This is a genomic window from Brachybacterium fresconis (assembly GCF_017876515.1).
Classification (GTDB): Bacteria; Actinomycetota; Actinomycetes; order Actinomycetales; family Dermabacteraceae; genus Brachybacterium; species Brachybacterium fresconis.
In genome coordinates, this window is sequence record NZ_JAGIOC010000001.1 from 230,686 (window position 1) to 686,795 (window position 456,110).

Annotated in this window: 404 protein-coding genes, 5 tRNA genes, 1 other RNA gene and 6 pseudogenes (1 of these 416 running past the window's edge); 147 read left to right on the top strand and 269 right to left on the bottom strand. The window is 69.9% G+C overall.

The genetic code is table 11. From position 1 onward, the window contains the following. Window positions 1–242 carry the end of an NAD-dependent succinate-semialdehyde dehydrogenase gene (locus JOF44_RS00990; protein WP_209886257.1) on the top strand. It extends 1,135 nt beyond the left edge of the window, so 242 of the gene's 1,377 nt are visible here — the last part of the coding sequence; its start codon lies off the left edge, out of view; its stop codon occupies window positions 240–242. A gap of 249 nt (window positions 243–491) precedes the next feature. Here JOF44_RS00990 and JOF44_RS00995 read toward each other — a convergent pair whose 3' ends face one another. Next, complete coding sequence (locus JOF44_RS00995; RefSeq protein WP_209886260.1) at window positions 492–1,607, bottom strand: site-specific integrase; 1,116 nt, start codon at window positions 1,605–1,607, stop codon at window positions 492–494. A gap of 468 nt (window positions 1,608–2,075) precedes the next feature. Between JOF44_RS00995 and JOF44_RS01000 the strand changes: the two genes are divergently transcribed. From JOF44_RS01000 to JOF44_RS01010, 3 genes are all read left to right on the top strand, one after another. Continuing rightward, entirely contained in the window at window positions 2,076–2,294 is a 219-nt protein-coding gene (locus JOF44_RS01000) for a helix-turn-helix transcriptional regulator (protein WP_245348803.1), read from the top strand. A gap of 459 nt (window positions 2,295–2,753) precedes the next feature. Beyond that, the gene (locus tag JOF44_RS01005) at window positions 2,754–4,040 is read left to right on the top strand and encodes an ISL3 family transposase (RefSeq protein ID WP_209886266.1); all 1,287 of its coding nucleotides are present in this window, start codon (window positions 2,754–2,756) and stop codon (window positions 4,038–4,040) included. Window positions 4,041–4,279: 239 nt separating this feature from the next. After that, window positions 4,280–4,618, top strand: a complete 339-nt coding sequence (locus JOF44_RS01010; RefSeq protein WP_209886269.1) for a TraR/DksA family transcriptional regulator — start codon at window positions 4,280–4,282, stop codon at window positions 4,616–4,618. Window positions 4,619–4,632: 14 nt separating this feature from the next. On the opposite strand, the gene JOF44_RS01015 is transcribed toward JOF44_RS01010, so the two are convergent. From JOF44_RS01015 to JOF44_RS01030, 4 genes are all read right to left on the bottom strand, one after another. Continuing rightward, a complete protein-coding gene (locus tag JOF44_RS01015; protein WP_209886272.1) occupies window positions 4,633–5,598 on the bottom strand; it encodes an aminoglycoside phosphotransferase family protein in 966 nt (321 codons plus the stop codon). A gap of 20 nt (window positions 5,599–5,618) precedes the next feature. Further along, the gene (locus tag JOF44_RS01020) at window positions 5,619–6,212 is read right to left on the bottom strand and encodes a short chain dehydrogenase (RefSeq protein WP_209886275.1); all 594 of its coding nucleotides are present in this window, start codon (window positions 6,210–6,212) and stop codon (window positions 5,619–5,621) included. Between the two features lie 563 nt (window positions 6,213–6,775). Then, entirely contained in the window at window positions 6,776–7,270 is a 495-nt protein-coding gene (locus tag JOF44_RS01025) for a GNAT family N-acetyltransferase (RefSeq protein WP_209886278.1), read from the bottom strand. 449 nt (window positions 7,271–7,719) lie between these two features. After that, window positions 7,720–8,661 (bottom strand): GlxA family transcriptional regulator, encoded by a 942-nt coding sequence (locus JOF44_RS01030; protein WP_209886281.1) that lies wholly within the window; start codon window positions 8,659–8,661, stop codon window positions 7,720–7,722. Window positions 8,662–8,768: 107 nt separating this feature from the next. On the opposite strand from JOF44_RS01030, the gene JOF44_RS01035 reads away from it, so the two are divergent. The 3 genes from JOF44_RS01035 (at window position 8,769) to JOF44_RS01045 (ending at window position 13,012) form a co-directional block, all read left to right on the top strand. Next, the gene (locus JOF44_RS01035) at window positions 8,769–9,080 is read left to right on the top strand and encodes a putative quinol monooxygenase (protein WP_209886284.1); all 312 of its coding nucleotides are present in this window, start codon (window positions 8,769–8,771) and stop codon (window positions 9,078–9,080) included. Between the two features lie 991 nt (window positions 9,081–10,071). After that, window positions 10,072–11,397 carry an ISL3-like element ISPfr2 family transposase gene (locus JOF44_RS01040; RefSeq protein ID WP_209886287.1) on the top strand — a complete coding sequence of 442 codons (1,326 nt, stop codon included), beginning with the start codon at window positions 10,072–10,074 and terminating at the stop codon, window positions 11,395–11,397. A 55-nt stretch (window positions 11,398–11,452) separates the two neighbouring features. Continuing rightward, window positions 11,453–13,012: an IS1634 family transposase gene (locus JOF44_RS01045; RefSeq protein ID WP_342591628.1), complete on the top strand. Its 1,560-nt coding sequence runs from the start codon at window positions 11,453–11,455 to the stop codon at window positions 13,010–13,012. A gap of 38 nt (window positions 13,013–13,050) precedes the next feature. On the opposite strand, the gene JOF44_RS01050 is transcribed toward JOF44_RS01045, so the two are convergent. The 19 genes from JOF44_RS01050 to JOF44_RS01145 form a co-directional block, all read right to left on the bottom strand. Beyond that, the gene (locus tag JOF44_RS01050) at window positions 13,051–13,608 is read right to left on the bottom strand and encodes a BRO-N domain-containing protein (protein WP_209886290.1); all 558 of its coding nucleotides are present in this window, start codon (window positions 13,606–13,608) and stop codon (window positions 13,051–13,053) included. Between the two features lie 136 nt (window positions 13,609–13,744). Then, window positions 13,745–13,912 (bottom strand): hypothetical protein, encoded by a 168-nt coding sequence (locus JOF44_RS01055; RefSeq protein ID WP_209886293.1) that lies wholly within the window; start codon window positions 13,910–13,912, stop codon window positions 13,745–13,747. A 207-nt stretch (window positions 13,913–14,119) separates the two neighbouring features. Beyond that, on the bottom strand, window positions 14,120–15,490 hold the full coding sequence (locus tag JOF44_RS01060; protein WP_209886296.1) for an IS1380 family transposase: 1,371 nt from the start codon (window positions 15,488–15,490) through the stop codon (window positions 14,120–14,122). A 779-nt stretch (window positions 15,491–16,269) separates the two neighbouring features. Beyond that, window positions 16,270–17,558, bottom strand: a protein-coding gene (locus tag JOF44_RS01065; protein WP_209886298.1) for an IS3 family transposase whose coding sequence is annotated in 2 segments (ribosomal slippage) — window positions 16,270–17,285 and window positions 17,285–17,558 — 1,290 coding nt in all. Because the reading frame shifts where the segments join, the coding sequence is not laid out codon by codon here. 260 nt (window positions 17,559–17,818) lie between these two features. Then, window positions 17,819–18,376, bottom strand: coding sequence for a hypothetical protein (locus JOF44_RS01070; protein ID WP_209886300.1), 558 nt, complete (start codon window positions 18,374–18,376; stop codon window positions 17,819–17,821). A gap of 348 nt (window positions 18,377–18,724) precedes the next feature. Continuing rightward, entirely contained in the window at window positions 18,725–19,279 is a 555-nt protein-coding gene (locus JOF44_RS01075) for a hypothetical protein (protein WP_209886302.1), read from the bottom strand. Between the two features lie 123 nt (window positions 19,280–19,402). Continuing rightward, entirely contained in the window at window positions 19,403–19,858 is a 456-nt protein-coding gene (locus JOF44_RS01080) for a hypothetical protein (RefSeq protein WP_209886304.1), read from the bottom strand. Window positions 19,859–20,430: 572 nt separating this feature from the next. Continuing rightward, window positions 20,431–20,988, bottom strand: coding sequence for a hypothetical protein (locus tag JOF44_RS01085; protein WP_209886305.1), 558 nt, complete (start codon window positions 20,986–20,988; stop codon window positions 20,431–20,433). Between the two features lie 209 nt (window positions 20,989–21,197). Further along, complete coding sequence (locus JOF44_RS01090; protein WP_209886307.1) at window positions 21,198–22,229, bottom strand: hypothetical protein; 1,032 nt, start codon at window positions 22,227–22,229, stop codon at window positions 21,198–21,200. Between the two features lie 371 nt (window positions 22,230–22,600). Further along, window positions 22,601–22,759, bottom strand: a complete 159-nt coding sequence (locus JOF44_RS01095; RefSeq protein ID WP_209886308.1) for a hypothetical protein — start codon at window positions 22,757–22,759, stop codon at window positions 22,601–22,603. A gap of 209 nt (window positions 22,760–22,968) precedes the next feature. After that, on the bottom strand, window positions 22,969–24,045 hold the full coding sequence (locus tag JOF44_RS01100) for a hypothetical protein (protein ID WP_209886310.1): 1,077 nt from the start codon (window positions 24,043–24,045) through the stop codon (window positions 22,969–22,971). Next, window positions 24,024–24,572 carry a hypothetical protein gene (locus tag JOF44_RS01105; protein ID WP_209886312.1) on the bottom strand — a complete coding sequence of 183 codons (549 nt, stop codon included), beginning with the start codon at window positions 24,570–24,572 and terminating at the stop codon, window positions 24,024–24,026. Before JOF44_RS01105 ends, JOF44_RS01100 begins: the two co-directional genes overlap by 22 nt. 8 nt (window positions 24,573–24,580) lie before the next feature. Further along, window positions 24,581–27,184: a LysM peptidoglycan-binding domain-containing protein gene (locus tag JOF44_RS01110; RefSeq protein ID WP_209886313.1), complete on the bottom strand. Its 2,604-nt coding sequence runs from the start codon at window positions 27,182–27,184 to the stop codon at window positions 24,581–24,583. Window positions 27,185–27,836: 652 nt separating this feature from the next. Beyond that, the gene (locus tag JOF44_RS01120) at window positions 27,837–28,448 is read right to left on the bottom strand and encodes a hypothetical protein (protein WP_209886316.1); all 612 of its coding nucleotides are present in this window, start codon (window positions 28,446–28,448) and stop codon (window positions 27,837–27,839) included. Beyond that, window positions 28,445–32,401, bottom strand: coding sequence for a type VII secretion protein EccCa (gene eccCa / locus JOF44_RS01125; protein WP_209886319.1), 3,957 nt, complete (start codon window positions 32,399–32,401; stop codon window positions 28,445–28,447). The genes JOF44_RS01120 and eccCa overlap by 4 nt, the downstream gene beginning before the upstream one ends. Further along, window positions 32,398–33,087: a hypothetical protein gene (locus JOF44_RS01130; RefSeq protein ID WP_209886322.1), complete on the bottom strand. Its 690-nt coding sequence runs from the start codon at window positions 33,085–33,087 to the stop codon at window positions 32,398–32,400. Before JOF44_RS01130 ends, eccCa begins: the two co-directional genes overlap by 4 nt. Window positions 33,088–33,143: 56 nt before the next feature. Beyond that, window positions 33,144–34,451: an EsaB/YukD family protein gene (locus JOF44_RS01135; RefSeq protein WP_209886325.1), complete on the bottom strand. Its 1,308-nt coding sequence runs from the start codon at window positions 34,449–34,451 to the stop codon at window positions 33,144–33,146. Continuing rightward, the gene (locus tag JOF44_RS01140) at window positions 34,451–34,957 is read right to left on the bottom strand and encodes a hypothetical protein (protein WP_209886328.1); all 507 of its coding nucleotides are present in this window, start codon (window positions 34,955–34,957) and stop codon (window positions 34,451–34,453) included. The genes JOF44_RS01135 and JOF44_RS01140 overlap by 1 nt, the downstream gene beginning before the upstream one ends. After that, a complete protein-coding gene (locus JOF44_RS01145) occupies window positions 34,954–35,730 on the bottom strand; it encodes a hypothetical protein (protein ID WP_209886330.1) in 777 nt (258 codons plus the stop codon). Before JOF44_RS01145 ends, JOF44_RS01140 begins: the two co-directional genes overlap by 4 nt. A 150-nt stretch (window positions 35,731–35,880) precedes the next feature. Between JOF44_RS01145 and JOF44_RS01150 the strand changes: the two genes are divergently transcribed. The 9 genes and pseudogenes from JOF44_RS01150 to JOF44_RS01190 all read left to right on the top strand — a co-directional run bounded on the left by JOF44_RS01150 (window position 35,881) and on the right by JOF44_RS01190 (window position 43,825). Then, window positions 35,881–36,234 carry a hypothetical protein gene (locus tag JOF44_RS01150; RefSeq protein WP_209886333.1) on the top strand — a complete coding sequence of 118 codons (354 nt, stop codon included), beginning with the start codon at window positions 35,881–35,883 and terminating at the stop codon, window positions 36,232–36,234. Between the two features lie 40 nt (window positions 36,235–36,274). Next, window positions 36,275–36,589, top strand: coding sequence for a hypothetical protein (locus JOF44_RS01155; RefSeq protein ID WP_209886336.1), 315 nt, complete (start codon window positions 36,275–36,277; stop codon window positions 36,587–36,589). Further along, window positions 36,589–37,659 (top strand): DUF6177 family protein, encoded by a 1,071-nt coding sequence (locus JOF44_RS01160; protein ID WP_209886339.1) that lies wholly within the window; start codon window positions 36,589–36,591, stop codon window positions 37,657–37,659. The genes JOF44_RS01155 and JOF44_RS01160 overlap by 1 nt, the downstream gene beginning before the upstream one ends. A 14-nt stretch (window positions 37,660–37,673) precedes the next feature. Next, on the top strand, window positions 37,674–37,997 hold the full coding sequence (locus JOF44_RS01165; RefSeq protein WP_209886342.1) for a hypothetical protein: 324 nt from the start codon (window positions 37,674–37,676) through the stop codon (window positions 37,995–37,997). Window positions 37,998–38,001: 4 nt separating this feature from the next. Then, window positions 38,002–38,367, top strand: a complete 366-nt coding sequence (locus tag JOF44_RS01170) for a DUF6507 family protein (protein WP_209886344.1) — start codon at window positions 38,002–38,004, stop codon at window positions 38,365–38,367. A 12-nt stretch (window positions 38,368–38,379) separates the two neighbouring features. After that, window positions 38,380–40,683 (top strand): DNA/RNA non-specific endonuclease, encoded by a 2,304-nt coding sequence (locus tag JOF44_RS01175; protein ID WP_209886347.1) that lies wholly within the window; start codon window positions 38,380–38,382, stop codon window positions 40,681–40,683. Beyond that, window positions 40,670–41,128, top strand: coding sequence for a hypothetical protein (locus JOF44_RS01180; protein WP_209886350.1), 459 nt, complete (start codon window positions 40,670–40,672; stop codon window positions 41,126–41,128). Before JOF44_RS01175 ends, JOF44_RS01180 begins: the two co-directional genes overlap by 14 nt. 178 nt (window positions 41,129–41,306) lie before the next feature. Further along, window positions 41,307–42,227: pseudogene (locus tag JOF44_RS01185) on the top strand (ISL3 family transposase); the annotation flags it as partial. 62 nt (window positions 42,228–42,289) lie between these two features. Continuing rightward, window positions 42,290–43,825, top strand: coding sequence for an IS1634 family transposase (locus tag JOF44_RS01190; RefSeq protein WP_209886352.1), 1,536 nt, complete (start codon window positions 42,290–42,292; stop codon window positions 43,823–43,825). Between the two features lie 431 nt (window positions 43,826–44,256). On the opposite strand, the gene JOF44_RS01195 is transcribed toward JOF44_RS01190, so the two are convergent. Together JOF44_RS01195 and JOF44_RS01200 are read right to left on the bottom strand one after the other, a co-directional pair. Continuing rightward, a complete protein-coding gene (locus tag JOF44_RS01195) occupies window positions 44,257–45,006 on the bottom strand; it encodes a hypothetical protein (protein ID WP_209886355.1) in 750 nt (249 codons plus the stop codon). A gap of 75 nt (window positions 45,007–45,081) precedes the next feature. After that, window positions 45,082–47,823 carry a class I SAM-dependent DNA methyltransferase gene (locus JOF44_RS01200; RefSeq protein ID WP_209886358.1) on the bottom strand — a complete coding sequence of 914 codons (2,742 nt, stop codon included), beginning with the start codon at window positions 47,821–47,823 and terminating at the stop codon, window positions 45,082–45,084. A 6-nt stretch (window positions 47,824–47,829) separates the two neighbouring features. Here JOF44_RS01200 and JOF44_RS01205 point away from each other — a divergent pair, with 6 nt between their 5' ends. Beyond that, on the top strand, window positions 47,830–48,177 hold the full coding sequence (locus JOF44_RS01205) for a hypothetical protein (RefSeq protein ID WP_209886361.1): 348 nt from the start codon (window positions 47,830–47,832) through the stop codon (window positions 48,175–48,177). 49 nt (window positions 48,178–48,226) lie between these two features. On the opposite strand, the gene JOF44_RS01210 is transcribed toward JOF44_RS01205, so the two are convergent. Next, a complete protein-coding gene (locus JOF44_RS01210) occupies window positions 48,227–49,204 on the bottom strand; it encodes a hypothetical protein (protein WP_209886363.1) in 978 nt (325 codons plus the stop codon). Window positions 49,205–49,217: 13 nt separating this feature from the next. Between JOF44_RS01210 and JOF44_RS01215 the strand changes: the two genes are divergently transcribed. Next, the gene (locus tag JOF44_RS01215; protein WP_209886366.1) at window positions 49,218–49,553 is read left to right on the top strand and encodes an endonuclease/exonuclease/phosphatase family protein; all 336 of its coding nucleotides are present in this window, start codon (window positions 49,218–49,220) and stop codon (window positions 49,551–49,553) included. A gap of 81 nt (window positions 49,554–49,634) precedes the next feature. Here JOF44_RS01215 and JOF44_RS01220 read toward each other — a convergent pair whose 3' ends face one another. The 11 genes from JOF44_RS01220 to JOF44_RS01270 form a co-directional block, all read right to left on the bottom strand. After that, on the bottom strand, window positions 49,635–50,627 hold the full coding sequence (locus tag JOF44_RS01220) for a glycoside hydrolase family 130 protein (RefSeq protein WP_209886368.1): 993 nt from the start codon (window positions 50,625–50,627) through the stop codon (window positions 49,635–49,637). Window positions 50,628–50,772: 145 nt separating this feature from the next. Further along, window positions 50,773–51,609, bottom strand: a complete 837-nt coding sequence (locus tag JOF44_RS01225) for a carbohydrate ABC transporter permease (RefSeq protein ID WP_209886371.1) — start codon at window positions 51,607–51,609, stop codon at window positions 50,773–50,775. 1 nt (window position 51,610) lies between these two features. Beyond that, window positions 51,611–52,534, bottom strand: coding sequence for a carbohydrate ABC transporter permease (locus JOF44_RS01230; RefSeq protein WP_209886374.1), 924 nt, complete (start codon window positions 52,532–52,534; stop codon window positions 51,611–51,613). Beyond that, entirely contained in the window at window positions 52,531–53,838 is a 1,308-nt protein-coding gene (locus tag JOF44_RS01235) for an extracellular solute-binding protein (RefSeq protein ID WP_209886378.1), read from the bottom strand. Before JOF44_RS01235 ends, JOF44_RS01230 begins: the two co-directional genes overlap by 4 nt. Window positions 53,839–53,885: 47 nt before the next feature. Beyond that, window positions 53,886–54,920 carry a LacI family DNA-binding transcriptional regulator gene (locus JOF44_RS01240; RefSeq protein WP_209886381.1) on the bottom strand — a complete coding sequence of 345 codons (1,035 nt, stop codon included), beginning with the start codon at window positions 54,918–54,920 and terminating at the stop codon, window positions 53,886–53,888. Between the two features lie 205 nt (window positions 54,921–55,125). Beyond that, a complete protein-coding gene (locus JOF44_RS01245) occupies window positions 55,126–55,668 on the bottom strand; it encodes a hypothetical protein (protein WP_209886383.1) in 543 nt (180 codons plus the stop codon). Between the two features lie 91 nt (window positions 55,669–55,759). Further along, a complete protein-coding gene (locus tag JOF44_RS01250; protein ID WP_209886386.1) occupies window positions 55,760–56,515 on the bottom strand; it encodes a metal-dependent hydrolase in 756 nt (251 codons plus the stop codon). 77 nt (window positions 56,516–56,592) lie between these two features. Beyond that, window positions 56,593–56,979, bottom strand: coding sequence for an RNA polymerase-binding protein RbpA (locus JOF44_RS01255; RefSeq protein WP_209886389.1), 387 nt, complete (start codon window positions 56,977–56,979; stop codon window positions 56,593–56,595). Then, window positions 56,979–57,470: a hypothetical protein gene (locus tag JOF44_RS01260; RefSeq protein WP_209886392.1), complete on the bottom strand. Its 492-nt coding sequence runs from the start codon at window positions 57,468–57,470 to the stop codon at window positions 56,979–56,981. Before JOF44_RS01260 ends, JOF44_RS01255 begins: the two co-directional genes overlap by 1 nt. 167 nt (window positions 57,471–57,637) lie before the next feature. Continuing rightward, on the bottom strand, window positions 57,638–59,365 hold the full coding sequence (locus JOF44_RS01265) for a hypothetical protein (protein ID WP_209886394.1): 1,728 nt from the start codon (window positions 59,363–59,365) through the stop codon (window positions 57,638–57,640). Then, a complete protein-coding gene (locus JOF44_RS01270) occupies window positions 59,362–60,273 on the bottom strand; it encodes a hypothetical protein (protein ID WP_209886397.1) in 912 nt (303 codons plus the stop codon). The genes JOF44_RS01265 and JOF44_RS01270 overlap by 4 nt, the downstream gene beginning before the upstream one ends. A gap of 465 nt (window positions 60,274–60,738) precedes the next feature. Here JOF44_RS01270 and JOF44_RS01275 point away from each other — a divergent pair, with 465 nt between their 5' ends. Beyond that, a complete protein-coding gene (locus JOF44_RS01275) occupies window positions 60,739–62,025 on the top strand; it encodes an ISL3 family transposase (RefSeq protein ID WP_209886266.1) in 1,287 nt (428 codons plus the stop codon). Between the two features lie 91 nt (window positions 62,026–62,116). Here the strand turns inward: JOF44_RS01275 and JOF44_RS01280 are convergent. After that, window positions 62,117–63,303, bottom strand: a pseudogene (locus tag JOF44_RS01280) (ISL3 family transposase); the annotation flags it as partial. A gap of 303 nt (window positions 63,304–63,606) precedes the next feature. On the opposite strand from JOF44_RS01280, the gene JOF44_RS01285 reads away from it, so the two are divergent. Beyond that, window positions 63,607–64,968, top strand: a complete 1,362-nt coding sequence (locus JOF44_RS01285; RefSeq protein ID WP_209886400.1) for an IS1380 family transposase — start codon at window positions 63,607–63,609, stop codon at window positions 64,966–64,968. Between the two features lie 174 nt (window positions 64,969–65,142). Here JOF44_RS01285 and JOF44_RS01290 read toward each other — a convergent pair whose 3' ends face one another. Next, window positions 65,143–66,144 (bottom strand): IS481 family transposase, encoded by a 1,002-nt coding sequence (locus JOF44_RS01290; protein ID WP_209886403.1) that lies wholly within the window; start codon window positions 66,142–66,144, stop codon window positions 65,143–65,145. Between the two features lie 77 nt (window positions 66,145–66,221). Here JOF44_RS01290 and JOF44_RS01295 point away from each other — a divergent pair, with 77 nt between their 5' ends. The 10 genes and pseudogenes from JOF44_RS01295 to JOF44_RS01340 all read left to right on the top strand — a co-directional run bounded on the left by JOF44_RS01295 (window position 66,222) and on the right by JOF44_RS01340 (window position 75,431). Next, window positions 66,222–67,634 (top strand): IS1380 family transposase, encoded by a 1,413-nt coding sequence (locus JOF44_RS01295; RefSeq protein ID WP_417281547.1) that lies wholly within the window; start codon window positions 66,222–66,224, stop codon window positions 67,632–67,634. A gap of 612 nt (window positions 67,635–68,246) precedes the next feature. Then, entirely contained in the window at window positions 68,247–68,684 is a 438-nt protein-coding gene (locus JOF44_RS01300) for a hypothetical protein (protein WP_209886405.1), read from the top strand. A gap of 1,031 nt (window positions 68,685–69,715) precedes the next feature. Beyond that, window positions 69,716–69,937, top strand: a complete 222-nt coding sequence (locus tag JOF44_RS01305) for a hypothetical protein (protein ID WP_209886407.1) — start codon at window positions 69,716–69,718, stop codon at window positions 69,935–69,937. An 88-nt stretch (window positions 69,938–70,025) separates the two neighbouring features. Then, window positions 70,026–70,694: pseudogene (locus JOF44_RS01310) on the top strand (IS1634 family transposase); the annotation flags it as partial. 55 nt (window positions 70,695–70,749) lie between these two features. After that, window positions 70,750–72,038, top strand: a protein-coding gene (locus JOF44_RS01315) for an IS3 family transposase (protein WP_209886298.1) whose coding sequence is annotated in 2 segments (ribosomal slippage) — window positions 70,750–71,023 and window positions 71,023–72,038 — 1,290 coding nt in all. Because the reading frame shifts where the segments join, the coding sequence is not laid out codon by codon here. 14 nt (window positions 72,039–72,052) lie between these two features. Continuing rightward, a pseudogene (locus tag JOF44_RS01320) lies at window positions 72,053–72,931 on the top strand (IS1634 family transposase); the annotation flags it as partial. Between the two features lie 264 nt (window positions 72,932–73,195). Continuing rightward, the gene (locus JOF44_RS21215) at window positions 73,196–73,465 is read left to right on the top strand and encodes a GH-E family nuclease (protein WP_209886413.1); all 270 of its coding nucleotides are present in this window, start codon (window positions 73,196–73,198) and stop codon (window positions 73,463–73,465) included. 78 nt (window positions 73,466–73,543) lie between these two features. Then, window positions 73,544–74,059, top strand: a complete 516-nt coding sequence (locus tag JOF44_RS01330) for an ankyrin repeat domain-containing protein (protein ID WP_209886414.1) — start codon at window positions 73,544–73,546, stop codon at window positions 74,057–74,059. Window positions 74,060–74,156: 97 nt separating this feature from the next. After that, window positions 74,157–74,525, top strand: coding sequence for a DUF2185 domain-containing protein (locus JOF44_RS01335; protein WP_209886418.1), 369 nt, complete (start codon window positions 74,157–74,159; stop codon window positions 74,523–74,525). Between the two features lie 321 nt (window positions 74,526–74,846). Beyond that, a complete protein-coding gene (locus JOF44_RS01340; protein ID WP_209886421.1) occupies window positions 74,847–75,431 on the top strand; it encodes a DNA/RNA non-specific endonuclease in 585 nt (194 codons plus the stop codon). 891 nt (window positions 75,432–76,322) lie between these two features. Here JOF44_RS01340 and JOF44_RS01345 read toward each other — a convergent pair. From JOF44_RS01345 to JOF44_RS01355, 3 genes are all read right to left on the bottom strand, one after another. Beyond that, a complete protein-coding gene (locus JOF44_RS01345) occupies window positions 76,323–76,736 on the bottom strand; it encodes a hypothetical protein (RefSeq protein WP_209886424.1) in 414 nt (137 codons plus the stop codon). A 225-nt stretch (window positions 76,737–76,961) separates the two neighbouring features. Continuing rightward, window positions 76,962–77,951 (bottom strand): phospholipase D-like domain-containing protein, encoded by a 990-nt coding sequence (locus JOF44_RS01350; protein WP_209886427.1) that lies wholly within the window; start codon window positions 77,949–77,951, stop codon window positions 76,962–76,964. A 105-nt stretch (window positions 77,952–78,056) separates the two neighbouring features. Further along, window positions 78,057–78,290: a DUF2188 domain-containing protein gene (locus JOF44_RS01355; RefSeq protein ID WP_209886430.1), complete on the bottom strand. Its 234-nt coding sequence runs from the start codon at window positions 78,288–78,290 to the stop codon at window positions 78,057–78,059. 163 nt (window positions 78,291–78,453) lie between these two features. Between JOF44_RS01355 and JOF44_RS01360 the strand changes: the two are divergent. Continuing rightward, window positions 78,454–78,924: pseudogene (locus JOF44_RS01360) on the top strand (IS1380 family transposase); the annotation flags it as partial. A 54-nt stretch (window positions 78,925–78,978) separates the two neighbouring features. Continuing rightward, window positions 78,979–80,322: an IS256-like element ISMlu11 family transposase gene (locus JOF44_RS01365; RefSeq protein ID WP_209895574.1), complete on the top strand. Its 1,344-nt coding sequence runs from the start codon at window positions 78,979–78,981 to the stop codon at window positions 80,320–80,322. Window positions 80,323–80,652: 330 nt separating this feature from the next. On the opposite strand, the gene JOF44_RS01370 is transcribed toward JOF44_RS01365, so the two are convergent. Then, window positions 80,653–82,188, bottom strand: coding sequence for an IS1634 family transposase (locus JOF44_RS01370; RefSeq protein WP_209886352.1), 1,536 nt, complete (start codon window positions 82,186–82,188; stop codon window positions 80,653–80,655). Window positions 82,189–82,698: 510 nt separating this feature from the next. On the opposite strand from JOF44_RS01370, the gene JOF44_RS01375 reads away from it, so the two are divergent. Further along, window positions 82,699–83,985 carry an ISL3 family transposase gene (locus JOF44_RS01375; protein ID WP_209886266.1) on the top strand — a complete coding sequence of 429 codons (1,287 nt, stop codon included), beginning with the start codon at window positions 82,699–82,701 and terminating at the stop codon, window positions 83,983–83,985. Between the two features lie 682 nt (window positions 83,986–84,667). Here the strand turns inward: JOF44_RS01375 and JOF44_RS01380 are convergent. From JOF44_RS01380 to JOF44_RS01435, 12 genes are all read right to left on the bottom strand, one after another. Continuing rightward, window positions 84,668–84,880, bottom strand: coding sequence for a glycine zipper domain-containing protein (locus JOF44_RS01380; RefSeq protein WP_209886436.1), 213 nt, complete (start codon window positions 84,878–84,880; stop codon window positions 84,668–84,670). A 53-nt stretch (window positions 84,881–84,933) separates the two neighbouring features. Next, window positions 84,934–85,368 (bottom strand): hypothetical protein, encoded by a 435-nt coding sequence (locus tag JOF44_RS01385; RefSeq protein ID WP_209886439.1) that lies wholly within the window; start codon window positions 85,366–85,368, stop codon window positions 84,934–84,936. A gap of 139 nt (window positions 85,369–85,507) precedes the next feature. Then, complete coding sequence (locus JOF44_RS01390; protein ID WP_209886442.1) at window positions 85,508–86,614, bottom strand: AAA family ATPase; 1,107 nt, start codon at window positions 86,612–86,614, stop codon at window positions 85,508–85,510. A gap of 206 nt (window positions 86,615–86,820) precedes the next feature. Next, window positions 86,821–87,150 (bottom strand): metal-sensitive transcriptional regulator, encoded by a 330-nt coding sequence (locus JOF44_RS01395; protein ID WP_245348805.1) that lies wholly within the window; start codon window positions 87,148–87,150, stop codon window positions 86,821–86,823. 26 nt (window positions 87,151–87,176) lie between these two features. After that, complete coding sequence (locus tag JOF44_RS01400) at window positions 87,177–89,363, bottom strand: heavy metal translocating P-type ATPase (protein ID WP_377785310.1); 2,187 nt, start codon at window positions 89,361–89,363, stop codon at window positions 87,177–87,179. An 18-nt stretch (window positions 89,364–89,381) separates the two neighbouring features. Beyond that, the gene (locus JOF44_RS01405; protein WP_209886445.1) at window positions 89,382–89,828 is read right to left on the bottom strand and encodes a hypothetical protein; all 447 of its coding nucleotides are present in this window, start codon (window positions 89,826–89,828) and stop codon (window positions 89,382–89,384) included. Next, on the bottom strand, window positions 89,791–90,573 hold the full coding sequence (locus JOF44_RS01410) for an FAD-dependent oxidoreductase (protein WP_209886448.1): 783 nt from the start codon (window positions 90,571–90,573) through the stop codon (window positions 89,791–89,793). The genes JOF44_RS01405 and JOF44_RS01410 overlap by 38 nt, the downstream gene beginning before the upstream one ends. A gap of 74 nt (window positions 90,574–90,647) precedes the next feature. Then, on the bottom strand, window positions 90,648–90,911 hold the full coding sequence (locus tag JOF44_RS01415) for a hypothetical protein (RefSeq protein WP_245348807.1): 264 nt from the start codon (window positions 90,909–90,911) through the stop codon (window positions 90,648–90,650). A gap of 36 nt (window positions 90,912–90,947) precedes the next feature. Then, on the bottom strand, window positions 90,948–93,221 hold the full coding sequence (locus JOF44_RS01420; protein WP_209886451.1) for a heavy metal translocating P-type ATPase: 2,274 nt from the start codon (window positions 93,219–93,221) through the stop codon (window positions 90,948–90,950). 48 nt (window positions 93,222–93,269) lie between these two features. Continuing rightward, a complete protein-coding gene (locus tag JOF44_RS01425) occupies window positions 93,270–94,220 on the bottom strand; it encodes a hypothetical protein (RefSeq protein WP_245348808.1) in 951 nt (316 codons plus the stop codon). Then, window positions 94,217–94,429: a heavy-metal-associated domain-containing protein gene (locus JOF44_RS01430; protein ID WP_209886454.1), complete on the bottom strand. Its 213-nt coding sequence runs from the start codon at window positions 94,427–94,429 to the stop codon at window positions 94,217–94,219. Before JOF44_RS01430 ends, JOF44_RS01425 begins: the two co-directional genes overlap by 4 nt. Before the next feature lie 124 nt (window positions 94,430–94,553). Beyond that, a complete protein-coding gene (locus JOF44_RS01435; RefSeq protein ID WP_245348809.1) occupies window positions 94,554–96,029 on the bottom strand; it encodes an MFS transporter in 1,476 nt (491 codons plus the stop codon). A gap of 257 nt (window positions 96,030–96,286) precedes the next feature. Between JOF44_RS01435 and JOF44_RS01440 the strand changes: the two genes are divergently transcribed. Next, complete coding sequence (locus JOF44_RS01440; protein WP_053916548.1) at window positions 96,287–96,913, top strand: TetR/AcrR family transcriptional regulator; 627 nt, start codon at window positions 96,287–96,289, stop codon at window positions 96,911–96,913. An 877-nt stretch (window positions 96,914–97,790) separates the two neighbouring features. Here the strand turns inward: JOF44_RS01440 and JOF44_RS01445 are convergent. The 12 genes from JOF44_RS01445 to JOF44_RS01500 form a co-directional block, all read right to left on the bottom strand. After that, on the bottom strand, window positions 97,791–99,212 hold the full coding sequence (locus JOF44_RS01445; protein ID WP_245348810.1) for an NADH-quinone oxidoreductase subunit N: 1,422 nt from the start codon (window positions 99,210–99,212) through the stop codon (window positions 97,791–97,793). Window positions 99,213–99,227: 15 nt separating this feature from the next. Continuing rightward, on the bottom strand, window positions 99,228–100,724 hold the full coding sequence (locus tag JOF44_RS01450) for a complex I subunit 4 family protein (protein WP_245348811.1): 1,497 nt from the start codon (window positions 100,722–100,724) through the stop codon (window positions 99,228–99,230). After that, window positions 100,721–102,634: an NADH-quinone oxidoreductase subunit 5 family protein gene (locus JOF44_RS01455; protein WP_209886463.1), complete on the bottom strand. Its 1,914-nt coding sequence runs from the start codon at window positions 102,632–102,634 to the stop codon at window positions 100,721–100,723. The genes JOF44_RS01450 and JOF44_RS01455 overlap by 4 nt, the downstream gene beginning before the upstream one ends. Next, entirely contained in the window at window positions 102,631–102,933 is a 303-nt protein-coding gene (locus JOF44_RS01460) for an NADH-quinone oxidoreductase subunit NuoK (protein WP_010534530.1), read from the bottom strand. The genes JOF44_RS01455 and JOF44_RS01460 overlap by 4 nt, the downstream gene beginning before the upstream one ends. Next, window positions 102,930–103,493 (bottom strand): NADH-quinone oxidoreductase subunit J, encoded by a 564-nt coding sequence (locus JOF44_RS01465; RefSeq protein ID WP_209886466.1) that lies wholly within the window; start codon window positions 103,491–103,493, stop codon window positions 102,930–102,932. Before JOF44_RS01465 ends, JOF44_RS01460 begins: the two co-directional genes overlap by 4 nt. Before the next feature lie 3 nt (window positions 103,494–103,496). Next, entirely contained in the window at window positions 103,497–104,291 is a 795-nt protein-coding gene (locus tag JOF44_RS01470) for a complex I subunit 1 family protein (protein WP_342591880.1), read from the bottom strand. Then, a protein-coding gene (locus JOF44_RS01475) for an IS3 family transposase (RefSeq protein WP_209886298.1) occupies window positions 104,174–105,462 on the bottom strand; the annotation gives its coding sequence in 2 pieces (ribosomal slippage) (window positions 104,174–105,189 and window positions 105,189–105,462; 1,290 coding nt in all). Before JOF44_RS01475 ends, JOF44_RS01470 begins: the two co-directional genes overlap by 118 nt. Window positions 105,463–105,481: 19 nt before the next feature. Continuing rightward, window positions 105,482–105,781: a hypothetical protein gene (locus JOF44_RS01480; RefSeq protein WP_245348812.1), complete on the bottom strand. Its 300-nt coding sequence runs from the start codon at window positions 105,779–105,781 to the stop codon at window positions 105,482–105,484. Next, complete coding sequence (locus JOF44_RS20580; RefSeq protein WP_245348813.1) at window positions 105,774–107,024, bottom strand: hypothetical protein; 1,251 nt, start codon at window positions 107,022–107,024, stop codon at window positions 105,774–105,776. The genes JOF44_RS01480 and JOF44_RS20580 overlap by 8 nt, the downstream gene beginning before the upstream one ends. Next, entirely contained in the window at window positions 107,015–107,359 is a 345-nt protein-coding gene (locus tag JOF44_RS01490) for an NADH-quinone oxidoreductase subunit A (protein ID WP_010534535.1), read from the bottom strand. The genes JOF44_RS20580 and JOF44_RS01490 overlap by 10 nt, the downstream gene beginning before the upstream one ends. Before the next feature lie 417 nt (window positions 107,360–107,776). Further along, window positions 107,777–109,279, bottom strand: coding sequence for a multicopper oxidase family protein (locus JOF44_RS01495; RefSeq protein ID WP_209886469.1), 1,503 nt, complete (start codon window positions 109,277–109,279; stop codon window positions 107,777–107,779). A 31-nt stretch (window positions 109,280–109,310) separates the two neighbouring features. Further along, the gene (locus tag JOF44_RS01500; RefSeq protein ID WP_209886471.1) at window positions 109,311–109,547 is read right to left on the bottom strand and encodes an SHOCT domain-containing protein; all 237 of its coding nucleotides are present in this window, start codon (window positions 109,545–109,547) and stop codon (window positions 109,311–109,313) included. 163 nt (window positions 109,548–109,710) lie between these two features. On the opposite strand from JOF44_RS01500, the gene JOF44_RS01505 reads away from it, so the two are divergent. Together JOF44_RS01505 and JOF44_RS01510 are read left to right on the top strand one after the other, a co-directional pair. Beyond that, complete coding sequence (locus JOF44_RS01505; protein WP_245348814.1) at window positions 109,711–110,424, top strand: response regulator transcription factor; 714 nt, start codon at window positions 109,711–109,713, stop codon at window positions 110,422–110,424. A gap of 67 nt (window positions 110,425–110,491) precedes the next feature. Continuing rightward, complete coding sequence (locus JOF44_RS01510; protein ID WP_209895590.1) at window positions 110,492–111,568, top strand: sensor histidine kinase; 1,077 nt, start codon at window positions 110,492–110,494, stop codon at window positions 111,566–111,568. A gap of 19 nt (window positions 111,569–111,587) precedes the next feature. Here the strand turns inward: JOF44_RS01510 and JOF44_RS01515 are convergent, their stop codons facing one another. The 5 genes from JOF44_RS01515 to JOF44_RS01535 all read right to left on the bottom strand — a co-directional run bounded on the left by JOF44_RS01515 (window position 111,588) and on the right by JOF44_RS01535 (window position 115,536). Beyond that, window positions 111,588–112,355, bottom strand: coding sequence for a cytochrome c biogenesis CcdA family protein (locus JOF44_RS01515; protein ID WP_209886474.1), 768 nt, complete (start codon window positions 112,353–112,355; stop codon window positions 111,588–111,590). Further along, complete coding sequence (locus tag JOF44_RS01520; protein WP_377785321.1) at window positions 112,355–112,975, bottom strand: TlpA family protein disulfide reductase; 621 nt, start codon at window positions 112,973–112,975, stop codon at window positions 112,355–112,357. The genes JOF44_RS01515 and JOF44_RS01520 overlap by 1 nt, the downstream gene beginning before the upstream one ends. A 38-nt stretch (window positions 112,976–113,013) precedes the next feature. Next, window positions 113,014–113,667: a CueP family metal-binding protein gene (locus JOF44_RS01525; RefSeq protein ID WP_245348815.1), complete on the bottom strand. Its 654-nt coding sequence runs from the start codon at window positions 113,665–113,667 to the stop codon at window positions 113,014–113,016. After that, a complete protein-coding gene (locus JOF44_RS01530) occupies window positions 113,667–114,197 on the bottom strand; it encodes a YdhK family protein (RefSeq protein WP_209895594.1) in 531 nt (176 codons plus the stop codon). Before JOF44_RS01530 ends, JOF44_RS01525 begins: the two co-directional genes overlap by 1 nt. A gap of 82 nt (window positions 114,198–114,279) precedes the next feature. After that, on the bottom strand, window positions 114,280–115,536 hold the full coding sequence (locus JOF44_RS01535; protein WP_209886477.1) for an IS256 family transposase: 1,257 nt from the start codon (window positions 115,534–115,536) through the stop codon (window positions 114,280–114,282). A 377-nt stretch (window positions 115,537–115,913) separates the two neighbouring features. On the opposite strand from JOF44_RS01535, the gene JOF44_RS01540 reads away from it, so the two are divergent. Then, window positions 115,914–116,324 carry a four-helix bundle copper-binding protein gene (locus JOF44_RS01540; RefSeq protein WP_209886479.1) on the top strand — a complete coding sequence of 137 codons (411 nt, stop codon included), beginning with the start codon at window positions 115,914–115,916 and terminating at the stop codon, window positions 116,322–116,324. A 76-nt stretch (window positions 116,325–116,400) separates the two neighbouring features. Here the strand turns inward: JOF44_RS01540 and JOF44_RS01545 are convergent, their stop codons facing one another. The 6 genes from JOF44_RS01545 to JOF44_RS01570 form a co-directional block, all read right to left on the bottom strand. Then, on the bottom strand, window positions 116,401–117,231 hold the full coding sequence (locus JOF44_RS01545; RefSeq protein WP_209886482.1) for a C40 family peptidase: 831 nt from the start codon (window positions 117,229–117,231) through the stop codon (window positions 116,401–116,403). Window positions 117,232–117,623: 392 nt separating this feature from the next. Beyond that, the gene (locus tag JOF44_RS01550) at window positions 117,624–117,941 is read right to left on the bottom strand and encodes a histone-like nucleoid-structuring protein Lsr2 (protein ID WP_010534546.1); all 318 of its coding nucleotides are present in this window, start codon (window positions 117,939–117,941) and stop codon (window positions 117,624–117,626) included. Between the two features lie 76 nt (window positions 117,942–118,017). Next, window positions 118,018–119,010, bottom strand: a complete 993-nt coding sequence (locus JOF44_RS01555; protein ID WP_209886486.1) for a hypothetical protein — start codon at window positions 119,008–119,010, stop codon at window positions 118,018–118,020. Beyond that, window positions 119,007–119,459: a hypothetical protein gene (locus tag JOF44_RS01560; RefSeq protein ID WP_209886489.1), complete on the bottom strand. Its 453-nt coding sequence runs from the start codon at window positions 119,457–119,459 to the stop codon at window positions 119,007–119,009. The genes JOF44_RS01555 and JOF44_RS01560 overlap by 4 nt, the downstream gene beginning before the upstream one ends. After that, on the bottom strand, window positions 119,452–120,399 hold the full coding sequence (locus JOF44_RS01565; RefSeq protein ID WP_209886492.1) for a hypothetical protein: 948 nt from the start codon (window positions 120,397–120,399) through the stop codon (window positions 119,452–119,454). The genes JOF44_RS01560 and JOF44_RS01565 overlap by 8 nt, the downstream gene beginning before the upstream one ends. Continuing rightward, a complete protein-coding gene (locus JOF44_RS01570; RefSeq protein WP_209886493.1) occupies window positions 120,384–122,201 on the bottom strand; it encodes a nucleotide-binding protein in 1,818 nt (605 codons plus the stop codon). The genes JOF44_RS01565 and JOF44_RS01570 overlap by 16 nt, the downstream gene beginning before the upstream one ends. Window positions 122,202–122,278: 77 nt before the next feature. Here JOF44_RS01570 and JOF44_RS01575 point away from each other — a divergent pair, with 77 nt between their 5' ends. The 5 genes from JOF44_RS01575 (at window position 122,279) to JOF44_RS01595 (ending at window position 128,356) form a co-directional block, all read left to right on the top strand. Continuing rightward, entirely contained in the window at window positions 122,279–123,007 is a 729-nt protein-coding gene (locus JOF44_RS01575; RefSeq protein WP_209886496.1) for a hypothetical protein, read from the top strand. A gap of 487 nt (window positions 123,008–123,494) precedes the next feature. Next, window positions 123,495–124,529 (top strand): IS30 family transposase, encoded by a 1,035-nt coding sequence (locus JOF44_RS01580; RefSeq protein WP_209886499.1) that lies wholly within the window; start codon window positions 123,495–123,497, stop codon window positions 124,527–124,529. Window positions 124,530–124,870: 341 nt separating this feature from the next. Then, a complete protein-coding gene (gene istA / locus JOF44_RS01585; protein ID WP_209886501.1) occupies window positions 124,871–126,445 on the top strand; it encodes an IS21 family transposase in 1,575 nt (524 codons plus the stop codon). Beyond that, window positions 126,442–127,224 carry an IS21-like element helper ATPase IstB gene (gene istB / locus JOF44_RS01590; protein WP_209886504.1) on the top strand — a complete coding sequence of 261 codons (783 nt, stop codon included), beginning with the start codon at window positions 126,442–126,444 and terminating at the stop codon, window positions 127,222–127,224. Before istA ends, istB begins: the two co-directional genes overlap by 4 nt. A 136-nt stretch (window positions 127,225–127,360) precedes the next feature. Then, a complete protein-coding gene (locus JOF44_RS01595; RefSeq protein WP_209886507.1) occupies window positions 127,361–128,356 on the top strand; it encodes an IS481 family transposase in 996 nt (331 codons plus the stop codon). Here the strand turns inward: JOF44_RS01595 and JOF44_RS01600 are convergent. From JOF44_RS01600 to JOF44_RS01615, 4 genes are all read right to left on the bottom strand, one after another. Continuing rightward, window positions 128,353–128,877 carry a P-loop nucleotide/nucleoside kinase family protein gene (locus JOF44_RS01600; protein ID WP_209886510.1) on the bottom strand — a complete coding sequence of 175 codons (525 nt, stop codon included), beginning with the start codon at window positions 128,875–128,877 and terminating at the stop codon, window positions 128,353–128,355. The two genes, JOF44_RS01595 and JOF44_RS01600, sit on opposite strands and share 4 nt — an antisense overlap. 92 nt (window positions 128,878–128,969) lie before the next feature. After that, window positions 128,970–130,250, bottom strand: a complete 1,281-nt coding sequence (locus tag JOF44_RS01605; RefSeq protein ID WP_209886513.1) for a J domain-containing protein — start codon at window positions 130,248–130,250, stop codon at window positions 128,970–128,972. 113 nt (window positions 130,251–130,363) lie between these two features. Then, complete coding sequence (locus JOF44_RS01610) at window positions 130,364–130,786, bottom strand: hypothetical protein (RefSeq protein WP_209886516.1); 423 nt, start codon at window positions 130,784–130,786, stop codon at window positions 130,364–130,366. A 166-nt stretch (window positions 130,787–130,952) separates the two neighbouring features. Then, window positions 130,953–131,516: a hypothetical protein gene (locus JOF44_RS01615; protein ID WP_209886519.1), complete on the bottom strand. Its 564-nt coding sequence runs from the start codon at window positions 131,514–131,516 to the stop codon at window positions 130,953–130,955. Between the two features lie 22 nt (window positions 131,517–131,538). Between JOF44_RS01615 and JOF44_RS01620 the strand changes: the two genes are divergently transcribed. Further along, entirely contained in the window at window positions 131,539–131,715 is a 177-nt protein-coding gene (locus JOF44_RS01620; RefSeq protein ID WP_209886522.1) for a hypothetical protein, read from the top strand. An 18-nt stretch (window positions 131,716–131,733) separates the two neighbouring features. Here the strand turns inward: JOF44_RS01620 and JOF44_RS01625 are convergent, their stop codons facing one another. After that, window positions 131,734–133,020 carry an ISL3 family transposase gene (locus JOF44_RS01625; protein ID WP_209886266.1) on the bottom strand — a complete coding sequence of 429 codons (1,287 nt, stop codon included), beginning with the start codon at window positions 133,018–133,020 and terminating at the stop codon, window positions 131,734–131,736. Between the two features lie 751 nt (window positions 133,021–133,771). Next, window positions 133,772–133,845: transfer RNA gene (locus tag JOF44_RS01630), tRNA-Pro, on the bottom strand. Window positions 133,846–134,032: 187 nt separating this feature from the next. Here JOF44_RS01630 and JOF44_RS01635 point away from each other — a divergent pair. The 7 genes from JOF44_RS01635 to JOF44_RS01665 all read left to right on the top strand — a co-directional run bounded on the left by JOF44_RS01635 (window position 134,033) and on the right by JOF44_RS01665 (window position 138,813). Continuing rightward, window positions 134,033–134,713 (top strand): hypothetical protein, encoded by a 681-nt coding sequence (locus JOF44_RS01635; RefSeq protein ID WP_209886525.1) that lies wholly within the window; start codon window positions 134,033–134,035, stop codon window positions 134,711–134,713. A 35-nt stretch (window positions 134,714–134,748) separates the two neighbouring features. Next, the gene (locus JOF44_RS01640; RefSeq protein WP_209886528.1) at window positions 134,749–135,690 is read left to right on the top strand and encodes a DUF881 domain-containing protein; all 942 of its coding nucleotides are present in this window, start codon (window positions 134,749–134,751) and stop codon (window positions 135,688–135,690) included. Then, on the top strand, window positions 135,687–136,019 hold the full coding sequence (locus tag JOF44_RS01645) for a small basic family protein (protein WP_209886531.1): 333 nt from the start codon (window positions 135,687–135,689) through the stop codon (window positions 136,017–136,019). The genes JOF44_RS01640 and JOF44_RS01645 overlap by 4 nt, the downstream gene beginning before the upstream one ends. Beyond that, window positions 136,016–136,768 (top strand): DUF881 domain-containing protein, encoded by a 753-nt coding sequence (locus tag JOF44_RS01650; RefSeq protein WP_209886534.1) that lies wholly within the window; start codon window positions 136,016–136,018, stop codon window positions 136,766–136,768. Before JOF44_RS01645 ends, JOF44_RS01650 begins: the two co-directional genes overlap by 4 nt. Window positions 136,769–136,893: 125 nt before the next feature. After that, entirely contained in the window at window positions 136,894–137,337 is a 444-nt protein-coding gene (locus JOF44_RS01655) for an FHA domain-containing protein (RefSeq protein WP_209886537.1), read from the top strand. Between the two features lie 4 nt (window positions 137,338–137,341). Further along, on the top strand, window positions 137,342–138,034 hold the full coding sequence (gene ftsR / locus JOF44_RS01660; RefSeq protein ID WP_209886540.1) for a transcriptional regulator FtsR: 693 nt from the start codon (window positions 137,342–137,344) through the stop codon (window positions 138,032–138,034). Between the two features lie 194 nt (window positions 138,035–138,228). Then, on the top strand, window positions 138,229–138,813 hold the full coding sequence (locus JOF44_RS01665) for a MerR family transcriptional regulator (protein ID WP_209886543.1): 585 nt from the start codon (window positions 138,229–138,231) through the stop codon (window positions 138,811–138,813). Window positions 138,814–138,957: 144 nt separating this feature from the next. Here the strand turns inward: JOF44_RS01665 and JOF44_RS01670 are convergent, their stop codons facing one another. Continuing rightward, window positions 138,958–139,749, bottom strand: coding sequence for a ParA family protein (locus tag JOF44_RS01670; RefSeq protein ID WP_209886545.1), 792 nt, complete (start codon window positions 139,747–139,749; stop codon window positions 138,958–138,960). A 95-nt stretch (window positions 139,750–139,844) separates the two neighbouring features. Between JOF44_RS01670 and JOF44_RS01675 the strand changes: the two genes are divergently transcribed. Further along, window positions 139,845–140,861 (top strand): methyltransferase, encoded by a 1,017-nt coding sequence (locus JOF44_RS01675; RefSeq protein WP_209886548.1) that lies wholly within the window; start codon window positions 139,845–139,847, stop codon window positions 140,859–140,861. 88 nt (window positions 140,862–140,949) lie between these two features. Here JOF44_RS01675 and JOF44_RS01680 read toward each other — a convergent pair whose 3' ends face one another. Genes JOF44_RS01680 through JOF44_RS01690 form a run of 3 tightly spaced genes read right to left on the bottom strand, consistent with a single transcriptional unit; the run spans window position 140,950 to window position 143,779 of the window. Then, window positions 140,950–141,576: a TIGR03085 family metal-binding protein gene (locus JOF44_RS01680; protein ID WP_209886550.1), complete on the bottom strand. Its 627-nt coding sequence runs from the start codon at window positions 141,574–141,576 to the stop codon at window positions 140,950–140,952. Between the two features lie 7 nt (window positions 141,577–141,583). After that, on the bottom strand, window positions 141,584–142,585 hold the full coding sequence (locus JOF44_RS01685; RefSeq protein ID WP_209886553.1) for a sugar phosphate isomerase/epimerase family protein: 1,002 nt from the start codon (window positions 142,583–142,585) through the stop codon (window positions 141,584–141,586). Window positions 142,586–142,621: 36 nt separating this feature from the next. Further along, window positions 142,622–143,779: a Gfo/Idh/MocA family protein gene (locus JOF44_RS01690; protein ID WP_209886556.1), complete on the bottom strand. Its 1,158-nt coding sequence runs from the start codon at window positions 143,777–143,779 to the stop codon at window positions 142,622–142,624. A 196-nt stretch (window positions 143,780–143,975) separates the two neighbouring features. On the opposite strand from JOF44_RS01690, the gene JOF44_RS01695 reads away from it, so the two are divergent. Next, on the top strand, window positions 143,976–144,773 hold the full coding sequence (locus JOF44_RS01695) for a transglutaminase-like domain-containing protein (RefSeq protein WP_342591634.1): 798 nt from the start codon (window positions 143,976–143,978) through the stop codon (window positions 144,771–144,773). A 4-nt stretch (window positions 144,774–144,777) separates the two neighbouring features. Here JOF44_RS01695 and JOF44_RS01700 read toward each other — a convergent pair whose 3' ends face one another. Together JOF44_RS01700 and JOF44_RS01705 are read right to left on the bottom strand one after the other, a co-directional pair. After that, on the bottom strand, window positions 144,778–145,785 hold the full coding sequence (locus JOF44_RS01700; protein ID WP_209886559.1) for a PAC2 family protein: 1,008 nt from the start codon (window positions 145,783–145,785) through the stop codon (window positions 144,778–144,780). 99 nt (window positions 145,786–145,884) lie between these two features. Further along, window positions 145,885–146,688: a sulfite exporter TauE/SafE family protein gene (locus JOF44_RS01705; protein WP_209886562.1), complete on the bottom strand. Its 804-nt coding sequence runs from the start codon at window positions 146,686–146,688 to the stop codon at window positions 145,885–145,887. 77 nt (window positions 146,689–146,765) lie between these two features. On the opposite strand from JOF44_RS01705, the gene JOF44_RS01710 reads away from it, so the two are divergent. From JOF44_RS01710 to JOF44_RS01725, 4 genes are all read left to right on the top strand, one after another. Next, entirely contained in the window at window positions 146,766–147,386 is a 621-nt protein-coding gene (locus JOF44_RS01710) for an HAD family hydrolase (RefSeq protein ID WP_209886565.1), read from the top strand. A gap of 31 nt (window positions 147,387–147,417) precedes the next feature. Next, the gene (locus JOF44_RS01715; RefSeq protein WP_209886568.1) at window positions 147,418–148,338 is read left to right on the top strand and encodes a transglutaminase domain-containing protein; all 921 of its coding nucleotides are present in this window, start codon (window positions 147,418–147,420) and stop codon (window positions 148,336–148,338) included. A gap of 97 nt (window positions 148,339–148,435) precedes the next feature. Then, entirely contained in the window at window positions 148,436–149,005 is a 570-nt protein-coding gene (locus JOF44_RS01720) for a maltokinase N-terminal cap-like domain-containing protein (protein WP_209886571.1), read from the top strand. A gap of 528 nt (window positions 149,006–149,533) precedes the next feature. Then, the gene (locus tag JOF44_RS01725) at window positions 149,534–150,361 is read left to right on the top strand and encodes a hypothetical protein (protein ID WP_209886574.1); all 828 of its coding nucleotides are present in this window, start codon (window positions 149,534–149,536) and stop codon (window positions 150,359–150,361) included. A gap of 49 nt (window positions 150,362–150,410) precedes the next feature. Here JOF44_RS01725 and JOF44_RS01730 read toward each other — a convergent pair whose 3' ends face one another. The 5 genes from JOF44_RS01730 to JOF44_RS01750 form a co-directional block, all read right to left on the bottom strand. Further along, complete coding sequence (locus JOF44_RS01730) at window positions 150,411–150,917, bottom strand: putative immunity protein (protein WP_209886578.1); 507 nt, start codon at window positions 150,915–150,917, stop codon at window positions 150,411–150,413. Between the two features lie 25 nt (window positions 150,918–150,942). Then, window positions 150,943–152,316 (bottom strand): multidrug effflux MFS transporter, encoded by a 1,374-nt coding sequence (locus JOF44_RS01735; RefSeq protein ID WP_342591635.1) that lies wholly within the window; start codon window positions 152,314–152,316, stop codon window positions 150,943–150,945. A gap of 155 nt (window positions 152,317–152,471) precedes the next feature. After that, window positions 152,472–153,248 (bottom strand): queuosine precursor transporter, encoded by a 777-nt coding sequence (locus JOF44_RS01740; RefSeq protein WP_209886581.1) that lies wholly within the window; start codon window positions 153,246–153,248, stop codon window positions 152,472–152,474. A gap of 90 nt (window positions 153,249–153,338) precedes the next feature. Continuing rightward, window positions 153,339–154,139, bottom strand: a complete 801-nt coding sequence (locus JOF44_RS01745; protein ID WP_209886584.1) for a GH25 family lysozyme — start codon at window positions 154,137–154,139, stop codon at window positions 153,339–153,341. Window positions 154,140–154,306: 167 nt separating this feature from the next. Continuing rightward, window positions 154,307–154,978, bottom strand: a complete 672-nt coding sequence (locus tag JOF44_RS01750; protein WP_209886587.1) for a TetR/AcrR family transcriptional regulator — start codon at window positions 154,976–154,978, stop codon at window positions 154,307–154,309. Window positions 154,979–155,132: 154 nt separating this feature from the next. Between JOF44_RS01750 and JOF44_RS01755 the strand changes: the two genes are divergently transcribed. Together JOF44_RS01755 and JOF44_RS01760 are read left to right on the top strand one after the other, a co-directional pair. Beyond that, window positions 155,133–157,898: an MMPL family transporter gene (locus tag JOF44_RS01755; protein WP_209886590.1), complete on the top strand. Its 2,766-nt coding sequence runs from the start codon at window positions 155,133–155,135 to the stop codon at window positions 157,896–157,898. Beyond that, the gene (locus JOF44_RS01760) at window positions 157,895–160,699 is read left to right on the top strand and encodes a YhgE/Pip domain-containing protein (RefSeq protein WP_209886593.1); all 2,805 of its coding nucleotides are present in this window, start codon (window positions 157,895–157,897) and stop codon (window positions 160,697–160,699) included. The genes JOF44_RS01755 and JOF44_RS01760 overlap by 4 nt, the downstream gene beginning before the upstream one ends. Window positions 160,700–160,717: 18 nt before the next feature. Here JOF44_RS01760 and JOF44_RS01765 read toward each other — a convergent pair whose 3' ends face one another. Genes JOF44_RS01765 through JOF44_RS01775 form a run of 3 tightly spaced genes read right to left on the bottom strand, consistent with a single transcriptional unit; the run spans window position 160,718 to window position 166,914 of the window. Beyond that, window positions 160,718–164,146, bottom strand: coding sequence for an error-prone DNA polymerase (locus JOF44_RS01765; protein ID WP_209886596.1), 3,429 nt, complete (start codon window positions 164,144–164,146; stop codon window positions 160,718–160,720). Window positions 164,147–164,179: 33 nt separating this feature from the next. After that, complete coding sequence (locus tag JOF44_RS01770) at window positions 164,180–166,015, bottom strand: DNA polymerase Y family protein (protein WP_281067074.1); 1,836 nt, start codon at window positions 166,013–166,015, stop codon at window positions 164,180–164,182. Then, on the bottom strand, window positions 166,015–166,914 hold the full coding sequence (locus JOF44_RS01775) for a hypothetical protein (protein ID WP_245348816.1): 900 nt from the start codon (window positions 166,912–166,914) through the stop codon (window positions 166,015–166,017). Before JOF44_RS01775 ends, JOF44_RS01770 begins: the two co-directional genes overlap by 1 nt. Window positions 166,915–167,400: 486 nt before the next feature. Between JOF44_RS01775 and JOF44_RS01780 the strand changes: the two genes are divergently transcribed. Both JOF44_RS01780 and JOF44_RS01785 read left to right on the top strand, forming a co-directional pair. Next, on the top strand, window positions 167,401–168,432 hold the full coding sequence (locus tag JOF44_RS01780) for an NAD(P)-dependent alcohol dehydrogenase (RefSeq protein ID WP_209886602.1): 1,032 nt from the start codon (window positions 167,401–167,403) through the stop codon (window positions 168,430–168,432). Between the two features lie 23 nt (window positions 168,433–168,455). Continuing rightward, on the top strand, window positions 168,456–169,202 hold the full coding sequence (locus JOF44_RS01785; RefSeq protein WP_209886606.1) for a class I SAM-dependent methyltransferase: 747 nt from the start codon (window positions 168,456–168,458) through the stop codon (window positions 169,200–169,202). Here the strand turns inward: JOF44_RS01785 and JOF44_RS01790 are convergent. After that, a complete protein-coding gene (locus tag JOF44_RS01790) occupies window positions 169,174–169,953 on the bottom strand; it encodes a TrmH family RNA methyltransferase (protein WP_209895602.1) in 780 nt (259 codons plus the stop codon). The two genes, JOF44_RS01785 and JOF44_RS01790, sit on opposite strands and share 29 nt — an antisense overlap. Before the next feature lie 94 nt (window positions 169,954–170,047). Continuing rightward, window positions 170,048–170,842, bottom strand: a complete 795-nt coding sequence (locus JOF44_RS01795) for an ABC transporter ATP-binding protein (protein ID WP_209886610.1) — start codon at window positions 170,840–170,842, stop codon at window positions 170,048–170,050. An 89-nt stretch (window positions 170,843–170,931) separates the two neighbouring features. Here JOF44_RS01795 and JOF44_RS01800 point away from each other — a divergent pair, with 89 nt between their 5' ends. Together JOF44_RS01800 and JOF44_RS01805 are read left to right on the top strand one after the other, a co-directional pair. After that, window positions 170,932–172,428 carry an RNB domain-containing ribonuclease gene (locus tag JOF44_RS01800; protein ID WP_209886613.1) on the top strand — a complete coding sequence of 499 codons (1,497 nt, stop codon included), beginning with the start codon at window positions 170,932–170,934 and terminating at the stop codon, window positions 172,426–172,428. Continuing rightward, the gene (locus JOF44_RS01805) at window positions 172,425–173,207 is read left to right on the top strand and encodes a hypothetical protein (RefSeq protein ID WP_209886616.1); all 783 of its coding nucleotides are present in this window, start codon (window positions 172,425–172,427) and stop codon (window positions 173,205–173,207) included. Before JOF44_RS01800 ends, JOF44_RS01805 begins: the two co-directional genes overlap by 4 nt. 14 nt (window positions 173,208–173,221) lie before the next feature. On the opposite strand, the gene glgA is transcribed toward JOF44_RS01805, so the two are convergent. Further along, on the bottom strand, window positions 173,222–174,415 hold the full coding sequence (glgA, locus tag JOF44_RS01810) for a glycogen synthase (protein WP_209886619.1): 1,194 nt from the start codon (window positions 174,413–174,415) through the stop codon (window positions 173,222–173,224). Window positions 174,416–174,494: 79 nt separating this feature from the next. Between glgA and glgC the strand changes: the two genes are divergently transcribed. After that, window positions 174,495–175,739: a glucose-1-phosphate adenylyltransferase gene (gene glgC, locus JOF44_RS01815; protein ID WP_209886622.1), complete on the top strand. Its 1,245-nt coding sequence runs from the start codon at window positions 174,495–174,497 to the stop codon at window positions 175,737–175,739. Beyond that, window positions 175,736–176,407 carry a phosphoserine phosphatase SerB gene (serB, locus tag JOF44_RS01820; protein ID WP_342591636.1) on the top strand — a complete coding sequence of 224 codons (672 nt, stop codon included), beginning with the start codon at window positions 175,736–175,738 and terminating at the stop codon, window positions 176,405–176,407. The genes glgC and serB overlap by 4 nt, the downstream gene beginning before the upstream one ends. A gap of 4 nt (window positions 176,408–176,411) precedes the next feature. Here the strand turns inward: serB and JOF44_RS01825 are convergent, their stop codons facing one another. Together JOF44_RS01825 and JOF44_RS01830 are read right to left on the bottom strand one after the other, a co-directional pair. Beyond that, window positions 176,412–176,939, bottom strand: coding sequence for a SixA phosphatase family protein (locus JOF44_RS01825; RefSeq protein ID WP_209886627.1), 528 nt, complete (start codon window positions 176,937–176,939; stop codon window positions 176,412–176,414). Between the two features lie 53 nt (window positions 176,940–176,992). Continuing rightward, window positions 176,993–177,718, bottom strand: coding sequence for a beta-ketoacyl-ACP reductase (locus tag JOF44_RS01830; RefSeq protein ID WP_209886630.1), 726 nt, complete (start codon window positions 177,716–177,718; stop codon window positions 176,993–176,995). 153 nt (window positions 177,719–177,871) lie between these two features. On the opposite strand from JOF44_RS01830, the gene JOF44_RS01835 reads away from it, so the two are divergent. The 5 genes from JOF44_RS01835 to JOF44_RS01855 all read left to right on the top strand — a co-directional run bounded on the left by JOF44_RS01835 (window position 177,872) and on the right by JOF44_RS01855 (window position 182,193). After that, complete coding sequence (locus JOF44_RS01835) at window positions 177,872–179,545, top strand: hypothetical protein (RefSeq protein ID WP_209896274.1); 1,674 nt, start codon at window positions 177,872–177,874, stop codon at window positions 179,543–179,545. Then, window positions 179,542–180,054 (top strand): hypothetical protein, encoded by a 513-nt coding sequence (locus tag JOF44_RS01840; RefSeq protein ID WP_245348817.1) that lies wholly within the window; start codon window positions 179,542–179,544, stop codon window positions 180,052–180,054. The genes JOF44_RS01835 and JOF44_RS01840 overlap by 4 nt, the downstream gene beginning before the upstream one ends. After that, complete coding sequence (locus JOF44_RS01845; RefSeq protein WP_209886633.1) at window positions 180,051–180,953, top strand: SURF1 family cytochrome oxidase biogenesis protein; 903 nt, start codon at window positions 180,051–180,053, stop codon at window positions 180,951–180,953. The genes JOF44_RS01840 and JOF44_RS01845 overlap by 4 nt, the downstream gene beginning before the upstream one ends. Continuing rightward, window positions 180,925–181,737, top strand: a complete 813-nt coding sequence (locus JOF44_RS01850; RefSeq protein ID WP_209886636.1) for a glycerophosphodiester phosphodiesterase family protein — start codon at window positions 180,925–180,927, stop codon at window positions 181,735–181,737. The genes JOF44_RS01845 and JOF44_RS01850 overlap by 29 nt, the downstream gene beginning before the upstream one ends. Before the next feature lie 105 nt (window positions 181,738–181,842). Continuing rightward, complete coding sequence (locus tag JOF44_RS01855; protein ID WP_209886638.1) at window positions 181,843–182,193, top strand: RNA polymerase-binding protein RbpA; 351 nt, start codon at window positions 181,843–181,845, stop codon at window positions 182,191–182,193. A 119-nt stretch (window positions 182,194–182,312) separates the two neighbouring features. On the opposite strand, the gene JOF44_RS01860 is transcribed toward JOF44_RS01855, so the two are convergent. The 9 genes from JOF44_RS01860 to JOF44_RS01900 all read right to left on the bottom strand — a co-directional run bounded on the left by JOF44_RS01860 (window position 182,313) and on the right by JOF44_RS01900 (window position 193,361). After that, window positions 182,313–182,864, bottom strand: a complete 552-nt coding sequence (locus JOF44_RS01860; protein WP_209886641.1) for an FxsA family protein — start codon at window positions 182,862–182,864, stop codon at window positions 182,313–182,315. 9 nt (window positions 182,865–182,873) lie between these two features. After that, a complete protein-coding gene (locus JOF44_RS01865; protein WP_209886644.1) occupies window positions 182,874–183,629 on the bottom strand; it encodes a polyprenol monophosphomannose synthase in 756 nt (251 codons plus the stop codon). Next, window positions 183,626–185,272 (bottom strand): apolipoprotein N-acyltransferase, encoded by a 1,647-nt coding sequence (lnt, locus tag JOF44_RS01870; protein ID WP_209886647.1) that lies wholly within the window; start codon window positions 185,270–185,272, stop codon window positions 183,626–183,628. The genes JOF44_RS01865 and lnt overlap by 4 nt, the downstream gene beginning before the upstream one ends. Beyond that, a complete protein-coding gene (locus tag JOF44_RS01875) occupies window positions 185,269–186,078 on the bottom strand; it encodes an amidohydrolase family protein (RefSeq protein WP_209886650.1) in 810 nt (269 codons plus the stop codon). Before JOF44_RS01875 ends, lnt begins: the two co-directional genes overlap by 4 nt. Continuing rightward, window positions 186,075–188,951 carry a DEAD/DEAH box helicase gene (locus JOF44_RS01880; protein WP_209886653.1) on the bottom strand — a complete coding sequence of 959 codons (2,877 nt, stop codon included), beginning with the start codon at window positions 188,949–188,951 and terminating at the stop codon, window positions 186,075–186,077. The genes JOF44_RS01875 and JOF44_RS01880 overlap by 4 nt, the downstream gene beginning before the upstream one ends. Further along, window positions 188,948–189,889: a diacylglycerol/lipid kinase family protein gene (locus JOF44_RS01885; protein WP_209886656.1), complete on the bottom strand. Its 942-nt coding sequence runs from the start codon at window positions 189,887–189,889 to the stop codon at window positions 188,948–188,950. Before JOF44_RS01885 ends, JOF44_RS01880 begins: the two co-directional genes overlap by 4 nt. Continuing rightward, window positions 189,886–190,761 (bottom strand): twin-arginine translocase subunit TatC, encoded by an 876-nt coding sequence (tatC, locus tag JOF44_RS01890; protein WP_342591637.1) that lies wholly within the window; start codon window positions 190,759–190,761, stop codon window positions 189,886–189,888. Before tatC ends, JOF44_RS01885 begins: the two co-directional genes overlap by 4 nt. 77 nt (window positions 190,762–190,838) lie before the next feature. Continuing rightward, window positions 190,839–191,237 (bottom strand): Sec-independent protein translocase subunit TatA, encoded by a 399-nt coding sequence (tatA, locus tag JOF44_RS01895; RefSeq protein ID WP_209886659.1) that lies wholly within the window; start codon window positions 191,235–191,237, stop codon window positions 190,839–190,841. Between the two features lie 129 nt (window positions 191,238–191,366). Then, window positions 191,367–193,361, bottom strand: a complete 1,995-nt coding sequence (locus tag JOF44_RS01900) for a WYL domain-containing transcriptional regulator (protein ID WP_342591638.1) — start codon at window positions 193,359–193,361, stop codon at window positions 191,367–191,369. Between the two features lie 49 nt (window positions 193,362–193,410). Here JOF44_RS01900 and JOF44_RS01905 point away from each other — a divergent pair, with 49 nt between their 5' ends. Continuing rightward, window positions 193,411–194,526: a DUF3866 family protein gene (locus JOF44_RS01905; RefSeq protein ID WP_209886662.1), complete on the top strand. Its 1,116-nt coding sequence runs from the start codon at window positions 193,411–193,413 to the stop codon at window positions 194,524–194,526. Window positions 194,527–194,574: 48 nt separating this feature from the next. Here the strand turns inward: JOF44_RS01905 and JOF44_RS01910 are convergent, their stop codons facing one another. The 17 genes from JOF44_RS01910 to JOF44_RS01990 form a co-directional block, all read right to left on the bottom strand. Then, the gene (locus tag JOF44_RS01910; RefSeq protein WP_209886664.1) at window positions 194,575–195,054 is read right to left on the bottom strand and encodes a PH domain-containing protein; all 480 of its coding nucleotides are present in this window, start codon (window positions 195,052–195,054) and stop codon (window positions 194,575–194,577) included. Between the two features lie 6 nt (window positions 195,055–195,060). Continuing rightward, window positions 195,061–195,918, bottom strand: a complete 858-nt coding sequence (gene hisG, locus JOF44_RS01915; protein ID WP_209886667.1) for an ATP phosphoribosyltransferase — start codon at window positions 195,916–195,918, stop codon at window positions 195,061–195,063. Between the two features lie 101 nt (window positions 195,919–196,019). Continuing rightward, window positions 196,020–196,283 carry a phosphoribosyl-ATP diphosphatase gene (locus JOF44_RS01920; protein ID WP_209886670.1) on the bottom strand — a complete coding sequence of 88 codons (264 nt, stop codon included), beginning with the start codon at window positions 196,281–196,283 and terminating at the stop codon, window positions 196,020–196,022. A 75-nt stretch (window positions 196,284–196,358) separates the two neighbouring features. Continuing rightward, complete coding sequence (pnuC, locus tag JOF44_RS01925) at window positions 196,359–197,069, bottom strand: nicotinamide riboside transporter PnuC (RefSeq protein WP_209886673.1); 711 nt, start codon at window positions 197,067–197,069, stop codon at window positions 196,359–196,361. An 18-nt stretch (window positions 197,070–197,087) separates the two neighbouring features. Further along, window positions 197,088–197,774, bottom strand: coding sequence for a ribulose-phosphate 3-epimerase (rpe, locus tag JOF44_RS01930; RefSeq protein WP_209886676.1), 687 nt, complete (start codon window positions 197,772–197,774; stop codon window positions 197,088–197,090). Continuing rightward, window positions 197,771–199,369, bottom strand: coding sequence for an RsmB/NOP family class I SAM-dependent RNA methyltransferase (locus JOF44_RS01935; protein ID WP_209886678.1), 1,599 nt, complete (start codon window positions 199,367–199,369; stop codon window positions 197,771–197,773). Before JOF44_RS01935 ends, rpe begins: the two co-directional genes overlap by 4 nt. Further along, complete coding sequence (gene fmt, locus JOF44_RS01940) at window positions 199,366–200,310, bottom strand: methionyl-tRNA formyltransferase (protein WP_209886679.1); 945 nt, start codon at window positions 200,308–200,310, stop codon at window positions 199,366–199,368. The genes JOF44_RS01935 and fmt overlap by 4 nt, the downstream gene beginning before the upstream one ends. 48 nt (window positions 200,311–200,358) lie before the next feature. Then, the gene (locus JOF44_RS01945; protein WP_209886680.1) at window positions 200,359–201,969 is read right to left on the bottom strand and encodes an SLC13 family permease; all 1,611 of its coding nucleotides are present in this window, start codon (window positions 201,967–201,969) and stop codon (window positions 200,359–200,361) included. A 132-nt stretch (window positions 201,970–202,101) separates the two neighbouring features. Further along, window positions 202,102–204,198 carry a primosomal protein N' family DNA-binding protein gene (locus JOF44_RS01950; RefSeq protein ID WP_209895608.1) on the bottom strand — a complete coding sequence of 699 codons (2,097 nt, stop codon included), beginning with the start codon at window positions 204,196–204,198 and terminating at the stop codon, window positions 202,102–202,104. Window positions 204,199–204,329: 131 nt separating this feature from the next. Continuing rightward, complete coding sequence (locus tag JOF44_RS01955; protein ID WP_209886681.1) at window positions 204,330–204,710, bottom strand: FKBP-type peptidyl-prolyl cis-trans isomerase; 381 nt, start codon at window positions 204,708–204,710, stop codon at window positions 204,330–204,332. Window positions 204,711–204,776: 66 nt separating this feature from the next. Continuing rightward, entirely contained in the window at window positions 204,777–205,745 is a 969-nt protein-coding gene (locus tag JOF44_RS01960; protein ID WP_209886683.1) for an FKBP-type peptidyl-prolyl cis-trans isomerase, read from the bottom strand. Between the two features lie 110 nt (window positions 205,746–205,855). Continuing rightward, a complete protein-coding gene (pafA, locus tag JOF44_RS01965) occupies window positions 205,856–207,253 on the bottom strand; it encodes a Pup--protein ligase (protein WP_209886686.1) in 1,398 nt (465 codons plus the stop codon). Between the two features lie 4 nt (window positions 207,254–207,257). Then, window positions 207,258–207,446 (bottom strand): ubiquitin-like protein Pup, encoded by a 189-nt coding sequence (locus tag JOF44_RS01970; RefSeq protein WP_209886689.1) that lies wholly within the window; start codon window positions 207,444–207,446, stop codon window positions 207,258–207,260. Window positions 207,447–207,456: 10 nt separating this feature from the next. Beyond that, window positions 207,457–209,145, bottom strand: a complete 1,689-nt coding sequence (gene dop / locus JOF44_RS01975) for a depupylase/deamidase Dop (protein WP_209886692.1) — start codon at window positions 209,143–209,145, stop codon at window positions 207,457–207,459. After that, window positions 209,142–210,716 carry a proteasome ATPase gene (gene arc, locus JOF44_RS01980; RefSeq protein ID WP_377785256.1) on the bottom strand — a complete coding sequence of 525 codons (1,575 nt, stop codon included), beginning with the start codon at window positions 210,714–210,716 and terminating at the stop codon, window positions 209,142–209,144. The genes dop and arc overlap by 4 nt, the downstream gene beginning before the upstream one ends. 30 nt (window positions 210,717–210,746) lie before the next feature. Then, on the bottom strand, window positions 210,747–211,781 hold the full coding sequence (locus JOF44_RS01985) for a tRNA (adenine-N1)-methyltransferase (RefSeq protein ID WP_209886696.1): 1,035 nt from the start codon (window positions 211,779–211,781) through the stop codon (window positions 210,747–210,749). A 53-nt stretch (window positions 211,782–211,834) separates the two neighbouring features. Beyond that, window positions 211,835–212,950, bottom strand: coding sequence for a M50 family metallopeptidase (locus JOF44_RS01990; protein WP_209886699.1), 1,116 nt, complete (start codon window positions 212,948–212,950; stop codon window positions 211,835–211,837). Window positions 212,951–213,056: 106 nt separating this feature from the next. On the opposite strand from JOF44_RS01990, the gene JOF44_RS01995 reads away from it, so the two are divergent. Next, window positions 213,057–213,866: a PAC2 family protein gene (locus JOF44_RS01995; RefSeq protein ID WP_209886702.1), complete on the top strand. Its 810-nt coding sequence runs from the start codon at window positions 213,057–213,059 to the stop codon at window positions 213,864–213,866. Between the two features lie 42 nt (window positions 213,867–213,908). Here the strand turns inward: JOF44_RS01995 and mshC are convergent, their stop codons facing one another. The 3 genes from mshC to JOF44_RS02010 form a co-directional block, all read right to left on the bottom strand. Beyond that, complete coding sequence (mshC, locus tag JOF44_RS02000; protein WP_209886704.1) at window positions 213,909–215,165, bottom strand: cysteine--1-D-myo-inosityl 2-amino-2-deoxy-alpha-D-glucopyranoside ligase; 1,257 nt, start codon at window positions 215,163–215,165, stop codon at window positions 213,909–213,911. Window positions 215,166–215,217: 52 nt separating this feature from the next. Beyond that, window positions 215,218–216,090: an undecaprenyl-diphosphate phosphatase gene (locus JOF44_RS02005; protein ID WP_209886707.1), complete on the bottom strand. Its 873-nt coding sequence runs from the start codon at window positions 216,088–216,090 to the stop codon at window positions 215,218–215,220. Between the two features lie 140 nt (window positions 216,091–216,230). Continuing rightward, a complete protein-coding gene (locus tag JOF44_RS02010; RefSeq protein ID WP_209886710.1) occupies window positions 216,231–216,569 on the bottom strand; it encodes a DNA primase in 339 nt (112 codons plus the stop codon). Window positions 216,570–216,667: 98 nt separating this feature from the next. Here JOF44_RS02010 and JOF44_RS02015 point away from each other — a divergent pair, with 98 nt between their 5' ends. After that, window positions 216,668–216,964: a DUF5703 family protein gene (locus tag JOF44_RS02015; protein WP_209886712.1), complete on the top strand. Its 297-nt coding sequence runs from the start codon at window positions 216,668–216,670 to the stop codon at window positions 216,962–216,964. 105 nt (window positions 216,965–217,069) lie between these two features. After that, window positions 217,070–217,582: a hypothetical protein gene (locus JOF44_RS02020; protein WP_209886715.1), complete on the top strand. Its 513-nt coding sequence runs from the start codon at window positions 217,070–217,072 to the stop codon at window positions 217,580–217,582. A 10-nt stretch (window positions 217,583–217,592) separates the two neighbouring features. On the opposite strand, the gene JOF44_RS02025 is transcribed toward JOF44_RS02020, so the two are convergent. From JOF44_RS02025 to JOF44_RS02085, 13 genes are all read right to left on the bottom strand, one after another. Then, window positions 217,593–218,447 (bottom strand): TrmH family RNA methyltransferase, encoded by an 855-nt coding sequence (locus tag JOF44_RS02025; protein WP_209886718.1) that lies wholly within the window; start codon window positions 218,445–218,447, stop codon window positions 217,593–217,595. Beyond that, the gene (locus tag JOF44_RS02030; RefSeq protein WP_209886721.1) at window positions 218,444–218,911 is read right to left on the bottom strand and encodes a tRNA (cytidine(34)-2'-O)-methyltransferase; all 468 of its coding nucleotides are present in this window, start codon (window positions 218,909–218,911) and stop codon (window positions 218,444–218,446) included. The genes JOF44_RS02025 and JOF44_RS02030 overlap by 4 nt, the downstream gene beginning before the upstream one ends. Before the next feature lie 118 nt (window positions 218,912–219,029). Beyond that, window positions 219,030–219,115: transfer RNA gene (locus JOF44_RS02035), tRNA-Leu, on the bottom strand. Between the two features lie 92 nt (window positions 219,116–219,207). After that, the gene (locus JOF44_RS02040; RefSeq protein WP_209886725.1) at window positions 219,208–219,618 is read right to left on the bottom strand and encodes a hypothetical protein; all 411 of its coding nucleotides are present in this window, start codon (window positions 219,616–219,618) and stop codon (window positions 219,208–219,210) included. A 114-nt stretch (window positions 219,619–219,732) separates the two neighbouring features. Continuing rightward, a complete protein-coding gene (locus JOF44_RS02045) occupies window positions 219,733–220,599 on the bottom strand; it encodes a shikimate dehydrogenase (RefSeq protein WP_209886729.1) in 867 nt (288 codons plus the stop codon). 2 nt (window positions 220,600–220,601) lie between these two features. After that, on the bottom strand, window positions 220,602–221,768 hold the full coding sequence (gene mltG, locus JOF44_RS02050; RefSeq protein ID WP_209886731.1) for an endolytic transglycosylase MltG: 1,167 nt from the start codon (window positions 221,766–221,768) through the stop codon (window positions 220,602–220,604). Then, window positions 221,765–222,304, bottom strand: a complete 540-nt coding sequence (ruvX, locus tag JOF44_RS02055; protein ID WP_209886734.1) for a Holliday junction resolvase RuvX — start codon at window positions 222,302–222,304, stop codon at window positions 221,765–221,767. The genes mltG and ruvX overlap by 4 nt, the downstream gene beginning before the upstream one ends. Continuing rightward, window positions 222,301–225,009 carry an alanine--tRNA ligase gene (gene alaS / locus JOF44_RS02060; RefSeq protein WP_209886737.1) on the bottom strand — a complete coding sequence of 903 codons (2,709 nt, stop codon included), beginning with the start codon at window positions 225,007–225,009 and terminating at the stop codon, window positions 222,301–222,303. Before alaS ends, ruvX begins: the two co-directional genes overlap by 4 nt. A gap of 131 nt (window positions 225,010–225,140) precedes the next feature. Then, window positions 225,141–225,767, bottom strand: a complete 627-nt coding sequence (gene rpsD / locus JOF44_RS02065; RefSeq protein ID WP_209886740.1) for a 30S ribosomal protein S4 — start codon at window positions 225,765–225,767, stop codon at window positions 225,141–225,143. 144 nt (window positions 225,768–225,911) lie between these two features. Continuing rightward, on the bottom strand, window positions 225,912–227,285 hold the full coding sequence (locus tag JOF44_RS02070) for a replication-associated recombination protein A (protein ID WP_209886743.1): 1,374 nt from the start codon (window positions 227,283–227,285) through the stop codon (window positions 225,912–225,914). A gap of 58 nt (window positions 227,286–227,343) precedes the next feature. After that, a complete protein-coding gene (locus JOF44_RS02075) occupies window positions 227,344–228,450 on the bottom strand; it encodes a quinone-dependent dihydroorotate dehydrogenase (RefSeq protein ID WP_209886746.1) in 1,107 nt (368 codons plus the stop codon). A 17-nt stretch (window positions 228,451–228,467) separates the two neighbouring features. After that, window positions 228,468–228,890 (bottom strand): hypothetical protein, encoded by a 423-nt coding sequence (locus JOF44_RS02080; protein ID WP_209886749.1) that lies wholly within the window; start codon window positions 228,888–228,890, stop codon window positions 228,468–228,470. Then, window positions 228,887–229,249, bottom strand: coding sequence for a hypothetical protein (locus JOF44_RS02085; protein WP_209886752.1), 363 nt, complete (start codon window positions 229,247–229,249; stop codon window positions 228,887–228,889). The genes JOF44_RS02080 and JOF44_RS02085 overlap by 4 nt, the downstream gene beginning before the upstream one ends. Window positions 229,250–229,323: 74 nt before the next feature. On the opposite strand from JOF44_RS02085, the gene JOF44_RS02090 reads away from it, so the two are divergent. The 3 genes from JOF44_RS02090 (at window position 229,324) to sucB (ending at window position 234,196) form a co-directional block, all read left to right on the top strand. Next, window positions 229,324–230,796 carry a leucyl aminopeptidase gene (locus JOF44_RS02090; protein ID WP_209886755.1) on the top strand — a complete coding sequence of 491 codons (1,473 nt, stop codon included), beginning with the start codon at window positions 229,324–229,326 and terminating at the stop codon, window positions 230,794–230,796. 145 nt (window positions 230,797–230,941) lie between these two features. Next, window positions 230,942–232,345 carry a dihydrolipoyl dehydrogenase gene (lpdA, locus tag JOF44_RS02095; protein WP_209886758.1) on the top strand — a complete coding sequence of 468 codons (1,404 nt, stop codon included), beginning with the start codon at window positions 230,942–230,944 and terminating at the stop codon, window positions 232,343–232,345. Between the two features lie 24 nt (window positions 232,346–232,369). Continuing rightward, complete coding sequence (gene sucB, locus JOF44_RS02100) at window positions 232,370–234,196, top strand: 2-oxoglutarate dehydrogenase, E2 component, dihydrolipoamide succinyltransferase (RefSeq protein ID WP_209886761.1); 1,827 nt, start codon at window positions 232,370–232,372, stop codon at window positions 234,194–234,196. A 175-nt stretch (window positions 234,197–234,371) separates the two neighbouring features. Here sucB and JOF44_RS02105 read toward each other — a convergent pair whose 3' ends face one another. Beyond that, complete coding sequence (locus JOF44_RS02105; RefSeq protein ID WP_209886764.1) at window positions 234,372–235,745, bottom strand: hypothetical protein; 1,374 nt, start codon at window positions 235,743–235,745, stop codon at window positions 234,372–234,374. An 81-nt stretch (window positions 235,746–235,826) separates the two neighbouring features. Between JOF44_RS02105 and lipB the strand changes: the two genes are divergently transcribed. The 3 genes from lipB (at window position 235,827) to JOF44_RS02120 (ending at window position 238,396) form a co-directional block, all read left to right on the top strand. Beyond that, the gene (lipB, locus tag JOF44_RS02110) at window positions 235,827–236,522 is read left to right on the top strand and encodes a lipoyl(octanoyl) transferase LipB (protein WP_209886767.1); all 696 of its coding nucleotides are present in this window, start codon (window positions 235,827–235,829) and stop codon (window positions 236,520–236,522) included. Between the two features lie 62 nt (window positions 236,523–236,584). Then, a complete protein-coding gene (lipA, locus tag JOF44_RS02115; RefSeq protein ID WP_209886770.1) occupies window positions 236,585–237,607 on the top strand; it encodes a lipoyl synthase in 1,023 nt (340 codons plus the stop codon). A gap of 33 nt (window positions 237,608–237,640) precedes the next feature. After that, a complete protein-coding gene (locus JOF44_RS02120; protein WP_209886772.1) occupies window positions 237,641–238,396 on the top strand; it encodes a DUF4191 domain-containing protein in 756 nt (251 codons plus the stop codon). 386 nt (window positions 238,397–238,782) lie between these two features. Here JOF44_RS02120 and JOF44_RS02125 read toward each other — a convergent pair whose 3' ends face one another. After that, on the bottom strand, window positions 238,783–239,217 hold the full coding sequence (locus JOF44_RS02125) for an RDD family protein (protein WP_209886776.1): 435 nt from the start codon (window positions 239,215–239,217) through the stop codon (window positions 238,783–238,785). Window positions 239,218–239,396: 179 nt separating this feature from the next. Between JOF44_RS02125 and glnA the strand changes: the two genes are divergently transcribed. Next, window positions 239,397–240,827: a type I glutamate--ammonia ligase gene (glnA, locus tag JOF44_RS02130; protein WP_209886779.1), complete on the top strand. Its 1,431-nt coding sequence runs from the start codon at window positions 239,397–239,399 to the stop codon at window positions 240,825–240,827. A 187-nt stretch (window positions 240,828–241,014) separates the two neighbouring features. Here glnA and JOF44_RS02135 read toward each other — a convergent pair whose 3' ends face one another. The 4 genes from JOF44_RS02135 to JOF44_RS02150 form a co-directional block, all read right to left on the bottom strand. After that, window positions 241,015–241,503 carry a DUF4383 domain-containing protein gene (locus JOF44_RS02135; RefSeq protein ID WP_209886782.1) on the bottom strand — a complete coding sequence of 163 codons (489 nt, stop codon included), beginning with the start codon at window positions 241,501–241,503 and terminating at the stop codon, window positions 241,015–241,017. A gap of 344 nt (window positions 241,504–241,847) precedes the next feature. Further along, complete coding sequence (locus JOF44_RS02140) at window positions 241,848–243,506, bottom strand: ABC transporter permease (RefSeq protein ID WP_245348818.1); 1,659 nt, start codon at window positions 243,504–243,506, stop codon at window positions 241,848–241,850. Beyond that, window positions 243,503–244,468, bottom strand: a complete 966-nt coding sequence (locus JOF44_RS02145) for an ABC transporter ATP-binding protein (protein ID WP_209886785.1) — start codon at window positions 244,466–244,468, stop codon at window positions 243,503–243,505. The genes JOF44_RS02140 and JOF44_RS02145 overlap by 4 nt, the downstream gene beginning before the upstream one ends. Beyond that, window positions 244,465–245,130, bottom strand: coding sequence for a TetR/AcrR family transcriptional regulator (locus JOF44_RS02150; RefSeq protein WP_209886787.1), 666 nt, complete (start codon window positions 245,128–245,130; stop codon window positions 244,465–244,467). Before JOF44_RS02150 ends, JOF44_RS02145 begins: the two co-directional genes overlap by 4 nt. 223 nt (window positions 245,131–245,353) lie before the next feature. Here JOF44_RS02150 and JOF44_RS02155 point away from each other — a divergent pair, with 223 nt between their 5' ends. Both JOF44_RS02155 and JOF44_RS02160 read left to right on the top strand, forming a co-directional pair. Further along, window positions 245,354–246,778 carry a sensor histidine kinase gene (locus tag JOF44_RS02155; protein WP_209886790.1) on the top strand — a complete coding sequence of 475 codons (1,425 nt, stop codon included), beginning with the start codon at window positions 245,354–245,356 and terminating at the stop codon, window positions 246,776–246,778. Then, a complete protein-coding gene (locus JOF44_RS02160) occupies window positions 246,775–247,398 on the top strand; it encodes a response regulator (protein ID WP_209886794.1) in 624 nt (207 codons plus the stop codon). Before JOF44_RS02155 ends, JOF44_RS02160 begins: the two co-directional genes overlap by 4 nt. Before the next feature lie 52 nt (window positions 247,399–247,450). Here JOF44_RS02160 and JOF44_RS02165 read toward each other — a convergent pair whose 3' ends face one another. From JOF44_RS02165 to JOF44_RS02180, 4 genes are all read right to left on the bottom strand, one after another. Then, complete coding sequence (locus tag JOF44_RS02165; RefSeq protein ID WP_209886797.1) at window positions 247,451–248,368, bottom strand: hypothetical protein; 918 nt, start codon at window positions 248,366–248,368, stop codon at window positions 247,451–247,453. A gap of 161 nt (window positions 248,369–248,529) precedes the next feature. Continuing rightward, on the bottom strand, window positions 248,530–251,691 hold the full coding sequence (locus tag JOF44_RS02170; RefSeq protein WP_209886800.1) for a bifunctional [glutamine synthetase] adenylyltransferase/[glutamine synthetase]-adenylyl-L-tyrosine phosphorylase: 3,162 nt from the start codon (window positions 251,689–251,691) through the stop codon (window positions 248,530–248,532). A gap of 35 nt (window positions 251,692–251,726) precedes the next feature. Continuing rightward, the gene (locus tag JOF44_RS02175; RefSeq protein WP_209886803.1) at window positions 251,727–253,064 is read right to left on the bottom strand and encodes a glutamine synthetase family protein; all 1,338 of its coding nucleotides are present in this window, start codon (window positions 253,062–253,064) and stop codon (window positions 251,727–251,729) included. 157 nt (window positions 253,065–253,221) lie between these two features. Next, window positions 253,222–253,902 (bottom strand): hypothetical protein, encoded by a 681-nt coding sequence (locus JOF44_RS02180; RefSeq protein WP_209886806.1) that lies wholly within the window; start codon window positions 253,900–253,902, stop codon window positions 253,222–253,224. A gap of 287 nt (window positions 253,903–254,189) precedes the next feature. On the opposite strand from JOF44_RS02180, the gene panB reads away from it, so the two are divergent. Continuing rightward, entirely contained in the window at window positions 254,190–255,011 is an 822-nt protein-coding gene (gene panB, locus JOF44_RS02185; RefSeq protein ID WP_342591640.1) for a 3-methyl-2-oxobutanoate hydroxymethyltransferase, read from the top strand. Window positions 255,012–255,106: 95 nt separating this feature from the next. Here the strand turns inward: panB and JOF44_RS02190 are convergent, their stop codons facing one another. Then, window positions 255,107–255,310: an SPOR domain-containing protein gene (locus tag JOF44_RS02190; protein ID WP_209886809.1), complete on the bottom strand. Its 204-nt coding sequence runs from the start codon at window positions 255,308–255,310 to the stop codon at window positions 255,107–255,109. 38 nt (window positions 255,311–255,348) lie between these two features. Between JOF44_RS02190 and map the strand changes: the two genes are divergently transcribed. Then, window positions 255,349–256,236: a type I methionyl aminopeptidase gene (map, locus tag JOF44_RS02195; protein WP_209886812.1), complete on the top strand. Its 888-nt coding sequence runs from the start codon at window positions 255,349–255,351 to the stop codon at window positions 256,234–256,236. Between the two features lie 140 nt (window positions 256,237–256,376). Further along, window positions 256,377–257,180, top strand: coding sequence for a polyphosphate--glucose phosphotransferase (gene ppgK, locus JOF44_RS02200; RefSeq protein ID WP_209886815.1), 804 nt, complete (start codon window positions 256,377–256,379; stop codon window positions 257,178–257,180). A gap of 19 nt (window positions 257,181–257,199) precedes the next feature. Here the strand turns inward: ppgK and rnpB are convergent. Then, window positions 257,200–257,564: RNase P RNA component class A (gene rnpB / locus JOF44_RS02205), an RNA gene on the bottom strand. Between the two features lie 129 nt (window positions 257,565–257,693). Here rnpB and JOF44_RS02210 point away from each other — a divergent pair. Continuing rightward, window positions 257,694–258,473 carry a YaaA family protein gene (locus JOF44_RS02210; protein WP_209886819.1) on the top strand — a complete coding sequence of 260 codons (780 nt, stop codon included), beginning with the start codon at window positions 257,694–257,696 and terminating at the stop codon, window positions 258,471–258,473. A 235-nt stretch (window positions 258,474–258,708) separates the two neighbouring features. Here JOF44_RS02210 and JOF44_RS02215 read toward each other — a convergent pair whose 3' ends face one another. The 3 genes from JOF44_RS02215 to JOF44_RS02225 are packed head-to-tail and all read right to left on the bottom strand — an operon-like array spanning window position 258,709 to window position 261,292. Further along, window positions 258,709–259,557: a Nif3-like dinuclear metal center hexameric protein gene (locus JOF44_RS02215; RefSeq protein ID WP_209886822.1), complete on the bottom strand. Its 849-nt coding sequence runs from the start codon at window positions 259,555–259,557 to the stop codon at window positions 258,709–258,711. Next, complete coding sequence (sufU, locus tag JOF44_RS02220) at window positions 259,554–260,018, bottom strand: Fe-S cluster assembly sulfur transfer protein SufU (RefSeq protein WP_209886826.1); 465 nt, start codon at window positions 260,016–260,018, stop codon at window positions 259,554–259,556. The genes JOF44_RS02215 and sufU overlap by 4 nt, the downstream gene beginning before the upstream one ends. Continuing rightward, window positions 260,015–261,292 (bottom strand): aminotransferase class V-fold PLP-dependent enzyme, encoded by a 1,278-nt coding sequence (locus tag JOF44_RS02225; protein ID WP_209886829.1) that lies wholly within the window; start codon window positions 261,290–261,292, stop codon window positions 260,015–260,017. Before JOF44_RS02225 ends, sufU begins: the two co-directional genes overlap by 4 nt. Before the next feature lie 273 nt (window positions 261,293–261,565). Between JOF44_RS02225 and JOF44_RS02230 the strand changes: the two genes are divergently transcribed. Further along, the gene (locus tag JOF44_RS02230) at window positions 261,566–261,742 is read left to right on the top strand and encodes a hypothetical protein (protein ID WP_209886832.1); all 177 of its coding nucleotides are present in this window, start codon (window positions 261,566–261,568) and stop codon (window positions 261,740–261,742) included. Window positions 261,743–261,812: 70 nt separating this feature from the next. Here JOF44_RS02230 and JOF44_RS02235 read toward each other — a convergent pair. After that, window positions 261,813–261,886: transfer RNA gene (locus tag JOF44_RS02235), tRNA-Val, on the bottom strand. A 79-nt stretch (window positions 261,887–261,965) separates the two neighbouring features. After that, a complete protein-coding gene (locus JOF44_RS02240; protein ID WP_209886836.1) occupies window positions 261,966–262,385 on the bottom strand; it encodes a DUF3052 domain-containing protein in 420 nt (139 codons plus the stop codon). A gap of 318 nt (window positions 262,386–262,703) precedes the next feature. On the opposite strand from JOF44_RS02240, the gene aceE reads away from it, so the two are divergent. The 5 genes from aceE (at window position 262,704) to JOF44_RS02265 (ending at window position 269,223) form a co-directional block, all read left to right on the top strand. Next, window positions 262,704–265,448 (top strand): pyruvate dehydrogenase (acetyl-transferring), homodimeric type, encoded by a 2,745-nt coding sequence (gene aceE, locus JOF44_RS02245; RefSeq protein WP_209886839.1) that lies wholly within the window; start codon window positions 262,704–262,706, stop codon window positions 265,446–265,448. A gap of 114 nt (window positions 265,449–265,562) precedes the next feature. Further along, the gene (locus tag JOF44_RS02250; RefSeq protein ID WP_209886842.1) at window positions 265,563–266,513 is read left to right on the top strand and encodes an ACP S-malonyltransferase; all 951 of its coding nucleotides are present in this window, start codon (window positions 265,563–265,565) and stop codon (window positions 266,511–266,513) included. Between the two features lie 2 nt (window positions 266,514–266,515). Then, window positions 266,516–267,523, top strand: coding sequence for a beta-ketoacyl-ACP synthase III (locus JOF44_RS02255; protein WP_209886845.1), 1,008 nt, complete (start codon window positions 266,516–266,518; stop codon window positions 267,521–267,523). A gap of 135 nt (window positions 267,524–267,658) precedes the next feature. Beyond that, window positions 267,659–267,907: an acyl carrier protein gene (locus JOF44_RS02260; protein ID WP_209886848.1), complete on the top strand. Its 249-nt coding sequence runs from the start codon at window positions 267,659–267,661 to the stop codon at window positions 267,905–267,907. Between the two features lie 74 nt (window positions 267,908–267,981). Beyond that, window positions 267,982–269,223, top strand: a complete 1,242-nt coding sequence (locus JOF44_RS02265; RefSeq protein ID WP_209886852.1) for a beta-ketoacyl-[acyl-carrier-protein] synthase family protein — start codon at window positions 267,982–267,984, stop codon at window positions 269,221–269,223. A gap of 262 nt (window positions 269,224–269,485) precedes the next feature. On the opposite strand, the gene JOF44_RS02270 is transcribed toward JOF44_RS02265, so the two are convergent. The 5 genes from JOF44_RS02270 to JOF44_RS02290 form a co-directional block, all read right to left on the bottom strand. Continuing rightward, window positions 269,486–269,977, bottom strand: a complete 492-nt coding sequence (locus JOF44_RS02270; protein ID WP_209886854.1) for a DUF3145 domain-containing protein — start codon at window positions 269,975–269,977, stop codon at window positions 269,486–269,488. Between the two features lie 95 nt (window positions 269,978–270,072). Beyond that, entirely contained in the window at window positions 270,073–270,561 is a 489-nt protein-coding gene (locus JOF44_RS02275; RefSeq protein WP_209886857.1) for a peptide deformylase, read from the bottom strand. Then, window positions 270,558–271,085, bottom strand: a complete 528-nt coding sequence (locus JOF44_RS02280; protein WP_209886860.1) for an OsmC family protein — start codon at window positions 271,083–271,085, stop codon at window positions 270,558–270,560. The genes JOF44_RS02275 and JOF44_RS02280 overlap by 4 nt, the downstream gene beginning before the upstream one ends. An 89-nt stretch (window positions 271,086–271,174) precedes the next feature. Further along, window positions 271,175–271,249: transfer RNA gene (locus JOF44_RS02285), tRNA-Asn, on the bottom strand. Window positions 271,250–271,365: 116 nt separating this feature from the next. After that, window positions 271,366–272,460, bottom strand: coding sequence for a LacI family DNA-binding transcriptional regulator (locus JOF44_RS02290; RefSeq protein ID WP_209886863.1), 1,095 nt, complete (start codon window positions 272,458–272,460; stop codon window positions 271,366–271,368). Window positions 272,461–272,636: 176 nt separating this feature from the next. Between JOF44_RS02290 and JOF44_RS02295 the strand changes: the two genes are divergently transcribed. Further along, complete coding sequence (locus JOF44_RS02295; RefSeq protein WP_209886866.1) at window positions 272,637–273,899, top strand: glycoside hydrolase 5 family protein; 1,263 nt, start codon at window positions 272,637–272,639, stop codon at window positions 273,897–273,899. A gap of 82 nt (window positions 273,900–273,981) precedes the next feature. Then, window positions 273,982–274,055 (top strand) — tRNA-Ile (locus JOF44_RS02300). A 69-nt stretch (window positions 274,056–274,124) separates the two neighbouring features. Here JOF44_RS02300 and JOF44_RS02305 read toward each other — a convergent pair. Continuing rightward, window positions 274,125–275,012: an SUMF1/EgtB/PvdO family nonheme iron enzyme gene (locus JOF44_RS02305; protein WP_209886869.1), complete on the bottom strand. Its 888-nt coding sequence runs from the start codon at window positions 275,010–275,012 to the stop codon at window positions 274,125–274,127. 230 nt (window positions 275,013–275,242) lie between these two features. Here JOF44_RS02305 and JOF44_RS02310 point away from each other — a divergent pair, with 230 nt between their 5' ends. From JOF44_RS02310 to JOF44_RS02325, 4 genes are all read left to right on the top strand, one after another. Continuing rightward, window positions 275,243–275,878 carry a PadR family transcriptional regulator gene (locus JOF44_RS02310; protein ID WP_209886872.1) on the top strand — a complete coding sequence of 212 codons (636 nt, stop codon included), beginning with the start codon at window positions 275,243–275,245 and terminating at the stop codon, window positions 275,876–275,878. A gap of 8 nt (window positions 275,879–275,886) precedes the next feature. After that, window positions 275,887–277,653 carry a sulfatase gene (locus JOF44_RS02315; RefSeq protein ID WP_245348820.1) on the top strand — a complete coding sequence of 589 codons (1,767 nt, stop codon included), beginning with the start codon at window positions 275,887–275,889 and terminating at the stop codon, window positions 277,651–277,653. Between the two features lie 149 nt (window positions 277,654–277,802). Continuing rightward, window positions 277,803–279,146, top strand: a complete 1,344-nt coding sequence (locus JOF44_RS02320) for an MFS transporter (protein WP_209886878.1) — start codon at window positions 277,803–277,805, stop codon at window positions 279,144–279,146. A gap of 156 nt (window positions 279,147–279,302) precedes the next feature. Next, the gene (locus JOF44_RS02325; protein ID WP_209886881.1) at window positions 279,303–279,704 is read left to right on the top strand and encodes a hypothetical protein; all 402 of its coding nucleotides are present in this window, start codon (window positions 279,303–279,305) and stop codon (window positions 279,702–279,704) included. Window positions 279,705–280,082: 378 nt separating this feature from the next. Here the strand turns inward: JOF44_RS02325 and JOF44_RS02330 are convergent, their stop codons facing one another. Genes JOF44_RS02330 through JOF44_RS02345 form a run of 4 tightly spaced genes read right to left on the bottom strand, consistent with a single transcriptional unit; the run spans window position 280,083 to window position 284,176 of the window. Then, complete coding sequence (locus JOF44_RS02330; protein WP_209886884.1) at window positions 280,083–281,042, bottom strand: PfkB family carbohydrate kinase; 960 nt, start codon at window positions 281,040–281,042, stop codon at window positions 280,083–280,085. Then, complete coding sequence (locus JOF44_RS02335; protein ID WP_245348821.1) at window positions 281,039–282,490, bottom strand: purine-cytosine permease family protein; 1,452 nt, start codon at window positions 282,488–282,490, stop codon at window positions 281,039–281,041. Before JOF44_RS02335 ends, JOF44_RS02330 begins: the two co-directional genes overlap by 4 nt. Continuing rightward, window positions 282,483–283,493 (bottom strand): ADP-ribosylglycohydrolase family protein, encoded by a 1,011-nt coding sequence (locus JOF44_RS02340; protein WP_209886887.1) that lies wholly within the window; start codon window positions 283,491–283,493, stop codon window positions 282,483–282,485. The genes JOF44_RS02335 and JOF44_RS02340 overlap by 8 nt, the downstream gene beginning before the upstream one ends. Next, window positions 283,490–284,176, bottom strand: a complete 687-nt coding sequence (locus tag JOF44_RS02345; RefSeq protein ID WP_209886890.1) for a GntR family transcriptional regulator — start codon at window positions 284,174–284,176, stop codon at window positions 283,490–283,492. The genes JOF44_RS02340 and JOF44_RS02345 overlap by 4 nt, the downstream gene beginning before the upstream one ends. 579 nt (window positions 284,177–284,755) lie before the next feature. Between JOF44_RS02345 and JOF44_RS02350 the strand changes: the two genes are divergently transcribed. The 3 genes from JOF44_RS02350 to JOF44_RS02360 all read left to right on the top strand — a co-directional run bounded on the left by JOF44_RS02350 (window position 284,756) and on the right by JOF44_RS02360 (window position 286,030). Further along, entirely contained in the window at window positions 284,756–285,250 is a 495-nt protein-coding gene (locus tag JOF44_RS02350) for a hypothetical protein (protein ID WP_209886893.1), read from the top strand. Between the two features lie 78 nt (window positions 285,251–285,328). After that, on the top strand, window positions 285,329–285,532 hold the full coding sequence (locus tag JOF44_RS02355) for a hypothetical protein (protein WP_209886896.1): 204 nt from the start codon (window positions 285,329–285,331) through the stop codon (window positions 285,530–285,532). Window positions 285,533–285,871: 339 nt separating this feature from the next. Then, window positions 285,872–286,030 carry a hypothetical protein gene (locus JOF44_RS02360; RefSeq protein ID WP_209886899.1) on the top strand — a complete coding sequence of 53 codons (159 nt, stop codon included), beginning with the start codon at window positions 285,872–285,874 and terminating at the stop codon, window positions 286,028–286,030. Between the two features lie 106 nt (window positions 286,031–286,136). On the opposite strand, the gene JOF44_RS02365 is transcribed toward JOF44_RS02360, so the two are convergent. From JOF44_RS02365 to JOF44_RS02375, 3 genes are read right to left on the bottom strand one after another with little or no spacing between them, the layout of a single operon-like run. Continuing rightward, window positions 286,137–286,475 carry a DUF202 domain-containing protein gene (locus tag JOF44_RS02365; RefSeq protein WP_209886902.1) on the bottom strand — a complete coding sequence of 113 codons (339 nt, stop codon included), beginning with the start codon at window positions 286,473–286,475 and terminating at the stop codon, window positions 286,137–286,139. Then, a complete protein-coding gene (locus tag JOF44_RS02370; RefSeq protein ID WP_209886905.1) occupies window positions 286,472–286,834 on the bottom strand; it encodes a YidH family protein in 363 nt (120 codons plus the stop codon). Before JOF44_RS02370 ends, JOF44_RS02365 begins: the two co-directional genes overlap by 4 nt. Next, on the bottom strand, window positions 286,831–287,763 hold the full coding sequence (locus tag JOF44_RS02375) for a formylglycine-generating enzyme family protein (protein WP_465251346.1): 933 nt from the start codon (window positions 287,761–287,763) through the stop codon (window positions 286,831–286,833). Before JOF44_RS02375 ends, JOF44_RS02370 begins: the two co-directional genes overlap by 4 nt. 309 nt (window positions 287,764–288,072) lie before the next feature. On the opposite strand from JOF44_RS02375, the gene JOF44_RS02380 reads away from it, so the two are divergent. Genes JOF44_RS02380 through JOF44_RS02390 form a run of 3 tightly spaced genes read left to right on the top strand, consistent with a single transcriptional unit; the run spans window position 288,073 to window position 292,135 of the window. Then, the gene (locus JOF44_RS02380) at window positions 288,073–289,506 is read left to right on the top strand and encodes an MFS transporter (protein WP_209886909.1); all 1,434 of its coding nucleotides are present in this window, start codon (window positions 288,073–288,075) and stop codon (window positions 289,504–289,506) included. Then, window positions 289,503–290,567: a LacI family DNA-binding transcriptional regulator gene (locus tag JOF44_RS02385; protein ID WP_209886911.1), complete on the top strand. Its 1,065-nt coding sequence runs from the start codon at window positions 289,503–289,505 to the stop codon at window positions 290,565–290,567. The genes JOF44_RS02380 and JOF44_RS02385 overlap by 4 nt, the downstream gene beginning before the upstream one ends. A gap of 53 nt (window positions 290,568–290,620) precedes the next feature. Then, window positions 290,621–292,135, top strand: coding sequence for a sulfatase family protein (locus JOF44_RS02390; RefSeq protein WP_209886913.1), 1,515 nt, complete (start codon window positions 290,621–290,623; stop codon window positions 292,133–292,135). A 62-nt stretch (window positions 292,136–292,197) separates the two neighbouring features. Here JOF44_RS02390 and JOF44_RS02395 read toward each other — a convergent pair whose 3' ends face one another. Then, on the bottom strand, window positions 292,198–293,955 hold the full coding sequence (locus JOF44_RS02395; RefSeq protein ID WP_209886916.1) for a sulfatase: 1,758 nt from the start codon (window positions 293,953–293,955) through the stop codon (window positions 292,198–292,200). A 35-nt stretch (window positions 293,956–293,990) separates the two neighbouring features. Further along, a complete protein-coding gene (locus JOF44_RS02400; protein WP_209886919.1) occupies window positions 293,991–294,602 on the bottom strand; it encodes a PadR family transcriptional regulator in 612 nt (203 codons plus the stop codon). Window positions 294,603–294,847: 245 nt separating this feature from the next. Between JOF44_RS02400 and JOF44_RS02405 the strand changes: the two genes are divergently transcribed. Then, window positions 294,848–296,206 carry an MFS transporter gene (locus tag JOF44_RS02405; protein WP_209886922.1) on the top strand — a complete coding sequence of 453 codons (1,359 nt, stop codon included), beginning with the start codon at window positions 294,848–294,850 and terminating at the stop codon, window positions 296,204–296,206. Between the two features lie 365 nt (window positions 296,207–296,571). Here the strand turns inward: JOF44_RS02405 and JOF44_RS02410 are convergent. The 7 genes and pseudogenes from JOF44_RS02410 to JOF44_RS02440 all read right to left on the bottom strand — a co-directional run. Beyond that, window positions 296,572–296,730 (bottom strand): annotated as a pseudogene (locus tag JOF44_RS02410) (IS256 family transposase); the annotation flags it as partial. 131 nt (window positions 296,731–296,861) lie between these two features. Further along, window positions 296,862–298,040 carry a M14 family zinc carboxypeptidase gene (locus JOF44_RS02415; protein WP_209886924.1) on the bottom strand — a complete coding sequence of 393 codons (1,179 nt, stop codon included), beginning with the start codon at window positions 298,038–298,040 and terminating at the stop codon, window positions 296,862–296,864. Beyond that, window positions 298,037–298,990, bottom strand: a complete 954-nt coding sequence (locus tag JOF44_RS02420; protein WP_209886927.1) for an alkaline phosphatase family protein — start codon at window positions 298,988–298,990, stop codon at window positions 298,037–298,039. The genes JOF44_RS02415 and JOF44_RS02420 overlap by 4 nt, the downstream gene beginning before the upstream one ends. A 59-nt stretch (window positions 298,991–299,049) precedes the next feature. Continuing rightward, complete coding sequence (locus tag JOF44_RS02425; RefSeq protein WP_209886931.1) at window positions 299,050–299,877, bottom strand: carbohydrate ABC transporter permease; 828 nt, start codon at window positions 299,875–299,877, stop codon at window positions 299,050–299,052. After that, a complete protein-coding gene (locus tag JOF44_RS02430) occupies window positions 299,874–300,815 on the bottom strand; it encodes a carbohydrate ABC transporter permease (RefSeq protein ID WP_209886934.1) in 942 nt (313 codons plus the stop codon). Before JOF44_RS02430 ends, JOF44_RS02425 begins: the two co-directional genes overlap by 4 nt. After that, entirely contained in the window at window positions 300,812–302,131 is a 1,320-nt protein-coding gene (locus tag JOF44_RS02435) for an ABC transporter substrate-binding protein (RefSeq protein WP_209886936.1), read from the bottom strand. The genes JOF44_RS02430 and JOF44_RS02435 overlap by 4 nt, the downstream gene beginning before the upstream one ends. A 33-nt stretch (window positions 302,132–302,164) precedes the next feature. Further along, window positions 302,165–303,556: an FAD-dependent oxidoreductase gene (locus tag JOF44_RS02440; RefSeq protein WP_209886939.1), complete on the bottom strand. Its 1,392-nt coding sequence runs from the start codon at window positions 303,554–303,556 to the stop codon at window positions 302,165–302,167. 239 nt (window positions 303,557–303,795) lie between these two features. Here JOF44_RS02440 and JOF44_RS02445 point away from each other — a divergent pair, with 239 nt between their 5' ends. The 3 genes from JOF44_RS02445 to JOF44_RS02455 all read left to right on the top strand — a co-directional run bounded on the left by JOF44_RS02445 (window position 303,796) and on the right by JOF44_RS02455 (window position 305,589). Beyond that, window positions 303,796–304,788, top strand: a complete 993-nt coding sequence (locus tag JOF44_RS02445) for a sugar-binding transcriptional regulator (RefSeq protein ID WP_209886942.1) — start codon at window positions 303,796–303,798, stop codon at window positions 304,786–304,788. 17 nt (window positions 304,789–304,805) lie between these two features. Continuing rightward, on the top strand, window positions 304,806–305,138 hold the full coding sequence (locus tag JOF44_RS02450) for a 2-oxo acid dehydrogenase subunit E2 (RefSeq protein WP_209886945.1): 333 nt from the start codon (window positions 304,806–304,808) through the stop codon (window positions 305,136–305,138). A gap of 133 nt (window positions 305,139–305,271) precedes the next feature. Then, a complete protein-coding gene (locus JOF44_RS02455) occupies window positions 305,272–305,589 on the top strand; it encodes a DUF2795 domain-containing protein (protein ID WP_209886948.1) in 318 nt (105 codons plus the stop codon). 159 nt (window positions 305,590–305,748) lie between these two features. Here JOF44_RS02455 and JOF44_RS02460 read toward each other — a convergent pair whose 3' ends face one another. From JOF44_RS02460 to JOF44_RS02530, 15 genes are all read right to left on the bottom strand, one after another. Further along, entirely contained in the window at window positions 305,749–306,555 is an 807-nt protein-coding gene (locus JOF44_RS02460) for an FUSC family protein (protein ID WP_342591642.1), read from the bottom strand. 57 nt (window positions 306,556–306,612) lie between these two features. Then, window positions 306,613–306,954, bottom strand: coding sequence for a hypothetical protein (locus JOF44_RS02465; protein WP_209886951.1), 342 nt, complete (start codon window positions 306,952–306,954; stop codon window positions 306,613–306,615). A gap of 88 nt (window positions 306,955–307,042) precedes the next feature. Next, entirely contained in the window at window positions 307,043–307,465 is a 423-nt protein-coding gene (locus JOF44_RS02470) for an organic hydroperoxide resistance protein (protein ID WP_209886954.1), read from the bottom strand. Window positions 307,466–307,635: 170 nt separating this feature from the next. Continuing rightward, the gene (locus JOF44_RS02475; RefSeq protein WP_209886957.1) at window positions 307,636–308,178 is read right to left on the bottom strand and encodes a hypothetical protein; all 543 of its coding nucleotides are present in this window, start codon (window positions 308,176–308,178) and stop codon (window positions 307,636–307,638) included. 28 nt (window positions 308,179–308,206) lie between these two features. After that, window positions 308,207–309,748 carry an SDR family oxidoreductase gene (locus JOF44_RS02480; RefSeq protein WP_209886960.1) on the bottom strand — a complete coding sequence of 514 codons (1,542 nt, stop codon included), beginning with the start codon at window positions 309,746–309,748 and terminating at the stop codon, window positions 308,207–308,209. After that, window positions 309,745–311,019, bottom strand: coding sequence for a ferrochelatase (locus JOF44_RS02485; protein ID WP_209886964.1), 1,275 nt, complete (start codon window positions 311,017–311,019; stop codon window positions 309,745–309,747). The genes JOF44_RS02480 and JOF44_RS02485 overlap by 4 nt, the downstream gene beginning before the upstream one ends. 109 nt (window positions 311,020–311,128) lie before the next feature. Continuing rightward, window positions 311,129–312,331: a cytochrome P450 gene (locus JOF44_RS02490; RefSeq protein WP_245348822.1), complete on the bottom strand. Its 1,203-nt coding sequence runs from the start codon at window positions 312,329–312,331 to the stop codon at window positions 311,129–311,131. Continuing rightward, window positions 312,328–313,905, bottom strand: coding sequence for an FAD-dependent oxidoreductase (locus tag JOF44_RS02495; RefSeq protein ID WP_209886966.1), 1,578 nt, complete (start codon window positions 313,903–313,905; stop codon window positions 312,328–312,330). Before JOF44_RS02495 ends, JOF44_RS02490 begins: the two co-directional genes overlap by 4 nt. Next, window positions 313,902–314,648, bottom strand: coding sequence for a class I SAM-dependent methyltransferase (locus tag JOF44_RS02500; RefSeq protein WP_209886969.1), 747 nt, complete (start codon window positions 314,646–314,648; stop codon window positions 313,902–313,904). The genes JOF44_RS02495 and JOF44_RS02500 overlap by 4 nt, the downstream gene beginning before the upstream one ends. Further along, window positions 314,635–314,967: a lycopene cyclase domain-containing protein gene (locus tag JOF44_RS02505; RefSeq protein ID WP_209886972.1), complete on the bottom strand. Its 333-nt coding sequence runs from the start codon at window positions 314,965–314,967 to the stop codon at window positions 314,635–314,637. Before JOF44_RS02505 ends, JOF44_RS02500 begins: the two co-directional genes overlap by 14 nt. After that, complete coding sequence (locus tag JOF44_RS02510) at window positions 314,967–315,311, bottom strand: lycopene cyclase domain-containing protein (RefSeq protein WP_209886975.1); 345 nt, start codon at window positions 315,309–315,311, stop codon at window positions 314,967–314,969. The genes JOF44_RS02505 and JOF44_RS02510 overlap by 1 nt, the downstream gene beginning before the upstream one ends. Beyond that, a complete protein-coding gene (gene crtI, locus JOF44_RS02515) occupies window positions 315,308–316,933 on the bottom strand; it encodes a phytoene desaturase family protein (protein WP_209886977.1) in 1,626 nt (541 codons plus the stop codon). The genes JOF44_RS02510 and crtI overlap by 4 nt, the downstream gene beginning before the upstream one ends. After that, on the bottom strand, window positions 316,930–317,796 hold the full coding sequence (locus JOF44_RS02520; protein ID WP_209886981.1) for a phytoene/squalene synthase family protein: 867 nt from the start codon (window positions 317,794–317,796) through the stop codon (window positions 316,930–316,932). The genes crtI and JOF44_RS02520 overlap by 4 nt, the downstream gene beginning before the upstream one ends. Beyond that, on the bottom strand, window positions 317,793–318,605 hold the full coding sequence (locus tag JOF44_RS02525; protein ID WP_209886984.1) for a TspO/MBR family protein: 813 nt from the start codon (window positions 318,603–318,605) through the stop codon (window positions 317,793–317,795). The genes JOF44_RS02520 and JOF44_RS02525 overlap by 4 nt, the downstream gene beginning before the upstream one ends. Next, a complete protein-coding gene (locus JOF44_RS02530; RefSeq protein WP_209886987.1) occupies window positions 318,602–319,693 on the bottom strand; it encodes a polyprenyl synthetase family protein in 1,092 nt (363 codons plus the stop codon). The genes JOF44_RS02525 and JOF44_RS02530 overlap by 4 nt, the downstream gene beginning before the upstream one ends. 74 nt (window positions 319,694–319,767) lie before the next feature. Between JOF44_RS02530 and JOF44_RS02535 the strand changes: the two genes are divergently transcribed. Both JOF44_RS02535 and JOF44_RS02540 read left to right on the top strand, forming a co-directional pair. Continuing rightward, window positions 319,768–320,304 (top strand): MarR family winged helix-turn-helix transcriptional regulator, encoded by a 537-nt coding sequence (locus JOF44_RS02535; protein ID WP_209886990.1) that lies wholly within the window; start codon window positions 319,768–319,770, stop codon window positions 320,302–320,304. 156 nt (window positions 320,305–320,460) lie between these two features. Further along, window positions 320,461–321,486, top strand: coding sequence for an ATP-grasp domain-containing protein (locus tag JOF44_RS02540; protein ID WP_245348824.1), 1,026 nt, complete (start codon window positions 320,461–320,463; stop codon window positions 321,484–321,486). A gap of 175 nt (window positions 321,487–321,661) precedes the next feature. Here the strand turns inward: JOF44_RS02540 and JOF44_RS02545 are convergent, their stop codons facing one another. Further along, entirely contained in the window at window positions 321,662–323,257 is a 1,596-nt protein-coding gene (locus JOF44_RS02545; RefSeq protein WP_209886993.1) for a peptide chain release factor 3, read from the bottom strand. Window positions 323,258–323,424: 167 nt separating this feature from the next. On the opposite strand from JOF44_RS02545, the gene JOF44_RS02550 reads away from it, so the two are divergent. Next, window positions 323,425–324,687, top strand: a complete 1,263-nt coding sequence (locus tag JOF44_RS02550; protein WP_209886996.1) for a phospholipase D-like domain-containing protein — start codon at window positions 323,425–323,427, stop codon at window positions 324,685–324,687. 59 nt (window positions 324,688–324,746) lie between these two features. Further along, entirely contained in the window at window positions 324,747–325,088 is a 342-nt protein-coding gene (locus JOF44_RS02555) for an HXXEE domain-containing protein (protein WP_209886999.1), read from the top strand. Window positions 325,089–325,111: 23 nt separating this feature from the next. Here the strand turns inward: JOF44_RS02555 and JOF44_RS02560 are convergent, their stop codons facing one another. The 3 genes from JOF44_RS02560 to JOF44_RS02570 all read right to left on the bottom strand — a co-directional run bounded on the left by JOF44_RS02560 (window position 325,112) and on the right by JOF44_RS02570 (window position 329,101). Beyond that, window positions 325,112–327,004, bottom strand: a complete 1,893-nt coding sequence (locus JOF44_RS02560; RefSeq protein ID WP_209887002.1) for a glycoside hydrolase family 76 protein — start codon at window positions 327,002–327,004, stop codon at window positions 325,112–325,114. A 155-nt stretch (window positions 327,005–327,159) separates the two neighbouring features. Further along, entirely contained in the window at window positions 327,160–327,861 is a 702-nt protein-coding gene (locus tag JOF44_RS02565; protein ID WP_245348825.1) for a response regulator, read from the bottom strand. 67 nt (window positions 327,862–327,928) lie between these two features. Next, window positions 327,929–329,101 (bottom strand): sensor histidine kinase, encoded by a 1,173-nt coding sequence (locus tag JOF44_RS02570; protein WP_209887005.1) that lies wholly within the window; start codon window positions 329,099–329,101, stop codon window positions 327,929–327,931. A gap of 220 nt (window positions 329,102–329,321) precedes the next feature. Between JOF44_RS02570 and JOF44_RS02575 the strand changes: the two genes are divergently transcribed. Then, window positions 329,322–329,984 carry a DedA family protein gene (locus JOF44_RS02575; RefSeq protein WP_209887009.1) on the top strand — a complete coding sequence of 221 codons (663 nt, stop codon included), beginning with the start codon at window positions 329,322–329,324 and terminating at the stop codon, window positions 329,982–329,984. Here the strand turns inward: JOF44_RS02575 and dnaG are convergent. Genes dnaG through dusB form a run of 3 tightly spaced genes read right to left on the bottom strand, consistent with a single transcriptional unit; the run spans window position 329,926 to window position 334,490 of the window. After that, on the bottom strand, window positions 329,926–331,896 hold the full coding sequence (gene dnaG, locus JOF44_RS02580) for a DNA primase (protein WP_209887012.1): 1,971 nt from the start codon (window positions 331,894–331,896) through the stop codon (window positions 329,926–329,928). The genes JOF44_RS02575 and dnaG overlap by 59 nt on opposite strands. A gap of 4 nt (window positions 331,897–331,900) precedes the next feature. Then, the gene (locus tag JOF44_RS02585) at window positions 331,901–333,274 is read right to left on the bottom strand and encodes a deoxyguanosinetriphosphate triphosphohydrolase (RefSeq protein WP_209887014.1); all 1,374 of its coding nucleotides are present in this window, start codon (window positions 333,272–333,274) and stop codon (window positions 331,901–331,903) included. Between the two features lie 4 nt (window positions 333,275–333,278). Next, the gene (dusB, locus tag JOF44_RS02590) at window positions 333,279–334,490 is read right to left on the bottom strand and encodes a tRNA dihydrouridine synthase DusB (protein WP_209887015.1); all 1,212 of its coding nucleotides are present in this window, start codon (window positions 334,488–334,490) and stop codon (window positions 333,279–333,281) included. Between the two features lie 170 nt (window positions 334,491–334,660). On the opposite strand from dusB, the gene JOF44_RS02595 reads away from it, so the two are divergent. Together JOF44_RS02595 and JOF44_RS02600 are read left to right on the top strand one after the other, a co-directional pair. Beyond that, on the top strand, window positions 334,661–336,727 hold the full coding sequence (locus tag JOF44_RS02595; protein ID WP_209887017.1) for a beta-galactosidase: 2,067 nt from the start codon (window positions 334,661–334,663) through the stop codon (window positions 336,725–336,727). Between the two features lie 77 nt (window positions 336,728–336,804). Next, window positions 336,805–337,203, top strand: a complete 399-nt coding sequence (locus JOF44_RS02600) for a helix-turn-helix domain-containing protein (RefSeq protein ID WP_209887019.1) — start codon at window positions 336,805–336,807, stop codon at window positions 337,201–337,203. Here the strand turns inward: JOF44_RS02600 and JOF44_RS02605 are convergent. The 3 genes from JOF44_RS02605 to JOF44_RS02615 form a co-directional block, all read right to left on the bottom strand. Continuing rightward, window positions 337,181–337,783 (bottom strand): ClpP family protease, encoded by a 603-nt coding sequence (locus JOF44_RS02605; protein ID WP_209887021.1) that lies wholly within the window; start codon window positions 337,781–337,783, stop codon window positions 337,181–337,183. The genes JOF44_RS02600 and JOF44_RS02605 overlap by 23 nt on opposite strands. Then, the gene (locus tag JOF44_RS02610) at window positions 337,780–338,490 is read right to left on the bottom strand and encodes a ClpP family protease (RefSeq protein ID WP_209887023.1); all 711 of its coding nucleotides are present in this window, start codon (window positions 338,488–338,490) and stop codon (window positions 337,780–337,782) included. The genes JOF44_RS02605 and JOF44_RS02610 overlap by 4 nt, the downstream gene beginning before the upstream one ends. 127 nt (window positions 338,491–338,617) lie before the next feature. After that, the gene (locus tag JOF44_RS02615) at window positions 338,618–340,009 is read right to left on the bottom strand and encodes a glycine--tRNA ligase (RefSeq protein ID WP_342591643.1); all 1,392 of its coding nucleotides are present in this window, start codon (window positions 340,007–340,009) and stop codon (window positions 338,618–338,620) included. 136 nt (window positions 340,010–340,145) lie between these two features. On the opposite strand from JOF44_RS02615, the gene JOF44_RS02620 reads away from it, so the two are divergent. From JOF44_RS02620 to JOF44_RS02640, 5 genes are all read left to right on the top strand, one after another. Then, complete coding sequence (locus tag JOF44_RS02620; RefSeq protein ID WP_245348826.1) at window positions 340,146–341,141, top strand: metal ABC transporter substrate-binding protein; 996 nt, start codon at window positions 340,146–340,148, stop codon at window positions 341,139–341,141. Next, the gene (locus tag JOF44_RS02625) at window positions 341,138–341,911 is read left to right on the top strand and encodes a metal ABC transporter ATP-binding protein (RefSeq protein WP_209887029.1); all 774 of its coding nucleotides are present in this window, start codon (window positions 341,138–341,140) and stop codon (window positions 341,909–341,911) included. Before JOF44_RS02620 ends, JOF44_RS02625 begins: the two co-directional genes overlap by 4 nt. Beyond that, complete coding sequence (locus JOF44_RS02630) at window positions 341,908–342,819, top strand: metal ABC transporter permease (RefSeq protein WP_209887032.1); 912 nt, start codon at window positions 341,908–341,910, stop codon at window positions 342,817–342,819. The genes JOF44_RS02625 and JOF44_RS02630 overlap by 4 nt, the downstream gene beginning before the upstream one ends. A 143-nt stretch (window positions 342,820–342,962) precedes the next feature. Further along, window positions 342,963–343,385 carry a Fur family transcriptional regulator gene (locus JOF44_RS02635; RefSeq protein WP_209887036.1) on the top strand — a complete coding sequence of 141 codons (423 nt, stop codon included), beginning with the start codon at window positions 342,963–342,965 and terminating at the stop codon, window positions 343,383–343,385. After that, on the top strand, window positions 343,385–344,053 hold the full coding sequence (locus JOF44_RS02640; protein WP_245349125.1) for a DedA family protein: 669 nt from the start codon (window positions 343,385–343,387) through the stop codon (window positions 344,051–344,053). The genes JOF44_RS02635 and JOF44_RS02640 overlap by 1 nt, the downstream gene beginning before the upstream one ends. On the opposite strand, the gene JOF44_RS02645 is transcribed toward JOF44_RS02640, so the two are convergent. Both JOF44_RS02645 and recO read right to left on the bottom strand, forming a co-directional pair. Then, window positions 343,974–344,786 (bottom strand): isoprenyl transferase, encoded by an 813-nt coding sequence (locus JOF44_RS02645; protein WP_209887039.1) that lies wholly within the window; start codon window positions 344,784–344,786, stop codon window positions 343,974–343,976. The two genes, JOF44_RS02640 and JOF44_RS02645, sit on opposite strands and share 80 nt — an antisense overlap. Before the next feature lie 66 nt (window positions 344,787–344,852). Next, entirely contained in the window at window positions 344,853–345,587 is a 735-nt protein-coding gene (recO, locus tag JOF44_RS02650; protein ID WP_209887041.1) for a DNA repair protein RecO, read from the bottom strand. Window positions 345,588–345,789: 202 nt separating this feature from the next. Here recO and JOF44_RS02655 point away from each other — a divergent pair, with 202 nt between their 5' ends. The 7 genes from JOF44_RS02655 (at window position 345,790) to JOF44_RS02685 (ending at window position 360,343) form a co-directional block, all read left to right on the top strand. Beyond that, entirely contained in the window at window positions 345,790–346,575 is a 786-nt protein-coding gene (locus JOF44_RS02655; protein ID WP_342591644.1) for an EcsC family protein, read from the top strand. Window positions 346,576–346,867: 292 nt separating this feature from the next. Next, on the top strand, window positions 346,868–347,080 hold the full coding sequence (locus JOF44_RS02660; RefSeq protein ID WP_209887044.1) for a hypothetical protein: 213 nt from the start codon (window positions 346,868–346,870) through the stop codon (window positions 347,078–347,080). Between the two features lie 55 nt (window positions 347,081–347,135). Next, the gene (locus tag JOF44_RS21065; RefSeq protein WP_209887047.1) at window positions 347,136–357,635 is read left to right on the top strand and encodes a non-ribosomal peptide synthetase; all 10,500 of its coding nucleotides are present in this window, start codon (window positions 347,136–347,138) and stop codon (window positions 357,633–357,635) included. After that, window positions 357,632–357,847, top strand: a complete 216-nt coding sequence (locus JOF44_RS02670; protein WP_209887050.1) for an MbtH family protein — start codon at window positions 357,632–357,634, stop codon at window positions 357,845–357,847. Before JOF44_RS21065 ends, JOF44_RS02670 begins: the two co-directional genes overlap by 4 nt. Beyond that, window positions 357,844–358,851, top strand: coding sequence for an ATP-binding cassette domain-containing protein (locus tag JOF44_RS02675; protein WP_342591645.1), 1,008 nt, complete (start codon window positions 357,844–357,846; stop codon window positions 358,849–358,851). Before JOF44_RS02670 ends, JOF44_RS02675 begins: the two co-directional genes overlap by 4 nt. Continuing rightward, the gene (locus tag JOF44_RS02680; protein ID WP_209887056.1) at window positions 358,848–359,645 is read left to right on the top strand and encodes an ABC transporter permease; all 798 of its coding nucleotides are present in this window, start codon (window positions 358,848–358,850) and stop codon (window positions 359,643–359,645) included. The genes JOF44_RS02675 and JOF44_RS02680 overlap by 4 nt, the downstream gene beginning before the upstream one ends. Next, the gene (locus tag JOF44_RS02685) at window positions 359,642–360,343 is read left to right on the top strand and encodes a 4'-phosphopantetheinyl transferase family protein (protein WP_209887059.1); all 702 of its coding nucleotides are present in this window, start codon (window positions 359,642–359,644) and stop codon (window positions 360,341–360,343) included. The genes JOF44_RS02680 and JOF44_RS02685 overlap by 4 nt, the downstream gene beginning before the upstream one ends. Window positions 360,344–360,555: 212 nt before the next feature. Here the strand turns inward: JOF44_RS02685 and JOF44_RS02690 are convergent, their stop codons facing one another. Together JOF44_RS02690 and JOF44_RS02695 are read right to left on the bottom strand one after the other, a co-directional pair. Then, window positions 360,556–361,341, bottom strand: a complete 786-nt coding sequence (locus JOF44_RS02690) for a methyltransferase domain-containing protein (protein ID WP_209887062.1) — start codon at window positions 361,339–361,341, stop codon at window positions 360,556–360,558. Between the two features lie 188 nt (window positions 361,342–361,529). Continuing rightward, window positions 361,530–362,456: a LysR family transcriptional regulator gene (locus JOF44_RS02695; RefSeq protein WP_209887066.1), complete on the bottom strand. Its 927-nt coding sequence runs from the start codon at window positions 362,454–362,456 to the stop codon at window positions 361,530–361,532. Window positions 362,457–362,547: 91 nt separating this feature from the next. Between JOF44_RS02695 and JOF44_RS02700 the strand changes: the two genes are divergently transcribed. Continuing rightward, window positions 362,548–363,612 (top strand): EamA family transporter, encoded by a 1,065-nt coding sequence (locus JOF44_RS02700; RefSeq protein ID WP_342591646.1) that lies wholly within the window; start codon window positions 362,548–362,550, stop codon window positions 363,610–363,612. Window positions 363,613–363,740: 128 nt separating this feature from the next. Here the strand turns inward: JOF44_RS02700 and leuA are convergent, their stop codons facing one another. The 6 genes from leuA to JOF44_RS02730 all read right to left on the bottom strand — a co-directional run bounded on the left by leuA (window position 363,741) and on the right by JOF44_RS02730 (window position 370,247). Then, entirely contained in the window at window positions 363,741–365,450 is a 1,710-nt protein-coding gene (leuA, locus tag JOF44_RS02705; RefSeq protein WP_209895625.1) for a 2-isopropylmalate synthase, read from the bottom strand. Window positions 365,451–365,777: 327 nt separating this feature from the next. After that, window positions 365,778–366,809: a GTPase Era gene (era, locus tag JOF44_RS02710; RefSeq protein WP_209887069.1), complete on the bottom strand. Its 1,032-nt coding sequence runs from the start codon at window positions 366,807–366,809 to the stop codon at window positions 365,778–365,780. After that, window positions 366,802–368,139, bottom strand: a complete 1,338-nt coding sequence (locus JOF44_RS02715) for a hemolysin family protein (protein ID WP_209887072.1) — start codon at window positions 368,137–368,139, stop codon at window positions 366,802–366,804. Before JOF44_RS02715 ends, era begins: the two co-directional genes overlap by 8 nt. 136 nt (window positions 368,140–368,275) lie before the next feature. Further along, window positions 368,276–368,737, bottom strand: a complete 462-nt coding sequence (gene ybeY, locus JOF44_RS02720) for an rRNA maturation RNase YbeY (RefSeq protein WP_209887074.1) — start codon at window positions 368,735–368,737, stop codon at window positions 368,276–368,278. A gap of 104 nt (window positions 368,738–368,841) precedes the next feature. Continuing rightward, entirely contained in the window at window positions 368,842–369,888 is a 1,047-nt protein-coding gene (locus JOF44_RS02725) for a PhoH family protein (protein WP_209887077.1), read from the bottom strand. Then, entirely contained in the window at window positions 369,885–370,247 is a 363-nt protein-coding gene (locus JOF44_RS02730) for a histidine triad nucleotide-binding protein (RefSeq protein ID WP_209887080.1), read from the bottom strand. The genes JOF44_RS02725 and JOF44_RS02730 overlap by 4 nt, the downstream gene beginning before the upstream one ends. 77 nt (window positions 370,248–370,324) lie before the next feature. Between JOF44_RS02730 and JOF44_RS02735 the strand changes: the two genes are divergently transcribed. Continuing rightward, window positions 370,325–370,867: an NADPH-dependent FMN reductase gene (locus JOF44_RS02735; RefSeq protein WP_209887083.1), complete on the top strand. Its 543-nt coding sequence runs from the start codon at window positions 370,325–370,327 to the stop codon at window positions 370,865–370,867. A 111-nt stretch (window positions 370,868–370,978) separates the two neighbouring features. Here the strand turns inward: JOF44_RS02735 and JOF44_RS02740 are convergent, their stop codons facing one another. From JOF44_RS02740 to hrcA, 6 genes are all read right to left on the bottom strand, one after another. Continuing rightward, on the bottom strand, window positions 370,979–371,836 hold the full coding sequence (locus JOF44_RS02740) for an ABC transporter permease (RefSeq protein ID WP_209887086.1): 858 nt from the start codon (window positions 371,834–371,836) through the stop codon (window positions 370,979–370,981). After that, window positions 371,829–372,656, bottom strand: a complete 828-nt coding sequence (locus JOF44_RS02745) for an ABC transporter permease (protein ID WP_209887089.1) — start codon at window positions 372,654–372,656, stop codon at window positions 371,829–371,831. Before JOF44_RS02745 ends, JOF44_RS02740 begins: the two co-directional genes overlap by 8 nt. Then, window positions 372,653–373,648 (bottom strand): ABC transporter ATP-binding protein, encoded by a 996-nt coding sequence (locus JOF44_RS02750; RefSeq protein WP_209887091.1) that lies wholly within the window; start codon window positions 373,646–373,648, stop codon window positions 372,653–372,655. Before JOF44_RS02750 ends, JOF44_RS02745 begins: the two co-directional genes overlap by 4 nt. 201 nt (window positions 373,649–373,849) lie before the next feature. Next, window positions 373,850–374,638 (bottom strand): 16S rRNA (uracil(1498)-N(3))-methyltransferase, encoded by a 789-nt coding sequence (locus tag JOF44_RS02755; protein WP_209887094.1) that lies wholly within the window; start codon window positions 374,636–374,638, stop codon window positions 373,850–373,852. A gap of 27 nt (window positions 374,639–374,665) precedes the next feature. Then, window positions 374,666–375,802, bottom strand: coding sequence for a molecular chaperone DnaJ (gene dnaJ, locus JOF44_RS02760; protein ID WP_209887097.1), 1,137 nt, complete (start codon window positions 375,800–375,802; stop codon window positions 374,666–374,668). A gap of 106 nt (window positions 375,803–375,908) precedes the next feature. Beyond that, window positions 375,909–376,919, bottom strand: coding sequence for a heat-inducible transcriptional repressor HrcA (gene hrcA / locus JOF44_RS02765; RefSeq protein ID WP_209887100.1), 1,011 nt, complete (start codon window positions 376,917–376,919; stop codon window positions 375,909–375,911). 145 nt (window positions 376,920–377,064) lie between these two features. Here hrcA and JOF44_RS02770 point away from each other — a divergent pair, with 145 nt between their 5' ends. Together JOF44_RS02770 and JOF44_RS02775 are read left to right on the top strand one after the other, a co-directional pair. Beyond that, window positions 377,065–377,961: a DUF3097 family protein gene (locus JOF44_RS02770; protein WP_209887103.1), complete on the top strand. Its 897-nt coding sequence runs from the start codon at window positions 377,065–377,067 to the stop codon at window positions 377,959–377,961. A gap of 132 nt (window positions 377,962–378,093) precedes the next feature. Beyond that, a complete protein-coding gene (locus JOF44_RS02775; RefSeq protein WP_209887106.1) occupies window positions 378,094–379,068 on the top strand; it encodes a DUF4870 domain-containing protein in 975 nt (324 codons plus the stop codon). Between the two features lie 113 nt (window positions 379,069–379,181). Here JOF44_RS02775 and JOF44_RS02780 read toward each other — a convergent pair whose 3' ends face one another. From JOF44_RS02780 to JOF44_RS02810, 7 genes are all read right to left on the bottom strand, one after another. Beyond that, window positions 379,182–379,553: an iron chaperone gene (locus JOF44_RS02780; RefSeq protein ID WP_209887108.1), complete on the bottom strand. Its 372-nt coding sequence runs from the start codon at window positions 379,551–379,553 to the stop codon at window positions 379,182–379,184. Between the two features lie 79 nt (window positions 379,554–379,632). Beyond that, complete coding sequence (gene hemW / locus JOF44_RS02785) at window positions 379,633–380,808, bottom strand: radical SAM family heme chaperone HemW (protein ID WP_209887110.1); 1,176 nt, start codon at window positions 380,806–380,808, stop codon at window positions 379,633–379,635. Then, entirely contained in the window at window positions 380,805–381,557 is a 753-nt protein-coding gene (locus JOF44_RS02790) for an MOSC domain-containing protein (RefSeq protein ID WP_209887113.1), read from the bottom strand. Before JOF44_RS02790 ends, hemW begins: the two co-directional genes overlap by 4 nt. After that, window positions 381,557–383,431, bottom strand: coding sequence for a translation elongation factor 4 (gene lepA / locus JOF44_RS02795; RefSeq protein WP_342591647.1), 1,875 nt, complete (start codon window positions 383,429–383,431; stop codon window positions 381,557–381,559). The genes JOF44_RS02790 and lepA overlap by 1 nt, the downstream gene beginning before the upstream one ends. A 172-nt stretch (window positions 383,432–383,603) precedes the next feature. Then, entirely contained in the window at window positions 383,604–384,290 is a 687-nt protein-coding gene (locus tag JOF44_RS02800) for a M23 family metallopeptidase (RefSeq protein ID WP_209887116.1), read from the bottom strand. A 76-nt stretch (window positions 384,291–384,366) separates the two neighbouring features. Next, entirely contained in the window at window positions 384,367–385,281 is a 915-nt protein-coding gene (locus JOF44_RS02805) for an alpha-E domain-containing protein (protein ID WP_209887119.1), read from the bottom strand. Then, complete coding sequence (locus JOF44_RS02810) at window positions 385,262–387,031, bottom strand: circularly permuted type 2 ATP-grasp protein (protein ID WP_245348827.1); 1,770 nt, start codon at window positions 387,029–387,031, stop codon at window positions 385,262–385,264. The genes JOF44_RS02805 and JOF44_RS02810 overlap by 20 nt, the downstream gene beginning before the upstream one ends. A 62-nt stretch (window positions 387,032–387,093) precedes the next feature. Between JOF44_RS02810 and JOF44_RS02815 the strand changes: the two genes are divergently transcribed. Both JOF44_RS02815 and rpsT read left to right on the top strand, forming a co-directional pair. Next, window positions 387,094–387,720, top strand: coding sequence for a type II toxin-antitoxin system PemK/MazF family toxin (locus JOF44_RS02815; protein WP_209887125.1), 627 nt, complete (start codon window positions 387,094–387,096; stop codon window positions 387,718–387,720). 360 nt (window positions 387,721–388,080) lie between these two features. Further along, window positions 388,081–388,347 carry a 30S ribosomal protein S20 gene (rpsT, locus tag JOF44_RS02820; RefSeq protein ID WP_209887128.1) on the top strand — a complete coding sequence of 89 codons (267 nt, stop codon included), beginning with the start codon at window positions 388,081–388,083 and terminating at the stop codon, window positions 388,345–388,347. Between the two features lie 232 nt (window positions 388,348–388,579). Here rpsT and holA read toward each other — a convergent pair whose 3' ends face one another. From holA to JOF44_RS02860, 8 genes are all read right to left on the bottom strand, one after another. Beyond that, the gene (holA, locus tag JOF44_RS02825; RefSeq protein ID WP_209887131.1) at window positions 388,580–389,566 is read right to left on the bottom strand and encodes a DNA polymerase III subunit delta; all 987 of its coding nucleotides are present in this window, start codon (window positions 389,564–389,566) and stop codon (window positions 388,580–388,582) included. 35 nt (window positions 389,567–389,601) lie between these two features. Continuing rightward, window positions 389,602–391,965, bottom strand: coding sequence for a ComEC/Rec2 family competence protein (locus tag JOF44_RS02830; RefSeq protein WP_209887134.1), 2,364 nt, complete (start codon window positions 391,963–391,965; stop codon window positions 389,602–389,604). Further along, window positions 391,962–392,888 carry a ComEA family DNA-binding protein gene (locus JOF44_RS02835; RefSeq protein WP_209887137.1) on the bottom strand — a complete coding sequence of 309 codons (927 nt, stop codon included), beginning with the start codon at window positions 392,886–392,888 and terminating at the stop codon, window positions 391,962–391,964. The genes JOF44_RS02830 and JOF44_RS02835 overlap by 4 nt, the downstream gene beginning before the upstream one ends. A gap of 131 nt (window positions 392,889–393,019) precedes the next feature. Continuing rightward, window positions 393,020–393,715 (bottom strand): vitamin K epoxide reductase family protein, encoded by a 696-nt coding sequence (locus JOF44_RS02840; RefSeq protein ID WP_209887140.1) that lies wholly within the window; start codon window positions 393,713–393,715, stop codon window positions 393,020–393,022. Between the two features lie 49 nt (window positions 393,716–393,764). After that, on the bottom strand, window positions 393,765–394,760 hold the full coding sequence (locus JOF44_RS02845; RefSeq protein WP_209887143.1) for an NAD-dependent epimerase/dehydratase family protein: 996 nt from the start codon (window positions 394,758–394,760) through the stop codon (window positions 393,765–393,767). Beyond that, window positions 394,757–397,405, bottom strand: a complete 2,649-nt coding sequence (locus JOF44_RS02850) for an alpha/beta fold hydrolase (protein WP_209895634.1) — start codon at window positions 397,403–397,405, stop codon at window positions 394,757–394,759. The genes JOF44_RS02845 and JOF44_RS02850 overlap by 4 nt, the downstream gene beginning before the upstream one ends. Window positions 397,406–397,461: 56 nt before the next feature. Beyond that, a complete protein-coding gene (locus tag JOF44_RS02855) occupies window positions 397,462–398,493 on the bottom strand; it encodes a 3-oxoacyl-ACP synthase III (protein ID WP_209887146.1) in 1,032 nt (343 codons plus the stop codon). A 191-nt stretch (window positions 398,494–398,684) separates the two neighbouring features. Beyond that, on the bottom strand, window positions 398,685–399,641 hold the full coding sequence (locus JOF44_RS02860; protein WP_209887149.1) for a sugar phosphate isomerase/epimerase family protein: 957 nt from the start codon (window positions 399,639–399,641) through the stop codon (window positions 398,685–398,687). Between the two features lie 66 nt (window positions 399,642–399,707). Between JOF44_RS02860 and JOF44_RS02865 the strand changes: the two genes are divergently transcribed. Next, on the top strand, window positions 399,708–400,979 hold the full coding sequence (locus tag JOF44_RS02865) for a GNAT family N-acetyltransferase (RefSeq protein WP_209887152.1): 1,272 nt from the start codon (window positions 399,708–399,710) through the stop codon (window positions 400,977–400,979). A gap of 100 nt (window positions 400,980–401,079) precedes the next feature. Continuing rightward, a complete protein-coding gene (locus JOF44_RS02870; protein ID WP_209887155.1) occupies window positions 401,080–401,697 on the top strand; it encodes a thymidine kinase in 618 nt (205 codons plus the stop codon). A 157-nt stretch (window positions 401,698–401,854) separates the two neighbouring features. On the opposite strand, the gene JOF44_RS02875 is transcribed toward JOF44_RS02870, so the two are convergent. Further along, window positions 401,855–402,238 carry a hypothetical protein gene (locus JOF44_RS02875; RefSeq protein ID WP_209887156.1) on the bottom strand — a complete coding sequence of 128 codons (384 nt, stop codon included), beginning with the start codon at window positions 402,236–402,238 and terminating at the stop codon, window positions 401,855–401,857. 316 nt (window positions 402,239–402,554) lie between these two features. Here JOF44_RS02875 and JOF44_RS02880 point away from each other — a divergent pair, with 316 nt between their 5' ends. Then, entirely contained in the window at window positions 402,555–405,983 is a 3,429-nt protein-coding gene (locus JOF44_RS02880; RefSeq protein WP_209887159.1) for a proline dehydrogenase family protein, read from the top strand. Between the two features lie 206 nt (window positions 405,984–406,189). After that, on the top strand, window positions 406,190–407,404 hold the full coding sequence (locus tag JOF44_RS02885) for an acyltransferase family protein (RefSeq protein WP_209887161.1): 1,215 nt from the start codon (window positions 406,190–406,192) through the stop codon (window positions 407,402–407,404). Window positions 407,405–407,588: 184 nt separating this feature from the next. On the opposite strand, the gene JOF44_RS02890 is transcribed toward JOF44_RS02885, so the two are convergent. Continuing rightward, the gene (locus tag JOF44_RS02890) at window positions 407,589–408,476 is read right to left on the bottom strand and encodes a hypothetical protein (RefSeq protein WP_209887164.1); all 888 of its coding nucleotides are present in this window, start codon (window positions 408,474–408,476) and stop codon (window positions 407,589–407,591) included. A gap of 454 nt (window positions 408,477–408,930) precedes the next feature. Beyond that, entirely contained in the window at window positions 408,931–410,319 is a 1,389-nt protein-coding gene (locus JOF44_RS02895) for a UTP--glucose-1-phosphate uridylyltransferase (protein ID WP_209887167.1), read from the bottom strand. A gap of 121 nt (window positions 410,320–410,440) precedes the next feature. Between JOF44_RS02895 and JOF44_RS02900 the strand changes: the two genes are divergently transcribed. Beyond that, window positions 410,441–411,223 (top strand): DUF899 family protein, encoded by a 783-nt coding sequence (locus JOF44_RS02900; RefSeq protein WP_209887170.1) that lies wholly within the window; start codon window positions 410,441–410,443, stop codon window positions 411,221–411,223. Between the two features lie 7 nt (window positions 411,224–411,230). Here JOF44_RS02900 and JOF44_RS02905 read toward each other — a convergent pair whose 3' ends face one another. Further along, window positions 411,231–412,793 carry an ATP-binding cassette domain-containing protein gene (locus JOF44_RS02905; protein ID WP_209887173.1) on the bottom strand — a complete coding sequence of 521 codons (1,563 nt, stop codon included), beginning with the start codon at window positions 412,791–412,793 and terminating at the stop codon, window positions 411,231–411,233. Window positions 412,794–413,031: 238 nt separating this feature from the next. Between JOF44_RS02905 and JOF44_RS02910 the strand changes: the two genes are divergently transcribed. From JOF44_RS02910 to JOF44_RS02920, 3 genes are all read left to right on the top strand, one after another. Beyond that, window positions 413,032–413,796, top strand: a complete 765-nt coding sequence (locus tag JOF44_RS02910) for an HAD family hydrolase (RefSeq protein WP_209887176.1) — start codon at window positions 413,032–413,034, stop codon at window positions 413,794–413,796. Beyond that, the gene (metG, locus tag JOF44_RS02915; protein WP_209887179.1) at window positions 413,793–415,595 is read left to right on the top strand and encodes a methionine--tRNA ligase; all 1,803 of its coding nucleotides are present in this window, start codon (window positions 413,793–413,795) and stop codon (window positions 415,593–415,595) included. The genes JOF44_RS02910 and metG overlap by 4 nt, the downstream gene beginning before the upstream one ends. Window positions 415,596–415,689: 94 nt before the next feature. Next, window positions 415,690–417,153 (top strand): sugar porter family MFS transporter, encoded by a 1,464-nt coding sequence (locus tag JOF44_RS02920; RefSeq protein WP_209887182.1) that lies wholly within the window; start codon window positions 415,690–415,692, stop codon window positions 417,151–417,153. Window positions 417,154–417,208: 55 nt separating this feature from the next. Here the strand turns inward: JOF44_RS02920 and JOF44_RS02925 are convergent, their stop codons facing one another. The 6 genes from JOF44_RS02925 to JOF44_RS02950 form a co-directional block, all read right to left on the bottom strand. Beyond that, window positions 417,209–419,074: a transketolase gene (locus JOF44_RS02925; RefSeq protein WP_209887185.1), complete on the bottom strand. Its 1,866-nt coding sequence runs from the start codon at window positions 419,072–419,074 to the stop codon at window positions 417,209–417,211. A gap of 134 nt (window positions 419,075–419,208) precedes the next feature. Beyond that, window positions 419,209–420,006 carry a PIG-L deacetylase family protein gene (locus JOF44_RS02930; RefSeq protein ID WP_209887188.1) on the bottom strand — a complete coding sequence of 266 codons (798 nt, stop codon included), beginning with the start codon at window positions 420,004–420,006 and terminating at the stop codon, window positions 419,209–419,211. 30 nt (window positions 420,007–420,036) lie between these two features. After that, complete coding sequence (locus JOF44_RS02935; protein ID WP_209887191.1) at window positions 420,037–421,170, bottom strand: FAD-dependent oxidoreductase; 1,134 nt, start codon at window positions 421,168–421,170, stop codon at window positions 420,037–420,039. A 49-nt stretch (window positions 421,171–421,219) separates the two neighbouring features. Then, a complete protein-coding gene (locus tag JOF44_RS02940) occupies window positions 421,220–422,542 on the bottom strand; it encodes an O-acetylhomoserine aminocarboxypropyltransferase/cysteine synthase family protein (protein ID WP_209895636.1) in 1,323 nt (440 codons plus the stop codon). 92 nt (window positions 422,543–422,634) lie between these two features. Beyond that, the gene (locus JOF44_RS02945) at window positions 422,635–423,300 is read right to left on the bottom strand and encodes a DNA-3-methyladenine glycosylase I (protein ID WP_245348828.1); all 666 of its coding nucleotides are present in this window, start codon (window positions 423,298–423,300) and stop codon (window positions 422,635–422,637) included. Beyond that, entirely contained in the window at window positions 423,293–424,159 is an 867-nt protein-coding gene (locus JOF44_RS02950; protein ID WP_209887194.1) for a siderophore-interacting protein, read from the bottom strand. The genes JOF44_RS02945 and JOF44_RS02950 overlap by 8 nt, the downstream gene beginning before the upstream one ends. Window positions 424,160–424,240: 81 nt before the next feature. Between JOF44_RS02950 and JOF44_RS02955 the strand changes: the two genes are divergently transcribed. Further along, complete coding sequence (locus tag JOF44_RS02955; RefSeq protein ID WP_209887198.1) at window positions 424,241–425,737, top strand: phytoene desaturase family protein; 1,497 nt, start codon at window positions 424,241–424,243, stop codon at window positions 425,735–425,737. 192 nt (window positions 425,738–425,929) lie between these two features. Beyond that, window positions 425,930–427,357: a peptide MFS transporter gene (locus JOF44_RS02960; protein WP_209895638.1), complete on the top strand. Its 1,428-nt coding sequence runs from the start codon at window positions 425,930–425,932 to the stop codon at window positions 427,355–427,357. A 97-nt stretch (window positions 427,358–427,454) separates the two neighbouring features. Here JOF44_RS02960 and JOF44_RS02965 read toward each other — a convergent pair whose 3' ends face one another. From JOF44_RS02965 to JOF44_RS02995, 7 genes are all read right to left on the bottom strand, one after another. After that, window positions 427,455–429,242 carry a glycoside hydrolase family 2 protein gene (locus JOF44_RS02965; protein ID WP_209887201.1) on the bottom strand — a complete coding sequence of 596 codons (1,788 nt, stop codon included), beginning with the start codon at window positions 429,240–429,242 and terminating at the stop codon, window positions 427,455–427,457. Between the two features lie 169 nt (window positions 429,243–429,411). After that, a complete protein-coding gene (helR, locus tag JOF44_RS02970) occupies window positions 429,412–431,592 on the bottom strand; it encodes an RNA polymerase recycling motor ATPase HelR (RefSeq protein ID WP_209887204.1) in 2,181 nt (726 codons plus the stop codon). Between the two features lie 149 nt (window positions 431,593–431,741). After that, on the bottom strand, window positions 431,742–432,179 hold the full coding sequence (locus JOF44_RS02975; RefSeq protein WP_209887207.1) for a GNAT family N-acetyltransferase: 438 nt from the start codon (window positions 432,177–432,179) through the stop codon (window positions 431,742–431,744). A gap of 61 nt (window positions 432,180–432,240) precedes the next feature. After that, window positions 432,241–433,647 carry a hypothetical protein gene (locus JOF44_RS02980; RefSeq protein WP_245348829.1) on the bottom strand — a complete coding sequence of 469 codons (1,407 nt, stop codon included), beginning with the start codon at window positions 433,645–433,647 and terminating at the stop codon, window positions 432,241–432,243. A gap of 97 nt (window positions 433,648–433,744) precedes the next feature. Continuing rightward, a complete protein-coding gene (locus JOF44_RS02985) occupies window positions 433,745–435,415 on the bottom strand; it encodes an HNH endonuclease signature motif containing protein (protein ID WP_209887210.1) in 1,671 nt (556 codons plus the stop codon). Window positions 435,416–435,637: 222 nt separating this feature from the next. Beyond that, on the bottom strand, window positions 435,638–437,578 hold the full coding sequence (gene nagE, locus JOF44_RS02990) for an N-acetylglucosamine-specific PTS transporter subunit IIBC (RefSeq protein ID WP_209887212.1): 1,941 nt from the start codon (window positions 437,576–437,578) through the stop codon (window positions 435,638–435,640). Window positions 437,579–437,785: 207 nt separating this feature from the next. Continuing rightward, window positions 437,786–439,489, bottom strand: coding sequence for a cation:proton antiporter (locus JOF44_RS02995; RefSeq protein WP_342591648.1), 1,704 nt, complete (start codon window positions 439,487–439,489; stop codon window positions 437,786–437,788). Window positions 439,490–439,837: 348 nt separating this feature from the next. Between JOF44_RS02995 and JOF44_RS03000 the strand changes: the two genes are divergently transcribed. Then, window positions 439,838–440,365 (top strand): HNH endonuclease, encoded by a 528-nt coding sequence (locus tag JOF44_RS03000; RefSeq protein ID WP_209895641.1) that lies wholly within the window; start codon window positions 439,838–439,840, stop codon window positions 440,363–440,365. A 9-nt stretch (window positions 440,366–440,374) separates the two neighbouring features. On the opposite strand, the gene JOF44_RS03005 is transcribed toward JOF44_RS03000, so the two are convergent. Then, on the bottom strand, window positions 440,375–440,668 hold the full coding sequence (locus tag JOF44_RS03005) for a YrhK family protein (RefSeq protein ID WP_209887218.1): 294 nt from the start codon (window positions 440,666–440,668) through the stop codon (window positions 440,375–440,377). Window positions 440,669–440,827: 159 nt separating this feature from the next. On the opposite strand from JOF44_RS03005, the gene JOF44_RS03010 reads away from it, so the two are divergent. Together JOF44_RS03010 and JOF44_RS03015 are read left to right on the top strand one after the other, a co-directional pair. Continuing rightward, a complete protein-coding gene (locus tag JOF44_RS03010; protein WP_209887223.1) occupies window positions 440,828–442,387 on the top strand; it encodes a UDP-N-acetylglucosamine 1-carboxyvinyltransferase in 1,560 nt (519 codons plus the stop codon). Window positions 442,388–442,519: 132 nt separating this feature from the next. After that, window positions 442,520–443,764, top strand: a complete 1,245-nt coding sequence (locus tag JOF44_RS03015) for an MFS transporter (RefSeq protein WP_209887226.1) — start codon at window positions 442,520–442,522, stop codon at window positions 443,762–443,764. Between the two features lie 53 nt (window positions 443,765–443,817). On the opposite strand, the gene JOF44_RS03020 is transcribed toward JOF44_RS03015, so the two are convergent. The 5 genes from JOF44_RS03020 to JOF44_RS03040 all read right to left on the bottom strand — a co-directional run bounded on the left by JOF44_RS03020 (window position 443,818) and on the right by JOF44_RS03040 (window position 449,435). After that, window positions 443,818–444,291 carry an OsmC family protein gene (locus JOF44_RS03020; protein ID WP_209887229.1) on the bottom strand — a complete coding sequence of 158 codons (474 nt, stop codon included), beginning with the start codon at window positions 444,289–444,291 and terminating at the stop codon, window positions 443,818–443,820. Next, window positions 444,288–445,670, bottom strand: a complete 1,383-nt coding sequence (locus JOF44_RS03025) for an LLM class flavin-dependent oxidoreductase (RefSeq protein ID WP_209887232.1) — start codon at window positions 445,668–445,670, stop codon at window positions 444,288–444,290. Before JOF44_RS03025 ends, JOF44_RS03020 begins: the two co-directional genes overlap by 4 nt. Next, window positions 445,667–447,025, bottom strand: a complete 1,359-nt coding sequence (locus JOF44_RS03030; protein WP_209887235.1) for an MFS transporter — start codon at window positions 447,023–447,025, stop codon at window positions 445,667–445,669. The genes JOF44_RS03025 and JOF44_RS03030 overlap by 4 nt, the downstream gene beginning before the upstream one ends. 455 nt (window positions 447,026–447,480) lie before the next feature. Further along, entirely contained in the window at window positions 447,481–448,614 is a 1,134-nt protein-coding gene (locus JOF44_RS03035) for a Gfo/Idh/MocA family protein (RefSeq protein WP_209887238.1), read from the bottom strand. After that, a complete protein-coding gene (locus JOF44_RS03040; RefSeq protein ID WP_209887241.1) occupies window positions 448,611–449,435 on the bottom strand; it encodes a sugar phosphate isomerase/epimerase family protein in 825 nt (274 codons plus the stop codon). Before JOF44_RS03040 ends, JOF44_RS03035 begins: the two co-directional genes overlap by 4 nt. A 118-nt stretch (window positions 449,436–449,553) precedes the next feature. Here JOF44_RS03040 and JOF44_RS03045 point away from each other — a divergent pair, with 118 nt between their 5' ends. Beyond that, entirely contained in the window at window positions 449,554–450,183 is a 630-nt protein-coding gene (locus JOF44_RS03045; protein WP_209887245.1) for a TetR/AcrR family transcriptional regulator, read from the top strand. A 3-nt stretch (window positions 450,184–450,186) separates the two neighbouring features. On the opposite strand, the gene JOF44_RS03050 is transcribed toward JOF44_RS03045, so the two are convergent. From JOF44_RS03050 to JOF44_RS03070, 5 genes are read right to left on the bottom strand one after another with little or no spacing between them, the layout of a single operon-like run. After that, window positions 450,187–451,050: an ABC transporter ATP-binding protein gene (locus JOF44_RS03050; protein ID WP_209887248.1), complete on the bottom strand. Its 864-nt coding sequence runs from the start codon at window positions 451,048–451,050 to the stop codon at window positions 450,187–450,189. Further along, window positions 451,047–452,060, bottom strand: coding sequence for an ATP-binding cassette domain-containing protein (locus tag JOF44_RS03055; RefSeq protein WP_209887251.1), 1,014 nt, complete (start codon window positions 452,058–452,060; stop codon window positions 451,047–451,049). Before JOF44_RS03055 ends, JOF44_RS03050 begins: the two co-directional genes overlap by 4 nt. Further along, a complete protein-coding gene (locus JOF44_RS03060) occupies window positions 452,057–453,088 on the bottom strand; it encodes an ABC transporter permease (protein WP_209887254.1) in 1,032 nt (343 codons plus the stop codon). Before JOF44_RS03060 ends, JOF44_RS03055 begins: the two co-directional genes overlap by 4 nt. A gap of 1 nt (window position 453,089) precedes the next feature. Further along, window positions 453,090–454,100, bottom strand: coding sequence for an ABC transporter permease (locus JOF44_RS03065; RefSeq protein WP_209887257.1), 1,011 nt, complete (start codon window positions 454,098–454,100; stop codon window positions 453,090–453,092). A 9-nt stretch (window positions 454,101–454,109) separates the two neighbouring features. Continuing rightward, window positions 454,110–455,936: an ABC transporter substrate-binding protein gene (locus tag JOF44_RS03070; protein ID WP_209887260.1), complete on the bottom strand. Its 1,827-nt coding sequence runs from the start codon at window positions 455,934–455,936 to the stop codon at window positions 454,110–454,112. Between the last annotated feature and the right edge of the window lie 174 nt (window positions 455,937–456,110).

Genomic DNA, 456,110 nt, shown 5'->3' on the forward strand with positions numbered 1-456,110 from the left:
CGCTGGCCAACGACACCCCCTACGGTCTCGGCGCCGCGATCTGGACGGACACCGAGCGCGGGGTGGAGATGGCCCGACGCATCGAAGCGGGACAGGTCTCGGTCAACGGGATCGTGAAGTCGGATCCGCGGTTGCCCTCGGGCGGGATCAAGCGCTCCGGCTACGGCCGGGAGCTGGGGCCGCACGGCATCCGGGAGTTCACCAACGCCCAGCAGATCTGGGTGGGGCCCGCCAAGGCCTGACTCGCGCCGACCCGGAGGACGGGGAACGCGAAGCACCCTCCCGCCTGGTGCTCCAGGTGGGGGGGTGCTTCGTCTCGGTCGGGCTGACAGGATTTGAACCTGCGACCCCATGACTCTGCGCCAATCAAGGTTTGATGTCCTGGTAGTGCGGAGAACGTGCAGGCAGTTGACGGTTGTGTGCGCTCGGAGACTTCACGGAGACTCCCGGATGTGACCGCCAAATCCCGCCCCTTGCGGTCACCTTAGCGGTCACTTCTCGAAGATTCCGGCCGCCGCAGAGACCACAGCCTCGGTGCTCGTCACGGCCGTGTACCGCTGCCGGTTGACCGCCGCCGTGTGGCCGAAGAGCCGGGTGCGGGTCGCCTCGGGAAGCACGTCGTACAGCAGCGTGTTGTTCGTGGTGCGCCAGGAGTGCCCCCGCTCGTACTCGAACATCTCGATGTGGAGCTGCTCGGCGAGCTCCCGGTAGAGCGCCGCGAGCTTCCGATCACGGTTGCGGGGGTCCCAGACCTTCGCTTGGTCAGTCGGCGAAGGGAAGAGCCACGGACTCCCAGAATCCAGCCGCGTCGCGAGACGCTTACTGACCGCGGGAGCAAGGACAGGTACTGGACGGCCCGTACGCGTCTTCGTGGCATCCGGGGGCAGTTCGACGATGAAGGTGCCGGAGGCGTCCACGTGGCAGTCCTCCGTGGGCCTCATGCACAGCTCGGAGGTGCGGAGCCCCGTCGTCGCTTGCGCGAGCACGATGTCGATGCATGCGGCCCGCTCGATCACCCGTTGCTCCCGCGTCCACCGTCCGCGCTTCGGCGCTTCCACATCCTCCGGGTCGGCGGCGAGTAGGTACTCGATGGCCGCGCGGTACTGCTCCGCGGTCAGCGCCCGCCCGCCCCGCGAGTATGCCGGCCTCTTGGCCCCGGACAGGTCGAGGTCCAGATCCATGAGGGGGTTGTACTCGATCACCTCGTCCACGCGCAGCGGTGCCGCCAGGTACTTCTTCGCCACCGTCTTCGCATGCTTCGCGTTGACCGCACCGTGCAGTCTCCCGATCTCCTCCAGACACGAGGTCAGGGCCCGGGGCCGCATCGCCTCTCGCAGCGAGAGACCGGCCAACGCATGGGCGTGCTTGCATGCCTCGTCTCCGCACTCGCCGCGCAGTAGCCGGTAGGCCAGCTCGTAACGTCTCGTGGTGCTGTCGGCGAGACGCTCAGCACGAATAGCCGGGAGGGTGACCGTGTCCAGATAGTCGAGGGTCTTGCTGGTGCCCTTCCATCCACCGTCGCCGGAACCACTCAATAGGTCTGCAGCCCTCGCCCTCGCTCGAGCCCTGACCTTGCCCTTCGCCGGCCCCTGGGTGAGCGGGCGCATGAGCCGTCCGCTATGAAGCCGAATCGACCAACGCATAGCGAAACCGTCGCGGTACGGGAATACCTGAGCCCTGTCGATGCTGTGTTCCCCGGGTTCCAACCTGGTGGTCGCGGCTCGGGACATGCTCCCATCTCCTCTCGTCGTCCACATCAGCCTAAGCCGCGATCGTCGTCGGCGTAGTCCCCCTGTACTGAACCCGCCGGGAGATCAGCAGTCCGCGAGCAGGGAGATGAACGGTCCGCTGACGAGGAGATCAACTGCCCGACCACAGGGAGATCACTCCATCCCGTCACATGGCACTCCGCACGGGTCCGGAGCAGCTTGCACCAGGAGGACTTCGCGTTAAGCACCATGATCCCTGCTGTGCCCGCCGTTACCTCTGCGACATGTCCCGTGAGTCCTCGCCCCCGCCCACTGATGGGAGCACGAGGGGCCGAGTCGCGGCCCCAGTAAGATCCGGAGGACATGATGCCCCGCAAGACACAGCCCCGCGAGGGTGCGACGATCGACGACCTGCTCACCGCCCGCGAAGTGGGAGAGATACTCGGGCTCTCCGCAGGCACACTTGCGAACTGGCGGAGCCTCGGGATCGGCCCCACCAACTTCAAGGTCGGCGGGCGCGTCAGGTACCGTGCTTCAAGCGTCAACGACTGGATCGCAGAGCAGGAGCACGACGCCGTCGGCTGAGCGCCACCCGTCGGGCCGGTACTCAGTGGCGAACTGGACCCCCTTGGACGTCCCGGCGGCACTGATCGATGAAGGCCTGGGTCGTGTGGGGCCGAGGGGCAGGATGCGTGCTCTGCTCGCTCCGGCCCGAGGACTCGGAGGGAGATGCCGTGGGTGCAGAGCTCGAAACCACGTCCCCGTATATCCCTGCGATCAGCCCCGAGGACGTCCAAAGCGTCGGGAACCTCCTGACATCCAGTAGGTCCGCAGAGACGCGCCGCTCCTACGCCTCCGCCATCCGCACCTTCACCACCTGGTGCCGCGAGCGCGGATACCGTAGCTTCCCGGCCTCACCTGAAGTTATCGGGCTCTTCCCGGTTCGTGGTGATGGGGAGCGTCGCGTCGTTGGCGTAGAACGGCTCGTGGTCCTGCTGTGATGGGTGTTGTCAAGACATCCACATTCCAGAGGACCACGAGCCTGTGCACGAGAATACTGGTTCGCAGCGGGATGCTGCGAGCACGATCTTCAACCTGCCCAACTACCGCGTCATCGATGCCGTCGACCTGCCCGATGGCAGCCGGCGGGTGGTGATCGCCTCGACCGTCCCGCCGGGCTGTCCGTCCTGCGGGGCGCTCGCGACGCAGGTCCACTCCCGCCGGATGCAGCAAGTCAGGGACGTTCCCGTCGCCGGGGCGACGGTGGTGGTGTGGGCCAAGCGGCGCTGGTTCTGTCTCGAGCCGGCCTGCGCCCGGGGCACGTTCGCTGAGGCCACCGAGCAGATCCCCCGATACGCCCGCTCGACCACCAGGCTGCGCGATCAAGTCGTCTCGGCCGTGATCACCTCCGGCCGGGCAGCTTCCGAGGTCGCCCGGGCCCACGGCGTCTCGTGGTGGCTGGTCCAGGCCGCCCTCAGCGCCGCTGCCGTGGTCCTGACCGACGTCGAGAAGACGTGCGTGACCCGGCTGGGCATCGATGAGCACCGCTACCGGTCAGTGCGCTGGTTCCGCACCGATCAGGGCTCCTGGAGGCGGTTCGAGCCGTGGATGACGACACTGGTCGACCTGGCCACCGGGCAGGTCCTGGGCATCGTCGACGGCCGCGACAGCGCCACCGTCGGGGACTGGCTCGCCCAGCGCTCCGAGGCCTGGCGGGAGCGGATCGAGATCGTCGCGATCGACCCCTCGGCCGCGTTCCGCAAAGCACTACGGACCTACCTGCCCCGCGCCGCGGTCTCGGTCGACAAGTTCCACCTCGTAAAGCTCGGCAACGACATGGTCACCACCATCAGGCAGCGCCTGGCCCGCACCCACCGCGGTCGCCGGGGCCGCAAGGACGACCCGGCCTGGGCCCACCGGATGCTGCTGCTACGCGGCGGCGACACCCTCACCCCGCGAGCCTGGGAGCGGCTCGAGGACGTGTTCCGCACCGATGACCCCACCGACGAGCTCTCCGCCGCCTGGGGCATCAAGGAGCAACTCCGCCGCCTGCTGGCCACCGACACCCTCGCCCAGGCCTGGGACGAACGGATGCGGATGGGCTACTTCGCCCAGATCGCGAACATGCCCGAGGCGACAAAGCTCTACGACACCGTCGTGGCCTGGTGGGACGCGATCGAGGTCCTCATCGTCACCGGCGCGACCACCGCCCGCGTCGAGGCCGCGAACACCGGCATCAAGAACATCAAACGCACCGGCCGCGGATTCCGCAACGCGGAGAACTACCGGATGCGTATCCTGCTGACCAGCGCCGCGAGAACCGTAGCGTGAACACCCTCCACAGCAGGGTCATTCACCACGAACCGCGAAGAGCCGTCTACGGCAGGCGAGGGTGCGTTCGATCCCCAGTGGCAGACGTTTCGTGCTCCCGCTAACTGGGCAACGCCTGAACTGCCACCGGAATACTCGGTGATGGGATCCGCCTGGAGATGGTCGCGAGAAGAGAAGTGCTGATCGAGAGAATGCGAGACCCGGACCGACCCATGGGCGGCGATCGGCAAAACTCCGGCGTGGCCCGTGGGCGTGCCGCGCAGCTCTTGTCGCGTCGGCGCGAGGTGGAGTCGCGGCTGCAGGAGATCGAGGACGAGCTCACGGCGCTGCGTCGCACCCGTGAGGGCGCGGCGGACGACGACGAGCACGATCCCGACGGGGTGCCGCTGTCGGAGCAGTGGTCCCGCCTGGAGGGCCTGCGGCGTGCGCGGGCCGGCGTGCTCGCCGGGGTCGACCAGGCGGAGGCGCGCCTGGAACGCGGTGAGGACGGCCGCTGCCGACGCTGCGGAGGCGCGATCTCCCCGGCGCGGCTCGCGGCCCGCCCCGAGGCCACGACCTGCATCGACTGCGCCTTCTGAAGGAGCGCTGAGGATCAGTCGGACGGTGGATGTCTCCGATGCAGCGTCCCCGCGTAGCGCGTCGCTTCGCGCAGTCGCTCGATGTTCTCCGGATCGCCCTGGTGCTGCGACTCCCAGTAGAAGGAGGCGACGAACCGTGCGTACGAGATGTCGAGGGCGAGCGCCGGATCGGCGTCTGCAGCAGTGCAGAATGCGCGCACGACCTCCGTCATCGCCGCACCGGGATCCGGTGCCCCCACGATCTTCGGCAGCAGGCTCCGCAGGACGGTGTGGGCCTCGTGCTCGACCGGACCGGCGACGAAGAGGGGATCGATGGCGATCCAGGTTCCGTCGCCGGGGCGCATGATGTTCTCGAAGCTGAGATCGCCGTGGGTCAGCGTCCCGGACCGGGTTCGGCCCAGTCGCTCCACGGCCCCGACGGCGGCGGCGAAGGTCCTCCCGTCCACGGCGATGCCGAGGCGGTGGGCGGCCTCGTGCTGTTCCTCGAGCTGTTCGAGCCAGGGCCCGGCCCCCTCGGCGAGCTGGGGTGCATCGCGCGGAGCCGGGACCTCCGCGATGCGGCCCGCGACACGTCCCGCGATCGATACAGCCTCGAGGGAGCGCATCCGCTTGCTCACCTCGGCGAGCGTCGGGCCGTCCATGAACTCCAGGAGCAGCGCGCTGCGCTCGAGATCGGCGTCGTGGACCTCGACGGTGCCGTGCCCATGGAGCGCGGACAGCGCGCGGTGCTCAGCGTGGACGTCGGCGATCGGGGAGAGCAGCTTCAGGGCAGCCGGGCGGGTCCCCCGCACGGTCACGGGCAGGACGATGCCGGTGCCGCCGAAGGACGGCGGTCCTGCCTGCTCGAGCTCCCAGCGACGGGCGACGTCGTCGCAGACGCCCGAGATGGAGTCCAGCCAGGCGCGGCACGCCTCGTCGTCCTGGCCCAGGACCCGATGGCGGAAGGCTTCGTCCACGGTGGGGAGCCAGCGCATTGTCATCACGAGGCGCCTCGGACCTCTCAGACGGAGATCGTTCGTCCTGTGCCCACCCCGTCGACCGCACGGACGAAGGCGCGGGCCACCTCGGCGTCGGAGACGGGGCGGTGGCCGGGGAACGTCGCGTGGTGGTGCGGGGAGTTCTCGAGCACGTCGGGGGAGACGACGTTCAGGCGGATGCCGCGCGGTGCCTCGGTCGCCGCCGTGGTCACGAAGGACTCGATCGCCCCGTTCGCCGCTGCGGCGGCCGAGGCGGTCGCGATCGGCTCCCGGGAGAGCACGCCGGAGGTCAGCGTGACCGAGCCACCGTCCCTCAGGTGCTCGAAGGCGTGACGGACCACGTCGAGCTGCCCGAGGGTCTTCACGGCGAAGGCGTCGGCGTAGTCCTCACGGGTGAGCTCGGTGACCGGCTTGAAGGGCACCTCGCCGGCGGCGACGACCACGGCGTCCAGCGCGTCGAGCGACGCGAACAGTGCTGCGATCGAGGCGGTGTCGGCGAGATCCACCGACGGGTCGCTCGAGCGGGAGGCTCGGACGACCTCATGCCCCTGCTCCTCGAGCGCTGACGCTGCGACGCGGCCGATGTTCCCGGTCGCTCCGATGACGAGCACCTTCATGACGAGCTCCTTCCGGCGGTCTGAGCGCACGGGTGGCGGCGCGCGTTCGCGAACGTACCACCGGGACGTCGTGCGCCACCGTGCTGGTCCCGGATCGACACGGCAGAGCACGCCCCGCACTCGCCGCGTTCGATCTCCGTGGCACCCGGGACCGGTGACGCCACCCAGGATTCGTCTGCCGCCCTCTCCCCTCGAGGGCTTCGGCAGTGCTGCGATCCTCTTGCGGTGGACCGACCGCACGTGGTCGCTGGTCTCGTCGATCCCGCGAACAGCTGGTCCGGGAGGCCTCGCGCGATGCCTTGTCGCGCTCAGTGCATCGAGTGAGAGCGTCACTTTCTACAGTGAGGGCATCAGTTTCGACAGGGAGAGCCATGCGCCCGGCGGCGAATCCGTCAGGCAGCGGGCCAGGGTCGATTTTCCGGAGCCGGCGTATCCGGAGATGCCGACGACGAGGGGATGTCGCGACGCGGCGCGGCGGGGGAGGCGAGGTGCTCGAGAACGCTCTCACGGTCCATTCGGCGAGTGCGGCGCCCATAGCCGGGTCGCCTTCTTGCGCGGACGTATCAGCCCGTCGTGCCGATGAGCCGTTCGAAGATGACGCGCGACGCCGCGAATCCCTGGGCTTCGAAGAAGCGGTGAGCCTCCTCGTTGAGCGACCATGAGTCCAGGCGGATGGTGTCTGCGGATGCCTGCTGTGCCCTGTCGAGGATTTCCGCCATGAGGAGCGCGCCGACGTGCTGACGGCGGGCATCCTGATCCACGGCGATGTGGTGCACGTACAGGGACGTGTGGGGGCACAGGAAGGGCGATTCCGGTCGCGACGCCGCGTCCGCCAGAAGGTACCCGAGGGCCCTCCCGTCATCGGCCTCCGCGATGAGGACGGTGACGCCGGCTGCGAGGCGGTCGATGAGGAAATCGCGCAGCGCTCCCTCGTGGGCCGGGCGGAAGAGATCCGGGCGTCCCTCGGCATGGAGCGTCTGCACCTGTATCGCGAGGTTGGTCAGTGCGTCGGCATCATCGCTCGTGGCATCGCGGACGCGGCACTTGGGGTTCGGCATGGGCAGAGCGTAGCGACGGCTCAGCGCGGGGAACGAGTCCCGTCAGGGCCGGCGGGGCTCTTCCCAGATGAGGGTGTAGGTCGGCCGGGCGCGTCGGTCCGCAGATAGACGTCGAGGTCTCCCGACGATGGAGGTTCCTACGCCATCCATCCGAAAGACCTCGACGTGACCGACGCTACCCCGCCGGCCGGCCTCGGCCGCCCTGACCTGACCGCCTTCGCGTCTCATCCCAATCGACCCTGATCGGGTCTGCTGACCCCCTCGACGAGAACGCAGCGACATCACAGCCACCCAACCCCGACCGGCCGGGAAGCCGGGGCACGTCACATGGCCTGTGCTGCTGGCGTGTCGAGTGGGTCGTCCAGGGGCGACGCAGGAGCGTCGACGCGACGTGCTGAGAGGTGGTTCCAACCGGGCGCTAGGACACCGGCTACAGGCATGGCGATAGGTCAGGAACGGCGTCGCTCCCTGCGCAGGAGGGAGCGCAGAGTCTCGGCGTTCGCGTAGCCGACCCGTAGCGCGATCTCGGCGGAGGTGAGGTCCGTGGTTGCTGAGAGGTGCCGAGCTCGTTCGATGCGAAGCCGTTGGACGAAGCCGAGCGGAGTGAGGTTGAGCGCCGCACGGACTCGTCGTTCGAGGGTGCGCCGGCTGGTGCCGAGCGACTGCGCGACGAAGGCGACGTTGAACGGTTCGTCCAGGCGGGCGCGCACGAAGCGTTCGAACTCGACGACGATCGGGTCCTCGTGCCGGAGATGTTCGTAGGCGACGAAGGCCGCCTGCGACGGACGCTCGTCGATGATGAGGAGCTTGGCGACATGTTGGGCCAGGTCGGGGCTGATCGATCGCACGAGTGAGAGCGCGAGGTCGATGTGGGCGAACGCGGCGCCGGCGGTGACGAGGTTCCCGTCGACCACGACCATGGTGTCGAGATCGAGGGCGACGGTCGGATAGCGCTTCAGGAACTCCGGCCCCAGGAACCAGCTGGTCGTCGCCCGCCGATGATGCATCCGTCCGGTCTCGGCGACGGCGAACACGCCGGTGCACGCCGCGGCGATACGGGTGGTCGCGTCGTCGAGGCGCCCGAGCGAGGCGATGACCGAACGAGCATCTCGGCTCTGGAGGGCGTCGTTGGTAGCGGCGGCCGTGAGGGTTCCAAGCGCAGGGACGACGACCACGTCGAACTCTCCGGACTCCGACAGCGGGTGGTCAACCGACAGGGTCATCGATGCCGTCGTGGTCACTCGCCGTTTCGGTCCGAGGATGGCGAGTTCGATCGGGTCGATCCGCGGGTCGATATCGCCGCGGGCTCCGTCGGCCACCCGCACGATGTCGATGACCGACGCGATAGCCGAACCGAAGCAGCCGTCGATCGCGATCAGTCCGATACGCATGACGTAAACAATAGCAATACTGCCGTATACGCCACTCCCCACCGGCCCTCGCTCGTCATACGCTGAACTCGTCCCACGAAGAACCCCGACGTCAAGGAGAGTCCCTCATGTCCACACCCGCATCACTTCCGTATGCCTTCGTCGCCAAGATCGTCGCGGCCGATGGACAGCACGACGCGGTCGCCGATCTGCTCGCCGGCGCTGTCGCACTCGCCAACGAAGAAGTAGGAACGATTGTCTGGTTCGCGGTCAGGACCCACGCCGACACCTTCTGGATCTTCGATGCATTCCCCGACGAAGCCGCTCGCGACGCCCACGCCAACGGCGCCATCGTCGCAGCCCTGATGGCCAACCGGCACCTCCTCGGCGCAGCACCCGAGATCCTGGCGGCCGACGTCCTCGCGTCCAAGCTCCCGTAGTCCGCCAACGCACGAGACGATCGCGCCCCGCCGAGCCGTCGGACCCGACCGCCTCGACACCCGCACCACGTTGACGATCCCCGACGGGCCGATCACGAGGGGGGCCAGGCAACACCAGGCGCAAGCCTGGAGCGGCACTGGTTCACCGGTGGTCATCGAGAGAGCCAGCGCGGTTCCATGGCAGCGCAACTGTGTCAACTTGCCCTCCGTCCCGCTAGGCGCCGTGGGCGGGTCTTGGTTGCGATCCGTTGCCGTGACGGGAGACGCGTTGCGCGTCGCAGCGATGACGGGTCGTTGGCGTTCCGGGGCGTTGCGTTCGTGCGCGTCGCCCGTGCGGCATGGAACATCTCGCTGCGCACACAACGATCGCTGCGCCGACGCACCGTTGACACCTCGCACGTCCAGGTCGCGACACAACGCCACGCCGCGTTGCCGAGCGGAGCGAGGCCTATCGGCACACGGACAGGATGCCGGCCGCGAGCGCTCAGCCGGCGAGGGGTCCGTCGCAGAGGAGAGCGACGTCGGTGTCGGGCAGAGCCGTGAGGCCAGCGCATCGCGCGACCACCAGAACCGAACCGCCCCTGCCCTGCGTTTCCGCAGGTCAGGGGCTGTTCGCCAGAGCCGCCTGTCGGAATTGAACCGACGACCTAATCACGTCGGCTTTGCGTCTATCGCTTGATGCGCCCACTGGGCGAACGAGCCGCTGACCTGCGCAAACGCCGAGAGTGGGGGCGCCGCCATCCGGTGGTGACCGACGACGACCGACCAGTACCGACCGTTTCACCGGAGCTTGCGGCGGCGTCGAAGCCGAGCAAGCTCCATTCTTTTAGCTCACCGCGCCCTCCTCCTAGCCGGTCCCGTCGTCGTCGAAGACGTTTCAGGGGTCTTCCCAGATGACGGTGTAGGTCGGCCGGGCGCGTCGGTCCGCAGATAGACGTCGAGGTCTCCCGACGACGGAGGTTCCTACGCCATCCATCCGAAAGACCTCGACGTGTCCGACGCTACCCCGCCGGCCGGCTTCGGCCGCCCTGACCTGACCGCCTTCGCTCGACTCGACGGCCTCGGTCTGAGCGTGACCGGGCAACGACTTGAACCGGATCGTGCGGTCCTCGCGTGCCGCGTGGTGGAACCAGATCAGTGGTGCCGACGGTGCGGCAGCGAAGGCGCTGCTCGTGACACCGTGATCCGGCGGTTGGCCCACGAGCCGCTGGGCTGGCGACCGACCGTGCTGGAAGTTGTAGTGCGCCGCTACCGCTGTGCCGACTGCGGACACGTGTGGCGCCAAGACACCAGCGCCGCGGCGGAGCCACGCGCGAAGCTCTCGCGCACCGGGCTGCGGTGGGCGCTGGAAGGGATCGTGGTCGCACACCTCACCGTCGCCCGTGTCGCCGAGGGACTCGGGGTCGCGTGGGACACCGCCAACAACGCGGTCCTGGCCGAAGGCAAGCGGCTGCTGATCAACGACCCCACGCGGTTCGAGTGCGTGAAGGTCATTGGCGTCGATGAGCACGTCTGGCGCCACACCAGGCGTGGCGACAAGTACGTCACCGTGATCATCGACCTCACCCCGGTCCGCGATGGCGCCGGCCCAGCAAGGCTGCTGGACATGGTCGAGGGCCGGTCGAAGGCGGCGTTCAAGACCTGGCTCGCCGACCGCGACGACGCCTTCCGTGACGCGGTCGAGGTGGTCGCGATGGACGGCTTCACCGGGTTCAAGACCGCCGCTGCAGAGGAGATCCCGGACGCGGTCACGGTGATGGATCCCTTCCACGTCGTGCGCTTGGCCGGTGACGCCCTCGACAGGTGCCGGCGCCGGGTCCAACTCGCGATCCACGGGCACCGTGAGTTCAGGGACGACCCGCTCTACAAGTCGCGGCGCACGCTGCACACCGGCGCGGACCTGCTCACTGACAAGCAGAGCGACAGGCTACGCGCGCTGTTCGTTGATGACGCTCACGTCGAGGTCGAGGCGACCTGGGGTGTCTACCAGCGCATGATCGCCGCCTATCGCCACGAGGACCGGCAACGTGGCCGCGAGCTCATGGAGAAGCTGATCACCGACCTCAGCGCCGGCGTCCCCAAGGTGCTCACCGAGCTCACCACCCTGGGCCGGACCCTGAAGAAGCGAGCCGCTGACGTGCTCGCCTACTTCGAACGACCCGGCACCAGCAACGGGCCGACCGAGGCGCTCAACGGACGGCTCGAACACCTGCGCGGCTCCGCACTCGGGTTCCGCAACCTGACCAACTACATCGCCCGAAGCCTGCTCGAGACCGGCGGCTTCAGACCCCAACTTCTACACCCCCGATTGGGATGAGCCGCTTTGAGGTGGAGCCTGGGTGGGTCACTAATCCTGGGTAGGATCGGGGGTTGTGAGCCCGTTTCTGAGGAAGGTGACCACGGCGTCCGGTGCGACGGCCGTGCAGGTCGTCGCGAAGCAGGGCCGGCGCAACAAGGTCCTCGAGCATCTGGGATCCGCGCACTCCAAAGCGGAACTGGCAGCGTTGATGGAAGCAGGCAAGGCCAAACTTCACGCAGGTCAGGGTGAACTTGCCCTGGACTTTCCCGCGGAGTCGGACCCGGCAGCGGTGGTCCAATCCAGCGCTTCGCGGTTGCTGATCGAAGCGATCACGATGGCGTGGGAAGCTCTCGGCTTCGATGACCTCGATGACAAGGCGTTCTTCCAACTCATCGCCGCCAGGCTGATCGAGCCGACCTCGATGCTCGACACCTCTCGCGTGTTGGACGACATCGGGATCCAACCCGTGCACCGATCGACGATGAAGCGCTGCCTGGCCCGGATCAAGCAGCGCGACTACCGCGACCAGATCGCGACGAAGTGCTTCACCCATGCCTGGACCAGCGGTGACGTCTCACTGGTGCTCTACGACGTCACCACCCTCTACTTCGAAGCTCCGAAGGAAGACGAGCTGCGGAAAGTTGGTTTCAGCAAGGAGCGGAGGGTGGATCCTCAAATTGTGGTCGGGCTACTGGTGGACCGAAACGGGTTCCCGCTGGAGATCGGCTGCTACGAGGGCAACAAGGCCGAAACCCTCACGATCGTGCCGATCGTCAAACAGTTCCAGGCCCGCCACGGCCTGGCAGACATGGTCGTCGTCGCCGACGCCGGAATGCTCTCCATGAACAACCTGACCGCCCTCGACGAAGCGGGCCTGAAGGTCATCGTCGGCTCGCGACCAGTCAAAGCCCCCGGTGACCTGGCCAATCACTTCCACTGGAACGGGGATGCGTTCCAGGACGGGCAGCTGATCGACACGGTCACCCCGCGCCACGGCAACACCAAGACCGTCTCGAAGCAGCGTCGGAAGGAGCCGGTCTGGGATCCCGAGACGCATCCCGGGCACTGGCGCGCGATCTGGTCCTACTCCCGCAAACGCGCCGTCCACGACAACTACACGCTCACGCAGCAAGAGAACAAGGCGCGAGCCGTGATCGCCGGGGACGCCCCGGTCAAGGGCACCCGGTTCGTGAAGACCACCGCCGCCGGCCGGGCACTCGATATCGCGTCGCTGGAACGGTCCCAGCAGCTGGCCGGACTGAAGGGCTACGTCACCAACATCCCCGCCAGCATCATGCCAGCGGCGGAGGTGCTCGCCAGCTACCACGACCTCTGGCACGTGGAGCAGTCATTCCGGATGAGCAGAACCGACCTGCAGGCCAGACCCATGTTTCACCGCACACGCGACGCCATCGAAGCCCACCTCACCATCGTCTTCACCGCGCTCGCGATCGCCCGCTACCTGCAAGACAGGACCGGGTTCAGCATCCGCAAGATCATCCGCACCCTGCGACCCCTCCAGGACGTCACGATCAGCGTCGCCGGCCAACGGATCACCGCCAAGCCCCAGCTCACCGACAACGCTCGAGCGATCACCGATGCCCTTGGCATCGGCCAGAGCCTGGGTCACTAAAGAGGTCCAAGTCAGGTGCGGTAGCAGCCGCCCCGCGGTCAGTCGGTGAAATAGGCTTCGCATGAAGTTCCCTCGTCGTAGTAGCCCTTCTTCTGGATCATCCAGGGTTCTGAAGTTGGATCCCGAGTCAACTTGAATCCGGCGATCAGCTTGGGGCTTTCATCGGAAAGACCGACCGGCTTCCCCGCTTTCGACGCTTCAAGCCTGGTGGCATCATCGCAAAACTCGATTTCTGCAGCGGTACCCGATTCGTTGACGATCTTCCATTCCGACAGCTTGCGGTCGCCGGTGATCACAGTGCCGGTCTCGGCTCGCTCGGCGTCGTCCGCCTTCTGTTTCTCCGCTAGTTCGGGCACGAGGTAGTCGTCGGCGTAGCTGGAGTCTTTCCAACCCTCTGCGGCTGCGGCGTCGGAGGCTTCGAAGTACGCTTCGATCCGTTCCTGCGGGGTGGCGTCCGCGGGATCCTGGGACGGTGGCGCTTCCTGCGTGGCGGCCTCGGTGGGCTTCTCTTCGCCTTCGTTGCCGCAGGCGGCGAGGGGGAAGGCGACGAGGCTGGCCATTGCGAGGGCGGTCAATGCTCGGTGGCGGGTGCGCACGGGGCTCCTCAGAGCGCGATCCGGTGGGACGCGGGGGTGGTGGACATCAGGGACTCAGTCTCGGGCGGAAGATCGTAGCCGTCATCGATCTCGTCGATCAGGGCTTCCAGCTGGTGAGTGAAGCGCGAGTGGGGGCTCAGGTGACATCGGTGACGACGCTTTGGTAACTGCCGATGCGGAGCTGTTTGTCCGTGGTCAGGTCGAGGGGGATCTGTCCGCCTTCTCCGGTGTTGGAGTCCCAGTCGACGGCCCAGTGTGCGGTGATGTTGAGGGTGTAGAGCCCGCCGGGCTGGTCATCGCTCATCTGCTCGTAGACATGGCCGCAGTCAGGGGATTCCTCGATCCCGGTGCCTGGGTACTCAGCCTCGATGCGCCGATCGGGTTTCCGGGGTGCTTTTCGATGGTTGCGGTCGAGCAGTGACCCTGATGCCGGCGTGAGGGCGTGCGGGTGCTGCCGGTCTGCCCGGCATTTCCACTTCGGTTCCTTCTCGTAGGGACAGATCGCTGCTGGTCAGGTCATCATCACCCGGGTGGTGTCGAAGAGGTTCTCCCAGGCCGTGTGCCAGGGCCAGTTCCGCGGTAGGTGCAGTCGCCAGGAGCGGGCGCGGTTCGCGATCCGGGCGGGCACCGCGATCAGATGATCGACCAGGGTCTGCCAGCGGGCGCGGGCATGGAAGCTCGAGGCCAGCACCCCGGCAGCGCGGGCGAGGTTGAACGCGATCGCGGCCAGCACGGTCCAGGCACTGTTGGCGGTGAACACCCCGGAGGGGCAGTGAGCCAGCGGCCCGCCCTTGAGGTCGGCGATGACCTGCTCGACGATCGCGTGGTCTCGGTGGGAGGCCTCCGCGGCCAGCATCGAAAGCGGTGAGTCGGTGAACACCGCGTGGTGGCGATACGCATCCAGCAGCCCGCCCTGCTCACTGTGCCCGTGGCGTGGGTTCAGGCGTTTCACGCGACGCACGATCAACCGGGCCGTGACGTGCTCGGCCTGCTTGCGGGAGGTGAACGCGGTGTACTCGACCTCGGCGACCTCGGCATCGGAGATCCACCGCTGCTCGGCCTCCTCCCAGATCGCCTGCGGATACTTGATCGGCGTCCATGCGTCCTCGGGGATGCGAGAGATCGCCCCGACCACGGACGGGTTCATCCTCGCGGTGAGCGAGAAGTGGGCCCCGCCCCGGCGGGCCGCGGCCACCGTGGCGTGCTGGAAGTAGGCCGAATCCGCACGCACGGTCACCATCCCGGAGACGCCGGCGCGCTTCGCAGTGGCCAACGCGCTGCCGATCATCGCCGCGGTGCCGTGGGCCGAGGCCGCCGCGCCCCGACGCAGCCGGATCCCGGCGATCACCGGCACGGCCTGCAGCGTGGAGAGGGTCGCGACCTGGGCGTTCAAACCCTTCACCCCGCTGTAGCCGTAGCCGGCGCCCTGCTTCGCGTAGCCGTGGGTGGCCCGGATCGTGTCATCGATATCGACGAACGCGACCCGGTCGCCACCGCTCAACAGGCCCGGCACCCGGGCCGCCAGCCCGGTCAGGACCCTGGAGGCGACTGCGTCGAGCTGGCGCACGTGCCCGAAGGTGTATCCGCGCAGGTGGGTGCCCAGCGTCGTGGGTGCCCGCCGCGCGGTAAACGCCCGGCCCATCCCGCCATGACGCAGAACGTCCATGTCCGAGATGCTGTCGGCGCCAGCGAGCATTCCCGCGACCAGGGAGGGGACCTTCACATCGGCGTTGGAACCGATGCTGCCCGGCACCGTGACGTGCTCGGCGACCAGGCCCGGCAGGCCCGCCGACTCCGCGAGCGCCATCACCGGCACCAGCCCCGCCCGACCAACCAGATTGTCATCATCGAACTCGGCAGAGAAATCATGGGATACTCGCACTACCAGTGCTCCTGTTGCTCAGCGTCATGGAACCTTCGAACAGTCCCATTATCGCTGGCCACAGGAGCATTTGGCTGTCACGACCCGCCTACCCGACCGGCGGATCCAGGCTCAGTGCCGGACCCGGTGCACTCGATCGTGGTGCCATCGCCCATGCCGATCGTCATCCCGGAGAACGTTGCGGTCGCGGTGACGGTGACGTCGCCCGCTGTGGCGCTGGTGGAGTTCGGCCCGGTCGTGGTCGGCCCGGGGTTGGCCACCCACAGCCACACGGGCAGCCCGACCGCGCCGAGTGTGTCCGGGTCATTTGGCGTCGAGGCGACCTCTGGTGCCTCGAGGTGCATCTCGGAGATTGCGGTCTGTGCGAGCTCGGCTGGGTTGACCTGCGGAGCAGCAGGTTGTGGAGGGGCCGGCTGTTGTGGCTCGGCAGGCGCCTGCGGGTCGGCTGGCTCAGCCTGGGGTCGAGTCATTCCGTCGACGTATGCGGTGGGGCCGCCGTTCCGTCCCTGAATGTACGCGCCCTCAGAAGTGTATGTGGCCGTAGATCCGTCGGGGAGAGTGGCGGTGTTGTCAGGAGGCTTCGAAGACGCCGAAGCCGGCGTTCCACGACTGTAGCCCTCCACAGATTCGGGCTTCGCATTGTCTACGGGTTCAGTCCGAGGTTCGGACGAACCTTCGGCGGGCGGGCTCCCGTCACCGCCTGCGCTGCTTCCGGAGGACTCGTCTTTGCCGTCGGACGAGTCGCTACCTCCGCCTGAATCGGCCCAGGTTCTCTGCCGCTACTTTGCGGGTTCGGGCTCTCGGTCGAGGGCCTCGTAGTGGAGCGTCTCGAACTCTACCGGGGTGAGCATCCCGAGGGAGCCGTGGAGACGCCGGTTGTTGTACCAGTCGACCCAGCCGGCGGTCGCGAACTCGACGTCCGAGAGCGTCCGGAAGGGGCCGGCGTGGAAGACCGTGGTGCGGATGCACTCGGTCTTGTACAGGCCGTTCACGCCCTCCATGAGGGCGTTGTCATACGCGTCGCCGACGGTCCCGATCGACGGGGCAATGCCCTCGAGGTCGAGGTGCTCGGTGTACCGGACCGAGGTGTACTGGGACCCGGCATCGCTGTGCGCTACCAAAGATCCTGGTGGGACCGGGTTTCCGTCGCGGTCGCGCTGCCACAGTGCGATCCGCAGCGGAGTCATCACCAGGTCGGTGCGCATGCTGGAGCTGGCGTGCCAGCCCACGATCCGCTGGGCGAACACGTCCACGACGAACGCGACATAGACGAACCCCGCCCACGTCCGGACATACGTGAAATCGGTGACCCAGACCCGGTCCGGAGCCGGAGCCGTGAAGTCACGACTCAGCAGGTCACCGGCACGTTTCCCATCCGGATTAGGGATGGTGGTGCGCAGCTTCTTCACCCGCCGCACGCCCTCGAGGCCAAGGGTCCGCATGGCCCGGTCGACCGCGCCGCGGGAGGTGCCGGCGAGGCCTTCTTGGCGGCGGAGCAAGGCAACCCACTTCCGTCGCCCGTACAAGCCCTCCGGCGTCATCTGCACCTGCCCGGTGACCGGGTTGAACTTCCATGCAAGCTCGCGGACCTTGTCCTCGACCAGAGCGTCTGTGACGGTGCGAGCAGCGATGCGGGCCGGCCGTTTCCAGGCCCGGTAGGTGCGTGCAGCGATCTCCAGGCCCTGCTGGCGCAGGACGCGGAGGATCGACTCGACTGCATAGCCCTCGGCGCGCATCTCGTCGATGAAGGCGAGGATCAGCGGTTGCGGGGGTCGAGCTCCCCCGCGAAGAAAATTGAGGCCCGGCGGAGGATCTCGTTGTCCTCCCGCAATCGCTTGACCTCGGCCTTCAGTCGTTTGACCTCGGCGGATTCTTCGGTCGTGGTGCCGGGACGGGACCCGTCGTCGACCTCGGCCTGGGCCAGCCAGCGCCGCACGGACTCCCGCGAGACGCCCTCTTGGCGGGCGACCGCGGCCGTCGCCGCGGTCAGGGTGGGGTACTCCTGGGCGTGCTCGCGCACGAGCCGCACGCACCTCGCGCGCAGCTGGGGATCGATCTTCTTCGGCATGCTGTCCATCCTCTCGGACTCAAACAGCAGCGGCATCAAACCTGGGCCGATTCAGCCTGTATTGGCGTCAACCCCGACTAGTGCATCACCGCCCTCTAGGCCATAGATACTCAGGCCACTCTCTCCTTCTTCTTCTGCCTCCCCCTCTTCCTGTCCTTCTCCCTCTTCTTGTCCTTGTCCCTCTTCCTGTCCTTGTCCCTCGCCTGTTGCCCATGCGGGTGCTGTGGCGAGGAGGACCCCGGTCGTCGTGCCTACGGCGATCAGTCTCCGAAGTGTTCGTCGCATGTCGTCCCCTCCTCGTAGTACCCCTGCTTCTGGATCATCCATGGTTCATCATTGGACTCTCGCACGAGCGTGAATTGACCGACGCTCTGGCCGTACTTGTTCGCGATCTCGACGGGTTCTCCGTCCCTTGTGGCTTGTAGCGCACTAGTGTCGTCACAGAACTCGACGACCGCGGACGTATTGGTTTCCTCGACGACCGTCCAGTGCGAGAGTTTGCGTTCGCCAGTGACGATCGCCCCGGATTCGGCACGCTTAGCATCGTCAGCCCGCTGCTTCTCCGCCAGCTCCGGGACGAAGAACTCGTCGATGTAGCTGGTGTCCTCCCACCCTTCTGCCGCTGCCGCATCTGATGCGTCGAATGAAGCTTTGACGCGTTCCTGCGGCGTCGCGTCGGCGGGGTCGGTGGTGGGTGCTTCCTGGGTGGCGGTCTCGGCGGTGGGAGGATCGTTCTCGCCGTTGCTGGTGCACGCGGCGAGTGGGGCGGCGAGGAGGGTGGCCATCGCGATCGTGGTGAGTGCTCGGTGTCGGATCACGGGGTCTCCTCGGAGTCGGTGGTTGTCGCGGGCGCTCGGTAGGTGCTCGGTGGCGGGTGCGCAGGGGGCTTCGCCGAGTGCGATCCGGGGGGTACTTCTCTCTGTTGCTGGTGCTGGCGTCGCCGCCCCCGCCCCGTCAGGTCGTTCTTCGGCAGTGTCCGATGGCTTGCCGGGCTGGCCTGGACTGGAGATTTCACCTCTACGGTGCCGCTACCGTCCTCGCCCGTGTCGACCTCTACCGGGCTTTGTGTGGGTGGAGGCGTGGGCTCGGGCGTGGGTGTAGGGGTGGGTTTTGCCGAAGATGGGCCACAATTAGAGCCAAAGCGTGGAATCCGGTGATGTCGACCATCAATTAGCGAAATGTGCTCCGCACGTAATCGCTGCGTCGTAGTATCCCTTCTGTTCGATCAGCCATATTCCGGATTCAGATTCGCGGACCAACTTGAACTGGGCGACAAGTTTGCCGGAGTTTGAAATGTCAGTGGTCTCGCCGTTCGTCGTCGCGGTTAGTTCGGTGGTGTCGTCACAAAACTCGACGGTGGCCCCCGTGTCCGTCTGCTCAACGGAGATCCAATTGGTTAGGCGCCGTTCACCCGATATAGTCGCCCCCGATTCAGCGCGCTTTTTGCCGTCCGCTTGCGCTTTCTCGGACAATTCGGGGACGAGGTACCGTTCGTGAAAACTCACGTCTTTCCAGCCCTCTGCGGCCGCGGCGTCGGAGGCTTCGAAGTACGCTTCGATCCGCTCCTGCGGCGTGGCGTCGGCGGGGTCCGGGGACGGTAGCGCTTCCTGCGCGGCGGCCTCGGTGGGCTTTTCCTCGGTCTCGCCGCTGCAGGCGGCGAGGGGGAGGGCGACGAGGCTGGTCATTGCGAGGGCGGTCAGGGCACGGTGGCGGGTGCGCATGGGGCTCCTCAGCGCGCGACCCGGTGGGACGCGGGGTGGTGGGCATCGGGGAATTGGCTCGGGTAGAAAGCTTAATCTCGTCGAGCAGGGCTTCGAGCTGGTGGGTGACGCGCCGCTGGGGGCTCAGGTGACGTCGGTGACGACGCTTTGGTAGCTTCCGATGCGGAGCTGTTTGTCGGTGGTCAGGTCGAGGGGGATCTGTCCGCCTTCTCCGGTGTTGGATTCCCAGTCGACGGCCCAGTGTGCGGTGATGTTGAGGGTGTAGAGTCCGCCGGGCTGGTCATCGCTCATCTGCTCGTAGACATGGCCGCAGTCAGGGGATTCCTCGGTCCCGGTGCCGGGGTACTCGGTGCCGGGGCCGGTGCATTCGATCGTGGTGTCATCGCCCATGTCGATCGTCATCCCGGAGAAGGCGGCGGCGGCGGTGACGGTGACGTCGCCCGCGGTGGCGCTGGTGGAGTTCGGGCCGGTCGTGGTCGGTCCAGGGTTGGCCACCCACAGCCACACCGGCAGCCCGACCGCACCGAGCGTGTCCGGATCGTTCGGCGTCGACGCGATCTCCGGTGCTGTCAGGTGCATCTGCGAGACGGCGGTCTGCGCGAGCTCGGCCGGGTTGACCTGCGGAGCAGCAGGTTGTGGAGGGGCCGGCTGTTGTGGCTCGGCAGGCGCTTGCGGGTCGGCTGGTTCAGCCTGGGGTCGAGCCATTCCGTCGACGTATGCGGTGGGGCCGCCGTTCCGACCCTGAACGTACGCGCCTTCGGAGGTGTATGTGGCCGTAGATCCGTCGGGGAGAGTGGCGGTGTTGTCAGGAGGCTTCGAAGACACTGAAGCCGGCGTTCCACGACTGTAGCCCTCCACAGATTCGGGCTTCGCATTGTCTACGCGTTCAGTCCGAGGTCCGGAAGAACCATCGGTGGGCGGGCTCTCCCCACTGCCACTTGATGATCCGGCGTCGCCGTCGCCGTCGCCGCCGTCGCCACCACCACCACCGCCGTCTCCGCTGCCGCCTCCGCCTCCACCTGAGGAGGCACCAGCACTGGCTGATGCGTCACTACCTTCGTTGTGGATTGTCACGCCTCCTTCATCTCCCTCGCCGGTGGCCCATGCAGGTGCTGTGGCGAGGATGACCCCGGCCGTCGCGCCTACGGCGGTCAGTCTCCGAAGTGCTCGCTGCATTTCGTCCCTTCCTCGTAGTACGCCTGCTCCTGGATCATCCACGGCTGATCATCGGATTCTCGAACGAGAGTAAACCGACCAACAGTTTCCCCGTTCTGGTTCTCAATCTCGAAAGGCTCGCCATCCTTGGTCGCCTTCAGCTGGCTGGAATCTTGACAGAACTCCACGACCGCAGTCGTGTCGGTTTCCTCGACTACAGTCCAGTGGGAGAACTGCGTCTCACCGGTGATAATTGCCCCCGTGTCCGCATTTTTAGCATCGACGGCTCGTTGCTTCTCCGCCAGTTCCGGCACGTAGAATTCGTCGATATAGCTGGTGTCTTCCCACCCATCCGCCGCTGCGGCATTTGCTGCGTCAAATGAAGCTTCGATCCGTTCCCGGGGGGTGGCGTCGGCAGGGTCGGTGGTGGGTGGTGCTTCCTGGGTGGTCGTGGTGGTGGGGCCCTCCTCGCCGGCGTTGCTGGTGCAGGCGGCGAGTGGGGCGGCGAGGAGGGTGGCCATCGCGATCGTGGTGAGTGCTCGGTGTCGGATCACGGGGTCTCCTCGGAGTCGGTGGTTGTCGCGGGCGCTCGATAGGTGCTCGGGAGTGCTCGGTGGCGGGTGCGCATGGGGCTCCTCAGAGTGCTATCCGGTGGGACGCGGGGGTGGTGGACATCAGGGATTCGGTCTCGGGCAGAAGATCGTAGCCGTCGTCGATCTCGTCAATCAGGGCTTCCAGTTGGTGAGTGATGCGCGAGTGGGGTTCAGGTGACGTCGGTGACGACGCTTTGGTAGCTGCCGATGCGGAGCTGTTTGTCGGTGGTCAGGTCGACGGGGATCTGTCCGCCTTCTCCGCTGTTGGATTCCCAGTCGACGGCCCAGTGAGCGGTGATGTTGACGGTGTAGAGTCCGCCGGGCTGGTCATCGCTCATCTGCTCGTAGACATGGCCACAGTCGGGGGAATGCTCGATCCCGGTGCCGGGGTACTCGGTGCCGGGGCCGGTGCATTCGATCGTGGTGCCATCGCCCATGTCGATCGTCATGCCAGAGAACGTAGCGGTCGCGGTGACGGTGACATCGCCGGCGGTGGCGCTGGTGGAGTTCGGGCCGGTCGTGGTCGGGCCCGGATTGGCCACCCACAGCCATACCGGCAGTCCGACCGCACCGAGGGTGTCCGGATCGTTCGGCGCCGACGCGATCTCCGGTGCTGTCAGGTGCATCTGCGAGACGGCGGTCTGTGCGAGCTCGGCTGGGTTGACCTGCGGAGCAGCAGGTTGTGGAGGGGCCGGCTGTTGTGGCGCGGCAGGCGCTTGCGGGTCGGCTGGCTCAGCCTGGGGTCGAGTCATTCCGTCGACGTATGCGGTGGGGCCGCCGTTCCGACCCTGAACGTACGCGCCTTCGGAGGTGTATCTGGCCGTAGATCCATCGGGGAGAGTAACGCTGTTGTCAGGGGGCCTCGAAGGCGCCGAGTTCGGTGCTCCGCTACTGTAGCCATCCACAGATTCGGGCTTCGTATTGTCTACCCGTTCAGTCCGAGGTCCGGAAGAACCATCGGCGGGCGGGCTCTCGCCACTGCCACTTGAAGATTCGTCGCCACCGCCACCGCCACCGTCTCCGCTGCCGCCTCCGCCGTCGTTGCTTCCTTCATCGGTGGCGATGGTCTTGATGAAGCTGTCTCCCCCGCTGCTGTCGTCGGTGATACCACCACTGGGGTCCGCTAGGGCTGGCGCGGTGAGGCTGACGGCGACAGTCGAGACGGCCGCGGTGGTGATTAGGCGGTGAAATGCGCGTCGCATGTCGTTTCCTCGTCGTAGTACGCCTTCGTCTCGATCATCCAGGGTTCTGTCTCGCCGTCGCGCACAAGCTTGAACCTGCCGACGGCGATGCCCTTGTTGGTGACCTCTATCGGCTCCCCGTTCTGAGTTGCTTCCCGTGCGGTGGTGTCGTCGCAGAACTCTATGGTCGCGGTCGTATCGGTCTCCTCGACGACGGTCCAGTTGGAGAGGACTCGCTCTCCGGTGATGACCGCCCCCTTAGCTGCGCGCTCAGCGTCGAACGTCTTCTGCTCCTCGGCGAGTTCGGGGACGAAGTACTCGTCGGCGTAGCTGGAGTCTTTCCAGCCATCGGCGGCGGCTGCGTCGGAGGCAGCGAAGGAAGCCTCAACGCGTTACTGGGCGGTGGCGTCGGCGGGGTCTGCGGTCGGCGGGGCTTCTTGGGTGGTCGTGGTGGTGGGGCCCTCCTCGCCGGCGTTGCTGGTGCAGGCGGTGAGTGGGGCGGCGAGGAGGGTGGCCATCGCGATCGTGGTGAGTGCTCGGTGTCGGATCACGGGGTCTCCTCGGAGTCGGTGGTTGTCGCGGGCGCTCGATAGGTGCTCGGGAGTGCTCGGTGGCGGGTGCGCATGGGGCTCCTCAGAGTGCTATCCGGTGGGACGCGGGGGTGGTGGACATCAGGGATTCGGTCTCGGGCAGAAGATCGTAGCCGTCGTCGATCTCGTCAATCAGGGCTTCCAGTTGGTGAGTGATGCGCGAGTGGGGTTCAGGTGACGTCGGTGACGACGCTTTGGTAGCTGCCGATGCGGAGCTGTTTGTCGGTGGTCAGGTCGACGGGGATCTGTCCGCCTTCTCCGCTGTTGGATTCCCAGTCGACGGCCCAGTGAGCGGTGATGTTGACGGTGTAGAGTCCGCCGGGCTGGTCATCGCTCATCTGCTCGTAGACGTGGCCGCAATCGGGGGATTCCTCGATCCCGGTGCCGGGGTACTCGGTGCCGGGGCCGGTGCATTCGATCGTGGTGCCATCGCCCATGTCGATCGTCATGCCAGAGAACGTAGCGGTCGCGGTGACGGTGACATCGCCGGCGGTGGCGCTGGTGGAGTTCGGGCCGGTCGTGGTCGGGCCCGGATTGGCCACCCACAGCCATACCGGCAGTCCGACCGCACCGAGGGTGTCCGGATCGTTCGGCGCCGACGCAATCTGCGGAGCCACCAAATGCATCTGAGAGACGGCCGTCTGTGCGACTTCGGCCGGGGAGGGTCGTGCTGCTGGGCCCCCGGAGGGGTCTGTGTCCGCGGAGTCATCACCGTCTGCGGAAGAGGTGAGATCCATGCAATCGCGACTGAGGGGAATTAAAGAGATGCGAAGGCAATTAGCTCTCAGTTCTTTGAGGTCTTCCTTTTCCTCAGTGACCGTCGCCCAAGAGTCTTCTAGGCCCGGTACGGCAATCGTGGCTGGGTTGCCGTCATTGTACTCGTGGACGCTGGCTCTCTCGCCGTCGTCGGCAGATACGGATTGCCCCCGGGTGCTTTCGTTGGAACCAGTTCCTGCTCCCGTGGATGAATCATTGTCGTTGCCGGAGTCTTCGGCGGGCACAGAGGGTTTTTCGGTACCGTCACCCGAGGACTCTTCCTTATCGGACGACGTATCGTCGACCTCTCGATCGTCTGGCGGATCTACCGCTCTGCCCGTGACTGTGGTTTCGTCTATTCGTGTTGAATCGCTGCCGCCAACGTTTACAGGGTCCTTAGTCGCCAGTGCCGGCGGCATAATTGTCAGCAGCAGTACGAACGTACAGGCCAGAATCGTGAGCCATTGGGCTACGCGAAGTGCTTGGCGCACGTTGTTCCTTCCGGGTAGAATTGCTTCTCCGCAATAAGCCACGGCTCGTCAGCTGTGTCACGCGTCAGTGTGAACTTACCGACATCAAGACCTTCCGCCTCACCCCCGTCCTGACCGTCGCGCATTATGCGCTGTTTCGAGGTGTCCTGACAGAACTCAATCACGACACTCGTCTCGTCCTGCTCGCGGACCGTCCAATTGGAGAGCTCTCGTTCCCCTTCGATGGTCGCCCCGCTATCGCGGTTTTCGGCATCGACGCTGTCGGCCTGCTCGGCCAGGTCAGGGGTGAGGTATTCGGAGTTGTAGCTCGTGTCCTCCCACCCCTTTGCGGCAGCCGCGTCGAACGCGTCTAAGTACGCGTCGACCCGCTCTTGCGGGGTCGCGTCGGCCGGATCCTGAGACGGCGGTGCTTCCTGCGTGGCGGCTTCGGTGGGCTTCTCCTCGGTCTCGGCGCTGCAGGCGGCAAGGGGGAGGGCGACGAGGCTGGCCATCGCGAGGGCGGTCAGTGCTCGGTGGCGGGTGCGCATGGGGCTCCTCAGAGTGCGATCCGGTGGGACGCGGGGGTGGTGGACATCAGGGATTCGGTCTCGGGCAGAAGATCGTAGCCGTCATCGATCTCGTCGATCATGGCTTCCAGCTGGTGGGTGATGCGGCGGTGGAGGCCCTGGTCAGAAGCGACTGCTCGGAGGCGATCGCGCCAGAGCTGCTCGTGGAGGGGCTCGACGAGGAGGCCGCGCTCGGTCGCCCACAGCACGGTCTCCGTGTCGCCGACCTCGAGCGCTCGTTGGGCGAGCTCGTGGGCGAGATCGAGGATCGTGTCGGTCATCCGGTACTGGAGCGGGATCGCCCAGCGGTACCGGGAGCGACCGGCGTCCTCGAAAGGTCGGCTCTGCACCAGTTTCAGCGCCTCGGCCAGCTCCTCGGCAGACGCGGTGCGGCGGTCGCGGGCGACCTCCTGGACCAGCGCCCAGTCGGAGCTGAGGTGCTCGAAGGCGTAGGAGCCGTCGGCGCCCCGCGCCCGCGGCAGGTACGGCTCGCCGTTCTCCTGCGAGCCGAGCCAGCTGCGCAGTCGGGAGATGCGCTGGTGGCGGGTGCTGTCGGCGATGCGCTTGCCGGGCCAGAGATCGGCGCGGAAGTCGCCGTCGGGCATGCCCGGGTGCAGATGGATGTAGGCGACGGTCTCGGTCAGCTCGGCGCGGCGCTTCTCCTCCAGCGGCCCGGCGGCGCCGAGGACCTCGAGGGGTCCCAGCACCCGGAGGAAGGGCGCGGAGTCCGGCAGCTCCGGCGCGCGGTCGCGCACGTCCGCAGTGAGCAGGGTGCCCGTCGGTGCCGGGACGACCGACAGGGGTCGCAGCACCGTCCCGGTGGGCTCCTCCTCGGGCTCCACCGCTTCGGGAGTTGCGGCGGCGGAGAAGGCTCGCAGGATGCGGCCGAAATCGGCCGCTGTCAGCAGCTGCGGGGCAAAGTCCAGCCCGTACGGCTCGAGACGGGCGGACTCCAGCGACTTGACCGTGAGCAGTCCGTCGCTCGGGCGGTCTTGCTGGCCGGTCGCGACGACAGCGAGGCCCACCTGGGGGCGGGACTCGAGAGCCTTGCGGAGCCGTGCCTGCTCGGACGAGCTCACGTCGGTGCCCAGCAGCAGGATCTGCGGAGCCCAGAGGTCGCCGGCGTCGCCGGTTCGCCGGGCCCGCTGGGCGGAGTCATGTCCCAGCTCGGCCAGGGCTTTCTGGTCGGCGGCGAGACCGGCCTCGAGCTCTGTGAGCACTTCATGGACACTCGCGCGGCTCCGGATCCGCCCGGAGTCGAGCGCGGCCTCGAGCTCCGGGCCGACGCCGACCGTGGTGATCGTGAGGTCGTCGGCCCAGGGGGAGGTGGCGAGGAAGACCGCCAGTGCCCGCAGCACGGCGCGCGAGGTCGCGGCGTCCGTCTCGAGGCCGGTGGCGGCCAGGTGCTCGAGGTCGACCAGCACCTCGCTGCCCTCGGCGGTGACACCGAGCGGGACCAGCGCCGGGTAGGGGGCGAGGGCGTCGGCGATCGAGGCGTCGCGGGCGAGCTCGGCGGTGCGCGCCAGCAGCCAGCGGTCCGGGTCCTCGGTCGCCTCGAACGGTGCGGGCAGCTGCTGGGGCCCGGCCGTGCGCAACTCGAGGTGCGTCTGGCCAAGCAGGGCCAGGCGGAGGTCAGGGATCGGCATGCCGTCTCGGAGACAGGAGACCGCCAGAGTGCGCAGCGAGCGGTCGACGAGGTCGAGGGCGGCGGGATCCTCGCGGCGGGCCAGGCGGACCTGGTCGAGATCGGCCACGGGTCCGCCGCCGACGCGCTCTCCGGCACGACGGGTGCGCTGGACGTAGTGGCGCCGGGTGAGCAGGGAGCTGAGGACGCTCGCCGCGAGGACGGAACCGACGCCCGCCCACGGCACGGCGGCAGCCTCCACGGTCGGGGCGGCGAGGAAGGCGGCGCGCGAGGCGCCGGCGTCCTCGGCGGCACCGGAAGCACGCTCCTCGGTGTCGGTGTCGGTGTCGGTGTCGGTGTCGGTGTCGGTGTCGGTGTCGGTGCCGGTGGCCGCGGAGGCCGCGCCGTGGTCCGGCACCTCCCCGGCGTCGGCCCGGGCCAGAGCGGCCCGCTCGGCGGCGTCGTCGGCTTCCGCCTGGGCATTCTGCGCGGCCTCGACCAGCGAAGCCCCTGCCGGATCCCCGGTGGCTTTCGCCTCGGCCACGGCGATCCATGCGACGTCGGCCTCGAGCGCGGCGGCCTCCGCCCGGGTCCCGGCCGCCGCGGCCGCCTTCTGCTCGTCGGCTGCGACAGTCAGCGAGGCACGGGCGACGTCATCGCGCAGCGCGTCCGTCGGGTCCTGTGTATGGGTGCCCGCGGCGCTCTGCGCCTGCTCGGAACCAGCGGAGTCCTGGACGGCCGGGACGGGGACGCGGAGCATCCATCCGGCGCGGATCTCGTCGGCGTCGAGGAGGGCACCGCCGTCGGGCTGCTCGAGGCCCCGGGAGGCGTCGAGGATCTCCGGCCAGCGGTCCGCATCGCCGAGATGCGCGGCGGCGAGCGAGGAGAGCGTGTCCCCGGGCTGGACGGTGACCGTCTCATAGGGCTGCTCCGCGCCGGCCGTGTCGCCGTCGGGCGTGCTCGCGGGCACCCCGGGGATCGTCAGGGTCCAGCCCGGCTCCAGGATCGGGTCCTGGCCCGCCCGCAGCGAGTGGCCGTCGGGCTGGAGGCGCCCGTCGTTGGCGGCGACGATCTCCCGCCACCGGTGGCCGTCGCCGAGGTGCTCCTCCGCCAGGTCCCAGGCGGTGTCGCCGGGCTGGACGGTGATGACGAGGTCAGGTTCGTCGTGCGGGGTCGAGGACTCCTCGGCCTGCGCCTCCTCGGCCCCGGTGCTGCTCGGGGCGGGGACGGCCGGGGCGGTGCTCTCCGACTGCCCGGAAGATGAGGGCTCGACGGGGGCCGTCTCCGCCAGGGCCGCGGGTGCCCCGACCCCGCCGGCGATCGCCGTGATCAGCAGGGCGGCCGCCCCCTGCTGGGCGCCCAGGCCGCGGAGCTGCGGCGCACGGACATTCCGGGCTCGTGCAGCGAGCTCGAGGACGACGGACAGCGCGAACGTCGGACCCTTCTGTCCTTAGCGCACCGCCATTGCTGAGCATTGCTGCGTAGCAGTTCAGCGTGCTGCCGGAAGGAGGGGTCCCGGAATGGCGTGCGAGAACCTGCTCTGCCGCGACGGGGCTGTGCCCCAACTTCGCCGTGCACGACCTGTCGCGGATCCGGGGTGGAGCATATGGCGCGGAGTGAGTCTATTCCGGCTGAGTCCAGGGACTTGCTTCCGGCGCCGGCTCCTGGAGCTGGTCCAGGACGGCAGCGTCGGCGGGCTGCGTGCGCCAGAGGTGGTCTTCGAGGATCTGGTGCCAGCGGCTCATGGCGTCGGTGGTGCGCCGGCCGAGCCGTTCCCACAGGGCGTTGATGGGTGTGCCGTGGGCGAGGAGGCGGTCGTAGGGGAGGGCGAACGAGTCGTACTCGTGGCGCGGTATTCGCACCGGGCCGTTGACGGCGATGCGGGCCACGGAGACGTGCGGGCCGAGGACTCGGCGGCTGCCCTGGCCGAGGTGGGCTGTCGCGTTGTCGATCGCGAGGTCTCCGCGAGCGCCTACTGGGGAGACGAGCACGGCGTGGCCGTCGTGCAGAGCGCCGTGCAGTTTCTGAGGTGTGAAGCGTCCTGCGTCGGTGATGCGGCGGTCTCCGATCACGGTGGGGAACGAGCGGCCTACGCGCTGTTCGAGGGTGGCGGGGTCGTGGCTGGCCAGCTCGGGCAGTGTGCGCTCGCTTCCTGGGTGGGCCAGCAGGGTCATCGCCACGAGGGTGGTGGTTCCTGCGCCTCCCGTGAGGCCGAGGAAGGTGAGCGTGGTCATGGCCTTTGCGGCTCCTTGTCCTTCTGGTCTGCCGCTGTCTGTGCGACCTGAACGACGTAGGGGCGTTCCCCGCGGCGGACGTACCGGCCGCGCCCCGGCGGCATCCGCTCGGGGTAGACGCGGGGCAGGAGAGGACCTTCGCCGCGGTCGCCGGACATGAGCAGGGTCGCACCGCCGGTCTCGCGGATTCCGAGGAGCATCGGAGAGTACATCGCCCGGCTCGCGCCGGCGACGGGGCGGGCGAGGACGATGTGCAGCCCGAGGTCGCGGGCCGAGGGGAGGTGCGTCATGAGCTCGGCGAGGGGCTCTTGGCCGCCGGCGGCGATGATGTCGTGGTCATCGATCAGCAGAACCACGCGGGGAGCGTTCGTGCGTTCCTCGGGTGAGCGGGATGGTCGTTTGTCCATCTCGATGGCGATCGAGGCGGCCAGTCCTGTCGCCTGCTTGAGCGAGGTGGCATGGGCGGCGAGGTAGCTCTCGGGGATGATGTCCGGGACGTGCCCGCGTGAGTCGATCACGGCGATGGCGAGCTCGTCCGGGGTGTACCTGGACATCAGTCCTTCGGCGATGGTGCGCAGGGTGGTCGTCTTGCCGCTCTTGGCGTCGCCGAGGACCAGGAGATGCTGGTCGCCGTCCTGGAGGTCCCAGAAGGCCGCATCCATCGTGTCCTGGCGCAGGCCGAGGGGGACGGCGTGCGGCTCGTCGAGTTCGTCCGGCAGGTCGCCGGCCGACAGCTGGGCGGGAAGAAGGCGGATCGGTGCTGCTGCCGGCCCGCTCCAGGACCGCGCGGACTGCTGGGCGAGGTCTTCGAGGGCGTCGCCGAGCTCGCTGTGGTCGACGTACTCCAGAGTCGGGAGGGCGACCTGGGCGAGCAGACCGGGGTCAGACAGGGCGCGTCCGGGGATGTCGGCAGGGATGGTCGCGGCGAGCTTGCGGTCGATGAGCGAGTCGGAGGAGTCGTTCAGCCTCAGCTCGATGCGATTGCCGAACAGGGACTGGTGGGCCATGCGCAGCTCGCCCCAGCGGTTCAGCGTGAGCACGATATGGATGCCGTAGCTGGACGCGCGGGACATGACATGGGTGAAGGGCCCTTCGAGCGATTCGAGCTCGCTGCGGATCGCGCCGTACCCGTCGACCAGGAGGACGATGTCTGAGCTGGGGAGGTGGGGCAGGCGGCCCGCTGCGTGGAGCTTTCGCAGGTGGGGCATCGACTCGATGCCGTGCTCCTTGAACAGTCGCTCGCGGGCGGAGATCGTGCTCGTCAGCTCTTCGATCAATCTGGAGATCCTCGCCTCGTCGCCCCGGGTGGCGACGCCGCCGACGTGGGGGAAGGCCTCGAGCCGGCGCAGTCCCGAGCCGGACAGGTCCATGCCGTAGATCGCCACCTCGGCGGGGGTCCGACTGAGCGCGAGCGATGCCCCGAGGGTGCGCAGCAGCGTGCTGCGGCCGGATTGAGGGGCCCCGGTGATGACCAGATGCCCGCCGGCGCGCGTCAGATCGACGCGCCAGGGGGACTGCGACTGGCGGGCCGGGTCGTCCTGGAGGCCGAGGACCACATCGAGTCCCGAGCGGCGGCCAGAGTCCTCCTGCTCGGCCCTTTCGAGCACGTGCCCGAGAGCGAGCTGCGGTTCCAGCGGAGGGAGCCAGACCGGGGGCAGGGCGTCCGGGCCGGAGCGGACGTGGTCGACCATCTCATCGACCAGGCTCCGTCCGACCTCGGGCCGGTGCAGTACCGGGGAGTCCGGGGCGTCCTCGCCGGCGCTGATTCCATTGAACACCGGCACGAGGAAGGCCTTGGCCTCGTCTCCCGTGTCGCGCTGTTGTCCGGGCGCGGCCACCGGGCCGGAGACGAATCCGGCGCGGAATCGTTGGTAGATGCTGGTGTCGACCTTGAGGTAGCCGTAGCCGGGAAGCGACGGCAGGTTGAAGGCATCGTTGGTGTCCAGCACGATCTGGGACTCGGCCTCGCTGAAGGTGCGCAGTCCCAGGCGGTAGGAGAGATACGTGTCCAGGCCGCGCAGCTGGCCGCCCTCGATGCGCTGGCTGGCCAGCAGCAGGTGCACGCCGATCGAGCGGCCGATGCGCCCGATCTGGAGGAACAAGTCGATGAACTCCCGCTCCGCGGTGAGCAGCTCGCCGAACTCGTCGATCACGACGAGCAGGTGCGGCATCGGCGGCAGATCTGGACGTTGTGTACGCAGCTCGCGGTAGTGCGTGATGGACGGGGAGGAGTCGGCGGCCTTGAGCATCTGCTGGCGGCGCACGACCTCGCCCTGCAGCGAGGAGCGTGCACGCACGGTGAGCTGCGGGTCGTCGGCGAGGTTGTCGATGAGCCCGGCGAGGTGGGGGAGCCCGGAGAAGGGCGCGAACGCCGCGCCGCCCTTGTAATCCATGAGAATCATGGAAAGGTCTTCTGGCGGATGTGATAATGCGAGCGAGAGAACGAGGGTCCGGAGTGCTTCAGATTTCCCCGCTCCCGTGGCACCGATGCATATTCCGTGGGGCCCCATCCCTTGTTGTGCTGCTTCTTTGAGGTCGAGATGCACAGGACCCCCGCTGTCGTCGACGGCGAACGGGGCGCGCAGGAACTCCGAGGACGCCCTCGGCTTCCACAGTTGCGCGAGCGGAGGGGGATTCTGCGGGTCGATTCCCAGCAAATCTGTGATGTCGAGGGAGTCGTCACCGGTGGAGTCGCCGGCGGCGATCTGGGTGGTTCGGTGCGCGGCCAGCTCCCGGGCGAGTGCTGAGAACTGCCAGGACGGCATCTCGTCCGGGGTGAACGCGATCGTGGCAGCGTCCGCGGCGCGGGCGCGGTGGGTGATCGTGGGCTCCGCACGCAGGTCGATGCGGATGTCGACGTCGTCGGGCTCGTGGAGGCGGTCATCAAGCAGGTGGATCTGGACGATCTCGAGTTCGTGGGGGTCCATGTTCGAGTCCGGCATCCGCAGCGAAGTCGCCTCGCCGCCATGCTGGTCGGCCACCACGATCAGGCTGGAGATCCGCAGCCCGGGCTGCCGGGGGCCTTGCCGGCGCGTGGAGGCCGCCGCCTGGGAGCGGTCGATGAGTTCGGGACCCAGCACGTGGGCGAGAGAGCCGATCGACGGGGCAATGCGGCGAGCTGGCACTGGGCCGTCGAAGAGATCACTGGACTGCGAGTGCGGCAGCAGGTCGATCCCGCGCCAGTCCGCCGCATGCTCGGGGTCGAAAGCCGCTGCGATACGGACGTCCTCGGGCAGCTGGTGGCTGGCGAGCTGCGCGAGCAAGGCGCGGATCACGGGCACGGTGTGCTCGCGTGCGCCGATGACGGAGACGACCGAGGCGCTCCCGACCCGGGCGACGGCGGGCATGCCCGGGATCGACGCGGTGGTCTCGCGCAGGAGTTTGGCTTCGTCGAGCAGGACGGGGTCTTGCGGCTCGACGGGCGACTCGGGTGCCGGGATGCGCAGGTCGAACCACGGCAGGGATGCCGTGCCGATGCGCGCGTCCAGATGGTCGCTGTCGCTGCGGCGTCGCTCCCATCGACGGGCCGGGTCCCTCGCGAAGTTCACGAGCGCATCAGGGCTCGGGTGGAGCTGCTCCGCCTCCGTGAGCGCGGAGTCCGAGTGGCCGCGAAGCTCGCCGCGTGTGCGTTCGAGGTAGTCGAGGTACCTCTCGCGCTGAGTGCGCATCTGCCTCACGGCGCGGCCGCGGCTGGAGACGGCGAAGACGATGCCTCCGACGATCGCCACGAGGAACACGATCGCGGCGACCAGCATGAACAACGGTTGTCCGTTGCGCAGTACGACCATCATCGTCACCGAGGTCACCGCGCCGATGACGGGCAGGAAGAACTGCAGCGGGGTGGTCGCGGAATCGTCGGCCATCACCGGGGGAGCGGCGAGGTCGATCGGATCGGGCTGATCGAGCGGCTGGACCGTGCGGGTCGGCCGGGAGGCGAGCCGGCCGGCGCTCATGACCGTGCCTCCGTCTGGACCCGCCCCGTGTCGGGCGTGACGATCGTCGTCATCAGCTGCGCGCCGAGCCGGAGAAGTTCTCTGGAGGTCTCGCTGCCCGCCGGGCGCGGGAGATCGAGACGTGCGGGACGTCTGGCGTCGAATCGCACCAAGAACGCGGGCACATGCATCTGCGTGAGCAGATCGGGGGTCGCCGTCGTCGCGACGTGATGGACATCGACACTGCACACGATGACCGGGGCCTCGTCGCGGAGGCTGCGGGCGACCGATGCTGCGCGCTCGATGCCGGGTCTGGACGCGTCCGTGACGAGGCAGATGGCGTGTGCGCCCGTGGAGATGGGACGGAGGGCGTCCATGGGGGCAGCGCCCCAGTCGGTGATCGTCAGTTCCGCGCGCGTGGGGTGGGATTCCAGCAGGGCCTGCCACGCCGGGACGGCCGCGGGCCAGGATTCGGGTGGTAGGGCGAGGAACTCGAGGTCGTTGCCTGCTGGAGACCGGGGTGCAGGGCTGCTTCCCTGGGCGCTGACGAGCCGGATCCGCTCTTGGCGCAGTCGCGAAAGGAGCGTGGCGGTCTCGGTCGCGACCGTCGAGCATCCGACCCCGCCTGCCAGAGAAAGCACCGACACCCGCCTGCTCAGCGGCATCGGGATGCACACCGCTTGCTCGAGCGCGACGAGCTCAGCCATGCCCCTGCGGGTGCTGGCTCTGGACAGTGTGCGAAGGCGTTCGAGACCAGGGATCCTCATCGAAAAACTCCGAACAGGTCGGCGAAGATTCCCAGTGCACCGAGCGCCGAAGGCAGCACCGCGAGCACGGCGAACAACTCGAGGGTCGACAGGCCCCGGCGGATGCGCGCGAGGGTAACCGGGGCGGGCGATACCAGGGAGGTCACCAAGCACGCGCTGGCCACGGCCAGAGCGATCGCGACCTTCTGCGGGTCCGAGAGCTCAGGCGTCGACGCCAGCCACGATCCTAGGGCTGGGCCGACCGTGACCAGCACAAGAAGCTTCTGCAGCATCAGGGGGAACATCCTCATGCGCAGCAGAGCAACCAGGCTCACGCTGATGCCCAGCGCGAAGCTCCATGCGTCGTCCTCGGTCAGCAGCGCGTGAGCGGACAGCGCCAGGACGGGCAGGACTGCGGCCAGGGACCAGGTCAGCGCCGCGAACGCGTCCTCGACCACCGACTCCACGACGCGCCGGGTGGTCGGCTCGCCACCGATGACGAGGTCGTCGTACCGGGTCAGTCCGCTGGCCGCAGCGGCGACACCGGGAAGCAGGCCGAGGACCACGACGTTCGCGACGGCGACGAACACCGCCAGAACCCCCGTGTCGACTCCCGGTGCGAGCGCCGTGACGACACCGACCCCGGCGGCGTTCGCGAGCCCCAGGACAGCTCCGGCGAGAGCCGACGGGCGTCGTGCCCCGACGCCGCGCACGAGACCTATCACCAACCAGAGCGCACCGGTTGAGGCACTGAGCCGCAGGACGACCGGGAGTCCGTCGGTCGCAGCGAGGAGCCCGGCGACCGCAGTCCCCCCGGCCAGGCCTGCGAGGACCGCGGCGGGTCCAGGGATATCGCGGCGGGCGGCGAGGGTTGCCAGCGCTGCGGCCAATGCCGCGGCAGCGATGAGCCAGGGCGTCACTGACGGGTCGAGCCGCGACCAGGTCCCTGCGGCGTAGAGCGTCAAGATCACCGCAGCGCCAGCTGCCGTGGCGGTGGTCGATGTCGCTGTCCAGATGTCCCTGCGTGCTTCGCGGACCTGCCCGACCGTGTCGGTCACGTCAGCTATCTCGGGGGATTGCGGCGCGTCGTCCTCCGGGACGATCCGCATCATCGCCCCCTGTGCGATGTCCTGTGAGGCGAGGGTCCCCTCCATGTCGATGCGCTGGCCGACGGTGGTCACGAGAACGGGTGCGCCGCCGACCGCCGGCGGCTCTTCGAGAAGGTCAAGGACCTCGGGCAGGAGCCCGCCGACGGGCTCATCGTCGGGCAGGACGATGTCGGCGGTTCTTCGGGAACCGAAGAATGTCAGCCGGGTGTACTGCACTATTCCTCCTCGACGACGGTCAGTGTGCGGGGGTCGATGGTGACTCCGGTGGCCGGGTCGGTGTAGTTCCCGCTGGCGGGGTCGTAGTACCACTTGGTGCGGGTGTCGACGAGACGACCCTGCGGGTCCCGGGCGAGCATGGTGTCGGGATCCACCACGAATCCGGTCTCGGGATCGATGTACTCGTCGCGCTCGGTGTCGTAGAGCAGTCCGGTCTCCTCGTCCTCGACCAGACCATCACCGGGCTCAAGAGGGTTCGAGGACAGCGCCTGCTGGAACGCAGTGACTGCCTTCTCATCGCGCTGCTGCTCGAGATACCCGATGACGAAGCCGGCCCCGACGCAACCGAGGCCCAGAACAGCCGCGATGATGAATGAACCGAGCAGGCGGGGCACGTTCGTGGTCACCTTCCGCCGGGCGGTGAGCGAGCCGTGCACGAGCGCAGCGAGGAGGCGCTCGCGATGCGTGCGCGTGGATTCGATGAGGGTACGGTCCGGATCGCTCACCACGACCCCGCCTTCGCATCCCGGCGGGCGAGCCTGAGCCGGCGCTCACCGAGCACCAGGTCGACCGGCCCCTCCACCTCGGTGGACGTGCCCGGGGCGAGCGCCATCCGGCGGTCGTGCTGCTCGATCCAGGTCTCGGCCCGGTCTGTCAGCGCCTCGACGCGGATGCCGTGGGGCACCAAGGTCACCAGCGCGTGAATCCGGTCGACTGTCCGGCTGAAGTCCGTCAGAACGATCTGCGTTGCGTCGGGCGGCTCCACCAGCACTCCCGGCCGGTGGCCGATGACCGCATGGCGGCGCACCGAGAATCGTCGGCCGTCGTCTATCGCGATCGTGATGTAGGCCGGAGCGTCCGCGACGTACGCCTCCGAGGCGCTGGGCAGATGGGACGCGGTCTCAGCCAGTCGCAGCGGGTCGAGGCCGGCGGAGACGTCGTAGACCTGCTGACGGCGGCCGGGGAGCGCTGGCGGCATCCTGCTCGCGGCATCGATCGCGCGCACCCGGAGCAGGAGCTCGCCGGGGCCGGCCCCGAGGCGTCGCCGCATGGCCGCCCAGGCGGCGGCCGCCGAGATCAGCACGGCCACGACGAGCAGCGCGACGCCCAGTGCCTCGAGGTCAAGCCCACGTCCGAACGCGATGGCAAGAACGACCAGGCCAACGACAATGACGGCGTCGGCGACCGCGGCCAGGACGATCTGCTGCGTGCGGGCGCGGACGAACGACGTCCGTGACGCCGGCGGGCCGGCTGCGGCCCGCGTGTCACTCGTGTGCATCGTCCCCCTTGGTCCCTGCTGCGGCCCTCGCGATCTGACCACGCGCGGCAGCCGCTATGAGATCACGAGTTGCGCACCCCCGAGGGGCGTGCGAGGCTGTCCGCGCTCCCAGTAACCTACCTGGCACGCACACGTGCAGGAGACTCAGATATGAACATGAAGTTCTCTATGGAGTCCGACACCCTGGTCCGTCTCGGGCAGCGCAGCCAGACGGAGTCCGACGATCTCGGCTCCCATGTCCGGTCCCTCGTGGACGCCGCGGAGCCGCTGGCGGGCCAGTTCAACGGGCCGGCACGCAGCACGTTCAACAACTTCAAGGCCCGAACGGACAGCATCGCCAATTCTCTGAACACGGCGCTGGCGGGGATCGTCGGGTCGATCGACGGTCAGAACCGGGCATTCGTGACCGGTGCCGAAGAGGGCGCGGCCACGCACGAGGCCGCCGAGGGGCGCAGCGACTACAGCAGCGAGGCGTTCTTGAACAGGATCGCACCGCAGGCCTGAGGGCCGCAGACGGGGCAGTGACGCTACAGGGGGATAGACCATGAATTCGACAGGCAACCAGGTCGACCGCAATGACTACAACATCGGGTCGTCCGAAGCTGCGCAGGCGAACTTCGAGGCCGTCGCGCAGCACCTCGAGGTTCTTCTCGACCGCCGCGATGCCGATGTGAAGACCGCGATGGCGGACTACATGGCCGACGGTGTCTCGGAGGAGTACGCAGCTCTCGAGCAGCAGTGGAAGAGCGCCGGTGACCAGGTACGGATGGTCATCTCCGAGATCCGGAAGTCTCTCGCGGAGAACGATGATGTCGCGCGCAGGGCACTGTCCGCGGCACGAGCCGCCATTCCCGGCTGATGCCGGCCGAGATCCATCCGGTCGCCGATTCCTGGCCGGACGGGCTGCTCGTCTACGAGGCACGGCACGAAACCACCGTTTTGAGCGCTCCTCTGCGCGCCGTCATCGACGATGCGCGGGAGTCCGGTCGCAGGGCGGTCCTCGTGACCCCGGCGACCTCCGTGATCAGCTGGGCCGTCGCGGAGAGGCTGCGGGAGGCCGACGGGATGTGGGCTGTCCGGACTCTGGACGGACGACTGTTCAACGCGCTGTCGGGCTACGAGGCGGCGTCGCCCGCGGAGCTCTGGGACGAACCGACCGAGCATGCGATGCGACTGGACACCTTCAGCGGGCCGCCTTCCGGCGGTGATGCCTACCTCAGCCTAGACGTGTACGCCCGGGAGCGGGCCAGCGCCGGAACCCGCTTCGGCGGCCTCGCGGAGAGCCTCGTGCGGTCCCTGGGCGCTGAGGCTCTGGAGTCGTGGGGTCAGCAGGAGCCGACCACACGTCGATGGGATCCCAGAGGGCTCACGTCCTCACTGCGCTCGCAGATGCCGGTGACGACCCCGCACTATGTCAGCGGGCCCTACGGGACGGTCTTCAGCACCACAGTCGCGAGGACGAGCAAGGGGCTGCTCGAGCACACCCGAGGAATGGTGCCCATCGGGGAGTTCGACCGCCAGCTCGAGGCAGGCGGTGCGATCCATCTCGCCCGCCACCCACGTCTGGAAACAGCACTGGTAGAGCTTGCCCAGTCCTTCCGGCCGACGGTGGCGATGGTCTCCCTTACGCAAGCAGTCAGGACGGGCGGCGGGACAGGCCAGCGCGCGGCGGCGCGTTGGCCCGACCAACCGGTGGCCGTGCTGATCGGCGCGCGGGCCGTGCGCGATCTCGATCTGGACCTCGACGAGCTCGCGCAGCGCCACGATGTCACCCATGTCGGGTCCCACCGGGCACCGTGCGCGCTGCTGCGCCTTTCGGGCCCTGATCCGATGTGGCACCAGTTCGTCGCCTTCACCCACGACCTCGACGAGGAGCGCTTGGCGTCCGCCCTGGCGGTCGACTTCGCGAGGATCCGGGAGGCGAGCTGATGGCGACGGAGATCGTGCTGCTGAGCGATGTGCCGCTTCCCGTCGAGGTGGCGCACCGCGCGTTGATCCGCATCCTGCCAGAGGCCGAGTCCTTCGATTTCTCCGTTCCGGGCCTGTCGATGCATGTCGATCTCGGCCAGACGACGGTCCTGACTGTCTGCGAGAGTGTCGAGGTCGAGATCGAGGGGGCGGGGGCCGACCTCCTGGCGGATCCCGCGCCGCACTACACGTACTGGACCGACATCGCGATCCCGGACCACAGTCTCGAGTCCACGGCGCGAGCGGCAGCGGAAGAGATGGCACGCGCCGTCTCGGGCCACATCAGCGACAAGAGGTGAACACATGAGCAGATGGAGGATCGATCCCGCGGGGGTACAGCGGGTGATCGACGTCGTCAGCGAGGACAACGCGGACATGCATGACGCCCTCGGCGAAGAGCAGCTCGCGGCGTGCTACTCGGGGCTTGACTGGGGCAGCTCGTTCACGTCGATGGTCCCGGAGGCGTTGAACCGCCTGATGGAGGACCAACAGACGAACCTGACCACGATCATGAACGGCATCGACGCGGCACGCCTGGGGGTGGCCAATGCGACCACGGCCTACAACAACGGCCAGGAAGAGATGATCGGCGTGTTCCAGTCGAAGGCGGCCAGCGCGGCCGACGATGGCGACTTCAGCTACTTCGACCAGCACGGCCTTCTCGGCTGACGGGGTGACCAGATGACGACACCACCGATGGGCGGCGGGGCCCCGGACCCGGTCGACCCCAGCGGATTGATCAACCCGGACCAGTTCGTATGCAGCTGGACGACGCTGGATACCTCATCGATCGAGGCCGGTGCCTCGTCGCTGCGGACGATGGGCACCAAGGTCCGCGATGAGGTCCAGGGGATGCGGATGACCTGGTCGAGCCTGCCGGCCAGTTACGAGGGGCCGGAGCAGGAGCTGGTCTATTCGTTGCTGAATGACCCGAGGGATGCGGCAGAGGACCTCAAGGAGAGGTTGAACTCCGCGGCAGTGCAGCTGGACACCTATGCGATGGTGCTGTTCGACATCGCGCTGGACCTGATGGACCTCGAGAGCGAGGCACGGGAGTTCCGGGCCCGGGCACAGGCCGGGTATGTCGAGGAGAAGCAATATGCGGTCGGGGGCAACAGCCCGAACCGGACCAAGACTGAGGAAGTCGCCTGGGACGAGCACGGAACCGCCGTCGAGAAGAACAACACTCTGCTGGCGAGGTATGCGGGCTTGATGGAGCGCATCTCCAGCGCGGCTGCCTATTGCGCCAACTCGATCAACGAGCTGCAGATGGGCACGGTCGAGTCCGCGTTCACGCCGGTGACAGCGGACGCGATCATGAACTCTTCGCAGCCGATGCCCTGGGGCAGCCCTGTGGCGGAGGACCGTAACTGCGGAGAGTCCGTCTGGGACGGTACGGGCAACTTCGTCAAGAACTCTGCAGTCGGGGTCTCGTCGATGGCTGGGTTCGACTTCGACGACAGCACGACCTGGGGCCAGACGATGAAGCAGTCGTGGGTCGGTGCGGCGGACTTCGGGTTCTCCTCGTTGGTGGCAATCACCCCGGTGACATACCTCGCCTATGTTCCGGGCATCTCTGGCACCGGGGCGGGGCAGTTCATGCAGGAGCGGCATCGCACCGCGCGGGACGGGGTGGGGTCGATCGTCGGTTGGGACGGTGCCGCGGCTGAGGCCGGCGGCGACGGGTGGCATGCCTGGAAGGAAGACCCCGTCGCGGCGGGGACCGAGACCGTCTTGAACATCGGCACTTTCTTCATCCCCGTCGGCGGGGCTGTCGCCGGTGGAGGCAAGGTCCTGTCGACTGCGGGTCGTGCGGGGCGTCTCGCGAAGGGCGCACGAGGTGGCAAGCACGTGAAGGGGAACGCCGCCGACTTCGTGATGCCCGCTGGCGCGAACATCACCAAGGGATCCACCGGCGTGTTCTCCAAGGGGGTGGAGACCTCTCGCGGCCGCACAGGCGTCCTCGAGGACGTCGAGCTCGAGCCTTCACCTACCCCTTCCAGGCCGGGTGACGGGGCGGAAACTGACCCTGGCGCGGACGCTGGGCCTCCCAGCAGCAGTGCTGATGGTTCACGGGCGGCGGAGCCGCCGCGGGGGAGGGATGAGACCGACCCCGGGGGCACGGGCGACAGCGGAGACTCGGCAGCGCCGGGCCGCTCGGCAGAGACTAGTGCTCCGGAGGGTCGAGTGGATACCGCTTCCGGCGGGGCAGAATCGCATCAAGGCGATGGTCGAGGTCCGGAGAACAGTGTCGATGCGGCGAACCGGGCTGCCGACCCGGGTGAGCAGAGTGCCGCTCCAGCTGGACGGGGTGCATCGAAGCAATGGGCTCCGCCGGCAGTTGAGCATCACGTTGACTTCGAAGGAAAGGTCGGCAGCCGAACGCAGTTCCCTCCGAAGGGCGTGGAGCTGGAGGCCAACACGGCATACGAGGTCGCCGGTCGCGGCACGTACTACACCGACGCTACCGGGAGAGTCACGCACGTCGTCACCGACTACGGCCCGTCGAGTACACCGAACCCAGACCTCAACCACCCGGCCCCCAACACCACCTACGTCGTGAACGACAAGCACGTGTTCGTGACGGATGCGAAGTCGCGAACCGTGGAGGTGCACGCACCGCACCTCGAGCGGGCCGAGGCACCTCGATCGGGGAGCATCCAACAAAGTGTTGGACGCTCTGCCGGGCCAGGCTACGATGGTGGACATTTCATCCAGAACGCGCTGGGTGGCGGTCGCGAGCGAATCAATATAGCCGGGATGCTTGAGGAGTTGAACAGGTCCGGCTCAAGGACTTATCGGCCTGTCGCTCAAAACTATTACCAAATAGAAGCGAGGCTTCGTAGCGCGATTGATGGCGGTAGCGAGGTCGGGGAGTCTGTGTATCTCAAGTACGGGGAGTCCGATACTCCTAGCCGAATTACGATCCAGTACACCATTGACGGAGAAGCGAAACGAAGGGTTTTCCAAAATGTCCGACACTGATCATTCCAGCATTCCATTAATGATCCGACAGGGGCAACTCATTGACGAAATTGCCTCGCAGGTTCCCCTGGAGGTCGAGGGAGAGTGGAGCAAGCTTATTTACATTCGAACCGCTGTGTCGATGAATGCGCAAGAAGAGATGCGAGTGTATCGGCCAGACGGTTCAGTGGGTTCGGCACTCCCTCCCCTCGACATGGAAGATCTGAGCGAAGAGCTCCGAAAGGTCATGTACCGGGATGGGGTTGGAACGTGGTTTACGGCAACGTGGACACTGGAGCGCGAAGAGTCGGGCGAGATCTCGGTTAGCTCGGAATTCGATTACGAGAATGAGCCGAAATGGGATGCGTCTATCACGGCTTCGACTTACGCGATCGAACTAGAAGATTTTCCTAGAGACGAGGAGAATATTCCAGAATGGCTCAAAAGGAAGGTTCTAAAAGCGTAGCACGATGTTCCCTAGGGCGATTATTGATCGTGGTCGAGTGGCGGGCATGGAGTGGTGTCAAAACGGCTCTTCCCGGTTCGTGGTGAAGGAGGGGGCCGCGTCGTTGGCGTAGAACGGCTCGTGGTCCTGCTGTGATGGGTGTTGTCGAGACATCCATGAAGCGAGGGACCACGAGCCTGTGTATGAGCCTACTGGCTCGCCGCGTGATGCTGCGAGCACGATCTTCAACCTGCCCGGCTACCGGGTCGTCGATGCCGCCGACGTCCCCGACGGTGCTCGGAGGGTGCTCATCGAATCCATCCTTGCCCCGGGGTGCCCGACCTGCGGGGTGGTCGCGACCAGGGTGCATTCGCGTCGCAGGCAGCGGCTCCGCGACGTCCCGATAGGCGGCGCGGTGGAGGTGGTGTGGGCCAAGCGCCGCTGGTTCTGCGATGAACCGTCTTGTGGCCGGGGCACGTTCGCCGAGGCCACCGAGGAGGTCCCCCGCTACGCCCGCTCCACCACGCGGCTCAAGAGCGACCTCGTCAGCGCCGTCATTACCTCCGGGCGCGCGGCCTCAGAAGTCGCCCGCGCGCACGGGGTCTCCTGGTGGATGGTCCAGGCCGCCCTCGCAGCCGCAACCATGCTCCTGCCCAGCGTGGACACGGTTCACGTCACGCGTCTGGGCGTCGATGAGCACCGCTACCGGTCCGTGCGCTTCTTCCGCACCGACCAGGGCGATTGGAAGCGTTTCGAGCCGTGGATGACGACCCTGGTCGACCTGGGCACCGGGCAGGTCCTCGGCGTCGTCGATGGTCGCGACTCCACTGCCGTCGGCGACTGGCTGGCCGAGCGCTCGAACTCGTGGCTGGAGCGGGTCGAGATCGTCGCCATCGACCCCTCGGCCGCGTTCCGCAAGGCGCTGCGGACCTACCTACCTCAAGCAGCGGTCTCGGTCGACAAGTTCCACCTCGTCAAGCTGGCCAACGACATGGTCACCACGGTCCGTCAGCGCCTCGCTCGGACCCAGCACGGCCGGCGAGGCCGCAAGAACGATCCTGCCTGGGCTCACCGCATGCTGCTGCTCCGCCTGACTTGCACAGGTAGGAGCCGATTCTGGAGATTCTCTCGTGTTCGTGCTGGTGAGCGCTTCGCGCAGTGTGGAAGTGACACACTAACCGGATGGTGTTTCTGCGGAAGGTGACCACGGCGTCTGGTGCGACGGCCGTGCAGATCGCCGAGCGGAAGAACCGTCGGGACGTGGTCCTCGAGCATCTTGGCTCCGCACGCACCGAAGCGGAGCTCGCCGCGTTGATGAGCGCCGGCAGGGACAAGATCCACGCCGGCCAACGGGCTCTTGACCTCGACCTTTCCCAGGATCCACAGGCGGCCGTCGTGCAGTCGAAACATTCTCGCCTGCTGGTGGAGACGCTCCGCTCGGCCTGGTCCACGCTCGGCTTCGATGTCGTCGAGGATGAGGCGTTCTTCCAGCTCGTCGCCGCGAGGCTGATCGAACCGACCTCGATGAGCGATTCCCGCCGCGTCCTGGCCGATGTCGGCGTCCAGCCGGTCCACCGCAACACCTTCCACGCCGCTCTCCAGCGCTGCGGCGAGCGTGAGTACCGCGACCGCATTGCCGCGAAGTGCTTCAAACACGCCTCGACCAGCGGCGACATCTCCCTGGTGCTCTACGACGTCACCACGCTCTACTTCGAAGCCCCGAAGGAAGATGAACTGAGGAAAGTCGGCTTCAGCAAGGAGCGCAGGGTCGATCCCCAGATCGTGGTCGGCCTGCTGGTGGACCGGAACGGGTTCCCGCTGGAGATCGGCTGCTTCGAGGGCAACAAGGCGGAGACCCTCACGATCGTGCCGATCATCAAGCAGTTCCAGGCGCGACACAACCTGGCGGACATGGTCGTCGTCGCGGACGCCGGGATGCTCTCGATGGCGAACCTGAACGCCCTGGCCGAAGCGGAGCTGAAGTTCATCGTCGGCTCACGGCCGAAGAAAGCCCCCGGTGACCTGGCCAATCACTTCCACTGGAACGGGGACGCGTTCAGCGATGGGCAGCTGATCGACACGGTCACCCCGCGGCACGGCTCCACCAAGACCGAGACGAAGCGACGCCGCAAAGAGCCGGTCTGGGACGCGAAGGAGCATCCCGGGCACTGGCGCGCGGTCTGGTCCTACTCCCGCAAACGCGCAGTCCACGACAACTACACCCTCACCCAGCAGGAGAACAGGGCCCGAGCCGTGATCGCCGGCGACGCCTCCGTCAAGGGCACCCGGTTCATCAAATCCACCACGGCCGGCAAGAAGCTGGATGAGGAGTCGCTGGAGAAGGCGAAGCAGCTGGTCGGGCTGAAGGGCTACGTCACCAACATCCCCGCGAGCACCATGGCCGCGCCGGAGGTGCTCTCCAGCTACCACGACCTCTGGCACGTGGAGCAGTCCTTCCGAATGAGCAAGACAGACCTCCAGGCCAGACCCATGTTCCATCATCAGCGCGACGCGATCGAAGCCCACCTCACCATCGTCTTCACCGCGCTGGCGATCGCCCGCTACCTCCAAGACACGACCGGGTTCAGCATCCGAAAGATCATCCAGACCCTCCGCCCGCTGCAGGACGTCACGATCACCCTGGCCAGGCAGCAGATCACCGCGAAGCCCGACCTCACCGACGACGCCCGACACGTCCTCGACGCACTGACACACTAAACCTGTGCAAGTCAGGTGGCGCAGAGCGCATCCCTGGGTGTGACGCCCACGGGACGATGGGCAGGAAGAACCCCGCCACGACCGGGTTGATCCGGCCGGCGGGGCCCTGGCGGGAGGCGGATGGGGCCAGACCCTCCCGGACGATGAACCGAGTCTCTACGGTCCGTCGAGGCCCGATGCCGAGGGGTGCTCACCCAGCTCCGGATCCCCTGTATCCCGGGAAGTGGGCGGCGCGAGCGTCTCGCGGGACCAGGCCGGGCACGAAGGTTCCCCACGGCTGGCCGATGCGGCAGCGTCAGACCTCCTCACCGCTCACGGCGACGCCGCCTTTCTTGCGACCAAGCGGCAACTGCTCCGGGCAATCCTGAATGCCCGCACGCAGGTCTTCGACGTCTACTGGACGGAAATGGTTGTCGGCGCCAGGCTGCGAATCAGAGTTTCAGGAGATCTATGATCGTGCCCCGAGACCTGCGATCGACTTCCTCGTGAAGCTCACGGATGAAGGCTGTCCACCATAGCACCTCGTTCTTCAACAGCTTGCCCTCGGTGCGGGCGGTGTGAACCGCTTCACCGCGAAGGTTAATGAGGAGGCTGAGGCAACGATCGACGTTCACGGTCGCGTTCTTGGTGACGCCTACGCTGGCAGGCAAGCCTTTCAGCTTGCCAAGTTCCGTTTCCGGCGCGACAGACAAGTGAGACGGCAACGCATCGCCGATACCAGCAAGCTCGAACAGTGCCCGCACGTTCTTATAGCTGGCGGTGTTGATGCCGTAGCCCGCCCCCTCGCCACCTTTGGCGGCCGTGTTGACCTCCTTGGTCCAGAGGCCTCGCCACCCTGGATGTACAGCAAGTTGCCACGCATCCTTGCCCGACAGGACATCCGCCACGTGAGTCGGAATGGAGTCAGTGGGGAGCGAGGAGGCCAGGACTTCAACGAGTTCGATCGCGACATCCTCGGCGTAGGACTCCCACACGGCGTACGTGAAGGTGACGGCGGAGAGGTAGAGGTACTTCTGCTCGTTGGTCGGCCTGCCGCGCCCGTCGCTCGCGAAACTCATGAGTCCGCGGGGGACCTCCAGGGCCTTCTCGGCGCTGAGCGCAGCGGCGGTCCATTCAGTCTTAAGCCTGGCGGCGTCTCGATTTCCGTCCTCGGGCCCTCGCGCGGTGTTATTTGTTGTCATGACCCTTCTCTCCTCGTCTGTGCCAATTATCTACGCCTTGCCTCTGTGCCGCGCAACAGGAATGCCGGCGGCCTATCACTGGGTCATCTCCGCGTAGCGTTCGAACAGGATCCGCTGGCGCTCCCACTCCGACTTGCACGTGCGCTTAGCACCGAATGCCTTGTCCACCGCGACGTCCAGGCTCCGGTGGGCCTTCAGCAGCGCAGTGTCCATCGCCAGCGGATCGTAGTGCTCTGCGAGCGACCGCTCCGGATGGAGAGCCCGTACCTCCAGAACTTCCTCGCCAGCGGCGATAATCTTCTGCCGTAGTGGCGGCTCCGGCGCCGGGAGGGGGAGCGTATTCCAGGTCAACGTGTTCGAGAATCGGATGTCTGACTTCAGACGACCGCCGACAGCTCGTTGCCAGGCCATGAACATAGACGAGGAGATGATGCCGAACAGCAACCCGTCGGGGTCGCCGGCTTTGAATGCCGCGTTGCTGGCAATCACATCGGGCTCGAAATAGGCACACGTCATGAAAAGGCGGTGCTCACTCACGACGCTGGGGATGCAGATGAAGCGCACGTCCGGCTGAGAGCGCTGCCCGAAGAGATGCGGGGTCGCAGCCATCCCTCGCGTGGAGGAGGCTGAGCTGGCGTTGCGGAACTCCCGTACCGCCTCGATGCGCTCCCTCAGCACGGGGGACTTCCGTACGTCTGCGGGATCGAGATCGGCCAGCCACAAGCACCAACGCTGCTGCCGGCGGACGAGCTCCCGCGCACCGACATACTGTCGCACGTACTTCGCGGCAATCGGATCGGCGACGACCTCACCGTATTCCTCGGCCTCGATGATGAGGTGCCCTCCGTCGCGCGGCATGTTTCCGAAGGTCGCATCTGGCAGTCCTGGCGACAGCGGAGCCCTGCGCTGTTCGACAAGAACATTCGGGCCATCGACGAGGTACCCGTTGACGGTGTGGGCGGCGATCTCGGACGCCTCGCCCTTGGGACTCGCATAAGCAAACAGGCGGGGCTTCGGCTTCGCCTCCCGATCAAAACCGATGATCACGCAATGCACGGCCGCGGCGCCAGGTGCTTCGCTGGTCCAGGCGAAGGTGCGGTGGGCGAAGCGGATGCGCCATCCCGCCTCGAAGATCGGGCCGAACAGCGCCGGCACGGGCTCGCCCTGAGCGATGGAGTTGGTCGAGACGAACGCGAATCGACCTGGGATCTCGCCGAAGAAGTCGAGTGCCTTGCGGTACCAGCCGGTGACGTAGTCGAGCCGGCCGATGTCCTTGCGCTGCCACACGTCGCGCAGCTCCTGCGCCTGCTCGTTGGTGCGGGTGGCGTGCCCGAGGAACGGCGGATTGCCCATGATGAAGGTGCCGGCATCAGGGGTGAGCACGTCGGTCCAGTCGGTGCGCAGGGCGTTGCCGACCACAATGCGAGCGGAATCCTGTAGGGGCAGCATCGGGACCGCGTAGCCGAGGGTGAGGTTCACGTCCTGGTTGGCCTGATGCTCGACCAGGAACATCGCCGTCCGCGCGATCGTAGCGGGCCACTCCTCGATCTCCATGCCGTAGAACTGCGTCAGCTTCACATGCACGCGCGACTCCGCGTCCAGCGACAGCTGGGTGCGGCGCGGGTCGAGCTCCTGGAGGCGCTCATGGATCCGTAGCTCCAGGGCGCGCAGCTCGCGGTAGGCGATGATCAGGAAGTTCCCGCAGCCGCAAGCCATGTCCGCGAACGTCAGCGACCCCAGGTGCTCGAGCAGCTTCTCGAGGTCGCGCTTCTTCGCGCGCGCCTTGACGAACCGCTCCTCGAGCTCGTCGAGGAACAGGGGACGGATGAGCTTCAGGATGTTGGTCTCGGTCGTGTAGTGCTCGCCGAGGCCGCGCCTGGCCTTCTTGTCCTTCACCGCCTGGAACAGGGACCCGAAGATCGCGGGGGAGATGCTGGACCAGTTGAAGTAGGCGGCCTGCAGCAGCAGCTGGCGGGAGTCGCGGTCGAAGTAGGGGATGTCCACCGCCTCGCCGAACACGGAGCCGTTGACGTACGGGAACGCCATCAGCAGGTCGTCGTCGCGGCCGTAGCGCTTGTCCTCGGGCTTGTTCAGCGCCTGGTACAGCGTGGCCAGCTGCGCGCCGAGGTCGGAGCCGTCCTCGCTGGTGCGCTCCTCGATGTAGCGGGAGAACAGGTCGCGTTCCCACAGGCCGGAGTCGTCGGCGTACAGGCAGAACAGGGTGCGGATCAGGAAGATCGATGCCTGGTGGTCGTCATACCCGGTCTTCTCGAGGTGCTCGTACAGGCCGGCCATGAGCTGGGCGGCTTTGATCGAGGCGTTCTCTTGCTCGGTGGAGCCGAACTTGGTACGCCGGTAGCCGGCCAGGAACATCAGGCCCTCGACGCGGGAGGGCAGCTGGTCGAGGTCGAACTCGATCACGGACTGCTCGCCGGGTTCGGCGGTGAGGTCGAGCAGCCGGAAGCGGCGGAAGTCGCTGGTGATGACGTGATCGGGGCGTTCGTTCTCGGTGAGCGACTCCATGTAGTCCAGCGCCTGCGCTTCGGCAGCAATGAGGTCTTCGCCGGCAGACTTCATCTCGACCAACGCCGTCCCGGAGATCAGCGCGTCGATGTAGCCGCGGCGCCCCGTCGTGGAGCGCTGCGCCCTCTTCTCGTAGACCGCAGCGGTGCGTCCGCTGACCCCGAACACCCCCAGGAGGCCGCGCACGAACTCCTGCGCCTCACCGCGCTCGTACCCCTCGGCGTCCCGCCACTCCGCGACGAAGGCGCCGGCGCGCGAGCGGATGTCGGACAGCACGAGGGGCTTGGAGCTCATGGCCACATGATCGCAGGCCTGCTGCGTCTGCGGATCCTGTTCGGGACCGGCACGGTGCGAGGCGACAGCGACATCAGCGCTACCGAAAACGGCAACCATGAGGAAGGACGCCCCGTGAACCACCACCCCTCGATCGACCCAGTATCCGACGCAGTGCTGCTCCACGACCTGGCACGAGAGGTCAACCGGCTTCGGCCGCGCATCGTCCTCGAACGCGAGTGGGCGATCGAGGAAGCCTGGCTGAAAGGGTCCTCGCACCGCAAGATCGCCCAAGCGCTGGGGGAGCGTCCCGTCTGGGTGCGGGAGCAGCTGTACATGTCCGGGCACGACCCAGCGATCCGGTGGCCGTACTGAGCTGCGGGGCCCGAGCCGAGAGACCGCTCCTGGCGTCGGGTCCGGTTGGTCAGCCGTCGGCGCCGGGGTCGGCGGGCCTGTCCAGCTTCGCGCGGGAGATGACGGTCTGGTCGACGCCCCGGAACCGGTCATGGTCCTTCACGGTGCCGGTCATGGAGACCTGGTCTCCGGCCTGCACCTGCTGGAGCGAGCCGGTCTTCCAGACGATCTCGTGGCCGTCAGCGTCGCGCATGGTGATGATCTGGAACGGCTCGTCACCGTACGGGTAGCCGTACCGGGGCCGGGTGGACTCGTACACGTTGGTGACGGCCACCGGCACCTCCCGCATCCGCGTCTTGACCGGTGCGGCGAACCCCTCGGCGGCCGACGCGGCCCGCTCCTGCTGAGCCTCCTGGTTCGCGACCTCGCGCTGCCGGCGACCGTAGACGGCGACGGCACTGACGACCACGCCCTGCATTTTGTCGGTGGCGAACCCGGCCTCGAGAGCTGTGATGAGGTTGCGGCCGTAGTCGGAGTCCGTGCCGATCGAGGCTCCGGCAGAGATGACGTCGTCCACGACCCCCGATTTGAGCACTTCGGCCAGCTGCTCGTGGGCCTGCTCGCGCTCTTCGCGCTCCTCCGGGGTCAGCCGGCGGGAGGTGACCGAGCTGAACAGGTACTCGCCCCGGTCCGCGGTGGAGGAGGCGCCCCATCCGGCGGCGCGCGACTTCGACACGTAGCGCTTGCCCATGTCGGTGGCGACCAGTGCCTTCGCGACCAGTCCCCGACTGTCGGTGACCTGGGTCGATCCCACGGGCGCGTGCTGGTCATCGTCCTGCAGGTCATCCATCCCCAGCCCCAGGGTCCACAGACCTTTGGGCTTGATGCCGAGGAATGCCCCCATGCAGGAGGCACCGACCTGCAGCGTGTCCCCGGTCTCAGGGTCGGTGACCAGGTAGGTGGTGTTGCGGTCGCGGAACTTTCCGCAGTGGTCACACCGTCCCGGCTCGGCCCATTTCGACCACGAGTCCGAGCAGGCACGGCTCAAGAGCGGCCAGGCGATGATCGACCTCTTCGACGGCGGGGAGCTCGACCAGCTCCCCACCATCGTCACCGGCGACTACAACTCACCCGCCCATGACTCCGGTGCCTACACGACCCTCGTCACGGACGGCCCCACCGTGGATTCCTGGGATACCGCGGCCGAGCAGCTCACCCCGGCCTGGGAGACCTGCCCCGGCTACGCAGAGGCGGTCGAGGGTGGCGACCGGATCGACTGGGTGCTGACCACGGAAGACATCACCACGCATCAGGCTGCGATCAACGACTACCGCGATCCCAGCGGTGCCTTCGCGTCCGATCACCTGCCGATGCAGGCGCTGCTCTCCCTGCCCTGAGAGTCCTCGTGCAGGCACGGCCCGCCGCCCCGCGGAACCGGGAAGGCGGGCCGTTTCGTGCAAAGGCCCTACCGGGCGAGCTCAGCCGTCGGCGCGCAGATCGGTCCCGTACCTCTCGGCCGGATCGGCAACCGCGACGGCGAGCGTGGTGTCGGACTGGCCGTAGTAGGCGAACCACTTCCCGCGGAACTTCACGAGCCCCTCCACGAAGGTCACGTTCGAGACCAGCCCGTGCCTGTCCTCGAAGGTCTGCGGCCGCAGCCAGGGCTCCTGGAGACGGGCGAGGACCGCCGTCGGGTTCGCGGGGTCGATGACGATCTGCCCGCAGCGGTAGTCCACCTCCCGCGTGCCGTCCTCCAGGTAGCGCCGGGTGGCGCCGTTGGTGAGCATCAGCAGGAGCCCGTTGTCGGTCAGCACCGGAGAGGTGCCGATCTCCACGAGCGCCTCGTCCCAGGTGCCCGGGGTGGGGGAGTACATCGGTTCCTCGTCGGTCGTGCCGGGGGTCCAGTGGATGAGGTCGTCGCTGGTCGCCCAATAGATCCCGCCCTCTCCGAAATACATCCACCACTTCCCGTCGATCTGCTGGGGGACGATCACGCCGGCCTTGGACCAGTTGAAGCCCCGCGGATCCATGGTCTTGAAGGTGTCGAAGTCCTCGAAGAGCGGGCCGTGCTTGGTCCAGGTGCGCAGATCCGGGGAGGTCGCCAGGCACAGCTGCGCGGAGCGTCGGTCCCAGCCCGTGTAGGTGAGGTAGTAGGTGCCCTCGATGTACGCGATGCGCGGGTCCTCGCAGCCGAAGCGCTCGTAGTCGTGCTCGGGCGAGAGGATCGGCGCGTCCTCCCGCTCGAAGTGGTACCCGTCGTCGCTGAACGCTATGCCGACGTGCGAGATGATGTCCTCCGCGTGGGCTCGGTACAGCAGCACCACCTGATCATCGACGACCAGCGCCGCCGGATTGTAGAGATTCGAGGACTCCCAGGAGTCGCCCTTGGGCCGCAGGATCGGGTTGTTGTCGTGGGGGGTGAAAGGGCCCAGCGGGAAGCGGGCGTCGCCGAAGAGGCTGGTGGTGGTCATGGAGATGTCCTTTGCTGTGGGGTCGGGGTGCAGTGCTGCGACGGCTCGGCGAGGCGGCGCCGATCGCGTCCGCTGCTGCGGCCGCTTCAGCTGCGGCCGTATCGGTCGTATCAGTGGCGTCAGATGCGTCGGTCGCGTCGGCCGATCACCCCTTCACTCCGGCGCCGATGTCGGAGGCCGTGAAGTACTTCTGGAACAGGCAGAACAGGATCACGACGGGCAGCGCGAGGGCGCAGGCCCCGGCGAGGATCGCGCCATTGGGGTTCGCGACGGTCTGGGCGATGTTGGCGATGTAGTTCGCCAGCGCCACCGCGAGGGGCTGCATCGAGGCGTCCTTCGTGATGAGGAAGGGCCAGAGGAACTCGTTCCACGGGCCGATGAAGGTGATCAGCACGACCGTCGCGATCGCCGGGCGCACCAGCGGGATCGCGATGGCCCACAGCACGCGCAGCTCGCTCGCCCCGTCGATCCTCGCCGCCTCGAACATCTCCTCGGGCAGGGCCAGGAAGAACTGCCGGAAGATGAACACCGCGGTGGTGTTGATGAAGAACGGCAGGATCATCCCGGCGTAGGTGTCTCCGAGCCCGTAGGAGCCTGCGACCTGTACGTACAGGGGGATCATGAGCAGCTGGAAGGGGACCATCTGCACGCCGAGCATGACCACGAACAGCACTCCGCGACCGCGCCAGTGCAGCCGGGACAGGGCGTAGCCGGCGCTGAGACCGAAGGTCAGGGTGCCCAGCAGAACCCCGGCGGTGAACACCACCGAGTTCAGCAGCGCACGCAGCAGCGGGAGCCGCTCGTTGATGCTGGCGAAGTTCTCCAGCGTCCAGCCCCCGGTGGGGAACATGCCCGCCGGGGTGGTGGTCGGGTTCTCCTGCAGGGCTCCGACGATCATGAAGTAGAAGGGGAAGATGAACACCAGCGCCGCGAGCGCGAGGATCACGTACAGCGCGATCCGGGTGGGAATGCGGGACCTCATGTCAGCTCTCCTTCGTCAGGCGGGTGGAGGCCAGGGACAGCACGCCGACGCCGATCACGAGCAGCACGCCGATCGCGGAGGCGACGTCCGGGTTCCCCTGCTGGATGCCCTTCTGGTAGATCATCAGCACCGGCGAGGTGGAGGCGCCATCAGGTCCGCCGCCGCTGGTCAGCAGGTACGGCTCGGTGAACAGGTTCGCGCCGGTGATGATCGAGAGGATCAGCACGAGCATCGTGGTGGCGCGCAGGCCCGGCACCGTGATGTGTCGGAAGCGCTGCAGGATCCCGGCCCCGTCGGTCGAGGCGGATTCGTACAGCTCCTTCGGCACGTTCTGGAGCGCGGCGAGGTACAGCAGGATGTAGAACCCCAGCTGCTTCCACGTCACGTACAGGGCGATCGACGGCATCGCGAGGGCGTCGTTGACCAGCCACGAAGGATCCGGGGCGAGCGGTCCGAGGATCGTGTTGACCAGACCGTCCTGCGAGAACAGCAGCATCCACACGCCGATCAGCGAGACGCTCGCCGTCACGTACGGCACGTAGAACGCCACGCGGAAAGCACCGGCCCAGCGGGTGACCGCGTTCAGGGCCGACGCGAACCCCATCGACAGGATGACCGTGAGTGGCACGTTGATCACGAGGAACACCGCGATGTTGCCGAAGGACTGCAGCACGCGGGGATCGGTGAGCGCGATGCGATAGTTCTCCAGCCCGACGAACGGGTGGTCCATGTCCATGCCGGGGGCGGTGAACACGTAGTCGAAGAACGAGATGTACACGGCGTAGGCCAGCGGATACGCCATCACGGCGGCGAGGAACACGATGTACGGCAGGGAGATCCCCAGACCGAGAGGCTGCTTCCCGAGCAGCCGACGCAGCGGGCTCGCCGGGGGTCGTAGGGGCGGGGCGGTATCGGGGGTGGTCATCGTGCTCCCTTCTGGACCAACGCATCGATCTGCTCGGCGGCATCGTGCAGGCCGTCCGTGACCGACTTCTTTTCGAAGATCGCGGAGGCGGAGAACTCGTCGCGGAACCGCTGCCAGATCTCGATGGCGCCGGACAGGTAGGGCACGTCGGCCACTCGATCGGCCTGATCGGCGAAGCTCGTGTAGTCGGGATGCTCGGCGAAGTAGTCCGGGTAGGTGGCGAGCAGGTCGGTGCGCAGAGGCATCTGACCGGAGAGCTCGAGCAGCTTGCCGTCCCACTCCTCGCTGGTGGCGAAGGAGAGGAACTCCCAGGCCGTGAGCCGATTCCGACTCGAGCTGAACATCGCGACGTTCTTGGAATCCGCGAAGGTGATGGTCTCCTCAGGGGCGATGCCGTCCGCACTGGGAACCGGCATGAATCCGTAGTCGAGCTGATCCTTGTAGGTGGCGATCGCCCACGGCCCTGCCAGCTGCATCGCGGTGGTGCCCATCGTCATCGCGTCGTCCGTGGACTCCTCCCGTGGAGCGAGCTCTTCCTCGTACATCGCGCGCCACAGCTCGGCGACCGCCAGGCCGTCGGGGGAGTCGAACGTGGTCGCGTCATCCTCTACGAGGAGCGTGCCGTGGGTCTGGGCGAGGTACATCGGGTAGAAGTCGAACCACGGCTGGTAGAAGTCGCTCGTGGGTGCGGGCCAGACGGCTGATGCCGAGGCACCTGAGCTGACGATCTGCCGTGAGCCCTCGAGGAAAGTCTCGAAGGTGTCCATTCCCGGGGACCCTGGATCGATCCCGGCGGCCGCGAAGATCTCCTTGTTGAACATGACCATCACCGGGTTGGACTTCCAGGGCAGCTGGTAATAACCGCCCTGGCCTCCGTCCTCGGCGTAGTCGCGGGCGCGCTGTCCGGTGCGGCTCTCGATGTGCTCCCGGCCGCCCTCGAACGTGGTCAGATCGACCAGGCCGCCGGCGCGCACCCAATCGGGCAGCGCTGCCGGGGACGCGTTGAAGACGAGATCTGCGGTGGTGCCGGCCACGATCGCGGCGGAGATAGCCTCCTCCGAGCTGGCTCCGGCAGGGACCTCCTGCAGCGTGACCTGCTCATCGGGATGCTCGGCGTTCCAGGCGGCGGTGACCGCCTCGCCCCAGGCGAGCTCCTGCTCGTTGTTGGAGACCCAGATCCGGATGGCGCCACGGGTTGTCGCCGCCTGCTCAGCGTCGACCGCGCTGCGTGAGCAGGCTCCTGCGGCGAGGGTCGGAGGAACTGCGAGTGCTGTGGCGCCGAGAGCGCGCCGGGTGAGAGTCATCGTCGATCTCCTCGGTGGTGGGGGTGGTCGTGGTGGTGGGCGGATCGTCAGGGTCGAGAGGGCGGAGCGATGCTGCCTCGGCGCACGACGACAGTGCCGTCGACGAGGACGGAGCGGCGTGCATCGCCGCCGAGCGCCGCCAGCAACGTGCGGGCCGCGACGGCGCCCCGCACATCGGCCCCGGTGGAGACGCTGGTCAGCCCGGGGGAGAGGTGCGCGGAGAGCTCACTGTCGTCGAAGCCCGTGACGGAGAGGTCCTCGGGGATGCGCAGCCCGGAGCTGCGCGCGTAGGAGAGGCCGGCGATCGCCATCACGTCGTTCGCGTAGACGATCGCCGTCGGCCGGTCGTCGCCGTCGAGCAGTGCAGCGGTCGCATCACGACCGGAGGCGGCCGTGAAGTCGCCCTCGACGATGCGGTCGGGAAGGAGGCCATGGCGGGTCATCGCGGCCGCGAAGGCGTCCCGGCGCGCTACGGCGTGGACGTAGCGCAGAGGCCCGGAGACGTGTGCGATGCGGGAGTGGCCGGCCTCGATGAGCAGCTCCACGAGCTCGCCGACGGCGGCGGCGTCCTCGGTGTAGACCACGGGAGTGCCGACGGGATCATTCTCGTGCGGCGGCTCCGCGCTGAGCATCACGGCGGTCAGTCCCAGCTCGCGGACGAGATTGGGGCGGCGGTCGCCCTGCTCCACATCGAGCAGGATCACTCCATCGACGCGTCCCGCGGCAAAGCGCTCGTAGGCCGCCGTCTCAGCGTCCTCATCAGCAACGACGTTGAGCATCAGACCCATCCCGGCCTCGGCGAGGACGGCCTCGCAGCCGGCGATGAAGCGTGGGAAGAAGGTGTCGGTGGCGATGATCTCCGGTCGCCGTGCAATGACGAGACCGATCGTGCTGGTGCGAGAGGTCGCAAGCGCCTGGGCGCTCGAACTCGCGGTCCACCGCAGCGTCTCCGCCGCTGCGAAGATACGGCGACGAGTCTCCTCCGCCACCGGGCGCTTGCCCGAGTAGGCGAGGGAGACGGTGCCCTTGGAAACACCGGCGGCGTGCGCGACGTCCCCGATGGTGGGTCGTGCACCGTGCATGGTCTTCCTCCTCCGGGCGGGGTGAGCGTGGTCGGATCAAGCCCGGCCGCGTCGAGCGCAGACTCCGCGGATGCGCGTTCTCCCGACGGCCGTTAGCAATGTGCAAACCGGTTTCGTGCGAGATAGTCAAACCGGTTCGCTGGTGTCTGTCAAGCCCCGTCGGCCAGGTGGTCCACGGCTTCGGGCCGACTCGGACGAACTGGGTTCAGAAGTCGTACTCGTCGACGGCATCGACCGGCTCGTTGGAGACTTCGGCAGGCTTACCGGACTGGTCGGTGTCGGTCTCCTTGGCCTTGGCCTTCTTGCCGCGTTTGGCCGGTGCGGGTCGCTCGTCCTCATCCTCGGGCTCGGGTCCGTCCTCCGGCTCCGGGCCGTCGTCGGGCTCATCGGCCTCGTCGGGGGTCTCGCCGAGGTCGCGACGAATCAACGCGATCACCGCATCCAGCCGCTCAGCCTGCTCCTCGATCTCTTCCCGCTGGACGACCAGGCGCTCCAGCCGCATCCGGGCGGCCTCGTCCTTTCCCTCGGCGGCGGTGGTGCCGGCGACGACGCGGGTGTTGCACGGGTAGGGCACGCGGACGCTCTCGGCGCTGTAGGACAGGTCCTCGCCGTCCCCGGCGGCTTGGTCCAGGGCCTCCAGTCGCAGGCGGGTGCATTCGGCGCAGGTGACGTCGACGTCGTAGCCGTTCTCATGGGCGAGGGCGTGGGGGCCGTGCAGCTTGCGGACGGACTCGATCAGGGAAGCCATGGGTTCCTTCTCCTCGTGCGGGTAGGGGGTTCGGCGGGGCAGTGGGCGAACCGGGCCCGCGGCAGGACGACACCGCCGCGGTGGTGGCGGGTCAGGGCAGGATGGTGATGGCGATCGCGACGGCGACGTACAGGGTCAACGCGCCGCACAGGACCCATTCGCGGGCGCTTCCGGCGTTGCCGAGGATCGGCACGGCGATGTCCCCGTCGGCGTGCCACAGCGCCGACTCGACCCGCTTGGAGGGCTTCAGCACGAGCGGCCAGGTGGGGAACGGGATGCCGTCGGTGGTGACGAGGTCGCCGAGCAGATGCACCAGCGCCCCCAGGCCGATCGCCACCGGCAGCCAGATCGACGTCTCCGGGGCGGCAACAGCGGTCAGCAGTCCGCAGCCGGTCCCGACGAGCCAGGGCGTCAGGCCGCCGCGGACGAGTTTCATCGCGCGCACGGCGATGGCGCACAGCACGGTCACCACGATCACCGCCCCGACCTGGACCTGACCGACCACGGGCGCATGCCAGCTCCAGTTCACACCGGTGGCCACGGCGCCGAGCAGGGTGAAGGCGACCACGGCCAGCAGAGTGTGGGTGGCGCCGCGGTGACCGGCGGCCGAGGAGACCGCGGACGTGGCCAGCTTCGAGACGGCGCCGGCGGAGCGGGCGATGGTCGCGGATGGGTGGTCGATGTCCGGCAACAGCGCCGCACCGGCCGCGACCACGGTCCCGGCCAGCACCTCCGGCCCGGTCAGGTCCAGCACCCCGGCGCCGAGGGCACGGTCGCCGATGCTGGCGGAGCCGGTCAGAGCCAGCCATGCCGCCGCCCCACTGATCGCGTGATGCCCGCCCATCATGTTGATCACCCTCCAGACGCCCGGGATCTCCGGCCTCGCCGTGGCAAGTGGGCGGAGACCCGCGCTGGTGGGACGAGTCAGCTGGGGGAAGGGCCGGCGTGGAGCTTGCCGGCGTGCAGCAGTGCCAGGCGTTTGTCGAGTAGCCGTTCGAGTTCGGCGTCGGTGCGGTGGTCGCGGACGTGCTCCCAGTGGGATTTGCGTGGCGGGGTCTTCGAGGCCACGGGCAGGCTGATCAGCTCGGCGGATTCGTCGGGTTCGACGGTGCATTCGGCGCCGGCGCGGCACCGGCGGCATGGCCACAGCTGCGGGATCGGTGCCTGTGCGTGCAGTCGTGCGGTGGTGGTCAGTTCGCACTGGCCGCACAGGTACTCGACGATCCGGGGTGCCAGTGGCACCACCCGGTCGGGGTTCTCGCTGGTCACCGCCCGGTGCGGCATCGTCCCGGTCAGCGTCGCGGCCGGCATCAGGACATCGCCAGATCGTCGTGCTCGAGCACCTCGATGATGCCCAGCCCCTGCAGTGAATCCAGCATGGCGACGTCGTCGATGGGGTCGACCCAGGCGACGTTGCCGATGGGCTGGTCCCGGTCGGTGTACGGGGCGAACAGCGACGTGACCAGCACCAGCGGCACCCGATGCTGCCAGCGCACCCCGGGGTGGGCGGTCTCCCGCTCGGCCAGCAGCGTCGTCCAGGTGTCCTCGTCTGTGGTCTCGTCGAGATCACCGGCGGCGACGGCGGCGGCCACGATCGATTCCTGCACGGCGGTGGCGATGATGATCGCGTGCTCCAACCGCATCAGGAACAACAGCTCCGGGTCCTGTTCGTCCAGGTACTGGGGTCCGATGACGGCGGCCAGCAGCTCGTCGTTGCGGTCGGCGGCCACCTCGCGGTCGCCGATGCGGATGGAGAAGGCTCCCTCGCCCGGCTCTGTCTGGTCCGTGTTGGGGATGCTCATGACGCTTCCTTGTCCGGTGGGTGGTAGGGCACTGCGACAAGTGGGCGGGGAAACCCGGATCGGACCAGACAGGCGGGGAGCAGTCGCCGAGAACCGCTCCCCGCCTGGCAGGAGTGCCCTACACCCTGCACCCCGGGAAAGTGGGCGGGGCCGGTCGACCGTGAAGGTCAGGTGGTGTTCTTCGCGGCCCGTGCCGCCGCCGCGGCACCGCGCAGCTCGGTCCCGTCTTCGGCGTAGACCCGGTCCGAGTCGGCCTTCGGAGTCCGGCGGCCGTTCCATGGGTCGTCGTCTGAGAGCTGTCCGGGCCCGTGGTCGAGGTCGTCCATGCCGGTGTGTTCGGCGATCTCGGCCCGGGTGGGCTCTGGCCGGGTGGTGCGCCGCAGGTCGGTGTTCTGCTCGAGGTGGGTCGTGAACTCGGCGGGGGTGGCGAAGTAGCCCTTGAACACCTGGGAGGGCTGACCCTCGGTCTCGGACACGCCGACGCCCTTGGACACCCCTGCGGTGGTGGCGACGTTGTCGGGCACCTCGGCGACGGCATCGGGGGCGGCGAAGGCGTTGGACCGCTGGTTGTCCGAGGCGTTCGGTCCCATCAGGAACCGGTTGCCGCAGGCGGCCTTCAGCGCGGTCGAGACCCCCGTTTTGGTGTTGCCCAGCTGAGTGGCCACGAACATGTGCACGCCGACGAACCGCATCTGAAGGGCGATCTTCTGGATGAACGTGGCGATCATGTCCTTGTAGCCGTTGGTGGTCTCGGCCTCGATCCGCATCGGATGGTCCTTCGGCAGCGCCTTGGGGACCCGCTCTTCGGTCATCAGCCCGGTGTACTCGTCGGCGATCAGCACCAGCGGCCGGAAGGACGGGTCGTCGGTGATCGACAGCCAGTTGTTGATCCCGCGCTTCTTGAGCACGGCGGCACGGCGCTTGCCCTCGGCGTAGACCATCGAGCAGGTCGCGACCATCGCCTCGTAGGACTCACACCCCCAACCGCCGTCGCGCACGTAGGGCTTGATCCACTCGAAGTCCACGCTCTTGTCGGGGGTATCGACGATGGCGAGCTCGGCACCAGCCTGAAGCATCCAGTAGGCGAACGCGTTGATGTTCACGCCCTTGCCGGACATCGGCAGGCCCTGCAGCAGTGTGTGCGAGGCGCTGGCCAGATCCAGGCGGTACTCCGGCCCGGTCTCCTCGCCGGGGCGGCCCAGGGCCAGGCCGATCGGGGCCCGGGCCCATGCCGTCTCGCCAGGGGAGGTGAAGGTGGGGATCTGGCGGTCGAACGGGTACGGGATCGTCGCGGCGAACGTGGGCGGCTCGGCGGGGATGATCTCGGCACGCAGGGACTTGGGGTCGATGTCGACGTACCAGCCGGGGGCGCCGACGACGTCCTCGGCGATCTCGGTGAGTTTCTCGTCGTGCTTGGAGGGGACGTAGCGGGTCGGGAGGTCGAGGACGAACCCACCGTCCGTGCGGGCCGCCGCCTGGACGAGCCACGGCTTGACCGACAAGACGTTGGCCACGGCCCCGCGGCAGCGGACCACGTCCGGGTCGAGCTGTTCGAGCACGGCGTTGTTCAGGTGCGGCTCGAAGCGGGTCATGGTGTAGCCGGGGTGCTGGTTCTCCAGCCTCGTCGCCTCCCTCTCGCCGTCGGAGGGCTTCGCGCCGGTGCGCAAGCTGGCGATCAGCCTCGTGGTGCCCTTCTCGGCGGCGACCTCGGTCACGGCCCGGGTGCGTTCGAGGGTGACCTGCTGGCTGTCGGGGTCGAATCCGACCACGCGGAACCCGGCGCCGGCGGCCTCGGAGATCTTCGATTCGACGGCGGTGACGTGGGCGTCGTTGTGCGGGTCGAACCCGGGGACCTTGTGGCGGGTGCGCTGGACCTGGGCGGGGGTGGCGTTCACGCGTTCTCCTTCGCGGTCTGGTCGGGCTCGAAGCTGGCGATCACCTCGTCCAGGACCGGGGCGTAGGTCAGCCACAGCCCTTGGGCGATCTCGCTCACCTGCGGGATGATCTCGGCGACCAGGCGGGTCCCGTCGGCGCCGGGACGGTCGGCCTGGCGGTGCAGATGGGCCAGGAGCGCGGAGACCTCGTCCTGGGAGGTGAAGCGGGTGCGGGCGACGGCCAGCAGGGAGCGCACCGCCCGGGCCGGGTCCGTGGTGCCCAGCGCTTCCAGCTCGCCGTCGGTGACCATCTGGCACAGCGCCACGGTGTCGACCGCCGACAGCGCCATGGAGGCCTTGTCGAAGCTCTCGACAAGTGCCAGGGCGGCGATGGAGGCCCAGTCCGAACCCTCCTGGCTCTCGGGGACGAACACGCCGGTGAGGTCGATGGCGTCGAGGTCGGCGTCATCGGCTCCGGCCCACCAGACGGCGATGCGGTCCTGGGTGGCTTCGTCGTCGGCGTCGAGGTCGTACAGCGCCAGCACGTCCAGCCATCCGCCGGTGTCGATGTCGTACAGCCCCGAGCCCCACATCTCGAACGCGATCCGCAGCGCCCAGGCATCGTCGGATTCGACCGTGGTGGCCTCCTCGCCGGTGTCGACCTCGAGGCGTTCGCGCAGCGGCTCGGGAAGCCACATGAACGGGTACCGCAGCGCGTCCGGCCGCACCCCGGCCGCGCCGCGCAGCGGTGCGCCGTCGAGGTAGCGCGGCAGCGGGAACGCCACCGCGGGGGAGGTGATGATCCGCTCGTCGGGCATGCCCAGCACGTCGCGGGCGAGGCCGATCCGCAGCACCTGCGGCACGGTCCGCTCAGGCAGGGTGGGGCTCTCTCCGGGCTGGAGCAGATAGCGGGCTCGTCGGGTGTGCATCAGGGGTCCTTCCGGATCGAGTGCTCGTACACCCACCCATATGCGAAGGATCCCTCAGCGCCGGTGCGTCCGGGGCTCGTCGGCCGATATCCAACATCGCACGACAGCCCGTTTGTGCAGGTCGGACTGGGTTTTTGGAGTCGAGCGCCAACAGAGCGCGCACAGTGCGCACCCCATGAACCTGCAGGTCACGAGGCAAAATCCAACATATCCAACATATATAACTATATCTCTTATGGAGATTGAGATGTGTGTGTGTAAGGGGGTATCTCCCAGATCCCCTATATGTATAGGGTTCCGCGGGGACATGTTGGATATGTTGGATTTCGTGCTCCGACCTGCAGGTTTACCGGCTCTTCCCGGTTCGTGGTGATGGGGAGCGTCGCGTCGTTGGCGTAGAACGGCTCGTGGTCCTGCTGTGATGGGTGTTGTCAAGACATCCACATTCCAGAGGACCACGAGCCTGTGCACGAGAATACTGGTTCGCAGCGGGATGCTGCGAGCACGATCTTCAACCTGCCCAACTACCGCGTCATCGATGCCGTCGACCTGCCCGATGGCAGCCGGCGGGTGGTGATCGCCTCGACCGTCCCGCCGGGCTGTCCGTCCTGCGGGGCGCTCGCGACGCAGGTCCACTCCCGCCGGATGCAGCAAGTCAGGGACGTTCCCGTCGCCGGGGCGACGGTGGTGGTGTGGGCCAAGCGGCGCTGGTTCTGTCTCGAGCCGGCCTGCGCCCGGGGCACGTTCGCTGAGGCCACCGAGCAGATCCCCCGATACGCCCGCTCGACCACCAGGCTGCGCGATCAAGTCGTCTCGGCCGTGATCACCTCCGGCCGGGCAGCTTCCGAGGTCGCCCGGGCCCACGGCGTCTCGTGGTGGCTGGTCCAGGCCGCCCTCAGCGCCGCTGCCGTGGTCCTGACCGACGTCGAGAAGACGTGCGTGACCCGGCTGGGCATCGATGAGCACCGCTACCGGTCAGTGCGCTGGTTCCGCACCGATCAGGGCTCCTGGAGGCGGTTCGAGCCGTGGATGACGACACTGGTCGACCTGGCCACCGGGCAGGTCCTGGGCATCGTCGACGGCCGCGACAGCGCCACCGTCGGGGACTGGCTCGCCCAGCGCTCCGAGGCCTGGCGGGAGCGGATCGAGATCGTCGCGATCGACCCCTCGGCCGCGTTCCGCAAAGCACTACGGACCTACCTGCCCCGCGCCGCGGTCTCGGTCGACAAGTTCCACCTCGTAAAGCTCGGCAACGACATGGTCACCACCATCAGGCAGCGCCTGGCCCGCACCCACCGCGGTCGCCGGGGCCGCAAGGACGACCCGGCCTGGGCCCACCGGATGCTGCTGCTACGCGGCGGCGACACCCTCACCCCGCGAGCCTGGGAGCGGCTCGAGGACGTGTTCCGCACCGATGACCCCACCGACGAGCTCTCCGCCGCCTGGGGCATCAAGGAGCAACTCCGCCGCCTGCTGGCCACCGACACCCTCGCCCAGGCCTGGGACGAACGGATGCGGATGGGCTACTTCGCCCAGATCGCGAACATGCCCGAGGCGACAAAGCTCTACGACACCGTCGTGGCCTGGTGGGACGCGATCGAGGTCCTCATCGTCACCGGCGCGACCACCGCCCGCGTCGAGGCCGCGAACACCGGCATCAAGAACATCAAACGCACCGGCCGCGGATTCCGCAACGCGGAGAACTACCGGATGCGTATCCTGCTGACCAGCGCCGCGAGAACCGTAGCGTGAACACCCTCCACAGCAGGGTCATTCACCACGAACCGCGAAGAGCCATTTATCCTGACCAGCCGATCCCAGATCAGCCAGAGCCAGACTCACAGATCGCTTCGGTGGGGCCGTTGCTGGTGCCGAGGCGGTCGAAGAATGCCAGGACATCGGCGGCGCGGTGGTTCAGGGTCCGGCCCAGCTTGCCCAGTTCGGACAGCAGGTCCGGGACTCCGCTGGTCAGGGAGGTGATCACGCTGCTCATCAGGGCCTCGCCAGCAGCGCGGTCTCGGTGGCGGTAGGCGGCGACCATGGTCTGGTAGACCTCCCAGGTCGCCTCGACCGCGGCGTGCTTCTCGTGGGCGAACAAGGCACCCAACCGCTCGCACTGGTGCTCGGTCAGCAGGTTGATCCCGGTGTGGAGGGTGCGGCGGGTCTTGTAGAGCGGGTCGTCCTCACGTCCTTGGCGCTTGTGGAGTTCCTGCTGGATACGGCGCCGGCAGTCATCCAGACCGTCCCCGGCGAGGCGGACGACGTGGAAGGGGTCCATCACGGCGACCGCGCCCGGCAGTGCCTCGCTGGCGGCGGTCTTGAACCCGGCAAACCCGTCCATCGCTACCACCTCGATGCCGGTCTTCCACTGTTCGGGGCGGGCCTCGAGCCAGGCCTTGAATACAGCCTTGGAGCGGCCCTCGACCATGTCCAGCAGCCTCGCCGGACCGGTCCTGTCCCGGGCCGGAGTGAGGTCGATGATCACGGTGATGTACTTGTCGCCGCGGCGGGTGTGGCGCCAGACGTGCTCGTCGACGCCGATGACCTTCACCCCGTCGAAGCGGGAGGGGTCATCGATCAGCAGGCGCTTGCCCTCGGCGAGGACGGCGTCGTTGGCGGTGTGCCAGGCGACTCCCGGTCCGGCAGCGACCCGTGCGATCGAGAGGTGGTCGATGACCAGTGCTTTCAGCGCCCAGCGGATCCCACCGCGGGAGAGTTTCGACCGCTCGGGCGCTGCGGTGGTGGTGTCCTCGCGCCACCGGTGCCCGCAGTGATCGCACCGGTAACGCCGGATCCTCACCAGTAGCGTCGTGGGCCGGTGCCCGAACGGCTCATGCGCGAGGCGACGAGAGATCGTGCCCCGCGACGCCGCTCGGGCCCCGCAGGCGCGGCACCACGGATCCGCCGAGGTGAGGCGGCACTCGATCACCGCGCGATCAGGGCTCAGCCGCTGCCCACCGCCGTCAGGCCGAGTTCGTCGAGACGGCAGAACGTCGTCAGATTGGGGCTGTCGAAGGTAGCGTGGGGCACGTCGAGGTCTTCCTGATGGGTAGCTTGAGAACTTCCATCATCGGGAGACCTCGACGTCTATCCCGGCACCGACGCGCCCACCCCGAACTCCAGACCTACCCCTCAGGTGCGAAGAGCCGGATTGGAACCTGGTTTACAGCGGAGTGGACTTTAGCCTCGGGCTTTCATCGTTGAGGTGTCCGAGGGGTGGTCGTGGACATAGAAAGGTGCTCCTGACCTGGAAGAATAGGGCTTGCTTAGGGTCCAATTCTCCGAGGTCGAAGGAGCACCTTCAGGGTGAACACTACCGGGTTGTATCCACGGATGCATGTCGATGTCGCGCCGAGTGCGGCGGTGGGGCAGGCGGGCGGGGTGCTGCTGACCGAGACGGTCCGCTCCACTGGCCTGGACCAGGCTTTGTCGGCGGCGCTGGCGCCGTGGCGGAGACCGCTGGCGCAACATGACCCGGGCAAGATCCTGCTGGACCTCGCACTGACGTTGGCGCTGGGCGGGGACTGCCTGACCGACGTCGCCACGGTCCGAGCCGAACCGGAGGTCTACGGGCTGGTGGCCTCGGATCCCACGATCTCGCGCCTGCTCACGCTCCTGGCCCGCGACGTCGATGCCGCCGAACGCGCGATCAACACCGCCCGCCGCCAAGCCCGCGAGACAGCGTGGGCCCTCGCGGGCCAGCATGCCCCGAATCATGCCGTCACCGCGAAGAACCCGCTGGTCATCGACCTGGATGCCACGCTCGTGACGTCTCACAGCGAGAAGGAGGACGCCCGGGCGACGTTCAAGAAGGGCTTCGGGTTCCACCCCCTGTTGGCGTTCGCTGACCACGGTGAAGGCGGGGCCGGGGAGATGCTCGCCTGCCTGCTCCGCCCCGGGAACGCCGGCTCCAACACGGCCGCGGACCACAAGACTGTCATCCGCGAGGCACTGTCCCAGGCGGGGCTCGGGGGCCGGCCCGGGAAGAAAGTGCTGATCCGGATCGACGGCGCCGGCTCCACCAAGAAGACCCTGGAAGAGCTGGCCAGACGCCGGGTCTCGTACTCGGTCGAATACACCCTGCCCGGCAACACTCCCGAGCTCTACCGGATCATCCCCGAGCACATCTGGGAACCGGCCTACGACCCGGACGGCACCCCACGAGAAGGCGCCGATGTCGCCGAGCTGACCGGCCTGATGGATCTCGCCCAGTGGCCGAAGGGGATGCGAGTAATCGTCCGCCGCGAACGACCCCACCCCGGAGCACAGCTCCGATTCGAGGACGTCGACGGCTACCGCCTGACCGCGTTCGCGACCAACACCGCTCGTGGCCCGTTGGCCGACCTCGAGGTCCGCCACCGACGCCGCGCACGGTGTGAGGACCGGATCCGGGCCGCGAAGGACTCCGGCCTGCGCAACCTACCCCTCAAGAGCTTCGCCCAGAACCGGATCTGGTGCCAGATCGTTGCTCTGGCCAGCGAGATCACCGCCTGGATGGGACTGCTCTCCCTCCCCGACTCACCAGCGAGACGGTGGGAGCCCAAACGCCAGCGGCTACGCCTGTTCCAGACCGCCGCGACCATCGCCCGCCACGCCCGGACCCGCATTCTCCACCTCACGGACCGATCCCGATGGGCGCCGATCGTCCAGGCTGCTCACGCGCGACTCTGCGCCCTTCCCGCCCCCGCCGGATAGTCCAGCGGATCTACCGTTGCCCGCCCACGACCCCCGAAAGACCCTGTGCCCTGGAGAGCCCGACCACCGCGACCGACACGCGGCGCACCGTCACACCCCCATGCCAGAATCAACCCTCGACCACCGGCAACGACGCCGGCCACACCCGCTCACCGACTCGATGAAATATCGAGGTTAGATGTAGTTGGTCATGACGTTGTCGACGTCGGTGTGGAGGCGTGAGGCCGGGGGCTGGTCGCCGCAGGCGGTGTGCGGCCGATCGTAGTCATAGTGATGGACCCAGACCCCGATGGCTTCGCGCCGTTCAGCCTCGGAGTCGTAGGCGCGGGCGTAGAGGCATTCATCTGTCAGCAGCCGCTGGTAGCGCTCGATCTTCCCGTTGTGCCTGGGGGTGTAGATCCTGGTGCGCTGGTGGCGACGGATGAACGCGCAGGTCGACCGGTGGAATGCTTTCGAGGTGTAGTTCGCGCCGTTGTCGGTGATCAGCCGCGTGATCCTGGTGATGCCGTGGGTAGCGAAGAACACGCGCGCGCGATGGAAGAAGGCGATGGTCGTCGCGGCTGTCTCGTCCTCGAGGGCCTCGGTGTAGGCCAGGCGGGAGAATCCGTCGATGATCGAGTGGAGGTAGGTGTAGCCGACCTTCTGCTTGTGGGCGCGCTTGCCGGCGAGGGCCTGTTCGCTGCCGCGGCCGTGGGCCCACCAGCCGCCGCCGTCGGGGATCTTCCCGACCTTCTTCACGTCCATGTGGACCATGTGGCCGGGATAGCGGGCAAGGATCTTCCCAGGTGAACGAAGGTTCTCGCCGTCCGGGGTGATGTCGCGGATCCGGTTCAGTCCGAGCCGGTCCAGCCAGCGCGTCACGGTCCTCACGCAGCACCGGACGCCGTGCCCGTCGTCGAGCTCACGAGCAATCCTTCGAGCGGACCACTTCTTCTCTCGTCGCCAGTGCTCGATCTGCTCCACCACCCGCATGGGCAGCCGCGATGGCCGGTTCGCTGGTGCACTGGAGCGGTCTTCCAGATCGGCCAGGCCGTGCGAGCGGTAGCGGGAGACCCACTTCGACAGCGTGGCCCGAGCGATATGAAACTCCGCGGCGACGTGCGCGATCGGACGGCCGACCTCGAGGACCTGACCTCGGGATTTCATGGGGGCGTGGTCCCGACCGGCGGACGGCATGGAGAAAGGTGCTCCTGACCTGGAATGATACGGGGTGTTGAAGCTCGTATCGATCCACCGGAAGGAGCACCTTTCAGGTGTCCCAGCCTACCTTGTTCTTCTACCCCCGTCCGCGCGTGGACATCGCTGAGGTCCCGGCGGTCTCGCAGGCGGGTGCGGTGCTGCTGACCGACACGCTCCATGCCACTGGCCTGGCCGCTTCGCTGCGCGAAGCGCTGGGTCCCTGGACGAAACCGCTGGCCGAGCATCACGCCGCGAAAGTCCTGCTGGACCTCGCGATGACTCTCGCGATCGGCGGGGAAGTCGCCCGCGACACTGACCTGCTGCGGTGCGAGCCGGGACTGTTCGGGTCCGTCGCCTCTGCGCCGACGATCTCCCGCACACTCACTACCTTGGCCCAGGACGCCCCGGCGGTGGTCGAGGCGATCTCGAGGGCTCGCCGTGCCGCGCGCGAACGAGCCTGGACCATGGCCGGTGACCACGCCCCTGGCCACGGGGTCAGCGCGAAGAACCCGCTGGTCATCGACCTTGATGCCACACTGATCAACGTTCACAGTGAGAAGGAGCAGGCCTCACCGACGTTCAAACGCGGGTTCGGCTATCACCCTCTATGCGCGTTCCTCGATCACGGACAGGCCGGCACCGGGGAACCCCTCGCCATCGCCCTGCGCCCGGGCAACGCGGGATCGAACACCGCCGCCGATCACATCGCCGTCACGCGCGAGGCTCTCGCCCAGCTCCCGCCAGCCCTGCTGGGCCGGGGCGGGCGGGGGTCGAAGAAGATCCTGATCCGCACCGACGGAGCCGGCGGCACCAAGGACTACATCCAGTGGCTGACCACGCGGCGTCTGGCCTACTCGGTCGGGTTCACCCTCCCCGCACATACTCCTGACCTGCTGAAACGAGTTGACGAAGCAGACGCGTGGACGCCGGCCTATGACAGCGACGATGACGGGATTCGAGACGGGGCCTGGGTCGCAGACCTCACCGGGCTGCTGGACCTCGCAGGCTGGCCCGACGGGATGCGCGTCATCGTGCGGAAAGAACGACCGCACCCCGGGGCACAGCTGCGAATCACTGACCACGACGGGATGCGGATCACCGCGTTCGCGACCAACACCAGCCGCGGACAGCTCCCCGTTCTCGAGCTGCGTCACCGTCGCCGCGCGCGCTGCGAGGACCGGATTCGCAACGCGAAGGACATGGGCCTTGAGAAGTTCCCGCTGCAGGGATTCGCGCAGAACCAGATCTGGTGCCAGATCGTCCAGCTCGCCTCTGAGCTTGTCGCCTGGATGCAGACCATCGCCTTCACCAGCGGCGACGCAAGGAGATGGGAGCCCAAACGACTCCGCGCGCGGTTGTTCGAGATCCCCGCGACGCTCGTGCGGCGCTGCCGACACAAGGTCCTCCACCTCGCCCGGCACGCCCCGGAAGCCTCCACCGTCCTGACCGGCGTCAACCGGCTCCGCACCGCCGTCGCCCAGACCTGACCAGACGACTCAGCCGTCCCTACGATCTCCAGCTGCACGACCTCGGGCGTGGAACCCGACCGCCCGCAACGGACACTGCGACAGATCGTCACACCCAGATGCCAGAATCAGCAGCTGAACACCGGCAACGACGCCGGCCCACCCCACTCACGGGCGTCATGAAATTTCGAGGCTGAGTGACTGCGCGCTGTCTTCCGACAGCAGTCAGCGGGGCATTACGGTGGGTCATGGAACGGGTCTCCTCCCGGGCGACGGATGTCTAGACACCACCCATCGTGCAGGTCAGGGGCCCGTTCCTTCATCCCCTACGCGGTGACTACAACGTCATGACCCGCAACAGTTAGAGGGCGCGGAGGCGCGGTCGCTGCCCGACGGCACGGTGTTCGAGAAGTTTGTCCGTTTCGCTCCCGCGGGAAGTTCTCGGTGAATGTCGAAGAAGCGAGCGCAAATGTGTCCGGGGATCGACGTCGAGATGACCGGGAAATGACCGCTGATTCGCCGCTATCGCGATCACCTGCGCATTTGTGATCTACCTGGCTTCGAGCATAACGTTCCGATCACGGGCAAAGCGCTCGGGCGGCACGTTGCCGACGAACACGATGGGAAGAGCTCATGACTGAACAGAACGACTTCGGACAGTTCGGCGACCAGGGCGAGGAGCAGCAGCAGGGCCAGCAGGGTGGCGGCGACTTCGGCGGTGGCGACCAGGGCCAGGGCGAGGGGCAGCAGCAGGGCCAGCAGGGTGGCGGCGACTTCGGTGGCGGCGACCAGCAGGGCCAGGGCGGCGAGTCCGGCGGAGGCGAAGGTGGCTTTGGCGGTGGCGACCAGGGTCAGGGTGGCGGCGACTTCGGTGGCGGCGACCAGCAGGGCCAGGACGGCGAGTCCGGCGGAGGCGAAGGTGGCTTTGGCGGTGCCGATTCCGGTCAGGGTGGCGGTGACCAGGGCCAGGGTGGCCCCGGTAGTGGCCAGGGCGAAGGTGGCCCCGGCGAGGGCGGCCAGGGCCAGGGTGGCTTCGGCGGCGGTGAGTCCGACGGTGAAGGCGGTTTCTGAGTTCTGAGTACCGGACGCGACGGGGGTGGCTTCAATGGCCGCCCCCGTCGTGCGTCAGATGCTGCGTTCGTGGGCCCTCACCTCCGCACATCCGGCAGAGGATCCCCCGCCGAGGGTTCTCCTCGTTGGTGGCAATCACCCCGGTGACATACCTCGCCTATGTTCCGGGCATCTCTGGCACCGGGGCGGGGCAGTTCATGCAGGAGCGGCATCGCATCGCGCGGGACGGGGTGGGGTCGATCGTCGGTTGGGACGGTGCCGCGGCTGAGGCCGGCGGCGACGGGTGGCATGCCTGGAAGGAAGACCCCGTCGCGGCGGGGACCGAGACCGTCTTGAACATCGGCACTTTCTTCATCCCCGTCGGCGGGGCTGTCGCCGGTGGAGGCAAAGTGTTGTCGACTGCGGGTCGTGCGGGCCGAGTGGGGAAGGCCGCTCGAGGCGGCAAGCACGTGAACGGGAACGCCGCCGACTTCGTGATGCCCGCTGGCGCGAACATCACCAAGGGATCCACCGGCGTGTTCTCCAAGGGGTTGGAGACCTCGCGCGGACGCACAGACATCCTCGAGGACGTCGAGCTGGACTCCTCGACCGCCCCTGCCAGGACCGGCGACGGGGCGGCACCTGACCATGACATGGACTCTGGGTCTCCCAGCGGTAGCACCGATGGCTCTCGGGCGGCGGAGCCGCCGCGGGGCAGGAGTGAGACCGAGCCCGAAGGCACGGGCGACAGCAGAGACTCGCCAACGCCTGGCCGCAGGGCTGATAGCCACGCTGCCGAGAGCAGAGACGATGCCTCTTTCGGGGGGACAGAGCCGACTCAGGGTGACGGGGAGGGCCGCAGAGCGAATGCCGACGAGAGCAGGAGTGACGGTCCGGAGAGCAGCGCACAACGCACCGATGCCGGGTCCCCGCAACCGGAGGCTGACCCGGCGGCCCCGCCCGTGACGAGTGGTAACGGAAGCGGGGCTCGGCCCTCGGCAGGCACGCACACCAGCGCCTCGCACCCGGGTTCATACGATCCGGATGCTCCGGTGCGCGAGACGATCCCGGCCAAAGGGTCCGGGCACCGTTACAACCCGGCAGATGTCCAGCAGGCTCTTGACGAGGCACCGCAGAACAAGTGGGGTGATCCCGTCGATCACCGAAACGGCAGGCCACTGCTGCTCGAGAACGTCAACGGCGACCGCGGATGGGTGATGCGGCGGGATCCGGACAGCGGCGTCTGGGTCGCCGAGAACCGGGGCCTGACCTGACTTGCACAGGTAGGAGCCGATTCTGGAGATTCTCTCGTGTTCGTGCTGGTGAGCGCTTCGCGCAGTGTGGAAGTGACACACTAACCGGATGGTGTTTCTGCGGAAGGTGACCACGGCGTCTGGTGCGACGGCCGTGCAGATCGCCGAGCGGAAGAACCGTCGGGACGTGGTCCTCGAGCATCTTGGCTCCGCACGCACCGAAGCGGAGCTCGCCGCGTTGATGAGCGCCGGCAGGGACAAGATCCACGCCGGCCAACGGGCTCTTGACCTCGACCTTTCCCAGGATCCACAGGCGGCCGTCGTGCAGTCGAAACATTCTCGCCTGCTGGTGGAGACGCTCCGCTCGGCCTGGTCCACGCTCGGCTTCGATGTCGTCGAGGATGAGGCGTTCTTCCAGCTCGTCGCCGCGAGGCTGATCGAACCGACCTCGATGAGCGATTCCCGCCGCGTCCTGGCCGATGTCGGCGTCCAGCCGGTCCACCGCAACACCTTCCACGCCGCTCTCCAGCGCTGCGGCGAGCGTGAGTACCGCGACCGCATTGCCGCGAAGTGCTTCAAACACGCCTCGACCAGCGGCGACATCTCCCTGGTGCTCTACGACGTCACCACGCTCTACTTCGAAGCCCCGAAGGAAGATGAACTGAGGAAAGTCGGCTTCAGCAAGGAGCGCAGGGTCGATCCCCAGATCGTGGTCGGCCTGCTGGTGGACCGGAACGGGTTCCCGCTGGAGATCGGCTGCTTCGAGGGCAACAAGGCGGTGAATCGGCCCAGGTTTGATGCCGCTGCTGTTTGAGTCCGAGAGGATGGACAGCATGCCGAAGAAGATCGATCCCCAGCTGCGCGCGAGGTGCGTGCGGCTCGTGCGCGAGCACGCCCAGGAGTACCCCACCCTGACCGCGGCGACGGCCGCGGTCGCCCGCCAAGAGGGCGTCTCGCGGGAGTCCGTGCGGCGCTGGCTGGCCCAGGCCGAGGTCGACGACGGGTCCCGTCCCGGCACCACGACCGAAGAATCCGCCGAGGTCAAACGACTGAAGGCCGAGGTCAAGCGATTGCGGGAGGACAACGAGATCCTCCGCCGGGCCTCAATTTTCTTCGCGGGGGAGCTCGACCCCCGCAACCGCTGATCCTCGCCTTCATCGACGAGATGCGCGCCGAGGGCTATGCAGTCGAGTCGATCCTCCGCGTCCTGCGCCAGCAGGGCCTGGAGATCGCTGCACGCACCTACCGGGCCTGGAAACGGCCGGCCCGCATCGCTGCTCGCACCGTCACAGACGCTCTGGTCGAGGACAAGGTCCGCGAGCTTGCATGGAAGTTCAACCCGGTCACCGGGCAGGTGCAGATGACGCCGGAGGGCTTGTACGGGCGACGGAAGTGGGTTGCCTTGCTCCGCCGCCAAGAAGGCCTCGCCGGCACCTCCCGCGGCGCGGTCGACCGGGCCATGCGGACCCTTGGCCTCGAGGGCGTGCGGCGGGTGAAGAAGCTGCGCACCACCATCCCTAATCCGGATGGGAAACGTGCCGGTGACCTGCTGAGTCGTGACTTCACGGCTCCGGCTCCGGACCGGGTCTGGGTCACCGATTTCACGTATGTCCGGACGTGGGCGGGGTTCGTCTATGTCGCGTTCGTCGTGGACGTGTTCGCCCAGCGGATCGTGGGCTGGCACGCCAGCTCCAGCATGCGCACCGACCTGGTGATGACTCCGCTGCGGATCGCACTGTGGCAGCGCGACCGCGACGGAAACCCGGTCCCACCAGGATCTTTGGTAGCGCACAGCGATGCCGGGTCCCAGTACACCTCGGTCCGGTACACCGAGCACCTCGACCTCGAGGGCATTGCCCCGTCGATCGGGACCGTCGGCGACGCGTATGACAACGCCCTCATGGAGGGCGTGAACGGCCTGTACAAGACCGAGTGCATCCGCACCACGGTCTTCCACGCCGGCCCCTTCCGGACGCTCTCGGACGTCGAGTTCGCGACCGCCGGCTGGGTCGACTGGTACAACAACCGGCGTCTCCACGGCTCCCTCGGGATGCTCACCCCGGTAGAGTTCGAGACGCTCCACTACGAGGCCCTCGACCGAGAGCCCGAACCCGCAAAGTAGCGGCAGAGAACCTGGGCCGATTCACGGAGACCCTCACGATCGTGCCGATCATCAAGCAGTTCCAGGCGCGACACAACCTGGCGGACATGGTCGTCGTCGCGGACGCCGGGATGCTCTCGATGGCGAACCTGAACGCCCTGGCCGAAGCGGAGCTGAAGTTCATCGTCGGCTCACGGCCGAAGAAAGCCCCCGGTGACCTGGCCAATCACTTCCACTGGAACGGGGACGCGTTCAGCGATGGGCAGCTGATCGACACGGTCACCCCGCGGCACGGCTCCACCAAGACCGAGACGAAGCGACGCCGCAAAGAGCCGGTCTGGGACGCGAAGGAGCATCCCGGGCACTGGCGCGCGGTCTGGTCCTACTCCCGCAAACGCGCAGTCCACGACAACTACACCCTCACCCAGCAGGAGAACAGGGCCCGAGCCGTGATCGCCGGCGACGCCTCCGTCAAGGGCACCCGGTTCATCAAATCCACCACGGCCGGCAAGAAGCTGGATGAGGAGTCGCTGGAGAAGGCGAAGCAGCTGGTCGGGCTGAAGGGCTACGTCACCAACATCCCCGCGAGCACCATGGCCGCGCCGGAGGTGCTCTCCAGCTACCACGACCTCTGGCACGTGGAGCAGTCCTTCCGAATGAGCAAGACAGACCTCCAGGCCAGACCCATGTTCCATCATCAGCGCGACGCGATCGAAGCCCACCTCACCATCGTCTTCACCGCGCTGGCGATCGCCCGCTACCTCCAAGACACGACCGGGTTCAGCATCCGAAAGATCATCCAGACCCTCCGCCCGCTGCAGGACGTCACGATCACCCTGGCCAGGCAGCAGATCACCGCGAAGCCCGACCTCACCGACGACGCCCGACACGTCCTCGACGCACTGACACACTAAACCTGTGCAAGTCAGGGGCGGGATCCGGACAGCGGCGTCTGGGTCGCCGAGAACCGGGGCCTGACCGAGTACGGACTGGCCGCCAAGGGCGAGCCGGGGAGCTTCGGATACGATGAGTTCGGCAACCGGCTTCCGTATGCGAACCACCGGCCCGAGTACGCCCCGGGACAGGTCGAGGCAGTGTGGAGGGAATCTCGCGACGAGCAAATGAGGCTCATTGATAGCGGTAACCTACGCTTGGATAAACCCAAGAAGGAAAGCCAGATGTGGGTCCGCGTTCGAGACACTTCGACCGATGCGAATCTAGTAGATCTCGGCGGTAAGGGGAAATGGAAGCTCATAGAATGGAAGCCGGGGCAGTCCAGGCGGAATCTATGGGATATGGGGCATTTTCCTGGAGCAAAGTACTCACAACTCCGCACGGACTATTTGGCGGGCAATATTTCAAAGAAGAGCTTCCTCGCCAGGTACCACGACGTAGAAAATTACGGCGTTGAGGACTGGCGCAGAAATAGCTCGCACGAGGACGAATAATTCCTAATCCAAGGAGGGTGACTGGCTGTGGAGTGGAACCCATATTACGCCGCTTCTGACGACTCTTATGAAGAGTTCATGGAACACTATGTCCGTGAATTGACGATCGATTTTCGGCGTGCAGGTGGCGGCACACCGCTCATGGGGGCCTTGCGTAACAAGAACCCGCAAGATAAGGTGAGAATTGCCAACCAGCTGCTAGGCGACGGGGCGGACGCTTCACTGGTGGCTGAAGGTTCGGATCAAATCAATGTACTTCACGTGCTTTTCGGGCTTCGCTGGAAGTATCATGATTTCGAGCTCGAAGCCCCACTGCTTGCGCGCCTCCTTGAAGGGGGTGCTGACATTAATCTGAAGTCGCCGCGCTTCGGGGTGCCGATGGAGATGCTTGCGAGTATGGGGGCATCGGATGAGGAGCTCGCACCCTTTTATGATGTTGTGTTTTCGAGGCCTGATATCGATTTTGATGTCGTGATCAATAAGACCGGTCCGTACACCCTTGGTGAATCGCTGCTCAGTTCGGGTCGGCCCGACCTGCCGAAGCGCGCGAGGGCGTATCTCGACAAGCGCGAATCAGACCCAGATGCGGGCTAGAGTTCATGTATATTAGGCACATGTAGGGTTCGGGCGCACAGGCCAGTGTACTTGCCGGCGTGTGTGCTAGATAGTTGTCTTTTTGGAGGGGTAATACATGACCAGTCCTGAGGTCGAGTTCATTCCAAAGGCTGGCGCAAGCCTGGCAACGCTTAGCGTGCTCGAGGGTCGAGGTCGTGTGCGCTGGATGGTGCGCCGGCCGTCGCAGGCTCCGGTGGACAACGGCTGGCAGATCATGAGCCACATCGATGATTCCGAATATCTGAATGACACGTCGAACTGGCGGATCGTCGACTTCAATGAACTGTGCGCGATCGAACCAGCATTAATCGGAATCTGGAACCTTCCAGTGGGTTCGGATCTGCAGTTGGTCGACGATGAACTCGGCATCCGGATGCTTGAAACTGCTACGGGACGGGAGATCCCCGAGGACGAGCTCTATGTCCCGCCAGCGGGGCGAGCCTGAGGATGGTTGCAAGGCAAACGCTCGTCGAGAATCACGGGCTCGGTGCTTCAAATTTGTCGTCGTAATCTTTTACGTGCGCATCGCTGACCCCGCGCTCCTGAGGGCAGAGGCGACGCCTCTCCCGCGGGGACGGATCCGACTCAGGGCGACGGAGAGAGCCCAACGAGGAGCTATGGCTCGGCGGAGCATGCTGATTCTGACTCGCAGAACGCTGAATCAACTGGGCACGGAGCGTCGAAGCAATGGGCTCCGCCGGCTGTTGAGCACCACGTCGATTTCGCCAGAGAGATCGGCAGTCGAACTCAGTTCCCTCCGAAGGGCGTGGAGCTGGAGGCGAACACGGCCTACGAAGTCGCCGGGCGCGGTACCTACTACACCGACGCGACTGGGAGGGTCACGCACGTTGTGACTGACTATGGGCCGTCACGAACACCGAACCCGGATCTAAACCACCCGGCCCCGAACACCACCTACGTCGTGAACGACAAACACGTGTTCGTGACGGACGCGAAATCGCGCACGGTCGAGGTGCATGCACCGCACCTCGAACGGGCCGAGGCGCCTCGTTCCGGGAGCATCCAGCAGAGTGTTGGACAGTCGGCCGGACCAGGATACGATGGCGGGCACCTGATCCAGAATGCTTTGGGTGGCGGCCGTGAACGGATCAATATTGTCCCGATGCTTGAGGAGCTAAACCGTTCGGGATCAACGAAGTACAATAGCGTCCCAACTTCATTTTATAGATTTGAGTCCGAACTCCGGTCCGCCATTCGGAATGGAAAGGAAGTGGACTTGAGTCTATACGTCGATTATGGGGGTGGCGGGAGTGCCCCGGTTCGCTTCGAGGCAGAGTACTTGATCGACGATGATGCGCACGAATGGGAAGGCTCGAATGTCCGAGAATGACAAAGTTCCCAGCATGATCCGGCAGGGTCAGCTGGTAGATGAGATTTCCGCGCTTCTTCCGAAGCGAGTCGAGGGTTCCTGGGCGCGGCTTTCATACCAGCACAGGCGACTTACATCGACCGCGGAGGGTCAACTCAGGGTTTATCGCGAAGACGGATCTTCCGGCACTGCCTTTAGTCCTCGAGAGGTGCGGCGACTTTTGGAGGAGCTTCGCTCAGTAATGTACTCTGTGGAGGCCGGGGCGTGGTTCTCTCTCGAGTGGTCGCTGGTGCGCCACGCCAACGATGAAATCGTGGCTGATGTTGAATTTAACTATGACTTCGAGCCGGCGTGGGATACGTCAATTGATCCGGTTGTTTATGCGCTAGATCTGGAGAGGTTCCCTCGGAGGGAGGAGAATATACCCAGCTGGCTTGAGGCTAAGCTTCGAGATGCGCAGCGGTCAAAGTAGAGCGTCCCCGCTGCGTGCAAGGGACAGTTTCGGAGGCGATCCGGAGCTGTGAAACCGTGTCATTCAGAATAGGGTGGCCTCGACAGGGGAGTCTGCATCGTTATCGTTCTCCGCAGGCTCCGCGGCAAGATCTCTGCCGATGTCTGAAGTGTGCGACAGGTCGGGCGGACGATGCGCCCAGCCGAGGCTGTCCGGGACCGGTGTCCGCGGCTTGTCCGGCAGGTTGGGGGCCAGTTGGATGTCTGTAACCCGCGCTGCTGCGATCAGGGGCGGGCAGGGCCCGCCCGGAAGCGTCCTTGAGGCGAACAGGAGGCATGGCCCGTTGTCCGGGGCCTCAGTCTGTCGAGATCGATCCCGAAGGCGAGATGCTGAGCCTGAAGCTCCCCTGCGCAGGCTGTGCCCAGGGGAGCAGGGCGAAACGGAGCTTTGGCTCTCGCGGCTCAGCTCTCCTGCCTGGGGCCGGCGGAGCCGGCCCGGGGGAGACCATGGACCTCTTCGATGTAGGCACGGATCTCATTCCGTGCGGCTTCCCTGTCCAAGGGCGGGCCGAGGGTGCTCTCGAGCTTCGCCATGGACTCATCGACGACCTTCTCGATGCTGAACTTCTCGGAACCGCCGGTGACGACCTGGCGCTCGACGACCTCGATGAGCGTCGCGCTGATGGTCTCGGCCAGGAAGTCGTCGACAAGCTGATTGTAGTGCGCCCTCAGCTCGGCGTAGCGCATCTGATCTTGCGTGCTCAGCTGCTCTGCGTCGACCCCCTCGTCGCCAGTCGCTGCGACGAGATTCGTGATGTCGAGCTCGACCAGCTCCTCGGCGAGCTCGTCGGACGCTGTGACCTGATTTGGTCCCATGTGGTACCCTCTACTCGCTACAGAATGACTTGGATATTGTTGAAGAGACGACATTCCTCTTCCAAAACCACTTCCGGACGAGCTCTGCTCGTCCAGAAAATCTGTATTAAGGCCAGCGCACCGTTCTTCGGAACGCGAGCGATCGACCTGCTTGTGGTCCGACTCGTGCCCTCAAGACTGACGTTGAACAAGCAGGCGATGATCGTTGCCGCGATCCGGTGACGGTCAGCTTGAGGCGAGCCGGGCCAGAGCCCGGACGCCGGCCGTGAACTGGTCAAAGGAGAGCCGGACGTGGCCGTTTCGGAGACCTTGACCGCTGGTCCGCAGCTCCTCCAGCTTCAGCTCCGGGAGGTTGTCAGGCACCAGCCGAGGCTCTGTCCGATTGACCCACGGCCATCGATCGAGGTCATCCGGGCGGTCGATGGCGACCGCGTCGGCGTAGTCATCGGGCTGGAACTCCGCTTGCGCGGTGATCTCGACGACGGCGTAGCAGTCGTAGGTCTCCTTTGCGCAGATGAACACCAGATCGCCCGGTCGGAAACTAGGACAGCCCTTACTCGAACTGGCGAAGAGCGAGGGGCCTCTCCAGCCGTCGAGCTTGGGCATCCCATACTCAAGCTTCAGCCACACGGTCCGCTTGGGGTCCCGCGCATCCACCAGGAGCCTCTCGGCGAGGTGGAGCGCCGAGGAAGCCTCGAGCGGCTCGCCCGGTCTCTGCGTGCTGACCTTAGTCAGGTCCTTCGCCGCCTTTTCCAGATCATCCAGGTCTGAAGGGGCGACTCCCCGCGAGGGCCAGCCACCGATCACCTCGAGTGCATGCCGGGTCTGCTCGGGATCGAGCTCGACGCCGAGCTCGTGATTCGGGTTGGCGCGGCTTCCCAGGCCCGCGCCGGTGAGGTTGGCGGATCCGAGCATCGCCCGGCTCCCGATGACGAAGCACTTGGCGTGAAGTCTGTCGGTGTGGACGACGTCAACCCCCGCACCGAGCAGGGCCTGTAGCCCCTGGACGCTGAGATACCCGCCCGCGACAGCGCTGGCGTCCAGCGTGGTCACAAGTCGCCAGGACCGGGATGAGTCGGAGGCGGCTGATGCGACCTTCTGGCAGATGTCGATCGACAGGTAAGGGCTCGTGAGGACAATGTCGCCGTCGACCTGAGGCAGTGCGTCCCACAACCAGTGCGCTGCCGACTCGATGAGGGGATGTTCGGTAGCCATGGGCTAACGGTAGCGGCCGACGCGGTTCAGTCGACGAGTCTGCGAAGTCCGGTGCCGACGTCCCGTTCGCGCGAGTTCGTCATCGGATCCTCGCATCCCGCGTCTTCATCCCTTGGGAGGGTACGGGTCCTTCTTGCCGACGGTATCGGTGTTCCTGATCTGGTTGTTGTCCTTCCGATGGTCGCGGACTTCCCCGCCACCGCTCCTCTCCGCGTAGCCCCGGGCGGCATCGTGGGCGTCGGCCTGGGTGTCGTACCGGCCAGCAGACCTGCCCGACCCCGCACGCTTGGCGCTCCAGTCGCCGGTGCCCTTGCTGTACTGCACTTCGTAGTCCGCCATCGTGATTGCCTTTCGCTTCTCTGTTTAGAGCTCCGATTCGAGTCGTGTATGAACCTGGATCCGCCGGGGTGGTGGGCGGGTCGTAACAGCACGATGCTCCTGTGACCAGCGATAATGGGACTGTTCAAAGGTTCCAAAACGCTACGCAACAGGAGCATCGATAGTGCGAGTCTCCCATAAGTTCACGGCTGAGTTCGACGATGACAATCTGATCGCTCGTGCGGGGCTGGTGCCGGTGATGGCGCTCGCCCAGTCAGTGGGGCTGTCCGACCTGGTCGAGGAGCACGTGACGGTGCCCGGCAGTATCGGCTCGAACGACGGGGTGAAGGTCCCGTCGCTGTTGGCGGGGATGATCGCCGGCGCTGACAGCATCTCGGATATGGACTTGCTGCGCCATGGCGGGATGGGCCGGGCGTTTACCGCGCGGCGGGCACCGACGACGCTGGGCACCCACCTGCGCGGCTATACCTTCGGGCACGTGCGGCAGCTGGACGCGGTCGCCTCCCGGGTCCTGGCCGGCCTGGCCGCGAGGGTGCCGGGCCTGCTGGCCGGCGGCGAGAAGGTCGCGTTCATCGATATCGATGACACCATCCGGGAGACCCACGGGTACGCCAAGCAGGGCACCGGCTACGGGCGTGTCAGATGGTCTGTGTAAGCCGTACCGAGAGGAACGGTAAGAATCATGACCATGACCGACGAGAAGAACCCAGGCGAGCCCTCGGGCCAGGACCTGGTCGAGCAGCTGAAAGCCTCAGGGCAGCTTGATGCCCTGTTCGCGCAGATCGACGCTGGCGGCGTCGAGCTGACCGGTGACGGCGGGTTCGTACCCGCGCTGGTCAAGGCCGCGCTCGAGCGGGGCCTGCAGGCCGAGCTGACCAGCCATCTGGGCTACGAGAAGGGTGCTGAGGACGCGTCGAAGCACGCCAACTCCCGCAACGGGAGCACGCCGAAGACCGTGGAGTCCGAGGTCGGGCCGATCGAGCTGGACGTCCCGCGAGACCGGGGCGGGTCGTTCACCCCGCGCCTGGTGCCCAAGGGCCAGCGGCGCCTCGGGGGCCTGGATGACATGATCATCAGCCTCTATGCCGGCGGGATGACGATCCGGAACATCCAGCACCACCTGGCCTCCACGATCGGCACGGACCTGTCGCACGAGACGATCTCCAACATCACCGACGCCGTGAGCGAGGAGGTCCTGGCGTGGCAGTCGCGGCCGCTGGAGGAGTTCTATCCGGTGATCTATCTCGACGCAATCCGGATCAAGATCCGAGAGAACAGCCAGGTCCTCAACCGTGCCGCCTACATCGCAGTCGGCGTGGACCTCGAGGGGATCAAGCACGTGCTGGGGATCTGGGTCCAGGACACCGAGGGCTCGGCGTTCTGGGCCCACGTCTGCGCCGATCTCGCCAACCGGGGCGTGCGGGACGTGCTGATCGTGTGCTGCGACGGGCTCAAGGGCCTGCCGGAGGCGATCGAGGCGACGTGGCCGGACTCGATGGTCCAGACCTGCGTGGTTCACCTGATCCGGGCCGCGATGCGGTTCGTGGCCTACCAGGACCGCAAGAAGGTCGCCGCCGCGCTGAAGCCGATCTACACCGCCCCCAACGAAGAGACCGCGAGGAAGGCGCTGGCCGAGTTCGAGGCCTCCGAGCTCGGCAAGAAATACCCTTCTGCAGCCGCGACCTGGGCGAACTCCTGGGAGCGGTTCATCCCGTTCCTGCAGTTCCCACCCATGCTCCGCAAGGTCATCTACACGACCAACAGCATCGAGTCGCTCAACTTCCAGCTGCGGAAAGTGACCAAGAACCGCGGCCACTTCCCCTCGACCGAGGCGGCGGTGAAGCTGCTCTGGCTGGCGATCTGCAACATCGAAGACAAACGCGCCGCCGAACGCGCTCGGGACCGGGGCAAACCCGCCGGCCAGCGCAAAGCCCAGGGCAGGCTCGTCGAAGGCCAGGCCGTCACGAACTGGAAGCAGGCCCTCGCCCAGCTCGCCGCGGCCTACCCCGACCGGATCAACCCCTACCTGTGACCACCCCGCTTACACAGACAAGTTGACAGGCCCCCGGCTACGGCTAGAGCGGCGTCAAGGGCCTGAACGCGCAGGTCGCGACCATCTCGACGCTGCAGGCGGCACAGTGCCTGGACCGTGCTGGCCGCGATCGCGTTCAACCTCACCCGCGCTGCCGGGGTGCTGGCCTCGACCTTCCACGCCCGCGCCCGCTGGACCACCCTGCTCGATCACCTCATCGCGGTGCCCGCCCGGATCGCCAACCGCGCCCGATCCTGGCGACTGCACCTGCCACGCAATTGGCCCTGGCAAACCGCCTGGGAGAACCTCTTCGACCTGACTTGCACAGGTTTAGTGTGTCAGTGCGTCGAGGACGTGTCGGGCGTCGTCGGTGAGGTCGGGCTTCGCGGTGATCTGCTGCCTGGCCAGGGTGATCGTGACGTCCTGCAGCGGGCGGAGGGTCTGGATGATCTTTCGGATGCTGAACCCGGTCGTGTCTTGGAGGTAGCGGGCGATCGCCAGCGCGGTGAAGACGATGGTGAGGTGGGCTTCGATCGCGTCGCGCTGATGATGGAACATGGGTCTGGCCTGGAGGTCTGTCTTGCTCATTCGGAAGGACTGCTCCACGTGCCAGAGGTCGTGGTAGCTGGAGAGTACCTCCGGCGCGGCCATGGTGCTCGCGGGGATGTTGGTGACGTAGCCCTTCAGCCCGACCAGCTGCTTCGCCTTCTCCAGCGACTCCTCATCCAGCTTCTTGCCGGCCGTGGTGGATTTGATGAACCGGGTGCCCTTGACGGAGGCGTCGCCGGCGATCACGGCTCGGGCCCTGTTCTCCTGCTGGGTGAGGGTGTAGTTGTCGTGGACTGCGCGTTTGCGGGAGTAGGACCAGACCGCGCGCCAGTGCCCGGGATGCTCCTTCGCGTCCCAGACCGGCTCTTTGCGGCGTCGCTTCGTCTCGGTCTTGGTGGAGCCGTGCCGCGGGGTGACCGTGTCGATCAGCTGCCCATCGCTGAACGCGTCCCCGTTCCAGTGGAAGTGATTGGCCAGGTCACCGGGGGCTTTCTTCGGCCGTGAGCCGACGATGAACTTCAGCTCCGCTTCGGCCAGGGCGTTCAGGTTCGCCATCGAGAGCATCCCGGCGTCCGCGACGACGACCATGTCCGCCAGGTTGTGTCGCGCCTGGAACTGCTTGATGATCGGCACGATCGTGAGGGTCTCCGCCTTGTTGCCCTCGAAGCAGCCGATCTCCAGCGGGAACCCGTTCCGGTCCACCAGCAGGCCGACCACGATCTGGGGATCGACCCTGCGCTCCTTGCTGAAGCCGACTTTCCTCAGTTCATCTTCCTTCGGGGCTTCGAAGTAGAGCGTGGTGACGTCGTAGAGCACCAGGGAGATGTCGCCGCTGGTCGAGGCGTGTTTGAAGCACTTCGCGGCAATGCGGTCGCGGTACTCACGCTCGCCGCAGCGCTGGAGAGCGGCGTGGAAGGTGTTGCGGTGGACCGGCTGGACGCCGACATCGGCCAGGACGCGGCGGGAATCGCTCATCGAGGTCGGTTCGATCAGCCTCGCGGCGACGAGCTGGAAGAACGCCTCATCCTCGACGACATCGAAGCCGAGCGTGGACCAGGCCGAGCGGAGCGTCTCCACCAGCAGGCGAGAATGTTTCGACTGCACGACGGCCGCCTGTGGATCCTGGGAAAGGTCGAGGTCAAGAGCCCGTTGGCCGGCGTGGATCTTGTCCCTGCCGGCGCTCATCAACGCGGCGAGCTCCGCTTCGGTGCGTGCGGAGCCAAGATGCTCGAGGACCACGTCCCGACGGTTCTTCCGCTCGGCGATCTGCACGGCCGTCGCACCAGACGCCGTGGTCACCTTCCGCAGAAACACCATCCGGTTAGTGTGTCACTTCCACACTGCGCGAAGCGCTCACCAGCACGAACACGAGAGAATCTCCAGAATCGGCTCCTACCTGTGCAAGTCAGGTGCACCTGCCACGCAATTGGCCCTGGCAAACCGCCTGGGAGAACCTCTTCGACACCACCGCCAGCAGCCTGTTGACGACCTGACCAGCAGCGATCTGTCCCTACGAGAAGGAACCGAAGTGGAAATGCCGGACAGACCGGCGGCTCCCGCGCGCCGTCACGCCGGAATCAGGGTCGCTGCTCTACCGAAACCATCGAGCATCACCCCGGAAACCCGATCGGCGCATCGAGGCTGAGGCCAGCACCACCTGCCAAATCAGGCACACCATCGTGCAGCTGGCGGCCAATCCCGGTGACGTATACCGGCTCTTCCCGGTTCGTGGTGATGGGGAGCGTCGCGTCGTTGGCGTAGAACGGCTCGTGGTCCTGCTGTGATGGGTGTTGTCAAGACATCCACATTCCAGAGGACCACGAGCCTGTGCACGAGAATACTGGTTCGCAGCGGGATGCTGCGAGCACGATCTTCAACCTGCCCAACTACCGCGTCATCGATGCCGTCGACCTGCCCGATGGCAGCCGGCGGGTGGTGATCGCCTCGACCGTCCCGCCGGGCTGTCCGTCCTGCGGGGCGCTCGCGACGCAGGTCCACTCCCGCCGGATGCAGCAAGTCAGGGACGTTCCCGTCGCCGGGGCGACGGTGGTGGTGTGGGCCAAGCGGCGCTGGTTCTGTCTCGAGCCGGCCTGCGCCCGGGGCACGTTCGCTGAGGCCACCGAGCAGATCCCCCGATACGCCCGCTCGACCACCAGGCTGCGCGATCAAGTCGTCTCGGCCGTGATCACCTCCGGCCGGGCAGCTTCCGAGGTCGCCCGGGCCCACGGCGTCTCGTGGTGGCTGGTCCAGGCCGCCCTCAGCGCCGCTGCCGTGGTCCTGACCGACGTCGAGAAGACGTGCGTGACCCGGCTGGGCATCGATGAGCACCGCTACCGGTCAGTGCGCTGGTTCCGCACCGATCAGGGCTCCTGGAGGCGGTTCGAGCCGTGGATGACGACACTGGTCGACCTGGCCACCGGGCAGGTCCTGGGCATCGTCGACGGCCGCGACAGCGCCACCGTCGGGGACTGGCTCGCCCAGCGCTCCGAGGCCTGGCGGGAGCGGATCGAGATCGTCGCGATCGACCCCTCGGCCGCGTTCCGCAAAGCACTACGGACCTACCTGCCCCGCGCCGCGGTCTCGGTCGACAAGTTCCACCTCGTAAAGCTCGGCAACGACATGGTCACCACCATCAGGCAGCGCCTGGCCCGCACCCACCGCGGTCGCCGGGGCCGCAAGGACGACCCGGCCTGGGCCCACCGGATGCTGCTGCTACGCGGCGGCGACACCCTCACCCCGCGAGCCTGGGAGCGGCTCGAGGACGTGTTCCGCACCGATGACCCCACCGACGAGCTCTCCGCCGCCTGGGGCATCAAGGAGCAACTCCGCCGCCTGCTGGCCACCGACACCCTCGCCCAGGCCTGGGACGAACGGATGCGGATGGGCTACTTCGCCCAGATCGCGAACATGCCCGAGGCGACAAAGCTCTACGACACCGTCGTGGCCTGGTGGGACGCGATCGAGGTCCTCATCGTCACCGGCGCGACCACCGCCCGCGTCGAGGCCGCGAACACCGGCATCAAGAACATCAAACGCACCGGCCGCGGATTCCGCAACGCGGAGAACTACCGGATGCGTATCCTGCTGACCAGCGCCGCGAGAACCGTAGCGTGAACACCCTCCACAGCAGGGTCATTCACCACGAACCGCGAAGAGCCCGTATACCGGAGACGCCCTTCGGCTTCGTGTTTCAGAATATCGCGTATCGACAACAGATCCTTGGTGGTGACGACTTCGACGAGAGCAGGCATCTGGGGGCCTTCCGCTGCGGGTGCGCTTACCCCTCAGAGTGAGCGGATCACCTCTTTCGCAGGACATTTGATGCACCGCTGACCTGCTCCGATAGGAGAGGAATACGGGTTTCGGGTAGAATCCTGGTGTCGTTGGCGGATGGGGCCATGACAGGGTGTGTGCAAGACCCCGGGAGGAATGTTCCCGGGGTCTTGTTCCTTCCGGCCAACGGAGAGGATCAGCGCGTGCGAGCGATGCTGAGGTCGCGATCGTCCAAGTGCGAGACCCCCGTGGTCGGGATCGAAGCGGTACAGAAACTTGCCCGCCTGTCCAGTCCGGGTCGTCCTGCCGGCGTCGAGGTCACTGAGCAGCTGCTGCTCATCGTCAGGTCAGCGGGGCCGAGGACAAGGGAATTATCAATACCTGTGGATCGGTGTCCCGGTATCGGGCGAAGCACGGAAAGCGTATCGAGCCACATAGACTCGGATGGCCGACCAAGTTCCTCGATCTGTAGCTCGCGGCCATGTCCCAGCGCAGGAATCTACGGATGTGGCGGGCCCAGCGGTCAGCCGTTTCTGTCTTCGTCAGCTGGGTCTTCACCGGGTCGTTTCCGTAACTGGTCGGCGCCGATGCCGAGTATGAGTCCGATCGATGGGCCCAGAGCAATGCCCAGGGCGACGTTGTCAAGCAGCACGCCGAGCAAGACTCCGAGTCCGGTTCCAAGCGCTAATCCGGGCCCGAGCATTGAGCTCCCCGATGACTCCTTCTTCTCCGTCATAACTCCAGCGTAGAGCAGGGAAGCGCCTGGAGTGTTGTCAAGGCCTGGGGACGTTAGGCTGCGGCCATGGCCGTCGCCCCGAGCCGTTCGGCGACCTGCTCAGCGGTGGCCTGCGGGGCACTCGGGTGCCCGGCAAGGTAGCGCAGCGTCTCGTCGCTGGCCCGGGGAGCGGAGGAGGCGTGGAAGATCGCGGTGCGGTCCGTCAGTCGCCGCGCGATGCGATCGATGAACTCGGCCGTCAGGTCGGTGCGTCGGGTGACCGGATAGGTCATCCACCGCTGGTCGAGGTCGATCAGGTGCTCCAGGGTGTGCTCGGCGGTGGCCGGGTTGTGAGCGATCTTGCGCAGCACCTCGGACGTGACTCCGCAGCGGGCGAGGTTGTCGAGGACCTCGGCGTCGTCGCTGGACTCGGCTGCTCGCAGGACGAGCGGGACGGTGCGGGGGTCTTCCAGGAGCTGGGGGTCTGCGTATTCGGCGAGGTCGTTCATGGCATGCTCCTCCGTGAGGTCAGGTGGCTCGTGTACCTCAGAAGTGGGCGCAGGAGCGGCCCCGCGGGACGCCGGGAATGCGGGGAGGCGGCAATGTGGTGATGTGAACTTGTGGTTGACGGGACCTTCCTCGGTGGCGTCAGGGCCTGTCTGCCGAGTCGTGGCCATTCATGTCGCCGAGGGCATCATGGGCGGCATGTTCGCGCAGGTGGTCGCCGGTGTAGGGGATCGTGAAGCGGACGAATCCGTGGCCTGCCGGCTCGATGATCCCGTCCCGGATGAGGCGTCGCCGATACTCGCCGGCGTACTGGGGGGGGGTCACGCCCAACCGTTCGGCGACCACCCTGGTGCGGGCCGGTCCGTCTTCCTGCGCCATGGCGAGCAGGTACGTGCGGTCAACGGGCGACAGCGGGCGCAGGGCCGGCGTGTGGACGTGCCGTCCGAGCCGACGGCGGGCCGCGTCGATGCCGGCGGCGACGGCCGCACTGGCGACGGGGCCACCGTCCTTCTGGTTACGCACGGAGTGGTAGCCGACGAGCTGGATCATGAAGGGGTAACCCTCGATCGTGTTCGCTGCACGGTCCAGCGCCTGGGCGTCGATCTCGCGGCCACCGTCGGCGATCGTCTGCGCGATGGCGGTGCGCACGTCGGGGCGGTCGACGCGGCCGACGTTGTGGTGGTCGGCTCGACGCAGAAACGTCGTTCCTTCGTGATCGAGCAGTTCCTCGATCGGGGTGGACAGACCGGCAGCGGCGAAAGCGAACGGTCGCGCTTCTCGCCGCGCGTACTGGACGATCTCTCCGAGTTTGCGCAGTTCCTCGACATCGGCAGCCTGGATCTCGTCGATGGACAGGACGAGTCCGCTGCCGCGGGGTGCAAGGGCGTCGGTTAGCTCGGTGACCTGGGAGCGGAGGGTGGATTCTGCCGGGTAGCGGTCTGTCCAGGACCCGCCGGCGCCGACCGGACCGACCTCCAGGTCGGCTGACTCGAGCTGTATCGGCGGATTCCCGGAGTACTGCTGGAGAAGGCGGGGGAGATGATCACGCGTAAGTCGATCCAAAAGCCCGGAACTGGAGCTTTCGGTGATGACCAGCCACCCGTCGGTCTCGGCCGCGTGGCGGTACGCGTCCAGCAACACGGTCTTGCCCATGCCTCGCTGGCCGGACAGCAGCACGGTGAGCCCCGTGGGGTCCATGGAGTCTGCGAAGGCTTCGTCGAACTCGTCGAGCAGTTCATCGCGGCCCACCAGGTGGTGCGGGAAGGATCCTGTAGGTTCTCGCGCGACCTGTCAGGGGTGCGACGCTGTGAACTGCGGCGCGACAAGGAGGTTACCTGGTCGAATTCTCATGAAGTTGTCGGGTTCCTCAAGGCGGTGAGTGGTGCCGAGGGCAACCTGGCCGAAACTAGAGCTGTGCCGTTGATCGATTGGGTTGTCGGTGGTGGCGGAATGGTTCAAGACTTGACGAGGCGCCGTACTGCGTCCGAAGCCTCCTTCAGCTTGATCTCGGCTTCTTCTCCGCCTTCGCGAGCGGCATCGAGGACGCAGTGACGGAGGTGGTCGTCGAGCAGTCCCAGCGCAACGTTCTCGAGCGCGCTGTTCAGAGCGGAGATCTGGGTGAGGATGTCGATGCAGTAGACATCCTCATCGACCATCCGAGAGATTCCACGGGCTTGGCCTTCGATGCGCTTGAGGCGGTTGAGGTAGCGGGGTTTGTCCTGGATGTAGCCGTGGGGTCCGCTGTGGCAGGCCTGTTCCTCGGTGGGGTCAGTTGCAGTGCTCATGAGTGATTCCATTCGGTGAGGGAGGATCAGTGGCGAGCCCGGACGGCGGCGACGGTCGCTTCCGGACGCAGGTCGAGGCGTCGCAGGAGCTGGGCGTTCAGGGCGACGACGATGGTGGACAGGGACATGAGGATCGCGCCGACGGACATCGGCAGCACGAATCCGATGGGGGCGAGGATTCCGGCCGCGAGTGGCACGGACAGCAGGTTGTAGCCGGCTGCCCACCAGAGGTTCTGCTTCATCTTGCGGTAGGCGGCTCGGGAGAGTTCGATGACCGAGAGTACCGAGCGTGGATCGGAGCTGGCGAGCACGACCCCGGCGGAGGCGATCGCGACGTCGGTGCCGGCACCGATGGCGATGCCGACATCTGCCTGAGCGAGTGCAGGGGCGTCGTTGACGCCGTCGCCGACCATCGCGACCTTCTTGCCCTCCTTCTGGAGCTGGACGACCTTCGAGGACTTGTCCTCGGGGCGCACCCCAGCGAAAACCCTGTCGATTCCGAGCTCCTTGCCGACACTGTTCGCGACCGCCTCGGCGTCGCCGGTGATCATGACGACCTCGACGTCCAAACTGTGCAGAGCATCGATGGCGTCGCGAGATTCGGGGCGCACCTCATCGGTGAGCTTGAGACCGCCGATCACCTCGCCGTCGCGGAGGACGTGGAGGATGATCGCGCCCTCCTGGCGCCAGGCCTCAGCCTCGTCGACTTCGCTCACTCCGGTTTCCTCGAGCAAGCGGGGACCGCCCACGCGGATCTCGTGCCCATCCACCTGGGCACTCACGCCCAGCGCCGGGGTGGAGCTGACGTCAGAGCCCGCAGGAATCTGTGCTCCCTCGGCCTGAGCCTTGGCGACGATGGCGCGGGCGAGCGGGTGCTCGCTCTCCGCTTCGGCGGCAGCTGCCAGGGCCAGCACCTCGGTCTCGTCCGCACCGCGGGTGATGATCTCGGCGAGGGCGGGCTCGCCCTTGGTGAGGGTGCCGGTCTTGTCGAACAGGACGGCGTCGACGGTGCGCATTGCTTCCAGGGCCAGACGGTCCTTCACCAGAACACCGCCGCGGGCGGCCCGCTCGGTGGCGATGGAGACGACCAGCGGGATCGCGAGCCCCAGCGCGTGAGGGCAGGCGATGACCAGGACGGTCACTGTGCGAACAACGGCATCATCGGGCATGCCGAGCAGTGACCAGGTGATCGCGGTGATCACGGCGGCGCCGAGAGCGAACCAGAACAGCCACGCCGCAGCGGTATCTGCGATGCGCTGTGCGCGGGACGAGGAGTTCTGTGCTTCGGTCACCAGGCGCTGTATACCGGCGAGGGCGGTGTCGTCGCCCGTGGCGGTGACCTCGATGCGGAGGCTGGAGTCGGTGGCGACGGTGCCTGCCACGACGGAGTCTCCGGTGGAGCGCGTCACGGGGCGGGACTCGCCGGTGACCATGGACTCGTCCACGTCGGCGCGGCCTTCGCGGATCGTGCCGTCGGCCGGGACGCTCGCCCCGGGGCGGACGAGGACGAGGTCGCCTCGCTGCAGCTCGGTGGGCGAGATGCTCACGAGCTCGTCGCCTTCGATGCGTTCTGCCATGTCCGGGAGCAGGGCGGCCAGGGAGTCGAGTGCGGAGGTGGTCTGGGCGAGGGAACGCATCTCGACCCAGTGGCCCAGCAGCATGATCACGATCAGCAGGGCGAGCTCCCACCAGAACTCGAGCTGGTGGTCGAGGAGGCCGAGGGTCGCACCCCAGGAGGCGATGAACGCGACCGTGATCGCGAGCCCGATCAGGAGCATCATCCCGGGCTGACGGGAACGGACCTCGGAGACGGCACCGGTGAGGAACGGGCGGCCACCCCAGACGTACATGACTGTGCCGAGGGCCGGGGCGATCCCCATCGCGCCGGGGACATCGGGAATGCTGTACCCGAGCAGCATCGCGAACATCGGCGAGAACACGACAACTGGGACCGCGATGATCAGGTTGATCCAGAACAACCGCCGGAACTGCCCGACGTGGTCCCCGTGACCGGCGTGACCCCCGTGCCCTGAATGACCCTCGTGTTCCAAGTGGTCCTCGTGGTCTCCGTGAGTTCCGTGGTCGTGATGCGCGTCGGGTGCGTCGTGCTCAGCAATACCGGTGTGGGCGCCATGAGGCGTGGGGGAAGGATGAGAGTGCTGCATGCCGGGTTCTCCGTGGTCGTGACGGTGTGGGTGGTTGCCAGCGTTCATGCACCCGACCATATACCCCTAGGGGGTATGTGTCGAGGGGTTGGATTCCGCTGTCAGCATCGGCGTGATCGAGGTGTGGAGGCGCGGCACGAGAGCCATCACGTCGGGGCCGGCGTCCAAGCCGCTGACTCCGACGAGCCGGCCCGCTCGGTCGTGGGTGAGGACGAGGGGGCTGGTAGAGAAGGCGCGCGTAGTCCCGAATCGGCCTGTGTGTCCAGCAGCGATGTAGAGGTGCTGGTGGATCTGTGCGCTGTAGAGGGCGCGGGGTCGGTAGGGCCCGGGGGTGTCCGCGAGCCCGAGCGAGGCCAGGACGCTGCGCGCGGCGTGCGCGCCCTGTGCCTCGGCGTCGCTCCAATGATCGATGCGCCAGATCGTGCCGTCAGACTCGTGGACCGCGACGCCTCCTGCGGCGTAGACGTTCTCGTGGTCACGGCTGCGCAGCCGAATCGACAGCGATCGCTCCACCCCAGGGGGAGGGGGAGAGTGGGCGCGTTCCAAGGGCGGTGATGGCCAGGTCCGCGGCAATGTCACGGCCGTCGGTGAACTCGGCGTGCAGCTCGCTCTCGACGAGCTCAAGGCGCGTCAGCGCGTGACCGAAGTGCGTGTCGACAGTGACCTGATGTGCCTGGGAAAGTTGTCCTGCGACCTGGGAGCCGAAGGCGGTGGCCCCTGGGATGGGCGAAGAGGCAGCGAGCGTGACCCTGCATCCAGCGTCGCGGAGGATTCCCGCGGTCTCGGCTCCGATGAACCCTGCGCCGTAGATCAGGACCCGCGGGGAGGGCGTGCGGTCAAGGACGCCGCGCACACGGAGCGCATCGTCCAGGGAGTGCAGATGCGTCACCCGTCCGCTCTCCAGGGCGGCAGGGCTGGCAATACTCGGAGGCAGGGCGCGTGGCGCGCTTCCCGTAGCGGCGATCAGTGCGTCATAGTCCACGCGGGCTCCAGTGCGCAGGTGAACGGTCTGCTCTTGGGGGTCCACCGCCTGGACGCGATCCCGGACTGGTGGAGCGGGCAGTGCTGGCAGATGTGCGTGATGGGGTTCGAGGAGGCCGGTGGCGACAGCCTTGTTGATCAGAGTGCGGTTATACGGGGTGGTTTCCGTATCGATGATCGCGGTTGTGGTGATCTCTTCGTGCTGGGCGAGTTCCCGGATGGAGGCCGACCCCGCAGCTCCTGCACCGATGACGAGAACGTGTGTCGTGTCGGGCATTGCCGAGCTCCGATCTATATGGGGGAGGGGGCGCACTGCCTGACAGTGCGCCCCCTCCCGCTGAGCGGTGGTCCTCAGGCGGCGACGTACTTCTGTGGGTCGGCGTCGAAAAGGGGGCCGCAGCCGGCGCAGCACAGCCAGTAGCGGGTGCCTTCGTAGTCACGGAACAAGCCCGCGGCCTCGGCGGCGCTCTTGACGACGGGCCTGCCCTCCATCACCGGGCAGGTGGCCATGTCGTCCTCCGCGGGGCCCATGGGGTTCGGGCGCCCCTCGGACTCCACGGGGGAGTGGGAGGTGTGGCCGCAGCAGCTGGAGTTCTGGTCGGTGGTGTCGTTCATGGGGTTCCTTCCATAGGGGTTTCGTGCGGGGAGGGGTCAGTTCTTCGCGATGGAGGTGAAGCCGCGCAGGCGCAGGCTGTTGCCCACGACGAAGACGCTGGAGAAGGCCATCGCGGCGCCGGCGAGCATGGGGTTGAGCATGCCGAGCGCGGCGACGGGGATCGCGGCCGTGTTGTAGGCGAAGGCCCAGAACAGGTTGGTTTTGATGGTCGAGAGCGTCTTGCGGGACAGGCGGATGGCATCGACGGCGCTGCGGAGGTCGCCGCGCACCAGGGTGATGTCGCTGGCCTCGATCGCGACGTCGGTGCCGGTGCCCATCGCCAGTCCCAGGTCGGCCTGGGCGAGGGCGGGGGCGTCGTTGACGCCGTCGCCCACCATTGCGACGGTCCGGCCCTCGCGCTGGAGGCGGGAGACCACATCGACCTTCTCCGACGGCAGGACTTCGGCGATGACCTCGTCGATGCCGACCTCGGCGGCGATCTGGCGGGCCACGGCCTCGTTGTCGCCGGTCAGCAGGACCGGGGTCAGCCCCAGCGCCTTCATCTCGGCGACGGCCTCAGCGCTGGTGGGCTTGACCGTGTCGGCGACCACCAGGATTCCCCGGGCGATTCCGTCCCAGCCGATGGCGACGACGGTCTTGCCCTGTTCCTCGGCCTCCGCCTTGGCCGCGGCGACCGCGGGGCTCAGGGCCATCTGCGTCTCGGCGAGGAGGCTCTCGCGGCCGACGACGACGGTGCGCCCGTCGACGGTGCCGCGTACACCCTTGCCCTCGACGTTGGTGAAGTCCGAGAGTGTCGGGAGTTCGCCGACCTCCTGCGTGGCGCCCTTGGCGATCGCTTGGGCGATCGGGTGCTCGGAGGAGTCCTCGACGGCGCCGGCCAGTCGCAGCAGCTCGGCGCGATCGGTGCCTTCATCGGTGACGACATCGGTGAGGGTCATCTTGCCGGTGGTGACGGTGCCGGTCTTGTCCAGCACCACGGTGTCGACCTTGCGGGTGGACTCGAGCACCTCGGGGCCCTTGATGAGCACCCCCATCTGAGCTCCGCGGCCGGTGCCCACCAGCAGGGCGGTCGGAGTCGCCAGACCAAGCGCGCAGGGGCAGGCGATCACGAGCACGGCGACGGCGGCGGTGAAGGCCGCGGTGACGGGGAACCCGGCGCCGAGCCACGCGCCGAGGGTCAGCGCGGCGACCAGGATGACGATCGGCACGAAGATCCCGGAGATGCGGTCGGCCAGGCGTTGGACCTCGGCCTTGCCGGTCTGGGCGTCCTCGACGAGCTTGGCCATCTGGGCCAGCTGGGTGTCGGAGCCGATGCGGGTTGCGCGGACCACGAGGCGTCCGCCGGCGTTGACGGTGGCGCCGGTGACGGCGTCCCCCTCACTCACCTCGACGGGGACCGACTCGCCGGTGAGCATGGAGGCGTCGACCGCGGAGGTGCCGGAGACGACGGTGCCGTCGGTGGCGATCTTCTCGCCGGGGCGGACGATGAAATCGTCACCCTCTACGAGATCGTCGATGGCGATCTTCTGCTCCTGGCCTCCGCGCAGCACGGAGACTTCTTTCGCGCCGAGCTCGAGCAGGGCGCGCAGTGCGGCGCCGGCCTGGCGCTTGGAGCGCTTCTCGAAGTAGCGGCCGGCCAGGATGAACATCGTGACGCCCGCACCGACCTCGAGGTAGATGTTCGCTGCCCCGTCGGAGGGCGCGATCGTCAGCTCGAAGGGGTGAGTCATGCCTGGGGTGCCGGCGGTTCCGAAGAACAGTGCGTACAGGGACCACAGCAGGGCAGCGGAGGTGCCCATCGAGATGAGCGTGTCCATCGTGGCTGCGCCGTGCTTGAGGTTCGTCCAGGCTGCCTTGTGGAACGGCCAGGCGCCCCACACGATGACCGGGGCCGCGAGCGCGAGCGAGAGCCACTGCCAGTAGGGGAACTGAATGGCGGGGATCATCGCCATCGCGATGACCGGGACGGTCAGCACGACCGCACCGATCAGCCGGGGGCGCAGGGAGGTCAGCTCCGGGTCGGAGCTCTCCTGATCGTCCCCAGGCGTATTCGCTGAGTCTTTGCGGGTGGCGGGCTTGGGTAGCGCGGCGGTGTATCCGGTCTTTTCGACTTCACTGACGAGCAGTTGCGGATCGTAGCCCTCCGGGACGGTCACCTTGGCTTTCTCGGTGGCGTAGTTGACGGTCGCGGTGATGCCGTCGAGCTTATTGAGTTTCCGCTCGATCCGGTTCGCGCAGGATGCGCACGTCATGCCGCCGATTTCCAGCTCGATGCCGGCCTCGGCGATGAGCGGTGTTTCGGGGTTCACTGCAGGTCCTTTCCGATCTGTTGCGACGGTTGATCCGGCTCCATGGGGTCAGTGACCATCCGGGTGCGCATCGGCGCTCTCGTTCTCGGTGCCCTGCTCCGCTTGCACGACGAACTGCGCGGTGTGCACCTCGCCATCGATCTGGAAGTCCAGGTAGAGGTAGTAGCGGCCGGCCGTGGGGGCATCCGCCATGAAGGAGATCTCCGGGCCGGAGGTCTCCCCGGGTACCGGGTCCTCGCCCTCGGCGTGGACGTGGAGGTACTCCATATCGCCCTCGCGCAGGGCGACGAGATGGCCGAAGGCGCCGAGGTAGGGCTCCAAGGTGGTTACCGGAGCGCCGTCCTGGGTGACGCTCAGTGTGAGGTCGTTGGAGGTCCCGGCAGTCAGGTCCCCGTCCAGAGTCACTTCGAACCCGTCGACCTCGTCCTTCGCGGAGAGGGGACGGTCGGTGACCGGCGTGAGTTCGCTGGCAACGTCAACGGTTCGCGACAGCGTCAGGGTGTCCTCACCGTCGCCGGTGGGGGCGAAGTCGGCATAGATCTTGTACGTACCGGCTTCCTCCCACTGCCAGGGCAGGGACCAGCTCCCGGTGGACGGGTCCAGCTCCGGGTGTACATGGCGGTATTGGGTGCCGTCGGTGCGGACCACGATCAGGTGCATCTCCTTCTCGTGTGCCTCCTGATACTCCGTGAGGGGGCTCCCGTCGGGGCCGGTGATCGTGTAGACGAGCTCTCCGGACTCCGCCGCGGACTGCGGAGCGGAGACCTCAGACAGCACATAGCCCTGCGAGGACATCGATACTCCCTTCTGCGGTGCGGTCTCGGGCTGCGCATCCGCGCCTCCACCGTGGTCGGGATCGTCGTGCGAGGTGTCGGCTGCCTGCGCCGACCATCTCTCGACGACCCGGTCCGGGACGACGGCGCCGGCTGCGACGAATGCGCCGCCGAAGGTCACTGCGAGAGCAGCGCCGTAGGCGATCAGTCGTCCCGCGGCATTCATCGGGTCTTGACCGCCGAGTAGCCGGCCTCCTCGACCGCGGTGAGGACCTGTGCGTCGTCGAGGGGCTCCTCGGAGGTGACGACGAGGCGACCCGTCTGGGCGCTGACCTGAATGTCAGTCACCCCGGAGAGCTCGTCGACCTCCTCGCGGACGGACATCTCGCAGTGCCCACAGGTCATTCCGGTCACCTGGTACTCGTTCGTCGTCATGGTCGTGCTCCTCTCAGTTTATATACCCCCACGGGGTATCGTTCCAGGATTGAGGCTATACCCCCTCCCGGTACCACGCAAGCCCCGTGGCTACGAGTGCCGGGCATCGGCTCGCCGGCTCCACTCACCGCACGGATTCCTCGGAGGACCTCGATTCGGAAGCGGACTCGCCGGTGGGTCGGATATGGCGCAACCGCGTAGCGGCAATGAGTGCGGCGAGAGCGGCGATGACGGCGGAGGCCATGCCGGCGGTGTTCAGCCCGCTGGTGAACGCCTGTTGCGCCGCGGTGGTCAGAGCTGCGCCGACCGTGTCGGGCAGCTGTTCCGCGGTGGCGAGGGCTCCGTCGATGCCGGTCTCCGCGGCGGCTGCTGCTTCTGTTGGCATGCCGTCGGGCATGGTGTCGGTGATCTGGCCGCGGTAGGTGGCGATGCCAATGCTGCCGATGACCGCCACCCCGAGGGAGATGCCCAAGTCGTTCACGGTGGTCGCCAAGCCGGAGGCGCCGCCGGCCTTCTCCGGCGGGACCGAGCTGACGACCAGTTCCGTCGTCAGCGCCATCGAGGGCGCAACCCCCGGGTACGTGATCACGAAGCTCGCGATCACGAGTGCGAGACCGGTACCGGCATCGAGCTGGGTGAACAGTGCGTAGCCGACGACCTGCGTGAGCAGGCCGAGCGCGATCACGTTGCCAGGACGGAATTTCCGGGCCAGCATCGGGGAGAGGGTGGAGACGACGATGAGGACCGCCGCGGCGGGGATGATCGACAGCCCCGCCTGCATCGGTGAGAGCCCCTGAACCTGTTGCAGGTACTGGGTGAACAGGGAGTACACCCCTCCCAATGCCGCAGCCGACAGGAGGAAAACGGTGAGCGCTCCGCTGACGGTGCGGTTGGCGAACAGTCGCACATCCAGTAGAGGGTGTGTGGCCCGCAGCTGCCGGATCACGAACCATAGACCGATCAGCGCTCCGGCGACCAGCAGTCCGATCGTCGGTCCGACCGGCTCCTGGGTAGCGAAGCGCTTGATGCTGTAGATGATCCCGAGTAGCGAAGTGACGAGAAGTAGTGCGCTGAACAGGTCGATCTTCGCAGTACGGTCCTTGTGCTCAGGTAGTAGCAGCGGGGCACCGATCGCGACCAGCGCCATCACCGGGACGGCGACCAGGAAGGTCGACTGCCAGCCGAACGCCTCGAGCAGGAGCCCGCTGAGCAGGGGGCCGAGCGCGACGCCTGCGGAGATGCCGCCGGCCCACACCCCGACCGCGATGCCGCGGGCCTTCGGGTCGGCGAACAGTACGAAGATCAGCCCGAGGGTGGAGGGGAGCATCATGGCTCCTCCGAGCCCGAGAACGGCTCGCCAGAGGATCATCAGCTCTGGGCTCGTCGTCAGCGCCGCGGCGATCGAGACGATCCCGAACACGATGGCGCCAATCACCATGAGCCGGCGCTTGCCGACGCGGTCGCCGAGGACGCCCATCGCGACGAGGAACCCGGCCATCACGAACCCGTAGATGTCGAGGATCCATAGCAGCTGTGCGCTCGTCGGGCTCAGGTCCGCGGCCATGTTCGGGGCCGCGAGGAACAGGATCGTCAACATCATGAACAGCAGCGTTGAGGGGATCACGAGTACCGCAAGACCCCACCACTGCTTCACCCCCGTCTGGGGCACAGGTGCATCTGACTCAGACATGACGCACCTCGTTCGTCTCATGCTTCTTCGTTCTCATGGCCTCTGGCCCTTCCGTCCTTGACTGCGTTCCCGTGGGAGGGGCCCCACAACACCGAACTCAGACATCGGTGTACGGGTTACAACGGATAGAGTAACCCATACATTCCCGTACGAGTTAGAGGTGGAAGATGCCGAACGTCAAGGGCACGACCGCAGCAGGTGAACGCGGCAAGAGCGGTCTGGGGGTCAATCAGCGTGCCGACGCACAGCGCAACCGGGCGAAGATCCTCGCCGCCGCGCCGGTCGCGCTGCGCAAGAACCCGGACGCTTCCGTCGCCGACATCGCCGCCGAAGCCGGCGTGGGCCGCATGACCCTGTACGGGCACTTCGCCAACCGTGCGGCACTGATCGATGCGACCCTCGCGGACAGCCTCGAGCAGGCCGAGGACGTCCTCGGGAACGTGCCCCTCGACGGGGACCCAGTGGCAGCGCTCGAAGCCCTCATCACGTCGAGCTGGTCTCTCCTGGAACGCGTCCGCTCTGTGCTCGTAGTGGCACAGCGCGAACTGCCGTCAGCGCGCATCCGTGAGATGCATGAGGTGGCCGAGGGGCGCATGCAGGGTCTCTTCGAACGCGGACAGCGTGAAGGGGTGTTCCGCGCAGAGCTTCCGGTCAGCTGGCTGCTCGCCGTCACCCATTTGGCCATGAACGCTGCCGCCGAAGAGGTGACCGCCGGCCGAATCGAGCTCAAGGACGCCGCCGACCTCATCATCGGAACCCTGCTCCCAGCCTTCACCGTTCCCGAGATGCGCTGAAGGCCATACGAGTGCAGCAGGAGGCTCTCGCTCCCGCTGCCCCATTAGTGCCCGCTTTCGTCTCCCTCGACGTCAGGGGCGTGACCGTACGTCGTCAGGACGCGGGGTCGGTGCCTCGACGACTCGGTACCCCGCTCGCTGCCACACGTCGCTGAGAACTGCTCCGTAGGAGCCAGTTCCTTCCACAACGATCAGTACACCGTCGAGATCTCCCTCGGTTCGGCGTGAGATCCAGTCTCGGGCGCGTCGCAGCTCTGCAGGGCTGATCGGGAAGACGTTCTGATCTATGAAAGCGCCGTTCGGGACTTCGATGATCGCGTAGAAGTGGGTTGCGGCGTGGGTGTCGACGCCGACGACTTATCGGTGGATGTCCCCTACAGTGGCAGGCAGCGTGTTCATGACGATGTTCCTCTCGAATCGCTGGGACGGGACGTCGTTGCTGGCGTCGGCCCAGGATGAGAGTTACTACGAGGTGGGCCTGTAATGAGCCACGCCGTCGGGATCGTGATCTCGACGGTGGACATGCTTCTGATCAAGCCATCGTAGTGGGCCAGGGCTGGCGCCGGGACCCGGTCCCTGCCGGACAGATCCCGGGAATGACACCCCGTAGGGGTCAGCCGATTCAGGAGTCACGACGGGCGCCGGACTACCAGCCCCAACCCTGCCAGCCAGCCCCCGGGCCGGCCACCACGAACACTTACAGCCGATTCACACGTGCCGCCACGAGGGGTTGGCGAAGCCGGGAGAGGCTCAACGTCTCGAGAATGCGCTGGGATAAGCCGTGCCCAAGTGGCCGAGAGGCCATACCGAGCGTGGCGCGTCAGACGCGAGGATCACGCCGACGGCAGCGATGGTGACGTCCATGCCGGCACCGTCTTTAGAACAGCAGGGGTCCTTCCAGAGCCGCCCACAGGAAACCGGCCAGGATGCCGAGCCCCAGGCTCGCGGTGGCAGCCACCCCGGCGGTGGCTGCCGGCCAGGTGGCCGCTCCGCCCGGGCGGGGGAAGCTAGCGCCGTTATCGGTAGGACGGGCGAACGCGGGCGCGAACCAGCGCAGGTAGTAGAACAGGCTGAGCACGCTGTTGAGCATCACGACCAGCGCCAACCAGCCGTGCCCGCCGTCCCAGGCTGCGGTGGCGGTGGTGAGCTTGCCGACGAACACGGCCAGCGGTGGGGTGCCCACCAGGCCCAGCAGCGCGACGAGCAGAGCCAGGGCCAGCCCGGGGCGGGACCGGGCCAGACCTCGGTAGTCACTCAGCTCGCGGTGGTGGGGCAGCGCTGCGGTGACGGCGAAGGCGGCGACGTTGGCCAGGGCATAGGCGGCGAGGTAGAACAAGAATGAGGGCAGTGCCAGATCACTGCGACCCGCCGCGGCCACCGGGACGAGCAGGAACCCGACCTGGGCCACGGTCGACCAGCCCAGCAGCCGGCGGGGATCGGTCTGCCAGTACGCGGCAAGGTTGCCCACGACCATGGAGGTCGTGGCCAGCACGCCTGCGACGACCAGCCAGGAGCCGTCGCCTTCGGAGATCGTGGCCACGAATCGGTAGACGGCTACCAGCGCTCCGATCTTGGGGACCGTGGTCAGGAACGTCGCGGCGGTGCCGCCGGTGCCCTGTGTGGCGTCGGGTACCCAGAAGTGCAGGGGCACGCCGCCGGCCTTGAACAGCAACCCGGCGAGCACGCCCAGCACGCCGACCCCCACGGCTGCGGCCGGGGCCCCGGGTAGCACGTCCCGCAGCAGGGCGTAGTCGGTGCCCCCGGCCACGGCGTAGAGCACGGTGACCCCGAGCATGAGCAGGATCCCGGACAACGCGCCCATGAGGTAGGTCTTCATCGCCGCTTCGGCCCCGGCCCGGCCGCCGGTCAGGCCGATAATCCCGTACAAGGGGATGCTGACCAGCAGGAATCCGGCTACGAGCACGAGCAGGTCGGTGGTTCCGGCTAGCACCATCACCCCGGTGGTGGCGAAGAGCAGCAGCGCGTAGGTGTCGGACTCTCGCGGCGAGCCGGCGAGTTCCCCGGAGGCCACCCCGAGGACCAACAGGGTCGTCAGGGCCGCGATTATCCGGGCGGCTCCGGTGGCGACGTCCACAGCGAAGGTGCCTGAGAACGCGCTCTGTTCGGGGCCGGTCATCGCCACGGCGGCGGCGACCGTGGCACCGAGCAGGGCTACCGCGGCGACGGCGCGGGCGATCCACTGCCGCTGGCGGGGCAGGAATGAGCCGCCCAGCAGCACCACCAGGCCGCCGATGAAGACGAGGATCTCCGGCAGCAGCAGGGCGGGCCGCATCTGCATCGAGGCCTCCACCGGTTACCTCCCGACCAAGGAGACCAGGGCCGCGGAGGCCGGCTCGATCACCTCGAGCAGGACTCGAGGCAGCACCCCGATGAGCACGGACAGGGCCAGCAGCGGACCGACCGACCACAGCTCCCGGACGCGCAGATCCGCGAACCCGGGCGATCGGCCCTCCGTGGGGCCGGTGAACACTTGCTGCAGCGCCCGCAGGAACAGGGCGGCCGTGACCAGGATGCCCGGCAGGGCGATGGCGGTGACCGGGGCGACCGCGATGCTGCCGGCGAAGATCTGGAACTCGGCGATGAATCCGGAGAACCCGGGCAGGCCCAGGGAGGCGAAGGCACCGACCGCGAACAGCGCCGCATACCGCGGCGCGGGACCGGCCAGGCCTCCGTAGGAACCCATGTCATAGGTGCCGGCCCGATCCTGCATCACCCCCGCCAGCAGGAACAGCGCGGCGGTGATCAACCCGTGGCTGACCATCTGCACCACCGCACCGGTGACCGCCACCGAGCGGGCCTGCTCGGCGCCCTCGGCGACCAGACCCGCCGCACCCAGGGCCAGGACGATGTAGCCCATATGATTGACGGAGGTGTAGGCCACCATCCGCTTGAGGTCCGTCTGAGCCAGCGCCACGAACGCTCCGTACAGCACCGAGACGATACCGATCGCCACGATCACCCAGGCCCAGGACCGCCACGCCTCCGGGAGCATCGGCATGGCGATGCGCACGAACCCATAGGTCCCCATCTTCAGCAACACCGCAGCCAGCACGGCCGAACCGGTCGCCGGGGCGTCGGTGTGGGCCGGTGGCAACCAGGTATGGAAGGGAACGGTGGGGGTCTTCACCGCGAGACCGACCACGATCGCCGCCAGCACCAGCCCCCCGGTCAGCGGGCTGTCATCGAGCGGGGTGGCCGCGACAAGCTCGGGGATGTCGAAGGTGTGCGGTGCGGCGGCCACGTAGAGCCCGATAAAGCCCAGCAGCAGGGCCAGTGATCCCAGAAACGTGTAGAGGAAGAACTTCAGGGCCGAGCGGGCAGCGTTGCCATGGCCCCATCCGGCGATCACGAAGTACATGCCCACGATCGAGAGATCGAAGAACACGAAGAACAGGATGAGGTCGGCTGCCACGAACACCCCCAGACTCACGCCCTGCAGGAACAGGAACAGGGCCGCCTGAATCCGGGGCCGGTCGGGCTGGCGCAGGGCGTAGACGGCACAGGCCAGGAACACGATCGTCGTCATGGCCACCAGCGGTAACGAGAGACCATCCACGCCCACGTGATAGCTGCTGTTCACCCCCGGGATCCACGGCACCTGCTGCTCGTACGCCAGTGCGTTTTGCCCCGGGTCCTCATAACCGACCCACAGCACTCCGACGAGCACCAGCTCGACCGCGCTCACGGCGACCCAGGCCCAGCGGGCGACCGCAGGGCCGACCGCCGGCATCGCCGCCAGGACGACGGCGCCGGCCAGGGGCAGGAAAACGATCAGACTCAGCATGCTCATCCCATCACGGCATAGACGGACCAGGCCACGACGCCGATCGCGAGGACCGCGACGGCCTGGAGGAAGTACTGGTGGATGGCTCCGGTCTGCGGGATCCGGGCCAGATGCCCGAGCCGGCGGACCCGACCGGCGAGGATCTCCACCCCACGGTCCACTCCGTCGTCATCGACCCTCGCCGCCAGGTGACCGGTCACGTCGACGGCGTGCGCGGTGGCGTCGAACCCGGCGTCGAGAAACCGGTCGTCGGCACGGGCGGCGATTCGCGCTAGCACAGGCACCGCCCCGGCGGCGGCCATCACGGTGCGGTCCAGGACGTGGTCATCGAACCGAGCCAGGGCGTGCGCCAGGGACAGGGACGGGCGGACGACGACGGCATGCGCGATCCTCTCCAGCCCCAGCCACTCACGGGCCCATCTCGGCTCGGGGGCGCGTAGCCGCAGCATCAGCAGCAGCACGGCCGCCGCGATCACGGCCGAGAGAGCCAGCTCGACGGCCGAGACCTCGCCGTGCCCGCCCAGGGCCTGGGCGAGGGCCCGGCTGAGCGGGGGCAGAGCGAGCACGACGAGCCCGGCCGCGCCGGTGGCCAGCACGACCAGCGGCGCCTGCGCCAGGGCCCCCACCTGGCCGGTGCCGCCCGCACGGACTCCCGCGCCGTCCCCGCGGCGCCAGATCGCCCACAGGGCCTTGCCGGCATAGGCGGCCGACAGGGCGGACGCCAGCAACCCGGCGGCATAGAGCCACGGGGAGGCCTCGAGCGCAGCAGCCAGCACGGCGTCCTTGGTCGCCCACAGGGACAGCGGGGCGATCCCCGCCAGGGCCAGCGCCCCCACGCTCGCGCAGACCCCGACAACCCGCCACCGACGCCCCACTCCGCGTAGTCTCGCGAGATCTTCGGTGCCCACCGCCGTCAACCATGCCCCGGCAGCCAGGAAGAGCAGGGCCTTGGTGGAGGCGTGCGCCACCAGATGGGCCGCGCCGCCACTGACCGCGCCGACGCCGGCAGCGAGAACGACGAACCCCAGCTGGGCGACCGTGGAGGCGGCCAGGAGCTGTTTGAGCTCCCGCTGGGCCAGCGCCACGATGCCCATCAGCACCGCGGTGAGCATCCCGAGCCAGGCGGCGACTGGCCCGGCCCACCCGGTCGCAGCCAACAACGGCTCCACGCGCAGAAGCAGAAAGCCGCCCATGGCCACCATCGCCGCTGAGTGCAGCAGCGCGCTCACCGGGCTGGGACCCTGCATCGCCCCGGAGAGCCAGAACGAGAAGGGCAGCTGTGCGGCCTTCCCCAGGGCAGCGACCAGGATCCCGGCCGCGACGACGTGGCGCCACGGGTCCGTCGCGGCGGGGAGGTCAGCCAGCGCCATTCCTGCTCCGCCGGCCAGGGCGGCGCCGGCGGCGACGTAGAGGCCCAGGTCGGCGGTGCGGGTGGTGAGGAAGGCGGTGAGCCCCGCCGAGACCCGGTGCGGTTCCCGCCACCAGAACCCGATCAGGGCGTAGGAGGTCGCGCCCATCACCTCCCAAGCGAACAGCAGCGCCGGGATACTGGCGGCGGAGGCCGTGACCAAGGCCGCGGCGGAGAAGATCAGCATCAGCCCGTGGAAGCGGGCCCGGGACTCCCGGATGCTCCCAGCCGCGAAGACCAGCACCAGGAAGGTCACCGCGGCGATCATCGGTGCGGTCAGCGCCGCAAGGGCATCCACCTCCAGTGCGAAGTCGGCGCCGGCCAGGAACGGGGACGACAGCGCCGGCCTGGCCAGGGCGACGACTGCCGCCAGTGCCGTGGTGAGCCCAGCGGTGGCCACCGCGATCGGTGTCGCAACGCGTTCCCACCGGCGGGTCAGGGCCAGCGCGGCGCCCATGCCCCCCGGGAGCAGCACCATGGCGAGCAACGCGCCCTCGGCCCCGCTCATCGGGACAGCTCCTCGGCCATGTCCGTCATGTCGGTCTGGCGCCGGCGGTGCAGCAACGTGGCCACGGCGAAGCCCATGGCCATCTCCACGGTCATCGCCGCCAGCACGACCAGCAGCAGCACCTGCCCGGAAGGGTCCGGGGCCAGGAACCACCAGAATCCGGCGGCGGCCAGCAACACCCCGTTGATCATCAGCTCCAGACCCATCATCACCATCACCACCACCTGCTGGGACAGCGCTCCGTAGAGGCCCACCGCGAACAGCGCGGCGGCCACCACCAGCACGGCTTCCAGGGTCATCGGCCCACACCCCCCGGCTGGGGATCGTCGGCCGGCCGGCGGCGTAGGTCGTCACCGAACCGGTCGTAGCGGGTGCGATGAGCGGCCAGCACCACCCCGGACACGATGGTTGCCACCAGGACCGCACCCACCACGACCATGACCAGCATCTTCTCGTCCATGATCGCCAAGCCGATCGCCTGCGTGAGGTCCTCGGGCGGGGCGCCGCGTCGCTCCGGCCAGGGGATGAGCAGGGCGCCGGCAGCCAGCAGCCCGAAAACGCCGGCCGAGGCGCCGATCGCCGTCTTCTTCCCGTGGGTCATGTCCATCGGCATCAGCGCCGGGTTCATGCCCATGAACATCACCATGTAAACAGCCATCACCGCCATCTCCATCACCATCATCAAGATCGTGATGACCCCGAGATAGCTCTGCTGCAAGAGGAGGATCTGCACTCCCACGGCGATGAACGACAGCGCCAGGGCGTAGGTGGCCCGGGCCATGGAGTCCACCACGAACACGGCTACGCCCGCGGCCACGGCCACCACGGCGAGTACCCAGAACACGATTGTGAACAGCACGGTTCAGCCCTTCCCGACGACGACGAGAGACACGACCAGGTCCTGGGCCACGGCCGCAGGCAGCAAGACCACCCACCCGATCTCCATGAACCGGTCCGGTCGGAACATCGGCAGCTTCCGCCGCAACCACACCAGCACGGTCAGCACCGCCACGGTCTTCACCAGCACCCACGCCCAGCCCGGCAGCACGGGCCCGGCGCCCCCGCCCAGGAACAGCGGTACCGCGAAGGCCGCCCCGGCAGCCAACAACGCGTAGCGCCCGGCCAGGAAAACAAGGCGGTCCAACCCGGAGAGTTCACTCAGCACACCACCGGCAATGTCCGCGGAAAGGGCCGGGGCGAACGGGCCCCACACCGAGAACCCGGTCACCCCGATCAGATAGACCAGGAACGCCACCGGCATCCACACCACGAACCACAGGCCCTCCTGCGCGGCAGCCACCTCCCCGACGCGAAGACTGCCAGCCGCGATCGCCGGGGCCACCAGCGCAAACATCAAGGGGAGCTCGTATGCCAGCCCATGGGCAAGGAACCGGTAGCCACCCACCAGGCTGTGCGTCGAATTGGCGCCCCACCCGGCCAACCACACCAGGGCCCAGACCATGACGTCCACGGCGTTGAACCACACCACCCCCACGTCCAGGTCCGCCAGCGTCCTGAATCGGCCCAGGTTCTCTGCCGCTACTTTGCGGGTTCGGGCTCTCGGTCGAGGGCCTCGTAGTGGAGCGTCTCGAACTCTACCGGGGTGAGCATCCCGAGGGAGCCGTGGAGACGCCGGTTGTTGTACCAGTCGACCCAGCCGGCGGTCGCGAACTCGACGTCCGAGAGCGTCCGGAAGGGGCCGGCGTGGAAGACCGTGGTGCGGATGCACTCGGTCTTGTACAGGCCGTTCACGCCCTCCATGAGGGCGTTGTCATACGCGTCGCCGACGGTCCCGATCGACGGGGCAATGCCCTCGAGGTCGAGGTGCTCGGTGTACCGGACCGAGGTGTACTGGGACCCGGCATCGCTGTGCGCTACCAAAGATCCTGGTGGGACCGGGTTTCCGTCGCGGTCGCGCTGCCACAGTGCGATCCGCAGCGGAGTCATCACCAGGTCGGTGCGCATGCTGGAGCTGGCGTGCCAGCCCACGATCCGCTGGGCGAACACGTCCACGACGAACGCGACATAGACGAACCCCGCCCACGTCCGGACATACGTGAAATCGGTGACCCAGACCCGGTCCGGAGCCGGAGCCGTGAAGTCACGACTCAGCAGGTCACCGGCACGTTTCCCATCCGGATTAGGGATGGTGGTGCGCAGCTTCTTCACCCGCCGCACGCCCTCGAGGCCAAGGGTCCGCATGGCCCGGTCGACCGCGCCGCGGGAGGTGCCGGCGAGGCCTTCTTGGCGGCGGAGCAAGGCAACCCACTTCCGTCGCCCGTACAAGCCCTCCGGCGTCATCTGCACCTGCCCGGTGACCGGGTTGAACTTCCATGCAAGCTCGCGGACCTTGTCCTCGACCAGAGCGTCTGTGACGGTGCGAGCAGCGATGCGGGCCGGCCGTTTCCAGGCCCGGTAGGTGCGTGCAGCGATCTCCAGGCCCTGCTGGCGCAGGACGCGGAGGATCGACTCGACTGCATAGCCCTCGGCGCGCATCTCGTCGATGAAGGCGAGGATCAGCGGTTGCGGGGGTCGAGCTCCCCCGCGAAGAAAATTGAGGCCCGGCGGAGGATCTCGTTGTCCTCCCGCAATCGCTTGACCTCGGCCTTCAGTCGTTTGACCTCGGCGGATTCTTCGGTCGTGGTGCCGGGACGGGACCCGTCGTCGACCTCGGCCTGGGCCAGCCAGCGCCGCACGGACTCCCGCGAGACGCCCTCTTGGCGGGCGACCGCGGCCGTCGCCGCGGTCAGGGTGGGGTACTCCTGGGCGTGCTCGCGCACGAGCCGCACGCACCTCGCGCGCAGCTGGGGATCGATCTTCTTCGGCATGCTGTCCATCCTCTCGGACTCAAACAGCAGCGGCATCAAACCTGGGCCGATTCACCGCGACCATTACGAACGCCCCGACCAGCAGGCCCGCGCCACCGATCCGCCACAGCAGCGTGTCCGCGGCCACGGTGGTCCGGCGCCGCTGCCGCAGCAGCCGCGCGGTGCGGGCCACGGGCGCCACCCAACCACCGGAGGCGCCGTGGGCGCGAGCGGACAATGCCGCCTCCAGAGCAACAGCGAAGAACGCGAGGCCGCCCAGAATGATGGCTGCCAGTACGGCCCATCCGGCAGAGACGGTCGTCACCACGGACTCAGACATGCCTCGCCTCCTGGACGGCCGGGAACGGAACAAGATCCAAGCTCGCCACCGCCAGCCGCACAGAGGCCACTTCCACCCCTGGCACCAGGTGCGGCACAATCTCCCAAGGCACCACACCTGTCTCGATCGGCGCCACGGGCTCCTCGTTGCGTGTCTCGGCCCGGATCACGTCGAGGCTCCACAGCAACCGGTCGTGGGCGTCCCCGAGACAACGGCTCGGCAAGCCATGACGCTCTAGATCAGCGGAGGTGAGAGGCAGAACGCTCCGCAGAGACCAACGCAGCAGCCGCGATTTCCGCACTGTGCGGTACAACCGCTCAACGGCGTCCTGGGCAGCATCTTGTTCGCCGTGCAGCAGTGTGTCCCGGGCATGGCGGGCACGGGCTGCCGCATCTTCCGCCCCCGCAAGTGCCAGCAACGCCAGGGCACTGTCACACCGCACCGCCGGGGACACGGGGCCGGGACGCTTCGCCTGCACCGGAGTCCCGTAGCCCCCACCATCGATCACAGCTGCCTCGGCGTCGACCACGACATCGCCCTGCAACGAGCAGCGAAGGACCAGCCCTGCCGGCCAGAACGGCAAGACAGGACCCAGCGCCAGATGCAGGACATCCATCTCCAGACCGTCACGGTCTTCCCCGCCCTGGGCCAACGGAATGCCCCCCGGAGCCATGTCCATTCCGCCGTGGCCGCCATGACCCTCGTGGCTCTCGTGGCCGCCATGACCCTCGTGGCCGCCATGGCCGTCGTGGTTCTCGTGGCCCGCCTGGTCATGTTCCATCTCGCCATGGTCTGGGTTCCTCATACCGGGGTGTTCTTCGGGGGGCGTCCCGTCGTGCTCACCATGGTCGAGGTCCCCGTCGTCCATGTCGTTGGAGTCGTCAGAAAGCTGAGGTTCCTGCAGTCGGCCCTGCGCATCTGCTCTATGACCGGGAGTGTCGAGAAGGAGGTCAGCGGCGGTGCGTAGAGCCAATGCCACAGCGTCGGGCGAGCTGATGCTGGTGCGTACCCGCGGACCGGGCATCTGCTCCCAGATGAGGTCCACCAGTTCCGCCAGTTCAGGGCCGGGCACGCCGCACACCGCAAGGACGTCCGCATCGGCTGGGGTCCACGCCCGTCGCCATCCACGGCGCAGCATCTGATGTTCGAGCTCCACACGTATCGACCACTGGCCCGGCGGCTCGACAACGAGGACGTGGGCAGCACGGACGGCGAGTCCGGCGAGGAGTTCGTTCAGACCCATCGAAACGCCCCTTCCCGCCAAGCCCAGGCCACAGCGACAAGCAGAGCGCCGAGAAAGAGGAACATCTCGACGACTGCGGAGAGCCCCTTCTCAATCACGACCACGGCCCAGGGGTACATGAACAGCATCTCGACGTCGAAGGCCAGGAAGATGATGGACGCAAGATACCAACGCACGTGGAAGCGCGATAGGGCGTGCTCCTGGGGCACCCATCCAGATTGGGCAGGCAACGAGGTCAACGGATCGACGTGAACCGTCAAGACACGATGCGCCGCGAACAGCGCCACGAGGGTCAGCATCGCCACCAAGGCCATGGCCACAATCCCGAAATACATCACGATCCGACCTTTCGGCAGGGCGGGGCATAGAGCTCTGGGCTCCATGATAGGGAGGAACCCACCGTAGCGAGATCTTCCCTCTCACTCTGAATCATCTGACTGAACCGGCCTCCTCGACTGCGCCGAGGACCGTGGTGTCGTCGATTTCGTTCTCGGAGGTGACGACGAGGCGAACCGTCTGGGCGCTCACCTGGAGGTCGGTCACCTCGGAGAGCCCCCGACAACGTCGGAGGGTCTCCCCTGGCGGGGGACAACGGGAAGGCACGCTCCATGCGGGCCTTCCGGCGAGCAGGTTGGTCGCTGGCACACGTCTGTTCGTGAACGCCGCGGACGATGAGGTGACGGTCGGTCGAATCGATCGCAGTGACGCAGCCGGTCTCACCGTGGCGCCCTCGGGGGCGTGGCCGTACGGCGTCAGGGCGCGTAGTCGATGCCGGTCATCATGCCGACCTCCTGGTGGTACGCGTTGTGGCAGTGCGCTGCCCACCGGCCCGGATTGTCCGCATCGAAGTCGAGGGCGAACGATTCCATAGGCGCGAGCATCACCGTGTCCTTCCGGAGCCCCGACGGCAGGGCGAAGGTATGCCCGTGGATGTGGAGGGGGTGGCTCATCATCGTCTGGTTGGTCGCGAGGATGCGCGCACGCTGTCCCTCGCGGATGCTGAGTGGCGTGTTCTGCCCGTAGGGGGCGCCGTTGATGGCCCATTGGTACGGCCGCATCGAGCCTTGGAACGCGAGCTCGAGCTCGGTGTCGACGGCGCGGTCCTCGAGTCGCGCGGCCTCGGCCGGTTCCAGAGTGGATCCGATGAGGACCTCCCCATCGAGCTCCCGGACCTGGACGTCCGCAGCGGGCGCTTCCCCGGCACCGGTCCTCAGCACGGCGAGCCCTTGGCCGCCGCTGGGTTTCCCGACGGGACGGGCCACCAGAGGGAACATGCCGTCCTTCACGGTGACCACCACGTCGTACCGTTCGCCCATGCCGAGATAGAGCGCCTTGGCGGTGACCGGTTCGACGGGGAATCCGTCCGATTGGGTGACGGAGAGGTCGTGGTCGCCGAGCGCGAGGGCGAAGATGGTGTCGGCGGAGGCGTTGATCATGCGGATGCGCACGCGCTGGCCGGGCTTCGCGTCGAAGATCTGCGGTGCTTCGGGGATCCGGCCGTTGATGAGGAAGTGGGGGTAGGCCACGTCACCGGCGTCGCCCCAGGGTGCGTTCCCCATCGGCATGCCGCCGTGGTCCATGCCGCCAGGTCCGTCGTCGCCCATGGGCATGTCGCCGTGGTCCATGCCGCCGCCATCCGAAGGCCGGGCGCCGGTCAGCGCGGCCAGGACCTCGTCGGGGGTCTGTCCGGTGCCATCGATCCAGTCATCGAGGGTCACGATCCATTCCGCATCGTAGTCACCGGGTTCGTCGGGATCGTCGATGATCAGCGGTGCGTAGAGCCCGCGGTCCAGCTGCAGGCCGACGTGGGAGTGGAGGAAGTAGGTGCCGGGGTCGGGGGCGACGAACTCGTAGCTGAAAGAGGTGTCTGGCTCGACCGGGTCCTGGGTCATTCCGGGCACCCCGTCGGCTGCGTTGTGCAGTCGGATGCCGTGCCAGTGGATCGTGGAGGCCTCGGGCAGGCGGTTCTCGAGCGTGATGCGCAGCAGATCCCCGGCCGTGGCGCGGATCAGCGGCCCGGGGAGGGACTCGCCGTATGCCCAGGTCGAGACCGTCTTCCCTCCGAGGTCCACCGTCGTCGGCGCCGCGGCGAGGGTCTGGGTGACGACGTTCTGACCGGCTTTCGGCGTCAGGGCAGGAGGCGGTGCGAAGCCTCCAACTTCGGTCGGAGCGGCTCGGTCGCCACATGCCGCGAGCGTCAGTGCTGCCGCGCCGAGGCCTCCGGAGAACACGGTGCGGCGGGAAAAAGTCTTCACAGGTGCAGTCCTTCTAGAGCGAGGGGTGGTGTCATGGCCGAAAGGCGTCCAAGACCAGCCGTCGTCGTTGCTCGAACTCATCGGCCGTGATCTCTCCTCGAGCCAGGCGCAGCGAGAGTTCCCCGATCGCCTCGTTCTCGTCCCGAGCGCGTCGGGGGCGCCCGGGCAACACGGTGCGTGCCAGCAGCAGCGCCGAGGCCCAGAGGAGGGCGAGCAGACCGGCGACGATCACCCATACCAGCCACGACATCGCATCGGTAGGCATCATCGAGGGTCTCCTTGGTGGGTCGAGTTCGTACGCGACGTGGTCCCCACCAGGTTCCCCGGGGCGGGCGAAGTTCTCGTCGAGAGTTCCTCAAGATCTGGTCCAGATAGTCCGCCTGCACCTCTGTAGACGCGCGATCTCCAGGAACGAAGACCAGACTGGAGCCATGAGGAATGAAACGGATCGAGCAGCAGCGATGGTTCTCGTTGTCGAGGACGAAGCCGCGCTGTCGGATGTGGTCCAGGCGTATCTGGTGAAGGCCGGCCACGCGACTGCGAGCGCGCGGAACGGGCCGGAAGCGGTGGAGATGGCCCATGCCTTGTCGCCGGACGTGATCATCCTCGACCTCGGCCTGCCTGGGCTCGACGGTCTAGAGGTGATGCGCAGGATCCGCGCCTTCTCCGACTGCTACGTGCTGATCACGACGGCACGGTCAGAGGAGGTGGATCGCCTGGTGGGCCTGTCGGTGGGCGCGGACGACTACCTCACCAAACCGTTCAGCGTGCGTGAGCTCGTCGCCCGAGTTCAGACCGTACTGCGCAGGCCCCGCGCCGAATCCGGGACGGCGTCTTCGGACACCGTGCGCACGTACGGAGAGCTCGAGATCGACACGGCTGCCCAGGAGGTGCGCCTCGCCGGCCTGCCACTCCCGCTGACCCCCACTGAGAGAGGACTTCTGATGACCCTGGCGCTCAGTCCTGGCCAGGCCTTCAGTCGCCGACAGCTGATGGAGGCCGTCTGGGGCGACAGCTGGATCGGGGATGACCATCTCGTCGACGTGCACATCGCCAACCTCCGACGAAAGCTCGACGAGACGGCTGAAACTGCACGGTTCGTCACCACGGTGCGCGGTATCGGATACCGGATGGGAAAGGGATGAGCTCGTGACTGCACCGGGTACATCTGTGCGAACGGTTCGCGGCGGCACCAGCTTGGCCTCGCGCCTGATGATCGGCCAACTCATCGTGCTGCTCGCCGGCGCACTCACCATCACGGCGCTGACGGTGATCATCGGGCCCGCCGTCTTCCACTACCACCTGCTCCAGACCGACCTCCCCGTGGGCAGCGCCGAACTCGTCCACATCGAACGCGCCTACCGCGACGCACTCGCCCTCGCCCTCGGCGTCGGACTGGTGGTCTCCCTCCTGGCCGCGGGACTGGTCACCTGGAACTTGGCACGACGACTCCGCCAGACGCTTCACGGCCTCACCTCGGCTGTCGATAAACTGGCCCGCGGCCACTACTCCACGCGCGTGCCCTCCGTCGGAGCCGGGACCGAGCTGGACTCGCTGGCCGCCACGCTCAACGACATGGCAGCACGCCTGGATGCCGTCGAAGAGAGCCGACGCCAACTGCTCTCCGACCTCGCCCATGAGCTGCGCACTCCGATCGCCGCCCTCTCGGCGCATCACGAGGCGATGGCCGATGGTGTCATCGAACCCGAGATGGCCATGCCCATCCTCGCCAGCCAGACCATGCGCCTGTCGCGGTTGGCTGACGACATCAGTGAAGTGTCTCGTGCCGAGGAGGGCCAGCTCCCGGTGGAGCTGCGCCCCCTCGCCGTCGATCACCTGCTGGAGTCGATACTCCGGGAGTGGGAGGAGCGGTTCGAGACGGCCGGGGTGGCATTGCGACGAGAAATGGCCCTGCGCCACTCTGCGACGATTCACGCAGATCCCGACCGCCTCGCTCAAGTGCTCGGGAACCTACTGAGCAATGCTCTGCGGCACACGTCACCCAGAGGCACAGTCACGGTCTCGTCGGCCACCCACGGCAGCACGGTGGAGATCGCGGTAACGGATGACGGCGAGGGGTTCACCAATGAGGACAGCTCACGCCTGTTCGAACGGTTCTTCCGCGCCGACAGCTCCCGCACCCGTGAGAACTCCGGATCGGGTATCGGCCTGACGATCAGTCGAGCCCTGATCGATGCGCACGGCGGGACCATGGCCGCAGCCAGTGAGGGCCCCGGACAGGGAGCCACATTCACCATCCGGCTTCCCCGAGCGACCGCAGGCCGCTGAGCCCGCCGCACTGCACCCCTCAGACGATCGTGGTGAAGTTGCCGATCCGTACCTGCAGCAGTGCCATCCACTGCTCCCACACGCCGGTGACCAGCAGGAGTCCGATGGCGATGAGCACGCAGCCACCGATGATCTGCAGCATGCGGCGATGCCGGGACAGCACTTTGGAGATGCCGAGGGCGCGCCGGAACACGAGGGCGAAGAGGATGAACGGAACCCCAAGCCCGATCGCATAGCCGAAAGCCAGGAGCGCGCCGCGGCTCGCGGAGGCCTCACCGAGGCTGAGTGCGGCGACCGCGGCGAACGTCGGTCCGATGCACGGGGTCCAGGAGAAGCCGAACGTGATCCCGAGCAGGGGTGCGCCGGCGAGTCCGGCATCGGGGCGCTTCCGGATCCGTTTCTCACCGGAGAGACGGGGGAAGATTCCCACGAACACCAGGCCCATGAGGATGACCAGCACCCCGGCGATCCGATTGATCGCGCTCATGTACTGGACCATCAATGACCCGAGGGCGCCGACGAATCCGCCGATGACCAGGAACACCGCAGTGAATCCGGCCACGAACAGCACCGCTCCGGCGACCAGGCGCCACGGACGCTCCCCAGGATCGCTGGTGCGGCGCGGTCCGGCGTTGTCTCCGGTGAGGCCGGTGATGTATCCAAGGTAGCCAGGGACCACCGGGAGTACGCACGGGGAGAGAAACGCGACCAGACCGGCAACTGTCGACAGGAGCAGGGCTGCGGCCAGGGGTCCACTCAACACGGTGGTGGCGAAGAGTTCACCCATCAGGCGGCCTCCGCCAGCACGGTCTCCAGGAGACTCTCGAGGGTGCTCTGATCGGCAGCGCCCGTGATCCGGGCGGCTACTCGTCCTTCAGCATCGAGGATCAATGTCGTGGGGACGGCGTTGGGCGAGACGCTGCCGTCCATGGACGCGATCACGACCCCGTCGGGGTCCGGGATCGAGGGATAGGTGATGCCGAAGGTCTCCTCGAACGCGGCGGCCGGTCCGGCCTTGTCGCGGGTGTTCACTCCCACGAACTCCACCCCCTGGGCGCCATATTCGCTATGCACTGCCTTCAACGCTGGACCTTCGACCCGGCACGGTGGACACGAGGCGTACCAGACGTTGATCACCAACGGTGCACCGCGCAGCGCCGTGGAGTCGAAGTCGTCTGCGCTGTACGTCGTTCCCCGGATCTCCAGAGGAGCGGCGCGTCCCTCCGGGGGGATCTCGACGACAACACCATCACCGGAGACATACCCGGCGTTCGCCTCACTCGCCGCATCCGAGGAACCGCTGCACGCCGCAAGAAAGGGAGCAAGGACGAGCAGACCGCCGCCCAGTCGGAGCGTGGTCCGCCGACTCGGGCCGGGCCGAGCCCCGCTCCGCACGACTGGGTCGATGACGGGGCGTCGAAGTGCGGTGCGGATGCTTCGTCGGCTCACGTCAGCTGGAGACTGGTCAGACAGGTCAGATCATCCTCCGCCTGGGTCGAGATGGACGCGCCCCCCGCGTAGTCCTCGAGGGTGCACGTGAGCTCCGCGGTGATCCCGCGCGGCAGCCAGAAACCGAGGAACCCGTTGTCATGTGTGGTGCGAGTGCCCTCCTCGAGGATCTCGCCCGAGCTGCTGTCGACCACGCTCGCGGAGATCTCGCGGCTGCGCAGCTCCCCGCGGCACGTCGTCAGACTGTGGAACGCGCACTCGTGCGTGGTCTCCACGAACGGGGCCACCGACAGATAGAACTGATCCTGCGGAAGGGGGAGCTCGGCCTCGCGCCCTGCATCGTCTCGGAGCTGGAGGGACGTCGCAGTGACGCTGGCGATCAGGTTCTGTGGTCGCTCGGCCACCGGGAGCGCCTCGAGACGGTCGATGATCTCGTGCGCGTCCGCGTCGGCGAAGCCATGTTCCCGGAGCAGCTCCTGATCACCCGTGACGGATGCGGGCTCGGACCCGCCGGTCCCGCAACCGGCGACCACGAGCGGGAACAGGACGGCACCGATCACGAGCGATCGCCGGGGCAGCCGCACGGTACGACGACGGGGCCCACCCCCGGAGGAGGCGCGCGGGCCTCGAAGGTACGACGGGGTGGTCATCACGCAGGCTCGATCTCGCTCTCGACGACCCACTTGTGGTTCGTCATCATCATCCCGTCGGCCTCGTAGTCGACCATGTACACGGTCTCCTCGGTGGCACTGTCGATGGTGGCTTCAGCGCCCTCCATGCCCGTCATGTGGTCGGCGGTGATGACCACTTCGGTGCCCTCCGCCAGCGGTGCGTCGCCCGGGTTCTCGAGCTCCTCGTGAACGACCCATTTGTGGTCGGTGACCGGCTCGCCGCCATCGGTCGGGGTGAAGCTGACCGAGTAGGTCGTGGTGTCGAAGGCACCGGAGATCGTCGCCGTCGCCCCCTCCATGCCCTCCATGTGGTCCGCCGTGAGTGTCACTTCCGTGCCGACCGGGAACTCGGGATCCTCCGCGGGCACCATCCCCTCAGGCGCTGGGCCGCCATCCATCGGGTGCTCCATGCCCCCGTTGCCACCACCATCGGACGCCTCCGATGCCTCGGACCCACCCGATGTCTGACCGTCGTCAGACCCGTTGTCGGTGCATCCGGCAAACACAATCGCACCGGTGAAGACGACGGCCGCGGGTCAAGTCCTGGGTAGTGGTGTAGCGGTGTTTTCCTTCGATGTTCCGGGGTAGGGGTCAGGCGGTGAGGGTGTCCGGGTGGTCTGTGGGGGTTACCTCCTGGTGGTCGGGGCTGGTGGTGACCAGGAGGAGCTGGGAGCGGCGGAGGACGTCGAGGCCGAGGTAGCGGCGTCCCTCTAACCATTCGTCGGTCTGCTCGGCCAGGACCGCGCCGACGAGCCGGGTGACTGCGGCGCGGTTGGGGAAGATGCTGACCGCGTCGGTGCGGCGGCGGATCTCGCGGTTCAGTCGCTCTTGGGGGTTGTTCGACCAGATCTGACGCCAGATCTCTTTGGGGAAGCTGGTGAAGGCCAGCAGGTCCTCCCGGGCTCCGGCGAGGTGGTCGGCGAGGTCGGGCCAGCGTTCGCTGGTCTGTTCCAGCAGCCGGTCGAACTGAGCGTTGACCGAGGCCGCGTCGGGCTGGTCATAGACCGCATGCAGCCCGGCCTTCACTGCTGGCCACGCCGTCTTCGGGCACGCGCTCATCAGGTTCGCGGCGTAGTGGGTGCGGCACCGCTGCCAGCTCGTGCCGGGCAGGTTCGCCGCGATCGCCTCGGTGAGCCCGCGGTGGGCATCGCTGGTCACCAGACGCACTCCCGTGAGGCCGCGGGCGACGAGGTCGGCGAAGAACGTGTTCCACGCCGCCGCGGTCTCGCTGGTGGCGACCTGCATGCCCAGGCATTCGCGGTGGCCGTCGTTGTTGACGCCGGTGGCGACCAGCACCACCGCGCCTATGACGCGTCCGCCCTCGCGGACCTTCATCGACAGCGCGTCGGCGGCCACGAAGGTGAACGGCCCCGACTCGTCCAGGGGCCGGTGGCGGAACGCTTTGACCTGCTCATCCAGCTCGGCTGCCATCCGGGAGACCTGCGACTTCGAGAGCCCGTCGATGCCCAAAGTCTTGACGAGCTTGTCCATCCGGCGGGTGGAGACGCCGGCGAGGTAGCAGTCCGCGATCACGGTGATCAGCGCGGCCTCGGCGCGCTTGCGGCGCTCGAGCAGCCAATGCGGGAAATAGGTGCCCGAGCGGAGCTTGGGCACGGCCACGTCGAGGGTACCGACGCGGGTGTCGAGCTCGCGGTGGCGGTACCCGTTGCGCTGGGTGGTGCGGTCCGGGGCGGGGCGACCGTACTCGGCGCCGGCGACCAGGTCGGCGTCCGCGGACAGCAGCATGTTGATCGTGTTCTGCAGCAGATCACGCATCAGATCGGGCGACGCCTCGGACAGGGCGTGACTGAGCAGGCCAGCAGGGTCGACAATATGAGGAGCGGTCATCGTGATGACTCCGTTCGAGTGAGAAGTAGAGAGCTTTCTCGAAGGATCACACGGTGGCCGCGTCCACGTCGGAAACGTTCACGCGGCCACCGCGCTACACCACTATGCGGGACTCAACTCGGCCGCGAGGCGACCGAAAGAACGACGAGAACGCATAATCTCTCCTAGTCAGAGGACACTTTGCACCAGCCTATGCGCCCCAGGTCAAGGTCTCCTCAAGGTCAGATCTTCACTTCTTGAGCACCGCGCTGACCAGTCGGCCCGCATTGCCTCCGAACGTACGGTCTACTCGCTTCCGTCCTACGGGGCGCCCTGGCTATCGTCGTCGAGGCGGGCTGGTATCCGCCGGGCCGTTCGGAACGAGAAGGAGCAGGACCATGACCCATCACGTCGCATCAATGCTTCAGACCTACCCGAAGGACCTCGGCACCATCGACCAGCAGAAGCTCGCCGCATGCATCGAGGCCTGCTTCGAGTGCGCCCAGACCTGCACAGCCTGCGCGGACGCCTGCTTGGCCGAGGACATGGTGGCGGAGTTGACCCAGTGCATCCGCCGGAACCAGGACTGCGCCGACGTCTGCGAAGCCACCGGACGCGTCCTGTCCCGTCAGACCGGGAAGAACGTCGCCCTCAACCGTGCCCTGCTCGAGGCATGTCAGACGGCGTGCCGGTCCTGCGCCGAGGAGTGCGAGAAGCACGCCGGCATGCACGAGCACTGCAAGGTCTGCGCGGACGCCTGTCGTCGCTGCGAGCAGGCCTGCGCCGAAATGCTGGCCTCGATCAGCTGACGACGCTGCGTCTACACGCAGAGGGAGCCCCAACCGTTGGTCGGGGCTCCCTCTGCGCTGGCGTTGTGGCGTGCGGTCAGCGGAAGGTGACGAAGGTCGGCGAACCCCAGATGGTCCGCTCCGTGACGGCACCCGGGCTGCGTCCCGCGTCGATGACCGTGTCGCCACCGGCGTAGATGCCGAGGTGGCCGGGCCACACCACGAGGTCACCGGGCTGGGCCTCGGACTTGGAGATCGTGGTGCCGGCCGCGACCTGCTGCGACGAGGTACGGGGCAGGTCGATACCGGCCTGCTTGTACGCGTAGGAGCTCAGGCCCGAGCAGTCGAAGCTGACGCCCGGCTTGGAGGTCCCCCACGAGTAGGAGGCCCCGATCTGGCTGCGCGCGGCGTCGACGATCGCCTGCTGCGAGTTCGTCGCGGAGTTCGAGGGGGCGGGAGCAGAGGTTCCACCGCCCGAGGTCGATGCGCCGCCGTTCAGTGCGCCGCGCGTCTCGGGGCCCACGATGCCGTCGATCTTCAGGCCATGCGAGCGCTGGAAGTCCTTCACGGCCCCATGGGTGAGCTTGCCGAACTTTCCGTCGACGGACAGCGAGGCACCGTGTTCGTTCAGTGCCGTCTGGAGCTGCTCGACCGACGAGCCCTGCGATCCCCACCGCAGCTTCTCGGCCGTGGAGACGGACGTCGCGTGTGCCGGGGCCGGCGCCGCCGGCGCAGCAGCCTGTGCAGAAATGGCAGGTGCGGCGGGCGACGCGGCGGGGGCGGCCTGAGCCGGGCCCGCGGCGAAAGCGGATCCGAGGAGGACCGTGCCGAGGACAGCGGCACCGCCGGTGCCCCGCAACGCGCGGCCAGCGGTCCCGACAGGCGTGACTGCTCGGCCGAAGGCGCGGTGGGTGTTGTTATGGGCCATGTTTCTACTCCGTAGGTTTCCCTCCTCGAGACGGGAGGGAGTCGATGACTTCGTCAGTGCCGCAGCGACGGCAGAGCGACCAGTGAAGCGCCAGCTCATTTCGTGGGCAGTGAAACCAACGTACGGGCTGGTTCGGCGGTTCTACGGAGGCATGGGGTGCCCTGCTTGAAGATTTTACCGCGGCTTTGCGCACGCTCTCCTGATACCCCCGGAGGGTAGGCCGGGCCTTTACCTGTACGGTCGAAAGGATGGCGCGAGAGATCGAACGCATTCTCAAGATTGTCTTAAGGCAGCGCTGCACTCATCAGCGGACCCGTGCTGCAAGATGTGCGCGGACGCACCACGGCCCGGCACCATCCAGGTGTGCCGGGCCGAGTGAGGACAGTGCGGAGTCAGTTCGCCTTGGCGTAGGCCTCACGGACATCGGCGCGAATGCGACCCCGCTCCGAGACCTCGTAACCGTTCGCGACCGCCCACTGGCGGATCTTCGCGGCGTCGCCGCCGGTGCTGGCACCGGTGCCGCGCTGCGCACGACCACCAGTGCGCCGCGCCATAACGGTCCACTTCTCCATCTCGGAGCGCAGCTGACGAGTGTTGTCCTCGTTCAGGTCGATCTCGTACGAGACGCCGTCCAGCCCAAACGTCACCGTGTTCGTTGCATCCGAACCATCGATATCGTCAACGAGCAGAACCTGGGTCTTGCGAGCCATTGTGACCTCCAGTGATTAGAGTGATTGCGCGGACAGTGTAGGCACACTTCCCTTGAGGAGTCGTGCATATTGGCGTTCAGTCGGCGTTTCGGTAGTCCGCGAACTGTCGGCGAGAGATCGCGAGGATTTCATTGAGATGTGATCCGATCTCGCGGCGGCTGGCCGGCTCAGTCACGCCGAGCTCTGCGACCAGCTCCTTTCGCGTAGGGAACTCTCCCTCGCAGTGATGCGCGAAGAACACCCGCGCCACGCTCGCCATAGGGACCGGCTGACGCTTCGGCGCGCGAAGACGCGTAGCCTCTCGTTCGGCGTCTCTCCGCGCGCATTCGGCCACGATCGACCGAATCCGTGCAGTGCGCTCAGACGCCCCCTCATCCGGTACATCCGTCCAGGCCAGACGATCCTCACCGAACAGAGACGGATCCTCCAACGGGATCGACCTAAGGCTGCCGAGACCCCGGATCGTGATCAGGACGGACTGCCGCGCGGCGTCCTTTCGAGTCGCGTACATGCGGGTGTTGTGGAAGTCGACGAGTTCGGCATCGGAGGGGGTGCGTGCATGCTCGGCCTCGAACAGTTCACGGGAACGTTTCACCATCTTCGCCCGACGATCGTGAGAGCTGTCGCCCGGGACCCCGGCAGTTCCGTTCAGTAGACCTTTTCGTCGGTCTTCACGGATCCAGTACCGCGTCTCCGCTTCCAGGATCGTCGGCAGGTTTCGTGAGTAGTTGAACACACTGCTGGTCCCGGGCCCGGACTTCGCCCTCCACCGAGTTTCGAGCATTCTCATCAGCGCATCTCCGAAATAGGAGAGGACCAGATCCTTGTCGTGGTAGTCCAGACGCGAGATATGCTGCGCCCTCTTCAGGACCCGCGCAATTTCGCTTTCATGTGTGTACAAAAATTCATCGAGAAGGACGCGCTTCTCGACCCGGTTCCGGGCGTGGAGTATCTGGCACATCTCGGCCTTCCACGGCGTCTCGAGCGTGTCCCGATCGCAATCGCAGCGACGATGATGATCAGCCCGCCGGCGGAGCCTCGCAGTCGTGTTCAGCAGCAGCGCGGTCATCGTGCGTCCTCCCTGGGAAGCGGGGCGGCGGCGAAAGGGAAACCTGGCCACACGGTCAGGTCCTGGGCCTCCTGGATCAGGCCGTGGGAGATGAACGCATCCAGCACCGCCAGCAGGCGCCGTCCGCGGGCCTGCTCGTCGAGGACGTAGGCGAGGGTGACGTGTCCGGTCGCAGTGCGGGACTCGGTGGCCTCGAGGATGTGCAGCATCTGGGCGATGACTGCGCGGGCGCGTGCGGCGCCGATCCCCGGGCCGGCGGTGATGATCTGGTCCAGGCGCAGACGCAGCAGCGGCTTCTCGCCCGATGCCGCGGCGGCGACGATGGCTTCCCACGGGGTGACGGTGCCATCGGTGATCAGTTGCAGGAGTTCTCCGCGGGCCGCGTTGGCGACACGCCGCTCGGTAAGGAGCAGGGTCATGTCGATCTCGTCGGTGGGGTGCTCAGACATCTCGGGCCTCGAAGACGGTGCGGACGGCGGTGGATTCGAGTGATGGGGCGACCGTCAGGGCACGGATCGCGCGCGTCGTGGATACCCGGTCGGAGGGGTGGAGGTCGTTGTAGCGGGAGATGATCTGCTCGAGGCCGGCGCCGATGCCGAGCGACCGGGCGACGCGCCGGACCCGGGGACCGACCTGGGGATCGCCGACGGCGACGCGCACCTGGTCGGCGAGATCGCGGCGGATCTGGGTGCTGAGGTAGCGGATCGGATCGACGTTCCGAGTGGTCGCCGGGTCCAGGCAGCGGTCCAGAGAGCGCAGGATGCGACTGTCCGGGCCCGACGAGCCGTAGACGACGTGGGTGACGACGAGGTCGAGCTGCTGATCATCCAACAACCGACCCGCGGCCTCGTGATCCTCGACGCCGGTGATCTCCCGGCAGATCGAGTCTGCGACGTGGTGGACGCACTCGTGGGCAAACCGCTCGAGGTGGGTGAGCATCGTCCACCGCGCGAGCTCACCGTGCTCGATGAACTCATCGAGCAGTCGCGTCGCCTCGTACGCGGACAGCAAGGGTGCCCGGTGCGTCGGCCACATCGCGCCCGTGGGCCGACCGAGCTCACCGTGGCCCTCTGCGAGGTCGATGGCACCGTCCAGGTGGATACCGGCGGCGTCCACGCTCCAGCCCGCCGCGACCGAGTCCACTCGGGCTGGGTCGGCGGCGCGCAGGGCCCCGTCCCGCCAGGCGATGGTTGCCGGCAGGGTGCCGGTCCGGTTGGCCTTGTGGCCGCCGACGCCCCGGGCTGGACGGATCCACATGGTCGGCGGCAAGGCGTGCAGCCGCACTCGGTGGCGGGGCCGCGCCTGCTCTTTCGCGCAGCGTGCCCAGATCATCTGATCCAGCAGTGTGCACAGCTGCGCGGAGGTGGCGTAGTTCATCGGCGCAGCCACCGCTTCCACCACGGGAGCCCAGAGCGCACCGTTCCCGGGTCGCGCAGGTCGAACTCCGGATCGCCCGTGACGGCGAGGAGGACGTCCATGACGACGCCGTACAGGGTGGGGACCGCGTAGGGGATGCGCCGGGCGACGAGGTCGTCGTAGATGCGGTCGTCGTAGTGGATCGAGCCCTTCCACGACGAGTCCTTGCCCAGCAGCTGCGGCAGCTTGCCGTAGTCGGTGATCGACGGTCGGACCTTGTTCGCGATCGACATCATCCGCGTCGCTTCGGCGCAGTGCTGACGAAGCGACTCCATCGCCACGAGCAGGTTCTCCACGCCCGGTGTGGTCAGCTCGCAGATCCCGACCCCGTAGCCACCGCGGGCCAGTAGCGGCGCAATGACCCGGTCGATCACTCCGGTCGAGTCCAGGCCTTCGGTGATCTGGGTGTCGATGATGACCAGGTCGAACCGGCCACGCGCGATCTGGAGGACCTCGATGTAGTGCTCGGCCGTGACCGTAGCGATCTCCGTACCGATGTCGTCGCTGCCCTTGACCGGGCGGGGCGCCTGGACGAACGAGAACGCGAGGTGATCGCCGCGGCCTTGCCGTGCCTGGTTCAACTGCTCGGGGGAGAGGATCGCCGAGGCGAGGTCACCGATCATGACGGCGTCGTAGATCGAAGGGAGGTCCGTGGTCCGTACCCGCAGGTACAGGCCGAGATCGCCCTGAGCACGGTTCGCGTCGATCAGGCACACCGACTTGCCTCCGATTTCGGCGGCCGCCTGCGCAATTGCCAGCGCGAGGGTGGACTTGCCCTCCCCGCCCTTCCCGGAAAAGCAGGCGATCACTTCGGCGGGGGCGGTGCTGCGCCGGCTGCGTCTGGTGGCACTGGCCTTGGTGACGTCATCCAGTGCGGTATCGGCATCGACCTCGCCCTCGACGCCCGGCCTTTCGAGACTGTCGGAGAGATCGTCGAAGAGCTCGTCATCCAGAGGGTCGAGCTGCGGATCCGGATCGGTGATCGGTGCCGAGTCGGTGTCGGCGGCGAAGGTCGGCAGGGCGATCCGACGCCTGCCCGGAAACACCGGCACGCTCTCATCCAGTTCCGACTCGACCCGGGGACTGCGCGAGCCTTGCTGCGGGGTGGGGGAGTGGAACCCGTCGAACTCCTCCTCATCGTCCGCTTCCGAGCCGTCCGACAGCGCTGCCGCGGGCTCGGGATCGTCGGCGGAATCCTCGAGCCAGTCCGTCAGCGCCGACTGCGCTGCGGCGCGTTTGGTGATGGGCGCAGACTCTGCGAGGGGCGGCGCCGGGTGCGCGGCATCGTCGTCCTCATCGTTCAGCCAGTCCTCGACGGGCTCGACAGGCGCCCGATCAGACGAGCCGGGCTCGGTCGTGGTGGAGTCGTTGCCCTGCTGCCTGACTGCGGGCGTCTCGGGCAGAGGCTGGGGGATCGTGCCGTCGGCCTCGACGCGGATGCCCTGCAGCGCCGGGTCAAGATCGTGGAAGCCGAGTGCTCCGAGATACTCGCCCAGGCTCGACGCCATCGGGATCGAACTACGCGTCTCTCCAAGGATCGGGTCCGCCCCGCGCACGATCACCACCGGGGCCGTTTCGGGCAGGCGGGAAATCAGCTGCTCGAGCCCGATCTGCTTGTGATCCTCGACCAGCACCGGCAACGCCGAAGTGGCCGCCGCCTCACGGATGCGCCGAGAGACCTCGGGGAACCCGTCGCCGGAAACGACCTCGAACCCGAAGCTCGCCAACGCGTCTCGCACATGGGGCAGTCCGATGACTGCGAGTGAGTTGCTCATACTGGTTATATGCCACGGTGCACCGAATCAAGTGCACGAGACTTCGTTCCTGCAGGCAGACATGGAACGATGACCTGATGCAGTTCGAGCGGACGACGGGCGGAATTATGGAGATCACACGCGAGGAAGCAACCTCGCGCCGGCGCACATTCGCCCAGTGGGCCGCCGCCGCGCACGACCCCCTCGTGCCCATGACGACCCGCGTCGACATAGACCGCCGCTTCCGCGAATGGACCCGCCGTACCCCCACCTTCACCATCGCGTGGGCCACCGGCGTGACGGCCACGATCCTGGATACCTTGCCGCCGTCGGACCCCTGGCGGAACCCGCACCCGGGCTTCGGCACCTTCCGCGACGGCAGCGACGTGACCTTCGTGCCCGAGGATGAGGACGAATGGGATCGCGAACGGCTGCTGCTGGACATCAACCTCATCGCCATCGCCGACCCCATGCCGCCCGGCGCTGCCCGGGTCATGGCCGCCTGTGCGGCTAGTAGCGAAGACGGCCAGTTCACCCTCACCGAGCTCCGCAAAGGGACTGAGTCCCGCCGCGACGCCGTCATCGCCGACATCGCCCAGTCGATCGTCCTATGGTCGCTGTGGCGCCGACGCAGCTACTGCGGCAACGACGACGAGTTCCCGCTGTCGATGATGTACGGCTGGCTCTCCTACGCCTCCGCCGTCGAAGATGGACGCCCCGTGCCCCACGAGATCATCGACCCCGACATCTTCACCGCCGCGCTCACCGACGAGGACTATCGCGCCACCGCTGCCCCCGAGGAAGAGGCGGATCGCGACAACTCGTGAAAGCCGTCGTCCGCGCGTAGCGCGCTTCAGCAATCTCCGTCGTAGCCCGAACATCAATCGCTCGGCAGTCCCGACGTCTGCCGACGTCTACTTGCCCGAGGTCAGGAAGGTAGTAGACGGTGCACGCCGACACGGGCTCCTTCCGGGCACCCGTTGGAGACCCGTTCGAGCACTCTCAACTGTCAGTGGCTGGCCCCGATTCGTCATGCAGACAGTGTCTCGCCTTCGCGCCGGAGATGCGCGGCCGAGCTCTTACTTCTCGGGGAGTTCTAGAACCGACCGAAGCACAGAATCCAGGTCTACGGGCTCGGCGATCTCGATGGTGAGGTCACCGTCGAAAACGTGGTCGTAGCCGCGTGCGGTGATCTCCCAAGTGCCATGGACAGGCGATGCAGAAGCGTCTGTCCAGAGGAGTAGGACGAGGGTGGTGTCATAGCGTCGTAGCAACACTCCCGGTCGGTGGGGGCTCGAGGCGAGGAGGCCTGGGATGGTGCGGCGGCGGCTCACGTTCGCGGAGCGGATGGAGATCTCGACGGGATCGAAGGCCGGGTGGGGAGTCCGTCGAATCGCTTCTCACCTGGGTAGATGCCCGTCAGTGGTCTCCAGGGAGATGCGACGGAACTCGACGAAGACACGTGGCTACCAAGCCGTGACCGCGGACGTGAAAGCGCAACGCCAGCGTTCGCGTCCACAGGTCCGGAAGGTTGCGAAGGATCCGGTGCTCGAGGCCAGGGTGAACGCCGACCTCGCGGCGTCGTGGACGCCAAACGAGATCGCGGGTCGCTTGCGTCTGGAGGCCGCAGACCCGACCGTTGACCGCATGGCGAACTCTCCCGACGCTCAGGGCCGCACCGTCAGCGGAGAAGCGATCTACCAGTACATCTACGCGATCCCCCGCGGGGAACTCGCCAAGCGCGGGATCTTTCTGCAGTCCAAGCGGACCAAGCGCCGGCCCCGCACCACCGGCCGGACCAGGGGCGGGCCGATCGTGGGGATGGTCCCGATCGCGGAACGGGGCGAGGACGCCGCGAAGCGGCGGGTGCCGGGGCACTGGGAGGGCGACCTGATCATCGGGAAGAACGGCAGCTCGTGCGCCGCGACCCTGGTGGAACGGATGAGCGGGTTCACCGGCCTGCTCGCCCTACCCTCCAAACACGCCGAGGGCACGGCGGACGCGGTCATCGAGTACTTCACCGAGCTACCCCGGATGATGCAGTCCTCGCTGGCGTGGGACCAGGGCTCCGAGATGGCGCAGCACGCGAAGGTCTCCCTGGCCACGGACATGCCAGTCTACTTCGCCGACCCCCACTCGCCCTGGCAGCGGCCGTCCAACGAGAACACGAACCGGCTCTACCGGGAGTACCTCCCCAAGGGCACCGTGATCCCCGACCACCAGCCCTACCTCACCACCATCGCCGAAGAGATCAACAACCGACCCCGACGCCGACTCGGCTTCCTGACACCGACAGAATCCTTCGCCCGACTACTTGCCGGCGAACCCCATGTTGCTTCCACGCTTTGACACCACCCCCCCCCCACACGGCCTGCGGTAACCAGCCGCCCTTCTCGCGATTAATCAACGTCCCCGATCAGTACATCTAGGTGTGATGTCCAGGGACGTTGTTGCGTGACTCGCGGGTGATTTGCTGACGGGCGAAGGCCTCCTGTTGCGAGAGTGGAGCTGTCTATGCTAGCGGACATGTCAGTCTCCCTTTAGGCGGACACGGACTTCCCTGCTGACGGACAGTTGATCTCCCTGTCTGTGGCGATGGGGTCGGGGTCGTGTCGGTCCCGAGATGCGCGTCCCTCCGGGGTTTGCTCGAGGTCTTCGACCACCACGAGCAGGTTCCACCGGAGGGACGCATGAAGAAGTCTGACAGGGAGATCATGGAGATTCTGGAAGCGTTCGACGCGACGGGAAGTGCGCACTCGGCCGCGCCGCTGGCGGGGGTGGATGCGAAGACAGTGCGGCGCTACGTCGCCGCCCGTGACGCTGGAGCCCCGGTGACGGGGCCGGGCCGGCGGCCACGGATGCTCGATGGGTTCTTACCCAAGATCGAGGAATGGGTCGACCGGTCCAGCGGCAAGGTCCGCGCCGATGTGGTCCACGAGCGGCTGGTCTCGCTGGGGTTCGAGGGCACCGAGCGAACCACCCGGCGGGCGGTCGCGCGGGTCAAGGCGGCGTGGCGGGCCGGACGTCAGCGCACGTATCGGCCCTGGATCACCGAGCCGGGCTTGTGGTTGCAGTTCGACTGGGGCGAGGGCCCGAAGGTCCCCGGCCCGGACGGGACGCTGCGGCGGACGTGGCTGTTCTGCGCCTGGCTGGCCTTTTCGAGGTTCCGGGTCGTGATCCCGGTCTGGGACCAGACCTTGCCGACGCTGATCACGTGCCTGGACGCGACGCTACGGCGTCTGGGCGGGGTGCCGACCTATGTGCTGACCGACAATCCCAAGACCGTCTCGATCGATCACGTGGCCGGGGTGCCGGTCCGCCACCCGCAGATCGTCGAGGTCGGTCGCCACTACGGCATGGGCGTCCATACCTGTGTCCCGTTCGATCCGGAGTCCAAGGGCGGGACCGAATCGACGGTGAAGATCGCCAAGGCCGACGTGGTGCCCACCGACGCGAACCTGCGCTCCGACTACGCCTCGTTCGCCGAGCTCGAGGCCGCCTGCGAGGCATTCATGGGGAAGGTCAATCAGCGCCGCCACCGGGAGTCCGCCCGGATCCCCGCCGAGGCGCTGGCCGAGGAGCGTGCCCGGTTGCATGTGCTGCCGTCTGCTCCGCACACGATGGCGCTGGGCCAGACCCGGATGGTCAATACCGATCAGACGGTGCGGTTCGGGTCGGTGCGCTACTCCACGCCGCCGGGCCTGGTCGGGGCCGAGGTCTGGGTCCGTGCGGCTGGGATGGAGCTGGTGGTCATCGCAGACCTCGACGCCCTGCCACGAGTCCCAGACTGGGCCGGCGGGCGGAGCGGGCTGGTCGAGGTCGCCCGCCACCAGCTCTCGACTCCGGGGACCCCGCGGATCGACCTGTCCCACTATCCCGACCACCCCCAGGACCCCGCCGGCGCGCCACGCCTACTGCGGCCGCGGGCCCGCAACAGCGCCGAGCGCGACTTCCTGGCCCTCGGGGACGGGGCGCAGGCCTGGCTGATCGAAGCCTCCGCGGCCGGGACGGTGCGGATCCGAGCCAAGATGGCCGCCGCTGTTGAACTCGCCGCCCTGGTCGGCACCGAGGCCGTCGATGCCGCGCTGGGAATCGCCGCAGCGGCAGGGCGCTTCGCCGAGGGCGACCTCGCCACGATCGTTGACCACCACGCCAGCGGTGCCACTGCCGCCGACCTCGTGATCGCCGACGAGACCTACTCCATCCAGCCCGGCACCACCAGCTGGGCCGGGTTCACCACCACCCGCAAGGAGCACACCCGATGACCGCCACCACGACGATGCTCGCGCCGCCGTTGCCCGAGGATCTCACCGCAGTTCTGAAGCGCATGCGCATGCCCTATCTGCGAGCTGCGGCCCCGGACGTGCTGGCCACCGCGAAGTCCCAGCGCTGGGACCCCACCGAGGTCCTTCGCGTGCTACTCGCTGAGGAGGTCCGAGGCAGGGACGCGGCCACGAAAGCGATGCGCCGCAAGAGCGCCGGACTGCCGGCCGGCAAGACCTTCGAGACCTGGCGCGAGAAAGATTCCTCGATTCCTGCCCCGACCCAGTCGGCCCTGGCCACCCTGGAATGGATCCACCGCGCCGAGAACCTCGCCATCAGCGGACCCTCCGGGACCGGGAAGACACACTTCGTCGAGGCCCTCGCCCACCAGGTGATCGATGCCGGTATGCGGGTCTCCTGGTTCACCCTGGAGTCGCTGACCGCCGCGATCGGACGGGCCAGCGTGGACGGCTCCATCAGCAAGGTCATCGCCCGCATCGCCCGCGCCGACCTGATCGTCGTCGACGACATCGGCATGCTGCCCTCAGGGCAGGCTGCCGCCGAGGCCTTCTACCGACTCGTCGACGCGACCTACGAGCGCAGGAGCCTGGCCGTGACCAGCAATCTTCATCCCTCCGGTTTCGACAGCTTCATGCCCAAGACCCTCGCCACCGCGGCCGTGGACCGCCTCCTGCACCACGCCCACGTCATCACCACCGAGGGCACCTCGATGCGCCTGGCCGAAGCCACCGCCGGACACGGCGTCGTCCCACTGACCTAATCAGCCGGGAGATCAACTGACCGCGGACAGCGAGATGAACTGTCCGCGGACAGGGAGATCTGCTGACCGCCCACAGGGACATCCCGCTGACCGTTGACAGTCTAGGAACCGCTTCACGCACACAGGAGGCCTTCTCATGTCCCACGCTAACGCCGCTCTGACCCCGCGCGCTCGTCTGCGGCTGGCTCGACTCATCGTCGAGGAGCATTGGCCTGTCGCTGTCGCGGCGAAGATGTTCATGGTCTCGCCGCCAACGGCCCGGAAGTGGGCGGCTCGCTTCCGGGCCGAGGGCCCCACCGGAATGCGTGATCGATCCAGCCGGCCCCACTCGATGCCGACCAGAACGCCGCCGGCGATGGTGAAGCGGATCGTCAAGGCCAGGTGGCGTCGACGGCTCGGGCCCGTGCAGATCGCCGGCGAGCTCCGCATCGCGGCGTCGACGGTCCATGCCGTTCTCGTGCGCTGCCGGATCAACCGGCTCAGTCGCATCGACCGGGTCACCGGCGAGCCGATCCGCCGATACGAGCACGACCATCCAGGGTCGCTGATCCACGTCGACGTCACGAAGTTCGGTCGTATCCCTGACGGTGGCAGGCACCGGTTCGTTGGACGACAGCAGGGACTGAAACATCGAGCGGCGACTTCGGACCGCGAAGGCACCCGCAACTACCGCTATCAGCCGCGCCTCGGGGTCGGCTACCTGCATACCGTCATCGATGATCACTCAAGGGTTGCCTACCTCGAGATGCACTCCGATGAGCGCAAGGAGACCGCCGTCGGGGTACTGCGGCGCGCGGTCGCATGGTTCGCCGAGCACGAGGTGAGTGTCGAACGGGTGTTGTCGGACAACGGCTCGGCCTATCGGTCGGGGGCCTGGCGCGATGCTTGCACGGAACTCGGGATCACGCACAAGCGGACCCGGCCCTACCGGCCTCAGACGAACGGGAAGATCGAACGATTCCACCGCACGCTCGCCGACGGCTGGGCCTACGCCCGCTTCTACACGTCAGAGACCGAACGCAGGGCCGCGCTGCCCGGATGGCTGCACTTCTATAATCACCACCGGATCCACTCCGCGATCGGAGCCCCACCCGCCAGCAGGATCAACAACCTCTCTGGACATCACATCTAGGGAACTCGAAGGGAGCTCAGCTCGTGTGCGAGCGCCGCGACCTGCTCGGGGTCTGCTGTGCTCTCGGCATCGATGACCAGTGCGTCCTCGTCGGTCGGAGGTTCAAAACTCGCGCGATGTTCTTGCAGGACAGAGTCCGTGACGTCGTGGCGATCGTGAGATCTTCTGTTGACGCGAATGCGTTCGCTTTGCAGGTCAGCGCCGATCTGCACCCAGACGAGCGCGAACGGCGCGTTGGACCTCTCCGCGACAGCCCGCCATCCATCGCGAATGAAGCGCGGCGAACCGGTGTCGTCTACGACGACGTGGTGACCTGCCTCCAGTAGCGCTTGGCCACGCTCGTGGGCGATCTGGTTCGTCTTTGCCCACTCCTCCCACGGAATGCCCTGGCCGCCGTATAGGCCGCGCTCCTCGTTGATGAGGTCGAGGCTGATCACGCTCGCAGGTAGACCCTCAGCCAATCGGGCTGCCAAGGTGCTCTTACCCGAGAAGGACAGTCCACACATCAGCGTCAGTGTCATCTCGGCAACCTACCGGCGTCTCGGCCTTCCGTCGCCTTCAATAGCGGAGCGAACCACACTCACCATGGGGCCGATGGCCGCGCCGCATTCCCTCAGACCAGTAGCGACATGGACTCCAGCGCCCGGTGCCGGAACAACGTGTGGGGCCGATCAAGGCTTGGTCCGGCGTCGGTCCCGATCGCATCGAGGACCTGGCTGAGCGAGCCGAACGAGACGTCGCCCGCCATCTCGATCTCCGTCGGGGCGGTTGAGAGCTTCGTGGGCACGATGTATCCGTGAACGTCGGAGCCGCGACCATAGCGAGCTTGGAGTGCCTGCACCTCGTCGCGGACGACGTTGCAATGGACCTGGCCGTCGCTGATGATCTCGGATCCGGCGATCTCCAGGCCGTCGGCGCCGAGCGGCGGTACCGCGATCAGGTGCACGGACCGGCCGACGACGATGGCGACCTGTGACCGCACCAGGGAAACGCCGGCACGAGGAGTCACCCGGTCAGGCAGCAGGATCACGCGCGCGCCGTCACGGTGGCCGAATGCGCCTGTCAGCGCGCTGAGCAGTCGCTCGATGTCAGCACTGCGGGAGCCAATCGACGTAGCGCCGACCTGCGTGATGAACGAGGAGTCGATGATCCCGTCCTCCCGCGAAGAGCGGGACAGCACGACGCCGAAGGATGCACAGGTCGTGAGCATGCTTGCGATGAGGCAGAGCGGGCTGCCGAGCATGGGGAGCGGCGTGCCAGCGTCAAGGTAGATACACACGGCCCCTGCCACGGTGATGAGGAGGGTTCCGACCAGTCCCCACCGGCGGAGGATGCTCCGCGTGATCACCAGCAGCGACCAGACCAGGTGAGCTCCCACTCCGCACAGAAGCGCCATCGGCGTCGAGAGTGCTTCGATGCGCGCGAGCGGCAGGCCAAGTGTTGTGGCAGCGGCTGCCCCGGCCAATACCCAAGCCAGGAAGGCGACTACGAGCAGGACTGTGCGGGCGTGCCGACGACGCGGGGTCTTCGTGTCCGTCTCAGATGAGCTCACATCGACGGGGATATACCAGTCCCAAAGGGTGGGATCGACATCCAACATTCGAGCGGCTTCAGTTCTGTGCTCGGGATGAAAGACGCGGCGCCGTGCGGCATTCGGAGCTGGCGGCGGCTCGGCGGCGGAAGGCGGGTCCTGGATTGCCAGGGTGCGGTCGTAGGTGGCCCGCCGAGAAGCACTGGACAGGACGTTGTATGCCGCGCTGACGTGTTTGGCGAGCTCATCGTCACCGCCAGCATCACCGTGCAGTGCCCGCATCTGAGTACGGAAGGCAGCGGTGATCTCGGTTCTCGAGGCATCGCGGGGCACGCCGAGGGTCTCGTAGTGCGTTAGTGCCACGTCGCCTCCTCCCGCCGGGCCGCCCTGTGCTCCGCGCCAGTGGGCAGAGCTCCCTCCTCGCGGGACGTTCACGCTATCGCGCTCAATTCCCGGCGGCCCAGAGCCCCAGCCGATCACACGGCGGGGAGAGTCTCTGCGCCGAGCCTGCGGGTGACGGTTTCGCTGGTCGCCGCCGGCGCCGACGGGTGCTCGGCCAGGTACCGGAGCGTCTCAGGCGCCGCGTTCGGGGCGGACGACGCGTGGAAGATCGCGTTGCGGTCGGTGAGTCGGCGGGCGATCCGGTCGATGAACGCGGGGGAGAGGTCAGCGCGGCGGGTGACGGGGAAGGTCAGCCACCGCTCGTCGAGCTCGATCAGGTGCTCCAGCGTGCCCTCGGCGGCGGCGGGGTTGTGCGCGATCTTGCGCAGCACCTCGCTGGACACGTCGGCGCGTGCGAGGCTGTCGAGGACCTGGGAGTCGTCGCTGAACTCGGCAGTGCGGAGATATTCGAGCATCGTGTGCGGACGGGGTGCGGCGTGCTGGGCGACGACGGTCATGGCGGCTCCTGCTCCTCGTATCCCGGCGCGTCCGGGTACTGACGCAGTGGGCGCGAGTACCTCGTGGCAGGACGGCCCCGCGGCTGAAAAGGAAGCGCTCCGGATCGGAGTCCGGTGCACGAGGTGCATGGAAGGGCGGTGGCGCTACAGTCACTTGCCCCAAGCTTCAGGGCTGCAGGGGAAGCACTACGCCTCCTGTGCCGACACGGGCACGGCGGCCGAGCAGGCGGGCCTCTCCCGCGGCTTTCGAAGGGCGCACCGTGAGACTGTCCAGGCGGTGCTCGATACGTACCTCGACACTCCGAGCGATGATCTCTCGTCCGCGCCGATCGGTGCGTTGCACAACCGGGGCGCCGACAGTCTCGACGTACCCCGTGGCGATGACGAACGACCGCACACAGAGCAGCACCTTGCGACCCACAGCAGAGTCGGTCAGTCGATGCGGCCCTTCGATAATGCGGGCCAGCTCATCGTCACTCATATCCGCGATCCGCTGCACGGTGGGATAGACGTCCATCCGGATCACAAGATGACCCGGGTCGTCGGCGACCTTCGCGGCGACCTCGCCACTGGTAGCCAGTGCCCGTACGGCCTCGAGGTTGAGTCGGGGCACCAGCCCGTGATCGATCAGGTGCGCGAGGGAGGACCGGTCGATGCCGATGATTCGCGCGGCGAGGGCCACAGGGAGATGCTCGTCGGGATTCGGCTTGGTGCTGCGGACGGTTGGCATTGTCAGAGCATTCCATACCCGCATGAGCATTTCGAGGATCACGCAGTTCCTGCTCGGTGGTATCGAAATGAGCGGCCCGCAGAATGTGACCGCTGGCCGGTTGACGGCGGGATGCTACGGCTGTGCACTGCACAGCTACTTCCGTGCCGAGATCGCTCAATGTCCGGTAATCGGGCTCTTCGCGGTTCGTGGTGAATGACCCTGCTGTGGAGGGTGTTCACGCTACGGTTCTCGCGGCGCTGGTCAGCAGGATACGCATCCGGTAGTTCTCCGCGTTGCGGAATCCGCGGCCGGTGCGTTTGATGTTCTTGATGCCGGTGTTCGCGGCCTCGACGCGGGCGGTGGTCGCGCCGGTGACGATGAGGACCTCGATCGCGTCCCACCAGGCCACGACGGTGTCGTAGAGCTTTGTCGCCTCGGGCATGTTCGCGATCTGGGCGAAGTAGCCCATCCGCATCCGTTCGTCCCAGGCCTGGGCGAGGGTGTCGGTGGCCAGCAGGCGGCGGAGTTGCTCCTTGATGCCCCAGGCGGCGGAGAGCTCGTCGGTGGGGTCATCGGTGCGGAACACGTCCTCGAGCCGCTCCCAGGCTCGCGGGGTGAGGGTGTCGCCGCCGCGTAGCAGCAGCATCCGGTGGGCCCAGGCCGGGTCGTCCTTGCGGCCCCGGCGACCGCGGTGGGTGCGGGCCAGGCGCTGCCTGATGGTGGTGACCATGTCGTTGCCGAGCTTTACGAGGTGGAACTTGTCGACCGAGACCGCGGCGCGGGGCAGGTAGGTCCGTAGTGCTTTGCGGAACGCGGCCGAGGGGTCGATCGCGACGATCTCGATCCGCTCCCGCCAGGCCTCGGAGCGCTGGGCGAGCCAGTCCCCGACGGTGGCGCTGTCGCGGCCGTCGACGATGCCCAGGACCTGCCCGGTGGCCAGGTCGACCAGTGTCGTCATCCACGGCTCGAACCGCCTCCAGGAGCCCTGATCGGTGCGGAACCAGCGCACTGACCGGTAGCGGTGCTCATCGATGCCCAGCCGGGTCACGCACGTCTTCTCGACGTCGGTCAGGACCACGGCAGCGGCGCTGAGGGCGGCCTGGACCAGCCACCACGAGACGCCGTGGGCCCGGGCGACCTCGGAAGCTGCCCGGCCGGAGGTGATCACGGCCGAGACGACTTGATCGCGCAGCCTGGTGGTCGAGCGGGCGTATCGGGGGATCTGCTCGGTGGCCTCAGCGAACGTGCCCCGGGCGCAGGCCGGCTCGAGACAGAACCAGCGCCGCTTGGCCCACACCACCACCGTCGCCCCGGCGACGGGAACGTCCCTGACTTGCTGCATCCGGCGGGAGTGGACCTGCGTCGCGAGCGCCCCGCAGGACGGACAGCCCGGCGGGACGGTCGAGGCGATCACCACCCGCCGGCTGCCATCGGGCAGGTCGACGGCATCGATGACGCGGTAGTTGGGCAGGTTGAAGATCGTGCTCGCAGCATCCCGCTGCGAACCAGTATTCTCGTGCACAGGCTCGTGGTCCTCTGGAATGTGGATGTCTTGACAACACCCATCACAGCAGGACCACGAGCCGTTCTACGCCAACGACGCGACGCTCCCCATCACCACGAACCGGGAAGAGCCGGTAATCGCCATTATCGGACGTTGAGTTCACGTGTCAAACGAAATTTATCAACAGAGGGCCGGACACCTCTTCAGCAATCAGCTGGAGGAGCCTGACGCATAGAACTTGAGCACTCCGCAGATCGTGCCCGCACGGCCAAATATGCGTTTCGGTGCAGCGGGATGGCTTCCCACCGCGACGTGGGTCCAGCTCGCCCTGACGGGTAGCCGCGGTGCAGGGGCACTTCGAGGTGTACGTGGGAGGTGACCCAGTGGATGACCCGTGAGGGCGCAGCGCTATCGATGCCCCGGCAGCCGAGAGTGGCCGCGCCGACACTGCCGCAGTTCTTCCCCACGTGCGAGCTCCGACGGGAAGGGCAGCCTTGCGACGGGCGAGACGGCCTGCCTGGTCTTGAGTCGCGGCAACGAGAGGACATGGGGGAGACTCTGGCCCTGGCCTCGAGCCGGCCCCGTTCTGTGCTCGCCCCGCGTGCCCCTGGTCCAGGTGCGGCACTCGAAGGTCGATCGCCGTCGTGATGGTGACCCCGAGGCTCGTGCGGTCTCCAGCCGGCGCGACTCTAGCGGTCACTCTAGCGGTCACATCGCCGCTAAGAAAGACAACGCCCTGGCGAGAAACTTGTTCTCACCAGGGCGTTCGTCGGGCTGACAGGATTTGAACCTGCGACCCCATGACCCCCAGTCATGTGCGCTACCAAGCTGCGCCACAGCCCGAGATCCTCCGAGTGAGGAGGACCGCGGTGCTCCGTCTCCGGAGGACCGAGGAACACAGTACCCCGCCGGTCGCCTCCGGAGCGAATCGGAAGCGGCGTGACCTGCGGCACTCTGGTTCGATGGCGTGGCAGAGTGACCGGGACGAGCCGTGTCCCGAGCGTGACGCCCCCAGCAGCAGGAGGTCCGGATGGTCGACGAACAGGACCTCTCCGCCCGGCGCGCCGCGCCGGCCGAGCGGCCCACCGTCAGGGACGTCAGCGCGCTGACCGGATACCGCGAGCAGGAGCCGCCGTGGAGCTGGCGGACCCTGGTGGAGAACCTCGCCCCGATGTCCGACCGGGTGCTCGACCTCGGCGCCGGGGGAGGGGAGACGCTTCCCGCGGACGCCTTCGACCTGGTGCTCAGCAGGCACGAGGCCTACGACGCCTCCGACGTGGCCCGTGTCCTGGCTCCCGGCGGGACCTTCCTGACCCAGCAGGTCGGCGGGGACGACCTCCAGGAGATCCGCGACGCCGTCGGGCTCGAGGCGCCCTTCTCGGAGGTCACGCTCGAGAACTTCGTGCACGAGCTGCACCGTTGTGGGCTGACCGTCCAGCGGTCCGACGCCTTCCACGGCGCGTACGAGTTCGACGACGTGGCGGCCCTACTCGCGTATCTGTGCCGGTCGCCGTGGGACGCCCCCGCGGACCTCGACGTCGACCGCCACCGCCCGCAGCTCGAAGCCCTGGAGGAGGAGAGGGCCGGCGGCCCGCTGACCGCCACCGTGAGCCGCTTCCTGATCCTCGCCCGAGCCCCCGGCCACCCCGACGCCGGCCGCACCGACTTCGCCGCGATCGCGCGCGAGCGCCCCGAGGTCCCGCGGGTCTGAGCGGCTCGGCGCCCCGCCGGCGCTAGGGTGCCCACATGCCTGCTCCGACGCGGTCGACGCCCCACGGCGAGACCCCGTACTCGCCGTCCTCCCTGCTGCGCGCGCTGACCGCGAATCCGTACGACGTCGACGCCCTGCGGGAGCAGGATCCCCACCCCGAGCCCGCCCCGCCGGACAACGCGGCCATGCGCACGCTCACGGTGCTGCTCGCCCTCGCCCTGGGCTTCGTCGTCGCCGTCGCGGTCGTCGATCTCCGCCAGGGTGCAGCCGGGGACGACGACCCCCGCGCCCTGCTCGAGCAGGAGGTGATCGAGGCCCGCGGCGAGATCGACGCGCTGGAGGACCGGCAGGAGACCCTCGAGGGGGAGATCGCCGACGCCCAGGCCGCGGTCCTGGACGACACCGATGCCGGGGCCTCCGAGCGCCTGCACGCCTACGAGGCCGCCGGGACGGGCTCGGCCCGGACCGGGCCCGGCGTCGTGCTCACCGTCGAGGACTCCGCCCCGCTGCCGGCGGGCCCCGGGGGCACGGCCGGGAGCGTCAACCGCGTCACCGACGGCGATCTGCAGATCGCCGTCAACGGACTGTGGGCCGCCGGCGCCGAGGCGATCGCGGTCAACGGCCAGCGGCTCAGCGCCACCAGCGCGATCCGCACCGCCGGCTCCGCGGTGCTGGTGGACTTCCGCCCCCTGTCCCCGCCATATGAGATCACCGCCCTCGGGGACCCCGATGACCTGCGCGAGGGCGTCGACGCGGGCGAGACGGGCCAGTACCTCTCGGGGATCTCCACCCGCTTCGGCATCCAGCTGTCCTGGAGCAGCGCCGAGGAGCTCACGGTCCCGGCACGCACCGTCGGCACCCTCCACGAAGCCTCCGCCCTCGAGACCCCGCGCTCGAGCACCCCCGGGAACGGCTCGTCCACCGCCCCCGACAACGACCCCGCCTCCGGCGACGGGTCGCGGAAGGAGTCCGAATGATCGCCCTGATCGGCCTGGCCCTCGGCCTCGGACTGGGCATCGTGGTCCAGCCCGACGTGCCCGCCATGCTCCAGCCCTACCTCCCGATCGCCGTGGTCGCCGCGCTGGACACCCTGGCCGGGGGACTGCGGGCGAGCCTCGACGGCGCCTTCGACGCCCACGTGTTCATCACCTCGTTCCTGTTCAACGTCCTGATCGCGGCCTTCCTGGTGTTCCTCGGCGACCAGCTGGGGGTCGGGGCCCAGCTGTCCACCGCCGTGATCGTGGTGCTCGGGATCCGCATCTTCTCCAACGCCGCCGCCATCCGACGTCTGCTCTTCCGGTCATGAGCGAGGGCACCCGCACCCCGGAGAGCCGCACGGAGCAGCAGCTCGTGCGGAGACGGCTGCGCGAGACCCTGCGTCCCCGGCCCACCGGGACCCAGCTGATCGTCGGCGTGCTGTGCCTGCTGCTGGGGCTGTCCATCGCCGCGCAGGTGCGGCAGACGGACGACTCCCTCGAGGGGGCCTCCCAGCAGGAGCTGGTGCGGCTGCTGGACGAGTCGGGCCGGCATGCGGCCGACCTCGAGGTCACCAACTCCGAACTGGATCGCACGCTGGAGACGCTGCGCTCCGGCCAGGAGGACGACGTCGCCGCCCGCGATGCCGCCCAGCAGCGGCTGGAGACCCTCGAGATCGTCGCCGGGACCATCCCGGCGCACGGGCGCGGCATCGTGGTCTCGATCGCGGACCCCACCGGCGGCGTGCGCTCCTCGACCCTGCTCGGCGTCCTCCAGGAGCTGCGCAACGCCGGGGCCGAGGTGGTCCAGATCGACGACGTCCGGGTGGTGGCCTCCAGCTCGATCACCACCGCCGCGGACGGGCGGCTGGTCGTGGACGGATCCGTCCTCACCGCTCCTTACACGATCCGGGCGGTGGGCGATCCGGAGGTCATGGAGCCTGCTCTGCGGATCCCCGGCGGCGCCGCGGACTCGGTGACCGGCGACGGCGGGACGCTCGCGGTGGCGATCGAGCCGGACGTGCAGATCGACGCGACGGTGGAGCTGTCCGAGCCGGAGTACTCCCGCGTGGTCAAGTGATCGTCAAATCCTGCTCTGCGGGACGTCGAAGAGACCCGTTCGCGGCATTCGTCGTGCGAAGATGGTTCGGCGGGATCGTGCTCACGCACGGAGCGTGACCCGCCACGGCCAGGAAGGGGTGCGGAGTGTCCGGGAACACCGAGTGGAACGACGAGAATCTCGACCACACGTCGAAATTGAGCGCCATCTCGCCGAGCGACCCGTCCGAGGACGCCGAGTCCGGCCTCTCGTCGCAGGATCGTCGGGCGATCGAGAACCTGCCCCCGCGCAGCGCGCTGCTCATCGTGCGGAAGGGCCCCAACCTCGGTGCGCGCTTCCTCCTGGACTCCGAGACCACCATCGCGGGTCGGCACCCGGCCAGCGAGATCTTCCTCGACGACGTGACGGTCTCGCGCAAGCATGCCGCCTTCGTCCGCGACGGCGAAGGATTCCTGGTGCGCGATCTGGGATCGCTCAACGGCACCTACGTGGGCAAGGACCGCGTCGACGAGGTGCGCCTGCAGCCCGGTCAGGACGTGCAGATCGGCAAGTACCGGCTCACGTACCATCCCTTCCACGGGACGGCCTGATCGGATGCCGGCCTCCGCAGCGCGCAGGCCGAGTTCGTCCGGGGCCGCGCGGCTCAGCATCGGGCAGGTGCTCGGCAGCCTGCGCGACGAGTTCCCCGACCTGGCGCACTCCAAGCTGCACTACCTCGAGTCCGAGGGGCTGATCTCCCCCGAGCGCACCGCCAGCGGGTACCGCAAGTACTCGCGCGAGGACGTCGATCGCCTGCTGTTCGTGCTGCGCGCGCAGCGGGACCGCTTCTGGCCGCTCAAGGTCATCAAGGAGCACCTGCTCGAGCACGGCGTGGACTCCGAGGTCACCTCGATCGCGTCCCGACCCGGCCCCACCTCGTCCCCGCAGCCGGTGCGTCTGGACCGGCGCGGACTGGCCCGGCGCGCCGCGGTCGACGAGGACTTCCTCGCCGAGCTCGAGCAGTACGGGCTGCTGGCCGAGGGGCTGCTGTTCTACGGGACCGCCGAGCTGGAGATCGTCACCTCCGCGCGGGACCTGGCCGACGAGGGCCTGCATCCGAGGCACCTGGTGATGCTGCGCACCTCCGCCGAGCGCGAGGCGCACATGATCCGCTCGGTCGCCAGACCACGCGCGCGCAGCGGGGACGCCGTCGCCCGCGGTGAGGCCGAGGATTTCGTGCGCGACCTGGGGGAGTCCATGGTGACCCTGCATTCCGCGGTGCTGCGCGCGAAGCTCCGGGAGACCTGAGCGGGCTTGCGCCGTCCCGCGGAGCCGCGGGAAACGGCCGGAAAACAGTCGGGAGGCGGTCGGGGACGTCCTGTCGGCGCAATGGATCCGTGACCTTCGGGCGGCGCGTTGCTGTCTCCCCGGGGGTGGTTCGGGCTACTCTGGGCAGGTGCTCTCATCCTTCCCCCTCGGAGAGCCGGAATCCGGAGGTAGCTGTGAACGCCACTCCTGGCGACGATCGCACGGAGCAGTCGACCGTGCCCGCCGAGCCCGCGCAGGGCGTCCTGTTCGATGACGTCGTGGACGCCCCCGATGAGCTGGGCTACCGCGGTCCGGCCGCCTGCAAGGCCGCCGGGATCACCTACCGCCAGCTCGATTACTGGGCCCGCACCGGTCTGGTCCTGCCGAGCGTCCGCGGAGCCAGCGGCTCCGGCAGCCAGCGGCTGTACGGCTTCCGGGACATCCTCGTGCTCAAGGTCGTCAAGCGCCTCCTCGACACCGGCGTCTCCCTGCAGCAGATCCGGGTCGCCGTCGGCGCCCTGCGGGAGCGCGGCATCGAGGACCTCGCCGGCATCACCCTGATGAGCGATGGCGCCTCCGTCTACGAGTGCACGTCCGCCGAGGACGTCTTCGACCTCGTCCAGGGCGGCCAGGGCGTCTTCGGCATCGCCGTCGGCCGGGTGTGGCGCGAGGTCGAGAACGACCTGGCCGTGCTGCCCGGGGTCGACCCGGCCGATGACGCGGCCCTCGCCCTGCAGGACGAGCTGGCGGCCCGTCGCCGCTCGCGGCAGGCCGGCTGACCACCACCGCAGCACCACAGACAGCGGCGAGTCCCGGGGAGGGGCTCGCCGCTGTCTGTGTGTGTCGGTGTATGTAACCGGGAAGCGGCGGGAGGCGCCGCACTCCGCGTTCCGAGGTGCTGGTCGTTCCGGAGTGCTGGGCGCTCAGGAGTGCTGGCGGGAACTCAGCACGGTGCCCAGCAGGGTGTCGAAGTCCGCGGTGAGCCGCGTGCCGGAGGCCCCTTCGTACCGGTGCAGGGGGACGGCACCGCCCTGGGCCTGCTGCAGCCCCACGCGCTCCTCGATGACCGGCTCGAGGACCGCATCGCCGAAGAGGTCCCGCAGCTCTGCCAGACGGTACTGGTGCTCGACGGAGCGCGGACGATAGCGATTGACGACCAGACCCAGCGGCTGCAGGCGGGGAGCGATGCCGTCCTCCCGCATCTCGGTGGAGAGCTTGAGCGCGCGATCCGCCGCCGTCACCGCGAAGAATCCGGGCTCGGCGACGACCAGGGATCGGTCCGAGGCGGCGAGCGCCATCTGCGTGAGGCCGTTCAGCGAGGGCGGGCAGTCGATGAGCACCAGGTCGTACTGGTGGGTGCGCTTCTCGAGCGCCTCGCGGAGCCGCCGCACGTCCCGCGGGTTGGGGGTGGGGGAGTCCATGTGGGAGGAGCGGCTCGACCCGGGGATGACATCCAGGTGGGAGGCGGCGCCGGCCGACCACGGGGTCGGCATGATCGAGCGGTCGATCGTCTCGGTCCGCGGGGACGAGAGCACCTCGGCGATATCCATCGTCGTCGAGGGCTCGCCCAGCAGCCCCAGCGTGGAGTCACCCTGCGGATCCAGATCGATCACGAGGGTGTTCACCTCCTGATGGAGGGCGGCAGAGGCCAGGCCCAGGGTCACCGACGTCTTGCCGACGCCGCCCTTCAGGGAACACACACTCACGATGAACACAGGGGGAGTCTACCGACCCGAGTCTGATCACCGGGTCCGCGACGGGCGGTAACCTGCGTCAATCATGTCCGCACACGGTACTCAGGGGGCCGACGTTGTCGCAGATCACGCATGAGCTGGTGCTGGAGGTGCTCGACGGCTGCGGTGAGAGCGCCCTGCGGGAGGCCCGCGAGCTCGGGTCCGCTCGGCAGGTGTCCCCGACGGAGCTGACGCTGAGCACCGACGACCTCGACGCGGTGCGCGGCCTGCGCCGCGTCGTGGCGGCCTCCACCTCGCTCACCGTCCCCGCGCGGCGCCCCCGGGAACTGCTGGAGACCTCGGTCCAGCAGCGCCTCGGCGCGCTGCTGGAGGACCTCGGACGGCAGCGTCCGCGTCAGCGGTTCCACGGGCTGCGGGTGGAGGCGGCCGGTTCCGGGACCCCGGAGATGCGGCGGCTCGGTGAGGCCCTCGCCGAGAGCGCCGGGATCCCCGTCGACGCGGACGGCGACCTGGTGGTGCGGGTGCGGCGCGGGGTCGGCGCGGGCACCTGGCAGGTGCTGCTGCGCACGACGCCGCGCCCGCTGTCCACCCGCGCCTGGCGCACCGTGAACTACCCGGGGGCTGTGAATGCCACCATCGCGGCCACCGTGCTGGACCTGCTGGAGGTGGGTGAGGACGACAGCGTGCTGGACATGACCTGCGGGTCCGGGACGTTCCTGGTCGAGCAGCTGCACTCCGCGGCCCCCGCCCGCGCCGTCGGGGTGGACCGGGATCCGGAGGCGATCGACGCCGCACGGGCCCACCAGCGTGCCGCGCGGCGCCGAGGTCGCATCGTCTGGGTCCTCGACGACGTGCTGACCAGCGATCTCGAGCCCGGCTTCACCCGGATGCTGACGAATCCCCCCTGGGGCACGCTCCACGGGGACCATGAGGACAACGAGCAGCTGCTGGCGGACCTGCTGGCGCGGGCCGCACAGCTGGGCGTTCCGGACGCCCGGCTCGGGGTGCTCACCCACGAGATCACGCGGATGCAGCGGGTGCTGGAGCGCGAGACGGCCTGGCGGCCGGTGGGCGAGCACCGCTTCTTCCAGAAGGGGCACCACCCCCGGCTCTTCCTGCTCGAACGCCGCTGACGGGAGTCACGCTCGCAACCGCCTCCGCAGGTCCCCGACGGGGCGACCGGGAGCCGTCGGCGGATCCGGTCCGCCACGGCTCGCGCCGTCACATCCCCCGTCGGCCCTCGGCCAGAGCGCGGATCGCGCCCTCGTCGCCGTGCACGCGCACCTGCGCCACCTCGTCGCGCCCGGAGGCCCAGAGCAGCAGCTCGAGCGCCTCGCCGTGGACGCGCAGGCTGCCGGCCGAGCGCCGGGAGCGCAGCTGGAGTCCTCCGCGCGGGGAGACCAGGCTGATGTCCGCCGCCACGTGCACGCTGATCCGGGACAGCAGCGTCAGGGCTCGCCAGGCCTGCGCCTGCTGGTCCGCGCTCAGGGCCCGCGGCTCCCAGTCCTTCTGGGCACGGCGCAGGTCCTCATGGTGGATCAGCAGCTCGCCCTGGCCGCTGAGGCGATCGACGGCTCCGACGGGGGAGCGGCCCGGCCCCTGCCGGAACCTCTCCACCCGCTCGGACCACGGCCGGGCCCGCTGCTCCTCCCGCACCGTCTTCGCTCGGCGTCCGAGCGGGCCCGGGAGCCGAGCGGCCATCACCACGGGGGTGTCGCGCTCGCGGTCCGAGAGGTGCTCGAGCAGGTCCGCGGCGTCCCAGCCCGGCAGGATCGTCGGCGCCTGGGGGCCCAGCGCCTGGAACGTGGTGGCGAACTGCTCGCGCTCGGGGTCGTGGCTCGTCGTCATCGGGGCATCACTCCTGGTTGCTGAAGGCCGCGTCGAAGGCCGCGTCCGAGGTGGGGTAGTCCAGCGACCTCAGGTGCTCGATCGCCTCGGCGGCCCCGTGGAGGCGGTCCATGCCGGCATCCTCCCATTCCACCGACAGCGGGCCGTCGTAGCCGATCGAGCGCAGCGCCCGCAGGCAGGCGTCGAAGGGGACGTCCCCGCGGCCGAAGGAGACGAAGTCCCACCCGCGGCGGGGATCGCCCCAGGGCAGGTGCGAGGACAGGCGCGTGTTGCGCCCGGTGATGCGCACTCGCACGTCCTTGCAGTGGACGTGGTAGATCCGGTCGGCGAAGTCGGTGATGAAGGAGACCGGATCGATGTCCTGCCACATCATGTGCGAGGGGTCCCAGTTCAGGCCGAAGGACTCCCGGTGCCCGATGGCCTCGAGGGTGCGCCGGGTGGTCCAGTAGTCGTAGGCGATCTCGGAGGGGTGGACCTCGAGGGCGAAGCGGACCCCGCACTCCTCGAAGACGTCCAGGATCGGGTTCCACCGGTCGGCGAAATCCTGGTACCCCTGGTCGATGACCTCCTCGGGCACCGGCGGGAACATCGCCACGTACTTCCAGATGCTGGAGCCGGTGAAACCGGTGACGGTGTTCGCACCGAGTCGCCGGGCGAGGCGGGCGGCGTTCTTGACGTCCTCCGCGGCGCGCTGCCGCACGCCCTCGGGATCGCCGTCGCCCCAGATCCGCGAGGGCAGGATCCCCTGGTGGCGCAGGTCGATCGGATCGTCGCAGACGGCCTGGCCCACGAGGTGGTGGGAGATCGTCCAGACCTTCAACCCGTGCTTCTGCAGGATGCCCAGGCGGTCGGCGATGTAGTCGTCGTCGTCCCAGCGGCTGGCGTCCAGGTGCTCGGCGGAGATCGCGATCTCCAGGCCGTCGTAGCCCCAGGAGGAGGCGTGCGCGGCGACCTCCTCGAGGGTGAGGTCGCCCCACTGTCCGGTGAACAGGGTGTGCGGATGAGCCATGGCGATGGTGCTCCTTCTGGTGTGAGGGGTGGGGTCTCAGAGGGCGACGGCGGCCCCGTCGGCGGCGTCGGAGGCGATGATCGCGTCCAGCACGCGCTGCAGCGCGAGGCCGTCCGCGAAGTCCGGGGCGAAGCCGGCGCTCGCGCCGTCCGCTCCGTCGCGGATGGCGACCAGCAGGTCCCGGGCCTGGTTCGAGAAGGCGTTCTCCCAGCCCAGCACGTGGCCCTGCGGCCACCAGGCCTCGAGATAGGGGTGCTCGGGCTCGGTGACCAGGACCCGGGTGAAGCCCTGCTCGGCCACCGGGACGGTGGCGTCGAGGAACCAGAGCTCATTGGGGCTCTCGAGGTCGAAGCGCAGCGCGCCACGGCTGCCGAACAGCTCGATGCTCAGTCGGTTCTTGGCACCGGCGGCCATCCGGGAGACCTCCACGGACGCCATCGCACCGCCGTCGAGCTCCAGGGTGGCCCAGGCGGCGTCGTCGACCGTGACGTCCTCCATCCCCTGGGGCCCGGGACGTCGCGGCACGAGCGTGGACAGGCGCCCGCGCACCGAGGTCGCGCGCTGCCCGGTGAGGTGCTGGATCTGGTCGATCGCATGGGAGCCGATGTCGCCGAGGGCCCCGGAGCCGGCGGTCTCCTTCCGCAGCCGCCAGGACATCCCGGCGTCCTCGTCCACCAGCCAGTCCTGGAGGTAGGAGGCCTTGGCCTGCCGGATGGTGCCGAGCCGGCCGCCCTCGACCAGCTGCCGGGCCAGGGCGAGGGCGGGCACGCGGCGGTAGGTGAAGCCGAGCGCAGCGACCTGGCCGCGGGCCGTCGCGGCCTCGGCGGCGGCGACCATGGCCTCCGCCTCGGCGGTGTCGTTCGCCAGCGGCTTCTCGCACAGCACGTGCTTGCCCGCCTCGAGCGCGGCGATCGCGATCTCGGCGTGCAGGAAGCCGGGGGCGCAGATGTCGACGATGTCGATGTCCTCGCGGGTGACGACCTCGCGCCAGTCGGTGGCGTGCTCGGCCCAGTCGAGCCGATGCGCCGCCGCCGCGACCGCCTCCTCGTCGCGGCCGACGATCACCCGACGGGCGAGGTCGGGCACGTCGAAGGCAGCGCCGACGGTCCTCCAGGCCTGGGAGTGGGCGCGGCCCATGAAGGCGTAGCCGATCAGGGCCACGCCGAGCGGACGGTCTGCGGGGGTGGGGGACACGCGGGTCTCCTTCGTGCGGTGGTCCGTGGTGTGTGCGGTGCTGGGCGGGGCGGTCACGGGGCGGCGATGACGCCGGCACCGATGATGCCGAGGCCGACCGGACCGGACGGTGCACTCATGCGCTCAACCCTATGTCGGAGATCACGCGGCGGCAAAGGTGGCCCGCCTCCGGACGGGACGATGGGACACTGGGGGAGTGGAAAGACATGTGCGTGCGTGGATGACGGCCGAGGTCGCCGAGGGCACCGACATCGCCCTGCTGGTCGCCGTCTCCGAGGCGCCCGTGGCACAGGAGTCCCTGACCGTCCTCGCCGGCGGCCGGGAGCACCCGGTGAGCGAGACCCGGGACCGCTTCGGCAACCGGATGCACCTGATCACCTCACTGCCCGCGGGGCAGGTGGAGATCGTCTACGCCGGTCGTGGCATCACCCGGGCCCCGCTGCCGGTGGCGAGCGAGGCGGACGCGGCGGAGCACCTGCGCCCCTCGCGCTACTGCGAGGTCGACGAGTTCACGAAGATCGCCGAGGAGATCGTCGGCTCTCTCACCGGGGCCGCGGCGGTCGAGGCCGTCGCCCGCTGGGTGCACGAGCACCTGGACTACGTCCCCGGTGCCAGCACGATCACCGATTCCGCCCGCAGCACCTACGTCTCCCGACAGGGGGTGTGCCGGGACTACGCGCACCTGACGGCGACGCTGCTGCGAGCCGGCGGCGTGCCCGCCCGCTGCTCCTCCGCCTTCGCGCCGGGCCTGACCCCGATGGACTTCCACCTGGTGGTCGAGGCGCTGGTGGAGGAGAGCTGGGTGGTGGTGGATTCCACGCACCTGGCACCGCGGGCCTCGATGGTGCGGATCGCCACCGGCCAGGACGCGGCCGACACCGCCTTCATGACCACCCTCGCGGGCAACGTGCTGCTCACGGGGATCCAGGTCACCGCGATCGTGGATCCCGAGCTGCCGGAGGAGGATCCCACGGCGCGGGTCGTCCTGCGCTGAGCGGTCAGCTCTGCGCGGAGCCGTCCTCGGGGGCGTCGGGGGAGCCGGGGGCGTCAGGGGTGCCGTTCCCCGGGGAGTCGCCGGTGCCGCCGTCGTCCCCGCCCTCGGTGTCCTCGCCCTGCGCGTCGCCGCTCTTCTCGGCGAATCCGGCCAGGTACTGCTCGACCTCGGCGGCGATGTCGTCGGCGGTGGGCACCTCGGCACCGGCACCCGAGGTGATCATCCGGTCATAGCGCTGCTCGAGCCCGGAGACCATCTCCTGCAGCTGCTCCTGCGCGTCGACCTGGGCGGTGACGGCCTCGCGCACGGGGCCGGCCTGCGTCTCGAGGGCGCCCATCGGCACGTGCGGGCCCTTCTCCTGGCCGACCGCCTGCAGCAGAGCGATCGCGGCGTCGGGATAGGACATCTCGTGGAGGTACTGCGGCACGTGCACCACCAGGCCGACCACGTCGTGGCCGGCGTCGGCCAGGCGCAGCGTGAGCAGCGCCGTGAAGGGCGCACGCAGGCGGAACGTGCCGGGCATCGTCCGGCGCACCTCGATGGAGTCCGGATCGCCGGCGAAGCGCGTGACCGGCAGCTCCCGGGTGTGGGGGACCGGAGCCGGGAAGCCCTGCACCAGGAGGGTGCGCTCGATGCCGAGCTGGTCCACGACGATCCGCAGCGCGTTGGCGACCCGCTCCCACTGGAACGACGGCTCGGGACCGGAGAGCAGGAAGAACGGCTCGCCGTCGGGGTCGGTGACCTCGTGCAGCAGGATCTCCGGCTTCTGGTAGTCGTCGAAATGATCCAGCTCGAGGGTGACCTCGGGGCGACGGCCCGCGTAGTCGTAGACCTGGTCCATGTCCAGGCGGCCGACGACGCGGCTGGGCAGGGTGTTGAGCAGGTGGTCGTCGACGAGGTCCTGCGCGTTGCCGGCGTCGCTGAAGGCACCGAGGGTGACCAGGAGCGTTCGCCCGCGCAGGGAGCGCGAGTCGACGTGCCGCTCGTAGCTGAACAGGGTCGTCGGGTCCATGAGGTCCTCCTGGCGATGTGCCGCCGGGCCGGGGCGGGAAGTGGTGACTCATGGTTCAACGACCGCACGCGGGACACTATTCCGCCGGGGGAGCGGAGCTCACGTGAACGGGGTCACGGTATCGATCGCGAGACGGACGCCCAGGGCCCCGGTGACCGCGAGGAAGACCCAGCGGACGAAGCCGGAGCCGAGCCGGATCGCCAGGCGCGCGCCGAGGAATCCGCCCAGCACGTTGGCGATCGCCATCAGGCCGCCGAGCAGCCACCACACCTCGCCCTGGGCCCCGAAGACCAGCAGGGAGCCGAGATTGGTGGTGAGGTTGGCGAGCTTCGCGTGGACGCTGGCCTCGAGGAAGCCGTACCCGAGCACGGCCACCATCGCGATGATGAAGAAGCTGCCGGTGCCCGGGCCCAGCATCCCGTCGTAGATCCCGATCACCCCGCCGATGCCCCCGGCGCGCACCACCTGGGCGCGCCCGCTGTGCCGCGGGGCGTGCACGAGCCCCATCGTCGGGCGCAGCAGCGTCCAGGCCCCGACGGCGAGCAGCGCGAGCAGGACTATCGGCGAGAGCCAGTCGCGGGGGATGAAGGACGCCAGCCCGGCCCCGACGGCGCTGCCTCCCAGGGCACACACCACCAGCGGCGCCGCGGTGGCGGCGATCGGCGTGATCCGGCGGACGTAGGTCCACGAGGCGATCGCCGTCCCGGCGGCGGAGGCGACCTTGTTGGTGCCCAGCACGGCACCGGTCGGGGCGTCGGCCGGCAGGGCGGTCAGCAGCGCCGGCAGCTGGATCAGCCCGCCGCCGCCGACGACGGCGTCGACCCAGCCGGCCAGGAAGGCCGCGCCGATCAGGAGCACCAGCGTCAGGGCGGAGAGCTGGAGGAGCTGATCGAGCAGGGGCACCGCACCAGTGAACACCGGGGCCGCGGCGTCCGCGAATCGGTGCCCGCCGGTCGAGATCCAGCTGGCAGACTGCCCCCATGCACGCAGTGATCTGGGACCTCGGCGGCACCCTCGTCAGCACCTACCCCGACGTCGACCGCGCCCTGGCCACGGCGATCCGGCCAGAGCCCGATGACGCGCTGCTGCACGAGGTCGCCCTGCTCACGCGCCGCTCCAGCAGCGAGGCGATCTCGACGCTCGCGCAGCGCCACGGCCTCGCGGAGGCGACGCTGCGGGCCGCGTACGAGGGGACGAAGCAGCAGTGGGTGGAGCACCCGCCACCGGTGATGGAGGGCGCCCGTGAGCTGCTGGCGGCGGTCCGGGACGGGGGCGGGCTCAACCTGGTGTCCACGCACCGCGAGCGCGACAGCGCCACCGCGCTGCTCGATTCCCTCGGACTCGAGGTCGACGACATCATCTGCGCCCCGGACGGCTATCCGCGCAAGCCCGATCCGGCGATGATCCGGGCCCTGCTGGTCCGTCACCAGGTGGATCCGGGGGAGTGCCTCGCCGTCGGCGACCGCCCCGGGGACGTCGAGGCGGCCCGCGCCGGTGGTGTCCGCGGCGTGCTGCTGGAGACCCCGGGGGTCCCGCTGGAGGCCGGGGACGCCGAACGCATCACCGCGCTGAGCGAGCTGCTGGACCGCGTCCGCAGGTGACATCAGGGCGCAGCGGCGCGATCATGGTGTGATGACGATCACGCTGTCGATCCCTCCCGTCCCCGCGGACTGGGCCTGCCACACCACCACCAGCGCGCCGGGGAAGCACGCGGCGCTGCTGGACCCGGTGGCACCGACCCCCGAGGTGATCGGCCCGGTGGTGCGCAATCTGATCGCGCACTACCGCGCCGATGCCGAGCGCCTGCCCGCCAGCAGCCGCGGGGACGTGGACCTGCGCCGGATCGAGGCGATGCTCGCCGTGGACCAGGAGCGCCATCCCGGTCGACCGCTCGCCGCGGAGCGCGGGATCGCCACCCGGCTGCAGGGCTGCTGCCGGGACCACACGCTGCTGGCGGTGTCCATCCTCCGGCACCGCGGCGTCCCGGCGCGCTCGCGGGTGGGACTCGCGGACTACCTCGTGCCGGCCTGGCACATCGGGCATGTGGTGGCGGAGCTGCACGACGGCGAGCGCTGGCGGCGATTCGACGCCGGGCTCGACCCGCGCACGGGCCCGCTGCCGGACCCGACGGACCTCGAGACCGGACCGGGCGCCGGGTTCACCACGGCGGCAGAGGCCTATCGGGCGCTGCGGGCCGGCACCCTGGACCCCTCCACCTGCGGCACCGGCCCGGGATCCCCTCTGCGCGGCGAGCACTTCGTGCAGTCGGGGATCTTCTGGGAGATCGCCCATCGCTACGGGGACGAGACACTGCTGTGGGACGTCTGGGGTGCGATGACGCCGCCCGATGAGCCGATGGGCGAGGAGCTGCTCGGCGTGCTCGACGAGGTCGCCGAACAGCTGGTGACCGCCGACGAGGGCGACCTGGAGGCCGAGAGGTCGCTGTTCGAGCGCTACGTGCGCGATGATCGCCTGCACCCCGGGGGCGCCGTGCTATGCATCTCGCCGGTCGGCGATGGACCGGTGCGGGTGGCGCTGGGCGACGAGGCCTAGAGGAGCTGAGGGCGATCCCCGGGGCGCACCGCCGGATGATCGCAGACCCGGCGGGGCGGGTCAGGGCCCGGTCGGGCCCCCGCGATACCGTGGATCCATGGCGATCATCTATCAGGCCGAGCTCAGCCCCTCCAAGCCCGAGATCCTGCGCACCTTCCTCGAGTCCCGCTCCTGGGGTGAAGCGGGGGAGCTCGAGGTGCTGGGCGCCTACCGCTTCGACGACCCGGACGGCGAGGTCGGCATCGAATGCCACCTGGTGCGCGTGGGCGAGACGATCTACCACCTGCCGCTGGCCTATCGCGCGCAGCTGGTCGACGGCGCCGAGGACGCGCTGATCGGCCTGCTGCAGCATTCGGTGCTGGGGGAGCGCTACGTCTACGACGGTCTCGGTGACGAGGTGGCGCTGGAATGCTTCCGCCGTGCGCTGTGCGGCGAGCAGGAGCAGGCGCCGCTGGAGATCTACGGAACCGACGGCCAGTGGGTGGAGACCCGCCCGCAGTCGGTGACGCTGAGTCTCGAGGTCGACGAGGGCGAGAGCCTGCCGACCGACGACGAGCTGCTGGACGGCGAGCCGTTCACCATCGCCCGCACCGTCGGCGATCTCGACGGCACGGTGCGGCTGGTCGGCGCATGGACCGACGGGCGGGGAGTGCTCGCGGCGTACTGAGCCTCGTCGCCTCGTCGCGTCCTGAACGCTATCGGTGCGCCGGCGCACTGCATACCGGCCCAGTCGTTGCCGGGGATGTGGATCACCTCGCCGCCGGTGATCGCGGCATAGAACGCGACGAGCGCTCTGGGGTCCGGGGCTGCGATCGTCACGGCGCTGAAGCGGATGGATGGGGTCGTGCTCGTCGGCGAGGCCATGTCGTGGAGAGCAGACCGCGGGCGTGGCCGGCGGAAGTGGACGAGGGGGACGAGGGGAGCAGTCGCGCCCGTGTCCTCCGCTTCCCACCACTCCACTTTACATAACGTACATTATCGGCGGTGCGGTGAGGGGAGTGTCGGCGCCCCGTTGGCCGCTTTCGGCGCGACGAGCTGGCTCCGACGTGCCCGGACCGACACGCTGGCCCGTTCCACTCATCCGGTCCGTCGACGAACCGTTTCGGTGGAACGGGCGGCTGATCGTTCGCGTGTCGTGCGACGTCACTGATCGTGCGCTCTCGCCCATCCCGTTGAGCTTCGCTACGGTGCGCACATGACATCGACGACGACGCTCGGAGCTCATGGCGTGCGTGTTCTTCTCGCATGCATGATCGGGCTCGCCGCCTCGGGCGTCAGCTTCGCTGCCGTCGGGCGTCAGGACGTCGCTGTCGTCCTGGGTATGTTCGAGCTGGATCTCGTGTGGATCGGCGTCCTGGTCATCAGCATGCTCCTGCACCGCCGAGGTGTGCTCGTCCTCGTTGGCTGGCGGGACATCGCACGGGCCATCACGCCGGAGCGTGTACGCCGCGTCGTCCGGACAGAAATCGATCTCCTGTTCTCGCTCGCTCGGGTTGCACTGCGTCGCCCACCCCGGGTCCCGGCCGACTCCGAGCCGATCCCTGCACGGGAAGGAACACTGGCCATCCCGCTGGCCTTCACCCTCCTCACACTCGTCGAGGTCGTGGCTCTGCATCTCGTGCTCCCCTGGCCCGAGTTCTCTGCCGCTCTGACGGTGATCAGCGTCTACGGGGTGCTGCTGATGCTCGGCGTGATCGCGTCCCGGTGGGATCACCCGCACCACGCGGCGTCCGCCTCGCTCGTCCTCCACAACGGCGCGCATGTCGTCGCGGACATCCTGTACGAGCAGATCAGCTATGTCGTCCCGGTGCTGGATGGCTCGGTCACCTCGCCCGGGGTCGAACACGGCGTCGCGCGCCTGGCCACGATGAACGGATGTTCCGTCGCCGTCGGGCTGGAGTCACCGCACCCTGTCGTCCTCAGCGCGAGCCGGCGCGCCCGTGTGCACTGGGTGTCCGAGATCCGCTTCGCTGCCGACGACGCGTCGGACATCGTGACAAGGCTCGAGGCGCGTCGCGGGTGACGACCCCGCGAACCGCATCGCCCTCGTGTCGCAGGTCCTCGTGAGCAGCTCAGGCCGTGAAGACCGACCAGCAGATCGCATCGCGCCGCAGCTGGTCCTCGAGCACCAGCTCGCGAATCGTCGCGGGCACCTGGGAGTGCTGCCAGTCCCGCTCGGCCCGCAGCGCCGCGTCGTCTCCGCGCGCGCCGCGCACCGCCTTGAGCGCATAGGCGGCGGCGCCCAGATCGTGCTCGGCGACGTGTCCGACGCACGCGGACTGTCCGGCGGCATAGGCGGCGAACCTCGGAGCTCCGCGCAGCGGCCGGGCGGCGCCCATCGCGTGCCCGCCAGCAGCACGGGCCCGCATCATCGGCAGCTCTCCCCCGGCCCATGCACGGGCCGCCGCGATCGCCTCGCGCGGACGCGGGTCCTCCGGGCGCTCGGCCTCGAACAGATCGAGAACGTGCTCGGCGCAGTCGGCCGCCCAGAGGGCCAGCAGCTGGTGGTCCTCATCGCGCAGGGTGCCGCCGCGGCGGATCGTCACCAGGCGCGGGTCGCGCACTTCGGGCAGGATCATCGCGTCACGATAGCGCTGACCCCGTTCAGACCGCCCCGGTGTGCGGATTCGGGGTGCCGCTCCCCCGGCCCGCCAGGACGAAGAACGTCCCGGAGATCAGCACGCCGCACACCATCGCGATCGCCATCGGCAGCGAGGAATGCGTCCCGGCGATCCCCACCAGCGGCGCCGCCACCGAGGCGGCGAAGGAGAACCCGAGACCGAGCATCGCCGAGCCCGTCCCGGCGATCTCCCGGGCCTGGTCCGAGGCCAGCGCACCGCCGTTGCCGAAGATCAGTCCTTGGGGCGCGACGGTGAAGAAGAACGCCGGCAGCACGATCCACGCCGGGGTATCCAGGAACAGGCTTCCGATCAGCAGCGAGAAGCTCGCGAGGGACACCACGACCAGCCCCACCCGGATCAGCTTTCGCGGATGGATCGACCGGGTCAGCCGGGCCGAGAGCAGGGACATCGACATCATGCCCATCGAGTTGATCGCGAAGCTCACCGAGTACTCGCTGGAGGTGAACCCGAGCATCTCCTGGACCACGAAGGACGAGGCCGAGACATACGCCATCAGCGCGAAGGCGGAGAATGCGTTGACCAGCATGTATGCCACGAACGTGCGCCGATGCAGCAGGGTTCGGACATTGCGCAGGAAGGTGCGGAATCCCCCGCTGTGACGCCGCGACGGCGGCAGGGACTCGGGGATCCGCACCAGCACCCCGATCAGCGAGATCAGCGACATGGCCGCGATCACCAGGAAGATCTCCCGCCACTGGCCGACGATCAGGATGATGCCGCCCATCAGCGGGGCGACGATCGGGGCGACGCCGCCGACGCCCTGCATGATGTTCATGAGTCGGAACAGCTCCGGGCCGTCGGTCATGTCGATCAGCACCGCGCGACCCAGCACCATGCCGAAGCCTCCGCCGATCCCCTGGAGCACGCGCAGCACCAGCAGGATCTCGACCGACGGGGCGAGCGCACAACCGATCGAGGCCAGCAGGCACAGCACGATCCCGATCAGCAGCGGGGTCCGTCGGCCCATCCGGTCCGACAGCGGCCCGGCGACGACCTGGCCGCTCGCGGTGCCCAGGAAGAATGCGGTGATGGTCAGCTGCATCCGCGAGGCCGTGGTGCCGAGTTCGCCGGCCACCTCGGGGAAGGCGGGGATGTACATGTCGGTGGCCAGCGGGCCGATGGCGCTGAGCGTCGTGAGCACGACGATCACCACGATGGTGACCTTCCCGCGGGTGCGGCTCAGCTCCTCCTCGTCGGGCAGGTGCGCGAGATCGTGATCGGCGAGGTCCTCCATCACCGGGATCGCGCCCGTGATGGTGGGGATCGCGCCGGTCGTGGTCGTCGGGGGTTCGTCGCGAGCTCGCTCGCGACGCGGATCGGGGGCGGCGTGAGCCACGGGGGTCCTCTCGGAAGGAACGGATCGAGCCGGGCCGGTCAGGGAGTGCGCCGGTTTCGATCAGGACATCCTAAGGAGGTCGTGAGCGTTCACGGAAGGGCTTTCCCGCATCTGGGACGGATCGTGCGCGGGACGTCCGGGGCGTCCGGGCGGCTTCAGGCGTCCGACGCCGCGACGTGCTGCGCGAGCCGCTCCTGATAGGTCGGATCGGTGCGCTTCAACCACCGGATGACGGCGGAGGTCACCGGGATCATCGCGTACTGCACCACGACCTTGTAGACGAAGCCGAGGATCGTGTACTCCGCCCATTGCTCGAGCGTCGTGATGCCGATCGCGGTGGCGGCGATGGAGCAGAAGATGATCGTGTCCACGAGTTCGCCGAGCCCGCTGGAGGTGAACAGGCGCCCGATCAGGCCCCGCTCCCCCATGCGCCGCTTCATGCGGCTGACCACCAGCGAGTTCAGGGACTGCCCGGCGAGGAACCCGGCCAGCCCGGCGAGCACCACGATCCAGACGGGGCCCAGGGCCAGCTCGAGGGCGGCCTGCTTGGCCTGGCCGTACTCGTCGGGGAAGGGTGGCAGGGCGATGATCACCTGGTAGCAGATCGAGGCCAGGATGCTCACGGCGAAGGAGGTGAGGATCGCGCGGCGGGCGGCGCGGGGGCCGTACAGCTCGGTGACGATGTCGCCGAGGACGTAGGCGAGGGGGAAGAGGAAGAAGCCGCCGTCGGTGAGGATCTCGAATCCGGTGCCGGGGATCGTGCCGAAGCTGACGCCCTTGGCGGCGCCGATGCCGGAGAGGACGACCACGGTGACCATGGCGGCCAGGAGGATGTCGAAGTGGGAGGAGCCCCGGTCGGCGTAGACGGCGCCGGCCGGGCGTCCAGACGGGGTGGGAGGGGCGGGAGATGCGGTGCTGCGGTGTGTGTTCACCGGGGCAGGGTACACAGCGGGACGGGTCCCTCGTCGGCGGAGGGGCCCGTCCCGCTTGTGCGCGCGGAGGTGCGCGGCGGCGCAGGCGGCTCAGATGCCTCGCGCGTGGTAGTCGGGATCGGTGATGAAGGCCTCGAACTCGCTCTCGCTGCCGTGCCACTTCACGGAGTCGCCGGCGAACGGGCCGGAGGCCGAGTACTGCCACAGCTCCCAGGCCCACCAGCGGCCCGGCAGCGTCGAGGGCGGATCGTCGCGGTAGGAGGCCACGAACAGCGGCGAGTTCACCGGGGCCCAGTCCCCCACCACGTCGTTCCACCAGTTCACGCCCGTGTAGATGACGGGCCGACGGCCGATCTCGGCGAGATAGGCGCTGGAGAAGCCGTAGATCCAATCACGCATCTCCTGCTGGCTGAGACCGTAGTCCCGGGGCAGGCCGGAGTAGGCCTCGAAATCGACCATGCCGGGCAGGGTGATGCCGTCGGAGGTCCAGCCTCCGCCGTTGTCCAGGAAGAACTCGACCTGCTCCTCGGGTCCACCGGAATCGGGGCGGGCGAAGTGGTAGCCGCCGCGGGCGAGACCCGCATCGCCGGCCCCGATGTACTGCTGATTGAAGTCAGGACTGCGGTAGGTGCGGCCCTCGGTGGCCTTGACGTAGGCGAAGCGGGAGCCGAGCGAGACCTGGTCGGCCCAGTTGACCTGGCCCTGCCAGCCCGAGACGTCCTGGCCGTAGAAGCCCGCGGCGTACGCGGCCGGAGCGGCGAGGGCTGCGGCGCCGGTGCCGACCGCTGCGGCGCCCAGCACGCCGCCGCGCAGCAGCGAGCGTCGTGAGGTGCCGGTGACCGGTTCGGAGGAGGGAGGAGGAGTGAGATGTCGGGGGCGATAGGGAGGCATGAGCGTCTCCTGGGGAAGGGGGAAGCACGGTGCGACGGACGCCACACCGGGTACACCGTATGCACGCCGGACACTCCCCTGGCAACCCCCAGATCTGCGGCGTGTCGGGGCGAAACGGACGGATTCCCGTCCGGATCCTCTCCGGGCCCGTCTCTGATCAGGGCATGTCAGCTCTCGCGAGGCTCCACGAAGGCGCGCAGGGTGCCCAGGATCGTGGTCGCGGCGAGTTCGGTGATGTCGCGGCCGTCCATCTGCTCGCGCACCATGAGATCGACGAACACACCGACCAGCAGCTGGGCGAGATCCTCGGGCGGCAGCAGAGGGTGATCACCTTTCTCCGCCATCCGCGCGGAGAGCAGCTTGCCGATCTCGTCTCGCAGCCGCTCCCGCTGCACCGCGAGCTCGGCGCGCATCGCCTCGTCGCGCAGGGAGCGGGCGATGGCGTCGGAGTAGAGCAGGTACCACTGGCGTCCGAAGGGGCGGATCCCCTCGAACACGGCGACCATGAGGTTCGCGTCGTCGACGGCGGAGAGGGTGGTCAGCTCCCCGCCCTGGTCGTGGGCGGCTTCCATCGCCGTCGCGACCGAGGTGTCCGCGATCTCGATCATCTCCTCCGTGACCGAGGCGAACAGCGCGGCGAAGACCTCCTCCTTGGTGGAGAAGTTCGAGTAGAAGGCGCCCCGCGTGAAGCCCGCGGCGCGGACCAGATCGTCCACGGTCGCCCCGTCGATGCCCTTCTCGACGAAGACGTCGAGCGAGGCCCGCACCAGCTTGGTGCGGGTGTTCTGCTTGCGTCGGGTGTCCGCGGAGTCGGGCAGCGGGTCGAACAGTTCGGTCATGGCTCCTCGAGAGTGGCTCAGGGGTGGGCAAGGTCTCAGAACTCCTCGACCTCGAGACGTCGACCCCGCGTGACTCCTCAGTATGTCACCGATACACTCCCGTATCGAATACGTAGATGTCGTGGATGCAGGAGTGCATCGTCCTGGAGGTCCTGTGTCCTCGTCCCTGTACCGACTCGGCCTGCTCATGGCCACCCTGCGCTGGAAGATCATCGCGGTGTGGATGGTCCTCCTGATCGGGATGGGCGGCCTCGCCGTCGGCCTCGGCGGCACGTTCTCCTCCGCCATCGAGATCCCCGGCACCGAGGCCCAGCGCGGCATCGACCAGCTCGCCGACCGCTTCCCCGAGATGGGCGGCACCTCCGGGCAGGTCGTGCTGGTGACCCAGGACGGCTCGACCGTCGACGAGCACCAGGACGAGATCGACGACCTCATGGACGACATCGCGGACGTCGACGGGGTCGCCGCGGCCCCCTCCCCCTTCGGCGACGTCTCCCCCGGCACCCGCACCGACGACGACACCGCGATCATCGCCCAGTTCCAGATGGACGGGCAGCAGGGCGCCTACCCCGAGGAGTCCGTCGACGAGCTGAAGAGCCTGGTCGACGCCGCCGACACCCCGAGCCTGGATGCGAACATCGGTGGTCAGGTCCTCCAGAGCTCCGAGGTGCCCTTCGGAGCCGGCGAGATCGTCGGCATCGTCATCGCCCTGCTGATCCTCGCGATCGTGTTCCGTTCCTTCGTCCCGGCCGTCATCCCGATCGTCACGGCGATCGTCGGCGTGGGCGTGTCCATGCTGGCCGTGATGGCGCTGGCCGCCGGGGTCGAGATCCCCTCGGTCACCACCGCGCTGGGTGCCATGCTCGGACTCGCCGTCGGGATCGACTACGCCCTGTTCATCCTCTCGCGGCACCGGGACCAGCTGACCGCGGGCGAGGATGTCCGCGAGTCCATCGGTCGGGCCCTGGCGACCTCCGGCAGCGCGGTCATCTTCGCGGGACTGACCGTGATCATCGCCCTCGTCGGCCTTTTCGTCACCGGGATCCCGTTCCTGACCATCATGGGTGTCGCCGCCGCCGCGACCGTAGCCCTGTCGGTGGTGGTCGCGCTGACGATGCTGCCCGCGATCATGGGCCTGCTCGGAGAGCGTCTGCGCCCGCGGAAGATCCGCCGCCTGATGGCCGAGAACGATGGGATGCTGCCCGCCGAGGACCCCGACCGGCGAGTTCGTCGGCCCTTCGGCACCGGCTGGGCCCGCCTGGTCACGAGGGTGCCGGCCGTGACCATCCTGCTGGTCGTCATCGGCGTCGGCGCCCTGGCGATCCCGATCAAGGATCTGGAGCTGGCCCTGCCGGACCTCGGCACGGAGCAGCCCGGCACCCCGGCCCGCGACACCTACGACCTGGTGGCCGAGGAGTTCGGCCCCGGCTACAACGGTCCCCTCCTGGTCACCGCCGACATCATCAACACCACCGACCCGCTCGGCGTGGTCGAGGACCTCGAATCCGACATCTCCGCGATGGACGACGTCAAGGAGATCCAGCTCGCCACCCCCAACCGCGGCGCCGACCTGGCCGTCGTGGCGGTGATCCCCGACGGCGGCCCCACGGACCAGTCCACCAAGGATCTCGTCCACGAGCTGCGCGATCATGCCGACGGCTGGGAGGAGGAGTATTCGATCTCCGACGTCACCGTCACCGGCGCGACCGCCGTCGGCATCGACGTCACCGACAAGCTCACGAATGCGCTGGTGCCGTTCGCGATCTTCGTCGTCGGCCTCTCCCTCATCCTGCTGGCCATGGTGTTCCGCTCGATCTGGGTGCCGATCAAGGCCTCGCTGGGCTACCTGCTGTCCGTGGCCGCCGCCTTCGGCGTCACCTCGATGGTGTTCGAGTACGGCTGGCTGAACGAACCGCTGTTCGTCACCGTCAACGGCCCGGTCGTGGCGTTCATGCCGATCATGGTGATGGGCGTGCTGTTCGGACTCGCCATGGACTACGAGGTCTTCCTGGTCTCGCGGATGCGCGAGGAGTTCACCCACACCGGTGATGCCCGCGCCTCCATCGAGAAGGGCTTCACCGCGAGCGCGCCCGTGGTCATCGCCGCCGCGCTGATCATGGTCTCCGTGTTCGCGGGCTTCGTCACCTCCGGCTGGTTCATGCTGCAGCCCATCGCGGTGGGACTGGCCGTGGGCGTGCTGGTCGACGCCTTCCTGGTGCGCATGACCCTGGTGCCCGCCGTGCTCGCCCTGCTCGGGAAGCACGCCTGGTGGCTGCCGGGATGGCTGGATCGGATCCTGCCCAAGGTCGACGTGGAGGGCGAGGGCCTGCATGCCGTGCTCGAGCATCGCCGCTGGAGCGAGGAGCACGGCGCCCACGCCCTGCGGATGCAGGATCTGACCGCCCCGCTGGTCGGGGACTCGGGCCGGATCGGCCCGCTGACCGGCGCCGTCCGCCCGGGCACCCTGCTGGTGGTGCGCTCGGCCGACGACGCCGCCCGCGCCGCCCTCCTGGCCCTGGCCGGCGGCCGCCTCGAGCCCGACTCCGGGCTGCTCGCCGTCTACGACCGCCTCGCCCCGGACGACCTCGCGGCCATCCAGGGCCGTGCGCACTGGCTGCCGGCCGGGGCCGACGTCCCCGCCCGACTGCGCGAGATCCCCGAACGGCACCTGGACCGCGCCATGATCGTGATCGAGCGGCTCGAGGACCTCGTCCACGGCGCCACCACCACCGACGACACCCTGATCGAGCGCCTCGACGCCTTGCTCGCGGCAGGGGCCACCCTCGTGGTGGGCTCCCGCGCGGCCGGAGCCACCGAGGCCGAGCGCCATCTCCAGGGCGCGCTGCGCGACCCCCGGTCCCTGCTCGCGCTCGCCGTCCAGCGCTCCACCGCCTCCGCCCCCGAAGGAGCCCACGTATGACCCGCCTGAAGCATCCGCGCACCCTGCTCGTGGTCCTGCTGCTGCCGCTGCTGGTGGCGGGGCTGGGACTGTGGGCCCTCAGCGGCCGCGTCGACCGGCTCGACACCGTGCCCGCCGCCGTGGTGAACCTCGACGAGGGCGCGGAGGTCACCGACGCCGACGGCGAGACCCAGACGGTGCCCTTCGGCCGGCTCCTGTCCGGCTCCCTCACCCAGCCCGGCACCGTGGAAGGACAGGACGCCCCGGAGACCACCGGCTTCGACTGGCAGCTGACCTCCCAGGACGATGCCGAACAGGGCCTGAAGGACGGCACCTACTCCGCGGTGGTCGTGGTCCCGGAAGACTTCTCCGCGAAGCTGACGACCATCGGCACCACCGATGCGGTCCCGGCGATCCTCGAGGTCACCACCAACGACGCCAGCGGCCAGATCAACGCGCTGGTCGGCTCCGCCGTGGCCGAGGCCTCCGCCTCCACCATGGGCGGGCAGATGGCCCAGCAGTACCTCGACGGCCTCTACCTGGGCTTCAACGATCTCAAGGACGGGTTCTCCGAATCGGCCGACGGCGCCGAGCAGCTCGCCGACGGCACCTCCGACCTCGACGACGGCGCGCACGAGCTCGCCGACGGCACCGCGGAGCTGGCCGACGGCACCACCCAGGCCGCGGAGGGGACGAAGGAGTTCTCCGGCGGGGTGTGGAGCCTCGCCGACGGCGCCGGTCAGACCGCCGAGGGCACCCAGGAGCTCGCCGACGGCCTCGACGACCTCGCCACCGGTGCCTCCGGGGCCGCGGGCGGCGGCGACGACCTCGCCACCGGACTGGACGATCTCGCCACCGGCGCCGAGGACCTCGCCACCGGGGTGCACGGCCTGCAGACCGGCATGAGCGGCACCGACTCCGAGCCGGGACTGCTCGACGGCGCGAACCAGCTCGCCGCCGGCGTCGAGGGCGACGGCACAGAGCAGAACCCGGGGCTGGCCGCGGGAGCGGACCAGCTCGCCACCGGTCTCGAGCAGTACGCCGACGGCGTCTCCGCGGCCGGCACCGCCGTGACCGGCGACGGCACCGCCGAGAATCCGGGCCTGGTGACCACCGCCGAGGGCGTGGCCGACGGCACCGCCGAGCTCGGCGAGGGCGCACAGCAGCTGGCCGACGGCATCCAGGGCACCGAGACCGAACCCGGTCTGCCCGAGGCCTCGCAGCAGGTCGCCGACGGCGCCGCCGAGCTGTCCGCAGGAATCGCGGGCGACGGCACCGACCAGGACCCCGGGATGGTCGCGCTGGCCGAGCAGATGCAGGCCAGCGCCGATGCGCTCCTCGAGGAGAACCCCGAGGACCCGAACGCTCTGGCTCTGCAGGCGCAGGCGGAAGGGATGCTCTCCTACGCGCAGGGGGTCGAGACCGGCCTGAACGGTGACGGCACCGCGGAGAACCCGGGCCTGGTCGCCGGCACCCAGGGCGTCGCGGACGGCTCCTCGCAGCTGCTGCCCCTCGGCGCGCAGGTCCAGGACCTTGCCGACGGGATCAACGGCACCGACCAGCAGCCCGGCCTGGTCCAGGGCACCCAGGGCATGCTCACCTACGCCCAGGGGCTCGAGACCGCCTTCGCCGGGGACGGCACCGAGCAGAATCCCGGCCTGACCGCCTCGGCCGAGCAGCTCGCCACCGGCGCGCGGGCCAGTGCCGACGGCTCCGAGGACCTGGTCACCGGTGTCACCGGACTGCGCGACGGACTGCAGCAGTACTCCGACGGCGTCGACGACCTCGCCGAGGGCGCGGACCAGCTCGCCGAGGGCACCCGGGCCAGCGCCGACGGCGCCGGGGACCTCGCCACCGGTCTCGACGACCTCGCCGCGGGCACCCGTTCCTCCGCCGACGGGGCAGGAACCCTCGCCGACGGCAGCACCCAGCTGGCCGACGGCGCGACCGAGCTGGGCCATGGATCCGACCAGCTGGCCTCCGGCAGCGAGGAGCTGGCCGCGGGCAGCGGCGAGCTCGCCGACGGCACCGAGGAGCTCGCCGATGGCACCGAGGAGCTCGCGGGCGGCAGCGATGATCTCGCCTCCGGACTGCGCGAGGGCGCCGAGGGCGTTCCCAGCTACACCGAGTCCGAGCGGGACCGCATGAGCGAGATGGCCGCGAACCCGGTGACCACCGACGTGGACCGCCAGAACGAGGCCGACGGCGCGACCACCGCGACCTTCCCCTTCGTCACCGCCCTCGCGCTGTGGCTCGGGGCCTTCGCCAGCTTCCTGCTGCTGCCTGCCCTGTCCCGACGCCTGCTGGACCGGGCGGTGCCGATGGGCCGGGTGGTGCTGCGCTCGCTGGCGCCAGCTCTGCTCGTCGCGGTGGTGCAGACCATCGCGGTGCTGGCGGTGCTCACCGCCGTCGGCATCTCCCCCGTGTCCCCGGTGACGGTGGGGGTGGTGGCCCTGGCAGGGGCCGGCATGTTCGCGGCCCTGCACCAGGCGCTGATGACGCTGCTGGGCGACCGGATCGGCAGGATCGTCTCGATCGTGGTGATGGTGCTGCAGGTGGTGACGCTGGTGGGCATCGTGCCGCTGGCGACCGCTCCCCCGCTGCTGCAGTCGGTCAGTGCGCTGCTGCCGCTGCCGATCGTCACCCAGGGACTCGTGCACGCGGCCCTCGGCGGCTCCCTGGTCTCGACCTCGGGCACGCTGCTGTCGATCCTGGCCTGGGCCGCGGTCTCCCTGGTGGTGACCTTCGCCGCCTCGCGCACGGCGCGCCGCGCGGACCGCTCCGACCGGGTGCCGATGGGGACGGCGGCCGCGACGGCCTGACGCACGGGGCGTCCCTGCTCACTGGAAGTCCCGGGACCGGCCGGCGGCGGCCAGGTCCAGGGGCGCCACGTCGTCGGCCACGAGGTTCACCGCCCCGCTGCGGTTCTCCACGATCCCGCGCAGCACGATCGCCCGGGCGGTGCGCAGCAGCGCCCGGTGGCGCACCCAGAACCCCTGCGAGCACACCACGTTGAGGATCCCGGTCTCGTCCTCGAGGCTGAGGAAGGTGACGTTCCCGGCGGTGGCGGGTCGCTGCCGATGCGTGATCACGCCGCCCACCCGGATCCGGGTGGAGTCCTCGGCCTCGCGGGTGCCGGCGATCGAGAGCACCCCGTCGGCCGTGAGCTCCTCGCGCACCAGGACCATCGGATGATCATCCAGGGTGATGCCGGTGGCCCAGGAGTCCGCGGTGGCCAGCTCCGCCTCGCTCATCCCCGGCAGCATCGGCGCCTGGGCCCCGACCGCGAGATGCGGCAGGGTCTCCGGCGACTCCTGGGCGGCGGCGCCCGCGGCCCACAGCGCCTGCCGACGGGAGCTCGCGAGCGCATCGAGCGCCCCGGCCGTGGCCAGGGCCTCGAGCTGCCGGGCGGTCAGCCGCACCCGTCGGGCCAGGTCCGGGACCGAGGTGAAGGGGCCGCCCCGCTCCCGCTCGGCGACGACCTGCTCGGCGGTCTCGGTGCTGATCGTGCGCACCTGGTCCAGGCCCAGTCGGATCGCGGGGCCCCGCGCGGCCGCCTCGCCCCGGACCTGCTCGCGGGGCTCCTCCCCGATCCGGTAGCCGGCGTGCTCCGCGTCGGTCTCCAGATCGCTGCGGGCGCGGCTGATCAGCACGTCGGGGCCGCGGGTGAGCACGCCGTGCCGGCGAGCATCCGCGACCAGCGACTGCGGGGAGTAGAAGCCCATCGGCTGGGAGCGCAGCAGCGCCGCGGTGAACGCGGCCGGGTAGTGGCACTTCAGGTACGAGCTCGCGTACACCAGGTACGCGAAGGAGTAGGCGTGGGACTCGGGGAAACCGTAGTTGGCGAAGGCCAGCAGCTTGCGGTGGACCGCCTCGGCGTCCTCGCCGGTGATGCCGTGGCGGGCCATCCCGGCGAACAGCGCATCGGAGAGCTCGAGCATCTTCTGGGTGGAACGCTTGGATCCCATCGCCCGGCGCAGCTGGTCGGCCTGAGCGGGGCTGAAGTCGGCGACGTCGACCACCATCTGCATCAGCTGCTCCTGGAACAGCGGGATCCCCAGGGTGCGGCCCAGGGACTTCTCCAGCAGCGGATGGAGGAAGGTGACCTCCTCCTCGCCGGCGCGGCGCCGGATGTAGGGGTGGACGGACCCGCCCTGGATCGGTCCGGGCCGGATCAGCGCCACCTCCACCACCAGGTCGTAGAACTCGCGGGGCCTGAGGCGCGGCAGGGTGGAGATCTGGGCGCGGGACTCCACCTGGAACACGCCGATGCTGTCCCCGGCGCACAGCATGTCGTAGACGGCCGGGTCCTCCTGCGGCAGGGTGCGCAGCTCGAAGTGCTGGCCGTGGTGCTCGGCGATGATCCGCAGCGCGTGGTCCAGCGCGGTGAGCATCCCCAGCCCCAGCAGATCGAACTTCACCAGGCCCGCGTCGGCGCAGTCGTCCTTGTCCCACTGCAGCACGGACCGGTCCGCCATCGCCGCCCACTGCACAGGACACACCTCGATCACCGGCCGGTCCGCGAGCACCATGCCCCCGGAGTGGATGCCCAGGTGGCGCGGGGCGTCGCGCAGCTGCTTCGCGAGGGCGACGACGTCGTCGGGGACGTCGGCGTCGGCCAGGGAGCTGAAGGAGCGCTCGATCCGCTTCGAGAACGCGTCCTGCGCGCCGGTGTCGTAGCCCAGCGCCCGGGCGGCGTCCCGGACCGCGAGCTTCGCCCGGTAGGTGATGACGTTGGCGACCTGCGCGGCGTTCTCCCGGCCATAGCGGTCGTAGACGTGCTGGATCACCTCCTCGCGGCGGTCCGAGGCGATGTCGATGTCGATGTCCGGCGGCCCGTCCCGCTCCGGGGCCAGGAAGCGCTCGAACAGCAGCTGGTGGCCGACGGGCTCCACCGCCGTGATGCCCAGCGCGTAGCAGACGGCGCTGTTCGCCGCGGATCCCCGGCCCTGGGCGAGGATCCCCGCCCCGGCGCAGAAGTCGACGATCTCGTGGACGATGAGGAAGTAGCCGGGGAAGTGCAGATCGGTGATGACCTGCAGCTCGTGGTCGATCTGCGCCCATGCCCCGGGGATGCGCTCGGGGCGGCCCGCGGTGGGGCGGGGCCCGTAGCGCTCCCGGCCCTCGATCTCCACCAGCTCGATCAGCCAGCTCGCCTCGTCGTGCCCGGCGGGCACCGGGAACGGCGGCAGGTCCGGGGCCAGCAGGCGCAGATCCACCGCGCAGTCCCGGCCCAGCCGCGCCGCCTGGGCGATCGCGCCGGGATAGCGCGGCAGCAGCTGGGCCATCTCCTCCCCGCTGCGCAGATGCGCCGGACGGGAGGACAGGTACGGATCGGCCTCTGCCAGCGGCACCCCGGCGCGCAGGGCGGCATGGGTGTCGGCGAGGCGCTTGTCGGCCGGTCGTGCGTAGTGCGCGTTCGTCGTCGCCACCAGCGGCAGGGAGACCGCGTCGAGCCCGTGGTCCTCGCGGACCAGGCGCGCGCCCTGGGCGAGGGCGTCGTGCAGCTCGTCGGCCTCTCCCCCGCCGCCGGCGACCAGCTCGACGGCCACGTTCCCCGTCCCGAACAGGTCCAGCAAGCGGGCGATGGCGCTCGCCGCGGCGTGGGCGGCGGCGTCGAGGTCCCCGGCGGCCAGGTGCGGGGCGACGGCGCGGGTGACGGACCCCTTGCGGCAGCCGGTGAGGATCTGCCAGTGCCCGGTGCGGGCCAGACGGGTCAGCTCGGCGAGCCGGTAGCGGGGAGCGGCCTTCTCCCCGCTGTCGAGGTGGGCGCGGGCGATCGTGGACGACAGCTGCCGGTACCCGGTCTCATCACGCACCAGCACCAGCAGGTGCTCCCCGGCCGGATCGGGGACGCCGGTCCGCGGCGCGGAGGTCACGGGGGTGCCGCTCGCACTGCCGGCCCCGGGCTCCAGCCCCAGGGTGAGCTCGGCGCCGAACACGGTGGCGATGCCCTGCTCCCCCGCGGCGCGGGCGAAGCGCACCGCCCCGGGAAGGCCGTCGTGGTCGACCAGGGTGATCGCCCCCAGCCCCAGCCGGGCGGCCTGCTCTGCCATGTCCTCGGGGCTCGAGGCGCCGTCGAGGAAGCTGAAGTGCGAGTGGGCGTGCAGCTCGGCGTACTCGACGGTGCGGGCGGGACGGTACGCGTCGTCAGCGGTCTTCCCGGTGTGCTCGACGACGATCGGCGGGGAGACCAGCTCGGCGGGACGATCCGAGAGGATCGCCTCGATGTCCTTCCATGCGGGCGGACCCAGGAACCAGCCGGCCATCAGATGCTCCTCCTAGTCATAGAGCCCCTCCAGCTAGTCATAGAGCCCCTCCAGCATCCAGCTCCCCCTGCGCGACAGCGCCAGCACGGCGGTCTCCTCCTCGCGCGCCGAGCGCACCACCAGCTGCAGCCTCGCGGAGCGGGCGCCGTGCGGCGTCCACCAGCGCTCGTCGATCACGGCGGGGGCGCCGTGGGCGAGCACCGGATGCGCGGACCCGGCCCGCAGCCCGAGGCGCTGCAGGACCGGGGCGCCGGGGGCGGTGACCAGCAGGCGAGCCGGTGAGGCGCTGAGCAGCCCGCGGGCGGTGACCACGACGGGGCGGCCGGCGGCATCCTCGAGCACCACCGGCGGCAGCTCGCGGAACACCGTGGCGGGCACGGGGCGCGGCAGGGAGCCCGGCCAGGGGCCGTCCCGTCGGGTGGGCTTCTCACCGCGCCAGGGCACGAGCTGCACCTCATCGGCCAGCAGACGCCCGCCGACGAGGGCGGGGACCTGGACGGCGTCCTCCCCCGCCAGGCCCTGCGCTCGGGCGAAGGCGCGCGAGGCCCGCACGGCGGCCTCCCCGGCGCTGCCCCACAGGGCCGGGGCGCCCTCCCCCGCCGGGGCGAGCTGCAGCGGGTGCAGACCGATCCGGGTGATCGCGCCGGTCGCGGGGCCGGCGAGCCGCGAGCGGGTGATCCAGCCGTCGCACTGCCAGCGGATGCGGTCCACGACGTCGGCGACGCTCAGCGCCCCGTCGTGCCGCCAGGTGCGCTCCATCTCCTCGCCGCCCTCGGTGCGGGCCACGATCCGCAGCCGGGTGCACACCAGTCCGCGGTCGAGGAGCATCGCGTGCAGCTCCTCGGCCAGCGGGCGGGCGATGAAGGCCGCTTGGTCGGTGCGCACCAGCGGGGTCTCCAGCGTGGTCTCGGCGAGGATCGGCTGGGTGGGATGGTGCGTCGCGGGCGGGGCGGGCTCCTCGCCGCGGGCCAGCAGATGCAGGGTCGCGACGTCGGGGCCGAAGCGGTCGGCGACCGCGGCCGACGGCAGGGCCGCGAGCTCCCCCAGGGTGGTGATGCCGAGCCGCTGCAGCAGGTCGACCGTCTCGGTGAGGTCCAGCCGGCGCTCGGGACGGGTCGCCGAGGGCTGGCCGCGATGCCCCCAGCCGGGGCCGACGGGCGCGCTGCGCAGGGTGGCGATCGGGTGCGGGGCGAGATAGTCGGCGCTGCGGCCCTCGCGCACGATCCGCCCGGGCGGGGAGGCCAGCAGCGCCGCGAAGGGACCGTCGGCGATCCCCACGGCGCAGTCCCAGCCGGTGAGCTCGGCGACGGCATCGAGGACCCGCTCGGCCAGCACCTCCTCCCCGCCCTGGTGGCGAGCCGGTCCGCGGGCCGACATCAGCAGCACCCCGGGGCGCAGCACGTCCACCCCCGCCGCGATCGTGTCCACCGCGGCGGCGACCAGCTCGAACAGGGCCGACTCGTGCTCCCTGTCGGCCTCCAGCACCAGCGCCTCGGGGCAGGCGGCACGGGCGGCGCGGCGGGTCATGCCCGGCAGCGCCCCGGTCCCCTGGGCAGCGGCGCTCGCATGGGTGACGCGGTGCTGGTCGAGCAGGAGCACGGGGTCACGGGCCGGGTCGACGACCGGGTCGGCGGGCGGGTCAGCGGGTGGGTCGGCCGACGGGGCGCCGCCAGGGATCTCGCTGCGGGGGGTCGCGCTGTCGGGGGGCTCGTCGGCCGTGCGGCGCTGGTGGCGATCCAGCGCGGCCACCAGCGGCCAGTCCGGGACGGTGACGGCGACCGTGCGGGTGGCGGCGGGCGTGGTGGCGGTGCGGGCGTCGGTGGTGGTGCAGGCGTCGGTGGGGGGCTTCGTGCGGGAGGCGGTGTTCATCATCCGGCCCTCGGCGCCGGATCCAGGAGGCGGATGCCGGTCGGGGCGGCGGTCTCTGCGGGATCCGAGCGTCCCTGCGGGGCCTGCGCGATCAGCCCGCTCGCCTGCGGCAGCAGCACCTCGACCTCCCGGTGCCCGGCGATCCCGCGACCGGTGGAGGTGACCGCGAGACGGCGCCGGCGCAGCCGCCCCGAGCCCGCGCCGAGCCCGGTCCAGGCGTGGGTGGTGGAGCGCAGGGCGATGTCGGCGCGCCCGGGTGGAGCGGCCGCGAGGACCAGGGTGTCGGCGGTGCGGGCCCGGCTCAGCAGACTGCGCCACAGCGCGGGGGTGAGGTCGAGATCAGGGCCGAGCACGAGCACCCCGACCCCGTCGGCCAGGGCGGAGAGCACCTGGGGGCGCTGCTCCCCGTGCGTCGGGGCGAGGGCGAGGCGGCAGGGGTCCAGTCCGGCGTCGAGGGCGGAGCGCAGACCGAGATCGGGCATGCCGGCGACGGCGCACCAGGAGTCCTCCCCCGCCGCGGCGACGGCGAGGGACAGCAGCACGGAGGTGCTCGCGGCACCCTCGATCGCGACGGAGCTGCCCGCGCGCAGGCTGCCGCGGGGGAACAGCCCCGACAGCGGTCCCGGCACCGGGAGTCGGGTGCCCAGGCCGTCCTCGAGCTCGGCGGTGGTCCCGGGGTCGGGATCGGAGATGCTCTCAGGGTCGGGACCGGACGCTCCCGGGTGCAGGGAGCGACCCCGCAGGGCGGTGCGGTCGATCCGTCCGCCCCAGCGGGCCGCGCTGCGTTCGGCCGCACCCAAGGCGGCGCGGGCCCGGGCCAGGCGGTCGCCGTGGTCGTGGTCGTGGTCGTGGTGGTCGTCGTCCGTTTCGGCGGCCGCCACCTGCAGAGGCATGCTCATGATCCACCTCCGTCCCCGATCTGCGGGAGCAGCACGTTACGACTCGATGCCAGTCCGATGTGTTCGAACAACTGTTCGAACTCTACGCCTCGCAGATCGGGAGTCAAGCTGTGCAGGTCGCAGGTTCGAACGTACGTACGGAGTCTGTGGCAGGGGTGTGACAGGTGACGGAGTGATGGTTCAGGGGCGGATGCCGGGCGCCTCGGGCGCTGCAAGAGGTGGGGCGATCGGGCACTGGGGTCGAGGTCGGATCGCGGTGCATCGAGAGTGACGTTCGGAACGGTTTGTGGGCGCGAAGGTGTTTCGAACGTCGTTCTCGATGACGAATCTGGCGCCCTTGGTGGGGCATTCCGACCCGCCGACGCCGCAGGCCCACCGGTTGCCCCGCGCTCCTGAATCGACCCACACCCCGGAACGGCCGGACTCCTGGCCCTGCACACCTGCGATGATGAGGTCTCGGACACATCGCCTCGGAAGGAATGACCCATGCGTGCACTGGTGCTGCAGGAGAAGAACCGGATGGCCATCGAGGAGGTCGAGCCCGTCGGCTCCCCCGGGCCCGGTCAGGTTCGCGTCGCCATGCACACCGTCGGGATCTGCGCCTCGGACGTGCATTACTGGACCGACGGGAAGATCGGTCCGTTCGTGGTCGAGGAGCCGATGGTGCTCGGGCACGAGGGCGCAGGAACGGTCGTCGAGGTCGGTGAGGGCGTCTCCGACCTCTCCCCCGGTGACCGCGTCGCCATGGAGCCGGGCGTCCCGGACCCCACCTCCCAGGCCGTGAAGGAAGGCAACTACAACGTCGACCCCGGTGTCCGCTTCTGGGCCACCCCGCCCGTCGACGGCTGCCTGACCGACGAGGTCATCCACCCCGCCGCGTACACCTACAAGCTCCCCGACAGCCTCAGCTTCGCCGAAGGAGCGCTCATCGAGCCCTTCTCCGTGGGCATGTTCGCCGCCACCAAGGCCGGCATCTCCCCCGGTGACGTCGCCGCCGTCGTCGGCTCCGGAACTATCGGCATCATGACCGCCCTCGCGGCCCGAGCCGGAGGCGCCAGCACCGTCTACATCAGCGATGTGCTTCCGGAGAAGCTCGCCCTGCTCGACGGTCTCGAGGGCATCGTCCCGGTCGACGCCACGAAGGAGGACCTGGGTGAGCGCGTCCGCGCCGAGACCGGCGGCTGGGGTCCGCAGGTGGTCTTCGAGGCCACCGGTGCCGCCCCCGCGTACAAGAGCCTCTGGTCCCTGCCCGCCCCCGGAGGCCGGATCGTCCTGGTCGGCATGCCCGTGGATCCGGTGCCCTTCGACATCGCCACCGCGCAGAGCCGCGGCGTCTCCCTGGAGACGGTCTTCCGCTATGCGAACGTGTACCAGAAGGCCATCGACCTCGCCGCCACCGACGCCATCGACCTCAGCCGGTTCGTCTCGGAGACCTTCACCTTCGACAACTCCGTGCAGGCCTTCGAGCGCTTCCTCGAGGGGCGGCCGACGGATGTGAAGCTGCAGATCACGCTCTGACCCGACCGTGTGGACCTCGCACGATGAGCACCTACGACGAGACTCGACGCGCGTGGGACGAGGCGTCGTCCAAGCACGTGCGGGAGTACGCGGAGCACCTCGAGCAGGCCCGCATCGCGCGGCTGCTGCCGATCGAGGAGGAGCTCCTCGCGCCGCTGATCGAGGGCGCCCAGGTCCTGCACCCCCAGAGCGGGCACGGCCTGGACGACCATGCCCTGGTGCGGCTCGGCGCCCGCAGCGTGCTCGGCCTCGACTACAGCCCGACGGCGGTATCCGCCGCGCAGCGCCGCGCGGACGACCTCGATGCACCATGCCGATACCTGATCACGGAGCTGCCGGTGACCGGACTCGACGATGCCGTGGCCGACCTCGTCTACACGGGCAAGGGCGCGCTGAGCTGGATGGCGGACCTCGATGCCTGGGCACAGGAGATGCACCGGCTGCTGCGGTCCGGCGGACATCTGTTCGTCTACGAGGGGCATCCGCTGGTGCCGCTGTGGGCATGGGACGCTGACGAGGCGCGGGTTCGGCCGGATCGCAGCTACTTCGCCGACACCCATGTCAACGACACCTTCCCGGCCCGCGGAGCGACCGAGCATCAGCGCACCCTCGCCGAGATGGTGATGACGGTGGTGGGGGCCGGATTCGACCTGCTGCACCTGGCCGAGCACCCCGATCCGTTCTGGCGGCCCGACGACGCACCCCCGGCCGCGGCCTGGGACGGGCGACTCCCGAATGCGGTCAGTCTGCTGGCGCGTCGGACGCCGTGAGTGCCGCCCGGCGCTGCCAGAACACGACGGCGCTGGCCGCGGCCACGTTCAAGGAGTCCACGCCCCCGGCCATGGGGATCACGACGTGCTCATCGACCGCCCGCAACGTGGCCGGCTTCAGGCCGTGGCCCTCTGCGCCGAGGACGACGGCGACCTTGCGGTCCGGCCCCAGGTCGATCCGGTCCAACGGGACGGCGCCGTCGGTGAGGGCGAGGGCGAGCACGTCGAAACCCGCCTCGTGCAGCAGGTCCACGCCGCCGGACGGCCAGGCCTCCAGGCGCGTCCAGGGCACCTGGAACACCGTGCCCATCGAGACCCGGATCGAGCGGCGGTAGAGCGGGTCCGCGCACTGCGGGGTCACCAGCACGGCGTCGACGCCGAGCGCCGCCGCGGAGCGGAACATGGCGCCCACGTTCGTGTGGTCGACGATGTCCTCGATCACCGCCACGGTGCGGGCGGTGCGCAGCACCTCCGCCACCTCGGGAAGCACCGGTCGCTGCATCGCCGCGAGCGCCCCGCGGTGCAGGCGGAAGCCCGTCAGCTGCTCGATGAGCGGCTCCTCCCCCACGTACACCGGCACGTCGGGGAAGCGCGAGTACAGCGGCGCGAACTTCTCCAGCCACTTCTCGCTCATGAGGAAGGAGCGCGGGGCCATCCCGGCCTCGATCGCCCGGGAGATCACCTCGTAGCTCTCGGCCATGAACAGGCCTCGCTCGACCTCGACGCGCGAGCGCAGCCGCACATCGGTCATGCGCAGGTAGTCGTCGAGGGCGGGATCCGCGAGGTCGGTGATCTCGATGATCCGGTGCGGCCGTCCCGATGCGGGGTCGTGCTCCACCGGCGGGTCAGCTCAGCGACAGCGAGCGGGCGGTGTAGCGGTCGCCGCGCTGCTCGACCACGAGCGGCAGCCCGAAGGTGGTGGTGAGGTTCTGGGAGGTGAGGGTCTCCTCGATCGGGCCGGCGGCGACGACCCCGCCCTCGCGCAGCAGGGCCACGTGGGTGTAGCCCGGCGGGATCTCCTCGACGTGGTGGGTGACCAGCACGGTCACGGGCGTCGCGGGGTCCTTCGCCAGACGGCCCAGGGTCCGCACCAGCGACTCGCGCCCGCCGAGGTCGAGCCCGGCGGCCGGCTCGTCCAGCAGCAGCAGCTCGGGGTCGGTCATCAGCGCGCGGGCGGCGAGCACGCGCTTGCGCTCCCCGGTGGACAGGGTGGCGAACATGCGGGTGGCGAGGTCGCCGACGCCGAAGGCTGCCAGCAGGGTCCGCGCGCGGTCGAGGTCGAGCTCGTCGTACTCCTCGCGCCAGCGGCCGACGACGCCGTACCCGGCGGTGACCACGACGTTCTCGGCGGTCTCCTCGGCCGGGATGGTCTCGGCGAGCTCCTGGCTGGCCAGGCCGATCATCGGGCGCAGCTCGAAGATGTCGACCCTGCCGAGCCGTTCGCCGATGATGTCGACGGTGCCGGAGGTGGGATGCATCCGAGCGGCCAGCAGCCGCACCAGCGTCGACTTCCCGGCTCCGTTCGGGCCGAGCACCGCCCAGCGCTCGCCCTCGGAGATCTCCAGGGAGACGGCATCGAGAATGCTCTGCCCGCTGCGGCGGACGACGACATCGGTCAGGGTGGCTGCTGCGACGGACATGGGTCGAGCCTATCGTTCCCGGGCGCTCACCCGGGACCGCGGCCCGCCCTAGACTGGACGGGCTCGAAGCCGCTGCCGAGGAGGTCGCCGTGCCCCGCCGTCCTGTCTCCCTGCATGCTCCGCGCGGGTCCGTCGCGGCCGACGTGATCCGGGAAGGCATCGACGCCCTGCTGGCCGAGGAGGCGCAGGACGTGCCTCTCGAGTTCCCCGCCGAGGCGCTGATGGAGGCCGAGCTCGCCGCCGCCCGCGAGTTCGCCACCGCCGATCGCACGGACCGCACCGAGGTCCCCTTCGTGACCCTGGATCCGGCGACCTCCACCGATCTCGACCAGGCAATGCACCTCGAGCGCATGGAGGACGGGTATCGCGTCCAGTACGCGATCGCCGACGTCCCCTGGTTCGTGGGGCTGGACAGCGCGCTGGATCGGGAGGCACGCAGACGCGGGGAGACCCTCTACCTGCCCGACCGGCGGATCCCGCTGCATCCGGCCTCCCTCTCCGAGGGCGTCGCCTCCCTGCTGCCCGAGCAGACCACCCCCGCTTTCGTCTGGACCCTCGAGCTGGATGCCACCGGCGCGGTCCGCACGATCGACCTCGAGCGCTCCCGCGTCCGCTCGGTGGAGAAGCTCGCCTACGACCAGGTCCAGGCCGACCTCGACCACGGCGAGGGGCATCCGATGATGGTGCTGCTGCAGGAGATCGGCTCTCTGCGCGCGGAGCACGAGATCGCCCGGGGCGGGGCGAGCCTGAACGTGCCCGAGCAGGAGGTGGTGGCCGACGGGGGCCTGGTGCGGCTGAGCTGGCGCCGACCCATGCCGATCGAGGACGCCAACGCGCAGATCTCCCTGATGACGGGAATGGCCGCCGCCGACCTCATGCTGGCATCCGGCGCCGGGATCCTGCGCACGCTGCCCCCGGCCGATCAGCAGGTGATCGACCGGTTCCGTCGGCAGGCCGAGGTGCTCGGCATCCCGTGGCCGGCCGGCCGGGCCTACGGCGCGTTCCTGCGCGAGCTGGACTGGCACGAACCCGCCCATCTCGCCCTGCTCAACCACGCCACCTCTCTGTTCCGCGGTGCCTCCTATGCGGCCTTCACGAGCCCGCAGGAGGTGCCGGAGGATCCGGCCCAGGCCGCGATCGCCGCCCCCTATGCCCACACCACGGCACCGCTGCGCCGGCTCGTGGACCGCTTCGTGCTGCTGGTGTGCCATGCCCACGCCCAGGGGCAGCGCCCCGCACCTCAGCTGCTGGCCGCCCTCGGCGAGATCCCCGAGGCGATGCGGGCCACCGGCGCCCGGGCGGGGGCCCTCGAACGTCTTGCGCTCGACCTGGTGGAGACTGCGGCCCTGGCGACCTGGGAGGGCGAGACCTTCACGGCGACGGTGATCGAGCGCCGTGAGGCCACCGGGCCCGACGACGGCGACGGGGCCCCGACGCGGGTCGAGGTCCAGCTGACCGATCCGCCCGTGACGGCATGGGTCCCGATGGACGCCTGGCCGGGGGACGTGGTCCGGGTGAGGCTCGAATCCGTCGACCCCGCACACCGCCGGGCCGTGTTCGTCGCCGCTCGCGAGGAGGCCGCATGAGCGAGGCCGCCGCCGGACGCGACCTGGTCGCCCTCCCCCGGGCCGCGGTGCTGATGCTGTGGACCGCCGCCTACTTCCGCGGCGACCTCGGGCCCGACGACGCCGCGGAGATGAGCCACGGCGTCGGCCGCAGCGGACCCAGCGGCGAGGGCGAGGACCTGTTCGCGTGGATGACCGCGCTGCGTCGTCTGCCGCTGGCGCAGCTGCGCCTGGTGCTGCCGGTGCCGGGACGGATCGCCGGCCTGGTCGGCCCGCCGGCGGCGCTGCCGGCGGCTCTGGAGGCGGAGCAGGCGATCGTGGTGACCGCCGCCGGGATCGCCGACCACACCCTGGTTCCCGTCCTGTCCCGGATCGATCACCCCAGCGGCGGGATGACCGCCGTCGGCTGGGAGCGTTTCGACGCCCCGCTGGGCACCCACGTGCCGCCGGCGGCGACCTCCGGCAGCGCCCGCGAGGAGCTGCTGCGCGTCCTGCGCCGGGTCGCCGACGGCAGCATCGACCTGGACCTGGTGCCCGACGAGCCGGTCGAATCGGCCCGGATCCCGCCCACCTGGATCTCCACGGCGCTTCCTCGCCACGTCGACGCCGGCGCCGCCCACCTGCTGGTGCTCGCCGCCCGCACCCTGCTGCTGACCCGCTCCGAGATCGACGAGGGGCATGCGCAGACGATCCATCTCGCGGAGGCCCTGGCCCGACGAGGCCTGCTGGACGAGCTCCACGACGCCGCCCGCGCCGCCCTGGTCGAGGCGGTCGAGCGGATCGCCGGCGAGTCGGACTGATCAGGCTGGGTCGGTCAGGCGCGCTGCGCGATCACCGTGCGGTAGACGTCCAGGGTGCGCTCGGCGATCGAGGTCCAGGAGAAGTGCTCGGCCGCGCGGCGGCGGGAGGCCTCGCCCATCTGCTTCGCGCGCTCGGGATCCGAGACCATCCGCACCAGCGCATCCCGCGTGTCCGCGATGAACTTCTCCGGGTCGACCGGGATGCCGGTGCCGTCGGAGACCTGCTCGATCGGGACGAGGTAGCCGGTCTCCCCGTCGGCCACGACCTCGGGGATCCCGCCGGTGGCGGAGGCGACCACCGGGATGCCGCAGGCCATCGCCTCGAGGTTCACGATCCCCAGCGGCTCGTACACGCTCGGGCACGCGAAGGTGGTGGCGTGGGTGAGGATCTGGGTGAGCTCGTGGCGAGGCAGCATCTCGGTGATGAGATGGACGTTCCCGCGTCGTGCGTGCAGCTCGTCCACGAGGGTGTTCACCTCCTGGGCGATCTCGGCGGTGTCCGGCGCTCCGGCGCACAGCACCACCTGGTAGTCGGCCGGCAGGTCGCGGACGGCGCGCAGGAAGTACGGCAGGCCCTTCTGGCGCGTGATGCGGCCGACGAACACGATCGTGGGGGCCTCGGGGTCGATGCCGCGGGAGGTCAGCGCCGAGGTCTCGGGGTTCGGCGCCCACTGGTCGATGTCGATGCCGTTGTGGACCACGTGCACCATCGCGGGGTCGACCGAGGGATAGGCGCGCAGGATGTCCTCGCGCATGCCGCCGGAGACGGCGATCACGCCGGCTGCCCCCTCGTAGGCGGTGCGCTCGGCGAAGGAGCTGACGCGGTACCCGCCCCCGAGCTGCTCCGCCTTCCAGGGTCGCAGCGGCTCCAGCGAGTGCGCCGAGAGCACGTGCGGGACCCCGTGCAGCAACGAGGCCATGTGACCGGCGAAGTTCGCGTACCAGGTGTGGGAGTGGATCAGGTCCGCCCCGGCGCAGTCCGCCGCGATCAGCAGGTCGGTGCCCAGCGTGCTGAGCGCCGCGTTGGTGCCCTCGAGCTCCGCCGGGGCGGAGTACGAGAAGGTGCCGGCCTCCTCCCGCTCGGCGCCGAAGGCCCGCACCTGCACGTCGATGTGCGGACGCAGCACGCGCGTCAGCTCGGCGACGTGCACACCGGCACCTCCGTAGACCTCCGGCGGGTACTCCTTGGTGAGCAGATCCACGCGCATGGTGCTCTCCTCCTTCTTTTGTCCGTCCACAAGAACTGTTGTGCCGTGATGGGGGCCACTTCTGGACTATCCTCGCACCATGTCGTCCAAAAAGGTCCTCGCCATCGTCCTCGCCGGCGGTGAGGGGAAGCGGCTGATGCCGCTCACCCTCGACCGGGCCAAACCCGCGGTGCCGTTCGGCGGCATCTACCGCCTCATCGATTTCGCCCTGTCGAACATCGTCAACTCCGGCTACCTGCGGGTGGTCGTCCTGACGCAGTACAAGTCCCACTCGCTGGACAAGCACATCGCCCAGACGTGGCGGATGAGCTCTCTGCTGGGCAACTACGTCGCCCCCGTCCCGGCGCAGCAGCGCATGGGCAAGCACTGGTTCCGCGGCTCCGCCGACGCGATCGCCCAGTCGCTGAACCTGATCCACGAGGAGAAGCCCGACTACGTGGTGGTGGTCGGCGCCGACAACATCTACCGCATGGACTTCTCGCAGATGCTGGACGCCCACATCGAATCCGGGAAGTCGTGCACCGTCGCGGCGATCCGGCAGCCGATCGAGATGTCCGACCAGTTCGGGGTCATCGAGACCGATTCGTCGGACCCCACCACCATCAAGGCCTTCGTCGAGAAGCCGACGGTGACCGAGGGGCTGGCGGACGATCCCACCTCGATCCTGGCTTCGATGGGCAACTACATCTTCACGGCGGACGCCCTGGTCGACGCCGTGACCCGCGACGCCGAGGACGACTCGTCCAAGCACGACATGGGCGGCGACATCGTGCCGTCCTTCGTGGCGCAGCAGGACGCCGCCGTCTACGACTTCATCCACAACGACGTGCCCGGATCCACCGACCGCGACCGGGACTACTGGCGTGACGTCGGCACCCTGGACGCCTTCTTCGACGCGCACATGGATCTCATCGCGATCCACCCCGTGTTCAACCTCTACAACGAGGAATGGCCCACCTACACCGGCAACCGCAACGTCCCGCCGGCGAAATTCGTCCACGCCGGTCCCGGAGGTCGTGTCGGCGCGGCCGTCGACTCCATCATCTCGCCCGGCGTCGTGGTCTCCGGTGCCCAGGTCGCCACCTCCGTCGTCTCCCCGGGAGCCCGGCTGAACTCGTGGTCGACGATCTCCGAAGCGGTGATCATGGACGGCGTCTCCGTCGGCCGCCACAGCCAGATCCACCGCGCGATCATCGACAAGAACGTCGTCGTCCCGCCGCGCACCCAGATCGGGCTGGACCCGGAGGAGGATCGCGCGCGCGGATGGGTCGTCACGGGGTCCGGCATCACGGTGATCGGCAAGGGCACGGTCATCGAGCCGTGAGCGCGGCCATCGAGCACGGCCCGGCGGTCACCGGGCTGCTGGTCTCCGATGTCGACTCCACCTTCCTGACCCAGGAGGTCATCGAGCTGGTCGCGGAGCACGCCGGCGTCCGCGATCGGGTGGAGGAGATCACGACCGCGGCGATGAGCGGCGAGCTCGACTTCGCCCAGTCGCTGCGCGCCCGGGTGGCGCTGCTGGAGGGGTTGGACGAATCGGTCCTCGCCGAGGTCCGTGCCGCGCTGGTGCCGACGCCCGGCGTGCTCGAGCTGGTGCGACGAGCGACGGCCGACGGCTGGGTGGTCGCGCTGGTCTCCGGCGGCTTCCACGAGGTGATCGACGAGCTGGCCGCGGAAGCGGGCGTCGATCATGTCCTCGCCAACCGCTTCGAGATCTCGGGCGGACGGCTGACCGGCCGGGTCTCGGGGCCGATCATCGACGGCGCGGCCAAGCGGCGCGCGCTGACGGAGTACGCCGCGACCTACGGCGTGCCGACGGCGAGGATCGTCGCGATGGGTGACGGCGCGAACGATCGGGAGATGCTGCGGGCCGCGGGCACCGGTATCGCCTACCGCGCCAAACCTGCCCTGCGCGAGGTCGCCGACGTGGTCCTCGACGGCGAGTCGCTGCTGGCGGCGTGGCCCCATCTGGAGGCGGCCGCGGTCCGCTGAGGCGTCAGGGGCGCACGATGGTGTGCATCCTCAGCGCGTCCTCGTCCAGCTCCGACCAGTGCGCGAGGGAGCCCGACAGGACGCCCATCCCGCCGGTGGGCATGCCCAGACGGGCCTGGGCGACGGAGCCCGCGTCGGACTCCTCGTCGGCGAGCAGGGAGGCCAGCGAGGACATCGTGGGCTCGTGGCCGACGACCATCACCACCGCGTCGGCGTCGTCCACCTCGCGCAGCAGGGCCAGGACCTCGCCGGCCCCGCCGCTGTAGATGTCCTCGTCGAAGGTGACGGTGCCGTCGAGGTCGGGCATCGCCGCGGCCACAGCCTCCCAGGTCTGGGTGGTGCGCAGCGCGTCCGAGACCAGGACCCGCGCCGGGCGGACGTTCTGGGAGGCGAGGTACTCCCCCACCAGCTGCGCCTGGGTCGCACCGCGATCGGCGAGCGGACGCTCGTGGTCCGGCTGTCCGGAGCCGCTGTCCGCCTTGCCGTGACGCATCAGCAGGAGCAGACGGCTGTCGGGGTCGGGGGGAGACATCTCGGTGCGTTCACGCCTTCGTTCGGGGGCCTCGGGTCGATCCGTGATCGCGCTCAGTGTCCCATGCCCAGGCCGCCGTCGACGGGGATCACGGCGCCGGAGACGTAGGCCGCATCGTCCCCGGCGAGAAAGGCCGCCACCCGGGCGACCTCGTCGGGGTCGGCGAAGCGCCCTGCCGGGATGGCCTTCAGGTAGGTCGCCTGCAGGTCCTCGGACAGGGACTGGGTCATCTCGGTGTCGATGTAGCCGGGTGCGAGGACGTTCGCCGTGATGCCGCGCGAGCCGAGTTCACGCGTCAGGGCGCGGGCGAAGCCGATCAGACCCGACTTCGAGGCCGCATAGTTGACCTGTCCCGGAGAGCCGTACAGGCCGACCACCGAGCTGATCAGGACGATGCGTCCCTTCTTCTTGCGGATCATGGACCTGATGACCCGCTTGACGGTGCGGAAGGTCCCGGTGAGGTTCGTGTCCAGGACGGACTCGAAGGCGTCGTCGCTCATCCGCATCAGCAGCTGGTCGTCGGTGATGCCGGCATTGGCGATCAGCACCTCGATCGGGCCGTGCTCCGCCTCGGCGGCCTTGATCGCGGCGTCGAGGCTCTCGCCGTCGGTGACGTCGGCCGCGACGGTCAGCGCTCCCTCGGGGCCGCCCTCGCCGGAGCGGCTGGTCACGGTCACCTTGTCGCCGCGACGGAGGAACTCCTCGGCGATGGAGCGACCGATCCCGCGGTTGCCTCCGGTGATCAGGACACTGCGCGGCTCGGGGGTGGCGTCGGACATCTGGGCTCCTCGGGGTGGGGACGGTGGGTGGATCACGGGACGTCGGGTACGGCACCGGGTGACCCGTGTGCTCTACGATACGGGGCGAGACCGTGTCGGGAATCTTGGGGGAAACCCGCCCTCGAACGTCAGCCCTGGGAAGGTACTACGCAGATGGCATACCGCTTCAATCCTCCGCCGAACTGGCCGATCGAGGACCCGGATTGGACGCCGCATCCCGGCTGGCAGCCGGATCCGGCATGGGGCCCCGCTCCGGAGGGCTGGAACTTCTGGGTCGAGGCCGACGAGCCGGCACCGGCGCCGGAATCGGCCGCACCCGCGCAGCAGCAGCCCGTCGATCAGCAGCCGGTGGAGCCCGCAGAGCCCGTCCAGGACGATGCGACGCGACGGGTCCCGACGGACCAGGCCGGCCAGGGTGCCGCACAGCCGTTGCCGCAGCAGGGGCTCGAGCCCGTCGAGGAGTCCTCGACGGAGCAGCCGCCGAACGACGGCTCCGAGGTCGAGGGCCACCGTGAGGCAGGCCCCGCCGGCGAGCCCGCGGCCGGCGAGCAGCCGCCCTCGAGCATCGAGCAGGCACCCGAGGAGTCCGATCCCTCCGATCACACGACGGGCGCCGCAGCGGCGGGCGTCGGCCTCGGGGCGGCGGCCGGAGCCGGTGCCGCGGCGGCGGGGCCCGACGACGGCGACGGCGACAGGACCCATGTCGCCGGTGACGTGTCGCAGGCGCCCGGCGCCCCCGACGCTCCTGCGGACGGCGCGAGCGAGACCGCCGAGTATCAGGGGCCCGACCTCGAGGCCGGGCTGGCGCAGCAGGCACCCTACGAGTCCGCCGAGCCGGTCGAGCCCGCTGCGGGCGATCCGTACGGCGATGCCGGCGCAGCGCAGCCGGATGCGGGTTACGGGCAGGGGACCCCGGCCCCGGAGTACGGCCAGGCATCACCCGGGTACGGGCAGGCATCGCCGGCTCCCGGGTACGGGCAGGATCCTGCGGCCCCGGGCTATGGGCAGGGTTCGCCGGCTCCCGGGTACGGGCAGGATTCTGCGGCCCCGGGCTATGGGCAGGGATCCGCGTCGGACTACCCGGCCTCCCCCGGCTACGGGCAGAGCCCCGGCACCGACTCCGGGTGGACCGCGAGCACCGGTCAGGGCGAACCGCCGAAGAAGAGTGCGATCGCGCGGTTCTGGTGGGTCGGATGCATCGTCCTGTTCCTCGTGGCGGCCATCATCGTCGCGGCCATCGGGATCTTCCTCTTCACCCGCGGCGGTGATGCCACCGCCGAGGGCGATGGCTCGAGCACCACCAGCCAGGAGGAGTCGGCGTCCGAGCAGGAGTCGGCGTCCGAGGAGGAGACGACCACCGAGGAGGAGGGCGAGGAGCCGCAGTCGCCCGATCCGACCACGGAGCTGCCCACGGTCAGCGACTCCGCCGTCTCGAAGGACGTCGTCAGCGAGAACGGTGCGGGAACCGTCGCGGTGGACATGACGTGGGCGTCCGCCGAGGATCTGCCGAGCACCTACGGCGGCACGGTCGAGGAGCCGAAGAACGGCAACTACCTCGTGGTGACCTCGCAGGTGACCGTGACCGAGGGGACGATGGAATTCCCGTCGTTCTACTTCAACGTCGTCACGCCCTACGGCGGCGATGTCGATTCCTCGTCAGAGACCTTCGGCCTGGCGAACTCGGGGATGGACTACGACTCCTCATATCCGTTCCAGAAGGGTGAGACCTACACGATCACCCAGCTGTTCGACCTGGAGAAGTCCGGCGGAAACACGCTGGTCTACGACAACTACACCGATGTGTACAAGTGGGACGTCCCTGCGTGAGTGGGCGTTTCAACCCCCCGCCGAACTGGCCGGAGCCGCCTCGTGAGGGCTGGACCCCGCCGGAGGACTTCCGCCCCCACGCCTCGTGGGGGCGGGTCCCGGCGGGGTGGCACCTGTGGATCCCGGAGGCGCCGCTCGGTCGCGGGCAGGCCCCGCTGCAGCACTCGGAGGACGTCCCCGCCAGCGGCGCGCGTCCCCGACGGCGGGTTCAGACCTACCCGGTCGCGGTCATCAACCCCGGGATGTGGACGCACAACCACCTCGAGGACGAGGACTATGGCTTCCCGGCGGCGAAACCGGTCCCGAACCGACCCCGGCTGCGCCTCGGCGTCACCATCTCCGTGACCGTGGCGGGATTCCTGCTCGCCGCGCTGACCGCCGTGATGTTCGTCTTCCTGGTCGACTTCGCGATCGAGGACCTGCCCGGCGTGCTCTCCGGGGCCCCGAGCACCCTGCTCGCCCCCGCCGTCGATCCTGGGACCGTGCTCGCGGAGCCGGATGCCGGATGACTCGACGTTCCGCCCGTCGTCGCGTCCTGCTCAGCCGCGAGACGCTGCTGGGGCTCCTGCTCGTCCTGCTGGCCTCGGCGATCTGCGTCGCGCTGGGCTTCTGGCAGTTCGGCCGCTTCGAGGGCAAGCGCGATGCGGCTGCGACCATCGAGGCCAACTACTCCGCCCCGCCGGTCCCGATGGCCGAGGTGCTGCAGACGCCCGACGCACCGCTGCCCGCCACCCAGGAGTGGACGCCGGTCGAGCTCCAGGGCAGCTACTGCACCGACCCCGGCTGCGTGCTGTACGTGCGCAATCGGCAGCTCGGCGGTGATGTCGGCTTCTGGCAGCTGGTCCCGTTCACCACCGACGACGGCTCCACCCTGCTGGTCAATCGTGGCTGGGTGACCTCCCAGGGGCAGCGTTCCGCCCCGGCCGACCCCGCCCCCGTGCCCGAGGGTGAGCTGGGCCTGACCGTGCGGCTGCGACCCGCCGAGCCCGTGCTCGACCGGGAGATCCCCGAGGGCCAGGTGCACTCGGTGAACCCGCCCCAGATCGAGGGCCTGCTGCCCGCCACCGGCGGAGAGATGATCCGCCACGCCTACGGCGACCTCGTCACGGAGGATCCGTCCTCCCCGCGACCGGCCGAGCTGCCCGATCCCGACACGTCGCTCGGGCCCCACCTGTCCTATTCGGTGCAGTGGTGGGTCTTCGCCCTGTTCTTCCCGGGCGCTCTGATCTACCGCACCCGGCGCGCGATCCAGGATCTCGATGCCGAGGACGCCGACGCCGACGCCGACCCTGCGGGGACCCGCCCGCGCCGCACCACCGACCACCGTCCCCAGCGGCAGGCCCACAGCCGACGCCGGGGCCGCGACGAGGAGGAAGAAGATGCCCTCATCGACCACCCGGGCCACTGACCGGCGCAGCGCACCTGCGAGCCGATTCCTGCCGGGCCCCCGACCACGCCGGATCGCCCACCGCGGTCTCGCCCTGGACGTCGCCGAGAACACCCTGGGCGCCTTCCAGGCCGCCGTGGATGCCGGTGCGGACGTGCTGGAGACCGATACCCGCGCCACCGCCGACGGGCTCGCCCTCGCCGTCCACGACGAGGACCTCCAGCGGATCGCGGGCGATCCGCGCCGCATCGACGAGCTGACCGCCGCCGAGGCCGGGGCCGTCCGCCTGGCGGGCGACGAACCGCTCGCGATGCTGGAGGACGTGCTGGACACCTTCCGCGACGTCCCGGTCAACATCGACGTCAAGGCGCCCTCCGCCATCGGCCCGGCCGTCGCGGCGATCGCCCGCACGCGCAGCGCGGACCGGGTCTGCATCGCCGGGTTCGACGGGACGGTGGTCCGTCGGACGGTCCGCACCGTGCAGGCGGCCACGGGCATCCTCCCGGTGCGCAGCGCTGCCCGCGGCGTGATGGCCTCGTTCCTCGCCGCCCGCGCCGTCGAGGCACCCGATGCCGTGATCGGGCGGCTCCTCGCCCCCTACGGCGCCCTCCAGGTCCCCATGACCTACCAGGACTATCCGATCGTGACCGCGGCGAACGTCGCCGCGGCGCACCGGGCGGGCTGCGAGGTGCACGTGTGGACGGTCGATGATCCCGTGACCATGCGGGAGCTCCTGGTCACGGGCGTGGATGGTATCATCACCAATCGGGTCGATCTGCTCTGCGAGCTGCTCGACGCCGCGTGAGCACCCCGCCTCGGGAACAGATCGGATCCCGCGGGCGTTGCCACCCTTGAGACCTCACCGGGCGGGACCCCGTCCGCCCACCATCCGGCAGGAAGCGAGAACCGCATGAGCAGCCGCAGCCTGAGAGGCACCCGACTGGGCTCCCTCTCCATGGAGACCGACGAAGGCGTCCTCGCCGCACCGCGCCAGGAGGCGGTCTACGACTGCCCCAACGGCCACACGATCGTCCTCCCCTTCTCGGTCGAGGCCGACGTGCCCGCCGTCTGGGAGTGCCGTTGCGGTGCCTCCGCGCTGCTGCGCGACCACGAGCGGCCCGAGGCGAAGCCCGGCAAGCCGGTGCGCACCCACTGGGACATGCTCCTGGAGCGTCGCAGCGAAGAGGATCTCCAGGTCCTCCTCGACCAGCGCCTGGCTCTGCTGCGCTCCGGTCGGCTGCACCAGCGCCGCAACCTCTGAGCACGCCCCGCGAGATGCGCCGGCGCCCCCGCTCCACCGCACGGTGGGACGGGGGCGCTGCTGTGTCGAGGTCCGGCGCTCGCTCAGTCCTGGGTGATCGCTCAGTCCTGGGTGATCGTTCAGTCCTGCTCGATCGTGGGCGGGGTGGTACCGCGCCCCTCCGAGCCGTCGCCGCGGTCCTCCGGCTTCTGGGCGTCGAGGATGATCTCCCCGTCGATCACTCCGCTGCCGGAACGGCGGTACAGCACCCGACGGGCGCCCTCGGAGCCGCTGCCCAGCCCCATGGCCTTGACCGAGCGGCGCTGGACGGGGGTCAGCAGCAGGATGAGCCCGACCAGGTCGGTCAGCACACCCGGGAAGAAGAAGAACAGAGCCGAGAGCACGGTGAAGGCCGGGCGCGAGAGATGGTCCTGGACGTCGCCGCGGCCGCGGACGGCGCGCATCAGGGACCGCATCCGCACGAAGGACTGCTGGCCTGCGGTCACCAGCAGGGCGATGCCGATCACCCAGCCCACCGCGATGATCAGCACCGACCACCACAAGCTGGTGTTCATCCCGATCAGCACCAGGATCGCCAGCTCCACCAGGCCGACCACCACGATCGCGATCGGCAGCAACGTGCCCCAGCGGGAACGGTCGGGACGGCCAGCGGTGCCGGGTGCTGTGCTCATGTCGGCAGACTAACCCAGGCGCCGGAGGATCCGCTGGGCGCCGCGTGAGAGTCCCCAGAGCGTGACCAGCACCAGGGCCTCGGCCACGATCCGGGGGGACATCTTGCTGACCCCCTCGGTCCGCTCGTCGAAATCGATCGGGACCTCCGCGATCACGGCGTCGTGGGCGCGGGCCCGCCGGGTCATGTCCACCTGGAAGCAGTACCCCTGGGAGGCGATGTCGGCGGCGAGCAGCTGCTCCAGCAGCTCGGCGCGGAAGAGGCGGAATCCCGCCGTCGCGTCCCGCACCCCGAGTCCCAGCAGCGCACGCACGTAGGCGTTCGCCGCGCGGGACAGGAGCAGGCGGGAGACCGGCCAGTCGTGCACCCGCCCGCCGCGCACCCACCGCGAGCCGATCGCGAGGTCGGCGCCGCGCCGCACGGCCTCCAGGAGTCCGGGCAGCTGTTCGGGACGGTGGGAGGCGTCGGCGTCCATCTCCCCCAGCTGCTCGTAGCCGTGCTCGAGCCCCCAGGCGAAACCGGCCAGGTAGGCCGGGCCGAGTCCCTCCTTGCCGGCGCGGTGGAGGACGTGGACGTGATCGTCGCGGGCGGCGACCTGGTCGGCCCACTCCCCCGTGCCGTCCGGCGAGGAATCATCCACGACGAGCACATGGACGTCCGGGACCGCAGCGCGCAGGCGCGCGAGGGTGCCGGGCAGGGCCTCGCGCTCGTCATAGGTGGGGATGACGATCAGCGTGGGCGGCAGGGCGGCGGTGGACGGTCTCATGATCGGTTCCGCTCCCGTCGGCTCGGCAGCGGGGCGAGCGCCCGGCGGCGCCCGGTGAGCGCGGCGAGGAACCCGACCAGGCCCAGCGCGCACAGCCCCACGGCGATCCAGGGCCCGGCAGCGACCGCCGGGGTGATCCCGGTGCGCAGCGGGACGTCGGCGAGGACCGCGCCCTGCTCCCAGTGGTCGACGAAGTCGAGCCGGCGCCCGGTCGGGGTGAAGATCGCCGAGTGGCCCACCGTGGAGACGTGCACGACGCTGCGACCGGAGACGACGGCCATCACCTTCGCCTCGGCCAGCTGCTGGATCGCCTCGTGGGAATCGCCGAACAGCGCGTTGTTGGACTGCACGACGACCACCTCGGCCCCGTCGCGCACCACGTCGCCGACCAGGTTGTCGTAGGCGATCTCGAAGCAGATCAGCACGCCGACGCCGTGCCGGCCCTGGTCGAGCGCCTCGAGATCCATCACCCCGACCTCGTCGCCGGCGATCATGTCCCGCGGGACCAGATCGACCTTGTCGGAGAGGGTGCGGAAGAAGTCCCGGTACGGGATGTACTCGCCGAAGGGCACCGGGTGCCGCTTGGAGTAGACGTAGGGGGTGGAGCCGTCCGGCGCGAACAGCACGGACTGGTTCAGGCGCTGGGTCTCGCCGACCGCGGCCTGGGTGCCGATCAGGACGGGGGCGCCGGCGTCGGCGGCGGCGGAGCCGATCTGGTCCGACATCCGGGGATCCTGGCGCGGGTCGTAGCCGGTGGAGTCCTCGGGCCAGACGATCAGGTCCAGCTGCCGGCCCTCGGCGCGGGTCTGCTCGATGGTCTCGCGGGTGACCGCGAGATGGTTCTCGAAGACGTCGTCGGGCATGGTCATGGTCGCCGGGTCGATCTTCTCCATCGATCCCTGGATGCCGGCGACGGTCATCGTGCCGCGGTCCTGGGGAGCGGGATTGGGCGGATGAGGCACGACCATCGTGGCCAGGATCGCGCCGACCGCGAGGGCCAGCGGCCACACGCCGGCGAAGCCGACCAGCCCGCGGTGGCGGCGCCCCAGCAGGGACAGCACCCCGTGCAGCAGGAGCTGGCCGAGGAGGGCGACGACGAAGGCGAGGCCGGCCATCCCGATCCAGGGGCCCAGGTTCAGCAGCGGGGAATCGGCCAGGGCGAAGGCGCTGGCGCCCCACGGCAGCCCGCCCCAGGGGACGTGGCTGCGCAGCGTCTCGACGCCGACCCAGAGGGCCGAGACCACCACGGCCGAGGTCAGGCACAGTCCGCGTCGGAGCATGACCGTGCGGGCCAGCAGACCGAACAGCACGATGTAGAGCGCCTCGAACACGCCCAGCGCCACCCACGGAGCCGTGCCCGCATAGGTGTTCGCCCAGGCGGTCAGCGGGATGAAGAAAGCCGCGCCCCAGGCCAGCGACACCAGGATCGCCACCCACACGCTGCGCACCAGCAGGCCGGCACCGAGCAGGGTCAGGGAGACGGGCAGCAGCATCCACATCCCGTACGGCGGGAAGGCGAGCAGGGCTGCGCCTCCTCCGGCGATGCCGCACACGAGGGCCGCGGGCCACGGCGTGGGATCGAACTCGTCGCGTGCCCGCCGCGCGCCCGCCCGGGTGGAGGCGGCCCGGGTCGTCGCCGTCATGCGGGGGTCCTCCCGAGCCGGTCGTGGACGATTGCCCCGTCGACGACGGTGCGCAGCGCCCGAGGGGTGCCCCGGTCGAGATCGGGCAGCAGCGGGGTGCGGGAACGGGGGTCGGTCGACCAGGCCTCGACGCGCTCGGCCCGGGACTGCACGGTGAGATCCCAGGGCTCCCACACCACGAAGGTCGCCTCGATCCCGGTGCGCAGCGAGCCGGGGTGGCGTCGGCCGGCGACGCGCTGACCGCCGCGGGTGGCGGCGAGGTACGCCGCCCGATCGCTGATCCGCTGGTCGGGCTCGGGCCGACGGGTCGCTCCGCGCACCCAGTCCCAGGGATCGGTGCTGCTCGCCCGGCCGCCGGAGCCGAAGGCCAGCGGGGTGCCGTCGGCGAGCAGGTCGAGGTAGTCCTCGCTCTCGGTGACGGGGTCGATCACGCGCACGCCCTCGCGCTCCCCCGTCGGCCCGGGCAGACGCAGCACGATGCCGCGGGCGGCCGCCGCCGTGTCCTCGTCGGGATCGGGAGCGGCGCCGTCGACCGTGGCGGCGGCGTCCACGAAACCGGGGGTGACCAGGCACCCGATGGCGTCGACGACCTCCGCGCCGTCGTGGATCACCCGCGCGGTGTCCTCCGGGCCGGTCCAGGCGATCAGCCCGTCGGCGACCAGCATCGCGGAGGCCTCGGGGTCCTCGGTGCTGTACAGCACGATGCCCGTGTACAGCACGGGTCGGGCGGGCTGAGCGGGCGGAGCGGCGGTGTCGTTCTCTCTCACGTGCCCCAGGGTCTCGTGCGCGCCTGGGAGAAAGCTCATCGGTCGATCTCCTGGGCGACGAGGCCGCGGCGGACGGCCCGCACCGCCCCCCGGGCGACGGCCCCCAGCTCCTCGTCGGCCGTGAGCTGATCGAGCAGGTCGATGACCTGACGGCAGTGGCGCACGAAGTCTCCGGGCGGCAGATCATTGCCGTCCAGCGCGGCCGCCAGATGGACGCCGCGGGCCCAGCGGTGCACGATCGCGGAGATCGCCGGATCGGGCGGCGTGGTCGGATCGATGCCGTGGCGGGCCTCGGCCGCCTGCAGCTCGGTGGCCAGATGACCGGTGGCCTCCAGCGCGGCGCCGACCGCCGGGTCCGCGATGATCTCGGGCGCCCGGTCGTCGCGACGGGTCTCGTGGACGGCGGCGGAGACCACGGCGGCCAGGCCCGGGGGGTCCAGGCCCGCCCAGGCGCCGTGCTCGAGGCACTGCGCGATCAGCAGGTCGCGGTCGCTGAACAGGCGGCGCAGCCGCAGGCCGCCGGGAGTGGGGACCAGCTCCTCGTCCTGGCGGGCGAGATAGCCGAGCTCGACCAGCAGATCGGCGAGGCGGTCGAACCGTCGCGCCAGCGAGCTGGTGCGGCCCTGGATGCGGCGCTGGACGCCCTCGAGATCGGTGCGGGCCTTGCGCCAGCGGCCCACCCAGCGCAGATGGGACTCCAACTCCGGGCAGCCGGCGCAGGGGTGCTCGCGCAGCTCCTGGCGCAGCTGCTGGAGCAGCTCGTCGCTCGCGGCGGTCGACGGGGCGCGCTCCGTGCGGGCACGCACCTCGCGCCGGGGATCGTCACGGCCGGAGAGCTGCTGGCGCAGCGCGGCGGCGGTGTCCTTGCGCACCTTCCCGCTGCCGAGCGCGTCCTGGTGGGGCAGGCGCAGCGTGTCGATGACGGCCGGGGAGGACGGGACGTCCCCGGGGCGGAGCGTGCGGCGGCGTCCCTCCGTGTCCAGCAGTTCGACCTGCGGTCCGCCGAGCACGACGCGGTCCACGTCCAGCACGACGGCATAGCCGCGGCGCTTGCCGCCGGGCACGGCGATCACCTCGCCGCGCCGCAGCCCGCCGAGCATCGTGCGGGTGCGGTCGCGATCGGCGGCGGCCCGGGCCTGGGACAGCGACTTCTCCCGCGCGCTGATCCGCTCCTGGAGCTCGGCGTACTCGAGCAGGTCGCCGCGGTCGCAGGTGACGGCCGCGCGGTAGGAGTCCGCCGTGTCCTCGAGCTCGCGGGCGCGGCGGGCGAGGCCCACCACGGAGCGGTCCGCCTGGAACTGGGCGAAGCTGGTCTCCAGCGTCTCCCGCGCCCGGGAGAGGTCGAAGCGGTCCAGCAGATTCACGGTCATGTTCGGGGTGGGCCGGAAGGCGGAGCGCAGCGGATAGGTGCGCCGGGAGGCGAGCGAGCCGACGGCGTCGGCGTCGAAGCGGGGCCCGGCCACCACGACCGCGTGCCCCTCGGTGTCGATGCCGCGCCGTCCCGCCCGACCGGTGAGCTGCGTGTACTCCCCGGGCGTGAGGTCGGCGTGGTCGACCCCGTTGAACTTGACCAGCTTCTCCAGCACCACGGAGCGTGCCGGCATGTTGATGCCGAGCGCCAGGGTCTCGGTGGCGAAGACGACCTTGAGCAGGCCGCTCGCGAAGAGCTCCTCGACGACGGTCTTCAGCAGCGGGAGCATCCCGGCGTGGTGGGCGGCGTAGCCGTCGAGCACCGCACGGCGGAACGTCGCGATGCCCAGGACCTCCTCGTCCTCGACCCCGATCGGGGTCAGGCGATCGTCGAGCACGGCCCGGATCGCGCGGCGCTCGTCCTCGTCGGTCAGACGCAGCCGCACCCGCGCGCACTGCTGGACCGCGCCCTCGCAGCCGGCCCGGGAGAAGATGAACATGATCGCCGGCAGTAGCGCGGCGTCGTCGAGCATCCGGACCAGCTCGGGTCGGCGCGGCGGGCGGGGGCCGTCGAGGGCCCCGCCGCGGGACGCTCCGCGGCCGCGATCGCTCCCGTGCCGCGCGTGCGGCGGTCGGTGTCGGCCGGAGCCGCGCGGGCGGTGCCGGCCGCTGGTGCCCTTGCGGCCGGCGGGGGCGCGCCCGCGGCTGCGGCCGGAGCGTTCGTCCACCGGCAGGGAGAAGGAGGTGACCCGCTCGATCTCCGGGTTCACGTGCCGCGTGCCGCGGACCCCCGGTCCGTGGGAGACGACCGGCTCGCCGTGGTCGTCGACGAAGAGGTCCATCAGCTCCTCCCCGACCACGACGTGCTGCCACAGCGGCACCGGGCGGGTCTCGGAGACCACGATCTCGGTCGCCCCGCGCACCTCCTGCAGCCAGGCGCCGAACTCCTCCGCGTTCGAGACCGTCGCCGAGAGCGCGACCAGCTGCACGGAGGGGTCGAGGTGGATGATGACCTCCTCCCACACCGGGCCGCGCATGCGGTCGGCCAGGTAGTGGACCTCATCCATGACCACGAAGCCGAGCCCTTCCAGCAGGGAAGAGTCGGCATAGAGCATGTTGCGCAGCACCTCGGTGGTCATCACCACCACGTCGGCGTCGGGCCGGATGGAGGTGTCGCCGGTCAGCAGCCCCACCGCCTCGTGGCCGAGCCAGTCCACCAGCTCGGTGAACTTCTGGTTCGACAGCGCCTTGATCGGGGCGGTGTAGAACACCTTCCGGCCGTGGGCGCGGGCGAGGTGGACGGCGAACTCGCCGACGACGGTCTTGCCGGCGCCCGTCGGCGCAGCGACCAGCACGGAGCTGCCCGCTTCGAGGACGCGGCAGCCGGCCAGCTGGAAGTCGTCCAGCGCGAAGTCGTAGCGGGTGGTGAAGGTTCCGAGCTCGGACGCGGCCAGGGACTTCTCGGCCTGCCAGGCGGCGTAGCGCTCCGAGGGCGAGCTCACGGGTAGTCTCCTTCCGAGACGTCGGCCAGCAGCCGGACCGCGCCCGGCAGGAGCCGGGCGGTGATCGGCAGCAGTGCGCGGGGCTCGCCGTCGGCGTAGCTGCGCAGGGCGCGCCCGTGGCGCAGCCCGATCGAGATCTCCCGGACGGGCCGGATGCCGAAGCCGTCCACGGAGGTGTGGGTGCCGCGGAAGACCCGCGGGAAGAAGCGCAGCAGCTCGGCGCGCCCGATCTTCTCGAGCGTGACCAGCTCGAGGCTGCCGTCGTCGAGCCGGGCCTCGGGCGCGACGCGCATCCCACCGCCGAAGATCCCGGAGTTGGCGAGCGTCACCATGGTCGCATCCAGCTCGATCCGCTCCCCGCCGTCGACCTCGAGCCAGTACGGGAAGGGCGTGAAAGCGGGCAGCTCCCGCAGCAGGGCGGTGGTGTAGCGCAGGGTGTGGACGCGGCCGGCGCTGTTCGCCCGGGCGTTGACCAGCGCGTCGAAGCCGAGGTTCACGTTGCCCAGGGCCACCGAGCGGTGCGGGAGCGCATGCTCTCCGGTACCGACGATCTCGATCGCGTCGATGGCGACCACCGGACGGGACAGGGCATGCAGCAGGATCCGTACGCACTCCTCGGCGTCGTTCAGGGGCAGCCCGAGGGCGCGGGCGAAGTCGTTCCCGCTGCCGGCGGGCACGATCCCCAGCCGCACGGGCGTGTCGGCCACGATCTCGGCGCCGAGGGCGACGGTCCCGTCGCCCCCGACGACCACCAGCGCGGTCAGGGTCTCGCGGACCTCGAGCGCCCGCGCGCGGGCCACCTGGGCCGACGGGCCCGAGAGGTCGACCACGGAGATGCCGGCCAGGCGCAGCAGGTGCCGGACCTGACGTCCCACCCGGTGCGCGGTGCCGAGGGCCGCCGTCGGATTCGCCAGCAGCCCGATCCGGAGCCTGCTCACCGTCCGTCCTCGTCGTCCTCGTCGAGGTCGGAGGGTTTGTCGATGGCTTCGACCTCGTCGTCGTCGAGATCGTCGTCCTTCCCGACGCCATGGCGCTTGTCGTGGATCAGGGCGATCACGATCGCGGCGAAGAACAGGCTCGCGATCACGGCCGACATCGCCAGCAGCGTGAACGGCTCGGGCGTGGGCACCATGACGGCGGTGAACAGCACGCTGACGAAGATGATCCAGCGCCAGGCCTTGAGCATCGTGCGCCCGCGGATGATCCCCAGGAAGTTCAGCAGCACCATGACCACCGGCACCACGAAGGCGATGCCGAAGGCCAGCATCGTCTTGACCAGCATCGCCAGGTATTCGTCGTACTTGATCAGCTGGGCGACGTCCTCGGACTCCGGGGTGAAGCTCAGCAGCACCGGCACCAGCTGGTTGACGGCCCAGTACCCGGCCGCGCAGCCGATGAAGAACAGCGGGATCGCCGACCCGAAGAAGCCGATCGCGTACTTGCGCTCGTTGCGATGCAGCCCGGGCATGACGAACAGCCAGATCTGCAGCATGATCATCGGCGAGGAGAGGATCAGCCCCACGTACGCGGCCATCTGCAGCCGCACGTTCAGACCCGTGCCGACGCCCTGGAAGTTGAGCTCGGCATTCATGCCCTGCGCGGACGCGAGGGCGAAGGGCCGCTTGAGCGCCTCGAACACCCAGGGGAAGACGAACCAGCCGACGATCGCGAGCACGATCACGGTCGCCGCGCTGATCATCAGGCGGTTGCGCAGCTCGACGAGGTGCTCCCCCAGGGCCATGCGCCCTTCGGGGTCCTTCGCCGAACGGTGCTTCCTGGTGCGACCGCGCCCCTGCGTATCACTCGCCACGGATGTGCTTCCTCCCCGTGCTCCGGGCCCGGGCGGTCACCCGCACGAGCCCCTTCCCTCGCTGTCCGACCGGCTGCTCAGTCGCGACGGTAGGAGTCGCCGTCCTCGCGGTGACGGACGCTCTCGGGCTCGTCCTCGTCGCGGGGGTCGTACTCGCGCTCGTCCCGCGCACGGCGGTCATCGCGCTCATCGCGGGAGCGACGGTCGTCGCGGTCGTCGCGATCATCCCGCGAGCGGCGGTCGTCGCGGTCATCGCGCGAGCGGCGCTCGTCGCGGTCGCGGGAGGAGCGGGAGCGGGGCTCCTCGTCCTCCTCCTCCTCGCCCTCGTCGCCGCGAAGCTCGTCGACCTCGCTCTTGAACACCCGCATGGACTTGCCCATGTTGCGGGCGAGCCCGGGAAGCTTGTTCGCCCCGAACAGCAGGATCACCAGCACGATCAGGATGACGATCGGCCAGGGGCTACGGAAGAAACTCATGGAATTACCTTTCAGAAGCGCCGCGATCTTGCACGGGCGCGCACATCATCCCACAGCGGACGGGGCGCTTGACGGACCGCACAGGGGACGGCTCGGCCCACCGCGCGGCGGGTGCTACCAGAGTAACGGCTAGGCCTGGGTGTGACGTGTGCCTGCGACGCGGGCCACGGTCACGATCGTGTCTCTCAGCTCACGCGGGGAGAGCACCTCGACGGCCCCGGCGGATTCGAGGACGGCGTCCACGAGCGCCGCACGCACCGGGGAGTCCACCCGGGCGAAGGTCGAGCCGTCGGCGCCGTCGCGCAGCTGGTCCGCATCGAAGGACTCCGCGACCCACCGGCCCGGGGGGTCCAGACGCAGCCACACCTGCCCGTCGACCAGGCCGTCCAGCGTCGGCCCCGCACCGGTCCCGGCCCGTTCCTGCGGCGTGCCCGGGGGCAGGATCTCGACGATCCGGTCCAGGCGGAAGCGGCGCTGGGCCCCGGCGAGCTCGCAGTCGGCCAGCAGGTAGGACCGGGTGCCGTCGGTATCGATCCGCAGCGGACGGATCCGCCGGACGCTGGTGCCCGGCCGATCCGTCGAGGAATAGCGGATGGTCAGGCGCGAGGCGTCCCCGTCGTCGTCGGCGCGCAGCGCCCGGTGGACGGCGGTCAGGACCGACTCGGCGCGGTCGGCGGTGCGTGAGGCCATCTCGTCCACGGAGGCGGCCTCGGCCAGCTCGTCCCGGGTGGGCGGTGCCGGCGGACCCTCGGATCCACAGTCGGCGCCGGCCAGCAGCTTCCGTCGGGCGCTGGCCACGATCGCCTCCGCCTCCCCGGCCGACGGCTCGAGGGCGGCGAGTCCGGCCAGCAGGGCGGTGATCTCCACGGCGCTGAGCCGCAGCGCCCGGCGCAGCGGCTCGGCATTGCGCACCCGCACGGTGCCGTGCTCCCACTCGGCCTCGATCAGGTCCTCCCAGCCGGTTCCCATGTCGCCGCAGACGAACAGAACCTGCAGATCGGTGATCAGCTGCGTCGTGGAGACGCCGAGCGCGGCGGAGAGCTCGGCGAGATCGACCTCGCCGCGCTCCATCACATAGGACGCCTCGGAGATCAGCCGCGAGAGGGTGTCGGCGCCGGTCGGGGTGGTGCGGATCCGGGGCTCCGGGCGCACGGCGGCGGCCTCGACGCCGGCCAGGTCGCCCTCGTCCTCGTGCACATCGGCGATGGCGGTGAGGACCTCGGCCAGCTCGGCGCGCCAGGTGGCCGGCTCGAGCAGCTCGCCCCAGCGGACGTCGGCGAGCACCAGGCGGCGCGCGGCGGGCCGGGGCAGCGGCGGCAGCTCGAGGCGCTCGGCATCCAAGGGGGCACCGGCGCGATCGCGCAGGGCGAGGGCCTTGAAGGGGGCCGCCGCGACGACGGCTCGGGCCTGGTCGTCGCTCTCGTGCATCGCCCCGAGCACCGAGGCGAGATCGGTCTGCTCCGGCCGCTCCTGCACGGCTGGCGGCCCGGCGGTGGGGAAGGACTCGATGCGCGAGGCGCGGAACAGGCGCGGCGCCGAACGATCGAGGTCCCAGCCGTGGATGTACCAGTGCCCTTCGTGGACGCCCACCACCCACGGCTCGACGTGACGCTCCGCCGGGACGCCCTGGGTGCCGCGATAGGTGAAGCGCACGGATCGGGCGGCGGTGACCGCCTCGAGCAGCGGGGAGAGCACGGGCAGGGATTCCACGGCTCCGCGCGGGGTGCGGCGCAGCAGGTCCGGGTCGGCGTCGTGTCCGAGGCTGAGCAGTTTGGAGCGCACGCGGCGGGCCGCTCCCCCGGCGGCGGCGTCGTCCCAGGCGCGGCTCGCGGCCAACAGCACCGTGTACTCCTCGGTGGTGAGGTCCAGCACAGCATCCGAGGTGCCCGCGTCGATCCGGTAGTAGACGGTGTTCTCGTCGAGGACGTCGCGCTCGGTGGCCAGCGGGAGTCCGAGCTCGAGGATCGCGGCCTTGTCGCGCTCGAACATGCGCTCGGCGGCCTGGTCGGACGCCGCGCCCGCGTAGTCGGGAATCACGGCGAAGAGCTTCGCGCGGTCGATCCGACGGCGCGACCCGATCGTCATGATGACGTTGAGCAGTCTTTCCACACCTTTGGCAGCCACCTGGCCAGGGTAACGGCCTTCCGGCCTTCCGCGGCCCTAAGCTGGTCCCATGCTGCAGTGGGAACGCGGAACGGTCACCGGCCAGAGGTCCTCCTGGCGAGGCGTGGCCCGCCTGGAGGTCGAGCTCGAGGGTGACGGCGAGGTGGTCTCCGCTCTCGCCTACACCGAGCTGACCGGTGCGCCGGGGCACGGGGAGAGCGTGCTGGTGAACACCAACGCGCTGCGCCGCGGGCTGGGCACCGGGGGCGATGCCCTGCTGGTGGCGCGCCGGGACGTGCTGCCGGAGACCGAGGCGTCCCGCGGCCACATGGTCAAGGCGCGCTACACGCCGATGCAGACCATGGTCGATGCGATCGACGACCCCGACGGGGAGCACTACGAGGTGATCCGTGAGGCCCAGGACGTCGACGGCATGCCCGTGGTGGTCGCGGATCTGCACTCCTCGCTGCCCGCGATCATCGCGGGGATCCGCGCCGAGCGCCACGGCGCCCGCATCGCCTACGTGCACACCGACGGTGCCGCCCTGCCCGCCGCGTACTCCCGCACCACCGCCCGGCTTCGGGAGGCCGGCCTGCTGACCTCCGTGATCAGCGCGGGGCAGTCCTTCGGGGGTGACCTTGAGGCGATCACGGTCCACTCGGCGCTGCTCGGGGCGAAGCACGTGGTCGACGCCGACGTGGCCGTCGTGATCCAGGGGCCGGGCAACCTCGGCACCGGCACCGACTGGGGGTTCTCCGGGATCGAGGCCGCGGAGTCGGTCCACGCGGCGACCGCCCTGGGCGGCGCCCCCGTGGCGACGCTGCGGGTCTCCAACGCCGATCCCCGCGACCGGCACCGGGGGCTCTCCCACCACTCCGCCACCACCTACGGCCGGGCCACGCTCGCCCCGGTGCGGCTGCCCGTGCTGTCCCGGAACGACTCTCGATACAGCCCTTTTCATGCGTCTGTAAGGGAACAGGTGAAAACGTCGATCATGGACGAGGCGCGGGGGCACGGCACCGAGCACCTGCTCACCGAGGTCGATGCGAAGGGGCTGCGGGACGCGCTCGAGGACATCCCCGTGCGGATGTCGACCATGGGTCGCAGCCTCGGGGAGGATCCCGAGGCCTTCCGCTACGCCGCCCTGGCCGGGCGCTGCGCGGCGACCCTCGCTCCCCGCCGCTGAGCAGGCGCGCACGGGGACTGCCCGCCCGGGTCGGTCGGCGGGTGAGGGTCAGTCTCCGGGCGAAGCCGTCTCGGGCGCTTCGCCGCGCTCCTGCACGAGGCGCTGGAGACGATGGGCGGCCGCGACGGCGCGCTTGCCGTCATAGCGCTGGATCGCGTTGATCGCGAGCGTCGATCCGTCGGCGAGGTCCAGGTGCGCCCAGGGGTCCCCCATCGGGAAGCTGATCCCCACGATCTCCGGCCAGTGGACCGTCCGGGCGCGGAACACATTGCGCACCTCGAGCACGTACGGCCGGGCGATCAGGCGCACGGACGCCTCGAGATGGCAGAACAGGAACATCATGATGCCCGTGCCCACCAGGCCGAGCCGGCCGCCGAGGTGGAAGCTCTCCAGCATCACCGCGCCGCCGATCATCCCGGCCAGCACGACCACCCCCGTCGCATAGGCGGAGATGCGCACCACGCGGGGCCGCAGCACGATGGTGGGGCGCTCCTGTCCGCCGGGCGGGCGCGGATCCGACGAGGACATGGCAGCTCAGATGCGACAGGCCTGGATGGCCGTGACGAGGATGGCGCGCGCTCCGGCGTCGTACAGATCGTCCATCATGCGGTGGGCGGACCGGCGATCGACCATGGCCCGCACCGCGGACCACTGGCCGCCGTGCAGCGGCGAGACGGTCGGCGACTGCAGACCCGGGGTGATCTCGACCGCCTTCTCGAGCAGCGAGGTGGGGATGTCGTAGTCGAGCATCACGTACTCGCGGGCCACCAGCACCCCGCGGACGCGGCGCTCGAGGACCTCCAGGGAATGCTCCGCCTCGGGACCGAGCTCCATCCCGGGGCGGGAGAAGAGCACGGCCTGGCTCTGCATGATCGGCTCGCCGAAGGGCTCCAGTCCCGCCTGGCGCAGGGTGGTGCCGGTCTCGACGACGTCGGCGATCACGTCGGCCACGCCCAGACGGATCGAGGACTCGACCGCACCGTCGAGGTGGACCACGGAGGCACTCACCCCGCGCTCGGCGAGATAGTCCTCGACGAGGTTCTCGTAGCTGGTGGCGATCCGGGTCCCGGCCAGGTCGGAGACGTCCGAACGGGTCCCGAGCGGGGCCGCGAAGCGGAAGGTGGACCCGGCGAAGCCGAGCGGCAGGATCTCCTTCGCGGGGGTGCGCGAGTCGATCAGCATGTCCTGGCCGGTGACGCCGACGTCGACCGTGCCGGAGCCGACGTACACCGCGATGTCGCGGGGGCGCAGGTAGAAGAACTCCACGTCGTTCTCCTGGTCGATGACCACGAGCTCCTTGGCCATGCCGCGACGGCGGTACCCGGCCTCGGCCAGCAGGTCGGCGGCGGGCTCGGACAGGGCACCCTTGTTGGGGACGGCGATGCGCAGCACGGATCCTCCTCGGCCGCCGCGGCGGCGCATGGGATGGGGCCGACGGGAGCCGGCCGGGTCGATGGAAAGCGGTGGGGAGCGGGTCAGCGGGTGGCGGCGGCTCAGAGCTGCCGGTAGACGTCCTCGAGGGAGATGCCCTTGGCGACCATCATCACCTGCAGGTGGTAGAGGAGCTGGCTGATCTCCATGGCGGCGGCGTCGTCGGACTCGTGCTCGCAGGCCATCCAGACCTCCGCCGCCTCCTCCACGATCTTCTTGCCGATCTGATGCACCCCGGCGTCGAGTTCGCGGACGGTGCCCGACCCCTCGGGTCGGGTGCGGGCCTTCTCGGTGAGCTCGGCGAACAATGCCTCGAAATCCTTCACACCACCAGGGTACGCGCCCGGCCGCCCCGTCCGTGCGGGCGACCGCCCACCGGGAGCGGGATCACTCCCGGCGGGTCATTCCCGACGGACCGTGGGATCCAGGTGCGCGGTCTCGACGGTGACCCGGCGCTCCCCCTCCAGCTCCTGACGATTCCGCACGTGCCACCAGACGAAGAAGCCCACCAGGGTGAAGGCGCCGTAGAACACGTACATGAACGCGCTCGCGTAATAGCCGGCGTCGACCAGCAGCGGCACACCCACGAGGTCGACGGCCACCCAGATCAACCAGAACTCGACCCAGCCCTTGGCCATGCCGAAGGTCGCCAGCAGGCTGCCGACGAAGATCCAGGCGTCGGCCCAGACCGGCTCGTAGGAGCCCAGCATCCGGAAGATCGGGGTCAGCGCCGCGGTGCCGCCGACGAGGGCGACCAGCAGCAGGGCACGGGTGCCCCAGGAGGCCCAGCGCGGCTGCACCGCGGTGCCGCCGGTGTCCCGGGCCTGACGCCAGCGCACCCAGCCGTAGATGCTGGTGAGGATGAACATGACCTGGCGGCCGGCCTGGCCGAGCAGGTCCACGGAGTTCGGGTTGCCGAAGACGCTGCCCAGGAACACGGTCAGCAGCAGGAGGTTGCCGGCGATGCCGATGGGCCAGGCCCAGACCTTGCGGCGCATCCCGCCGAGAGCGCTGAGCAGCCCGAAGACGTTGCCCAGCACTTCACGCAGCAGGATGAACTGCCCTCCCGCGAGGTCGATCCTCGCGGTGAAGAGCCAGTGCAGCAGGTCCATGGAGCGGTCGGGCCGCGATCAGTGCGCGGTGTGCGCCCGGGCGAGATCGCGCAGGGCGGAGATCTCCTCGGCGGCGTCCTGGGCGCGGTAGATCGCCGAGCCGGCCACGAAGACGTTGGCGCCGGCCTCCGCGCAGCGCTCGATGGTCTCGCGGCTGACGCCGCCGTCGACCTGGATCGACAGCTCGAGGTTCGCCTCGCTGATGGCGCGGCGGGCCCGGCGGATCTTCGGGAGCATGGACGTCAGGAAGCTCTGCCCGCCGAAGCCCGGCTCCACCGTCATCAGCAGGAGCAGGTCGAACTCCCCCAGGACGTCCAGCAGCGGCTCGATGGGCGTGGCCGGCCGCAGCGCGACGCCCGCCTGGGTGTTCTTGCGGCGCAGGTCCCGGGCGAGCTTGATGGGGGCGCCGGCGGCCTCGAGGTGGAAGGTGACCGAGTCGGCCCCGGCCTCGGCGTAGGCCGGTGCCTCGCGGTCGGCGTCGGCGATCATCAGGTGCGCGTCCACTCCGATCGTGCTGCGCTCGACGATCTGGGAGACCATGCTGGGTCCGAAGGTGAGGTTGGGGACGAAGTGGTTGTCCATCACATCGACGTGGACGCTGTCCGCCGTCGCGATCTTGTCCAGCTCACCGCCGATGTCCATGAAGTCGGCGTTGAGGATGCTGGGGTGGATGTAGTGGTCATCGGTCGAGTAGGCGGCGTTCATGCGGGTCCTTCCACGGTCGGTGCCTCGGCGAGGCGCAGCAGCGAGATGTACATGGCGTCGGTGCCGTGGACGTGCGGCCACAGCTGCACGGCCGGGCCCTCGCCGAGGTCGACCTCGGCCCGGGCGGCGGGCAGGATCCCGGCCCGGACGGCGTCGCGGGCATCGAGCTGGGTGGCGTCGTCGCGCTCGGCGAGGACGTCGGCGACGACCAGGCGGGTCTCGGCGAGGTGCGGGGAGCAGGTCACGTAGGCGACCACGCCTCCGGGGGCGGCGGCGTCGAGCGCCGAGCGCAGCAGGTCGCGCTGCAGGCCGGCGAGATGCCCGATGTCGGCGGGGGTGCGGCGCCAGCGGGCCTCGGGACGGCGGCGCAGCGCGCCGAGGCCGGAGCAGGGGACGTCGGCGAGGACCCGGGAGAAGCGCCCGGGCAGCTCGGCGCCGATCGTGGTGCCGTCGGCGGTGCGGGTGGTGATCTCGCAGCCCGCCTCCTGGAGGGCGGCGACGGTGCGCTCGACCAGTTCGGTGCGGTGCTCCTGCAGCTCGACGGCGAGGAGGTCGGCGTCGTGGCCGACGGTCAGCCCGCCCAGCAGGGCGGTCTTGCCGCCGGGGCCGGCGCAGAGGTCGAGCCAGTGCGCGTCCTCGGCCCGGACCAGGTCGTCGGCGCCCAGGGCGAGGGCGAGGGCGGCGAGCTGGCTGCCCTCGTCCTGGACGGCGACCCGGCCCTGCTGGACCAGCTCCAGGCCGCCGGGATCGCCGGAGGGCCAGGCGGCGGCGAAGACGCTCAGATGACCCTGGCTCGCGCCGTGGTCGATGAGCTCGTCGAGGTCGGTGAGTCCGGGCCGCATGACCAGGGAGACGGCCGGAGCGGCGTTCTGGGCGGCCAGCAGCTCGTCGATCTCCTCGCGGTCGCGGCCGTGCCCGGCCAGGGCATCGCTCATGGCGCGCACCACCCAGCGGGGATGGGAGTGGACGACGGCGAGGTGCCCGGCGAGGTCCTTCTCCCGGTCGGGGGCGACCTCCTCGATCCACTCCGGCAGGGTCCTGCCCCCCACCCGGCGCAGCACGGCGTTGACGAAGCTGGCGGCGCCCGCGCCGACCTCGGAGCGCGCCAGGGCCACCGTCTCCGAGGTCGCGGCGTGCGGGGCGACCGTCATGTCCAGCAGCTGGTAGGCGCCCAGGCGCAGAATGTCGACCAGCGCGGGATCGACGTCGGCCAGCGGACGGTCCACGCAGGCGGCGAGGATCGCGTCACACCGCCCCTGGGCGCGCAGCGAGCCGTAGAACAGCTCGGTGGTGAAGGCGGCATCGCGGCCGGAGACCCGGTGGCTGCGCAGCAGCCGCGGCAGGACGAGGTTGGCGTAGGAGTCCTCCTCGCGCACCAGGCGCAGTCCCTCGAAGGCCACCTGCCGCGAGGGGGTCGCGCGGCGTCCCCGCTCCGAGGGACGGGAGGCGGAATAGCCGCGGCGGGGCCCGCCCGCGCCGCGGGAGCCGGAGCGCTCGCGCCCCTTCGCGTCACGGCCGTCGCGGGGCCCGGCGCCGCGGTGGTCCTCGCGCCGTCCTCCGCGACGATCGTCGCGTCCTCGGTGCTGCTCGCTCATGCCTGTGCTCCGTCCTGCGTGAAGGTGGCGTCGGCCCCCAGGCCCGCGCCGCGGGCCCAGTCGGCGGCCCGCATGGGCCTCTTCCCGGCCGGGGCGAGCTTCGCCACGGCCAGCACGTCCGTGCCGGTGCCCACGAGCATCTGGCGCTTGGTGGCCTCGATCCGACCCGGAGGCAGCGGGGCGTGCTCCGCGGCGGCCTCCAGGCCGAGGATCTTGGTGCGGGCCCCCTCCAGCAGCGTCCAGGCGCCCGGGGTCGGGCTCATCCCGCGGATGTGGGCGCTGACCTGATCGGCCGGCAGGGTCCAGTCGATCGCGGCCTCGGCGGTCGAGAGCTTCGCGGCGTGGGTGGCGGCGGCATGGTCCTGCGGCGTGGCCGTCGCCGTCCCGTCCTCGAGGGCGTCCAGCACCGCGGCCAGCACGGGGGCGCCCTCGACGGCCATGCGCTCGAGCAGCTCGCCCGAGGTCTCGAACTCGCCGATGCCGGTGCGGGCGGTGGCGAGGACGTCTCCGGTGTCCAGGCCCTGCTCGAGGCGGAACACGCTCATCCCGGTCTCGTGCCGACCGGCCAGCACGGCCCGCTGGGCGGGGGCGGCGCCGCGCCATGCCGGCAGCAGGGAGAAATGGAGGTTGATCCAGCCGAGGGCAGGGATGTCCAGCGCGGCCGGCGGGACCATGCCGCCGTAGGCGACCACCGGCGCCGCGTCCGGGGCCAGGTCGCTCAGCTGCTGCTGGACCGCCTCCTCGCGCAGCGATGCGGGGGTCAGCACCGGGACGCCGGCCTCCTGGGCGAGCGCCTTGACGGGGCTGGGCGTGAGGGTGCGGCCGCGTCCGGCGCGGGCGTCGGCGCGGGTGAGCACCCCGACGACCTCGTGATGCGAGTCGAGCAGGGTGCGCAGGGAGGGGAGGGCGACCTCGGGGGTGCCGGCGAAGAGCAGACGCATGATGGTCCGAGTCTACGGGGCGACCAGGGGGTCCAGGATCCCGCGTGGTCAGTACACGAGCCCGAACACCCATACCGCGAGGGTCATCGTGGTGATCGTGATCAGCACGATGCCGATGAGATTCAGCCAGATGCCCGCCCGCGCCATCTGCGGGATCTGCACGTACCCGGAGCCGAAGGCGATCGCGTTCGGCGGGGTCGCGACGGGGAGCATGAAGGCGCAGGTGGCGGCGATCGCCACGGGGATCGCCAGCAGCATCGGGTCGATCCCGATGCCTGCGGCGACCGCGGTGGCCACCGGCAGGAAGGTCGCCGCGGTGGCGGTGTTCGAGGTGAGCTCGGTGAGGAACAGGACGCCGGCCGCGCAGGTCGCCACCACCAGCACCACCGGCAGGCCGCCGATCTGCGCGGTGACCTCGCCGATCCATTCCGTCAGACCCGAGCTCCCGAACTGGCCGCTCAGGGCGAGACCGCCGCCGAACAGCAGCAGCACGCCCCACGGCAGCTTGACCGCCGCGTCCCAGTCCAGCAGGCGCACCCCGCGCGCCGCACCGGCAGGAAGCAGGAACAGCGCCAGGGCGACCACCATGGCGATGCCCGCATCGCCGATGGGCGGGTCCCCGGCACCCAGGATCCGCCAGATCAGCGGGACGAAGACCCAGCTGAGAGCGGCGAGCACGAAGACGATCAGCACCCGCACCTCGCCCGAGGAGATCCTGCCGAGCTTGCGCCGCTCGGTGCGGATCAGCTCGGCGCCGCCCGGGATCTCGGAGATCTCGGGCTTGAACAGCACCTTGGTCAGCAGCAGCCAGGCGATCACCATGAAGACCACGGCGATCGGGGCGCCGACGATCATCCACCGGCCGAAACCGATCGTGATCCCGAAGTCCTGGCTCATGTGGGCGGCGAGCAGGGCGTTGGGCGGGGTGCCGATGATGGTCGCGAGCGAGCCGATGGAGGCGGAGTACGCGATGCCCAGCATGAGGGCGATGCCGAAGTTGGAGCGGACCGCCGTGGAGGTGCCGTCGCCGTCGGGGTCGGGATCGACGCCCTCCCCCGGCTCCTCGCCCTTCGCGGCGGCATCGTCGAGGCGGAGCCGGTTGACCAGCAGCAGCACGGAGACGCCGATCGGCAGCATCATCACGGCGGTCGCGGTGTTCGAGACCCACATGGAGACGAAGCCGGTGGCCACCATGAAACCGAGCACCAGCAGCGAGGGGCTGGTGCCGATCGCGCCGACGATGGCCAGGGCGATGCGCTTGTGCAGGTTCCAGCGCTGCATGGCCAGTGCCAGCATGAAGCCGCCCATGAACAGGAAGATGATGTGGTTGCCGTAGGACGCGCCGACCTCGTCGAAGCCGACGTCCGCATTCAGCACCGGGAAGACGACCACCGGGACCAGGGCGGTCGCCGGGATCGGCAGCGCCTCGGTCATCCACCACGCCGCCATCAGCACGGCCGTCGCCGCGGTGAGCCGCGCCGCATGGGGCACGTCGGCGGGCATGATCGCGTAGACCACGACGGCGGCGACGACGCCGAGCGCCAGGCCCAGTCGGCGGACCAGGAGGGTGCGCCCGGTCTCGGCAGGGGCTCGTTCTCCCTCGGCGAGGTCCGGGCGGTCCTCGGAGGTGGTCGATGTCGAGGAGGAGTTCGAAGACATCTCGGTCCCTTCATCGCGTCGTCGCGGTGGAGTTCGGGTGTGCCCGGTCACACTACGCGGGCGGGGCGCCGGAATCCGGCACGGCCGACGGCGTGTCCGGCCCGGCGGGCGGATCAGAACACGTCGGGCGGATCAGAACACGTCGGGCGGATCCAGCCGCACCCGCAGCGATCCGTGGGCCTTGCGGGCGGAGCGGGCGGCGACCCCGGCGCGCAGCGCGTCGGCCAGCTCACGGGATCGGTGGGGGTCCAGCCGCACCACGGCCCGGGCGCGTCCGGCCGCGTCGGGCCCCTCGAGGTCCACGGGGCCGAAGACCTCGCTGCCGTCGGGCAGATCGGTGGTCTCCAGGAAGCTGCGGCAGGCCTCCTTGTCCCCGATGATCTCGGCGACCCGGCCGAAGGGGGGCAGGTCCAGGTCGCGGCGGTCCTCGAGCACCCGGTCCAGGAAGGCGCCGGAGCGGTGGGCGACGAGATCGCGGATCGCCGGGAGGGTCGCCGTGCCGACCACGAGCACCTCCCCGCCCTGGTCGGCGCTGCGCACCAGGGCGATGGCATTGCGCCAGCGGCGGACCGCCTCGACATCGGCGTCGAAGGCGGCGCGGCCCAGCATGGCGTCGGCGTCCAGCAGCAGCGCCGCGGCGAAGCGGTCCGGGGGTGAGGGCTCCGCCCCGGGGGTGGCCACGACGATCGCGTCGTCGGGCACCTCGGAGTCCTCGAGCGCGCCGTGGGCTCCCCCGGAGACCAGCAGCGTCACCGCGGGGAAGGCGCGGGAGAGCTCCTCGGCGGTGCGGGTGGAGCCGATGACCATGGCACGGACCTGGGTGCGATCGCATTCGGGGCAGCGGTAGCCGTCCTCGCGCCGGCCGCACACCCGGCAGTGCAGGTGCCCGCCGCGCCCGGTGATCGACAGCTGGGCGGCGCAGTGGGGGCACTGGGCGCGGGTCCCGCAGAAGGTGCAGGCGATCGCCGGCACGTACCCGGAGCGCGGCACCTGGACCAGGATGGGGCCGCGGGTCAGACCGCGACGGATCACCCGCATCGCCTCCTGCGGGAGGCGGGAGCGGCCGGAGGCCCCCTCGCGGTCGCGCAGGTACTGATCCATGGCCACGATGTGCGGGCGCACGCTGGTGACCGGGGCCGGCAGCGGGTCCAGCCGGGCGAGGTAGCCGGCGTCGGCCAGCGCCCGCAGCGGGACCGAGTCGCTGGCGGACAGGAACAGCAGCGCGCAGCGCTCCTCCCGCGAGCGGCACTGCAGGACCGTGCGCACGTGCGGGTAGGGCGCCCGGGGCTCCTCGAGGAGGTCGTCGGACTCGTCCACGCAGATCACCAGGGCGAGGTCGCGGACCGGGGCGAAGGCGGCCGAGCGGTTGCCGAGCACGATCCGGGTGGCTCCGCGCAGGACCCGACGGAAGGTGCGGTACCGCTTCTCGGGACCCTCGGTGCCGGCGAGCACCTCGTGGGCCAGGCCGCGCGCGGTCAGCACCCGGCTCAACCGGGCCACGTCCCGCTGATCGGGGGCGATGACCAGCGCTCCCTGCCCGTCGTCGAGGTCGGCGAGGGCGTCGGCGGTCACCACCGTCCAGGGATCGCCGGCGTCCAGGGTGAGGGCGGCGCGGGGCACGGGGCCGGACGGATCGCCGGCGCGGTAGAGCAGGGCGGCCAGGCCGACGTAGCGGTCCCCCGGGCGCGGGCCCGGCTCGGGGGGCTCCTGGGACTGTGGGGACTCCTGGGACTCCTGGGGCTCCTGGGACTCCTGGGACTCCGATGTTTCCGGGGCGGTCTCCTCCGCGGCGGCATCCGGCACCTCGGCGGCGGTCCCCTGCTCCTGCGCCTGTTCCTTGTCCGCGGCGGCCCGGTCCGCCTTCTCGGCCCGGGCGTGACGCGGGGGCAGGGCCAGGCGCAGCACGTCACCCACGGTGCCGCCGCTGCGGGCGGCGACGTCCTCGCAGACCCGCATCATCGCCGGGGGCACCACCACGTCGGTCGAGACCAGGCGGCGCAGCGGCGCCAGCGCACGGTCGGTGGTCGGCTCCGCGAGCCGATCGAGGACGAGGCCTTCGGTGTCACGGCCGGAGAACCGCACCCGAACCCGCATCCCGGGGCCGGCCTCGGCGGTCTCCGGCGTCACGGCGTACTCGAACGGGCGGTCCAGGTGCGGGAGCACTCCGACCAGGCGCACGCTCGCGACCGGCAGCTCACGGACCACGTCGAAGCCCGCGGTGGTGCGCAGGCCTCGGCCCCGGGCCGCCGCATCGCGGCCCGGGTCGTGCGGGGCGGTCTCGGGAACGGCAGCGGCGGGGGCCGCGAAGAGGCTCGCCTGCTCCTCCTGGGGCTCCCCCGCCGCTGCTGCGGCGGACGTGCTCAGCGCTGGTGCACCGCCACCAGATCGCACACGAAGATCAGCGACTCGCCCGGCGCGATGACGGGCGGTGCGCCCATGTCGCCGTAGGCGAGGGAGGCCGGGATCTCCAGCCGCCGCCGGCCGCCGACCTTCATGCCCTGGACGCCCTGGTCCCAGCCGGAGATGACCTGGCCGACGCCGAGCTGGAAGCGCAGCGGTTCGCCGCGGTCCCAGGAGGCGTCGAACTGCTCGCCGGTGGAATGGGAGACGCCGACGTAGTGGACGTCGACCACGTCGCCGCTGCCGGCCTTCTCGCCGTCGCCGACGATCTCATCGCGGCTGGTCAGCTCGGTGGGCGCGGGGCCCTCGGGGTGATCGATCTCGGGCTTGCTGCGGTCCATGGGGGCTCCTTCGGTCGGTTCGTTCCGGGGATGGTTCCGGTCTGGTCGGTCCGTGCGATGCGCGGCTCAGTCCACGCGATGCGCGGCGTCGAGGATGTCGATGACGAAGATCAGCGTCTGGCCGGCGAGCTCGTGCTGGGACTCCTCCGTGGTGCCGTAGGCCTCGGCCGGCGGCACCACCAGCATCACCTGGCTGCCGACGGGGAGGTCGAGGAGGTTCTGGTCCCAGCCGGCGATGACCTTGCCGCTCCCCTGGACGAAGGAGAACGGGGCGCCGCGGTCCCAGGAGGAGTCGAACTGCTTGCCGTCGGCCCAGCTCCAGCCGGTGTAGTGCATGACCAGGTAGTCGCCCTCGCGGGTGGTGTCCCCGGTGCCGACGATGAGCTCCTCGCGGGTGGTCCCCGAGGGCGGGTCGCCCTCGGGGGCGCCCTCGAGCGCGGGGGCGCCGTTCTCGCCCAGGGTGACGGCCGGGAAGTCTCCGGAGGGGTCTCCGGGCTCGCCCTCGGCGCGCAGGGGTTCGACGATGCGGTCGATGTCGGCGACCTGGATCAGGGAGCGGGCCTGCCCGGACTGGTCCTGCTGCCAGCCGGCCATCGCGAAGCGCGAGCCGACCGTCATGGTGGTGAAGACGTCGAAGGCCGCCTGGCCGACGCCGTCGGCGGTGACCTGCAGGCCACCGGCCGGGGCGCCCTGCCACCAGGACTGGAGGGTCTCGCCGCTGCTGGCGTCGACGTAGAGGCTGCGCCAGATCAGGGTGTCGCCCTCGGCGATGGTGGCACCGTCGCCCGGCACGACGACCTCGGCGTCGGCCGCGGAGATGCTCAGCGGGGCGGAGAACTCGACCGTCGGCTCCGCGCCGAGGTCCTCGCTGATCGTGACGCCCGAGAGCGCGGGCGGCCCGCCGCCCTCGGAGCCCCCGCCCGCGTCGGAGGCACCGGTGGCCTCGGGGTCGGAGCCGTCCTCGGAGCAGGCGGCCAGACCGATGACGGCGGAGGCGGCGAGGGCGGTGGTCAGCAGCGTGCGGCGGCGGATCAAGAGCGGGCCTTTCGGATCAGGGCCCCGAGCGGGGCGCGGGCACCAGGGTACGGGGCCCGGGCGGTGCCGTTCCCAGGGTGGGGACGGTCACCGGACCGGTCGTCCATGCCTCAGGCAGGAGGAGCCGGCGGCGCTGCGGCCTCGCCGTGCTCGCGGATCTCCTCGAGCAGGGCGTCGACCTCCGGCAGCGAGGTCGCGAAGGGGTCCAGCACCTGCACCGGCATGGCACCGGGGCGGGTCAGACGCAGGGTGGTCCAGTCCGCCACGTGGTCGACGCCGTACTGCTGGGCGGCGGTGACGACCTGGCCGCGCAGGTGGGCGCGGGTGGTGGTCGGTGCGTGCTCGCGGGCGTTCTCCACCTGCCGCTCCTGAAGCACCGACGGGGCCAGGCCTCGGCGCCGGAGCACCTGGAAGACGCTGCCGGAGGGATCGATGTCGTGATAGGCGAGGTCGAGCCGTTCGATCTCCGGATCGGCCAGGGTCACGCCGCGTCGGGCGGTGACCTGATCGAACAGCTTCTCCTTGATCGCCCAGTCGAGATGGGTCGCCGCCCACGAGCGGTCCCCCGTGCGGACCGCGTCGATCCCCTGCTGCCAGGTCTGCAGCACCTCCTGCTCGGCATCGCCCTCGGCGACGTCCGCGGCGAGGTCCAGCCAGCGCTGCTGCACCTCGACGGCGGTGGTGGCGCTTCCGTTCGCGGTGGGGATGGCCTGCTGCCCCGTGAGGTCTCGGGCGACGGCGCGGATCGTGGCGATGTCGTCGTGCAGGGCGAGCTCGGGCAGCGCCCGCCCGCTCTCGATCACCCGCAGCACCAGGTCCGTGGTGGCGAAGCGCAGGTGGGTGGAGACCTCGCTCATGGTGGAGTCGCCCACGATGATGTGCAGGCGGCGGAAACGGGTGGGGTCGCCGTGCGGCTCGTCGCGGGTGTTGATGATGGGGCGGGTGCGGGTGGTCGCCGAGGAGACCGCCTCCCACATGTGGTCGCTGCGGCGGGAGAAGACGAAGCGGCCCTCGGGCGCGGCGTCGTCGCGGACCACTCCCCCGGCGCCGGTGATGATCTGGCGGGTGACCAGGAACGGCAGCAGGTAGCGGGGCAGGCGGGTGAACTCTCCCCGGCGGTCCACGAGGTAGTTCTCGTGGGACCCGAAGGCGTTGCCCGCGGAGTCGACGTTGTTCTTGAGCAGGTGGATGCGGGCGTCCTGCCCCTCGGCGGCCAGACGCTGATCGGCCTGGGCGGCGAGGTCCGCGAAGATCCGCTCCCCGGCCCGGTCCTGGGCGACCAGCTCCCACCAGTCGTCGCACTCGGCGGTGGCGTACTCCGGGTGGGAGCCCACGTCGAGGTAGAGCCGCGCCGCATTGCGCAGGAACACGTTCGAGGAGCGGCCCATCGCCACCACCGGGCGGAACAGCTCCCGGGCGGCCGCCTCCGGCTCCAGGGCACGGGTGCCGTCGGCCCGCACGCACACCAGTCCGAACTCGGTCTCCAGTCCTCCGACGCGACGGATCATCGTGTCACTGGCCGCCCTTCTGGACGAAGGAGCGCACGAACGTCTCGGCGTTGGACTCCAGCACCGAGTCGATCTCGTCGAGCAGGTCGTCGGCGCCCTGGGCGGAGGCGAAGGTCTGGCCGCCGGCGGCGTCAGGGGCGTCGTCCGCGTCGTCGTCGTGGTGGCCGGGGCCGTGCAGGGACTGCTGGGACATGAGGTCCTCCTCAGGACTCGGAGACGGCCCGGCGCAGTGCGTCGAGGATCGTCTCGGGATCAGCGGACAGGTCGATGCCGTACCGGGCGCACCAGGCCGCGGAGCCGAGGCGCGGATCGGCCAGACGCAGGCGGTGCCCGCCCTCGGGGCCGGCGAGCGTGATCGCATCCCACCCTGCCGACGGCACGTGCTCGCCGTGGGCGGCGATGAGGCCTCCTCGCAGGTGGGCCCGGGTCGAGGTGGGAGCGGTGGTGACAGCCGCGTCCACCTCGTCCTGGTCGACCAGGGTGGTCACGGCGCCGGCGGCGCGCAGCTTCGTGAACAGCCCGCGGCCGGGGCGCAGATCCGAGAACTGCAGGTCGACCATGACCAGGCGCGGATCCGACCAGTCCAGGCCGTGCCGGGAGCGGTAGCGCTGAAGCAGCTGGAGCTTGGCGACCCATTCGACGCGGTGCGCGGCGAGAGACGGGTCCTGCTCCAGCAGGTCGAGCAGCTCGCCCCAGGTGACGAGCACCTGCGCGGTCTCCTCGTCCTCGCGGTCCGCGGCCGCGGAGAGCGCCTCGAGCAGGAGGCGCTGGATCGCCAGGGCGGTCAGCTCGCGGCCGTCGGCCATCGTCACCGTGGCCTGCAGGGAGGGGTCGTGGCTGATGGTGCGGACCGCGGCGACGGGGTCGGCCAGACGCAGGTCCGGCAGGATCGGGTCCCCGGTGCGGTGCTCCTCCTCCAGCGCGGCCAGCACCAGCGAGGTGGTGCCGAGCTTGAGGAAGGTGGATTCCTCCAGCAGGTTCGCGTCTCCGATGATCAGGTGCAGGCGGCGGAAGCGGGAGGGGTCCGAATGCGGCTCGTCGCGGGTGTTGACGATCGGGCGGTTCAACGTCGTCTCGAGCCCCACCTCGGCCTCCATGAAGTCGGCGCGGGAGGAGAGCTGGAAGCCGGGGTGCTCGCCGCGGGTGCCCCGACCCACGCGGCCGGCGCCGACGAGCACCTGGCGGGTGGCGAGGAAGGGCAGCATCGCGGCGGTGACCCGCTCGAAGGGCACCGCCCGGTCCACGAGATAGTTCTCGTGGGTGCCGTAGGAGGCGCCCTTGCCGTCGGTGTTGTTCTTGTACAGCGCCACGTCGGGGATCCCCTCGGCGGCCTCGAGGATCTCCATCGCGGAGCGGGCGATCTCCTCGCCGGCGCGGTCGACGACCACGGCTTCGCGGGCCCGCATGACTTCGGGGGCGGAGTACTCCGGGTGGGCGTGGTCGACGTACCAGCGGGCCCCGTTGCGCAGCACGGCGTTGCCGATGGAGCGCTGCGCCGCCCAGGAGAGCACCTCGGCGTCATCGCCCGCGGGGGCGCGCTCCGGGCCGGCCAGCGGCTGGTCCAGCTCGACGCTGGGCACATGCGCGTCGCGCACCTCGTCCGTGAGCTGGGTGGGATGGGCCGCGGCGCGCTGCAGCTCGAAGCCGCGGGCGTCGCGCAGCGGCGTCTCGTCCCCGTAGTCCCAGCGCACGCGGCGGCCCCGCTCCCCCTCCCGCTCATCGAGCAGGGCGTAGGCGCCGACGACGAGATGGGACAGCAGGATCGCGCTGCCGGCTCCGGCCCGGGAACGGTCCTCGAGATCGGCGTGGATCACCCCGAACTCGGTCTCGATGCCCATCACCCGCTCGGTGGTCAGAGCGGTCTGCGCACGGTGCTCGAGAGGCTCTGTCATCGCAGGGCCTCCTCGTCGGCGGCGGCGGCGCGGGAGCGTCCCTGCAGCGGGACGACGGCGTCGATGCGTCGGCCCCCGGCGCCGGAGACCCGGGCCCAGTCCTCGGGATGGGCCGCCGAGGGCAGGTCCTCGTTCTCCACGAACTCGGCGGTGATCGCATCGCGCAGGTGCTGGGCGGTCAGGCCTTCCTGACCGCCCAGCAGCTGGTCCTTGACGGCGAGCTTCTTGGCGCGGTCGGTGATGTTGCGCAGCGTCGCGCCGGAGACGAAGTCGCGGAAGTGGAGCGTCTCGTCGCTGCCGTCGGCGTACTCCAGACGGACGAAGGCCGAGGAGGGACCGTCGTCGTAGATCTCCGAGACGGCGAGGTCCAGCAGCCCCGTGCGGTCCTCCCGCATGGGCACGGTCTCATCGAGGTAGAGGCCGAGGATCTCGCGGCCGGCGCGGGCATGGGGGCGCCGCACGCGGATCTTCACGTCGAGCCGGCCCGGTCGCAGGATCGCGGGATCGATCATGTCCTCGCGGTTGGAGGCGCCGATGACGATCACGTTGTCCAGGCCCTCCACCCCGTCGATCTCGGCCAGCAGCTGGGGCACGATCGTGGTCTCCACGTCGCTGGACAGCCCGGTGCCGCGGGTGCGGAACAGGGCCTCCATCTCGTCGAAGAAGATCACCACGGGATGGTCGGCGGCGGCCTTCTCCCGGGCTCGCTCGAACACCAGGCGGATCGAACGCTCGGTCTCGCCGACGTACTTGTTCAGCAGCTCGGGGCCCTTGACGTTCAAGAATGCCGAGTTCTCCAGGGCCTCGGCGACGCTGACGCCGCGCACCTCGGCGCTGCGCAGCACCAGCTCGTGGGCGACGGCCTTGGCGATCATCGTCTTGCCGCAGCCGGGCGGGCCGTACAGCAGCACGCCCTGCGGCGGGCGCAGGCCGTAGGTGCGGTAGAGATCCTGCTGCAGGAACGGCAGCTCGACGGCGTCACGGATCGCTTCGATCTGGTCGCCGAGCCCGCCGATCTCCTCGAAGGACACGTCGGGGACCTGCTCGAGGACGAGGTCGGTGATCTCGGCGCGGTCGATGCGCTCCAGCACCAGCTGCGCCTTGAGGTCGACCAGGACGTGGTCCCCCGGGTGCAGCGTCTCCTCGGTCAGCCCGCCCGCCCGGCGCAGCGCACGGATGTCGTCGGGCGCGACGGCCACCAGCAGCCGGGTGTCGGCGAGGGACTCGACCACGGGGACCACGTTGCCGGCGTCGCTGGGGGCGACGGCCTCCACTGCTGCCAAGGACTCGTTCAGCCGCAGCTCGGCGCCGGGGGCGAGGGCGTCCAGGTCCAGGCTCGCGGCGGTCGCCACCCGCAGCCTGCGCCCGTTGTGCAGCACGTCGATCGTGGTGCCCTCGGTGCGGCGCAGGAAGGTCGCGTAGGAGTTCGGCGGGTCCCCGACCCGTTCGAGGTCGCTCTTGAGCTCGACGATCTGGGCGCGGGCGGCGCGCAGCGACCCCGTGAGCCGCTCGTTGTGGGCGGCGATCTTGTCCAGCTCGGCGGTCATCTCCGCATAGGTCTTCATCGTCATCAGTGTCCCTGCTCTCCCTCCCTCGGTGGTTCAGCGGTCGCGGCCCTGTCGGATGTCGCGCAGCGCGCGCTTGAGCTTCCGCGGCGCGACGCCGCGCTCCCCCACGTCCTGCGGTCCCCACTCGGTCGAGGCGCCGCCGAAGCCCTCGTTGGCGGGATCGGCCAGCTCCTCCTCGACCCGGGAGCCCGGCGCGGGTCGGGTCACGCGGGTCAGGGCCTTGGTCCCGTGGGCCGTCCGCCGGGAGGTCAGCAGGAAGCCGGTGTGGGCGTTCATCCGGTGCTCGGGGCGCACCGCGAGGCCCTCCAGGTGCCAGGGCCGCACGAAGGACTCCCAGGCGAAGGGCTCGGTGAACTCGCCATGGTCCCGCAGGGCCTCGGCGGTCCGGGAGAGCTGGGTGACGGTCGCGACATAAGTGAGGAACACGCCGCCGGAGACGAGCACCTCGGCGGCCGCGTCGATGCACTCCCAGGGGGCCAGCATGTCCAGCACCACGCGGTCCACGGCGGGCCCGTCCGGGCACAGCGTCGGGGCGACGTCCTGGAAGTCCCCGATGGTGAGGTCCCACGTGGGGTGGGGGGCGCCGAAGTAGGTCTCGACGTTCTCCCGGGCGACCTCGGCGAAGTCCTCGCGGCGCTCGATCGAGTGGACGCTGCCCTCCTCGCCCACGGCGCGCAGCAGCGCGGTGGTCAGACCGCCGGAGCCGACGCCCGCCTCGAGCACCCTCGCGCCGGGGAAGATGTCGCCCCACATGAGGATCTGCGCGGTGTCCTTGGGGTAGATGATCGCGGCGCCGCGCGGCATCGAGAGCATGTAGTCGGCGTACAGCGGCCGCAGCGCCTGGTAGCGGGTGCCTCGGGAGTCCTCGACGACCACGCCGTCCTCGGCCCCGATCAGCTGGTCGTGCTCGAGCACGCCGCGATGGGTGTGGAACTGGCCGCCGGGGCGCAGGGTGATGGTGTGCAGTCGGTTCTTGGTGTCGGCGAGCTGGACCTTGTCGCCCAGATCGAAGGAACCGGTGCGGTCCAGGCCGCGGCGGGGAGCTCGGGGCGTGGGCTGCTGCGTCATGCGTCCCAGCATATGACGGGACCTGAGACGTCGGCGATCAGGTGTCGCCGTGTTCACCGTCCGCGCAGGAGTCCATTGACATCGGCGCTCATGATGATCCCGCGCGCCCGCTCGTCGCTCTCGCGGACCAGGTAGGCGGGCAGGGGGTGGGAGAGCATCACGGAGATCAGCGCATTGCCGCGCAGGGAGGCGTCCAGCAGCCCGATCTCCCCCACGGATCCGGCGACGGCGCTGACGGGCGTCCGGTCGCGGTGCGCTGCCGGGACGGCGGCCGCCGCGGCGGGGTGGATGCGATAGGCACGGCCGAGCGTGCCGGGCCGGGCGGCGGTGCGGTCCAGGACCAGCACGGCGTCGAGGTCCGTGCCGCCGCCGAGCTCCGCGAGCACCTGCTGCGGGCCGACCAGATGCATCGGGCGGGCCAGCGCCGCGGCGTCGAGCGTCTCGACGCGATGCTGCAGGGTCGCGGCCTGCAGCGCCCGGGAGGCGCCCTGCCAGAGCATCCCGGCGATCAGCAGCGCCCACAGCAGCGTCAGCAGGCCGAGGGAGCCGGTGCCGCGGGCCCCCACGATCCGCCACAGCGGCACCGCCACCACGGCCACTGCGATGGCGCGGCCGATCCAGGCTGTCACGCGCGTGCCCAGCAGGACGTCGCCGAGTACCCCGCCCAGCAGGGCCTCCAGGGCGCGACCGCCGTCCATCGGCAGACCGGGCAGCAGGTTGAACAGGGCCAGGGCGATGTTCAGGAAGCTGCAGTAGGTCCAGAGCACGTCGGCGGGGGTGCCCGGGAGGCTCAGGGCCCCCAGGCCCGTGGTGAGGGCGGCGAGCACGCCGTTGGCCAGCGGTCCGGACAGCGAGATCACGACCGAGGCGACGGTGCCCAGGGCCTCGCCGCGGTACTGGGTGTGTCCGCCCCAGAGGGTCAGGGCGATGTGGTCGACCCGCGCGCCGAAGGCGTGGGCGCTCAGCGCGTGCGAGGCCTCGTGGGCCAGGACGGAGACGATCATGAACACCGCGATGCCGAGTGCCAGCAGCGCGCCGGTCGTCGCCGAGGCGCCGGAGCCGCCCAGGCCCGGGTACAGGATCACGGCGAGCACCAGGACGGTCACCAGAGTGCCGGGACTGACCTGGATGGGCGGCAGCGCGCCCAGGCGCAGCGTCGGGCTCTTCATAGTGCGTCTCCTCCGTGCCCAGGCGGTCGCGGTCCGGGCCAGGGCGAGGATATCCGGTGCTCCTGCGCACAGGCTCCGCCCGGTCGCCGAAGCCTATGATGGAGTGATGAGTCGAATCGCCATCACCGCGTTCAGCGGGTGGAACGACGCGGGAGAGGCCGCCAGCGGGGTGATCGAGCATCTGCTGCAGGTGTGGCCCTCGCGGCCCGTCGGAGCCGTCGATGCCGAGGATTTCATCGATTTCCAGGTCAACCGCCCCGAGATCCGCACCTCCGAGGAGGGCCTGCGGGTCATCGACTGGCCGGACACCGAGCTGCGGATCGTCCAGCCGCCGCGCGGTCCCGAGATCGTCACCGTCCTGGGCCCGGAGCCCTCGCTGCACTGGAAGCGCTTCTGCGACGAGGTGCTCGAGCAGCTGCAGGCGCTGGACGTGAGCTCGGTCATCTCCCTGGGGGCGCTGCTGGCCGATTCCCCGCACTCCCGTCCGCTGCCCGTCTCCGCCGAGGTCGAACCGGGTCGCGCCGAGCCGGTGGACGGCAGCGAGCTGTACACGGGGCCGATCGGGGTGCCGACGATCCTCGCCCGCCGCACCGCGAGCGCCGGGATGCGGACCACCAGCACGTGGGTGCAGGTCCCCCATTACGTGTCCCAGAACGCCTCGCCGAAGGCGGTGCTGGGTCTGCTGCGGGAGGTGCAGTCGCTGGTCAGCGCGCCGATCCCGCTGTCCGAGCTGGTCGAGGACGCCGAGGCCTGGGAACGGGGGGTCGACGAACTGGCCCGCACCGACGAGGATGTCGCCGAGTACGTGCGGCGCCTGGAGCGCGCCCAGGACGCGGCGGAGCTGCCGGAGGCCAGCGGCGACGCGATCGCCGAGGAGTTCGAGCAGTTCCTGCGGCGACGACGCGAATCGGAGTGAGCCCGGCCGGGCCGGGGACCCGCCGCGCCCGCCCCGCCTCGCTCAGCCGCGCAGCGTCAGGCCGAACAGGGCATCGGTCGCGGATGCGACGTCGCCGGGTCCGTCATCCTCGCCGCCCGGACGCGGCCCAGGGGCGGCCGCCCAGGCGTCGAGGACCGTGAGCGCCGAGGGGGTGTCGAGATCCTCGCGCAGCGCAGCGCGCAGCGCCGCGACCGTCCCCGGGTGGTGGCCGCCGCGCTCCGCGGCGGCACGGTAGGACGCCAGCCGCGTGCCGGCGCGCTCGAGCTCCTGATCCGTCCAGGCCCAGTCTGAGCGGTAGTGGTGGGCCATGAGCACCAGGCGGATCAGCATCGGGTCGACGCCGTCGCGGACCAGGCGATGGACGAAGACGAGGTTGCCCAGCGACTTGCTCATCTTCTCGCCCTCGTAGCCCACCATCCCGCTGTGGGTGTACACGGCGGCGAAGCCGCGTCCCGTCCCGATCGCATGGGCGGCGCCCAGGTCGTGGTGGGGGAAGACCAGGTCGCTGCCGCCGGCCTGCACGTCGAAGGGCAGCCCCAGGGCGTCCTCGGCGATGGAGACGCACTCCACGTGCCAGCCGGGTCGGCCCCGGCCCAGCGCGCCGGCGTCCCACGCGGGTTCGCCCGTGCGCTCGGCCCGCCACACCAGGGGGTCGAAGGTGCCGCGCTTGCCCTCGCGCTCGGGGTCCCCGCCGCGCTCGGCGAACACCTCGAGCATCTGCTGCTCGTCCCAGCCGGAGACGTCCCCGAGGGCCCCGTCGATCGACAGGTCGAGATACCAGTCCACGCCTGCGGCGTCCGCGGCATCGGGAGCCGTGACGGGATAGGCGCGGCCGCGCTCGCGCAGGGTGGTCACGGTGGCGATGATGTCGTCCATCGCCTCGCTCACCGACCGGTACGTCTCCGGGGCGATGATCCGCAGCTGTTCCATGTCCTCGGCGAACAGGGCCGTCTGGGAGGCGGCGAGATCTCGCCAGTCGACGCCGTCGCGGGCGGCGCGCTCGAACAGGGGGTCGTCGACGTCGGTCACGTTCTGGGCGACCTCCACCTCGAGCCCGGTGTCGAGCAGGGCGCGGCGCATGAGGTCCGTGGCGTGGTATGTGGCGGCGTGCCCGAGATGCGTCGCGTCGTAGGGGGTGATGCCGCAGACGTACAGCCGTGCCCGCCCGGGCAGCAGCGGGATCAGCGGCGCCGTACGACCGGTCCGGGTGTCGTGCAGCCGCAGCGGCACACCGGAGGCGGGAAGGGGCGAGATCGACGGGGAGGTCCAGGAATGCACCCCCCGATCATACGGCCCGCGACCTGGGCCGGGCGCCGCTGTGAGACCTCCCTCAGGACCCCGCCAGCGGGTCGACGACGCCGAACCAGAGCAGGCCCAGCAGCACCAGTCCGGCGACCACGCGATACACCACGAACATCAGGTAGGAGTGGTTCTCGATGATGCGCATGAACCACACGATCACCGCGAAGCCGACGCCGAAGGCCACGACGGTCGCGACGATGATCGCCAGCAGCGAGGGTTCCCCGGCCGCCGCCGCGGCGGCGCGCCCGTCGGCGCTCAGCAGGGCCGGGACCTCCTGGGCCGCCTTGTACAGCCCGGAGGCGAACACGGCGGGCACGGCCAGCAGGAAGGCATAGCGCGCTGCGGCCTTGCGCGAGTAGCCCATGAGCAGGCCCGCGGTGATGGTGCCGCCGGAGCGGGAGACGCCCGGGATCAGGGCCAGCGCCTGGGCGAGGCCGAACAGGATGCCGTCGCGGACGCTGAGCTCGGTGAGCTCCTTGCGCTGAGGGGCGATGCGGTCGGCCAGGCCCAGCAGGAGGCCGAAGACGATCAGCGTCGTGGCGGTGAGGTAGAGATTGCGCAGGCCGTGGTCGATCTGTTCCTCGAACAGCAGCCCGAGCACCCCGATCGGGATCGAGCCGATGATCACCAGCCAGCCCATCCGCACGTCGGGATCGGAATGCGGGACCTTCCCGGCCAGCGCCTTGAACCACTTCCCGATGATGCGGGTGATGTCCTGCCAGAAGTAGATCAGCACCGCCGTCTCGGTGCCCAGCTGGATGATGGCCGTGAAGGCGGCGCCCGGGTCCTGCCCGGGATTCATCAGCTCGCCCACCACGCGCACGTGGGCGCTCGAGGAGACGGGGAGGAACTCGGTCAGAGCCTGGACGAGACCCAGGACGACCGCCTCGATGAACGACATGGACTCTCCTCGATGACGGCGACGCTCGCACAGGGCCGACGCGATCGTCGGCCTCGCACAGAGTACGCGGCACCGGGCATCGTGCCCGGTGCCGCGCGGGGACCAGTGGTGAAGATGACGTGCAGGATCAGCGGACGGGCTCAGCGCCCGTCGTCGCCCCCGTACTCGTCGTCATCGTCATCGTCATCGTCGTCATCGTCCGAGTCGTAGTCGTCCTCGTCGTCCTCGAAGTCGTCGAGATCGTCGAAGTCGTCCTCATCGTCATCGTCGTCGTCCTCACCGTCGAAGACGATGAGGGGCGTGGCGATGTCGTACGCGTCGAAGAGTGCGTCGTCGTAGGTGTCGAAGGCCGTGGTGAGCTGCTCGGTGGCGGCATCCAGGGCGGGATCGTCGTCACCGCGGGAGGCGGAGGCCGCCTCATAGTGACGTTCGAGGGCAGCGATCAGCGCAGCGAGAGCGGAGCGAGGATCCGTGTTCATGGTTGGACGGTACCGCGTCCGACGGCAGAATGGACAGCGGATACGGCCGGAACGCCCATGACGGCGTCCCGGCGCCGGACGCGCACAGGAGGAAGCCCTTGCCGGGAACCCATGAGCCCCTTCTCGCCCAGGTCGAGCACGTGCGGGATCCGCGGCGGGTCCGGGACCTGCCTCTGGAGGAGGGTCGCGCCGCCGAGGACTACGAGTTCCAGATCATCACGGTCCCGCGCAGCAGTTCGGTGGGGCAGGTCCGCGCCGCTCTGACCGACGAGGCCGAGTACGGCCGCTGGGAGCACGCCCGCACCCGCCGCTATCTCGGCGGCGGCCGGAAGGTGTGGTTGCGCCGGCGGATCATCCGCGTCCAGTCCACGCTCGGCCGGCCGCCGACGGTCTGAGGCGCTCGGCGCCCGCGGACGGGGCGCCTCCTGCCGACGGGGCCGCCGTCCACCACCGGAGCGGTCCGCGCCCGCCGGGCGCTCGGTTCTGGTCCAATGACGGGCATGGATCCTGCCTCCGCGACGACGCTGCTGCCGTTGGCGGTGCTGGCACTCGTCTACCTCCCGCCCGCGCTGGTGCTGGCGTGGGTCGACGGGCGGGAGCACCGCCTGCCCAACCGGTGGGTGGGCGGACTGACCCTGGCGGTCGCCGTCGCGCTCGCGCTCGCCGGCCTCACCGTCCCCGGGCTGCGGGAGGACCTGCGGGCGGCCGCCGTGCTGGCGCTCGTGCTGGGCCTGGGGGCGATCCTGCTGGCCCTGCTCGCTCCCCCGCTGCTGGGTATGGGGGACGCGAAGACGCTGCCGGTGGTGGTGCTGATGAGCGCGGCGCTCGGCGGGGAGGTGCTGATCGCCGCGCTGCTCGGGATCGCCGTGGTCAGCGGGGTGGCCGGCGCGGCGGTGATGGTCGCCACGGGCCGGGCCGGGGTGCGCTTCGCCGTCGGACCCGTGCTGCTGGCGGGCCCGTTCCTGGGCCTGCTCGGGGCTCCGCTGGTGCAGGTCGCTCTCGGCACCGCCTGAGAGCGCGGGATCAGCCGCGGACGCGGCCTCGCTGGCGGCGTGCTTCGTACAGGGCGATCGAGCCGGCCACCGAGGCGTTCAGCGAGGAGGCGCTGCCGCCCATCGGGATCTCCGCGACACGGTCGCACGCCTCCTGCCAGCGGGAGCTCATCCCGGTGGTCTCGTTGCCGACCACGAGCACCACGGGACCGGTGAGATCCGCATCGGCCAGTTCGAAGCCGCCGGCTTCGTCCAGGCCGAGGACGGTCCACGGCTCCCCCGTCTCGCGGCGCCGGGCGATCCAGTCCATGACCTCCTGATGGGAGGGGGCGCGCAGGACGGGGACGGCGAAGATCGAACCGGTGCTCGCCCGGATCGCCGCGGGATCCCAGGGGTCCGCGCCGTGCCCGGTGACCACGAGGCCGTCCCCGCCGAGGGCGTCGACGGTCCGGGCCAGCGAGCCGATGTTGCCCGGGCCCGCGGGCCGGTCGAAGACCACCACGATCCCGGGCGGCGACGGGGACAGCCGGGCGAGGTCGTCGGCGGGGACGGCGGCCAGAGCCAGCAGCTCCGGGGCGCCGTCGTCCCGCTCCCCCAGCTCCGCCATCAGTTCGCCGGGGAGCTCCACGACCGGTGCCGGAGGGTCGTCCAGCAGCTCGGCCGCCCACCGCGAGGAGCGCTCGCGCCCGTCGCTCAGCACAGCGCGGATCTCCACGTCGTGCGCGATGGCCTGCGTGATGGGTCGGACCCCTTGGATGAGCATCTCGCCGCTGCGGGTGCGCTTGGTGCGGTTGGTCAGCAGGGCCTGCCACTGCTGGAAGAGCGCGTTGCGGCGCTGGAGCCGGCGCGGCAGGGCGGGGCGCGCCGGGGGTCGGGGGCCGCTCATGCCCCGGCCCCGTCGTATCCCTGCTGGCGCCAGGCCTCGTAGACCGCGATCGAGACGGCATTGGCGAGGTTCAGCGAGCGGCGCGCCGGGAGCATGGGGATCCGCACCCGCGACGTGATGCGGGGATGGGCGAGGACCTGCTCGGGCAGCCCGCTCGGCTCGGTGCCGAACAGCAGAACGTCCTGCGGGGTGTACTCGACCTGGTCGAAGCGCTTATCGGTGTGCGCGGTGAAGGCGAGGACCCGGGCATCGGGGACCGCGGCGAAGGCCTGGTCGAGATCGGGATGGATGCGCACGTCGGCGAGGTCGTGGTAATCCAGGCCCGCGCGGCGCAGCTTCGCGTCCTCGAGGTCGAAGCCGAGGGGCTCGACGAGGTGGAGGCGAGCACCGGTCACGGCCGCCAGCCGGATCGCGTTGCCCGTGTTGCCGGCGATCGCTGGTTCATGGAGGAAGACGTGGACCATGACCATCATCTTCCCACGCCCCCGGACTCTCCCCTGCGCGGTGATCGCCCCTCGCCGCGGCCCGGGGACGCAGAAACCCCTCCTGCCGATGAATCATCGATCAGGAGGGGTGATGTCGTGTCCGAGGGGGGACTTGAACCCCCACGCCCTAACACGGGCACTAGCACCTCAAGCTAGCGCGTCTACCAATTCCGCCACCCGGACAGGTGGTCGCCGCAGCAACGGAAGAAATATAGCACGCACGGGGAACGCACCGAGAACAGAAAAGGCCTCTGCCAGCAGGGACGTGAAGACAATCACGCCATGGCGTCGATGCGGCCGGACACCATCAGCGCGTGCAGCACCCGCAGGGCGACCTCTGCCCGGTCGCCGAGGGCGGGGCGGGCAGATGCGGGCAGGCGCTCGAGGAGATCCTGCAGCGCGGCGGCGGCGAGCACGACCATCGTCGGGTCCGGATCGACGATCTCGGACCCGTCCCAGGACCCCAGCACGTCCAGGACCTCCTCGAGCTCCTCGGCGGCGGAGCGCCGCCCGGCGCTGAGCAGGTCGACGCGCGCCCGGGCGGCCAGCGCGGTGCAGCGGCGCAGCAGAGCGGTCGTGTCGGCGGAGCCGAGGACGGGAATCGTCGCACGCGGCTGGGCGGGAGCCTCGGGGTCCGAGGGTGGCCGATCGGCGGTGCCCTCCTGGGGCCCTCGATCCAGGTCCATGAGTCACTTCCTCGTGCTCGGTCGTCCGCCGTCGGCGGGGCTCGCCGACTGGCGTCACTTTACTACCCCTTTACCGAACCGGACAAGGGATCCGGGTGGTGGAACGGTCCAGGATCACCCGGCGCGGCGAGCGAGCTCGGCCCGGGCGGCCGCGAGCATCCGGGGAACCGGGGCGGAGGGGACGGACAGCATCGAGCGGATCTGCTGGCCGGCCTGGTGGGCGAGCATCTCGAGCCCGTCGGCGACGTTGCCGCCGCGGTCGGCGATGACGGCGGCCAGCGGGGCCGGCCACGGGTCGTAGAGCACGTCCAGGAACTGGGTGGGGACCGTCCGGTCCGCTCCCCGCACCCAGACCTCGGCCACCGCGTCGGCGCCGTCCACGGCCAGTGCGCTGATCAGGACGTCGGCCGCCAGCAGCTCGTGGCTGGAGTCCCAGGGCACCCGGGAGGTGCGCACCCCGGCTCGGATCGCGAGCTCCTCCAGTGCCACGAGCTTGTGGGGGCTGCGGGCCGAGAGCAGGATCTGCTCGGCTCCGAGCTCGACCAGGGCGGCGACGGCGCTGGTGGCGGTCGCTCCGGAGCCGAGGACGGCGCCGGTGGTGGCGGCGCGGGTGCCGTGATCGGCCAGGGCGGCCACGATCCCGTGGACGTCGTGGTTCTCGGCGCGCCAGCGGCCGTCGGACCGACGGATCAGGGTGTTGGCGATCCCCAGGTCCCGGGACGTCGTATCCGTCTCGGCGGCCAGGGCGAAGGCCTCCGGCTTGCCGGGCATGGTCACGCTCAGCCCCGCCAGGTCGCGCCCCGGCCCCGTCGTCAGGAAGGCGGCGAGCTCGCCGGCGGGCACGTCGTAGCGGTCGTAGCTCGCATGCTCGATGCCGAGCTCGGCATAGGCGGTGCGATGCAGCACGGGCGAGAGCGAGTGGGCCACGGGCGAGCCGACGACCGCGAATCGGTCCGGGGACAGGACCGGGTGCACGGGCATGCTCAGCCCTTCTCCTGCGCCCAAGCCTGCCATTCCGCGACGTTCTGCTCGTGCTCCGCCCAGGTGGAGGCGAACTTCGTCTCGCCGGTATCGGTGTTGACGGTGACGAAGTAGAGCCAGCCTCCCTTCGGCGGGTCGAGGGTCGCGTCCAGGGTGGCACCGCCCGGAGAGGCGATCGGGCCCGGCGGCAGTCCCGTGTTGAGGTAGGTGTTGTACGGGCTCTTCGTGTGCCGCTCCTCGTCGGTGGTCCCGACGCTGGCCTCCTTGCCGGTGATGTAGTGGATCGTCGAGTCGAACTGCAGCGGCATCGGGGTGCCGTCGGCCGCCCCGGCCCCCTCGAGCCGGTTGTGGATGGTGCGGATGACCTTGCCGTAGTCCTCGCTCTCGCGGACCTCCAGCTCGGCCAGGGACGCGATGGTGAGCGTCTGGTGCCACTGGTCCTCGGGGATGCCCCGGTCGGTCAGCTGCTTCTCCATCCGGTCCCACATCATCTGGATGACCTCCTCGGCGGTGGCCCCTTCGGGGATGTCGTAGCGACCGGGCCAGAGATAGCCCTCGAGGCTCTTCGCGGAGTTCTTCGGGATGCCGTAGGACGTGTAGTCCTTCGCCGCCTCCTCGAAGTCCTCGACGGGGATCCCGCTGGCCTCGGACAGCAGCGGCCAGATCTGGGTCAGGCGAAGTCCCTCGGGGATGATCACCCGGTGACCGGCGAGGTTCGAGGGGTCCATCAGGGCCTCGAGCGCGTCGGCGGAGGCCATCTTCTTCTGCAGCCGGTACACGCCGGGCTCGATGCCGGAGGCGTCCGGCGTGCTGGCGAAGACGGTCACGAACGGCCCGGTCGACTTGATGACGCCCTCGTCGACCAGGGTGGACGCGATCTCGGTCCCGGTATCGCCCGAGGCGACCTCCACGGTGGCCTCTCCCGTGCCGGGGCCCGGGTAGTCCGTGGCCTCCTGCTCGACGCTGACGTTGGAGGTCAGCCAGCGGTACCCCTGGAACCCGCCGTAGCCGAGTCCGAGGACCACGGCGACGACCAGCACGAAGGGGAGCATGGTGCGCAGGAGGCCGTTGCGCCTGCGGGGCGCTCGACGACGACCGCGGTGCTTCGAGGAACCCGCGGACTGGTCGTCCGCCAGTTCGTCGAAGGACAGTTCATCGTCGTCGCTCATCCGGCGCTCTCCTCATCGTTCGCGACGGTCGGCCCGGGGGCGGGATCGACCGGCTCCCCGGCGCGCGCCCCGGTCGCCCGCTCGATGTCCAGCGCCTGCTGGAGGATCATGACGGCGGCGACCTGGTCGACGACCTGCCGGTGCCTGCGTCCCTTGCGGCCCGAGGAATGCAGGGCGCGATGCGCGGACACGGTGGTCAACCGCTCGTCGAGCAGTCGGACCTCGATGTCCTCGCCGGCCCGGACCAGCATCGCGGCGAGCTCGGCGCAGAAGTCCCGCGCCTTGGCGGCCGCCGCGCCCTCGGACCCGTTCAGGGAGCGCGGGAGCCCCACCATGATGGCACGCGCCTCCGCCTCGATCGCCTCGGCGAGGACACGGCGCGTCGCGGTCTCCCGCTCGAGGGTCTCGACCGGGGTGGCGATCATCCCGTCGAGGTCGCTGCGGGCGAGCCCCACGCGGACATCTCCGACGTCGACGCCGAGCCGGACCCCGCGCGGCAGGCCGGCGGCGTCCTGGGTGCCGTCGGCTCCGCTCATGCCCGGACGGCCTCCTCGAGCGCGCCGCGCACCGCGGACAGGGCCTCGGGGATGCGTGCGGGCTCGCCGCCGCCCCCCTGCGCCAGGTCGGGCTTGCCGCCGCCGCGCCCGCCCATCGCCTCGGCGCCGGTGCGCAGCAGGGACCCGGCTGCCAGGCCCTGGTCCCGGGCGCCGGCGTTGGTGGCCACGACCAGGGCGGCCCGGCCGCCCTCGTGCCCGGTCAGCGCGAGCACGACGGGCGCGTCCTCGCCGAGACGGGTGCGCAGATCCAGGGCGAGGGTGCGCAGATCACCGGCGGCGATCCCCTCCCCCGCATCATGGGCGAGCAGGCGGATGCCGGAGACGTCGACCGTCTGCTCGGCGAGCTTGCCCGCCTCGGCCTGCAGCTGCTGGCCGCGCAGCGCGGCCAGCTGCTTCTCCATGTCCTTCATACGCTGGGTCATCGAGGCGACCCGTTCCGGCAGGTCCTCGCTCGAGCCGACCTTCAGCATCTCGGACAGCTGGGAGACCAGCGCGTGCTCCTTGGCCTGGAAGCGGTAGGCGGACAGCCCCACCAGGGCGTCCACGCGCCGCACGCCGCTGCCGATGGAGGACTCCCCCATCAGCTGGACGCTGCCGATGGCGCCGGTGCTGTCGACGTGCGTGCCGCCGCACAGCTCGCGGGACCAGTCGCCGCCGATGGAGACCACCCGAACGATGTCGCCGTACTTCTCGCCGAACAGCGCCTGGGCGCCGAGCGCGCGGGCCTCGTCGATCGGCATCTGCTGGTCGGTCACGGCCAGCTCGTCCTGGAGCAGGGTGTTCACCCGGCCCTCGATCTGCTCGAGCGCGCTGCGCGGGACACCCTGCCCGTAGCGGAAGTCGAAGCGCATGCGGCCCGGGGAGTTCTCGGAACCGGCCTGCGTCGCGCCCTCGCCGAGCTCCTCGCGCAGGGACTGGTGGACCATGTGGGTCGCGGTGTGCGCCCGGGCGATGGCACCGCGACGGGCCTGGTCGATCGTGGCGACCGCCTCGGTGCCCTGGGCGACGGAGCCCTCGACCAGACGTCCTCGGTGCACGATCAGCCCGCGCACCGGCTTCTGGACGTCGTCGATCTCGACGATGCCGCCGCCGGCGACGGCGACGCGACCCTGGTCGGCGAGCTGGCCGCCCGCCTCGGCGTAGAACGGGGTCGCCGCCAGCACCAGCTCGACGTCGGCCGGGGCGTCCGCCGAGTTCACCAGCGCGCCGTCGACCAGCACGGACTCGACCGTGGTGGCGACGCTCGACTCGGTGTACCCGAGGAACGGCACGTCCTCGCCGCGCTGGCCGAGCAGGCGGTTGTAGATCGCGGTGTCGGTGTGACCGGTCTTCTTGGCGGCCGCATCGGCCCGGGCGCGCTCGCGCTGCTCGGACATCGCGCTGCGGAAGGCGTCCTCGTCGACCGCGAGGCCCGCCTCGGCGGCCATCTCGACGGTGAGGTCGATGGGGAAGCCGTAGGTGTCGTGCAGGCGGAAGGCGTCATCGCCGGGCAGCGAGCGACCGCCGCCGGCGCGCACATCGCCCACCAGCTGGTCGAAGATGGCCGTGCCGGACTCGAGGGTGCGGCGGAACGCCTCCTCCTCGGAGGTGACGATGTCGTCGATGCGCGGGAAGTCCGCCTCCAGCTGCGGGTAGGACTCGACCATCGCCGTCTTCGAGACAGGCAGCAGCGCGGGCATCGCCGGCTCCGTGTAGCCGAGCAGGCGCATCGAACGCACCGCGCGACGGATCAGGCGCCGCAGCACGTAGCCGCGGCCCTCGTTGCCGGGTCGGACCCCGTCGGACACCAGCATCAGCGCGCTGCGCACGTGGTCCCCGACGATGCGCAGGCGCACGTCGTCCTCCGCGTCGGCACCGTAGATGCGGCCGGAGAGCTCCTGGGCCTTCTCGATCACCGGGAAGACCTGGTCGATCTCGTACATGTTCGCCTTGCCCTGGAGCAGGTAGGCCACGCGCTCCACCCCGAGGCCGGTGTCGATCGACTTCTGGTCGAGCTCCCCCAGCAGCGGGTAGTCCTTGCCCTTCCCCTCCCCGCGCAGGAACTGGTCGAACACCAGGTTCCAGATCTCGATGTAGCGGTCCTCGGCATCCGGGCTGCCGGGCCATTCGGGCACGCGGCCGCTCGGGGCGTCGGGTCCGTACTCGGGACCGCGATCGACATGCCACTCACCCGTCGAGCCCGCCGGGCCCGGCTGACCGGTGTCCCAGCAGCTCTCCTCCCACGGCAGCTGCACGACCCGGGAGGGGTCGAGGCCGATCACCTCGGTGACGTGCTGGTAGGACTCCTCGTCCTGCTCCCACAGGGTGAACCAGAGGGACTCGGGGTCGAAGCCGAAGCCGCCCTCGTCCTGCGAGGTGGTCAGCAGCTCCCAGGAGAAGTCGATCGCACCGCGCTTGAAGTAGTCGCCGAAGGAGAAGTTCCCGGCCATCTGGAAGAACGTGCCGTGGCGCGTGGTGCGCCCGACGTTCTCGATGTCATTGGTGCGGATGCACTTCTGCACGCTGACCGCTCGCGCCCAGGGAGCCTTCTCCGTGCCCACGATGTAGGGGATGAAGGGGACCATGCCGGCGATCGTGAAGAGGATCGACGGATCGTTCGACACCAGGGAGGCGCTGGGGACGACCTCATGCTGCTTCTTCGCGAAGAAATCGAGCCAGCGACGATGGATCTCTGAGGTGCGCATGGTCTGGGAAGGTCCTTCCTGGGACACCGGAGGCGGGCGCTCAGCGGCGCCGCAGGGGCAGTGCGGACACGAAGGCCCCGGTCAGGGTACCGGAGTACACCCGCCGGGGCCTTCGCCGCGGTGAGAAGAGGTCAGCGCGCGTAGTACTCGACGACCATCTGGACGTCGCAGGTCACGGGGACCTCGGCGCGCTTGGGGCGCGCGACGAGCTGGGCCTTGAGCTCGTCGAGCTCGACCGACAGGTACGACGGGGTCGAGGCGAAGACGTCCGAGTTGCCACCCTCGGCGGCGACCTGGAAGGGCTCCATGGCCTGGCTCTTGGGCTTGATCTGGATGGTCTGGCCCGGCGTCACGCGGTAGGACGGACGGTCCACGACCTTGCCGTCGACCAGCACGTGGCGGTGCCCGACGGCCTGGCGGGCCTGCAGGGTGGTGCGGGCGAAGCCGGAACGCAGCACGAGGGCGTCCAGGCGCATCTCGAGCAGCTCGACCATGCTCTCGCCGGTCAGACCCGGCTCCTTCTTGGCGTCCAGGTAGGCGCCGTGCATCTGCTTCTCGCGCAGGCCGTACTGAGCGCGCAGACGCTGCTTCTCCTTCAGGCGCACCGCGTAGTCGGACTCGGTCCGACGGCGGGCGCGGCCGTGCTCACCCGGGGGGTACGGGCGCTTCTCGAAGTACTTGATCGACTTCGGGGTCAGCGGGAGCCCGAGGGCTCGGGACAGTCGCGCCTGACGGCGCGCACGGGTGACGTTGGTCACGAGGTATACCTCTTGTTCGCGTGTGGTGAATCCAGTCGTGCAGCCGCGGATTCAGCGACCCACCCTACCGCAGGGCCCGCCCTCGCTCAACGCTCTTCGGTGCTGGTCGGGCCGATCTTCCTGTGGAGTCCCCCACATCCGGCCTCAGGCGTCGCCCTCGGAGCGCAGGATCTGGCGCAGCGTCTCGAGGCGGCGGCTGATCCGATCCTCGTTGCCGTGCGTGGTGGGCCGGTAGTAGTCCACGCCGACGAGCTCGTCGGGGGCGTACTGCTGGGCGACCACGCCGTGCGGGGCGTCATGGGCGTAGCGGTACTCGGTGCCGTGGCCGAGCTTCTTCGCTCCGGCGTAGTGGGCATCGCGCAGGTGGGCGGGCACCGGGCCGCCCTTGCCCTCGCGGACGTCGGCGATCGCGGCGTCCAGCGCCCGATAGGAGGCGTTGGACTTCGGGGCGGACGCGATGTGCACCACCGCCTGGGCGAGCGGGATGCGACCCTCCGGCATGCCGAGCATCTGGACCGCCTGCATCGCGGCGACCGCGACCTGCAGCGCACCGGGATCCGCCATGCCCACCTCCTCGCCCGCCGCGATCACCACGCGCCGGGCGATGAATCGCGGGTCCTCCCCCGACTCGATCATGCGTGCCAGGTAGTGCAGAGAGGCGTCGACGTCGCTGCCGCGCATCGACTTGATGAAGGCGCTGGTGACGTCGTAGTGCTGGTCACCGCCGCGGTCGTAGCGCAGGGCGGCGCGATTCACGGCCTGCGCGAGCGTCGCCGCGTCGATCTCGGGCGTCTCCTTCAGCAGCGCGGCCGCCGCCGCGGCCTCCAGCGAGGTGAGGATCTTGCGGGCGTCTCCCCCGCCGAGGCGCAGCAGGGCTTCGCGCGCGTCATCGGTGAGGGTGACGGACTCGTCCAGTCCGCGCGGATCGGCCAGCGCCCGGTCCACCAGGGCGTCGAGGTCGGCGCGTTCCAGCGATTCCAGGGTGAGCACGATCGAGCGGGACAGCAGCGGGGAGATCACCGAGAAGTACGGGTTCTCGGTGGTCGCCGCGATCAGGGTCACCCAGCGGTTCTCGACGCTGGGAAGCAGGGCGTCCTGCTGGGACTTCGAGAAGCGGTGGACCTCGTCGACGAACAGCACGGTCTCGCGGCCGACGGTGCGGAGCCGGGAGCGAGCCTGGTCGACGACCTCGCGGATGTCCTTGACCCCGGCGAGCACCGCGGAGACCTCCACGAACTCGCGGTCACCGGATTGTGCCACCACATAGGCGAGGGTCGTCTTGCCGGTGCCGGGCGGCCCCCACAGGATCACCGAGCTGGGCGCCGTGCGGGAATCGTCGGCGGCCACCAGGCGGCGCAGCGGGCTGCCGGGCTCGAGGGCCGCCTGCTGGCCGACGATCTCCTCCAGGCTGCGCGGGCGCATCCGCACCGCCAGCGGCGCACGGTGATCGACGTTGCGATCGGACAGGGTGCGCGGGGCGGGCGCATCGCCGCCGAGCGAGAACAGGTCCTCCTCCATCCCCTCAGCCTAAGCCGGAGCGGGGACGGACCGGCGCGCGGTCCTCATGGGAAGGGCCTCACCGGAAGGGACCCACCTCGCGGGCCAGCCGTCCCGGCCACGAGGGACCCTCGAAGATCATCGCGGTGTACCCCTGGACGAGATCCGCCCCGGCCGCGAGGCGCTCGCGCACATCCTGCGCCGTGGTGACCCCGCCGCAGCTGATGATCGCGGCGCCGGCCGGCAGGTCGCGGCGCAGCAGCCGCAGCACCTCCAGCGAGCGCTCGGCGAGCACCGGGCCCGACAGACCACCGGCGCCGATGGTCTCCAGGCGGGAGCGCGCCGTGGTCAGCGAGTCGGGCCGCGCGATGGTGGTGTTGGTGGCGATCACCCCGGACAGCCCCACCTCGGCGACCAGGCCGGCGACGGCGCGGATGTCGTCGTCGTGGAGGTCGGGGGCGATCTTGACCAGCACCGGCAGCTCACGACGGAGCCGCCGGCGGGCCTGTCCCACCTCGTCCATGACCGCTTCCAGGATCGGGCGGAGCATGTCGACGCTCTGCAGGTCCCGCAGGCCCGGGGTGTTGGGGCTGGAGACGTTCAGGGCGAGGTAGGTGGCGTACGGCGCGAGCAGGCGGGCGGAGAAGCGATAGTCCTCGGCGGCGTCCTCGAGGGCCGTCACCTTGGACTTGCCGATGTTCACCCCGATCACGGCGCGCTGGCCGCGCTCCGTGCGCCGCGCCGCGGCGAGGGACTTCGCCAGGGCCTGGGCGCCGTGGTTGTTGAAGCCCATGCGGTTGATCAGCGACCGGTCCGGGATCAGTCGGAAGGAGCGCGGTCGGGGGTTGCCGGGCTGCGGCTTGGCGGTCACGGTGCCCACCTCGACGTGGCCGAAGCCGAGGTCGAGCAGGGCCAGCGGCACCTCGCCGTCCTTGTCGAAGCCGGCCGCGAGACCCAGGGGGCTGCGATGCTCGCCGCCGAGCACTGCGCGCGTCGGGCGTCGATCGTGCATGGGGTCCGGGGTGGCGAAGGCGGCTCGCAACAGGCGCGGGCCCCCGGGCAGCGCATGCGCCCAGCGCAGGCAGCCGACGGTCAACCGGTGCGCCTGCTCGGCGTCGAGCCGGCTGAGGACGTGCCGGAACAGCAGGGCGTACGGGCCGCGTCGAGCGGTGTCGTTCGTGGTCACGTCATCACCGTACGCGGTCAGCGGGGCTCGTCCGGGGTCGTCGGGCCCCGGCGCCGTCCGATGAGGATGTAGGCGAGAGCCACGATCGGAAGCAGCAGCGGCACGTAGCCGTAGCCTCGTCCGAATCCGGACCACACGGAATCGTCGGCGAACAGCGCGGAGTCGAACACGCTGAGCATCCCCACCACCAGCACGCCGACCAGCTCGATCGTGCACAGCGCGAGGGCCAGCGGCGAGCGGCGGCCGCGGCGCACCAGCACCACCGTCACCGCGATGTAGGTCAGCGCCGCCAGCAGGGAGAGCACGTACGCCACGGGGGCGGCGGAGAGGTCCCGCAGGATCTGCACCAGGCTGCGGGCGGTGGCCGACAGCGCGAAGATCCCGTAGACGATGATCAGCACCGCCTCGAATCCGCGTGTGCGCTGTGCGGTCGCGGTCATGCGAAGCCTCCCGGCCAGATCTGGGCAAGGCGCATCAGCAGCACCAGGGACACGAGGGCGACCACCGCGATCACGAGGCTCCCGAAGCGGCTGCGCTCCCAGAGCCCGACCCAGCCGCCGCCGACGGTCATCAGGATGCCCGTGAGCAGGTAGCCGTACAGGGTGATCGGATCGCCGGGATGCCCGCCGCCGAGGTCCCGCAGGCCCAGGGCGACCCCGAGGATCACCCACATCAGGGCGGCCAGCGCGCAGGCACCGAGCAGGACGAGATCGGCATTGAGGTCCCGCGCCGCGTAGTAGATCCCCAGCAGGGCCGTCAGGAGGCAGACGATCGCCACCAGGATGCTCAGAGTCAGCATCGACCTGCCTGTTCTGTTCGGGATCCGGAGGGCACGGGGTCACGGGGCGCGGACGCCGCCCCTACGATGGAACCATGCCCATTGTTTCAGTAGTTGATACCGCTCTGTCCGACGTCGACGCCGACGTCCTGATCCTGCCGCTGCTGGTCGGAGGCGATGACGCCCCCTCCACGGTGCCCGGTTCCCCGGAGATCTCCGAGGCCATCACGCATCTGGAGGCCTCCGCCGGCCGCGGCGACCTCCACCGCATCCCCTCCTCCGGGCTGACCGGTGCGAAGTCCCTGCTGCTGGTCGGCATCGGTGAGGAGGATCTCTCCGCCGCCGGCGCCGAGGACCTCCGTCTCGCCTTCGGCGCCGCCACCCGGTCCCTGGCCGGCGTCGACTCCGCCGTGATCGCCGTGCCCGGGGGCACCGCCGAGCAGCGCGCCGCGGCGCTCGAGGGCGCCGCCCTGGGCGCCTACGCGTTCATCGCCCACAAGACGGGCACCGGAGGCTCCGCCCCGAAGCCCGCCCTGAGCTCCCTGGCCCTGCTGGGCACGGACGGCGCGGACACCGCGGCGGTCGAGCGCGCCGGCGTGCTCTCCGAGATCGTCGCCCTCACCCGCGACCTGGTCAACACTCCGCCGAACCTGCTGTACCCCGCAGAGTTCGCCCGTCGGGCCGAGCAGCTCGTGGCCGACCTGCCGCTGACCGTGACCGTCCTGGACGAGAAGCAGCTCGCCGACGGCGGCTACGGCGGCATCGTCGGCGTCGGCCAGGGGTCCACGCGTCCGCCGCGCCTGGTCCGCATCGAATACTCCCCCGCCGGCGCCCGCAGCTCCGTGGCGCTGGTGGGCAAGGGCATCACCTTCGACACCGGCGGCATCTCGCTCAAGCCGGCCCCCGGTATGGACGACATGACCTCGGACATGACCGGCGCGGCCACCGTGCTCGGGGCCACCGTCGGCGCCGCGAAGCTGGGCCTGGACGTGAAGATCACCACCTACCTCGCGCTGGCCGAGAACATGCCCGGCGGCGGGGCTCAGCGCCCCGGCGACGTCGTCACCATGCGCAACGGGAAGACCGTCGAGGTGCTCAACACCGACGCCGAGGGCCGCATGGTGATGGCTGACGCCCTCGTCGACGCCGTCGCCGAGGGCCCCGATCTGGTGATGGACGTGGCCACCCTGACCGGTGCCGCCGTGGTCGCCCTCGGCAAGCGCACCGGGGGTGTCCTGGGCACTCAGCAGGGGCGGGACGCGGTCATGGAGGCGTCGGAGCGCTCCGGCGAGCCCTTCTGGCCTCTGCCCTTCCCCGCCGAGCTGCGCGCCGACCTGACCGGTCGGGTGGCGGATCTGAGCAACATCGGCGACCGCCCCGGCGGGGCGCTCTCGGCCGGCATCTTCCTCCAGGAGTTCGTCGGCGAGACGGAGTGGGCCCACCTGGACATCGCCGGTCCCGGCTTCGCGTCGACGCCGGTGGGATACATGGGCAAGGGAGCCACCGGCATGAGCGTGCGCACCGTGCTGGAGGTGCTCGCCGACCGCGCGGCGGCGTCCGACACGTGATCCTCGCCGCTGAACATCGCTGAACAACCCGCTGTGCGGGCGAGATGGCGCCGCCTGGTGGCCTAGCATGGGACACGCAGGCGGCGCCGTCGGCATCCGAGCCGGCTCGTGCCGCACAAGAACGTACACACCGAGGAGCACACAGGTGGCGGATACAACCACTGACCAGTTCGACGTCGTGATCCTGGGCGGTGGCAGCGGCGGCTATGCGGCCGCGCTGCGCGGAGCCCAGCTCGGCCAGAAGATCGCCCTCGTGGAGAAGGACCAGCTCGGGGGCACCTGCCTGCACCGCGGCTGTGTCCCGACGAAGGCCCTGCTGCACGTCGGCGAGCTCGCCGACGCCCCCTCCGAGGCCTCCGAAGTCGGCCTCGATCTCACGCTCAACGCCGTCGACGTCGACAAGGTGCTGGGCTTCAAGGACAAGATCGTCGGCCGCCTGCACAAGGGCCTCCAGGGCCTGGTGAAGTCGCGCAAGGTCGAGTACGTCGAGGGCTTCGGCCGGCTCACCGGCCCCAAGACCGTCACCGTGGAAGGCGAGGGCGGCACCCGCGAGCTGACCGCCGAGAGCATCATCCTCGCCACCGGATCCTTCTCGAAGACCCTCCCGGGCATCGACCTCGGCGGCCGCATCCTGGACTCCGAGGCGGCGCTGCAGCTGCCCGAGATGCCGAAGAACCCGATCATCCTGGGCGGCGGCGTCATCGGCGTCGAGTTCGCCTCCGTGTGGAAGTCCCTCGGGGCCGAGTCCGTGACCATCGTCGAGGGCCTGCCCCACCTGGTCGCCAACGAGGACGAGTCGATCGCAAAGGCGCTCGAGCGCGCCTACAAGAAGCGCGGCATCACGTTCTCCCTCGGCACCTTCACCGAGAAGGCCGAGCAGGACGAGAACGGGGTCACGGTCACGCTCACCGACGGCACCGTCTTCGAGGGCGACTACCTGCTGGTCGCCGTGGGTCGCGGACCGGTCACGGCCGATCTCGGCTACGAGGAGCAGGGCATCGAGATGGATCGCGGCTTCGTGCTGGCGAACAAGGAGACCCTGGAGACCAACGTCCCCGGCATCTACGCCGTCGGAGACATCGTCCCCGGCCTGCAGCTCGCCCATCGCGGGTTCCAGCAGGGCATCTTCGTGGCCGAGCGCATCGGCGGTCAGAACCCGGCACCGATCGTCGAATCCGGGATCCCGCGGATCACCTACTGCGAGCCGCAGGTCGGTTCCGTGGGTCTGTCGGAGAAGCAGGCCAAGGAGCAGCTGGGCGAGGACGCCGTGGAGTCCTACGAGTACAACCTCGGCGGCAACGGCAAGTCCCAGATCCTCGGCACCACCGGCTTCATCAAGCTGGTCCGTGAGAAGGACGGCGCCATCGTCGGCGTGCACATGATCGGCTCGCGGATCTCCGAGCTGATGGGCGAGGCCCAGCTCATCGTCAACTGGGAGGCATACCCCGAGGACGTCGCCTCCCTCATCCACGGCCATCCCTCGCAGCACGAGGCGGTGGGCGAGGCGGCTCTCGCCCTCGCCGGCAAGCCGCTGCACGCCCACGCCTGAGCCCCTCCAGGAGGAATGAACCCCATGTCTGAATCCGTGAAGATGCCTGCTCTCGGTGAATCCGTCACCGAGGGCACCGTCACCCGCTGGCTGAAGGCCGTCGGCGACACCGTCGAGGTCGACGAGCCGCTGCTCGAGGTCTCCACCGACAAGGTCGACACCGAGATCCCCTCGCCCGTCGCGGGCACCATCGAGAAGATCCTGGTCGAGGAGGACGAGGACGCCGATGTCGGCGCCGATCTCGTCGTCATCGGCGACGGCTCCGGCTCCGAGGGCGCCGGGTCCGACGACTCCGGGGCCGATGCCGAGGAAGCTCCGGCTGAGGAAGCGCCGGCTGAGGAAGCGCCGGCTGAGGAGGCTCCGGCGGCGGAGGCGTCCGCCCCCTCCGCCGAGGAGGCCCCCGAGAAGGAGTCCGAGCAGTCGGCGCAGTCCTCCGGCGGAGGGTCCGGCGCGGCCTCCGGCGAAGAGGTCACCATGCCGGCGCTCGGTGAGTCCGTCACCGAGGGCACTGTCACCCGCTGGCTGAAGGCTGTCGGTGAGTCGGTCGAGGTCGACGAGCCGCTGCTCGAGGTCTCCACCGACAAGGTCGACACCGAGATCCCCTCGCCCGTCGCCGGCACCGTGCTGGAGATCAGGGTCGAGGAGGACGAGGACGCCGAGGTCGGCTCCGTGCTGGCCATCGTCGGCGATTCCTCCGGCGCCCCGGCAGCGGACGAGAAGCCCGCTGCCCCGGCCCCGAAGGCCGAGGAGGAGCCCGCCGAGAAGGAGGCGCCGAAGGCCGCGGAGGAGCCCGCCGAGAAGGAGGCCCCGAAGGCCGAGGAGAAGCCCGCCGCCCCGAAGGCCCCGGAGCAGAAGACGCAGGAGCCCTCCGCTCCCGCCGCCGCCCCGGCCCCCAAGGCAGCGGATTCCGTCAGCGGTGCCGAGTCCTCCGGGTACGTCACGCCGCTGGTGCGGAAGATGGCGACCGAGGCCGGGGTCGACCTGGCCACGGTCTCCGGCACCGGCCTGGGCGGGCGCATCCGCAAGCAGGACGTGCAGCAGGCGATCGACGCCCAGAAGTCGGCGGCCTCCGCTCCCGCCGCCTCCGCCGCTCCGGCCGCTGCCGCGGCACCGGCGCAGGTCGAGGTCTCCCCGCTGCGCGGCACCGAGGAGAAGATGAGCCGCGTCCGCAAGGTCACGGCCAAGCGGATGATGGAGTCCCTGCACGGGCAGGCGCAGCTGACCACCGCGGTCGAGGTCGACATGACCCGGGTCGCGAAACTGCGCGGGAAGGCCAAGGACGCCTTCGCCCAGCGCGAGGGCGCCAAGCTCACCTTCCTGCCGTTCATCATGCAGGCGGCGATCGAGGCCCTGAAGACCTACCCGAAGGTCAATGCCTCGATCGACGAGGACCTGATCAAGTACGCCGCCTCCGAGAACATCGGCATGGCCGCGGACACCGATCGCGGTCTGGTCGTGCCGGTGATCAAGAACTCGGGTGACCTGAACCTGGCGGGCCTGGCCCGCCAGATCGGCGACCTCGGGGCGCGGGCGAAGAACAACAAGCTCACCCCGGACGATCTCCAGGGAGCGACGTTCACGATCACCAACACCGGGTCCGGCGGTGCCCTCTGGGACACCCCGATCGTGCCGAATCCCCAGGTCGGCATCCTCGGCTGCGGCACCATCGTCAAGCGTCCCGCGGTCGTGCAGAACGCCGAGGGCGATGACTCCATCGCGGTCCGCTCGATGATGTACCTGTTCCTCTCCTACGACCACCGTCTCGTCGACGGCGGCGATGCGGCCCGCTTCCTCAGCTTCATGAAGAAGCGGCTCGAGGAGGGCGCGTTCGAGGCGGAACTGGGCCTGTGAGCCTGCGGGCCTGTGAGCCCATGGGTGCAGGGGTCGCCGTGCGGTGACCTCTCGCCTCCGACCTGACCCGGAAGGGCCGGCACCGATGCGTTCGGTGCCGGCCCTTCCGTCGTCCCGGGATCGATCTGGTCGCCGCCCGGACCGCGTCGTGGGCGCGATCGGGTCACCGGCTCGCTCACGGAGCGGTCGCGGGCCCGACGGTGCGCGCGGTGACGACGAGCCACTGCGCCCCGTCCCAGCGCAGCGTCAGCTCGAGGATGACCGGTTCGCTCGCCGCGACCGTGCGCACGACGCCGTCGGGTCTCTCGACCTCGTACGCCTCGGTCGAGGAAGTCACCTCCAGGACCGCGCGGGCGTTCTCCCCCGGGCTCTCGAGCAGGCGCGCCTCATGGATCACCGCTCCCCCGCCCGTGACACCCATGCCCTGGTAGGCCTGCCGCACCTGCTGATCGGCGGCCAGTGCGCGGCTCCCTGGCGCAGCGGCGGGGTCCGCGCTGAGCCCGGTGACGTAGGCGTGGCGGGAGCCGGCGAGCTCGGCGGCCAGTGCCCAGGGGTCGGTGATCTCCGGCGCGGGTGCAGGAGCAGCGGACCCGACGGCGGCGGATTCAGCGGCCCGCGGCGCCGGCTGGTCCTCGTCGCCGGAGGCCAGCAGCAGCCAGCTGCCTGTGCCCAGCAGCGCCCCGACGGCCAGCACGGCCGCGGCGGTCAGGGCGAAGGTCCGGCGCAGCCCGCGCTGGGAGATCACCTGCCCGAGCGTGCGCAGGACTCCTGCTGCCGAACCGGTGGTCGCTCTGCCTGTCGGACGGTCGTCGTCCACACCGTCGTCGACCTGCTCGCCCGCAGCGAGCGGTTCCCGGGGTGCTGCTGCTGGTCCTGCCGGTGCCGACGGCGCAGCTCGGTCGGCGGGAGCTGGTGGCGGCCCCGCCTCCGCCGTGGCACCTTGATGGACGCGGCGGCGCAGGGTGCGCTGCTCGTCGTGGAGGACGGAGTCCACCCAGCGCCGGTCCGCCCGACGATCCGCGAGGCCCTCCCCGGGGCGCAGCCCGCCCAGATCGAGCAGGATCACGCTGCCGTCCGGGCGCATCCCCAGGCCACCTCCCGGACGGGCGCCGAGCAGCCAGGAGCGCTCGTGCAGAGCATCCACGAGGGCGTCGAGATCATCGCGGGCGCGTCCCAGCGCCGCCCGCTCGGCCGTCGCCGGTGATGCGGTCCCGGCGACCCGCCTGCCCGTGCGGGACGCGAGAGGTCGGGCCGTTTCGCGCACATACCCCTCGTCCTCGATGCTCAGTACGGTCGGCGCCGCGGTGAGTCCGGCGACCTCGAGGGAGGCCAGCAGCTGCATCTGGGCGCGGACGGCCCCCTGCCCGTCGACCGTCGGAGCGCGCACGCGCACCCCGCGCCCGTCCCCTTCCTCGAGCCGCTCCTCGATGTTCTCGTCGGCCCGGTCCTCCTCCGGTCCCCGCGGGATGTGCGGGCCACCGGACAGGGAGGGTCCCTCGCCCGGGGGCGAGAATTCCCGCACGGATCGCGTCTCGTCGAAGTCCTCCATGGCAGCAGTGAACCCCACCGTCGGCCCTCCCCATTGTGATCATCCACAACGTCCAGGTGAGAGCGGGAGTAACCTGGCCAGATGCTCGATGTGATCCGTCTCGGCTTCAGCGAACCGGTGCCCGGGGGTGACCGGCACGAGGAGTTCGGTCTGCCTCCGGGGCCCGTCGACTACCGCGCGGCCTGGGCGCTGCAGCGGGAGATCCACGCCGAGGTGGTGGCCGGGACCCGCCCCGATTCGCTGCTGCTGCTCGAGCACCGCGCCGTCTACACCGCCGGCAAGCTGACCACGGACGAGGAGCGACCGCGCGACGGCGCCGAGGTGGTCGACATCGATCGGGGCGGCAAGATCACCTGGCACGGCCCGCAGCAGCTCGTCGGCTATCCGATCGTCAAGCTCCCCATCCCCATCGACGTCGTCGGCTTCGTCCGGGACCTCGAGCACACCCTGATCGACGTGTGCTCCGCGCTGGGCGTGGCGACCGTCCCGGTCCAGGGTCGCAGCGGCGTCTGGGTGGCGCCGGAGGACGAGGAGGCCCGCAAGGTGTGCGCGATCGGGATGCGGGTCTCGAAGCGCGCCACCATGCACGGCTTCGCCCTGAACTGCGCCAACGACCTCTCCTGGGCGCACAACGTGATCCCCTGCGGGATCGACGATGCCGGCGTGACCAGCCTCACCCAGGAGGCGGGGCGGCGCATCGCCGTGGCCGATGTGATCGATGTCGCCGCCGAGGCGATGACCGACCTGGTGGCGCACCGCACCTCTGCGGTGGCCTGAGACGCCCGGAGGAGCCCCGGCTCGATAGACTGCCCGGAACGTCGAACGTAGGAGGCATCAGGGTGACCATCGCTCCCGAAGGCCGGCGCATGCTGCGCGTCGAGGCACGCAACGCCGAGGTGCCGATCGAGCGCAAGCCGGAATGGATCAAGACCCGCGCCGTGATGGGGCCCGAGTACAGCGCGATGAAGAAGCGCGTGCACAGCCAGGGCCTCCACACCGTCTGCGAGGAAGCCGGCTGCCCGAACATCTTCGAGTGCTGGGAGGATCGCGAGGCGACCTTCCTCATCGGCGGCGACACCTGCACCCGGCGCTGCGACTTCTGCGCCATCGCCACCGGCAAGCCCATGGCGCTGGACCCCATGGAGCCCTTCAAGGTCGCACAGTCGGTCAAAGAGATGGGCCTGCGCTACTCCACCATCACGGGCGTGGCGCGCGATGATCTGCCCGACGGTGCGGCCGGCCTGTTCGCCCGCACCTGCGAGCAGATCCACGCCACGAACCCCGGCACCGGGGTCGAGCTGCTGATCGACGACATCAAGGGCCGGGGCGAGCATCTCCAGCAGGTGTTCGAGGCTCGGCCCGAGGTGTTCGCCCACAACCTCGAGACCGTCCCGCGGATCTTCAAGCAGATCCGGCCCGCGTTCCGCTACGAGCGCTCGCTGGACGTGATCTCGATGGGCAAGGACGCCGGCATGATCACCAAGTCCAACCTGATCCTGGGCATGGGCGAGACCACCGACGAGATCCTCGAGTCGCTGCAGCAGCTGAGGGACGCCGGCTGCGACATCATCACGATCACGCAGTACATGCGTCCCTCGAAGCGTCATCACCCGATCGACCGCTGGGTCAAGCCCGAGGAGTTCGTCGATCTCTCCCAGGCCGCGGAGGAGATGGGCTTCCTCGCGACGATGGCGGGGCCGATGGTCCGCTCCTCCTACCGCGCCGGCAAGCTCTGGGCGCAGGTGATGAGGAAGCTCGGCCGCGAGATCCCCGACAACCTCCGCCACCTGGATCAGGACCAGCCCGCCCGTCAGGAAGCCGCGAGCGTCGTCGCCCGCGCGAATCAGGCCGTCGCGAGCTGACGCCCGCACGACCCCGAGAGGACCCCACCCCACATGGCCCGCAAGAGCGAGAGCAAGCCCACCAAGGGCACTGCGAAGGACGGCACGAAGAAGAAGGACGGCACCAAGAAGCCGGGTCGCTTCAAGCAGATGATCGACGTCTTCAAGTACACCCAGGAGGTCGACCGCACCACGCTGCCGTGGATGATCGGCGCGCTGGTCGCCGCGATCATCGTCGGCATCCTGGTGAGCTGGCTGGTGCTGAACAGCCCCTGGTACGGCATCTTCATGGGGCTGGCCGTCGGCATCCTCATCGCGATGCTGATCCTGGCGCGCAAGGCCGAGCGCGCCGCCTTCAGCCGGATCAAGGGACAGTCCGGCGCGGCCCTGGCCGCCATGCAGTCGATCCGCCGCGGCTGGGACGTGGCCGACGAGCCCGTGCAGATCGATCCGCGCAGCCAGAAGATGCTCTTCCGCGCCTCCGGCCGCGCCGGCATCGCGATCGTCGCCGAGGACTCCTCCTCGATCTCCATGAAGCTGCTGGAGAAGGAGCGGCGCAACATCCGCCGCGTCCTCCAGCACGACAACGTGCCGGTCCACCAGATCGTCGTCGGGGACGGCGACGGGGAGGTCCCGCTGCACAAGCTGCCCAACCACATGACCCGTATGAAGAAGACTCTCACCAAGGACGAGTCGGCACAGGTCAGCAAGCGCCTGGTCGCCCTGCACCGCTCGATCCGGCAGTCCGTGCCCAAGGGCGTGGACCCGATGAACGCGCGCCCCAACCGCAAGGCGATGCGCGGCCGCTGAGCCGCAGCCCCTCTCGGGCCCCCGTCTCAGGACCCCCTCCGCCCCTCGGGCCGGTGGGGGTTCTCTGGTGCGTGGGGCCGGAGTCGAGCTGCGTCGACGACGGTGCGACCGGCGCCGACACGAGGGGCGTGCGGCGTCCGTTCCACTGATCCGACTCGGGAGCGGGGCGCATCGGTGGAACCGGTCGGCGCGCCGAGCGTCCCTGCGAGCCTCTGCACCCTGCACGATGGTGCCGTGACCGTTCCGTAACCTCCGTGACCTTATCGTGACATGATGCATCGTCGCCGGTCAGCGCTAATTGGCGAGGGCGTACCGACGCTCCCGCAGCATCGTGATCGGGGTGCGGGGCGGCGACCGAAGGCCCGCCTGCGCGGCAGGCCGACGGGTCAGACCCGGACGGCGGCGGTGCCGGCGACGACGTCGTGCAGGGGCTGGGCATCCTTGGTCCACACCAGCGCCGGCAGCAGCAGGAGCATCGCGCCCGTGCGCACCAGAGCACGCAGGATCATCGGCGTGCGGCCGCGCACGGGCAGCACCCGCACCCGCAGCACGAACTGCCCGGGCGTCGCCCCGAAAAGGCTCAGGAACAGCAGGTTCACCGCAACGAAGAGGACCAGGTTCGCCAGCGCGTCGCCCTGGAACACCAGGGCGGAGACGGCCATGGACAGCCCCCAGTCCACCAGCAGCGACAGGGGGCGTCGCCAGAAGGGCGCGACCGAGCCGGGGCCGCTCTCGGGGAGCCCCAGCGAGGAGCCCCTGACGTAGTCCGGTGAGCTCGGGGCGCCGTCCATCCACGCGCCCAGGTCCTTGCGATCGATCACGCCCCGACTTTATCGAGGGGATCTGGGAATCGTGGGCGCTGCCCCGGGCCCTGGAGCTCTGCACCTAAACTTGACGACAACCGAGTCCGGGGCCGGCACGGACCGCCCGGCGCTCGAGACGGTGATCGCCCCTCGGGGACAACCAGATAGGCGCGCCCCATGGTGCGGATGGAGGAGACGTGTTCAACAATCCCAGCGAGGTCGTGAAGTACATCGAGGAGGAGGGTGTCGAGTTCATCGACATCCGCTTCTGCGACCTGCCCGGCATCATGCAGCACTTCAACATCCCGGCGAGCACCTTCGACGAGGAGGCCATCGCGACCGGCCAGCTCTTCGACGGCTCCTCGATCCGCGGGTTCCAGGCGATCCACGAGTCCGACATGAAGCTCGTCCCGGACCTGGAGACGGCCTATCTCGACCCGTTCCGTGAGCGCAAGACGCTCATCATCAACTTCTCGATCGTGGATCCGTTCACGGATGAGCCCTACTCCCGCGACCCCCGCACCGTCGCGGCGAAGGCCGAGGAGTACCTGAAGTCCACCGGCATCGCCGATACCGCGATCTTCGCCGCCGAGGCCGAGTTCTACATCTTCGACGACGTGCGCTTCAAGACCGGCGTGAACTCCGGCTTCTACAGCATCGACTCCGACGAAGCGGTGTGGAACACCGATCGCGACGAGTCCGACTTCGGCGGCAACCAGGGGTACAAGACGCGTCTGAAGGGCGGCTACTTCCCGGTGCCGCCGAACGACCAGATGGCGGATCTGCGCGACGAGATCTGCGCCGTGCTGGACAGCACGGGCCTCGAGGTGGAGCGCGCCCACCACGAGGTCGGCACCGCCGGCCAGCAGGAGATCAACTACCGCTTCAACACTCTGCTGCAGGCCGCGGACGACGTCATGAAGTTCAAGTACGTCGTCAAGAGCACCGTGTGGGATGCGGGTCGCACGGCGACCTTCATGCCCAAGCCGCTGTTCGGCGACAACGGCTCCGGCATGCACACCCACCAGTCGCTGTGGAAGGACGGAGAGCCGCTGTTCTTCGACGAGCGCGGCTATGGCGGCCTCTCGGACATCGCCCGCTGGTACATCGGCGGCATCATCGAGCACTCCCCCTCGCTGACGGCGTTCACCAACCCCACGGTGAACTCCTTCAAGCGCCTGGTGCCCGGTTTCGAGGCCCCCGTGAACATGGTCTACTCGGCGCGCAACCGCTCCGCCGCGATCCGCATCCCGGTCACCGGCGCCTCGGCCAAGGCCAAGCGCGTGGAGTTCCGTGCGCCGGACCCCTCGGCGAACCCGTACCTGGCCTTCGCCGCGCAGCTGATGGCCGGTCTGGACGGCATCCGCAATCGGATCGAGCCGCCGGAGCCGATCGACAAGGACCTCTACGAGCTGCCGCCGGAGGAGCACAAGCAGATCAAGCAGCTGCCCGAGTCGCTCGGCGCCGCGCTGGACGCGCTCGAGGCGGATCACGGCTTCCTCACCGAGGGCGACGTGTTCCCCGAGGATCTGATCGAGACCTGGATCGAGCTCAAGCGGACCACGGAGATCGATCCGTTCCGGTACCGCCCGCACCCCCACGAGTTCGAGCTCTACTACGACATCTGAGGTTCCTGTGAAGGTCAGCGGGTAAGAACAGCCCCCGTTGTACGCATAGAGTCCTCACGATCTGCCAGCACCTTCTGGACGGTGGATCGTGAGGGCTCGTCCGTGCCCGGCCACAAGTGCACGTACACGTCCAGGGTGGTCGTCGCCGACGAAGCGAGTCGTCGTCGCACGGCACGGACAGGACGACTCAGGGTCGACGGTCGGCCTCCGCTGCGGTAGGCGCGGCATGCCGAGGAAGGACCGAGAGGCCGATCATGGTGAGCGCCAGCACGAAGTGCAACCAGTCATCGGCGGTATTCAGCGGCACGAAATTCGCCGTCGAGTCTTTGTCGATGACGATGCCGTAGATCCACAGCACCGCGTAGATGATGCCGCCGACCAGCAGGTAGAGCCGCGCCGTGCCCGAGAGTCTCGACAGTGTGAGACCGGCGAAGCCGTAAAGCAGGTGGATGACGTTGTGCAGCGCGGACACCTGGAAGATGCCCAGCAGCATCGCCTCCGAGCGAGCGGCGATCCCTATCGAATCGAAGTTCGTCGTCACGCCGGGAACGAACCCGGCGACGCCGACGACGAGGAAGACGAACCCGCACAGCAACGCGGCCAATCGCACGGGCGATCGCCCGATATCCTTGGTCCCTCGGCCATGGGCGGGGCCGCTGGGAACAGTGGCGTTCATCGACGATCCTCCGATCAGAAGCTTCACTCAGGCGCCGTGCGACGGTGCCGCCGATACGGCGCTCGCACCGACTCGAACAGCACCCGAGCGGAACGGCCCGCTCCGTGTCCTGAGTCACAGGCTACGATCTTGCTGGGAACCTTCAAGGAGTCCGACCGATTGGGTTGCAGGCTCTGAGCCCCCTGTGGGCATCGTTCAGGAGGTGAAGGATCGACGCCGTGAGACGCAACTGTTCGGCGTCGGCCGTCTTGCCGCTCTCGCGGACCAGGTCATGAGACGTCGTCGCCGAAGAACAGCGGGGCACTCCTGTCGATCCCGACGCCGGGCACGCCGATGCCACCGGGCTACCCCGCCACGAGGTCCCTCCGTCGCAGCGCTCCCAGCCCCACCACCGTGAGCAGCACGGCCAGCGCCGCCATCACGGCCAGCGGGGTCACCTCCAGGTCCGCGTCGGGCACGGCCGGCACGTGGTGGAGCACCGAGAGGTTCCGCGCCCACTGGGGCAGCTGCAGCAGGTCACCGAGGAAGGTGTCCAGCGCGGCCCAGATCACCATCAGCCAGGCGAGGCCGGCCAGGCGCACCCGCAGCCCGTACAGCGCCAGGGTCAGCGCGCCCGTGAAGGCGATCGCGGGAAGGTACGCGAGGGCGGCGAGGGTCGACTCCCCGATCCAGGAGGTCTCCCCCGTCGCCTGCCACACCCCGATCCCCGTGCCGAGCCCGAGGAGCACCTGCAGGGCGAACACCTCCAGCGTCACCACGACCACCCAGCGCAGGGCGACGGTGATCCGCCCGATGCCGGCCAGCAGCGTCCCGGCCATACGCCCCTCCTGCTCCTCGGACCGCAGTCGCAGCACGCCGGAGACGATCAGGCCGACGGGCCCCAGGGCGAGCATCAGCAGGATGTACCCGGTGAACGACCGGGTGAGGTCGTCGACGTCGATCGGGGCGAACTCCCCGATCGTCGGGATCTGCTCGACCATGTCCTCGAGAGAGGAGGCCAGGGACCCGAAGGCGATCGCGAACAGGAACAGCCCGATCGCCCAGGTGACCATCATCGGCGTCACCAGGCGCCGCGCCAGGCCACCGGGGGCCCGCAGCGCCGCGGACGCCGCGTCGGGGCCCGCCGCGGCCGGACGCAGACCGGAGCCGAGATCGCGGCGACGGGACAGGACGGCCGCGAGCGCGACGAGCACGAAAATCGCGGCGACGGATACCGCCAGCGGCCACCAGCGCACCTCGACGAACACCTTGGACTGCTGCGCCCAGGCCAGCGGCGAGAACCACGACAGCCAGGACCCTTCCTCCTCGATCACATCGCCCACGCCGCGCACCAGGAAGGCGACGGCGAGGGCTCCGAGGGCGAGGCCGGACGCGGTGCCGCCATGCTCGGTCACCTGCGCGGCCACGGCGGCGATACCGGCGAACACCAGCCCCGTCAGGGCGGTCGCCGCCCCGAGCGCGATGCCGTCGAGCACGGGAGCGCCGGTGACCAGCACGGCGATGCTCACGGCGGCACCGAGGACGAGGTTCGCGATCGCCACCACGACGAGCGCCGCCGCAGCGGGAGCCAGACGCCCCGTGGGCAGGGACCGCAGCATCTCCAACCGCCCGGCCTCCTCCTCCGCGCGGGTGTGGCGGACCGTCAGCAGGATGCTCATGATCGCCCCGGCCAGCAGGACGTAGAGGAACAGCTCGTTGGCCACGGCCGCCCACAGCGTGTAGTGGTCGCGGGCGAAGGCCGGTCCGGTCATCAGCACGGCCGAGGGGTTGCCCAGCAGCGCGGCGCGGGCGTCGAGGGCCTCCTGGTCGGGATAGGCCTCCTTCAGCGCCACCACCGAGGCGGCGACGGTGACGACCATGGCCAGGGCCCAGATGATGATCTGGCGGCGGGAGATGCGGCCGAACAGTCGCACGAGCGCGCCGATCCCGGTCAGCGGGGAGGTGGGACGGACCTCGAGCAGGTGGGTGTGGCGCGCGGCGGTCGCGCGATCCGTGGCGCTCATCGTGAGCGGTCCTCGGCGACGTCCTCGCCCGGCTCCAGCTCGTCGCCGTAATGACGCAGGAACAGGTCCTCGAGAGAGGGTGGGGTGATCGTGAGGCTGGTGGCCTCCATCCGGGACAGGACGGGCAGCACGTCGTGGACCGCCGCGTCGTCGACGTCGAAGCGGATCCGTCCGCCCTCGGCGACGAGGTCGTGCACCCCCTCGGTCCCCTGCAGCACGCCGGCGTCGGCCGTGGTGGTCGCGGCGACGGTGGAGCGGGTGAGGTGACGCAGCTGGGCGAGCGTCCCGCTCTCGACGTCGCGACCCGCGCGGATGATGGTGACCGTGTCGCAGAGCTTCTCGACCTCCGCCAGGATGTGGCTGGACAGCAGCACCGTGCGCCCGGCGGTGCGCAGGCGGCTGACCTCGTCGGTGAAGATCGCCTCCATCAGAGGATCCAGCCCGGAGGTGGGTTCATCCATGACGTAGAGGTCGACGTCCCGGGAGAGGGCCGCGACCAGGGCCACCTTCTGCCGGTTGCCCTTGGAATAGGTGCGGCAGCGCTTGGTGGGGTCCAGTTCGAAGCGCTCGATGAGCTCCTCGCGACGGCGCCGGTGCGCCGATCCTCGCTCGGAGGAGGTGAGCACGTCGATGGCCTCTCCCCCGGTCAGGTTCGGCCACAGGTTGGTGTCGCCGGGGACGTAGGCGAGACGGTGATGGATCTGCACGGCGTGGGACCACGGATCCATCCCCAGCACCTCGGCAGTTCCCGAGGTGGCCTTCAGCAGGCCGAGCAGGATGCGGATGGTGGTGGACTTCCCGGCGCCGTTGGGGCCCAGGAACCCGGTGACCTGGCCGGTGGGCACGGTCAGCGAGAAGGCGTCCAGCGCGCGGGTGGCGCCGAAGGTCTTGGTGAGGTCGCGGACGACGACGGCCGCGTCCGTGGTCGAGGTGGTCGATGCGGTGGCGTCGGTGGTGGTCATGGTCTCTCCCCGGTCGTCGGTGGTGAGGGCGTGGGGTCGGGTCCGGCGGTGGTGGCGAGGTAGGCGTCGAGCAGCGAACGGTCCGTCAGCAGCGGGATCGTGTAGATCTCGAGCAGGGGCCCGATGATCCGCTGGGTGTACTTCCGCAGCCAGGCGGGCAGCTCCTCGAGGTCCAGCTGCTCGCGCTGGGCCGGGAGCTGCAGCAGCAGCGCGCCGAGGGCCATCTCCATGAGGACCTCGGCCCGGCCCTGCGGGTCGCGGCTGGGGGTGATGGTCCCGGCGCGCTCGCCGTCGGCGAGATAGTCGACAGCGCTCGTGGCGAAGTCCTCGACGAGCTGGATCGCGAGCGGGCCGCCGGCCTGGAGGCGGCGCAGCACGTACCCGACGACCGGGGCGTACTGCTCGGCCTGCGCGAGCTGGGCCAGGAGCTCTCCGGAGCCGCCCGCGAGCAGACCGGACTTCTCCGTCCGGGTGACCTCCAGGGTCCGCTGGTCGCAGGCCTCGAGCAGCTTCTCGCGGGATCCGTAGTGATGGATGATCAGTCCGGCGCTGACCCCGGCGTCCTCGGCCACCCGGCGCAGCGGTGCGCTCAGACCATCGACCGCGAAGCGGCGCAGTGCGGCCTGCAGGATCCGCTCGTCGGCGGGGATCGGATCGGCCATGATGCTCCTTCGTCGTGCGGCACGGCTGCGCGGGTGCTGATGCGGGGCCGACGGCGCGGTCCTGATGCGCGGTGGGGCCCGGCAGACGGTGCGCCAGCCGTGCGCTGACCGGTCCGACCAAGACGACTGAACTGGTGTTCAAACCACGCTATACGAGTGTTCAACCCGGGGCAAGGCCAGAGTGCGCTCCGGGGCCCCGGGCATCGCGGATAGGGTCGTCGACATGAGCGAGCAGCAGGCGAGGGCCGAGGGCCCGGGAGATCCGGGAAGCCCCGGGGCCCCGGCTGTTCCGGGCGCCGGGGCGGCCCCCGATGCTTCGTCGGCTCCCGGGGCCCCGCGCGACCCGGCCGACGCGGGGGCTCTGGAGACGGACCTCCCCCTGACTCCCTTCGCCGCCTCGTTGCGCTGGGCGGTCCATGCCCTCGTGTACCTGATGGTGATGCTGGTGACCGGGCTCGCCCTCGCGCCTCCGTCCTCGGCCGACGGCTGGATCACGGTGGCGCTGCTGGCGCTGTTCACGGCCGTCTACTCCCTCGGCGCCCGCCGCGCACTGCGCCATCGGGCCGGGCCCGAAGGGTCCTGGAGCGCCCTGACCTATCTCGCGCCCAGCATCGTGATCTGGGCCTGCACCTTCGCTGTCGGGCCCGATGCCGTGTGGGTGGCCTTCGGCCTGGACTTCGCGGTGCTCTACGCGCTGCCGCTGGTCGGGGGTCTGATCACCCTCGCGATCGTCACCGCGATCGGCGTGCTCGGATACAGCGAGTGGTCCTTCGACCCCATGCCCGGCGAGGTGGCCGGCCCCGTGATCGGGGCGCTGGTCGCCCTCGCCGTCGTCGTCACGGTCCGAGCCCTGCAGCGGGAGGTGGACCGGCGCACCCGATTGGCGCGCCAGCTCGCCGCCGCGCGCGACACCATCGCCGAGCAGACCCGTGCGGCGACCCAGGCCGCCGAACGCGATCGCATCGCCAGCGAGCTGCACGACACGGTCGCCCAGTCGAACCTCTCGATCCACCTGCTGCTGGACGCGGCCACGGCCGCGCTCGAGCGCCAGGAGACCGAGGAGGCCGGCGCCCTGGTGCAGGAGGCCCGGGCGGCCGCCGCCCGCACCGGCATGCAGACCCGCCGCTTCGTCGATGCCGCAGAGGTGGAGGTCCCCTCCGGGGGCGCGCTGCGCGAGGAGCTGCAGCGCCTGGTGGCGGATGCGGCCACGGCCGGGCGCACCCGGATCGACCTGCGCGACGAGGTCGACGACGACGAGCTGGAGGCGCTGCCGCGCAGCACCGCCCGCGCCCTGCTGCGCCTGGTCGAGTCCCTGCTGGCCAATGTCATCCAGCACGCCGACGCCTCGCGCACCATGGCCACCCTCGGACTCCACGAGCACGAGCTGCTGCTGGACGTCGTCGACGACGGCCGCGGCTTCGACCCGGAGCTGGTGGCGGGCTTCGGACTGCGCTCGGCGCGGGCGCGCGCCGCATCCGTCGGAGGCAGGATGCTCATCGAGTCCGCCCCCGGCAGCGGCACGGCCATCCAGGTGGTGCTGCCGCTGCCGCACGAGCCCGACCCCGCCCCGCCCGACGGATCAGTCCCGCCCGACGGATCCGCTCCGCACGACACCTCCGTTCCCCCCACCTCTGAGGAGCCCCCATGATCCGAGTGCTGCTGGCCGACGACCACGCGATCGTGCGCCGAGGCCTGATCGCCGTGCTCGGCGCGGAGAGCGAGGTGGAGGTCATCGGGGAGGCGGCGACGCCACAGGAGGCGGTGCTGCTGGCCCGCTCGACCGCACCGGACGTGGTGCTGCTGGACCTCCAGTTCGGAGTCGGCCAGAAGCGCGGCACCGACGTCATCCCCGCCCTGCGGCAGGCCTCCTCGCAACCCGCCGTGCTCGTGCTGACCACCTACGACAACGACCAGGACGTCACCGCCGCGATGGATGCCGGGGCCGCCGGATATCTGCTGAAGGACTCCCCCGCCGAGGAGCTGGTGGCCGCCGTGCAGCGCGCCCGCAGCGGGGCCGGGGCCGTGGACCCGCGGATCTCCCAGCGGCTGCGGGAGCGCCAGGCGGACACCACGCTCAGCGCGCGGGAGATGGAGGTGCTCACCCGCGTCGCGGCCGGGCGCACGAACGCTCAGATCGCGAGCGACCTGTTCCTCTCCCAGGCCACGGTGAAGACGCATCTGGTGCACGTCTTCGACAAGCTCGGCGTCACCAGCCGCACCGAAGCGGTGGCGCGGGCACGGGCCCGAGGGATCCTGCGCCCGGAATGACCGGGCCGGGACCGGCCCGTGCGCCTCGGTCCTCGATCGCGCGGGTCGATCCTCAGTCGAGCCCGTCGATGCCGCCCTTGGCGCGCAGCAGCGACAGCAGCAGATCCTTGGGCCCGGAGGCGGCCCCGAGCGCGCATTCGTCGGGCTCGAAGGACCAGGCGCTGCGCAGGGAGCGGAACACCTCGAACTCGGCGTCGCCGGTGCGCAGCGGCACCGCCTGGTACCCGCCGGCCTCCGGCAGGTGGATGATGAACGCCCCGGTCAGCTCGGGCATCTCCCGCACGGTGCCGTCATCGTCCAGCAGCTCTTCGGCGCGGCACACCGCCACCCCCTGCAGCGCATAGTCCCCGCGGACCTTCTTGGAGGTCTTGATGTCCGCGCTGAGCAGGGTGTTGCCGATCTTCACGATCGCGTCGGTGGTCCCGGCATAGCCGACGGTGTGGTTGACGACGGTCTGCTCGACCTCGACGAACTCGGGCTGGTAGTCCTCCAGGAAGCGGGCGTAGCCGTCCAGGCGGACGTCGGCCCGGGCGATCAGGGCACCGGGATCCTTCTCCGTCACGAACGCCCCCTGCTCGGCGCGCATGGATTCAGCGATCCCGCCGACCTCGTCCGCCGAGGGCCGGGAGCCGCTGGTCCCCCACAGCTCGCAGGCCGCATGGACCAGGGTCCCGAAGTCCGCAGCGCTCCTGGTGTACTCCGGAGCGGCCGCGGCGATGCGCTTCTGGGAGCCCCACTTGTCCCGGGAGACCCGGGAGATCTCCGCGGCGGCGCGGTCCGGATTGCGATCCAGCCACGCATACATCTCCAGGGCACGCTTCGAGGCCATCGTCGCGTACCAGCCCTGCAGGAAGTCCTTCGCACGCATACCCGAGACCGTGGTGATCGACGGGTACAGCAGCGGGCCCTCGGGCTCGAGTCGGTACATGCGGCCGCGCGGGGTGTCGGCGCTGAGCTTCGGGGTGGTCATGGCTCCTCGGGAGCGCGCCGGCGGGCGCGATGGACGACGGGGACAGGGAACACGGTACGACGCGACCGCGGCGCGATGACGCTGCGGGGCCCGGACGCGCCGGAGGGCGCGCGCGGGTCACAGGCGGGCGGAGCCGCTCGGCCATGCTCACTCCTGGCTGCTCACTCCTCCCCATCGAAGATGAGGCGTTCGGCGATCATTCGGGCTCGACGGGTCAGGCGCAGGTACCGCTCCTCGAGATCGGAGGCGGAGGTGTCGTCCCCGTCGATCAGCCAGGCGAGGGCGAGCAGCTCGGTGCGGTCCGAGGGCAGCACATCGCCCTCGCGCCGCTTCCACAGGAACAGGCAGCGGCGCACCTGCCAGGCCAGACCCCAGGCCTCGGTGAGCTCGTCCCTCTCGCGGGCGGTGAGCAGCTCCGCCTCCGCGGCGGCCTCGAGCTGGGTCAGCGTGTGGGTGGTGCGCATGCCCTCGACCTCGTGGCCGTGGTCCATCGCGAGGATCTGCGCGCACCATTCGACGTCGGTCATGCCGCCGCGACCCAGCTTCAGATGGCGGGAGGGATCCGCGTTGCGCGGCAGCCGTTCCGATTCGATCCTCGCCTTCATCCGCACGATCTCCCGGCGCGAGGACTCATCCAGCCCGCCGGCGGGATACCGGTGGCGGTCCATCTCCTCGATCAGCTGCTCGGCGACGGCGGCCGAGGCCACCACCGGGCGGGCCCGCAGCAGCGCCTGCTTCTCCCAGGTCTGGGCATCGCGCCGGTAGTAGTCGGTCCAGGCCTCGAGGCTGCGGGCCAGCGGGCCGATCTTCCCCTCCGGGCGCAGATCGGCACTGACCTTCATATCGGTGCCGGCGGCGGGAGCGTTGAGGATCCGCTGGGTCTGGGTGGCCACCGCGATCGCGATCTCCCCGGCGCTGCTGCCGGCGCCGCGGTCGAGCACCAGGAACTGCACGTCGGCGTCGGAGGCGTATCCCATCTCTCGGGCCCCGAAGCTGCCCTGGGCGAGGATGGCCATCTCGATGCCGAGGGCGCGGGCCGGATCCGTGCGCCGCTCGCGCAGCCGCTCGGCGGTGTCGACGTCGACCTCGTCGATCTCGTCGAGGGTCTCCGCGTCGTCGTCGACCACCTCCCGCTCCCGGGCCACGACGTGGAAGGCGACCAGCAGCCCGGCCTCGAGCACGGCCTCGGCGAGATCCGTCAGCGCGCGAGAGACCTGCGCGGGTGTGGCCACGCCGGTCAGGTGCGCCAGCGCGATGCGCAGCAGCTCGCGGCTGCGGGAGCGGCGCAGCACGTCCCGGGCGACCTCCACGGAGTCCACCCGCGAGATCACGGCCAGGAACTCGCGGCCCAGCACGTCCCGGTCCAGCGGCCGCAGCAGCTCGTCGCGGGCCAGCCAGCGCACCGCCTCCGGGATCTGCTCGAGCTGTTCGCCGACGAAGCGGCTGGCCGCCAGGACCCGGGTGAGGCGTTTGGCCGCCAGGCCGGAGTCGCGCAGAAGCCCCAGGTACCAGTGGGCCGAGCCGATGGTGTCCGACAGGCGGCGGAAGGAGAGCAGGCCGAGGTCGGGGTCGATCCCGTCGGCGAACCACTCCAGCATGGCCGGCAGCAGCTGGCGCTGGATCTTCGCACGCCGCGAGATGCCCTCGGTCAGCGCCGAGATGTGGCTGAGCGCCCGGGCGCCGTCGCGGTACCCGATCGCGGCCAGGCGGGCCGTGGCCGATTCGGGGGTCAGCGAGATCTGGCCGTCGGACAGCTGCGAGGCGGTCACCAGCAGCGGGCGGTAGAAGATCTCCTCGTGCAGCTGACGCACCCGGCGCCGGGTGCGGTTGTAGCGCTGATGGAACTGGTCCTGGGTCAGCCCCATCGTGCGGGCGAGTCGCCGCAGGTCCGCCCCCGAGGTGGGAAGCACCTGGGTGCGTCGCATCCGGTGCAGCTGCAAGCGGTGTTCGATGCAGCGCAGGAACCGGTAGGCCTCGTCCATCTCGACGACATGGTCGCGGGAGATGAACCCGCCCTCCCCCAGCCGTGCCAGGGACTCCAGGGTGGACCGACTCTGCAGACGGGAATCCGTGCGGCCGTGGACCATCTGCAGCAGCTGCACGGTGAACTCGACGTCGCGCAGGCCGCCGGGGCCGAGCTTGATGTTGCGGTCGACCTCGCCGCGCGGGATGTGGGCGACCACGCGGCGGCGCATCGCCCGGGTGTCCTCGACGAAGCTGTCCCGGGTCGAGGCCTGCCACACCCACGGCTCGACCATCTCCTCGAAGTCGCGGCCGAGGGCCACGTCCCCGGCGGCGGCGCGGGCCTTCAACAGGGCTTGGAACTCCCAGGAGTGGGCCCATTGGTCGTAGTAGCGGCGGTAGGAGTCCAGGGTGCGCACCAGCGGCCCGTCCTTTCCCTCGGGCCTCAGGTTCGCATCGACCTGCCACAGAGATCCCTCGCCGGTGCGGTCCGAGGCGGCGCGGGCCAGCTCCCGGGCCAGCGCGGAGCCCAGGGCGACCAGCTCCTCCTCGTCCACGACGCCGTCCTCGTCGGCCGTGCCGCCCTCACCGTCCTGGCTCTCCTGACCGGCCTCGCCGCCGTACCCCGGGGCCGGGGCGATGACGTGCATGACGTCGACGTCGGAGAGGAAGTTCAGCTCCCGAGCCCCGGTCTTGCCCAGCGCGATCACGGCCCATCGGATCTTCTCGTGGCCCGTCACCGCGGCACGGGCGATCGCCGCGGCGGCATCGAGGGCCGCATCGGCGAGGTCGCTGAGCGCGGCCGAGACCTGGGGCTGCAGCGCGGTGGGATCGGGAGCGAGGACGTCGGCCGCCGCGATCAGCACCAGGCGTTCGTGGTAGGCGACCCGCAGGGCATCGCGCATCTCGCGCGCGCCCTCGTCGGCGACGGGGACGGAGGCCGACGGGTCCGCCCCGACGGCGCGCAGCAGCGTCTCGCGGACGTCGGCGGCGCTGACGGTCAGGTCGTCGTCCCCCTCCCGCAGCGCCTCGAGGCTCTCGGGATGACGGGCGAGGAAGTCGCCGAGCGCGACCGAGGTGCCCAGCAGGCGGATCAGCCGGTCGCCGTGGCTGCCGCGGGTCCCGACCGACGCCAGGAAGTCGTCCATCAGCGCCTGCTGCCCGGATTCCTGGGCGGATTCCGCCAGGCGCAGCAGGCCGAGCACCGCGTCGTCCCCGTCGGCCGTCGCCCCGAGGTGCTGGATCGCCCCCTTCCCGAGGGCGGCGAGCACCGGCTCGTCCAGGAATCGCTGGACCCGGTCGGTGCGGCTGAATCCCAGGCGCGCGAGGGCACCGGTGGTGGTGGGCGGCTCCGTCGCCATCGCTGCGTCCTCCTCTCTGCTGCCCTCAGGTGCGCTCAGACCCGGCTGAAGGTCGAGGCGAGCTCGTAGTCGGTCACCTGCTCGCGATAGCGCTGCCACTCCTGCTGCTTGTCACGCAGGAAGAACTCGAAGACCTGCTCACCGAGCGTGGAGGCCATCAGCTCGGAGCTCTCGAAGGTCTCCAGCGCCCGGAACAGGTCGGTAGGCAGCGGCTCGATGCCCATCGCGAGACGCTCCCGCTCGGTGAGGTCCCAGACCGCGTCCTCCGCGCCCTCGGGCAGCTCGTACTCCCCCTCGATCCCGGCCATGCCCGCGTTCAGCAGCACGGCGAGGGCGAGATAGGGGTTCGCGGCGGAGTCCAGGCCGCGGAATTCGACGCGGGAGCTGGTGCCCTTGGTGGGCTTGTGGAACGGCACCCGCACCAGGGCGGAGCGGTTGTTGTGGCCCCAGCAGACGTAGCTCGGGGCCTCCTGCGCTCCCCACAGCCGCTTGTAGGAGTTCACCCACTGGTTGGTGACCGCGCTGTACTCCGGGGCGTGGCGCAGCAGCCCGGCGATGAACTGGCGACCCACCCGGGAGAGCCCGTACTCGGCGCCGGGTTCGTGGAAGGCGTTCTTGCCGCCCTGGAACATCGACAGGTGGGTGTGCATGCCGGACCCGGGCTGGTCGATCATCGGCTTGGGCATGAAGGTCGCCACCTGCCCCATCGACAGGGCGACCTCCTTGACCACGGTGCGCAGGGTGATGATGTTGTCCGCGGTGGTCATCGCGTCCGCGTAGCGCAGGTCGATCTCGTTCTGGCCGGGACCGTTCTCGTGGTGGGAGAACTCGACCTGGATGTTCATCGCCTCCAGGTGCTGGATGGCGGTGCGCCGGAAGTCCTGGCCCTGCCCGCGGTGGACGTGGTCGAAGTAGCCGGCGTTGTCGATCGGTGCCAGCCGCTCCCCCGGCCGGTACGGCTCGTCGAACAGGTAGAACTCGATCTCGGGGTGGGCGAAGAACTCCAGGCCCTTCTCCTCCGCCCGCGACAGCGCCTCACGCAGCACGCGGCGGGGATCGGAAGCGGCGGGCTCCCCGTCCGGGGTGAGCACGTCGCACATCATCCGTCCGGTGGCATTGATCTCCCCGCGCCAGGCCAGCAGCTCGAAGGTGGACGGGTCGGGGCGCAGGATCATGTCGGACTCGTAGCTGCGGGTGAGCCCCTCGATCGTGGAACCGTCGATCCCGATGCCCTCGGTGAAGGCGGTCTCGAGGTCCGACGGGGAGATCGCGATGGACTTCAGCGTCCCCGCGATGTCGCAGAACCACAGCCGGACGAAGCGCACGTCGCTGTCGGAGACCTTCCGGATGACGTCATCGTGGAAATGTTCCATGGGGCCAGTGTGCCTCAGGGGCGGCGACCGTCGTCGCCACCGGGACCATGCGGAACGAGAGCTGGGCCGCCCTCGCACGAGAGATGGGCGGCTCTCGCACGAGAGCGGGGCCGCCCATCCGAATCGCTTCGCCCGATCACCGCGATCGGTCGACGGATCAGCCCGCGATGTACCACTTGCCGTCGTCGGCCTTCTCCATGGAGACCTCGGTACCGGCCGCCGAGATGGTGATCGTCCCGTCGTCGTTGCCCTCCGCCTCGAGCATGTCCTCGGTGATCACGTCGACGACCTCCGGCGTGAACTGCTCCATCTGTCCGCTGGACTCCAACTCATCGACGCAATCGGTGAGGCCCTCGCCGCTGGCCGGCTCGCCGGTGCTGGGATCGAGCATGACGCTGCACGCGGCCTCGGCATCCTGCTCGCCCAGGGCCTCGAAGAACGTGAGCACCCGCTGCTTGGCGGCGCCGAGCTCCTCCTCGGCCACCTCGCCCCCGGTCGCGGGGTCATCCCCGCCCTCGTCCGTCGCGACGTCATCGCCCCCGTCGGTGCCGGCATCGTCCTCGTCATCCTCGGCGGCGGTGTCGTCGCCTTCGTCGGACGCGGCATCGTCCCCCTCGTCGGCAGCGGCGTCACCCTCATCGGCGGCGGCGTCGTCGCCCTCTGCGGCGGCGCCGTCACCGCCCTCCTCGGCGGGCTGCTCCTCGCCCGCAGGGTCCTGCGAGCCGTCCTCGTCGCCACCCCCGAGCAGGCTGCCGCAGGAGGATGCTCCCGCCACGATGGCGAGGGCCCCCAGGCCCGTCGCCGCTCCCCGAACCGTTCTGCGCATGATCGTCGTCATGTCCTGTTCCTCCCTCATCACCCACATGGTGCCGGTTTCCCTACCGACTCAGGAACAGACTGCCATGAGTCCGGCGGGGGCGGTATGGGGAGAACTCCCCGTCCGGCCCGGGGTCCTCCTCGGCGGGTGCTCCCGCGGTGCCGCAGCCGACGCGGCGCCACCGCCGCTCACCGCCCTGCGCACGCCGATAGGCTGTGTGCTCACCGGTTCCAGCGGCCGCCCCGGCACGCGCCGAACCGGCGGCCCTCTCGGCCCCCGCCTCCCTCGATCCGTCCAGGAGCATCATCGTGAGCACACCGTCCGGCCCCGTCGGCCCCGCCAAGGTCCGCATCCGTCATCTGCACGACGCGAAGGACCGTGGGCGGCCGTTCTCGATGCTCACCGCCTACGACCAGTTCTCCGCGCAGGCCTTCGAGGAGGCCGGCATCGACGTGCTGCTGGTCGGGGATTCGGTGGGCACCACAGTGCTGGGGCACTCCTCGACCACCGCCACCACGCATCAGGACATGCTCACCTTCACCGGGGCGGTCGCCCGCAGCGTGCACCGTCCGCTGGTCGTGGCCGACCTCGCCTTCGGCACCTATGAGACCGGACCGCTCGACGCCGTCCGGCACGGTGTCGAGCTGATCCGTGCCGGCGCGGAGATGGTCAAGCTCGAGGGCGGTCACGCGGTCGCGCCGCAGATCCGGGCCCTGGTCGAGGCCGGCATCCCGGTGATGGGCCATCTCGGCTTCACCCCGCAGTCGGTCAACGCCCTGTCCGGACACCGGGTCCAGGGACGCGATGCCCACGCCGCTGATCAGCTCGCCGAGGACGCGGTGGCGGTCCAGGAGGCCGGCGCCTCCGCGCTCGTGCTCGAGCTGGTGCCGGCCTCGGTCGCCGCCCGCATCACGGAGGTGGTGCAGATCCCCACCATCGGCATCGGTGCCGGTCCGGCCTGCGACGGTCAGGTGCTGGTGTGGCAGGACATGGCGGGCCTGTCCGGCTTCCACGGAAAATTCGTCAAGACCTTCGCGGATCTGCGCCGCGACCTCACCCGGGCGGCCGAGCAGTACCGGGTCGAGGTCGGGGAGCGCTCCTACCCCGGCGAGGAGCACTCCTTCGAGTGAGGAACCGCGCCGAGAGCGAGACCGTCATCGTGGGCGCCTCGGATCCGCCTGACCCGCCCAGGATGACGGTCTCGATCGGACCGCGGCGTCCGCGCTCAGCCCTTCTCGTCGCCGGCCGCGCCGTTCCAGTCGGCGTCGGCCTCGTCCCACTGCTCGTTGCGGCCCTCCGCGATGCTCAGCGCGTGCTGCGCCGCCTCGCGCGAGTCGTAGGGGCCCATCAGCTCGGTCGCCGGGGACTGCCGGCCCTCCTCCACCGTCTTGGTGGCGAGGTTGTAGTAGAACTCCGTGGCCTGGCTCATGTCGGATTCCTTCCCCTGTCGGTGAGAGACTGATGGGTATGACTGTAGATCAGGTGTGGACCCGTCCTGAAGGCCGCGAGCTGCTGGTGCCCGGCACGGTGAGCCCGCGACGTGCGGTGCCCGCGCGCATCGAGCGCCCCGAGTACGTGGGCAAGGACGAGGCGGTCTCCGACTCCGGCCCCAAGGTCCAGAGCGCCGACGTGATCGAGCGGGTGCGCGAGGCCAGCCGCGTCGCGGCCCTCGCCCTGGCCGCCGCCGGCGAGGCCGCCGTGCCGGGCGCGACCACCGACCACATCGACGAGGTCGTCCACGACGTGCTGATCGAGCACGGCGCCTACCCCTCCACCCTCGGCTACCTGGGCTTCGAGAAGTCCTGCTGCACCAGCCTGAACGAGGTCATCTGCCACGGCATCCCGGACTCGACCGTGATGCAGGCCGGCGACATCCTCAACGTCGACGTCACCGCCTTCCTCCACGGGGTCCACGGAGACACCAACGCCACCTTCGAGGTGGGCGAGGTCCACCCCGCCGCGCACGATCTCGTCGAGCGATCCCACGAGGCGATGATGCGCGGCGTCAAGGTCGCCAAGCCCGGCCGCGAGGTCAACGTCATCGGGCGCGTGATCGAGAAGTTCGTGGCCCGGCACGGCTACGAGTCGGTGCGGGACTACACCGGCCACGGCGTCGCCGAAGGCTTCCACAACGGCCTGGTGATCCCCCACTACGACTCCGCTCCCCTGTTCGACGACGTGATCGAGGAAGGCATGACCTTCACGATCGAGCCCATGGTCACGATCGGCTCCCAGGCCTGGGAGCAGTGGGACGACGGCTGGACCGTGGTGACCAAGGACCGCTCCTTCACCGCCCAGTTCGAGCACACGATGCTGATCACCGACCAGGGTCCTGAGCTGCTCACCGTCGTGTGAGGGTCGGACGCGGCCGCGAACGCGGTCCCTGACCATCCCTGACCAGCGGGGTGCGGGTATCGTGACCGCCGTGAGCGCCCCGGCGGCGGCGCGACCCGCCGGGCGACATCGCGCCCGGTGCACCGGATTCAGGAGGGGTGATGGCGAAGAAGCACCGCAGGGCGTTCGGGATCGACATCGGCGGCAGCGGCATCAAGGGTGCCCCGGTGGATCTGTCCACCGGTGAGCTGACCGCGGATCGGGTGCGGATCCCCACCCCGCAGCCGTCGCTGCCGGATGCGGTCGCGGACACCGTCGCTGAGCTGATCTCGTCCTTCGACCTCGACGACGAGATGCCCGTGGGGGTCACCTTTCCCGCCGTGATCCAGCACGGCGTCGCCCAGACCGCCGCGAACGTCGACGACTCCTGGATCGGCACCGACGTGGACGCCCTGCTCACAGAGCGCACCGGACACGACGTGTTCGTCGTCAACGACGCCGACGCCGCCGGCATCGCCGAGATGGACTTCGGGGCGGGCCGCAAGAAGAAGGGTGTGGTCCTGGTGATCACGCTGGGCACCGGCGTGGGCAGTGCGATGTTCGTCGACGGCACGCTGGTGCCCAACGCCGAGCTGGGCCATGTGCTGCTGCACGGCGACTCCGCCGAGAAGTACATGGCCAGCTCGATCCGGGAGCGCGAGGACCTGGACTGGGAGACCTGGGCCGCGCGGCTGCAGGAGTACTTCTCCCACATCGAGTTCCTGTTCAGCCCCGATCGCATCATCGTCGGCGGCGGGGTCTCGAAGAAGCACAAGCATTTCCTGCCGCTGCTGGATCTGAAGACCACGATCGTGCCGGCGAAGCTGCGCAACGAGGCCGGGATCATCGGGGCCGCGTCCCTGGCCCGCCAGGAGCAGAAGGCGCTGGCGAAGAAGGCCAAGAAGGACGCCGAGAAGACGAAGTAGTCGACCTGCAGGCGCGGGGCGGACCAGCCGGCCTGTAAGCCGGGTTCTGTGATCGGCAGCCATCCCTCTCGGATCGCCGTTGCCGACGACCTCCAGCGGTCTACCCGGGAACTCGGGCCGGCGCCCTCGAATGTTCCCTGTCTGACCTTGCTCCCGGTGGGGTTTACCGTGCCGACCTCGTCGCCGAGGCCGCGGTGGTCTCTTACACCACCCTTTCACCCTTACCGCCGGTGCCCCGCAGGGCGTCGGCGGCGGTCTGCTCTCTGTGGCACTGTCCCGCGGATCACTCCGGGTGGGTGTTACCCACCACCGTGCCGGATGGAGCCCGGACTTTCCTCGACCCCGGAGCGTGAGCTCCGAGGACGCGACTGCCCGGCCGACTGGTCCGTTGCCAGTCTACGCCGACCAGCGGACCGGGCCGGGCCCGCCGATCGGCTCAGGAGTGCTCTGGCGTGCGGAACATCTCCCCACCTGCTGTCGGTGCGCCGGCAGGGCACGGCTCAGAATGGTCGGGTGCTGATCCTGCTGCCGCCCTCGGAGACCAAGACCCGCCCCGCCGACGAGGGCGCCGCTCCGCTCGAGCTCGCCTCGCTCGGCCTGCCCCAGCTGACCGAGGCGCGCGGCACTGTCCTGCGCGCCGCCCAGCGCACCGCCGCCGCGCAGAACGGCGCGGCGATGCTCGGCGTCCCCGCCTCCTCCCCGGAGCTGCTGGAGCGCATGGCGCGGATCGAGGCGGAGCCGACCGCCGGCGCCCTGGCCGTCTACTCCGGGGTGCTGTACGACCAGCTCCGCCGGGACCACTCACCCGCCGCGGATCGCCGCGTGCTGGTCCAGAGCGCCCTGTTCGGGCTCGTCGACGCCGACGTCGACCGGATCCCGGCATATCGCCTCTCCGCCGGCTCCACCCTCTCCCGCCTCGGCAAGGCGGGTTCCTGGTGGTCGCCGCGCCTGAAGCCCCTCGCCGGCGAGCTGCGCCAGGAGCAGGCGGAGTCCGGATCCCCCGTCGTCATCGACTGCCGCTCCGGCTCGTACCGTTCCATGATGACGATGCGCAGCGGCGACGGCGTGCGCGTGCTCGAGGTGTCCCCGGTCCAGGAGCGCGCCGGGGTGCGGAAGGTGATCTCGCACGACGCCAAGCGGTACCGCGGACTGGTCACCCGCGCGCTGCTGGAGGCCGAGCGGACGCCGACCTCGGCCGACGAGGCCGTCGACGTCGTCCGCACCGCTTTCGGGACGCAGCTGCAGGTCGAGCTCGAGGGCGACCGCCTGGTCGTCGTGGACCGGGTGGGCTGAGCCGTCAGGAGACCCTGCCCACGTGCCTGATCTCCTGCCGACTCGTCCCTCGTCAGCACGTCGATCAGACCCCGCCCACGTGCCTGATCTCCTGCCGACTCGTCCCTCGTCAGCACGTCGATCAGGCCCTGCCCACGTGCCTGATCTCCTGCCGACTCGTCCCTCGTCAGCACGTCGATCAGGCCCTGCCCACGTGCCTGATCTCCTGCCGACTCGTCCCTCGTCAGCACGTCGATCAGGCGGAGCGACCGCCCCACGGGTCGGTGGTGTGCGTGCTGACCAGCACCTCGAGACCGGGCACGGTCTCGGTGAGCAGGTCACGGGCCAGCGGTAGCCAGAGCGCCTCGCTGGCCGCATGCGGCACGTCGAGCAGCGCCGGCACGGCAGCCGGATCCGCGTTCGCCTCGACATGCTCGAGCGCCGGATGGTGGCGCAGGTCCGAGGTGATGTAGGCGTCCACCCCCGCGGCGGCGGCCTGCTCGAGGAAGGAATCTCCCGCCCCGGGGCACACCGCCACCCGTTCGACCTCGCGGTCGCCCGGGCCGGTGTGCAGGATGCCGCGGGCGGTGGCCGGGACGAGGTCGGCGACGACGCGGGCGAGGGCGCCGACGGTGGTCGGCTCCGGGAGCTCACCGATCGCGCCGAGGCCGAACAGGCTCGAGCCGTGGGCCCCGTCCTCGGCCTCCTGCGCCGGGATCAGCGGCTGGGCGCCGCGCAGATCCAGCGCCCGGGTCCAGGCACCGACGGTGCCGCGGGTGGAGCGGTCGACGTTCGTGTGCCCGCACCACAGGGCGACACCGGAGCGCAGCAGATGCGTGACGACCGCGCCCTTACCCTCGTCGGCCGGCAGGAAGCTGGCACCGCGCAGCAGCAGCGGATGGTGGGTGACCAGCAGCTCGGCATCGCGGCCCACGGCCTCGCGCGCCACCTCGAGGGTGGGATCCACGGCCAGCAGCACCCGCTGGACGTCCGCCGCGCGCTCCCCCAGCACCAGACCGACCCGGTCCCAGTCCTCGGCCCAGGAGAGCGGGTAGGTCTCCTCGAGGATGCCGGTGACGGAGCCGACGCTCGTCGGCGCGCTCATCGTCCCGCCTCCTCGCGGGCCTCGACCAGAGCGGCGCGGTAGGCCTTCCAGGGCATCAGCACGCACTTGACGCGGGCGGGGAACTTGGCGGCGCCGAGCAGCGCGACGCCGTCGCCGATCAGGTCCTCGTCCCCCTTGAGCGTGCCCCGGGAGCGCATGGCCTCCTCGAAGTGCTCGCGGACCGGTTCGACCTCGGCGACCGTGCGGCCGATCAGGAGGTCCGCCATGATCGAGGCGGCCGCGCGGCTCATGGCGCAGCCGATCGCGTCGTAGGAGACGTCCTCGATCCGCTCGTGCTCGCTGTCCCCGGACAGCTGCAGGCGCAGGGTGATCTCGTCGCCGCAGGTGGGGTTCACGTGGTGGACCTCGGCGTCGAAGGGCTCGCGCAGCCCGGCGTGCAGGGGCCGCTTGTCGTGCTCGATGACGAGCTCGGTGTACAGGGAGTTCAGTGCGGTGCTCATGACAGCGACCTGAAGAAATCGGCGGTGCGGGCGACGCCGTCGACGAAGGCATCGACCTCGGCGGCGGTGGTGTGGACGGAGAAGCTGGCGCGGGTGGTGCCGTGCAGTCCGTAGCGGCGGTGCAGGGGCCAGGCGCAGTGATGGCCGACCCGCACCTCGATGCCGAGCGAGTCGAGCACCTGGCCGACGTCGTGCGGGTGGCGGCCGGCCAGCTCGAAGGAGACCGCACCGGTGCGCTCGGGCGCCAGGGCGGGGCCGATGATCCGCACGTCCTCGAGGGCGGCGAGCCCGCGCAGCGCCCGCTGGGTCAGGGCCCGTTCGTGGTCGGCGACCTGTTCCATCCCCAGGGCGGCGAGGTAGTCCGTCGCGGCGGCGAGGCCGACGGCCTGGCTGATCGGCGGGGTCCCGGCCTCGAAGCGGGCCGGGGGCTCGGCGAAGGTGGAGTGATCGAGGTGGACCATCTCGATCATCGAGCCGCCGGTGAGGAACGGGGGCAGGGCGGCGAGGTGCTCGTAACGGCCCCACAGCACCCCGATGCCGGTGGGACCGAGCATCTTGTGCCCGGACAGCGCGACGAAGTCCGCGCCGAGCGCGGCCAGGTCGTACGGCATGTGGGGTGCCGACTGTGCGGCATCGACGACGGTGAGGGCTCCGACCGCGCGGGCCGCCTCGAGCAGGCGGGGCAGCGGGGTGATGGTGCCCAGCACGTTGGACTGGTGGGTCAGGGCGAACACCTTGGTGCGCTCGGTCAGCAGCGCGTCCAGGTCCGTCAGGTCCAGCGTGAAGTCCTCGGCCATCGGGATCCACCGCAGGGTGGCCCCGGTGCGGCGGGCCAGCTGCTGCCACGGCACCAGGTTCGCATGATGCTCCATCTCGGTCACGAGGATCTCGTCGCCCTCGCTCACCCGCAGATGGTCCGGGGTGGAGCCGTCCCCGTCGCCCAGGGAGTGTGCGACGAGGTTCAGGGCCTCGGTGGCGTTCTTGGTGAACACGACCTCGTCCGGGGACGGGGCACCGAGGAAGGCGGCCACCCGGTCACGGGCTCCCTCGTAGGCGTCGGTCGCGGCGGCCGCCATCCGGTGTGCTCCGCGCTTGACGGCCGCATGGTCGCGGGTGAGGTAGTCGACCTCGGCGTCGATGACCTGCCGGGGGCGTTGCGAGGTGGCGCCGCCGTCGAGGTAGATCATCGGGGTGTCCGGATCCAGCATGCGTTCCAGGATCGGGAAATCCGCCCGGATCGCTTCGACGTCGAACTCTCTGCTCGGTGCACTCACCTGCGCGGTTCCTCCTCGGTTCGGTGCCGGTCGCGGCGTGGGCACCCTGCTGGATCAGATCTGCGGGTTCGGTCCGTCGGGCGATCCACCGGGGGCGGTCGCGACCATCCCGGCCAGTATAGGAACCATCCAGGATGCGGCGCCGGGACGTGAGATCCTGCCTGTACCCGCTACCCGCTCATCGCCCACGGTGGAGGAGTTCTCATCGACACCCTGATCCTGCTTCTGTTCGGTCTGACGGCCCTCGCCTTCGTCGCGGTCGCCGTCATCCGGATGATCTCCCATCAGCGCCGGGAGAAGGAACGCGCCCGGGCCGACGGCTTTCCGTCCGGGGAGCGTCCGCGCACCGAGGAGCAGAAGGGGCGCGACAAGCAGACCGCGATGATCTGGGGCTGCGCCGCCCTGGCGGTGCCCGCGGTGCTGGCGCTGGCGTACTTCTTCACGCGGTGAGTCGGTGTGCGGCAGCGTCCCGTGCAGTCCCCCGCGCAGGCTGTGCCGCGCAGAGCGAGATGTGTTCCGGTGGGTCGTGAGGGGCTCGAACCCCCGACCTTCTGGGTGTAAACCAGACGCTCTGACCAGCTGAGCTAACGACCCGGGCAGGGGCAGGGCCCCCGGTGCTCCCCGTCGGGGAGGCCCGTCCGTCCCGGATCCGGGACGGTGATCACCGTGATGATCAGTTCGTGCGGCTGGCCAGGCGGGTGCCGGTCCAGTCCGGGGCCAGGCTCATGGAGCTCATGACTCGCAGCCCGGCGATCCCGGCGCTCTCCTGGATGTCGCCCGGGGCGACATGGCCATCGCGCCCGGCCTTCGGGGTCAGCACCCACACGGGCGCTCCGGGGGCGAGTGTTGTGAGGGTGTCGACCATGGCGTCGGTGAGATCACCGTCGCCGTCGCGCCACCACATGATCACGCCGTCGACGATCTCCTGGCTGTCCTCGTCCTCGAGGTCCTCGCCGAGGAGGTCCTCGATGGCATCGCGCAGGTCGTGATCGACATCGTCGTCGTAGCCGAACTCCTGCACGATCTGGCCCGAGGTGAAGGTCAGCACTTCGGCAGGAGAGCTGGACGAAGTGGCGTCGGCCGACGGTGACAAGAAAGAGCTCCTCACAAGAAAGGGGACATGCTGGATGCGCCAGCTCGGACGGCACCCGAGGGGGCCAGGACGAACTGTGCGCGCATGAGTCTATGTCACCGGGCACCCTCCCGCACTCCGCACGGCGGGACCTCCGCCCCGGGGCGGCTGCCGATCCGTCCGTGATGTTCGCCGTCTCACACGTGAGGAGGTCCGGTGAAGGAGTCCGGCAGGCGGTGCGACGGTAGGCTGAGGGGAACCCAGGTTGACGGAGCCGTGCCCATCGGCGCCCACTGCTCCCGACGCCGGTCCATCGCCTCCCGTAGAGAGAAGGACAGTGTGAGCTCGCACGAGACCCCTCGTCCCATCGGCATCAACCTGCCCAGTCATGCGCAGGACCCGGACCCGGAGGAGACGCGGGAATGGCTGGACTCGTTCGACGGACTCGTCGAGCACCGCGGCACCGATCGCGCCTCCGAGGTGGTCCAGAGCCTGATCCAGCATGCCCGGGACCAGGATCTGCATCTGCCGGACTCGCTGACCACCGACTACGTGAACACGATCCCCACGGATCATCAGCCGGAGTACCCCGGTGACGCGGATCTCGAGAAGGAACTGCGCAACATCAACCGCTGGAACGCGGCGATGCTCGTCCATCGCGCCCAGAGCCCCGGCGTCTCCGTCGGCGGCCACCTCTCCAGCTACGCCTCCATCGCCACCATGTACGAGGTCGGGTTCAACCACTTCTTCCGCGGTCGCGACCACGAAGGCGGCGGCGACCACATCTTCTTCCAGGGCCACGCCTCCCCCGGCATCTATGCCCGCGCCTACCTGATGGGCCGCCTCGGCCAGGAGGACCTCGACGGCTTCCGCCAGGAGTTCTCCAGCGAGCACGGCATGCCGTCCTACCCGCACCCGCGGGCGATGCAGGACTTCTGGGAGTTCCCCACGGTCTCGATGGGCATCGGCCCGGTCGCCGCGATCGAGCAGGCCTCCTTCGACCGGTACCTCGCCAACCGCGATCTGAAGGACACCAGCCAGCAGCACACCTGGGCGTTCCTCGGCGACGGGGAGATGGACGAGGTCGAGTCCCGCGGCGCGCTGCACATCGCGGCCAAGGAGCACCTGGACAACCTCACCTTCGTGATCAACTGCAACCTGCAGCGCCTGGACGGCCCGGTGCGCGGCAACGGCAAGATCATCCAGGAGCTGGAGAGCCAGTTCCGCGGTGCAGGCTGGAACGTCATCAAGGTGATCTGGGGCTCCGGATGGGACCCGCTGCTGGAGCAGTCCACCGACGGCGCCCTCATCGACCTGATGAACGCCACCCCGGACGGCGACTACCAGACCTACCGCGCCGAGGACGGCGCCTTCATCCGTGACAACTTCTTCGGCCGGGATCCCCGCACGAAGGCGCTGGTGGAGGACCTCTCCGACGAGGACATCTGGTGGAAGCTGGGCCGGGGCGGCCACGACGCCAAGAAGATCCACGCCGCCTTCCAGGCCGCGATGGACCACAAGGGCAAGCCCACCGTCATCCTGGCCCACACCATCAAGGGCTACCGCCTGGGCACGAACTTCGCGGGCCGCAACGCGACCCACCAGATGAAGAAGTTCACCCTCGAGGACCTCAAGGCTCTGCGGGACACCCTGCACATCCCGGTCACCGACGAGCAGCTGGAGTCGGGCAGCGTCTACGACGCCCCGCTGTACATGCCCGAGGACGATGCCCCGGTCATGAAGTACCTCAAGTCCCGCCGCTCCGAGCTGGGCGGGCCGATCCCCTCCCGCCGCACCGAGCACACGGCGCTCGAGCTGCCCGGCGACAAGGCCTACGAGGTCACTCGCCGCGGCTCGGGCAAGCAGGAGATCGCCACCACGATGGCGCTGGTGCGGCTGCTCAAGGACCTCATGCGGGACAAGCAGACCGGCAAGCGCTGGGTCCCGATCGTCCCCGACGAGGCCCGCACCTTCGGGATGGACTCGCTGTTCCCGACCGCGAAGATCTACAACCCCGACGGCCAGAACTACATGTCGGTCGACCGTGATCTGCTGCTGGCCTACAAGGAGTCCACCTCCGGCCAGATCAAGCACATGGGCATCAATGAGATCAGCTCCACCGCGGCCTTCACCGCGGCCGGCACCTCGTACGCCACCCATGACTTCCCGATGATCCCGTTCTACATCTTCTACTCGATGTTCGGGTTCCAGCGCACCGGCGACTTCTTCTGGGCCGCGGGCGACCAGATGGCCAAGGGCTTCGTGATCGGCGCGACCGCCGGCAAGACCACCCTGGCCGGCGAGGGCCTCCAGCACATGGACGGCCACTCCCCGATCCTGGCCTTCACGAATCCCGGCGCGGTCATCTACGACCCGGCCTACGGGTACGAGCTCGGGCACATCATCCGGGACGGCCTGCAGCGCATGTACGGCGAGGACGACCGCCTCCAGGAGGTCTTCTACTACATCACCGTCTACAACGAGCCCCTCGTGCAGCCCGCAGAGCCGGAGGGCCTGGACGTCGACGGCCTGCTCAAGGGCATGTACGTCCTCGAGCCCGCTGCCGAGGGCGAGGGCCCCGAGGCCCAGCTGCTCGCCTCCGGCGTCGGCGTGCCGTGGGCCCGCCACGCGCGCGAACTGCTGGCCGAGGACTGGGGCGTGCGCTCCACCGTGTGGTCGGTGACCTCCTGGGCGGAGATGCGCAAGGAGGCCCTGGAGGCGGAGTCGCACAACCTCCTGCACCCCGAGGATCAGCGCACCCCGTGGATCACCCAGCGACTGGACGGCGTGGACGGACCCTTCGTGGCGACCTCCGACTACGACTACCTGGTCCCGGACCTGATCCGCGAGTGGATCCCCGGCGCCTACGGCGTGCTCGGAGCCGACGGCTGGGGCTTCTCGGACACCCGTCCCGCCGCCCGTCGGCACCTGAAGATCGACGCGCACTCCATGGTCGTCAAGACCCTGCAGCTGCTCGCCCGCGAGGGCAAGGTCGACCCCTCGGTGGTGCGTCAGGCCATCGACAAGTATGACCTGAGCAACGTCAACGCGGGCCAGTCCGGCTCCTTCGGCGGCGAGTCCTGATCACTGCTTCGGGGTGCCCGTGATCGTCTGCGGGCACCCCGAAGCCGTCTCCGTCCCCCGGCCTCGCCCCACCGGGCGGGACCGTTCCCCTTCCCCTCTCCCCTGGAGGTTCCCGTGCTCGCGATCGTCTGCCCCGGCCAAGGGGCCCAGAAGCCCGGCTTCCTGAGCCCGTGGCGTGAGCTGCCCGGCGTCGAGGACACTCTGGCCTCGCTCTCCGAAGCGGGCGGCGTGGACCTCCTGCGCCACGGCACCGAGTCCGATGCCGACACCATCCGCGACACCGCCGTGGCCCAGCCGCTCCTGGTCGCCGCCGGCATCATCGCCTCCGCGCAGCTGCGCGCCGAGGGGGACCTGGCCCCTGCCGATGCGATCGCCGGGCACAGCGTCGGGGAGCTGACCGCCGCGGCCCTGGCCGGCGTGCTCACCGATCAGGACGCGATGCGCCTGGTCGCCGTCCGCTCCACGGCGATGGCGCAGGCCGCCGCGGCCGAGCCGACGTCGATGGCGGCGGTCGTCGGCGGCGCCCGCGAGGACGTGCTCGCCGCGATCGAGCGGCACGGCCTGCACGCCGCGAACATCAACTCCGCCCAGCAGGTGGTGGCGGCCGGTTCCGTCGAGGCGATCACGGCCCTCGGCGAGGACGGTCCGGCGAAGGCCCGTGTGATCCCGCTGCAGGTCGCCGGGGCGTTCCACACTCCGTACATGGCCGGCGCCCGCGAGGAGCTGGCCGCATTCGTCCCCTCGCTGACCGCGAGCGATCCCTCCGTGCCGCTGATCTCCAACGCCGGCGGCGACGTCGTCACGGCGGGGTCCCGCTATCTCGACCAGATCGTCACCCAGGTCGCCTCCCCCGTCGACTGGGAGGCCTGCATGGGGACCCTGCGCGAGCGGGGCGTGACCGCGATGCTCGAGCTCGCCCCCGCCGGCACCCTCATCGGACTGGCCAAGCGCGATCTCAGGGGGATCGCGACCGCATCCCTGAACACCCCCGACGATCTCGAGGCCGCCCGCGAGCTCGTGCGCGAGCATGCCGGCGCCGCCCCCATCGAGGACCAGGAGAACTGACCATGACCTCACGCGTCACCCTCCCGCCCCAGCCGACCGTGCCGGGCTCGCAGGTCCTCGCCTACGGCGCCGCCCGCGGGGACCTCGTCGTCCCCAACGAGGACCTGATCGAGCCGATCAACTCCTCCGACGAGTGGATCCGCCAGCGCACCGGCATCATCACCCGCACGCGCGCGAGCACGGAGATCGGCGTCAAGGACCTTTCCCTGACCGCCGCGAAGGAGGCCATCGAGCGCTCCGGCATCGAGCTGGACACCCTCGATGCGATCATCGTCTCGACCATCACCTTCCCGTACCAGACCCCGTCGCTCGCGACGCTCCTGGCCGGCCAGCTGGGCCGACCCGACGTCATCGCCTACGACATCTCCGCGGCCTGCGCGGGCTTCGCCTACGGCATCGGCCAGGCCGACGCCCTGATCCGCACCGGCAGCGCCCGCAACGTGCTGGTGATCGGCGCGGAGAAGCTCTCCGATGTCGTCGATCCCACCGACCGCTCGATCTCCTTCCTGCTGGGCGACGGCGCAGGGGCCGCGATCGTCGGCCCCAGCGAGGAGCCGAAGATCGGCCCGACGGTCTGGGGCAGCGACGGCGACCACTGGGACACCATCCGCATGACCGGCTCGCTGATCCAGTTCCGCGACGGCGAGGGCCCGTGGCCCACGCTCGAGCAGGACGGACGCACCGTCTTCCGCTGGGCCGTGTGGCACACCGCGAAGAAGATCCGCGAGATGCTCGAGCAGTCCGCTCTGACCGTCGAGGACATCGACGTGTTCGTGCCGCATCAGGCCAACATGCGCATCGTCGACGAGCTCGCCAAGCAGCTGGGCCTCGGCGAGGACGTGGTGATCGCCCGGGATATCGCCGAGACCGGCAACACCTCCGCCGCCTCGATCCCGCTGGCGACCCACCGTCTGATCGAGGAGGGCGCGGCCAAGAGCGGCGACGTCCTGGTGCAGTTCGGCTTCGGCGCCGGGCTGGCCTACGCCGGACAGGTGCTGATCCTCCCCTGATCGTGCGGCGGCCCCGGCCGCCCTGTCGTCCCTGTCACGCCACAGCGGTCACATCCTCCACGCTGCCCGAACAGCACCCCCGGCGCGGGTAGTCTGTCACCGCCACCCAACATCCCGTTCACCTAAGGAGAACCCATGGCACACACCGATAACGAGATCCTCGAGGGCCTCGCCGAGATCGTCAACGAGGAGACCGGTGTCGCCACGGAGGACGTGCAGCTCGACAAGTCCTTCACGGATGACCTCGACATCGACTCGATCTCCATGATGACCATCGTCGTCAACGCCGAGGAGAAGTTCGACGTCCGCATCCCCGACGAAGAGGTCAAGAACCTCGCCACCGTCGGCGATGCCGTCAAGTTCATCGTGGGCGCCCAGTCCTGACCCCCGCCTGACGCCCGGGACCCTATGCGTCCCGGGCGTCGCCGATCGTCAGCCCATCCGACCCGGAGGTCCGTATGTCCGCTTCCCGCTCCCGTGTCGCCGTCACCGGTCTCGGCACCGTCAACCCGCTCGGCGGTGACGTCGCCTCCACCTGGAAGGCGGCCCTGGCCGGTACGTCCGCCGCGCGCACGCTGGACAACGACTGGAAGGAGGAGTACGGACTGTCCGTGGACTTCGCCTGCCAGCTGGCCCCCGGCGCGCTCGAGAACCTCTCCCGCCCCCAGGCCAAGAAGCTGGATCCCTCGGGTCAGTACTCGATGGTCGCCTCCCGGGAGGCGTGGGCCGACGCCGGTGCTCCGGAGGTCGCCCCCGAGCGCCTCGGCGTCGTGGTCGGCACCGGCATCGGCGGCATCTGGACCACCCTGGACCAGTGGGACGTCGTGCGCGAGCGCGGCGCCCGACGGGTCAACCCCTTCACGGTCCCCATGCTCATGGCCAATTCCTCCAGCGCCCAGATCTCGATGGAGCTGGGCGCCCGGGCCGGGGCCCACACCCCGGTCTCGGCCTGCGCCTCCGGCGCGGAGGCCGTGGCGCTGGGCATGGGCATGATCCGCGATGACCGCGCCGACGTCGTGGTCGTCGGCGGCACCGAGGCGTGCATCCATCCGATGACGCTGGCCGCCTTCGCGAACATCCGCGCGCTCTCGGGCCGGGTCGATGATCCCGAGCACGCCTCGCGTCCCTACGATGTGGACCGCGACGGCTTCGTGCTCGGCGAGGGCGCGGCGATCCTGGTGCTGGAGAGCGAGGAGCATGCTGCCGCTCGCGGTGCCCGCGTGTACGCCTACGCCGCCGGGCGCGGTATGGCCTCGGACGCCCACCACATCTCCGCCCCCTCCGCGGAGGGGCAGGCCCGTGCGGTCCGCGAGGCGGTCGAGGACGCCGACGTGGCCGCGCAGGACGTCGTGCACGTCAACGCCCACGGCACCTCGACGCCGCTGGGGGACATCGGTGAGCTCACCGCCCTCTCGGACGCCCTCGGCGGGGTCACCGATCAGCTCGTGGTGACCTCGACGAAGTCGATGACCGGCCATCTCATGGGCGGCGCCGGGGCGCTGGAGTCGGTCTTCTCCACCCTCGCCGCGCATCACCGCGTCTCCCCGCCCACGATCAACATCGAGAACCTCGACCCGGAGGTGCCGGTGCGGATCGCGCAGAACGCCCCGGTGGATCTCCCCTCCGGGGACATCGCGGTGCTGAACAATGCCTTCGGCTTCGGCGGCCACGACATCGCGGCGATCTTCACCAGCGCCTGAGCGGTGCTGTCGGCCCACGAGGAGGTGCTGGCAGCCTGACGGCTCCCACCGAGTGCGACCGTGGGCACCCTTCCCGTGCCGGGGAGTGGTGCCCACGGTCGCACTCGATTGCCGTCGGGGTCGCGAACAGCTGATGCGATGCCGCGCCGATGCGGCCCATGCTCGACCGGCGCGATTCCGCTGCTCGCCAGCAGTTGCGGCGCGGCCGACCCTGAGCCGATGCGGCGCGGCCGGTCCTCAACCGATGCGGTGCGGACGGTCCTCAGCTGACGCGGTGCAGCCAGCGCATCGGAACGCCCTCGCCGGCGTGGCGGAAGATCTCGAGGTCCTCGTCCCAGGGCTCCCCGAGCGCGATGCCGAGCTCGCGGCGCAGCGCGTGCGGATCCGTCCCCGCCCGCTCCATGCAGCCGCGCACATGGTCCTCGGTCAGCACAGTGTTGCCGGCGTGGTCGGTGGCCGCGTGGTGGATGCCGAGCTCGGGGGTGCAGCTCCAGCGGGCGCCGTCGCTGATGGCCGTGGCCTCCTGGGTCACCTCGAAGCGCACCTCGTGCATGCCGCGCAGCGCGCTGACCAGGCGGGCTCCGGTGTCGTCCCGTCCGCGCCAGATCATCTCGGCCCGCAGCAGGCCGCGAGCGACGTGCTGCTCCTCCCAGCGGATGCGGGAGGGCATGCCGAGAACTCCGCTCGCGGCCCATTCGATGTGCGGTGCGAGGGCTCGCGGCGCGGAGTGAACATACAGAACGCCCTGAGTCATCTCGTTCCTTCCGGTGTCCGATGCGTCTTCCCCAACGAATCGGTGCTGTCCGGATGGTGCGTGGTGCCGGAGGGCTCCTGTCTCTACGGCAGAGCTTAGAGGGTCTCCCTGATCTGGCGCAACGCCTTCTTCTTCACGGAGCGTTCGAGGCCGTCGATGTAGAGCTCGCCGTCGAGATGGGCGACCTCGTGCTGGATGAGGCGGGCGACGATGCCCTCGCCGGCCAGTTCGATCTCCTGGCCGTCCACGTCGGTGCCGACGCAGCGCGCGTAGGCGGAGCGGGTGCGCGGGAAGAACAGCCCCGGCACGGACAGGCAGCCCTCGTCGTCGTGCTGGAGCTCCTCGGAGAGGTCGACGATGACGGGGTTGATGATGTGGCCGATCCCGCGGTCCTCGATGTTCCAGGAGAACGCACGCTGACCGATGCCGATCTGGTTCGCCGCGACGCCGGCGCGGCCCTCGTCGTCCACGGTGTCCTCGAGGTCACGGATCAGGTGGCGGGTGCCGTCGGTGACGGTCCGGATGGGGTCGCAGGGGGTGCGCAGCACCGGGTCGCCGACGATGCGGATCGGGCGGATGCTCATCGCGACTCCTGCCCGGGCTCCCCAGGCTGCTCGGCCTGTCCGGTCTGCTCCGTCTGCTCCCTCGCCGCCGACGTCTCCTCGGCCCCAAGGATCTGGTGGGTGACCTCGGTTCCGGGCACGACGGTGCGCTCGACGGTGCAGCCGGCGGCGACCGCGCGGCCGAACACCTTCACGACCGAGGCGATCTCGGCCTCGGTGAGCCCCTCGAGCGGCAGCTGGACCTGCTCGGTGATCTCCGGGTAGCGGTTGTCCTCGTCGGACGTCGCGTGCGCCCACAGGCGCATGTCGAAGTCCTCCCCCAGCCGACGGGCGAGGTTGATGTCGGAGGTCATGCCGGCGCAGCCGATGAGGGCGAGCTTCAACAGCTCGCCGGGGCTGATCTCGCCCTCCCCCTTGCCGATGGGGATCTCGACACCGCGCCGGTTCCGGCCGACGAGGGTGCGGTGGCCGGTGCGATCGGCCCATACGCTTTCGGACGTGGCCTCCTCGGGGACGGGGAAGCGATCATCGGGGACGGAGGGCATCGTCCTACTCCTTCACGGCAGCGCCTGCGGACAGACAAGAGGGCAGAAACAACGCAGCCCCGGGGGTGTCCCCGGGGCTGCGCCTGGTGTGGCTCCCGCAGTTGGATTCGAACCAACAACCCTTCGATTAACAGTCGAATGCTCTGCCGTTGAGCTATGCGGGATCGACCTCGACAACTTTAGCAGGGCCGCGCGGAGCCTGCACCCTCGATCACGGCCACGACCGGCCGGTATGACCTATCTAACCTCACTCTGCAGTCGCTCTGCGGGCGTTCTGCGCTCACCCGGCGACGGGCTGCGCCGCAGGATCGGTGGAGGCGCGGACCACCAGCTCCGGCTCGAGGGCGCGCACCTCCGACTCCATGCCGTCGGGCTCGCCGTCGCGCCGGCGCGCTGCGGCGATGACCTCGAGCAGCCGGGTGGCGGCGACCCGGCCGTACTCGACGGCGGAGCGCCCGATGGCGGTGATGCCCGGGCGGTGCGTGCGCGCCAGCGGGGAGTCCTCGTAGCTGGCCACCGCGATGTCGCCGGGGACCGCGACGCCGCTCTCGGCGAGCACGTGGGAGCCGGCCAGCGCCATCTCGTCGCTGTCGAAGATGATCGCGGTGGGTGGCACGTCGGAGGCCAGCAGCTCCGCGGTCGCGACGGCGGCGTCCTGGGCACCGAAGCCCGCGTCCTGCAGCACGCCGCCGATGCCGAGCTCGGTGCAGCGATCCAGGAAGGCCTGGTCGCGCTGGGCGGTGTGGAGGAAGGCGGCGGTGCCGGCGACGCGGGCGATGCGGCGATGCCCCCGCTCGGCGAGGTGGTCCACCAGCAGGTGCGTGGCCCGGGCGTCGTCGACGTACACCGCCGGCAGCGAGCCGTGATGGCCGGGGCCGCCGACGACCAGCGCCGGCTGGCCGAGCTCTTCGAGGGCCGGGATCCGCGCATCGTCGGCGCGCAGGTCCACCACGACGACGCCGTCGACCCGGCGCTGGCCGAACCAGCGGCGGTAGGTGTCGATCTCCGCCTCGGGCGAGTCCACGATCTTCATCTGCAGCGAGTAGTCCTGGGCGCTGAGCACCTCCTGCAGGCCGGCGACGAAGGCGCCGAAGAACGCTTCGTTGCCGAGCACCTCCGCAGGCCGGGCCAGCACCATCCCGACCGTCAGCACCGGGGCGCCGGCCAGGGCGCGGGCGGCCGGGGACGGCTCCCAGTCCAGCTCCCGGGCGATCTCCATGATGCGGGCGCGGGTCGCGTCAGAGACGCCGGGCCGACCGTTGACCGCGAGCGAGACCGCGGCGGAGGTGACGCCGGCGCGGCGCGCGATGTCGGCGATCGTGACGCGCTGCCCGCGCCCGCTGCCGCGCGATGCGGCGCTCCTGCTGGTCGTCATCGTCGGCCCCTCCGTCATCACCTCGGCACTCCACCGCACCGTACCCCTACTTGAGCGCTATAGTAGCACTGGGCCACGGCAGTCTCCTGGCCTGTCCCTGTCGTCTGCCCGGACCTCCTTCCGGTCCCGCCCGGCATCGACTCCGCCCACCAGCTCTGACCGACGGAAGGACGACGATGTCTTCCCCCGCCTCCCCCGCCCCTCCCGCCCCGCGGTTCGGGGTCAACTACACGCCCCGCACCGGGTGGTTCCACTCCTGGCTCGACCTGGACGAGGATGCCGTCGGCGAGGACCTCCAGGCGATCGCCTCGCTCGGCGCGGACCATGTGCGGATCTTCCCGCTGTGGCCGCTGCTGCAGCCCAATCGCACGCTGATCCGGCCCCGGGGTCTCGCAGACGTGCGCGCCGTGGTGGATGCTGCCGCGAGCGTGGGGCTGGACGTCGTCGTCGACGCGATCCAGGGGCATCTCTCGAGCTTCGACTTCATCCCCAGCTGGCTGGCCACCTGGCACCGCCGCAACATGTTCACCGATCCTGAGGTGGTGGCGGCCACCGCGGAGCTCGTGCGCTCCCTCGCCGCCTGCGTCGCGGACGCCCCGAACCTGCTGGGACTGACCCTGGGCAACGAGGTCAACCAGTTCTCGGCCTCCAACCACCCCGACCCCGATGTCACCTCTGTCGCCGAGGCCGAGGCCTGGACACGCACGCTGCTTGAGGCCGCGAGAGCCGGTGCCCCCGCCGGGATGCACACCGTCGCGAACTACGACGCCGCCTGGTTCATGGACGACCACGCCTTCACCCCCGACCAATCCGCACGGCTCGGGGACGCCACGGTGATCCACTCCTGGATCTTCGACGGCACCGGCCAGCGCTACGGGGCCCGCTCCTACGAGGTCGCCCACCGGGCCGAGTACTACCTCGAACTCGCCCGCGCCTTCTCCCCCGCCCCGCAGCGGCCGCTGTGGCTGCAGGAGGTCGGCGCGCCCCGCAGCCTCCTGACCGAGGACGAGGTGCCCTGGTTCGTGGCCAGCACCATCGAGAACTCGCTGTCGTGCCCCGAGCTGTGGGGCGTGACCTGGTGGTGCTCCCACGACGTCTCCCGCTCCCTGGCCGACTTCCCTCCCCTGGAGCACACTCTTGGCCTGTTCGACGAGCACGGCAGGATCAAGAACGCCGGTGAGGCTTTCCGCGACGCGGTCGCCGCGGCCCGCGAGACCGCTCCCCCGGCCTCCCGCGGCCGGGCGATCGAGTTCCCGGTCGGCGCGGATGCGCTGCTGGGGCGCAGCGCTGCGGCGCCGGGCGGCTCCGTGTTCGAGGCCTGGATGGACGCCTCCCGCGCCGGGGAGCGCCCGACGGTGCGGGTCGTGCGCGAGCAGGCCGAGATCGTCGCGGGGGACACCCGCACCGGGGGCGCGGCGGCGACCCGAGTGGGGTCCTGAAGCAGTCGCAGAGGACCCGGCATCCGGCCAGGTCACAGAGTCTCGTCATGGTAAGTTCGTCCGGGCTCCATCGTGGGTCCATGGCCCAGTAGCTCAGCAGGTCAGAGCAGCGGACTCATAATCCGTCGGTCGCGGGTTCAAGCCCCGCCTGGGCTACGTTGTAGCTGGCCATAAGCCTGTTGTGCGTGCCGCTTGGGCGTCGATTCGGAGCTGATCAGATTTTTGTCAGACTTTTGATTCGCCGCGAGATCGTTCCTCAGGCCGTCCGAGTGCCTCCAGTCCGCGCTCGGGAACCCCATGGGTCGAGTAGTGACGCTCAGCGACCTGAACGGTGTGGCCCATGATGGACTCGCGATCCATGCGGGACAAGCCCGCCTCCTCCAGACGCCGCTCGACCATCCGGCGGATCGAGTGAAGGGTCATCTCCGGGTGACCCGCGGCGTCGAACGAACGACGCAGTGAATTCTTCATCGCATCCTGATCGGGCATCCCATGACGTCTGGACGTCGGGAAAACGAAGACCTCGTCGGCTCGCGTCGCGATGCCGACCTGCTGGCGAGACCTCAGCCGGCCGGCCCAGTCGCAATATGCGATGGCGTCGTTCCAGCTCACGTGCACCACCGGGTGGCTCTCGCGGCCCTCGAGGTCGGAGCAGGATCCCCCAGGGCGGCGCCAGGACGCGCCCTGAACACCGCGCCACCAGGGCGCTCCGGCGGCGGGGCCCATGATCTCGCAGGCCTCGGCGGTGACGGCCAGGTGGAATACGGCGGAGAATCCGAAGAGCTCGGCCTCGGTGCGGTAGCCGGTGTCCTCGACAAAGCGCGCAAAGTCCGCGTTGCGCACGGTGGTCACGTCGATGTCGAAGGCGCTGAGCGCGACCCTGTGGCGCGGGGTCTCCCCGTCGGCGCGGTGGCGATCGCCGGAGGAGTCGCCCATGGTGAAGGACCCGGCGGGGATCCGTGCCTGTTCGATCATGTGGCGGGAGGCGACAGGAGTGGCAAGGTCCTGCTGCAGGTTGGGCGCCGCCCCGGGCTCTACGAACTGATCGCGTCCGGGCATCCCGCAACCACAGCCGCACCCGTCATTCTCAGCGTGTTCTCTTGGCTCGGACATCCTCGACCTCTCTCCTGTGCTCTGACCATTTTCCTAGCCCCTGGCGCGCTCCGCGCGACCGGGGCTGTGGGTGCGCTCTCGGGGCGCGGCCCGAGAAGCCATCGCCTGTTCCGATCGATGACGGGCACCGCGCCGCAGCCCTCCGTTGATCGACCACCAATCTATATGCACTTGCACTTAGTCGCCGTTGCACTTAGTCTTTCGCGCAACCACTCAAAGAGGAGGCGTACGTGAAGCTGGAGTTCCCCCTGCTCGGCCTGCTGGCCGCCCGGTCCATGACCGGCTACGACATCGCACGATGGACCCGCGTCGAAGGCAAGTTCGCAGGCCTGGACCGACACCCGAGCCAGATCTACCGGCTTCTCGGCCGGATGGAGGCCGACGGCTGGGTGACCCATGTGGTTGACCCGCGCGACAGCGCTCCGGACGGCAAGGTCTACTCCATCACCGATGCCGGCTTCGACCGACTCCTGCGCTGGGTCCGTTCCGTGTACACCCCTCCCCGCCGGTTCCAGGATCCTGAGTTCACCGCCCGGCTGCGGATCGCAGCGATGCTCGACCTCGAGCGCGCCTGCGAGCTAGTTGATGAGGAGCTCGATGCCCGCCGCGCCGTCGTGCGCGAGAACCGCGGCCGTCCTCGCGCGGAGGACCACCTGCCGAAACCGGCCCGGGCCGAGGTGGACGTGGTATTGCTGGCCCTCTTCGGCGACGAGTTGAACGCCTACGGAGAGTCGGAGATCGATCGATGGATCGCCTGGCTCGAGCATCTTCGGATTCAGCTGCGCGGCCGACTGTCCGCCCGCTCGACCGACCCCATAGTCTCCGCCGAGGCCCCGTCCGCCGGCGTCGAGGGGATGAACCGATGAGGGCCGTCATGCTGCTGTTCGACAGCCTGAACCGTCGCTTCCTGCCTCCCTACGGCGCCCAGGGGATCCATGCCCCGAACTTCAGCCGCCTGGCGGAGCACACGGCACGCTTCGCCACCACCTACGCCGGATCCATGCCCTGCATGCCCGCCCGCCGCGAGCTGCACACGGGTCGCTACAACTTCCTGCACCGTTCCTGGGGCCCCCTGGAGCCGTTCGACGACTCAGTCCCCCAGATGCTCTCCGAGGCCGGGGTCTACACGCACCTCGTCACCGACCACCAGCACTACTGGGAGGACGGCGGTGCCACCTATCACAACCGCTTCGACTCCTACGAGTTCTTCCGCGGCCAGGAGGGTGACGCTTGGAAGGGCCACGTGGCGGATCCCGAGCCGCCAGCGCGCAGCACTCGGCGCATCCGCCATGGACTGTGGCGCCAGGACCTCATCAACCGCCAGTACCTCACTGAGCAGGCGGACCACCCGCAGACCCGCACGGTCGACGCCGGCCTGGAGTTCATGGCCACCAACCGCGATGAGCAGGACTGGCTCCTCCAGATCGAGTGCTTCGACCCGCACGAACCATTCTTCTCGTATGCGGAGCACCAACGTCTCTACGGCCTGGATCCCGAGGACGAGCGCCGCACCGACTGGCCGGACTACAAGAAGGCCGACGAGGACGAGGAGACGACCGCGCGGGTGCGCGCGGAGTACTCGGCCCTGCTGAGCATGTGCGACGACTCCCTGGGCCGGATCCTGGACCGCTTCGACGAGGAGAACCTCTGGGAGGACACCGTCCTGCTGGTCTGTACCGATCACGGCTTCCTGCTCGGCGAGCACGGCTGGTGGGGCAAGAACGTCCAGCACTGGTACGACGAGAACATCCACACCCCGCTGTTCTTGTGGGACCCGCGTGACGGGAGCGTCGGGCAGACCCGAGAAGCGCTCGTGCAGACCGTCGACCTCGGCCCCACGCTGCTGGACATCTTCGGGCAGCAACCGACCGACCGCATGCAGGGCCGCTCTATCCTGCCCGTGCTGCGCGACGACACCCCTGTGCGCGACCACGCTCTTTTCGGCACGTTCGGCGGGCACGTCAACGTGACCGACGGTCGGTACGTCTACATGCGGGCCAGCGCGGGCCCGGAGAACGCGCCGCTGCTCGAGCACACGCTGATGCCCACCCACATGAACCAGCGCTTCTCCCCGGAGGAGCTCGCCGAGGCCGAGCTACACCCGCCGCTGTCCTTCACTCAGGGAGCACCGGTGCTGCGCATGCCCGGTCGCGCCGTGGGGAACCCCTACGAATTGGGCACCGCGCTGTTCGACCTGGACACCGATCGGGAGCAGCAGACGCCGTTGCTGGACGACGAGCTCGAGCTGCGGATGATCGACCTGCTGCTGGCGGCCCTACGCGAGGCCGACGCCCCGCTCTCGCAGTACCTCCGGCTCGGGCTCCCACAGCACGGCCCCGCCACCGAGGAGCACTTGCTCGCACGACGCCAACACGGCGCGTACATGACCTCGCTCGAGGCCCCACCCTCGGCGCAGGAGTTCGACGCGTCCTCGCCGGTCCTCACCTGCACCCTGCGCGAGCTGATGGCCACTCCGGACGGCGCCGGACCCTTACGCTCGGCGCTCGGTCCGGCGGCCGACACGCTTGCCGCCCTCGCCGGCGCGTCTACGCTGCTCCAGCTCGCCCCGCTCTCCCGAGCCCTGGACCGCGAAACCCTGCACCGAATCGACCGGGAGCTGTCCCCACCAGCCACAGTCTGAGCCCGCCCGCACCCCACAGCGCAGCGCCTGCCGCGTGTCGCCGGACGAATCCTTCCCCTGCCCCCGGGGAAACGTGCCCCTGACTCAATGCGTCTCTCCGCCCCACGATTCCGCAGGCACCACCCCTGTTTCTCGACGAGGAGATCCCCATGACCACGCCTGTCACCAAAACCACCGCACCTGCCCAGAAGGAGGTGATCGTCCCGCGTCGCTGGCGCAGGCTCGCGCTCATCGGCGGGTCGCTGTTCGCCGACAACAATGAGACCAGCGTCATCAGCACGCTGGCACCGGTCATCTTCGCGGCGCTCGCCCTCCCTCTCAGCGCGCTGGGTGTGCTCGTCGCCGTCGGCAAGACGGTGGCGGTCGTGTTCGGACCGATCTGGGCGTACGTCGCCAGGCGCACGAACCGCAAGCTCACCTTCGTGCTGACCTCAGCCGCGGCGGGACTGGCCACCATCGCCACCGGCTTCGCCCAGGACTACGCGACGCTCCTGCTGGGCTACGGCATCACCGCGGTCTTCGTCGCCGCCTCGCTCCCGCTGGTCTCCGAGATCACCTCCGATCTATTTGGAGAAGCTTCCCGGGGCCGCGCCTCCGGGTACACCTGGGGCGCGGTGTCCCTTATCGGCTCGATCGCAGGGCCGCTGCTCGGACAGCTCGCGAACATCGAAGGCGGCTGGCGCTGGGGCTTCTTCATCTGGGGTTCGATCATGATCGTGCTAGCGGTGATGATCTTCCTGCTCTTCGAGGACCCGGGCGTTGGCGCCAGCGAACCAGCCTCGACGGTGATGACCGCCGAACAGCGCGCCTCGCACGAGAAGATCACCTGGCCCAAGGTACGCCAGATGTTCCAGATCCCCACCTTCGTGCTGATGCTCATCCAACGCCTGGTGAGCGGTCACCTGCTCATTGCCTCCTTCGGCACAATCTTCTTGGTCAATACCTACGGTTTCACCACCGCCGTCGCAGCTGTCGTGCTCCTGCCCTTCGGCATCGGCTACATGGTCGGCACCTTCGGCGGCGGCATCGTCACCGATCTCCTGCACCGGGCGTTCCCCAATTGGGGCCGGATCCTGGTGCTGCAGGTAGCCCAGCTCGGCTTCGGAATCGTCGCGATCGTTGCGACCCAGTTCGACTGGGGCGGTATCGAGGTGTTCGCCGCGTTCTGGGCCGTACTCGGTTTCCTCCAGGGACTGAACCCGGGCGTCAACCGCCCGATCGTCGCCGCCGTCATCCCACCGGAACTACGCGGCGCCGCCTTCGCCCTGATGCTCAGCGTGTTCGAAGCCGCCGCCTACGCGATCTTCAACCTGCTCGCCGGCTTCCTCGGCGAAGCCTATGGCCTCACTGTTGTGATGCTCTGGCTGCCCGGTATTCTCATGCTGGTCAACGGCGTGTTCGTCACCATCCTCTACAAGACCTACCCACGCGATGTAGCACGCTTTGAGGCCACAATGCTCGCCCGCACCCAGGAGAATGCCGCGCAACGCTGAGCCCGCTGGCACTCCCACGCCACGTCCTGCGCTAGGCGGAGCGAAACGCGGGTCGATACGCCGTACCTATGATGCGGGGTAACGATGGAGGACCGTCATGACGCGTGCCGGTCTCGTGCCGCCCATGCCTGACGTCCGAGCAATGGAGCCCACCGCGTGAAGATGACCCCCGCGCAGCGAGATCAGATTGCTGCCGATGCCGCTGCCCGATACCGGCCCGGTGCGACATGGGAACAGATCGCCGCGGACTACGGGGTCACCGGTGACTACGTCCGGCGAACGACCATCGCCCGCCACGACCTCACTTACCGGCGCTGGGGGCAGCAGCCAATCGCCGACGTCGACGTTGTCCTCCGGCGACGAGAGGATGGACAGACCCTCGATCAGATCGCCGAGGCGCTGGGCTGGTCGCACCAGGCTGTGCGTACCGCCCTCGAGACCGCGAAGCGCGAACCCGCGACGCGCTACCCGCGCTTTGTCACGTCGCCGCCAACCGACCGACGACGAGATCGCCGAGGTGAACGGTTTGTACCTGGAGTGTCCGCACGCGCCACGTAACCGCGAAGGATCACGCGCCGTGCGAGGTCCAGAAGGTCGCGCCCTGGCCGAGGCCTGCCACGGACTCGTCATCGATGGCATTCCCGTGGCGACCCTCTCTCGCGCACTCGGACGCGGCCCCACCTGGATGCACTGGCTCTTGAGCATCCAAGACCTCAGACCCGACCCTCGTCCGGTCCACACCACCAGCCGCAGGACCCGCACGTAGACGAGGCTCAGGCGCGCTGTCGCCGATATGACCTCAGCTCGCAGAGTTTGCGCGCGGCACCACGCTCAACGTCCCGGCCGTGCCACGCCGCTGCATCTGGGCACGACCATGGTCGGCCCAGACCCGGGGCGATTCAGTCGCCTGCCTGAGCTTGCAGCGGTAGTTGGCTCTCAGCGTCTCTCCAAGAGGGCGTCCGTCTCTGCAGCCAACGGTGCGGTGGCCGGTCCTTCGCGAGTGACGGCGATCGCAGCGGCCGCGCCCGCACGAACCAGTGCCGTATCCAGGTCGCGCCCGGCGGCGAGGCACGCCGCGAGGACGCCGGTGTGGGCATCGCCTGCTCCGTTCGTGTCGACTGCTTCGACGCGTGGAGCTGGGAAGGTTCGAACGTGTCCGTCGGGCTGGGTGAGCAGGCTGCCTTGCGCCCCATTGCGGAGCACCAGCGCGCGCCTGGATCGGCGGGCAAGGCTCTGCGCGAGACGGTCGTGGGGAGCGTCTTCGAGCGAGGTTACGTTCCCCCATCGCTTTGCGAGGATCCGGGCTTCACGGGAGTTCGTCGTCCACACGTCAGCGCGGGTCCAGAGTGCATCGAGCGCTTCGTCGTCGATGTTCCCGATCACGGGGCCAGGGTCGACGACCACGGTCACCCCCACGTCGAGACGCGGCAGCCAGCTCAGCAACGCGTCTCGGTTGCGCGCGTGGACCATCGAGTATCCGGAGACGCACACGACGTCGCCGGGACGGGGTGCCGCCCGCTGCAGCATCCTCGGGTCCGGATGCGTCTCGGCGCCGCGCGTGGAGACGAACGTGCGCTCGGCGGAGTCGTCGACCAGGGCGATGCTGAAGCCACTGTCGTGGTCCGGGGCTGCTGGGGCGAGGACCGAGATGCCCTCTGCCTCAAGCGCTTCTCGCACGATCTGTCCGAACGGGCCAGTCCCATGACCGCCTGGGTACAACACCTCAGCGCCGTCGCGCGCAGCCGCAGCCATGGCGTTGAACCCACCTCCTGCAAGGAAGCGGTGTGAGGGAGCGAAGACGTCTCCACCGGGCTCGGGTAGTGCCGGCACGCGCATCACGAGATCCACGAGGGCCTGCCCTGTATGGACTACCCGGCCCCGGCCGGGCGCGGTCATGACCGAGCCCCCTTCGGTGCGTCCTTCGCCCCGCCCAGCACTGCGTAAACGACGGCGGCTACGACTCCAGAGATCAGCCAGTCCATCCCGTTGCGGCCCAGCCACGTGTCGAACAGCGGGCCCGTGTAGACAGGAGTGGAACCGGGGGTCATCTGCATGAACAGGACCCCGCACACGATGCCGATTAGCCACGGTGCAAAGGCGCGCCAGCGGATGCCACCCGTGTACCAGTATCCGCTGGAGCGGCTCAGGTCCATGAGGGCTTCTTCGTTGTAGTAGTGCCGCCGGATCATGTCGACCAGGAACACACCGACCCAGGCGGAGATCGCCACGGCGAGCACCGAGATGAAGGACACGAACGGACCGTAGAACCCGTCGGCTACCAGCAAGAATAGGAGCGAGGCCGTGGTGGTGACCACGACGTCGACGATGACGGCGTGCGAGCGCTTCAGACGGATTCCGAGGGTCAACGTGACCAGGCCCGCGGAGTACACCGACAGGTGGTTCGACAGCAGCAGCCCGATGAACGAGACGATCAGGTAAGTGATCGCCACTGCGGGCGGCAGCGAGGCACGGATCGTGTCCATGGGGTTCGCCGAGTCGACGATCTCGCTGTGGGAAGCGCCCAGCAGCGCCCCCATGGAGATCATCACTGTCAGGGGGATACCCGCACCTGCGGCGGCTGACAGCACGAGAGGGGCGGCCTTGACCCTGGGTGACTGGTAACGGGCCATGTCTGCGCCCGAGTTTGCCCACCCAATGCCCGTCCCGGCGGCGATGGTGCCGATGCCGGTGAGGACGGCGGCGAGGGAGCCGGAGGAGGTGGCGGCCACGGCAGACCAGTCGACGCGGACCACGAGGAACACGATGATCACGAGATTGATCGCCCCGAATATCCAGGTGGCCCACTTTTGGACTACGAGGATCGTGGCGTGTCCCATGGCGGAGACCGCGACGGTCAGACCCACGAAGAGTGCGACGCCGACGACGGTCACCACGGGCGCTTGCTTAGCCGCGGAGGCGGTGCCTAGCAAGAGGGAGGAGATCGTCACGACTCCGAGTGCAGCAGTGGAGGTGTTGACGGTTTCCCAGCCCAGCCGTGAGATCAGGGCCACGGAGGTCGGACCGGCGTTCCCCCGGGCGCCGAAGATCGCGCGCGAGAGAGTCAGGCTGGGGGCGCCACCGCGTTGACCGGCCACGGAAATGAGGCCGACCAGGGCGAACGAACCAAAGGCGCCAACGATCGCGACGATGGCCGCTTGCCAGACCGAGAGGTCGAGGGCGATAAGGGAGATGCCGAGCGGGAGGCCGATCACCGAGATATTAGCGGCGAACCAGACCCAGAATAGTTGGAGCGGGTATCCGTGCTGTTCAGATCTCGGGACAGGTTCGATGCCGCGTTGTTCGACAGCGTTGAGCGGAGCGGCATTGTTCGAGAGGTCAGTCAAGGTGATCTACTTCGTCTCGTAGGGTCAAGAGCTGGTCGGTAATCGGGTGCAGGGACAGACCGCTGATCGACTCGACCTTCTGGGTGGCGTTTGCAGGAAATGCCGCGGTGCCGTGACAGGCGCCGAGGATGGCACCGGTCATGGCGGCGATGGTGTCGGTATCACCACCAAGGGATGCCGCGCGAGTCAGAGCACGCCACGGATCGCTGGCGTCGTGGTCGGCGATCAAGAGCGCGCACACCACCGATTCCTGCGACTGGACTGAGCTGCCGACAACGTCGTAGAGGAAGGCGTCAAACGCATCGTCGGCCAAGCTTCGGATGGAGTCCCGGAAGGCGGCCGTCCTCTCGGCGATCGAGGCACCAGCTACCCAGTGCCCGCGTGCGGCGCCGCGCCGTGCGGCTGAGATCGCACGGTCCACGGCCTCGTGTGGGCTAAGTCCTTCGATGCCACTGCTGACTGCGGTCGCCACGGCAGACGCGCCGGCGATGCCAAGGCCCGTGTTATGGGTTACACGGCCGGACTCGACGACCGCGTCCTCAAGAGCCGCGCCAGGCCGGTAGGCAATGCCGACGGGTGCGATACGCATGGCCGCCCCATTTGTGGTGCCCGTGCTCCCGGTCTCATCTGGCGGTATCCCGTCCTGGAGGTTGCGCAACGCGAGCCGCGTCGAGGGACCTAGCAAATCCAGTGAACCGCGGCGGATCATCGATCGTTCCCAGTCCAACAGTGCATTGGCCAGCGCGAGCGGGTCGACGTGTCCCCCACCTTCAATCAACAGGTGGGCCAGGATGATCGCCTGTTCAGTGTCGTCAGTGATGGATCCCGCTGGCATCGACGGAGCGATCGGCTGGTCGGGTGCAGCGTCCACGAGGCCATTGATCCGGTTGTACCGTTCCCGGATGCTGGTTCGGGACAAGGACTGCGTCGGCATGCCCAAGGCATCGCCGAGCGCGAGCCCGAGCAACGCGCCATGGGCGCGGTCGTGCGAGGTCGTACTCACGAGTTCTCTCCGAAGGTGAGGGTCAGTCGAAAATGTCGGGGATCGAGCAGGGAAATGACGTGCTCGACGAAGGTTCCGGTGACGTCGAAGGACGTGCGGACGCTGCGGAGGAAGCTCGTGCCAACATCGCGTCCCAGGATTGAGGCTTCCCGGGCGTCGAGTGGGCGCACGTCGACCTGCTGAGTGCCGTGATCAGAGATGAGTCCGGCGTCGGCCAGGGCGTTGGCCAACGACCCCTCGGGCAGACCTTGACCGGGCAGATCGACGAGGCCGGCGACGGCGGGAACAGTCGAGCACTCGAAGGAGATCGGACATGGCCGGCCATCCTCGAGAACGCTGCGCACTCGTCGCACTGCTATCCCCTGGTCGAGTGAAACCTCCGTGGGGAGCTCGGGCACCATGCTGCGTTCTACTGGCTCGATACCCAGTACACGGGTGCTTACGTCGAGCCCAGCCTCGGTCATGGATCGCGCCCATCCACGCCCCAGACGGTGCCCGTCGAACGAGACGAATGATCCCAACCCGGAACGGGTGGCGATCAGACGTTGGCGCTGGAGATCCGCGAGGGCCTGGCGGATCGTCCCTCGAGAGACTCCGAACTCGCGCGCTAACTCGTTCTCCCCGGCCAGGCGTGCACCTGGTGCATAGCGGCCGTCGTAGATCCGCTCGGAGAGTGTGGCCACGATGCGCTCGCGCTTCCCGCGAGCCGGGTGTTTAGACATGTATATACAGGTACACCATAGCTCGGTACGGGTCAAGGCGCCGTTGCGCGGCCCGCTGGCCCACCACCCGTCCGCTGCGGAGCTCCGTACGGCACTCTCGTGCGATGCAGCTCCCTGGTCGGGCGAGGCCACTTCCGAGGCGAACCATGAATTTCCGCCGTCTGTCCAGCACTCTGCGACTCCGGAATGCATCCGCTGGTCAGCCCAAGCCCTTGGGATCAGCAAGCCGATGCATCACACACCACCCACGGGCGAGAAGCATCGCCGTCGACAGCACCGGCACCGTGCGAACTCTCGGTGAGCTGGACGCTTCGGACCTGGGCCTTCTTCGCGAAGGACCTGTCTGGTCGCCGCCGCACCGCCCACACTGCCGCGACCGCTGCCGGATTCGCCGACCACTATGAGCACGCGTCGAGCCGATGCCAGGAGGGTCCGCGCCGGTGATGATCGCCCCGGCGTGGAGGCCTGGGCCGCCTCTCGCCACTGGCGCCGCCCACTTCCCTCATCGACAGGCCACCATCACAGGAGGGACGCGGCACCATGACGGTCAAGCGGAAGAAGGACACGGGCGAGCAGGGCAACGGCGGCCAGTTCGGCACCACCCACCGGGGAGAGGCGGACGTGTCCGTTCCCCCTGTTGACTCCGGGCGGGAGCACCCGTTCCCTGCGAAGGGCTACTACTCCGCCGAAGAGCTCGAATCTCTCGAGGACCGCGGCATCACGGTGAAGACCTCTCCCCTGCCCCGCCGCACGCCGTTCGTCGACCGCAACGCGGAGCTCGGATCCGGGACGACCATCGGCACGAGCGTGTTCATCGAGAGCGCCTCACGAATCGGCCAGGACGCCAAAGTCTCCAACCACAGCCTGGTCGTGGTGGACGCTCAGGTCGGAGACGATGCCACCGTCGGCAAGCATGCCACCGTGTCCTCCGGCGCGCAGATCGGAGATCGCAGCTCCGTCGACTTTCGCTCCACAGTGGGCCAGGACGCGTCCATCGAGGACTCCCCTGGTCGGCGTGAACAGCAGCGTCGGTGACCGCAGCACCATGGGGCCCGCAGCTGCATAGTCGGCGGCGCCCACGTCGGCAAGGACGTCCGGGCCGGTGACGATGTCGTGATCGGCTCCCGAGCACGGATCGACGATGGCGTGACGATCGGCGACGGCGCAGTGGTCTGGGGCCACATCACCTCCGACGTCGCCCCGGAAGAGGTACGCCGCGATGGCCAGACGTTCGACGCCCTCACCGAGTGCTGCGAAGAGGCCGCGTCCGGGTCCCAGGGAGGGTGGCTGCCCAAGCAGTACGGCCGCGCCCGCTGACGACCCCGGCACCCAGTAGTCCCACCAGCGCTCTTCCCCGCCCACTGGTCTCGTCGACCGGCACTCGAGGAGAGGTGAAGACGATGGGCATGGGGCGAGGGCCACGATTCGAGAAGGATTCTGAGGACCTGATCGAGGCGCTCAGCGGCCACGGGGTGAGGGTCGGGCTGTTCGTGCTGGTGCTGCTGGTCGGCGGCTCGATCCTGGTCGGGATCTTCTGGTGTTCAAGGGCTACCCGCCACCCCTGCCGAGTTCGCCGTTCACCTCGGCCAGGCCACGCATCTGCGACGCACCACCCGCCCGGAGCCCACCCGAGCCGAGATCGCCGAGCACACGGGCATGGACGACCTCGACCACGGATCCGGTCAGCTTCCCGACGACGACCCCTGGAACGGGCGGCGGGCCCCGAAGGCCGACTCGGACCGGGTCTACGCCGACGACGGCACAGAGCTGCGCGGTGCCGCTGCGGCCGCGCGGGCCGCGAAGAAGCCCTCCTGACGGTCCTCAGAACGCGGAACACAGTGGTGATCGACGCTGCGAGAATCGGTCGAGCTCTGCTGCCGAATTCGAGGGAGGAGTTAAGCGACGGTCCTTCCCCGAGGTCTCACATGCGTTGCAGGAGGAAACCGGCACAGATGACGCCGATGACGAGAACAGCGATCGTAGCGAAGAGGACCGCGGGGCCTCCGTGGGCGAGTACCTGCCCGCGGTGCAGCTGTGCGTGCCTTCTACGGTACTCCCGTGCCGTGAATGTGTAGGCCAGAAGGGCGAAGCACGCAACGACGAGGCCTGCAAGAACGGCGAACACACCCAGCTCTTCCACGGTGCACCGCAGCGCAATCAAGCTCGTCAGCCCGAATGAGAGACACGTGCGACGCCAGGCCAGCAATGTTCGTTCGAGCTGCAGGCCTCGGTCGAACACACCATCAGCCGGTGAGTTCATGCGTAGATTCCGATCGTGACCAGAGATACGGCAATCACGATGCCCACGGAGATGATCGCGCCGGTGGCGAGGCCGGGAAGCGCTTCGGCGCGACGCAAGGAGCGTTCGGCAGCGCGCCAGCCGAACCATGCCCGTACGACCGCGAAGGTGCCCAGCGCGATGAAGACCGATGCCGCGGCGGTCCGCCAGCTTGACGCATCCGGGAGCGTGAGCGCTTCCAGCGCAAATGCGGCAGCGTACATCGCCAAAGCAGTGCGGAGCCAGGCGAGGAACGTGCGCTCGTTGGCCAGACTGAACCGCGGGTCTGGCTCCTCCCCCGTCTCATAAACGTTGCGTGGGAATCGCCGCGGAGTGGTCATGACAGCGCCTCCCGCCGCGCAACGGTGCGGAATCCGCCGTTGCCCATCGAGGAGTCCGGGGTGTTCTGCGAGCGCGCAGAGTTGCGGTAGCGGTTGCAGTACGAGATGTGGCAGAGGTAGCTGCCGCCACGCATGATCCGGGTCTGGCCGGTCTCGGGGCCGACGGGGTCGGTCACCACCATGCGGTGCTCCGCGCTGGTGCCGCGCCGGTAGGTGGCGGGGTGGAACCAGTCCTCGCACCACTCCCACACGTTTCCGACGGGCTGCCAGAGCCCGTACCCGTTGGGCTCGAAGGTGCGTACGGGGGCGGTGGTGAGGAAGCCATCCTCGAGCGTGTTGGCTCGCGGGAAATCGCCCTGCCAGATGTTCGCACGCCAGCCGCCGGCGTCGACCTCTTCATCACCCCACGGGTACTTCGCACCCTCGATGCCACCACGCGCGGCATACTCCCACTCGGCTTCGGTGGGCAGGCGTCGGCCCGCCCACTCGCAATATGCCTGGGCGTCGTTCCAGCTCACATGCACGACGGGATGGTCGCCGAGGCCGTCCACGTCCGAGCTGCTCCCGCCGGGATGGCGCCAGTCAGCACCCTGCACTCCAGCCCACCAGGGGGCGCCCGTGACAGGGCCCATGACGTCCTCCTGCGTCGCCGCGATCGCCAGGTGGAAGACAGCGGAGAAGCCGAAGCTCTCCGCCTCGGTCACATATCCGGTGTCCTCGACGAAGCGGGCGAAGTCGTCGTTGGTGACCGTGGTGGCGTCGATGTCGAAGGCACTGATGGCGACGTCGTGGAGCGGGGCCTCGCCGTCGGCCCGGTTCCGATCGCCCGAGGAATCCCCCATCGTGAAAGAGCCGCCGGGGACCGCGATCTGCTCGATCGCGTGGCGTCCCGGGCGCTGGGTAATCCTCACTGTGCTCGCTGGGGCGATCCCGGCGAACTCAGCGCGCGACGGGACCCCGCAGGAGCACCCTGCACCCGGCACTTCCGCTGCTTCGACCACCTGGGCTCCTTTCGTGAGGCCACCATGCTCGCAGATCTGGGGGTGCGCAGCTGGTCGGCCGCTCGTGGCAACGGTCACGAGTGCTCAAAGGATTCAGCATTGGTTTCAAACGTTTGAGTTCCTACAGTCAAGACTCGCGACCCGGTGATCGTTCCGAAAGGAACGGATGATCTGCCGGCCCCTCGCCGCACACGCGCCGCGCCCCGCCGTGCATGCCGCACGCCTCAAAGGAGAGACATGACCAGACCGACGATCGCCGCACCACCTCGCCCGCACACGCCGATCCGTCCGTTCGGCGCCCGCGACAGGATCGGTTACCTGTTCGGAGACCTCGGGAACGACTTCACGTTCATCCTCGCCTCGGCGTACCTGATGGTGTACTACACCAACATCGCCGGGCTCGAGGCCGCGCATGTCGGGCTGCTCTTCCTCGCCGCGCGCCTGGTCGATGCGTTCACCGACATCGGCTGGGGACGCTTCCTCGACCGCCATGTCCCCTCCGCGAAGGGGCGGTTCCGTCCCTGGGTCGCACGAATGGCCGTGCCGGTCGGCATCGCGAGTGCGCTGATGTACGTGCCGTTCACGGCCGACTGGGCGTACGGCGCCAAGCTCGCCTACGCCGCCGTCACGTATCTGCTGTGGGGATCGGTCTTCTACACGACGACGAACATCGCCTACGGCTCCATGGCCTCCGTGCTGACGATCGTCCCGGGCGAACGCGCCTCCCTCTCAGTGTTCCGCGGCATCGGCGCGAACATCGCCGGGCTGTTCGTCTCCCTGGTGCCGCCGCTCCTCATCTACACCATGGTCGACGGCCAGTCGCAGCTGGACGGCCAGCGCATGTTCCTCACCGCGATCGTGTTCTCGGCCCTGGCCGTCGTCTGGTACCTGCTGTGCACGACGAACGTCCGCGAGCGCGTGGCCGCCCCCGTCGGAACGGTCGAACGCCGCTCCCTCCTCAAGCTGGCGCGCTCTCTCGTGAGCAGCAGACCGCTGCTCACCCTGATCGCCGCGAACATCATCATCATGCTCGGTGCCCTGCTGATGGGCACGATCGCTGCCTATCTGTGGCTGTACCACTTCAACGACGGCGCCCTCTCCGGTCCCGCACAGCTGACCTCCTACCTGCCCGGCTTGCTGCTCTCGCCCTTCGCTGCGCGACTCGCGGCGCGCTTCGGCAAGAAGGAGGTCGTCACCGTCTCGCTGATCCTCGCCGGCGGCGTGTACATCGCCATCTTCGCGCTGCACATCACCTCGGCCTGGGTCTTCATCGGGGCGTCCTTCTTCGCCGGCTTCGGCATCGGCTTCTACAACCTGATGGTGTGGGCTCTCGTCGGGGACATCATCGACGACGAGGAGCGGCGCAACGGAGAGCGGGACGACGGCACCGTCTACGCCATCAACACGTGGGCTCGCAAGCTCGGACAGGCAGCCGCGGGCGGGCTCGGCGGATTCGCGCTCACCCTGGTGGGCTTCCAGTCCGGTCAGAGCACCCAGAGCGGAGAGACCGCCGACGGGATCTATACGATCGCCACCCTGGTGCCCGGCGTCCTCTTCCTGGTTGCCGCGGCGATCCTGCTGTTCCTCTACCCGCTCAATCGTGCTCGCGTGGATGCCAATGTGGCAGAGCTCGCGCGGCGACGAGACGAGAAGGAGTCCGAGACCCGATGACGCGTCCCCCCGCTCGCCCCACCCTCAAGGACGTCGCCTCGGCCGCGAATGTGTCGATCTCGACCGTCTCCTACGCTCTGAACGATCAGTCCCAAGTGCGGCTCGCCGCAGATACGCGCGCCAGGGTCCGACGCATCGCGAAGGACCTCGGCTACACACCGAACGGCATCGCCCGTTCGCTGCGGGCCCGCTCGAGCCGCACCGCGGGCGTGGTGATCAGCAAACCGTTGACCAACCCGCGGTACGCCGCCATCGTCCAGGGAATCGGCACCGCTCTGACCGAGCTCGGTTTCCGCATGTCGGTGCTTCCGGACGTCACCGGGGAGTCGTTCCTCGCGGACTGCCGCAGCGGGGTGCTGGACGGTCTGGTCTTCGTGGGACACGACGATGTAGAGCTCCCGTCCTCGCTGGCAGCGGCCGCCGCCGACGGCTCCTCCCCACTGGTGACGATCGACTGTGGGGCGCCGGAGGCGGACGCGACGTACTCGAGCGTCGATTTCGCCTACGAGCGCGGAGCAGAGGGGATGATCCGGCGTCTCGCCGAGCAGGGGATCACCACGATCCTGCACCTGCGTCCCGAGGTCCCTTCACGGGCGGAGCGGCAGCGCCAGGCAGCCATGATGCGTGTCCTGGGCGAGGTGGACGGCATCACGCTCCGGGTGATCAGCACCGGGCTGCGCGATGAAGATCTGCGACAGGTCGAGCGCTCGCCCGAGGCGATCGAGCCCTATCTCCGCACGAAGACCGCACGGCTGGCGTCGGCGCTGGAGTCGGTGGAGAGCGCCCCCGAGCGGACCGCTGTGCTGTGCTCCTGGGGCGCCGACGTCGAAGCGGCGCTCTCCGTTGCGCGCACCCGAGCGCCGGGGGTGACCATCGCGTCTCTTGCGGCAGGCGTGCCCCGGGTGGAGCTGTGGGACGAGCTGGTGTACTCCAGCCTGCCACTGGTCGACGCCGGGCACCGCGCAGCACACCTCCTCGCAGCGGTGCTGAGCCACGACCCGATCTACGAGCACGTGCTGCTGGAGCCCGTGCTCACGCCACCGGCCGCCCCTCGTCGCTGAGCCCGCAACCGCGCCTCACGCCTCCCTCCTGGCTCCCTTCCGAAAGGACCCTCATGACCCGTCCGAACATCGTGTTCGTCATGTCCGACGACCACGCCGCCCACGCGATCTCCGCCTACGGCAGCCGCGTCAACAGCACGCCCCACCTCGACCGGATCGCGCAGGAGGGCACCCGCATGGATGCGGTCTTCTGCACCAACTCGATCTGCAGCCCGTCCCGGGCCTCGATCCTCACCGGCACCTACAGTCATATCAATGGGGTCTCCTCGATCTGGACCGAGATGGATTACCGCGTGCCCACCTTCGTAGACTGCCTGCACGATGCGGGATACCGCACGGCCCTCTTCGGCAAGTGGCACCTGGGCGAGCACGGCGCCTCTCGTCCTCGCGGGTTCGATGAGTGGAAGATCTTCCCCGGTCAAGGCGACTACGTCGACCCGGAGATGATCGACGAGAGCGGCTCTTCGACGGTCGAGGGGTATGCGACGGACATCGTCACGGATCTCGCGATCGACTGGCTGGACGAGCAGGCCGACGACGGGCAGCCGTTCTGCATGATGGTCCATCACAAGGCCCCGCACCGCCCCTGGGTCCCGGACGAGAAGCACGCCCATCTGTACGCCGACGGCTCGATCCCCGAGCCGGAGACCTTCTTCGATGACCTCGAGTCGCGCTCTCAGGCTGTGCGCGGCGTGCACATGACCATCGCCGACGACATGGGCGCCGATGATCTCAAGAGCGAGGTGCCCGAGCATCTGCGCGGCGAGGAGAACCGCGAAGCGCGCATGCGGTGGAAGTATCAGATCTATATGCGCGATTACCTTCAGTGCATCCAGTCGATCGACGACAACGTGGGCCGCCTCCTCGACCATCTCGATGAGAAGGGTCTGCGGGAGAACACCGTCGTCGTGTACACCTCGGACCAGGGATTCTTCCTCGGCGACCACGGCTGGTTCGACAAGCGCCTGATGTTCGACCAGTCCCTGCAGATGCCGATGCTGATCCGCTGGCCGGCCGAGATCGAGGCCGGCTCCCGCTGCGAGGCGATCATCACCAACGTCGACTTCGCCGCCACTTTCCTGGATATGTGCGGTCTCGATGCCGCTGAGGCACTACCCACCTCGCAGGGGCGGAGCTTCCGCCCGCTTCTGCGCGGCGAGCAGATCGAGGACTGGCCCGACGCCGCCTACTACCGCTACTGGGAGCACGACGACCCGATCCACCACGCCCCCGCGCACTACGGGATCCGCACCAAAGATCACAAGCTCATCCACTATTTCGGTGCGGGCCTCGGCGTGCCGGGCGCCTCGCAGAGGGTCTTCCCCTCCGAATGGGAGCTGTACGACCTCGCTGCGGATCCCACGGAGGTGAACAACGTCGCGGACGACCCCGCCTACGCGAGCGCGCGCGCTGAGTTGGAACAGAAGCTCGCCGAGTACCAGGCGCACTATGCGGATGAGCCGTATCGCGGGGAGGGCACCCCGCACCCTGAGTGGGGCCCGTACGACGAGGAGGTCTTCGCACGGGTGCGGGAGTACGTCGCACAGATCGACGCGACCAGTCGCTGACACCTGGACAACGTCGAGCCCGGCGAGGGCCTCTCCCTCGCCGGGCTCGCGCATCGACATGCTCAGGCGCTTACGAGCGCCTCTCCGACTCGCCGCAGCTGATCGACGCTGATCGCACCGTGTGCCGCCAGGTCGTACAAGCTCATGCCCGGCGGCACGGAGACGGCCTCCGTCGCCATGACGGACGACGCCTCGGCCTCGAGGGCAGCCCGGCCGCGGGTGGTGCCGGCCAGGTCGAGCAACGGTCCGGTCAGCAGGCCAGCGGCGGGCAGATCCTCGAGCCTAGGCATCGGTACGGCCATGTCCTGGACGCGTCCGGCATGCCGTCGCACAAGCAAGTGCTCCGGGGACACCTCTCCCTCGGCGGGCAGCCCGAGCCGTTCGAACTGGCTTCGGGGCGCCTCATTCGAGCGCATCGCCTCAACCAGCATCTTCGTCATTCGCAACTCCACCTCGTCATCTTGGAGGGGGTCGAGCTGTTCGGGATCTGCCTCGAGGTCAAACAGCACGCTGCCGTGCTGCCACGAGTTCATCCAGCCGCCTTGGGCCTCGACCCGGATCGTGCGCAACCCCTTGGTAAACGTAAAGGGCTCGGCGGGAATCCAGTCCTGGAGCTCCGCCGGGCTGAAGCGCGAGCGCATGTGCGTGGGCATCAGCGTGAACTCCTCCAGCGGTCCGTTCTCCGGCGCTGAGGCGGACCGCATGTAGACGTACCGTCCATCCGTGATGTTGACGTGGCCACCATAGATCCCGAAGAGCGCCGGACGCGTCGTGCCCGCGGAGGCGTCTGACGGGGCGACGCCGAGGTCCGTGCCCTGCATGTCAGGCGTCGGCTCGATGCCGAAGTAGCGCAGCAGGGTCGGCGCGATGTCGATTGTCTGCGCGAGGTCGCCGCGACGGATGTCCGCGGCACCGCTGCGTGGATCCCACAGGAACATCGGCAGGTGCACCAGCTCGTTGAACCACGGCTGCACGGACTTCGCCCACCAGCCGTGCTCCCCGAGCAGGAAGCCGTGATCAGTGTTGACGATCAGCATTGTGTCATCCCACAGACCCTGCTCGTCCATCGCGTCGAGCACCCGACCCAGCGAGCGGTCGCACATGATCACCAGCGCCGCGTACTCCCGGCGCGCATGCTCGACCTGTGCCTCAGGCTGCGTGACCTTCTGATATCCGGGCCAGTCGAACTCGGGACCGTCGTATTCATGGGGGTAGAGGTCCTTGTAGTGCTGATGGGTAAAGAACGGTTCGTGTGGGTCGAACAGCTCGATCTGCACCATCCAGTCGTCCGTCGCCGCGTTCGTCTCGACGAAGTGCAGGCCGGCGTCCACCGTGCGGGTCTGAGAGTGCTCGGATTCGGTGGGCATGTAGCTGCGGTTCACGCGGTCCTGGTGGACCATCTGCTGCCCTAGCGGGGTGTCGCGCGCATCGGAGGCGACGACGCCCTTCCACGGATCACCCTCCTGCCCGCGAAAGAACTCCCAGGTCGAGTAACGGGTGTGGTACGTCGCCCCTCCGTCTTCCCAGTAGTGTGGATGGTCGGAGGCGAGGTGGGTGTGGATGCCGTGTTCTTTGAGGATCTGAGGCATCGAGTCGTCGAAAGGTTCGAGGGGACCCCAGGAGCGGTGCAGGAAGTTGTAGCGCCCGGTGTGCATCTCTCGTCGTGCGGGCATGCACGGCATCGAGCCTGCGTAGAAGTTGTCGAAGGTGACGACCTTTTCGGCGAGCCGTGCGAAGTTCGGCGCTTCGACGATCGTGTCGCGATACTGCTCGAGCATGTGTCGATTGAGGCTGTCGAACATCAAGATGATGGCCTTCATTTGGCTCTCCTTCGTCCAGTGGCGGCGGGCGATGATCAGGCGTCGCCGGGGGGTTGCGCGAACCCGAGGGCGGGTCGGCGCGGCATGGTCTCGGGCGCGTCGAGGAGCTCTCGACGCAGGGTCGCGACGGAGTCGATGTGGGCGTCCATCGCGGCCGCACCGTTGTTGTGGGCCCATTCGCCGACAATGTCCGAGAGCTCGTCGTCGAAGGGCAGCACCGGCGTGAGTTCGAGGCCGCGGTCGCGGTGGCGATACTTGGCAACCTCCCGTGCCCGCGCATCAAGCTCAGTGTCGAGCAGCAGGATCAGCTCGTCCCGGGACATGAAGCCTGCGAACGCGAGTCGCGCCGACAGCTCCGGGTCGACGTGCCGGGAAGGTGGGGGGTATGGACCCGTGAGCCAGTCGAGGAAGACGGTCGCGCCCTCCTCGGTGAGAAAGTACCGCTTGGCGTCCGTGGCGCCGGGGCGTGGCTCCAGCTCGTGGAGTGCCCATCCGTTGCGCTCCATGGTCGCCAAGGAGCGGTAGACCTGACTCATCTGGGTGTTCGACCGCAGGAAACGGCCGTGGGTGTCCATGTACTTCTTCAGGTCGTAGCCGGTGCGTGGATGCATCGCCAGCACCCCGAGCAGCAGATGCTCTAGCTTCATTGCCTACCTCCTCCATGAGAACCCAAGAACCATGACACATGTGCCATGCATCCGCAAGCCGCCGCATGGCCGCCACCGTCACGGACAGGCGCGCCGGACGCGCTTGACCAAGCATTCGCTTTGTGTCATCGTTTTCGCCAATCGGTATGACTCAAGTGTCATGGAATCGTCGAGCGCAGGCGCTCACCCTCCATGCTTCGCGCCGACATTCCCTCCCACGCCTGACGACGACGACAGGAGCTCCTATGGCCCATTCCGCCCCGACCTCACCACCGGTCGCTGCCCCGCCCTCCGGTAGTGAAAGGACCGTCCCCCACCGCTGGCGCAACCTCGCCACCCTCACCGGGTCCACCGCCGTGGATAGCACCGAGGGCAGCATCACCGGCACACTTTTCCCGAGCATCGCCACCGCACTCGGCCTGAACAGTAGTCATCTCGGCACGATGACCGCACTCGGCAAACTCGCCTCAGCCCCGGCGGGTCCACTATGGACCTGGCTGGCCTCCATTACCTCGCGCAAGAGCGTCTTGGTAATCACTTCGCTCCTCGGCGGCGCGTTCGGCGTCGCGTCTGCCTTCAGCCAGGGCTACGTCGCGCTGCTGGTGCTAAACGTCCTGATGGCGGCGTCCCTCGTTGGCGGCTCGCCCGTCGGTAACGCGCTGATCCTGGACTCCTTTTCCGACAAAGACCGGGCACGCGCAGTCTCCTACTTCTACGGCGCGGTCAACGGCATCACATCCCTCATCGGGCCTCTGATCGGCCTGTTCACCCGATCCGACGAAGGATGGCGCTACGGCCTGATGACGATGGGCGCCATCGCGATCGCAGCGGGACTGGCCCAATGGGCCCTCATCAAGGACCCGGGCGTCGGAGCCTCCGAGCTGGAGTTCGCCGACCTCTCAGCCTCCCGTCGCCCACCGGAAAAGACCTCGATCGCTTCGATCCTGAGCCTGTTCAAAGTACGTAGCTACTCGATCATGATGCTCTCGCGCCTGCTGTCGGGGCACCTGCTCATCTCCGTCTTCGGCGTGACGTTCCTTGTCAATGAGCGCGGCTTCACCAACGCCACCGCAGCAATAGTGCTCGCCCCCTTCGGCATCGGCTATCTCGTCGGCACTCTCGGCGGTGGCGCTCTGGTCGGTTGGCTCGACCGCAAGATGCCCGACCGCGGACGAATCTGGTATATTCAGGCAGCGCAGCTTGGCTTCGCAGTGGCTGCGCTCATCGCATCGCAGTTCGACCTCGGTAGCATCGGTTTCTACTCCGTGCTGTGGGCCTTCATGGGAGCAGCCCAAGGACTGAACCCGCCGGTAAACAGGCCGATCGTCGCTTCGGTCATCCCTCCCCAAAGGCGTGGCCAGGCGATGGCCGTGTTCATCACAGTCTTCGAGACGATCGGCTGGGCAGTCTTCTCGATCGGAGCCGGCCAGCTCGCCACCACGTACAGCATCCAGACCGTGTTCCTCTGGGTCCTCGTCGTCCTGATGATCGTCAATGCACTGGTTCTCGGTCTGCTGCACTTCACTTACCCGAGGGATGTCGCGGCCGCACGTGCCGAACGAGAGCGCGAGCGCACCGCCGCACTGACAGACAACGCGACGTGACCGTGGGGCAAACCATCTGCGATGAAGCAGCACGACTGATCTTCAACTCGCATAACGGTCCGGCTGACCCCAACGATCTGAAGTTCCGTGATCTATCAGGGCGAGCAAAGCCAGCCACTGACGCGAGCGCTGGCGTGTAAGAACATTCTGCTCAGTGCAGGGCGGGCAGCGCACCACCGCCGCTCCCCGCCTCCTCATCTCCGCTGTCGGATCTCCCGCCCACTGGTGACGCTGCGTATCCGGCATCCCAGAGACTGAGGAAGCATCAATGAGCAGCTCGAGCAACTACCAGGCCCTCACCGGCTCCGGTCAAGTCCCGGGTAGTGGTGTAGCGGTGTTTTCCTTCGATGTTCCGGGGGTAGGGGTCAGGCGGTGAGGGTGTCCAGGCGGTCTGCAGGGGTCACCTCCTGATGGTCGGGGCTGGCGGCGACCAGGAGGAGCTGGGAGCGGCGGAGGACGTCGAGACCGAGGTAGCGGCGTCCCTCTAACCATTCATCGGTCTGCTCGGCCAGGACCACGCCGCCACATCTCGGTACGAATGCGGTCGGTCCAGAACCGGGTCGGTTCGATCAGCTGGATGTAGCGTCCTGTCACGGGTTGCGGTTTCGGTGGACACGGGTTGCATTCATAATCCCAGCGGACACAAGGTCGCGCATCAGTCCCTATTCCTCTCTGCAAGGTGCAGGGAAAGCGACCTGGCGAGGGCAACGCCGAAGGCACGGGCGCTGGCGTCGTCGACCTCGGCACCGTGGGCGTCCGCGTAGGGAAATTCGAACACGGCGTGCGTCCCGACGTCCACCCGGTCGGCGAGGAACGCGTCGAGAGAGGTCAGGGGAATGTCTCGGCCGTCGCGGCTGATGTAGTTCGCGGGGCCGTTCCAAGCGGTGCCGAAGGGCAGATCGTCGGCGCGCCGGTACGGCAGGGGGCCCGCGGCGGTCTCCTCCTCGAGAGCTGCGGCGAGCCGTTGCACCGCATCCCAGTTCTCGGCGCCCTCGGAGCCGACGAAGTAGCCGCGCTGATTCGTCGGGCCGGCCACGTTCGGGCAGTGCAGGTCGAGCACCGCGTCGAATCGTCCGGTGTCCTCGATGAGCTGCGAGATCGCGCGGGTCTCGGGGTACAGCCCGCCCTCGGGCCCGTAATCCCGGGCGTGGTCGTGAGGTGCTCGATTCTTGCCCTGGTCCCCGCGAGCGACACCGTCGACATCGACGACGGGGACGACGACGAACTCGACGTGTTCCCTGAGCCAGTGCGCGTACTCGGCAACGCCCGAGAGTACCTCGGCCATCAAACCTTCCAGGACGTGGCTGGCCATCATCTCGCAGGCGTGATGGCGGCAGGTGAGGAGAACACGACGGTCCTGGGTGCCGTGCAGGTTCCCGAGGCGGAGGAGGTCCACACGGCGTCCTCGGTCCGAGCGAGTCAGCAATCCGCGTTCGAGGGCGGAGTGCGCGGCGTTCGCCGTGAGGAAGCGCTCGAGGTGCTCCGCGGTGTAGGACATCCCGAAGGACAGCCGCAGCTCGGCGGCGTGCTCCGGAACCGACAGGGTGAATTCGTCCCCGGTGACAGCGTCCGCTCCGAGCCATGTCCAGTGGCGCCCGCCGTCCTTGCTGACCGCTGGCCCGCGCACGCCGATCCCGGGACCGGCATCACGACGGACCTGCACGGTGAGGTCCCGGCCCGCCGCTCCGCGCACGCGGATGCACCAGTAGAACCAGTCTCCGAGCGTGTCGCGCAGGTCGGGGCGGAGCTCGATGCGATCTGCCCCGACGTGCTCGATGACCGCGTTGCCGCCGGGGAAATCCGTATCCACCTGCACGGGCCGCTCTTCGTTCATCGGGTGTGCAGATCCGTCCCTGCGTGCCGTGCGGACGGAGGTAGCCCCAGGTGGGCGAGCGCGGTCGGTGCGATGTCGATGTTCTCGGCCGTCACGGCCCAGCCCTCGGCGCTGCCGGCCCGGGGAGCACCGCCGGCCGGGAGAGGCTCGCCGATCGGAGGCGCGCCGTCGCCGAGAATCGCGCCGACGACGAATGATTGCCGCTCCTCCCAGGACCCCTTCCCGTGGCCACCCTCGTCGAGATGCCCGTGATCGGTGGTCACCATGAGCAGCCACCGCTCGGACGCCCAGGTGGGGCGGGCTCGCAGTGCAGCGACCAGGCGCCCGAGCCGCTCGTCCTGCCGGAGGATCGCAGCGTCGTACTCGGTGCCGACCCCGTGCTCGTGGGCGATCTGGTCGGTCTCCCCGAGGTAGACGAAGGCGATGTCCGGGTCCTCGTCCCGGAAGTGACGCTCGGCGGCCTCCAGGATGATCGGGTCGGTCTCGGTGAACTTCCCCGGGAACTCCCGGCGGTCCACCCAGTCGACGGTGCCCACCCCGGGGCCGAAGAGCGGGCCGGGTCCGAAGTCCGTCCCGAAGATCAGCGCGGAGGCCGCCCCGTACGTGTTCAGCTCCGGACGTGCGCAGAACGCCGTCGTGAGCAGCTCGGGATAGCGGTGGAGGCGGTTGAGCTCCTCCTCGTTGCCCATCACGCCGTGGGCATCGGGCCAGACCCCGGTGAGGATCGTCGACCAGCCGACCGCCGTCACCGTGGGCGCCACGTCGATGTCCGGGAGGGTCGTGCTCCACCAGCGGCCCTGGGCCGCCAGGGCGCTCAGCGCCGGCGGCGCGAGCTGGCGGGCCCGGTCGTCGCGGACGCCGTCCCAGCCGACGACGAGGACCTTCGGCCGGAGCCCGCCATCGTCGGGCCGGCCAACCGCTGGATTCGTCCCTGCCTCGGGAAGCTTCATGGTCGTTCCTTTCCGGACTGCGTGCGGAGGATGGGTATCGTGCGTGTCCGTCGGCGGCGTCATCCCTTCACCGCGCCGGCGACGAGGCCTGCCTTCAGCTGGCGCTGGCCCACGACGAGCACGACGAGCGTCGCCGCCATCACCATGACGGTCGTCGCCATCACGAGAGGCCAGGCGGTGGTCGCCTCGCCTTGCAGGCTCCGCAGGCCGATCTGCACCGTGCGGACCCGTTCCTCGCTCGTCACCAGCAGGGGCCACAGATAGGTGTTCCACGTCGTGATGAACGTGTACACGGCGAGCGTCGCGAGCATCGGTCGGTTCAGGGGCAGCACGGTGGAGACGAAGAATCGGAGCCGCGTGGCCCCGTCGACCTGCATTGCTTCGTGCAGCTCGTCCGGCAGAGTGCTGAACGCCTGTCGCAGGAGGAAGATGCCGAAGGCCATCGCGAACGAGGGCACGCTGAGTCCCTGGAAGGTGTTGAGCCAGCCAAGATTCCTGATGGTCTGGAAATTGACGATGATCGTGGCTTCCCACGGGATCATGAGGGTTGCGAGAACGATCGCGAAGAGGATCCCGCGGCCGCGGTACCGGATGAAGGTGAACGAGAACGCAGCCATGCTGCTGGTGATCAGCACGGCAACAGTCACCGCGCTCGCCATGATGAGGGAGTTGGCAAGGTATCGCAGGAGGGGGAAATTCTTGAAGGCGTCCGCGTAATTGCTGAACTCGAGCGGCCACGACGGCAGGACGGCGCCCGCGTTGAAGTCGGTCTGCGTCATGAGACTGGCAGCGATCGCGTACAGCAGCGGGAACGTCGTCAACAGTGCTGCCACGCACAGGGCGACCCACACGAGGATCCGGGAGAGAGGTCCTTGGGAGAGTTTCACTGGTAATGCACCTTCTTCGACCCCACCCGGTACTGCACGGCCGTGAGGGCCATGACGACGAGGAACAGGATGATGGTCTGCGAGCTGGCATATCCGATCTGGTTCTGCACGAACGCGTTTTGATAGATCTCGTACACGATGAGGTTCGTCGCCCCCGCGGGGCCTCCGCCGGTGAGGATGTCGATCTGCCCGAAGGACTGCAGCGAGTTGATGACGAGTACGACGCTCACGAAGAACAGCACTGGCGAGAGCAGCGGGAGGGTCACGTGTCGCAGCTGCTGACGGCGGCCAGCCCCGTCGATCGCAGCGCTCTCGTACAGCTCCGTCGGAAGGGCCTGGAGCCCTCCGAGGAGCACGATGAAGGTGAACCCGATGTGCATCCAGATGGTGGTCAGGGCCACGGAGATGAGCGCGATGCGGGGATCGGTGAGCCATCCGAACGTGGGGAGGCCGGCGGCACCGAGGGCGGTGTTCAGGATGCCTTGGCTGGGGTGGAAGATGAGTCGCCACACGACCGCGGCAGCGGCCGAGGAGATCGCCAGCGGCATGGCATACACGGTCCGGAAGAGCCCGATGCCGCGGATCTTCTCGTTCGCGAGGAGTGCGAGGACGAGAGCAACCACCATCGTCGCGGGAACCACCATCACGGTGAACAGCAACGTCGCCCACAAGCTCGACTGGAATCCCTCCGACGTGAGATTCGAGATGTAGTTCGTCAGCCCGATGAACTGGGTGGGGATCCCGCGCACATTCGTTCTGAACATGCTCAGCCATCCGGTCTTGATCGCCGGGTAGAAGAGGAACATCGCGAAGATCGCCAGGGCGGGCGCGAGATACAGGATCCCGCTCCCGAGATTCCTCCACTCCTTGCGCCGACGGATCGCCCGGCGTTCCGCCGGCATCGGTGGCAGGACTGGTGCGCTGTCGCCCGCAGTCATCCGTTCGCCTTGTTGTACTTCTCCAGATCCGTATCGACCAGGTCGGCGGCCTTCGTCAGCTCCTCCGTGGTGTCCCCGCCGTCGTACACGGCCTCCCAGGCATCGGCGATGTAGCTGTCGGGGGACACCCCGGAGAGTGGACTACGGGTATCGGGCGAGTCGCCCGTCTCCTGCACGAGCTTGTTCGCCGTCTTCATCGCCGGGATCTTCTCCATCGCGTCCCGGAGGACGTCCTCGTCCCATGCGGACTCGACCACCGGGAAATACCCCGTGTTCGCCGCCCATCGGGCCTGGATCTCGGGGGAGACGAGGAATTTCACGAGTTCGAAGGCGGCTTGCTGGGTCTCTTCAGCAACATTCTCGAGAATCGCGAGGCCGTTTCCGCCCGGCGACGCGGTGAGCGGTTCGACGTCGTCGGGCACAGGGAGGGGCATGACATCGAACGCGAAGGTCGCGGCCTGTTCGTGCATCATGGTCGCGGCCGTCGTGTCCGAGATCATGGCAATCTTTCCCGAGTACCAAGGTTGGCGCAGATTGTCGAAATCGCGGCCATAGTTGCCGAGGATGCCCTCATCGAGCATCTGCTGGAGCCAGGTCATGATGCCGACTCCGGCCTCCCCGTCGAACTCGGCGGCAGTCGGCGCCCCCTCCCAGCCGTTGGCGTTGTTGAGCAGCGGTTCGCCCTGCACGCTGTTCAGCGTGGAGAAGACACTGCCGTTGATGAGGACTCCGGCGCCCTCGTCCAAGTCGAGCTTCTCCTTGAGGGTTCTTGCTGCGTCCGCGAACTCCGAATAGGTGCGCGGCGGATCGTCGGGATCGAGGCCGGCCTCCTTGAAGGCGTCGACGTTGAAGAAGATGACGTTGTTGGACGCTGAATGGGGCATGTACTGGAGGGTGTCGTCGACGGTGTACACGCCGCGAGTGGCCGGGAGGAGCTCATCGGCATCGAAGCTGTCGTCGGCGTCGACCAGTTTCTGCATCGGAGTGATCATGCCGGCGTCCAGGGTCTGGCGAAGATTCCCCATCTGCATGATGTCCGGAGCGTCGTCGGTGCCGACCACCTGCATGAGCTTCGTGTACGCCTCTTCGTACATGCCCTGCTGGGACTCGTTGACGATGATCTCGTCCTGGCTCTCGTTGAACTCCTTGACATAGGCCTGCAGCTGTTCACCGTTGTTCCCGCGCATCGAATGCCAGAACGTCACGATGATCTCGTCGTTCTCCCCCCTCTCGGCTTTCGGGGCCCCACTGCACGCAGTGAGGGTGAGTCCGGTGGCTGCAGCCACGGTGGCGAGGTGGAATGCGCGGCGTCTCATCAGGGGGTCCTTCCCAGAGGGTGGATACGGGGGTCAGAGCATCGATCTGTCCCGGGCCAGCCGCTCACCGAGGTAAGCACCTGCCTCCAGGAGTCGTTCTTGCAGTGCGCGGACATCGACGTCGCGGGGCGCGATGCCGCCACGGGCGGCCTGGGCCGCCGCGGTCCCGGCGGCCTGGCCCAGGGCGAAGGCCGGGGGCATCACGCGGATCGCCGCGAGCGCCTCGTGCGTGCCGGAGATGCACCGGCCTGCGACGAGCAGCCCGTCGACCTCGGCCGGGACGAGGGCACCATAAGGGATCTCGTAGACGTTCGCGGTCGTCGGGATGTCATCGTCGAAGGGGCCGTCCTTCGACGTCGGGCTGTGGATGTCGACCGGGTAGCCGGCGACAGTGACGACGTCCTCGAAGGCGCGTGCCTGCACGAGGTCGTCGAGGGTGATCTCGTACGTCCCGACGATCCGGCGCGTCTCCCGCACTCCGATGGTCGCGGCCGTGTCGAGCAGACGGCTGCTGCCCATCCCGGGCAGCTCGGCGCGGAAGAAGTCGAGCAGGTCGAGAACTTGCCGACGGGCCTCCACCTCGGCTCGGGTCAGGTCATGGACATCGGTCCCGTCGACCCCGGTGACGCGGGTCGTGTTGACCCGCCACACGCCCGGCTCGAGGGTCTTGAACAGTTGCACGCCCCGCCGGGGCAGGCTGTACGTCCCGTCGCGGTGCGCCTTCTCGACGAGGGACTCGAAGGGGAACCGCTCCTCGGGGTGCTCCGCCTGGTAGGCGGCAACGGCCTCGTCGTCGACGTCGCGGACCCGGAAGAACAGCGTCATCGGCTGCACGGTGCCGTCGGACTCCCGGCCGTAGCGGAATTCCGCGCGGGCGCGGGCCGCGACGTCCCCATCGCCGCTGGCATCCACCGTCACGGTGGCGGGCAGGAACGACATCCCGCCCTTGTGCGCGACGACCGCGCCGGCGACCCGACCGTTCTCGACGACGGAGTCGACCATCATGCTGTGCAGCATCAGCTCCACGCCGGCGTCGAGGGCCATCTCGAGAGCGACGCGCTTGGCCACTTCGGGATCGAAGGGGGTGACGGCCTCGTGGCCGTAGGTCATGAATCCCGCGAAGGGGCTTCCGCCCACCGTGTGCGACGGATGCACGGCACCCCCGAGCGACTCCATGGTGCGTACGAACTCGTCGAAGATCCCGCGGATCAGCTGCGTCTTACCGTCCAGGGAGAACGAGGTCATGCACGGCCCGACGAGGGCGCCGGTGAGGTTACCGCCGAGATATCCGTACTGCTCGACGAGCCGCACCGTCATCCCTTCGCGAGCGGCGGCCACGGCGGCGGCGAGACCGGAGGGTCCGCTGCCGATCACGAGCACATCGGTCGGTGACTCGACGTCGATCTCCCGGGTGTAGGTGCGCATGCTGTCGTCCCTTCCTCCCGGCCTCCACCGAGGTGTTCTCCGGGCGATTTACTGGGCGGAGGTCAGCGCCCATCGGTTGCCCCATCGTGCCGACCTCGTGATCGCCTTCTCAATGGAGTTGGACGGATGTTCATGCGGTGTTACCCGGCTCCATCGCCGAAGACGTAGCGTCTTACAGCTCGGTGAACGGAATTGCAAAGGCGGCACCGTGCCGGGATCCGGCCTGGCATCATCAGGACATGACACGTGCCGGGTCCTCACCGCCGCAGCTTCCCCACCCCGGTGATGAGGACCGTGCGCTGCGCGCCGCCGTCGCGTACCACCTCGAGGGAAAGACGATGGATGCCGTCGCCCGCGAGCTGCGGGTCTCCCGGGCCACGGTGTCCCGGCTCCTGGCTCGTGCTCGCGAGACGGGGATCGTCGAGATCACCGTCTTCACCCCCGGGGCGCGGGCCTCGCAGCTCTCGACGGAGCTGCACGACCGTCACGGGGTCGAGGCTCTCGTCGTCCCCCTCCAGGAGCGGATTCCGGTCGAGGAGCGGCATGCGCGGACCGCCGAGGCCGCCGCAGATGCCCTGCGGCAGGTGGTCACCTCCGATGGGGTGCTCGCCGTCGCCTGGGGAACCATGACGCACGCGATCAGCCTGCACCTGCATCCGAAAGCCGTGACGAACTGCTCCGTGGTGCAGGTGAACGGGATGGGGAACAGCGCCGGGATCGGCGTGCACTACGCCCACGCGATGATGGACCGCTTCGGCCATGCCTTCGGTGCCCGGGTGCAGGAGAATCCCCTCCCGCTTTTCCTCGATTCGGCCGAGGTCGCGGCGATGCTCCGGGCCGACCGCCTGCTCTCCGGGGTGACGCAGGCGATCGAGACTGCGGATCTGTTCCTGTTCAACGTGGGCACGGTGACGGGTGGGGTGCCCAGCGCACCCCACCTCTACGGGAACTACCTGGGGGACGCCGAATACGACACTCTGCGAGAAGACGGGGCCGTGGCGGACATCGCGACAACGTTCTTCGACGCGCAAGGGCGCACCGACCCGATCCGGCTCAACGCTCAGAGCACGGGACCCGATCTCGATGCTCTGTGCGCCGTCAAGCGCAGGATCTGTGTGACCTCCGGGGTGCACAAGGTCGAAGCGCTGAGCGCAGCCCTTGCCGGCGGGTACATCACCGATCTCATCATTGATGAGCACACCGCCCACGCTCTGCTCGATGCCGAGCGGTGACGCTGGAGCGCCAGCGGGTGCGACATGCGTTTGCGGGCGACCTCGCGACCCGCGCACGCGACGGGAAGCTGGAGCCCGACGAGTATCACGGCAGCACGTTCAGCATCAGCAACCTGGGCATGTTCGGCATCGATGACTTCGACGCCATCATCAATCCGCCCGAAGCGGCGATCCTGGCCGTCGGCACCGCCCGGCAGGAGCCCGTGCTCCGGGACGCAGAGCTGGGCAGCCGCACCATCATGACGCTGACGTTGACCGTCGACCATCGCGTCCTCAACGGCGCCGTCGCCGCGGCCTTCCTCCAGGAGGTGCAGGCGGTCCTGGAGGAACCGCTGCGCATCGTGGTGTAGCCGACCGTACGGTCGAGACCCTGAGGAACCTGCAGCGGGATCGCAGAAGACGAGTATCGGCATTCCCGGACCGTCGCAGCCGCGTTACCGTCGAGGATCGACGCACTAACCGAACTGCACAGAGAGGATGACCATGGCACTCACAGACCCGCAGCAGGCTCGCACGTGGCTCGACGGAATCGACTTCCCCGCCGACAAGCAGCAGCTGGTCGCTCACGCGGAGCAGAACGATGCGCCGCAGGACGTCGTCCGTGCTCTTCGTGCGATGCCGCCGGTTGAGTACGGGAGCATCGGCGAGGTGTTGTCGTCGGTGACGGTCCGTGATGATCAGAGCGACGCCGAGAAGGCGAGCCAGGCCCACCACCACGCCCACAGCGGCCTTGCTGAGCAGGAGCGTGAGACCCCGATCAACCCCATCGTCGACGAGCTGGGAGAGAACCGCGGCAGCTGACCGAAGCCCGGTTCACCAGATGCCCGATCGCAGCTTCATCCACCGGGGAGGGGCCGGATGATGCGTCGTCCGGCCCCTCCCCCATACTTCGCGTTCGCGTGATGCGCGGTGGCCTGTTCGAGCAGCGGGCCGAACCCGGCCGGTAGCTGTGAACGCACTTCACCGACGACGGCGATGTGGCGCATGCTCGACAGGAGGGAGCCGTACAGCGGCCAGGTCTCCTCGGGGAGACCCTGGTCGTCTCCCATCTCCCGTGCGAGAGCGGTGATGCGGTCGTAGATCGGATCGGACGTTCGCGTCGGGACCGGCAATGGCATGTTCGGCGTCGCGGACGATGGCTCTCCATCTCTCGCGGAATCGTTCGTCCCAGTCGCCCTCGGAGTAGGCGGACTGCCACGCGGTGTCCAGCTCCTCGCTCATCGACTCGGTCTCTTGCCGCCATGCGTCGCCTTGTCGGTCTCCCAGGAGGTGGAGAACTCGTCGGCCATGTTGATGAGGACGTCGCCCATGCGACGGCTGATGCTGTCCACGTATCGCGCGGCCTGCTGATCGCGCAGCGGGGGAATGATCAGCAGGTTGGCGAGGACCCCCGATCGCCATCCCGACGCCGACCTCGATGATGCGGTCCAGCAGCAGGGGCTGCTGCTCGGAGAAGCCGCTGCCGAGGATGAAGATCGCCGTGGTCGCGATCGCGACACTTTCGTCACGGATCCATGAAAGTCGCGCTCCGGCAAGCCCGACGAACAGTGCCAGGGCGAAGGTCCACACGTTCACGCCGAGGTAGGCACCGATCAGGAACGACAATCCGACGCCGATCGTGGAGGCCACCGTCGTATGCGCGCCCCGCGACAGCGACCGGTGCATCGTGGCATGCACCGTCAGCAGCGCCGTCCACGGAGCCAGGAACGGCAGCATCGAATCCAGCACCTCGCGGGAGAGCCACCACGCGGCGGTGGCCGCGACCACGCTCTTGAGGATCTGCAGCAGATCGGTGCTGAGTTCGGGCCGGCGTACGAGCTCTCGTCATCGCGTCATGTATCCCCTTCTCGTGGAGCGGTTCTCCCGGCCGATCAGCCGTCGGCTCGGGGTGATGGGGCGATATCCGGGCCAGCCATGACCAGTCATAGGGGGCAGGGGGTTAGCGCGAACGGACCGGAGAGCAGCGGTCTGGAAGAACAGCGCGGCGGCCCGGCTGATCGGCACCCGTCGCCCGGCCAGCAGCAAGAGCGCACTGCCGAGGGTGATCTCGACGACGCCCGAGGCCACCACCACGGTGTCATCACTGAGTGGGACGAACTCCGGCACCTGCGCGGTGAACTCCTCGCGGGCCACGGTGAGATGGCTGATGCCGGCGACGACGAGCATGCCTCCCAAGCCGCTCCGCGCGAGAGTGCGGGGCTGTCCGGTCGAGGTGGCCGGTGCCGCCGGGCGGGCGAGCCATGAGCGGCGATGTTCAGTCGTCGGAGACCGTCACCGAGACCTCGATGTTGCCGCGTGTGGCATTCGAGTAGGGACACACCTGATGCGCCGAGTCGGCGAGTTCCTGGGCCTGTTCGTGCGCAATGCCCGGGATGACGACCTCCAGCGTGACGGCCAGCTGGAACCCGCCCTCGCCGTTCGGCCCGATCTGCACGCGTCCGCCGACGCTGGAATCGGTGATCGCGACGTCCCGGGCGCGCGCCACCCCCTGCAGGGCGGAGTGGAAACAGGCGGCGTACCCCGCGGCGAAGAGGAGCTCGGGGTTGGCGCCGTTCCCGGAGCCGCCCATCTCCTTCGGCACCGCCATGGTCAGGTCGAGAGTGCCGTCGGGCGTGGTGACGCGGCCGTCGCGGCCGGCGCCGGTGGACAGCGCTTCGGCGGTGTAAAGAGTCTCCATGGTGTTCTCCTGGATGTCGTGGTGGGTCTTGCGGAGCGGATAGATGGTCTAGGGGCAGCGGAAGACGGCGGCGGTTGACCGACTATAGCGACGCGCACGATGTCATCACGGGCCTCCTGAGGAGGCGGAGTGGGTATAGGACACCGCCTTTCTCGCCGCACCTCGTGGCGTCACGGATGGTGCCCCGCCTCTTCGAGGTCCAGCTCCAGCAGATCACCCATCGTGACGGCGAGGCGAAACGGCGATCGTGGCCGTCGACGCCAGCTCCGCCTGAGCTGATTGACGGCGCTCGACGACGAGACCACGATGAACGAGGTCGCCGCGCTGGCGGCCTGAGACGTGAGGGCCGAGGAGCTGGTCTCCGGGGCCGAAGATCCGAGGAGGCAGCCAACGATGGGGAAGACCAAGAAGCACATCCGGACTCCCTGGTCCATCCTGACAATAGGATCGAAGGGCAACACAAGAAAACGACGGCGACCGGGAAAGTTCACGGCCACCACATGGCGAGCGAGCAGTTCGAAGAAAGTTCCGAGGCAGAGCCGACGAAAGAACTTGCTCAGGAGGTAGGTCACGGACGCAGAACGCCGGAGGGTGCGCCCCTCGATCATCTCGTCCACGTGGACAGCGATGACCTCACCGTCCATGGCCGCCGCACGACGAGCGGAGATGTCATGGAGTCGCAGGTCGTCCCTGACCCACCAGATGCTGCGCATCGCTCTCTCATCCTTGCAGGACGGGCGGTCAGAGCCCGTCGAGCTCACCGTCACGATCCGTGCCGTCCGGGAGGCTTCCCGAGGTGGTCCGGGCCGCCGTCATGATGTTGCGGGCCATCGCGGGGAAGACGAGCGCGTGGAAGGGGGAGATCCCCCACCAGTACAGACGCCCCAGCAGGCCATCGGGGAAGTAGATGGCGCGCTGGCGATAGCGGGCGCCTCCGTCGCAGGGCTCGACGGACAGCTGCAGCCATGCGCGGCCGCTCATCCTCATCTCGGCGCGCAGGGTGAGGCACTGGCCGGGCTCTATCCTCTCGACCCGCCACCAATCCACGGCGTCTCCGACCCGCAGGCGCTGCGGGTCGCGACGGCCACGCCGGAGGCCCGGCCCCCCGAGGAGCCGGTCCGCGAGACCGCGCAGGGCCCACAGCACGGGCGTCGAGTACCAGCCGGACGCACCCCCTATGCCCTCGATCACACGCCATACCGAGGCCGGGTCGACGTCGGCCCGTTCGCGCTCCCTCTCGTCCGTGAACACGGTGTTGCCCGCCCACTCCGGATCGGCGGGCAACGACGACTCCGGAGCCCTCTCGTGCCCGAGGTCGGCGTCCCAGCGCGAGGCCAGGTCCCCGAAGCGCTCGGCCTCCAGCGCCGACCTGACGGCCGTCCGGTACGGCATCGGACCGCCGGCAGGCGAGGGCAGGACCTCGTCGGCCAGAGGCCCGCTGGTGACTGCTTCGTGCTGCATCGACTGGGCGAGCGGCACCGCGATCGACAGCGGCACGGGCGTCACCAGAGCGATCCACCCGCCCGACAACAGCGGAGCCGGCAGCGGCAGCGAGAACACGCGACGGCGTCGGAGCCCGGCGACCTCGGCGTACACGGTGAGGAGATCGGCGAATCGCAGGTCCGACTCGCCGCTGCCCACCCCGTAGGTCCCGGAGACGTCTCCCGCAGCGTCCACGGCCTCGACGAGGTAGTGGAGGACGTCGGTGACGGCGACGGGCTCGATCCTGTTGCGCACCCAGCGCGGCGCGGGCATGACGGGCAGCCGCTCGGAGAGGTGTCGAACGATCTCGAAGCTGGCGGATCCGGCACCGATCACCGTAGCGGCCTCCAGCACGGTCGTCGGCACGGCGCTGTCGCCCAGGATGCGTCCGACCCGGCGGCGGGAGGCCATGTGCTCGCTGAGCCGCTCGGAGTCCGGGTGCAGGCCGGAGAGGTAGACGATCCTGCCGACGCCGGCGCGCTCGGCCTCGTCGGCCATGATGTGCGCCATGCGCGCCTCGCGCTCGGCGAACCCGCTGCCGCCCGACATCGAATGCACGAGGAAGACCACCACGTCGACCCCGGATACGGCGCGTCGCACGGACAGGCGATCCGCGAGATCCGCCTCCACGGCCTCCACGCGGTCCCTCCAGGGCTGTGCATCCAATCGGCGCATGTGCCGCCCGCAGACCCGCACCCGGGCACCGCGATCGTCGAGGGCCGGCACGAGACGGCTGCCGACGTATCCCGTCGCGCCCGTGACGAGGACGCGCGGCCGGTCGCCTCTCCCCTGCCCGGTCATCGCTGCTCACCGTCCTGGCGAGCACGGGCCCGGAACTCGCGGAGGTCCTGGTCGGAATCGAGCGCGGAGGTGGTGGGGACCGTCGCCACGCGGCTGGATCCGGACAGGCAGCAGGCGGTGCCGCAGACGTCGGGCGTCGCCCCGAATTCCGTGACCGTGCGACGAGGCGACCCGGCGATCGTCCTCTCCTCGACGAGGTCCGCCAGCGCGGCCACGAACCGCGGATCGGTGCCGGACGTCGACACGCGGCGGAACGCCAGGTGGCGCTGCTCGGCACTTCGGCGCGCCTCCGTGTCCAGATCCCAGATCACCTCCACGTGGTCGCTGACGAACCCCACGGGAACCACGATCACGGCATCGTGAGACCCCGACCGCCCGATGCGCGCGATGACGTCATTGATGTCGGGCTCCAGCCAGGGAACCTGGGGCGGGCCCGAGCGGGACTGGTACACGAGCTCCCACGAGAGGTCCGCAGGGGCCCCGCCCGTGACGGTGTCGCGCGTCTCGCCATCGGGCACGGACTCCATCAGGTAGCGGCAGGCCGCCTCGTGCTGGGCGACGTACCATCGCACGGGGCCCGCTGTCCGCTCCTCCGCCGGGCCCGAGGCGTCGGCCATGACGTCGGGGATCGAATGCGTCGAGAACAGGATCCGGATGCGTGAGCGGTCGTGGCCCTCGGACTCCAGGTCCTTCAGGGCACCGCGGATCCCGTCCGTCATCGGCGCCAGGAATCCCGGATGGTTGAAGTAGGGCCGTGTCTTGTCGATGCGCAGCGACCCCAGCAGTCCTGTCTCCTCGAGTGCGCGGCCGAAGTCCTCCCGGTATTGACGGCACGAGGAGTAGGAGGAGTACGCGCTGGTGGCGATGCCGAGGACCTCGTGATGCCCGTCCTCGTGCAGCTCGCGCACGGCCCGGGACATGGAGGGCTCCCAGTTGCGGTTCCCCCAGTACACGGGGAGGTCGATCCCCCGCGCGTCGAGCTCCGCGCGCAGCGCATCGATCAGCGCCCGGTTCTGGTCGTTGATCGGGGAGCGCCCACCCAGCGCCGTGTAGTGCTCACCGACCTCGACCAGTCGTTCATCCGGTATCCCTCGGCCTCGCGTGACGTTGCGCAGGAAGGGCAGCACATCCTCGTGGGACTCCGGCCCGCCGAACGACGCCAACAGGATCGCGTCGTAGTCGCGCGCCGCGGCGCGGCGCTGTCGAGGATCGGAGCACGTGTCGTCGCCGACCTCCGCCCGCAGATCGGTGGTGGAAAGGTGGTGCGTCATCCAGACCTCCTGAGTTCCGGCACCCGTCGTCGACTCCGCGACGCTTTCGATAGCCTAGCTAATGATATGTGATCGTACCTGTGAGAGCACGGGGTCAGGGCCCGATGCGTCAGGCGGGGCCGAGACGCAACTCGACGCCGCGCAGCCGGTATCCCGCGATGAGGTCGTCCCATCCGATTGCCGGCTCGGCGACCATCGTCGGCTCCTGCGCGAGCAGACGGGTCAGGAGCGTGTCCGTCTCGAGCAGCGCGAGGGAGCGTCCCGGGCAGCGATGAGCTCCGTCCCCGAAGCCGAGTCCTGATTCGCTGACACCGCGCGGCAGCGTCCGACCCGGGCAGAGCTCGAGAGGTGCGGCGCCGACGCTCGCCGGGTCCGCGTTCGCGCCTCGCACGTCGATGTCGACGAGATCGCCGGGAACCAGGTGGTGCTCGACGCCCTCGTCGCTGACGGTGATGTGCTCGCTGACCCGGCGGTACAGGTGACCGACGACCGGCTCGAGACGGATGATCTCGTGGAGGATGCCGAGGCGCTCGTCCTGGCCGGCTGCGAGGTACCGGGCGCGCAGCAGATCGTCCTCCAGCAGATGCCAGCAGGCCATGGAGATGAACTCGCGCGTGGTGACCATGCCGGCCGTCCCGTAGGTCACGCATTCGACCAGGATGTCGGTGTGTCCGGCGCCCTGGTCCAGCAGCTGGCTGATCACGTCGTTCCGCGGGCGCCGGCGGTGGTCGCGAAGAGCGGGGAGCACGTCGGCGAGGTAGAAGCGCAGCACCGCTGACAGCCCGTTGTACGCCGCGCGCATCAATTGTCGCTTCGTGCGCCCCAGGCGCGGCCGGGCGAGGTCGAACGGGGGCTGACGGAAGAAGCTGGTCAGCCGCCTGGACATCGCCGGCACCGAGGAGGAGGTGAGACCGACGACCTCGGCGGTCACGGCGACCGCATAGTGCAGAGCGAGGTCGTCCAGACGGCATCGACCGACCCGGACGGCCTCCGCGATCATCTCGTCCGCGGTCGATTCCATGAGCGCTGTGTAGCGTTCGGCGACCACACTCGGAGCGAAGAGGCGCGCGAGAGACCTGCGCTGTTCGTCGTGGAGTGCTCCGTCCGAGATGAGGATGGGGTGGCGTCGGAAGATCCCTCGCGGGATCTGTTCGGCCGTGAACCCGGCCTGGGTCGTGCGGTCGCGCGCGCGCAGGATCTGTCGTGCGGCATCGAGCGAGCGGATCTGCCAGATCGGGCCGTCGCGCTGGACCCGTGGCCCGTCGAGGTCGTCGGGACGCACCGCTTTGCGGTGCCCGGGGTGATCCATCATGGTCGCGGCGCCTCCGATGGTCGTGGTCGACGGATCCGCCCGAGCACGCCCCGGCGCAGCAGGCCGCGCATCGGCGGCGAGATCAGGTCGTGCCCGACGACCCCCCAGGAGTGCAGGAGCTCGTTCGCCGCGAGGAATCCGGTGGTGGCGGCGCGCTCCATCAGGGCTACCGGGTAGTCGCACACGATGCGATCCCCGGCGAGCACCAGGCCCGTCAGCGGCGTCACGACGCCCGGTTGCCGGCTGCGGGGCTCGAGATCGACCAGCCCGCAGTCGTCATCGATCCTCAGCTCCTCGGCGACGATGGCGAGGTCGGTGGTCTCCGGATACACGCCGCGCAGATCCGCGAGCAGCAACCGGCGAACCCGGTCCGGGTCCACCAGTCGCGGATCCCGGTCGGCATCGAGCGCATAGGCATGCAGCTCGAGGACGGAGCCGTCGTGGTCCTCGCTCCATCGCCGGGCGCCCTGCTCGTAGCGCTCGAGGACGGTGACGTTGTCGAGCACTGCGTACCCGCTGGTGCCGCAGAAGGCCTGGCGCGAGGGATCGACGCGGCCGTCGAGCCACAGGCGCAGCACGGCGAACGGCGGCGCATTGCGCTGATCGGCGATGTCCCTCTGCCATGTCCCCACAGCCTCTGCGCCCGGAGCGGAACCAGCGAGGTCGGGATCGAGCCCTGCGACCAGATCGCGAGTCGTACGTGGGTCCGTGGCGAGGACCACGGCGTCGACGTCGACCTCGCCGTCCTCGGACGCCACGCACCAGGTGGCCGAGCGCTGCGCCAGAGAGGTGACCCGTGCTGACGTCCGGATGGTCACCCCGAGGTGCGTGAGGTGCTCACCGAGAGGCGCCCACAGCGTGGTGTCGTAATCGTCGGCGGGAACGTCGAAGAGGAGCCCTTCGGAGGATCCGACGAAGTAGGTGTGGAACATCGCCACGAGCTCGCCGGCGGCGAAGTCCTCGGGATGCGCGAAGAAGGAGCGGGCGAACACCTCGAGGGCCAGGTGCCGTGCGCCGCGGGGGAAGCGGAGCCGATCGAGGAACTGCGCAGCCGAGACGCCGTCGAAGCGCGAATGGGTCGACGGGAAGTCCACGTCGATGAGCTCGAGCGCGGTGCGGAGGTCGATGCCGGCCAGCGCACGCAGCGGGAAGCTGGGGCTGCGCAGGACGAAACCGACGAGGTTCCACGGCGGGGTGCGCGGGATCGCCGCGAAGGAGTCGACGAGACCGTCGGCGCGCTGCAGCGGGTAGTCGTCGATCGGGACGAGGCGTCGAAGACCCGGGTCGACGCGTCGCAGCAGGGACCGCAGATTGTAGTACTGGCGGAAGAAGGCGTGGAAGCCACGACTCATGGTGCGCCCGCCATCGAGGGGCCAGGCTGCGACGCGTCCGCCGAGGCGGTCGGTCGCTTCCCAGAGCGTGACCTCGACGCCACGTTCGGCGAGGGCGGTCGCGGCGGCCAGGCCGGCGATGCCGCCGCCGATCACGGCGACCGATCGAGGGCGCGCGGGGGCGGACAGCCCGGGCTCCGGGGGGATACGTAGGGCGTGGGGATCGCGGGGTGCGGTGCTCATGTGGGCTCCTCCGGCCTGCGGGCCGTGTAGGTGTGCAGGATCCCGCGGTGCCAGCCGCGACCGGTGCGGACGGCGACCTCCTCGAATCCCGCCTCGACGAGCCGACCCCGGAATCGGACGGTCGAGTCGTTCTCACGGACGGAGCGCCACAGGTACCGGTAGAGACCGGGGTCGGCGCCGACGATCCGGCTGAGAGGGATGACGATCAGCCAGCAGACGAGGCTCCACACGATCCGGGCGCGCAGGGACTCGCTGACCGAGTAGTCGTGCACGAGGAGACGTCCGCCCGGGCGCAGGCGGGTGGAGAGATGCGCCAGGGTGGCGTCGCGGGCGGCGGGAGGGAGGTTCCGGAAGAGATACGCCGCGAAGATCCCGTCCGGCTGCTCCTCCAGGGCAGGTTCGGGATGCGTCGGGAGCTCTTCGACACCGCCGAGCAGGAACTGCGTGGTCGACGGCCAGGACTTGATACGGGCCTGTTCGAGCATGCCCGCTGAGGAATCGAGGCCCACGATGCACGCCGTCGGCATCGCGCGCAGCAGGGCCCGGGTGCTGAGTCCGGAGCCGCAGCCGAGGTCCCAGATGCGGGGCGAGGGAGCCTGGTCATGATCCTGCTCTTCCCGGTGTCCGATCCCTGCGGCGAGATCCTCGGCGGCGTCGCGCAGCTCTCGCCCGTAGCCGGGGTTCAGCCAGGTCAGCAGATCGTAGCGCCGGGCGCTGCGCGTGAAGGCGTCACTCAGCGTCATCGTCAGCCCCTCGCCGATTCTTCAGATGCTGCCACGTCATGATCGTCAGGGTCATCATGGCGAACCCGAATCCGAAGTCCTCGATCGGGATGTCCCAGGGGAAGCGGATGCCGAGGATGTGGTCCGGATGGTAGAGAACGATCGGTGCGGAGAGCTTTGTGAGCCACCCGTCGACGGGGATCTGGAAGGCCAGGCAGATCGCCATCGCGAGCCAGTAGGCGGGCCGGCGGAAGATGCCGGTGCGGAGCACGAGCAGCTCGAGCAGGACGACCAGCACGATCCCGAGGACCGTGAGCGCGGTGTATTCGGGGATGTCCATCACTCCTTCGTCCGTCGATCGGCCCAGCGGCGGCGTGCGATCTGCAGGACGGTCCCGACGCCCTCGTAGCTGAGGAGGGCGGCAACCGGGATGACCACGAAGAAGACCAGCTCCTCGAGCGGCAGCGGCCCGAACATCACCCCGGTCATGGAGACGCTGTCGTACGTCCAGTGCTCGCGGACGATCCCGACGATGTCCCAGAGACCGAAGACGAGCACGACGACGAGGATCGTCGGCAGGAGCAGACGCCATCGCCGGTAGACCCGGGCGCGGAGGACGAACTCGAGGGGCAGCGTGATCGCGACGCACGCGCCCATCAGGAGCAGGTACTGGAACTCGGTCATGACCGTATGGTGCCCTCCGGCGGGGGACGGTGGGAGGGGGATGGAGACATGGGTGTGGGCAGCCGGGACGGCGAGTGGTCCCCCCGCAGGCGTTTCAGGAGGACCTCGGCGCTGATCAGACACATGGGCAGTCCGATGCCCGGGATCGTGGACGACCCGGCGTAGTAGAGCGAATCCACGCGGCGGGAGGCGTTCCCGGCGCGGAAGAAGGCGCTCTGCCGGAGAGTATGGGCCGGACCGAGGATGCCGCCGCGCCAGGCACCGAGATCGTCGCGGAAGTCGGCTGGTCCGACGGTGCGGCGCACCACCACGCGGTCGGAGAGATCGCCGACGCCGGCCCACCGCCCGAGCTGTTCGATCGCCTCATCGGCGATGCGCTCCACAGCGCTGGACCCCGCGCCGTCCTCCCCGCCGTGCCCCAGCGCAGGGTCCGCCGGGGCCGGCACCAGAAGGAACAGATTCTCGTGACCGGGGGGAGCGACCGAGGAGTCCGTGGCGGAGGGCTTGCACACGTACGTCGATGCGGGCGAGGGGACGCGACCGTCGGCGATCGCCCCGAAGTTCGCGGACCAGTCCCGGGTGAACAGGAGGGTGTGGTGGGGCAGCTGCGGCAGCTCCCCGCGGATCCCGAGCATGACCAGGACCCCGCCCGGGCTGCTGGTGCGCCGACGCCACCAGGACTCGGGGTAGGTCTGCAGGGGGCGCGGCAGCATGGTCGTCTCGACGTGGTGCAGATCGGCGGTCGCGACGACGACGTCGGCGTCCAGCGTCCTCTCCTCCCCCGCGGGATCGCGCACCTGCACACCGCGGGCCGTGGCGCGGGCCCGTCCGGGGCCCCCGGGCGCGGTCACGATGCGCGTGGCCGCGGTGCCCGCGTGCAGGCGCGCCCCGGCGGCGCGGGCCAGGTCGACCATGGCGTCGATGAGAGCGGCGAATCCGCCGTGCGGATACTGCACCCCGCCGGTCAGGTCCAGGGAGCTCATGAGGTGGTACAGGCTCGGCGTCCGGCCCGGTGAGGAGCCGAGGAAGACCGCGGGATAGCCGAGGATCTGCCGGAGGCGGGGGTCGTGGAACCGCCGCGCGACGAAGGATTCCAGCGGTTCCAGGAGCAGCTGCATTAGGCGGGGCCCGCGGCGGACGACCTCGGCCGACAGGAAGGGCCTGGCGGAGTCGAACGAGGTGTAGAGGAAGCGTTCGACAGCGATGTCGTAGGTGCGCTGGGCGGAGTCGAGATAGCGTTCCAACCGATGACCGGCACCGGCTTCGACCGCCTCGAAGCGCTCCATGTTCTCGGTCGCCGATGCGCTGATGTCGAGAGGATCGGCGTGTCCCTCGAAGAAGATGCGATATCCGGGAATGAGTCGCTCGAGGTCGAGCTGCTCGGCGGCGGAGGTGCCCAGCAGGTGGAAGAAGTGGTCGAACACTTCGGGCATCAGGTACCAGGAGGGGCCGGTGTCGAACCGGAATCCATCTCGCTCCCAGCGCCCTGCGCGGCCGCCGAAGCCGTCGCGGGCCTCGACCAGGTCGACGTCGTAGCCGTCGCGGGCGAGGAGCGCGGCGGAGGCGAGCCCGGAAATGCCGCCACCGATGATCACCACCGAGCGCTGGGAAGTGCTTCTCATCCGAGCCTCCCGGCGGCAGCGCGGGCGAGGATCCACGCCTTCTGAGCGTCGGGCACCCGGATGCGCCGACGCCCGATCTCTGCGGCAGGAGTGACGCGCAGCCGTTTCGCGAGCGCGCAGTACAGGCCGTGCGCGGCGCTGACGGCCCGCCGGCTGCTGACCGGAAGATCCCCGATGACGGCGGCCGCGGCCTCCAGATCGGCGTCGATGTCATCCAGCAGGACGTCGCGCTCGGCGTCCGTGAAGGAGTCCCGGTCGATCCCGCGGAGGTATGCGCGCCCGAGCAGCTCCTCGTCGTCGGCGAGATCGCGGAGAAAGTTGACCTTCTGGAAGGCCGCTCCGAGCCGACGGGCGCCGGGTCCGAGGCGTTCGTAGGCGTGCGGGTCGCCGTCGACGAAGGCGCACAGGCACATCAGGCCGACGACTTCGGCGGAGCCGTAGATGTACTCGGACAGGCTCTCGGCGCTGTGCGGCCGCGGAGATAGGTCCCGTCGCATCGAGGTGAAGAACGGCGAGACCAGCTCGTCGCCGATCCCGCACCGTCGTGCCGTCAGTGCGAATGCATGGACCACCAGATTCGCACTCCGGCCACTCCTCAGCGCACGGTCGGTCTCCTGCTCGAGCCCGTCCAACAGCTCGGCGCGCAGCGGCGGTGTGAGTCGCGGATCGGGGTCGTCGACGATCTCGTCCGCGACGCGCACCAGCGCGTAGGTGCTGCGCACGTGGGTGCGCACGGGTTCGTCCAGGAGTCTCGACGCCCACCCGAAGGAGGTCGAGTACCCGGCGATGACCTGCCGCGACGCCGCTTGGGCGACCCGGTCGTACTGCGTGAGGGTGGGGCAGGATCCGTGGCGCGCTCTCATCCGGCCACCGTGCTCCGGGACCTGCGCAGCCGCCGCACGACGGCGACGACCGTGGCCGCGCCGACGACGACGGCGGCGATGGCGGCTCCCGTCGCGGTGATCGGTGAGTGCGGCTCACCGGTGCTGCGAGCGACCGCGATCCACGCGATGCCCCACGTGATACCGGCGGGCGCGGCGATCGCTCCCCGGCCGGATGAGGCGAGAGCGATTCCGATCAGTCCGGCGACGACGAGCACGAGGACCGCCAACCACTCGGGGTGGCCGAGGTCCGGCGCCCCGGCTCCGACCAGCGCGGCGGTGATGTTCGCACAGGTGGCGACGCTGACCCATCCGAGGTAGAGGCCGAAGGTGCCGTCGACCACCAGCAGCTCCAGCGGTCCGCGGGCGGCGGCACGTGAGAGGCGCCGGAAGAGCACGGCGAGGGCAGCGAGCAGCAGCACGATCACGGGCACGGTGAGGCCGACCCGGCCCGCCTGGACCAGCAGGATCCACGCGGCATTGAGCAGCAGGGAGGCGATGGCGGGCCCCGCCACGCGCCGCTCGTCGGTCCGGTCCCACCACTGCCACAGGGTGTATGCCCCCAGTGCCGCGTAGATGACGGTCCAGATCGAGAAGGCCGGCCCCGCGGGGGCGATGAGGGTGGCATCGGTGGCCAGGAGCCCGTCGGCGGCTTCGGAGATCGGCACGCCACCGAAGGCTCCGACGCCGATCGCGGATCCCACGATCGCGACGACGAAGCTCGCGGTCACGGCAAGTCGCCGTGCGAGAGTTCGCCGGCGCGTCGACGAGGACGAGTCGGTGCGCGTCATGATGCTTCCTCCGTCAGGGTCGGGGCGGGCACGAGCGCCTCGCCCGCGGTCGCACGGATGTCGTGGACGACGTCCGTGAGACGGTCGGCGAGGGTGCTCGGCAGGCCGGATCGGTGCGCGGTCTGCACCGCCCGGTCCAGGTGGTGGTCGGCGAGATCCTGGACGGCGCCGCGCGCTCCGCACTCGGTGAGCACCGTCCGCGCCCGAGCGGCGCCGCCGTGGTCGAGCCGTCGATCACCGACCAGGCCGTCCAGAGCGGTCCAGGACGGCGTGGATCGCGCGTGGGCGATGAGGGCGGTGGCCTTCCCCTCGCGAAGATCCGAGAGGGTGCTCTTGCCCGTACGGGCCTCGTTGCCGAACACGCCGAGCAGGTCATCCAGCAGCTGGAAGCCGACTCCGAGGCAATGCCCGATCTCCCCCAGGGCGGTGACGGTGGAGGGCTGAGCCTCGGCCAGCACCGCCGCGGCTCGCAGGGGGAGCTCGAACGAGTACGAGGCCGTCTTCAGGGCCGCGACGCGCAGGGTGGCGTCGACGACGGGGTCGATCTCGAGGCCGAGCCCGAACCGGACGTCGGCGAGCTCGCCGGTGGCCGAGGTGTGCACGGCCGCGTCGAGCAGATCCAGCAGGTGATCGACGATCTCCTGCTCTGCACCGCAGGTGGCGACCGTTCGGATGGCGGTCGTCAGCGCGAGGTCGCCGGCGAGGACCCCCGCCGCGTCGGCGTAGCGCCGTACCGAGGTCTCGGGCAGGTCGCCCTCGCGGGCTTCGCCGGCGAAGGCACCGGAGACGTTGAGCCGCCCCCGACGCAGGTGATCCCCGTCGATGACGTCGTCGTGGATCACGAATGCGGTGTGCAGCAGTTCGACGGCGGCCGCGGTCCGGACGGCGGCCGCGGTGCGCCGACCGCCGAGGCCCTCGTGGGTGATCAGCAGGAGCTGAGGACGCAGTCTTTTCCCGTCCCTCAGCGCCTCCCCCACCGCGATCCAGAGTCGCCGGTGATCAGGGCCCAGGTCTCCGGATCGGGCAGAGCCGGCACGGATCTGCGCTGTCAGCTCGCGCTCGACCGCTGCGAGCGGTTCGTCTCCCACGTCTGCTCCTTGGGGCCCGGTCAATCCAGGAATATAGTTAGCCTGGCTAGGTAGAGGCACCGTATCATGAGGTCATGCCTGATCACACGGCGGCACCGGCCGCGGACACGCGACGCGCAGCGCAGAACGCACCCTCGAGCACCTCGTATTGGTTCGACGAGCCGGACTCGGCGGTGTCCGTGCTGCACGCCGTGCGCGACGTGCAGGAGGCCGGCCGCGATATGCGTCGCCGGATGAGCACCGGCATGTCGATGAACACCACCGACCTGGAGGCCCTCCGCCACGCCATAGCCCACGAGCGCGACGACGACCCGCTCACACCCAAGACGCTCTCCCGGCATCTCGACATCTCCGGCGCCTCGACATCGAAGCTCATCGATCGCCTCACCCTCTCGGGCCACCTGGTCCGGACCGACCATCCACGGGACCGCCGTTCCGTGATCCTCCTGGCCACGGAGCACGCCCACCATCAGGTCCGCGAGCGCTTATCGGACATGCACGAACGCATGCTGGCCGTCGCCCGCTCCCTGCCGGAGGGCTCCCGGGCGGATACCGCCGAGTTCCTGCAGGCGATGGCCGAATGCCTGAGGGCGGAGCCCGCGCCGCACTAGGAAGCGGGTCAGGCTCGATGCAGCGCATCGACGTCGACGCGACTCGCGAGCGGCGCAGGACGAGTCAACTGCATCGCTGTGTCCACGCCCCCTATCCACGAGGCACCAGGAGGGAATAGCCTGAAGCATTGTTTTGCACCCTCATAGGAGCTGATGATGACTTCCTCTCCCGTCACCATCCTGCCCGCCGTTCATCTGACCTCTGACGTCACCGCACGGGCGACGACGGAGCGACCGGTCCAGCACGCCGTGCACGTGCTGCACGACAATCCCGAGTGGCTGCCGCCGTTCCGTCGTGCCTTCGAGGCGGAGGGAGTGCCGCTGGTGGAATGGCGCCTCGGAGAGGGATCCCTCGACCTGGACGCGGAACCGCCCCGCGGGGTGATCTGGTCACGTTTGAGCGCCTCCTCGCACACCCGCAGCGCCCCGCTGGCGAAGGACGCCGCCCGCTCGATCACGGCCTGGGCCGCCTCCTGGGGTCGCCGCGTGGTGAACGGTCAGCACGTCGCGGACCTCGAGGTCTCCAAGATCGTGCAGCACGCCCAGCTGCGCCGCGCCGGATTCGACGTCCCGCGCACTCTCGCCGTCTTCGGCCGCGACGGCCTGATCGAGGCGGCCGAAGGCTTCCGGGCCCCGTTCCTGACCAAGCACAATCAGGGCGGCAAGGGCCTCGGGGTACGACGCTTCGACGACCACGCGGCCTTCGCCGCCTACGTGCACGGGGACGATTTCGAGGACGCGGCCGACGGGATCACCCTGCTGCAGGAGCTGCTGGTCGCCGACGAGCCCGCCATCACTCGTGCCGAGTTCGTCGGGGGCGAGTTCGTCTACGCGGTACGGGTGGACACCTCCGGCGGTGCCTTCGAGCTGTGCCCCGCCGAGGCCTGCGCCGTACCCGGGCAGGACACCGCCGCGGAGCCGATGTTCCGGATCCGCCCCGACGTGACGGCACGCACGCCTCTGATCCGTCGGTACCAATCGCTGCTGTCCGAACTCGGCATCGAGATCGCCGGGATCGAGTACATGACCACGATCGACGGCCGCACCGTCACCTACGACATCAACACCAACACCAACTACAACCCCGACGTCGAGGGATCCCTGCAGGCCCCCGCCGCCCGACACATCGCCCGCTATCTGGGGTCCCTGCTGCGCGAGGAGCAGGAGGCCGACGGGCGCTGACGCCGCGAGGCCGAGCGGTGGGCCGCGCTGTCCCGCGACGAGCGAGGCGCCCGGCCGAGACCGGCTCGATGACTCCGCCGGAGCCAGAACAACCGCCTGGCACCTGCAGCGTGTTCACCGCTGCGATCAAGGCCGGCAGCTCACATCGACTGCCGCTCCCCCACGATCACCTCGATCAGGTCCGCGGCGGGAAGAGGTCGGGGAACCGCTCCTGGACCCGGGCCTGACGCCAGCGATCATGGAAGAGCGCGACCGCTTCGCCGTCGGGTCGGTAGAGGACCTCGACACCGGGAAGGGACGCCATCTGCGCGACACCGGAGGCGGGCAGCGGCAGCGAACGGTCGTAACCCAGGGGCGCGTCGAGGGTGATCTCGGCCCCGAACTCGCGGCGCATCCGGTCGACCACGACATCGAACTGCAGCTCCCCGACGGCGGCGAGGACGGGTCCGCCCGGGCTCCCGTTCGCGTCGCGGAGAACCTGAATGGCACCTTCTTCCTCCAGCTGGGAGAGGCCCTTGGCGAAGCGCTTGTGGTGCGCGGCGTCGAGGTTGTGGGCCACGCGGAACCGCTCGGGATCGAACCGCGGCATACCGGGGAAGGTCACGCTCGGGCCGGCATGGATCGTGTCTCCGACGTGCAGCCCGCTGGCATTGACGAATCCGACGACGTCTCCGGGCCACGACGCCGTCGCGGTGTGGCGTCCGCGGCCGACCATGTGGTGGGCGTACTTGGAGGAGACAGGGCGGCCGCTCTGTGCATGATGCAGCTCCATGCCCCGCGCGAACACTCCGGAGTTCACACGCACGAACGCGATCTGGTCGCGATGGGCAGGATTCATGCCGGCCTGGACCTTGAACACGTAGCCCGAGAAGTCCGAGCCCAGGGGCCGGGACGCTCCGGAGACATCACGGCGCTGCTCGGGGGCCGGCGCGTGCTGGGTGAGGAAATCCAGCAGGAGCCGCACCCCCACGTTCCCCGCGGCCGCGGTGAACAGGACCGGCGTCTGCTCCCCGGCGAGGAACTGCTCTGCCTCGAAAGTGCCGTTGAGCGCGGCGGCGACACCGGCTCCTTCGACCGCCTCGAGCCAGATCCCGGGATCGAGACCTCGATCCGCAGCGCCGTCGACGGCCTCCTCCCGAGCGACCCGGGCGCCGGAGTCGACCACCTCATGGCGCACATAGGTCGCCGCCCCCGGCTCCAGCAGCCCGGTGAACCGTCCGGCGTATCCCACGGGCCAGTTCACGGCGACCGGGGTGCGGCCGGTGGCCGCCTGGATCTCGTCGAAGAGCTCGAGGGCCTCGAGCCCGGGTCGATCCCATTTGTTGATCACCGTCACCACGGGCAGACCCAGCCGGCGGCACGCGTCGAAGAGCTTGCGCGTCTGGGCCTCCATGCCCTTGGCGGCATCGATGAGCATCACCGCGAAATCGACGGCGGTGAGCACTCGGAAGGTGTCCTCGGAGAAGTCGGAGTGGCCCGGGGTGTCCACCAGGTTCAGCACCACGTCCCGGTAGTCGAAGCGCAGGGCGGTCGAGGTGACCGAGATACCCCGCTCCTTCTCCACCTCTCCCCAGTCCGAGATGCTCGCGGCGCGGCTGGCCTTGCCGTGGGTGACGCCCGCTTCCTCCATGACGTGGGCGTGCAGAGCCATCGCCTCTGTCAAGGTCGACTTGCCGGCGTCGGGGTGGGAGATGACGGCGAAGGTGCGTCGCCGCACCGCCTCGTCGAGAACGGGCGAGGACTGCGGGGCGGTCGTCAGATCGGTGGCCATTCCCGTCAGAATACCCCCACGTCAGAGGAAGATTCTGGGGATGGTGAGCGAGCCAACGCGGGTCGCTCCCGGTTCCTCCACGGCGGCCCGGCCCCGGCGGCTCCCCACGCCCACCCCCGACCCCGCTCGACCGGATCTCGCGAACCCCAGGCCTCTAGGCTGGGGCCATGATGACCTCGCGCCTCTCCCTCCCCGCCCGTGGACGCCGGATCCTGGTCCGGACCGCTGCCGTGGGTGCCGGGACGCTGTTCGGCGCCCAGGTGCTCGTGATCGGGACGCTGGCGACGGCGGACTGGGTCAAGGAGCGGGGCCGCAAGGTGCGCGACGCGCCGCGGCCGGGCACATTCCACGCCCAGGTGGAGGGGACGCCCTTTCGCATCTACACCTCGGGCGACACCCTCTACGACGACATGATCGAGGCGATCGACTCCGCCCGCGACTCGATCCAGCTGGAGACGTTCATCTGGAAGGGCGATGACGTGGGTCAGCGCTTCCTGGACGCCCTGAACCGTGCCGCGGAGCGGGGCGTGAGCGTGCATGTGATCTACGACGGATTCGCCAACCTCGTGGTCCCGGCCTCGTTCTATCGACAGGTCTCCGAGCGCGTCCACCTCTGGCGGGTGCCGGTCCTGCACCGGACGTTCTGGAAGGGGCTGATCCGCCACACCGGCGTCAACCATTCCAAGGTCATGGTGGTCGACGACGACGTCGCCTTCGTCGGCGGGTACAACATCGGATCCCTCTACGCCCGCCAGTGGCGCGACACCCACCTGCGCACGAGAGGACCGGCCGTCTGGGGACTGCGCGACGCCATCGCCCAGAAGTGGAACGAGGGCCGGGACGCCGGAGAGGACATCCCGTGGATCCCGCCGCGCTCCTGGGAGCCGGAGATGCGCGTGGCCGCTAACCTCCCGATCCAGCTGGTGTACCCGATCCGGGGCCTCTATCTGGAAGCGATCGAACGCGCCCAGGACCACGTGTACATCACCACCCCGTACTTCATCCCCGACCACCAGATCCTCACCGCGCTCCTGAAGGCTGCCCAGCGCGGGGTCGACGTGCGGGTGATGCTGCCCAAGGACTCCAACCACTTCGTGGCGGACTGGGTCTCCCGCGGCTTCTACGGACAGATGCTGGACGCCGGGATCACGATCCTGCTCTACAGCGCGGCGATGATCCACGCGAAGACCGCCACGGTCGACGGCTACTGGTCCACCGTGGGGACCGCGAACATCGACCGCCTCTCGCTGTCGTTCAACTATGAGACGAACGTCGCGATCTCCGATCCGGGCTTCGCGGCCGAGATCGAGAAGATCTTCGCGGCCGACTCCGAGCACTGCGAGGAGCTCACCTCCCCGCGCTGGCGGGATCGCCATCCGATGGCGCGCGTGGCGGAAGCGATCCTCGCCCCGCTGGGGCCGCTGCTGTGAGCACGCGATATCCCCGAACCGACCACGCGGAACCACGACGAGCGATGTGAAGATACGAGATGGATGCGAGGACGGCCCTGAGCGCAGGCCTGTTCGCCGCCTGGGCCGTGCACGACGCGGAGGAGGTGGCCACAATGGCGGCGACGTCCCGCCGCGTGCTCGGCGCAGAGCCGCGGAAGCTCCCGATCCCGGAGCCGCTGCGCTCCCGAGGACTCTCCCAGGCCCACGTGACCCTGAGCGTCGCCCCGATGTCCCTCCCCGTCGCCACGGCCGCGTTCCAGGGCATCCGGACGCGATGTCGGTCGCGGTGGTTCCGCGGCGCGGTGCTCCCCCTCACCGTCGGTGCGCATCTCCTCGCCGCGGCGATCCTCGGCGAGAGATCCCTGGGCCGCGAGATCTGAGGAGCTCCAGGGCGAGCACCCGCTCAGTCCGTCCCGTACTCAGCGCTCACGTGATGCACCTGCCCGCCCCAGCCGTCCTCGGGGAAGGCGTCGGACACCTTCAGATACACGTCCTGGTCCTCGCCCTCGAGATACGGCGTCAGGTCGACGATGTGATCGGCGCGGTTGGAGGCGTCCCGGATCGGCTCGTCCTCCGCCAGCACGCGGGTCCAGGTCCGCCCGTCGGCTCCCAGGTCCACCAGATACTGATTGCTGATCGTCACCGTGAGCTCACCCGACGTCGTCCCCGCCGGGAACGGGAAGCGGTAGACGAAGGAGCTGTCGCCGTCGGCGAACCGGCCGGGTTCGTCGGTGACGCCCGACCCGCCGGCGTCGAACAGCCACGGCGCGTCCTCGCTGGTCCCTGCGTCGAAGTCGATCGTGCGCGCCACCACCACCGCCGTCCGGGCGAGGAACTCCAGCCCGCCGGGGGCCCTCGCCGACACCGCGAGCAGATGGTTCCCGTCGGCCGCATCCGGCGGGACGGTCACCTGCACGGGGATGCGGGCGGTCACGGGCCGGCCGTCCGTCTCGGGCACGTCGAGCTGGACCTTCTGCTCGGTCTCGACCACCCAGCCGTCAGGCCCCTGCGCCGTCAGGTGCACGGGGACATGGCGGGCATGACGCGAGGTGACCGCGACCTGCAGCTCCACCTCGAGCTGCCGGGGCTCGCCGTCGGGCATCACCACCGGGACCGGCGCGAGGGAGGCGGACAGGGAGCGGTCCACGCCGCCGATCGGGACGTCGGCGATCAGCGCGCTGAGGGCGCTCGCCTGGGTGCGCCAGTCGAAGACGTTCGGGGACGCCTGCGTGCTCGCACCCGCCCAGCGCACCCCGAGCCGGTCGGCGATGGTCCGGTCCTGCTCCCAGATGGTCGCCGCCTGGGACGCGACGACGTCCCGGTACCGGTCATCGCCGGTGGTGTCGGCGAGGTCCATCAGGTAGCGCAGGAAGATGCCCTTGAACTGCTTGTGGTTGTCGTTGGTGGTCTCTCCCAGCACGTCGGTCCACTCGGTGAGGATCCCGTCGGCGAACAGAGCGCCCTCGGCCAGCGCCGAGTCCGCGACGTACCGGGCCTGCTCGAGCATCTGCGGGTCCCCGGTGGCGCGCCACAGCTCGAGGGGGGCGCCGACGGCCAGTCCCTGGTTGTAGGTGTAGACGTGGTCGCCGTTGTTCTCGCAGGCATCCGTCAGGCCGTCGTTGAGCAGGCCGTCCTCGTTGATCATCCCGCTGGCGAGGTACCAGTCCCATGCGATCTGGGAGCGCTCGAGCCACACCGTGTCTTCGGGGATGCGGTTGTGCAGCTCGGCCGTCAGGCGGATCCACTGCCCGTTGGTGACGGCGTTCTTGTAGGTGCGCTCCTCGTTCCACCAGATGCCGCCCCCGCAGGTGCTGGGGTCCCAGAAGTCGTTCATGAACTCGCCGATGGTCACGGCCATGTCCAGGTACTTCTGATCCTCGGTGAGGTCGTAGGTGGTGATCCAGGTCAGCGCCCACCAGCCCGAGTCGTCGATGGCCCGGCTGGTGAAGTTGCCGTACAGCTCGTCCCCGGACAGCTCCCCGGCGGGGAACGGGCCCTTGTTCCGCTCGAAGGTGTGGTCCAGCCGGCCGAGGTAGCGGCGGTCGCCGCTGCGCAGCATGTAGTCGCCGATGGTCTGGAGAGCGACCGCGGAGTTCCACCAGCTCGAGGGGAACCAGGCCTTGTTCTCGTCGTAGTCGTCCAGCAGGACGTCGGCGGCGACCCGCGCCCGCGCCAGCGCCTGCTCACCGCCGCTGTGCGGAGAGCCGGGTGGCGCCGCGTGCGCGACGGAGGCCGCCCCGAGCGCGGGCAGGGTGGCGGCTGACAGGGCGATGAGGGTGCGGCGGGACATGGTCATGGACGGGGCTCCCGATCGTGGCGCTCGGACGTCGAACGCGCTGGACGTGCCGTGAGCGCTCACGGACGCCGTCGAGCATGACATCGGTCACAGGAGGCGTCAATCGTCTGCCGCCCGCGCACGCCCATCCGGAGACCGACGGAGCGTCCGGTCCGCTACTGCTCGTCGAGGTACCGCAGCACGGCCCGCACCCGCCTGCTGGTCTGCTCGTCGCCGCTGAGCTCGAACTTGTCGAAGGTCGCGCTGATCGCCTTCTCGACGGTGGACAGCGAGAGGAACAGCCGCTCGGCGATCCCGCGGTTGGACAGGCCCTCGGCCATCGCTTCGAGCACCTCGACCTCGCGCGGCGTCAGCCGGCTGAGCACCTGGCGCTGTTCGGGACTGCGCAGCAGGGTCCGCACCACGGCCGGGTCGATGACGGTGCCGCCGGAGGCGACGGCGTGGACGGCGCCCAGGAAGCCGTCGATCTCGGTGATGCGGTCCTTGAGCAGGTACCCGATGCCGGGAGTGTCGGCGCCGAGCAGGTCGCTGGCGTACTCGCGGGCCACGTACTGGGAGAGCATCAGCACGCCGACGTCCGGGTGCTCCCGCTTGATCCGCAGCGCCGCGAGCAGTCCCTCGTTGGTGTGGGTGGGCGGCATGCGCACGTCGACGATGGCCAGCTGCGGCCGGTGACGGGCCACCTCCTGCAGCAGGGTCTCCCCGTCGCCGACGGAGGCGAGCACCTCGATGCCCTCGTCGACCAGGAGGCTGCGCACGCCCTCGCGCAGCAGCACGGCGTCGTCGGCGAGGACGACGCGCAGCGGCGGCGTGCTCGCACCGGGGTCCTCAGGACGGGGCACGGAATTCTCCCTCATGTCGGGCTCACTGCGGTCGCTCTCCCTCGGGTCGGGCGTGCTCACGCCGGGTTCCGTCATGCCGGGCTCAGTCACGGGGGATCTCCGCGGTGATGGTGGTCGGTCCGCCGAGCGGGCTGTCCACGCTCACGCTACCGTCCAGCGCCGCCACCCGCCGGGCGAGGCCCTGCAGCCCCCCGCCCTCGGGGTCCGCGCCCCCGATGCCGTCGTCGGTGACCGTCAGCCGGAGCAGCTCGCGGTCGGCCTCCTCGATCGTGACCAGGGTGAGGTCCACCCGGGAGGCGCCGGCGTGCTTGACGACGTTGGTCACCGCCTCGCGAGCCACGAAGTAGGCGGCCGATTCGACGGCCTGCGGAAGCTCGTCCTCGAGGCGGAGGTCGAGATGCACCGGCACCGGGCTGGTCTCGGCGACCCCGTCCAGCGCCGAGGCCAGACCGTGCTCGTCCAGGGCCGTGGGATAGATCCGCCAGGCCACCTGCCGCACCTCCTCGATGAGGGACTGGGACTGGGTGTGGGCCTGGTCCAGCAGCGCGGCGGAGCGCTCCGGGTCGCCGGCGCGGCGGGCGCGGGCGAGGGTCACCGAGAGGGACACGACGTTCTGCTGGACCCCGTCGTGCAGGTCGCGTTCGATGCGCCGACGCTCGTCGTCGATGGCGACCACCACCCCGCGCCGGGTGGTCAGCAGACGGCTGATGCGGCTGTCCATCGCGTCGGCGCGCACCACGGAGGTCCACCGGCGCAGCAGCGTGGTCTGCAGCCAGACGACGAACTCGGCGTACAGCGCGGCGGCCAGCAGGCTCGAGGTGCCGAAGATCAGCAGCACGGCCGGAGCGGGACGGCTGATCGCCCACAGATCGAACTCGATGATCACCGCACTGCCGTAGAGGGACTGGACGAGACTGCCGAGCACCACGGCGGCGACCAGCATCAGCAGGTCCCCCATCACGTATCCCAGCACGCCGGCGAGGGTGCCGTGCAGGAGGGACCGTCGGCCTCCGAGGAAGCTCCCGCCCGAGTCCTCAAGCTGCAGGCGGTAGGCCCAGCCCAGCCGAGCCAGCTCCCAGCGGCGCACGCGGCGGAACGGGCCGCGCCAGCGCACCAGCTGCAGCAGCGCGGTCAGCACCAGCAGCGGCCCCACCAGCAGACCCAGCAATGCCCCGGCGACATGGCGCAGCGAGCGGCGCGCGAGCCGGGTGGGCTCGCGGGGCAGCTGGTGACCGGAGAGGTCGGGAAGGCGCATGGGGACTCCAGGACGGGAGGGGACGACGCCGCTCGGCGTCGCCTGCAAGCTACCAAGGCCTCCGCGGCGGGGGCAGGGGGCAGCCCTCAGCGGGCGTTACGGGTTTCCGTACGAGGGCCGCCGGTTCCCCGCCGCGGGCGGAGGGCCCGCCCCGTTCTGCCGCCGCCTGTGGCTCCGTAGCGTCGTCGGCGACGTATCACCCACCTTTGGAGATCCCCTCATGGACGCCGTGCTGCAGCTGGCCGAGACCCTGCTGGCCTCCCCCTGGCTCTACCTGCTCGTGATCGTCCTGACCCTGGTCGACGGCGTGCTGCCCGTGGTCCCGGCCGAGACCGTCGTGCTCACGACGGCCGCCTACGCCGTCACCGGCCAGCCCGACGCTCTGCCGCTGCTGGCGGCCGCCTGGCTCGGAGCTGTCGCCGGGGACGTGACCGCTCACCACATCGGCCGCGGTGCCGGTCCCCTCGCGCGCTGGGCCCGTCGGCGCCGCGCGATCGGTTCGCTGCTGGGATGGGCCGAGAAGGAGCTCATGGCGCGGGGCGGGATGCTCATCATCTCGGCGCGGTTCATCCCCGGCGGACGCACCGCCACCACCGTGGCCTCCGGGGTGATCGGCTACCCGCGCCGGCGCTTCGTGCTGTTCGCCGCGATCGCCGCGGCGGCCTGGGCCCTCTACTACGTCGGCATCGGGATGCTGGGCGGCCTCGCCTTCCGCGATCAGCCGCTGATCGGGGTGGCGCTCGGGATCGGCATGGCGCTCGCCGTCGGCGGGACGATCGAGGCGGTGCGGGCACTGCGCCGTCGACGCCGCCGTGGCGCGGACGTCAGTCGTCCGCGGCCCGCAGAGCGCGTCGCTTGTCCTGTACCTGCGCGAGGCGCGTGAGGATCTCCTGGTACCGCTCCGGGTCCGACGGGTCGGTGCGCTGCAGGCGCTGCTTGAGCACCGAGTACTCCCGGGTGATGGACAGCTCGGTGAGCCGATCCAGCAGGGAGCCCGCCAGTCTCTGCAGCCCGGCCTCGTCCCGGGCGGGCAGGTCGAGGTTCGCGATCTCCACGATCAGCGGACGCACCGTCTCCCCGGCGATCTCGAGGACCTGCTCGAGGTACCTCGCCGGGTGCAGTGTGCCGATCACGGCGTCGAGCAGGGTGCCGGCGGCCAGCATCACGTCCCACACCCCCTGCAGGGACGGCACGTGGAAGGCATCGTCCGGCAGCGCGGCGACCTGGTCGGTCTGCAGCAGCTGGGGAGCCTGCATCATCACGGCCAGGGACTGGGTCTCGACCTGGCCGACGGGATCGCGGGGGCTGACCACGTCCGCCAGCCGTGCCGGAGCGATGAGTCCGGGCTCCTCCGGGGGCTCCCCCGCCGGGGCGGTTCGCTGCGTGGACAGCCGCTCCTCAGGCCCCGGGGCGGGCCGGGCATTGCTGCGGGCGGCGTCGTGCACGGCGCGCAGCACGGTGCGCTCGTCCATGCCCAGCCAGCCCGACAGCCGCCGGGCGTACTCGGGGCGCATCGCGCGGTCGCGGATGCGGGCCACCACCGGGGCGGCCATCCGCAGCCCGGCGACCTGGCCCTCGACGGTGTCGAGGTCCACCTGGGCGATGGCGGAGCGGATCGCGAACTCGAACAGCGGTTTGCGGGAATCGATCAGGTCGACCACCGCCTGGTCGCCCTGCGTGATCCGCAGATCGCAGGGATCCATGCCGCCCGCTTCGACGGCCACGTAGGTCTGGGCGACGAACCGCTGGTCCTCCTCGAAGGCGCGCAGGGCGGCCTTCTGCCCGGCCTCGTCGCCGTCGAAGGTGAACACGACCTCGCCGCCCAGGCCGCGCCCGTCGGTGTTCAGCCGCAGCCCGGCATTGGGGTTCGAGTCGCCCATCACGCGGCGGACGATCTTGACGTGCTCGGAGCCGAAGGCGGTGCCGCAGGAGGCCACCGCGGTGGGGACCCCGGCCAGGTGCGCGGCCATCACGTCGGTGTATCCCTCGACGACGACCACGCGGCGCTCGGCGGCGATGTCCTTGCGCGCCAGGTCCAGGCCGTACAGCACGGTGGACTTGTGGTAGATCGCGGTCTCGGGGGTGTTGAGGTACTTGGGGCCCTTGTCGGACTCCAGCAGGCGCCGTGCCCCGAAGCCGATGGTGTTGCCGGTGATGTCGCGGATCGGCCAGATCAGCCGGCCGCGGAAGCGGTCGTAGACTCCGCGCTGGCCCTGCGAGACGATCCCGCTGGCGGTCAGCTCCTCCTCGGTGAAGCCCCGCTTGCGCAGCACGTTCGTGATCGAGTCCCAGCCCTCGGGGGCGAAGCCCACGCCGAAGCGCTCGGCGGCGGCCCGGTCGAAGCCGCGCTCGGCGAGGAAGCGGCGGCCGATCTCGGCCCCCGGGGTGTCGAGCTGCTCGCGGTAGTACTCCTCCGCGATCGCGTGCGCATCCAGCAGGCGGCGCCGGGTGCCGAAGTCGGGGCGCTCCCCGCGGCCGCCACCGGAATCCTCGTAGGTCAGCTGGACGCCGTAGCGGCCGGCCAGCAGCTCGACCGCCTCGACGAAGCTGAGGTGGTTGATCTTCTGGACGAAGGAGATGACGTCCCCGCCCTCGCCGCAGCCGAAGCAGTGCCAGTGGCCCAGCTGGGGGCGGATGTTGAACGAGGGGGTCTTCTCGTCGTGGAAGGGGCAGAGCCCCTTCATCGAGCCGATGCCGGCGGTGCGCAGGGTGACGTGCTCGGAGACGACCTCGTCCAGGCGCGAACGCTCCCGCACGAGGTCGACGTCGCTGCGTCGGATCAGTCCCTGGGCCATCGGCTCACAGCTCCGATCCGAGGCCGGGCAGCGGGGTGTCCGCGGCGGTGAGGTGGGTGATCTCGCGGTCGAACAGCACCTCGTGCAGCCGGCGCGCGGTGACGTCGGTGTAGGAGGCGATCTGGTCGACGATCACCCGGCGCCTCGCGGTGTCGTCGGCGGCCGCCTCCCACAGCTCGGCGAACAGCGGGCTGAGGTACTGAGTGCCGGTGTTCCACAGGCGCGAGAACAGGTCGTGGATGATCTCCTCCTGCGCCTCGTACACCGGCTGCTGCGAGGCGGAGGACATGACGTAGGCGGCGGCCAGGCCCTTGAGCACCGCGATCTCGAGATGGGTCTGCTCGGGCACCACCATGTCGCCGCCGTAGCGGGAGATCGGCCCCTCGCCGTGGGCGGCGCGGGTCGCGGTGATCGCGGAGCGGGTGAAGCGCCCGATCAGCTGGCTGGCCATGTTCTTCAGGGCCGCGGCGGAGCGCATCGACCCGGTGAAGGAGCGCAGCCAGCTGGGGTCCGCCTCGAGGCGCTGCAGCGCGGCATCGAGCGCGTCGATCGACTCGCCGGGCATGTACCAGTCCTGGACCACGTACAGCGCCGCGGCGCGCTCCATCGGGTCCTGGAGCTCGGCGAGGTCCAGGGTGAGTCCGGTGATCGCGTCCTCGATGTCGTGGACCGAATAGGCGATGTCGTCGGCCAGATCCATCACCTGCGCCTCGAAGCACCGGCGCCCGGGCACGGCCCCCTCGCGGGCCCAGCGGTAGACGTCGAGGTCGTCGGCGTAGGCGCCGAACTTGGTCGAGGTCGGATCCGGGCCGTCCCCCCGGGTCCACGGGTACTTGATCGCCGCGTCGACGCTCGCGCGGGTGAGGTTCAGCCCGAAGGGCCGCTGGTCACCGAGGACCTTCGGCTCGAGTCGGGTCAGCAGACGCAGTGTCTGGGCGTTGCCCTCGAAGCCGCCGATGTCGGAGGCCAGGGCGTCGAGCACCTTCTCGCCGTTGTGCCCGAAGGGCGGGTGCCCGAGGTCGTGGGAGAGGCAGGCGGCATCGACCACATCGGGGTCGCAGCCGAGCTCGAGACCGATGTCGCGGCCCACCTGGGCGACCTCGAGGGAGTGCGTCAACCGGGTGCGGACGAAGTCGTTCGCGCCGGCGCCGAGCACCTGCGTCTTGGCCCCCAGCCGGCGCAGCGCCGAGGAGTGCAGCACCCGGGCCCGGTCCCGCTGGAAGGGGGTGCGGGCCTGGGACTTCGGGGGCTCGGCCGCCCAGCGCTCGAGGTCGGCGGTGGTGTAGCCGACCGGCGGAGCGGCGACGTGGCCGACGAGGGCGGCCCCGTCGGCGGAGGAGGTGCTCTCGGCGGAGGCGGTGCTGTCGGTGGGGCGCATCGGCTCAGCCCCCCGACGTGTCGAGCTCGGCCTCGTGGAGGCGGGCGGCGTGATCGGGGTCGAGCTCTCGGGTGTCCATCCAGCCCTCGGGCACCATGGCGCGCTTGGGGGTGCCGGCCCGGCCGCGGGGCCCCTCGACCGCTGCTCCCGGGTAGGGGCTGGACAGGTCGAGCTCGGCGAGCTTGGCGTCGAGGTCCGTGAGGGACTCCATCGTGGCGAGGCGATGGCGCAGGTCCCCGCCGACGGGGTAGCCCTTGAAGTACCAGGAGACGTGCTTGCGCAGGTCACGCAGGGCGCGCCCCTCGTCCTCGTAGAACTCGACCAGGAGCTCGGCGTGGCGGCGCAGGGTCTGCGCGACCTCCCCCATGGAGGGCCGGATCCGGTCCGGCTTCCCGGCGAAGCCCGCGGCGAGGTCGGCGAACAGCCAGGGTCGCCCCTGGCAGCCGCGGCCGACGACGACGCCGTCGCAGCCGGTCTGCTCCATCATCTCCAATGCGTCCTCGGCGGACCAGATGTCGCCGTTGCCGAGCACCGGGATGTCGGTGACCAGCTCCTTGAGGTCGGTGATGGCCGACCAGCGGGCCTGGCCGGAGTAGTGCTGGACGACGGTGCGGCCGTGCAGGGCGATCGCGCTCGCGCCGACCTCCTGGGCGATCAGCCCGGCGTCGCGGTAGGTCTGGTGATCGTCGTCGATGCCGATGCGGGTCTTGACGGTCACCGGCACCTCGTCCCCGGCCGCCTCGACCGCGGCGCGCACGATCGAGGTGAACAGCTCCGTCTTCCAGGGCAGCACGCCGCCGCCCCCGCGGCGGGTGACCTTGGGGACCGGGCAGCCGAAGTTGAGGTCGATGTGATCGACGACGTCGCGCTCGCGCAGCATCTGCACGGCGCGGCGGACGGTGGCGGGGTCCACCCCGTACAGCTGCACGGAGCGGGGCGTCTCCCGCTCCCCCATGGTGACCATCCGCCAGGACTCCCGGTGGTCCTCCACCAGCGCGCGGGTGGTGACCATCTCGGAGACGTACAGGCCGCCGTCGTCCTGGCTGTGCAGGGCACCGAACTCGCGGCACAGCAGGCGGAACGCCATGTTGGTGATCCCGGCCATCGGTGCGAGCACCACCGGGGTGTCGACCGTGCGGGGGCCGATCGTCAGGGTGCGTCGACTCGCGCCGTCGGGGACGGCGACGGGGGCGGGTGCGGCGTCGAGGGTGGTCATCGGCTCGATTGTCCCACCTGGCCCCGTCATCCGGGAGAGGCATCGGGGGTGATGTGCATCGAGAGGGCTGGGGAGGACGGCCTGCTACTTTGTTGCGCAGGTGAATGAACTCGGTCCCGAGCCGGCGAGGCTGCGAGGAACCGCCCCTGCCCACCCGTCCCGGAGCTGCGATGCCGTCCCTGCCCTACACCCCCGCCCAGCTGCTCTTCGGCGGCGACTACAACCCCGAGCAGTGGCCTCGCGAGATCTGGCGCGAGGACATCGAGCTGATGCGGCGCGCCCGCGTCAACACGGTCACGCTCGGGGTGTTCTCCTGGTCCCGCCTCGAGCCCTCCGAGGGCGTCTACGAGCTGGGCTGGCTGGACGAGGCGATCGAGCTGCTCACGGCGGCCGGGATCGGGTTCTTCCTGTCCACCCCCACCGCCTCGCCGCCGCCGTGGTTCACCCTCGCCCACCCCGACGCGATGCCGGTGCGGCCCGACGGCACGGTGCTCAGCCACGGTTCGCGGGACACCTACGCGATCAGTGCCCCCGCCTACCGCGAGGCCGCCCGGCGGATCGCCCGTGTGCTCGCCGAGCACTACGGGGATCATCCCGGACTGCGCGGCTGGCACGTGCACAACGAGTACGGCACCCTCGACCACGGCCCGCACGCCGCCGTCGCCTTCCGGCGCTGGCTGCGCGCGCGCTACGGCACCCTCGAGGAGCTGAACGAGGCGTGGACGACGGCGTTCTGGTCCCAGCGCTACGGCTCCTTCGAGCAGATCCTCCCGCCCCGGGCGACCCAGTACCTGGACAACCCCGCCCACGCCGTGGACTTCCGCCGCTTCTGCTCCGACGAGATGCTCGCGGCGATGTGCGAGCAGCGGGACCAGATCCGCGCCGCCGGGTCGTCGGCCCCGATCACCACCAACTTCATGCTGGCCTCCTGGAACCATCTCGAGCAGTGGGCCTGGGCCGAGGAGCTCGACGTGGTCTCGATCGACCACTACCTCGACACCCCGGGGGCCGACGGGGAGGCCCACGTGGCCTACGGCGCCGACCTCACCCGGTCCTGGGCGGGCGGGCCGTGGGTGCTGATGGAGCAGAACGCGCGCGGCATCATCACGGCCGACCGCACCCACGCGAAGACCCCGGACCGGATGATCCGCAACGCCCTGGGCTATATCGCCCGCGGCTCGCAGTCCGCGCTGTTCTTCCAGTGGCGCGCCTCGGCCGGCGGCGCCGAGCAGTGGCACGGGGCCCTGGTGCCCCACGCGGGCGGTCAGGACGAGCAGTTCGAGCCCGTGGTCGAGCTGGGGCGCATCCTCGAGGCGATCAGCGAGGTCACCCGCCCTCCCGCCGAGGGGGTGCTGAACCCGGCCGAGGTCGGGATCCTGTGGCACGCGGACTCCTGGTGGACCCTGGAGACCCCGTCCATGCCGCACGACTCCCTGACCTATCGCGACGAGGTGCGCTCCGCCCACCGCTCCTTCTGGCGCGCCGGGATCGCGACGGACTTCGTGCGCCCCGGCGGCGACGCCGGCAGGTACCGGCTGCTGGTGGTGCCGGCGCTCATCGTCGTCACCGAACAGACCGCGGTGTGGCTGCGGGAGTACGTCGAGGCCGGCGGTCACCTGGTCGTCACGTATCTCTCGGGGCTGACCGACGAGCACCAGCGGGTGGGCCTCGGCGGATACCCGGCCCTCCTGCGCGATCTGCTGGGGGTCACGGTCACCCAGCACCTGCCGCTGGGCGAGGGTGAGCAGGGGGTGCTGTCCGACGGGTCCGCGGTCACGCAGTGGGCGGAACGGGTCCGGGTCCGCGGCGCGGAGGTGCTGGCCGCCTACGAGGACGGGCCGGGTGCCGGCTCGCCCGCCATCACGCGGAACCTCCGCGGCGCCGGACGCGCCGTCTATCTCTCCGCGCACCTGGAGCAGGACTCCTGCGACGCCTTCCTCCTCGCCCAGGCGCAGGCCGCCGGCGTCTCCCCGGTCGTCCCCGGCGCGGCCGCCCTCGGCGTGGAGGCCGTGCGCCGACGCAGCGCCGAGGCCGACCATCTGTTCCTCCTGCACCACGGCCGCGAGGACGTCGTGGTGCGGGGCACGGGCGTCGACCTGGTGACCGGGACGGACCTCGGTCAGGGGTCGGACCTCATCGGCGGGAAGGATTCGGCCGACGGGCTGCACCTCGCCGCGGGCGGCGTCGCCGTGATCCGGGTGTCGCGGGGAGCCGAGGTCGAGCTCGCCGCGCGCTGAGCGAGCTGCGTCGACGGATCCTTCCGCTCACAGCAGAGCGCACTGTCAGGTGCCGGGCCCGGGCGTAGCCTCAGGCCATGACTGGGCATCTGGAGCCGTTGCTGCGCGAGCTGGTGGGCGCGGTGCTCCGCGACGAGCGCCGACGACAGGGCCGCACGCTGGCCCTGGTCGCCCAGGCGGCGGGCATCAGCATGCAGCATCTCTCGGACGTCGAACGCGGACGCAAGGATCCTTCCTCCGAGCTGCTCGCCGCGATCACCGGTGCCCTGGGCGTCAGCGTCCCGCAGCTCCTGCTCCGTGCCGCCGACGATGCTCCGCTGCCCACGGAGGTCACGGAGCTCCCGGCGGTCCTCGAACTGACCTCCGTCGGCGGTCCCCGCAGCCCTCGACGCTCTTCCGGCGGCGAGGTGTCGCTCGCCGCCCGGGGCCTGCCGGACACCGCCCGACCCGGGCTCACCCTGCTGTCCGCCGCCTGATCAGCACCTCGTCGGCCAGGCCGTACGCAACGGCCTGCTCGGCATCCAGCACCTGCTCGCGCTCCAGATCGCGTCGCACCTGCTCCAGGGAGCGGCCCGAGTGCCGGGCGATCAGCGCCTCGAGGGCCCGACGGATGCGCTGCACCTCCTCGGTGGCCAGGATCAGATCCGGCACCGCGCCGCGGCCCTGGGCCTCCAGCGGATGCAGCACCACGCGGGTGTGCGGCAGCACGGCGCGCATCCCCGGGGTGCCGGCCGCGAGCAGCACGACGGGTGCCGCGACCGCCTGGCCGACGCAGGTGACGGCGACCGCGCTGCGCACGTAGGTGAGCGTGTCGTAGATGGCGAGAACGGCCTGGGCGTCGCCGCCGCTGGAGTTGAGGTAGAGCCGGATCGGGGCGTCGGCCACATCGTTCTCCAGGTGCAGGATCTGGGCGATCACGGTGTTGGCGACCCCGTCGTCGATGGGGGTGCCGACGTAGACGATGCGATCCGAGAGCAGCCGCGAGAAGACGTCGGCGCTGCGCTCGAGACCGGTGTGGGTGCGTTCGATGACGCTGGGGATCGTGTAGCTGCTCATCGGGGGTCTCCTGAGGGGTTCTCGTCGCGGGCGGGCGGGGCGCTGGTCAGTCCGAGCGAGGGCACCCCGCGGGGAGCGGTCCCGTAGGGCAGGACCTCGTCCAGCGAGGTGACGACGCGATCGCAGAAGCCGTACTCGACGGCCCCCGCGGCATCCCACATGCGGTCGCGGTCGGAGTCGCGGGCGATGGTCTCCTCGCTCTGCCCGGTGCGCTCGGCGGTCAGGCGGATCAGCAGGTCACGGTTGTGTCGCAGGTCCTCGGCCTGCAGCTCGATGTCGGCGGCGCTGCCCCCGAAACCGGCCGAGCCCTGGTGCATGAGCACCCGACCGTGCGGGAGGATCAGGCGCTTGCCGGGCGTGCCGTGGGTGAGCAGGAACTGTCCGGCGCTGTAGGCCATGCCCAGCGCCACGGTCCGCACGTCGCAGGGCACCAGGTCCATGAGATCCCCGATGGCGAGCATGGCCGGCACCAGGCCGCCCGGGGAGTTGATGAGCACGGTGATGTCGCGCCGGGGGTCCTCGGCGGCCAGCATCAGCAGCTGGGCGCTGAGGCGTGCCCCGTTGTCCTGATCGAGCTCCCGGTCCAGCAGCAGGATCCGGTGGTGGAGCAGGCCGGTGGCGGTGAGCGCGGCGAGCCCGTCGGGGGTCGGAGCGTCGGGCGAGCTGTCGAGGCGGGGTGGGGACGGAGGTGTCGTCGTCGGTGTCATGTCCCCACACTCGACCTGTCCCGCTCCGAACGGGGCGTTCTCCGTCCAGCGCTGATCAGCGCTGAGCAGAGCGGGCCCGGGTCAGGACCCGGCGAGACGGCAACGGGCGGCGGTGACCCCGTCGGCCTCAGGCGCCGAGGAGGCGGGCGGCGAGGTAGGACTCGACCTGGTCCAGGGCCACGCGCTCCTGGGCCATGGTGTCCCGCTCGCGGATCGTCACGGCCTGGTCCTCCGCGGTGTCGAAGTCGACCGTGATGCAGAACGGGGTGCCGATCTCGTCCTGGCGGCGGTAGCGCCGACCGATCGCCTGCGTGGCGTCCATCTCCACATTCCAGTGCGTGCGCAGCTGATCGGCGAGCTGGGTGGCGCGCGGGACCAGGTCCTCGCTCTTGGACAGCGGCAGCACCGCGGCCTTCACGGGAGCCAGACGCGGGTCGAGCTTCAGCACGGTGCGCTTGTCGACGCCGCCCTTGGTGTTGGGGGCCTCGTCCTCGGTGTAGGCGTCGACCAGGAACGCCATCATCGAGCGGGTCAGTCCGAAGCTCGGCTCGATCACGTAGGGGGTGTAGCGCTCGCCGGAGGCCTGGTCGAAGTACTGCATCTTCGTCCCGGAGGCCTCGGTGTGGCTGCCGAGGTCGAAATCCGTGCGGTTGGCGATGCCCATGAGCTCGCCCCAGTCGCTGCCCTGGAAGCCGAAGCGGTACTCGAAGTCGATGGTGCCGGTGCTGTAGTGCGCGCGCTCGTCCTCGGGGACGTCGAACCGACGCAGATTGTCCGGGTTCATGCCCAGGTCGATGAACCAGTTCCAGCAGGACTCCACCCAGTTCGAGAAGTGCTCGTCCGCGTCCGCTGGCGGGGTGAAGAACTCGATCTCCATCTGCTCGAACTCGCGGGTGCGGAAGATGAAGTTGCCGGGGGTGATCTCGTTGCGGAACGCCTTGCCGACCTGGCCGATGCCGAACGGGGGCTTCTGGCGCGTCGCGGTGACGACGTTGAGGAAGTTCACGAAGATGCCCTGCGCGGTCTCGGGCCGCAGGTAGGTCAGGCCGGCCTCGGTGTCCACCGGGCCGAGGAACGTCTTGATCAGGCCGGAGAACTGCTGCGGATCGGTGAAATCGCCGCGCGTGCCGCAGTTGGGGCAGGGCACCTCGGCCAGCCCGCCCTCGGGGTCGCGACCCTTCTTCGCCTGGAACGCCTCGATCAGGTGATCCTCGCGGAAGCGGTTGTGGCAGCTGCGGCACTCCACCAGCGGGTCGGTGAAGGTCGCGACGTGGCCGGACGCCTCCCAGACCCGCTTGGGCAGGATGATCGAGGAGTCCAGGCCGACCATGTCGGCGCGGGAGGTGACGAAGGTGCGCCACCACTGGCGCTTGATGTTCTCCTTGAGCTCCACCCCGAGCGGTCCGTAGTCCCAGGCGGAACGGGTACCGCCGTAGATCTCACCGGCCGGGAACACGAAGCCGCGCTTCTTGGTCAGAGCGATGACGTTGTCCAGCGTGCTGGCGGGGGCCTTGGCCACGGGGGGACTCCTGGTGACGGGGTGGTCGGAACCCGTCCAGCATAGCGACGGCGTCGCTGTGACGGTGCCCACGCGCACCCGCCCCACGGGGCCCGTCGACTTGCATGCACCCTGGGCACTGGTGAGAATGATTGTCATGTCGTTGATGCCCGGCCCCTCGCGCCGCTCCCTGCTCACCCTCGCCGGTGTCGGAGCCGGTGCCATCGTGCTCTCCGCCTGCGGTGACGGGGGCGGCGGCGGCACCGGGTCCGGGGACGCACTCACCGTCGTGACCTCGAACTATCCGCTGAGCTATGTCGTCGACCGCGTCGGCGGAGATCGGGTGGAGGTCACCGACCTCGCCACTCCGGGGGCGGACGCCCATGGGCTCGAGCTGTCCGTGAAGCAGGTGATGGCGGTCCAGGAAGCAGCACTGGTGCTGCAGATCCCGCGCTACCAGGCGGCGCTGGACGATGCGATCTCCTCGGGTCCTGCGGACAACGTGCTGGATGTCTCCTCGATCATCGAGATGCTCCCGGCCGACGGCGGCGACGAGCACGGCCATGACGAGCACGCGCACGCCTCGGACGGCGGGGACGCGGAGCACGCCGACGAAGAGCACTCAGGCCATGACCACGGCCCCACCGACCCGCACTTCTGGCACGACCCGCTGCGCCTGGCCGAGGTGGCCGATGCGCTGGCCGCCCGGCTCGGAGAGATCGACCCCGAGGGGGCGGAGGCCTTCACCGCCGCGGCGGCCGAGGTCCGCTCCGATCTCGAGGCGCTCGATGCCGAGCTGGACGAACAGTTCGACACCGTCGACGGTGACCGGACATTCATCACCAGCCACGCCGCCTACGCCTACCTCGCCGCCCGCTACGACCTGCACCAGGTCGGCATCGCCGGGGTGGACCCGGAGACCGAGCCGTCGCCGCGGCGGCTGCTCGAGCTCGAGCAGGTCATCGACGAGGAGGGGGTCACCACGATCTTCTTCGAGACCACGGCGTCCCCGAAAGTCGCCCAGACCCTCGCGGAGAACGTCGGCGTCGACAGCGCGGAGCTGGACAATCTCGAGACACGGCTGGACGAGGATGCCGACTACCCTGCCGTGATGCGGAACAACTGCCAGAAGCTGCTGGAGAGCTGGGCATGAGCGCCCCCATCGCCCCTCCCGCCCCCGTCCTCGAGGTCTCCTCCCTCGCCGTCGCCCGGGGCGGCGCCCGCGTGCTGCACGAGGTCGACCTGCGGATCCAGCCCGGCGAGCTGGTCGCCCTGCTCGGGGCCAACGGCTCCGGCAAGTCCACCCTGCTGCGCGCCGTCGTCGGGGTGCTGCCCATCGAGGCGGGCACCGCGCGGCTGTTCGGGCAGAGCGTGAACCGCTCCCGCGCCCACGACCGCCTCGGCTATGTCCCCCAGGACTCGATCGAGGGCGGCTCGATCCCCGCCACGGCTCGCGAGACCGTCGCCGGCGGTCTGCTCGGCTCCCGGTCCTGGTTCCCCCGCACCCGTGATCCGCGCGTGCTGCAGGCGCTGGCCGACGTCGGCCTCGAGGACCTCGCCGGGCGCCCCGTGACCCGCATGTCCGGGGGGCAGCGCCGTCGCGTGATGATCGCCCGCGCCCTGGTGCGCGATCCGGAGTTCCTGGTGCTGGACGAGCCCTTCTCCGGCGTCGACCTGCCCACCCAGCGCCTCATCGCCGAGCTCTTCCGCGAGCTCTCCGCCCGCGGCACCACCATCTTGGTGGTCCTGCACGGGACCGGCCCGCTGGCCGGCGACATCGGGAGAGTCGTGGTCCTGGACCGCGGGCGCGTCGTCCACGACGGCGCCGAGACCGATCGCCCCCACCTCGACCCCGGCCACGACCATCTCGAGGACGCGGCCCCGCTGGACGAATGCCTCGGACAGGAGATCCACCCCGCATGATCTCCCCCCTCGACATCCTCACCTCCGACCTGATGCGGTATCCGCTGATCATCGCGGTGCTGATCGGGCTGACCGCTCCCGTGGTCGGCACCTACCTGGTCCAGAAGCGACTCTCCCTGCTCGGCGACGGCCTCGGCCACGTGGCCCTGACGGGTGTGGCCGTCGGCTGGCTGGTCGGCGCCTGGACCACCGCCAGCCCGGCGGACCTGCTCGCGATCCCGGGAGCGCTGGCCGCGTCCGTGATCGGCGCGGTGGCGATCGAGTACGTCCGCGAGGTCAGCCACACCAGCCGCGACGTGGCGCTGGCGATCATGTTCTACGGCGGCATCGCGGGCGGCGTGGTGATCATCCAGCTCGCCGGCGGGACCTCCCAGAATCTCATGGGCTACCTCTTCGGCTCGCTGTCCACGGTGACCGCCCCCGACCTGGTCATCGCCGTCGTGCTCGCGGTGGTCGTGCTCGGGATCGGGATCGGCCTGAGCAGTCTGCTGTCCGCCGTCACCGGGGACGAGGAGTTCGCCCGCGCCTCCGGACTGCCCGTCCGAGCCGTCAACGTGCTGATCGCCGTGATGGCGGCGCTGACGGTGACCCTCTCGATGCGGATCGTCGGCGCGCTCATGGTCTCGGCGCTGATGATCGTCCCGGTCGCCGCCGCGCAGCAGCTCGTGGTCGGCTTCGTCCGCACGATGCGCACGGCAATGGTGATCGCCGTCTTCTGCGCGCTGGGCGGATTGCTGGTCACGGTCTACGTGGACCTGCCGCCCGGCGGCGTGATCGTGCTGCTGTCGATCGCCGTGTACGTGCTGGCGATGCTCGCCCGCGCCGTGCTCCCGAGCCCCGGATCCGCTGCGATCGGCGAGGGCGGGCCCGGCCCCGTCGCCGAGCGGGACGCGGCGCGCAGCCGCTGAGCGGGAGGGGGACGCAGCCGCTGACCGGGAGTCGGGACGCCGCCGAGCGGGGAGCGGGAGCCGCCGGGCACGCCCCCGCGCACCCCGCGTCGATCACCTCACGAGGGATGGAGGTCCCGACCGCCATGCAGGACAATGGCCCCATGCAACGGAACACCCGCCAGCGCGCCGCGATCCTCGAGACGCTGTCCCGGCAGGACGATTTCCGCAGCGCCCAGCAGATCCACGAGCAGATGAAGGCCGACGGCGAGACCGTCGGCCTGGCCACCGTGTACCGCAACCTCCAGGCGCTGAGCACCTCGGGGCGGCTGGACGTGCTGGTCGCCGGCGACGGCGAATCCCTGTACCGCCAGTGCGAGGACACCGGCCATCATCACCACCTGGTGTGCCGCGAGTGCGGCCGCACGGTCGAGTTCCTCGCCCCCAAGCTCGAGAGCGCCATGACCTCGATCGCGCAGGAGCACGGGTTCACCGACGTCGACCACACGCTCGAGGTCTTCGGGCTGTGCACCGAGCACGCCGGGACCGGGCATCCCGACGCCGCAGAGGGCTCTTCGTCGCGATGATGGAGTGGGTGCAGTCGCTGCCGCTGCTGCCGGCTGTCGGCTTCCTGTACGTGGTGATCTGGCTGCGCGCCGGTGCCACCTACGCTCTGGGGCGCGCGGCGCGTCGGGCCGCCCGACGCGGCCAGGTCGCGGCATTCCTGGAATCCCCGCGCGTCCAGCGGGCGACCGAGATCGTCCATCGCTGGGGCGCGCCCGTGGTGGCTCTCAGCTTCCTGACCGTCGGATTCCAGACCGCCGCCAACGCCGCGGCCGGCCTCACCGGGATGCCGCTGAAGCGGTATCTCCCGGCCCTCGCGCTCGGCGGGCTGGCCTGGGCCGTCATCTACGCGACGATCGGCCTGGTGGCCTTCGCCGCCTGGTTCGAACTGTTCCTGCGCTCCCCCTGGGCCGCCGTCGCGGTGCTCGCCCTGGCCGTGGTGCTGATCGCCGTGCTGCTGCGTCACCGGCGCCGCAGCGGAGGCGTGCTCGCGGCGCAGGACGAGAACGACGACGAGGACGCCGAGAAGACCTCCCCCGCCGCGGAGGTGCCGTCCTCGGACGAGGCGAGCGTCGACCGCGCCCCGGACGTCGGCGCGTCGGCCGATCCGGTCAGTCGACGTCCAGCGCGTCCTGACCCGGGGCATCGATCGCGCCCCCGTACCGACGATCACGGCGCGCATACTCGGTGACCGCTCGCCAGAGCACCACGCGGTCCACGTCCGGCCACAGCTCGGGCACGAACACCAGCTCCGCATAGGCCGCCTGCCACAGCAGGAAGTTCGAGGTGCGCTGCTCCCCGCTGGTGCGCAGGAACAGGTCGACATCCGGCATGTCAGGATCACTCAGATGCTTCGCGAGACTCTTCTCGGTGATCCCGCGGCCGCTGATCCGCCCGGCCCGGGCCTCCTCCGCGATCTCGCGGACCGCATCGACGATCTCGGCGCGACCGCCGTGGTTCACGCACATGTACAGCGTCATGGCCGTGTTGGTCCGGGTGAGCTGCTCGGCCTCCTTCAGCTCCTTGATCACCGAGCTCCACAGTCGCTGCTCGCGGCCGATCCACACGATCCGCACGCCCCAGGAGTTCAGGGTGTCGCGCTGGCGGCGCAGCACCCGTCGGGAGAAGCCCATCAGGAACCGCACCTCCTCCGGGGAGCGCTTCCAGTTCTCGGTGGAGAAGGCGTACGCCGACAGGTGCGTGACGCCGATCTGCAGCGCGCCGGCGACGACGTCCAGCAGCGCGGCCTCCCCCGCCTCGTGGCCCGCGGTGCGGGGCAGTCCGCGCCGGTTCGCCCAGCGGCCGTTGCCGTCCATCACCACGGCGACGTGCCCGGGGATCGTGGGGGCGGGAAGCTGCGGCGGCCGGGCACCGCTGGGGTGGTCGAAGGGCTCCTCGTAGCCGTGCGCGGATCCTCCGCTCATGCGTGTCCTCCTGGGTCGGGTGCGAGGCGCTCTCGGGGGTCGACGTGGCTCGGGGGTCGACGTGGCTCAGCGTTCGACGTAGCTCAGCGAGCGCACGGAGCGCTCGAGGTGCCAGGTCACGGTATCGGCGATGAGGCGGCCCGCCTCCTGCATGATGGTCTCGTCGGCATCGACCACATTGTCCCAGTCCCCGGCGAGCAGGAAGATCATGTGCTCGATCGTCCCCTGGCGCACAGCGGTCGCGCCGGGCCGTCGGCAGGAGGTGCACACCAGCCCGCCGGCGCGGATGTCCAGGGCGTGGTGCGGTCCGGGCGCGCCACAGGTGGCGCAGACCTGCAGTTCGGGTGCCCAGCCGGAGACGGCGAGGGTGCGCAGCAGGAAGGAGTCCAGCACCAGGGGTGGGGCGATGCGGCCCTCGGCCATGGCGCGCAGGGCGCCCACCAGCATGAGGAAACCGCGCTGGTTGGGGTCGACGACCTCGTCGGTGAGGCGGTCGGTGGTCTCGAGCATCGCGCTGGCGGCGGTGTAGCGGCCGTAGTCGGCGCAGATGCCGACGGCGAAGGCCTCGATGGCGACCACCTGGGTGACGGTGTGCAGGTTGCGGCCGGCATGGAGCTGGACGTCGACGAGGCTGAACGGTTCCAGGCGGGCGCCGTAGCGGCTGCCGGTGCGCCGGACGCCCTTGGCCACCGCGCGGACCTTGCCGTGGCGGCGGGTCAGCAGCGTGATGATGCGGTCGGCCTCGCCCAGCGGGTGGGTGCGCAGGACGATCGCGTCGTCCCGGTAGAGCTTCTGCATCATGGTCCCTCGAGCCTACGACCGCGCCCGCTCCCGCCGCCGGAGGTCGGGGCGGTGTCGGCCGCGAGGTCCCTCACGGCCACGAGGTGCGCGCGCCCCGACGGCGCCGGCCGGAGAGCCCGAGCGCCCGAGAGCCCCAAGACCCGTGCGCCGTCAGGAGCCGCCGCACCGAACGGTCGAGCCCGGGCGCGGCAGGGTCCGACCCGTGCATGATGGGGGTATCATCCGTCGGCTGCGGCCGACGGCCACCGATCCGGAGGGAGGCGCCATGGGGATCCTCGGGATGCTGCGCCGCGACGACAGGACCACGGATACCGCCCGCGAGGCGCTGCAGGAGGCCCGGCGCACGAAGGGCTCCGACCCGTCCGACGGCGGCGCCCTGCAGCGCCTGGTCGAGACCTTCCGCGATCTGGGCCTCGACGGGAAGCTGGCATACTCCTCGGCCCAGGACGTCGCGCGGCGGGCTCAACGGGGACGGGCCCGCAAGCGACCCGAGAAGGCGATCCGTCGCCTGGTGCGCAAGCATCGTCGTGGTGTGACCGTGGCGGGTTTCCTCACCGGTCTCGGCGGCATCTTCACGCTGCCGATCCTGCTGCCCACGAACGTCGTCGAGTTCTACGTGCAGTCCACCCGGATGGTCGGCGCGATCGCCGTGGTGCGGGGCTACGACCTGGACGACGAGGAGATCCGCGTGCGGGTGCTGGCCGCCCTGCTCGGGGAGGAGTCCGGGGACGTGCTGAAGAACATCGGTCTCGGACCGGTGGCGGGCGCCGCGACGCGCACCGTGGCCCGGCGCCTGCCCACGAGCACCGAATCGGCGGTGGCCAGTGCGATCGGGGGCCGGATGCTGCGGAAGTTCGGCCTGCGCTCGGTGCGTCTGTTCGGCAAGGCGATCCCGGGTCTGGGCGGTGTGCTCGGGGCGATCTCGGACCGCCGCCAGCTGGCGAAGATCGCGAAGGCGGCGAAGGCTGGGTTCCCGGCGGTGCGCTGACACGCCGCTGACCCGCCGCGCTGATTCAGCGTTCGGCGGCGCCTGATCGGCCTCTGCCCGGCCGCCGTGCCACGGCGCACCGGCCGCGGAACGGCGGCACCGCCCCGTGGTCGGGGTGGGCTGCGGGCGATAGGTCCCGGAAATCGGCCGTGCAGCCGCGCGCGCCCAGAGCACGTACGACGTCATCCCGGCGACCAATCCGATTCCGCTTTCGCTGCGAACCACTCCGTCGCCGCGGGAAAGACCTCGCGGTGTCAGACACCGTCTCGCACCATCCCAGGAGTCACCGATCATGACCCAGCGCACCCGACGCCTCGCCGTCACCACCGCCGCCCTCTCCCTCGCGGGGATCACTCTGGCCGCCCCGGTGGCGGGCGCCGCCGAGACCCCCTCCGCCACGAGCAGTTCCGGATCCTCGCTGGTCCAGGGCCCTGTCATCGACGGGCCGCTCGTGAGCATCGACGGGCTGGTGGAGACCCTGCAGCTGGGCCAGTTCCAGCAGTAGCTCCCCGGCGCGCCGCCAGCCCACCCGTCGCCGTCCAGCGAAGGAGATCCCCTCCGTGACAAGGCGCACGTCCCCGGACGCATCCACGGTCACCGACCGCATCCCGCTCACCGCCGCCCAGCGCGGCATCTGGTACGCCCAGCACCTGGACCCCGACAACCCGACCTTCCAGATCGGTCAGTACCTCGACCTGAGCGGAAGTATCGACCCCGCCCTGCTCCGTATCGCAGTGACCAAGATGGTCGCCGACATCGATGCGCTCAGCCTGCGCATCCACGAGGACGCCGATGGTCCCTGCGGACAGATCCGCCGTCCGCAGCCCACGGCGGATCTGCTGCGGGTTCGGGACCTGCGGGACCTGGATGAGGACCGCGCCGAACAGGACGCCCTGGCCGCCATGGACCGGGAGATGTCCACCCCGCGGGCGCTGGACGGCGAGGACCTCTTCGGGGCGACGCTCTTTGTGGTCTCCGAGGACCGAGCCCTCTTCTTCCTGCGCGTCCACCACATCCTGCTCGACGGGTACTCCGCAGTCATCGCCCTGCGCTATGTGGCCGAGACCTACTCCCGGATGGCCCGGCTCCTCCCGCGCACCCGGCTGCCGCGTCCTCTCGCCGCCGGACTCGCCCACGTCCTGGCCGCCGTGCCCTCGCCGCTGCCCACGCTCGGCGCTCTGCTGAGCGATCTCGAGGACTACGAGAACTCCGAGCAGCATGGCGCCGATGCCTCCTACTGGACGCAGGCCCTCGCCGAGGCGGAGCCTCCCGAAGGACTCGAGGGGCGGTCCCAGGGCATCGCGGCGACCGTCGTCCGTGTCGGTCTCCCCATCGGGCCCGAGCGGGCCGAGCGCCTCGCCGCCCTCGAGAGCACCCTGCCCAAGACCGTCATCGCGGCGATCGCCGTCTACCTGGCACGATTGACGGGGACCGAGGACGTGCCCATCGGTCTCCCGGTCACCGCTCGTCGGGGACAGGTCGCGAAGACGACGCCGTCCATGCTCTCGAGCGTTCTCCCGCTGCGCGTGCCGGTACGCCTGTCCGACACGCTCGCCGACGTCGTCACCAGTTCCGGTGACGCCGTCCGCGCCGCTGTCGGCCATCAGCGCTTCCGGCTCGAGCAGATCGACGCCGCCCCCACGCACCCCGGGCCGTCGGTCAATCTGCTGCCGGTCATCGACGATCTCCGCCTCGGCACCGTTCGTGGGACCGTGCACATCCTGTCGACCGGCCCCGTTCGCGATCTCTCGATCGTCCTCAGCGACCTGCGCAGCGGTGCCGCCGACCCCGTGCTGCGGCTCGAGGGCGACGCCTCGCTGCACACCACGGAGACCCTGCACGACCACGGCACGCGTCTGCTCCGCCTGCTGGACGCGATGCTCGAGGCTCCGCAGGACACGTCCGCCCTCCTCGCCCCGCTGACGGGGGACGAGGAGCGGGAGGCGCTGCTCGCCCTGGGACACGGCGCCCGGGACCCCGCTCCGGCGGGCACCATCCTCGAGGCCGCCGCCGAGACCGTGCACCGTCGAGGCACGGACCGGGCGGTGGTGGCCGACGACGGTCACCGCAGCTTCGCCGACCTCGAGGCCGAGTCGACCCGCCTGGCCCACTACCTCATCCGGGAGGGCGTCGAGCCCGGTGACCGGGTGGCGGTCCGCGTCGGTCGCACGGTGCGCCTGCCCGAGATCGTCCTGGGGATCCTGCAGGCAGGAGCCGCCTACGTGCCCTTGGACCCCGCCTACCCGGTCGGCCGCGTCACGCACATGCTGGAGGACGCCGCCCCCGCCGCGCTGCTGACCACCGTGGACCAGCAGGCGCAGGACCGCGAGGACGGAGCAGCGTGGACCCTGCCCATCCTGCTGGTCGACTCCGAGACGGCGTCGTGGCGCCGCGCCTCCGCCTCGGCCACGCACCTGCCCCCGGTCGGACCCGAGGACCTCGCCTACGTGATCTTCACCTCCGGCAGCACCGGTCGACCCAAAGGCGTCGCCGTCGAGCATCGGTCCCTGCGTGTTCTCCTGGAGCAGCACCGCCGGACGATCCATGATCCCGCCACCGCTCGACTGGGCCGACCGCTGCGCGCAGCCCACACCGCGGGCCTCTCGTTCGACGCCTCGTGGGATCCCCTGCTGTGGCTGGTCTCCGGCCACGAGCTGCACGTCATCGACGACGAGGTGCGCCGCGACCCCGAACGGCTCGCCGCGCATCTCGCCGATCAGCACATCGACGCCGTCGAGACCACCCCCTCCTTCGCCGAGGCCCTGCTCGCGGCCGGAATGCTGGAGCGTGGCCACCACCCGACGGAGATCGCACTCGGCGGGGAGGCCGTGGGAGATGCCCTCTGGAACACCCTCGCCGCCCGGGAGGATGTCCATGCGGTGAACCTCTACGGCCCCACCGAGTCGACGGTGGACAGTCTGGTCGCCCCCATCCAGGAGGGCAGGCGGCCCCACCTCGGGCAGTCCGTGGACGGCAGCCGTCACTATGTCCTCGACGCCGGACTCTCACCGGTGCCCGACCGTGGGATCGGCGAGCTCTATCTCGCCGGCCACGGCGTCGCACGCGGGTACATCGGCCGCCCGGGACTGAACGCCCAGCGCTTCGTCGCGGACCCCTTCGCGGCCGACGGCTCGCGCATGTACCGCACGGGTGACCGCGTCCGCCGCCGCGCCGACGGGACCCTGCGGTTTCTCGGACGTCAGGACGATCAGGTCAAGATCCGCGGCTATCGCGTCGAGATCGAGGAGGTCGAGACGGCGATGCGCCGCCATCCCGGCATCACCTCCGCCGCCGCGATCGTCCGGGGCGAAGGCGCGACGGCCCGTCTGATCGGCTACGTCGCCGCGGCCTCCGGGCATTCGGACGCCGAGCTCGCCGCCGAGGTCCGTGACGGGCTGCGCGATCAGCTCCCGGAATACATGGTGCCGTCTGCGGTGCTCGCCCTCGAGCGGCTTCCGGTGACCGCGAACGGCAAGCTCGATCGGGCGGCGCTGCCCGATCCGGGCACCGCGGGCGTTCGCGGCACCAGAGCGCCCCGCACCGCGACGGAGCGCGCCGTGGCCGCGGCGTTCTCCGCGGTGCTCGAGCAGGAGGGCATCGGAGCAGAGGACGACTTCTTCGCGGTGGGCGGCCACTCGCTGCTGGCCACCCGCCTCGCGGCGCGCTTGACGGACGACCTCGATCGCACCGTCTCCGTGCGGGACGTCTTCGAGCATCCCACCGTCGCGGCCCTCGCCCGCGTCCTGAACGGCTCCCCCGGCGGCCGAGCGATGACGCGGCCCGAACGCGGGGAGCGCCCCGACCCCGTCCCCGCCTCGCTGAACCAGCGTCGCCTGTGGTTCCTGAACCGCCTCGAGCCCGATTCCGCGGCCTACGCGGTCCCGGTCGTCCTGGAGCTCGAGGGCGAGCTCGACACGGCCGCCCTGCGCGGCGCGCTCGAGGACGTCCTGGCCCGCCACGAGCCGCTGCGCACCGTGCTGCCCGCGGTGGACGGCGAACCCGTCCAGCGCATCCTTCCCGCCGACGGGATCGCGTCCCCGCTCCTGGCCGTCGACGTCCCCGCCGACCGCCTCGACGCCGTCGTCGCCGCGGAGATCCACCGGCCGTTCGACATCACGCGGGAGATCCCGCTGCGCGCCGTGCTGCTGCGCACGACCCTCCAGCACGCGGTGCTCGTGATCACCATGCACCACATCGCCACCGACGGCTGGTCCCTGGCGCCGCTCGCCCGTGACCTCGGGGAGGCGTATACGGCCCGCACCGCCGGCCGTGACGCATTCCCCGAGCCGTTGGCCGTCGACTACGCGGACGCCGCGATGTGGCAGCGTGGCCGCCTGGGCTCCGCGGACGACCCGGACAGCGAGCTGTCGCGCCAGAGCGCCTTCTGGCGTCGCGCCCTCGCGGACGCACCGCCGGAGATCTCCCTGCCCCGCGATCGAGCCCGTGGGACCGCGGATCCCGAGAACGCCGACCAGCGCGGCGTCGGCGAGATCCGTCTCGACCTGGACCCGCAGCACCACGCCGCCCTGCGCTCCCTGGCCGCCGAGCACCGCACCAGCCTGTTCATCGTGCTGCACACGGCCCTCACCACCGCCCTGCATCAGCACGGCACGGGGGACGACGTGGTGATCGGCACCGCGGTGGCCGGGCGCGGCGATCCCCGGTTGGACGACATCGTGGGCTTCTTCGTGAACACCGTCGCCCTGCGCACCTCGCTTCATGGCGACCCGAGCCTCTCCGAGCTCATCGAGCGGGTACGGGTGGCGAACACCGAGGCCTACGCCCATCAGGAGCTGCCCTTCGACGTCGTCGTCGACTCCGTGCGGCCGCCCCGGGACCCGGACCGGCCCCCGGTCGTCCAGGTGCTGCTGACCCTGCAGAACGCGCCGTCGGCCCGACTCGAGCTCCCGGGCGTGCAGGTCCGGGTCCCCACCCCCACGACCAGCGCCGGGGTGAAGGCGGACCTCATGATCGACGTCACCCCCGAGGGCGGCGACGGTCCGCTCTCCGTCGTCCTGGGGTACGACCGGGGCATCTTCGACGGGTCCACGGTGGAGCGTCTGCGGGATTCCCTCGATCGCGTCCTCGCTCAGTTCGTCGCCGACCCCGAAGCACGCCTCGGCGACCTGCCCACCGTCGGACCGGAGGCCCTGCGCCGATTCGCGGAGCGGGAGCAGGGGCCCGCGGCACCGGCCCCCACGACGGTGCTGGACCGGCTCGCCCGCACGGCCCAGGAGCAGCCCGACGCGCCCTCCCTCCGCGATTCCCGCGGCGAGCTCACCGCCGCCGAGCTCCTCGGCCGGGTCGAATCCTTCGCCGCCGGGCTCGCTGAGATCGGTGTGCGCCGCGGGGACCACGCGGTCATCGCCCTGCCCCGCACCGCCGATGCCGTCACCGTCCTTCTCGGTGCGCTGCGCGCCGGCGCCGTCGCGGTCCCCGTCGACTCCGCTCATCCCGACGCCCGGCTCACGCGGGTGCTCGCCGCGGCCGGGGCGCGCGTGATCGTCACCGCCGACCCCGCGCGCTTCGCCGCGCTGCTGACCACCTCGGACGGCGCGCCGGCCGCACCGGTGCTGGCCGTGGAGGACCTCCCGACCGGTGGAGCCGTCCCGGCGCCGCCGGGGCCGGAGGACGCCGCATATCTCGTGCACACCTCGGGCACGACCGGTGCCCCCAAGGGGGTCCAGGTCTCCCACCGAGCCCTGGGCACCGTGCTGGTCCAACACGAGGAGACCCTCATCGGCCCTCTGCGCGAGCGGCTGGGTCGGGCCCCGCGCATGCTCCACCTCTCCGGTCTCTCGTTCGACGCCGCTTGGGACCCGGTCCTGTGGCTCGTCGCCGGCAGCGCCCTGCTCATCGCCGACGACACCGTGCACGCCGATGCCGAGTCCGTCGTGCGCCTGGTGCAGGAGGAGCGCATCGACGTCGTCGAGACGACCCCGTCCTACGCCGCGCAGCTGGTGGCCGTCGGGCTCGAGGACGCGGTCGCCGACGGGTCCGGGCGGCTGCTGCTGGCACTCGGGGGCGAGGCCGTGCCGCCGTCGCTGTGGGATCTGACGGCACGCTCCGAGGCCCTGGACGGGTGGAACCTGTACGGCCCCAGCGAGTCCACGATCGACGCCCTGGTCGCCCCGATCGTGCCCGGCCCCGTGGTGATCGGAGACCCCGTGGCCGGTGTGCGGGCGCGGGTGCTGGATCGTCTCCTGCGCCCGGTCCCGCCCGGCGTCGAGGGTGAGCTGTACCTCTCCGGGGCGACCCTCGCCGACGGGTACCGGAGCCGCGCGGCCGAGACCGCGACGCGCTTCGTGGCCGATCCCACCGCCGACGGCGAGCGGATGTACCGCACCGGCGACATCGTGCGCCGTTCGCCGGAGGGCGCCCTGCGCTTCCTGCGCCGCGCCGATGATCAGGTCAAGCTGCGCGGCTACCGCATCGAGACCGGCGACATCGAGAGCGCGCTGGAGCGATCACCGGGGGCCCGCGCCGCCGTCGCCCTGGTCACGGCGCCCGGAGGACCGGGCACCGAGCGCATCGCGGCCTGGGTGGCCGGGGTCCTCGAGGTGGATTCGGTGCGGGAGACGGCGCGCCGAGAGCTGCCGGCCTATATGGTCCCCACCACGATCTCCGTCCTCGGCCAGCTCCCTCTGACCTCGAACGGCAAGGTCGATACGGCCGCGCTGCCCGAGCCGCAGCGCGAGCCGTCGTCCGAGCGTGCCCCCCGCGAGGAGGCCGAGAAGCGGATGTGCCGTCTCCTCGCCGAAGTGCTCTCGATCTCCTCCGCGGGCCCCGAGGAGGATTTCTTCGCCCTCGGCGGCCACTCCCTGCTCGCCGTCGAGCTGGTCGGCCGCATCCGCGACGAGTTCGGAGTCGGCCTGCCGGTGCGCACAGTCTTCGACTCCCCCACCCCGGCGCAGCTGCTCGCCGCGGTGCGCGGGGGCGATCACGCACGCGGCCGCGCCGTGGTGGAGGCCGACCCGCCCGTTCCTTCCGCCCCGGTGCGCCTGCGCGAGTGGGCCCGGGAGAATCCGCGCCCTCCCCACGAGGAGCTCCCCCTCTCCCCCGACCAGGCGCGACTGTGGTTCCTCCACCAGCTGGAGCCGGACTCCGCCGAATACACGGTGGTCCTCGAGGCCGACCTCGAGGGCGACCTCGACGTCGATGCCCTCGGGAGCGCGGTCGACGACCTCGTGGCCCGTCACGAGATCCTGCGCACCAGCTTTCCCGAGATCGGCGGGCGCCCCGTCCAGCGGATCCAGGATCCGCCGTCGGGCATCCTGCGCCCGGGCCCCGTCGACGTCACCGCCGGATTCCCGCTCGCCACCGGGATCCCCCTGCGCGCCGGGCTGACGGAGACCGGCGCGCACCGCTGGCGTCTCACGCTCGCCGTGCACCACATCGCCACGGACGGCGCCTCGCTCGCCCCGCTGGTGCGCGATCTCGCCACGGCGTACGGAGCCCGCACCGCGGGGATGCGCTCCGCGCGGCGCCCGCTCGACGTGCAGTTCGCCGATCATGCTCGCCACCAGCAGGCCCTGCACGGTGAGCGGCGCGATCACGACCGGCATCTCGAGGCCTGGACCGAGCGCCTGCGGGATGCGCCCCAGGAACTGGACCTTCCCGCCGACGGGCGGCGTCCCGAGGCCACCACGCGCCACGCACGCACGCTGCGCTTCTCGCTCCCGGAAGCGGTCACACGTCCTCTTCTCGCCACCGGTGCGGCGCGCGGCGCCAGCGGCTTCCACACCTGGTTCGCCGCTCTCGCGGGCTATCTGCAGCGCATCGGCGCGGGGGACGACCTCGTCATCGGCACCCCCTCCGCAGGCCGTTCCGATCCCGATCTCACCGACCTCATCGGCTTCTTCGTCACCACGCTGCCGATCCGGACGCACGTCGACGGTGAGCAGCCGTTCCACCACGCCGTCGGGCGGGCGCGCGAGGCCGTCCTGCACGCCATGGAGCACGACGGCGTGCCCTTCGAGCGCATCGTCGAGGCGGTGGCCCCCGCACGGCAGCTGGGCCGCCACCCGCTGTTCCAGACCATGCTCTCCGTGGAGGAGGCGAGCGGCTCGGCCCTCGAGCTGCCGGGAGTGGCCGTCACCCGCGTGGAGCCCGACTCGACCGGGGCGGCCAAGGTGGACCTCTCCATCACCCTCCGCCCCCGCGACCAGGACGGGGTGGACGGCGTGCTCGAGTACGACGCGAATCTGTTCAGCGAGGACGCGGCGCGCGGCTTCGTCGACCGCTGGGTCGGCTTCCTCGAAGGCATCGCCACGGATCCCGGCCGCAGCCTGCAGGAGATCCCTGCCGGTCCGCCGTCGACGCCCGTGGAGCCGTGGCAGGCCACCATCGCCCCTCAGAGCGTGCTCGAGGCGCTGTCCGCCTCCGCCGCGGACCGGCCCCGGTCCACCGTGCTCGTCGGGGATGAAGGCACCCTCACCGCGGGGGAGCTCGCCGCGCAGGTCGATGTCATGGCGGGCGGGCTGCGGGCAGCGGGCGCCCTCGCCGGTGACCGCATCGCACTGGCCGTGCGCCGCGGCACCGAGTCCGTCGCCGGCATGCTGGCCATCTGGCGGGCCGGGGCGGTCGCCGTCCCCGTGGACATCACCCTGCCCGGTCCGCGGATCGCGGCCATGCTGCGCACCGCCTGCCCCTCGTGGGTGCTGCGCACCGGAGATGCCGCCGAAGAGGGGGCGGCGCGAGCCGCCCGGGAGGCCGGGATCCCTGCCGATCGCATCCTGCGGTGCGCGGAGCTGCCCGCAGGGACGGCACCCGTCGACCTGCCGACGGGCTCCGAGGCGGCGTACCTCATCTTCACCTCGGGCACCACCGGGATGCCGAAGGGCGTCCAGGTCCCCCACCGGGCGCTGACCCAGCTCCTCATGAGCCACCGCTCGACCCTGCTCCCCGCCCCCGATCGGCGCCGGCTGCGCCTCGCCCACACCACGGGGGTCGGCTTCGACGCCTCTCTGGATCCGGTGCTGTGGGCGGCGGCGGGCCACGAGGTGCACGTCATCGGCGACGACGTGCGCCGGGATCCCGAGGCCCTGGTATCCGCCCTCGCGAGACACCGCATCGATGCCTGGGAGACCACACCTGGCTACGTCGACGCCCTGCGCGGGCAGACCGCGCTCGCCGATCTCCTCGACGCCCGGGCCCCCGAGGACCCCTTCGTCCTCCTGCTCGGCGGCGAACCCGTTCAGCCGGCCCTGTGGTCCTGGGTGCACCAGCGCCGGGCCGTCCAGGGATGGAACCTCTACGGCCCCACCGAAGCAGGGGTGGACACCCTGGTCGCGGCGATCGACGAGAACCCCTCCCCCGTCCTCGGGGCACCGACCTGCGGCACGGTCGCCCGTGTCCTCGATGCTCACCTGCGTCCGGTTCCCGTGGGCAGCGTCGGAGAGCTCTGGCTCGCCGGAGACCAGCTCGCCGACGGCTATCTCGGTGCCGCGCCCGCTACCGCCGAGCGCTTCGTCGCCGACCCGTTCGCGCTCGACGGATCGCGCATGTACCGCACCGGCGACCTCGTCGCCGTGCGCGACGCGCTCCCCGGCCTCCGCCCCCGAGTCGTCGCACTCGGCCGCAGCGACGATCAGGTCAAGATCCGCGGGCACCGCATCGAACCGGGTGAGGTCGCCGCGGTGCTCGAGGACCGCCCCGAAGTCGCACAGGCCGTGGTCCGCCCGGTCCCCAGTCCACGCGGAACGGTCCTGGCCGCGTGGACGGTGCCGACCGAGCGGGCTGATGTCGTCGCGCTGCCGGATCTGCTCGAGCAGGTCGCCGCCGCCCATCTGCCCGAGTACATGCAGCTCGCCGCGATCACCGTCGTCGACACCATCCCGCTGACGAGAAATGGGAAGGTCGACGTCCAGGCGCTGCCCGGACCCACCTTCGCCGGGGGCGGCGGACGTGCACCGCGGGACGGGGCCGAGGCCGCCGTGGCCGCAGCGTTCGCGGAGGTGCTCGGGGTCCAGGACGTCCGAGCCGACGATTCCTTCTTCGCCCTCGGTGGCCACTCCTTCGTCGCCCGACCGGCAGTGGCCGCGATCGGTGACGCCCTGGGCCGGGATGTCCCCGTCCATGCCCTGTTCCGCGCCCCGACCGTGTCGCAGCTCGCGATCGAGGCCGACGGCGCCCCTCCGCGCTCTGGCGACGGCGTCGGCAGCCGGGACCGGCCTGCGGCGCCCGATCTCGAGGAATCGCTGTCGTCGCTGCTGCCCCTGCGTCCTGACGGGCGGGGGCACCCGCTGTTCGCCGTGCACCCCGCGAGCGGACTCGCCTGGAGCTTCTCGAGCCTTCTCCCGCACCTGCGCATGCCTCGCCCCGTGGTCGGACTGCAGATGCCCGGGCTCACCACGGACGAGCCGCCTCACGGCACAGAGCGGACGCTCGACGAACTGCTGGATCACTACCTCGAGGCGATGCGCACCGTCCAGCCGCACGGCCCCTACCACCTGCTGGGGTACTCGCTCGGCGGCAGGATCGCGCACCATCTCGCCGCCCGCCTGCAGGCCGACGGCGAGGAGATCGCCCTGCTCGCCGTGCTCGACTCCTACCCGCGACGGGAGGGGTCGCTGCGGGGCGCCGAGGACGAGCAGGCGCGGTGGCGGGGCCCCCTGGAGGCTCTGGACGTCCCCGTTCCCGAGGGCGAGCTGGATGCCGCGGCGGCGGTCGGCGCCCTGCGCGCGGCCGGCAATGCTCTCGGGCAGCTGCCCGTGCGCACGGCGGAACGCATGGCCTCGCGCTTCACCCACCTCGGAGAGCTCCTGGACGCCGCGGGCACCCCCGTCGTCGACAGTGACCTGGCCGTTCTCGAGGCGACCCGGGACGTTCCTTGGGACCGACCTGGCCCGGATGCCTGGATCCCTCACGTCACCGGCGAGGTCGCCGTGCGCCGGATCGATGCCCGCCACGACGACCTGCTCGACGAACCGGCGGCGCAGAAGGTCGCCGGCGCCCTGGATGCGCTGGCGAAGAGCGACGGAAACGACCAAACCGCAGGCGAGTCCGCTCCGAACCACCGGGAACGCAATACCACCGATGGAGACGGGACCACCAGATGATGAACCCCTTCGACGACACCGACGCCACCTTTCGTGTCCTCGTCAACGAGCGCGGACAGCACTCCCTGTGGCCCGAGGCCGCGGACCTGCCCCGGGGGTGGGTCGCCGTCTTCGGTCCAGCGGCCCGTGCCGAATGCCTCGAGTACGTCGAGGCCTCCTGGCTCGACATCACGCCCCGGCGTCTGGACGACGGAGCGCGAGCCGCCTCGTGATATCCCTGCGCGGCGTCGTCAAGCACTACGGCGACCGGACAGCGCTCGACGGGGTCGATCTCGAGGTGCCCGCGGGCACCGTGCAGGGACTGTTGGGACCCAACGGCGCCGGAAAGACCACGATCGTGCGGGTGCTCACCACGCTCCTGGCACCGGACCGGGGGGACGCGCTGGTCGCAGGTTCCTCGGTGCGCACTGACCCCGCCGGCGTGCGTCGCGGCCTGGGAGTCTCCGGCCAGTACGCCGCCGTCGACGAGAAGTTGACGGGTTTCGAGAACCTGCACATGGTCGCCCGCCTGTACGGCATGCCGCGACGTGCTGCCGCGGGCCGCGCCCGGGAGCTTCTCCACGACTTCCGCCTCGACGACGTCGCCGACAGTCTCCTCGCCGGACAGTACTCCGGCGGGATGCGCCGGCGACTCGACCTCGCCGGAGCCGTCATCGCCCGTCCTCCGGTCGTGATCCTCGACGAGCCCACGACCGGGCTCGATCCGCGAGGTCGCCGCGACACCTGGGATGCCGTGACGTCCCTGACCGATGACGGGGTCACCGTGCTGCTGACCACTCAGTATCTGGAGGAGGCCGATCAGCTCGCCGACTCGATCGCCGTGATCGACCACGGCCGGATCGTCGCCGACGGGACTGCGGCCGCGCTCAAGAAGCGGGTCGGAGGCTCACGGATCGACATCACCCTCGCCGATGCCTCCGACGGCGCCGCGGCGCAGGACGCCCTCGCCCGCGCCGGGCATGATGCCGAACCGGATGAGCGCAGCAGACGGCTCACGCTCGCCGCCGACGACGGCGGACCAGGACTCTCGCGAGTGCTGACTGTCCTCGAGCGCGCAGGGATCGACGTCGAGGAGGCAGCGCTGCGACGCCCCACGCTCGACGAGGTCTTCCTCGGTCTCACCGGGGAGCCGACCCCGGAGACCGTCCCGGAGGAGCCCGACACCCCTCGGGCGCACCGCGTCGGCGCCGACGAGAGCGCGGAGGTCGCACGATGAGACCGGTCCGTGCCCTGCGCGACGGAGCCGTCATCGCCCGCCGCAACCTCATCGGCCTGCGCCGCACACCGGGCGCGCTGGTCACCGGGATCGCGCAGCCGATCCTGTTCGTGATCATCCTGGCGTACGTGTTCGGCGGCACGCTGGGTGGCGGGGCCTATCGGGAGTACCTCGTCGGAGGCATCCTCGCGCAGACCCTCACGTTCAACTCCTCCTTCACCGCGGTCTACCTCGCCAAGGACCTGCAGTCGGGGCTCATCGACCGTTTCCGCGCCCTGCCCATGTCACGGGTGGGCGTGATCCTCGGGCGCACCGTCTCCGACCTGGTGATGAGCGCAGTATCGGTGCTCGTCATCCTCGGTTGCGGGCTCGCCATCGGGTGGAGGGCGTCCACGGGGCCGGGGTCCGTCCTCCTCGCCTGCGCCCTCCTGCTGCTGTTCGCCTTCGCCGTGTCCTGGATCGGTGCCGTCATCGCGCTGACCGCCCGCTCCGTGGAGGTGGCGCAGAGCCTGGGGCTGCTGTGGCTGTTCCCGGTGTGCTTCATCTCCGGCGCGTTCGTCTCCGCTGACTCGCTTCCTTCTCCTCTGCAGGCCGTCGCGCGGTGGAACCCGATCACCGCGGTCGCGACCGCGGCGCGGCAGGGGTTCGGCAACGAGGTCCCACCCGGCTTCATGAGCCCGGGCGGGTGGCCGGGGGACAACCCGGTGCTGTACTCCGTCATCAGCTGCGCCGTCCTCATCGCGGTGTTCGCTCCCGCAGCGGTCTTCCAGTACCGGCGCATCAGCCGGCGATGATCCGCATCCTGTCGACCACGGTGCCTGCGGTGCTCGAGGAATCGGGGAGGTTCGGCGGAGCCGCGAGCTTCGTGGCACCGGAGGACCTCATCGCGGCTCACGCACGGCGCGGCTCCCACGGGAACCGCACCCTTGCCGGCCGGGTGGCGCTGCGCCTCCTGCTGGCCCATGCGCTCGGCGAGGCGCCCGCCCGGGCACGGGACATTCCCGTGGAGCGCACGTGCGAGCGCTGCGGGGCACCTCATGGGCGCCCCCGTGCCCCCGGGGTGTCGCTGTCCGGCTCCACCTCGGAGGATCAGGTGCTGGTGGCGGTCGCCGCACAGGAGGTGCAGGTCGGCGTCGACGTCCAGGCCCTTCCCACCAGGCTGTGGCCCGGCTTCGACGCTGCTGTCCTCCATCCGCGCGAGCGCACGCCTCGCCAAGCCGCTGGTCTGCCATCGGCCATCGCGGTGTGGACCCGCAAAGAGGCCTTGCTGAAAGCAGCGGGCGTCGGCCTGCAGATCAATCCCTCCCGGATCCCCCTGGAGAGCCGTTCCGAGACAGGGACAACCTGGTGGTCGACTGCCCGGGATGCGCCCGAGGAGACGCGTGGCCTGCATGTGCGCGATCTCCCGGGTGCCGTGCCGCGGGCCGTCGCAGCTTCGGCGATCGTCCCCGTGCACGACATCGACCTCGCCTCTGTGCTCTCGGCCCGGTGAGCGGCGACGGTCCGCCTGCCCTCGGGTCATCCGTGCTCCGGCGCAGGAGCCCTCGTGCGTGACCGCGCTGTCACCGGTGTGAAAATCGCGGCCCGCCGCGGAGTCAGGGCCCCACCGCCCCTCGAGCGCCGCCAGGATTCGCTCCGCGCGGTCGATCCTGGCTTGATGGCGGGGGCCACGGGGAGCAGAACCCGCTCGGCTGCCCGCCGCCCTCATCGTGTCCGACCGTCCCCGGCGCTCCAATGCGCCACGGCGAAGACGCGGCGGAACGGCATCAGGACCCCACGACCGTCATCGGGGTACGCCGCGCACAGCCGTGCCCGGAACTCGGCCTCGAAGGCAGGACGCAGGGACGCGGGCAGAGCCTGGAGCGTGGGCCGGGCCCCGGTGCCGGAGACCCATTCGAAGACCGGATCCCTCCCGTGCAGCACATGAAGGTAGGTCGTCTCCCAGGCGTCGACCTCGAGTCCGAGTCGCTGCAGCGCGCGGACGTAGGTGCTCGCGTCGTACGAGGCGGGATGGGCGACGCCGACGAGATGCTCCGCGTACGGGTCCTCGGCGGCCAGGTCGTGGCGGATCGTGTGGATGGGCTCTGCGAAGTTTCCGGGGACCTGCATGGCCAGTACGCCACCCGGGGAGAGCAGGCCGGCCAGACGGGGGAGCTGCTCGAGATGGTCCGGGACCCATTGCAGGGCCGCGTTGCTGACCAGGACGTCGATCGGCGCCGGGGGCTCCCAGGTGCGCAGGTTGCCGAGCTCGGCGTGGATCCCCGCGACGGACTCGGCACGGGCGATCATCTCCGGGCTGGAATCCACGGCGAGCACGCGGGCCGACGGCCACCTGGCGGTGAGGGCCGCAGTGAGGGTTCCCGGCCCGGCGCCGAGGTCGACCACCAGCTCCGGGGCCTCAGCGTCCACACGCGCGAGGAGGTCGGTGAAGGGTCTGCCCCGTTCGTCGCCGAACTTCAGGTACTGCTCCGGGTCCCAGGCGTGCACCATGGGTGCTCCCTCCGTCGTCCGATGTCGTCCTATCCAGATGTATCTTGACTTCAAGATACATCACCGAGGACATCACCATCGTCCGACAGGCGAATCCGATCGGTGCGTCGCGCCCGGGCCGCGTCGTGACGGTGCCGCTTCCAGGATCTCCTCGCGCTCTACAGGGAAGAGAAGCGGCCCGCGCCGGTTCAGCCGGCCAGGCGTTCGAGCCCCTGCAGCTCCGTGACCATCCCGCCGGCCTCGAGGAGCGCGGCGCGGAAGGCGAGGAGCGAGGGATGCGAGGCCGCCCCTGCGCGCGCCGCGGTGTACAGCGAGCGGTGCGGGTCGCCGGGCAGACGCACCGGCCGGGTCCCGCCGAGGTGCTCGGAGGCGATGATCCCCGGGACGAAGGCGACCGCGTGCCCCGAGCGGACCAGGTGCACCTGCAGAAGCGGGTCCGGTGTGTCGAAGCGGACCCATGGCTCGACCCCGGCGGAGCGCAGATAGGTGCGCTCCCAGATCCCGGTGCGAGCACCTTCGGGATCGAGCGCCCACGGGGCGTCGGCCAGCTCCGCGACGGACCGGACCCGCGACCACGGGCCGTGGTCGGGCAGCACCAGGAGCATGGGATCGCGCAGCAGTCCCTCCCGGTCGGTGCCCCGGCGCACCACCCTCTGCCCGCCCGGGTAGTCCTCCCCCAGGATCACCTCGAAGCGGTGGGCGAGCAGCCCCTCGTAAGCGCCTTCGACCTCGCGCTGGGCGAGCTCGATCCGCAGCTGCGGATGGCGCTGCTCGAGCACGCTGATGGCGGCGGGGGCCAGCGCGATAAGAGGCGTCTGGAAGGAGGCGACGCGCAGCACGCCGCCGACGTCCCCCTGAGCCTCCTTCAGCTCGCCCTCCGCGGACTCGAGCAGGCCCAGCATGTCCTCGGCGCGGCGGGCCAGTCGCACCCCGGAATCGGTGAGCACCACCCGGCGTCCGGCCTGCTCGAACAGGGTGACCTTGGTCTCCCGCTCCAGCTGGGAGAGCTGCTGGGACACCGCCGACGGTGACATCGAATGGGCCTGCGCGACGGCCGACATGGTCTCCAGCCTGTGCAGTTCGTGCAGCAGGAACAGGCGATGCAGGCTCAGCACGGGGACCTCCTAAGACCGGTCATATCTACTTCACGGTACACCTCGGGAACAATCGCTAGACCTGGCGGTACTGGCGAGGCACAGTGGCATCGTGACCACTTCGACGACATCCTCTTCCACCGGCAGCGTGCCGGCGGTCGGCTCGGCTCCCGGCAGCGCCGGGGGCGGCCTGCCGATGACTCCCATCCTCTTCGTCCTGGGCTCGTGCACCTCGCTCCAGATCGGTGCCGCGCTCGCCACCGGGCTGTTCGACGAGCTCGGCGCTTTCGGCACCACCACGCTGCGCCTGGCCATCGCCGCGGTCATCCTCCTGGTGATCGTGCGCCCCAAGGTCCGCAGCTTCACCCGCGAGCAGTGGATCGCCATGATCCTCTTCGGCGTCGTGGTCGGCGCGATGAACGGGAACTTCTATGCCGCGATCGAGCGGATCCCGCTGGGCACCGCCGTCGCCTTCGAGTTCCTCGGTCCGCTGACGGTCGCGGCCGTGCTGTCCACCCGGCGCAGCGATCTGCTGTGGGTGGCCCTCGCCCTGGCCGGGGTGAGCCTGTTCGGCATCGAGTCGCTCACCGGTGCCGCCTCCCTCGACCTCATCGGGGTGATGTTCGCCCTCATCGCGGCGGTCTTCTGGGGGCTGTACGTGCTCACCAGCGCCCGGGTGGGTCGCCTGGTCCCCGGCCAGGACGGCCTCGCGGTCGCCATGGCGGTCGGTGCCCTGACCGTGCTGCCCTTCGGCACCGAGGGCGCGCTCGTCGGCCTCATGGACTGGCGTCTGCTGGCGCTCGCCGCCGCCACCGCGATCATGGCCTCCGTGCTCCCGTACACGCTCGAGCTGGCGGCCCTGCGCCGACTGCCGCGGCACGCGTTCGGCATCCTGCTGAGCCTCGAGCCCGTCCTGGCGCTGATCGCCGGCGTCCTGCTGATCGGTCAGGACGCCACGCCGCTGCGCGTGCTGGCGGCGGTCCTGGTGGTCGGAGCGAGCGTCGGCGTGACCCTCACCGCCCGCAGCAGCGCCCCGGACGAGCCGCAGCCGGTCGACGAGGAGCCGGGCTGGGACATGCCCATCCCCACCCACGCGACGGTCACCGGCGAGATGCCGGTCGTCTTCTCCGACGAGGAGCTGTGGGACGAGGTGGACAGCAGGCCCACGCGGGACTGACCGGTCCTCGCGGCCCGCTCCCCCGAACCCGCTCTCCCGAGATCCCGCTCCCCTGAGCCCGCTCTCCCGCCACGTCGAAGAAGGTGCCACCGCGGTGGCACCTTCTTCGACGTGGCGGACCTGCTCCCTCAGCGCTGGGCGCGCTGCTCGCGGTTCAGGGCCGAGATGATCGCCTCGAGGGAGGCTCGGGTGATGGAGCCGTCCACCCCGACGCCCCAGAAGATCCGGTCACCGATCTCGCACTCGATGTACGACGCGGCCAGGGAATCATCGCCCTCGGTCAGGGCGTGCTCGGCGTAGTCGAGGATCCGCACGTCGATCTTGCGCTCGGCCAGGGCCTTCACGAAGCCGTCCAGCGGACCGTTGCCGATGCCGATGACCGTGTGCTCCTCGCCGTCCACGACGAGGGTGACCGAGATCCGGTCCGCGCCCTCCCCGGTGGATTCCTGATGGATCGAGGTGATGGCGAAGCGACCCCACCGCTTGGACTCGTCCGTGGTCGGCAGGTACTCGTCGGTGAAGGCCTCCCAGAGCGCCTCCGGGCTGACCTCGCCGCCGTCGGAGTCCGTCTTCTGCTGGACGATGCCGGAGAACTCGATCTGCAGGCGACGCGGCAGCTCCAGACCGTGCTCGGTGCGCAGCAGGTAGGCCATGCCGCCCTTGCCGGACTGCGAGTTCACGCGGATCACGGCCTCGTAGGAGCGGCCCAGGTCCTTGGGATCCACGGGCAGGTAGGGCACGCGCCACACCATGTCGTCGACGCCCTTGCCGATCTTCTCGGCGTCGGTCTCCATCCGCTCCAGGCCCTTGTTGATGGCGTCCTGATGGGAGCCGGAGAAGGCGGTGAACACGAGGTCTCCGCCATAGGGGCTGCGCTCGGGCACCGGCATCTGGTTGCAGTGCTCGACGGTGCGGCGCACCTCGTCGAGGTCGGAGAAGTCGATCTGCGGGTCGATGCCCTGGGTGAACAGGTTCAGGCCCAGGGTCACCAGGTCCACGTTCCCGGTGCGCTCGCCGTTGCCGAACAGGCAGCCTTCGATGCGGTCGGCTCCGGCGAGGTAGCCCAGCTCCGCGGCGGCCACGCCGGTGCCGCGGTCGTTGTGCGGGTGCAGCGACAGCACCACCGAGTCGCGACGGTCGAGGTGGCGATGCATCCATTCGATGGAGTCCGCGTACACGTTGGGGGTGGCCATCTCGACCGTGGCCGGCAGGTTCACGATCATCCGGTCGTCCGGGGTGGGCTTGATGACGTCGATGACGGCGTTGCACACGCGCAGGGCGTACTCGAGCTCGGTGCCCGTGTAGGACTCCGGCGAGTACTGGTAGGTGATCTGCGTGTCCGGGGTCGTCTCCTCGTACTTCTTGCACAGCAGAGCGCCCTGGACCGCGATGTCCAGCACCGTGTCCTCGTCGGCCCGGAAGACGACGTCGCGCTGGACCACGGAGGTGGAGTTGTACAGGTGCACGACGGCGCGCGGAGCGCCCGAGATCGCCTCGTAGGTGCGTTCGATCAGGTGCTCACGGGCCTGGGTGAGGACCTGGATCGAGACATCGCTCGGGATGCGGTCCTCCTCGATGAGGGTGCGCACGAAGTCGAAGTCCGTCGTCGAGGCGGCGGGGAAGCCGACCTCGATCTCCTTGTAGCCCATCCCGACCAGCAGCTCGAACATGCGCAGCTTGCGCTCGGAGTTCATCGGGTCGATGAGCGCCTGGTTGCCGTCGCGCAGGTCGACGGCGCACCAGCGCGGCGCGCGGGTGATGCGCCGGGTGGGCCAGGTGCGGTCCGGCAGCTCCACGCTGATCTGCTCATGGAACGGCAGGTACTTGTGCACGGGCATGCCCGAGGACAGCTGGGGAGCGTCCCCCGAGGAGCCGACGACGGGAGCCGACGGGTCGCCGACGGCGGCGACCGACGGGGCGGCGTCGATCGTGGAGGGGGCGGAGCTGATCGAGGAGTCAGTCGTCGTGGATTCAGTCATCACAGGGTCCTTCTCGCTGGGGTACCGGTCGCCGGACACAACGTCAGCCGCGGCGGGGTCCCGGCGTTCAGGTCCCGTCGCGGCGGCTAAGCAGGAGCAGCGATCCACGCATGGTCGTCACGGTAGCACCGTCGCCGCGGCGGCTCGGAGCCGCTCACGATGCGAACGCCGCATCGCGCCGACGGGTCAGAACCCCAGGCGCCCCAGCTGCTTGGGATCGCGCTGCCACTCCTTGGCCACCTTGACCCGAAGATCCAGATGCACCTTGCGACCGATCAGCTGGTTGATCTCGGCGCGTGCGCGCGAGCCGACCTCTTTCAGCCGCGACCCGCCCTTGCCGATGATGATGCCCTTCTGACTGTCCCGCTCGACGTACAGCATCGCTCGCACCACCAGGCGTCCTTCGCCCGGGGCGAGGACGGCGAAGGGGTCCCCGTCGGGGTCGGTCTCGACGACCTCCTCGACCACGACGGCGATCGAATGGGGCAGCTCCTCGCGCACCCCCTCCAGGGCGGCCTCGCGGATCAGCTCGGAGATGCGGTCGTCCCGGGATTCCTCGGTGAGCTGGTCGTCCGGGTACAGCTGCGGGCTGACGGGCAGATGCCGGGCGACGACCTCGAGCAGCACGTCGACCTGCTCGCCGGTGACGGCCGAGATCGGCACGATCTCGTCGACGTCCAGCAGCTCGTCCACGGCCATCAGATGCTCGGCCAGTCGATCGCGGCCGACGAGATCCGTCTTGGTGACGATGGCGACCACGCGCGGGCCGCGGCGGCCGGTCCGCATCTCGGCGAGGTCCTGGGCGATGAACCGGTCGCCGGGCCCGATCTTCTGGTCGGCGGGCAGGCAGAAGCCGACCACGTCGACCTCGGAGAGGGTCTCGCGCACCAGGTCGTTCAGCCGCTCCCCCAGCAGCGTGCGGGGGCGGTGCACGCCGGGGGTGTCCACCAGGATGATCTGGGAGTCCTCCCCGGTGACGATCCCGCGGATCGCGCGGCGAGTGGTCTGCGGCTTGCTGGAGGTGATCGCGACCTTCTCCCCCACCAGCGCGTTGGTCAGCGTGGACTTGCCGACGTTGGGTCGGCCCACGAGGGCGACGAACCCGGCCCGGTGAACGCCGCGCGATCCGGTGCCGTCGGCCGCGGCATCGTGCTCGGGGGCGTCCGACGCAGGATGCGAGCCGGCGCCGTCGTCGGCGGGCGTGAGGGAATCAGTCATCGGGGCTCTCCTGGTCGGCATCATGCGGGTGCGGTCCCGGCTCCGGGGCACGGGAGACGATCACGGTGGACAGTCGGCGGCGGCGCCCCGAGGTCTTCTCGGCCTCGAGGACGAGGCCGTGCGTCTCGGCGCGGGACCCGACGATCGGCACCTGGCCGATCGTCTTGCCCAGCAGGCCGCCGACGCTGTCGATGTCGTCGTCCTCGATCTCGAGGTCGAACAGATCGCCGACCTCGGTCAGCCCGGCGCGGGCGGGTGCCCGGTATCGGCCCTCGCCGAGGTCCTCGATCTCGGGCTCGTCCGGGTCGTGCTCGTCGGCGATCTCCCCGACGATCTCCTCGAGGATGTCCTCGATGGTGACGACGCCCGAGACACCCCCGTACTCGTCGACCACCACGGTGATGTGCACGTGGCTGGTCTGCATCTGGCGCAGCACCTCGTCGGCGGCGACGAACTCGGGCACGAACCGCGCCGGGCGCATGATCTCGCTGACGGGGCGCTCAGGGCGCGGGTCCCACGGCGAGTGGATCGCCTTCATGACGTCCTTGGCGTACAACATCCCCCGCAGGTCATCGACGTTCTCCCCGATCACGGGGACGCGGGAGAAGCCGGAGCGGACGAACAGGCGCATCGCCTTCTTCGCCGAGGCGTCGACGTCCAGGGCGACCATGTCGGTGCGGGGCACCATCAGCTCGCGGACCATCGTCTCGCGCAGATCGAACACCCCTTGGATCATGTCCCGCTCCCCGTCCGCGACGTGCTCGTCCTCGAGGGCGCGGTCGACGTTCTGCCGCGCCTTCTCCGCACCGTCCTCGGACCCTTCGGAGCCCCCGGGCCGGGACGCGAGGTTCTCGCCGACGCTGGTCAGCGCGCTGGCCGGCAACCAGAGGACCAACCGGGCGGCGGCCACCAGGAACCGGGTGGAGATCAGCACCGACTCGGGGCGGTCCCGCCCGATGGTGCGCGGGGAGATGGCCAGGACCACCAGCAGCAGCAGGCCGGCCAGCACGATGGTGATCAGCAGCGGCACGGCCCAGGCGCTGTCGGCGCCCAGCTGGTCGAAGACCAAGAAGGTGATCGCGGCGACGGAGGCGATCGTGACGGCCTCGGCGAGCATGCGCCCCAGCGAGACCGAGGCGAGGGTGCGGGCACCATCGCCGTGCTGGTCCAGGACACGGGCGCGCACCGGGCCGGGCTGATCGGCGACGGCCTTCTCGAGCGAGCCGCGGGAGACGGCCAGGTGGGCCGCATCGACCGCGGTCAGCACGGCCGCGACCACCAGCCCCGCCAGGCCCAGCGGGATCAGGACGAGCAGCGGGGCGGTCAGCATGGGCGCCGCCGTCCCGCAGGGGCCACGTCGGTGCCAGGGACGGTGCCGGAGCCGGCGGCAGGGCCGGAACCAGCGCCGGAGGAAGGACCGGAGTCAAGGGCAGGAGGAGGGTGAGGGTCGTCGGGCATGGGGGCGATCAGCTCGTCTCTCGGGAGGCGAGGAAGGTCAGCAGGAGCTTGCGCTGGAGGTCGAACATGACCGTGCGCTCGTCCTCCTCCATGTGGTCGTAACCCAGCAGGTGGAGGATGGAGTGGCAGGTCAGCAGCAGCATCTCCTCGACCGTGCTGTGGCCGGCCTCCGCCGCCTGCTGGGCGGCGACGCTCGGGCACAGCACCACGTCGCCCAGCAGCCCCTCGGGGGCCGGATGCTCGGCGCTGCCGGGCGTCAGCTCGTCCATCGGGAAGCTCATCACGTCGGTGGGGCCCGGCAGGTCCAGCCACTGCACGTGGAGCTTCTCCATCGCGTCCTCGTCGACGAAGAGGATCGACATCTCGGTGGCGGGGTGCAGATGCATCGCCTCGAAGACGAAGCGGGCGCAGTCGACGAACTCGTTCTCGTCGACCACGGCGGTGGTCTCGTTGCGGATCTCGATGGTCATGGTTCGGTGCTCAGCTCTCGGCGTTCGGTTCTCTGGTCACGGGGGTCGGGGCTCGGTGTCCCGGGATCGAGGTCCGGCCTCTGATCTCGGCCACGGACTGCCGCTCAGGTCCCCGGCGAGGGGCGGTGACGACTCTCGCGGTTGCCGCCGGGATCGATCTCCCATCGCCCGTAGGCCTCGACGATGTCGCTGACCAGCCGGTGGCGGACGACGTCGCGGGAGGAGAGGCGGCAGAAGGAGATGTCGTCGATGCCGCTGAGGACCTGCTCGACGACCCGCAGCCCGCTCTTCTGGGAGCCGGGCAGGTCGACCTGCGTGACGTCGCCGGTGACCACCATGGTGGAGTTGAAGCCCAGGCGGGTCAGGAACATCTTCATCTGCTCGGGCGTGGTGTTCTGGGCCTCGTCGAGGATGATGAAGGCGTCGTTCAGGGTGCGACCGCGCATATACGCCAGCGGGGCGACCTCGATCGTGCCGGCGTTCATCAGGCGCGGGATCGATTCGGGGTCGAGCATGTCGTGCAGGGCGTCCAGCAGCGGGCGCAGGTAGGGGTCGATCTTCTCGTTCAGCGATCCGGGCAGGAAGCCCAGCCGCTCCCCCGCCTCCACCGCGGGCCGGGTGAGGATGATCCGGTTGACCTGCTTGCTCAGCAGCTGCTGCACCGCCAGCGCGACGGCCAGGTAGGTCTTGCCGGTGCCGGCCGGGCCGATCCCGAAGGTGACGGTCGAGGATTCGACGGCCTCGATGTACTTCTGCTGGCCCAGCGTCTTGGGCCGGATGCTGCGGCCCCGGGAGGACAGCACGGTGCGCGAGAGCACCTGCTCGAGCTTCCGACCCGAACCGCGGTCGTCCCCGTAGAGGTTCGCAGCGCGCTGGACCGCCTCGGCGGTGACGGCCTGGCCGGTCCCGGCCAGGTCGATCAGGCTGCGCATGATGTGCTCGCTGCGTCGCAGGGCGTCCTCGGTGCCGCACAGGGTGACCTGGTGGCCGCGCACATGAACGTCCGTGTCCGGCACGGCGTCCTCGAGGGCGGCCAGCGCCTGGTCGTTCTCGCCGAGCACCTGGAACGGGCTGAGGTGCTCGGGGATCGCCAGCTTCCGTTCGCGCGCCTGCGGGGCGCGGCCCGGGGCCGGGGTGAGCGGATCAGTCACATCTCTCCTTCCGCGAGCATCCCGCCCGCGAGGACGTGCGCGTGCACATGGAACACGGATTGGCCGGCGCCGGCGCCGGTGTTGAAGATCAGGCGGAAGTCGCCGCCTGCCTGGTCAGCGGCGATCTGCCCGGCCACGGTGGCGACATGGGCGAGCAGCTCCGGCTCCTCGGCGAGCTCCCGTACGTCGCGGCGGTGCTCGCGCGGGACCACGAGGACATGGACCGGCGCCTTCGGGTTCAGGTCCTTGAAGGCGATGACCTCGTCATCCTCATGGACACGGTCCGACGGGATCTCGCCCGCGAGGATCTTGCAGAAGATGCAGTCCGGGTCATAGTGGTCGGTGGCGGTCTCAGGCATGCCCCGAAGTCTACGGGAGCGACTCTTCGCACAGCCGTTTTGGGATCCTCCCGACAGTATGAGAAGTTTAAATCATCATGACGAAGCTCGGAATCATCATCAGCAGCGCCCGCCCGAACCGCGTCGGGGAGAAGGTGGCCCACTGGGTCGCCGACACCGCCGGGGACCGGTTCGACCTGGACCTCATCGACCTCCGCGAGATCGCCCTGCCGGCCTTCGACGAGCCGGCCAGCCCGAAGTCCGGCGCGGACAAGACGACCTCGCACGGCCTGACCTGGGGCGAGCGGATCGGCGCCCTGGACGCCGTGGTGATCCTCACTCCGCAGTACAACGGTTCCTACCCCGGTGCCCTGAAGAACGCGATCGACTTCCTGTATGCGGAGTGGAGCGGCCTGCCCACGGTGCTGCTCGGCTACGGCTGGGGCGCGGCGGGCGAGGTGCTGCCGCAGCTGGAGAAGCTCATGGTGCGCCTGGACGCCGAGGTGGTCGGCAGCGTCGGCCTCGGTTTCCGCGAGGACCTCTCGGTCGAGGGCGAGCTGTTCATCACCGAGGAGAAGGCCGCCGCCCTGGAGAGCGCGCTCGTCGCGGTCGAGTCGAAGGTCCTCGCCCCCGTGGCCTGACGCTCCCTCGATGACAGAGCGACCGCCGCTCTGTCCATGTCCCCCGGCCCCGTCGGCGCTCTGCGTCGGCGGGGCCTCGTCGTCGCCTGCTCCGCGCCCCTGGGGCGCCGCTCAGTGCCCCGGGCTCGCGTAGAACCGCGAGAGGTACCGGAACACCGCCACCCCGGCGAGGAGGATCAGCGGCCCGGCCAGCGGGGAGGCGAGCGCGAGCCGGAGCGGCACCACGAGCTCCCCGGTGTGGCCCAGCACGATGGCGGCGGGCAGGTAGGCCATGAACGCCAGGGGCAGCAGGAAGGTCAGCAGGTAGGTCCCGGCGGTGCCGAAGATCGTCATGGGGTAGGCGCCGAAATCCGTCAGCACGCGATCGATGGTGTCCTTGACGCGGGTCGTCGGCCCCATCCGGAAGTCCAGTCCGGAGATGCCGATCTGCAGACCGGCCTCGACCAGACCTCCCCCGATCGCGGCTGCCGCCACGTACGCCGCGATCCACACCGACCAGTCGATGCCGACCTGCGAGGCCGCCACGCCGAGGATCGCCAGGCCGAGGACCAGGTCCCCGAGCGTGCCCGGGTTGAAGAAGCGCGTCAGCAGCTGCATCAACGGCGGCGCGGGACGCAGCAGGTAACGGTCCCAATCCCCATCGCGCACCACGTTCGCGCTGGCCCGGTGCTGGCCGAAGTTGATCGTGCACACGCCGTGGGCGGTCAGCCGCAGCCCGTACAGGAACGCCACCTCGTACACCTCCCAGCCCGCGATGGTGCCGAAGGCGCCCAGCAGCACCCCGATGAAGGCCAGCTGGGTTCCCTGGAGAGCGGCGCTGCCCAGGAAGGTGAGGATCAGGTTCATGCGGTGGACCCGCATGCTGCGCCAGGTCGCCCCGAGCAGGATCGCGTAGGTGCGCCAGGGCGGGATCGGCCGGGCGAGCGAGCCGCGGCGGACGGGCGCGGCGCCGGCTGGGGCGTCAACCACCGAAGATCACCAGGCGGCGGATGGCCCGTCGCCACACCAGGGCGGCCAGGGCGATGAGCACCACGATCCAGAGGGCCTGCATCCCGATCGCCTGGACGGTGTGCCATCCGGGGTCGCGGTCCACGTAGATCGACAGCGGCACGAAGACCTGCGCGGAGAACGGCAGCAGGGTGAGGACGCCCGTGAGCCAGTCGGGCATGAACCACAGCGGGATCAGCGCCCCGGAGGAGAACTGGGCGAGCATCCGGTAGATGAGGAACGCGCCGCCCACCTCGAGGGTCCAGAACCCCACCAGGCCCACGGTGAAGTTCACCAGCAGCGCGATGACGAAACCCAGCGACAGCGAGAGCAGGCAGGCCAGGCCCGAGAGCCAGGATCCCGGCAGGGCGATCGCTCCGAGCGCCAGGCCCACCCCGAGGGCGGTGGCGGCGGCGGGCAGCTGGCCCACGGTGCCGCCGACCTGGCGGGCCAGGGCCAGCGGCACGGCGGAGATCGGTCGCATCACATCGAAGGCGATGGCTCCGGTGCGCAGCCGTCCCAGCATCGAGTCGAACATGAACGGCTGGAAGACGGTGGTGGTCAGCACGCCGAGAACGGCATAGGTGATGGCGTCGACCTGGGCGACGCCGGCGACGTCGGTGCGGCCGCCGTAGACCGCGCTCCACACCAGGTGCACGAGGATCACCTGCAGCACGCAGCCGACGATCCCGGTCCAGGTCGAGGCGCGGAAGGCGAACTGGGCGCGAGCGGCGTGGGCGATGGAGGCCCGGATGCCCTCGAGCAGCAGGGCGTCCTGCCGCGGAGGTGCCGCGATGCTCACGCCCGCACGCCCCGCTCCGTGTAGATCTGACGGATGACGTCCTCGACGTTCGGTTCGCGGGAGGAGAGATCGGTGATCTCCAGGGTGCCGGTGAGGCGCCCGATCGCGGCCGGGGCCGGGACCTCGGCCGGGTCGAAGCGGAACGTGGCGCGCATCTCGTCACCGGCGGGGACCAGGCGCGTCAGCGTCAGTCCCGGCACGTCGACGTCCTCGGAGACCGCCGGGGCGCTGACCACGATCTCGCGGAAGGGGGCGTAGCGGGCGCGGAGGCTCTCGAGGTCGCCGTCGTAGAGGATCCGTCCTTCGTCGATGATGACCACGCGCTGGGCGAGCTGCTCGACGTCCGCGATGTCGTGGGTGGTCAGCAGCACCGTGGTGCCCTCGGTGCGGTTCTGCTCGGCGATGAAGTCGCGGATCCGGGCCTTGGCGACGACGTCGAGTCCGACGGTGGGCTCGTCGAGATAGAGCACCGGGGGCCGGTACAGCATCGCGGCGACGATGTCTCCGCGCATCCGCTGTCCCAGCGACAGCGACCGCACGGCGGTGTCCAGGAACGGGCCCATCTCCAGCAGGTCCACGAAGGTCTCCAGCGAGCGCCGGTACTCGGCGGCGCCCATTCCGTACAGCTTGGCGATCAGGGCGAAGGATTCCCGCAGCGGGAGGTCGGTCCACAGCTGGGTGCGCTGGCCGAACACGGCCCCGATGCTGCGGGCGTTGGCCCGGCGGTCCTTCCACGGCACGATCCCCTCGACCTCGATGTGCCCGGAAGTGGGCACGAGGATGCCGGTGAGCATCTTGATGGTGGTGGACTTCCCCGCGCCGTTGGGGCCGAGGTAGCCCACGATCTCTCCGTCGTCGATGCGCAGCGAGATGTCGTCGACGGCACGGCTGGTGACGGTCCGGGTGCTGAGGAAGGAGCGCAGTCCGGAGAAGCGACCCTGGACGCGCTGGGGCCGGGTGAACTCCTTGACCAGGTTCTCGGCGAGGATCATCGCCCCTCGCCCCTCGTCCGTCCTGACGCGGAGGCGGCGGGCAGCAGGGCGTCCGGGGTCATGGTGACCGACCCTACACAGCAGGGTGCCGCGGATCACCCGCTTTTCGCAGATCGCGGGGACGCCGGACGGCCCGCGGGAGGCGATGTCTGGGTCCCGACGGGCGGTGGCGAGTCGGCCCCGGCGGGCGGTCGGGCCCGCTCAGCCCCAGCGGCCGACGAGGCTGCTGAGCACCGCGAGCGCGGCGGGACCGGCGGTCGAGGAGCGCAGCACCTCGGGGCCCAGCAGCACCGAGCGGGCGCCGGCCGCGCGGAGGGCGTCGAGCTCGTCGGGGTCGATGCCGCCCTCGGGGCCGACGATCACGACGATCTCCTCGATCCCGTCCGCGCTGGCCGCACGCAGCTGCTCGCCGAGGCTCATCAGCGCCACCGATTCCTGCTCGTGCAGGACCAGCACGAGGGTCCGGTCGGCGGCGAGCTCACCGAGAGCGTCGGTGAGCTGGGCGCCCGTCACCGGGGCATCGACCGCAGGGATCCCGGGACGGCGGCACTGCTTCACGGCCGCCCGCACCGTCCCTGCCCAGCGGGCGCGGCCCTTGGCGAGCTTCTCCCCCCGCCAGATCGAGACGGAGCGGCGTGCGATCCACGGCACCACCCGGTCGACGCCGAGCTCGGTGGCGGATTCGATCGCCTGCTCGTCGCGACCACCGGTGGCCAGGGCCTGGACCAGACTCAGGCGCGGCAGGCGCTCGACCGCGGGACTCGGGTCAGCCAGCAAGGACAGCTCGAGCGACTCCTTGCGGGCGGCGGTGACCTCGGCGAGCACCTGACGCCCGGGGGCGTCGGTGAGGAGGATCTGCTCCCCCACGCCGAGGCGCGCGACCTTGGCGGCGTGCCGCCCCTCCTCCCCGTCCAGGGTCAGGGCCTCGCCCTCGCGCGCGGCGGCGAGGGCGTCGTCGAGGATCAGGAACCCGGGCGGGGTGGTGGGCATGTCAGACCTGCTGCCGTCGTCGGTCGCTCAGAGGTCGCGCAGGCGATCGCGGAGCTTGGAGAAGGGGCCGTGGCCCTTGCGGCGGGTGGTCTCGTCCCCGCGCAGCGCGGCGAACTGCTCGAGCAGCTCACGCTCCTGCTCGCTGAGCGTGGTGGGAACGTCGACGTCGAGGACCACACGGATGTCGCCGCGGCGCTCGCGGCGCAGCGGGGTCACGCCGAGGCCCTTGAGGGTGATCTCGTCCCCGGGCTGGGCGCCCGGCTTGACGTCGATGTCCTGATTGCCGTCGAAGGTCTCAAGCGGGATGGTCGCACCGAGGGCGGCGGAGGTCATCGGGACCGCCATGGTGGTCACGAGGTCCTCGCCGTCGCGGTCGAACATCTCGTGGTCGACGACGGCGAGCTCGATGAAGAGGTCTCCGGAGGGGCCGCCCGCCTCGCCGACCTCGCCCTGGCCGCGCAGCTGGATGCGGGTGCCGTTCTCGACCCCGGAGGGGACCTTCACGGTGACGGTGCGCTCGGCCGGGGTGCGACCGTGCCCGGAGCAGCTGGTGCAGGGGCTCTCGATGACGTCGCCGTGACCCTCGCAGGTGGGGCACGGGGCCATGGTCACCATCTGCCCCAGCAGCGACTGGGCGACGCGCTGGACGTGGCCGGAGCCGTTGCAGGCGGTGCAGCGCGTGGGGCTGGTGCCCGGCTCGCAGCAGGAGCCGTCGCAGCGCTCGCACTGTTCGGCGGTGCGGAAGGTGACCTCCTCCTCGGTGCCGAAGACCACGTCGCGCAGGTCGATCCGCACCCGCCGCAGCACGTCGCCTCCGCGGCGCTGCCGCGGCACGGGGCCCTGGCCGCGTCCGCCGCGCATGCCGGCGGCGCCGGCGAACATGTCGAAGATGTCGTTGACGTCGAAGCCGGCGCCTCCGCCGAAGCCGCCGAAGCCGCCACCGCCGCCCGTGCCCGGGCCGCCGCCCATGTCGTACTGGCGGCGCTTGTCGGAATGGGAGAGCGTCTCGTAGGCCTGGGAGACCTTCTTGAACTTCTCCGCCGCCTCCGGGTCGGGGTTCACGTCGGGGTGCAGCGTCCGGGCGAGCTTCCGGTACGCCTTCTTGATCTCCTCGGTGGAGGCGTCGCGGGAGACGCCGAGGAGCTCGTAGTAGTCGTCGTTCACGGTGAGGATTCCTTACCGGGGAGTCGGGGTGGCCGGGCCGCGGCGTGCGGCGGCGGGCACCGGGCGGTGGGGCTGGCGGATCGGCGCGCGAGCGCGCGCCGGGAGGTCATTCGAGGTAGCGGGACACGTAGCGGGCGATGGCCTGGACGGTCGAGATACCTGCGGCGTAGTCCATGCGGCTGGGGCCGAGGATCGCCAGATGCGATCCCGCACCATATCCCGCGCCGACGAGCGCGGCCTGATGCAGGGCGCGATCATGCAGCTCCGAGCCGATCCGCACCTCGACCGCTCCGGGCGAGGCGTGCATCTCGGTGAACAGGCGCATCAGCACCAGCTGCTCTTCGAGCACGTCCAGCAGGGGCTCCACGTTGCGGGCGAAGTCCTCGGCGGAGCGGGCGATGTTGGCGGTCCCGGCCAGCATGATCCGGTCCTCCGCCCGCGTCGCCGCCAGGGACACGAGCGCATCGGCCACTTCCTGGGCCGAGGTCCGCTCGAGCGCCGGGAGCGTCTCGAGCAGGGTGGCCAGGGGCGTGGCGAGATCGGTGACCTCTCGGCCGGAGATGGCCCGATTCATCTGGTCGCGCAGGTCGAGGTAGTACTCGGCGGGCTGGGCCGCGAGCACCGGGACGGTGCGCTGATCGACCCGACCGGACTCCGTGATCAGCACGACCAGGAGCAGCGAATCGGCGACCTTGACCAGCTCGACGTGGCGGACCCGAGCCTGACGCCGGGACGGGTACTGCACCATCGCGACCTGCTGGGTGAGCTGCGCCATCAGGCGCACGGTGCGGCCGAGGAGCTCCTCGACGTCACCGGAGTCCTCCAGCAGGGTGCGGATCGCGCTGCGCTCGGGGGCCGACAGCGGCTTGACGGTCGCGACATGGTCGACGAAGGCGCGATACCCCTTGTCGGTGGGAACACGGCCGGCGGAGGTGTGGGGCTGATGGATCAGCCCCTCCTCCTCGAGCAGCGACATGTCGTTGCGCACCGTGGCGGCGGAGACCCCGAGCTCGTGACGGTCCAGCAGGGACTTGGAGCCGACGGGCTCACGGGTGGAGACGTAGTCCTCGACGATCGCGCCGAGGATCTGCAGCTTCCGGGCGTCCGTGTCCCTCACCTCCTGCGTTCCGTGCGTTGCGGTCATCGGGTCCGACGGGCGTGACCAGCGTCGCCAGGACGAGATCTGGCACCTGCCCGTGCCGAGTGCCAATCCTACGCGCCCCCGGCGATGCTCGCGGGGAGGCGTTCGCCACGGGGGTAAGGTGTCGCGCGTGCCTGCAGCTTCCGATCGCTTCCCCGACCGGTACGGCCCCGACGTGCTGTCCTCCGGTCCGCCCGCCCATCATCGTCGCCGCCCCGTCGCCCGCGAGGTCCCCGCCCAGCGCGACCTCGTCGTCGAGGAGGCCGGCACCGGCTTCACCGGTGCCATCACCCGCGTGGAGAAGATCGCCGGAGAGGTGGTCGTCGAGCTCGAGGACGGCCGTGGCGCGCGCCGCACCTTCCCGCTCGGTCCGGGCTTCATGATCGACGGGGAACCGGTGCTGCTCACCCGGGCCGCACCGCGCGCTCTGGCCCCGGTGCGCAAGCGCTCCGCGAGCGGCTCCGTCTATGTCGAGGGGGCGAGGGCCCGCACCGCCCGTGCCTCGAGGATCTGGGTCGAGGGCACGCACGATGCCGAGCTGGTGCAGAAGGTGTGGGGGCACGACCTGCGCATCGAGGGGATCGTTGTCGAGCAGCTCGAAGGCGCGGACAACCTCGTCGAACGCGTCGAGGCCTTCGGTCCGTCGGCCGGTCGCCGGCTCGGCATCCTGGTCGACCACCTGGTGCCCGGGTCGAAGGAGTCGCGCATCGCGGCCGAGGTCATGAAGCTGCCCGGTGCCCGCGGGAACGTCGAGGTGCTCGGACATCCCTACGTCGACGTCTGGCAGGCGGTGCGCCCGGCGCGCGTCGGGCTGCGGGAGTGGCCGCACATCCCCAAGGGCACCGACATCAAGGTCGGCTCCCTCGCGGCGCTGGGCTGGCCGCATGAGGACTCGGCCGACATCGGCATCGGCTGGCAGCGGATCCTGTCGACCGTGCGCTCCTACGCCGATGTCGAACCCTCCCTGTCGGGGCGCATCGAGGAGCTCATCGACTTCGTGACGGTCGATCCGTCCTGACGCCCAGGACCTGGGGGCAATCCCCCACCCGACATGGCGGCACGCCCCGGGGACGACCGGGATCTCACTGGCTAGGCTGAGGGGGTCAGTCCGACGTCGGCCCTCCCGGTCGGCCCGTTCGAAGAAGGAACCATGAGCCAGACTCCGCACCCGCACGACCCGTACGGAACCGAGCCCGGCAGCGCCTCCCCCGAGCAGCAGAGCCCGGGCTGGACCGCCGCGCCCCAGGACGCCCCGGCGCCGCAGGGCGACCCCGAGCAGCAGGGCCTCCCCGAGCAGCACCAGGGCAGCCCGACCTCCAATCCGGCGCTGCATCCGCACGATCCCTACGCCTACGACGACAGCACGGGGAGGGCCCCCGCGGCCCAGGGCTTCTCCGCCCCGTCCCCGTCGACCGGTCAGGACCCCTACGGCGCTCCTGCCGATGCCCCCGGTCCGCGGGGCCAGGCTGGTCCGCAGAGCCCGTACGGCGCTCCCGGTCAGCAGGGTCAGCCGGGTCAGCAGACCGGACCCGGCTCGACCGACGCCTCGCAGGCCTCCTATGATCCGCTGGCCATCGACGACCCTCAGGGCACCTACGACGCGCAGGGCGCGCCCGGCCCCCAGGCCACCTACGGTCCGCAGGGCTCGTACGGGGGCGGCCCCGAGGGGTACGCCGCACCCGGCGCCGTCGACCTGAACACTCCCCCGCCCGGCTTCAAGGGCATCTACGAGGGCCCGCTGTCCGGGCAGGGGATGAACGACTCCGACGCGAAGACGTGGGCGCTCGTGGTGCACCTGGCCGCGCTGCTGCAGTTCGTCATCCCGTTCATCGGCGGTCTCATCGCCCAGATCGTGCTGTTCGTGGTGTTCAAGGACCGCCACCGCTTCGTGCGCTACAACGCCGCCGAAGCGCTGAACGGCACCATCGCCGCGCTGATCGTCTCTCTCGTGATGGGCGTGCTGTTCACGATCATCACGATCGTCACCTTCGGCATCGGCGCCGTCCTGTTCGGATTGATGTTCGTGCCGACAGTGGTCCAGGCGATCTTCGCGATCATCGGCGCCGTCAAGGCCTACCAGGGTGAATGGTGGAACTACCCGGTGAACCTGCGGATGTTCCGCTGATCGCCGCAGCCTGCGGGCAGTGAACGCCGCGCCCCCGGAGATCGCCACGGTCTCCGGGGGCGCGGCGTTGTCGTGGGTCAGCGCTTCTCGCTCCCGCTGCGCGGTCGCCCGGGCTACATCCAGGTCACGCCGCGCTGCTCGTACTCCGTCAGACGGTAGGCGACCATCCGGCGCAGAAGATCCGTCGGAATGGGCTGGTCGTAGGGCAGCTTCACCGTGCCCTTGCCGGTCTCGAACTCCGCGAGCTCGGCGGTGAAGGCCTCCCGGGTGCTCGGCGTGACGGCGAGATTCGCGTGGCCGGCATAGGTCCCCACGATCACCAGGATCATCCCGCTGGGGTGGAGGAAGGCCGGGTTCCCCCACTTGAGGGCTTCGGTCACCTCCGGGGCGGCGTCGTGGATCAGAGCACGCAGCTCACGCAGCCGGGAGGCGGCGCGTTCGTCGAGGCCTGCGAGGTGCTCGTCGATCGTGGTGGGTTTGGTCATCACCCCAGTCTGGTCCTCGTCCGCCCGGCCGTCGAGACCCGGTCGAGCTCGGTGGCGGTCACGACGCGATCGACGTCTGTCAGAGCACGAGGTCGCGGATCACCGCGTCGGCCAGCAGCCGGCCCTGGCGGGTCAGCACCGCGCGCCCGGTGGCGAGGGCCTCGGCATCCAGATGCCCCCGTTCGCGGTGGACGTCGAGCATGCCGCGGGTCTGCTCCGGAACGGCCTCGACGGGGAGCCCGTCGGCGATCCGCAGCTCGAGCATGATCCGCTCGACCTGTCGGTCCTGCGCGGCGACCCGCTCGGACTCCGCGACCGGCATCTCGCCCGTGGCGAGCATCCGCGCGTACCGGCTGGGGTGCTTCACGTTCCAGGCGCGCAGGCCGTCGCGGTGGCGGTGCGCGCCGGGGCCGATCCCCCACCAGTCGCCGCCGCGCCAGTAGGCGAGGTTGTGGCGGGAGCGCTGCCGCTCGGTGCGCGCCCAATTGGAGACCTCGTACCAGGTCAGGCCGTCCGCCGCGGCAAGGTCGTCGATCAGCTCGTACTTGTCGGCCATGTCGTCGGGGTCCGGGGCCTCGAGCTCGCCACGCCGCAGCTGGCGGGCCATCGCCGTGTTCCCCTCGATGATCAGCGAGTACGCCGACATGTGGTCGACCCCGCAGGCCAGAGCCGCCTTCACGGAGGTCTCGACGTCGGCGACGGTCTCTCCCGGGGTGCCGTAGATCAGGTCCAGGCTCACGTCCAGCCCGGCCTCTCGCGCCCAGGCGACCGCTTGCGGGACCCGCTCGGGGTCGTGGGTGCGGTCCAGGGTGGCCAGGACCGAGGGCACGGCGGACTGCATGCCGAAGGAGACCCGGGTGATGCCGCCCGCCGCCAGACGGGACAGGGAGGCGCGGGTGACGGAGTCGGGGTTCGCCTCGGTGGTGATCTCGGCGTCCTCGGCCAGCGGCAGCAGCGTGCGCAGGTGGGCGAGCATCGCGACCAGGTCGTCGGCCGGCAGCAGGGTGGGCGTGCCACCGCCGAAGAAGACGGTCGAGACCTGGTCGTAGTCGTAGCCGGCGGCGCGATCGGCGGCCAGCGTCAGGTCCATCTCGGCCATCGCATTGGCGGGATACTCGGCCTGGGAGCCGCCGCCGCCGAGCTCGGTCGCCGTGTACGTGTTGAAGTCGCAGTACCCGCAGCGCACGGCGCAGAACGGAACGTGGATGTAGACGGAGAGGTCGCGGGAACCGCCGTCCGCGGGACCCGCCCTCACAGGCCCATCCCCAGTCCGAGGCCGCGCCCGGTCGAGCGCAGCCGCTGCGGGAAGTCCGTGTTCTCGCCCGCCCGGCGCAGAGCGGTCTCGGCCCCGCGGACCAGGGACTCGTACAGCACGGTCCCGGTGGCCTGCGCCCACTGCAGCAGGGCGCGCGCCTGCTCGGCGTCCAGGCCCCGGAAGGCGTCGCCGATGGTGACGCCGTGGTCGGGACGGGTGAGCACCTCGATCGCGTCGCCGGCGCGGGTCTCCCCCGGAACCAGCACGCGGAAGTAGGCGCCGGCGCGGCCGGCGGCGGTGAAGGTCCTGCCCCAGCGGCGATCCCCGATCCAGGCCGCGAAGGTGCCGCAGGGATTGCGCGCCGTGGTGGCCTCGAGCTCGGCGCCGCCGATCCGCCACCGCTCCCCGATCACGGTCTCGTCGGTGTCCTGCCCCGTGGTCACGAGGTTCTCTCCGAAGGACCCGTCGGGCAGGTCGAGCTCGCGCTCGCGGGCGTGCGCCCGCCGGGTCTCGCGGGAGAAGGCGTAGACGGCCTTGAACACGCCTCCGTGGTTCTCGCGATCGCCCTGGACGTCGCCGAGCACCCCATGGGTGAGCAGACGGACGGGACCGTCGACGGGCCGCTTGTCGATCCCGCTCATCAGACCGCTTGCAGCGACCGGGAACAGCTGGCCGACGGTGCAGACCGCCGCGATCGAGCCGCCGGTGGACGGATCGATCCGGATGCTCATCGGAGCAGGTGCGCTCATCACTTCTTCTTGGAATCCTTGGGCATGTCGCCGGCGTCGGAGGACAGCGCGGCGATGAAGGCTTCCTGCGGCACCTCGACGGAACCGATGTTCTTCATCCGCTTCTTGCCCTCCTTCTGCTTCTCCAGCAGCTTGCGCTTGCGGGAGATGTCGCCGCCGTAGCACTTGGACAGCACGTCCTTGCGCATCGCGCGGATGTTCTCGCGAGCGATGATGCGCGCCCCGATGGCGGCCTGGATCGGCACCTCGAACTGCTGGCGGGGGATCAGCTTCTTCAGCTTCCCGGCCATCTCGACGCCGTAGCTGTAGGCCTTGTCGCGGTGGACGATCGCGCTGAAGGCGTCGACCGGCTCGCCCTGCAGGAGCATGTCGACCTTGACGAGGTCCGCGATCTGGGTGCCGGAGACGTCGTAGTCCAGCGAGGCGTAGCCGCGGGTGCGGGACTTCAGCTGGTCGAAGAAGTCGAAGACGATCTCCGCCAGCGGCAGGGTGTAGCGCAGCTCGACGCGGTCCTCGCTGAGGTAGTCCATCCCGCCGAGGTTGCCGCGCTTGGACTGGCACAGCTCCATGACGGCGCCGATGAACTCGCTGGGCACCAGGATGGTGGCGGAGGTGAGCGGCTCGGTGATCGAATCGACCTTGCCCTCGGGGAAGTCGGAGGGGTTCATGACCTCGACCTCGGTGCCGTCCTCCATCGTGACCTGGTAGACCACGCTGGGGGCGGTGGAGATCAGGGAGAGGTTGAACTCGCGCTCGAGGCGCTCGCGGATGATCTCCAGGTGCAGCAGGCCCAGAAAGCCGACGCGGAAGCCGAAGCCGAGCGCGGTGGAGGTCTCCGGCTCGTAGTTCAGGGCGGCGTCGTTGAGCTTGAGCTTGTCGAGGGCGTCGCGCAGGATCGGGTACTCGGAGCCGTCGATGGGGAACAGGCCGGAGTACACCATCGGCTTGGGCTCGGAGTAGCCCGGCAGCGGCTCCTGGGCGCCACGCACCGAGGTGGTGATGGTGTCGCCGACCTTGGATTGGCGCACGTCCTTCACACCGGTGATCAGGTACCCCACCTCGCCGGGGCCGATGCCCTGGGTGCGGTGCGGCTCCGGGGAGCTGACCCCGATCTCCAGCAGCTCGTGGTGCGCACCGGTGGACATCATGTCGATGCGGTCGCGGGACTTCAGGAACCCGTCGACGACACGGATGTAGGTGACCACGCCGCGGTAGGTGTCGTACACGGAGTCGAAGATCATCGCGCGGCACGGGGCGTCCGGCTCCCCCACGGGCTCCGGCAGGGTGTTGACCACATGGTCCAGCAGGTCCTCGACGCCGAGGCCGGTCTTGCCGGAGACGCGCAGCACGTCGTCGGGGTCCACGCCCACCAGCTGCCCGATCTCGGCGGCGTACCGCTCCGGCTCCGCGCCGGGCAGGTCGATCTTGTTCAGCACCGGGATGATGGTGAGGTCGTGCTCCATGGCGAGATACAGGTTCGCCAGGGTCTGCGCCTCGATGCCCTGGGCGGCGTCGACCAGGAGGATCGCGCCCTCGCAGGCCGCGAGGGAGCGGGAGACCTCATAGGTGAAGTCCACGTGCCCGGGGGTGTCGATCATGTTCAGGGCGTAGTTCGTGCCATCGACCTGCCACGGCATCCGCACGGCCTGGGACTTCACGGTGATGCCGCGCTCACGCTCGATGTCCATCCGGTCGAGGTACTGCGAGCGCATGGCACGCTCCTCGACGATCCCGGTGATCTGCAGCATGCGATCGGCGAGCGTGGACTTGCCGTGATCGATGTGCGCGATGATGCAGAAGTTGCGCAGCCGCTCCTGGGGTGTCGACGCGGGAAGGATGTCCCGGGCCTCATCGGCCGCGATCCTCGGGGTCACCGGCTACGTCCTCTCGTCGCTGGGGGCCGCAGCGCAGGCGCGCGCGGCATCGGTCCATCGTCTCACGGGGGGTGCTGGGACTCCCAGTCCGCCGCGGCCGACGGACCGACGTCACACGGGCCGGGCCCGATCGGAACGCTCGGGCGCACGGTCGCTCGAGGACCGACGTCCCTCAGGGCATGTCGAGAATCTCCCCGCTGCGCGGCAGTCCGCCCGGGAGGGTGATCGCCACGGGGCGGGCGGCCGACGGGTCGGCGGCGGTCATCGCCTGCAGGTGCAGGTGCGGCTCGGTGCTGTTGCCGGAGTTGCCGCAGGCGGCCAGCCGCTCCCCGGCCGCCACCCGCTGCCCGGGGCGCACGGCGAGGCTGCCGCGCCGCAGGTGGCACAGGGCGAGGTGCACGGCGCGGACGTCGCCGGACGCACCGGCGTCGCCGAGGTCATCGGGAGCACCGTCCTCGGCCAGGGGCCGCGGTGCCGTCACCCGCAGGATCACGTGGTTCCCGGCCAGGCCGGCCCAGCCGTCGGCGAGGCGGCGGCGCTGGGTCAGCGCGTAGCCGACCGAGGGAAGACCCCGGTGCGCCGGATGGTCGGGCTCGCCGTCGTGCGCCGCTACCACCTCGCCGTCCAGCGGCACCAGCAGCTCCCGCCCGAATCCGGGGAACGCCTCGGGGGGTTCCGGGGCCACCAGGGAGCGCAGGCGCACCGGTGCCGTGCGGCCGCGGTCGTCGACCGGAACGAGGTCGATCGAGTGGTCCAGGGCGAACAGGGAGGTGCCGTGGCTCGGCACCCGATCCGCAGGGCTGTTCTGCACCAGCCAGCGCCCGCGGCCCGGGGATCTCAGACGCAGCGGCGCCGTCATCCCCGCTCCCGCCATACCCGCTCCCGTCGTTCTCGCACCCGTCGTTCCCGTTCTGCCCCGTTCTACGACCGGGTGCTCAGTTCGCAGGGTGGAAGTAGGTGCCGCCGAGCGCCCGGGTGATGGCGCCGGTGACCCGCTGCAGCTGGTCCATCTCGTCGTCGAAGTCGGCGACGATGTCCTCGAGAGATCGGAAGCGCAGGCTGGCGGTGGCGCGGCCGACGATCCGGCGGCCCGGCTCCGCGGTGCCCATCCGGTCGAAGCTGCTGCCGTGGAGCTTGGCGAGGGTGTCGAGGGCCTCGTCGATCTCGAGCAGGCAGTGGGCGGCCGAGCGCGGGAAGATCGAGTCCAGCAGGAGGAACTCGATCGCCTGGGAGGCCCGGACGCGTCCGCGATAGGAGCGGATGTAGGCCTCGTGGGCGCTGCAGCTGCGCAACAGCATCACGGTCGCCGCGTCGGAGGAGTCCTCCAGGTCATGGGCCTGCAGGATCCGGGCGTTCATGTCCACCCGCTCCAGCAGCTGACCGATCCGCAGGAACAGCCACGCCTCGTCGCGGGTCATGGAGGCATCGACCAGCCCGTTGACCACGGCGCAGCGGTCCTTGGCGAACTGGAAGGCACCGTGCATACGGGAGGGCCGCACCCCGCGGGGCATGCCCAGGGTGGTGGTGTTCAGCGATTCCCAGACCTCGGTGGTCAGCACCTCGCGCGCGCCGCGGGCGTTCTCGCGGGCGGTCTGCAGCGCCCCGGCCACGGACGAGGGGTTCTGGCGATCCGTGACCAGACGGTCGAGCACCCGCTGCACGGTCAGCTCAGCGTCGGATGGGTCGGCGACGCCGAAGATCTCGTAGACCCCGGCGCAGGCGACAGGCTCCTCCTGTGCGGCATCTTCGGTGATCGACTGCAGCCTCACGTCGAGGATGCGGGCGGTCTGGTCGGCGCGCTCGACGTAGCGGCCGATCCAGAACATGGAATCAGCGATCCGGCTGAGCATCAGCGTCCTCCTCCTTCTCGGCGGCGGTCGCCGACGTGCCGTCGGTCCCTGGTGCGGCCCCGGTCTCCGGTGCGGCCCCGTCTGCCGGGGCACTGTCAGGACGCTCCGGCTCGTCGAGGTCCTCGTCGTCCAGCAACGGGATCGCCGAGGTGACAGGATCCGGTTCGCGACCCGTCTGCTCGGCCGCATCCTCGGGGAGGTCCTCGAACCCGTCGTAGTCCTCGTCCAGGGGGTCCTCGATCCGCTCCTCGCCCGCGGCGGAGGTCCCGCTCCGCTGCCGGCCCGAACCCGCCGCGGGCGTGGCCGCCCGCTCGGTGGCGAGCACCCAGGTGTCCTTGGAACCGCCGCCGCGGGAGGAGTTGACGATCATCTCCCCGCGCGGGAGGGCGACGCGGGTGAGCCCGCCGGGCAGCACCCACACGTCGTCGCCGCTGTTCAGGGCGAAGGGACGGAGATCCACATGCCGCTCCTCCGGGCCTTCGTCGACCAGGGTGGGGATGGTCGACAGCTGCACGACGGGTTGGGCGATCCAGCCGCGCGGGTCGGTCAGCAGTCGATCGCGCAGGGCATCGAGCTCCTCGCGGGAAGCGGCCGGTCCGATGACGATGCCCTTGCCGCCGGAGCCGTCGACGGGCTTGACGGCCAGTTCGTCCAACCGGTCCAGCACCTCGGCCAGGGAGTCGGGCTCCTCCAGGCGCCAGGTGTCGACGTTGGGCAGGATCGGCTCCTGGCCCAGGTAGTACCGGATCAGGTCGGGCACATAGGTGTAGGTGAGTTTGTCGTCGCCGATGCCGTTGCCGATGGCGTTGGAGACCACGACGTTGCCGGCGAGGATCGCCCGGACCAGGCCGGGAACACCCAGCACCGAGTCGGGGCGGAACACCTCGGGGTCGATGAAGTCGTCGTCGGTGCGCTTGTAGATGACGTCCACGCGGCGCAGACCGGCGGTGGTGCGCATGTAGATGCGCTCGCCGCGCTCGACGAGGTCGTCGGCCTCGACCAGGTCCACGCCCATGGTCCGCGCCAGCAGGGAGTGCTCGAAGTAGGCGCTGTTGTACCGGCCCGGGGTGAGCACCACGACGGTGGGCTCCTCCCCCGCGGTGTCGGGCGCGGCGGCCTGCAGGGCGCCGAGCAGACGACCGGAGTACTCGCCGACGCGCCGTACAGGGCGGGGGGCGAACAGCTCCGGGAAGGTCTGGGCCATCGCGCGCCGGTTCGAGAGCACGTAGCTGACTCCGCTGGGGGTGCGCACGTTGTCCTCGAGCACCCGGAACTCGCCGGAGCCGTCGCGGACCAGGTCGATCCCGGAGATGTGGATGCGCACCCCGTTGGGCGGCCGGTAGCCGCGCATGGCGTCGACGACATAGGACGAGGAGGTGACGAGCTCGGACGGGATCACGCCGTCGGCGATGGCCCGCTGGTCGGTGTACAGATCGTCGAGGAAGTGCTCCAGGGCGCGCACCCGCTGGGACACCCCCTGGGAGACGCGGGCCCACTCCTCGGCGGCGATCACCCGCGGGATCGCGTCGATCGGGAAGGGCCTCTCCTCCCCGGCGTAGTCGAAGGTGATCCCCTGGTCGAGGTAGCTGTGGGCGAGAGACTCGGAACGCGCGCGGAACTCCTCGGGCCCGAGGCCGGCGAGGGCGTCGTGCAGCGCGGCGTAGGTGTCCCGCACCGAGCCGTCGGCCGCGAACATCTCGTCGCTGCCCGAGCCGGGCTGGACGCGGCGGAACAGAGAACTGGCTGGCATGTCTACCATTCTCACACCGTCCTCCGGCCGCCGTGGGCATACCCGCCCAGGAAGCGAGAACCATGTCCCTGTCCTCCCGCCTCATCTCCCTGGTGCGCACCGCGGCCCGCTCCCCCGTCGTGCGCCGCGGGGTCCGCGACCTGGGCCGTTCCGCGACTCGCGCCGTCCGACGCTCGCGGGGGGACGACGCAGCCGGCTCCCCCCGGTCCGGCGGCGCCGACCGGGGTCGACGCGATGGAGAAGGATCCGCGGCGCTGCACGACCGCGACGGGTCCCGACCGCTCGCGATCTCCTATGCGCCGCATGAGGACCACCGCCCCGATCCGGGCGAGGTGGTGTGGGCGTGGGTGCCCTATGAGGAGGACATCACCCGCGGCAAGGACCGGCCGGTGCTGGTGCTGGCCCGGGAGCAGGCCTCCGACGGCTCCGGCGACGTGCTGATCGCCCTGATGCTCACCTCCCGCGATCGGGCCGACAGCGGCGAGGTGATCACCGATGAGCACGGATCGAGCTGGGTCGACATCGGCTCCGGGGACTGGGACCGGCAGGGCCGTCCCTCCGAGGTGCGCGCCGATCGCCTGCTGCGCCTGGATCCGGAGACGGTGCGCCGCGAGGGCGGGCGCCTGGACGAGCCGCGGTTCGATCGGGTGGCGAAGGCGGTGCGCGGCGTGCACGGCGCGCGAGGCTGAGACGTCGAAGCGGCCGCGACCTGCGGGCGCGCACGCCCGCGCCGACCGCCGCCGCCCTGTGGCTCCGACTCCGGCTCCGACTCTGACCTGCTGGGACCACCACGAGACACGCCGCACACGAAGCGTGCCCCCGGGAGGGATTCTGGTAAGGTCACGTCTCGTATGTGTGACATACCGTTCGGTGTGCGCATGCCGTGTCCCCGCCGTGTCTCAGGGGGTGACGGTGGTGCGACCCGGGCGTGTACCCGTGGCAGCGACCCGGTACCGGCGTCTCCAGGCGAATCCCCACCGCCGTCCCCGTCGGATCCGTCCTCGGCCGTCCCGGATGATCCACCTCAGCAGCACTAGAGAAGAGTCTTCGTGGCAAACATCAAGTCCCAGATCAAGCGGAACAAGACCAACGAGAAGGCGCGTCTGCGCAACCGGGCCGTGAAGTCCGAGCTCAAGACGTACAGCCGTAAGGTCCGCGCAGCCGTCTCCACCGGTGATGCCGCCGCGGCCGACGAGGCGCTGAAGACCGCGTCCCGCAAGCTCGACAAGGCCGTCTCCAAGGGCGTCATCCACCAGAACCAGGCCGCGAACCGCAAGTCCGGTCTCGCCAAGCTGGTGGCTCGCGCGAGCGCCTGAGCGTCCCGCACGACCTCTCGAGGCCCCGCACTCCACGATGGTGTGCGGGGCCTCGTTCTGCGTGTCGGCCGGGGTGCTGAGCCACGTCGTGCTCCGGTCGTATCGCACCAACGGGCACTGTTCCAGCAAGCACCCGTTGCATCGGGCCTCCCTGCCGGCGGAGCGCCCATGGATGCGACCCGCCCCGGCGCTCAGCGGCTGACCGGACGGCGGCAGGACCCGCCGGTCCGTCTCAGCGGGCGCGACGGGCGCGGCAGATCTCCATCACCATGCGCTGCACGGACCAGCGCGGATCGCGTCCGGCGCCCTTGACCTCGTGATCGGCCCGGGCCACGGCCTCCAGCGCACGAGCCAGGGAGCGGTCGGTCCAGCTCCTCGCCTCCCGGGAGAGGTTGCGCAGCATCCAATCGGGCATCCCGAGACTGCGCGGACCGGCCTCCGGGGCGGTGACCTTCGCCAGCGAGCGCATCTTGGAGGCGATCGCGGCGACGATCGGGACCGGATCCGCCCCGGCGAGCTGGGCCTGGGCGAGCAGCTGGAGCGCATCCTGCTCCTTGCCCGCGATCGCGGCGTCGGCCACGGCGAAGGCGGTGGACTCCACGCGGCCCGCGGTCACGGCGTGCACGTCCTGGGTGGTGATCCGGGCGGCCTGTTGGCCCTGGTCCGGTGTGGTGTCCTCGATGAGCTGGCGGCTGATGGCGGCGAGCTCGGCCAGATCGGTGCCGAAGGCGTCGACCAGGGCGGCCACCGCCTCGGGCTGGATGCGGCGCTCGGCGCGGGCGAACTCGGCGGCCACGAAGGCCTGCTTGTCGCCGGCGCGCTTGACCGGACGTGCATCGACCCGGGGTACTCCTGCCTTCTTCAGGGCATCGAGCAGCTTCTTGCCGCGGTTGCCGCCACGGTGGACCAGCACCAGCGTCACGTCGGTCTCGGGGTTCTTCGCGTAGTCCTGGATCTCGAGGACGAGGGCGTCGGGGGCGGACTGCAGATCGGGCACGACCACGAAGCGGGGCTCTCCGAACAGGGAGGGACTGGCCACCTGGGTGAGTGATCCGGGCCCGGCGGCCTCCCCGGAGAGGTCGTGGATCGCGACCGAGGGATCGGCCTCCTTCGCCAGCGTCCGCAGTCGTCGCACCGCCCGGTCCGCGATCAGCGTCTCGGTGCCGTGGACGAGCACGATCGGTGCGAGGGCGACGCTGTGCCACTCGACATCGCTCACGGGGACTCCTGACTGCTCGGGGACGAGAGACGATCCTATCGGGCCGGGCCGACGGATCGCGCCGTGGCGGGGTCGGCCGCCTGCAGCACGACCGTGCCGTGGACATCGGTGCGGATCACGGGCGTGCCCAGACCGGCCAGCATGCCGAGCGTCTCCTCGGTGGGATGCCCGAAGGTGTTCTCCTGGCCGACGGTGATCAGCGCGAGCTCCGGGTCCAGACGCCGGTACAGCTCCTCGTCCTGGCGGCGGGAGCCGTGATGGGCGACCTTGACGATGTCCGCGGTGCCGGGGCCTTCGGCCAGCACCTCGGCCTGCGCGGCGGGCTCGAGGTCGCCGAGGGCGATCAGACGGGTGCCGTCCGCCCAGCTGGCCGCGAGGGCGACGGAGCAGTCGTTCGCCGCGTCCCCCTCCCCGGTCCCCTCCTCCCGTGCGGTCGCGGACAAGGCGTCCGCGGCCGAACCGGGCCACAGCACGGTCAGGCCGATCCCGTCCTCCTGCCAGGAACGGCCGGTGGTGGCCACGGTCGTCGGGACCCCGGGGACCACCGCGTCCGCGGCCTCCGGCAGCGGGCAGATCCACTGCGCAGCGGGGACGCGGTTCCCGGTCAGGGCGGTGCGGCCACCGGCGTGGTCGAGGTGCGGGTGGGTCAGGACGAGCAGGTCGATGCGCGCCACGTGCAGGGTGTCCAAGCAGCGGTCCAGCGCGGCGGGTTCCGGGCCCGTGTCGATCAGAACGGTCGGTGCGTGCTGCGGATCCCCCCTCGCGCGCAGCAGCACCGCATCGCCCTGGCCGACCGCGCAGACGGCGAGGGTCCACTCGGGAACGCCCGCGATGGGCAGCACCCTCCCGACGCCCGGGGCGAGCGCCGCCACGAGCACGGCGGCCGTCACCCAGCGCACCAGCGGGACCCGCCGGGCGGCGATCGCGAGGGTCAGGCCCAGCAGCACGGCGATCGCCAGCAGAGCGCCCGCCGCGCCCTCGGGCACGGCGATCCGCGATCCCGGCAGGGAATCCGCGGTGCGCGCGATGAGCAGCACCAGGTGCGCTCCCCCGGCGGCGACCGTGTCCAGCAGCTGCGCCGCCGCCGGCCAGACCAGGCCGATCACGAGGGCCAGCAGCCCGATCACGGTGGTGGGGCCGACGAGCGGGGCGACCAGAAGATTGACGGGGACCGCCCATGCGGAGACCTCGGGGGTCAGCAGGATCAGCAGGGGTGTGCAGGCCAGCTGGGCGACCAGCGGCACCGCGATCACCAGCGCCGCCGTCCTCCCCAGCCGTCCTCCGCCGAGCTCGACCAGGACCCCCGCCACCGGGGGCGCGGCCAGCAGGATCGCCGCGGTGGCGAGGGCGGACAGCAGGAATCCGACGGAGGCGGCGGTGACCGGGTCCAGGACGGACCACAGGGCGACGGTCAGTGCAAGGGCCGCGACCGGGGAGGCGCGCACCCCGGCGAAGCGAGCGGCCAGCAGCGGCGCGGCCATGGTGGCGGCGCGCTGGACGCTGGGCTCGTCGCCGACCAGCCACACATACCCCGCCATCACCGCGCCGGCGATCACCAGGCGGGGTCGGCGCCGCACCCCGGCCAGCAGCAGCGGTCCCAGGACGGCGGCGAGCACGAGCGCGATGTTCGCCCCGGAGACGGCGATCAGATGGGAGATCCCCGCGCGCCGCATCATCTCCTCGCTCTCGGTGCCGAGCCCGACGGTGTCCCCGGTGGTCATCCCGCGCACCAGCGCCGCCTCGTCGGCGGGCAGATGCGCGGTGTCCTGACGGGCCCGGTCCCGCAGCGCCTGGCGGGCGCCGCGGAGTCGACCCGTCCCGGGCGGAGGCTCGACCCTGGAGACCGCCGTGGCCTCCAGCACCAGCAGGCCGTCGCTGCTGCGCAGGGCGCCTCGGACTCGGATCCTCTCGCCGTCGCGGATCTGTGCCAGGGCACCGGCGCTGTCCCGCTCCGCCCGGACCAGCACCGGCAGCGAGGCGGGAAGCTGGGCCTGCTCACGGCCCAGCCGGACCTGTCCGGCGACGGTGCGCGTCATCACCTGCATCCCGCCGCGGGCCCAGGTCGGCCCGGCCTCGGGCGGGGCGGGGTCCTCCCCCGTGATCAGGGTGAGTTCGACGATCAGACCGTCCGCTGCCGCTTCCTGCAGCTGCTGGTCGGTGCCGCCATGGCGCTCCAGGGCGGGCACCAGCAGCACACCGGCCAGCACCACGAGAGCGAGATGGGCGAGGAGCTCGTGGCGGGTCCGGAAGCCGTGGACCAGCAGGAGCACGGTCAGCACCACGGCGATCAGCAGAGCGCCCCCGGCGACCGCGGCCGCCGTGCCGGCGGTGACGCCGAGGACCGCGAGAGCCCAGACGCAGGTGGCGGCCGGGAGCAGCCGGAGGTCGGCCGCGGTCATACCGTGGCCTGCCCGCGGATCTCCTCGAGGGTGGCGGGCCCGATCCCGGAGACCTCCAGCAGTGCGTCGACCGAGGCGAAGGGACCGTTCTTCTCCCGATGCTCGACGATGCGCTGGGCGATCGCGGGGCCGACCCCTGGCAGGGCCTCCAGCTCGGTGGCGTCGGCGGTGTTCAGGTCGATCGGGGCGCCGGCATCCTCCGCCCCGTCCCCGGCTCCCGATCCGCTCGCGGCTCCGGCGGCGCTCTCGGCGCTCTCGGCGCCGCCGGGGTCCCGCGCGGAGGCCGGAGGCTCCTCCCCCGGCCGGGGCACGTAGATCTGTTCGCCGTCGTCGACGGGCCGGGCCAGGTTGACGGCGGACAGCTCGGCGTCCTCGTCCGGCCCGCCGGCGGCGCGCAGGGCGTCGTCCACCCGAGACCCGGCCGGCAGACGCACCACGCCCGGGCTCGAGACCGCCCCGGAGACGTGCACGACGAGCTCCGCCGGGCTCGAGGACGCGGCGGCCGAGCCGTTCGGCGACGCGGTGCTCTGCGCGGTGGTCACGTGGTCCGGGCCGTCCCCGCCGTCCGAGGCCCCGCCTCCGCTCCCGCCCTGGTTCCCGGCGTTCTCGGCGTTCTCGGCGTTCTCGGCGCTCTCGGCGCTCTCGGCGACCGTCGTCTCCTGCACCGTCACGGCCTCCGTCGTCAGCGGGACGGCGGAGCCGGCTCCGGAGAGATGGATGACCCCCACAGCGATGAGCACGAGCACGGCGATCCCGACCAGCGCCGACGGGGAGGGCGCGGGCAGGGCGCGGCGGCGGGGCCGGTCCCCGTCGGCGTGGTCGTCGCCGGTGTGGTCACGGCGTGCGATCAGCGCCTGACCGGTGCGACGGTGCCGACCGGCTCGGCCGTGTCCCCCTCCGGGGGATCCTGGCTGTGCTCCCATGGCCGCGACCCTAGGAAGAGACCAGGGCCGGGACCAGGGACGTCACGGCGTTGGGGACGCAGCACCCCTGGGGAGGAAGGACCGCTCAGATCAGTCCGGCCACCGCAGCACCCCTGGGGAGGAAGGACCGCTCAGGACAGTCCGGCCACCGCCAGCCACTGCTGCCAGAAGGCCGCGAGGATCGCGATGATCACCACCGCGTACCAGATCAGGCTCAGCACCACCCAGTGGCGCAGCACGCGCAGGAGAGGGCCGGGCAGGCGCAGGTCGCCGTTCTCGATCAGATGGGCGAGATTCGAGAAGAACATCGGGGCGGTCACGGCCCAGATCACCATGCACCACGGGCACAGCGCCTGGATCAGGATGAGCGCGGAGATCGCCAGGAAGTGGACGTACCCGAACGCGAAGGTCATCCCACCCAGGCGGGCCCAGCGGAACCAGGTCGGCGACTGGGTGCCGCTGAGCATCAGGGAGCCGGCCACCGCCATGATGGCGAAGCCGGCCAGTCCGATCGCCTGGTTCGGGATCCCCAGGGCGGAGGCCTGCCAGGTCATCATCACGTCGCCGCAGGAGATGAAGGGGTTGATGTCGCAGCCCAGGGACGCCCCGGGATTCGCGAGCAGGATCTCCTTGTCGAGCTGGAGCGCGAGCGCGGCGATCCAGCCGAGCAGGCCGCCGATCAGCAGCACCGCGCCGGTCAGCCGGGTCGGCGCACGTCGGGTCGCGGCGCGCTCCGCAGCGAGCTCGGCGTCGATCTCCGCCAGCAGCTCGGCGTCGGTGGGATCGGCGCTGCCGTCGGGTCCGGGGTCGGGTGCGTTCTGGCTCATGGCGGGCGGCATCTTCCGTGCGGTGGTGACGGGTGGGCGCGGCGAGGACTCAGTCGGTGACCGGGTGCTCGCGGAACCAGGCGGCGAGGTGCTCGTTGCCCTCGTCCATCGTGACCCGCGGCGTCCACTGCAGGCGCTCGCGGGTGCGGCGCTGGTCGAACCAGTGCGCGGTGGACATCTGCTCGGCCAGGAACTCGGTCATCGGCGGTTCGTCGTGCCCGGGACGCGCGTCCCAGACCCGCTCGACGACGCGGCCGGCGAAGCGGGCCACGGATCCGGGGATCCGCAGGCTCGGGCGGGCGACGCCCGCGGCGTCGCACCAGCCGTGGAACACGTCCCGCACCGTGCGGGGCTCGCCGTTGGTGATCACGAAGCTCTCGCCGTGCACCTCGTCGATGCGGTCGTGCGCAGCGACGATGGCGTCGGCGGCATTGGTGACGTAGGTGGTGTCGATCAGGGCCATGCCCTCGTCCAGCAGCGGCAGCCGGCCGCTCTTCGCCCGGTCCACGATGCGGCCCACCAGCTGGGTGTCGCCGGGCCCCCACACGATGTGCGGGCGCACGGTGGTCACCGCGAGGCCGTCGGTCCCGTCGGCCTCCATGGCCAGCAGCTCGGCGGCGGCCTTGGTGCGGGAGTAGGGGCCGCGAGCGCGCGAGGGGTCCGCGGGAGTGGCGTCCAGGCCTTCGATGGCGCGGCCGAGGTGGGCGACCGACGGGGAGGAGACGTTCACCAGCGTTCCGCCGCCGTGGGCGCGCAGGGCGTCCAGCACGTTGCGGGTGCCGTCGATGTTGATCGCGCGGTATTCGTGCTCCGGGCCGGAGATCGACACCTTCGCGGCGAGGTGGATGACGGCGTCGGCCCCGGCGATCGCCCGTCGGACGTCCTCGGGCTCGGTCAGCGAGCCGAGGACGTCCTCGACGCCGTCGATCCCTGCCGGGCGGCGCTGGAAGGCGCGCACGTGGGCTCCGCGGTCGCGCAGGGTCCGCGCGACGGCGCCGCCGAGCATGCCGGAGGCACCCGTGACCAGGATCGTCGGGGCGCTCACAGGGCGTCGGCCCTCTCCCCCCGCAGGGTCTGTCCGGCCCAGCGGGCCAGGGCCGCCCGGTCGATCTTGGAGTTGTGGCGGATGTCGGTGGGCAGACAGCTGGTGGTGAACACCGCGACCACCTCCGCGCCGGAGCGCTCCCGCACTGCGCGACGGACGGCCTCCTGCAGGGACGTGGAGGCGGCACGGGGTCGTCCCGCCTTCCCGGCGCGGTAGCCGTCCTCGGTCTCCAGGATCACCACGACCTGCTGGGTGCCGCGAGGGCCGACGACGGCGGCGCCGGCCCGGCGCACCGTCGGCACGGTCTCGGCCGCGTCCTCGACCTGCACCGGGGTGAAGAGCCCGTCGGCCGTGGCCAGGACGTGGTCCGCGCGGCCTTCGATCCACAGCCGGCCGTCCTCGTCGAGGTGGCCGACGTCGCCGGTGGCGTGCCAGCCGGTGAAGCGCATGGAGCGATGGGTGGTGCCCCACAGCATCAGGTAGCGGTCGCGCACGTGCGGGGCGCGCACGAGCACCTCGCCGCTCACGCCGTGATCCTGGGAGATCTCGCCGGTGGTGCGGCCTTCGCCGTCCATCGGAGCGACAGCGAGCTCGACCCGGGGCACGGGGTGGCCGACGCACACGCCGGATCCCTCGCCCGCTGCGTCGATCTCTTCGAGGTCGATGGCGGCCACCGCCAGGCATTCGGTCATGCCGTACGGGGTGAGCGCCTTCGCATGCGGCATCAGGGACCGCAGCTCGCGCAGCAGATGCGCCGGGATCGGGGCGCCGGCGGAGAAGAAGCTCGCCGCGCTCGCCATCGCCGCCCGACCGTACTCGTCGAGCTGGGAGGCGGTGTCCAGGATGTTGCGCAGAGCCGCGGGGGCGGTGAAGACGGCGGGCTCGCCGAGGGCGTCGACCGCCGCGGCCAGGGCCGGGGCGGTCAGCTCGCCGGGACGGGTGATGTCCATGTCGGGGACCACGGACGGCGCGCCGAGCGCGGGTCCCAGCAGGGCGAAGGGGGCGAAGCCGGCGACCAGACCGCGCTCGGGATCGAGCTGGAGGGTGTCGCCGACGGCGGTGAACATCGCGCTCATCTGCCGGTGCGTGTACACGGCACCCTTGGCCGGGCCGGTGGAGCCGGAGGTGAACAGGATCGCCGCGTCCGCGTCGGAAGCGGGCCAGGGGGCGTCCAGCGGGGCCCCGAGCTCGCGCATCATCGAACCGGACGTCGCCAGCTGGGCGATCGAGGTCTCGACCCCGAGGGCGACGCGATCGACGGTGGGCAGCTGGTCGACGCTGATGCGTCGGCCGGGCCAGCCCATCGCCCGGGCGCCGACCAGCGCCTTGGGGATGCCGATCACCCAGTCGGGGTGGGACCCGATCACGGCGCGGGTGAGGCCGGGCACGCCCAGGCCGGCATCGGCGATCACGGCGACCGCCCCGATGCGCAGGCAGGCGTACAGGACGGCCGTGAGGTCGGCGCCGGGGGTGATCAGGATGCTGACGCGGTCGCCGGGGCGGATGCCGTGGCCGAGCAGTCCGGCGGCGATGTCGTCGACGCGGCGGTTCAGCAGCGACCAGGAGATCTCGCGGCGCTGCCCGTCGGCGTCGGCCATCTCGACCACGGCGGGGCTGTGGGCGTGGGCGGGATCGGCGGCCAGGCGGGCGATCGGCTCGCCGAGATGCCGCTCCGGGACCGGCTCGGCATAGGAGGATACCGGGCGCCAGGCCCCTGCCGCTCCGTCCTGCGACACCTGCTCCTGACCTGCGTCGGGGCCGAACCGCGCGGCCAGCCACTCGGCGACGAGACCGGCGACGTCGGCGTCCTCCCACACCAGGTGGGATGTCTTCTCGAAGCGGTGCACGTCCGCGTGGGGCACGCGCTCGATGAGATCGCGCAGATAGCGGTCGGAGAAGGTGATGTCCTTCGGGCCCCAGGCGAACAAGGTGGGGACCGTCAGCTCCCGGATGCCTTCGGCGACGCGCTCGAGCGTCGGCCGGGAGGGGTGATCGGCGCCGGCGGGGATGTCGGCGACGAACTGGTCGATGCCCTTGCGGCGGGCGCGGGTGCGGTACGGCGCGAGATAGGCGTCCTGGATCTCCCGCGGCAGCGGAGGCTTGCACAGCGACAAGGTGGTGCGCAGGAAGGTGTCGGTCAGGGAGGTCGAGGCGCTGCGGAATCCCGGCGCCGTGGCCAGCCGCAGGGCCGCGGGCAGCGACTCCCCCAGGTCCTGGTGCAGGCCGGTGTTGGTCAAGATCATCCCGGCCAGGTCATGACGGTTGTCCAGGGCCCAGCCGGCCGAGATCAGACCGCCCCAGTCGTGGCCGACGGTGACCACCGGGCCGCGCAGCGAGAGCGCATCGGTCAGCAGCGACAGGTCGGTGATGCGGTCCTGGTAGCGGCGCGTCTCACCGGTGCGCTCGGACCAGCCCATCTCCAGCTGGTCGACCGCGACCAGACGCCAGGGGATGTCCTCGCGCACCAGGGAGCGGAACAGGAACGAGAAGGTCGGGTTGCCGTGGACGGCCAGCAGCGTGCCGCGCGGGGTGATGCCGCGCTCGGCGAGCCAGGGACCGGAGTCCAGCAGGTGCCAGCGGCGCAGCTCCCCCGCGTGGTCGCGCACCTCGACCGTGCGGCTGAGGTGGGGGTCCACCCCGGGCATGCCGGGCACGTCGCCGGTGGCGGCCCGACGGCGGCCCGTGCTGCGGGTCGCGGCGTTCACCACTGGACCTCCATCATCGCGGTGTTCAGGCCGGAGCCGACGCCCATCAGGAGCACGCGCTCGCCCCGCTCCACGTCGTCCTGGATGTGCGCCAGGGTCATCGGCACCGCCTCGGCGGCGATGTTGCCCCAGTCCGGGAAGGTCACCGGGACGCGCTCCATGCCCACCCCGGTGATCTTCGAGAAGTTGCGGGTGTAGACCATCGAGACCTGGTGCGGGATCACGTGCTCGATGCTCTTGAAGTCATGGCCGGCCTCGTTGGCGCCCTTCCAGGTGTCCAGGATCAGCTCGATCCCGTTCTCCAGCAGACCGGCGGAATCGGTGCGCATGTCCTGCATGTCGGCCACGCACAGCTCGTGGTGCTGTGTGCCGGCACGGGCCTGGGTGACGGTGAGGCGATGGCCTTCCGGGTGCTCGTCGGTCGGGCCGATGACCGCGGCGGCCGCCCCGGATCCCAGGGTCAGGGAGGCGAACTGGTTGTTGAAGTCGTCCCGGGTGGAGGTCTTGGAGTTCAGTCGGTCGATGGTGCCGCGCTGGACCTCCTCGACGTCCTCGGCGCCGACGATCAAGGCGTACTTGATCTGCCCTGCGTCGATCATGCCGGCAGCCATCGTCATGGCGTTGACGAAGCCCAGGCACGCATTGGTGATGTCGAAGTTCATGCAGCTGGTGGGCATGCCCAGCGAGTGGTGGATCCCGGTGGAGACCGCCGGCTCGAGATGCTGACGGGAGACCGAGGCGTTGATCAGAAGACCGACCTGGTCGCGCATGATAGCGGCCTTGGCCATGGCACGCTCGGCGGCGAGCACGACACCCTGCTTCCAGCCGTTGTCGCGGTCCTTCCACCAGCGGCGCTCGTAGACGCCCGCGACGCGCTGGAGCACGCCCTTGGGCAGTCGCAGCCTCTTGCGGGCCGGGGCCAGCATGTCGTCGATCTCGTCGGAGGTGACCGTGACCTGCGGCAAGGTCATCTCGACCGAGAGCAGGGAGGCATTGCGGTGGACGAATTCCGTGTTCCCGTTCCCCATCTGCGTGCGCTACCCCGTTCGTCTCGTGCGATTGCTGGTGGCATGGCCGAGCATCCGGCACCGGTCCGGTGCGTCTCGCGCGGTGGCGCGGTCACGACCTGGTCGGGTCCATGCACCCGCCATTCTCACACCGTCACCTGAAGGCTGTCTGCCCGGGTGGGGGATCCCACGTCAGCCCCTGGATCCGGACCTCAGGCCGCGGAGTCGTCGTCCTCGAGGTGATGGCCGAGATGGTGACGGGCGAACAGCAGGCACTGGCGCAGGATCGCCTCCCGCTTGTCCGTGTTGCTGCTGGTGCTGACCTCGAGCAGCACGGACCCCTCCCAGCCGCGGTTGGCCAGGCGCCGCAGCACCTCGGCGCAGGGCTGATTCCCCTCGCCCGGGGGCAGGTGCTCGTCCTTGGTGGTGCGTCCGGAGCCGTCGGCCAGGTGGAGGTGGGTCAGGCGGTCCCCGAGACGGTCGATCATCTCCAGCGCATCGTCGCCGGCGGTGGCGGCATGGGACAGATCGACGGTCACGTGCTCGTAGTCCTCGTCGGTCGGGTCGTGATCGGGCAGGTAGTTCAGCAGCTCCCGCACTCCGAGGCGCCACGGGTACATGTTCTCCACCGCGATCGCGATGCCGTGCCGGTCCTCGAGCTCGGCGACCCCGGTGACGAAGTCGCGCGCATAGCCGCCCTGCCAGCGGAACGGCGGGTGCGCCACGACGGTGGGCACCCCGAGCTCCTTGGCGATCTCGACGGTGCGCTCGACCTTGACCCAGGCGTCGCGGCCCCACAGGCCCTGCAGGAAGAACAGGGTGGGCGCATGGAGGGAGAGGATCGGCTGGTCGTAGCGCTCGACGTAGGTCCGCAGCAGCTCGGGGTCCTGGCTGTCCTTGGGATAGGAGACCATCACCTCGATGCCGTCGTAGCCGATCCGGTCCGCCAGGCGGAAGGCCTCCTCCACCCCCGAGGGGAACACGGAGGAGGTCGACAGGCCGACGGGGATGCGGCGCTGCGGGTCCTGCTCGCTGCGGGGGTCGCCTGCGGCGAGCCGACGGCTCAGCGCATCGCGGCTGGAGCGCTGCGCCTTGTTGGGCCGGGTGAGGGGCTTGCGGGCGTCCGGGCGCGGCGTGCTCGTCCCGGGACGGTCACGGCGTGGGCTCACGACATCTCCTCTGCAGCGGGGTGGGCGCAGTCAGTATGCAACAGCCATCGCCCTAGACTCGGCGGTATGCGCATGCGTGACCTCACTGCGGACGACTACGTCCCCTATCGGACCATGACCTCCGGCGCCTTCGGCGGTGTGATGGAGGACACCGGTCCGCGCCCCTTCGATCCCGGCCAGACCCCGATCGGGATCGACTCCACGGAGCTGCCCGGCGGGGTCGAGGGCGAGCTCGCCGCCGGTGCCCGGATCCGTCATGACCGCATCACCCTCGGCGGCGGCGTCGCCCGCTGCGGCGGTGTGGGCGGGCTCGCCGTGCATCCGGCGCATCGGGGCGGCGGGGTCTTCGGACAGCTGCTGACGGCGGTGATCGCCCGCTGCGCCGCAGAGGGGATGGCGACCTCGATGCTGTACCCCTCGAACCCGTCGATCTACCGCCGCTTCGGCTACCAGGTGGTCGCCCGGGGCGAGCGCCTGGTCGTCCCGCTGGTCGATCTCCAGCGTCTGCCCCCGGTGACGGGACGGCACCTGGTGCCGGTCACCGCCGCCACCCTGCCGCGCCTGCACGCCCTGTACCGGGAGCTGACGGCCGAGGACAACGCGATGCTGCTGCGCGAGGGGCCGCTGTTCGAGCAGGGCATGCCAGGCAAGGGGTGGTCCGCGCTGCTGCTCGAGGACGAATCCGGCACCGATCACGGCTACCTCTCCTGGACCCGGGTCCCCGGGCCGGGACCGGGGCTCGAGGTGCACGAGATCCTCGGCCGCACCCGCCATGACCGTCTCGCTCTGCTGCGCTCGCTGGGGTCCTGGTCGACGGTGCTGGAGGAGGTGACCCTGCGCCTGCGCACGGAGGATCCGGTGCTCGAGGCGCTGCCCGGCGGAGGCGCGCGCCCGGCGCCGGGCCCGGTGCCGCTGGTGATGATGCGGGTGATCGATACCGCGGCGATGCTCCGGGCGCGGCACGCGCCGGACACGCTGCGCGGCACGATCCGGCTCGAGGTGGCCGACGGCACGGTGTCGTCCGGCACCTGCGAGGCGGCGGGGCGCTGGCGCGTGACCGCGGCCGACGGCAGCATCACGGTGGAGCCCGAGGACGGGGAGGCGGCCGACGGGGGCGCCAGGGCCGGGGACGCCGACCCCGACGGCGACGGCGACGGCACGGGCACCCTGGGCACCGTGCACCTGGACATCCACGCCGCGTCGCTGCTCCTGGTGGGCGGCCGCACCCTGGCCGATGCCCGCCGCCTGGGCCTGGGGGCAGCCGCGGATCCGTCGGCCGAATCGTTCCTGGACGCCCTGCTGGCCGGGCCCCGTCCCAGCGTGATGGACGCCTTCTGACCCGCCGGGTCGGGCATCGCGATCAGCCCCGTACGCTGGTCCGGGACCGAGAACCCGACCTGTCCAGACCTCGCCGATCACCGACCCCGGAGCCGACTGCATGGCCAAGCTGCACTTCAAGTACGGAGCGATGAACTCCGGCAAGTCCGACACCCTGATCAAGACCGCCTACAACTACGACGAGCGGGGCCTGGCCACGCTCACGGTGAAGCCGGCGCTCGACACCAAGGGGGAGGACTGGGTGGTCGCGCGCGGCGGGGCACGGCGCCGGGTGGACGTCCTGGCCCGTCCCGGGGAGGCGGTGCGGGAGCGCGTGCACGCCGTCGCCGACGGGCGCGGCCTGCGACCCCTGCACGCCGTGCTGGTGGACGAGGCGCAGTTCCTCGACCCCGCCCAGATCGATCAGCTCTTCCGCATCGCCAAGCTGGACGGCATCTCGGTGATCTGCTACGGACTGCGCACCGACTTCCGCACCGCGACCTTCCCCGGCGCGCAGCGGCTGTTCGAGCTGGCGGACAACGTCGAGAAGCTGCCGACGATGTGTCGCTGCGGATCGCAGGCAGAGTTCAACTGCCGCCTGGTCGACGGCCGGTTCGTCTTCGAGGGCGATCAGGTCGCGATCGACGAGGCCCGGACGGGCACCGTGACCTATGTGTCGCTGTGCGGGCCGTGCTTCATGCAGGAACAGGAGCGCGCAGGCGTTCACGTGCTCGGCTGAGTCCCCGCCGTGGGCCGTCCCCGCCGTGGGTGCAGTCGGTTCCGCACCCGCGGCCGGCCGAGCACGACATCGCGCGCCGTGCCCCGTCCGGGGGCACGGCGCGCGCCGGTGTCGTCGGCCGGCTGCCGCTCAGGAGGTGTCGTCGGCCGGCTGCCGCTCAGGAGCTGAGCGGACGATCCTCGCCGACCTCGCCGTCGCCGCCGGCGTCCGCGGAGTCCTCCGAGGCGGTGGCGAGGAGATCGGCGTCCTCGTCGAGCTGGTCCTCGGATCCGCCGAGGCGCTCCTTGGCGGATCCGGCCGCGCCGGCCACCCCGCCCTTGACGGAGGAGGCGACCTCGGGGGCCTTGTCCTTCACGGTGCTCGCGGTGTCCTGGGCGACGCGGCCGGCCGTCTCCTTGGCCTGCGTGGCCCGGCGCTGCACCTCTGGATCGTCCGCCACCTGGCGTGCGGTGCGCTCGAGGGATTCGTAGGGGCCTCGGCCCGCTCGCGAGCCGATCACGAAGCCGAGGGCGAGTCCGGCCAGGAAAATGAACTTCTTCATCGCTGCCTCCAGGGATCGTCGATGTCGTGGACCGCATCGTGTCACAGGAGCATCACGATAGCGCGTCGACCCGACCGACCGGTCCTCGTCCCGTCCCTTTCTGGTCCGCCTCTCTGGCCCTCTCCGGTCCGTCACCGGTCCCCTTCCGGTCACACGACCTGCACGCGCGCCGAGCCGATCCCCAGGCGACGCGCACGCGGAAGCCCTACGATGACCGCAGGGCAATGATGCCCTGCGCCGACCGTTCCCGCCGTGGTTGCACGGCGACCGAGGAGATGACCTGTTGTCCCCGTCGCAGTTCCCGCTCGATGAGCGCATGACCACCACCTTGACCATCGAAGACGTCGCCGCACAGGTACGCGCCTGGGTCGATGCCGCCGCGACCCGGCCGATTCCCGGAGCCGCGAAGATGCTCTCGGATCTGCTGCGCGATCCGGAGGGTCTGACCTTCACCCTGGACTTCGTCGACCGCGTGATCCGCCCCGAGGATCCGAAGGCGGCCGCCGTCGAGCTGCGCCGCCTGGCCCGGAATCCGCCGGGCTTCCTCCCGCCCGTGCTGCGTCGGGTGGTCGCCCTCGGCGGCAGCGCCTCCCACGTCGCCCCCTCCGTCGTGGTCCCGACGGCGCAGGCCGCGATGCGCAAGATGGTCTCCCACCTCATCCTCGACGCGCGCAACGGGCCGCTGACCACCGCGATCACGCGGCTGACCGCCGACGGCACCACCTTGAACATCAACCTGCTCGGAGAGGCCGTGCTCGGCGCGAAGGAGGCATCGCGCCGCTTGGAGGGGGTGCGCGAGATCGTCGCCCGCCCGGACGTCGACTACGCCTCGATCAAGGTCTCCTCGATCGTGGACCACCTGCCGCTGTGGGCCGCTTCCCAGACCGTCGACCACATCGTCGAGACCCTGCTGCCGCTCTACCTCGATGCGGCCCGCGCGGAGAACCCCACGTTCTTGAACATGGACATGGAGGAGTACCGGGACCTCGAGCTGACCCTGCAGGTCTTCGAGAAGCTCCTGGACCGGCCCGAGCTCGCCCAGCTGCACGCGGGCATCGTGCTGCAGGCCTACCTGCCCGATGCACCGTCGGCGATGGCACGACTGCGCCGCTTCGCCGAGCGCCGCGTCGCCGCCGGCGGGGCGCCGCTGAAGGTGCGCCTGGTCAAGGGGGCGAACCTCGCGATGGAGAAGGTCGACGCCTCCGTGCACGGGTGGACGCAGGCCCCCCTGCTCAGCAAGGAGGAGACCGACGCCCAGTACAAGCGGATGCTGCTCGAGGCACTGCACCCCGAGCAGCTGCGGTCGGTGCATCTGGGAGTGGCCGGGCACAACCTGTTCGACGTCGCCTTCGCGCATCTGCTGATGGGCGAGCGCGAGATCCCGGCCGGTCCGGGCAGCGGGGTCGAGTTCGAGATGCTCGCCGGCATGGCCCCCGGTCAGCAGGCCGTGGTCCGCGAGGCGACCGGCAGCATGCGGCTGTACGCCCCCGTGGTCCACCCCCGCCACTTCGATGTCGCCGTCTCCTACCTGGTGCGCCGATTGGAGGAGAACGCCTCCTCGGAGAACTTCCTGTCGGCCGCCTTCGAGCTCGACACCGAGCCGGACCTGTTCACCCGCGAGGAGCAGCGCTTCTCCCGCGCTCTGGGTCGGGCGCTGACCGAGACTTCGGTGCCCACCCATCGCGACCAGGACCGGGCTCTCGAGTCCCGCGACGGCGGGCCCGTGGAGCTCGGGACGACGATGCTGCCGGCCGTCCCCGGGGCTTTCCGCAACACCCCGGACACCGATCTGTCCACGGCCGCGAACCAGGCCTGGGCCGAGACCGTCACGCACCGGGTCCGCACCTCCACCCTCGGGGACCAGGAGGTGGCCGACGCCCGGATCGAGACGGTCGACGGCGTGCAGTCGGTCATCGCCCGGGCGCTCGAGGCCCAGCAGGACTGGGCGGCGCTGCCCGTGCAGAAGCGGGCCCAGGTGCTGCGCCGTGCCGCCGGGACCCTGGCGGCGCACCGCGGGGACCTGCTGGAGGTCATGGCCTCCGAGACCGGCAAGACCTTCGATCAGGGCGATCCGGAGATCAGCGAGGCGATCGACTTCGCTCTCTATTACGCGGAGCAGGCCGAGCAGCTCGATCGTCAGGAGGACGTCGCGTTCACCCCGCGCCGACTGACGCTGGTGACCCCGCCGTGGAACTTCCCGGTGGCGATCCCCACGGGCGGGACGCTCGCCGCCCTGGTCACCGGCAGCGCCGTGATCATGAAGCCGGCTCCGCAGTCCCGACGCTGCGGCGCCCTGATCGGCCGCCTGCTGCACGAGGCAGGCATTCCCGAGGGAGTCCTGACCCTCGTCGATGTGCCCGAGAACGAGGTGGGTCGCGCTCTGATCGCCGACCCGCGGATCGACCAGCTCATCCTCACCGGTGCCTCGGACACTGCCGCCATGTTCGCGTCCTGGCGTCCGGAGCTGCGGATCCTCGCCGAGACCAGCGGCAAGAACTCGATCATCGTCACTCCCCACGCGGATCTGGATCTGGCGGCGCACGACGTCGCCACCAGTGCATTCGGGCACGCCGGGCAGAAGTGCTCGGCCGCTTCCCTGGTGATCACCGTCGGCTCCGTCTCCCATTCCCGTCGCTTCTCCGCGCAGCTGGCCGATGCCGTGCTCAGCCTCCACGTCGGCGAGCCGACGGATCCGACCGTCCAGATGGGACCGGTCATCGAGGAGCCCGGCGAGAAGCTCGCCTCGGGGCTGACGGAGCTGGGGGACGGTGAGTCCTGGCTCGCGCGCCCCCGACAGCTGGATGACTCCGGACGCCTGTTCTCCCCCGGCGTGCGCGCCGGCGTCGAGGAGGGCTCCGCCTTCCATCTCACGGAGTACTTCGGGCCGATCCTCGGCGTGATCCACGCGGAGACCCTCGAGGACGCGGTGCGGATCCAGAACGGCACCGCCTTCGGGCTCACCGCCGGGCTGCACTCCCTGGAACCAGCCGAGATCGCGTGGTGGACCGAGCACGTCGAGGCCGGGAACCTGTACGTCAACCGCGGCATCACCGGAGCCATCGTGCAGCGTCAGCCCTTCGGCGGCTGGAAGCGCTCGGCGATCGGGCAGACGTCGAAGGCGGGCGGTCCGAACTATCTCGTCCACCTCATGGACACCGCCGACGCGGGGTCGGCGCTCGCAGCAGGCGACGAGGACGCCTGGCTGTCCGCCGCCCGTCACTCCGACCGCGAGCACTGGGCGAGCACCTTCATGCCGCGGGACGTGCAGGACCTGCACGGGGAGATCAACGTCCTGCGGCATCTGCCGATCCCGGTGATGGTCCGGGCGGCAGTCGGCACCTCCGCGACCGAGCTTGCCCGCGTGCTGCACGCCGCCGCCACGGTCGACGCCGAGGTGGAGGTCTCCCTCGCCGACCCGGCGCTGACCGAGGTCGCCACCGCCGCGGGCCTGTCGGGATCCGAGGTCCAGGTCGAGGACGCCGCGGCCTTCGCCCGCCGGGTGCCCGGTCTTCGCCAGCCGCGGGTCCGCCTGCTCGGCGAGACCGACGAGGACCTCCGTGCCGCGATCGCCGAGCACATCGACGTCGCCCTGTTCACCGGTGATGTGGTCGCCAGCGGCCGGGTGGAGATGCTGCCGTTCGTCCACGAGCAGGCGATCAGCGCCACTGATCACCGCTTCGGCAATCCCCTGCCCCACCAGCTGGATCTCACCGGAGGCAGAGGCTACGTGCGTGGACCGGCCTGAGCGACGGGATCGCGTGCGCGGGCCGGCCTGAGGGGCGGCCCACGCACGGTCGTGCCGCGCGACGCGCCGAGCCCGTGGCTCGCCGCGGCCCCGGGCCTCGCCGTGCCGCGCAGCTCGCTGTGCGCCGTCGGGCGCGCCTCGGTCGGGTCCCGGTACCAAGGTCGTACTCTGACGCGATCGTCACGACGCGAGCATCGAGGAGATCCATGACCGACGCCGATCCGAGCCGACAGCGTGCTGGTGCCCAGCATCGCCGCGCCCCGGCGCTGCGGCGCCCCGGAAGCAATGCACCATCGGCCGCCCGCACGGCGGACCACGAGCGAGACGCGGACGTCGCGTCCCCACCGACCGCCGACCGCGAGGATCTGCCGCCGACGCCGCCCGCGAAGAAGGTGCGCGACCCGTTCCTGGACAACGCCCGCGGCATTCTCATCACCCTCGTCGTCGTCGGGCACACGCTCGAATGCTTCGACGGCAAGTCCGGATTCCTCGGGGGCGCGATCTATACCTGGATCTACTCCTTCCACATGGCCGCGTTCGTGGCGATCTCCGGTTACCTCTCCCGCTCCTACCGCAATGAGCCGCGGCAGGTGCGGCGCCTGCTGACTGCGATGCTCGTACCATTCCTGATCTTCCAGGTGCTCCATGAGGTCGGGAAGATGCTGCTGCTGGGACATGAGTTCGATCCGCAGTTCGTCTCCACCGCCTGGACCCTGTGGTTCCTGCTGGCGCTGCTGATGTGGCGCCTGGTGACCCCGGTGCTGCGGGTGCTGCGCTATCCGCTGGTGTTCGCCGTGGCCATCGCGGTGATCGCTCCGTTGGATCCCGATCTGGACAGCACCTTCACCCTGGGTCGCTTCTTCGAGATGCTGCCGTTCTTCGTCCTGGGGCTGGTGACGACGCCGGCGATGCTGCAGAAGCTCAAGACACTGCCCCACCGCGCCTGGATCGGCGGCGGCGTCCTGCTGGCGGCGCTGGTGTTCTCCTTCGCCACCCACGAGATGTATTCGGTCGCGCGATTCTTCCTCCGCGGCAGCTACGCCGACGGGCCCTACGAGAACTGGCTCGCGATCATCATGCAGATCCTGGTGCTCGCCGCCGGCATGATCGGCACCGTCGCGCTGCTGCTGGCCACACCGCTGGGGCAGACGATCTGGACGGCGCTCGGTGCTCGCTCGCTGACGATCTACCTCCTGCATCCGCTGGTCCTGCTCCCGATCCGCTACATGGACGAACCCTTCGCCTGGGTCGAGGCCTGGTGGGCGCCCCTGCCGCTGATCGTCGTCGGTCTGGCGATCACCGCGGTGCTCTCCCGCGGCATCGTCGCCACCGCAACCCGCTGGGTCACCGATCCACCGATCGGGAACCTCCTGGTCAAGGACGAGGTCGCCCCGCAGGGCGGACGTCGCAGCACCGCCTGACCCGAGCAAGCGCGACGGGGTCCGGGCTCGCCCCGCCGCATCGAGATCGACGTTCAGAACACTTTCCATTGCGCAACTTGTTCCGAACGTCGTTCTCGGTGCACGGACTGCGGCCGCGGCACACGCCGGGTCAGCGCCCGCGGCACACGCCGGGTCTGCCGCCCGCGGCACACGCCGGGTCTGCTCAGGAGGACGAGGGTGTCCATCCCTGGCGTACCAATGCATCGCGCACCCGGTCCACTCCCCTCCGACACCTGTCGTGAAGGTCCTTGGCCGTCGTGCGCACCTCGATCCAGCCTGCCCGCGCCCGGCGCTCACCCCTTGCGATGTCCTTCGCCAATTGTTCGGCCTTGAGGTGCGTCGGGCCTTCGTGCTCGACAGCCACCCGCCACTGGGGCCAGTGCAGATCAGGTTCGCCGAGATCGATCTCGCGCCCTGTCTTGTCGGTACCGCCAGATGCGCGCACGTTGGCCAGCGGCTCAGGCAGCCCCGCCGCGACAACGGCGAGCCGCAGCCGAGTCTCTGCAGGCGAATCACTCCCGACTCGGACCCGGGCCACCGCCTCTCGGAACCTGTGGGCACCTCGCCCATGGAATCCTTCCGCGATCCCGGTCAGCGCCTCACACGTCGCATAGGGGTGCGACCTGCCCTCGAACTCGGGGCGCGGATGGCGCACCAGATGATCACCGATGGCGACGAGCGCGTCGGGCCGCAGAAGAGAGGAGAGATCGAGCAACGTCCGGACCCGCGTCGTGGCCAGCACCGATGGCATCTTCTCCAGAGCAACCGGCACGGCGTCGAGGTGGCTCCACCGCACCAGCGCGGTCTCTCGACGAGGCACGACTGCTGCGGCCAGGTGGACCCGTGTGTCCACGGCGCGGCCTCGAGGTCTGTACACCGACTTGCCACGCAGCCGACGAGCCGGGAGCGGAGCCCTCACCACCTCGTCCGCCAGCGTGCCGGGCAGCGGAAGTCCCCAGAGCCGCGCAGCCGTGAGCCCGGCGGCGAAGACATCGCCGTCTCGGCGACACAGGGCGGCGACGATGTCCGCCTCGGTGACCTGCGCGTCCACCCGCGCCCACAGCCCACGGTCGAGCGACCTGAGATCCGTGGCACGCAGACGTGAGGCCGATACGCCCGCGCGCCGCGCCTCCGTCGTCGTGAAGACGGAGTACGGGAGCGACGGCGGGAGCGGACGGGGTCTGCCAGGCATACCGCCAGCTTCGGATACCGGCGCGGCGCTGCTCCCCACCATCCACAACGTGCAGGTGGGCGGCTCGGTGGGAGAGGTCCTCCCCAGCGCGGATCACGGGGCGCTCGCCCTGACCGCATCGCGTCCCGACCTCTGCAGAGGCTGCGGACACGCTGGCCGTGTCGGCGTGGCGCCGCATCCCCGTTCGTCGTCGCGCCACATCGAGAACGACGTTCGGACCACCTTCAGTCCATGAAGATGGTCCGAACATCATTCTCGACCGGCCCGGGGCACCGCGGCGCGGGACACAGCAGATCCGCGCCCCGCCGCTCGCTCAGGCCGGGCTGACGGTGCCGACGCGAGCGCCCTCGGGCACCTCCCCGCCCTCGGCGCCGAGCACGGCATCCCCGACCACGGTGACATCGGCACCGAAGGTCCAGTCGCCCTGGACGTCCAGGGTGACGGCGTCCTGGAGCGAGGGCACCCCGTGCGAGAACCGCGGCTCGAAGTCGTCGATCAGCTTGTAGGATCCTGCGCTCAGCGACACCGAGGGCACCGTATCGACCCGCTGGACCAGGGCCGAACGTTCGTCGAGGTCGTACACGTCGGAGCGGATCAGCAGCAGGTCGCTGGTGGCCTTGACCGGCAGGAAGCGGTCCCGGCCCACGACGATCGCGGTCGCTCCGTCGAACACCTCGATCGCCGCGCCCATGGCGGATTCGAGCTGGTAGACGGCCGGGCTGGTCTTGTCGGAGGGGTCGACGGTCTTCTCGTTGCGGATCAGCGGCAGGCCCATGACGCCCCGGCGCTCCGTGAGCGCCGCGTCGAGCTTCTCCAGATCGAACCAGAGGTTGTTGGTATGGAAGAAGGGGTGACGGTGCTCGTCGGTGAAGAAGTCCATCTCCTCCTCCGGGGTCTGCGCGGTGTCGCGCAGGATGAGGCGGCCGTCTGATCTCCGCACCGCGAGGTGGCCGCCCTTGCGGTCCGCGGGGGTGCGGCGGCACAGCTCGGCGGCATAGGGGGCGCCGGTGGAGGCGAACCAGGAGGCCAGCACCGGGCTGGGGACGGTGCCGAGGTTGTCCGAGTTGGAGACGGAGGCGTACTTGAAGCCGGCGTCCAGCAGCTGCTGGAGCAGCCCGGAGGTCTGCAGGGCGGTGTAGAGATCGCCGTGGCCGGGCGGGCACCATTCCAGCGCCGGATCCTGCTCCCAGGTGACCGGGGCGAGGTCGTCGGTGCGCAGCTTGGGCTCCTTGTTCTGCAGGAAGTCCAGCGGCAGGTCGCCGACGCGCAGATCGGGGTACTTCTCGAGCACGGCGAGGGTGTCCTCGCGGGTGCGGAAGGAGTTCATGAAGATCAGCGGCAGCCGGGAGCCGGTGCCGCGCCGGGCGGCCAGGACCTGCTCGACCAGGAGATCCAGGAAGTTCTTGCCGTCCCGCACGGGCAGCAGGGACTTGGCCTGGTCCAGCCCCATCGAGGTGCCGAGCCCGCCGTTGAGGTTGATGATCGCGAGCTGGTCGAAGACCTGCTTGGCGTGGGCGGGGTCGATCGAGACGTCCTCGAGCAGCGGCGGGTCGAGGTAGGGGTCGATGGTGTCCTCGGGGATGGTGCCGGTGACTCCGTCCTCGAGCTGACCGTAGTAGTGGGTGAAGACGTCGATCGCGGTCTGGGCGACCCCGGCATCGGCCATCTTCTGCTGGGCGGCCTGAAGTCCTTCGTTGCTCATGGTCACAGCGTATCGAGTCGGAGCGCTCCGCCCGGCCTTCCCTCGCCGCCGCAGCAGTGCTTGGATGGTGGGCCGAGCGCCCCGGGCACCGCGGCCCGGCGCCAGATCCCGTGGAGGACCGATGCCCGCCGCCGATGACTCCCCGTCTTCCGCCCGCCCGTCCCTGCCCGACGTCGTCGACCGCGCGACCTGGCAGGCCGCTCGCGATGCTCTGCTGGTGCGCGAGAAGGAGCACACCCGCGCCGGCGACGCGCTGGCTGCCGCACGGCGAGACCTGCCCATGCTGGAGGTCGACGCCGCTGCGGAGGTCGTCGGCCCGGACGGCCCCGTCCCCTTCCTCGACCTCTTCGAGGGTCGCGAGGAGCTGCTCGTCTATCAACACATGTGGTGGGACGGTGCCCCGCACCAAGGGCAGTGCGAAGGCTGCACGGTGACGGCCTGGCACCTGCACGACGCCTCATACCTCCACGCCCGCGGAGTCTCTTTCGCGATCCTCACCACGGGCGTGTGGGACGAGGTGGCGCCCTACCTGGAGTTCATGGGCTACACCCAGCCCTGGTACTCGGTGCGGGGGCTGGACGAGCCGATCGGCGGCGAGATGGGCCATCTGGCCTGCTTCGTGCGCGATGGCGACCGGGCCTTCCTGACCTACTCGACGACGGGCCGCGGCAACGAGATCGCCGAGCCCAGCCTGCTCCTGCTGGACCTCACGCCCTTCGGTCGGGGCGAGGCCTGGCAGGAGATGCCGACGGGGCGCGTCGCGGACGACCCGGCATGCTGGTACTGGCGCACGGACGAGGAGGGCAACGCCACCTGGGGGCCGACGGGCCGACCGGTCCCCCAGTGGACCCGCCCGGGCGCGACGGCGGTGACGACCCTCGGCCGGCACGGCACTCACTGCTGACTCGCGATCACTGCGCGGGTGCCCCGTGGAGCTCGAGCCGCGGCCAGTGCGCGAGCGCGCGCAGCATCCACCGGTCATGGGTGGCGACCACGACGGCGGACGAGGCCTGCTCGAGCACCGCGAACAGGTCGTCGACCCCGCTGATGCCGAGGTGATTGGTCGGCTCGTCCAGCAGCAGCACGTCCGCGCGCCGCCCGAACAGCGCCGCGAGGGCCCGACGGCGCCGCTCCCCCGGGCTGCCCTGGTGGATCGCCGGCCGCTCGTCCTCCTGGGCGAGGTGCGCGATCTGCGCCCTGCCGAGGAACCGCACCGCGCCGTCGTCGGGGGCCAGTTCCCCGGCGAGCACACGCAGCAGCGACGTCTTGCCCGCTCCGTTGGGGCCGACGACGAGCAGACGGTCCCCGCCCTCGAGCCGCAGGGTGGTCCGCGCCAGCCGCCCGCCGATCCGCACGTCGTCGGCCCGCAGCAGGGGCGTGCCAGGGGACGTGCTCGCGTCCGGCAGGGTGAGGCGGGGCGGCGGGGGCGGCACGTCGAGCCGGTGCGCCTCGAGCCGGTCGAGTCGGTCGTTCATCGCCCGCACCACGCCGGGGGCGCGGGTCTGGCGCTGGTGCTTTCCGGTCCCTTTGGGCGGTCGCCACCCGGTGGAGAGGCGGGAGCGTGCCTCGTCGGCGCGGGAGCTGAGGCGGGCGTGCTCCTCCTGCTGTGCGCGGTACGCCTCCTGCCAGGCGGTCCGGGAGCGATCGCGGACCTCCTGCCAGCGCTGCCATCCTCCGCTGACCAGAAGGGCACGTCCGTCGCTGGTCGGATCGAGGTCGAGCACGGCGGTGGCGACGTCCGCGAGCAGCGCCCGGTCGTGGGTGACCAGCGCGAGAGCACCCGGATGCTCCTGCAGGGCGCGGGTGAGGTGATCGAGCCCGCGGGCGTCGAGGTGGTTGGTGGGCTCGTCCAGCAGCAGCAGATCATCCCGGGCAGCGAGCACCCCGGCCAGGCGCACCCGGTAGCGCTGGCCGACCGAGAGGGTCGCCAGCGGGCGGGAGCGGTCGGTGCACGCCTCCACCTCGCTCAGCGCGGCGTCGAGCCGGCGCTGCGCGTCCCAGGCATCCAGGGAGGTGACGTGTGCGAGCGCTGCGTCGTAGCGAGCGCTCGCTGCGGGGCCGACGTCCTCGGCCAGCGCTGCTGCGGCCTCGTCGTGCTCGCGCAGGGCTTCCAGGGGTCGGGCGAGCAGCTCGTCGAGCAGGTCGCCGACGGTGCGGGAGCCGGCGCTCCCAGAGGGTGCGTCCCGGGATCCGGCGCTCCGGGGATCCGCGGTCAGCGGCAGGTCCTGCTGGACCACGCCGAGGCTGCCGTGCCGCTCGAGGGTCCCGGCGTCGGCGTCGAGGGACCCGGCGAGCACCTCGAGCAGGGTGGTCTTGCCGCGCCCGTTCTCGCCGACCACGGCGAGGCGGTCCCCGGGAGCGAGCGTGAGGTCGAGGCCGTCGTGGAGCACGCGGCCGCCGCGGGCCAGGCGCAGGTCCCGGGCGCGAAGCTGCACGGGTCCGGTGGAGGTCGCGGTACGGATGGTGGAGGTCATGTCGTGCCTTCCGGTGGGAGGTCACCGGGCATGGCGAAGCGGCCGCCCGGTCAGATTCCGGACGACGGCGTGGGGGTGTGCTCGAGCGCCGCCGTCAGCGGCGGCTGCGGGGGCGCGCGATCTGGGCGACGCCTGACATGACGCATTGCATGCCCTCCACGGTAGGGATCGGCCCCTCGGCTGTCACGGCATTTTCCGCCGAGCATGACGGCGACCACGACCGCTCTACGATGGCGCGATGACCGCTCCCCTGCCGTCCCTGCACCAGCTGCGCGCCCTGGTCGCCTCCCACGACGTGCGAGCGGTGGTCTCCGATCTCGACGGGGTGCTGCGGGTCTTCGACCCCGACCTGTGGGACCGTCTGGACCACCACGCCGACGTCGCCCCCGGGGCCACGTTCGCGGCGATCCTCGGCCATCCCTTCCTCGAGGAGGTCACCCGCGGTCGCGGCACCCATGCGCAGTGGCGGGAGCGCGCCGAGGCCGAGCTCGTGGCGCAGGGCGCGGTCCCTCGGGCCGCCCGGGACACGGTGAGCCTCTGGGCGGACACCCCGGCCCGGGTCGACCCGGAGGTCCTCGCGCAGCCGCGCAGCTTCCGCGACCAGGGGCTGGGGGTCTTCGTGCTGACCAACGGAACCGACCGCCTTCCCGAGGAGCTGGAGGAGCTGGGACTGACGGGTCTCCTCGGCGATCGTCGGAGGTTCCTGCTGAACACCGCGGATCTCGGGGCGGCGAAGCCCGAGCGCGAGGCCTTCGCCCGAGCGCACGCCCGGATCCGCGCGGAGCTCGGCGCGCTGCACGGTGACGGGTTCGGTGACGGGTTCGGTGACGAGCGCCGCGGGGAGCTCGATGCTGCCTCCGCCGCGCCCCTCGCACCCGGCCAGGTCGCCTTCCTCGACGATTCCTCGGGGCACGTACGAGCGGCCGAGGAATTCGGCTGGCGAGCAGTCCTCCACCGGCGCGGCGGAGGCGAGGCCCTCCCTCCCCTAGAATCGGGAGCATGAGCACAGTCCTGTCCGCGGTCGCCTGGCCGTATGCCAACGGTCCCCGCCACATCGGTCATGTCGCCGGCTTCGGCGTCCCCTCCGACGTCTTCTCCCGCTACATGCGCATGGCCGGCCACGACGTGCTCATGGTCTCCGGCACCGACGAGCACGGCACCCCGATCCTGGTCGAGGCGGACAAGGAGGGCATCACGGCCCGCGAGCTCGCCGACCGCAACAACCGTCTGATCGTCGAGGACCTCGTGGCCCTGGGCCTCAGCTACGACCTGTTCACGCGGACCACCACCCGTAACCACCACCAGGTGGTCCAGGACATGTTCGTGACCGTGCGCGAGAACGGCTACATGGTCGAGAAGACCACCTCCGGGGCGATCTCCCCGTCGACCGGCCGCACCCTGCCGGACCGCTACATCGAGGGCACCTGCCCGATCTGCGGTGCCGGCGGCGCCCGCGGCGACCAGTGCGACACCTGCGGCAACCAGCTGGACCCCACGGATCTCATCGACCCCGTCTCGCGCATCAACGGCGAGACACCGGAGTTCATCGAGACCTCCCACTGGTTCCTGGACCTGCCCGCCCTGGCCGGGGAGCTCGGGCGCTGGCTCGACGAGCGGGAGGCCACCGGGCTGTGGCGCCCGAACGTGATCCGCTTCAGCCAGAACATCCTCGAGGACATCAAGCCGCGCGCGATGACCCGCGACATCGACTGGGGCATCCCGGTGCCGGGCTGGGAGGACCAGCCCAACAAGCGTCTGTACGTGTGGTTCGACGCCGTGATCGGCTACCTCTCGGCCTCCATCGAGTGGGCTCGGCGCTCCGGCGACCCCGAGGCGTGGCGGAGGTGGTGGAACGATCCCGACACCCTCGCCTACTACTTCATGGGCAAGGACAACATCGTCTTCCACTCCCAGATCTGGCCGGCGGAGATGATCGCCCAGAACGGCGCGGGCGACAAGGGAGGCGAGCCCGGGAAGTTCGGCGAGCTGACGCTGCCCACCGAGGTCGTCTCCAGCGAGTTCCTCACCATGGAGGGCAAGAAGTTCTCCTCGTCCAAGGGCATCGTGATCTACGTGCGCGACGTGCTCGAGCGGTACCAGCCCGACGCGCTGCGCTACTTCATCTCCGCCGCCGGCCCGGAGAACCAGGACGCCGACTTCACCTGGTCCGACTTCGTCTCGCGCACCAACAACGAGCTGGTCGCGGGCTGGGGCAACCTGATCAACCGCACCGCGGCCATGATCGCCAAGAACGTCGGCGAGATCCCGCCGGCCGGGGACCTCGAGGAGATCGACGAGCAGCTGCTCGGCGCGATCCAGGAGGGCTTCGACACCGTCGGGAAGCTCATCGAGGCCCACCGCCAGCGGGCCGCGATCACCGAGGCCATGCGCCTGGTCGGCGAGGCGAACGCCTACGTCTCGCGCACCGAGCCGTTCAAGCTGAAGGCCGAGGAGCAGCGCCCCCGCCTGCTGACGGTGCTGCACGTCCTCGCCCAGGCCGTCACCGATCTGAACACGATCCTGGCCCCGTTCCTGCCGCAGTCCGCCAATGCGGTCGAGCGCACCCTGGGCGGTGACCGACAGATCGCCCCGCTGCCGCACATCGCGGAGGTCGAGGACCTCGACGGCGGACCGTCCTACCCGATCATCACCGGCGACTACACCGACGTCCCGGCCTGGGAGCACCGTCCCGTGACCGTCGGACAGACGGTCATGAAGCCGGTCCCGGTGTTCGTCAAGCTCGATCCGACCGTCGCCGAGCAGGAGCTCGAGCGTCTCGAGGCCGCGGCCGAGGAAGACTGACCCGCGGCGACCTCGACCGATCGGGGCCATGCCTCGGCCGTCCCCGGTATACGGTGACGGGACCCCAGCTCTCGACGAAGGAGGCGACCATCCGATGTCCTCATCCGATCCGCAGCACGGGGACGGAGCGGCATCCGTCCAGCGTCTGAACCCCAAGGTCGTCGCGATCAGCGTGGCCGCGGCCGTCGGAGGCTTCCTCTTCGGCTTCGACACGTCGGTCATCAACGGCGCTGTCGATGCGCTGTCCGAGGAGTTCACCCTCGGCTCCGGTCTGACCGGTTTCGCCGTCTCCTCCGCACTGGTCGGCAGTGCGGTCGGCGCCTGGTTCGCCGGCAGCCTCTCCAGCCGGTACGGCCGTGTGAAGGTGATGGTGATCGCCGCGACCCTCTTCTTCGTCTCGGCGCTCGGCTCCGGCCTCGCCACCGGGGTATGGGACCTGATCGCCTGGCGCGTGCTCGGTGGCCTCGGCGTCGGGGCGGCCAGCATCATCGCCCCGGCCTACATCGCCGAGGTGGCCCCGGCAAAGTACCGCGGTCGCCTCGGCTCGCTCCAGCAGCTGTCGATCGTGTTGGGCATCTTCGCAGCATTGCTGTCCAACGCCGTGCTCGCGAACGTCGCCGGCGGCGCCTCGAGCACCCTCTGGCTCGGTGTGCCCGCCTGGCGGTGGATGTTCCTGATCGAGGCGATCCCCGCCGTCTTCTACGGCGTGTTCGCGCTGAAGCTGCCGGAGTCGCCGCGTTTCCTGGTCGCGAACGGGAAACTCGACGAGGCATCCCGCGTTCTGTACCGGTTCACCGGCGAGCTCGACGTGAACCTGAAGATCGAGCAGATCCGCAGCTCGCTGGAACGTGAGCAGCGGGAGACTCTCCGGGACCTCCTCGGGAACCGGTTCGGGCTGAGGCCGATCGTGTGGGTCGGGATCCTCCTGGCCGCGCTTCAGCAGCTGCTGGGCATCAACGTGATCTTCTACTATTCCACGACGCTGTGGCAGTCGGTCGGATTCGACGAGTCCCAGGCGTTCTTGACCAGCACGATCACGTCGGTGATCAATATTCTCGCCACCATCGTGGCCATCGTGCTGGTGGACCGGGTGGGGCGCCGACCCATGCTCCTGATCGGCTCGGGAGGTACCACGATCTCCCTGGCGGCGATGGCATTCGCCTTCTCCTTCGCCGAGGGCTCGGGAGAGGCCGTCTCGCTCCCGGATCCTTGGTCCACGGTCGCCCTGATCGGCGCGAACGCGTTCGTGGTGTTCTTCGCGACCACCTGGGGGCCGATCATGTGGGTGATGCTCGGCGAGATGTTCCCCAACCGCATCCGTGCATCGGCGCTGGCGGTCGCCGGCGCCACCCAGTGGCTCGCGAACTTCCTGGTCTCCACGACCTTCCCCGCCATGTCCCAGATCGGGCTCACCTTCTCCTATTCGATCTACGCCGTCTTCGCGGCGATCTCGTTCGTCTTCGTGGTGCGCCTGCTGCCGGAGACGAAGGGGATCGAGCTCGAGGACATGGACGATCTGGATGTCCGGGGCAGCAGAAGGGCGGGCCCCGGCTCCTGAATACCGGTGGCCCGCCCCTCGTGCGGCTGTCGCCGTCGTCGGCAGGGCCGAGCGCTCAGGCCTCCAGCAGGCTGCGGGCCGCGCCCGCGATGTGCGCGGCGTCGATCCCGGCCCAGTCCAGCAGCTCGGCGGGCGTTCCCGAGCCGGGCACGCCGTCCACGGCGAGGTGCTCGAGGTGGAGGTCCTGGATGCTCTCCTGGGCGAGACCGGCGAGCACCGCGGCACCGAGTCCGCCCTCGGCGTGGTGGTCCTCGGCGACGACCACCCGTCCACCGGTCGCCTCGACGGCGGCGCGGATGCCGTCGACGTCGATCGGCTTGACCGAGTAGGCGTCGATCACGCGGGCGCGGATGCCCTGCTCGGCGAGCGTCGCCGCGGCGGAGAGCGCCTGGTGCAGCGTGACGCCGGCGCCGATCAGGGTGACGTCATCGGACTCCGAGCTGACCAGCGTCTTGGAACCGCCGACAGGGAACTCCTCCCCCGCCTCGTACAGCACCGGGTAGCCGCCGCGCGTGGTGCGCAGGTAGCTGACCCCGGAGGTCGCGGCCATCTGCTCGACGAGCTTCGCCGTCGACGTCGCGTCGGAGGGGTACAGCACCGTCGAGCCCTGGAGGGCCGCGAACAGGGCGAGGTCCTCCAGGCCCATCTGGGAGGGGCCGTCGGCGCCGATCTCGACGCCGGCATGGGAGCCCACCATCCGCAGGTCCACCCGGGAGACGGGCGCCATCCGCAGGAAGTCCGCGGCGCGGGTGAGGAAGGCCGCGAAGGTGGAGGCGAAGGCGATGTGGCCGCGCACGGACAGCCCGGTGGCGGCCGCCACCAGCTGCTGCTCGGCGATGAACATCTCGAAGTACCGCTCGGGGAACTCCTCCACGAAGTCGCCGGTGCCGGTGGAGTTGGAGACCTCGCCGTCCAGGGCGACCACGCGGGGATCGGCGTGGCCCAGAGCGACCAGGGCCTTGCCGTAAGCCTTGCGGGTGGCGAGCTCCTCACCCTTGTCAAAAGTGGGCAGCTCGACCGGGCGGACCGCGGGCTCGGACCGGGTGACCTCGGGGGGCCGGGGGCCGCGCACCAGCAGGTCGCGCTCGCCGCCGAGCTCCTCGATCGCCGCCTTCTCCTCGTCCTCGGGAATCGGCTTGCCGTGCTTGTTCTCCTGGTCCTCGACCCCGGAGTAGCCCTTGCCCTTCACGGTGCGGGCGAGGATCACGATCGGGCGATCGCCGGGTGCATCGGCCTGGGCGAGGGCATCGTCGATCTGCTGGATGTCGTGGCCGTCGATGATCACGGCGCGGGCCCCGAAGGCCTCCACCCGGGCGGCGTAGGCGTCGAGGTCCCAGCCGAGCTCGGTGGGCCCGCGCTGGCCGAGACGGTTGACGTCGACGATGGTGACGAGGTTGGTGAGGGAGTAGTGGGAGGCCTTGTCCAGCGCCTCCCAGATGGACCCCTCGGCCATCTCGCTGTCCCCGCACAGGACCCACACGCGGTAGGGGGCCTGCTCGAGGTGCTTGCCGGACAGGGCGACGCCGACGCCGTCGGGCAGACCCTGGCCGAGGGAGCCGGTGGCGACGTCGACCCAGGGCAGCACCGGGGTGGGGTGACCCTCCAGGCGCTGGTCGAAACGGCGATAACCGGTCATCAGCTCCTCGTCGGAGACGACGCCGACCGCCTTGTACACGGCGTACAGCAGCGGCGAGGCGTGGCCCTTGGAGAAGATGAGGTGGTCGTTGCCGTCGGCCGCGGGGTCGTCCCAGTCGTAGCGCAGGTGGCGGGAGACCAGGGTGGCCAGCAGGTCGGCGGCCGACATGCTGGAGGTGGGGTGCCCGGACCCGGCGGAGGTGGAGGCGCGGACGGAGTCGACGCGCAGCTGCGCGGCGAGCTCGGGGATCTGTGAGAGGTCGAGCCCCTCGTGCATGGTGGACATGGACTGCTCCTTCCCGGATCCCGGTGGCGCAGGGGCGCGTCGGCGGATCCGTGGCTCGTCGTCCGGTGTTGCCCCCACCCTAGGAAGGTCCGGGGCGGCGTGCCAAGGACCGGGAGCGACCGAGCGGTCCCGTCTCAGTCCCCGAGACCGCCGAGGTCGTGGGCCCGCACCGTCACCGCGTGATCGCATCCGGCGGCCGTGCCGCCGGCGCGGAGGATCTCGGGGATGAACTCCTCGGGCGCGGGGTGGTCGGTGACGTGCTGGAGGTAGGCCTCGTGGGCGCTCAGGGAGGCGACCGCGGCCTGCACGTGCCCGGCGGAGACCGCCTTGGCGTGGGTCGGCTCGGGGTGGCCGAGGACCAGCAGGGCCCGTGCGGACCAGGGCTCGAGCCCCTCCTGCTCGCGCAGCTCGCGGAACACCCAGGGGTTGGCGGCGTCACGGGTGCCGTCCGCCGCGCTGATCCCGGCGGCCCGGTGGTCGGCCTGGTTGAGCGAGCCGTAGGCCTCCAGGTCGAAGTTGGCCGTCAGCACGAGGTCAGGGCGCACCTGGCGGACCGCCCGGGCGATGTCCCGGCGCAGGGCGAGGGTCGCCTCCAGCATGCCGTCGGGGTGCTCGAGGATCCGCAGGTCCCTCACGCCGACGATCTCGCAGGCGCGGTGCTGCTCCCGGGCGCGCAGCGGGGCGACGATCGCGGGGTCCTCGGCCATCCCGGCCTCGCCGCGGGTCAGCAGCAGATAGGTCACCTCGACCCCGGCCTCGGTCCAGGCGCGCACGGCGGCGGAGGCGCCGTACTCCATGTCGTCGGGGTGGGCGACGACGCACAGCACCCGTTCGATGCCCTCCTCGGGCAGGGCGGGCAGGACAGTGGGGGCGGCGGGCTCCGACGCAGCGGACGAGCCGGACGAGCCGGACTCAGCGGATGCGGAACTCATGGGACTCCTCACGGTGGGCCGAACTCCAGCCTACGCGGGAACGCTCTCCCGCTCGAAGGTCCTCAGCAGCGCGGTCACGGCGGCGCGCCCGGCGCGGTTGGCGCCGATGGTCGAGGCGCTGGGGCCGTAGCCGAGCAGATGGATGCGCGGGTCCTCCTCTGCTGCGGTGCCGTCCAGGGCGATCCCGCCCAACTCTCCGCGCAGGCCGAGCGTCCGCAGGTGGCGCAGCTCGTGGCGGAAGCCGGTGGCCCACAGGATCGCATCCAGCTCGGTGACGGTGCCGTCGGCCTCCACCACCCCGGCCTCCGTGATCCGCTCGAACATCGGACGCCGCCGGAGGATCCCGCGGCGCTCGGCCTCCCGCAGCGCCGGCGTCCATCGCAGGCCCGTGTTCGAGACGACGGAGCCGACGGGAAGGCCCTGGCGGACCTGGTCGATCACTCCGGCGATGACCTGCCGACCGGCCTCCTCGGTGAATTCGCCCTCCTCGAAGACCGGCTCGCGCCGGGTGTACCAGAAGGTCTCGCCGACCGCGGCGATCTCCTGGAGGAAGCCCAGAGCGCTGATGCCGCCGCCGACGACGGCGACCCGCTGCCCGGCGAAGTCCTCGGCGCGGACGTACTCGACGGTGTGCAGCTGCCGGCCGCGGAAGGAGGCGGCTCCCGGGAGGGCGGGGACGAAGGGTCGGGTCCAGGTGCCGGTGGCGCTGAGCACGGCGCGGGTGCGGATCGGGGCGCGCCGGGCGCCGTCCGGGCCGACGGAGTGGACCAGCAGCGGGGTCGGTGAAGGGTCCACGGCCGGGTCCGCGGGCAGCTCGGCGGCACCGACCGCGGCCGGATCATCCTCGACCAGCGTCACCCGCACCGGGCGCTCGACGGGGATCTCGAAGCGCTCCTCGAAGTCCGCGAAGTAGGCGGGGACGGCGCGGTTCGCCGGCGCGGCGGCGTCGGCGTCCACCTCGGGCATGCCGGGCAGCTCCCGGATCCCGTTGACCGTCGCCATGGTGAGGCTGTCCCAGCGGTGGCGCCAGGCGCCGCCGGGCCCGCCCTCCGCGTCCAGGATCACGAACTCCAGGCCGCGCCGGCGCAGGTGGTAGGCGGCAGACAGTCCCGCCTGGCCGGCGCCGATCACCACCACGTCGGTGGTGCGCACAGAGGTCTCCATACCCGGGGAACCAGCCCGGCGGCGGGAATGTTCCGCGGCGGGACCGGGATCACCCCCGAACGGCGACGACGGGGTCGGCGCCGGCGAGCGGCCCCGTCACGGCCCGTGCGGCGGCGAGTCCCCGCTCGAGGTCGGCCGAGAGGTCCTCGAGGTCCTCGAGTCCGATGCTCAGCCGGACGGTGCCGGGGCCGACGCCGCAGGCGCGGCGCTGGGTCTCGCTGAGGTGGCAGTGGGTGGTGGTGGCGGGGTGGCAGACGAGCGAGCGGGCGTCACCGATGTTCACCGCGAGGGTGAACAGCTCCAGCGCGTCGCAGAAGGCCGCGGCGGCCTCCTCCGACCCGGCCAGATCGATGGAGAACACTCCGCCGGTGCCGCGGGGGAAGTCCCGCTCGGCGAGGTGGGCGTCGGGCCGCCCCGGGATGGTGGGGTGGTCGACGCGGACCACGCCCTCGCTGCCGTGCAGGCGGCCGGCGAGGGCGGCGGCGTCGGCACTGATCTTGCGCATCCGCAGGTCGAGGGTCTCGATGCCCACCAGGATCTGCTGGGCGCTGGCGGCGGGCAGAGCGGCACCGAAGTCGGTGACGTACTTGGAGCGGGCGTAGGCCAGCAGGCCGGAGCCGCCGCGGTCGTATTCATCGGCGAAGGTGACGCCGAAACGGGCGTTGGGGGTGGTCAGGCGCGGCCAGCGGTCCGGACATCGCCGGGGGTCGAAGGAGCCGGTGTCGACGATGACGCCGCCGAGGGTGGTGCCGTGGCCGCACAGGTGCTTGGTGGCGGAGTGGACGACCACGTCGGCCCCGTGCTCGCCGGGCCGGTGCAGGGCGGGGCCGGCGAGGGTGGCATCGACGACGACGGGGACGTCGCGGGCATGGGCGAGGGCGCTGATCGCCGGGAGGTCCACCAGCTGCGCGCCGGGGTTCGCGATCGACTCCACGAGCACGGCGCGGGTGGCGGGGGTGATCGCCCGCTCCCAGGCGCCGAGGTCCCAGGGGTCGACGACCGTGCAGGTCACTCCGAGATCGGCGAGGGTGTCGCCGAGGAACTCGGTGGTGCCGCCGTACAGCAGCTGCGAGGCGACGACGTGGCTTCCCGGGGCGAGCAGCGCGCACAGGGCGATGGTGGTGGCGGCCTGGCCGCTGGCCACGGCGATCGCCCCGGTCCCGCCCTCCAGGGCGGCCATCCGCTGTTCGAGCACGGCGGTGGTGGGGTTGCCCGAGCGCGAATAGGCGTAGCCCGAGCTGCGCCGGGCGAAGAGGTCCTTGAGCGAGGCGTGGTCCTCATGGGCGTAGGCGGTGGAGGCGTAGACGGGCGGCGTCAGCGCGCCATGCATGTCGTCCGCTCTCCAGCCGGCGTGGATCGCTGCAGTGCTCACGTGGCCTCCCGGGGCAGATGTCGAGGATGCGGGCAACGGCCCCAGCATGGGTCGCGCTCCGGGGAGGGGGCGAGGTCTGTGACGAACTGTGGCTAGGCGGCCGGCGTCCCGTCGGCCGCCCAGATGCCGGAGGTCCCGCGGCGGTGGGAGCCGACGAGATGGGTGTCGACCAGGCCGAGCGCCTCCATCAGCGCGAACATCGTCGTCGGCCCGACGAACCGGAAGCCGTGGCGCTTCAGCTCCTTCGCCAGGGCACGGGACTCCGTGCTGGTGGTGGGCACCTCACCGGCCGCGGCGGGGACCGGGGTGCGCTGGGGGCGGTAGGACCAGACCAGCTGCCCGAGATCGCTGCCAGGGCCGAGATCGCCGCGGGCCCCGAGACCGGTCGCAGTGCGCAGGGCGATGGTGGCGCGGGCGTTGGCGATGGTCGCCTCGATCTTGCCGCGGTGGCGGATGATCCCGGTGTCGGCCAGCAGAGCCTCGACATCGGCGGCGTCGTAAGCGGCCACGGCGTCCACGTCGAAGCCGGCGAAGGCGCGGCGGAACCCTTCCCGGCGGCGAAGGATCGTCGCCCAGGAGAGCCCGGACTGGAAGCCTTCCAGAGCGAGGCGCTCGAACACCCCGTGCTCGTCGCGGACGGGCAGGCCCCATTCGGTGTCGTAGTAGCTGCGCAGGTCCTCGTGGACGGCGGCCCACCGCGGGCGGGCCAGGCCGTCCGGACCGACCACAAGATCGGAGTCATCCCCGTTCTCAGTCATCGATCTTCCCGATGGGCTCGCGCTTCTCCGCCTGGAACTGGTCCTCGATGCGGCCCAGCGCCCAGTAGGCGGAGATCGAGATCTGGTCGCGCGCGATGCCGGCGTCCGTGACCAGGACGCGGCGCAGCTGCTTGGTCAGCGCCCGCTCGGCATGGCAGAACACCTGCAGGCCCGCGGTGGCCGAGAGGTCCAGCGCCGACACGGCCTCCAGCAGCCGCTCGCGCTGCCCGATCACCCAGCGCAGCTCGACGCCGGCGGGGTGAGGGAGCTCGAGCAGATCCTCCTCCTCGTCGAGCTGGAGGAGCACCAGGCCGGTGGCCGCCGGATCCATCGATTCCAGCGAGGCGGCGATCGCCGGCAGGGCGGCGTGGTCGCCGATCAGCAGATGCGAGGAGGCGGACTCCTCCGGCGTGTAGCCGCCGCCGGCGCCCATCAGGGCGATGCGGTCGCCCGGCTGCGCCTCGTCGGCCCACCGGGCGGCCGTGCCGCTGTCGGCCCCGTGACCGTGCAGCACGACGTCGAGGTCCAGGCTCTGGGCCTCGTCGTCCCAATGGCGCACGGTGTAGGTGCGCCGCGCGGGCAGCAGCTCGGGGCTGTCCTCGCGCAGGGCGTCGAGGTCGAACGGGGGCTGCAGGCCGGAGGCCGGCTCGGGGATCAGCAGCTTGACGTAGGCGTCCGCATGGGTGTTGCGGTTCAGGTGCGCGTACTGCTCGCCGCCGACGGTCACGCGCAGCAGTCGCGGGGAGAGGCGGGTCTTGCCGCGGACCTCGAGCACGGCCTGCTTCCGCGGCTTCTTCGGCCCGCGCTGCGTCGTGGCGGCGGGAGGCGTCGGCGTGGACTGGGCAGTGGTGGTCTCCATCCCCTCAGATTACGCGACACCCGAGTTTCGTAAATGTCTCGACCGCCCATCGGACAGGCATCGGCCGTCTAGGCTGGGACGATGAGCGCGCATCCGTCCCCGGCCCTCGATGCTGTCGTCGTCGGCTCCGGTCCCAATGGTCTCGCCGCGGCGGTGACCCTGGCCCGGGCCGGTCTGCGCATCCAGGTGCTCGAGAGCCAGGACACGATCGGCGGCGGAGCCCGGACCCTGGACCTCGGCCTGGCCGACGGGATCGTCCACGACCTGTGCTCCGCCGTGCATCCGCTGGCGCTGGCCAGCCCGTTCTTCGAAGCTTTCGACCTGGGAGCCCGCGGGGTGGACCTGATCGCCCCCGAGGCCTCCTACGCGCAGCCGCTGGACGACGAGCCCGCGGCGATCGCCTGGCACGACGCGGACCGCACCGCCGAGGGGCTCGGCGCCGACGGCCCGACCTGGCGCGCGACGCTCGGCACCCTGGCGCGCCACCAGGACCTGGTGGCAGAGCTCGCCCTCGGCGACAAGCGCTCGATCCCGCGTGCGCTCCTGACCACGCCGCACACGCTCGCGATCGCCCCGCTCTTCGGCGCCCTGGTCGGCCTGCAGGGCTCCCCGGCCTGGGACCTGCCGCTGCGGACCGAGCGGGCCCGTGCCCTGCTCGGCGGGGTCGCGGCCCATGCGATCGGCCGGATCCCCTCGCTGGGACTGGCCGCCACCTCCGCGCTGCTGGGCACGATCGCGCACGGGGCCGGCTGGCCGATCCCCGTCGGCGGCTCGCAGTCGATCATCGACGCGCTGACCGCGGACCTCCGGGCGCACGGCGGTGAGATCGTCACCGGTCACCGGGTGCGCACCTGGCGGGACGTGCCGCCCGCCCGTGCCGTGCTGCTGGACACCACCGCCGGGGCCGCCGCGGACATCCTCGCCAACCGACTCCCCCGCTCCCTCGAGTCCGCGCTGCGCGGCTTCGGCCACGGCGACGCCGCCGCGAAGGTCGACTTCGTCCTCTCCGGCCCGGTGCCCTGGCGGGACGCCGAGGTGGGACGGGCCGGGACCCAGCACCTGGGCGGCACCCGCGCCCAGATGGCCGCGGCGGAGGCCGAGGTCGCGGCGGGCCGCCTGCCTGATCATCCGGTGACACTGGTCAGCGACCCGTCGGTCGCCGACCCCTCCCGCCGCGGAGGCGAGCTGCGCCCGCTGTGGAGCTACGCCCACGTTCCCGCCGGAGACCCGAGCGATCCCACCGAGCTGGTCACGCGGCAGATCGAGCGCTTCGCCCCGGAGTTCCGGGACGTCATCGTGAGCTCGCGCGGGATCAGCGCCGCCGACATGGCCCACCACAATCCGGCTCTCGTCGGCGGAGACATCACCATGGGCGGGGTGACGATGGCGTCCATGATCGCCCGACCCACCCCCCGCTGGGATCCGTACCGTCTGGGTGCGACGAGCTGGTACCTGTGCTCTGCGGCCACTCCGCCGGGGCCGGGGGTGCACGGGATGAACGGCTGGCACGCCGCGCGCCGGGTGCTGCGCCACGAGTTCGGCCTGCGCGGGACGCCGGATCTGTCCCCGGGCTCCTGAGAGATCCTGGCCGCGCCCGCAGTTCTCTGACATCTGTCCGGGCGACTGACCGGTCACATCCGCTCCCAGGGGATTGCCGAGCACCGGGAAGGTGGCGCAGGATCGATCACCGTGAATGACTCAGACCCCTCTGATCCGGTGGCCACCGACGTGGTCGGCACGGACGAGCACAATCCCTCGGGCCGGACCTTCATGGGCCAGCCGGGGCCGTTGGCGAATCTGTTCAGCGTCGAGCTGTGGGAGCGGTTCAGCTTCTACGGGATGCAGGGCATCCTCGCGATCTACATGTACTTCAAGACCACCCAGGGTGGTCTGGGGATCGATCCGACGGTCGCCGCGAGCATCGTCGGCGCCTACGGCGGCTCGGTCTACGTCTTCTGCATCCTGGGCGCGCTGGTCTCGGACCGGCTGCTGGGCCCGGAGCGGACCCTGTTCGCCAGCGCCGTGATGATCATGCTGGGCCACATCTCGCTGGCCCTGCTGCCCGGCGTACCCGGGCTGGTCACCGGCCTGCTGCTGGTGGGCATCGGCTCCGGCGGGCTGAAGGCGACCGCCGCCACCCTGGTCGGCTCGCTCTACGACCTCCACGACACGCGGCGCGACGCCGGCTTCTCCATCTACTACATGGGCGTGAACATCGGCGGCCTGCTGGGCCCGCTGATCACCGGGTTCGCGCAGAAGGAATGGGGCTTCCACCTCGGCTTCGGCCTGGCCGCGATCGGCATGGCGATCGGCCTGGCCCAGTACCTGCTCACCCGACACAATCTGCCGACGACGGTGCACACCGTGCCGGATCCGCTGCCGCGCGCCCAGCGCCCGCTGTGGGCGGGCATCGCCGTGGTGGTCGTGCTGGTGGTGCTCATCCTCGTCCTCAGCGGCGTGATCACCCCCGACAACCTCGCGAACATCATGGTGGGCCTGTCGCTGGTCGGGGCCATCGCCCTGTTCGCCTTCCTGCTGAGATCTCGCAAGATCAGCGCCGACGAGCGCTCCCGCGTGGTCGCGTTCATCCCGCTGTTCATCGGCACCACGGCGTTCTTCGCCCTGTTCCAGCAGCAGTTCACGGTGATCACGCTGTACTCGGACAACCGCCTGGACCGTGCGCTGCAGCTGCCCTTCCTGGGCGAGTGGGAGATGCCGATCCCGTGGGTGCAGTCCTTCAACCCGTTCTTCATCATCGTGCTGGCCCCGCTGTTCGCGGCGCTGTGGACGAAGCTCGGCACCCGTCAGCCCGGCACCCCGGTGAAGTTCGCGATCGGCATCATGCTGATGGGCTCGGCCTTCCTGCTGTTCCTGCCGATGGTGCCGGTGGCCTCGGTGCCGGTCCTGTGGGTCGCGATGATCATGCTGGTGGCCACGCTCGGCGAGCTGTCGCTTTCGCCGGTGGGGCTGTCGCTGGCGACCAAGCTGGCTCCCGCGGCGTTCCCGGTGATGATGATGGCGCTGTACAACCTGTCGGTCGCGCTGGGCACCTCGCTGTCCGGCTCGCTGGCGCAGTTCTATTCTGCCGAGACCGAGGGCACCTACTTCGGCGTGCTCGGCGCGGTGACCATCGTGATCGGGCTGATCATGCTGGCGGTCGCCAAGCCCGTCGGAAAGGGCATGCGCGGCATCCGCTGACGCGCCCGGCCGCCGGAGCGACCGTCCGCGACCTCCAGGAGCCGCACCACCGTCACGGTGGGGCGGCTCCTGCGCTGCGTCGGGGCGGCTCGCGAGCTCAGGGACGCCCGGTGACGAACGCCCGGATCACCGCGGGATCGAGCTTCGGCCGGCGGTCCGCGTCGGCCAGGCCGTTGGCCTCCTGGAGCGTGTCGGTGAGCTGGGTGTAGCAGTGCCCGGCCAGGACGGGGGTCCCGTTCAGCGCTGCGAACAGGCCGGAGACCTTCTCCGCGAACTCCTCGGCGGTGGTCACGGTCGCGTACCCCCAGGTGCCCTCGGCGGCGTAGGCGACGCCGCCGAACTCGGTGATCATCACCGGGGCGCCGTCGGCGAGAGCGACGGCGGCGTCGTCGATGGGTCGGCGCCCCTGGGGGCCGCGGCCGGCGAGCACCTCCCCCACCGCGGCCTCGTCGGTGTAGCGGCGCGCGAGCACGTCGGCGTCGGTGGTGTAGTCGTGCAGGGCGAGGATGTCCCCGCCGGTGATCTCGTAGCCGTCGTTGGCGACCACGGGCCGGCTCGGGTCCAGGGCCCGGGTGAGCGCGGTGAGCGCGATCGTGAGGTCCTTCTGCGGGGCGTGGTCGGCGAGATCGCGCACGCCCCAGGACTCGTTCATCGGCACCCAGGTGACGACCGACGGATGGGCGCGCACCTGTTCGACGATCTCGGTCCACTCCGCCGTGATCGCGGCGACGGCACGGGGGGAATAGGTGTAGGCGTTCGCGGTCTCGCCCCAGATCAGCAGGCCGAGCTTGTCGGCCCAGAACAGGAAGCGGGGGTCCTCGACCTTCTGGTGGATGCGGGCGGCGGTGAAGCCGAGCTCCTTGATCAGCTCGACCTCCTGGCGGTACGCCGCGAGGCTCGGGGCGGTGAGCTGGGAGGTGGGCCAATAGCCCTGTTCGAGCACGGAGCGCACGAAGTACGGCTCCCCGTTGAGCAGGAATCTGCCCCGGTCGATGCCGGTGGTGCGCAGACCGAGGTAGCTCGCCGCCGTGTCGACGACCACGCCGCCCACGAGCACCTCGAGGGTGACGTCGATCAGCGCAGGGTGCTCGGGGCGCCACAGCAGTCGATCGCGGTCCTGGGTGTTGCGGACGGCGGGCACGTCGACCGTGGTCTCGACCCGCGGATCGTGGGCGGCGACCTCCACCGCGCCGAGCGACTCCTCCCCCGCCGCGAGGGCGATCCGCACCGTGGTGCCGGGTTCGGGGCGCTGCGCCAGGCGCAGGCTCACGTCGACCCGGGCGCGCGGCATGTCGACGTCCCACTGGAAGCTCGTCAGGTGCTGCTCGGGGACGGTCTCCAGCCAGACGCTGCGCCAGATGCCGGTGGAGCGGTGATACCAGATGCCATGGGGCTGCTCGCGCCAGTCCTGCTTGCCGCGCGGCAGCTCGACGTCGTGGGGGTCGTCGAACGCGCGGACCACCACCACGTGCTCCTCCCCCGCGTCCAGCAGATCCGTGAGATCGCAGGTGAAGGCGGTCTGGCCGCCGACGTGATGGCCGGCCAGTTGCCCGTCGACCCACACATGGGCCTCATGGTCGACGGCGCCGAGGTGCAGCAGGCTCCGCCGCCCCGGCGTCGGGACCGCGGTGATCGTGCGGCGGTACCACACGATGGGGTGGAAGCCGGTGTCGTGGATCCCGGAGGCCTCGGACTCCGGCACGAAGGGCACCGTGATCGTGCGGTCGAAGTGTTCGGAGCGGTCCGGCTCGTACCAGCGCTCGGTCAGCCCCGCGTCGGCGTCGTCGTGGGCGAAGCCCCAGTCTCCGTCGAGCGAGGTCCAATCCTCGCGCATCATCGTGGGACGGGGGTGGGTGCCGTCGTGCGTGCTGGCGCGCAGCGTCATCGGGTCGCTCCTGGGCGGTCGGTGAAGAGGTGAGCAGGCGGGCAGGACGTCCTGCCGTGCTCGTCCAGCCCAGCCTGCCACGTTCGTGTGCTCACGTGGGAATCTGCCCACGGACAGCCGATTCGGTGACCACAGGGCTTGCGCCGGTCACCGGGTGGAGCGGCGATGATCATGCGCTCGTGAGCACCACCAGCTCCGCCGTCGCCCGGGTCATCGCCACGTAGCGGGCCGCCGCGCCCGGCAGTCCTTCGCCGAAGTCCCCGGGATCCACCAGCACCACGAGATCGAACTCGAGCCCTTTGGCCAGCCGTGGGGTGAGCGCCGCGACACGGGTGGTCGAGGCGAGGGTGGGGTGCCCGATCACGCCGGCCGTCCCCTCCGCGTGCTCGGCGAGCCAGGTCTCGAGGATCTCCTCGAGCTGCTGGGTGCGACCATGGCGGACGGGCAGGCCGGACTCCCGGATGGAGGTGGGCACGTTCGCGTCCGGCAGCTCGGCGCGGATCACCGGCGCCGCCTGCTCCATGATCTCCCGCGGGGTGCGGTAGTTGATCGACAGCTCCGTGAGCTCCATCCGGTCCAGGCCGATCCGACCGAGGTGCTCGCGCCAGGTGTCGGGGAATCCGTGCGCGGCCTGGGCGCGGTCTCCGACGAGGGTGAGGCTGCGGGAGGGGCAGCGGCGCAGGATCATCGCCCATTGGGCGTCGGTGAGCTCCTGCGCCTCGTCGACGATGACATGGGCGAAGGGCCCGGCCAGCTCGTCCGGCGGGGCGATCTCCACGGCGGTCGCGTCCTCGAGAGCGTTCTTCAGGTCCTGGCCGCGGAGCATGGACATCTCCTGCATGTCCGAGCTGTCGGAGTCGATGAGGTAGTCGACCATGAGCTCGACCTCGTCCACCGTCTCGCGGCGGGCGGTCTCCTGGCGGCGACGGCGCGCGTCGGACCCGGGATCCCCGAGGCGGTGCCGGGCGGCGTCCAGCAGCGGGAGGTCCGCCTCGGTCCACGAACGGGGGTCGGTCCGCTGCAGCAGCGCGACCTGCTGCGCCGTGAGGCTCGGGGCGCAGCGCCGCAGGTAGGCGGGGACCTCGAAGAGGTCGCCGACGAGGTCGGTGGCCCGCAGGATCGGCCACGCACGGTGCACGAGGGTCACCAGCTCCTCGTCGTAGGACAGCGCCGTGCGCACCTGGCGCAGATCGGGGTGCTCGTCGTATGCGTCGGCGAGCTGTGCGGCGACGATCTCGGCGAGCTCCTCCCAGATCTCCTCGCGGGCGAGGTTGTGCGCCGTGGCGGAAGCGACGGCATCGAAGGCCTCGGCGAAGTCCTCCTCGCCCAGGAGCACCGCGCCCCAGTCCGTCTCCAGCTGGTGGTCACCGCGCGGCGGTTCCTCGTACAGGGCGACGGCGGGCTCGATCGCCTCCACCAGCGTCGAGGTCGCCTTCAGCGCGGCGAGGTGCGGATCGGGCTCGGGCCCGGCGTTCTCCCCCTCCGGCACCAGGTCCGCGAGAGTGCAGGTGCGCACGTCGTCCTCGCCGAGGCTGGGCAGCACGTCGGCGACATAGCGGAGGTAGGGGTGGTGGGGGCCGACGAACAGCACCCCGCCCCGGCGGTCGCGCAGGCGCGGGTCGCTGTACAGCAGGTACGCGGCGCGGTGCAGGGCGACGACGGTCTTGCCGGTGCCGGGGCCGCCGTCGACCACCAGCGGGCGGCGGGCGCTCGCGCGGATGATGGCGTCCTGGTCCGCGGCCAGAGTGGTCAGCACGGACTCCATCTGAGGACTCCGCGCCCGGTTCAGGGTGGCCAGCAGCGCGGATTCGGTGTCGAGGGCGGTATCCGAGGCCACCTCATCCGCCCCGGTCAGGTCCTCTCCCTCGACCGAGATCAGGGTCTCATCCCAGTAGTCCCGGACCCGTCCGCCCGACCAGCGGTAGCGGCGGCGGGAGGCCAGACCCTGCGGGTCGGCGCGGGTGGCGGCGAAGAAGGGCTCGGCGGCCGGGGAGCGCCAGTCCACCAGCAACGGCTTCCCGTCCCCGCCGTGCACGGCGAGACGGCCGACGTAGATCGGCTCGGACCCGTCGGCCGGGGTCATCCGGCCCAGGACCGCGTCGAGTCGGAAGCTCTCCAGACCCCGCAGGCGAGTGCGGAAGTGGGCGACCTTCGCGTCACGCTCGACCCGCCCCTGGGCATCCCCGGTCTGGTGCGCAAGGGCGGCGTCGAGAGCTCGGCGGACGTCGCCGATGTCGGCGGCCAGCGCTGCGGCGATCGCACGGAACTGCTCCTCGTCGCGGCTGACGCGCTCTACAGCGGCTTTGCGCCGCGTGCGTGCGGGCAGGTCGAAGGTGCTGGTCTGCGTCATGTCTCCCCCGGTGATGGTGCTCCGTCGCGGGCCGTCGGGCCGCACGAACGAGTGATTCTTGCGCACCGAAGGGGCCTTGCCGCAAGCCCCGTACCGGGGCATAGACTGGGCATACGCCAGGGGGAGGCGAGTCCACGCCCCATGGCCCCTCAGCCCCGTCGCAGCTCCAGCCAGTCCTCGGCGCCTTCGAGCTCGTTCCACCCCCGCTGTTCGTAGAGCGCTCTCCCCTCGGCCGAGGCCTTGAGCACGACGCGCTTCAGCCCCAGCGGCGCGAGATCCTCCAGCACCTGGTCGATCAGCTCCCGAGCGAGCCCGCGCCGACGGTGCACAGGATCGACGATGACGTCGGCCAGCCACGCGAAGGTCACCTGATCGGTGACGATCCGGGCGTAGGCGACCTGCCGCCCGGTCGCAACCTCGTAGAGCCCGTAGTTGCGGGACGTCTCGATGATGCGGTCCTGGGCCGCCCTCTCCCGGCCGGCCGCCCAATAGGTCAGCGTGCTGAGCACCTGGTGGATCCACGCGTGATCGAGGCGGGAGTCGTCGGTCGAGAACTCGTACGGGGCGGTGCCGGAGTCGTCGGTCATCCCACCATTGTGGTCTCGAGGGCCAATGACCGCGACGCGGTCCCATCTGTGATGCCCCCGCTCAGTCGGTCCCGGACCCGTGCGTCTCCTGGTCCTTGATGAGAGCCACCAGGGCGGCCATCACGGCCGCGGAGCCGCGGTATCGCGCCCCGTCGCGGGTGAGGACGCCCGACTCGGTGAGCGCATCCAGGTCCACCTGCACATTCGACCACCGCTGCCATTCCTCGACGCTGCGCTCTGCTGCGGTGCGCTCGACGGACGCCTGGGCGCGGCCTTCCTGCGGGGCACGGTCGAGGTTCTCGTGGAGGTCCAGTCCCTGCTCGCTGCAGGCGACCAGCAGCGCGGCGAGGGTGTCGGGCATGCCGCGGAACCCGCCGTCGTCCGGCTCTCGGGCATCCCGGCCGAACATCGTCGCGGTGAGCACGGCGTGGCCGAACTCGACGAACTTCTCCGGATCATCGCTGCGCGTCACGTACGGGACGGGGCCCGGTTCGCGGCGCACTCGGGTGCCGGTCAGGCTGAGCCAGCCGCCGTCGAGCAGCGTGATCCAGGGCCCGGCGATCTCGGGGTGCTGCCACATGCTGCGCACGGTGCGGGCCGTCCCGGTGGCCTCGAGCAGGGCGGTGCAGTCGGTCCGGGTCAGCGCCTGGGTACCGGTGATTCTGCGGCTGCCGTCGCCGACCAGGTCCAGGATGCCTGCGGCCACGGCGACGAAGGAGTTGTCGGCATAGACCTGCGACTCCTGGTCGGTGCCGAGCTCTGTGACCGTGATGCCGTCGCCGTCCTCGAGCTCGGGCAGGAACCACGGCCAGGAGCTGCTGCGCAGGCTCTCCTCCCGCGCGGCCCGCAGCGATTCATCCCGGTCGAAGGGCACGGTGGGGTCGTCCAGCCGTCCGGTATCGCTGAGCTCGACCCGTTCGTCATCGGGCAGTGAGTTGTACCAGTGCATGTACCCGGCCAGCTCGTCGTCGTCCTCGAGGTCCACGCCGAGAGCGAGGCCGTGGCCGAGGATGTTCGTGGAGAAGGAGCGGCGGGAGGGGTCGTCGGCTGCTTCGAGGGTCGCGAACTCGAGGGACGAGAGCATCATGGGGGCGGCCTGCGGCGGCATGGAGTCCGCGGCCCAGCGGCCGGTCTGTCCCAGATAGGTGAAGAAGCGGCCGAGGGTGGGGACCATGTCCATCGCATGCTCGCGGGGCTGGATGACGGTGCGCGGGACGACCTCGGTGAGCAGTTCGGTGGCCAGCTCTTCGGTCCACAGTCCGGGTTCGGGACTGGCCTGCTGCTCCGCCTTCAGCCGCAGCAGCGTCTCGAGCGTCCGCACCTCATCGGCGGCGGGGGCGTCCTCGTCGGCGGTCAGTCGCCAGGTGCCGTACTCGGACAGCACGTGTTCCCGTTCCTGCTGCCACTGCTCCTGCGTGGCCGGGTCCGGTTCGTGGGAGGAGCGCTCCCGGGGCGAGTTCTCCGACATGCCCCCAGCATGACGGTGCAGGGCGGATCCGGCCACCGGACGAGGCGAAGTTTCCCTGGTGGCGTACACACAGGGCACGCCGGGCGAGACAGACCGCTCAGAACGGCGGATCGGAGAACGATGCCGCCCCGACGAGCGCAGGACGATCCGCGCCACCGGACGCGTCTCCCGGCCCGGCAGGAACTGCACCATCGGCCGGCTCTGGACCATCGGGCGGATCGCTCGCATCGGCCGGATCCGTGTCCTCGAGCAGTCCGAGACCTTGCAGGCGGAGATCGTCCCCGAGCCGCATGTCCTCGTACGCCTCCCAGGAGCTCTGGAGGGCCGCGGCGAGTTCCGGGGTCAGCAGATCCCGGTTCTGGTCGGTGGTGATGATGGCGCGATCACCGATGTGCCATGTGGTCGTGCCATCCGGTCCTCGGACGGGGTCGAGAAGCCCTCGGGTTTTCATGTCGTGGTGCGTCCAACACAATCGATGAAGATTCTCGAGAGCGGTCTGCCCGCCCTTCTCGGGATTCCTGTGATCGTATTCCTCGATATGGTCCGCTTCGCCGATCGTGCACACATTGTTGGTGCAGCCGGGCACGGCGCAGACCGGGTCGAGCAGGCGGAGATGCTCGGCCATCGCGGTGGTCGGAGAGTACGTCGTCGGCGGCAGCGGAAGGTAGGCACCGTCGGAGGGATCGGTGAGGATCCGGTACCAGGTGGGCTCGTCGGCCGCGAGGTGGCGGGCCATCCGTGCGGGCAGCGGGATGGTGCCGTCGATGGTGCCGGGGGCGTCGGACTCCCCCAGCAGGGTCATGGCCGGGACGATCACCTGCAGGCGGAAGCGGCTCTGGGGCACCTGGACGCCCGAGGTCTCGAGCATGGTGCGGGTGAGGATCGCGTAGCGCAGGGCTGCCAGCGGCATGCGGTATGCCGTGCGGGCGACCTCGCCGTCGATGTCGAAGGGCGCGGGGCGCCCCTCCTTCGCGGCATGGCGCTGCTCGTTCTGGACGGCGCGCGCTGCCAGGTCGAGGCGGCGCGAGAGGTCGAGCATCTCGTGAATGGGTCCGGTGACGAGCAGGCAGGCGGTGCCGTCGTGATCAGGATTGATCTCGAGGGAGACGTCCCGCTGCTCGGGCGGCGTCTCACGGACCGCCGCCATCCCGAACCAGGCGATGAGCTTGCCCAGCTCCCGCGAGAACCGATCCGCGGTGATGTTCTCCAGGTCCCACTCGGCGACCCTGTCGTCGACCTGCTGGCACTGGTCGGAGGTGAGCCGACGAGTCCGTCGCAGCAGCTGCTCGAACCATGAGACCGGGAGGTGGCCTGCCTCGAGGCGGGCGAGCGTGTGGGGCAGGTCGACGACGGCGGTGGCGGCATCGCGCAGCAGCGTGCGCGCCCGATCCAGCGTGATCCGGCGCGCGTCGGCGACGAGGATCGCGTTCATGTCGCCCTCTTCGCTGGTGTCGTCCCAGAGCATGGCGAGCTTCCGCAGGCGACCGGCGTAGGCCAGGGCCTCCTCGTGATGGGTGGCGAACAGCTCTCGGGCGAGCTGCTCCTCGACGCATCCGGGTTCGACGTGCGAGTGGGCGGCGAAGGTGTCCGGATCCAGCGGCGTGTGGGCGCGGACCGGCGTGCGCGGGGGCCCGGCCGTGCGGGGAGCCTTCGCCGACGCGGCAGCGTGCGCGGTGTCGGTCGCGGCTGACTCAGCGGAGTCTGTCGAGTCGGCTGCGTGCGCCGAGTCGGCCGACATTCCCGTCGTCGTCGATGTTTTCGCGGCCATCCCGCACCCCCTCTGCTGCCCGAGTCGTTCCCTCTATTTTAGAAGCTCCGTTCGACGAATACCAGTGGTTTCGTGAACCCGTCCTAAATTGTGGATAACCACCCCGTGTGGAGGAAGGTTCGCGATGTGCCCACGCACGACGGCGGCCCGGCGTCGGGGTCTCCCCCGCCACCGGGCCGCCGCCCCGTTCACCGCGTCCGGGTGTCCCGGCCGCGCGTCCGCTCAGATCAGCTCGATCCGAGCCTCCTTGTCGTTGAGCACGATCACCGGTGTGACCGTCTCGTACCCCGCCACGCGGATCGCCGAGAGGTCTGCGCGCAGCAGCGGCGTGCCGGCGGTGACGTGCTCCCCGGTCTCCACGAGGGTCGTGAAGCCCTCGCCCTGCAGCTTCACCGTGTCGAGGCCGACGTGGACGAGCACCTCGGTGCCGTCGTCGAGGGTGAGCGCCACCGCGTGGCCGGTCGGGAACACGTGGGTGATGGTCCCGGCGGCGGGGGCGACGACCTCGCCCGAGGTCGGCTCGATCGCGACGCCCGGACCCATGATGCCCCCGGCGAAGGTCGGATCCGGCACCTCGGACAGCGGCACGACGGTGCCGGCCACGGGCTGGCGCAGGCGGACCAGGGAGCTCGTGCGCACCGCGGTGGCGGTGCTTCCGTCCGCTCCCCCGGTCGCGTCCGCGACGGCGCCCGGCTCCCCGGACTCGACCGGCTCCCTCTTCCCGGTCACGATGTCCTCCATGGCGTCCTTCACGAACTGGACGCTGGTGCCGTAGACGACCTGGACGGACTGTCCGCCCGGCTTCATGGTGCCAGCGGCTCCGGCGCGCTTGAGGGCGGCCTCGTCGACCGCCGTGGTGTCGGCGACCTCCATGCGCAGACGGGTCGCGCAGTTCTCGAGGTCGATGATGTTCTCCCGGCCGCCGAGTGCGGCGAGGAAGGCGGTGGCGGTCACGAGGTACTTGTCCGCGCCGGGGGCGACGGCGTCATCCTCGTCCACGAGGTCCTCGTCATCCTCCCGACCAGGGGTCTTCAGGTCGAAACGGCGGATGATGAAACGGAAGACGAGGAAGTAGACGACGAACCAGAACACGCCCATCAGCGGGATCGCCCAGGGGTTCTGCGCCATCGGGTTCACCCAGCCCAGCACCAGGTCGATGAAGCCGCCGGAGAATCCGAAGCCCATCCGCACCGGCAGCGCGGCGCTGACGCCCATGGAGATTCCCATGAACAGCGCGTGGACCACGTACAGGCCCGGAGCCAGGAACATGAAGGAGAACTCCAGCGGCTCGGTGACACCCACGAAGAACGAGGCGATGGCGCTGGAGAGCAGCACGCCGCCGGCGACCTTGCGACGGGCCGTCTTCGCCGTCACGTACATCGCCAGCGCCGCACCGGGCAGGCCGAGCATCATGATGGGGAAGAATCCGGTCATGTACTGGCCGGTCACGCCGTGGGTGCCTGTGGCGTCGAGGAAGTTGCCGAGGTCGTTGATCCCGGCGACGTCGTACCAGAACACGGAGTTCAGGGCGTGGTGGAGGCCCAGCGGGATCAGCAGACGGTTGAAGAAGCCGTAGATGCCCACGCCGACGGGGCCGAGGGTGAGGATGAACTCGCCGAAGCCGACCAGACCCGAGTACACCAGGGGCCAGACGAAGAACAGCACGAGGGCGACGACGAGCGAGATCCCGGCGGTGATGATCGCGACCGAGCGCTTGCCGGAGAAGAAGGACAGGGCGTCCGGCAGCTTCGTGTCCTTGAAGTGGTCGTACACCCAGGCGCCGATGAGGCCGCAGATGATGCCGACGAACACGTTCTCGAGGTTGTCGAAGGCCGGGTTGACCGCATCCTCCCCGATGCCCCGGAAAAGCGCGACGTTCTCCGGTTTCAGCAGCGTCGTCACCATGAGCCAGGAGACGAGGCCCGCGAGCGCGGAGGTGCCGTCGGATTTCCTGGCCATGCCGATGGAGATGCCGATGGCGAACAGCAGCGGCAGATGGTCCAGCAGCGCGTCGCCGGCGGTCTTGAAGAAGACGCCGGCGAGGTTGGCGTCGTCGCCGGTCGCGTTGATGATCCAGTAGCCGATACCGCTCAGGATCGCGGCGACGGGGAGTACGGCCACGGGCAGCATCAGAGATCTGCCCAGGCGCTGGAAGAACTTCATCGGTACCTCTCAGAAGGCAGAGCGCACCACGAGATCCGGCGGCCGTGCCGGGTGGTGCGCTCCGGGGAACGGCGGACATTGTCCACCGTGGGGCGGGTGTGCGGCACGCTCAGGCCGGTCCGGCATGAGGGAACTCGCACCGCTCCACACGACCCGACGTGGAGAGCGCTGTCAAGACTCGGCGACGAAGAACGTCCGTCCTCGGGCTCAGGCCCCCGTGATGCGCACGTATCCCTGGTCAAGCTGCTTCTGGGCGCGCTTGATGGTGCTGGAGTCGTAGGAACCGGTCGAGCGCGCCTCGTTCAGGGCGTCCTGCTGGGCGTCCAGGATCAGCTGCAGGAGCTCGGGGAGCTGGGCCTTGGCCGAATCCTGCTGCTGGCCCCCGCTCCGAGGACTGGTCATGCGGTCATGCATCTGCCGGGCGCGTTCGAGGACCGCCGGGTCGAAGGGTCTGCCGTCCCGGCGCCGCAGGTCGGGATTGTCGACCACCTGGCCGACGGCGGCCTCGTTGACCTCGGACAGCAGCAGCGAGAGCTCGCGTCGGGCCCGTTCCTCATCGGTGCCGCGGATGCCGAGCACCCGGATCAGCAGGGGCAGCGTGCCGCCCTGGCCCACGAGGGTGACCAGGGCGACGACGAAGGCGACCAGGACCAGCTGGGTGCGGTACGGGAAGTCGGTGGGCAGCGACTGCGCGGCGGCGAGCGTGACCACGCCGCGCATGCCGGACCAGGCCAGGACCGCTCCGCCGCGCCAGCCCAATCCGTTGCCGGCGTAGAAGCGGGCATCTGCGTGGCGGCGCTGCAGCCAGCGCTCGAGCCGCTCTCGGCGCGGATTGGAGCGCAGGCGCTCGTCGGTCGAGACGTGGTCGAGCACCTCGGAGAAACGCCGCGCCCGCTCCGCGTAGTCGGATCGACGCCGACGGGCGGTGAACACCACCGGCACCACGAAGACGGTGCGGATGACCCCGAGCAGGACGGTGACCGCGAGCCCGATCCACACCGCGCTCCAGACCGACAGCCCGTCGTGCGAGACGTCGTCGATCAACGTCATCAGCTGCAGGCCCATCAGCAGGAACACGCCGTTCTCCAGCAGCAGCTGGGCGGTCAGCCAGTTGGTGCGCTCGGCGTTGCGGTCGGCCACGCTGAGCCGGCGCACACCGGTGGCGCCGGTGACCAGCCCGGCCGCGACCACCGCGAGCACCCCGGAGGCGTGGGCGAGCTCGGCGGGCAGGAAGGCGATGAACGGCACCACGAAGGAGATGGCGGTGGTCAGCACCGGCTGGTCGATCTTCGAGCGGATGCGCACGGCGACGAAGCCGACGACGGTGCCGACGACGATCGCCACGGCCACGGCGTAGAAGAAGTCCCCGGCGGCGTGCCAGAAGGAGAAAGCACCGGCGGTCGCGGCGACGGCCGTGCGCAGGAGCACGAGAGCGGTCGCGTCGTTGACCAGGCCTTCGCCCTCGAGGATGGTCAGCAGTCGCGGGGGCAGGCCCAGACGCTTGCCGATGGAGGTCGCGGCGACCGCGTCCGGTGGGCTGACCACCGCGCCCACGGCGACGGCGGCGGCGTAGCTGAGGTCCGGGAAGATCGCCCAGAGCAGGGTGCCGACGACGAAGGCGGAGACCAGCACCAGCACCACGGAGAGCGCACCGATCGTGCTGAGGTCACGGCGGAAGTCCATCACCGGCATGTTGACCGCCGCCGAATAGAGCAGGGGCGGCAGCACCACCGTCAGGATCAGCTCGGGTGCCGGGTGGACCTCCGGCATCCCCGGGATGAGGCTCACGCCGAGGCCGACGATCACCAGGATGATCGGCGTGGCCAGCCCGAGCCGCGTCGAGAAGTAGGACGCCGCGACGATGATCAGCACTGCCACGACGGCCACGATCTCGAACTGTTCGAATCCCACTGCCGTCCTCAGGTCGCCTCGAGCCGCCCGCGACCACGAGCTCCCCCGGGCTGCAGCGTGACGGGTGGTGACGCCGGATCCGTCGGGCGTCGTGACCATTTTTCCATTGATCGGAGCCGTCGTCCGGGTTTTTGCTCGACGATCTGCGCTCCGAGATCGTTGCGCGGGCGCAGGTCCGGCCGTGCGACGGAGGAACGGCCGACGGGCCGACACGCAGAGTTTCCAGGCCATACACCGATCACCGGCGTCCCGGACACCCGCAGCGGGCAGAATTCGGTGGAGAACCATACGTGCGTCGGGTCACACTTTCCACACTCGATGGACGGCCGACGGAAGGCGGTGAGCACGATGCCCGTGGTGAGGGTCTACAACCTCGGATACGACGTCGCGACCGGCATCGGCGAGCTGCTGCACACCACCACCGTGCGCCACGCCTTCGGCATGATCCGCCGCGAGGTCGCCGATCCCGTCGAGCTGACCATCGTGGAGGACCGGATCGTCCCCACGGTCCTCGAGCTCACCCGCGAGCTCAGCGGCGCCTGGGTGGAGGGTGCCGGACAGCGCTCGATCGGCTTCTCCTTCCGCGCGGTCCACGAGCGCGACCACTGGACCTGCGCCTACTGCGGACGCAGCGTGTCCAAGACCCCGGCCTGCGAGGCGCTGCTGGCCACGGTCGACCACATCGTGCCGCGCTCCCGGGGCGGGGAGTCCTCGTGGCTGAACCTGGTCTCGGCGTGCAAGGAGTGCAACAACCGCAAGGCTGCCAAGACGCCCGCGGAAGCGGGGATGAACCTGCGGTTCGAGCCCTACGACCCGGCGCGCGCCTACCGCGTCGGAGGTCAGGTCGAGGCTCTGCCGGTGCTGCTGGCCGGCTGAGCGCCGAGTTCAGAAGTCCATCGGGTGCGCAGGCTGTTCGCTGCCCTGCTGGCGCAGGTGCACCCGACGGGCGAGACGGATGGCGGGGCGGATGGTCATCTGGATGCTGCCGATCAGGAACAACCAGGTGCCGACGGTCATCAGCTGCTCGGAGAAGAAGCAGATCGAGCCGACGATGAACCAGATCCCGATCAGCACATCGTTGGCGATGCTGGCGGATTCGTAGCGCTTGCTCAGCTCGAGCTCGTGGTGACCGATATGCACCTCGATCGGGACATCGGTGCGGTGGTCGCGATGGTCCATGACGCCTCCTTTGTGGTCGTCTCCACTGTCCCACCACCGCACAGGCCCTCCGCGCTCCTCCTCCGCCACGCTCCCTCCTCACCGCGCTCGGATCCGACGTGACGAGAGCCGCACCAGATCCCATAGCAGGTATCTCATTCATGAGATAACGTCGGAAGCATGACGCAGACGACGGAGATGCCCGCCCCCGGGACCGAGAACTACCGCGAACGGATCGGGGCGATCATCCGTGACGCCCGCCTCCACGCCGACCTGACCCAGACCCAGCTCGCCGCTCAGCTCGGCACCAGCCAGAGCGCCGTGAACCGCATCGAGAAGGGGCAGCAGAACTTGACCCTCGACACCCTCTCCCGCCTGGGAGCCGCCCTCGACTCCGAGTTCGTCGGCGTCGGCGCCTCCGGCCCCAGCCACCTGCGCGTGCACGGCGGGACCACTCTGCACGGCGAGATCGAGGTCAAGACCTCGAAGAACGCAGGGGTCGCCCTGCTGTGCGCCTCCCTGCTGAACACCGGCACCACCGTGCTGCGCAAGGTCGCCCGCATCGAAGAGGTCAACCGGCTGCTGGAGGTGCTCACCTCCATCGGGGTGAAGGCACGCTGGCTCAACGAGGACAACGATCTCGAGCTGCGCGTCCCCGAGCGTCTGGACCTGGGCTCCATCGACGCCGACGCGGCTCGTCGCACCCGCAGCATCATCATGTTCCTGGGGCCGCTGATGCACCGTGCCCAGACCTTCCAGCTGCCCTACGCCGGAGGCTGCGACCTCGGCACCCGCACCGTCGAGCCGCACATGACCGCGCTGCGGCCGTTCGGCCTCGACGTCGTCGCGACCGAGGGCTACTACCAGGCGACCGCCTCGGAGGGCACCGGCCCCCGCCGGCCGATCGTGCTCACCGAGCGCGGGGACACCGTCACCGAGAACGCGCTGCTGGCGGCCGCGCTCTACGAGGGCGAGACGATCATCCGCAACGCCAGCCCCAACTACATGGTCCAGGACCTGTGCTTCTTCCTCGAGAAGCTGGGCGTCCGGATCGAGGGGATCGGCACCACCACCCTGACGGTGCACGGGACCACCTCCATCAGCACCGATGTCGAGTACGCCCCCAGCGAGGACCCGATCGAGGCGATGAGCCTGATCACCGCCGCGATCGTGACCGGCTCGAGCATCACCGTGCAGCGGGTGCCGATCGAGTTCCTGGAGATCGAGCTGGCCATCCTCGAGGAGATGGGCCTGCGCTACGACCGCTCCGCGGAGTACACGGCGCGCAACGGACAGACCCGTCTGGTGGACATCACGACCTACCCCTCGCAGATGAGGGCCCCGATCGACAAGATCCACCCGATGCCGTTCCCGGGCCTGAACATCGACAACCTGCCGTTCTTCGCGGTCATCGCCGCGAGCGCGGAGGGCCAGACCATGCTGCACGACTGGGTGTACGAGAACCGGGCGATCTACCTCACCGAGCTCACGAAGCTCGGCGGGAACGTGAAGCTCATGGATCCGCACCGGGTGCTCATCGCGGGCCCCACACGCTGGAGCGGCACCGAGATCGTGTGCCCGCCCGCGCTGCGGCCGGCAGTGGTGATCCTGCTGGCGATGCTCGCCGCCAAGGGCACCTCGGTGCTGCGCAACGTGTACGTCATCAACCGCGGCTACGAGGATCTCGCCGAGCGGCTGAACAAGCTCGGCGCCCGGATCGAGACCTTCCGGGACATCTGAGCCGTCCGGGCCTGTGGGGCGCCGCATCCGGTAAGTCTCGCGGGCCGCCTGAACTCTCTCGACCGCCGGATGCCGACCTGCGCATACTGAGGCGATGAGCGCCGACCGCACCGCGCCGCCCCGGACGGCACGATGAGGGAGCCGCTCGCCCTGCGCGGATTCCGCAGCTACTGGGTGGCCGGGACGGTCGGGGCACTCGGGCTGTCGGCCATGACCGTCGCCGTCGACGTGCTGGTCATCGATGTGCTGGGTGCCTCGGAGGGGGAGGTCGGCCTGGTGCGCGCCGCCCAGTTCCTGCCGCATCTGCTGCTCGGACTCGTGGCAGGGGCGTATGTCGACCGGTGGCGCCGTCGGCCGACGCTCGTCATCGCGTCGCTCGCCCAGTCCGCGCTGCTGCTCGCCATCCCCTTGCTGCTGCTCGCCGGTGCGCTCTCGATCCCTGCGGTCATCGTGCTGCTGTTCGCGATCGGTTGCTGCACCGTGCTGATCTCCGCCGCGGAGAAGTCCTATCTGCCCGACCTCGTGCCGCGACGATCCCTGGTCCTCGCCAATGCGCGTCTGGGACAGTCCGTCACCGTCGCCCAGACCTCCGGTCCCGCGCTCGGCGGGCTGCTGATCAGTGTTCTCAGCGCTCAGGCCGCGCTGCTCGTCCCGGTCGTCGGCCGCGTGATCGGGGCGGTGATGCTCGCCCGGATCCGTCGCCGGGAGCCGGCTCCCTATCCGCAGTCGCCCCGTCTGCTCCGGGGCATCGGCGAGGGGCTGCGCTTCCTGTACCGCCATCGCACGCTGACTCCGTTGGCGCTGTCGACCCATGTGTGGTTCGTGGCCAACAGCATCGCCGTGACCGTGCTGAGCCTGTTCGTCCTGCGCGGGCTCGGGTGGTCCGCCGGGGCGTACGGGCTGGTGCTCGCCTCGGCCGGCGTCGGCGGTCTGCTCGGCGCACTGGCCGCGCACCGTGCCGCGAGGCGCCTCGGGGAGGGTGACGTGATCATCGCAGCCCGGCTCCTCTGCGCGCTGGCCTGGGCCGCCACCGCTCTGACGCCGGACGGGGCCCCGGCAGGGGTCTCGGTGGTGTATCTCTGCGTCGTCCAGCTGGTGTACGGCTTCTCGATGGGCATCGAGGAACCCAGCGAGATGGCGTACCAGCAGGCGGCGGCGCCGCGCTCGATGCTGGGCCGCGTCAACGCCTCGATGCGGTCGGTGAACCGTACCGCTGCCGTGATCGGGGCCCTGGTCGGGGGTGTCCTGGCCGGCACCGCCGGTTTCCGGCCGACGTTCGCGATCGTCGCCGTCGTCTTCGCCGCGGCCGTCGGCCTCGTCCTCCTCTCGCCCCTGCGCGGCGGCAGGAGCGGGCTGGAACGGGACTCGAAGGAGTAGGCATCATCCCTGCGCCGGCCCGCGCGCAGGCCGGCCCCCTGCCCGGGAGGGGATCAGGTCCCGTCCCGACCGAACCGCCAGTCGATCACGAGATCCACGCCCGCATCCCGCACCAGGTTCACGGCCGGGCAGCGCATCTCGCTGAGCCGCCGGAGCGCACCGCGCGTGACCTCGTCCCCGTCGATGTCCAGGGTGAGAGTCAGCAGGAAGTCCTGGAAGTGCGGGGAGACCTCGGCGGTGCCCTGGAACCCGCGCACGTCCATGTGGGCGTGCGAGGAGGTCTCCAGCGCGGTCAGCGTCAGACCGAGCTCGGCGGCGACCGTCTCGATCACCACGGTCAGGCAGCCGTTCACGGCGCCGGCGATCAGCTCCATCGGGGTCGGCGCGGTGTCCGTGCCGCCGACGGCCTCCGGCTCGTCGCTGGCCACGGTGAAGGAGCGCACCTGGCTCTCGGTGCGCATCCGGCCCTGCCACCTGCCGTGGGCGCGGACGGACTTCAGCTGCGGCTGAGCGGCCACGACGCTCATGCGCGCGTCCCCACGGCGGCGGGACGGAACGAAGCGCCCCGATGGTCCTCGGCCAGGCGCGGGCCCTTGCCGAGCACGGCCTCGCGGAAGGTGGCTCCCGGCCGCTGCTCGGCCAGCAGTCCGCGGCGGCGCAGCTCCGGGGACACGTGGCGGACGAAGTCCTCCTGCCCGCCGGGTCTGATGACGCTGGAGAGGTTGAAACCGTCGACGTCGGCCTCCTCGCGCCAGCGCTCGAGCTCGTCGACCACCGTGGTGGGAGAGCCGACGATCACCGGGCCGCGGCCGCCGATGCTGATGAAGTTCGCCATCTCCCGGATCGTCCAGACCCGATCCGGGTCGAGCGTGGTGAAGGTGCTCAGCGCGGACTGATGAGCCTCGGTCTCCAGGTGCTCGATCGGGGCGTCGATGTCGGCTCCGGCCAGATCCACCCCGGTCCAGCCGCCGAACAGGGCGAGCGCCGCCTCAGGGTCGACGTAGCGCTGGTAGTCCTCGTACTTCGCCCGGGCCTCCTCGTCGGTCGCGGCAGTGATCACGGTGGCCATGGTGAAGATCTTGACCGCGTCGGCCGTGCGCCCTGCGGCCACCAGGTCGCCGCGGACCGTGTCGACCCAGCCGCGGACGATCTCCGGCGTCGGCCCGTTGTAGAAGATCGCCTCGGCATGCTTCGCGGCGAAGGCGAGCCCGCGCGGGGAGGCACCGGCCTGGAACAGCAGAGGGGTGCGCTGCCGGGAGGGCTCGGCCAGCGCAGGACCGGGGACGCGGAAGTGCTCGCCGACGTGGTCGATGCGCCGTACCCGCTCCGGATCGACGAAGATGCCGGCATCGGCATCCGCGACGATCGCGTCGTCGTCGATCGAGGCCTCCCACAGCTTGTAGACCACGTCCATGTACTCCTCGGCGCGGTCGTAGCGCTGATCGTGCGGGGCCTGCCCGGACAGGCCGAGGTTGCGGGCGGCGGAGTCCTGGTAGGAGGTGACGATGTTCCAGCCGACGCGGCCGTCGGTGAAGTGGTCCAGCGTGCTGAAGCGCCGGGCGAGGAGGTAAGGGTGCTCGTAGGTGGTCGAGGCCGTGACGCCGACGCCGATCGTGGAGGTCTGCGCGGCGATGGCGGGGATGATGACGCTCGGATCGAGGATCGGGTACTGCACTCCCCCGCGCATCGCGGCATCACCGTCGCCGCCGAAGACGTCGTACTGGCCGAGGATGTCGGCCAGGAAGATGCCGGAGAATCCGCCGTCCTCGAGGGTGCGGGCCAGGTCGGTCCAGTAGTCCAGGCGGTTGTACTCGCGGCTGCGGTCCGCGGGGTGGCGCCACAGGCCCGGGGACTGGAAGGCGGGCACCAGCATCTCGAAGGCGTTGAGCATGATCGGCGTGGTCATCGGGTCTCCTCGAAGTCGTCGATGGTCAGGGGGTCGATGGAGCGGTCACGGACGGGGTCCTTCGCGGCGAGGGCGGCGACGAGCGACAGGGCGCACAGCGCGGTGATGTACAGGCAGATCAGCCAGGGGGTGTCGTGCCCGGCCAGCAGCAGGGAGGCGGCGATCACGGGGGTCAGGCCGCCGGAGAGCACGGTGCCGACCTGACAGCCGACGGAGACGCCGGTGTAGCGCACCGACAGCGGGAACTGCTCGGCGAACCAGGCCGCCTGGGGGCCGTAGATGGAGTCGTGCAGGATGTTCATCCCCAGGATCATCATCAGCGGCAGCGCCACGATCGGGCCGGCGTCGAGGAAGGCGAAGAACGGCCAGATGAACACGGCGATGCCGATGATCGACGCCACCGCCAGGGGCTTGCGGCCCACGCGGTCCGAGAGGGCGCCCCACAGCGGTCCGGAGGCCAGGCCGATCGCGGATCCGATCAGCACGGCGGTGACCCCGGAGGAGGCATCGCCCCGGCGATGGTCGAGGTAGCTGATGAGGTAGATGGCGAGGATCGCGAACAGACCGGGCTGGGCCAGGCGCAGGCCGATGGTGATCAGCAGGGCCCGACGGTGGTGGCGCAGCACCTGCGTCAGCGGGGCCTTCTCGACGCGGTCCTCGGCCTTCAGGGCCCGGAAGGCGGGGGCGTCGGTGATGCCGGCGCGGATGATGATGCCGACCACCACGAGCACGGAGCTGGCCAGGAAGGGCAGTCGCCAGCCGAAGGCCTCGAACTGCTCGGTGGTGGTCAGCGCCTGGACGATGGCGAAGGAACCGGTGGCCAGCAGCATCCCGGCGGCGGAGCCGACCTGGGTGAAGCTGCCGAAGAAGCCGCGCATCCCGCGCGGTGCGTGCTCGACCGACAGCAGCGCCGACCCGCCCCATTCGGCGCCGCAGGCCAGTCCCTGCAGCAGCCGCAGCAGCACCAGCCCGAACACGGCCAGCACGCCGATGGACTCGTAGGTCGGCAGCAGGCCGATCGCGGTGGAGGCGGCGCCCATCGTGATCAGCGAGGCGACGAGGATCGCCTTGCGACCGATGCGGTCGCCGAGGTGCCCGGCGACGATGCCTCCGACGGGGCGGGCGATGAAGCCGACGGCGAAGGTCGCGAAGGCGCCGAGAGTTCCCGCGACGGCGGAGTGCGCGGGGAAGAACTGGGTGTTGAAGATCAGCGCGGCGGCGGTGCCGTAGAGGTAGAAGTCGTACCACTCCACGGTGGTGCCGATGAAGGCCGACGACAGCACGCGCACCTGCAGACGAGGATCACGGGGGCCGGGCGGGCTGCCGGGGACGTTCTCGAGGTCGACCGCGGTCATGGGCACCTGTCCTGGGGTCGGGGCGGGGCGCGGGAGGAGCCCCCGGACCATAAGGTCATCTGATGCCACCAGACGCTAATCGTGATGCCCCGAACCGAGAAGTGCTCCCGACACACACCGACACATGGCGTCGCGGCCGAGAACGTCCTTTTCGGTGCCTCACCACCCCCTGAGCCGCCCAGAGTTGCACTCTCGATCGAACGCGCGTCGATCGGTGACCTGTCGCGACCGATCCGGCGTCGCGACCGGCCGAGCTCCGCTCCGTCGAGCGCACGACACGCACGGCACGACGGAGCCCCCGCCGCCGCCCGCGGATGCGGGGAGGTGACGGGGGCTCGGGCCAGGGATGACCAGCGCCTGCCGGACCCGACTGGCCTGTCGTCCCGGACTGGGCCGTCGTCCCGGACTGGCCTGCCGGACCCGACAGGGCAGCCGGACCCGACGGGGCAGCCGGATCAGACCGTGCGCGCGAAGGGGTCGAAGCCCTCGGGCAGCAGCGGCACGTCGGCGACCGAGCTGTCCACGGTCACGAACTCGCCGGAGGCCGCGGACTCCTCGGCCGAGAGCATCACGTCGAGCACGTGGTAGCCGAGCTCGCCGCTGGCCACGTGCGGGCGACCTTCGGCAATCGCGCGGACCATGTCCAGCAGGCCCAGGCCGCGCCCGGTGACGATGCCCTCCTGCGGCACCTCGATCCACTCCTGCTCCGGGGGCTGCTCGCCGAAGGACTCGAAGGGGCGCACGTAGGCGATGCGGCCCTCGAACATGTTCGGGTCCGGGACCACGAGCGAGCCCTTCGTGCCATGGATCTCGACCACGCCCTGGCGGGCCAGCGGCGAATCGAAGCTGACCAGCGAGGTGCCGGTCTGGCCGGCCTCGAACTGGGTGAGCACCGAGATGGTCGAGGGGACCTCGACGGGGAAGGTCTCCCCGGCCCTGTCGCCCACCTGGATGGTGCGCTCCTGCTGGGCCGTCACGCCCATCGCGGCGACCGCCGAGACGGTGCCGAACAGGCTCACCAGGGTGGTGAAGTAGTACGGGCCGATGTCCAGCAGCGGACCCGCGCCCTTCGCGAACAGGAAGCCGGGGTTCGGATGGAAGACCTCGGGGCCCTGGTACTGCATGGAGGTCTGGGCGAACAACGGGCGGCCGATGGTGCCCTTGGCGATCTCGCGCTTGGCGGTCTGGACGCCGGGGCCGAGGACGGTGTCGGGCGCGCATCCGACCCGCACCCCGTTCCGCTCGGCCAGGGCCAGCAGGGAGGAGGTGGACTCGCGGTCCAGGCCCAGGGGCTTCTCGGTCCACACGTGCTTGCCTGCGGTCACCGCGGCGGAGGAGATCTCGGCGTGCACGGCCGGGATCGTGAGGTTGACGATGACCTGCACGTCCGGGTGGTCGAGCACGTCCTGCGCGGTGCCGGAGGCGGGCACGCCGTGCTTGGCGGCCTGCGAGGCGGCGCGCTCGGTGTCGAGGTCGCCGAGGATCAGGACGTCGACGTCCGGGAACGAGCCGAGGTTCTCGAGGTAGGTGTCGGAGATGACGCCGACGCCGATGAAGCCGACGCCGACGGGAGTGGTGGAGCTGCTCATGCTGCGAGGCCCTTCTCGATCAGGAAGTCGTAGCTGTCGGCGATGTCCTCGAAGACGTCGCCGGGTGCCTTGTCGTACTCGATCACGGCGTACTGCACGGCCGTGGCCGCCTGCATCGCCTCGATGGTGGGGACGTCGCCCTCGCCGGCGTGGCGCTGGTCCAGGCTCGAGGAGTCGAAGGCCGGGGCGTCGGGGGCGAAGGGGTTCGAGGCCGGCGCGATGCCGTCCTTGACGTGGATCGCGGCGAGGCGGTCACCGAGCTTCTCGACGAGGCCGACGACGTCCTGCTGGCCGGCCAGCGCCCAGAACAGGTCCAGCTCGATCACGACGGAGGGGTCGACCAGGTCGAGGAAGCGCTCGTAGGCGGTCTGACCGTCGAACGAGGCCACGAACTCCTGCGCGTGGTTGTGGTACCCGACGCTCAGTCCGTACTCCTTCGCCTTCTCGGAGGCGGCGTTGAGGCGCTCGGCGATGTCCTTCACGCCGTCCTCGGTGAGCCACCGATCCGCGGCGACCATCGGTTCGATGACGGTCTTCATGCCGATCTCGGCGGCGGCCTCGAACACGACCTCGTTGGCCGGGGTGGGGATCGAGCCGTCCGGGGTCCACAGCTCGTCCGAGAGCAGGGGCGCGTGGCCGGTCGGGGAGCTCAGCCCGGCCCGGTCCAGAGCCGCCCGGATCTCCGTCGGACGGCCCACGAAGTCGAAGGCCTCGACGGTGCGCAGGCCGATCCCGGCGAGTTTGTCGAGGGAGGCGTTCATGTCCGCCGAGAACTCGGCGGCCAGCGTATAGAGCTGGATGGAGGCGATGGGCAATGCCATGTCGATCCTTCTTTCTCACGGTTGTCACCCGCTGGCCGCACGTCACGGTGAGGGCGTGGAGGAAAGATTACCACGCAAACCCTCCACCCGGAGGTTTCTTTGCGCGTAGCATCGCGCCATGACCACCGAGGAACGCCGCGCTCCCGCGGAGCCCCAGATCATCGGCCGCGCCGGGTCGTACTCCAAGGGCGTCGCCCGACGCCAGGAGATCCTCGACCGCGCGATCGACGTGTTCCGCGAGCGCGGCGCCGACGGCACCTCGCTGCGACGGATCGCCACTGCCATCGGTGTCTCCCATGCGGCGCTGCTGCACTACTTCGACTCCCGCGAGCAGCTGCTGGTCGCGGTCTACGAGCACGCCGAGTCCAAGCGGGACACCGCGAAGATGTACGGCGACTCCATCTCGGCGCTGGACGTGCTGGTCAAGGCCGCGATGATCAACATCGGGGTCCCCGGGATGGTGGAGCTGTACACGACCCTGCTGGCGTCCTCGCTCGCGGTCGACGCCAGTCCCTCCAATACGTTCTTCACCGCGCGCTTCGCCCGGATCCGGGGCGAGCTCACGGAGCGTCTGATCACGGAGCAGGAGGACGGTCGGATCCGTGACGACGTGGATCCGGCCGACATCGCGGCCCTGCTCATCTCGGCCTCGGACGGCCTGCAGATCCAGTGGCTGCTGGAGCCCTCGGTCGAGCTCGAGGGCACCCTGGAGACCTTCGCGGTGCTGCTGGCCCCGCCCGCGCCCTGAGCCCTACGACTTCAGGCTTCCCCGCAGATCGGGGACGTCGGAGAGCAGGCGCTTGGTGTAGTCGGCCTGCGGGGAGAAGATGACCTCCTCGGTGGTGCCGCGCTCGACCACCCTGCCCTGCTCCATCACCGCGACGCGGTCGGCGAGGTAGCAGGCCTGGCCGATGTCGTGGGTGATGAACAGGATGGTCATCCCCAGCTCGTTCTTCAGGTCGTGCAGGACGTTGAGCACGTTCACCCGCAGCGTCGCATCGAGCATGCTGGTCGCCTCGTCGGCCAGCAGCACCTTGGGGCGCATCATCAGGGCGCGGGCCACCATGACGCGCTGGCGCTGTCCGCCGGAGAGCTGGTGGGGGAACTTGTGCAGCGTCTCCTTCGGCGTCATGTCGACATAGCCCAGGCACTCGGCGATGAGAGCGTCGGCCTCGTCGGCCGGGACCTTGGCGAGCGAGTGTCCCCGGCGCAGCAGGGATCCCACGGTGAAGAACTGGTTGTACGAGGCGAAGGGGTCCTGGAAGACCGCCTGCACCTCGGTCCAGTACTCCCGCAGACCGCGACCGTGCAGGTGGGTCACGTCCTGGCCGCGGTAGGTGATGGTGCCCGAGGTCGCCGGCATCAGCCGCAGCAGCATCCGGGCCAGCGTCGACTTGCCGGAGCCGGACTCCCCCACCACCGCCAGCACGCTCGTCTCGGGGAACTCGAGGCTGACGTCGTCCACGGCCGTGATCTTCGATCCGGCGACGGAGAACTCCTTGGTGAGGTTCTGGCAGGACAGGAGGATGTCTCCTCCGCCGCGGCTGCGGGTGAGCGTCTCCTCGCGCGGTCCGCCGGACGGATCGCGCGGCGCGTCGGTGCTGTTCTCGCTCATGGGGTGCCCACCTCTTCGGTGCTCGTGGTCGTGGCGGTCGTGGCGGTGCCTGCCGGGCCCGACGGGTCTGTCGGGCCTCGCGGGTCAGTGCCCGCCGCGCCGTGGCCGGTACGGCGTGCCACACCGCGCCGTCGCGTCTCGTGACTGGGATCGAGCACCGAGGACAGCAGGGTGCGGGTGTACTCGTGCTGCGGGTCCTCGACCAGGCGGCGCGTGGGCCCGGTCTCGACCAGCCTGCCGGCGTTCATGATCGCGAGCCGGTCGGAGACCTGGGAGAGGACCGGCAGGTCATGGGTCACGAAGATGACGCCCGACATGATGCCCTGCTCGACCATCGCCAGCAGCATCTCCACCAGCTTGCGCTGGCTGGAGACGTCCAGGGCCGACGTGGGCTCGTCCGCGATCAGCAGCCGGGGGTTCTGCAGCGTGGAGATCACCGTGATCATGCGCTGCTTCATGCCGCCGGACAGCTGGTGGGCGTAGGAGTCCAGCACCCGGACCGGCATCTCCAGCATCGTCAGCCGCTCGCGGGCGACGTCCAGGGCCTCGTCCTTGGTGACCTTCGGGTCGTGGGCGCGCATGACGTCCTTGACCAGGCTGGAGATCCGCAGCGTCGGGCTGATGGAGTTCATCGCGCCCTGCGGGAGCATCGCCACGGTCCGTCCCCGGTAGGGCCGGTGCCGGGCGAGGTCGGAGGCGTGCAGGGTCGACAGGTCGATCTCCTCCCCGTCGATCTCGAGGGTGCCGGAGAGCACGTACAGCGGCGGGGTGGCGATCATCGACAGCGCGTTGCCGAGGGTGGTCTTGCCGCAGCCGGACTCCCCCGCCAGCCCCAGGATCTCCCCGTCGCCGAGCTGGAGGGAGACCCCGTCGACTGCAGTGAAGTCCTCCTCGCCGCCGCCGTAGACGCAGCGGATGTTCCGGGCCCGGGCCAGCGTGGCCCCGCGGGCGGAGGGGCCGGAGTCGGCCCCCGGCGGGGCGCCCCCGGTGCTCGTGCGCTCATCGGTCATACCGGATCACCTGCTTCGGATCGCTCGGGGTGCTCGTGCGTGCCCCCTGCACCGGGGCCGGCGGGGGCGCCGGGGGCGACGGCCTGCTCCGCGAGCAGCCGCGCCTCCTCCTCACGCCGGGCGGCGGCCTGCTTCATCTGCTTGCGCTTGCCGCGTCGCAGGCGCGGATTGAAGACCTCGTCGAGGCTGGCCTGCAGCAGCAGGAAGCCGAAGGAGACGAGGGTCAGCACCAGCGTCGGCGGCAGGAACGCCCACCAGGCACCGCTGGCGACGGCCTGGAAGGCCAGCGCCCAATGCAGCTGGGTGCCCAGCGAGTTGACCCCGGAGGGGCCCAGGCCCAGCATCGACAGCGCGGCCTCGGCGAGGATGGCCCCGGCGACCTGCAGCACGAACGCCATCACGGCGTAGGACAGGATGTAGGGCAGCACATCCTTGAGCAGGATGCCGGGCAGGCGCACCCCGGACAGCCGGGCCACGTCGATGTGCTCGCGGGTGGCGACCGAGGAGGCCTGCGCGCGCACCGCCCTGGCCGTCCAGGGCCAGGAGGTGATCCCGATGACGATCGCGAGCGACCAGATGGTGCTGTTGGGCAGCGACATCGAGATCAGGATCAGCACGACGATCGCCGGGATGGCCAGGACCACGTTGGTCACGCCCATCAGGAGTTCCTCGAACCAGCCGCCGACGTATCCGGCCAGCAGGCCGACGCCCACCCCGATGGTGGTGGCGACGATGCCGGCGACCAGGCCGATGATCAGCGAGGTGCGGGTCCCGGCCATCAGCACGGCGATGACGTCGTGGCCGAAGTTGTCGGTGCCCATCAGCAGGCCGTTGCCCGGCGGGTCGTAGAGCGACCCCACCTTCTCCGCCGGCCCCGTGGGGTAGACGAATCCGGCCAGGCTCATCAGGATCACGCCGGCCACGATGACCAGCGCGACCCAGAACCGGGCGGAGACGTTGAACGAGCGCAGGGTGTTCGCCCGCGGCGCGGCCGTCTCCTCGGCCATGGAGGTGTTCACGGTCGACATGTCACTTCTCCCCCGACTGTGCGGCGCGGATGCGCGGGTCGACGATGCCGTAGACGATCTCCACGGCGAAGTTCGCCACCAGCACCGCGACGGTGATGATCAGCGTGATGGCCTGGATGACCGGGTAGTCGTTGGCGGCGATCGCGTTGAACAGGAGCGTGCCGACCCCGGGATAGCTGAACACCAGCTCGGTGATCAGCGCCCCGCCCACCAGCGTGCCGATGGCCAGGGCGAGGCCCGTGATCTGCGGGAGCATCGCATTGCGGAAGATGTACTGGGTGATCTTGTTGTCCCGGATGCCCATCGCCCGGGCGTAGTTGACGTAGTCGCCGCCCAGCTCGTAGATGGCCATCGAGCGCATGCCGACGGCCTGGCCGCCGATGAACACGATCACCAGCGACAGGAACGGCAGCCAGTAGTAGCTCAGCGCGTCCCACAGGAAGGAGATGCTGAGCTCCGGCGTGAGCCCCAGGGAATAGGCGCCGCCGACGGGGAAGAACCCGACCGCCACCGCGAACACGTACAGCAGGATGATCGAGAGGCAGTAGTACGGCATGGCCGAGAGGAACAGCGAGGTGGTGAACACCGAGCGGTCCCAGTTCCCGCCCCGGAACGCGGCGATCGCGCCGATGATGTTGCCGAGGATCCAGCCGACCAGGATCGCGGGCAGCTGGATGGCGATCGACCAGGGCAGCGCCTGGCCGACCAGCTCGTTGACGGAGGCGGGGTAATAGGCGAAGGACGTGCCCAGGTCCCCGGTGAACACCTTGCCGAGATAGGTGAAGAACTGCTGCCACAGGGGCTGGTCGAGTCCGAACTCGGCCACGTAGCTCTCGTACACCTTCTGCTGCTGCTCACTGGTGACCGATCCCCCGCGGGAGAGGTTGGAGACGATGACGTCGACGGGATTGCCCGGGACGAGCCGGGGCAGCAGGAAGTTCAGACTCACTGCTGCCACCAGCGCGACCAGGTACCAGATCGACTTCCGGGCGATGTAGCGACCGAGCTTCACCGGCGCTCCTCACTCGCCGATCTTCTTCAGCTCGAAGATCCACGTGTTGCCGGCGCCGCGGAACATCGGCGGGGCGTAGTCGTTGTCCTCGGTGGGCCAGTTCGTCCAGTTCGAGGCGTTGAACTCGAAGAACTCATCGGGGCGGTACATGAGCGGGAAGGCGGGGACCTCCGCGCGGTACAGCTCGTCCAGCGCCGTCAGCGCCTCCTTCTTGGAGTCGTCGTCCGGGGCCGCGGCGGCGACCTCGAGCAGATCGTTGACCTCGCCGTTCTCCCAGCGCCCGTAGTTGCGGTAGGCGGTCTGGCCGAGCTCGACCATGTCGACGTTGCTCATCACGTCGCTGAAGCGCTGCCACGGTGTGGCGGGGTTGGTGCCGGCGACGTACCAGCAGGCCATGGCGAAGTCGCCGTTCTGGATGGCGGTGGTGACCTGGGCCTGCTGGGGGAAGTTCGTCGAGGCGTCGACGCCGATGTCCTGGAAGTTCTTGGACACGATCTTCAGCGCGGCGTTCCAGTCCGTCCATCCCTGCGGGGTGATCATCTTCCAGGGGCCGAGCTTCTGCCCGTCCTTGGCGTAGATGCCGTCGTCGCCCTTGGCGTAGCCCGCCTCCTGCAGCAGCGACTCGGCCTTCTCGGCGTCGTAGGCCCAGCCGTCGGCCTTCGCCTTGTCGCGGTCCAGCCACTGGTCCTCGGCGCCGTCGGGGATGATCAGCGAGGCCAGCACCTGCGAGGAGTAGCCGGACATGGCGGTCTCGGCGATCGAGGCGTAGTCCACCGCATAGGCCAGGGCCTTGCGGACCTTCGGGTCGTCCAGGCCGGGGGTCGTGGCGTTCATGAGGAACATCGGCACCGAGCCGGGCACGTAGTAGGGCTCCTCCTGGAGGTAGGTGCCCACCGGCTTGCCCGACTCCCACATCTTCCAGATCTGCGGGACGAACTGCTGCATCACGTCCAGCGCGCCGGACTGGAACTTGATGTTGCCGTCCTCGTTGGACTTGAAGATCGGGTGGATGATCTTCGACATCTTCGGCAGGCCGCCGTAGAACTCCTCGCCCCAGTAGTCCTCGTTGCGGGCGAGGATGATCTGGGTCTGGTCGGCGAGCTCGAGGGTGAACGGGCCGGTGCCGATCGCCTCGTCGGTCTCCCAGCTGGCCACGTTCTTGCCGGTCTCCTCCACGACCTTCTCGAAGACCGCCTTCGGCACGATGAACTGCTGGGCGAGCTGGGCGAGGACGGCGCCGACGTTCTTGCGCTCGGCGTTGATCGCGATGCTGATCGTCTTCCCGTCGGCGGTCATCTCGTCGACCTCGGTCCAGAAGGAGGCGACGCCCAGGCCGGGGTCGATCTTGCCGAGCTCGAAGGTGTACAGCGCGTCGTCCGCGGTGAACTCCGAGCCGTCGTGCCAGGTGATGCCGTCCTGGAGGGTCAGCGAGATGGACTCGTTGCCGTCGACCTTGTAGGACGCCGCCAGCCCGGGCAGCAGCTCGCCGGAGACGATGTCGAAGCGCAGCAGCGTCTCGTAGACGTACTGGGCCACGTTGGAGGACGCGGGCCAGGCCGGAGCGCCCGCGAAGGTGTTGAAGTTGGTGGGCGGGCTCCACTGGAAGCCGGCGATGAACAGCTGGTCGGCGGCGTCTCCGCTGCGTCCCGTGCCGGCCTCGCCGTTGTTGCCGACGCCGACGAGCTCCTCGCCCTCGTCCCCGCCGCCGCCACCGCCGGTGGCGCCGCCGCAGGCCGCGAGGGCTGCAGCTCCGCCGAGGGCTCCGGTGGTCGCCAGGAAGCGTCGGCGAGTGGTTCCGTCAGAGATGGAGAATCTGTGCGATTGCTGCGCGGTCATGGCTGACCCCTCTCTCGGAGTGCGCTCCCGCGGGAGCGACGGGACGTCATCGACCCGTGGACCTTGATTGAACCTCTGCGAGCGGCAAAACCTCCATTGGTAGGCGTTACGGTCCTATAACGATTGTGATGTACCTCACCGCCAGCGTGATCCTTCCGTGCAGAGCACCTGTGC

What these genes read in the sequence shown, in the direction of transcription:
- JOF44_RS00995 (WP_209886260.1), bottom strand. Translation starts at nt 1,607, where the DNA reads ATGCGCCCGCTCACCCAGGGGCCGGCGAAGGGCAAGGTCAGGGCTCGA.
- JOF44_RS01000 (WP_245348803.1), top strand. Translation starts at nt 2,076, where the DNA reads ATGCCCCGCAAGACACAGCCCCGCGAGGGTGCGACGATCGACGACCTG.
- JOF44_RS01015 (WP_209886272.1), bottom strand. Translation starts at nt 5,598, where the DNA reads ATGACAATGCGCTGGCTCCCCACCGTGGACGAAGCCTTCCGCCATCGG.
- JOF44_RS01020 (WP_209886275.1), bottom strand. Translation starts at nt 6,212, where the DNA reads ATGAAGGTGCTCGTCATCGGAGCGACCGGGAACATCGGCCGCGTCGCA.
- JOF44_RS01025 (WP_209886278.1), bottom strand. Translation starts at nt 7,270, where the DNA reads ATGCCGAACCCCAAGTGCCGCGTCCGCGATGCCACGAGCGATGATGCC.
- JOF44_RS01030 (WP_209886281.1), bottom strand. Translation starts at nt 8,661, where the DNA reads ATGCGTATCGGACTGATCGCGATCGACGGCTGCTTCGGTTCGGCTATC.
- JOF44_RS01035 (WP_209886284.1), top strand. Translation starts at nt 8,769, where the DNA reads ATGTCCACACCCGCATCACTTCCGTATGCCTTCGTCGCCAAGATCGTC.
- JOF44_RS01055 (WP_209886293.1), bottom strand. Translation starts at nt 13,912, where the DNA reads ATGAGCGATGACCAGCCCGGCGGGCTCTACACCCTCAACATCACCGCA.
- JOF44_RS01075 (WP_209886302.1), bottom strand. Translation starts at nt 19,279, where the DNA reads ATGCGCACCCGCCACCGTGCCCTGACCGCCCTCGCAATGACCAGCCTC.
- JOF44_RS01080 (WP_209886304.1), bottom strand. Translation starts at nt 19,858, where the DNA reads ATGCACCTGACAGCACCGGAGATCGCGTCGACGCCGAACGATCCGGAC.
- JOF44_RS01090 (WP_209886307.1), bottom strand. Translation starts at nt 22,229, where the DNA reads ATGCGACGCGCATTTCACCGCCTAATCACCACCGCGGCCGTCTCGACT.
- JOF44_RS01105 (WP_209886312.1), bottom strand. Translation starts at nt 24,572, where the DNA reads ATGCGCACCCGCCACCGAGCACTGACCGCCCTCGCGATGGCCAGCCTC.
- JOF44_RS01120 (WP_209886316.1), bottom strand. Translation starts at nt 28,448, where the DNA reads ATGACCACGCTCACCTTCCTCGGCCTCACGGGAGGCGCAGGAACCACC.
- eccCa (WP_209886319.1), bottom strand. Translation starts at nt 32,401, where the DNA reads ATGAGCGCCGGCCGGCTCGCCTCCCGGCCGACCCGCACGGTCCAGCCG.
- JOF44_RS01130 (WP_209886322.1), bottom strand. Translation starts at nt 33,087, where the DNA reads ATGGCTGAGCTCGTCGCGCTCGAGCAAGCGGTGTGCATCCCGATGCCG.
- JOF44_RS01145 (WP_209886330.1), bottom strand. Translation starts at nt 35,730, where the DNA reads ATGCACACGAGTGACACGCGGGCCGCAGCCGGCCCGCCGGCGTCACGG.
- JOF44_RS01150 (WP_209886333.1), top strand. Translation starts at nt 35,881, where the DNA reads ATGAACATGAAGTTCTCTATGGAGTCCGACACCCTGGTCCGTCTCGGG.
- JOF44_RS01155 (WP_209886336.1), top strand. Translation starts at nt 36,275, where the DNA reads ATGAATTCGACAGGCAACCAGGTCGACCGCAATGACTACAACATCGGG.
- JOF44_RS01160 (WP_209886339.1), top strand. Translation starts at nt 36,589, where the DNA reads ATGCCGGCCGAGATCCATCCGGTCGCCGATTCCTGGCCGGACGGGCTG.
- JOF44_RS01170 (WP_209886344.1), top strand. Translation starts at nt 38,002, where the DNA reads ATGAGCAGATGGAGGATCGATCCCGCGGGGGTACAGCGGGTGATCGAC.
- JOF44_RS01175 (WP_209886347.1), top strand. Translation starts at nt 38,380, where the DNA reads ATGACGACACCACCGATGGGCGGCGGGGCCCCGGACCCGGTCGACCCC.
- JOF44_RS01180 (WP_209886350.1), top strand. Translation starts at nt 40,670, where the DNA reads ATGTCCGACACTGATCATTCCAGCATTCCATTAATGATCCGACAGGGG.
- JOF44_RS01190 (WP_209886352.1), top strand. Translation starts at nt 42,290, where the DNA reads ATGGTGTTTCTGCGGAAGGTGACCACGGCGTCTGGTGCGACGGCCGTG.
- JOF44_RS01195 (WP_209886355.1), bottom strand. Translation starts at nt 45,006, where the DNA reads ATGACAACAAATAACACCGCGCGAGGGCCCGAGGACGGAAATCGAGAC.
- JOF44_RS01200 (WP_209886358.1), bottom strand. Translation starts at nt 47,823, where the DNA reads ATGAGCTCCAAGCCCCTCGTGCTGTCCGACATCCGCTCGCGCGCCGGC.
- JOF44_RS01205 (WP_209886361.1), top strand. Translation starts at nt 47,830, where the DNA reads ATGATCGCAGGCCTGCTGCGTCTGCGGATCCTGTTCGGGACCGGCACG.
- JOF44_RS01215 (WP_209886366.1), top strand. Translation starts at nt 49,218, where the DNA reads ATGATCGACCTCTTCGACGGCGGGGAGCTCGACCAGCTCCCCACCATC.
- JOF44_RS01220 (WP_209886368.1), bottom strand. Translation starts at nt 50,627, where the DNA reads ATGACCACCACCAGCCTCTTCGGCGACGCCCGCTTCCCGCTGGGCCCT.
- JOF44_RS01225 (WP_209886371.1), bottom strand. Translation starts at nt 51,609, where the DNA reads ATGAGGTCCCGCATTCCCACCCGGATCGCGCTGTACGTGATCCTCGCG.
- JOF44_RS01230 (WP_209886374.1), bottom strand. Translation starts at nt 52,534, where the DNA reads ATGACCACCCCCGATACCGCCCCGCCCCTACGACCCCCGGCGAGCCCG.
- JOF44_RS01235 (WP_209886378.1), bottom strand. Translation starts at nt 53,838, where the DNA reads ATGACTCTCACCCGGCGCGCTCTCGGCGCCACAGCACTCGCAGTTCCT.
- JOF44_RS01240 (WP_209886381.1), bottom strand. Translation starts at nt 54,920, where the DNA reads ATGCACGGTGCACGACCCACCATCGGGGACGTCGCGCACGCCGCCGGT.
- JOF44_RS01245 (WP_209886383.1), bottom strand. Translation starts at nt 55,668, where the DNA reads ATGGCTTCCCTGATCGAGTCCGTCCGCAAGCTGCACGGCCCCCACGCC.
- JOF44_RS01250 (WP_209886386.1), bottom strand. Translation starts at nt 56,515, where the DNA reads ATGATGGGCGGGCATCACGCGATCAGTGGGGCGGCGGCATGGCTGGCT.
- JOF44_RS01255 (WP_209886389.1), bottom strand. Translation starts at nt 56,979, where the DNA reads ATGCCGGCCGCGACGCTGACCGGGACGATGCCGCACCGGGCGGTGACC.
- JOF44_RS01260 (WP_209886392.1), bottom strand. Translation starts at nt 57,470, where the DNA reads ATGAGCATCCCCAACACGGACCAGACAGAGCCGGGCGAGGGAGCCTTC.
- JOF44_RS01270 (WP_209886397.1), bottom strand. Translation starts at nt 60,273, where the DNA reads ATGCACACCCGACGAGCCCGCTATCTGCTCCAGCCCGGAGAGAGCCCC.
- JOF44_RS01285 (WP_209886400.1), top strand. Translation starts at nt 63,607, where the DNA reads ATGCATGTCGATGTCGCGCCGAGTGCGGCGGTGGGGCAGGCGGGCGGG.
- JOF44_RS01290 (WP_209886403.1), bottom strand. Translation starts at nt 66,144, where the DNA reads ATGCCGTCCGCCGGTCGGGACCACGCCCCCATGAAATCCCGAGGTCAG.
- JOF44_RS01300 (WP_209886405.1), top strand. Translation starts at nt 68,247, where the DNA reads ATGACTGAACAGAACGACTTCGGACAGTTCGGCGACCAGGGCGAGGAG.
- JOF44_RS21215 (WP_209886413.1), top strand. Translation starts at nt 73,196, where the DNA reads ATGTGGGTCCGCGTTCGAGACACTTCGACCGATGCGAATCTAGTAGAT.
- JOF44_RS01330 (WP_209886414.1), top strand. Translation starts at nt 73,544, where the DNA reads ATGGAACACTATGTCCGTGAATTGACGATCGATTTTCGGCGTGCAGGT.
- JOF44_RS01335 (WP_209886418.1), top strand. Translation starts at nt 74,157, where the DNA reads ATGACCAGTCCTGAGGTCGAGTTCATTCCAAAGGCTGGCGCAAGCCTG.
- JOF44_RS01345 (WP_209886424.1), bottom strand. Translation starts at nt 76,736, where the DNA reads ATGGGACCAAATCAGGTCACAGCGTCCGACGAGCTCGCCGAGGAGCTG.
- JOF44_RS01350 (WP_209886427.1), bottom strand. Translation starts at nt 77,951, where the DNA reads ATGGCTACCGAACATCCCCTCATCGAGTCGGCAGCGCACTGGTTGTGG.
- JOF44_RS01355 (WP_209886430.1), bottom strand. Translation starts at nt 78,290, where the DNA reads ATGGCGGACTACGAAGTGCAGTACAGCAAGGGCACCGGCGACTGGAGC.
- JOF44_RS01365 (WP_209895574.1), top strand. Translation starts at nt 78,979, where the DNA reads ATGACCGACGAGAAGAACCCAGGCGAGCCCTCGGGCCAGGACCTGGTC.
- JOF44_RS01370 (WP_209886352.1), bottom strand. Translation starts at nt 82,188, where the DNA reads ATGGTGTTTCTGCGGAAGGTGACCACGGCGTCTGGTGCGACGGCCGTG.
- JOF44_RS01380 (WP_209886436.1), bottom strand. Translation starts at nt 84,880, where the DNA reads ATGACGGAGAAGAAGGAGTCATCGGGGAGCTCAATGCTCGGGCCCGGA.
- JOF44_RS01385 (WP_209886439.1), bottom strand. Translation starts at nt 85,368, where the DNA reads ATGAACGACCTCGCCGAATACGCAGACCCCCAGCTCCTGGAAGACCCC.
- JOF44_RS01395 (WP_245348805.1), bottom strand. Translation starts at nt 87,150, where the DNA reads ATGAGCACTGCAACTGACCCCACCGAGGAACAGGCCTGCCACAGCGGA.
- JOF44_RS01400 (WP_377785310.1), bottom strand. Translation starts at nt 89,363, where the DNA reads ATGAACGCTGGCAACCACCCACACCGTCACGACCACGGAGAACCCGGC.
- JOF44_RS01410 (WP_209886448.1), bottom strand. Translation starts at nt 90,573, where the DNA reads ATGCCCGACACGACACACGTTCTCGTCATCGGTGCAGGAGCTGCGGGG.
- JOF44_RS01415 (WP_245348807.1), bottom strand. Translation starts at nt 90,911, where the DNA reads ATGAACGACACCACCGACCAGAACTCCAGCTGCTGCGGCCACACCTCC.
- JOF44_RS01425 (WP_245348808.1), bottom strand. Translation starts at nt 94,220, where the DNA reads ATGAATGCCGCGGGACGACTGATCGCCTACGGCGCTGCTCTCGCAGTG.
- JOF44_RS01430 (WP_209886454.1), bottom strand. Translation starts at nt 94,429, where the DNA reads ATGACGACGAACGAGTACCAGGTGACCGGAATGACCTGTGGGCACTGC.
- JOF44_RS01435 (WP_245348809.1), bottom strand. Translation starts at nt 96,029, where the DNA reads ATGATGTTGACGATCCTGTTCCTCGCGGCCCCGAACATGGCCGCGGAC.
- JOF44_RS01440 (WP_053916548.1), top strand. Translation starts at nt 96,287, where the DNA reads ATGCCGAACGTCAAGGGCACGACCGCAGCAGGTGAACGCGGCAAGAGC.
- JOF44_RS01445 (WP_245348810.1), bottom strand. Translation starts at nt 99,212, where the DNA reads ATGCAGATGCGGCCCGCCCTGCTGCTGCCGGAGATCCTCGTCTTCATC.
- JOF44_RS01450 (WP_245348811.1), bottom strand. Translation starts at nt 100,724, where the DNA reads ATGAGCATGCTGAGTCTGATCGTTTTCCTGCCCCTGGCCGGCGCCGTC.
- JOF44_RS01455 (WP_209886463.1), bottom strand. Translation starts at nt 102,634, where the DNA reads ATGAGCGGGGCCGAGGGCGCGTTGCTCGCCATGGTGCTGCTCCCGGGG.
- JOF44_RS01460 (WP_010534530.1), bottom strand. Translation starts at nt 102,933, where the DNA reads ATGACCCTGGAAGCCGTGCTGGTGGTGGCCGCCGCGCTGTTCGCGGTG.
- JOF44_RS01480 (WP_245348812.1), bottom strand. Translation starts at nt 105,781, where the DNA reads ATGTCTGAGTCCGTGGTGACGACCGTCTCTGCCGGATGGGCCGTACTG.
- JOF44_RS20580 (WP_245348813.1), bottom strand. Translation starts at nt 107,024, where the DNA reads ATGGGTCTGAACGAACTCCTCGCCGGACTCGCCGTCCGTGCTGCCCAC.
- JOF44_RS01490 (WP_010534535.1), bottom strand. Translation starts at nt 107,359, where the DNA reads ATGTATTTCGGGATTGTGGCCATGGCCTTGGTGGCGATGCTGACCCTC.
- JOF44_RS01500 (WP_209886471.1), bottom strand. Translation starts at nt 109,547, where the DNA reads ATGATGCCTACCGATGCGATGTCGTGGCTGGTATGGGTGATCGTCGCC.
- JOF44_RS01505 (WP_245348814.1), top strand. Translation starts at nt 109,711, where the DNA reads ATGAGGAATGAAACGGATCGAGCAGCAGCGATGGTTCTCGTTGTCGAG.
- JOF44_RS01510 (WP_209895590.1), top strand. Translation starts at nt 110,492, where the DNA reads ATGATCGGCCAACTCATCGTGCTGCTCGCCGGCGCACTCACCATCACG.
- JOF44_RS01515 (WP_209886474.1), bottom strand. Translation starts at nt 112,355, where the DNA reads ATGGGTGAACTCTTCGCCACCACCGTGTTGAGTGGACCCCTGGCCGCA.
- JOF44_RS01525 (WP_245348815.1), bottom strand. Translation starts at nt 113,667, where the DNA reads ATGACCACCCCGTCGTACCTTCGAGGCCCGCGCGCCTCCTCCGGGGGT.
- JOF44_RS01535 (WP_209886477.1), bottom strand. Translation starts at nt 115,536, where the DNA reads ATGACCGCTCCTCATATTGTCGACCCTGCTGGCCTGCTCAGTCACGCC.
- JOF44_RS01540 (WP_209886479.1), top strand. Translation starts at nt 115,914, where the DNA reads ATGACCCATCACGTCGCATCAATGCTTCAGACCTACCCGAAGGACCTC.
- JOF44_RS01545 (WP_209886482.1), bottom strand. Translation starts at nt 117,231, where the DNA reads ATGGCCCATAACAACACCCACCGCGCCTTCGGCCGAGCAGTCACGCCT.
- JOF44_RS01550 (WP_010534546.1), bottom strand. Translation starts at nt 117,941, where the DNA reads ATGGCTCGCAAGACCCAGGTTCTGCTCGTTGACGATATCGATGGTTCG.
- JOF44_RS01555 (WP_209886486.1), bottom strand. Translation starts at nt 119,010, where the DNA reads ATGACCGCGCTGCTGCTGAACACGACTGCGAGGCTCCGCCGGCGGGCT.
- JOF44_RS01560 (WP_209886489.1), bottom strand. Translation starts at nt 119,459, where the DNA reads ATGTCTGAGCACCCCACCGACGAGATCGACATGACCCTGCTCCTTACC.
- JOF44_RS01570 (WP_209886493.1), bottom strand. Translation starts at nt 122,201, where the DNA reads ATGAGCAACTCACTCGCAGTCATCGGACTGCCCCATGTGCGAGACGCG.
- JOF44_RS01575 (WP_209886496.1), top strand. Translation starts at nt 122,279, where the DNA reads ATGCAGTTCGAGCGGACGACGGGCGGAATTATGGAGATCACACGCGAG.
- JOF44_RS01580 (WP_209886499.1), top strand. Translation starts at nt 123,495, where the DNA reads ATGGTGCGGCGGCGGCTCACGTTCGCGGAGCGGATGGAGATCTCGACG.
- istA (WP_209886501.1), top strand. Translation starts at nt 124,871, where the DNA reads ATGAAGAAGTCTGACAGGGAGATCATGGAGATTCTGGAAGCGTTCGAC.
- istB (WP_209886504.1), top strand. Translation starts at nt 126,442, where the DNA reads ATGACCGCCACCACGACGATGCTCGCGCCGCCGTTGCCCGAGGATCTC.
- JOF44_RS01595 (WP_209886507.1), top strand. Translation starts at nt 127,361, where the DNA reads ATGTCCCACGCTAACGCCGCTCTGACCCCGCGCGCTCGTCTGCGGCTG.
- JOF44_RS01600 (WP_209886510.1), bottom strand. Translation starts at nt 128,877, where the DNA reads ATGACACTGACGCTGATGTGTGGACTGTCCTTCTCGGGTAAGAGCACC.
- JOF44_RS01610 (WP_209886516.1), bottom strand. Translation starts at nt 130,786, where the DNA reads ATGACCGTCGTCGCCCAGCACGCCGCACCCCGTCCGCACACGATGCTC.
- JOF44_RS01615 (WP_209886519.1), bottom strand. Translation starts at nt 131,516, where the DNA reads ATGCCAACCGTCCGCAGCACCAAGCCGAATCCCGACGAGCATCTCCCT.
- JOF44_RS01620 (WP_209886522.1), top strand. Translation starts at nt 131,539, where the DNA reads ATGAGCATTTCGAGGATCACGCAGTTCCTGCTCGGTGGTATCGAAATG.
- JOF44_RS01635 (WP_209886525.1), top strand. Translation starts at nt 134,033, where the DNA reads ATGGTCGACGAACAGGACCTCTCCGCCCGGCGCGCCGCGCCGGCCGAG.
- JOF44_RS01640 (WP_209886528.1), top strand. Translation starts at nt 134,749, where the DNA reads ATGCCTGCTCCGACGCGGTCGACGCCCCACGGCGAGACCCCGTACTCG.
- JOF44_RS01645 (WP_209886531.1), top strand. Translation starts at nt 135,687, where the DNA reads ATGATCGCCCTGATCGGCCTGGCCCTCGGCCTCGGACTGGGCATCGTG.
- JOF44_RS01650 (WP_209886534.1), top strand. Translation starts at nt 136,016, where the DNA reads ATGAGCGAGGGCACCCGCACCCCGGAGAGCCGCACGGAGCAGCAGCTC.
- ftsR (WP_209886540.1), top strand. Translation starts at nt 137,342, where the DNA reads ATGCCGGCCTCCGCAGCGCGCAGGCCGAGTTCGTCCGGGGCCGCGCGG.
- JOF44_RS01680 (WP_209886550.1), bottom strand. Translation starts at nt 141,576, where the DNA reads ATGACGACGAGCCACGACCCCGAGCGCGAGCAGTTCGCCACCACGTTC.
- JOF44_RS01685 (WP_209886553.1), bottom strand. Translation starts at nt 142,585, where the DNA reads ATGGCTCATCCGCACACCCTGTTCACCGGACAGTGGGGCGACCTCACC.
- JOF44_RS01700 (WP_209886559.1), bottom strand. Translation starts at nt 145,785, where the DNA reads ATGGACCCGACGACCCTGTTCAGCTACGAGCGGCACGTCGACTCGCGC.
- JOF44_RS01710 (WP_209886565.1), top strand. Translation starts at nt 146,766, where the DNA reads ATGCACGCAGTGATCTGGGACCTCGGCGGCACCCTCGTCAGCACCTAC.
- JOF44_RS01715 (WP_209886568.1), top strand. Translation starts at nt 147,418, where the DNA reads ATGACGATCACGCTGTCGATCCCTCCCGTCCCCGCGGACTGGGCCTGC.
- JOF44_RS01720 (WP_209886571.1), top strand. Translation starts at nt 148,436, where the DNA reads ATGGCGATCATCTATCAGGCCGAGCTCAGCCCCTCCAAGCCCGAGATC.
- JOF44_RS01725 (WP_209886574.1), top strand. Translation starts at nt 149,534, where the DNA reads ATGACATCGACGACGACGCTCGGAGCTCATGGCGTGCGTGTTCTTCTC.
- JOF44_RS01730 (WP_209886578.1), bottom strand. Translation starts at nt 150,917, where the DNA reads ATGATCCTGCCCGAAGTGCGCGACCCGCGCCTGGTGACGATCCGCCGC.
- JOF44_RS01745 (WP_209886584.1), bottom strand. Translation starts at nt 154,139, where the DNA reads ATGCCTCCCTATCGCCCCCGACATCTCACTCCTCCTCCCTCCTCCGAA.
- JOF44_RS01750 (WP_209886587.1), bottom strand. Translation starts at nt 154,978, where the DNA reads ATGACCGAACTGTTCGACCCGCTGCCCGACTCCGCGGACACCCGACGC.
- JOF44_RS01760 (WP_209886593.1), top strand. Translation starts at nt 157,895, where the DNA reads ATGACCCGCCTGAAGCATCCGCGCACCCTGCTCGTGGTCCTGCTGCTG.
- JOF44_RS01765 (WP_209886596.1), bottom strand. Translation starts at nt 164,146, where the DNA reads ATGGCCGGCTGGTTCCTGGGTCCGCCCGCATGGAAGGACATCGAGGCG.
- JOF44_RS01770 (WP_281067074.1), bottom strand. Translation starts at nt 166,015, where the DNA reads ATGAACACCGCCTCCCGCACGAAGCCCCCCACCGACGCCTGCACCACC.
- JOF44_RS01775 (WP_245348816.1), bottom strand. Translation starts at nt 166,914, where the DNA reads ATGAGCATGCCTCTGCAGGTGGCGGCCGCCGAAACGGACGACGACCAC.
- JOF44_RS01780 (WP_209886602.1), top strand. Translation starts at nt 167,401, where the DNA reads ATGCGTGCACTGGTGCTGCAGGAGAAGAACCGGATGGCCATCGAGGAG.
- JOF44_RS01785 (WP_209886606.1), top strand. Translation starts at nt 168,456, where the DNA reads ATGAGCACCTACGACGAGACTCGACGCGCGTGGGACGAGGCGTCGTCC.
- JOF44_RS01790 (WP_209895602.1), bottom strand. Translation starts at nt 169,953, where the DNA reads ATGACCGATGTGCGGCTGCGCTCGCGCGTCGAGGTCGAGCGAGGCCTG.
- JOF44_RS01795 (WP_209886610.1), bottom strand. Translation starts at nt 170,842, where the DNA reads ATGTCCGTCGCAGCAGCCACCCTGACCGATGTCGTCGTCCGCCGCAGC.
- JOF44_RS01805 (WP_209886616.1), top strand. Translation starts at nt 172,425, where the DNA reads ATGAGCGAGGCCGCCGCCGGACGCGACCTGGTCGCCCTCCCCCGGGCC.
- glgA (WP_209886619.1), bottom strand. Translation starts at nt 174,415, where the DNA reads ATGCGCGTGGATCTGCTCACCAAGGAGTACCCGCCGGAGGTCTACGGA.
- glgC (WP_209886622.1), top strand. Translation starts at nt 174,495, where the DNA reads ATGTCGTCCAAAAAGGTCCTCGCCATCGTCCTCGCCGGCGGTGAGGGG.
- JOF44_RS01825 (WP_209886627.1), bottom strand. Translation starts at nt 176,939, where the DNA reads ATGTCTCCCCCCGACCCCGACAGCCGTCTGCTCCTGCTGATGCGTCAC.
- JOF44_RS01830 (WP_209886630.1), bottom strand. Translation starts at nt 177,718, where the DNA reads ATGTCCGACGCCACCCCCGAGCCGCGCAGTGTCCTGATCACCGGAGGC.
- JOF44_RS01835 (WP_209896274.1), top strand. Translation starts at nt 177,872, where the DNA reads ATGGCATACCGCTTCAATCCTCCGCCGAACTGGCCGATCGAGGACCCG.
- JOF44_RS01845 (WP_209886633.1), top strand. Translation starts at nt 180,051, where the DNA reads ATGACTCGACGTTCCGCCCGTCGTCGCGTCCTGCTCAGCCGCGAGACG.
- JOF44_RS01850 (WP_209886636.1), top strand. Translation starts at nt 180,925, where the DNA reads ATGCCCTCATCGACCACCCGGGCCACTGACCGGCGCAGCGCACCTGCG.
- JOF44_RS01855 (WP_209886638.1), top strand. Translation starts at nt 181,843, where the DNA reads ATGAGCAGCCGCAGCCTGAGAGGCACCCGACTGGGCTCCCTCTCCATG.
- JOF44_RS01860 (WP_209886641.1), bottom strand. Translation starts at nt 182,864, where the DNA reads ATGAGCACAGCACCCGGCACCGCTGGCCGTCCCGACCGTTCCCGCTGG.
- JOF44_RS01865 (WP_209886644.1), bottom strand. Translation starts at nt 183,629, where the DNA reads ATGAGACCGTCCACCGCCGCCCTGCCGCCCACGCTGATCGTCATCCCC.
- lnt (WP_209886647.1), bottom strand. Translation starts at nt 185,272, where the DNA reads ATGACGGCGACGACCCGGGCCGCCTCCACCCGGGCGGGCGCGCGGCGG.
- JOF44_RS01875 (WP_209886650.1), bottom strand. Translation starts at nt 186,078, where the DNA reads ATGAGCTTTCTCCCAGGCGCGCACGAGACCCTGGGGCACGTGAGAGAG.
- tatA (WP_209886659.1), bottom strand. Translation starts at nt 191,237, where the DNA reads ATGAGTTTCTTCCGTAGCCCCTGGCCGATCGTCATCCTGATCGTGCTG.
- JOF44_RS01905 (WP_209886662.1), top strand. Translation starts at nt 193,411, where the DNA reads ATGCTGCAGTGGGAACGCGGAACGGTCACCGGCCAGAGGTCCTCCTGG.
- JOF44_RS01910 (WP_209886664.1), bottom strand. Translation starts at nt 195,054, where the DNA reads ATGTCCTCGTCGGATCCGCGCCCGCCCGGCGGACAGGAGCGCCCCACC.
- pnuC (WP_209886673.1), bottom strand. Translation starts at nt 197,069, where the DNA reads ATGGACCTGCTGCACTGGCTCTTCACCGCGAGGATCGACCTCGCGGGA.
- rpe (WP_209886676.1), bottom strand. Translation starts at nt 197,774, where the DNA reads ATGAACGCCGCCTACTCGACCGATGACCACTACATCCACCCCAGCATC.
- JOF44_RS01935 (WP_209886678.1), bottom strand. Translation starts at nt 199,369, where the DNA reads ATGAGCGAGCAGCACCGAGGACGCGACGATCGTCGCGGAGGACGGCGC.
- fmt (WP_209886679.1), bottom strand. Translation starts at nt 200,310, where the DNA reads ATGCGTCTGCTCTTCGCCGGCACCCCCGAGGTCGCCCTCCCCTCCCTG.
- JOF44_RS01945 (WP_209886680.1), bottom strand. Translation starts at nt 201,969, where the DNA reads ATGTCTTCGAACTCCTCCTCGACATCGACCACCTCCGAGGACCGCCCG.
- JOF44_RS01955 (WP_209886681.1), bottom strand. Translation starts at nt 204,710, where the DNA reads ATGGACCGCAGCAAGCCCGAGATCGATCACCCCGAGGGCCCCGCGCCC.
- pafA (WP_209886686.1), bottom strand. Translation starts at nt 207,253, where the DNA reads ATGATCCGTCGCGTCGGAGGACTGGAGACCGAGTTCGGACTGGTGTGC.
- JOF44_RS01970 (WP_209886689.1), bottom strand. Translation starts at nt 207,446, where the DNA reads ATGTCCCAGCAGTCCCTGCACGGCCCCGGCCACCACGACGACGACGCG.
- dop (WP_209886692.1), bottom strand. Translation starts at nt 209,145, where the DNA reads ATGACAGAGCCTCTCGAGCACCGTGCGCAGACCGCTCTGACCACCGAG.
- arc (WP_377785256.1), bottom strand. Translation starts at nt 210,716, where the DNA reads ATGACGATGAAGACCTATGCGGAGATGACCGCCGAGCTGGACAAGATC.
- JOF44_RS01985 (WP_209886696.1), bottom strand. Translation starts at nt 211,781, where the DNA reads ATGACGCAGCAGCCCACGCCCCGAGCTCCCCGCCGCGGCCTGGACCGC.
- JOF44_RS01990 (WP_209886699.1), bottom strand. Translation starts at nt 212,950, where the DNA reads ATGAAGAGCCCGACGCTGCGCCTGGGCGCGCTGCCGCCCATCCAGGTC.
- JOF44_RS01995 (WP_209886702.1), top strand. Translation starts at nt 213,057, where the DNA reads ATGAGTCGAATCGCCATCACCGCGTTCAGCGGGTGGAACGACGCGGGA.
- JOF44_RS02005 (WP_209886707.1), bottom strand. Translation starts at nt 216,090, where the DNA reads ATGTCGTTCATCGAGGCGGTCGTCCTGGGTCTCGTCCAGGCTCTGACC.
- JOF44_RS02010 (WP_209886710.1), bottom strand. Translation starts at nt 216,569, where the DNA reads ATGAACACGGATCCTCGCTCCGCTCTCGCTGCGCTGATCGCTGCCCTC.
- JOF44_RS02020 (WP_209886715.1), top strand. Translation starts at nt 217,070, where the DNA reads ATGGATCCTGCCTCCGCGACGACGCTGCTGCCGTTGGCGGTGCTGGCA.
- JOF44_RS02025 (WP_209886718.1), bottom strand. Translation starts at nt 218,447, where the DNA reads ATGAGCGGCCCCCGACCCCCGGCGCGCCCCGCCCTGCCGCGCCGGCTC.
- JOF44_RS02030 (WP_209886721.1), bottom strand. Translation starts at nt 218,911, where the DNA reads ATGGTCCACGTCTTCCTCCATGAACCAGCGATCGCCGGCAACACGGGC.
- JOF44_RS02040 (WP_209886725.1), bottom strand. Translation starts at nt 219,618, where the DNA reads ATGGACCTGGATCGAGGGCCCCAGGAGGGCACCGCCGATCGGCCACCC.
- JOF44_RS02045 (WP_209886729.1), bottom strand. Translation starts at nt 220,599, where the DNA reads ATGCCCGTGCACCCGGTCCTGTCCCCGGACCGATTCGCGGTCGTCGGC.
- mltG (WP_209886731.1), bottom strand. Translation starts at nt 221,768, where the DNA reads ATGAGCGACGACGATGAACTGTCCTTCGACGAACTGGCGGACGACCAG.
- ruvX (WP_209886734.1), bottom strand. Translation starts at nt 222,304, where the DNA reads ATGAGCGGAGCCGACGGCACCCAGGACGCCGCCGGCCTGCCGCGCGGG.
- alaS (WP_209886737.1), bottom strand. Translation starts at nt 225,009, where the DNA reads ATGCGCACCTCAGAGATCCATCGTCGCTGGCTCGATTTCTTCGCGAAG.
- JOF44_RS02070 (WP_209886743.1), bottom strand. Translation starts at nt 227,285, where the DNA reads ATGGAGGAGGACCTGTTCTCGCTCGGCGGCGATGCGCCCGCCCCGCGC.
- JOF44_RS02080 (WP_209886749.1), bottom strand. Translation starts at nt 228,890, where the DNA reads ATGACCGCGACCGCACAGCGCACACGCGGATTCGAGGCGGTGCTGATC.
- JOF44_RS02085 (WP_209886752.1), bottom strand. Translation starts at nt 229,249, where the DNA reads ATGCTGACTCTGAGCATCCTGGTGGCGATCGTCTGCCTCCTGACGGCC.
- JOF44_RS02090 (WP_209886755.1), top strand. Translation starts at nt 229,324, where the DNA reads ATGCCCATTGTTTCAGTAGTTGATACCGCTCTGTCCGACGTCGACGCC.
- sucB (WP_209886761.1), top strand. Translation starts at nt 232,370, where the DNA reads ATGTCTGAATCCGTGAAGATGCCTGCTCTCGGTGAATCCGTCACCGAG.
- JOF44_RS02105 (WP_209886764.1), bottom strand. Translation starts at nt 235,745, where the DNA reads ATGGAGGACTTCGACGAGACGCGATCCGTGCGGGAATTCTCGCCCCCG.
- lipB (WP_209886767.1), top strand. Translation starts at nt 235,827, where the DNA reads ATGCTCGATGTGATCCGTCTCGGCTTCAGCGAACCGGTGCCCGGGGGT.
- JOF44_RS02120 (WP_209886772.1), top strand. Translation starts at nt 237,641, where the DNA reads ATGGCCCGCAAGAGCGAGAGCAAGCCCACCAAGGGCACTGCGAAGGAC.
- JOF44_RS02135 (WP_209886782.1), bottom strand. Translation starts at nt 241,503, where the DNA reads ATGAACGCCACTGTTCCCAGCGGCCCCGCCCATGGCCGAGGGACCAAG.
- JOF44_RS02140 (WP_245348818.1), bottom strand. Translation starts at nt 243,506, where the DNA reads ATGAGCGCCACGGATCGCGCGACCGCCGCGCGCCACACCCACCTGCTC.
- JOF44_RS02145 (WP_209886785.1), bottom strand. Translation starts at nt 244,468, where the DNA reads ATGACCACCACCGACGCCACCGCATCGACCACCTCGACCACGGACGCG.
- JOF44_RS02150 (WP_209886787.1), bottom strand. Translation starts at nt 245,130, where the DNA reads ATGGCCGATCCGATCCCCGCCGACGAGCGGATCCTGCAGGCCGCACTG.
- JOF44_RS02155 (WP_209886790.1), top strand. Translation starts at nt 245,354, where the DNA reads ATGAGCGAGCAGCAGGCGAGGGCCGAGGGCCCGGGAGATCCGGGAAGC.
- JOF44_RS02160 (WP_209886794.1), top strand. Translation starts at nt 246,775, where the DNA reads ATGATCCGAGTGCTGCTGGCCGACGACCACGCGATCGTGCGCCGAGGC.
- JOF44_RS02165 (WP_209886797.1), bottom strand. Translation starts at nt 248,368, where the DNA reads ATGACCACCCCGAAGCTCAGCGCCGACACCCCGCGCGGCCGCATGTAC.
- JOF44_RS02170 (WP_209886800.1), bottom strand. Translation starts at nt 251,691, where the DNA reads ATGGCGACGGAGCCGCCCACCACCACCGGTGCCCTCGCGCGCCTGGGA.
- JOF44_RS02175 (WP_209886803.1), bottom strand. Translation starts at nt 253,064, where the DNA reads ATGGAACATTTCCACGATGACGTCATCCGGAAGGTCTCCGACAGCGAC.
- JOF44_RS02180 (WP_209886806.1), bottom strand. Translation starts at nt 253,902, where the DNA reads ATGACGACGATCATGCGCAGAACGGTTCGGGGAGCGGCGACGGGCCTG.
- JOF44_RS02190 (WP_209886809.1), bottom strand. Translation starts at nt 255,310, where the DNA reads ATGAGCCAGGCCACGGAGTTCTACTACAACCTCGCCACCAAGACGGTG.
- map (WP_209886812.1), top strand. Translation starts at nt 255,349, where the DNA reads ATGACTGTAGATCAGGTGTGGACCCGTCCTGAAGGCCGCGAGCTGCTG.
- ppgK (WP_209886815.1), top strand. Translation starts at nt 256,377, where the DNA reads ATGGCGAAGAAGCACCGCAGGGCGTTCGGGATCGACATCGGCGGCAGC.
- JOF44_RS02215 (WP_209886822.1), bottom strand. Translation starts at nt 259,557, where the DNA reads ATGAGCGCGCCGACGAGCGTCGGCTCCGTCACCGGCATCCTCGAGGAG.
- sufU (WP_209886826.1), bottom strand. Translation starts at nt 260,018, where the DNA reads ATGAGCACCGCACTGAACTCCCTGTACACCGAGCTCGTCATCGAGCAC.
- JOF44_RS02230 (WP_209886832.1), top strand. Translation starts at nt 261,566, where the DNA reads ATGATCTCCCATCAGCGCCGGGAGAAGGAACGCGCCCGGGCCGACGGC.
- JOF44_RS02255 (WP_209886845.1), top strand. Translation starts at nt 266,516, where the DNA reads ATGACCTCACGCGTCACCCTCCCGCCCCAGCCGACCGTGCCGGGCTCG.
- JOF44_RS02260 (WP_209886848.1), top strand. Translation starts at nt 267,659, where the DNA reads ATGGCACACACCGATAACGAGATCCTCGAGGGCCTCGCCGAGATCGTC.
- JOF44_RS02265 (WP_209886852.1), top strand. Translation starts at nt 267,982, where the DNA reads ATGTCCGCTTCCCGCTCCCGTGTCGCCGTCACCGGTCTCGGCACCGTC.
- JOF44_RS02270 (WP_209886854.1), bottom strand. Translation starts at nt 269,977, where the DNA reads ATGACTCAGGGCGTTCTGTATGTTCACTCCGCGCCGCGAGCCCTCGCA.
- JOF44_RS02275 (WP_209886857.1), bottom strand. Translation starts at nt 270,561, where the DNA reads ATGAGCATCCGCCCGATCCGCATCGTCGGCGACCCGGTGCTGCGCACC.
- JOF44_RS02280 (WP_209886860.1), bottom strand. Translation starts at nt 271,085, where the DNA reads ATGCCCTCCGTCCCCGATGATCGCTTCCCCGTCCCCGAGGAGGCCACG.
- JOF44_RS02290 (WP_209886863.1), bottom strand. Translation starts at nt 272,460, where the DNA reads ATGACGACCAGCAGGAGCGCCGCATCGCGCGGCAGCGGGCGCGGGCAG.
- JOF44_RS02295 (WP_209886866.1), top strand. Translation starts at nt 272,637, where the DNA reads ATGTCTTCCCCCGCCTCCCCCGCCCCTCCCGCCCCGCGGTTCGGGGTC.
- JOF44_RS02305 (WP_209886869.1), bottom strand. Translation starts at nt 275,012, where the DNA reads ATGTCCGAGCCAAGAGAACACGCTGAGAATGACGGGTGCGGCTGTGGT.
- JOF44_RS02315 (WP_245348820.1), top strand. Translation starts at nt 275,887, where the DNA reads ATGCTGCTGTTCGACAGCCTGAACCGTCGCTTCCTGCCTCCCTACGGC.
- JOF44_RS02320 (WP_209886878.1), top strand. Translation starts at nt 277,803, where the DNA reads ATGACCACGCCTGTCACCAAAACCACCGCACCTGCCCAGAAGGAGGTG.
- JOF44_RS02330 (WP_209886884.1), bottom strand. Translation starts at nt 281,042, where the DNA reads ATGACCGCGCCCGGCCGGGGCCGGGTAGTCCATACAGGGCAGGCCCTC.
- JOF44_RS02350 (WP_209886893.1), top strand. Translation starts at nt 284,756, where the DNA reads ATGACGGTCAAGCGGAAGAAGGACACGGGCGAGCAGGGCAACGGCGGC.
- JOF44_RS02360 (WP_209886899.1), top strand. Translation starts at nt 285,872, where the DNA reads ATGGACGACCTCGACCACGGATCCGGTCAGCTTCCCGACGACGACCCC.
- JOF44_RS02365 (WP_209886902.1), bottom strand. Translation starts at nt 286,475, where the DNA reads ATGAACTCACCGGCTGATGGTGTGTTCGACCGAGGCCTGCAGCTCGAA.
- JOF44_RS02370 (WP_209886905.1), bottom strand. Translation starts at nt 286,834, where the DNA reads ATGACCACTCCGCGGCGATTCCCACGCAACGTTTATGAGACGGGGGAG.
- JOF44_RS02380 (WP_209886909.1), top strand. Translation starts at nt 288,073, where the DNA reads ATGACCAGACCGACGATCGCCGCACCACCTCGCCCGCACACGCCGATC.
- JOF44_RS02385 (WP_209886911.1), top strand. Translation starts at nt 289,503, where the DNA reads ATGACGCGTCCCCCCGCTCGCCCCACCCTCAAGGACGTCGCCTCGGCC.
- JOF44_RS02390 (WP_209886913.1), top strand. Translation starts at nt 290,621, where the DNA reads ATGACCCGTCCGAACATCGTGTTCGTCATGTCCGACGACCACGCCGCC.
- JOF44_RS02395 (WP_209886916.1), bottom strand. Translation starts at nt 293,955, where the DNA reads ATGAAGGCCATCATCTTGATGTTCGACAGCCTCAATCGACACATGCTC.
- JOF44_RS02400 (WP_209886919.1), bottom strand. Translation starts at nt 294,602, where the DNA reads ATGAAGCTAGAGCATCTGCTGCTCGGGGTGCTGGCGATGCATCCACGC.
- JOF44_RS02405 (WP_209886922.1), top strand. Translation starts at nt 294,848, where the DNA reads ATGGCCCATTCCGCCCCGACCTCACCACCGGTCGCTGCCCCGCCCTCC.
- JOF44_RS02415 (WP_209886924.1), bottom strand. Translation starts at nt 298,040, where the DNA reads ATGAACGAAGAGCGGCCCGTGCAGGTGGATACGGATTTCCCCGGCGGC.
- JOF44_RS02420 (WP_209886927.1), bottom strand. Translation starts at nt 298,990, where the DNA reads ATGAAGCTTCCCGAGGCAGGGACGAATCCAGCGGTTGGCCGGCCCGAC.
- JOF44_RS02430 (WP_209886934.1), bottom strand. Translation starts at nt 300,815, where the DNA reads ATGACTGCGGGCGACAGCGCACCAGTCCTGCCACCGATGCCGGCGGAA.
- JOF44_RS02435 (WP_209886936.1), bottom strand. Translation starts at nt 302,131, where the DNA reads ATGAGACGCCGCGCATTCCACCTCGCCACCGTGGCTGCAGCCACCGGA.
- JOF44_RS02440 (WP_209886939.1), bottom strand. Translation starts at nt 303,556, where the DNA reads ATGCGCACCTACACCCGGGAGATCGACGTCGAGTCACCGACCGATGTG.
- JOF44_RS02445 (WP_209886942.1), top strand. Translation starts at nt 303,796, where the DNA reads ATGACACGTGCCGGGTCCTCACCGCCGCAGCTTCCCCACCCCGGTGAT.
- JOF44_RS02455 (WP_209886948.1), top strand. Translation starts at nt 305,272, where the DNA reads ATGGCACTCACAGACCCGCAGCAGGCTCGCACGTGGCTCGACGGAATC.
- JOF44_RS02465 (WP_209886951.1), bottom strand. Translation starts at nt 306,954, where the DNA reads ATGCTCGTCGTCGCCGGCATCAGCCATCTCACCGTGGCCCGCGAGGAG.
- JOF44_RS02470 (WP_209886954.1), bottom strand. Translation starts at nt 307,465, where the DNA reads ATGGAGACTCTTTACACCGCCGAAGCGCTGTCCACCGGCGCCGGCCGC.
- JOF44_RS02475 (WP_209886957.1), bottom strand. Translation starts at nt 308,178, where the DNA reads ATGCGCAGCATCTGGTGGGTCAGGGACGACCTGCGACTCCATGACATC.
- JOF44_RS02480 (WP_209886960.1), bottom strand. Translation starts at nt 309,748, where the DNA reads ATGACCGGGCAGGGGAGAGGCGACCGGCCGCGCGTCCTCGTCACGGGC.
- JOF44_RS02485 (WP_209886964.1), bottom strand. Translation starts at nt 311,019, where the DNA reads ATGACGCACCACCTTTCCACCACCGATCTGCGGGCGGAGGTCGGCGAC.
- JOF44_RS02490 (WP_245348822.1), bottom strand. Translation starts at nt 312,331, where the DNA reads ATGATGGATCACCCCGGGCACCGCAAAGCGGTGCGTCCCGACGACCTC.
- JOF44_RS02495 (WP_209886966.1), bottom strand. Translation starts at nt 313,905, where the DNA reads ATGAGCACCGCACCCCGCGATCCCCACGCCCTACGTATCCCCCCGGAG.
- JOF44_RS02500 (WP_209886969.1), bottom strand. Translation starts at nt 314,648, where the DNA reads ATGACGCTGAGTGACGCCTTCACGCGCAGCGCCCGGCGCTACGATCTG.
- JOF44_RS02505 (WP_209886972.1), bottom strand. Translation starts at nt 314,967, where the DNA reads ATGGACATCCCCGAATACACCGCGCTCACGGTCCTCGGGATCGTGCTG.
- JOF44_RS02510 (WP_209886975.1), bottom strand. Translation starts at nt 315,311, where the DNA reads ATGACCGAGTTCCAGTACCTGCTCCTGATGGGCGCGTGCGTCGCGATC.
- crtI (WP_209886977.1), bottom strand. Translation starts at nt 316,933, where the DNA reads ATGAGAAGCACTTCCCAGCGCTCGGTGGTGATCATCGGTGGCGGCATT.
- JOF44_RS02520 (WP_209886981.1), bottom strand. Translation starts at nt 317,796, where the DNA reads ATGAGAGCGCGCCACGGATCCTGCCCCACCCTCACGCAGTACGACCGG.
- JOF44_RS02525 (WP_209886984.1), bottom strand. Translation starts at nt 318,605, where the DNA reads ATGACGCGCACCGACTCGTCCTCGTCGACGCGCCGGCGAACTCTCGCA.
- JOF44_RS02535 (WP_209886990.1), top strand. Translation starts at nt 319,768, where the DNA reads ATGCCTGATCACACGGCGGCACCGGCCGCGGACACGCGACGCGCAGCG.
- JOF44_RS02540 (WP_245348824.1), top strand. Translation starts at nt 320,461, where the DNA reads ATGACTTCCTCTCCCGTCACCATCCTGCCCGCCGTTCATCTGACCTCT.
- JOF44_RS02545 (WP_209886993.1), bottom strand. Translation starts at nt 323,257, where the DNA reads ATGGCCACCGATCTGACGACCGCCCCGCAGTCCTCGCCCGTTCTCGAC.
- JOF44_RS02550 (WP_209886996.1), top strand. Translation starts at nt 323,425, where the DNA reads ATGATGACCTCGCGCCTCTCCCTCCCCGCCCGTGGACGCCGGATCCTG.
- JOF44_RS02555 (WP_209886999.1), top strand. Translation starts at nt 324,747, where the DNA reads ATGGATGCGAGGACGGCCCTGAGCGCAGGCCTGTTCGCCGCCTGGGCC.
- JOF44_RS02560 (WP_209887002.1), bottom strand. Translation starts at nt 327,004, where the DNA reads ATGACCATGTCCCGCCGCACCCTCATCGCCCTGTCAGCCGCCACCCTG.
- JOF44_RS02565 (WP_245348825.1), bottom strand. Translation starts at nt 327,861, where the DNA reads ATGAGGGAGAATTCCGTGCCCCGTCCTGAGGACCCCGGTGCGAGCACG.
- JOF44_RS02570 (WP_209887005.1), bottom strand. Translation starts at nt 329,101, where the DNA reads ATGCGCCTTCCCGACCTCTCCGGTCACCAGCTGCCCCGCGAGCCCACC.
- JOF44_RS02575 (WP_209887009.1), top strand. Translation starts at nt 329,322, where the DNA reads ATGGACGCCGTGCTGCAGCTGGCCGAGACCCTGCTGGCCTCCCCCTGG.
- dnaG (WP_209887012.1), bottom strand. Translation starts at nt 331,896, where the DNA reads ATGGCCCAGGGACTGATCCGACGCAGCGACGTCGACCTCGTGCGGGAG.
- JOF44_RS02585 (WP_209887014.1), bottom strand. Translation starts at nt 333,274, where the DNA reads ATGCGCCCCACCGACAGCACCGCCTCCGCCGAGAGCACCTCCTCCGCC.
- dusB (WP_209887015.1), bottom strand. Translation starts at nt 334,490, where the DNA reads ATGACCACCCTCGACGCCGCACCCGCCCCCGTCGCCGTCCCCGACGGC.
- JOF44_RS02595 (WP_209887017.1), top strand. Translation starts at nt 334,661, where the DNA reads ATGCCGTCCCTGCCCTACACCCCCGCCCAGCTGCTCTTCGGCGGCGAC.
- JOF44_RS02600 (WP_209887019.1), top strand. Translation starts at nt 336,805, where the DNA reads ATGACTGGGCATCTGGAGCCGTTGCTGCGCGAGCTGGTGGGCGCGGTG.
- JOF44_RS02605 (WP_209887021.1), bottom strand. Translation starts at nt 337,783, where the DNA reads ATGAGCAGCTACACGATCCCCAGCGTCATCGAACGCACCCACACCGGT.
- JOF44_RS02610 (WP_209887023.1), bottom strand. Translation starts at nt 338,490, where the DNA reads ATGACACCGACGACGACACCTCCGTCCCCACCCCGCCTCGACAGCTCG.
- JOF44_RS02620 (WP_245348826.1), top strand. Translation starts at nt 340,146, where the DNA reads ATGTCGTTGATGCCCGGCCCCTCGCGCCGCTCCCTGCTCACCCTCGCC.
- JOF44_RS02625 (WP_209887029.1), top strand. Translation starts at nt 341,138, where the DNA reads ATGAGCGCCCCCATCGCCCCTCCCGCCCCCGTCCTCGAGGTCTCCTCC.
- JOF44_RS02630 (WP_209887032.1), top strand. Translation starts at nt 341,908, where the DNA reads ATGATCTCCCCCCTCGACATCCTCACCTCCGACCTGATGCGGTATCCG.
- JOF44_RS02635 (WP_209887036.1), top strand. Translation starts at nt 342,963, where the DNA reads ATGCAACGGAACACCCGCCAGCGCGCCGCGATCCTCGAGACGCTGTCC.
- JOF44_RS02640 (WP_245349125.1), top strand. Translation starts at nt 343,385, where the DNA reads ATGGAGTGGGTGCAGTCGCTGCCGCTGCTGCCGGCTGTCGGCTTCCTG.
- JOF44_RS02645 (WP_209887039.1), bottom strand. Translation starts at nt 344,786, where the DNA reads ATGAGCGGAGGATCCGCGCACGGCTACGAGGAGCCCTTCGACCACCCC.
- recO (WP_209887041.1), bottom strand. Translation starts at nt 345,587, where the DNA reads ATGATGCAGAAGCTCTACCGGGACGACGCGATCGTCCTGCGCACCCAC.
- JOF44_RS02660 (WP_209887044.1), top strand. Translation starts at nt 346,868, where the DNA reads ATGACCCAGCGCACCCGACGCCTCGCCGTCACCACCGCCGCCCTCTCC.
- JOF44_RS02670 (WP_209887050.1), top strand. Translation starts at nt 357,632, where the DNA reads ATGATGAACCCCTTCGACGACACCGACGCCACCTTTCGTGTCCTCGTC.
- JOF44_RS02680 (WP_209887056.1), top strand. Translation starts at nt 358,848, where the DNA reads ATGAGACCGGTCCGTGCCCTGCGCGACGGAGCCGTCATCGCCCGCCGC.
- JOF44_RS02685 (WP_209887059.1), top strand. Translation starts at nt 359,642, where the DNA reads ATGATCCGCATCCTGTCGACCACGGTGCCTGCGGTGCTCGAGGAATCG.
- JOF44_RS02690 (WP_209887062.1), bottom strand. Translation starts at nt 361,341, where the DNA reads ATGGTGCACGCCTGGGACCCGGAGCAGTACCTGAAGTTCGGCGACGAA.
- leuA (WP_209895625.1), bottom strand. Translation starts at nt 365,450, where the DNA reads ATGCCCGTGCACAAGTACCTGCCGTTCCATGAGCAGATCAGCGTGGAG.
- era (WP_209887069.1), bottom strand. Translation starts at nt 366,809, where the DNA reads ATGACTGATTCCCTCACGCCCGCCGACGACGGCGCCGGCTCGCATCCT.
- JOF44_RS02715 (WP_209887072.1), bottom strand. Translation starts at nt 368,139, where the DNA reads ATGCTGACCGCCCCGCTGCTCGTCCTGATCCCGCTGGGCCTGGCGGGG.
- ybeY (WP_209887074.1), bottom strand. Translation starts at nt 368,737, where the DNA reads ATGACCATCGAGATCCGCAACGAGACCACCGCCGTGGTCGACGAGAAC.
- JOF44_RS02730 (WP_209887080.1), bottom strand. Translation starts at nt 370,247, where the DNA reads ATGCCTGAGACCGCCACCGACCACTATGACCCGGACTGCATCTTCTGC.
- JOF44_RS02735 (WP_209887083.1), top strand. Translation starts at nt 370,325, where the DNA reads ATGACGAAGCTCGGAATCATCATCAGCAGCGCCCGCCCGAACCGCGTC.
- JOF44_RS02750 (WP_209887091.1), bottom strand. Translation starts at nt 373,648, where the DNA reads ATGATCCTCGCCGAGAACCTGGTCAAGGAGTTCACCCGGCCCCAGCGC.
- JOF44_RS02755 (WP_209887094.1), bottom strand. Translation starts at nt 374,638, where the DNA reads ATGCCCACCACCCCGCCCGGGTTCCTGATCCTCGACGACGCCCTCGCC.
- JOF44_RS02775 (WP_209887106.1), top strand. Translation starts at nt 378,094, where the DNA reads ATGAGCCAGACTCCGCACCCGCACGACCCGTACGGAACCGAGCCCGGC.
- JOF44_RS02780 (WP_209887108.1), bottom strand. Translation starts at nt 379,553, where the DNA reads ATGACCAAACCCACCACGATCGACGAGCACCTCGCAGGCCTCGACGAA.
- JOF44_RS02790 (WP_209887113.1), bottom strand. Translation starts at nt 381,557, where the DNA reads ATGAGCGCACCTGCTCCGATGAGCATCCGGATCGATCCGTCCACCGGC.
- JOF44_RS02800 (WP_209887116.1), bottom strand. Translation starts at nt 384,290, where the DNA reads ATGACGGCGCCGCTGCGTCTGAGATCCCCGGGCCGCGGGCGCTGGCTG.
- JOF44_RS02805 (WP_209887119.1), bottom strand. Translation starts at nt 385,281, where the DNA reads ATGCTCAGCCGGATCGCTGATTCCATGTTCTGGATCGGCCGCTACGTC.
- JOF44_RS02810 (WP_245348827.1), bottom strand. Translation starts at nt 387,031, where the DNA reads ATGCCAGCCAGTTCTCTGTTCCGCCGCGTCCAGCCCGGCTCGGGCAGC.
- JOF44_RS02815 (WP_209887125.1), top strand. Translation starts at nt 387,094, where the DNA reads ATGTCCCTGTCCTCCCGCCTCATCTCCCTGGTGCGCACCGCGGCCCGC.
- JOF44_RS02830 (WP_209887134.1), bottom strand. Translation starts at nt 391,965, where the DNA reads ATGACCGCGGCCGACCTCCGGCTGCTCCCGGCCGCCACCTGCGTCTGG.
- JOF44_RS02835 (WP_209887137.1), bottom strand. Translation starts at nt 392,888, where the DNA reads ATGGGAGCACAGCCAGGATCCCCCGGAGGGGGACACGGCCGAGCCGGT.
- JOF44_RS02840 (WP_209887140.1), bottom strand. Translation starts at nt 393,715, where the DNA reads ATGAGCCAGAACGCACCCGACCCCGGACCCGACGGCAGCGCCGATCCC.
- JOF44_RS02850 (WP_209895634.1), bottom strand. Translation starts at nt 397,405, where the DNA reads ATGCCCGGGGTGGACCCCCACCTCAGCCGCACGGTCGAGGTGCGCGAC.
- JOF44_RS02855 (WP_209887146.1), bottom strand. Translation starts at nt 398,493, where the DNA reads ATGGGGAACGGGAACACGGAATTCGTCCACCGCAATGCCTCCCTGCTC.
- JOF44_RS02865 (WP_209887152.1), top strand. Translation starts at nt 399,708, where the DNA reads ATGCGCATGCGTGACCTCACTGCGGACGACTACGTCCCCTATCGGACC.
- JOF44_RS02870 (WP_209887155.1), top strand. Translation starts at nt 401,080, where the DNA reads ATGGCCAAGCTGCACTTCAAGTACGGAGCGATGAACTCCGGCAAGTCC.
- JOF44_RS02875 (WP_209887156.1), bottom strand. Translation starts at nt 402,238, where the DNA reads ATGAAGAAGTTCATTTTCCTGGCCGGACTCGCCCTCGGCTTCGTGATC.
- JOF44_RS02880 (WP_209887159.1), top strand. Translation starts at nt 402,555, where the DNA reads ATGACCACCACCTTGACCATCGAAGACGTCGCCGCACAGGTACGCGCC.
- JOF44_RS02885 (WP_209887161.1), top strand. Translation starts at nt 406,190, where the DNA reads ATGACCGACGCCGATCCGAGCCGACAGCGTGCTGGTGCCCAGCATCGC.
- JOF44_RS02895 (WP_209887167.1), bottom strand. Translation starts at nt 410,319, where the DNA reads ATGAGCAACGAAGGACTTCAGGCCGCCCAGCAGAAGATGGCCGATGCC.
- JOF44_RS02900 (WP_209887170.1), top strand. Translation starts at nt 410,441, where the DNA reads ATGCCCGCCGCCGATGACTCCCCGTCTTCCGCCCGCCCGTCCCTGCCC.
- JOF44_RS02905 (WP_209887173.1), bottom strand. Translation starts at nt 412,793, where the DNA reads ATGACCTCCACCATCCGTACCGCGACCTCCACCGGACCCGTGCAGCTT.
- JOF44_RS02910 (WP_209887176.1), top strand. Translation starts at nt 413,032, where the DNA reads ATGACCGCTCCCCTGCCGTCCCTGCACCAGCTGCGCGCCCTGGTCGCC.
- metG (WP_209887179.1), top strand. Translation starts at nt 413,793, where the DNA reads ATGAGCACAGTCCTGTCCGCGGTCGCCTGGCCGTATGCCAACGGTCCC.
- JOF44_RS02920 (WP_209887182.1), top strand. Translation starts at nt 415,690, where the DNA reads ATGTCCTCATCCGATCCGCAGCACGGGGACGGAGCGGCATCCGTCCAG.
- JOF44_RS02925 (WP_209887185.1), bottom strand. Translation starts at nt 419,074, where the DNA reads ATGTCCACCATGCACGAGGGGCTCGACCTCTCACAGATCCCCGAGCTC.
- JOF44_RS02930 (WP_209887188.1), bottom strand. Translation starts at nt 420,006, where the DNA reads ATGAGTTCCGCATCCGCTGAGTCCGGCTCGTCCGGCTCGTCCGCTGCG.
- JOF44_RS02935 (WP_209887191.1), bottom strand. Translation starts at nt 421,170, where the DNA reads ATGGAGACCTCTGTGCGCACCACCGACGTGGTGGTGATCGGCGCCGGC.
- JOF44_RS02945 (WP_245348828.1), bottom strand. Translation starts at nt 423,300, where the DNA reads ATGACTGAGAACGGGGATGACTCCGATCTTGTGGTCGGTCCGGACGGC.
- JOF44_RS02950 (WP_209887194.1), bottom strand. Translation starts at nt 424,159, where the DNA reads ATGGAGACCACCACTGCCCAGTCCACGCCGACGCCTCCCGCCGCCACG.
- JOF44_RS02955 (WP_209887198.1), top strand. Translation starts at nt 424,241, where the DNA reads ATGAGCGCGCATCCGTCCCCGGCCCTCGATGCTGTCGTCGTCGGCTCC.
- JOF44_RS02960 (WP_209895638.1), top strand. Translation starts at nt 425,930, where the DNA reads ATGGGCCAGCCGGGGCCGTTGGCGAATCTGTTCAGCGTCGAGCTGTGG.
- JOF44_RS02965 (WP_209887201.1), bottom strand. Translation starts at nt 429,242, where the DNA reads ATGACGCTGCGCGCCAGCACGCACGACGGCACCCACCCCCGTCCCACG.
- helR (WP_209887204.1), bottom strand. Translation starts at nt 431,592, where the DNA reads ATGACGCAGACCAGCACCTTCGACCTGCCCGCACGCACGCGGCGCAAA.
- JOF44_RS02975 (WP_209887207.1), bottom strand. Translation starts at nt 432,179, where the DNA reads ATGACCGACGACTCCGGCACCGCCCCGTACGAGTTCTCGACCGACGAC.
- JOF44_RS02980 (WP_245348829.1), bottom strand. Translation starts at nt 433,647, where the DNA reads ATGTCGGAGAACTCGCCCCGGGAGCGCTCCTCCCACGAACCGGACCCG.
- JOF44_RS02985 (WP_209887210.1), bottom strand. Translation starts at nt 435,415, where the DNA reads ATGGCCGCGAAAACATCGACGACGACGGGAATGTCGGCCGACTCGGCG.
- nagE (WP_209887212.1), bottom strand. Translation starts at nt 437,578, where the DNA reads ATGAAGTTCTTCCAGCGCCTGGGCAGATCTCTGATGCTGCCCGTGGCC.
- JOF44_RS03000 (WP_209895641.1), top strand. Translation starts at nt 439,838, where the DNA reads ATGCCCGTGGTGAGGGTCTACAACCTCGGATACGACGTCGCGACCGGC.
- JOF44_RS03005 (WP_209887218.1), bottom strand. Translation starts at nt 440,668, where the DNA reads ATGGACCATCGCGACCACCGCACCGATGTCCCGATCGAGGTGCATATC.
- JOF44_RS03010 (WP_209887223.1), top strand. Translation starts at nt 440,828, where the DNA reads ATGACGCAGACGACGGAGATGCCCGCCCCCGGGACCGAGAACTACCGC.
- JOF44_RS03015 (WP_209887226.1), top strand. Translation starts at nt 442,520, where the DNA reads ATGAGGGAGCCGCTCGCCCTGCGCGGATTCCGCAGCTACTGGGTGGCC.
- JOF44_RS03020 (WP_209887229.1), bottom strand. Translation starts at nt 444,291, where the DNA reads ATGAGCGTCGTGGCCGCTCAGCCGCAGCTGAAGTCCGTCCGCGCCCAC.
- JOF44_RS03025 (WP_209887232.1), bottom strand. Translation starts at nt 445,670, where the DNA reads ATGACCACGCCGATCATGCTCAACGCCTTCGAGATGCTGGTGCCCGCC.
- JOF44_RS03030 (WP_209887235.1), bottom strand. Translation starts at nt 447,025, where the DNA reads ATGACCGCGGTCGACCTCGAGAACGTCCCCGGCAGCCCGCCCGGCCCC.
- JOF44_RS03035 (WP_209887238.1), bottom strand. Translation starts at nt 448,614, where the DNA reads ATGAGCAGCTCCACCACTCCCGTCGGCGTCGGCTTCATCGGCGTCGGC.
- JOF44_RS03040 (WP_209887241.1), bottom strand. Translation starts at nt 449,435, where the DNA reads ATGGCATTGCCCATCGCCTCCATCCAGCTCTATACGCTGGCCGCCGAG.
- JOF44_RS03045 (WP_209887245.1), top strand. Translation starts at nt 449,554, where the DNA reads ATGACCACCGAGGAACGCCGCGCTCCCGCGGAGCCCCAGATCATCGGC.
- JOF44_RS03050 (WP_209887248.1), bottom strand. Translation starts at nt 451,050, where the DNA reads ATGAGCGAGAACAGCACCGACGCGCCGCGCGATCCGTCCGGCGGACCG.
- JOF44_RS03055 (WP_209887251.1), bottom strand. Translation starts at nt 452,060, where the DNA reads ATGACCGATGAGCGCACGAGCACCGGGGGCGCCCCGCCGGGGGCCGAC.
- JOF44_RS03060 (WP_209887254.1), bottom strand. Translation starts at nt 453,088, where the DNA reads ATGTCGACCGTGAACACCTCCATGGCCGAGGAGACGGCCGCGCCGCGG.
- JOF44_RS03070 (WP_209887260.1), bottom strand. Translation starts at nt 455,936, where the DNA reads ATGACCGCGCAGCAATCGCACAGATTCTCCATCTCTGACGGAACCACT.